At 68.0% G+C, this 461,373-nt stretch carries 358 protein-coding genes, 5 pseudogenes and 2 riboswitches (2 of these 365 running past the window's edge); of the genes and pseudogenes, 162 read left to right on the top strand and 201 right to left on the bottom strand.

Annotation, left to right across the window (positions count from 1 at the left end; genetic code table 11):
* On the top strand, positions 1–630 hold the 3' portion of the coding sequence (locus ACFYO1_RS15300; protein WP_387230925.1) for a TIGR03619 family F420-dependent LLM class oxidoreductase. It extends 246 nt beyond the left edge of the window; the window shows 630 of its 876 coding nt (coding positions 247–876); the start codon falls outside the window, past its left edge; its stop codon occupies positions 628–630.
* 721 nt (positions 631–1,351) lie between these two features.
* On the opposite strand, the gene ACFYO1_RS15295 is transcribed toward ACFYO1_RS15300, so the two are convergent.
* The 9 genes and pseudogenes from ACFYO1_RS15295 to ACFYO1_RS15255 all read right to left on the bottom strand — a co-directional run bounded on the left by ACFYO1_RS15295 (position 1,352) and on the right by ACFYO1_RS15255 (position 8,754).
* A complete protein-coding gene (locus ACFYO1_RS15295; RefSeq protein WP_387230923.1) occupies positions 1,352–2,002 on the bottom strand; it encodes a fructosamine kinase family protein in 651 nt (216 codons plus the stop codon).
* Positions 1,978–2,340 carry a hypothetical protein gene (locus ACFYO1_RS15290; protein ID WP_387230921.1) on the bottom strand — a complete coding sequence of 121 codons (363 nt, stop codon included), beginning with the start codon at positions 2,338–2,340 and terminating at the stop codon, positions 1,978–1,980. Before ACFYO1_RS15290 ends, ACFYO1_RS15295 begins: the two co-directional genes overlap by 25 nt.
* A gap of 189 nt (positions 2,341–2,529) precedes the next feature.
* A complete protein-coding gene (locus tag ACFYO1_RS15285) occupies positions 2,530–3,303 on the bottom strand; it encodes a helix-turn-helix domain-containing protein (protein WP_387230919.1) in 774 nt (257 codons plus the stop codon).
* 265 nt (positions 3,304–3,568) lie between these two features.
* Positions 3,569–4,639 (bottom strand): annotated as a pseudogene (locus ACFYO1_RS15280) (molybdopterin-dependent oxidoreductase); the annotation flags it as partial.
* 80 nt (positions 4,640–4,719) lie between these two features.
* Positions 4,720–4,911, bottom strand: a complete 192-nt coding sequence (locus tag ACFYO1_RS15275) for a hypothetical protein (RefSeq protein ID WP_387230917.1) — start codon at positions 4,909–4,911, stop codon at positions 4,720–4,722.
* A 1,381-nt stretch (positions 4,912–6,292) separates the two neighbouring features.
* Positions 6,293–7,018 carry an anti-sigma factor domain-containing protein gene (locus tag ACFYO1_RS15270; RefSeq protein WP_387230915.1) on the bottom strand — a complete coding sequence of 242 codons (726 nt, stop codon included), beginning with the start codon at positions 7,016–7,018 and terminating at the stop codon, positions 6,293–6,295.
* Positions 7,015–7,680 carry an ECF RNA polymerase sigma factor SigK gene (gene sigK / locus ACFYO1_RS15265; RefSeq protein ID WP_387230913.1) on the bottom strand — a complete coding sequence of 222 codons (666 nt, stop codon included), beginning with the start codon at positions 7,678–7,680 and terminating at the stop codon, positions 7,015–7,017. Before sigK ends, ACFYO1_RS15270 begins: the two co-directional genes overlap by 4 nt.
* A 115-nt stretch (positions 7,681–7,795) precedes the next feature.
* A complete protein-coding gene (locus ACFYO1_RS15260) occupies positions 7,796–8,437 on the bottom strand; it encodes a fasciclin domain-containing protein (protein ID WP_387230911.1) in 642 nt (213 codons plus the stop codon).
* Positions 8,438–8,559: 122 nt separating this feature from the next.
* On the bottom strand, positions 8,560–8,754 hold the full coding sequence (locus ACFYO1_RS15255) for a hypothetical protein (RefSeq protein ID WP_387230909.1): 195 nt from the start codon (positions 8,752–8,754) through the stop codon (positions 8,560–8,562).
* Positions 8,755–8,906: 152 nt separating this feature from the next.
* Here ACFYO1_RS15255 and ACFYO1_RS15250 point away from each other — a divergent pair, with 152 nt between their 5' ends.
* Positions 8,907–9,710, top strand: a complete 804-nt coding sequence (locus ACFYO1_RS15250; protein ID WP_387230907.1) for a thioesterase family protein — start codon at positions 8,907–8,909, stop codon at positions 9,708–9,710.
* Positions 9,711–9,836: 126 nt separating this feature from the next.
* On the opposite strand, the gene ACFYO1_RS15245 is transcribed toward ACFYO1_RS15250, so the two are convergent.
* Complete coding sequence (locus tag ACFYO1_RS15245) at positions 9,837–10,463, bottom strand: hypothetical protein (RefSeq protein WP_387230905.1); 627 nt, start codon at positions 10,461–10,463, stop codon at positions 9,837–9,839.
* Positions 10,464–10,811: 348 nt separating this feature from the next.
* Between ACFYO1_RS15245 and ACFYO1_RS15240 the strand changes: the two genes are divergently transcribed.
* Positions 10,812–11,276 (top strand): TIGR00725 family protein, encoded by a 465-nt coding sequence (locus ACFYO1_RS15240; RefSeq protein ID WP_387230903.1) that lies wholly within the window; start codon positions 10,812–10,814, stop codon positions 11,274–11,276.
* A gap of 444 nt (positions 11,277–11,720) precedes the next feature.
* Here the strand turns inward: ACFYO1_RS15240 and ACFYO1_RS15235 are convergent, their stop codons facing one another.
* The 5 genes from ACFYO1_RS15235 to ACFYO1_RS15215 all read right to left on the bottom strand — a co-directional run bounded on the left by ACFYO1_RS15235 (position 11,721) and on the right by ACFYO1_RS15215 (position 19,471).
* On the bottom strand, positions 11,721–13,007 hold the full coding sequence (locus tag ACFYO1_RS15235) for a DUF4153 domain-containing protein (protein WP_387230901.1): 1,287 nt from the start codon (positions 13,005–13,007) through the stop codon (positions 11,721–11,723).
* A 584-nt stretch (positions 13,008–13,591) separates the two neighbouring features.
* Complete coding sequence (locus ACFYO1_RS15230; protein WP_387230899.1) at positions 13,592–13,840, bottom strand: hypothetical protein; 249 nt, start codon at positions 13,838–13,840, stop codon at positions 13,592–13,594.
* Positions 13,841–14,601: 761 nt separating this feature from the next.
* Positions 14,602–15,639: an ATP-binding protein gene (locus ACFYO1_RS15225; RefSeq protein WP_387230897.1), complete on the bottom strand. Its 1,038-nt coding sequence runs from the start codon at positions 15,637–15,639 to the stop codon at positions 14,602–14,604.
* A gap of 83 nt (positions 15,640–15,722) precedes the next feature.
* On the bottom strand, positions 15,723–16,424 hold the full coding sequence (locus ACFYO1_RS15220; protein ID WP_387230895.1) for a response regulator: 702 nt from the start codon (positions 16,422–16,424) through the stop codon (positions 15,723–15,725).
* A 1,028-nt stretch (positions 16,425–17,452) separates the two neighbouring features.
* Positions 17,453–19,471 carry a heavy metal translocating P-type ATPase gene (locus ACFYO1_RS15215; protein ID WP_387230893.1) on the bottom strand — a complete coding sequence of 673 codons (2,019 nt, stop codon included), beginning with the start codon at positions 19,469–19,471 and terminating at the stop codon, positions 17,453–17,455.
* Between the two features lie 117 nt (positions 19,472–19,588).
* On the opposite strand from ACFYO1_RS15215, the gene ACFYO1_RS15210 reads away from it, so the two are divergent.
* From ACFYO1_RS15210 to ACFYO1_RS15185, 6 genes are all read left to right on the top strand, one after another.
* Positions 19,589–20,815 (top strand): AI-2E family transporter, encoded by a 1,227-nt coding sequence (locus ACFYO1_RS15210; RefSeq protein WP_387230891.1) that lies wholly within the window; start codon positions 19,589–19,591, stop codon positions 20,813–20,815.
* Between the two features lie 102 nt (positions 20,816–20,917).
* Positions 20,918–21,631, top strand: a complete 714-nt coding sequence (locus ACFYO1_RS15205) for an endonuclease/exonuclease/phosphatase family protein (protein WP_387230889.1) — start codon at positions 20,918–20,920, stop codon at positions 21,629–21,631.
* A 474-nt stretch (positions 21,632–22,105) separates the two neighbouring features.
* A complete protein-coding gene (locus ACFYO1_RS15200; protein ID WP_387230888.1) occupies positions 22,106–22,555 on the top strand; it encodes a hypothetical protein in 450 nt (149 codons plus the stop codon).
* A gap of 115 nt (positions 22,556–22,670) precedes the next feature.
* Positions 22,671–23,513, top strand: coding sequence for an alpha/beta fold hydrolase (locus tag ACFYO1_RS15195; protein ID WP_387230886.1), 843 nt, complete (start codon positions 22,671–22,673; stop codon positions 23,511–23,513).
* A 578-nt stretch (positions 23,514–24,091) separates the two neighbouring features.
* Positions 24,092–24,799, top strand: a complete 708-nt coding sequence (locus ACFYO1_RS15190) for a hypothetical protein (RefSeq protein WP_387230885.1) — start codon at positions 24,092–24,094, stop codon at positions 24,797–24,799.
* Between the two features lie 73 nt (positions 24,800–24,872).
* Positions 24,873–25,655, top strand: coding sequence for an SGNH/GDSL hydrolase family protein (locus tag ACFYO1_RS15185; RefSeq protein ID WP_387230883.1), 783 nt, complete (start codon positions 24,873–24,875; stop codon positions 25,653–25,655).
* Between the two features lie 396 nt (positions 25,656–26,051).
* Here the strand turns inward: ACFYO1_RS15185 and ACFYO1_RS15180 are convergent, their stop codons facing one another.
* Positions 26,052–26,702, bottom strand: a complete 651-nt coding sequence (locus ACFYO1_RS15180; protein WP_387230881.1) for a hypothetical protein — start codon at positions 26,700–26,702, stop codon at positions 26,052–26,054.
* Positions 26,703–26,810: 108 nt separating this feature from the next.
* Between ACFYO1_RS15180 and ACFYO1_RS15175 the strand changes: the two genes are divergently transcribed.
* Both ACFYO1_RS15175 and ACFYO1_RS15170 read left to right on the top strand, forming a co-directional pair.
* The gene (locus ACFYO1_RS15175; protein WP_387230880.1) at positions 26,811–27,431 is read left to right on the top strand and encodes a TetR/AcrR family transcriptional regulator; all 621 of its coding nucleotides are present in this window, start codon (positions 26,811–26,813) and stop codon (positions 27,429–27,431) included.
* 218 nt (positions 27,432–27,649) lie between these two features.
* Positions 27,650–28,177 carry a hypothetical protein gene (locus ACFYO1_RS15170; protein ID WP_387230878.1) on the top strand — a complete coding sequence of 176 codons (528 nt, stop codon included), beginning with the start codon at positions 27,650–27,652 and terminating at the stop codon, positions 28,175–28,177.
* A 7-nt stretch (positions 28,178–28,184) separates the two neighbouring features.
* Here the strand turns inward: ACFYO1_RS15170 and ACFYO1_RS15165 are convergent, their stop codons facing one another.
* Positions 28,185–28,772, bottom strand: a complete 588-nt coding sequence (locus tag ACFYO1_RS15165) for a hypothetical protein (RefSeq protein WP_387231934.1) — start codon at positions 28,770–28,772, stop codon at positions 28,185–28,187.
* On the opposite strand from ACFYO1_RS15165, the gene ACFYO1_RS15160 reads away from it, so the two are divergent.
* Together ACFYO1_RS15160 and ACFYO1_RS15155 are read left to right on the top strand one after the other, a co-directional pair.
* A complete protein-coding gene (locus ACFYO1_RS15160) occupies positions 28,693–29,184 on the top strand; it encodes a copper chaperone PCu(A)C (RefSeq protein ID WP_387231882.1) in 492 nt (163 codons plus the stop codon). The genes ACFYO1_RS15165 and ACFYO1_RS15160 overlap by 80 nt on opposite strands.
* Entirely contained in the window at positions 29,177–30,367 is a 1,191-nt protein-coding gene (locus ACFYO1_RS15155; protein ID WP_387230876.1) for a Dyp-type peroxidase, read from the top strand. The genes ACFYO1_RS15160 and ACFYO1_RS15155 overlap by 8 nt, the downstream gene beginning before the upstream one ends.
* 53 nt (positions 30,368–30,420) lie before the next feature.
* On the opposite strand, the gene ACFYO1_RS15150 is transcribed toward ACFYO1_RS15155, so the two are convergent.
* On the bottom strand, positions 30,421–31,008 hold the full coding sequence (locus tag ACFYO1_RS15150) for an HdeD family acid-resistance protein (RefSeq protein WP_387230874.1): 588 nt from the start codon (positions 31,006–31,008) through the stop codon (positions 30,421–30,423).
* Positions 31,009–31,119: 111 nt separating this feature from the next.
* Positions 31,120–31,572, bottom strand: a complete 453-nt coding sequence (locus ACFYO1_RS15145; RefSeq protein WP_387230873.1) for a VOC family protein — start codon at positions 31,570–31,572, stop codon at positions 31,120–31,122.
* A 159-nt stretch (positions 31,573–31,731) separates the two neighbouring features.
* Here ACFYO1_RS15145 and ACFYO1_RS15140 point away from each other — a divergent pair, with 159 nt between their 5' ends.
* A complete protein-coding gene (locus ACFYO1_RS15140; RefSeq protein WP_387230871.1) occupies positions 31,732–32,718 on the top strand; it encodes a glycosyltransferase family 9 protein in 987 nt (328 codons plus the stop codon).
* 465 nt (positions 32,719–33,183) lie between these two features.
* Here ACFYO1_RS15140 and ACFYO1_RS15135 read toward each other — a convergent pair whose 3' ends face one another.
* Positions 33,184–33,480: an ArsR/SmtB family transcription factor gene (locus tag ACFYO1_RS15135; RefSeq protein WP_387231880.1), complete on the bottom strand. Its 297-nt coding sequence runs from the start codon at positions 33,478–33,480 to the stop codon at positions 33,184–33,186.
* Between the two features lie 210 nt (positions 33,481–33,690).
* Here ACFYO1_RS15135 and ACFYO1_RS15130 point away from each other — a divergent pair, with 210 nt between their 5' ends.
* A complete protein-coding gene (locus ACFYO1_RS15130) occupies positions 33,691–34,392 on the top strand; it encodes a M23 family metallopeptidase (RefSeq protein WP_387230869.1) in 702 nt (233 codons plus the stop codon).
* Positions 34,393–34,507: 115 nt separating this feature from the next.
* Here the strand turns inward: ACFYO1_RS15130 and ACFYO1_RS15125 are convergent, their stop codons facing one another.
* From ACFYO1_RS15125 to ACFYO1_RS15110, 4 genes are all read right to left on the bottom strand, one after another.
* Positions 34,508–36,802, bottom strand: a complete 2,295-nt coding sequence (locus tag ACFYO1_RS15125; protein ID WP_387230867.1) for a molybdopterin-dependent oxidoreductase — start codon at positions 36,800–36,802, stop codon at positions 34,508–34,510.
* Positions 36,799–37,770 carry an enoyl-CoA hydratase/isomerase family protein gene (locus ACFYO1_RS15120; RefSeq protein WP_387230865.1) on the bottom strand — a complete coding sequence of 324 codons (972 nt, stop codon included), beginning with the start codon at positions 37,768–37,770 and terminating at the stop codon, positions 36,799–36,801. Before ACFYO1_RS15120 ends, ACFYO1_RS15125 begins: the two co-directional genes overlap by 4 nt.
* 333 nt (positions 37,771–38,103) lie before the next feature.
* Positions 38,104–38,484: a hypothetical protein gene (locus ACFYO1_RS15115; RefSeq protein ID WP_387230863.1), complete on the bottom strand. Its 381-nt coding sequence runs from the start codon at positions 38,482–38,484 to the stop codon at positions 38,104–38,106.
* A gap of 148 nt (positions 38,485–38,632) precedes the next feature.
* Complete coding sequence (locus tag ACFYO1_RS15110; protein ID WP_387230861.1) at positions 38,633–39,250, bottom strand: TetR/AcrR family transcriptional regulator; 618 nt, start codon at positions 39,248–39,250, stop codon at positions 38,633–38,635.
* 97 nt (positions 39,251–39,347) lie between these two features.
* Between ACFYO1_RS15110 and ACFYO1_RS15105 the strand changes: the two genes are divergently transcribed.
* The gene (locus tag ACFYO1_RS15105) at positions 39,348–39,746 is read left to right on the top strand and encodes a hypothetical protein (protein WP_387230859.1); all 399 of its coding nucleotides are present in this window, start codon (positions 39,348–39,350) and stop codon (positions 39,744–39,746) included.
* A 172-nt stretch (positions 39,747–39,918) separates the two neighbouring features.
* Here ACFYO1_RS15105 and ACFYO1_RS15100 read toward each other — a convergent pair whose 3' ends face one another.
* The gene (locus ACFYO1_RS15100) at positions 39,919–40,821 is read right to left on the bottom strand and encodes an alpha/beta fold hydrolase (protein WP_387230857.1); all 903 of its coding nucleotides are present in this window, start codon (positions 40,819–40,821) and stop codon (positions 39,919–39,921) included.
* 125 nt (positions 40,822–40,946) lie between these two features.
* On the opposite strand from ACFYO1_RS15100, the gene ACFYO1_RS15095 reads away from it, so the two are divergent.
* The gene (locus ACFYO1_RS15095) at positions 40,947–42,806 is read left to right on the top strand and encodes a Na+/H+ antiporter (RefSeq protein ID WP_387230855.1); all 1,860 of its coding nucleotides are present in this window, start codon (positions 40,947–40,949) and stop codon (positions 42,804–42,806) included.
* A 3-nt stretch (positions 42,807–42,809) separates the two neighbouring features.
* Here ACFYO1_RS15095 and ACFYO1_RS15090 read toward each other — a convergent pair whose 3' ends face one another.
* Positions 42,810–43,358 carry a TetR/AcrR family transcriptional regulator gene (locus ACFYO1_RS15090; RefSeq protein ID WP_387230853.1) on the bottom strand — a complete coding sequence of 183 codons (549 nt, stop codon included), beginning with the start codon at positions 43,356–43,358 and terminating at the stop codon, positions 42,810–42,812.
* 259 nt (positions 43,359–43,617) lie between these two features.
* Here ACFYO1_RS15090 and ACFYO1_RS15085 point away from each other — a divergent pair, with 259 nt between their 5' ends.
* Together ACFYO1_RS15085 and ACFYO1_RS15080 are read left to right on the top strand one after the other, a co-directional pair.
* The gene (locus ACFYO1_RS15085) at positions 43,618–44,226 is read left to right on the top strand and encodes a TetR/AcrR family transcriptional regulator (protein ID WP_387230851.1); all 609 of its coding nucleotides are present in this window, start codon (positions 43,618–43,620) and stop codon (positions 44,224–44,226) included.
* A gap of 46 nt (positions 44,227–44,272) precedes the next feature.
* Positions 44,273–44,938: an enoyl-CoA hydratase-related protein gene (locus tag ACFYO1_RS15080; protein WP_387230849.1), complete on the top strand. Its 666-nt coding sequence runs from the start codon at positions 44,273–44,275 to the stop codon at positions 44,936–44,938.
* A 1-nt stretch (position 44,939) separates the two neighbouring features.
* Here the strand turns inward: ACFYO1_RS15080 and ACFYO1_RS15075 are convergent, their stop codons facing one another.
* On the bottom strand, positions 44,940–46,100 hold the full coding sequence (locus ACFYO1_RS15075) for an AI-2E family transporter (RefSeq protein ID WP_387231878.1): 1,161 nt from the start codon (positions 46,098–46,100) through the stop codon (positions 44,940–44,942).
* 176 nt (positions 46,101–46,276) lie between these two features.
* Here ACFYO1_RS15075 and ACFYO1_RS15070 point away from each other — a divergent pair, with 176 nt between their 5' ends.
* Positions 46,277–47,059, top strand: coding sequence for a crotonase/enoyl-CoA hydratase family protein (locus ACFYO1_RS15070; protein WP_387230847.1), 783 nt, complete (start codon positions 46,277–46,279; stop codon positions 47,057–47,059).
* A gap of 159 nt (positions 47,060–47,218) precedes the next feature.
* On the opposite strand, the gene ACFYO1_RS15065 is transcribed toward ACFYO1_RS15070, so the two are convergent.
* The 3 genes from ACFYO1_RS15065 to ACFYO1_RS15055 all read right to left on the bottom strand — a co-directional run bounded on the left by ACFYO1_RS15065 (position 47,219) and on the right by ACFYO1_RS15055 (position 50,572).
* Positions 47,219–47,920, bottom strand: a complete 702-nt coding sequence (locus tag ACFYO1_RS15065) for a dienelactone hydrolase family protein (protein WP_387230845.1) — start codon at positions 47,918–47,920, stop codon at positions 47,219–47,221.
* A 308-nt stretch (positions 47,921–48,228) separates the two neighbouring features.
* Positions 48,229–48,522: a TetR/AcrR family transcriptional regulator gene (locus ACFYO1_RS15060; protein WP_387230843.1), complete on the bottom strand. Its 294-nt coding sequence runs from the start codon at positions 48,520–48,522 to the stop codon at positions 48,229–48,231.
* Between the two features lie 58 nt (positions 48,523–48,580).
* Positions 48,581–50,572, bottom strand: coding sequence for a heavy metal translocating P-type ATPase (locus ACFYO1_RS15055; RefSeq protein ID WP_387231876.1), 1,992 nt, complete (start codon positions 50,570–50,572; stop codon positions 48,581–48,583).
* A 6-nt stretch (positions 50,573–50,578) separates the two neighbouring features.
* Here ACFYO1_RS15055 and ACFYO1_RS15050 point away from each other — a divergent pair, with 6 nt between their 5' ends.
* The gene (locus ACFYO1_RS15050) at positions 50,579–50,728 is read left to right on the top strand and encodes a hypothetical protein (protein WP_387231932.1); all 150 of its coding nucleotides are present in this window, start codon (positions 50,579–50,581) and stop codon (positions 50,726–50,728) included.
* A gap of 39 nt (positions 50,729–50,767) precedes the next feature.
* Positions 50,768–51,238: a hypothetical protein gene (locus ACFYO1_RS15045; RefSeq protein ID WP_387231930.1), complete on the top strand. Its 471-nt coding sequence runs from the start codon at positions 50,768–50,770 to the stop codon at positions 51,236–51,238.
* A gap of 156 nt (positions 51,239–51,394) precedes the next feature.
* Here the strand turns inward: ACFYO1_RS15045 and ACFYO1_RS15040 are convergent.
* Both ACFYO1_RS15040 and ACFYO1_RS15035 read right to left on the bottom strand, forming a co-directional pair.
* Positions 51,395–51,682, bottom strand: a pseudogene (locus ACFYO1_RS15040) (cation transporter); the annotation flags it as partial.
* Between the two features lie 1,384 nt (positions 51,683–53,066).
* Positions 53,067–54,161 carry an MBL fold metallo-hydrolase gene (locus ACFYO1_RS15035; RefSeq protein WP_387230841.1) on the bottom strand — a complete coding sequence of 365 codons (1,095 nt, stop codon included), beginning with the start codon at positions 54,159–54,161 and terminating at the stop codon, positions 53,067–53,069.
* Positions 54,162–54,337: 176 nt separating this feature from the next.
* Here ACFYO1_RS15035 and ACFYO1_RS15030 point away from each other — a divergent pair.
* Positions 54,338–54,866: pseudogene (locus ACFYO1_RS15030) on the top strand (EAL domain-containing protein); the annotation flags it as partial.
* 50 nt (positions 54,867–54,916) lie between these two features.
* Here the strand turns inward: ACFYO1_RS15030 and mshC are convergent.
* Positions 54,917–56,155, bottom strand: coding sequence for a cysteine--1-D-myo-inosityl 2-amino-2-deoxy-alpha-D-glucopyranoside ligase (gene mshC, locus ACFYO1_RS15025; protein ID WP_387230840.1), 1,239 nt, complete (start codon positions 56,153–56,155; stop codon positions 54,917–54,919).
* Between the two features lie 1,352 nt (positions 56,156–57,507).
* On the opposite strand from mshC, the gene ACFYO1_RS15020 reads away from it, so the two are divergent.
* Positions 57,508–57,888, top strand: a complete 381-nt coding sequence (locus ACFYO1_RS15020) for a DoxX family protein (protein ID WP_387230838.1) — start codon at positions 57,508–57,510, stop codon at positions 57,886–57,888.
* Between the two features lie 182 nt (positions 57,889–58,070).
* Here ACFYO1_RS15020 and ACFYO1_RS15015 read toward each other — a convergent pair whose 3' ends face one another.
* The 4 genes from ACFYO1_RS15015 to ACFYO1_RS15000 all read right to left on the bottom strand — a co-directional run bounded on the left by ACFYO1_RS15015 (position 58,071) and on the right by ACFYO1_RS15000 (position 61,285).
* Entirely contained in the window at positions 58,071–58,874 is an 804-nt protein-coding gene (locus ACFYO1_RS15015; protein WP_387230836.1) for an SCO1664 family protein, read from the bottom strand.
* Between the two features lie 3 nt (positions 58,875–58,877).
* Positions 58,878–59,462: a DUF3090 domain-containing protein gene (locus ACFYO1_RS15010; protein ID WP_387230834.1), complete on the bottom strand. Its 585-nt coding sequence runs from the start codon at positions 59,460–59,462 to the stop codon at positions 58,878–58,880.
* 76 nt (positions 59,463–59,538) lie between these two features.
* Entirely contained in the window at positions 59,539–60,291 is a 753-nt protein-coding gene (locus tag ACFYO1_RS15005) for a histidine phosphatase family protein (protein ID WP_387230832.1), read from the bottom strand.
* A 67-nt stretch (positions 60,292–60,358) separates the two neighbouring features.
* Complete coding sequence (locus ACFYO1_RS15000) at positions 60,359–61,285, bottom strand: undecaprenyl-diphosphate phosphatase (protein ID WP_387231875.1); 927 nt, start codon at positions 61,283–61,285, stop codon at positions 60,359–60,361.
* Between the two features lie 269 nt (positions 61,286–61,554).
* Here ACFYO1_RS15000 and ACFYO1_RS14995 point away from each other — a divergent pair, with 269 nt between their 5' ends.
* From ACFYO1_RS14995 to ACFYO1_RS14980, 4 genes are all read left to right on the top strand, one after another.
* Positions 61,555–62,526 (top strand): aldo/keto reductase, encoded by a 972-nt coding sequence (locus tag ACFYO1_RS14995; protein WP_387230831.1) that lies wholly within the window; start codon positions 61,555–61,557, stop codon positions 62,524–62,526.
* A 69-nt stretch (positions 62,527–62,595) separates the two neighbouring features.
* The gene (locus tag ACFYO1_RS14990) at positions 62,596–63,660 is read left to right on the top strand and encodes a hemin ABC transporter substrate-binding protein (protein WP_387230829.1); all 1,065 of its coding nucleotides are present in this window, start codon (positions 62,596–62,598) and stop codon (positions 63,658–63,660) included.
* A gap of 13 nt (positions 63,661–63,673) precedes the next feature.
* A complete protein-coding gene (locus ACFYO1_RS14985; RefSeq protein WP_387230827.1) occupies positions 63,674–64,771 on the top strand; it encodes a FecCD family ABC transporter permease in 1,098 nt (365 codons plus the stop codon).
* A gap of 799 nt (positions 64,772–65,570) precedes the next feature.
* Positions 65,571–66,401, top strand: a complete 831-nt coding sequence (locus tag ACFYO1_RS14980; protein WP_387230825.1) for a heme ABC transporter ATP-binding protein — start codon at positions 65,571–65,573, stop codon at positions 66,399–66,401.
* A 384-nt stretch (positions 66,402–66,785) separates the two neighbouring features.
* Here ACFYO1_RS14980 and ACFYO1_RS14975 read toward each other — a convergent pair whose 3' ends face one another.
* From ACFYO1_RS14975 to ACFYO1_RS14965, 3 genes are read right to left on the bottom strand one after another with little or no spacing between them, the layout of a single operon-like run.
* Positions 66,786–68,879: an MMPL family transporter gene (locus ACFYO1_RS14975; RefSeq protein WP_387230823.1), complete on the bottom strand. Its 2,094-nt coding sequence runs from the start codon at positions 68,877–68,879 to the stop codon at positions 66,786–66,788.
* Between the two features lie 59 nt (positions 68,880–68,938).
* Positions 68,939–69,478, bottom strand: coding sequence for a hypothetical protein (locus tag ACFYO1_RS14970; protein WP_387230821.1), 540 nt, complete (start codon positions 69,476–69,478; stop codon positions 68,939–68,941).
* Complete coding sequence (locus ACFYO1_RS14965) at positions 69,479–69,715, bottom strand: hypothetical protein (RefSeq protein ID WP_387230819.1); 237 nt, start codon at positions 69,713–69,715, stop codon at positions 69,479–69,481. It lies immediately after the preceding gene.
* A 281-nt stretch (positions 69,716–69,996) separates the two neighbouring features.
* Between ACFYO1_RS14965 and ACFYO1_RS14960 the strand changes: the two genes are divergently transcribed.
* From ACFYO1_RS14960 to ACFYO1_RS14950, 3 genes are read left to right on the top strand one after another with little or no spacing between them, the layout of a single operon-like run.
* The gene (locus ACFYO1_RS14960) at positions 69,997–71,070 is read left to right on the top strand and encodes a YncE family protein (RefSeq protein ID WP_387230817.1); all 1,074 of its coding nucleotides are present in this window, start codon (positions 69,997–69,999) and stop codon (positions 71,068–71,070) included.
* Positions 71,070–71,357 carry a DUF5703 family protein gene (locus ACFYO1_RS14955; protein ID WP_387230815.1) on the top strand — a complete coding sequence of 96 codons (288 nt, stop codon included), beginning with the start codon at positions 71,070–71,072 and terminating at the stop codon, positions 71,355–71,357. Before ACFYO1_RS14960 ends, ACFYO1_RS14955 begins: the two co-directional genes overlap by 1 nt.
* A gap of 4 nt (positions 71,358–71,361) precedes the next feature.
* Positions 71,362–72,438: a quinone-dependent dihydroorotate dehydrogenase gene (locus ACFYO1_RS14950; RefSeq protein ID WP_387230813.1), complete on the top strand. Its 1,077-nt coding sequence runs from the start codon at positions 71,362–71,364 to the stop codon at positions 72,436–72,438.
* Positions 72,439–72,475: 37 nt separating this feature from the next.
* Here the strand turns inward: ACFYO1_RS14950 and ACFYO1_RS14945 are convergent, their stop codons facing one another.
* Both ACFYO1_RS14945 and ACFYO1_RS14940 read right to left on the bottom strand, forming a co-directional pair.
* A complete protein-coding gene (locus ACFYO1_RS14945) occupies positions 72,476–72,865 on the bottom strand; it encodes a hypothetical protein (RefSeq protein ID WP_387230811.1) in 390 nt (129 codons plus the stop codon).
* 43 nt (positions 72,866–72,908) lie between these two features.
* Positions 72,909–73,202 carry a hypothetical protein gene (locus tag ACFYO1_RS14940; protein ID WP_387230809.1) on the bottom strand — a complete coding sequence of 98 codons (294 nt, stop codon included), beginning with the start codon at positions 73,200–73,202 and terminating at the stop codon, positions 72,909–72,911.
* Positions 73,203–73,506: 304 nt separating this feature from the next.
* Here ACFYO1_RS14940 and ACFYO1_RS14935 point away from each other — a divergent pair, with 304 nt between their 5' ends.
* From ACFYO1_RS14935 to ACFYO1_RS14925, 3 genes are all read left to right on the top strand, one after another.
* A complete protein-coding gene (locus ACFYO1_RS14935; RefSeq protein WP_387230807.1) occupies positions 73,507–75,000 on the top strand; it encodes a PfkB family carbohydrate kinase in 1,494 nt (497 codons plus the stop codon).
* The gene (locus ACFYO1_RS14930; protein WP_387230805.1) at positions 74,997–75,806 is read left to right on the top strand and encodes a GTP cyclohydrolase II; all 810 of its coding nucleotides are present in this window, start codon (positions 74,997–74,999) and stop codon (positions 75,804–75,806) included. Before ACFYO1_RS14935 ends, ACFYO1_RS14930 begins: the two co-directional genes overlap by 4 nt.
* A gap of 181 nt (positions 75,807–75,987) precedes the next feature.
* Entirely contained in the window at positions 75,988–77,820 is a 1,833-nt protein-coding gene (locus tag ACFYO1_RS14925) for an AMP-dependent synthetase/ligase (RefSeq protein WP_387230803.1), read from the top strand.
* 51 nt (positions 77,821–77,871) lie between these two features.
* On the opposite strand, the gene ACFYO1_RS14920 is transcribed toward ACFYO1_RS14925, so the two are convergent.
* Positions 77,872–78,414 (bottom strand): YbhB/YbcL family Raf kinase inhibitor-like protein, encoded by a 543-nt coding sequence (locus ACFYO1_RS14920; RefSeq protein WP_387230801.1) that lies wholly within the window; start codon positions 78,412–78,414, stop codon positions 77,872–77,874.
* 14 nt (positions 78,415–78,428) lie between these two features.
* Positions 78,429–79,790: a M20/M25/M40 family metallo-hydrolase gene (locus ACFYO1_RS14915; RefSeq protein ID WP_387230799.1), complete on the bottom strand. Its 1,362-nt coding sequence runs from the start codon at positions 79,788–79,790 to the stop codon at positions 78,429–78,431.
* Positions 79,791–80,093: 303 nt separating this feature from the next.
* Here ACFYO1_RS14915 and ACFYO1_RS14910 point away from each other — a divergent pair, with 303 nt between their 5' ends.
* Positions 80,094–81,560: an FAD-dependent monooxygenase gene (locus ACFYO1_RS14910; protein ID WP_387230797.1), complete on the top strand. Its 1,467-nt coding sequence runs from the start codon at positions 80,094–80,096 to the stop codon at positions 81,558–81,560.
* A 9-nt stretch (positions 81,561–81,569) separates the two neighbouring features.
* On the opposite strand, the gene ACFYO1_RS14905 is transcribed toward ACFYO1_RS14910, so the two are convergent.
* Positions 81,570–82,733 (bottom strand): MalY/PatB family protein, encoded by a 1,164-nt coding sequence (locus ACFYO1_RS14905; RefSeq protein WP_387230795.1) that lies wholly within the window; start codon positions 82,731–82,733, stop codon positions 81,570–81,572.
* A 70-nt stretch (positions 82,734–82,803) separates the two neighbouring features.
* Between ACFYO1_RS14905 and ACFYO1_RS14900 the strand changes: the two genes are divergently transcribed.
* From ACFYO1_RS14900 to ACFYO1_RS14885, 4 genes are all read left to right on the top strand, one after another.
* Positions 82,804–83,298, top strand: coding sequence for an Lrp/AsnC family transcriptional regulator (locus ACFYO1_RS14900; protein WP_387230793.1), 495 nt, complete (start codon positions 82,804–82,806; stop codon positions 83,296–83,298).
* A 111-nt stretch (positions 83,299–83,409) separates the two neighbouring features.
* Complete coding sequence (locus ACFYO1_RS14895) at positions 83,410–84,159, top strand: PP2C family protein-serine/threonine phosphatase (RefSeq protein WP_387230791.1); 750 nt, start codon at positions 83,410–83,412, stop codon at positions 84,157–84,159.
* Between the two features lie 250 nt (positions 84,160–84,409).
* On the top strand, positions 84,410–85,195 hold the full coding sequence (locus ACFYO1_RS14890; RefSeq protein WP_387230789.1) for a hypothetical protein: 786 nt from the start codon (positions 84,410–84,412) through the stop codon (positions 85,193–85,195).
* Positions 85,192–86,418: a hypothetical protein gene (locus ACFYO1_RS14885; protein ID WP_387230787.1), complete on the top strand. Its 1,227-nt coding sequence runs from the start codon at positions 85,192–85,194 to the stop codon at positions 86,416–86,418. Before ACFYO1_RS14890 ends, ACFYO1_RS14885 begins: the two co-directional genes overlap by 4 nt.
* On the opposite strand, the gene ACFYO1_RS14880 is transcribed toward ACFYO1_RS14885, so the two are convergent.
* The 6 genes from ACFYO1_RS14880 to ACFYO1_RS14855 form a co-directional block, all read right to left on the bottom strand.
* Positions 86,415–87,428: an LLM class flavin-dependent oxidoreductase gene (locus tag ACFYO1_RS14880; RefSeq protein ID WP_387230785.1), complete on the bottom strand. Its 1,014-nt coding sequence runs from the start codon at positions 87,426–87,428 to the stop codon at positions 86,415–86,417. The two genes, ACFYO1_RS14885 and ACFYO1_RS14880, sit on opposite strands and share 4 nt — an antisense overlap.
* Before the next feature lie 20 nt (positions 87,429–87,448).
* Positions 87,449–87,745 (bottom strand): ArsR/SmtB family transcription factor, encoded by a 297-nt coding sequence (locus ACFYO1_RS14875; protein ID WP_387230783.1) that lies wholly within the window; start codon positions 87,743–87,745, stop codon positions 87,449–87,451.
* Between the two features lie 77 nt (positions 87,746–87,822).
* Positions 87,823–88,392 (bottom strand): DUF664 domain-containing protein, encoded by a 570-nt coding sequence (locus tag ACFYO1_RS14870; protein ID WP_387230781.1) that lies wholly within the window; start codon positions 88,390–88,392, stop codon positions 87,823–87,825.
* Positions 88,393–88,439: 47 nt separating this feature from the next.
* Positions 88,440–88,796, bottom strand: coding sequence for a S26 family signal peptidase (locus ACFYO1_RS14865; protein ID WP_387230779.1), 357 nt, complete (start codon positions 88,794–88,796; stop codon positions 88,440–88,442).
* 49 nt (positions 88,797–88,845) lie between these two features.
* A complete protein-coding gene (locus ACFYO1_RS14860) occupies positions 88,846–90,048 on the bottom strand; it encodes a diguanylate cyclase domain-containing protein (RefSeq protein WP_387230777.1) in 1,203 nt (400 codons plus the stop codon).
* Between the two features lie 194 nt (positions 90,049–90,242).
* Entirely contained in the window at positions 90,243–90,773 is a 531-nt protein-coding gene (locus ACFYO1_RS14855) for a CGNR zinc finger domain-containing protein (protein ID WP_387230775.1), read from the bottom strand.
* Between the two features lie 38 nt (positions 90,774–90,811).
* On the opposite strand from ACFYO1_RS14855, the gene ACFYO1_RS14850 reads away from it, so the two are divergent.
* Positions 90,812–91,804 (top strand): EamA family transporter, encoded by a 993-nt coding sequence (locus ACFYO1_RS14850; protein WP_387230773.1) that lies wholly within the window; start codon positions 90,812–90,814, stop codon positions 91,802–91,804.
* Positions 91,805–92,380: 576 nt separating this feature from the next.
* On the opposite strand, the gene ACFYO1_RS14845 is transcribed toward ACFYO1_RS14850, so the two are convergent.
* The 4 genes from ACFYO1_RS14845 to ACFYO1_RS14830 form a co-directional block, all read right to left on the bottom strand.
* Positions 92,381–92,935, bottom strand: a complete 555-nt coding sequence (locus ACFYO1_RS14845; RefSeq protein ID WP_387230771.1) for a hypothetical protein — start codon at positions 92,933–92,935, stop codon at positions 92,381–92,383.
* 467 nt (positions 92,936–93,402) lie between these two features.
* Positions 93,403–94,365 (bottom strand): endonuclease/exonuclease/phosphatase family protein, encoded by a 963-nt coding sequence (locus ACFYO1_RS14840; protein ID WP_387230769.1) that lies wholly within the window; start codon positions 94,363–94,365, stop codon positions 93,403–93,405.
* A 138-nt stretch (positions 94,366–94,503) separates the two neighbouring features.
* Entirely contained in the window at positions 94,504–94,908 is a 405-nt protein-coding gene (locus ACFYO1_RS14835) for an ArsR/SmtB family transcription factor (protein ID WP_387230767.1), read from the bottom strand.
* Positions 94,908–95,564 carry an SRPBCC family protein gene (locus ACFYO1_RS14830; RefSeq protein WP_387230765.1) on the bottom strand — a complete coding sequence of 219 codons (657 nt, stop codon included), beginning with the start codon at positions 95,562–95,564 and terminating at the stop codon, positions 94,908–94,910. Before ACFYO1_RS14830 ends, ACFYO1_RS14835 begins: the two co-directional genes overlap by 1 nt.
* Before the next feature lie 196 nt (positions 95,565–95,760).
* Here ACFYO1_RS14830 and ACFYO1_RS14825 point away from each other — a divergent pair.
* Positions 95,761–96,969: pseudogene (locus tag ACFYO1_RS14825) on the top strand (PucR family transcriptional regulator); the annotation flags it as partial.
* A gap of 326 nt (positions 96,970–97,295) precedes the next feature.
* Here ACFYO1_RS14825 and ACFYO1_RS14820 read toward each other — a convergent pair.
* Positions 97,296–98,633: a dicarboxylate/amino acid:cation symporter gene (locus tag ACFYO1_RS14820; protein WP_387230763.1), complete on the bottom strand. Its 1,338-nt coding sequence runs from the start codon at positions 98,631–98,633 to the stop codon at positions 97,296–97,298.
* A gap of 360 nt (positions 98,634–98,993) precedes the next feature.
* On the opposite strand from ACFYO1_RS14820, the gene ACFYO1_RS14815 reads away from it, so the two are divergent.
* A complete protein-coding gene (locus ACFYO1_RS14815) occupies positions 98,994–99,905 on the top strand; it encodes a DUF1206 domain-containing protein (RefSeq protein WP_387230762.1) in 912 nt (303 codons plus the stop codon).
* 73 nt (positions 99,906–99,978) lie between these two features.
* On the opposite strand, the gene ACFYO1_RS14810 is transcribed toward ACFYO1_RS14815, so the two are convergent.
* A complete protein-coding gene (locus ACFYO1_RS14810; protein WP_387230760.1) occupies positions 99,979–100,812 on the bottom strand; it encodes an NAD(P)H-binding protein in 834 nt (277 codons plus the stop codon).
* 346 nt (positions 100,813–101,158) lie between these two features.
* On the opposite strand from ACFYO1_RS14810, the gene ACFYO1_RS14805 reads away from it, so the two are divergent.
* From ACFYO1_RS14805 to ACFYO1_RS14795, 3 genes are all read left to right on the top strand, one after another.
* Positions 101,159–102,631: a M1 family metallopeptidase gene (locus ACFYO1_RS14805; RefSeq protein ID WP_387230758.1), complete on the top strand. Its 1,473-nt coding sequence runs from the start codon at positions 101,159–101,161 to the stop codon at positions 102,629–102,631.
* An 82-nt stretch (positions 102,632–102,713) separates the two neighbouring features.
* Positions 102,714–103,037: a hypothetical protein gene (locus tag ACFYO1_RS14800; RefSeq protein WP_387230756.1), complete on the top strand. Its 324-nt coding sequence runs from the start codon at positions 102,714–102,716 to the stop codon at positions 103,035–103,037.
* Between the two features lie 151 nt (positions 103,038–103,188).
* Positions 103,189–103,998 carry a hypothetical protein gene (locus tag ACFYO1_RS14795; protein WP_387230754.1) on the top strand — a complete coding sequence of 270 codons (810 nt, stop codon included), beginning with the start codon at positions 103,189–103,191 and terminating at the stop codon, positions 103,996–103,998.
* Here ACFYO1_RS14795 and ACFYO1_RS14790 read toward each other — a convergent pair.
* Entirely contained in the window at positions 103,989–104,810 is an 822-nt protein-coding gene (locus ACFYO1_RS14790; RefSeq protein ID WP_387230752.1) for a S1/P1 nuclease, read from the bottom strand. The genes ACFYO1_RS14795 and ACFYO1_RS14790 overlap by 10 nt on opposite strands.
* Positions 104,811–105,129: 319 nt before the next feature.
* Between ACFYO1_RS14790 and ACFYO1_RS14785 the strand changes: the two genes are divergently transcribed.
* Positions 105,130–106,668: an alpha/beta fold hydrolase gene (locus tag ACFYO1_RS14785; RefSeq protein ID WP_387230750.1), complete on the top strand. Its 1,539-nt coding sequence runs from the start codon at positions 105,130–105,132 to the stop codon at positions 106,666–106,668.
* A 1-nt stretch (position 106,669) separates the two neighbouring features.
* On the opposite strand, the gene ACFYO1_RS14780 is transcribed toward ACFYO1_RS14785, so the two are convergent.
* Both ACFYO1_RS14780 and ACFYO1_RS14775 read right to left on the bottom strand, forming a co-directional pair.
* Positions 106,670–107,323 (bottom strand): response regulator, encoded by a 654-nt coding sequence (locus ACFYO1_RS14780; RefSeq protein ID WP_387230748.1) that lies wholly within the window; start codon positions 107,321–107,323, stop codon positions 106,670–106,672.
* Between the two features lie 3 nt (positions 107,324–107,326).
* Positions 107,327–108,505, bottom strand: coding sequence for a sensor histidine kinase (locus tag ACFYO1_RS14775; protein WP_387230746.1), 1,179 nt, complete (start codon positions 108,503–108,505; stop codon positions 107,327–107,329).
* Between the two features lie 380 nt (positions 108,506–108,885).
* Here ACFYO1_RS14775 and ACFYO1_RS14770 point away from each other — a divergent pair, with 380 nt between their 5' ends.
* A complete protein-coding gene (locus ACFYO1_RS14770; RefSeq protein WP_387230744.1) occupies positions 108,886–109,773 on the top strand; it encodes a helix-turn-helix domain-containing protein in 888 nt (295 codons plus the stop codon).
* A gap of 13 nt (positions 109,774–109,786) precedes the next feature.
* Here the strand turns inward: ACFYO1_RS14770 and ACFYO1_RS14765 are convergent, their stop codons facing one another.
* Complete coding sequence (locus ACFYO1_RS14765) at positions 109,787–110,398, bottom strand: TetR/AcrR family transcriptional regulator (RefSeq protein WP_387230742.1); 612 nt, start codon at positions 110,396–110,398, stop codon at positions 109,787–109,789.
* A gap of 79 nt (positions 110,399–110,477) precedes the next feature.
* On the opposite strand from ACFYO1_RS14765, the gene ACFYO1_RS14760 reads away from it, so the two are divergent.
* From ACFYO1_RS14760 to ACFYO1_RS14745, 4 genes are all read left to right on the top strand, one after another.
* The gene (locus ACFYO1_RS14760; RefSeq protein ID WP_387230740.1) at positions 110,478–111,485 is read left to right on the top strand and encodes a GlxA family transcriptional regulator; all 1,008 of its coding nucleotides are present in this window, start codon (positions 110,478–110,480) and stop codon (positions 111,483–111,485) included.
* A 103-nt stretch (positions 111,486–111,588) separates the two neighbouring features.
* Positions 111,589–112,305, top strand: a complete 717-nt coding sequence (locus tag ACFYO1_RS14755) for an alpha/beta fold hydrolase (protein WP_387230738.1) — start codon at positions 111,589–111,591, stop codon at positions 112,303–112,305.
* 55 nt (positions 112,306–112,360) lie between these two features.
* On the top strand, positions 112,361–113,326 hold the full coding sequence (locus tag ACFYO1_RS14750; RefSeq protein ID WP_387230736.1) for an alpha/beta hydrolase: 966 nt from the start codon (positions 112,361–112,363) through the stop codon (positions 113,324–113,326).
* Positions 113,327–113,347: 21 nt separating this feature from the next.
* Positions 113,348–114,058, top strand: coding sequence for an alpha/beta fold hydrolase (locus ACFYO1_RS14745; protein ID WP_387230734.1), 711 nt, complete (start codon positions 113,348–113,350; stop codon positions 114,056–114,058).
* 54 nt (positions 114,059–114,112) lie between these two features.
* Here ACFYO1_RS14745 and ACFYO1_RS14740 read toward each other — a convergent pair whose 3' ends face one another.
* From ACFYO1_RS14740 to ACFYO1_RS14730, 3 genes are all read right to left on the bottom strand, one after another.
* Positions 114,113–116,017: a Xaa-Pro dipeptidyl-peptidase gene (locus tag ACFYO1_RS14740; RefSeq protein ID WP_387230732.1), complete on the bottom strand. Its 1,905-nt coding sequence runs from the start codon at positions 116,015–116,017 to the stop codon at positions 114,113–114,115.
* A gap of 87 nt (positions 116,018–116,104) precedes the next feature.
* Positions 116,105–117,064, bottom strand: a complete 960-nt coding sequence (locus ACFYO1_RS14735; protein ID WP_387230730.1) for a M64 family metallopeptidase — start codon at positions 117,062–117,064, stop codon at positions 116,105–116,107.
* A gap of 168 nt (positions 117,065–117,232) precedes the next feature.
* Entirely contained in the window at positions 117,233–117,928 is a 696-nt protein-coding gene (locus tag ACFYO1_RS14730; protein WP_387230728.1) for an SDR family NAD(P)-dependent oxidoreductase, read from the bottom strand.
* Between the two features lie 91 nt (positions 117,929–118,019).
* Between ACFYO1_RS14730 and ACFYO1_RS14725 the strand changes: the two genes are divergently transcribed.
* Together ACFYO1_RS14725 and mgrA are read left to right on the top strand one after the other, a co-directional pair.
* The gene (locus ACFYO1_RS14725; RefSeq protein WP_387230726.1) at positions 118,020–118,619 is read left to right on the top strand and encodes a TetR/AcrR family transcriptional regulator; all 600 of its coding nucleotides are present in this window, start codon (positions 118,020–118,022) and stop codon (positions 118,617–118,619) included.
* A 40-nt stretch (positions 118,620–118,659) separates the two neighbouring features.
* A complete protein-coding gene (mgrA, locus tag ACFYO1_RS14720; protein ID WP_387230724.1) occupies positions 118,660–119,703 on the top strand; it encodes an L-glyceraldehyde 3-phosphate reductase in 1,044 nt (347 codons plus the stop codon).
* 16 nt (positions 119,704–119,719) lie between these two features.
* On the opposite strand, the gene ACFYO1_RS14715 is transcribed toward mgrA, so the two are convergent.
* Complete coding sequence (locus ACFYO1_RS14715) at positions 119,720–120,901, bottom strand: acyl-CoA dehydrogenase family protein (RefSeq protein ID WP_387230722.1); 1,182 nt, start codon at positions 120,899–120,901, stop codon at positions 119,720–119,722.
* Positions 120,902–121,021: 120 nt separating this feature from the next.
* Here ACFYO1_RS14715 and ACFYO1_RS14710 point away from each other — a divergent pair, with 120 nt between their 5' ends.
* The 6 genes from ACFYO1_RS14710 (at position 121,022) to ACFYO1_RS14685 (ending at position 126,910) form a co-directional block, all read left to right on the top strand.
* Positions 121,022–121,624: a hypothetical protein gene (locus ACFYO1_RS14710; protein ID WP_387230720.1), complete on the top strand. Its 603-nt coding sequence runs from the start codon at positions 121,022–121,024 to the stop codon at positions 121,622–121,624.
* Positions 121,625–121,713: 89 nt separating this feature from the next.
* A riboswitch (SAM riboswitch) is annotated at positions 121,714–121,832 on the top strand.
* The gene (locus tag ACFYO1_RS14705) at positions 121,809–122,441 is read left to right on the top strand and encodes a tRNA-dependent cyclodipeptide synthase (RefSeq protein WP_387230718.1); all 633 of its coding nucleotides are present in this window, start codon (positions 121,809–121,811) and stop codon (positions 122,439–122,441) included. Its footprint overlaps the riboswitch before it by 24 nt.
* On the top strand, positions 122,438–123,874 hold the full coding sequence (locus ACFYO1_RS14700; RefSeq protein ID WP_387230716.1) for an MFS transporter: 1,437 nt from the start codon (positions 122,438–122,440) through the stop codon (positions 123,872–123,874). The genes ACFYO1_RS14705 and ACFYO1_RS14700 overlap by 4 nt, the downstream gene beginning before the upstream one ends.
* 185 nt (positions 123,875–124,059) lie before the next feature.
* The gene (locus ACFYO1_RS14695) at positions 124,060–125,601 is read left to right on the top strand and encodes a sugar porter family MFS transporter (RefSeq protein ID WP_387230714.1); all 1,542 of its coding nucleotides are present in this window, start codon (positions 124,060–124,062) and stop codon (positions 125,599–125,601) included.
* A gap of 28 nt (positions 125,602–125,629) precedes the next feature.
* Complete coding sequence (locus tag ACFYO1_RS14690; RefSeq protein ID WP_387230712.1) at positions 125,630–126,076, top strand: ASCH domain-containing protein; 447 nt, start codon at positions 125,630–125,632, stop codon at positions 126,074–126,076.
* Positions 126,077–126,598: 522 nt separating this feature from the next.
* Positions 126,599–126,910: a hypothetical protein gene (locus tag ACFYO1_RS14685; RefSeq protein ID WP_387230710.1), complete on the top strand. Its 312-nt coding sequence runs from the start codon at positions 126,599–126,601 to the stop codon at positions 126,908–126,910.
* Here the strand turns inward: ACFYO1_RS14685 and ACFYO1_RS14680 are convergent.
* Positions 126,897–128,066, bottom strand: a complete 1,170-nt coding sequence (locus ACFYO1_RS14680) for a CaiB/BaiF CoA transferase family protein (RefSeq protein ID WP_387230708.1) — start codon at positions 128,064–128,066, stop codon at positions 126,897–126,899. The two genes, ACFYO1_RS14685 and ACFYO1_RS14680, sit on opposite strands and share 14 nt — an antisense overlap.
* Before the next feature lie 86 nt (positions 128,067–128,152).
* Between ACFYO1_RS14680 and ACFYO1_RS14675 the strand changes: the two genes are divergently transcribed.
* Entirely contained in the window at positions 128,153–130,180 is a 2,028-nt protein-coding gene (locus ACFYO1_RS14675; RefSeq protein WP_387230706.1) for a hypothetical protein, read from the top strand.
* Here the strand turns inward: ACFYO1_RS14675 and ACFYO1_RS14670 are convergent.
* Complete coding sequence (locus ACFYO1_RS14670) at positions 130,164–131,414, bottom strand: cytochrome P450 (RefSeq protein ID WP_387230704.1); 1,251 nt, start codon at positions 131,412–131,414, stop codon at positions 130,164–130,166. The two genes, ACFYO1_RS14675 and ACFYO1_RS14670, sit on opposite strands and share 17 nt — an antisense overlap.
* A 493-nt stretch (positions 131,415–131,907) precedes the next feature.
* On the opposite strand from ACFYO1_RS14670, the gene ACFYO1_RS14665 reads away from it, so the two are divergent.
* The 3 genes from ACFYO1_RS14665 to ACFYO1_RS14655 are packed head-to-tail and all read left to right on the top strand — an operon-like array spanning position 131,908 to position 140,620.
* The gene (locus ACFYO1_RS14665) at positions 131,908–138,777 is read left to right on the top strand and encodes an amino acid adenylation domain-containing protein (protein WP_387230702.1); all 6,870 of its coding nucleotides are present in this window, start codon (positions 131,908–131,910) and stop codon (positions 138,775–138,777) included.
* 10 nt (positions 138,778–138,787) lie between these two features.
* Complete coding sequence (locus tag ACFYO1_RS14660) at positions 138,788–139,699, top strand: pyridoxal-phosphate dependent enzyme (protein ID WP_387230700.1); 912 nt, start codon at positions 138,788–138,790, stop codon at positions 139,697–139,699.
* A 21-nt stretch (positions 139,700–139,720) separates the two neighbouring features.
* Complete coding sequence (locus tag ACFYO1_RS14655) at positions 139,721–140,620, top strand: fatty acid desaturase family protein (protein WP_387230698.1); 900 nt, start codon at positions 139,721–139,723, stop codon at positions 140,618–140,620.
* 5 nt (positions 140,621–140,625) lie between these two features.
* Here ACFYO1_RS14655 and ACFYO1_RS14650 read toward each other — a convergent pair whose 3' ends face one another.
* Together ACFYO1_RS14650 and ACFYO1_RS14645 are read right to left on the bottom strand one after the other, a co-directional pair.
* Positions 140,626–142,050, bottom strand: coding sequence for a cellulase family glycosylhydrolase (locus ACFYO1_RS14650; protein WP_387230696.1), 1,425 nt, complete (start codon positions 142,048–142,050; stop codon positions 140,626–140,628).
* 123 nt (positions 142,051–142,173) lie between these two features.
* Positions 142,174–142,620 (bottom strand): hypothetical protein, encoded by a 447-nt coding sequence (locus ACFYO1_RS14645; protein ID WP_387230694.1) that lies wholly within the window; start codon positions 142,618–142,620, stop codon positions 142,174–142,176.
* Between the two features lie 399 nt (positions 142,621–143,019).
* On the opposite strand from ACFYO1_RS14645, the gene ACFYO1_RS14640 reads away from it, so the two are divergent.
* Positions 143,020–144,156: a monodechloroaminopyrrolnitrin synthase PrnB family protein gene (locus ACFYO1_RS14640; protein WP_387230692.1), complete on the top strand. Its 1,137-nt coding sequence runs from the start codon at positions 143,020–143,022 to the stop codon at positions 144,154–144,156.
* 1 nt (position 144,157) lies between these two features.
* Here the strand turns inward: ACFYO1_RS14640 and ACFYO1_RS14635 are convergent, their stop codons facing one another.
* Positions 144,158–144,769 (bottom strand): cytochrome b/b6 domain-containing protein, encoded by a 612-nt coding sequence (locus tag ACFYO1_RS14635; RefSeq protein WP_387230690.1) that lies wholly within the window; start codon positions 144,767–144,769, stop codon positions 144,158–144,160.
* Complete coding sequence (locus ACFYO1_RS14630) at positions 144,753–145,487, bottom strand: molybdopterin-dependent oxidoreductase (RefSeq protein ID WP_387230688.1); 735 nt, start codon at positions 145,485–145,487, stop codon at positions 144,753–144,755. The genes ACFYO1_RS14635 and ACFYO1_RS14630 overlap by 17 nt, the downstream gene beginning before the upstream one ends.
* A gap of 101 nt (positions 145,488–145,588) precedes the next feature.
* Here ACFYO1_RS14630 and ACFYO1_RS14625 point away from each other — a divergent pair, with 101 nt between their 5' ends.
* The 3 genes from ACFYO1_RS14625 to ACFYO1_RS14615 all read left to right on the top strand — a co-directional run bounded on the left by ACFYO1_RS14625 (position 145,589) and on the right by ACFYO1_RS14615 (position 148,469).
* Positions 145,589–146,158 (top strand): TetR/AcrR family transcriptional regulator, encoded by a 570-nt coding sequence (locus ACFYO1_RS14625; RefSeq protein ID WP_387230686.1) that lies wholly within the window; start codon positions 145,589–145,591, stop codon positions 146,156–146,158.
* 74 nt (positions 146,159–146,232) lie between these two features.
* The gene (locus tag ACFYO1_RS14620; RefSeq protein ID WP_387230684.1) at positions 146,233–147,273 is read left to right on the top strand and encodes a medium chain dehydrogenase/reductase family protein; all 1,041 of its coding nucleotides are present in this window, start codon (positions 146,233–146,235) and stop codon (positions 147,271–147,273) included.
* 119 nt (positions 147,274–147,392) lie between these two features.
* Positions 147,393–148,469, top strand: coding sequence for a PQQ-dependent sugar dehydrogenase (locus tag ACFYO1_RS14615; RefSeq protein ID WP_387230682.1), 1,077 nt, complete (start codon positions 147,393–147,395; stop codon positions 148,467–148,469).
* A 2-nt stretch (positions 148,470–148,471) separates the two neighbouring features.
* Here ACFYO1_RS14615 and ACFYO1_RS14610 read toward each other — a convergent pair whose 3' ends face one another.
* The 10 genes from ACFYO1_RS14610 to ACFYO1_RS14565 all read right to left on the bottom strand — a co-directional run bounded on the left by ACFYO1_RS14610 (position 148,472) and on the right by ACFYO1_RS14565 (position 163,561).
* Positions 148,472–149,842: an L-serine ammonia-lyase gene (locus ACFYO1_RS14610; RefSeq protein ID WP_387230680.1), complete on the bottom strand. Its 1,371-nt coding sequence runs from the start codon at positions 149,840–149,842 to the stop codon at positions 148,472–148,474.
* The gene (glyA, locus tag ACFYO1_RS14605; RefSeq protein ID WP_387230678.1) at positions 149,839–151,134 is read right to left on the bottom strand and encodes a serine hydroxymethyltransferase; all 1,296 of its coding nucleotides are present in this window, start codon (positions 151,132–151,134) and stop codon (positions 149,839–149,841) included. The genes ACFYO1_RS14610 and glyA overlap by 4 nt, the downstream gene beginning before the upstream one ends.
* A 31-nt stretch (positions 151,135–151,165) precedes the next feature.
* Positions 151,166–151,259, bottom strand: a riboswitch (glycine riboswitch).
* A gap of 209 nt (positions 151,260–151,468) precedes the next feature.
* Positions 151,469–152,254 (bottom strand): IclR family transcriptional regulator, encoded by a 786-nt coding sequence (locus ACFYO1_RS14600; RefSeq protein ID WP_387230676.1) that lies wholly within the window; start codon positions 152,252–152,254, stop codon positions 151,469–151,471.
* 12 nt (positions 152,255–152,266) lie between these two features.
* The gene (locus ACFYO1_RS14595) at positions 152,267–154,129 is read right to left on the bottom strand and encodes a putative nucleotidyltransferase substrate binding domain-containing protein (RefSeq protein WP_387230674.1); all 1,863 of its coding nucleotides are present in this window, start codon (positions 154,127–154,129) and stop codon (positions 152,267–152,269) included.
* A 7-nt stretch (positions 154,130–154,136) separates the two neighbouring features.
* On the bottom strand, positions 154,137–155,693 hold the full coding sequence (locus ACFYO1_RS14590) for a GMC family oxidoreductase (protein WP_387230672.1): 1,557 nt from the start codon (positions 155,691–155,693) through the stop codon (positions 154,137–154,139).
* Complete coding sequence (locus ACFYO1_RS14585) at positions 155,686–157,212, bottom strand: APC family permease (RefSeq protein WP_387230670.1); 1,527 nt, start codon at positions 157,210–157,212, stop codon at positions 155,686–155,688. The genes ACFYO1_RS14590 and ACFYO1_RS14585 overlap by 8 nt, the downstream gene beginning before the upstream one ends.
* A 62-nt stretch (positions 157,213–157,274) precedes the next feature.
* Positions 157,275–158,756, bottom strand: a complete 1,482-nt coding sequence (locus ACFYO1_RS14580; protein ID WP_387230668.1) for an aldehyde dehydrogenase family protein — start codon at positions 158,754–158,756, stop codon at positions 157,275–157,277.
* A 6-nt stretch (positions 158,757–158,762) separates the two neighbouring features.
* On the bottom strand, positions 158,763–159,902 hold the full coding sequence (locus ACFYO1_RS14575) for an aromatic ring-hydroxylating dioxygenase subunit alpha (RefSeq protein WP_387231873.1): 1,140 nt from the start codon (positions 159,900–159,902) through the stop codon (positions 158,763–158,765).
* Positions 159,903–159,945: 43 nt separating this feature from the next.
* Complete coding sequence (gene solA / locus ACFYO1_RS14570) at positions 159,946–161,109, bottom strand: N-methyl-L-tryptophan oxidase (protein ID WP_387230666.1); 1,164 nt, start codon at positions 161,107–161,109, stop codon at positions 159,946–159,948.
* 4 nt (positions 161,110–161,113) lie between these two features.
* Complete coding sequence (locus ACFYO1_RS14565) at positions 161,114–163,561, bottom strand: FAD-dependent oxidoreductase (protein ID WP_387230664.1); 2,448 nt, start codon at positions 163,559–163,561, stop codon at positions 161,114–161,116.
* A gap of 196 nt (positions 163,562–163,757) precedes the next feature.
* Here ACFYO1_RS14565 and ACFYO1_RS14560 point away from each other — a divergent pair, with 196 nt between their 5' ends.
* Genes ACFYO1_RS14560 through ACFYO1_RS14550 form a run of 3 tightly spaced genes read left to right on the top strand, consistent with a single transcriptional unit; the run spans position 163,758 to position 166,353 of the window.
* Positions 163,758–164,108, top strand: coding sequence for a bifunctional 3-phenylpropionate/cinnamic acid dioxygenase ferredoxin subunit (locus tag ACFYO1_RS14560; RefSeq protein ID WP_387230662.1), 351 nt, complete (start codon positions 163,758–163,760; stop codon positions 164,106–164,108).
* Positions 164,105–165,259: an NAD(P)/FAD-dependent oxidoreductase gene (locus tag ACFYO1_RS14555; RefSeq protein WP_387230660.1), complete on the top strand. Its 1,155-nt coding sequence runs from the start codon at positions 164,105–164,107 to the stop codon at positions 165,257–165,259. Before ACFYO1_RS14560 ends, ACFYO1_RS14555 begins: the two co-directional genes overlap by 4 nt.
* Positions 165,260–165,267: 8 nt before the next feature.
* The gene (locus tag ACFYO1_RS14550) at positions 165,268–166,353 is read left to right on the top strand and encodes an S-(hydroxymethyl)mycothiol dehydrogenase (protein WP_387230658.1); all 1,086 of its coding nucleotides are present in this window, start codon (positions 165,268–165,270) and stop codon (positions 166,351–166,353) included.
* 66 nt (positions 166,354–166,419) lie between these two features.
* Here ACFYO1_RS14550 and ACFYO1_RS14545 read toward each other — a convergent pair whose 3' ends face one another.
* Positions 166,420–167,934, bottom strand: coding sequence for an MFS transporter (locus tag ACFYO1_RS14545; RefSeq protein WP_387230656.1), 1,515 nt, complete (start codon positions 167,932–167,934; stop codon positions 166,420–166,422).
* Between the two features lie 75 nt (positions 167,935–168,009).
* On the opposite strand from ACFYO1_RS14545, the gene ACFYO1_RS14540 reads away from it, so the two are divergent.
* Positions 168,010–168,948 carry a LysR family transcriptional regulator gene (locus ACFYO1_RS14540; protein ID WP_387230654.1) on the top strand — a complete coding sequence of 313 codons (939 nt, stop codon included), beginning with the start codon at positions 168,010–168,012 and terminating at the stop codon, positions 168,946–168,948.
* A gap of 40 nt (positions 168,949–168,988) precedes the next feature.
* Here ACFYO1_RS14540 and ACFYO1_RS14535 read toward each other — a convergent pair whose 3' ends face one another.
* Positions 168,989–169,879 (bottom strand): hypothetical protein, encoded by an 891-nt coding sequence (locus tag ACFYO1_RS14535; protein WP_387230652.1) that lies wholly within the window; start codon positions 169,877–169,879, stop codon positions 168,989–168,991.
* A gap of 365 nt (positions 169,880–170,244) precedes the next feature.
* On the opposite strand from ACFYO1_RS14535, the gene ACFYO1_RS14530 reads away from it, so the two are divergent.
* The 5 genes from ACFYO1_RS14530 to ACFYO1_RS14510 all read left to right on the top strand — a co-directional run bounded on the left by ACFYO1_RS14530 (position 170,245) and on the right by ACFYO1_RS14510 (position 177,557).
* Positions 170,245–171,402 (top strand): aminotransferase class V-fold PLP-dependent enzyme, encoded by a 1,158-nt coding sequence (locus tag ACFYO1_RS14530; RefSeq protein ID WP_387230650.1) that lies wholly within the window; start codon positions 170,245–170,247, stop codon positions 171,400–171,402.
* Positions 171,403–171,464: 62 nt separating this feature from the next.
* Positions 171,465–172,931, top strand: a complete 1,467-nt coding sequence (locus ACFYO1_RS14525) for an FAD-dependent oxidoreductase (protein WP_387230648.1) — start codon at positions 171,465–171,467, stop codon at positions 172,929–172,931.
* 60 nt (positions 172,932–172,991) lie between these two features.
* On the top strand, positions 172,992–174,140 hold the full coding sequence (locus tag ACFYO1_RS14520; RefSeq protein WP_387230646.1) for a diguanylate cyclase domain-containing protein: 1,149 nt from the start codon (positions 172,992–172,994) through the stop codon (positions 174,138–174,140).
* Between the two features lie 4 nt (positions 174,141–174,144).
* Complete coding sequence (locus tag ACFYO1_RS14515) at positions 174,145–175,830, top strand: ABC transporter ATP-binding protein (protein WP_387230644.1); 1,686 nt, start codon at positions 174,145–174,147, stop codon at positions 175,828–175,830.
* Positions 175,827–177,557 carry an ABC transporter ATP-binding protein gene (locus ACFYO1_RS14510; RefSeq protein ID WP_387230642.1) on the top strand — a complete coding sequence of 577 codons (1,731 nt, stop codon included), beginning with the start codon at positions 175,827–175,829 and terminating at the stop codon, positions 177,555–177,557. The genes ACFYO1_RS14515 and ACFYO1_RS14510 overlap by 4 nt, the downstream gene beginning before the upstream one ends.
* Positions 177,558–177,576: 19 nt before the next feature.
* On the opposite strand, the gene ACFYO1_RS14505 is transcribed toward ACFYO1_RS14510, so the two are convergent.
* Positions 177,577–178,623 carry an alpha/beta hydrolase gene (locus ACFYO1_RS14505; protein WP_387230640.1) on the bottom strand — a complete coding sequence of 349 codons (1,047 nt, stop codon included), beginning with the start codon at positions 178,621–178,623 and terminating at the stop codon, positions 177,577–177,579.
* A gap of 67 nt (positions 178,624–178,690) precedes the next feature.
* Here ACFYO1_RS14505 and ACFYO1_RS14500 point away from each other — a divergent pair, with 67 nt between their 5' ends.
* A complete protein-coding gene (locus ACFYO1_RS14500) occupies positions 178,691–179,416 on the top strand; it encodes a copper homeostasis protein CutC (RefSeq protein WP_387230639.1) in 726 nt (241 codons plus the stop codon).
* A 43-nt stretch (positions 179,417–179,459) separates the two neighbouring features.
* Here the strand turns inward: ACFYO1_RS14500 and ACFYO1_RS14495 are convergent, their stop codons facing one another.
* The 3 genes from ACFYO1_RS14495 to ACFYO1_RS14485 form a co-directional block, all read right to left on the bottom strand.
* Positions 179,460–180,365, bottom strand: coding sequence for a cutinase family protein (locus tag ACFYO1_RS14495; RefSeq protein ID WP_387230637.1), 906 nt, complete (start codon positions 180,363–180,365; stop codon positions 179,460–179,462).
* Positions 180,366–180,605: 240 nt separating this feature from the next.
* Complete coding sequence (locus ACFYO1_RS14490; RefSeq protein ID WP_387230636.1) at positions 180,606–181,721, bottom strand: fatty acid desaturase family protein; 1,116 nt, start codon at positions 181,719–181,721, stop codon at positions 180,606–180,608.
* Between the two features lie 221 nt (positions 181,722–181,942).
* On the bottom strand, positions 181,943–182,746 hold the full coding sequence (locus ACFYO1_RS14485; protein ID WP_387230634.1) for an IclR family transcriptional regulator: 804 nt from the start codon (positions 182,744–182,746) through the stop codon (positions 181,943–181,945).
* Between the two features lie 453 nt (positions 182,747–183,199).
* Here ACFYO1_RS14485 and ACFYO1_RS14480 point away from each other — a divergent pair, with 453 nt between their 5' ends.
* Positions 183,200–183,400, top strand: a complete 201-nt coding sequence (locus ACFYO1_RS14480; protein WP_387230632.1) for a DUF5988 family protein — start codon at positions 183,200–183,202, stop codon at positions 183,398–183,400.
* 77 nt (positions 183,401–183,477) lie between these two features.
* Positions 183,478–184,071 carry a GNAT family N-acetyltransferase gene (locus ACFYO1_RS14475; protein WP_387230630.1) on the top strand — a complete coding sequence of 198 codons (594 nt, stop codon included), beginning with the start codon at positions 183,478–183,480 and terminating at the stop codon, positions 184,069–184,071.
* Positions 184,072–184,113: 42 nt separating this feature from the next.
* Here ACFYO1_RS14475 and ACFYO1_RS14470 read toward each other — a convergent pair whose 3' ends face one another.
* The 6 genes from ACFYO1_RS14470 to ACFYO1_RS14445 form a co-directional block, all read right to left on the bottom strand.
* Positions 184,114–184,440 carry a hypothetical protein gene (locus ACFYO1_RS14470; protein ID WP_150401296.1) on the bottom strand — a complete coding sequence of 109 codons (327 nt, stop codon included), beginning with the start codon at positions 184,438–184,440 and terminating at the stop codon, positions 184,114–184,116.
* A 78-nt stretch (positions 184,441–184,518) separates the two neighbouring features.
* Positions 184,519–185,343, bottom strand: coding sequence for an alpha/beta fold hydrolase (locus ACFYO1_RS14465; RefSeq protein WP_387230628.1), 825 nt, complete (start codon positions 185,341–185,343; stop codon positions 184,519–184,521).
* Positions 185,344–185,602: 259 nt separating this feature from the next.
* On the bottom strand, positions 185,603–186,748 hold the full coding sequence (locus tag ACFYO1_RS14460) for an alpha/beta hydrolase family protein (RefSeq protein WP_387230626.1): 1,146 nt from the start codon (positions 186,746–186,748) through the stop codon (positions 185,603–185,605).
* Between the two features lie 151 nt (positions 186,749–186,899).
* Entirely contained in the window at positions 186,900–187,286 is a 387-nt protein-coding gene (locus ACFYO1_RS14455; protein WP_387230624.1) for a hypothetical protein, read from the bottom strand.
* A 98-nt stretch (positions 187,287–187,384) separates the two neighbouring features.
* Positions 187,385–188,398 (bottom strand): NAD(P)-dependent alcohol dehydrogenase, encoded by a 1,014-nt coding sequence (locus ACFYO1_RS14450; RefSeq protein ID WP_387230622.1) that lies wholly within the window; start codon positions 188,396–188,398, stop codon positions 187,385–187,387.
* 88 nt (positions 188,399–188,486) lie between these two features.
* Positions 188,487–188,732 carry a hypothetical protein gene (locus ACFYO1_RS14445; protein ID WP_387230620.1) on the bottom strand — a complete coding sequence of 82 codons (246 nt, stop codon included), beginning with the start codon at positions 188,730–188,732 and terminating at the stop codon, positions 188,487–188,489.
* A gap of 18 nt (positions 188,733–188,750) precedes the next feature.
* On the opposite strand from ACFYO1_RS14445, the gene ACFYO1_RS14440 reads away from it, so the two are divergent.
* A complete protein-coding gene (locus ACFYO1_RS14440) occupies positions 188,751–189,401 on the top strand; it encodes a hypothetical protein (protein ID WP_387230618.1) in 651 nt (216 codons plus the stop codon).
* On the opposite strand, the gene ACFYO1_RS14435 is transcribed toward ACFYO1_RS14440, so the two are convergent.
* Together ACFYO1_RS14435 and ACFYO1_RS14430 are read right to left on the bottom strand one after the other, a co-directional pair.
* Entirely contained in the window at positions 189,402–190,103 is a 702-nt protein-coding gene (locus ACFYO1_RS14435; RefSeq protein ID WP_387230616.1) for a response regulator, read from the bottom strand.
* The gene (locus tag ACFYO1_RS14430) at positions 190,093–191,328 is read right to left on the bottom strand and encodes a sensor histidine kinase (protein WP_387230614.1); all 1,236 of its coding nucleotides are present in this window, start codon (positions 191,326–191,328) and stop codon (positions 190,093–190,095) included. Before ACFYO1_RS14430 ends, ACFYO1_RS14435 begins: the two co-directional genes overlap by 11 nt.
* 165 nt (positions 191,329–191,493) lie before the next feature.
* Here ACFYO1_RS14430 and ACFYO1_RS14425 point away from each other — a divergent pair, with 165 nt between their 5' ends.
* Complete coding sequence (locus tag ACFYO1_RS14425; protein ID WP_387230612.1) at positions 191,494–192,075, top strand: hypothetical protein; 582 nt, start codon at positions 191,494–191,496, stop codon at positions 192,073–192,075.
* Here the strand turns inward: ACFYO1_RS14425 and ACFYO1_RS14420 are convergent.
* Complete coding sequence (locus ACFYO1_RS14420) at positions 192,072–193,268, bottom strand: glycoside hydrolase family 76 protein (protein ID WP_387230610.1); 1,197 nt, start codon at positions 193,266–193,268, stop codon at positions 192,072–192,074. The two genes, ACFYO1_RS14425 and ACFYO1_RS14420, sit on opposite strands and share 4 nt — an antisense overlap.
* Before the next feature lie 321 nt (positions 193,269–193,589).
* Here ACFYO1_RS14420 and ACFYO1_RS14415 point away from each other — a divergent pair, with 321 nt between their 5' ends.
* Positions 193,590–195,029 (top strand): short-chain fatty acid transporter, encoded by a 1,440-nt coding sequence (locus ACFYO1_RS14415; RefSeq protein ID WP_387230608.1) that lies wholly within the window; start codon positions 193,590–193,592, stop codon positions 195,027–195,029.
* Here ACFYO1_RS14415 and ACFYO1_RS14410 read toward each other — a convergent pair.
* From ACFYO1_RS14410 to ACFYO1_RS14395, 4 genes are all read right to left on the bottom strand, one after another.
* The gene (locus ACFYO1_RS14410) at positions 194,996–195,913 is read right to left on the bottom strand and encodes a LuxR C-terminal-related transcriptional regulator (protein WP_387230606.1); all 918 of its coding nucleotides are present in this window, start codon (positions 195,911–195,913) and stop codon (positions 194,996–194,998) included. The genes ACFYO1_RS14415 and ACFYO1_RS14410 overlap by 34 nt on opposite strands.
* A 2-nt stretch (positions 195,914–195,915) precedes the next feature.
* Positions 195,916–197,235: a preprotein translocase subunit SecY gene (secY, locus tag ACFYO1_RS14405; RefSeq protein ID WP_387230604.1), complete on the bottom strand. Its 1,320-nt coding sequence runs from the start codon at positions 197,233–197,235 to the stop codon at positions 195,916–195,918.
* Positions 197,236–197,396: 161 nt separating this feature from the next.
* Entirely contained in the window at positions 197,397–197,957 is a 561-nt protein-coding gene (locus ACFYO1_RS14400; protein WP_387230602.1) for a DoxX family protein, read from the bottom strand.
* Positions 197,958–197,995: 38 nt separating this feature from the next.
* Positions 197,996–198,754 (bottom strand): dioxygenase, encoded by a 759-nt coding sequence (locus tag ACFYO1_RS14395; protein ID WP_387231871.1) that lies wholly within the window; start codon positions 198,752–198,754, stop codon positions 197,996–197,998.
* Positions 198,755–198,855: 101 nt separating this feature from the next.
* Here ACFYO1_RS14395 and ACFYO1_RS14390 point away from each other — a divergent pair, with 101 nt between their 5' ends.
* On the top strand, positions 198,856–199,314 hold the full coding sequence (locus tag ACFYO1_RS14390) for a MarR family winged helix-turn-helix transcriptional regulator (protein WP_387230600.1): 459 nt from the start codon (positions 198,856–198,858) through the stop codon (positions 199,312–199,314).
* A gap of 45 nt (positions 199,315–199,359) precedes the next feature.
* Here ACFYO1_RS14390 and ACFYO1_RS14385 read toward each other — a convergent pair whose 3' ends face one another.
* A complete protein-coding gene (locus tag ACFYO1_RS14385; RefSeq protein WP_387230598.1) occupies positions 199,360–200,973 on the bottom strand; it encodes a DUF6119 family protein in 1,614 nt (537 codons plus the stop codon).
* A 353-nt stretch (positions 200,974–201,326) separates the two neighbouring features.
* Here ACFYO1_RS14385 and ACFYO1_RS14380 point away from each other — a divergent pair, with 353 nt between their 5' ends.
* The gene (locus ACFYO1_RS14380) at positions 201,327–202,280 is read left to right on the top strand and encodes a helix-turn-helix domain-containing protein (protein ID WP_387230597.1); all 954 of its coding nucleotides are present in this window, start codon (positions 201,327–201,329) and stop codon (positions 202,278–202,280) included.
* Positions 202,281–202,323: 43 nt separating this feature from the next.
* Here ACFYO1_RS14380 and ACFYO1_RS14375 read toward each other — a convergent pair whose 3' ends face one another.
* Positions 202,324–204,252 (bottom strand): M3 family metallopeptidase, encoded by a 1,929-nt coding sequence (locus ACFYO1_RS14375; RefSeq protein ID WP_387230595.1) that lies wholly within the window; start codon positions 204,250–204,252, stop codon positions 202,324–202,326.
* Between the two features lie 223 nt (positions 204,253–204,475).
* Here ACFYO1_RS14375 and ACFYO1_RS14370 point away from each other — a divergent pair, with 223 nt between their 5' ends.
* The 4 genes from ACFYO1_RS14370 to ACFYO1_RS14355 are packed head-to-tail and all read left to right on the top strand — an operon-like array spanning position 204,476 to position 211,061.
* Positions 204,476–206,422: a hypothetical protein gene (locus tag ACFYO1_RS14370; protein WP_387230594.1), complete on the top strand. Its 1,947-nt coding sequence runs from the start codon at positions 204,476–204,478 to the stop codon at positions 206,420–206,422.
* A complete protein-coding gene (locus tag ACFYO1_RS14365) occupies positions 206,423–207,922 on the top strand; it encodes a hypothetical protein (protein ID WP_387230592.1) in 1,500 nt (499 codons plus the stop codon).
* Complete coding sequence (locus ACFYO1_RS14360) at positions 207,919–209,388, top strand: glycosyltransferase (protein ID WP_387230590.1); 1,470 nt, start codon at positions 207,919–207,921, stop codon at positions 209,386–209,388. Before ACFYO1_RS14365 ends, ACFYO1_RS14360 begins: the two co-directional genes overlap by 4 nt.
* The gene (locus ACFYO1_RS14355; RefSeq protein ID WP_387230588.1) at positions 209,385–211,061 is read left to right on the top strand and encodes an ArnT family glycosyltransferase; all 1,677 of its coding nucleotides are present in this window, start codon (positions 209,385–209,387) and stop codon (positions 211,059–211,061) included. Before ACFYO1_RS14360 ends, ACFYO1_RS14355 begins: the two co-directional genes overlap by 4 nt.
* Here the strand turns inward: ACFYO1_RS14355 and ACFYO1_RS14350 are convergent, their stop codons facing one another.
* Positions 211,062–212,201 carry a beta-mannosidase gene (locus ACFYO1_RS14350; protein ID WP_387230586.1) on the bottom strand — a complete coding sequence of 380 codons (1,140 nt, stop codon included), beginning with the start codon at positions 212,199–212,201 and terminating at the stop codon, positions 211,062–211,064. It abuts the gene before it with no gap.
* A 611-nt stretch (positions 212,202–212,812) separates the two neighbouring features.
* Between ACFYO1_RS14350 and ACFYO1_RS14345 the strand changes: the two genes are divergently transcribed.
* The 7 genes from ACFYO1_RS14345 to ACFYO1_RS14315 are packed head-to-tail and all read left to right on the top strand — an operon-like array spanning position 212,813 to position 220,065.
* On the top strand, positions 212,813–214,153 hold the full coding sequence (locus ACFYO1_RS14345; RefSeq protein WP_387230584.1) for a DegT/DnrJ/EryC1/StrS family aminotransferase: 1,341 nt from the start codon (positions 212,813–212,815) through the stop codon (positions 214,151–214,153).
* Complete coding sequence (locus tag ACFYO1_RS14340) at positions 214,150–215,319, top strand: MFS transporter (RefSeq protein WP_387230582.1); 1,170 nt, start codon at positions 214,150–214,152, stop codon at positions 215,317–215,319. Before ACFYO1_RS14345 ends, ACFYO1_RS14340 begins: the two co-directional genes overlap by 4 nt.
* The gene (locus ACFYO1_RS14335; protein ID WP_387230580.1) at positions 215,316–216,272 is read left to right on the top strand and encodes a sulfotransferase; all 957 of its coding nucleotides are present in this window, start codon (positions 215,316–215,318) and stop codon (positions 216,270–216,272) included. The genes ACFYO1_RS14340 and ACFYO1_RS14335 overlap by 4 nt, the downstream gene beginning before the upstream one ends.
* A gap of 4 nt (positions 216,273–216,276) precedes the next feature.
* The gene (locus tag ACFYO1_RS14330) at positions 216,277–217,116 is read left to right on the top strand and encodes an SDR family NAD(P)-dependent oxidoreductase (protein ID WP_387230578.1); all 840 of its coding nucleotides are present in this window, start codon (positions 216,277–216,279) and stop codon (positions 217,114–217,116) included.
* Between the two features lie 42 nt (positions 217,117–217,158).
* Entirely contained in the window at positions 217,159–218,034 is an 876-nt protein-coding gene (locus ACFYO1_RS14325) for a family 3 encapsulin nanocompartment shell protein (RefSeq protein WP_387230576.1), read from the top strand.
* Positions 218,035–218,041: 7 nt separating this feature from the next.
* Positions 218,042–219,340: an NAD(P)/FAD-dependent oxidoreductase gene (locus ACFYO1_RS14320; RefSeq protein WP_387230574.1), complete on the top strand. Its 1,299-nt coding sequence runs from the start codon at positions 218,042–218,044 to the stop codon at positions 219,338–219,340.
* Positions 219,341–219,342: 2 nt separating this feature from the next.
* Positions 219,343–220,065, top strand: coding sequence for an aspartate/glutamate racemase family protein (locus ACFYO1_RS14315; RefSeq protein WP_387230572.1), 723 nt, complete (start codon positions 219,343–219,345; stop codon positions 220,063–220,065).
* Positions 220,066–220,083: 18 nt separating this feature from the next.
* Here ACFYO1_RS14315 and ACFYO1_RS14310 read toward each other — a convergent pair whose 3' ends face one another.
* A complete protein-coding gene (locus tag ACFYO1_RS14310) occupies positions 220,084–240,786 on the bottom strand; it encodes a non-ribosomal peptide synthase/polyketide synthase (RefSeq protein ID WP_387231869.1) in 20,703 nt (6,900 codons plus the stop codon).
* Positions 240,786–255,992, bottom strand: a complete 15,207-nt coding sequence (locus ACFYO1_RS14305; RefSeq protein WP_387230571.1) for an amino acid adenylation domain-containing protein — start codon at positions 255,990–255,992, stop codon at positions 240,786–240,788. The genes ACFYO1_RS14310 and ACFYO1_RS14305 overlap by 1 nt, the downstream gene beginning before the upstream one ends.
* 431 nt (positions 255,993–256,423) lie before the next feature.
* On the opposite strand from ACFYO1_RS14305, the gene ACFYO1_RS14300 reads away from it, so the two are divergent.
* Positions 256,424–259,717, top strand: coding sequence for a BTAD domain-containing putative transcriptional regulator (locus ACFYO1_RS14300; RefSeq protein ID WP_387230570.1), 3,294 nt, complete (start codon positions 256,424–256,426; stop codon positions 259,715–259,717).
* On the opposite strand, the gene ACFYO1_RS14295 is transcribed toward ACFYO1_RS14300, so the two are convergent.
* From ACFYO1_RS14295 to ACFYO1_RS14275, 5 genes are all read right to left on the bottom strand, one after another.
* Positions 259,683–260,225, bottom strand: a complete 543-nt coding sequence (locus ACFYO1_RS14295; protein WP_387230568.1) for a VanZ family protein — start codon at positions 260,223–260,225, stop codon at positions 259,683–259,685. The two genes, ACFYO1_RS14300 and ACFYO1_RS14295, sit on opposite strands and share 35 nt — an antisense overlap.
* A gap of 78 nt (positions 260,226–260,303) precedes the next feature.
* Positions 260,304–261,674, bottom strand: coding sequence for a PQQ-binding-like beta-propeller repeat protein (locus ACFYO1_RS14290; protein WP_387230566.1), 1,371 nt, complete (start codon positions 261,672–261,674; stop codon positions 260,304–260,306).
* Positions 261,674–263,035 (bottom strand): hypothetical protein, encoded by a 1,362-nt coding sequence (locus ACFYO1_RS14285; protein WP_387230564.1) that lies wholly within the window; start codon positions 263,033–263,035, stop codon positions 261,674–261,676. The genes ACFYO1_RS14290 and ACFYO1_RS14285 overlap by 1 nt, the downstream gene beginning before the upstream one ends.
* Before the next feature lie 116 nt (positions 263,036–263,151).
* Entirely contained in the window at positions 263,152–263,964 is an 813-nt protein-coding gene (locus ACFYO1_RS14280) for an adenylate/guanylate cyclase domain-containing protein (RefSeq protein WP_387230562.1), read from the bottom strand.
* Between the two features lie 61 nt (positions 263,965–264,025).
* Positions 264,026–266,635, bottom strand: a complete 2,610-nt coding sequence (locus ACFYO1_RS14275; protein WP_387230560.1) for an AAA family ATPase — start codon at positions 266,633–266,635, stop codon at positions 264,026–264,028.
* A 324-nt stretch (positions 266,636–266,959) separates the two neighbouring features.
* On the opposite strand from ACFYO1_RS14275, the gene ACFYO1_RS14270 reads away from it, so the two are divergent.
* The 4 genes from ACFYO1_RS14270 (at position 266,960) to ACFYO1_RS14255 (ending at position 270,558) form a co-directional block, all read left to right on the top strand.
* Positions 266,960–267,406: an ester cyclase gene (locus ACFYO1_RS14270; protein WP_387230558.1), complete on the top strand. Its 447-nt coding sequence runs from the start codon at positions 266,960–266,962 to the stop codon at positions 267,404–267,406.
* Positions 267,407–267,431: 25 nt separating this feature from the next.
* Positions 267,432–267,863, top strand: coding sequence for a hypothetical protein (locus ACFYO1_RS14265; RefSeq protein WP_387230556.1), 432 nt, complete (start codon positions 267,432–267,434; stop codon positions 267,861–267,863).
* Between the two features lie 114 nt (positions 267,864–267,977).
* Entirely contained in the window at positions 267,978–268,991 is a 1,014-nt protein-coding gene (locus ACFYO1_RS14260) for a hypothetical protein (RefSeq protein WP_387230554.1), read from the top strand.
* A 145-nt stretch (positions 268,992–269,136) separates the two neighbouring features.
* Positions 269,137–270,558, top strand: coding sequence for an MFS transporter (locus tag ACFYO1_RS14255; protein WP_387230552.1), 1,422 nt, complete (start codon positions 269,137–269,139; stop codon positions 270,556–270,558).
* Here ACFYO1_RS14255 and ACFYO1_RS14250 read toward each other — a convergent pair.
* Positions 270,555–270,935: a PLD nuclease N-terminal domain-containing protein gene (locus tag ACFYO1_RS14250; protein ID WP_387230550.1), complete on the bottom strand. Its 381-nt coding sequence runs from the start codon at positions 270,933–270,935 to the stop codon at positions 270,555–270,557. The two genes, ACFYO1_RS14255 and ACFYO1_RS14250, sit on opposite strands and share 4 nt — an antisense overlap.
* Before the next feature lie 515 nt (positions 270,936–271,450).
* Here ACFYO1_RS14250 and ACFYO1_RS14245 point away from each other — a divergent pair.
* On the top strand, positions 271,451–271,915 hold the full coding sequence (locus ACFYO1_RS14245) for a hypothetical protein (protein ID WP_387230548.1): 465 nt from the start codon (positions 271,451–271,453) through the stop codon (positions 271,913–271,915).
* A gap of 138 nt (positions 271,916–272,053) precedes the next feature.
* Here the strand turns inward: ACFYO1_RS14245 and ACFYO1_RS14240 are convergent, their stop codons facing one another.
* Entirely contained in the window at positions 272,054–272,557 is a 504-nt protein-coding gene (locus ACFYO1_RS14240) for a hypothetical protein (protein WP_387230547.1), read from the bottom strand.
* 202 nt (positions 272,558–272,759) lie between these two features.
* Here ACFYO1_RS14240 and ACFYO1_RS14235 point away from each other — a divergent pair, with 202 nt between their 5' ends.
* Positions 272,760–273,494: a MerR family transcriptional regulator gene (locus ACFYO1_RS14235; protein ID WP_387230546.1), complete on the top strand. Its 735-nt coding sequence runs from the start codon at positions 272,760–272,762 to the stop codon at positions 273,492–273,494.
* Between the two features lie 3 nt (positions 273,495–273,497).
* Here ACFYO1_RS14235 and ACFYO1_RS14230 read toward each other — a convergent pair whose 3' ends face one another.
* From ACFYO1_RS14230 to ACFYO1_RS14185, 10 genes are all read right to left on the bottom strand, one after another.
* Positions 273,498–274,394 carry an aromatic prenyltransferase gene (locus ACFYO1_RS14230; protein ID WP_387230544.1) on the bottom strand — a complete coding sequence of 299 codons (897 nt, stop codon included), beginning with the start codon at positions 274,392–274,394 and terminating at the stop codon, positions 273,498–273,500.
* A gap of 92 nt (positions 274,395–274,486) precedes the next feature.
* On the bottom strand, positions 274,487–275,479 hold the full coding sequence (locus tag ACFYO1_RS14225) for an alpha/beta hydrolase (protein WP_387230542.1): 993 nt from the start codon (positions 275,477–275,479) through the stop codon (positions 274,487–274,489).
* Between the two features lie 168 nt (positions 275,480–275,647).
* Complete coding sequence (locus ACFYO1_RS14220) at positions 275,648–276,154, bottom strand: hypothetical protein (RefSeq protein WP_150401237.1); 507 nt, start codon at positions 276,152–276,154, stop codon at positions 275,648–275,650.
* 264 nt (positions 276,155–276,418) lie between these two features.
* On the bottom strand, positions 276,419–277,852 hold the full coding sequence (locus tag ACFYO1_RS14215; protein WP_387230540.1) for a CHAD domain-containing protein: 1,434 nt from the start codon (positions 277,850–277,852) through the stop codon (positions 276,419–276,421).
* A 46-nt stretch (positions 277,853–277,898) separates the two neighbouring features.
* Entirely contained in the window at positions 277,899–278,543 is a 645-nt protein-coding gene (locus ACFYO1_RS14210) for an endonuclease (RefSeq protein WP_387230539.1), read from the bottom strand.
* Between the two features lie 10 nt (positions 278,544–278,553).
* Positions 278,554–279,879 carry an NAD(P)/FAD-dependent oxidoreductase gene (locus tag ACFYO1_RS14205; RefSeq protein WP_387230537.1) on the bottom strand — a complete coding sequence of 442 codons (1,326 nt, stop codon included), beginning with the start codon at positions 279,877–279,879 and terminating at the stop codon, positions 278,554–278,556.
* Between the two features lie 37 nt (positions 279,880–279,916).
* Positions 279,917–280,381 carry an SRPBCC family protein gene (locus ACFYO1_RS14200; RefSeq protein ID WP_387230535.1) on the bottom strand — a complete coding sequence of 155 codons (465 nt, stop codon included), beginning with the start codon at positions 280,379–280,381 and terminating at the stop codon, positions 279,917–279,919.
* 85 nt (positions 280,382–280,466) lie between these two features.
* On the bottom strand, positions 280,467–280,808 hold the full coding sequence (locus ACFYO1_RS14195) for a plasmid stabilization protein (RefSeq protein ID WP_387230533.1): 342 nt from the start codon (positions 280,806–280,808) through the stop codon (positions 280,467–280,469).
* Between the two features lie 77 nt (positions 280,809–280,885).
* Positions 280,886–281,131, bottom strand: a complete 246-nt coding sequence (locus ACFYO1_RS14190) for a CsbD family protein (RefSeq protein ID WP_387230531.1) — start codon at positions 281,129–281,131, stop codon at positions 280,886–280,888.
* Positions 281,132–281,201: 70 nt separating this feature from the next.
* On the bottom strand, positions 281,202–281,945 hold the full coding sequence (locus ACFYO1_RS14185; protein WP_387230529.1) for a class I SAM-dependent methyltransferase: 744 nt from the start codon (positions 281,943–281,945) through the stop codon (positions 281,202–281,204).
* A 58-nt stretch (positions 281,946–282,003) separates the two neighbouring features.
* Between ACFYO1_RS14185 and ACFYO1_RS14180 the strand changes: the two genes are divergently transcribed.
* The 7 genes from ACFYO1_RS14180 (at position 282,004) to ACFYO1_RS14150 (ending at position 288,545) form a co-directional block, all read left to right on the top strand.
* On the top strand, positions 282,004–282,588 hold the full coding sequence (locus tag ACFYO1_RS14180; RefSeq protein WP_387230527.1) for a CGNR zinc finger domain-containing protein: 585 nt from the start codon (positions 282,004–282,006) through the stop codon (positions 282,586–282,588).
* A gap of 113 nt (positions 282,589–282,701) precedes the next feature.
* Positions 282,702–283,637 (top strand): TauD/TfdA dioxygenase family protein, encoded by a 936-nt coding sequence (locus tag ACFYO1_RS14175; protein WP_387230525.1) that lies wholly within the window; start codon positions 282,702–282,704, stop codon positions 283,635–283,637.
* Positions 283,638–283,899: 262 nt separating this feature from the next.
* A complete protein-coding gene (locus tag ACFYO1_RS14170; protein WP_387230523.1) occupies positions 283,900–284,544 on the top strand; it encodes an ABC transporter permease in 645 nt (214 codons plus the stop codon).
* Entirely contained in the window at positions 284,541–285,872 is a 1,332-nt protein-coding gene (locus ACFYO1_RS14165) for an ATP-binding cassette domain-containing protein (RefSeq protein ID WP_387230521.1), read from the top strand. Before ACFYO1_RS14170 ends, ACFYO1_RS14165 begins: the two co-directional genes overlap by 4 nt.
* Positions 285,869–286,600, top strand: coding sequence for an ABC transporter permease (locus ACFYO1_RS14160; RefSeq protein ID WP_387230519.1), 732 nt, complete (start codon positions 285,869–285,871; stop codon positions 286,598–286,600). The genes ACFYO1_RS14165 and ACFYO1_RS14160 overlap by 4 nt, the downstream gene beginning before the upstream one ends.
* On the top strand, positions 286,597–287,568 hold the full coding sequence (locus ACFYO1_RS14155) for a glycine betaine ABC transporter substrate-binding protein (protein ID WP_387230518.1): 972 nt from the start codon (positions 286,597–286,599) through the stop codon (positions 287,566–287,568). Before ACFYO1_RS14160 ends, ACFYO1_RS14155 begins: the two co-directional genes overlap by 4 nt.
* Positions 287,569–287,651: 83 nt before the next feature.
* Positions 287,652–288,545, top strand: a complete 894-nt coding sequence (locus ACFYO1_RS14150; RefSeq protein ID WP_387230516.1) for a CPBP family intramembrane glutamic endopeptidase — start codon at positions 287,652–287,654, stop codon at positions 288,543–288,545.
* Here ACFYO1_RS14150 and ACFYO1_RS14145 read toward each other — a convergent pair.
* From ACFYO1_RS14145 to ACFYO1_RS14130, 4 genes are all read right to left on the bottom strand, one after another.
* Positions 288,538–288,984 carry a nitroreductase/quinone reductase family protein gene (locus ACFYO1_RS14145; RefSeq protein WP_378715569.1) on the bottom strand — a complete coding sequence of 149 codons (447 nt, stop codon included), beginning with the start codon at positions 288,982–288,984 and terminating at the stop codon, positions 288,538–288,540. The genes ACFYO1_RS14150 and ACFYO1_RS14145 overlap by 8 nt on opposite strands.
* Positions 288,985–289,087: 103 nt before the next feature.
* A complete protein-coding gene (locus tag ACFYO1_RS14140; RefSeq protein ID WP_387230514.1) occupies positions 289,088–289,546 on the bottom strand; it encodes an SRPBCC family protein in 459 nt (152 codons plus the stop codon).
* Between the two features lie 117 nt (positions 289,547–289,663).
* A complete protein-coding gene (locus ACFYO1_RS14135) occupies positions 289,664–290,545 on the bottom strand; it encodes a helix-turn-helix domain-containing protein (RefSeq protein WP_387230513.1) in 882 nt (293 codons plus the stop codon).
* 29 nt (positions 290,546–290,574) lie between these two features.
* Positions 290,575–290,775, bottom strand: coding sequence for a hypothetical protein (locus ACFYO1_RS14130; protein WP_387230511.1), 201 nt, complete (start codon positions 290,773–290,775; stop codon positions 290,575–290,577).
* Between the two features lie 200 nt (positions 290,776–290,975).
* Between ACFYO1_RS14130 and ACFYO1_RS14125 the strand changes: the two genes are divergently transcribed.
* Entirely contained in the window at positions 290,976–291,773 is a 798-nt protein-coding gene (locus ACFYO1_RS14125) for a class I SAM-dependent methyltransferase (protein ID WP_387230509.1), read from the top strand.
* A gap of 7 nt (positions 291,774–291,780) precedes the next feature.
* Here ACFYO1_RS14125 and ACFYO1_RS14120 read toward each other — a convergent pair whose 3' ends face one another.
* The 9 genes from ACFYO1_RS14120 to ACFYO1_RS14080 form a co-directional block, all read right to left on the bottom strand.
* Complete coding sequence (locus tag ACFYO1_RS14120; protein WP_387230507.1) at positions 291,781–293,244, bottom strand: AMP-binding protein; 1,464 nt, start codon at positions 293,242–293,244, stop codon at positions 291,781–291,783.
* A gap of 94 nt (positions 293,245–293,338) precedes the next feature.
* Complete coding sequence (locus ACFYO1_RS14115; RefSeq protein ID WP_387230505.1) at positions 293,339–295,054, bottom strand: fatty acyl-AMP ligase; 1,716 nt, start codon at positions 295,052–295,054, stop codon at positions 293,339–293,341.
* A complete protein-coding gene (locus tag ACFYO1_RS14110; protein WP_387230503.1) occupies positions 295,051–295,791 on the bottom strand; it encodes a 4'-phosphopantetheinyl transferase family protein in 741 nt (246 codons plus the stop codon). Before ACFYO1_RS14110 ends, ACFYO1_RS14115 begins: the two co-directional genes overlap by 4 nt.
* Complete coding sequence (locus ACFYO1_RS14105) at positions 295,788–296,546, bottom strand: thioesterase II family protein (RefSeq protein ID WP_387230501.1); 759 nt, start codon at positions 296,544–296,546, stop codon at positions 295,788–295,790. Before ACFYO1_RS14105 ends, ACFYO1_RS14110 begins: the two co-directional genes overlap by 4 nt.
* Positions 296,543–297,610 (bottom strand): HAD-IIIC family phosphatase, encoded by a 1,068-nt coding sequence (locus tag ACFYO1_RS14100; protein WP_387230499.1) that lies wholly within the window; start codon positions 297,608–297,610, stop codon positions 296,543–296,545. The genes ACFYO1_RS14105 and ACFYO1_RS14100 overlap by 4 nt, the downstream gene beginning before the upstream one ends.
* A 21-nt stretch (positions 297,611–297,631) precedes the next feature.
* The gene (locus ACFYO1_RS14095; protein WP_387230497.1) at positions 297,632–298,783 is read right to left on the bottom strand and encodes an acyl-CoA dehydrogenase family protein; all 1,152 of its coding nucleotides are present in this window, start codon (positions 298,781–298,783) and stop codon (positions 297,632–297,634) included.
* Complete coding sequence (locus ACFYO1_RS14090; RefSeq protein WP_387230495.1) at positions 298,783–299,049, bottom strand: acyl carrier protein; 267 nt, start codon at positions 299,047–299,049, stop codon at positions 298,783–298,785. Before ACFYO1_RS14090 ends, ACFYO1_RS14095 begins: the two co-directional genes overlap by 1 nt.
* Before the next feature lie 52 nt (positions 299,050–299,101).
* Entirely contained in the window at positions 299,102–299,944 is an 843-nt protein-coding gene (locus tag ACFYO1_RS14085; RefSeq protein ID WP_387230493.1) for a 3-hydroxyacyl-CoA dehydrogenase family protein, read from the bottom strand.
* On the bottom strand, positions 299,941–304,767 hold the full coding sequence (locus ACFYO1_RS14080) for an SDR family NAD(P)-dependent oxidoreductase (RefSeq protein ID WP_387230491.1): 4,827 nt from the start codon (positions 304,765–304,767) through the stop codon (positions 299,941–299,943). Before ACFYO1_RS14080 ends, ACFYO1_RS14085 begins: the two co-directional genes overlap by 4 nt.
* A gap of 663 nt (positions 304,768–305,430) precedes the next feature.
* Here ACFYO1_RS14080 and ACFYO1_RS14075 point away from each other — a divergent pair.
* From ACFYO1_RS14075 to ACFYO1_RS14030, 10 genes are read left to right on the top strand one after another with little or no spacing between them, the layout of a single operon-like run.
* Positions 305,431–306,657, top strand: a complete 1,227-nt coding sequence (locus ACFYO1_RS14075) for a 4-hydroxyphenylacetate 3-hydroxylase N-terminal domain-containing protein (RefSeq protein WP_387230489.1) — start codon at positions 305,431–305,433, stop codon at positions 306,655–306,657.
* Positions 306,658–306,685: 28 nt separating this feature from the next.
* Complete coding sequence (locus tag ACFYO1_RS14070) at positions 306,686–307,708, top strand: methyltransferase domain-containing protein (protein ID WP_387230487.1); 1,023 nt, start codon at positions 306,686–306,688, stop codon at positions 307,706–307,708.
* Positions 307,701–308,681 carry an arginase family protein gene (locus ACFYO1_RS14065; protein ID WP_387230485.1) on the top strand — a complete coding sequence of 327 codons (981 nt, stop codon included), beginning with the start codon at positions 307,701–307,703 and terminating at the stop codon, positions 308,679–308,681. The genes ACFYO1_RS14070 and ACFYO1_RS14065 overlap by 8 nt, the downstream gene beginning before the upstream one ends.
* Positions 308,674–309,792, top strand: coding sequence for a pyridoxal phosphate-dependent aminotransferase (locus tag ACFYO1_RS14060; protein WP_387230483.1), 1,119 nt, complete (start codon positions 308,674–308,676; stop codon positions 309,790–309,792). Before ACFYO1_RS14065 ends, ACFYO1_RS14060 begins: the two co-directional genes overlap by 8 nt.
* The gene (locus ACFYO1_RS14055) at positions 309,779–310,921 is read left to right on the top strand and encodes an acetyl-CoA carboxylase biotin carboxylase subunit family protein (protein WP_387230481.1); all 1,143 of its coding nucleotides are present in this window, start codon (positions 309,779–309,781) and stop codon (positions 310,919–310,921) included. Before ACFYO1_RS14060 ends, ACFYO1_RS14055 begins: the two co-directional genes overlap by 14 nt.
* Positions 310,922–311,599, top strand: a complete 678-nt coding sequence (locus ACFYO1_RS14050; RefSeq protein ID WP_387230479.1) for a GNAT family N-acetyltransferase — start codon at positions 310,922–310,924, stop codon at positions 311,597–311,599.
* Positions 311,589–312,872, top strand: a complete 1,284-nt coding sequence (locus tag ACFYO1_RS14045; protein ID WP_387230478.1) for a cytochrome P450 — start codon at positions 311,589–311,591, stop codon at positions 312,870–312,872. Before ACFYO1_RS14050 ends, ACFYO1_RS14045 begins: the two co-directional genes overlap by 11 nt.
* A complete protein-coding gene (locus ACFYO1_RS14040) occupies positions 312,872–313,825 on the top strand; it encodes an NAD(P)-dependent oxidoreductase (RefSeq protein ID WP_387230476.1) in 954 nt (317 codons plus the stop codon). The genes ACFYO1_RS14045 and ACFYO1_RS14040 overlap by 1 nt, the downstream gene beginning before the upstream one ends.
* A gap of 23 nt (positions 313,826–313,848) precedes the next feature.
* On the top strand, positions 313,849–315,048 hold the full coding sequence (locus ACFYO1_RS14035) for an MFS transporter (protein WP_387230474.1): 1,200 nt from the start codon (positions 313,849–313,851) through the stop codon (positions 315,046–315,048).
* Positions 315,045–316,358 carry a cytochrome P450 gene (locus ACFYO1_RS14030; RefSeq protein ID WP_387230472.1) on the top strand — a complete coding sequence of 438 codons (1,314 nt, stop codon included), beginning with the start codon at positions 315,045–315,047 and terminating at the stop codon, positions 316,356–316,358. Before ACFYO1_RS14035 ends, ACFYO1_RS14030 begins: the two co-directional genes overlap by 4 nt.
* Positions 316,359–316,572: 214 nt before the next feature.
* Here ACFYO1_RS14030 and ACFYO1_RS14025 read toward each other — a convergent pair whose 3' ends face one another.
* The 9 genes from ACFYO1_RS14025 to ACFYO1_RS13985 all read right to left on the bottom strand — a co-directional run bounded on the left by ACFYO1_RS14025 (position 316,573) and on the right by ACFYO1_RS13985 (position 326,022).
* Positions 316,573–317,346, bottom strand: a complete 774-nt coding sequence (locus tag ACFYO1_RS14025; RefSeq protein ID WP_387230470.1) for an ATP-binding cassette domain-containing protein — start codon at positions 317,344–317,346, stop codon at positions 316,573–316,575.
* On the bottom strand, positions 317,343–318,167 hold the full coding sequence (locus ACFYO1_RS14020) for an ABC transporter ATP-binding protein (RefSeq protein ID WP_387230468.1): 825 nt from the start codon (positions 318,165–318,167) through the stop codon (positions 317,343–317,345). The genes ACFYO1_RS14025 and ACFYO1_RS14020 overlap by 4 nt, the downstream gene beginning before the upstream one ends.
* Complete coding sequence (locus ACFYO1_RS14015; protein WP_387230466.1) at positions 318,164–319,060, bottom strand: ABC transporter permease; 897 nt, start codon at positions 319,058–319,060, stop codon at positions 318,164–318,166. The genes ACFYO1_RS14020 and ACFYO1_RS14015 overlap by 4 nt, the downstream gene beginning before the upstream one ends.
* Complete coding sequence (locus ACFYO1_RS14010) at positions 319,057–320,007, bottom strand: ABC transporter permease (protein WP_387230464.1); 951 nt, start codon at positions 320,005–320,007, stop codon at positions 319,057–319,059. Before ACFYO1_RS14010 ends, ACFYO1_RS14015 begins: the two co-directional genes overlap by 4 nt.
* A gap of 10 nt (positions 320,008–320,017) precedes the next feature.
* The gene (locus tag ACFYO1_RS14005) at positions 320,018–321,571 is read right to left on the bottom strand and encodes an ABC transporter substrate-binding protein (RefSeq protein WP_387230462.1); all 1,554 of its coding nucleotides are present in this window, start codon (positions 321,569–321,571) and stop codon (positions 320,018–320,020) included.
* A gap of 111 nt (positions 321,572–321,682) precedes the next feature.
* On the bottom strand, positions 321,683–322,699 hold the full coding sequence (locus ACFYO1_RS14000) for a TauD/TfdA family dioxygenase (protein WP_387230461.1): 1,017 nt from the start codon (positions 322,697–322,699) through the stop codon (positions 321,683–321,685).
* 15 nt (positions 322,700–322,714) lie between these two features.
* On the bottom strand, positions 322,715–324,001 hold the full coding sequence (locus ACFYO1_RS13995) for a hypothetical protein (protein ID WP_387230459.1): 1,287 nt from the start codon (positions 323,999–324,001) through the stop codon (positions 322,715–322,717).
* Positions 324,002–325,594, bottom strand: coding sequence for an NAD(P)/FAD-dependent oxidoreductase (locus ACFYO1_RS13990; RefSeq protein WP_387230457.1), 1,593 nt, complete (start codon positions 325,592–325,594; stop codon positions 324,002–324,004).
* Positions 325,591–326,022 carry a DUF4440 domain-containing protein gene (locus ACFYO1_RS13985; RefSeq protein WP_387230455.1) on the bottom strand — a complete coding sequence of 144 codons (432 nt, stop codon included), beginning with the start codon at positions 326,020–326,022 and terminating at the stop codon, positions 325,591–325,593. The genes ACFYO1_RS13990 and ACFYO1_RS13985 overlap by 4 nt, the downstream gene beginning before the upstream one ends.
* A gap of 280 nt (positions 326,023–326,302) precedes the next feature.
* On the opposite strand from ACFYO1_RS13985, the gene panC reads away from it, so the two are divergent.
* Positions 326,303–327,190, top strand: coding sequence for a pantoate--beta-alanine ligase (gene panC / locus ACFYO1_RS13980; RefSeq protein ID WP_387230453.1), 888 nt, complete (start codon positions 326,303–326,305; stop codon positions 327,188–327,190).
* Between the two features lie 24 nt (positions 327,191–327,214).
* Positions 327,215–328,177: a hypothetical protein gene (locus tag ACFYO1_RS13975; RefSeq protein WP_387230452.1), complete on the top strand. Its 963-nt coding sequence runs from the start codon at positions 327,215–327,217 to the stop codon at positions 328,175–328,177.
* A 67-nt stretch (positions 328,178–328,244) separates the two neighbouring features.
* Here the strand turns inward: ACFYO1_RS13975 and ACFYO1_RS13970 are convergent, their stop codons facing one another.
* The 8 genes from ACFYO1_RS13970 to ACFYO1_RS13935 all read right to left on the bottom strand — a co-directional run bounded on the left by ACFYO1_RS13970 (position 328,245) and on the right by ACFYO1_RS13935 (position 344,519).
* Positions 328,245–329,021, bottom strand: a complete 777-nt coding sequence (locus tag ACFYO1_RS13970; protein ID WP_387230450.1) for a LuxR C-terminal-related transcriptional regulator — start codon at positions 329,019–329,021, stop codon at positions 328,245–328,247.
* Positions 329,018–330,433, bottom strand: a complete 1,416-nt coding sequence (locus tag ACFYO1_RS13965; RefSeq protein WP_387230448.1) for a cation:proton antiporter — start codon at positions 330,431–330,433, stop codon at positions 329,018–329,020. Before ACFYO1_RS13965 ends, ACFYO1_RS13970 begins: the two co-directional genes overlap by 4 nt.
* A 61-nt stretch (positions 330,434–330,494) precedes the next feature.
* Positions 330,495–330,971 carry a PaaI family thioesterase gene (locus ACFYO1_RS13960; RefSeq protein ID WP_378715654.1) on the bottom strand — a complete coding sequence of 159 codons (477 nt, stop codon included), beginning with the start codon at positions 330,969–330,971 and terminating at the stop codon, positions 330,495–330,497.
* On the bottom strand, positions 330,961–331,740 hold the full coding sequence (locus tag ACFYO1_RS13955) for an alpha/beta fold hydrolase (protein ID WP_387230445.1): 780 nt from the start codon (positions 331,738–331,740) through the stop codon (positions 330,961–330,963). Before ACFYO1_RS13955 ends, ACFYO1_RS13960 begins: the two co-directional genes overlap by 11 nt.
* Positions 331,737–333,524 carry a long-chain-acyl-CoA synthetase gene (locus ACFYO1_RS13950; RefSeq protein WP_387230443.1) on the bottom strand — a complete coding sequence of 596 codons (1,788 nt, stop codon included), beginning with the start codon at positions 333,522–333,524 and terminating at the stop codon, positions 331,737–331,739. The genes ACFYO1_RS13955 and ACFYO1_RS13950 overlap by 4 nt, the downstream gene beginning before the upstream one ends.
* Before the next feature lies 1 nt (position 333,525).
* On the bottom strand, positions 333,526–334,443 hold the full coding sequence (locus ACFYO1_RS13945; RefSeq protein WP_387230441.1) for an SDR family oxidoreductase: 918 nt from the start codon (positions 334,441–334,443) through the stop codon (positions 333,526–333,528).
* Positions 334,444–334,461: 18 nt separating this feature from the next.
* Positions 334,462–336,036: an NAD(P)/FAD-dependent oxidoreductase gene (locus ACFYO1_RS13940; RefSeq protein WP_387230439.1), complete on the bottom strand. Its 1,575-nt coding sequence runs from the start codon at positions 336,034–336,036 to the stop codon at positions 334,462–334,464.
* Between the two features lie 26 nt (positions 336,037–336,062).
* Complete coding sequence (locus ACFYO1_RS13935) at positions 336,063–344,519, bottom strand: SDR family NAD(P)-dependent oxidoreductase (protein ID WP_387230437.1); 8,457 nt, start codon at positions 344,517–344,519, stop codon at positions 336,063–336,065.
* A 664-nt stretch (positions 344,520–345,183) separates the two neighbouring features.
* Between ACFYO1_RS13935 and ACFYO1_RS13930 the strand changes: the two genes are divergently transcribed.
* From ACFYO1_RS13930 to ACFYO1_RS13915, 4 genes are all read left to right on the top strand, one after another.
* The gene (locus ACFYO1_RS13930; protein WP_387230435.1) at positions 345,184–345,768 is read left to right on the top strand and encodes a hypothetical protein; all 585 of its coding nucleotides are present in this window, start codon (positions 345,184–345,186) and stop codon (positions 345,766–345,768) included.
* A gap of 370 nt (positions 345,769–346,138) precedes the next feature.
* Entirely contained in the window at positions 346,139–346,924 is a 786-nt protein-coding gene (locus ACFYO1_RS13925; RefSeq protein ID WP_387230433.1) for a hypothetical protein, read from the top strand.
* A gap of 3 nt (positions 346,925–346,927) precedes the next feature.
* Positions 346,928–348,256 (top strand): DUF6545 domain-containing protein, encoded by a 1,329-nt coding sequence (locus tag ACFYO1_RS13920; RefSeq protein WP_387230431.1) that lies wholly within the window; start codon positions 346,928–346,930, stop codon positions 348,254–348,256.
* 196 nt (positions 348,257–348,452) lie between these two features.
* A complete protein-coding gene (locus ACFYO1_RS13915) occupies positions 348,453–349,928 on the top strand; it encodes a flavin-containing monooxygenase (protein ID WP_387230429.1) in 1,476 nt (491 codons plus the stop codon).
* A 19-nt stretch (positions 349,929–349,947) separates the two neighbouring features.
* Here ACFYO1_RS13915 and ACFYO1_RS13910 read toward each other — a convergent pair whose 3' ends face one another.
* The 3 genes from ACFYO1_RS13910 to ACFYO1_RS13900 form a co-directional block, all read right to left on the bottom strand.
* Entirely contained in the window at positions 349,948–352,869 is a 2,922-nt protein-coding gene (locus ACFYO1_RS13910) for a BTAD domain-containing putative transcriptional regulator (protein ID WP_387230427.1), read from the bottom strand.
* Between the two features lie 153 nt (positions 352,870–353,022).
* Entirely contained in the window at positions 353,023–354,021 is a 999-nt protein-coding gene (locus ACFYO1_RS13905; protein ID WP_387230426.1) for a bile acid:sodium symporter family protein, read from the bottom strand.
* Positions 354,022–354,180: 159 nt separating this feature from the next.
* The gene (locus ACFYO1_RS13900) at positions 354,181–354,534 is read right to left on the bottom strand and encodes an STAS domain-containing protein (RefSeq protein ID WP_387230424.1); all 354 of its coding nucleotides are present in this window, start codon (positions 354,532–354,534) and stop codon (positions 354,181–354,183) included.
* A gap of 347 nt (positions 354,535–354,881) precedes the next feature.
* Here ACFYO1_RS13900 and ACFYO1_RS13895 point away from each other — a divergent pair, with 347 nt between their 5' ends.
* Both ACFYO1_RS13895 and katG read left to right on the top strand, forming a co-directional pair.
* On the top strand, positions 354,882–355,295 hold the full coding sequence (locus ACFYO1_RS13895; protein ID WP_387231867.1) for a Fur family transcriptional regulator: 414 nt from the start codon (positions 354,882–354,884) through the stop codon (positions 355,293–355,295).
* 34 nt (positions 355,296–355,329) lie between these two features.
* Positions 355,330–357,558 carry a catalase/peroxidase HPI gene (gene katG, locus ACFYO1_RS13890; protein WP_387230422.1) on the top strand — a complete coding sequence of 743 codons (2,229 nt, stop codon included), beginning with the start codon at positions 355,330–355,332 and terminating at the stop codon, positions 357,556–357,558.
* A gap of 75 nt (positions 357,559–357,633) precedes the next feature.
* Here the strand turns inward: katG and ACFYO1_RS13885 are convergent, their stop codons facing one another.
* From ACFYO1_RS13885 to ACFYO1_RS13875, 3 genes are all read right to left on the bottom strand, one after another.
* Positions 357,634–359,013 (bottom strand): acyl-CoA dehydrogenase family protein, encoded by a 1,380-nt coding sequence (locus ACFYO1_RS13885; protein WP_387230420.1) that lies wholly within the window; start codon positions 359,011–359,013, stop codon positions 357,634–357,636.
* 109 nt (positions 359,014–359,122) lie between these two features.
* Positions 359,123–361,333: an MMPL family transporter gene (locus ACFYO1_RS13880; protein ID WP_387230419.1), complete on the bottom strand. Its 2,211-nt coding sequence runs from the start codon at positions 361,331–361,333 to the stop codon at positions 359,123–359,125.
* 11 nt (positions 361,334–361,344) lie between these two features.
* Positions 361,345–362,571 carry a hypothetical protein gene (locus tag ACFYO1_RS13875; protein ID WP_387230417.1) on the bottom strand — a complete coding sequence of 409 codons (1,227 nt, stop codon included), beginning with the start codon at positions 362,569–362,571 and terminating at the stop codon, positions 361,345–361,347.
* A gap of 91 nt (positions 362,572–362,662) precedes the next feature.
* On the opposite strand from ACFYO1_RS13875, the gene ACFYO1_RS13870 reads away from it, so the two are divergent.
* The gene (locus ACFYO1_RS13870) at positions 362,663–363,298 is read left to right on the top strand and encodes a TetR/AcrR family transcriptional regulator (RefSeq protein ID WP_387230415.1); all 636 of its coding nucleotides are present in this window, start codon (positions 362,663–362,665) and stop codon (positions 363,296–363,298) included.
* On the opposite strand, the gene ACFYO1_RS13865 is transcribed toward ACFYO1_RS13870, so the two are convergent.
* From ACFYO1_RS13865 to ACFYO1_RS13825, 9 genes are all read right to left on the bottom strand, one after another.
* On the bottom strand, positions 363,282–365,078 hold the full coding sequence (locus ACFYO1_RS13865; protein ID WP_387230413.1) for a fatty acyl-AMP ligase: 1,797 nt from the start codon (positions 365,076–365,078) through the stop codon (positions 363,282–363,284). The two genes, ACFYO1_RS13870 and ACFYO1_RS13865, sit on opposite strands and share 17 nt — an antisense overlap.
* A complete protein-coding gene (locus ACFYO1_RS13860; RefSeq protein WP_387230412.1) occupies positions 365,075–365,878 on the bottom strand; it encodes a thioesterase II family protein in 804 nt (267 codons plus the stop codon). The genes ACFYO1_RS13865 and ACFYO1_RS13860 overlap by 4 nt, the downstream gene beginning before the upstream one ends.
* Before the next feature lie 2 nt (positions 365,879–365,880).
* Positions 365,881–366,948 carry an HAD-IIIC family phosphatase gene (locus ACFYO1_RS13855; protein WP_387230410.1) on the bottom strand — a complete coding sequence of 356 codons (1,068 nt, stop codon included), beginning with the start codon at positions 366,946–366,948 and terminating at the stop codon, positions 365,881–365,883.
* 18 nt (positions 366,949–366,966) lie between these two features.
* Positions 366,967–368,136: an acyl-CoA dehydrogenase family protein gene (locus ACFYO1_RS13850; RefSeq protein ID WP_387230408.1), complete on the bottom strand. Its 1,170-nt coding sequence runs from the start codon at positions 368,134–368,136 to the stop codon at positions 366,967–366,969.
* Positions 368,133–368,402, bottom strand: a complete 270-nt coding sequence (locus ACFYO1_RS13845) for an acyl carrier protein (protein WP_364732305.1) — start codon at positions 368,400–368,402, stop codon at positions 368,133–368,135. Before ACFYO1_RS13845 ends, ACFYO1_RS13850 begins: the two co-directional genes overlap by 4 nt.
* A gap of 47 nt (positions 368,403–368,449) precedes the next feature.
* Entirely contained in the window at positions 368,450–369,292 is an 843-nt protein-coding gene (locus ACFYO1_RS13840; protein WP_387230406.1) for a 3-hydroxyacyl-CoA dehydrogenase family protein, read from the bottom strand.
* Positions 369,293–369,363: 71 nt separating this feature from the next.
* Entirely contained in the window at positions 369,364–371,037 is a 1,674-nt protein-coding gene (locus tag ACFYO1_RS13835; protein ID WP_387230404.1) for a beta-ketoacyl synthase N-terminal-like domain-containing protein, read from the bottom strand.
* Positions 371,030–380,356 (bottom strand): SDR family NAD(P)-dependent oxidoreductase, encoded by a 9,327-nt coding sequence (locus ACFYO1_RS13830; RefSeq protein WP_387230402.1) that lies wholly within the window; start codon positions 380,354–380,356, stop codon positions 371,030–371,032. The genes ACFYO1_RS13835 and ACFYO1_RS13830 overlap by 8 nt, the downstream gene beginning before the upstream one ends.
* 783 nt (positions 380,357–381,139) lie before the next feature.
* A complete protein-coding gene (locus ACFYO1_RS13825; RefSeq protein ID WP_387230401.1) occupies positions 381,140–383,323 on the bottom strand; it encodes an MMPL family transporter in 2,184 nt (727 codons plus the stop codon).
* 381 nt (positions 383,324–383,704) lie between these two features.
* Between ACFYO1_RS13825 and ACFYO1_RS13820 the strand changes: the two genes are divergently transcribed.
* Positions 383,705–390,052: an SDR family NAD(P)-dependent oxidoreductase gene (locus ACFYO1_RS13820; RefSeq protein WP_387230399.1), complete on the top strand. Its 6,348-nt coding sequence runs from the start codon at positions 383,705–383,707 to the stop codon at positions 390,050–390,052.
* The gene (locus tag ACFYO1_RS13815) at positions 390,049–391,455 is read left to right on the top strand and encodes a condensation domain-containing protein (protein ID WP_387230397.1); all 1,407 of its coding nucleotides are present in this window, start codon (positions 390,049–390,051) and stop codon (positions 391,453–391,455) included. The genes ACFYO1_RS13820 and ACFYO1_RS13815 overlap by 4 nt, the downstream gene beginning before the upstream one ends.
* Before the next feature lie 63 nt (positions 391,456–391,518).
* Here ACFYO1_RS13815 and ACFYO1_RS13810 read toward each other — a convergent pair whose 3' ends face one another.
* The 8 genes from ACFYO1_RS13810 to ACFYO1_RS13775 form a co-directional block, all read right to left on the bottom strand.
* A complete protein-coding gene (locus tag ACFYO1_RS13810; protein ID WP_387230395.1) occupies positions 391,519–392,013 on the bottom strand; it encodes a histidine kinase in 495 nt (164 codons plus the stop codon).
* A 185-nt stretch (positions 392,014–392,198) separates the two neighbouring features.
* On the bottom strand, positions 392,199–392,705 hold the full coding sequence (locus tag ACFYO1_RS13805) for an O-acetyl-ADP-ribose deacetylase (protein ID WP_387230393.1): 507 nt from the start codon (positions 392,703–392,705) through the stop codon (positions 392,199–392,201).
* A 36-nt stretch (positions 392,706–392,741) separates the two neighbouring features.
* Positions 392,742–393,215, bottom strand: coding sequence for a GNAT family N-acetyltransferase (locus ACFYO1_RS13800; protein WP_387230391.1), 474 nt, complete (start codon positions 393,213–393,215; stop codon positions 392,742–392,744).
* 35 nt (positions 393,216–393,250) lie between these two features.
* Positions 393,251–394,435, bottom strand: coding sequence for an alanine--tRNA ligase-related protein (locus ACFYO1_RS13795; RefSeq protein WP_387230389.1), 1,185 nt, complete (start codon positions 394,433–394,435; stop codon positions 393,251–393,253).
* Positions 394,436–394,684: 249 nt separating this feature from the next.
* Positions 394,685–395,338 (bottom strand): O-methyltransferase, encoded by a 654-nt coding sequence (locus ACFYO1_RS13790; protein WP_387230387.1) that lies wholly within the window; start codon positions 395,336–395,338, stop codon positions 394,685–394,687.
* A gap of 96 nt (positions 395,339–395,434) precedes the next feature.
* Entirely contained in the window at positions 395,435–396,115 is a 681-nt protein-coding gene (locus ACFYO1_RS13785; protein WP_387230386.1) for a hypothetical protein, read from the bottom strand.
* A gap of 150 nt (positions 396,116–396,265) precedes the next feature.
* Positions 396,266–397,450, bottom strand: coding sequence for a PucR family transcriptional regulator (locus ACFYO1_RS13780; RefSeq protein WP_387230384.1), 1,185 nt, complete (start codon positions 397,448–397,450; stop codon positions 396,266–396,268).
* 173 nt (positions 397,451–397,623) lie between these two features.
* Entirely contained in the window at positions 397,624–398,253 is a 630-nt protein-coding gene (locus ACFYO1_RS13775; protein ID WP_387230382.1) for a TetR/AcrR family transcriptional regulator, read from the bottom strand.
* Positions 398,254–398,366: 113 nt separating this feature from the next.
* Between ACFYO1_RS13775 and ACFYO1_RS13770 the strand changes: the two genes are divergently transcribed.
* Both ACFYO1_RS13770 and ACFYO1_RS13765 read left to right on the top strand, forming a co-directional pair.
* Positions 398,367–399,737: an ABC1 kinase family protein gene (locus ACFYO1_RS13770; RefSeq protein WP_387230380.1), complete on the top strand. Its 1,371-nt coding sequence runs from the start codon at positions 398,367–398,369 to the stop codon at positions 399,735–399,737.
* A gap of 223 nt (positions 399,738–399,960) precedes the next feature.
* Positions 399,961–402,066: an AMP-binding protein gene (locus tag ACFYO1_RS13765; protein ID WP_387230378.1), complete on the top strand. Its 2,106-nt coding sequence runs from the start codon at positions 399,961–399,963 to the stop codon at positions 402,064–402,066.
* Here ACFYO1_RS13765 and ACFYO1_RS13760 read toward each other — a convergent pair.
* The 4 genes from ACFYO1_RS13760 to ACFYO1_RS13745 form a co-directional block, all read right to left on the bottom strand.
* The gene (locus ACFYO1_RS13760; RefSeq protein ID WP_387230376.1) at positions 402,059–403,486 is read right to left on the bottom strand and encodes an MFS transporter; all 1,428 of its coding nucleotides are present in this window, start codon (positions 403,484–403,486) and stop codon (positions 402,059–402,061) included. The genes ACFYO1_RS13765 and ACFYO1_RS13760 overlap by 8 nt on opposite strands.
* A gap of 36 nt (positions 403,487–403,522) precedes the next feature.
* Entirely contained in the window at positions 403,523–404,545 is a 1,023-nt protein-coding gene (locus tag ACFYO1_RS13755; protein ID WP_387230374.1) for an alpha/beta hydrolase, read from the bottom strand.
* Between the two features lie 219 nt (positions 404,546–404,764).
* On the bottom strand, positions 404,765–404,959 hold the full coding sequence (locus tag ACFYO1_RS13750; protein WP_387230372.1) for a ferredoxin: 195 nt from the start codon (positions 404,957–404,959) through the stop codon (positions 404,765–404,767).
* A gap of 23 nt (positions 404,960–404,982) precedes the next feature.
* Positions 404,983–406,203 carry a cytochrome P450 gene (locus ACFYO1_RS13745; RefSeq protein ID WP_387230370.1) on the bottom strand — a complete coding sequence of 407 codons (1,221 nt, stop codon included), beginning with the start codon at positions 406,201–406,203 and terminating at the stop codon, positions 404,983–404,985.
* Positions 406,204–406,300: 97 nt separating this feature from the next.
* Here ACFYO1_RS13745 and ACFYO1_RS13740 point away from each other — a divergent pair, with 97 nt between their 5' ends.
* Together ACFYO1_RS13740 and ACFYO1_RS13735 are read left to right on the top strand one after the other, a co-directional pair.
* Complete coding sequence (locus tag ACFYO1_RS13740) at positions 406,301–406,930, top strand: TetR-like C-terminal domain-containing protein (protein WP_387230368.1); 630 nt, start codon at positions 406,301–406,303, stop codon at positions 406,928–406,930.
* Positions 406,931–407,014: 84 nt separating this feature from the next.
* Positions 407,015–408,424 carry a metallophosphoesterase gene (locus ACFYO1_RS13735; RefSeq protein ID WP_387230366.1) on the top strand — a complete coding sequence of 470 codons (1,410 nt, stop codon included), beginning with the start codon at positions 407,015–407,017 and terminating at the stop codon, positions 408,422–408,424.
* Here the strand turns inward: ACFYO1_RS13735 and ACFYO1_RS13730 are convergent.
* The 4 genes from ACFYO1_RS13730 to ACFYO1_RS13715 are packed head-to-tail and all read right to left on the bottom strand — an operon-like array spanning position 408,421 to position 411,975.
* A complete protein-coding gene (locus ACFYO1_RS13730; RefSeq protein WP_387230365.1) occupies positions 408,421–409,041 on the bottom strand; it encodes a DNA-binding response regulator in 621 nt (206 codons plus the stop codon). The genes ACFYO1_RS13735 and ACFYO1_RS13730 overlap by 4 nt on opposite strands.
* Positions 409,038–410,180 carry a sensor histidine kinase gene (locus ACFYO1_RS13725; protein WP_387230363.1) on the bottom strand — a complete coding sequence of 381 codons (1,143 nt, stop codon included), beginning with the start codon at positions 410,178–410,180 and terminating at the stop codon, positions 409,038–409,040. The genes ACFYO1_RS13730 and ACFYO1_RS13725 overlap by 4 nt, the downstream gene beginning before the upstream one ends.
* Complete coding sequence (locus ACFYO1_RS13720; protein ID WP_387230362.1) at positions 410,177–410,992, bottom strand: ABC transporter permease; 816 nt, start codon at positions 410,990–410,992, stop codon at positions 410,177–410,179. The genes ACFYO1_RS13725 and ACFYO1_RS13720 overlap by 4 nt, the downstream gene beginning before the upstream one ends.
* Complete coding sequence (locus tag ACFYO1_RS13715; RefSeq protein WP_387230359.1) at positions 410,989–411,975, bottom strand: ABC transporter ATP-binding protein; 987 nt, start codon at positions 411,973–411,975, stop codon at positions 410,989–410,991. Before ACFYO1_RS13715 ends, ACFYO1_RS13720 begins: the two co-directional genes overlap by 4 nt.
* A 149-nt stretch (positions 411,976–412,124) precedes the next feature.
* On the opposite strand from ACFYO1_RS13715, the gene ACFYO1_RS13710 reads away from it, so the two are divergent.
* The 3 genes from ACFYO1_RS13710 to ACFYO1_RS13700 all read left to right on the top strand — a co-directional run bounded on the left by ACFYO1_RS13710 (position 412,125) and on the right by ACFYO1_RS13700 (position 414,960).
* Positions 412,125–412,313, top strand: coding sequence for a hypothetical protein (locus ACFYO1_RS13710; RefSeq protein ID WP_387230357.1), 189 nt, complete (start codon positions 412,125–412,127; stop codon positions 412,311–412,313).
* Positions 412,314–412,558: 245 nt separating this feature from the next.
* Complete coding sequence (locus ACFYO1_RS13705; RefSeq protein ID WP_387230355.1) at positions 412,559–413,476, top strand: cyclase family protein; 918 nt, start codon at positions 412,559–412,561, stop codon at positions 413,474–413,476.
* A 32-nt stretch (positions 413,477–413,508) separates the two neighbouring features.
* Entirely contained in the window at positions 413,509–414,960 is a 1,452-nt protein-coding gene (locus ACFYO1_RS13700) for an alpha/beta hydrolase (RefSeq protein WP_387230353.1), read from the top strand.
* A gap of 58 nt (positions 414,961–415,018) precedes the next feature.
* Here the strand turns inward: ACFYO1_RS13700 and ACFYO1_RS13695 are convergent, their stop codons facing one another.
* The 8 genes from ACFYO1_RS13695 to ACFYO1_RS13660 are packed head-to-tail and all read right to left on the bottom strand — an operon-like array spanning position 415,019 to position 424,490.
* A complete protein-coding gene (locus ACFYO1_RS13695) occupies positions 415,019–416,359 on the bottom strand; it encodes a cation:proton antiporter (RefSeq protein WP_387230351.1) in 1,341 nt (446 codons plus the stop codon).
* A gap of 45 nt (positions 416,360–416,404) precedes the next feature.
* Positions 416,405–417,646: an ATP-grasp domain-containing protein gene (locus ACFYO1_RS13690; RefSeq protein WP_387230350.1), complete on the bottom strand. Its 1,242-nt coding sequence runs from the start codon at positions 417,644–417,646 to the stop codon at positions 416,405–416,407.
* Positions 417,633–418,898, bottom strand: coding sequence for a methylaspartate mutase (locus tag ACFYO1_RS13685; protein ID WP_387230348.1), 1,266 nt, complete (start codon positions 418,896–418,898; stop codon positions 417,633–417,635). The genes ACFYO1_RS13690 and ACFYO1_RS13685 overlap by 14 nt, the downstream gene beginning before the upstream one ends.
* A gap of 1 nt (position 418,899) precedes the next feature.
* Entirely contained in the window at positions 418,900–420,378 is a 1,479-nt protein-coding gene (locus tag ACFYO1_RS13680; protein WP_387230346.1) for a hypothetical protein, read from the bottom strand.
* Positions 420,375–421,613, bottom strand: coding sequence for an acetyl-CoA carboxylase biotin carboxylase subunit family protein (locus ACFYO1_RS13675; protein ID WP_387230344.1), 1,239 nt, complete (start codon positions 421,611–421,613; stop codon positions 420,375–420,377). The genes ACFYO1_RS13680 and ACFYO1_RS13675 overlap by 4 nt, the downstream gene beginning before the upstream one ends.
* The gene (locus ACFYO1_RS13670) at positions 421,613–422,098 is read right to left on the bottom strand and encodes a cobalamin B12-binding domain-containing protein (protein ID WP_387230342.1); all 486 of its coding nucleotides are present in this window, start codon (positions 422,096–422,098) and stop codon (positions 421,613–421,615) included. The genes ACFYO1_RS13675 and ACFYO1_RS13670 overlap by 1 nt, the downstream gene beginning before the upstream one ends.
* Positions 422,095–423,366, bottom strand: a complete 1,272-nt coding sequence (locus ACFYO1_RS13665; protein ID WP_387230340.1) for an MFS transporter — start codon at positions 423,364–423,366, stop codon at positions 422,095–422,097. Before ACFYO1_RS13665 ends, ACFYO1_RS13670 begins: the two co-directional genes overlap by 4 nt.
* An 11-nt stretch (positions 423,367–423,377) precedes the next feature.
* A complete protein-coding gene (locus tag ACFYO1_RS13660; protein ID WP_387230339.1) occupies positions 423,378–424,490 on the bottom strand; it encodes an LLM class flavin-dependent oxidoreductase in 1,113 nt (370 codons plus the stop codon).
* A 656-nt stretch (positions 424,491–425,146) separates the two neighbouring features.
* On the opposite strand from ACFYO1_RS13660, the gene ACFYO1_RS13655 reads away from it, so the two are divergent.
* The 7 genes from ACFYO1_RS13655 (at position 425,147) to ACFYO1_RS13625 (ending at position 431,581) form a co-directional block, all read left to right on the top strand.
* The gene (locus ACFYO1_RS13655) at positions 425,147–426,133 is read left to right on the top strand and encodes an asparagine synthetase A (protein ID WP_387230337.1); all 987 of its coding nucleotides are present in this window, start codon (positions 425,147–425,149) and stop codon (positions 426,131–426,133) included.
* Positions 426,130–427,380, top strand: a complete 1,251-nt coding sequence (locus tag ACFYO1_RS13650) for a glutamate synthase-related protein (protein ID WP_387230335.1) — start codon at positions 426,130–426,132, stop codon at positions 427,378–427,380. The genes ACFYO1_RS13655 and ACFYO1_RS13650 overlap by 4 nt, the downstream gene beginning before the upstream one ends.
* Before the next feature lie 36 nt (positions 427,381–427,416).
* Positions 427,417–428,325: a ketopantoate reductase family protein gene (locus ACFYO1_RS13645; protein WP_387230334.1), complete on the top strand. Its 909-nt coding sequence runs from the start codon at positions 427,417–427,419 to the stop codon at positions 428,323–428,325.
* 55 nt (positions 428,326–428,380) lie between these two features.
* A complete protein-coding gene (locus ACFYO1_RS13640; RefSeq protein ID WP_387230332.1) occupies positions 428,381–428,872 on the top strand; it encodes a cupin domain-containing protein in 492 nt (163 codons plus the stop codon).
* Positions 428,869–429,684 carry an SMP-30/gluconolactonase/LRE family protein gene (locus ACFYO1_RS13635; protein ID WP_387230330.1) on the top strand — a complete coding sequence of 272 codons (816 nt, stop codon included), beginning with the start codon at positions 428,869–428,871 and terminating at the stop codon, positions 429,682–429,684. Before ACFYO1_RS13640 ends, ACFYO1_RS13635 begins: the two co-directional genes overlap by 4 nt.
* 66 nt (positions 429,685–429,750) lie before the next feature.
* Positions 429,751–430,908: an alanine racemase gene (locus ACFYO1_RS13630; RefSeq protein ID WP_387230328.1), complete on the top strand. Its 1,158-nt coding sequence runs from the start codon at positions 429,751–429,753 to the stop codon at positions 430,906–430,908.
* Positions 430,909–430,984: 76 nt separating this feature from the next.
* Complete coding sequence (locus ACFYO1_RS13625) at positions 430,985–431,581, top strand: TetR/AcrR family transcriptional regulator (protein WP_387230327.1); 597 nt, start codon at positions 430,985–430,987, stop codon at positions 431,579–431,581.
* Between the two features lie 15 nt (positions 431,582–431,596).
* On the opposite strand, the gene ACFYO1_RS13620 is transcribed toward ACFYO1_RS13625, so the two are convergent.
* Entirely contained in the window at positions 431,597–432,478 is an 882-nt protein-coding gene (locus ACFYO1_RS13620) for an oxidoreductase (protein ID WP_387230325.1), read from the bottom strand.
* A 110-nt stretch (positions 432,479–432,588) separates the two neighbouring features.
* Between ACFYO1_RS13620 and ACFYO1_RS13615 the strand changes: the two genes are divergently transcribed.
* Positions 432,589–433,143, top strand: coding sequence for a TetR/AcrR family transcriptional regulator (locus ACFYO1_RS13615; protein WP_387230324.1), 555 nt, complete (start codon positions 432,589–432,591; stop codon positions 433,141–433,143).
* A gap of 3 nt (positions 433,144–433,146) precedes the next feature.
* Here the strand turns inward: ACFYO1_RS13615 and ACFYO1_RS13610 are convergent, their stop codons facing one another.
* The 4 genes and pseudogenes from ACFYO1_RS13610 to ACFYO1_RS13595 all read right to left on the bottom strand — a co-directional run bounded on the left by ACFYO1_RS13610 (position 433,147) and on the right by ACFYO1_RS13595 (position 437,378).
* Positions 433,147–433,482 (bottom strand): hypothetical protein, encoded by a 336-nt coding sequence (locus tag ACFYO1_RS13610; protein WP_387230322.1) that lies wholly within the window; start codon positions 433,480–433,482, stop codon positions 433,147–433,149.
* Positions 433,483–433,716: 234 nt separating this feature from the next.
* Positions 433,717–434,448: pseudogene (locus ACFYO1_RS13605) on the bottom strand (hypothetical protein); the annotation flags it as partial.
* A gap of 107 nt (positions 434,449–434,555) precedes the next feature.
* On the bottom strand, positions 434,556–435,800 hold the full coding sequence (locus tag ACFYO1_RS13600; RefSeq protein ID WP_387230320.1) for a family 1 glycosylhydrolase: 1,245 nt from the start codon (positions 435,798–435,800) through the stop codon (positions 434,556–434,558).
* 111 nt (positions 435,801–435,911) lie between these two features.
* Positions 435,912–437,378 carry a cytochrome P450 gene (locus ACFYO1_RS13595; RefSeq protein WP_387230318.1) on the bottom strand — a complete coding sequence of 489 codons (1,467 nt, stop codon included), beginning with the start codon at positions 437,376–437,378 and terminating at the stop codon, positions 435,912–435,914.
* A gap of 318 nt (positions 437,379–437,696) precedes the next feature.
* Between ACFYO1_RS13595 and ACFYO1_RS13590 the strand changes: the two genes are divergently transcribed.
* Genes ACFYO1_RS13590 through ACFYO1_RS13580 form a run of 3 tightly spaced genes read left to right on the top strand, consistent with a single transcriptional unit; the run spans position 437,697 to position 442,458 of the window.
* Positions 437,697–439,004 (top strand): glutamine synthetase family protein, encoded by a 1,308-nt coding sequence (locus tag ACFYO1_RS13590; RefSeq protein ID WP_387230316.1) that lies wholly within the window; start codon positions 437,697–437,699, stop codon positions 439,002–439,004.
* Positions 439,005–439,047: 43 nt separating this feature from the next.
* The gene (gene asnB / locus ACFYO1_RS13585; protein WP_387230314.1) at positions 439,048–441,033 is read left to right on the top strand and encodes an asparagine synthase (glutamine-hydrolyzing); all 1,986 of its coding nucleotides are present in this window, start codon (positions 439,048–439,050) and stop codon (positions 441,031–441,033) included.
* Between the two features lie 27 nt (positions 441,034–441,060).
* Positions 441,061–442,458 (top strand): pyridoxal phosphate-dependent decarboxylase family protein, encoded by a 1,398-nt coding sequence (locus ACFYO1_RS13580; protein ID WP_387230312.1) that lies wholly within the window; start codon positions 441,061–441,063, stop codon positions 442,456–442,458.
* 43 nt (positions 442,459–442,501) lie between these two features.
* Here the strand turns inward: ACFYO1_RS13580 and ACFYO1_RS13575 are convergent, their stop codons facing one another.
* Positions 442,502–443,449: a GNAT family N-acetyltransferase gene (locus ACFYO1_RS13575; protein WP_387230311.1), complete on the bottom strand. Its 948-nt coding sequence runs from the start codon at positions 443,447–443,449 to the stop codon at positions 442,502–442,504.
* A gap of 228 nt (positions 443,450–443,677) precedes the next feature.
* On the opposite strand from ACFYO1_RS13575, the gene ACFYO1_RS13570 reads away from it, so the two are divergent.
* The 7 genes from ACFYO1_RS13570 to ACFYO1_RS13540 all read left to right on the top strand — a co-directional run bounded on the left by ACFYO1_RS13570 (position 443,678) and on the right by ACFYO1_RS13540 (position 453,798).
* The gene (locus ACFYO1_RS13570; protein ID WP_387230309.1) at positions 443,678–443,926 is read left to right on the top strand and encodes a hypothetical protein; all 249 of its coding nucleotides are present in this window, start codon (positions 443,678–443,680) and stop codon (positions 443,924–443,926) included.
* Between the two features lie 751 nt (positions 443,927–444,677).
* The gene (locus ACFYO1_RS13565; RefSeq protein ID WP_387230308.1) at positions 444,678–446,486 is read left to right on the top strand and encodes a hypothetical protein; all 1,809 of its coding nucleotides are present in this window, start codon (positions 444,678–444,680) and stop codon (positions 446,484–446,486) included.
* Positions 446,487–446,539: 53 nt separating this feature from the next.
* Positions 446,540–449,305, top strand: coding sequence for an ATP-binding protein (locus tag ACFYO1_RS13560; protein WP_387230306.1), 2,766 nt, complete (start codon positions 446,540–446,542; stop codon positions 449,303–449,305).
* Positions 449,302–450,921, top strand: coding sequence for a hypothetical protein (locus ACFYO1_RS13555; RefSeq protein ID WP_387230304.1), 1,620 nt, complete (start codon positions 449,302–449,304; stop codon positions 450,919–450,921). The genes ACFYO1_RS13560 and ACFYO1_RS13555 overlap by 4 nt, the downstream gene beginning before the upstream one ends.
* The gene (locus ACFYO1_RS13550) at positions 450,914–451,912 is read left to right on the top strand and encodes a nucleoside hydrolase (protein ID WP_387230302.1); all 999 of its coding nucleotides are present in this window, start codon (positions 450,914–450,916) and stop codon (positions 451,910–451,912) included. The genes ACFYO1_RS13555 and ACFYO1_RS13550 overlap by 8 nt, the downstream gene beginning before the upstream one ends.
* Positions 451,913–452,204: 292 nt before the next feature.
* Complete coding sequence (locus tag ACFYO1_RS13545) at positions 452,205–453,197, top strand: hypothetical protein (protein ID WP_387230300.1); 993 nt, start codon at positions 452,205–452,207, stop codon at positions 453,195–453,197.
* 70 nt (positions 453,198–453,267) lie between these two features.
* Positions 453,268–453,798, top strand: coding sequence for a hypothetical protein (locus tag ACFYO1_RS13540; RefSeq protein WP_387230298.1), 531 nt, complete (start codon positions 453,268–453,270; stop codon positions 453,796–453,798).
* A gap of 129 nt (positions 453,799–453,927) precedes the next feature.
* Here the strand turns inward: ACFYO1_RS13540 and ACFYO1_RS13535 are convergent, their stop codons facing one another.
* Positions 453,928–454,398: a hypothetical protein gene (locus ACFYO1_RS13535; protein WP_387230296.1), complete on the bottom strand. Its 471-nt coding sequence runs from the start codon at positions 454,396–454,398 to the stop codon at positions 453,928–453,930.
* Positions 454,399–454,551: 153 nt separating this feature from the next.
* On the opposite strand from ACFYO1_RS13535, the gene ACFYO1_RS13530 reads away from it, so the two are divergent.
* Both ACFYO1_RS13530 and ACFYO1_RS13525 read left to right on the top strand, forming a co-directional pair.
* Positions 454,552–455,364, top strand: coding sequence for a DUF2690 domain-containing protein (locus ACFYO1_RS13530; protein ID WP_387230294.1), 813 nt, complete (start codon positions 454,552–454,554; stop codon positions 455,362–455,364).
* The gene (locus tag ACFYO1_RS13525) at positions 455,324–455,491 is read left to right on the top strand and encodes a hypothetical protein (RefSeq protein ID WP_387230292.1); all 168 of its coding nucleotides are present in this window, start codon (positions 455,324–455,326) and stop codon (positions 455,489–455,491) included. The genes ACFYO1_RS13530 and ACFYO1_RS13525 overlap by 41 nt, the downstream gene beginning before the upstream one ends.
* A 75-nt stretch (positions 455,492–455,566) precedes the next feature.
* On the opposite strand, the gene ACFYO1_RS13520 is transcribed toward ACFYO1_RS13525, so the two are convergent.
* The 3 genes from ACFYO1_RS13520 to ACFYO1_RS13510 form a co-directional block, all read right to left on the bottom strand.
* Positions 455,567–455,878, bottom strand: a complete 312-nt coding sequence (locus ACFYO1_RS13520; RefSeq protein ID WP_387230290.1) for an EthD family reductase — start codon at positions 455,876–455,878, stop codon at positions 455,567–455,569.
* A complete protein-coding gene (gene paaZ, locus ACFYO1_RS13515) occupies positions 455,875–457,914 on the bottom strand; it encodes a phenylacetic acid degradation bifunctional protein PaaZ (protein WP_387230288.1) in 2,040 nt (679 codons plus the stop codon). Before paaZ ends, ACFYO1_RS13520 begins: the two co-directional genes overlap by 4 nt.
* A gap of 104 nt (positions 457,915–458,018) precedes the next feature.
* Positions 458,019–458,630 carry a TetR/AcrR family transcriptional regulator gene (locus ACFYO1_RS13510; RefSeq protein ID WP_387230286.1) on the bottom strand — a complete coding sequence of 204 codons (612 nt, stop codon included), beginning with the start codon at positions 458,628–458,630 and terminating at the stop codon, positions 458,019–458,021.
* Positions 458,631–458,741: 111 nt separating this feature from the next.
* Here ACFYO1_RS13510 and ACFYO1_RS13505 point away from each other — a divergent pair, with 111 nt between their 5' ends.
* The 4 genes in view from ACFYO1_RS13505 to paaB are tightly spaced (at most 22 nt apart) and all read left to right on the top strand, a layout consistent with a single transcriptional unit that may run on beyond the window.
* Positions 458,742–459,461: an enoyl-CoA hydratase/isomerase family protein gene (locus ACFYO1_RS13505; RefSeq protein WP_387230285.1), complete on the top strand. Its 720-nt coding sequence runs from the start codon at positions 458,742–458,744 to the stop codon at positions 459,459–459,461.
* Positions 459,458–460,237 (top strand): enoyl-CoA hydratase/isomerase family protein, encoded by a 780-nt coding sequence (locus ACFYO1_RS13500; RefSeq protein WP_387230284.1) that lies wholly within the window; start codon positions 459,458–459,460, stop codon positions 460,235–460,237. Before ACFYO1_RS13505 ends, ACFYO1_RS13500 begins: the two co-directional genes overlap by 4 nt.
* 22 nt (positions 460,238–460,259) lie before the next feature.
* The gene (gene paaA, locus ACFYO1_RS13495; protein ID WP_387230282.1) at positions 460,260–461,210 is read left to right on the top strand and encodes a 1,2-phenylacetyl-CoA epoxidase subunit PaaA; all 951 of its coding nucleotides are present in this window, start codon (positions 460,260–460,262) and stop codon (positions 461,208–461,210) included.
* Positions 461,207–461,373 carry the 5' portion of a 1,2-phenylacetyl-CoA epoxidase subunit PaaB gene (paaB, locus tag ACFYO1_RS13490; RefSeq protein ID WP_387230281.1) on the top strand. 136 nt of this gene lie beyond the right edge of the window, so 167 of the gene's 303 nt are visible here — the first part of the coding sequence; it begins with the start codon at positions 461,207–461,209; the stop codon falls past the right edge of the window. The genes paaA and paaB overlap by 4 nt, the downstream gene beginning before the upstream one ends.

Below are 461,373 nucleotides of genomic sequence, written 5' to 3'. Positions count from 1 at the left end.
CCGTTCGTGCTGAAGTTGCCGATCCGCCCGCCGGTGCTGGTGGCCAAGCAGACCGCGTCGGTGGCGGCGTTGAGCGGCAATCGGTTCGGGCTCGGGGTGGGGATCAGTCCGTGGCCCGACGACTTCGAGATCATGGACGTGCCGTTCGAGAAGCGGGGCGCGCGGATGGACGAGTGCATCGATATCGTGCGCGGGCTGACGGCCGGTGGATACTTCGAATTCCACGGCGAGTTCTATGATTTTCCGCCGATCAAGATCAGTCCAGTGTCCACCGAGCCGGTGCCGATTCTCATCGGCGGGCACAGCAAGCCCGCGCTGCGGCGGGCCGCGCAGCGCGGTGACGGCTGGATGCACGCCGGCGGCGACGGGGCCGAACTCGACAGTCTACTGGTCGAATTGGACGCGCTGCGGGCCGAATACGGGACCAGGAAGGACTTCGAGGTCCACGTGATCTCCCTCGACGGCTTCACCGTCGACGGCATCAAACGGCTCGAGGACAAAGGCGTCACCGACGTCATAGTCGGCTTCCGCCTCCCCTACACCCTCGAACAAGACACCGAACCCCTCGACACCAAGATCGCCAACCTGTCTCGCTTCGCCGAGAAGGTGATGTCGCGCGTCGGAAGCTGAGCGTTCCCAGCGAACGCCGCCGGCACCACTCTCGAACGCTAAGGTTCCCGTCCATGCCTCGCCGAGCGGGACATGCCAGCGGAACAGCGCGAGTAAGCACGCAATCAAGTCCCGCTCGCCGACCGGGCTGCCGTCGAGCGGGGCAAGGCTGCGCCGACAGGCCAGCGACAACGCCACCATGTCCCACTCACCGGTCGGGGTGCCGCCGAACGGGACATGGTCGCGCTCGCATGCCCACGGCTGCACCATGTCCCGACCGATCGAGCTTCGGGCATTACTACGCTGACAGGCCAGCGACAGCATGTCCCGCTCAGCGAGCGGAGGTGCTATCGAACGGGACATGATGGGGACGACACGCCGACGGCTGCGCTGCCATGTCCCGTTCGGCGCATAGCGCCGGGCGATCCGGGATGGCCGGGTGGTGCTCGATGGGGGATGCGCTCGCTGGATGGCCTAGTGGGGGAACCTCGAGGCCCAGCGACTGGGACAGGACAGCGGAACTATAGGGATAGACCGGCTTACCGAGCCGAAACTCAATCGATCGGTGAGCCGCGGAATCGGTGAGCCCACCTCTGTCGACCTCGACCAGCGGGCTATCGAACAAGACGAGGTAGGGGGACACGCCGGTGGGCGCTCGATCGTGTCCCCCTCGACGACGTGGCTAGCTCGAGAGAGCGAACGAACGGGACATGCTGGTTGGGACGCGCCGGCGGGCGCTCGGTCATGTACCGCTCGACGGGTGGTCTGGCTCGAGGGCGGCGGTTGCGGCGGTGAGGATTTGGGAGCGGTAGCCGGAGCCGAAAAGGACCACGTGGATGAGTAGGTGGTGGAGTTGATGGAGGGGGATGCGAGTGGGCCAGCCGTCGGCCAGAGGGTGGGTTTCGTTGTAGGCGGCGCGGATTCGGTTCAGGTGGGGGGCGCCGAAGAGGGTGAGCATGGCCAGGTCGGTTTCGCGATGGCCGGCGTGGGCGGCGGGGTCGATGAGGGTGGCGCGTTCGGGGGTCCAGAGGATGTTGCCGGACCAGAGGTCGCCGTGGGTGCGGGCAGGTGGTTCCGGCGGGCCGGCGAGGGTGTCGATGCGGTCGATCACCTGTTCCAGCAAGCGGATTCCGTCGCGGCCGAGGTGGGGTGCGGCTTGCGGGAGGTACGGGGCGAGTCGGCGTTCGGCGTACCACTGCGACCACGGGCCCGGTGTCAGCGTGTTGTCCAAGGGCAGTTCCGCGATCCAGCCCGCCCACGGGGCACCGAACTCGTCCGCTGAATTCGCGTGCAGCGCTGCCAGTTCGCGGCCGAAGCGTTCCGCTGCGGCAGGCGTGGCGCCGACGTCGTCGAGCCAGGGCAGCACGATCATCCGGTCATCCGCGGCCAGCACTTCGGGCAGTAGGTCTGATGCTGGGCCGGATCGGTCCGTGGCGGCGTCTTCGTCAGTTCGGTCGCGATTATCGGAACTCGCAGACGACTGGGTTCGAGCCGACAAGTGCTGGGATGCTCGTGCATGCCACCCATGCGCTTCGGCAGTGCGGCGATCACGGTCACCGTCCGGAGCGGAGCAATCACGATCATTGTCCGGCTCGGGACGACCACGATCATCGTCCGGCTCGAGACCACCACGATCATCGTCCGGCTCGAGACCACCACGATCATCGTCCGGCTCGAGACCACCACGATCATTGCCCGGCTCGAGACGATCACCAGCAGCCGGGACCGCACCGGTGGCGAGCCAACGCAAACCCGCGGCCTCTGCGGCGAAGACCGTGCTCGGTTCAGCGGATGCCTTGACGAAGACCGTACGCCCGTCGATCAACTCGGCCCGGTGCAGCGTCCATGCGTGACTGGCCCCGAGGTCGGTGACCGCGTGGACACCGACACCGAGGAGTGCGCCGAGATGACCGGCGACGCTCATGGGGCGGTGAGGCGTTTCATGGTGTCTTCGTCTGCGGGGAAGAACGATTCGATGGCGAGTTCGGCGACGGTGACGTTCATCGGGGTGCCGAACACGGTGGTGACGCTGATGAACGACAATTCGTGCCCGTCCCGCAGCAGACGCAGCGGGACTACCGACTGATCGGGTTCCGGCAGCGCCGGGTCAATTTCGTCACCGGGATAGGCGAGCAGTTCGTCGCGTAGTTCGACCAGGTCCGGTGAGCCAGTGACCTCGATCTGCCGGGACAGACGAGCGAAGACGTGTCCACGCCATTGCGCGAGATTGACGATCCGGCCTGCCATGCCGTCGGGGTGCAGGCTCAGACGCAGAGCGTTCACCGGCGGGGTCAGCAGGGCCGGATCGATACCGGACAGCATCAGCGCGATACCGGTATTGGCGTCGATCATGGTCCAGCTCTGATCGATGGCCAGCGCGGGATACGGCTGGTGCCCGACCAGGATCTGCCGCATCGCCCGCCGGACCGCGTCCATTTCAGGGGTGTCGAGCGCAGGTTCGGCGTAGGCGGGCGCGTAGCCCGCGGCGAGCAGCAGCCGATTGCGTTCGCGCAGCGGGATCTCGAGGTGCTCGCTCAGGTGGAACAGCATGCTCCGGCTAGGCGTCGCGCGACCGGTCTCGATGAAACTCAGATGCCGCGCCGACGTCTCCGCCCGCCCCGCCAACTCCAACTGACTGAGCCTGCGCTCGAGCCGCCAATGCCGCAGCAGATCCCCGGCCGTTTGCGTTCCCACTCCCCGATCCTACGAACAACGCGGCGGCACGACGATTACCTCACAGGTAATGGTGGCCGCACCGTCATCGGCGACGCCCCCGCACGTCAGGAGCGGGGCGGCGCCGCCCGCACGATAGGTGGGTCGGCTCTGACTGGGCGATCAGCTCCGGCTGGCATTCCCCGGTCGGTCCACGAATTGCGCACAGACAGCGCGGACGTCGACTCAAGTACAGGCGTCGACTCGAGTACAGGAGAATTGAGCCGGAGGGAGAATCGAGGGACGGTCAGCTGACGGTGATTACGCGGCTGTGCCAGCCGGTCGAGCCGTCGGGGAAGGGTGGGGTGCGGGTGTCGGGTTGGGGGGTGCCGGTGCGGTCGGTGGCGCGGACGCGGAGGGTGTGGGGGCCGGGGGTGGCGGTCCAGCGCCAGGTCCATTGGCGCCAGGTGTCGGTGGAGTATTCGTCGGCGAGGGTGGCCGGTTGCCACGGTTGGTTGTCGACCTGGACTTCGACGGCGTCTATGCCGCGATGCTGGGCCCAGGCGACGCCGGCAACGGTGACCTCGCCCGCCGGGATGGTGGCGAAGGCCGCGGGGACATCGATGCGGGACGCGGTTTTGATGGGAGCCTGTGCGCCCCAACCACGTTCGGTCCAATAGGCCTTCGCGCGGTCGAAGCGGGTGAGTTCGAGGTCGACAACCCATTTGGTAGCGGATACGTAGCCGTAGAGACCGGGCACGATCAGCCGGGCTGGATAACCGTGGGCGATCGGCAGCGGTTCGCCGTTCATGCCGATCGCCAGCAGGGCGTCGCGGCCGTCGGTGACCGCGGAAACCGGTGTGCCCGCGGTGAATCCGTCGACACTGCGGGACAGGAGCATGTCGGCCTCCGGGCGCACCCCGGCCTCGGCGAGCAGATCTGCCAGGGGGTATCCCGTCCAGACCGCGGTGCCCGCCAAGTCGCCGCCGACCTCGTTGGACACGCAGGTCATGGTGATCATCCGCTCGACCGGCGTCCGGCGCCGCAGCTGGTCGAAGTCCAATTCGATGGGGCGGTCCACCATTCCGTGAATCCGTATCCGCCAGTCACCACTCGTCAGCGCCGGAAGTTGCAACGCGGTGTCGACGCGGTAGAAACGATCGTTCGGCGTGACGAACTCCGACAACCCCGGAACCGACTGCCGCACACCAGGTCCCGCTTCCCGCGCCGGTACCGCCGCCCGCGGCACAACGAACCCGGCCCGATCGGCCACCACATCATGCAACCGTGCCCCGATCCACTTCCCGGCAACCGCCGCCCCCGCCGCCAACGCACCAACCCCCGCAGCCATCGCCAGAAACCGCCGCCGCGAAGCACCAGCGCCAGACAAACGCTCACCGCCCGAATTCGGATTGCGGGAGTGGTCGACTCCGTCTGACCCTATCGCCGCGCCGGGGACTACACCAGGTCCACGACCCACTCCCGCGACACGACCCGCCCCACTTCCGGTATTACGTTCACCGCCGCCACTCCCTCCCGCACCACGCCCGTCACCGGCGCCGCCACCCTCATTCGCCACCGCAACGCACTCGTCATCGACTGCGCCACCACCATTCGCTTCCGCAGCACGCCCACTGTCGGCTGCGTCATCGTCACGGGCGTTCGCACCACTGCCACCGGCTTCCACATCGCCACTCATCCCCGCAACGCCGCCAGTCAAACGCCCGTCGCCGAATTCAGCACCACCTCTCACTCCCGCAGCAGTTTCGGCACCGCCACCCACTCCCGCCACACGCCCGTCGCCGGATTCAGCACCACCACTGACTCCCGCACCTCCAGCGCCAGCTTCCACATCCCCACTCACTGCGGCACCGCCAGCGCCCCCACTGCTCGCCGCCGCACCAGCGCCAGCGTCTGCGTAGCCACTTACTCCGGCACCACCGGCGCTAGTTTCTGTGTCGGCATTCGCTCCCACGACACCGCGCGCGAGGCGTCCGGTATCACCTTCCGTGCCGCCACCGCTTCCTCCCTCAGCGCCGGCCACTGAGCGTTCAGCCTCGGCACTCGCTGCCTGACCAGCACTGCCTGACGCAGCATCGGTGGCGGACTGCGGTTTTCCTTCTGGCTCGGGCCGGTGTTTCGGCTCCAGGGCGCGCATTTGCGGATCATTGGTCGCTGTGTTCGGGCGCAGCCGGGTGCGCCACCATCTCGTGCCGCCTGGGTCCGAGTTGCGCCGGACCGCATGATCAGCGCTGACCGGGGCGGAATGCTGTCCGGTACTCAACCGTCGGTCGTCGTCCGCCTCGGAGAGGTGCTCGGAACCCGCCGGCTGTGCTGTGTGGTGCCCGGCACCCGACCCTGCTGTGTGCCGGCCGGTATCCGGTTCGACTCCGCCGGCCCGTGGGTCATCTCGATCGTTCGTGTGCGGCACTGGCGATGCCCCGCCGACCTCTTGCCGAGGATCGTCCGAGGTCGATTCAACGATTGTCGCCGACTCGGCGCTGAGACGGTGATCATCGATCCCGATCTGCCGGATGAGAACCCGCATCACGACCACTCCGGCCACCACCCCGACGATCCCCGGCACCGCGAACCATGTTGTGGCCGTCGGCCGTTGCAACGCGGCCTCCACAACCACCCCGCCCAACAGGACCAGCAGCGCACTGCCCACCGGACGCCGGCGCTCCAAAATCCCCAGGATCGCGGCGAATACAACCATCACCGCGCCCATCGATACGAACAGCGCCAGCTTGTCGTTGCTGCCGAATCGGCGAATCGCCGCATCCTTCAACTCATGTGGCGTATGGTCGACTACCGCGGCACCCATCGCGTAGAACGGCGAGGCGGCCGGATCGATGAACGCCGCAATCAGATGACCGACGCCCAGCACCGTCAGCGCGGCCAATACTCCGGTCGACGCCGCAGCGGCCAGGTTGAATGCCCGTTTCGGGCGTGCTTGTGCCACAACGTGTTTCATCGCAGTTTCCCTGTCGTCGGGATGGAAGCTGCGACGCGTGCGAAGCAGCTGAGGTCAGGTGAGATTTACGCTGGCGATCACATCGCCCGTCGGGACCGGCGAACCGGCAACCGGTTCGACCGTGACAGCCAACGTGTCCACGGCATCGAAGCGGGTCACCATGGCCGGACCGCTGGCAGGCAACTCGGTCATCACCGCCGCCGAGTGCGCGGTCCCACCCAGCGGAATCAACCACACCTGGTACGAACGATTCGGCGGCGGAGCCGACACGGACTCGAAAGTCACGGTGGCGGCGGCGATTCGAGCCGAGGTACGGATGGTGAGCGTGCCACCGCCCGCGACCGGAACCGACTTCACCAGCACATCGGGCTGTTCGAGCACCATCTGCGCGGTGAGCCCGGCCGGCCCCGGATCCGCGGAGCGGTACACGGCCACCCCGACGCCGGCTCCGATCGCCACCACCACCGCGGCCGCGGCCGCCAACCACCGCACGCGCTCGAACCTGTTGCGGGACTTACCCGTCACCCGCGTCGCCTCGTCGAGCGCCCGCAACAGCGAGATCTCCAATTCGGCCGGCGGCGGGGTCGCGTCCAGCACGGCGAGCGCGGCCAACGTCTCCCGCACACCGGATACGATGGCGGCGAAGGCATCAGCGGTATCCTGATCGGCGTCGCGCAACCGATGTTCGATGGTGCGGCGCTCGAGCTCGGCGACCGCGTCCATCGCGTACGGGTAGGCTAGGTCGAGCAGGTCCGTGCCGGGCCGCTCGGGGTCGGTCATCGGGTATCACTTCCTGTCAGGCAGTTTTCGAGCCGCTTCAATCCGTCCCGGATCCGCGTCTTGATGGTGGGCAGCGGGACCTCGAGGTGGTCGGCGACCTCGCTGTAGGTGCGGCCGCTGTAATACGCCAGCGCGACCGCCTCCCGCTGGATCGCGGTCAACGTTTCCAGGCAGTCGAGCACCGACTGCTCGTCGAGCAGCTGCCCGACCTCCTCGGCCACGACATCGTGATCGCGGCCCAAATTGGCTTGGCCGTAAGCGATGTCGCGACTCGCGGCGGACTGCTCGCGGCGCACCCGGTCCACCGCCCGCCGGTGGGTCAGCATCATCAGCCAACCCATCGGACTGGACAGCTTGCGGTCATACCCCGACGCGAGCGACCACGCCTGTAGATACACCTCCTGGGTGATCTCCTCGGCCGCCGCGTGACCACGCAGAATACGCAACGCCAAACCGAAGACCCGGTGACTGGTCGCCCGATAGAACTCGGTGAAGGCATCCCGGTCGCCGCCCGCGATCGAGTCGAGCAGTTCGGCCAGCCGCCGCGACCGCTCGGCCTCCTCCGGATCCACGCCGGTCGAGCACGACGGCATCACCGGCGGTCCGCCCTCGCCGGTGTTGCGGCGCAGGCGGATCGCGGCGAGCTTCGGCTCATTCGGCATGCCCACCTCCGCATCGATCGCTGACAGGGACGGATCTGGAATGGATCTGCGGCAGCAACACGGCGAGCACGACTCCTGAGGGGGAAGGACCATTCCGAACTACGGTGTGGCGAGGTTACGCGGCCGGCGGCATGAGCACGGTATCGATCATGTATACCGTCGCATTTGCCGTCTTCACGCCGCCGCAGATCACCGAGGCATTACCCACTTTGATGTCGTCGCCGCTGCGGGTGACCGTCACGTCCGCGCCCTCGACGGTCTTGTGCGTGCCCGCGATCTTGTCCGGCGCGACCTGGCCCGGCACCACGTGATAGGTCAGGATCTTGGTGAGCGTGGCCGAGTCGGTCTTCAGCGAATCCACCGTGGCCGGGTCGATCTTCGCGAACGCCGCGTCGACCGGCGCGAACACGGTGAACTGGCCACCGTTGAGCGTGTCGACCAGATTCACCTGCGGATTGAGCTTGCCCGACACCGCGGCGACCAACGTGGTCAGCAGCGGATTGTTCGAGGCCGCCGTGGCGACCGGATCCTGCGCCATGCCACTGACCGACCCGGCGCCGGTCGGCACCTGCTGGGCGTAGGCCTTGCAGCCGGAGCCGACCAGGTCGCCCGACGCGGCGGCCGAGGTGGTCATCGCCGCCGACGCGGAGGGAGCCCCGGTCTTGTCGTCGGACTTGTTGTCACTCGAACAAGCCGAAACACCCACCAACGCGGTCAGCGCCATCGCCGCCACAACCGAACGTCGCAATACAGTCATCGTTGTCTTTCGCTTCCGTCGATACGGCTCGAGGCCGTGCTGGGGATTGGACGGAACGGAATTCGCCTGGATCGCCGAACCGGATGGGTCGAAATCGGGACGAATTTTTCGGCGGTCCGTAGCTACCGCACAGCGCGCGGATCGAGCACCATCGACCCGGACTGCACGAGCACGCTACGGGCACGCCGGCGAACCCGGCAGGTGTCCACCGAACAGTCCAGATGGATCTGCATCGCTCGATGCGCGCGGGCCGCGGACATCGGGCCGGGATCCACCCGGCAATCGGTGATATCGGTGTTCATCGCGAATGTCTGCATCTGTCTTCCTTTCGCCGGGGCGCTCATGAGCGCACTATGGGCCGTACCGGTAGTTCGCACTGCAACCAGCAACGGACTGGCTAGCTTTTGCGGAACGGGACACGGCCGGATGCGCGCTCGCTCATGTCCCGTTCGACAGGCAAGATCGTGGGATGACTACTACGGCGGGTTTCGTGTTCGACAGCGATACGGCCAGCGAACGGGTCGGGGAGCACGAGTTCGCGCTCACGCTGTCGGACCGGTGGACCACCTTCATCAGCACAACGAATGGAGGGTATCTGCTGGCTACCTGTTTACAGGCGCTGCGCCACGAGTTCCCGCACCCCGATTTGCTTTCCGCCTCCGCGCATTTCCTGCGACCGGGCAGTCCGGGGCCCGCGCGGATCACCACCGACGTGGTGCGGGTCGGGCGCCGCACCGCGACCGGGCAGGCGAGCATGCTGCGCGACGACAAGGAAATCCTGCGGGTGCTGGCCACCTTCACCGATCTGGGGGCAGCCGAGGGGCCGACACTGGTCAACGGCACACCGCCGGCGTTGCCCGCGCCGGAGGATTGTGTCGATCCGTTCGCGGACTATCCGCGGCAGCGGCCCACGATTTCCGAGCGGACCGAGACGCGGATGGCGGAGGTTCCGGGTTTCTGGCGTGGCAGTCCAGGGGGTTCGACGTGCGTCGAGTTCTGGATGCGGCTGGCGGATGGGCGGGAGGCCGATCCGATCGCGCTGGCGTTCCTGGTCGACGCGGTGGCGCCGGTGGTGTTCGATCTCGGGATTCCCGGATCGTCGACGATCGAGCTCACGGTGCACATTCGTAGCCGGCCGGCGCCGGGATGGCTGGCGTGCCGGGTCACCACCAACTACCTGATGGATGGGTTCCACGAGGAAGACTTCGAGATCTGGGACAGCACAGGAACTTTGGTTGCGCAGTCGCGGCAGTTGGCGATCGTTTCGACGTAGTCGCGATTGCGTTCGCTGGGCGACCGCGTTCCCGCTCGGGAGCGACACCTGCTTTTGTGCCCTATTCTCAGTGCGGATCAGAGGCGAGACCGATTGGTGGGCGCCGCGCACGCATGTTTCCGCGGGTCACGCAGGGGGTGTGATCTTCATGATCGAGACCACGCCCGGTGCGGCGGTGACCGTCACGAACTGGCGGTACGTGCGCACGGCGGCGTCGGGACGGACCTCGGTGATCACCACGTCGAAGCGGCCGTCGGCCATCGGGGTGATGATCACGCAGTGCTGGGTGCCTGCGGGGACGGACTTGATGCCCGCGTTGATCACCTCGACCGGTGGCACCAGGGCGTCGGTTGTGGTGACCGCGCGCGCGTCGGCGCCCGATCTCGCGACGTAGTAGGCATATTGGAAGGCCAGGATGACGTCCGGACCCGAGGCGGTCGAGCCGGTTCCGTTGCCGCGCACCAGCTGTTCGTTACGAGTCGGCTGACAGCCGGGGCCGCCGCCCAGGACCGGATCGGAGTAGGTCGCGGACTGCCGCGGTGTACTCGCCGACGCCGTGTACACCATGACCACCGCCACCGCGGCCATCGATCCGACCACCGCGGCCGACCCGACCAGCCACGGCCGATTCCGCCGCTGGGCATGCCAGCGTTGCGGGCGCGGCGGCGGAATCATCCCCGGCCACAACGGAACCGCCGTGTGCCGCCCGCGGTGCGCGGCGGAACTCCCCCCGGAAACGTTGGACGACGACATAATTCCGCCGCACCCCCTTACCCGGTGCCTACTCAGCGCTGCGAGACACCCCTCAATGCCGTTGCGCAGTAACAACATTGCACACATCGAGCAATCATGCTGGTCGAATGAGAGACAGACCGCGGCGCCGGTTTCGGTGAGACGCTTCGAATGTCGGCAGCAAAGGGGTGCCGATCGCCAGCGCCCCAACCGCAGCTATCGCACACCTCCCCGGCCCCCGCCGACCCGATGGCCTTCCCTACCCGCCCACACCCCACCGACATATCGATACGCTCCGAGTGGGACATGGTGGTGGCAACGGTCGAGTAACTGCTCGGTGGTGTCCCGCCCGGATTCGAGGAGGTCGCGGTGCAGGTGGCTGTGTGTGGGCCCGGGGAGTGCAGTGAGCGGGAGGACGGGCAGGCGCGACAGGTCGGGCGGCTGCTGGCGGAGGCCGGGGTGACCGTGTTGTGCGGCGGTGGCACCGGTGTGATGGCGGCGGTGGCCGAGGGAGCGTCCGGCGCGGGCGGGCTGGTGATCGGCGTGCGACCCGACAGCGACCGGGATGCGGTGTGCGCCGGGTTGTCCGCGGTGCTGTTCACCGACATGGGCGAAGCACGAAACGCGATCCTCATCGCCTCCGCCGACGCGGTGATCATCGTCGGCGGCTCCTGGGGCACACTCTCCGAACTCGCCCTCGCCCGCCGCCGCGGCATCCCGGTCATCTCCCTCGGCGGCTGGCAGCTCCTCGACGCCGACGGAACCCCGCTGGCAGCAACCATCCCCGCCACCGGCCCCGCCGACGCCGTCGCCCGCGCACTCGCGTCGAGCTGACCGGGGAACGTTTCGCTCCGTCAGTGAAAGACGACGTTCCCAGGCGTTGCCCGCACACGCATGCGCGCCCGCCTGACCGCAGGAACGTCTCGCGCCGTCACCGACGAAGGACGCGCCCAGGCGTTGCCGACGCTGCCGCCCATGCATTCGCGCCCACCTGACCTCGAAGTCTCGCCCCGATCAAAGGAGCACGCATCCAAGCGTTGCCGAGCAGCCGGATACCGGTACATGAGCAACTAGCCCGAGGAGGTACCGGTATCACGGAGCTGCTCCGGTCTGCACCGCGTCGAACCGGCCTGCATCGCGTCGAATTCGGACTGTGCGGGAAGTCGTCGCACCGCCGGGCATGAGCGATCGAGGCTGTCAGCCACGCGATCTCCCGTTCCTCGGACTGAGACCTGTTGCGCGGCGGGTCGATCCTGCCGACCAGCCGCGCCCGTTCTGTTACTTCGCGGCGTTCGCGCGAGACAGGTTCCAGGTGTGCCAGGTGTCCGGATCGAGGTGGTCGCGGACGCGGTTGCGGATTTCGGTGCGGGTGGGTTCGGGCAGGCGGTCGGTGGCGGGGAGGACGTCGGCGGAGAGTTGCTCGAGGTAGTCGGTGTCGAGAGACTTGCCGTGCTCCCAGCGGTTGATGTTCTGATCGGCGATGAGCCGCTCCGGGTTCAGGACGGCCAGGGCGAGCAGGGTGGCCATGGCAGTGCCGATTATCGCGCGCGGCAACCACATCCGGCGCAGGCTGACCAACGCGGCGAGGACCAGCAGATAGAGCAGACCGAACCAGAGTTCACAGACCTCGACCAGCAGCCGCAGCAGGGTGAAGCCGTAAGCCTGCTGGTAGGTCCACATGCGGGCGAGAGCCGAGGCGACGATGATCAGCGAAAGGATGCTCACCGCGCCGAGCAGCACACGCAACCACAGGCGGTCGGCCATCGAGTCTTTCGCCGCCCAGCGCAGGACCGTCAGGATCACCGCGAGGGTCAGGATGGTCACGGCCGCCAGCTGCCAGAAACCGCTGCGCGCGTACTCGGCGTAGGTGAGGCCCGCGGTGCGCTGCACATAGTCGTCGCCACCGAACAGGGCCACGAACTGGGCGCCGACGAACACGGTGAACAGGACGGTCAGCGCGCCGACCGGCAACGCCCACTCCACCCGCCGCAGCGACCGGCCCCGCTGCGCCGCCTCGGATCCCGTCGCGGGCGGCGGCGGACCGGCCAGCAGGTACATCGCACTGAGCGCCGCCAATCCGACCACGACGAACACCACGATCCACTGGAACGTCCGGGCCCCGTCGACCTGCGGTGTCACCGACTCCAGCAGTTTCGCGAAGGTGGCGTCGGCCCCGCCGAGCAGCGGCACGAACACCGCGAGCAGCACGAGGGTGACCACCACCGACACCGCGACGCCCCACTCCCGCTGCCGCGTACCGGTCCGCATCCGCTGGATCCCCGCCTGCGCCCACGGAACAGCCTCGAACACCGCGAACGGCCAGGCGGTCACGTCATAGAGCACGCCACGCGCCGAGCGCCGATCGATGATCGCCAGCGAGCCGGCGATACCCGCGACGAGCACGCACAGGGTGGACAGCCAGCCCGCCGCGCGGAACGTGCCGACAGCCAGCAGGGCCAGAAGCATTGTCGTCCACCAGATTCGGGCGTACTTCTCGCCGAGTCCGTGCGGGATCGTCGGTTGTTGCGGGATGTCGGAGGCGATGGGATCGGCCGGCCCATCCACCGGCGATGCAGTCGTGCCTACCGCACCCTCAGATGTCGACGCACCTACCACGCCCTCGGATGTCGCTGCACTCGCCGCACCATCGGATGTCGACGCATCTTTTGCACCCTCGGGAGTCACGGTGACGCCAGATCCCGCCTCTGGCAGGGCGACCCACTTGGCCTCTACTGAGGAGGCCGAGAGATCGCTCGGCGAAGCGCCCGATTTCAGGTCGGAAGTCGCTGCACACGCCGCACTCTCGGACGCCGCCGCGTCTTCCGCACCGACGGACGTCACCGTGACGCCAGACTCCGCATTCGGCAGAGCGACCCGCTGGATATCTATTGCGGAGGCGCCGCGATCATTCGGCGACTCGCCCGATTTCAGATCGGAAGTCGCTGCACACGCCGCACTCTCGGACGCCGCCGCGTCTTCCGCACTCATGGACGCCGACGCACCTACCGCACCCACGGGCGTCACCGTGACGCCAGACTCCCCCTTCGGCAGAGCGACCTTCTCGGTACCTAATGCGGAGGCGCCGTCATCACTCGGAGACTCGCCCGATTTGAGATCCGCCTTCGCGCCGACATCGTCAGCTTCGAATTTCACACGGGCCGTGCCTGTTTCACCGGTGGTCGAGGTGGCCTCTTCCTCGTCGGCTGCGGTTGTCTCAGCAGTCGCCGGGGCGGCAATCCCAGCAGCGCCAGCAGCGCCAGCAGCGCCAGCAGCGCCAGCAGCGCCAGCAGCGCCAGCAGCGCCAGCAGCGCCAGCAGCGCCAGCAGCGCCAGCAGCGACGGCATCGACGGCATCGACGGCATCGACGGCATCGACGGCATCGACGGCATCGACGGCATCGACCAGGGTCTTCTGCGGCGGGCCGGATTTCAACAGTGGGCCTGCGGGATTCGACTTGCCTGCTGTGCGCGCGCTCGATCCGATCGAATCCGAAGCCTGCGCGCGTTCAGTGGGTTGCGAATCCGTGATTGCCGTGCCGGATATTGTTGCCGTGCCGGATATTTCAGCGTCGGAGATCGCACTGGCCCCCGCAGCGGACGTCGAATCCTCCCCTCCGGGATTCGACGTCTTTGCATCCTCGGCAACCGCCTGCCCCGCAGACGAACCCGCTCCGGATTCGACCGTGCTCCCCACGGCGCCTACCACCGACCGACGCGCATTGCGGTCCACCAGATACACCGCGCCGACAGCAACCACACCGGCGAGCAGCCAGCCGATTCCCGGACGGTCCAACGGGATCAGTGCCGCGCCGGTGAATCCGGCCAGGCCCGCGGCGGGCAGGACACCGCGCGGGCTGGCGACCCGACGCCACCTCGGCGGCGGGCGCCGGTAGGTCGGCTGCGCGAGCATGTTCATCAGATCGAGCGAATCACCTTGCGACGTCGCGTTTTTCGACTGAGGACGAGGTTCGTCCACCAGTAACGTCGCTCCGGTACCGGGCGCCCGAGACCCCTCGGCGAGTTCGGCAGGCCACGCGGGTTCGGGCCCGTCAGGTCTCGACGGCGTTGGTGAACCGGGTGTTTCGGACATATTTTCCCCTCCTGAGGGTGTGCGGAATCGCCCCGGGACGTATCGCTCCGGGCCGGATGGACGTAACGGATCAGTGGCCGGGCAGGACCACGCGGATACGAGAGCCGGGGTCGGCGACGGCGATGGTGCCGCCGTGCAGGTCGACGATCCAGCGGGAGATGGCGAGGCCGAGACCTGTTCCGCCGCCCGCGGTTCGGCCGCCGCGGGTGAAACGGTCGAAGACGCGGGCGCGTTCGGCCGGCGGGATGCCGGGGCCGTCGTCGGACACCTCGATCACCAATTTGCCGGACTGCCGGCGGGCGGTCACGCGGACCTCACCGCCCGCCGGACCGTGGCGGGCGGCGTTGTCCAGCAGGTTGAGCAGCACTTGATGCAAACGTGCACGGTCTGCGAAAACCGTTACGGTACTGGGCTGCACGTCGGTCGTGAACCGAACACCGCGCCCGAGCGCCGCGGCGGCGACGTCTGCCTCCGCGACGACCTCGGCCAATAGCGGTGCGAGGTCTAGGCTTTCGCGGTCCAAGGGGAAAGCGCCCGCCTCGATGCTGGACAGATCGAGCAGTTCGGAGACCAGCAGGCTCAGCCGTTCGGTTTGAGCGAGCGCGGTGCGCAATGTCTTCGGGTCCGGTTCGGAGACACCGTCGACGAGGTTCTCCAGCACCGCGTTCAAGGCGGTGATCGGCGTGCGCAGTTCGTGCGAGACGTTCGCGATGAGGTCGCGGCGCTGCTGATCGGCGGCGGCCAGGTCCGCAGCCATCTGGTTGAACGCTTCGGCCAGCTGCCCGACCTCGTCGCGCGACGTCGCGCGCACGCGTCGGGTGTAGTCGCCGTGCGCCATTCGTTTGGCGGCCGCGGTCATCTCGCGCAGCGGTCTGGTGATGCCGTGCGCGAGAAACTGGGAGGTGACCAGTGCGATAGCGACGGCGGCCATGGTTGTCTTCGGCGGTAACCAGCCGATCTTGATTCGGAAGAACCCGAACGCGATCCCGCCTGCGCACAACATGAGGATCGCCAGTTTCACCTTGATCGATCGCACCGGATCCAGCGGGCGCGGCAGGATCTCGGCGATCCAGTCCGAGAGCGCGCGCAACCGTTCGATGAGCGTCAAGCGCCGGCGAGGCTGGTCGATTCCCTCGGCACTCGACCGCTGGTCCCGCCCAACATCCGCCGATCGCGATGCCGGGGAGCGCTTCATCGCGCCTCCAACGCGTAGCCGACGCCATGCACCGTGCGGATCAGGTCGGCGCCGAGTTTGCGGCGCAACGCCTTTACGTGACTGTCGACGGCTCGGGTGCCTGCCGCGTCGGCCCAGTCCCAGACCTCCTCGAGCAGGCGTTCGCGGGCCAGGACCACGCGCGGGCGGCGGGCGAGGCGGGCGAGCAGGTCGAATTCGAGTGGAGTGAGCTGGGCTTCGACCTCGGCGCGCCAGACCCGGCGTTGGTCGACATCGATGCGCAGATCGCCGACGACAATGGTGTCGCCGTCGCGGTCGGCGGCGCGGTCCATGCGACGAAGCAGTGCGTGCACGCGAGCGGTGAGGACGCGCAAGGAGAACGGCTTCGTCAGGTAGTCGTCGGCGCCGACGCCGAGTCCGACGAGCTGGTCGGTCTCGTCGGTGCGGGCGGTCAGCATCAGGACCGGCACCGAACGTTCGGCCTGGATCCGCCGGCACACCTCGAGTCCGTCGAAGCCGGGCAGCATCACATCGAGAACCACCAGGTCAGGTGCGAGCGCCGACGCTGCGGCCACCGCACCCGGGCCGTCATGAGCCAGGTCCACAGTGAACCCCTCGGCCCGCAGCCGCGCCGCCACCGACTCCGCGATCGTCACCTCGTCATCGACCACCAGAATCCGCCGCGCCAGCTGTCCCCCAGCCGCTCCGCTCTGTTCCATGCTCGGAACCCTAGCCATGCTCTGTGGAGAGGTACCGCACCAAATGTGGAGATTCCGTGTTGACGGGGCCGTGTTCCGCGGGTCGTCGGCCATGCGGGCGCTCATAACTCCATGCGGAGCTGCGGTCGACGAACCGGCCGGGGTGCTGCGCGCGCCGCGCGGGATGGACTCGCAGCCCAGCTCCGACAAACGCACACTCCTGATTTCCCGCACACGGAATCGCATGCAATTCGGTGTGCGGGACATCAGTTCGGTGTGCGGGAAATCAGGAGGTGTGCGGGAAATCAGGAGGTGTGCGGCTATGGCGTATGCCACGGGGCGGGGTGTTACGGGAGGGGTGGGCGTCTTATGGGCGCTTGGTGAGGCCTCGGGTGGTCGACACGGTAGGCGTTGAGACGTTGGCTGGTCGGCGAGTCGGTTCGGATAAAGCTGGGCGCCTCAGAGCTGCGCGGCTGTGCCGAATCGCGAGTAGCCGCTCTGCGGTGTCCCTGGTCAATGGACCGAAGTGGCGATAGGAACTGCAGGCTCCAGGCGGCGTATGGATCTTGGCGCGTGCAGTGGGGTTCGGGCCGTTCGGTCGCTCCTGGCCGGTCAGTTTTTGTTCACCTGACTGGTGCGCCACCATCCCTGGACCAGGTCGGCCACGGCGGCTGTTTGGCTCAGGTAGGGCGAGTGGCCGGTTTCCCAGGTCTCCGAGATCGAGCGGTGGGCGGCGAAGCGGCCGATGAGTGGGGCGGGGATGGTGTGGTGTGGTCGGCGAAGCAGTGGGGTCGGCTGGAGCCGACCCGACCATTGGTGAATGAAGTTGGGGCGGAATGGCGTCGGGTGCGTTGTTGCGTTGTGTGCCTGTTATTGCGGTCCGGAGTCGTGAGTCCCGCTCGGGGGCGGGTGGTCGCCGGTGGCCAGTGTGTTCGGTCTGTTGAGGGTGTTCGGATGTTCGCATCGAGTGCTTCGGTGCACTATGTGCCAGCCGATCTCGGTGATAGTGGGCGCATTGTGTGCTGGCCGGTCTCGGTGATCGGGGGCGGTCAGTGGGTGGGGCGGGGCTCGTGGTCGATTCCCTCGTGTTCGGCGCCGCGGCGGAACCGTAGTAGGCGCAAGGCGTTTGCGACTACCAGGAGGGTGGAGCCTTCGTGGATGAAGACCGCGGGGCCGATGGGGAGGCCGAGGAGGGTGGCGGGGACGAGGGCGGCGACTATCAGGAGGGAGAAGGTCAGGTTCTGGCGGATTATGCGGGCGGTGCGGCGGCTGAGTGCCACGGCGAACGGGAGGCGGCCGATGTCGTCGACCATCAGGGCGATGTCGGCGGTTTCCAAGGCGACGGCGGAACCGCCTGCGCCCATGGCGATGCCGACCGAAGCGTTGACCATGGCGGGGGCGTCGTTGACTCCGTCGCCGACCATGGCGGTGCCGTTGCGGCCACCGAGTTTGCCGATCATGGTGACCTTGTCCTCGGGCAGCAGGCCACCGTGCGCGGCGTCGAGGCCCATGTCGGCGGCGACGGCGTCGGCGACGCGCTGGTTGTCGCCGGAGATGAGGACGATGTCGTCGATGCCGAGTTCACGTAACCGGGCGACGACCGGTGCCGCTTCGGCGCGCGGAACATCCATCACGCCGACGACGCCGAGGTACACGCCGGCGTGGCGGACGATCATCGTGGTGCGGCCACGCTCGTGCAGTTCGTCGACGATCCGGATGATCTCGCTGGGCACGCCTTCTGGATCGAGTTCGTAGAACATGATGCGGTTGCCGACCTCGGTCGCGCGACCGTCGACCAGGGCGGTGATGCCGCGACCGGTCACCGAATTCACCGACGTCGCATTGCGTTCGGTGCCCGCGGGCACGAGCAGCGCGAGGTCGCGGGTGATCGCACCCGCGAGAGGATGGTCGCTATAGGACTCGACGGCGAACAGGGTGGCGATCAGTTCGTCGCGCAGTTCGGGACGGGTCTCGACGATGTCGGTGACCTTCGGCTGCCCCCAGGTCAGGGTGCCGGTCTTGTCGAATGCCATGGACCGCACGCGGCCGAGCGTTTCCAGGGGCCCGCCGCCCTTGGCGAGGACACCGGCCTGCGCGGCCCGGGCGATGCCGGCCAGCACCGCGCTCGGCGTCGCGATCGCCAGCGCACACGGACTGGCGGCGACGAGCACGACCATGGCCCGGTAGAAGCTGTCGGCGAAGGGCTCGGACGCGGCGAATACACCGAAGGCCAGCACGCCGAGCACACCGGCGAGTACGACCGGCACGTAGAACAGCTGGAAGCGGTCGATGAACCGCTGGGTGGGCGACTTCTGCGTGTCGGCCTCGCGGACCATCGTGATGACCCTGGCCAGCATGCTGTCGGCGGCCCGGCTGGTCACGAGCACGTCCATCGCGCCGGAGCCGTTCATCGTGCCCGCGAATACCCGATGCGATTCCGGTACGGGCGTACTACTCGCGAGTGCGGCGGCGGCATCGGCGATCGGCGCCTTCTCCACCGGAATGCTCTCACCGGTCACCGACGACTCGTCGACGCTGCTCACTCCGTCGACCACCACGCCGTCCGCGGCGAGCCGCGAATTCGGCAGCACGACAACCACATCTCCGATGGCGAGCGCATCCACCTCGACCTCACGCACCACCCCGTCCGCACCACGCACCAACGCGGTATCGGGGGCGAGTTCGGCGAGCGCCTCGATCGAGCGCTGCGCACGCCCCATCGCGTACTCCTCGAGCGCATGCCCGAGGCTGAACAGGAACAGCAGCACCGACCCCTCGGCCCACTTGCCGACCATGGCCGCGCCCACCGCGGCGACCAGCATCAGGAAGTCGACCTCGAAGCGGCCCCGGCGCACGGTGGCGATCGCGGTGCGGATGGTGAAGTAGCCGCCGAAGAAGTAGGTCGCCGCGAACAGCGCGATCGCCGCCCACTCCGGCGCGGAGACCAGGTACTTCGCCGTCATGCCGCCCGCATAGGTGACGCCGGACGCGATCGCGAAGATCAACTCCGACCGCTCCCCCAGCAGTGCGCCCCCGTGCGCGTGTTCGCCTCGTTCCTGTGTACTCATGCGACCATAATATGCATAGATCGCAATGTTTGCATAGATCTTGTTTCGACGATCTGGCACCGGGTAGGCAGCCACCACCCGCCGCCATGGCGTGGTGACACCAGAAGGACCCGCGCAGTGAACGATTCGACAGAGAACCCCGTGGACGACGGCACGGCCGATGCGGGCCACAGCCATTGGGTCGGCCAACCCCACGCCACCGACGAGCCCGCGGTCATCACCGCCGCCGAGGCCGACGCCGCCGCGATCAGCACCACCAAGCATCCACTCGGCACGCCGGGCAAACGATTCGATCGCTGGTCCCCGTTCATGATCGGTATGGCCGGCGCGGCGGGCGTCATCGTCACCGTCGGTTTCGCCCGCCTGCTCGTCGACGCGCGCGACGCACTGGTCCTCGTAGTCGCGGCGATGTTCCTGGCGATCGGCATCGAGCCGGTGGTCTCCTGGATGACCAGGCATCGCGTCCGCCGCGGCGTCGCCGTGACGATCGTCTTCGTCTGCGTGCTGGCCGGTCTCGCCGGATTTCTCGCCGCCGCGATCACCCCGCTGATCGATCAGGGCCGAGCGCTGATCGATCACGCACCCGATCAGTTGCGTCACCTCGAGCAGACCTATCCGATCGTGCGCAGCACTTCGGAACGCCTCCACCTGGACGAAAAGCTGCAACAGGGCATCACCACCGACACCTCCTGGACAGGCGGCCTGCTCGGCGCGGGCAAGGTGGTGTTCGGCGCGATCACCAGCGCGGTCATCCTCAGCGTGCTCACCGCCTACTTCTCCGCCAACTTCCCGGCCCTGCGCGCCAGCGTCTACCGCTTCTTCCCGCACGCGCGCCGGCCGCGCGCCATTCTGATCGGTGACGCCATCTTCGCCAAGGTCGGCGGTTACGTGCTCGGCAATCTGCTCATCTCACTGATCACCGCGGTGCTCACCTTCATCTGGCTGCTCACCTTCGATGTGCCGTTCGCGCTGGTGCTTTCGGTGCTCGTCGCGGTGCTGGACCTGATCCCGCTGATCGGTTCGACGCTGGCCGGGGTGATCATCGCGGTGGTCGCGCTGACGGTGTCGCTGCCGGTCAGTCTCGCCACCGTCGGCTTCTTCGTCTTCCTGCGACTGGTGGAGGACTATCTGCTGGCACCCAAGATCATGGGCCGCACGGTGCAGGTGCCGGCCGTGGTGACGGTGGTCGCGGTGTTGCTCGGCGGCGCGCTGCTCGGCATCGTCGGCGCCTTGCTCGCCATTCCGGTTGCCGCGGCGGCTCTGCTGCTGATCAAGGAGCTCCTGTTCCCGCGGCTCGACCGGATGACCGACGAAAGCGGCGATACCCCAATCGCTTCGACTTGACCGCCGGCGAACCGAGCAACGCTCCATACACCTCCGGCATCACTCGAGGGGATGCCGCTCCGCCGGACAGCGCCGATGAGCGGTCCCCTAGCATCGCGATCTGTGATCACCGTTGCCACGTGGAACGTTCTGCACCGCATCCACGCCGAGAATTGGTACGAGGACGTCTCCAGCCGGTGGCCGGACGAGGCGGCCCGCATCGACGCGGTGACCGAGCGGGTGGCGGCCAGAACCGAGCAGGTCGTGGCGCTGCAAGAGGTCAGCGGTGATCAACTGTTCAGCCTGCGGGCAGCGTTGCCGGGGCGGACCGTGCACTCGATGCAGTATGTGCGGGTGCCGACCGCGCGCAGGCACGCGAGCGCTTTGCGCGATCCGAGTGAGCATTTGGTGCTCATCGTGGAGGGGGCGAGCCGGGAGATCACCGCCGAGTCGTTCGCCGACGATCCCGGGAAGGGTGCGCTCGCGGTCAGTACCGGCGGGGTTGTCGTGATCGCCACGCACGTGACCGGTGACCGGCGGCGCGGGAAGCAGCTCGCCCGCCTGGCGGAATTGGCCTCCGCCGCACCGGAATACCCGGCGATTCTGCTGGGCGACTTCAATGTCGACGGCGAGACGGTCGCGTCGAGTCTCGGTGCCGGTTTCGCCGTTGCCGAGCCGGAGCCGGGCTCGCTGGCAACTCGTCCGCGTACATCGGGGGCGAAGTCGCAGTTCATAGATCATGTGGTCGTGCGCGGAGCGACGGTGCGTGAGGTGGCGGTCGAGGATTCGGACGGGCTGTCCGATCACAACCCGGTCTGCGCGACTATCGCGTTGTGAGGCCGCAGGATTCGTCGGTCGGCACGTCGCGAGCGGCGGGCCAACCCCGTGATTCTGGTGGCTGCTGGTGATCGACGGTGGAGATTAGGGTTCACCGGGGTACCGGATCGGCACGTGGAGGCCGCGGCACGGGGGGGTTCGGGAGAGGTAGCGCCGAACCACGACGGCGCCATCTGGCAGGACGCTCTCGCCGCTTCCCCCGATTTCTAGCGTCGTCGCGTCTGGTCGAGGACAGCTCGACGCGCGCAGAACTCGCACCGCCGCAAATTGGTTCGCGATCTACCCGGCCTTCGAGGCGACCACGCCGGAATACCAGGAGGAGACATGGCCCGCACGAGACTCGCGCACTTATCGACTCGAAGGAGCGTTGCGGCCGCTGTGCTCGCGCCGGCCGTGGCAATGCTCCTCACGGGATGCTCCTCCGTCAGCACCGACAAGCCCGCTGCCACAAGGACACCCATCGCGAGCTCGCCCTTGACGACCACGGCGGCCAGCGGCAAGCCCACCCAGCCCGCCGCGATACCCGGTCCACCGGCGCCTGCCACGATCCCCCGGACCGCGGCCGTCCAGCAACCGCCGTCCGACGGCTACCTCAAATGCACCGACCGCATCGACTACGCGGGCGACCCCCGCGCGAAGGCCGAAATCAACGCTCTCGGTGCGGAATCCGGCGTCTGCCCCGAACCGCAGCGGCCGCCCGCCGACGCCTACGTCAAATGCACCGACCGCATCGACTATGCGGGTGACCCGCGGGCCAATGCCGAGATCGACATCCTCGGCGAGCAGACCGGCGTCTGCCCGGAACCTCAGCTACCGACCACCGCGCCATCGCCGACGACTTCGATCGCCCCCACCTCGACCACCTCTGCGCCCACCACGACCGCAACCTCGACAACCTCGGCAACCGTGTCCCCCACCGCATGACCACTCGGCGGTGAACCAACCCGGAGTCGGTCCCCTGCCGCAACTTTCGCAGCTAGCCGAGGCAGTTGACCCGATTCCGCCGCCGTTGCCGCCCGACCGGACCGAGAATGCTCCTATGGTCGAGATCAGCCGCGGGGTCGCCACCGTGAACGGCATTCACATGCATTACCGCCGCGCCGGCGCAGGTCCGGCACTGGTGTTGCTGCACGGTTGGCCACAGACCGGTTACTGCTGGCGCAAAGTGCTGCCCGCGTTGGCCGAGCGGCACACCGTGATCGCCCCTGACCTGCGCGGTTACGGGTACACCGACAAGCCGACCACCGGCTACGACAAACGCAGCATGGCCGCCGACGTGGCCACGCTCATCGAATCGCTCGGTTTCGCTTCGGCGGCGGTCGTCGGGCACGACCGCGGCGCGCGGGTAGCGCATCGCTGGGCGCTGGATCGCCCCGATCAGGTCAGCAAACTCGCCGTGCTCGACATCATTCCGACCAGGGAGACCTGGCGGCGAATGGACGCCGCGCTCGGCCGCCGCTACTTCCACTGGCTGTTCCACCTGCAACCGGATCTGCCGGAACGTCTTGTCGGCCAGGATATTCCCGGCTATCTCCGGTACTTCTTCGAGACCTGGACGGTCAACCGGCACGGCCTGCCCGGCGAAGCCATCGACGAATACATCCGCGCCTTCAGCACTCCCGGCGCGTTGCGCGCAGGCTTCGACGACTACCGCGCCGCCGCCCTCGACGCCGAGCACGACCACACGAACGCCGGCCATCGGCTCACCATGCCGGTGCTCGCCCTGTGGGGCGCGGCCAGCTTCCTCGAAGATATTCCGGCACTAGAGATCTGGCGCGCCTACGCCGAAGATGTCCGGGGTGCCGCCATTCCCGACTGCGGGCATTTCATCGCCGAGGAGCGACCCGAGGCGTTGCTGGCACATCTCGACGAATTCCTGTGAGGTGCGGGATGATTCGGCGCATGGTGCGTGATCGACCAAGGCGGTGCCGAGCGCTATTGTTCGAATCTTTTGTGGGTGACGTCTTCATCCGCTTGCATGCCGTGGACATTGATACGTTGCTCTGCTCGGCCACGCCGGTTTCGGTGATCTAGCCGGCCGCCGCTGTGCGTCCTGGCGATGCCCCGCAGGACAGGCCGTGCCGTGAACAGTCCGAGCTCGTCGCGGACGCCCGGTCATCTGCCAGGTCATGCAGTCGACCGGGACGGGGGGTGCGCCGGATGCGGGACCGTAACCCGCCGATGCGACAACCAGCTCGAGGGCCGTGGCCACCACTACGCATCGCCCGATCTCTCCCTCAGCTCGAAGGAGAACAGCGACGATCAACGCTCCTCGGCATCCCATACGGCGCCAACCGATCTCTCTGCGGGAACAGCTGGTTGCGCTTCGCCCAAGATCTGATCACGGAGCGGTCACCCAGCCCTGTGGAAACCGATCGGTCTGAAAGAATCGGATCGGCTCCACCGCCGGCGTGCACAAATGATCGTGACCTGCAACATCCCCGGGATGAAGGGTGCGACGTGGCTGCTCTGAAACGGTTCGGGATTCGACTGGTCCTCGGTGTCGCGGTGTTGACGTTCGCCGCGGGCCTGCCCGGCGTCGCGAGCGCGACGCCGGGGGTGCCACTCGGCGGCGGTTCCGGGATCCTGCTCGGCCGCGGCGTGTGCACGCTCACCACCATCGGCTACGACCGCGCCGACCGGCTGGTGGGGCTCACCGCGGGACACTGCACGGAAATCGGCATGTCGGTGCGGTCCGAGCGGGTGCCGGACGCGGGCGTCCTCGGCACCGTGGCGGCCGTCGATCATCTCGACGACTACGCGGTGCTCGAATTCGATCGCGCCAAGGTCGCGCCGGTCCGTCAGGTCGCCGCGACGCTGATCGGCGGCATCGGCGCACCACCGCAGCAGGGTGACGTGGTGTGCAAGAACGGACGGACCTCCGGATACAACTGCGGCGTCGTGTGGGACACCCATCGATGGTGGTTCCAGAACCAATCCTGTTCCCAGCCGGGCGATTCCGGCGGGCCGGTGACCATCGGCGATCGGCTGGTCGGCATGAACGTAGGTCACATCGGGGTGAAGATGGTCGGCGTCACCGTGTTCGACATGGTCTGCCACCCGCCGGTGGCACCGTTGCACGACCCTGCCGTGGCTACCCAGATCGGCATGGTCCTGGAGGACATCGACCAGGGCGGCGGCATCGGGTCGGGATTCCGGCCGCTCTGAACGCGTGCGACGATGACTCGAAAATCGGAGCGCCAGTAGGGCATTCCATCGACGCACACCACAGGAGCTCGACGTGGAGCCGACCCGAGGACCCGCCTTCGCCCGTTTAGTCGCCCTCGGCGACAGCCAGACCGAAGGCATCGGCGACCCCGACGGCCACGGCGGATACCGCGGCTGGGCCGACCGCTTCGCCACCCTGCTCGCCACCGCGGACCCGGCCCTGCACTACGCCAACCTCGCCGTCCGCGGCCGCCGTGCCGCCGAAATCCGCGCCGAGCAGCTCGGCCCGGCCCTCGCGCTGAAACCGGACCTGGCCACCGTGGTGGCGGGCATGAACGACATCATCCGGCCCCGTTTCGACCGCGCCGGACTGCTCGCCGACATCGAGGCGATGTTCAGCGCGCTCACCGAGATCGGTGCCACGGTGGTGACGTTCACCTTTCCGGACATCGGCGCCATCGCTCCATTCGCCCGGCCGCTCTCCGGGCGCGTGCACACCCTCAACGCCGACCTGCGCGCACTGGCCGCCCGCACCGGAGTGACCCTCGTCGACTTCGAACCCGTCCTGGCCGCTACCCATCCCGCCGCCTGGGACGAAGATCGGCTGCACCTGAGCCCGGTCGGCCATGACATCGTCGCCCGTGCCCTCGCCTCCGCACTCGAGGTCCCCGGTGCCGACGAGTCCTGGCTCGAACCGCTGCCTTCGGTGAGCCGATCGCTCACCGACACGGTAACGACGGAGTTTCGCTGGGCCACTCGCTACCTCGCGCCGTGGATCGGTCGCCGGCTGCGCGGTGAGTCCTCCGGGACCGGCCAGGAACCCAAGCGCCCGGAATTGCTGCCCGTGCTCGTCTAGGTGGCGACGCCGGCGGCGGGCGATATCCGCCTCATGGCAGACGGTGACGACGTCATCGGGCTACCGGAAGCCAGTTCGGCCATGCCGGTCGGCGGTGGCGGCAGTCAACGCCTGGTCCGCGCAGTCGGCGCGTCGCGCTCTGCGCACATTGCTGCTCGAAAACGCGCGTCGTGATCGCTCGGTAGCGCCGATTCCGTTGCGGCACTGCGCGATCAGCTCAGCGCGGATTCCGCCGAGACCGGATCGCTGATCCGGCGGACCTGGGAACGCCTCGGCGAGCCGATCTGAGCCCCGTCACCGCCGAAGGCGGACGGACAAGCGATCCCGCCGCTTGCCGCACGAGGCCGACGGTCCGCCCGCGCAGTGCTCGAGACCTCAGCGCCGAGATCGTGTGTGTCACCGGTAGATCAGCGTGATGCTGTAGGCCACGATCCAGGTGGCCCAGCCGAGCCAGCCGATCAGCCCGATCGGAGCGAGGCGACTCGCGCCGTTCGCGTTGTAGGGACTCGCCATTGCCGAGACGAAAAGCAGTGCGGCGCTGACATATCCGAGCCAGGCATGCCATACGGGAATGAACTCGGCACCCACTCCGGCAAGAGTGAAACCGAGCACTGCCATCGCCAGGAAGGACTGGTTGAACCCGAACAGCACATTGCTCAATCCCCACAAGCCTGCCGTCGAGCCGCGATCGTGCGCGGCGGCGCTGGCCATACCGAAACGCAGCGCCTCCACACACACGAAAGCGACGTTCTGCATGAGCACACCGGCGAGGCCGACCAACGCCCACGCCGAGGAATCCGATCCGCGGTCCCACAACGCCGCGGTCAGGCCGGCGGCGAAGACGGTCAGACACAACCAGCCGACCGGCGCGAGCACCGACGGCCGTTTCAACGCCTCGCCGACGTTGGCGAAGGCATCGGTGACCTCCTCCAAACCCGCGGCCGAGACCGGGAACGGCAACCGTGCCCGGATATAGACGGCATTGACAAGGACCGCCGTCACCACGAACCCGAACCCGGCGAAACCCGCCGTCGTGATCAAACCCATCGAAAATCCCTCCCCGCAACCGAGACCGCCGTGCCGTGATCACCGACGATCAATATTCGTTTAATATGTCCTATATTCAATATAGGCGTAGGGAAGGCAGGGTGGCCAGTGGACGATCGTGAAGGTGTCCGTCGCTACGACTCACTACGGCGCCGAGCGCAGGCCCGCGAGACCCGCGCAGAGATCGCCGAGGCGGCCCGTCGGCTGTTCCTCGCCCGAGGCTGGGCCGCGACCACGGTCAGCGACGTCGCGCGCGAGGCGGGCGTCTCGACCCCGACCGTCTACTCCGCGTACGGGAACAAGACGGGACTGGCCTGGGCGCTGATCCACGCCGCGGACCTGTCCGCCGAGCCCTCGCGCATGCTGGCGGACCTGGAGTCCTCGCCGACGCCCGCCGGACAACTCGCCGCGATGGCCGGCTACGACCGGCGCCTGTTCGAACGAGCCGGTGATCTGATCACACTCATCCGCGACGCGGCCCGCACCGAACCCGACTTCGCCGACCTCTACCGTCACGCACGACATGCAGCCGACCAAACCCGCATCGACGTGTTCTCCTCATGGCCGCCCAGCACCCTGCGCCCGGACCTGACCACCGCCGTCGACATCTACGCCGCGCTGTGCAACATCGACGCCTACACCACCCTCACCCTCGAGCGATCCTGGCACCCCGACCGCGTCCAACAATGGTGGAGCGACACGCTCACCCGTGAACTACTCGACAGCTGACCCCAGCACCGCCGCCTCCACGCCCGGTCAGCGGAGTTCGACCGCCCCGGGCCGAGGACTCGGCCCGGCGAACCACCACCGCAAAGACGGCCAACACCCAGCACGTCGACAGCACCTCTCCCCGCACCGACCTGAACTGCCTCGCACCTCCTGGACAACCGAAGCTGTGCACTGCGACCGGTGAGATCCGGGTCTACGACCGGAAGTAGTATGGCTCGGTGCGGAGATCGGCGGAGGGTACGGCGCGGGTGCGTGGTGCGTTCGTCGGGTCCGTGTCCGGGGCGGTGAGTATCGCGGCGCATGCTGTCGGTGGGGGTGTGGTCTCGGCCGGTGAGTCTTCGATCGGGTTGCTGATTGCCGCGTGCATGGTTGTCGGCGCGGTGGTCGGCGCGCGGCGGCCTCGTTTCGGGGTGGCCGAGGTGATGGCGCTGCTGGCGATCGGGCAGGCGGCCGGTCATGTCGCGCTGACGATGTCGCCGGGTCATCATCACAGTGCGGGTATGACGTCGGTGATGCTCGCGGCACACCTGGGCGCTATCCCGGTCGGGGCGGTGCTCATCCGTGGCGCCGAAATCGGCTTCGGGAGAGCTGTTTCGGCCGCGGACCGCGCTGTGCGAGTGATCGGCACCCGTCCGGTAGCCCCCTTCGTCTTCCATTCCGCGGTCCCCGTGGGGCCGCTCACTGCGCCACGGCGATTGCTGTTCAGCTCCGGCGTCGGACTGCGCGGGCCACCACTGCACCGCTGAGCCGGGCTCACTGCCGGCTACGAGGTCGACGAGCTGTGTTGTTGCACAACCTATTCCGCGCGCTACCGGCGTCGAACGGCGCAGGGCGAATAGCCGATTGCTCGGTGTCCAATCCTTCACTGTGGTTCAGACAGCCGACCGGGTCCGCTGATAGTGCGAATAGGCCTGCCGCCATGCTGATTACGAGCGCCGCTGTTGATTCGAGTACCTGGCCATCACCGCCGACGGACTTGCCGACGACCACGACGCCGGCGAGGTAGAGGCTGTCCAGCAGCGCTGTGTAGAGGGCGGCGAGTTCACCGATTTCGGGCACAACCGACTCGGTGGTGCCGGCCGAGTCGCCGGGCGGTCCGCATCGCCAGCTCACGTCGACCGCACTCCCTGCTGACCGCGGTGCGGAAACTCGCACCGCGACAACACCTTCCCCACGATCGGAGATCTTCATGCTTACTCTCACCAGCAATTCGGCACGCGACCGCCGCTCTTCACGTGTACTGCGCGCCGCTGCCGCGGCTTTGGCATTTCCACTCCTCCTCGTCGCCTGTTCGTCGAACGACGAAGCCGAAACGCGTGCAGCCGATTCGGTGACGATCAAAGACCAGTGGGTCAAGGCGGCGGACCGTGACATGTCGGCAGCGTTCGGCGAGCTGAACAACTCGAGCGACAAGGCACACACGGTGGTGTCGGCCACGAGTCCCGCATCGAGTCGGGTCGAATTGCACGAGGTGGTCGCGGATGCCGGTGGCACCAAGACGATGCGGCCCAAGGCGGGCGGGTTCGTGATTCCGGCACATGGGAAGGCGGAGTTGCGGCCGGGCGGGGATCACATCATGTTCATGAGGCTCACCGGCCCGTTGCGTACGGGGACCGAAACGCCGGTCACGCTGACCTTCGACGACGGGTCGACGACCACGTTCACCGCTCAGGTACGCGATTTCTCGGGCAACCGGGAGAATTACGCGCCCGACCACGCGAACGGTGCGCAGGCGCCGGCGCACGGTGGCTGAGACCAGCCGGGGACGGCTCAACCGACGGCGCCTGCTCGGGGGCGGCGCCGTCGCGGCGGGCGCGGCCGGGATCGGTTGGGGCGCGGGCACACTCACGCACCGGGCGGACGACGCTCGGCCGGCCATCGAACCGTTCTACGGCCCACATCAATCCGGGATCGCCACGGACCCGCAGTCTCAGGCTGCCTTCGTCGCGGTCGACCTGAAACCGGGCGTCGCCAAGGACGATCTCATCGGCATCCTGAAGATCTGGACCGGCGACGCCGCCCGCCTGACCCAGGGCCGCCCGGCCTTGGCCGACACGGAACCCGAACTGGCGCAACGCCCGGCGCGGCTCACCGTCACGGTCGGCTTCGGCCCCAAGGTGTTCACCGTCTCGGGTCTCGAGCACCGCCGTCCGGCCTGGCTTAGACCGCTGCCGCCGTTCGCCATCGATCGGCTCGAATCCGGTTGGAGCGACGGGGATCTGCTGCTGCAGGTGTGTGCGGACGAGGCGACCACGGTGTCGCACGCGGTCCGCGTGCTGTGCCGGAGCGTGTCGTCGCTGGTCACCATCCGCTGGGTGCAACGCGGGTTCCGCAATGCCGAGCCCGGCCGGACCCCGCGCAACCTGATGGGCCAGGTCGACGGCACCGTGAACATCGCCCCCGGAACCGATTTCGATCGACTCGTCTGGGACGACGGCGCGGCCCAACCCTGGCTCGCGGGCGGCACCTCCTGTGTCCTGCGCCGAATCGCGATGACCCTCGACACCTGGGATGAAATCGACCAGGAGGGAAGGGAACTCACCGTCGGCCGCACCGTCGCCAACGGCGCCCCGCTGACCGGCGACAAGGAATTCGACGAACCGGACTTCGCGGCGGTCGACGAGAACGGCATCCCGGTCATCCCGCCGTCCGCGCACATTGCCCGCGCGCACCACACGCACGACGGCGAACGGTTCCTGCGCCGCGGCTACAACTACGACGACGCCCCCGCACCGGGCCGGATCTCGAATTCGGGCCTGCTCTTCGCCGCCTACCAACGCGACGTGGACGCCCAATTCCTGCCGGTTCAGCAGCGACTCGCAGAGTTCGACGCCCTGAACGTGTGGACCACCCCGGTGGGCTCGGCGGTGTTCGTCATCCCGCCGGGCGTGCCGTCGCCCGGTGGTTACCTCGGGCAATCGTTGTTCGACACATAACGCGGCGGCCGCCACGCCGGATCGACGTGGCGGCCGCGGGCCCGATGAATCGGTCAGATACCGCTTGCGCCGTGGATCGCCTTGGCGTCCTTGCGAATTCCGAACGCCATGATGACCTCCATGATGCCGAGCACGATCAACCAGACACCGACCACGATCGCCAGCGTGGCCACCGAGCTCAGCGGCCACGCGATCAACACGATGCCCGCGATCACGGTAATCACGCCGAAGAACACGGCCAGCCAACGTCCCGGCACGGCCGGCTCGGACAACGCGATCACCACCGCGGACACCCCGCGGAACAACCAGCCGATGCCGATCCAAATCGCCAGCAGCAGAATCGAAGTCAGCTCGTCACGGAAGCAGAACACGCCGATGGCGATGGACAGCACGCCGCTGATGAACGCCAGCACCCGAATCCCGGTGCTGGCCGGTGCGCCGAACGCGGCCATCAGTTGCAGAAAACCGCTGACCACCAGATAGATACCGAACAGGACGCCCGCCGCCAGCAGGGTGACGCCGGGCCAGGCGAGAATGATCACACCGAGGATCACCGAGAGTAAGCCGGTGACCAGAACGGATTGCCACGCACTGCGGGCAAGAGACTGCAAAGGACCCTCGAGCACGCTGTTTGTCGTCATAATTCGATGTTATGCCTTGCCAGTAGGGTTTCCTGGACATTTGCCCACGCAACTCGCAGATCCAGTGGGCTTACCCACCGAATTATCCGCCGATCCGGTGACGGTGTCCGGCTAAACCCCCGATCCGCCGGTCGCCGACCCGCCGGAATTCGCCGCGGCGGGCGCCGCGATGTTCACCATCCAGGCGATGCCGTACCGGTCCTGGCACAGGCCGAACTCGTCGCCCCACATCTGCCGTTCCAGCGGCACCGACACCGTGCCCGCCTCCGCCAACCGGTCCCAGTAACCGTGCAGCTCGGCGGCGTCCTCACCGCTGAGGCTGATCGAAATGCTGCTTCCCGGTTTGTATTCCATGCCGGGCGGGGTGTCCGCGGCCATCAGGGTGAAGCCGCTCGGCGTCTCCAGGACGCCGTGCATGACCAGGTCCGCGCCGGGGGCGTCCGCATCGCTGAATTCGCTGAACGTGCTGATGGTCAGGGTGCCGCCGAACACCTCGCGGTAGAACTCCAGAGCTGCGCGGGCCGTGTCGCCGAAACTGAGGTACGGGTTGAGCCGGGAGGTCATGTCACGAGGTTAGTGCGCCAACGCAGAGGAGGGGATCACTAGCGGGTTTATCGACGGTTCGGCTCGGGTAGTCATCCCTAAGTGACTCTCGTCGTGTACGCCCATGGGGTGAAACGGGTGGGTCGGAAATCGTGAGTCTCGGGTGGCTAGGAGAAGAGGGTGGCGGTTGTACTCGTGCTGCAGGCACGGGGCCTTGGTGATCTGCTGACCGGGGTCCCGGCGCTCCGTGCGCTGCGCCGTGCCAAGCCGCACGATCACATCGTGCTCGCCGCACCGCACCGGCTCAAGCCGATCGTAGACCTGATCGCGTCGGTGGACACGATGATTCCGACCGCCGAGATCGGCGGGCTCCGCTGGGACGCGCCGGGCCCGCAGCTTGCCGTCAATCTGCACGGGCCGAGCACCGAAAGCATTGTGCAACTGGAGAAGACGGATCCGGGCCGGATCCTCAGCTATCGCAATCCGGCGTTCCCCGAGCTGTCCGGGCCGGAGTGGCAGACGGACATGCACGATGTGGATCGCTGGTGTCACCTGCTCGAGTCCGACGGGATCGTGGCGGATCGGCGCAACCTCGGGCTGGTGCCGCCGGTGTCGACCACCAGCCATCGTGACTGCGTCGTTGTGCACGTCGGGGCCGGTGCGCCGGCTCGCCGCTGGCCGCCGGATCGATTCGCCGCGGTCGTCCGGCATCTGCTGGTGCTCGGCCGCGAGGTGGTGCTCACCGGTGACGAATACGAACGCGAGATCGCGCTGAACATCGCCGCCCGCGCGGGCCTGCCGATCGGCCGGGTCCTGGCCGGCGAACAGAACCTGATCGAACTGGCCGCCACCATCGCCGAGGCCGGGCTCGTGATCAGCGGTGACACCGGCGTCGCCCACCTCGCCACCGCGTTCGGCACCCGCACCGTCCTCATGTTCGGCCCGACGCCACCACGCTGGGGCGGACCACCCCCGCACCTGCTCAACCGGCACGCGGTCCTCTGGGCCGGGCAGCTCGGCGACCCCTATGCCGACACCCCCGATCCCGGCCTGCTGCGCATCGGCGTCACCGAGGTGATCAACGCCGTCGACAAACAACTCAACAAACGCAACTGGCCCGGCACCGGCACCCAACCCCGCCGCGCCCCCTACCGCCGCGTCGGCTGACCGACCCACCCGCTGTCAGTCGCGCAACGCCACAACTACATGACCGGCACTCCCGGTCGAGTTCTCCACCTGACCAACTGGACCGGCGCACGAAATTCGGCTGATCCGCGGCGCGCCCGTGGCAACCTACCTGCCCGCATCGCGACAACGCCCGCACGAGCGGCCCATTGACGACGCCGAACGCCTTGAGCGGTGTAACCAATGGGACGCCATCAAGTCGAACCGCGAGTGCCCACGCACTCATGTCCCATTCACCGCGCCGGACCACGTGAGCGGCACGATCAACGGGACACCACCGAGCCACACCGCGAGTGCACCCGCATTCATGTCCCGCTCACCGCGCCAGACCATGAGCGGCGCGATCAGCGGGACATTGCTGCGGCGGACCGCTGGTGCGCCCTCTCCTGTGTCGCGTTCGAGGACAGCCCGTCAACGCGGAATCAGTTCTGGGAGAGGCGGTTCGAGTCAGATGGCGGCGTCGGTGCGGGCGGTTTGGAGGGCGGCGGCGTAGGCGGCCAGGGCGCTGGGCCAGAACTGGTCGAGGTAGTCGCGGGCGTCGCCGAGGCCGCGGGGGTCCAGCGAGTAGAGGCGGCGGTTGCCTTCCGGTCGCATCATGACCAGGCGGGCCTCGCGCAGGACGCGCAGGTGCTGGGAGACGGCGGAGCTGGTCACGCCGGCGAGTTCGGCCAGTTCGCCGACCGAGCGCGGGGCCTGCGGGAGGGCCTCGAAGATGGCGCGGCGGGTCGGGTCGGACAGCGCCATCAGGGCTCGGACTCCGTTAGTAGCCACTGAAATAGTGTGATCAACGAGCGACCGTTTGGTCAACTCACCGCAATTCGGAATTTCCCCAGGTGAAAACGCAAAGCCTCCACGCGCGTTACACAGTTGTAATACTTGAACTGGGCTTTCGCACCACTGTGACGGTAACCACACGATTGCGGAACCCGCATGAGCCTCCCGTACGTTCGTTCCATGCCCGTGACCGTTCCGTTATCTTCTCGTCGGGGCGCGACCCGGACTCGACGCCACCGTGCCGCCACCCGCGCGGTGGCCGTGTCCGCGGTCGTCAGCGCCTCGCTCGGCGTCCTCGCCGCCGCCGATCAGCACTCGACCTCCGGCCACATGACCACCGGAAAGCTCGCCTCCGCCGAAGCCGACGTGGCGACGCAGGCGATGTTCACCGCCTTCACCCCGCGCGAAGCGCAGATGCCGCAGACCGTGCCGGACAACGTCGTGTGGGAGCAGCACCGCCTCGCCGTCGAAGCCGCCCGCCCGAAGACCGTTCGCCCCATCGCGGGCATCCTGACCTCCACCTTCGGCGTGCGCTGGGGTGCACTGCACGCGGGTCTGGACCTGGCCGACCCGATCGGCACCCCGATCGCCGCGGTCACCGACGGCGTCGTGATCGAGGCCGGACCCGCCAGCGGCTTCGGCATGTGGGTGCGGGTGCAGCAGGACGACGGCACCATCGGCATCTACGGTCACGTCAACGACATCCTCGCCACCGTCGGCCAGCAGGTCCGCGCGGGCGACATCATCGCCACCGTCGGCAACCGCGGCTTCTCCACCGGCCCGCATCTGCATTACGAAATCCACCTGCCCAGCGGCGAGCCGATCGACCCACTCCCCTGGCTCGCCACCCGCGGCATCGACGTCCAGGGCAACACGCCCTAGTCCGGTGTGCTTCGCGAGTCGATGAGGGGCTCGCGAACCACACCCTCATGAACGCCCCGGTCGCGACCGTGTCAATGGCGACACGGTCGCGGCCGGGGCGTTCACGTGTCGGATGCTACGACGATTGCTGGGCGGCAATATGAATCGCGGCCGCAGGCTCATCGTGCCGCTCGATGCGGGCTGGGACGTGTTTGTGCCAGGGGGTGCCCGCGATCGCGTCGCGCCACGTGAGATCGGTCAGTTCGTTGGCGGCTACGCCGACGCGCTGGGTGCCGTCCGGGAGGTCCAGGCCGAGGCCGTTGGGGAGGGACGCGTGGCCGGGTTGCATGCGGTCGTTGATTTCCACGGTCGAGACGGCGGTGCCGCGGCTGGTGGTGATGCGGGCGCGGTCGCCGGTGGCGAGGCCGAGATCGGCGGCGTCCTCGGGGTTGAGCCGCAACGATCCGCTCGGGTCGCGATGGCGCCAGGTGTTGTCGCGGAAGATCGTGTTGGCGGTGAACGCGCGACGCTCCCCCGCGGCCAGGATGAACGGGAATTCGGCACTGGTGTGCGTAACCGGCGTCGTGGCGAGGGCGCGCAGAGCGTCCAGTAACTCCGGTATTGCCAAGGGGATTCGTTTGTCGGGGTACGGCACGTAGTCCCATGCGTCGGCGTAGTCGTCGACGGTGAAGGTGACCCCGGAGCGGTCCGCGAGGATGGCGTCGAAGAGCGCGTCGGCGTCCCGGTGCCCGGCCCGGCGCATCGCCGCCGGGTAGACCTTGGCGACGCGTTGGGCGAGTCCCCACAGCACCGCGGCGGCGCGCGCGTTGTCCGGCAGGGTCGGCCCCAGCGTCTCGTAGAGCACGAACGGCGCGACGCCGGCGAGCGATTTGTCGGTCGCCAGCAGCGCGGCGAACGTCCACTTGTACGGCCTGCGTCCGAGTTTCGCGGCCGCCCGCAGCACGGCGAGCTTGCCACGGCCGACCGTGCCGAGCTCGCGCAGGAGCCTGGCGTAGATCTCCGGCTCGGCCAACGTGCCCGGCAGCGGGTCGAGGACGGGCGCACGCAGGTGAAAGGTGTTGTGCGGGAACTCGAGATTGAAGAAGGTGGCCTCCCACTTCTCGAACTGGCTCGCGGCGGGCAGCACATAATCGGCATGCCTGGCCGTCTCGGTGAACGCCACATCGAGCACGACGACCAGGTCGAGCGCATCCAGGGCCGCGCGGAAACTGGCCGAATCCGCAAGCGAGTGCGCGGGATTGGACGATTCGATGATCATCGCGCGGAACCGATCGGGATGATCGGTGAGGATCTCCTCCGCGATCGAGTTGCACGGCACCATCCCGCCCAGAATGGGCGCACCGGTCACCGGCGTGCGTTTGATGTCGCGGCTGTATCCGGCCAGCGGCGCCATCCACGAATGTGGATGCATGCCACCGGGTTTGGCGAAGTTGCCGGTGAGCAGCCAGAGCATCTTGTTCAGATACGAGATGAGGGTGCTGTTGGGGCTCTGCTGCACGCCGAGGTCTTCGTAGGTGGCGACGCTGGCCGCGGTACCGATGCGGTGCGCGGCGGCGCGCACGAGTTGTTCGGGTACGCCACAGATTTCGACGTAGGCGGCGATATCGATACCGGACAGTTCGCGCAGCACGGCGGCGGAGTCGGTGGTGTGCTCGGCGAGGAAGGCGTGGTCGATCAGGTCGTCCTGGACCAGGACGGCGAGCATCGCCGTCAGGCACCAAGCGTCGGTACCCGGGCGCAGTTGCAGATGGAAGTCAGCCAGGTCGGCGGTCTCGGTGCGCACCGGGTCGAGCACGATCATGCTGCGGGCGGGATCCTTGGCGATCTGCTGCAACACCGTGCGGGCCCGTGGGACACCGTGCGACTGCCAGGGGTTCTTCCCGAGAAACACCGACACCTCGGCGTGCTCGAAGTCGCCGGTGGTGTGGTCTCCGGTGAGATGACCGTCGACCCATCCTTCACCGGTCTTCTCCTGAGCCAGCGCGCTGGACCGGTATCGGGCGCCGAGGGCGCGACGGAGTGCGCCGCTGTACGCGCCGCCGAGATGATTGCCCTGTCCGCCGCCGCCGTAGTAGAAGATCTTGTCCCCGCCATACCGCTGCCGCACCTCGACCAGGCGCGCCGCCACCTCGGAAATAGCGGTATCCCAGTCGATTTCGGTGAAGCTGCCGTCGGGTTCGCGGCGCAGCGGTGTGGTCAGGCGGGCGCCGCCGTTCTGGTAGTGGTCCAGGCGCAGCGCCTTGTTGCAGGTGTACCCCGCGGAGGCGACGTGGTCCTTGTCGCCGCGGATCTTGGCGAAGCGCCGATCGTCGAGCTGAATCAGCAGACCGCAGTTGTTCTCGCAGAGGATGCAGGCGGTCTTGTGCCACTCCCCCTGCGCGGTTCCCGCGTCGCTCGCCGGGGCGTTCATTTGCTCACCTGATCGACGCGGGTGCCGTCGAGCCAGGGTTTCAGGTTCGCGAGGAATGGGGTGTCGGCGAAGCGCTCGAGGTCCTCGAAGAACGCTTTAGTGGTGCGGGTGGCCGCCGGGGTGGTGCCGGCGGAGATGAACCCGGCCTGTTCGCGGTCCAAGCCACGGGACAGCGACTTGTCGGTGCCGAAGTAGATGGCGCGCTTGGCTTCCTGGACGACTACCCGGTTGCGGGTGGCCAATCTGGCTGCGGTCGCCTGGGTTTCGGCCAGCAGCTGGTCTTCCGGGAGCAACCGGTGCACCAGACCCAACCGGTAACCTTCCTGTGCCGACAGCGGTGCGCCTTCGAGCGTCACCTCGATTGCCTTGGCAGCGCCCAGGAGCCGGGACAGACGCTGAGTTCCGCCGCCGCCGGGGATCAAGTTGGCCAGCGTCTCGATCTGACCGAGCTTGACGTGTTCGGCGTCGGCGGCGTAGCGCAGATCACAGGACAGCGCGATCTCGTGACCACCGCCGAGCGCCGGCCCGTTGATAGCGGCCAGGTACACGACCCCGGAGCGATTCATCCGCAACGTGGTCTTCTTCCACCGATGCCCCCACACCAGTCCCGCGCCGAGCCCACCGCCGAAACGCTGCGCGAGCCGGGTCGCTCCGGGCAACCGCATCGCGAGATCGCCGAACCGCAGGAACGGCGCCGCGACCCGGGCGGGGATGAACGGATGCGGCAATTCGATCATCCCGGTGAGCGCGCTCGGATCGGCGTGCGTGAGGAAGCGGCCGGGCAGTCCACCGGTCAGCACCACCGCGCCGACCGTGTCGTCGGCGTCGACCGTGGCCGTCAGCACATCCAGATCGCGGACGAACTCGGGCGTGGCGAAGTTCAGCGGCGGTGCGACGACCCGTGCCGTGAGCACCCGCCCGTCCTGGACCAGTTCGATCGTCTCCAAACCGAGATCGGCGACGGACATCAGCGGCTCCTTCGATGGGCGGCAACGGCCGGTCCACGAGAATGCTTCGGCGCAAACCCGATTCACCCGGACCCGATCCGGTTTCCCTATTATGGTGTACACCATAATAGGTGTGTCAAGGGGTACCAGCCATCGCATGCGGGGTGCCCGCACGGTTGGGCCGTCGAGCCGAGGCCGTCGGGTGCGAGCGGAGACCAGTCAGTCGCCAAACAAGGCATCCGGCCGCCAGATGTCCGGTCCAAGTTTTGATGGCGCGTTAAGGTGTTCCGACCCGCGGTTCGCCGTCTTGATCCGGACGGGGATCATCGGTGATGTCCGGCTTTGGTCGGCGGATCAATGGCGCTGTGCCAGCACGATGAAAGTCGCGGCTACGAGGTCGAAAGTTGCTGGACCGTCGGCGTGTAGCCATAACAGAGGCACAGCGTCGCTGCCGAGGATCTTGCCCGGCAGCTCGGGCGGCCAAGGCATCGGCGGAAGCAGAGTTTTCGCGGTGAAGTCGAGGAAGGGAATGTCCTCGCGTGGTGCGCGCTGGATGGCGAAGTAGTGGATGCCACGGACCGACAGGCTGATCGCGAGCTTGGGGCTCAGCGGTGACAAGCTGATCTCCAGTGCGTCCACCGAGCCGGTGACCGAGATGTGCAGATGCTCCAACCCGTAGCCCTGAAACGACGGCAGCGTTTCGTGTACGTGGCTGAATGGGTCCTGGTTGGTCACGTGACGAGTATGCGCTGTGTGCCGCATCCAGTGCCGCCAGGTCGACAGACCCGGCGGTGAAACATGGACTGCGCCAACTACATCTGGACACGACACCGAACAAGGCAGCCGGTCACCAACCGAGACCGCCAGTCGCCGACCGACGCGGTCAGTTGCGGGTGACGGCCGGGATCAGGTCGCGGAGTTCACCGACTACGTTGTCCAGCGGGGTGATATCGCGCTGGGCTCGACACAAGGCGATCGCGCCCTCGAACGCCGCGACCGTGAGCGTGGCGAGGCTGTGGGCGCGCGGCTCGGGAATGCCGTCGCGGACAAGCATATCGGCGAGGGAACGCTCCCAGCGGGCGAAGACGTCGGCGGCGGCACGCGCGAATTCCGGTGCGTCATCGTTGGTTTCGACCGCGACGGCGAATACCGGACAACCCGCGCGGAAGTCGCTGTCCACCAGTGTGTGTCGCCACATCGCGGCGAACTGGTCGAGCGCGGTCACGGGATCGCTGTCGCGCGCCAGTTTCTCGATGAGCTCGGACATGATGCCGCCGGCGGTAACGACCGCGTCATTGATGAGCTCCGTGCGCCCACCGGGAAAATGGTGGTACACCGACCCGCGCGGCGCGCCCGTGGTGCTCAGCACTCGATCGACACTCGTCGCGCTGGCCCCGTGCACCCGCAACGACTCGACCGCCCCCTCGATCATCCGCCGCCGCGCGTCCCCCGCGCGTGGCCGTACAGAACCTTCGCTACGCGCTCGGCGTGTCCCTGCCATAGCACCATGTTATGGCATATGCCATAAACGTGGTGTGACCGAGCCCTGAGCAGCCTCGGCGGGCACAAGCACGCAAGCGCGGTGGTTCAATCACCCGATGCATGGCGACGAGATCATCGGCCAGTGGAGCGTGGAGGCCGGGTATCACACCTCGATGGAGGACGAGCAGTTCGTCTTCTGGGGCGATGGCGTGGGGTTGGTGGAGTACGCGCGGCCGCACGCGACCGAGTGCGTGCTGTTCCGCTGGACGCGGACGGCGATTCGGACGGTACGGCTCGAACCGTATCGGCGCGACGGCAGTGCGGCCCCCGCCGCAGTGCCCGAGGCGGTCGAGGTCGGTTATCGGATCGCGCGGGAACAACGGCCCCTGATCGGCGAAACACTGCCGGTGCTGTACCTGCCCGCGCCGTTCGCGACGATTCCGGACAGCGGGTACGGGCTGATCACCCGGGAACCGGCGGTGTATTTCACCAACCGGCGGCGAGCGGATTCGTGAATCGCGGCGCCGCCGAACATCTCTGTGCGCCAACCTGATACACGCAGGTCTGAACGGCGAGCAACCGCTCGAGTATCTCCACCACGAACTCGGCTCACAGCCTGCGCGTCACCGGCGTGGACCGAGCGGCGTGATCAGTCCGCCCACAACCGGCGTGGACCGAGCGACGCGATCAGGTGGTCCGGCGGGCGACCCGGGTGGCGTGGAAGTCGAGGAAGGCCGACAGGGTCTCGTCGGCGGCCTCCACCTGCGGGTAGTGGCCGACCTTCGCCAGCTCCACCACATCGGGATCCGGGATCAGCTCGCGATAGCGACGGACCATGTGCACGCCGGAGACCGGATCGAGCAGGCCGTCGATCAGGCGCACCGGAACCTGCGCGTCCCGCAACGCCCCGACCCACCGTTCGCGATGCTTCCGCCGTTCGCTCATGTAGCGAATCAATTTGTGGCCGTTGCGTTTACCGTGTTTGCCGCACCATAGCGTCCAGAACTGATCCAATTCCTCCCTGCTCGGTTTGGTTTCGGGCCCGAAGACCCCGGACAGTCCCGCGTTGAACGCGCTCTCCGTCGCCAGCAGGCTGAACAACGGTCCGAGCGGGCTGGCCAGCAGCCGCTGCAACAGCCGAGGCCGATGCGTCTCCGGGAACAATCCCCCGTTGAGCAGGCACACCGATTCGATCACCAGCGACTCGTCACCGGCGGCCCGCCGTTCGGCATCGCGCGCCAGCAACTCCTGGGTGACGGTGTCGCCGTAGTCGTGCGCCAGGATGTGAACCCGGTCGATCCCCTGCTCGCGCAACAGATCCTCGTGAATATCCGCCTGATCCGCGATGGAGTACAGGTAATTGCGCGGCTTCGCCGACCAGCCGAAGCCGATCATGTCCGGCGCGAGCACCCGGGCGAACTGTCCGCACAGCCCGGGCCAGACCCGATGCCAGTCCCAGGACGCGGTCGGGAAGCCGTGGATGCAGACCAGTGTGCCGTCGGCGCCACCGCCGCCGTCGCGATAGAAGATCTGGTGGCCGCGGTGGGTGAACCGCCGGCCGTTCGCCCGCCAGGACGCAAACTCCTCCATGCCTACCTCCTTGTCGCCGACAAGCATGGACCCTGAACCCCGCTCACACAGGAAATCCGTCGACACCGGACGTGTCATCTACCGCGGGCGAAGTTGCCGTCGGTGCGCTCTGCGAGAATGCGACGGTGCATGTCGCGATCGGCCTTGTGGTTCTTGTTGCTTCGGCGGCGGCGCTGGCGGCGCTGGCCCGCCGTTTCGGAGTGTCCGAACCGCTCGTCCTGACCGTGGCCGGGGTCGCGGCGTCGTATCTGCCGTTCGTGCCGGAGATCCATCCCGATCCGGAGATCATCCTGCTCGGGTTGCTGCCGCCACTGTTGTACACGGCGGCGATCCGGACGTCGCTGGTGGACTTCCGGGCCAACCTCCGCACCATCGCGTCGCTGTCGGTGGGGCTGGTGCTGTTCAGCACGTTCGCCGTCGCGACGGTGGTGTGGTTGCTGCTGCCGGTGCCGTTCGCGGTCGCGGTGGCGCTGGGCGCGGTGGTGGCGCCGCCCGACGCGGTGGCCGCGACCGCGGTGGCCAGGCGGATCGGCATGCCGCGCCAGATCGTGACGATCCTCGAGGACGAGTCGCTGTTCAACGACGCGACCGCGCTGGTGGCGTTGCGCACCGCGATCGCCGCGTCGGCCGGGACCGTATCGGTGTGGCAGGCGGGCGGCGACTTCCTGCTCGCCGCGGGCGGCGGGGCCGCGGTCGGGGTGGTGGTCGCGTATCTGCTTGCGCTGCTTCGCCGCCGGATCACCGATCCGGTGCTGGACACGACGCTGTCGTTCCTCGCGCCGTTCGCGGCGTACCTGCCCGCCGAAGGCATTCACGCGTCCGGGGTGATCGCGGTGGTAACCTGCGGGATGATCCTCGGGCACGGTGCGCCGGTGTGGCAGAGCGCGGCCTCGCGGATCGCCGAGCGCACCAATTGGCGCACCATCCAGTTCATTCTGGAGAGTTCGGTGTTCGTGATCATCGGGTTGCAGGTGCGCGCGATTCTGGAGGGCGCGTGGAGCAGCGGGCTCGATCACGGCACCCTGGTGGTGGCCGCGATCGGGGTGCTGCTCGCGACGATGCTGGCGCGGCCGCTGTGGATCTTCCCGTGGTCGTTGCTGATTCGCCGGCTCGGGCGGCATACCGGAGGGGTGCCGGCCCGGCATTCGGTGGTGGTTTCGTGGGCGGGCATGCGCGGTGTGGTCACCTTGGCCGCGGTACTGCTGTTGCCGGAGGACACTCCGCAGCTGCCCGTGCTGAAGCTCCTCGCGCTGGTGGTGGTCGCGGGAACGCTTCTGCTGCAAGGCACTTCACTGCCCTGGCTGGTACGGCTGCTACGTCTGCGCGGGCCGAGTCGCGCGGAGAACGCCCTGCAGAAGGCGAACCTGCTCCAGCAGGCGACCACCGCGGGCCTGACCGAACTCGACAAGTGGATCACCCCGGAAACGCCTGCGTCGGTGGTCGATTCGCTGCGCGACCGAGTCACTTGGAAGACCAACGCCGCCTGGGAGCGGCTCGGCCGGTCCGAATCCGAACTCGCCACTCCGACTGCCGAATACCGGCGGCTACGGCTGGAGATGCTGCGCGCCGAGCGAGAAACGGTGCTGCGCGTCCGCGATTCAGGCGGCGCCGACTACGAGATCCTGCAATACGTGCTGTCCCGGCTGGATCTCGAGGAGTCGATGATCGATCGGTACGACGAGACCGAGGAAGAACCCCGGGAACCGCTTGCGGCTCCCCGAGCCGGCGACACCTGCGCCCACCTGGAGAGCGCTCCCCTGATCGTCGATCCAGCGGGCCCGGATGTGTGTGCCGAATGCCTGGACGAGGGGCTGAGCTGGGTGCATCTGCGAATGTGCCTGTCCTGCAAACACATCGCCTGCTGCGACTCCTCGATCGGCAATCACGCGACCAAGCATTACGGCAGCACCGGGCACCCGGTCATGCGCAGCGTCGAGCCGGGTGAGGCGTGGCGCTGGTGCTATGTGGACGAGTTGCTGGGCTGAACGTCAGCGACGGGCGTGCGAGTAGATCAGGCGCGCGTACTGGTTGAGCAGCTTGTCCAGCGAGAGATCCTCGCCGCCCGCGGCGATTTGCTGGTAGCCGATCAACATGGCCATACCGAGCGAGGTGACCACCGCGGCGGTTTCGTCCTCACCGACAACGCCCTTGATCGCCTTGTGCACTGTGCGCCTGCGGGATTCGTCGACCCGCTTGAGCGCCAGGTTCACCGATTCGTCGTTCGCCGCCCAGGCGCGGATCGCGGCTTCGGCGGCGTGGTGCAGGCCGGACGCGAGGTCGGACATGGCGCGGATGTCGTCGTCGGGGTTGCCCTGATTGAACTTCAGCGTGCGCAGGATGAGTACCTGCCGGTTCTCCCAATGCTCCAGTAACACGTCGACAAAGCCCTGCCAGCTGCCGAAATGGTGATAGAACGAGCCGCTGGTGACGCCGAGACGGCGGCACAGGACGCCGATGTTGAGCCCCTTGAAACCCAGTTCGGCGAGCACCTCCAGAGCCGTGTCGAAGTACTGCTCCTTGGTGACCACACGTGACATGCCGGGCGCCGTTCTGTTCGTTCGGGCAGGGGTGGGAGGACCGAACAGTACCCCATTGTCTCGTCGGCTCGTACGAGGATAGCCAAGCCGCCGCAGCCTTCTTTTCGAGGACCCCAAGTACCTGTTACTCAGCGAAATATGTAGTGCGCGTATGGAATCGACGAACGACAGAGTCCGAGGTCAACGCCCGGCGGGTTAGCCGTGAGTGCGCCGGGCGTCGATTACATAGTAGAGCAGATGCTCTGTTATCGTTTATCGCATGCCCCGCCCACGCACCCACGATCCCGACATCGTGCTCGATGCCGTCGAGTCGCTGGCCGTGGTCTCGGGTCCGGCCTCGGTCACGACCCGTGCCGTCGCGGCGGCGACCGGCGTGTCCAACGGGGCGATTTATCACACCTTCGGATCGCGGTCGGAGTTGCTCGGTCGCACCTGGTTGCGCGCCGCGCGCCGGTTTCTGGCATTGCAGACCGCGCTGGTCGACGACGCGCTGGATGGGCCAGGCAAGCGGGACGGGGTCGACGCGGTGGTTGCCGCGGCCGAAGCGCCCGTCGCGTTCGCCGAGAAGTTCCCGGCATCCGCACGGTTGTTACTCACCATCGAGCGCGACGAACTGCTCGGCGAGGCACCCGAGAGCATCGCGACCGAACTCGCGGATACCGATAAGGTGCTGGTGGACTTGATGATCCGGTTGTCGCGCAACATGTGGGGTCGCGCCGATCGCCGCGCGGTCGACGTCCTGAACCTGTGCCTGGTCGACTTGCCCACCGCGATCCTGTTGCGCCGCAACCGTTTCACCAATCCGCCGGCCCCCGAACAACTCCGCGCCGCCGTCCGGGCCGTGCTAGCGCTGGGGCCGCCGCCATGACCACTCACCCATACCCGAAATCCCAGCTCACGACCCGAGGAATCCCATGCCGAACCTGACCTACCACGACAAGATCGCCGTCCTCGACCTGGGCGACGACGAAAACCGGTTCTCCCCAACCTTTCTCGATGCGGTGAACGCCCACCTCGACACCGTCGTCGCCGACGGCGCACAGGGCCTCGTCACCACCGCGAGCGGGAAGTTCTTCTCCAACGGTCTCGACCTCGACTGGCTCGGCGCGCACAGCGACCGCGGCCCGTGGTACGTCGGCGAGGTGCAGCACATCTTCGCGCGCGTGCTCGCCCTGCCCGTCCCCACGGTCGCCGCGCTGCCCGGTCACGCCTTCGGCGCGGGCGCGATGCTGGCCATCGCGCACGACTACCGCGTGATGCGCGCCGATCGCGGCTACTTCTGCTTCCCCGAGGTCGACATTCGCATCCCGTTCACCGAGGGCATGGCCGCGCTGATCCAGGCCAAGCTGACCCCCAAGACCGCGATCGCCTCGATGACCACCGGCCGGCGCTTCGGCGGAACCGACGCGCTGGCCGTCGATATCGTCGACGCCACCGCCGCCGAGGGCGCGGTCACCGACGCCGCGCTCGCCTTGCTCGCCCCGCTCGGCGGCAAGGATCCCGGCACGCTCGGGGCCATCAAGAACACCATGTTCGCCGGCGCCCTCGCCGCGCTCACGGCGGCGCGGCAGACCGACTGACCTACTTCGGCGCGGGCTCGACCGCGTCGTCCGACTGCGGTGGCGCGGCGGTCACCACATCGATCTGCTCGCCGATGTAGCGGACCACCACCGCGACCACCGCCACCACCGGGACGGCGAGGAACGCGCCGACGATGCCGTACAGCGAGCCGCCCGCGGTGACCGCCAGCAGCACCAGCACCGCGTGCAGCTTCATGCTCCGGCTCTGCAGAACCGGTTGCAGCACATTGCCTTCCAGTTGCTGCACCGCGACGATGATGGCGAGCACGATCAACGCGGTGGTGAACCCGTTGCCGACCAGCGCGACCAGCACCGCCAGCGCGCCGGCCACGAACGCGCCGACCATCGGCACGAAACCGCCGATGAACGTGATCACCGCGAGCACCAGCGCCAGCGGAACCCCGAGGATCACCAGCCCGGCCCCGATGAACACCGCGTCGATCAGGCTGACCAGCGCCTGGGTCCGGATGAACCCGCCGAGGGTGCCCCAGATCCGGTTCAGCACCTCCTCGACGTGCCTGCCGCTGCGGCTGCCGAGCACGGCGTGCAGCCAGGGCAGCAGGCGCGGCCCGTCCTTGACGAAGAAGAAGCTCAGCACGAGCACCAGGAACAGGGTGATGAGCACCGATGTCGCCGTGGAGACGCCGCTGAACACGCCACCCGCGATCTGCGCGGCGCTCGATTGCAGCCGGGAGACGATCGCGTCGACCGCGGAATTGAGCTGCTCGTCGCGAATCCGCAACGGGGGACCCTGCATCCAGTCGCGCACCTGGTTCACGCCCGCGGTGGACTTGTCCGCGAGGTCCGGCGCCTGATCCACCACCGACGGCACGATCAGCGCGATCACGCCGGCCAGCGCGCCGATGAACGCGACCATCGTGATGCTCGCCGCCAGCGCCGGGCGCAGGCCGCGATTCGTGAGCCACCGGGTCGGCGGCCACAGCACGGTCGCCACCACGATCGCCAGCGCGACCGGCAGGATCACCACCCACAGCTTCGCGAGCAGATACATCAGCACCCACGAACCGGCCGCGATCGCGACGATGCACAGCGACCATTTCGCGAGCCAGATGATCCCGGAGCCGATCACGTCTCCGCGATCCGGCACCGCGTGACTACCGCCGCCCGTCTTCGCCGCGGACTCGCCGCTGTCCTGCTGAATGTCTTCGCTCGGCCCACTCACGCGCCAAGTCTTGCACGGGGTCGCCGTCGAAACCGGTCATTACGGGCCGCGCGGCGCGGTAGCTGTGGTCACATCCGCGCCCGCTGACCGGGATCTCGGCAACCGGCGCGGCGGCGTCCCGGTAGGTTCGGGAGAACTTCCGAAGGAGGGCCACAGTGACCGCCGCAGCCACGCTGGAACGCAAGGGGCACATCGCCGTCATCACCTTGAATCGCCCCGAGGCGATGAACGCGGTGAACGCCGCGTTGTCGAGCGCGGTGGGCGCCGCGCTGGCCGAACTGGCCGCCGATCCGCTGCTGCGGGTCGGGGTAATCACCGGGGCCGGGCGCGCGTTCTGCGCCGGAGCCGATCTCAAGGAACTGGCGCACGGCAACGTGATTCACGATCCGGAGCATCCGGAGTACGGATTCGCCGGGCTGGTACAGCATTTCGTCGACAAGCCGCTCATCGCGGCGGTGAACGGGTTCGCGCTCGGCGGCGGCACCGAGATCGTGCTGGCCAGCGATCTGGCGGTGATGAGCGAGGACGCGTCGCTCGGTCTGCCGGAGGTGACGCGCGGATTGGTCGCCGCGGCAGGCGGATTGCTGCGGCTGCCGCGCGCGGTCCCGCCGAAGATCGCGCTGGAGATGGCGTTGACCGGCAAGCCGATCGATGCCGCGAGTGCCGCGCACTGGGGGTTGGTCAACCGGGTGGTGCCTGCCGACCGAGTCCTCACGACCGCCCTCGAACTGGCCGAGACCATCGCCGCGAACGCCCCGCTGTCGGTGCGCGCGTCGAAGCGAATCATGCATCGCGTCAACGACTTCGGCTCGGACTGGGATACGCCCATCTGGCAGATGAGTCTCGAGGAGGCGGGCCCGGTGTTCATCAGCAAGGACGCGCTCGAAGGTCCGCGCGCGTTCGCCGAGAAGCGGGCTCCGCGGTGGCGCGGTGAGTAGGCGCTCTGCGACGCACCCCTGACGGTTCGCCAGTGCGGCCGAGCGCATTTCGAGGCGCTCGACGTTCGATCGCAGCGAGAGGTCCACGGCCCGCTGGCTCAGGAGTGGCGATCCTGACCCGAGTTCCACGGGCCGCCGGGCGAGCGACCGCGCTCGTCTCTACTTCTCGACTGCGGTCAGGTGTGTGTCGAAGAAGCTGAAGATGCGCTGCCACGCGTCGCGGGAGGCGTCCTCGTTGTAACCCAGGCCGGTGACGCGCAGCAGCGGGTCGACCGGGGTGACGTTGGCGAAGGCGTGGGTGACCTTCGGGTAGACCTTGATGTCGTGCTCGACGCCGAGCTCGGTCAGCGCCTCGTCGAGCTTGCGGGGCGCGCCGATCAGGATCGGGTCGCGCTGGGCGTAGCTGGCCACGACCGGGCAGGCGCCGTCGAGCATGGCGCGGTAGTCGCCGTAGAGCGACGGATAGAACGGCGCGGACGCGTCGAACCCCTTCGGCGCGACCAGCAGCGCGAACCCGCCGCCCATGCAGAAGCCGATCACGGCGGTGCGGCCGGTGCAGTCGGGTTCGGCGACGAGCCGGTCGCGCGCCGCCAGCACGTCGCGCACCGGCGGACCGTCGCCGGTGAAGGCCAGCGCCCGGAAGATCGACCGGATGCAGCGCACCCGTCCCCGCGAGAACAGGTTCGGCGCGATCGTCAGGTACCCGTAATCGGCCAGCATCCCGACGGTCCGCCGCAGATCGGCACTGAACCCCACCCCATCGTGGATCACCACGACCCCGGGCCACGGACCGTCCCCGGACGGCCGCGCCAGGACCGCCTCGAGCCGGCCATCGGGTGCGGTGAGCTCAATCGTCTTCATGCCCACCGAATCTAGGTCAGTGTCTCAGACATGTACAGCACGATCCGGTCAACGCGGGGCGAGCACGGCCGGCAGGTCCCGGGCGCACCGCTCGTAGCGGGCGATGTCGAACCGCTCGGGAGCGGGGAGCAGCTGGTGCCCGGCCCGCTCGCCCGCCGGGACATCGCCAGCAGTTCCAGATCCAGGCCGGCGCGGCGGTCGCGACCCCATTCGAGCAGGGCGCGCAGCTGATCGAGGGCGAACTGCCGCGCGGCCTCGGATCGTTCGCGGACCTGGCTCGGCGCGTCGACGGCGGGCAGGAGCAGCAGCTACGAGTCCGGGTTCGCGGTGACGGCGGTGAGCAGGTTCGTCATCGCCGCGACGAGGATGTCGTCGAAGTCGCCGTCCTCGGTGAAGGCCGGCATCGCCTCCGCGAGCGTGGCCAGCGCACGCTGCCCTTCGCGATCGAAGAGGGCGAGCAGCAACGGTTCCACGCCCGGATAGGCCGCGTAGACACGAGGTGTGGCCAGCTCGGCCTCGCGCGACACGGCCTCCATCGTGATCCCCGCATACCCGCCGCGGATGACCAGCAGCGCCGCGTCCCGCACCTGCTCGCGCCGCACCTCGAGCTGCGTCCGCGGCTGGCGGGGGCGTTTGACCGGCTGGCTCGCCGAACTCCCACTAGTCGCCGGTCGAAGTCCGGCCGGGCAGGCGGAGTCGTTTGAGCGACACCGCGTTCAGGGCGACGATGATGCTCGAACCCGACATCGACATCGCGGCGATCTCCGGGCGCAGGGTGAAGCCGAACGCCGGAACGAACACACCTGCGGCGATGGGCAGCGCGATGGTGTTGTAGCCGACGGCCCAGGCCAGGTTCTGATGCATTTTGCGCAGGGTGCCGCGGCCGATGCGCAGGGCGGTGGGGACGTCCAGCGGGTCCGAGCGCATCAGGACGAGGTCGGCGGTCTCGATGGCCACGTCGGTGCCCGCGCCGATCGCGATGCCGAGATCGGCGCCGGCCAGCGCGGGCGCGTCGTTGACGCCGTCGCCGACCATCGCCACCTTGCGGCCGTCGCGTTGCAGCTCAGCGACTTTCGCCGCCTTGTCGCCGGGCAGGACCTCCGCGATCACGGTGTCGATGCCGAGGTCGGCGGCGATGCGTTCGGCGGTGGCGCGGTTGTCGCCGGTCAGCATGACCACCTCGATGCCGAGGTCGTGCAACTCGGCGACCGCGGCGGCGGAGGTGTCGCGGGGTGCGTCGGCGAGGCCGATCGCGGCGGCGGCGGTGCCATCGATCGCGGCGAGGACCGCGGTGTGGCCGGAGTCGGCGAGCTGGTTTCGGTGTGCGGCAAGAGATCCGAGGTCGATGTGCTCGCGTTCGAACAGGCGGCGGTTGCCCACCACGACGCGACGTCCGTCGACCTCGGCAATAGCGCCGTGGCCGGGGATGTTCTCGAACTTGGCGGCGGACGGCGTTGCGCTGCCGTGGGTTTCGGCGTGGCGGACGATCGCGGCAGCCAAGGGATGTTCGGATTCCCGTTCGACCGCGGCGACCAGGCGCAAGACCTCGTCGGCCGAATATCCCTCGGCGGTAATCACATCGGTGACTTCCGGTTCGCCCTTGGTCAGGGTTCCGGTCTTGTCCATGACCACGGTGTGGATCCGGGCCGCGGCTTCCAGAGCGAGCGCGTTCTTGAACAGCACACCGCGTTTCGCGCCGAGACCGGTGCCGACCATGATCGCGGTCGGGGTGGCGAGACCGAGCGCGTCGGGGCAGGTGACCACCACGACGGTGATGGCGAACAGCATCGCCTTGGCGAACGAGGCGCCGGCCAGCAGCCACACCGCGAATGTCAGTGCGCCGCCGAACAATGCGACCAGCACCAGCCAGAATGCCGCGCGGTCGGCCAGCTTCTGGCCCGGCGCCTTCGAATTCTGGGCCTGCTGAACCAGTTCCACGATCTGCGCCAGCGCGGTGTCCGCGCCGACCTTCGTCGCGCGAATCCGCAAGGTGCCGTTGGTGTTCAGCGAGGCGCCGATGACCGTCGAGCCCGGCTCCTTGTGCACCGGCATGCTCTCGCCGGTCACCATCGACTCGTCGACCTCGCTGTCCCCCTCCGCCACGACACCGTCGACGGCGATCTTCGCGCCCGGCCGCACCAGCAGCAGGTCACCGACCACCACCTCCGCGGTGGGCACCTCGACCGGCGTACCGTCGCGGATCACCTCCGCCTTGGGCGGCGCCAGATCCAGCAGCGCGCGGATCGCGTCATTGGCACCGCCGCGGGCCCGCATCTCGAACCAATGACCGAGCAGCACAAAGGTCGCCAGCATCGTCGAGGCCTCGTAGAACACCTCGCCCCCGCCGGTCAGGGTGATCGCCAGCGAATACAACCACCCCGCCCCGATCCCTACCGCGACCAGCACCATCATGTCCAACGTGCGTGCCCGCAACGCCGCCACCGCACCGGTGAAGAAGATCGCCGACGAATAGAACACCACCGGCAAACTCAAGATCAACGCCCAAATGTCCTGCCGCATCCCGAACGGGACCGGCAGACGCAACCCGAACATGTCGGTGGCCATCGGCGACCACAACATCACCAGCACCGCGAAGACCGCGGCCACAAGGAAACGATTCCGCATGTCGGCGGCCATGTCCTCCATGGACATTCCGGCATGACCTGCGTGACCAGCGTGCGCGTCATGCCCGGCGTGCGCGTCATGCCCGGCGTGCGCGTCACGCCCGGCGTGCCCGGCGTGCCCGGCGAGCCCGGCGTGCGCGTCATGCCCGGCGTGCGCGTCACGCCCGGCGTGCCCAGCGCGTAGATCGCGACCCGCCTCTATGTCGCCTTCCGACTGCGCGCCATGATCGGAGTCACCGGCCCTGTTCTCGTTGTCGGCGTGCGGCGCAACACCTTCAGAGTGAGCGGTCGGCACTTGGTGCGCGACGCCGTGCGATGCCGGATCGCTGTCGGCTTTGTCTTGGGCGGTAGCCCTGTCGGCTTCGGGATACGCAGCGGGCGAATCGCGTATTCCGGCGACATCGCGACCGGCAGGTGCAGCTGCTGCGCCGTGGCCGGCGTGCGCGGACGGGCTGTCATGATCTGGGTGCGGCGCAACACGTTCAGTGTGGGCGGGCGACACATGGTCGTGGATGTCGTGCGAACTCGCCGCACCGTCGAGTTCGCCCGGGGTATCCGTCATTCCGCCCTCTGGATCGGCGGCTCGAGCATCCCGGCTTCCAGCGACAGTGCGACCGCGCGATGTGCCGCCCAGGCGAGGCTCGGTGTGATCGGTGACGTCGGTGTGCTCGGCCTGAATCACGGGAGAGTGTGAGTCATGCGCGGTGTGTCCCGAGGTGGCGGCAGGCGTGCTGTGGACGACGTCAGTCCTACCTGGGGTACCGGGGGTGGTCGGGTCGCCGGAGTGTGGCTCGACCAGCGGATCGCAGATGTGGCTCGGCACCGAGCGCCCCGCGCAGTGGTAGCCGCAGTCGCGGATCCAGCCGGCCAGTTCGGCGACCGAGGTGCGGGCCGGGTCGTACGCGATTGTCGCGGTTTGCGCGGTCGGGTTGGCGGCGACGTCGAGCACGCCCGGCCTGCGGCGAAGTACGGCGGTGACGACATTGGCTTGGCTGGCCCAGCGAACGCCGCGCACGTCGAGGACGACGGTGCGGCGAGTTGGGTTGCGGTGCTGCTGGTCGTGGTTCACGTACCTCACTCCTCGTTCGGAAACCTCGGCTCGATCGAATCGAAGCGCGCCATCGGCAAGATCGACCATATACCCCTACCGGGTAGGTGTCTAACCCGAATCGCCGACACTGAAGCACGAAACCGATCGGCACGGACGCACAAGTCGATCCCGCACACGCCGACCATCTCGCGCCCACGACGAGCAACCGGACCACGAGCCGCACCAAGCGGAACATCGCCAACGCGCGCCAACCTCGGCCACACCACCCAATCGAACGCATACCCGCACCGAACGGGGCATGACGGAGCTTTCACCCGCGATTCGACGCAACCATGTCCCGCTCGGCCTGCAACGAGAAGCGAACCTGTATCGGACGGGACAGGACGGAGAACTCGTCCTCGATTCGACGCGACCGTGCCCCACTCAACCTGCAACCAAGGCATAGCCGTCGAACGGGACATCACCCCGGCGCCCGAAAGTCGACGCAATCATGTCCCGCTCGACACCCAACCGAGGACACGACCTTGCCGAACAGGTACATGACGGCGGCGGAACCCTTCCGAAAGAGACCGCACTGCGAGCAACCTGAGTGCCGAACAACGATGTCTGCCACGGCCAGAAAGAATGGCCAGGACTCCTTGAGCGGGACACGACGGAGGAGCCACCAACAATTCGGCGCGGTCATGCCCCTCTCGACACTCATATGGGCAACCTCCCTCGCCGAGCGGGACACGACAGAGAGGTCACCAACGATTCAGCGCAGTCATGCCCCTCTCGACACTCATATGGGCAACCTCCCTCGCCGAGCGGGACATGACGGATCAGGACCCTTACCGAAACGGTCGCAGCACCTCGAGCGGGACGCGACGGAGGAGCTTCCACCGATTTGGCGCGGTAACGTCCCGCCCCGGCACGCAAATGGGGAGCCTCACTTGCCGAGCGGGACATAACCGATCGGGACCCTTGCCGAAAAGGATCTCAGCGCGAGCAACCTCAGCGGCAAGCGCAACGATTTTCCGCCCGGCGAGGACGCAACGATTTCTGCCCGGGACAGTTCCTTCGAGATCCGGAACTTTCGACGCGTAATCCTGACCCTCACTCCGGCGGACGTCGGCCCGCAGACTCCGGCCGAGATCGGCCGGTTCCTGCTGGGCGACGCTGCGGGAGAACGTCATTGAGCCGAGGCTCGGGTCTCAGTTGAGGGACTTCAGCACGCTGCGGTCGAAGGCGCGAGGAAACACCGGTCACAGCACCTCGAACGGGCACGGGAGCTGCCACTAACGATTTGGTGCGGTCGCGTCCTGCTCGACAGGTAAATGGGCGGCCTCGCTTGCCGGGCGGGACATGACGGACGGGAGTTACGTTGGGCGTGGGGCCTGGTCTCTACGCGACAGGCCGCTGCGGCGGGTTGTGCAGGTTTGCACTGGGCGCAACGGCGCGGGAGGGGTTGGGGGTGAGGCGAATTCGTTGGTCAGAGGGGGAAGGTCAGGCGGTCGGGGCGGATGTAGTCGGTGGGGTCGTGGAGGGAGCGGAGTTCGGGGCGGCGCGGGGTGGGGATGCGGGTCAGTTCGGTGTGGAGGGGTGGGTCGTAGGTGGCGGCACCTGCGGTTATGCCGGGGAGCCAGTTGTCGTGGTGCGCGGGGACGAAGAGGGTGGGGGCGATGGCTTCGATGTAGCGGCGGGGGTCGCGGAGGCCGTTGGTGATCTGGTTGAAGCCTTGGACGGCGCCGATCTGGAGATCGGTTTTCGGTAGGTCCGCGAAGACGTCGAAGACGTTGGGGGCCTTCTCGGTCAGGGGGCCGGTCGAGTCGTGCCAGACCAGGGAGAAGCCGGGGACGCGGAATTGGTAGAGGAGGGAGCCGCCCTCGGGATCGTTCAGGCGCGGGACGTTCTGCAGAACGCCGGCCAGGGTCGGCGGATGTTGAACGAGGGCGCAGAGTTCCGGCATCGGGAAGAACGGGGGCGAGCCGCCAGGGCGTTCGGGGGCGGTCGGTGCGGAGTGCACGTGGCGGATCGCGGTCACCTCGACGGGGCCGACGGTGAAGTCGTGCCGCTCCCCCGGTTGCGAATTGGCGTCGCCGAGGGCGACGGTCCGGAAGGCCGGATCGCTCACCTGCGCACGGATACTCACTCCATGGTCGGCGGTCCCGTAGACCACAGCTCCGGACGCCTGCGCGATCCGCCCGGCGTCACCCGCGTGATCGAAATGCCCGTGTCCGATGAAGATCGCCTCGGGCGCGAGGTCGGCGAGATCCTGTGGCGTGGCGGGCACATATCCGGTGCTGGTGAGCCGGGGCACCCAAGCGTCCAGCAGGAACACCGATCCACCCATCGCCAGCGCATACGTCGTGCACCCCACCCACGCCAGCACCACGCGATCCGCCCGAACCACACCGGTTTCCGCGTCGACGGTGTCCGCTCCGAAGAATCGCTGTCGAGCGGCGACGGTCTGCGGTGAACCAGGATCGGCCGACGCGGTCAATCGCCCCGCCGCCAGCAAAACCCCGGCACCGAGCGCTCCGCCCAGCATCGTCCGCCGCCCGATCAAACCCGGAATGTTGCACACCGCAGTACCACATCACGGAACGCGCTCCCCGGCAACCATTTCCGCCGACGAGGTGCAGCGCGGGCACGATGTTGCCGTCAAGGCGCGCCGATCCGGGGGCCGGTGGGGATCCACAGGTGCCCGCGTCCGGCCCACGCCCTTCCGGTTGTCGGTCTGTACCGGACCGACAACCGGACGAGTCCTCGCAGCAGCTGCCGATCGAGGTGGAACTGTGCGAGGCCGTCGACCGCGGCGCACTATCAGCCGATGGTCAGCCTCACCGAGGGCGGCGGCAAGGCGGTCGGGGTCGAGGCGCTGGCCGCGCTGGTCATCGAGCGCGCAGCCGACGTCACCACCGAGGGAATGATCCGGGTCGCCGAGGACTACGACCTCATCTCCGACTTGGACGAGCTGGTGTGGCGCCGGGCCGACGCGCCACAGCACCGGCGAGGACCTCGCCGGTCAGCCAAACGGTCGACCGAATCGAAGGTTCGGCGACGACAGGCGCCGCGTCTGCAAGACACCTTCGTCCAGCTCGATCTGCCCCTGAACGTGAACGTCAGCGGCCTGGAACTGGCCGAAGCGGGCTACGCTGACCGCGTCACGGGCATCCTCGCCAACACCGGCTCACCCGCCGAGCGGCTGCTGCTCGAGAACGAGCCGACGGCCGAATCCCACAGGACCATCGCGAATCTGTACACCCTGTTTGAGCGCGACGTGCGGGTCACTTCGACGTCAAAATTCCGCGGGATCGGCCAGCAGAGGTGCGAAGTGGCCTACAAGCTGACTCCGAGGAGCGCGTCGACCGCGGCGGCGACGGCCGCGGGGGCTTCGGCGTCCGAGCCGCCGTAGTCCAGGGCCTGGCGGGCCCAGTTGTCCACGGCGTCCAGCGCTTTCGGGGAGTCCAGGTCGTCGGACAGGTGCTGGCGGAGGCGGGCTACGGTGTCGGTGGCTGCGGGTCCGGAGGCGAGGGCGGCGGCGCGGCGCCACCGGTCGAGGCGGGCTTTGGCCTGCTCGAGGACCTCGTCGGTCCACATGCGGTCTTGGCGGTAGTGGCCGGCCAGCAGGCCGAGGCGGATGGCGGCGGGGTCGACGCCGCTGCGGCGCAACGTCGAGACCAGGACGAGATTGCCCTTGGACTTCGACATCTTCTCGCCGTCCAGACCGATCAGACCGGCGTGCACGTAGTGGCGGGCGAAGCGGCGACCGGCGATGAGCGACTCGGCGTGCGCGGCGGAGTACTCGTGATGCGGGTAGATGAGGTCGCTGCCGCCACCTTGGATGTCGAACTCGGGTCCGATTCGGTTGAGCGCGATCGCCGAACACTCGATGTGCCAGCCGGGCCGACCCGCGCCGAACGGCGACGGCCAGGACGGCTCGCCCGGGCGCTCCGCGCGCCACAGCAGCGCGTCGATGGTGTCGCGCTTGCCGGGACGGTCCGGGTCGCCGCCGCGTTCGGCGAACAGGCGCTCCATGGTGGCGCGGTCGTAGCCGGATTCGTAGCCGAACTGCTCGGTGGCGTCAGCGCGGAAGTACACGTCGGGGAACTCGGCGTCATCGACGACGTAGGCCGCGCCCGAAGCCAGCAGCTTCTGCACGAATTCGATGACCTCGTCGACGGATTCGATGGCGCCGACGTACTCGCGCGGCGGGACGACGCGCAGCGCGGTCATGTCCTCGCGGAACAGGTTGATCTCGCGGGTGCCCAGGTCGCGCCAGTCCACGCCGTCGCGCTCGGCCCGCTCGAACAGCGGGTCGTCGACATCGGTCACGTTTTGCACGTAGTGCACGTCGTGGCCGGCGTCGCGCAGGGCGCGGTTGACCAGATCGAAGGTCAGGTAGGTGGCGGCGTGACCGAGGTGGGTCGCGTCGTACGGGGTGATCCCGCAGACGTACATGGTGGCGGTGGCACCGGGTGTCACCGGCCGTACCTGACGGTCGGCGGTGTCGTACAACCGCAACGGCGGCCCTGCTCCGGGGATGGTGGGTAGGGCGGTATCGGACCAGGACTGCATGATTCGAGGGTAAAGGTGTGGTCGAGATCATCGACCCCCGCCCCGGCCCAGAGCCCGCCGTAAGTCCCTGACCTGCCACTCCCGACCTGCGTTTTTCAGCAAATCATGGGATGTCAAGATTTTCGCTCTCGCAGAATCGACTGTCGGGAGATCCACCGTCCGGCACCGAGCGCCATCGAATCAACCGCCGACGGTAGCGTCCCGGCAGCCCCAGGGCAATGAGAAATCCCGAGTTCATCGGCGGCGACCGGCACACGATGCATGCCTGCGCGCGCTGCCGAACATGCCTGCACGCGGTGCCGGACCGACTGCGATCGGGAACGCACCGCGCCCACTGAACCAGTGCCGCACCATCACTCAGCGCCCAGCAGGACTGGACTGAGCGAGCGCCGCGAGGGGCGGTACAGCACCGGAGATTTCGAACTCGACTACTCCGACGCGGCCACCGGTGCAACGGTTGACCTTCAGCACCGGGCCAGACGAGATCCGCCCGCACCCCGAGTAGTTCGTCCGGCCAGCTGCACCGCCACCCGTTTCATGTTCGCCATCAAAGCGCCCGCTGCCGCAGGTCCTCACCGACACACGATCGTTCGCTGCTTCGAAATCGGCAGAGCCTGACGTTCCCGCCCGCGGCATTCCTCGCCATCCCACGCACCGAGCACCCCGGGCGCCACGTGCGGGCCGATCGCAGCAGCCGCACGGCTTCTGATTTCCCGCACCAGGAATTGCATGCGAATCTCGGTGCGGGAAATCAGAAAGTGTGCGGCTGTGCCAGGCTCCCCGCGCGGCCATCCGGGCGTAGGCCGTGGAGACACCCGCCTGTGCACGCCCTCCCGTGCACCTGCCCCGGCGTACGCCGCTAAGGGCACCTGGCCCGGCGTACGCTTCCGGGCACTGGCCCCTGCGTACGCCGCTCAGGGCACCTGATCCGGCGTACACGCTTCCGGGCACTGGCCCCTGCGTACGCCGCTCAGGGCATTTGACCCGCGCACGCCGCTCGGGGGCGCCGTCCTGGCCGTTCAGGCTCGAGTGCACGCCCTGCGAACTCCTCGAGCGCTGGCGTCTGCGACAACGAAGCTCCCATGGCAGCCCATGCACTCCAGTTCAGACAAACGCACACCCCCTGCTTTCCCGCACACCGAATTGCATGCGATTCCGTGTGCGGGGAATCAGGGGGTGTGCGGCTATGGCGTATGTCACGTGGGTGGGGTGTTACGGGGAGAGGGGTGGGGGCGTCTTATGGGCGCCTGGTGAGGACATCGGGTAGTCGACATGGTTGGCGTTGGCGCGTCGGCTGGTCGGTTCGGATAAATCCGGGCGTGAGAGTTGCCTGTATTTCGAAGGAGATCATCATGAATGTCGCGCTGTGGGTTGCGGCCGGTCTGCTGGCGGCGATCGCGTTGGCCGGCGGGATCACGAAGACGGTTGTGCCCAAGGCGAAGCTGGCTGCGGCGGCCGGTGGAGAATGGACGGGTCGCGCCCCCGCCGGGTTCATCAAGGCCCTCGGCGTGCTCGAGATTCTGGCTGCGGCCGGCCTGATCCTGCCTGCCGTGCTCGATATCGCACCGGTCATGGTGCCAGTCACCGCCGCCTGCTGGATCGTTCTGATGATCGGCGCGATGCTGACACATCTGCGCGATGATGGTTGGAAGTTCGCGTTGGTGAACCTGGTCTACCTCGCCCTTGCCGTGTTCGTCGCCTGGGGTCGCTTCGGCCCGCACTCGTTCAGCTGAACCGGCACCAAGACGCTCACCTCACCGAGTCCCCCGGAGACGCACCACTTTTGATTTCCCGCACCGAAATTCGCATGCGATTTTCGGTGCGGGAAATCAAAAGGCGTGCGGCAACCCGGGGCCGGCAATCACCTAGAGTTCGGCACTCTGTGCAGGTTCGCATTCACTGCCGAGAACCGGATTCAGAAGGCAGGCCAGGGAATAGGGCGGGATGTACGCGGGGTCGGCATCACCGGATTGTCGAGCAATTCCTGGGTGCGGTCGGCCAGCGCTTCGATTTCGGCATCCGTGATGTGCTCGGCGAGCACGTCCGCCACTGTCCCCGGTAGTTCCTTCGCGAACGCGGTGATGTCGGCAATCAGCGCATCGCTCAGCGGCTGTCCGGCCCAACCCCACAGCACCGTGCGCAATTTGTGCTCGGTGTGCAAACAGATGCCGTGGTCGACCCCGTACACCTGCCCGTCCACGCCCTCCAACGCATGCCCGCCTTTGCGGTCGGCGTTGTTCAGCAACACATCCAGCACGGCCATCCGCTGCAACCGCGGATCATCGGCATGGATGAGCGAAACCTCGTTCCCCGCCGGATCCTGCGCCCGCAGCACCTCGCGAAAACCATCCGGCACCGATCCGGGTGAAACCAGATCGACCAGATCGAGCCGGTCCCGTTGCTCGGTGTGGTTGTCGACCCCGTCGATCCAACGCTGCACCATCCCGACCCCGTAGGGCCCGTCCCGCAGAATCGTCTCCGGAATCACTCCCCACCCGACGGCGGCGGAAACCGCATAGGACGCCACTTCACGCCCGGCCAACGTGCCGTCCGGGAAATCCCATAATGGCCGCTCCCCCCGCACCGGCTTGTAAACCACCCGCAACGGCGATTCACCCTCGTCGAGAATGTCGCAGACCAGGGTGACGTTACTGGCAGTGCTGATCCGCCCGATCACCGTCAGCTCGCCGCTGTGGAACCGGTCCCCGGCCCGCGTCACCGATCACTCCTCTAGTTCGGCCGCGCCGAAGATATCGCCGCGCTTGTACCCGTTGGTGCGCACGCACATGTGCCCCCGGGACGACAACGGCTCCCCGCACAGCGGGCACGGCGGCCGGCCCGCCGCGATCACCCTGGTCGAACGCAACGCGAACTCCCGCGCCTGGATCGGCGTGAGAAATACGCGAACCGCGTCCGGTCCCTCCTCGGTGTCGTCGAGCACGACCGACTCGTCGACCTCGGTCTCGGTGATCGCCAGCAACTCGACCACCACGGCATTCGCGTCGGCGTCCCAGCCGAGCCCCATGGTGCCGACCCGGAACTCCGCGTCCACCGGCGTCACCAGCGGCGCGGTGTCGCCGATGTCGTCGGCCTGCGGCGGCACCTCGGCACCGAACCGGCGAGCGACCTCGTCCAACAGCAGACCCATCCGGTCCGCGAGCACCTTTACCTGCTGCTTCTCCAGCAGCACACTGACCACCCGCGGTTCCTCTATGGCCTGCAGATAGAACGAACGATCGCCCGGCTCACCGACGGTCCCGGCGACGAAACGATCGGGGGTGCGAAATACATGGATTGCGCGTGACACATGCACCTCCTGATACGTGACCCTGATCGACTACCCACGGCGCTGTGATACAACGCCACTCCGTGTACAAGGAATCTCAGCGCTCCGCATTCCCATTATCCCCACTCCCCGAGCTACCCAGCTCGCCGCCGGGAACGGGCCCGGTGGTGTCGGCCGTAGCGTCAGGCTTGGCCGAGCCGGAATCGGAAACGGGCCGTGGCGGATTCGACAGCGCGGACAGGTCGGTGCCGGTGTCGTTGAGCCGCCACACGTAGGGCGCGGTCGGGGTGTAGCGGACGACGCTGATCGAGGCCGGCTCGACCACGATCCGCTGGAACCCGTCCAAGTGGATGCCCAGCGCGTCGGCCAGCACGGATTTGATCACGTCACCGTGGGTGCAGGCCACCCACAGCGTGTCCTGCCCGTGCTGCTCGGCGAGCGCCCGATCGTGCTCGCGCAGCGCCGCGACCGCCCGGGTCTGCACCTGCGCCAGCCCCTCACCGCCCGGGAAAACCGCGCCGGAGGCGTGCCGCTGCACCACTTTCCAGAGGGGTTCGTTGAGCAGTTCGGCGATCGGCCGCCCGGTCCATTCGCCGTAATCGACCTCGATCAGCCGGTCGTCGAAGACCGGTTCCAGCCCTAATTTCTCCGCTAGCGGCGCCACCGTTCGCTGACAGCGCAACAGCGGAGAGTGCACGATCCGTTCGATCGGCAGCCCGGCGAGCCGGTCGGCGACCGCCTCGGCCTGGGTGGTGCCGTGGTCGGTCAGCTCGACGCCGGTGCTGCGACCGGCCAACGTGCGGGCGGTGTTCGAGGTCGAGACTCCGTGCCGGAGCAGAATCACCGTCATGTAGTCAGCCTAAGCCCGCCTGCTGCCCGGCCGCCGCCCCCCATGGGGTCGCTACGCGATGCGGTACTCATGTGGCCGACACGACACCCGTCGCCAGGAGTCCCATCACGGTCAGTCCGAGGACGATGCGGTAACCGACGAACCAGTCGAGCGAATGCTTCGCGACGAACTTCAGCAGCCACGCCACCGACGCGTACCCGACCACGAACGCGAGCAGTGTCGCGACAATCAGCTGCGCCCCGCTGGCATTGAGTCCCTCACCAGCCGGTTTGAACGCATCCGGAATGCTGAACAACCCCGACGCGGTCACCGCGGGAATCGCCAGCAGGAACGAGAACCGCACGGACGCTTCACGAGTCAGCCCGAGGAACAGGCCCGCCGACGACGTGGCACCGGACCGCGAGACACCCGGAATCAACGCGAGACACTGCGCGAAACCCATCACCAGCCCGTCGCGCGTGGTCAGCTGCTCCAACGGCCGCAACTTGCGTCCGTAGTACTCGGCCGCCGCGATCACCAGCGCGAACGCGATGAGCATGAACGAGATCAGCCACAGGTTGCGCGCCGCCGTGCGGATGACGTCCTTGAGCAGGAACCCGAGCACGCCGATCGGGATGGTGGCGATGATCACATACCAGCCGATTCGGTAGTCCAGCTCGCGCTGCCGCTGTTCATCGAAGTAGCGATCGGCCTGGCCCATGGTGACCACGGGCAGCCGGGTCGTCACCTGCTCGGTGATCGGCACCCGGTTCCGGGACGACAGCTTGCTCAGCACGGTGCTGAACCACGCCTGCAGGATCCGCCAGATGTCCTTCGCGAAATACACCAGCACGGCGGCCTCGGTGCCTAGCTGCGTCACCGCGGTGAACGAAGCACCCGCGTCGTCGCCGAAGAACACTCCCGACACGATCCGCAAATGCGCCGACGACGAGATGGGCAGGAACTCCGTGAGCCCCTGCACCAGGCCGAGCACGAGCGCCTGGATCCAGGTCATCGATTCGCCCGTCACACGGTCTCCTGGTGTCTCATGCCGCCTCCACGTGTTCCTGCCCGAAATAACCGTTCCGACTGGGCAATTGGTCATCAACCGGGTTGCGCGTGAGTGAGCACCGGCGCAATCCCGCAGCGACAGTACAGTGTCGCGGCCGTACTGGCATGCTCGCACCGCTGCCGGGAACGACGCGCGAGCCACTGTGCGGGTAGACGTCCGGACGCCGGTGCACGCTCTAGGCTTGGCGCCGTGACGATTGCGCGGACACGGTGATGGAACAGCGGACGGTCGGCCACAGCGGCCTACGGGTGTCCCGGATAGGTCTTGCGACCCATACCTGGGGTTCGCATACGGACGCCGACGAGGCGGCCGGGCAGTTGGTGGCGTTCATCGAGGCGGGCGGCACGCTCGTCGACACCTCCCCCGCGTATGCCGGTGGCGGCGCGCAGCGGATCCTGGCCGAATTGCTCGGTGATCTCGTCTCGCGCGACGATCTGGTGCTCAGCGGTTGCGCCGGTCTCGCGCCGCGGGTGACGCCTGCCCCGGCCGGGCCCGCGGTGCCGGACGCGACGACGCGCACCGCGGTCGATACCTCGCGGCGCGCGCTGCTGCGTCAGCTCGATCGCACGTTGCTCGAATTCGGGACCGATCATCTGGATATCTGGAATGTCGCGGTGTGGGATCCGCGGACGCCGCTGGACGAGGTCGCGGCGACACTCGAGCAGGCGATCCGGGCCGGGAAGGTCCGGTATGCGGGCGTGCGCGGGTTCGGTGCGTGGCAGTTGGCCAGTCTTGCCGCGGTCGCGCCGATCAGTGCCGCGTACACGCAGTACTCGCTGCTGGCCCGGGACGCGGAGACCGATTTCGTGCCGGCCGCGCTGCATCACGGAGTCGGCGTGATCGCCTCGGCGCCGCTGGCCGGCGGCATTCTCACCGGCAAGTATCGCGATGGGGTGCCTGCGGATTCGCGGGGCGCGGATGAGGCGACGGCCGCGGATATCCGCGACAGCCTCGACGAACGCGCGACCCGGGTGGTCGACGCGCTGGTGACCGCCGCGGACGGACTCGGCACGTCGCCGCTGGCCGTCGCGCTGGCGTGGATTCGGGACCGTCCGGGCGTGGCGAGCATGATCGTCGGAGCTCGCGATATCGGGCAGCTCACCGGCGTACTCGCCGCCGAGGCGCTCGAAGTGCCACGCGCGATCGCCGCCGCATTGGACGATGTCAGTGCGCGCAACGACTGAGGTGCCCGGCCGATGTGCCCGCGCTGCCCCGCCGCTCGGCCGCGCACGGCACGTCTTAGGCTTGCCTACATGAGGCATGCGACGTCCGGCGACCCGTCCGTCCAGGCGCAGCGGATCGGCGGTGTTCGATCTACGGCGGCCCGGTGCGTCCTTGCCGTGCTGGCCCTGACCATGGTCATGGCCTCGGCCGCGTGCGGCCCCGACACCGCGACCGCGGCCGGACAGCGCGGACCGGCCACGGCGACGCTGACCGACCTCGATCCGGTGCCGATCGGGCCGGAACCGACGCCGGTCCTGCCGGTCACCGTGCGCTCGTTCGACGGCGCGGACGTCACCATCACCGATGCGAGCCGCATCATCGCGGTCGACCGCTATGGCACCCTGTCGCAGATCGTGTACGCGCTCGGCCTGGGCTCCAAGCTGATCGGCCGCAGCAGCGTCGCTATCCCGGCCATCCGCGATGTGCCGAACGTGGCGGGTGGCAACGGTGCGCTGAACCTGGAAGCCCTGCTGGCACTGCGTCCTTCGGTGTTCCTGACCGACGACGTGACGGTGACGCCGCAGCTGCGTGAGCAATTGCGCGCGGCCGGGGTGAACGTCGTCTTCGCCGACCCGAAGCGCACCATGGACGGTGTCGTCCCCCAAATCGAGGCTGTGGCAAACGCTTTGGGCGTACCGGAGCAGGGCAAGAAGCTGGGGCAGCGCACCCGCGGCGAGATCGACGCCGCCATCGCCGCTGTGCCCCAACAGGATCCGCGGTTGAAGATGGCGTTCCTGTATCTGCGCAGCACCGCCATCACCATGCTGGCCGGGCCGGGGTCCGGTGCGGATTCGCTGATCGCCGCGCTCGGCGGGCAGGACGCGGGCGCCGCGCTGGCCGAACCGTTCGTCACGATCACCAGCGAGGCCATGATCAGTGCCGCGCCCGATCTGCTGCTGGTGATGTCGGACGGGCTGAAATCCGTTGGTGGCGTTGACGGTTTGGCAAAGGTGCCGGGTATCGCACAGACGCCGGCCGGGCGGAACAAGCGGGTCGTCGACATGTCGGATCAGGTGATCCTGAGCTACGGGCCGAACACCGGCCGGGTGATCACCGCCTTGAGCGAGGCCGTGTACGGCGCCAAGCCCGCATGACCGGGCGGCTCGCATGACCGACGTGGCCAAAACCGAACCGGCCGTCGAACCTTCACCGCCCGCGCCGAAGTCGCGCGGACGATCCCGCACGACAGTCGTTTTCGCGATCGCGATCATCGGGTTGATCGCGCTCGCGCTGGCCTCCGCCGCGATCGGACAGGTGCCGACCACGCCCGCCGAGGTGGCCGGGAGTGTGCTGCACCGGATCGGGCTGGACTGGGGGCCGCTGCCCGCGCATCCGGCGGGTGAGGTGACGCTGTGGCAGGTGCGGTTCCCGCGGGTGCTGATGGCGATGCTGGTCGGGGCGGCGCTCGCGACGGCGGGCGGGTTGCTACAGGGGGTGTTCGCGAATCCGCTGGCCGAGCCAGGTGTGATCGGAGTTTCGGCTGGTGCGGCGGTCGGTGCGGGGATCGTCATCGTGGTCGGCGGGACGTTTGCCGCGGCTTGGTCGGTGGCCGCGGGCGCGTTCGTCGCGGGGCTGGCCACCACCCTGCTCGTGTATCTGCTCGCCCGGTCCGGCGGGCGCACCGAGGTGGTCACGCTGGTGCTCACCGGGGTCGCGATCAACGCGTTCGCGGGTGGGTTGCTCGCGTTCCTGCTGTTCGTCGCCAGCCCCGCCGCGCGCGACCAGATCGTGTTCTGGCAGCTGGGTTCGCTGAACGGCGCGACCTGGGACTCAGTCACCATCGTCGCGATCCTGACCGCCATCGGCGTCGCCGCCGCCATCCTCATCGCCCCGCGCCTGGACCTGCTCGCCCTCGGCGAGGCCGCCGCCCGCCACCTCGGCGTCGACGTGGAACGGTTGCGCCGCAACGTCATCCTGGTGGTCGCGGTCCTCGCGACCGCGGGCGTCGCCTTCACCGGCATCGTCCTGTTCGTCGGTCTCATCGTCCCGCACCTGGTCCGCATGCTCGTCGGCCCCGCCCACCGCATTCTCATCCCGCTCAGCGCCATCCTCGGCGCCGTCGTCCTCCTCGCCGCCGACGTAGCCGCCCGCTCCCTCGTGCACAACGCCGACCTTCCCCTCGGCATGCTCACCTCCCTCATCGGCGGCCCCTTCTTCTTCTGGCTGCTTCGCCGGACCCGTGCGCGAGCAGGAGGATGGGCATAATGCGATTCACCTGGGCTGCAACAGATCTCGCGCCTACTCATTGCAGTGCACCGCACTCGAGCTCCGCCCGGCGACACGATCAGCGCCGAAGCGCTCTCCGAAGGCGGCGCGCATCGGATCGTCGGGATCACGGCGCCCACGCGGCCCCCACGGCCTGCGAGTCGGTCCGGCGGGCAGCGAGCGAGATACGGCCCGTGTTCGCACGGACCCACACGTCCGACACGGAAGCCAAAACACCGCGCGCACAACGGGCGAACGCGACCCGACGACAGGCAAACATCGCCCGCGGGTCAGTCCGGGACGGGGTAAGCGGAGTTCGGCACTTGTTCACGCGGACACACGCCTCCCCACACACTGGCGACACGAAAGGCCAAAACACTGCGTGCACGCCGAGTGGACGCGAACCGACGACGGACAAACGTCGCATACAAGTCGGCCGTGGGTGGGGTGTGAGCCGAAGTCGGCAGGCGCCCGCACGGGCAACCCTCGCGGGTTTCCATGCCGGATACCCTGCAGCGGAAGACAGCTGGGCCCGCACCCCGCGTTCGACTTACCTGAAAGTTGCCCACGCCCCCGCGTTTTCAGCGCAGCTTGACGATGCATCCACTGGTTGCCGTGCGCAGGAGATACTCCCGCGCAAGCGCGTTGGCGGCTACGTACGGAATTTGCGTGCGCGGACACACGCGTCGCCTGACCAGTCCGAGCAGGAAGCCACGAGGCCGGGGGCGAACGTGAACCGGCCACCGGCAGACGGCGCGGGCGAGTTGGGTGGGGGTGGGGTGTGAGCGGGGTTCGGCAGGTGTTTGCGCGGACGCATGAGTTGCCGGAGGCGCCGGAGAAGGGGACGGTGACGTTGCGGGCGCGGGGGGTGAGTGTGGATCGGCGGGGGGCGCAGACCGCGCAGCGGCGGGTGCTCGACGGGGTGGACTTCGATGTTGTCGCGGGCGAAGTGGTTGCGCTGGTGGGGCCGAACGGGGCGGGTAAGTCGACGTTGCTTGCGGCGCTGGCCGGGGAGTTGACGCCGAGCGAGGGGTCGGTCGAGCTGGAGGGGCGGGCGCTGGCGCATTGGTCGCCGCTGGATATGGCGCGGCGGCGGGCCGTGCTGCCCCAAACCCATACCGTCGGTTTCCCATTCACGGCCCGGGAAGTGATCGCGATGGGCCGGGCGCCGTGGCTGCGCACCGAACGCCGCGAACTCGACGACGAACGCATTGCCGCCGCCATGCGCGCCGCCGACGTGGAACACCTTGCCGCCCGGTCGTTTCCGACTCTCTCCGGCGGCGAACGCGCCCGCGTCGCCCTCGCCCGCGTGCTCGCCCAGGACACCGGCACCCTGCTCCTGGACGAACCCACCGCCGCCCTCGACCTCGGCCACCAGGAAGCCGTCCTCCGCCTGGCCACCACCCGCGCCGAAGCGGGCGCCGCCGTCGTCGTGGTCCTGCACGACCTGGGCATCGCCGCCGCCTACGCCGACCGCGTCGCAGTCCTCGAGGGCGGCCGCATAGCCGCCGACGGCCCACCCCGCCAAGTCCTCACCACCGACCTCCTCACCCGCGTCTACCAACACCCCGTCGAGGTCCTCAACCACCCGGTAACGGGCGCCCAACTAGTCCTTCCCGTCCGCCGCTGATCCGACCGAGCAGCCGGAACGCCCGCGACTCCGTGCGCGACAAGCCACATCCGCAACCACCGCCCCAGCCAGGCCCCCTCGAGCGACCGCAAACCCACCGGCGCCGCCGACGGGACCGAACAGAGCGCTTACCCGGTCCGGAATCCGGGCAACCTCAACTAACGCCGCACCAAGGCCCGCTCAACGGTCGACAAGCCCCAACCCGCCGCCCAATGGCACACAGCGCAGCATCTACAGGCAGTCGCATGTTCGCGATCGCGAGTCCGGCTCCCCCGATGGCCGCATTCGAAGCGTGAGCCTGCTTCGACTCGCACACCTTCTCCTGTCCCGGCGCCACGTGCCAGGCGGTCCCCGCAGACGGCCACCCTCGCCAGAGCTGCCCCCTCAGCGCCAGATCAGCTTCAGCACCGCGGGGGTCAGCAGCATGCGGATGACCGTCGCATCCAGGATCAGCGCGGCGATCATCCCGTAGGCGATGTACTTCATCAGCACCAGATCGGAGAATCCGAACGCGCCGGTGACGACGATCAGAATCGCTGCGGCGGAGGTGATCACGCCGCCGGTATGGGCGATCCCATAGCGGATCGCCTCGCCCGGTTCGGCGCCGTTGGCCCGCGCCTCGGCCACCCGGGACAGCAGGAACACCTCGTAGTCGGTGGACAGCCCGAACACCACCGTCACGATCAGCGCGAGCACCGCGAACATCAATGGCCCCGGCGTGAAGTGGAAGAACCCCGCCCCGTGCCCCTCGACGAACACCCAGGTCAATACCCCCAAGGTCGACACCAGACTCAACGCGCTCATCGCAACGGCCTTGACCGCCAGCACAATCGACCGGAACGCCGCATACATCAACGTCAGTGCCGCCGCCGCGAGTATCGCTACCAGCAGCGGCAACCCGTGCAGCAGCCCGTTGATACTGTCCCGTTCCAGTGCGGGCACCCCCGCCACCATGACGTCCACCCCGGCCGGCTCCGGAATCGCCCGCAGCGCCTTGATTACCCGATCCGAGTCCTGTTTGTCCGTCAGCCCGGCCTGCAACACGTTGATGCCGCCCTTGGTCGGCACCGACGGCTCGAATCGCCCAGTCAGTCCGGGTATTTGACTGGCCTCGTAACGAATGTCGCTGAGCTGCTGCGGATTCGCGTTCCGCACGACCAGCTTCAACGGCTCGGTCCGAAAACTCGGGAACAACTCGTCGAACCGCTCCTGCGCCACCCGCGCCGGGTTCTCCGCACCGAGATATTTCTCACTGATGCCACCGAACTCGATGTGCCGGAACGGAATACTGAGCGCGAGCAGCGCAAGCACGATCGGCACCGCCACCGCCCACGGCCGCCGCATCGCCCATTGCGCCAGCCGGGAGAAGAACCCGGCATCGATCTGCGCCTCGGTCTTGCTGCGGGAGAACCGTTTCCAGCCCAGCAGATCGATCCGCCGCCCCGCGATACTCAACGCCGCGGGCAACGCGGTCACCGACAGCAACGCGGCGAGCAGCACCGAACTGATCCCGCCGTACGGCACCGAGCGCAGCACCCCGTTCGGAAAGATGAACAGCGCGGCGAGACTCACCGCGATGATGCCGGCCGAGAACAGCACGGTCCGTCCCGCGGTCGCCACCGTGCGCGCGGTCGCCTCCTCCACGCTACGGCCCGCGGCCAGTTCCTCCCGGAACCGCGTCACGGTGAACAATCCGTAGTCGATGGCCAGCCCGAGACTCACCAAAGTCATGACGGTACTGGCGAATACGTTCACATCGATCATCCCGGTGAGCACCCGCATGATCCCCGCGGTCCCCATGATCGTCATGCCGCCGATCACCACCGGCAGCAACGCGCCCACCACCCCGCCGAAGACGAAGTACAGCAGGATCGCCACCAACGGCAACGCGATGATCTCCGCACGGTGAATGTCGTTCTGCATACCGGTATTCAGGCCGGCCAGCACCGGCTGCAATCCGGCCAGTTGCACCGTGGTCCCGCCGGGCCCGCCGCCGGCACTCCCCGCGCCCAGATGGTCTTTGATGGCGGCGTAGTTCTCGACGGTCGCCGTGCCCTCGCCCCGCAACCCGACGCTGGCGAACGCGTGCGTGCGCGTGGCATCCGTGGCATTGGCCGCAAACGGGCTGTCCCAGTAGCTGTCGATCTTCAGAATGTGCTCCGGATACCGCGTGAGCAGCCCGTTCAACGCACCCGTCACCGCGGACCGCACCGCCGGATCATCGACCGTCGTCCCCGGCGGCGCGGTGTACAGCAGGATCAAATCGCTGTCGGTATCCCGCCCGAACGTCGCGTCCGCGATCTTCGACGCCGCCACCGACTCGCTGGACTCGTCGAACCATCCCTCCTGGGTCAGCCGGCCCGCCAGATCCCGTCCATACCAACCGGACGCCAGCACCGCCACCGCGAAGACCCCGAGCACCAGAAACCGATGCCGGTAGACGAACCGTCCCCACCGCAACAACCCGGAGTGCAGCATCGAATCACCTTGCGGTGCACGCGAACCCCGCACGCGCGATCCCCGCACCTCGGTCACGGTCAGCCGCAGGCGGGCGTGCGGTAGTCGGCGGAACGCAGAATCCCGCACAGATCGGTGCGCGAGATCTTCCACTTGCCGTCGAGCAGCACGAAGTGCACCACGGTCGTGCGCACCGCGGTCCCGCTGCCGTCCTTGTCCAGGCGCATCGTCGCGGTCAGCGTGCCGTCGTGGTTGTCGAACACCGGATCGGTGACCCCGTAGACCGCGCGCGGATTGTCCTGCAACGCCTTGTACATGTCGGGAATCGCCGTGCGGAACGCGTCGCCGTCCTCGATGAGGTCGGTCCGTTCGGTATCCGGCAGACCCGGATCCAGCGCCCGCTTGATCTGCGCGTCCAGCTGCGCGGCCGTCGGCAGCGGCGGATGCGCGGCGATGGAGGAGGTGGTGATCGACGCGGACAGCGACGCGTTGGCCGACGAACGAGCGGCGTCGACGGCCGCCTCGTCCGATCCGGTGCTGCATGCCGCGGCCGCGGCCACCAGAAGGAGGCCGGTCGCGGTCAGCGCGGTGCGGGCGAGAAATGTATATGGCATCACCATCTACATACCATCAATGACGGAGCTGATGCGTCCCAGCAGGGCCCGAACGGTCGTCACTTCTCGATCGGGCGCCGCCTCGACGGGCACGGCGTCCGGAATCATGTCCCGCACCAGCGCGACGACGCTGCGTTCGTCGTCGAGATCGATGTCGGTGACCCTGGCCTCGGCGACCGCGACGACATCCTCCGGACCCGGCACCTCGCTCGTCAGGTCGGCCCGGTAGATCTCCAGCGTCAAACTGGCCCGGACCGTGCGAAACGCGTACGGCCTGCCGTCGCCGGTGGTGCCGAACCCGTGAGCGAACGGACCAACGGTGATGTCATCGATGGTAAATCCCGACGTATGGTCGGCTATCAACCGGATCTCCCTGATTTGGACACTGATTCAGCTCAACCGTAACGCGCATCACCGACATTCTCCCCCCGCCACCACCCCGGTACGCCGTCGCGGTGCGCCATCATGGTCAGATGGTGGAGTTGTGGTTAATCGTCGGTAGAAGTCGGTAAGGAGTTCGGTGGATGCGCCCTCGCGGCTGGGTTCGATTCGCGGGTTCTGCCGTGGTTGCGCGGCGCAGCCACCTCGTCCGAGTTCCCACCGCGCTGCTCGGCGTTGCGGCGCTGACGGTGCTGGCCGGCTGTGGCAACAGCCCCGACAGTGACAACCTGCCCACCCGGGATCCGGCGACCGCGGCCGTCTCGCCCACCGGCACCGCGGCGCCCGCGGGCGATGTCAGCGGCCTCGCTCCGGTCCGCGCGATGCTCGCCGAGCAAGGCACCGGTCAGCTCGGCGCGCTCGACCTCGGCGAGGCGAACAGCGCCCTGTTCCTGATCGACCCCGCGACGCCCACCGGAATCCGCACCCTGCCACTGCCCGCGCACGGCGCGAGCCTTGCGCAGGGCAAACCCGGCGAACTCCTGATCCCCGCCCCCGACCGCATCCTGCGGGTCGACGTCGCCGCCGCCACCCTCAGCGAAGTCCCGTTCGACGGCGACGCCCGATCCGTCCAGCGCCGCGACGACGACACGCTGCTCGTCGGCACCGCGGACGGCAAGGTCCGCACCCTCACGCCCGAGGGCAAGGTGGTCCGCACCGTGACCGGCCTGGCCTCCGCCGACGCACTCGCCCTCACCCCCGGCCACGTGTCCGTCCTGGACCGCAGGCAGACCTCGGTGACCGAGATCGAGCTGGGCAAAGACGACCTCGGCCTGGCCCTGCGCGCGGGCGACGGCGCGACGAACATGATCGCCGACCACTTCGGCCGGATCATCGTCACCGACAGCACGGGCGACGAACTCTTGGTGTTCAGCGCCGGACCTCTCGTCCTGCGTCAGCGATTCCCGGTAAACTCTTCGCCTTACGCGCTCGCCTACGATCAGCGGTCCGACACCGTGTGGGTGACGTGCACGCAGAGTAACGAAGTCGTCGGATTCGATCTATCGACAGGTATACCGACGGAAGTGGGCCGCTACCCGACGGTGCGGCAGCCGAACTCGGTGACCATCGATCAGCGCACCGGTGACATGTTCGTGGGATCCGCGGCCGACGGCGGTCTGCAGCGGATCCGCGCGGACGATCGGAAGAGAGGCCACTGATGACTCCGGCAACGCGCGCAGACGACGACCCGCCTTCACCACGCGAGCAGCGTGCGCGCCGCAACGCGCTGCCCGTCGGCTGGGAAACCTCCAGCGAGGACTACGAATACGTGCCGCTGCGGCTGCCACCCGAGGTGACCAGGGTGACCGCGTCCATGCGGCTGGCCATCCAGGCCGAGTTCGGCGGCTGGGAACTGTCCCGCGTGCGGGCCTACACCGACGGTAGCCGCCGGGTGCTGCTGCGCCGCCGAAAAACCGCACTACCCCAGCCGGAACCGGGAATGTGAGCTGATGTACGCCCTGTTATTACGCCTGATGTTCCTGGTTCCCCCGGAACGCATCCATCACCTGGCCTTCGCCGCCATGCGCTTGGCCTCTCGTTTCGCGCCCACCCGCTGGGTCATGACCAAGGTGCTCGTCACCGACGATCCCGTCCTGCGCAACACCGCGTTCGGCGTCGACTTCCCGGCGCCGGTCGGCCTGGCCGCCGGGTTCGACAAGAACGCCGACGGCGTGGACGCCTGGGCGCCGCTCGGTTTCGGTTTCGCCGAGATCGGCACCGTCACCGCGCAGGCCCAGCCCGGCAATCCCGCACCGCGCCTGTTCCGGCTGCCCGCCGATCGCGCCCTGATCAACCGCATGGGCTTCAACAACTTCGGCGCCGCGGCCGCCGCGGAATACCTGCGCGGCCGCCGCGGCGACGTGCCGATCGGCGCCAACATCGGCAAGACCAAAATCGTCGAACCCGCTGACGCCGCAGGCGATTACGCGATCAGCGCGGCCCTGCTCGGCCCGCTCGCCGACTTCGTCGTAGTGAACGTCAGCTCGCCCAACACGCCCGGCCTGCGCGACCTGCAAGCCGTCGAATCGCTGCGCCCGCTGCTGCAGGCCGTGCTCGACAGCGTCCGGGTGCCCGTGCTGGTCAAGATCGCCCCCGACCTGTCCGACGAGGACATCGACGCCGTCGCCGACCTCGCCGTCGAACTCGGCCTGGCCGGCATCGTCGCCACCAACACCACCATCCGCCGCGACGGCCTGCGCACCCCCGCCGACGACGTCGCCGCCATGGGCGCCGGCGGCCTGTCCGGCGCCCCCGTCGCCGACCGTTCCCTCGACGTGCTGCGCCGCCTCTACCGCCGCGTCGGCGACCGCCTCGTGCTCATCTCCGTCGGCGGCATCGAAACCGCCGACCAGGCCTGGGAACGCATCCGCGCCGGCGCCACCCTGCTCCAGGGCTACACCGGCTTCATCTACGGCGGCCCCTTCTGGACCCGCAAGATCCACCGCGGTCTGGCCGAGCGCCTGCGCGCCGACGGGTATCAGAACATCGCCGACGCTATCGGCGCCGAGCACACCGCCAACGCCTGAGCATTCCAGTTACCTTGCGGCAGTACGGCTCTCGACGTTAACCGGGAACGTACGGCGGCGCGATCGCGTGCGGCCGCAACCGGTAGGAGTGCGAGTTGCGGCGCGTACACGCCGGATCGCCCTCGCGCCGCAACTCCTCGTGCAGTCGTTCCGCCATCCGCTTGGCCAGCAGGATGATCACGTGCTCACGCATCATGCCCAGCCGATCGGCGTAGCCGTCGACCCGGGCCTGGGCGATGCGGTCGTGCACGACATGCGGATCGCTCAGCAGCTCATCCAGTTCCATGCCCGCTCTGGCCTGGGCCTCGGTCAGCCTGCGGTCCGGCAGCCAGCTCAGCCGCCAGACCTGGGCGCCGTCGCCGTCGCGGTACGCCGACTCCGGGGTGATGTCACTGGTCATCGTCCATTCGGTGGTGTGAATGGTCATCGCTACCTCCGGTACAACGGATCGAGCATGTTCGGCTCGACGTCTAATCCCGCGGATGCCTGTCGTGCATCCGCTGATGCAGCACGGACAGTGCCGCCTGCACGGTGAGTCCGAGGGAGCCGGCCAGCGCGTCGGCGCGGGCCCGCTCCTGGTTGCCGGAAACCGAGTCCGGCCGGCCGAGCAGCTCGGCCAATTCCATTCCGGCCCTGGCCTGTTCGTGGGTGAGGCGATGCGGCAGCCAGCTCAGGCGCCAGGCCGGTTCGGCGCGGGCCGCCCGCCACGCCCACTCGACGGTGACACTGCTGGTCATCGACCGGCTGTTCGCGTAGATCGTCACGGCTGTCTCCACAGACGTGGAAGTCGTCGCCTAGGCCGCGTGCAGGATCGGCTCCAGTTCGGTGTCGGTGACTGCGCGGCGCTGCTTGCGCCGGCGGATCTGCCGGATCAGGAAAATCACCTTCATCACCAGGCCCTCCCGAGTCGTCTGGCGGTGACGATCGAATCGTCATCTCCAGTGTGGCATTTGCCGTTCTCAAAGGTCAATTGCCGTTGTAGTTTGGTAATTGCCAGTTCGCGCTTCGGATAAACCGCCTATCGTGAGCGCCGCATAACGATCAGCCACGACCACAGGGAGGATGGCGATGCAGCCGCAGGACCCGGGCACGGTGGCCGCCCGCAACATCCTCACCAGGCTGGGCAAACGCTCCGGACTGAGCTCGGATCGCCTGCGCACCACCGAGATCGACGTCGCGCCGCTGCTGGATCTGCCCGCCGTGCGCAGGCACGCGCAGCGGACCGGGATGGAGCGCGAGGAAGCGGTGCTGCCGATGGTGCGCGATCTGGCTCGCCAGCTGAACCCCTCCTCGCTGCTGATCGTGGACGCGGCACTCGCGCTCGGCCTGTTGCGCGACATTCCGGACACCGGAATCGATCTCGATCGCCTCTACGCTCCCGACCTGGGCGAGCGCAGGCAGTATCTGGCCGATCGATGGCAACTGCTGCACGCAGCGCTGCACGCCGACCACGTGCCGCCCGCGCCGTCGGTGCGCTCGTTGCGCGGCAACCAGGAATGGCGCGCGTTCACCGAACTCGCCGCCCTGGTCGCCAACGAATCGATCTACGAGGCGGGGCCGACCCATCCTGGCCACTCCCTGCCTGCTCCGGAAGTGGTTGCGCCGCCGCCGGTTCCGGGAGTCGTGACGGTGTTCGGCGACGCGGTGATCGATCACATCTACCGGGTCGGCCACATCCCGGAGGTCGGCACCTCGACACCGGGCAACTTCGCCGAACATCCGGGTGGCAAGGGGCTCAACCGGGCCGTGGCCGCCGCCCGGCTCGGGCTGCGCGTCCAACTGATCACGGCGATCGGCGACGACGACGCGGGCCGGCGGATCCTGGACTACCTGCGCAGCGAGAACGTCGACACCGACCTGGTGAAGGTGGTCCCCGACGCGCCCACTCCGGTGACCGCGGTGTTGATCACCAGCACCGGCGCGGCGAGCAATATCGGCTGCCGCGACTACCGAATCCGGTTGAGTGCTCAAGATTTGCGCAGTCCGGTCATCCACGCCGCGATCGAGCAGTCCGACGCGGTGCTGCTGACCTTCGAGCAGCCCCGTCCGGTGATCGAACAGGTGCTCGCCACGGTGCGGCGAACCGCGGGGCGGCCACTGCTCGTCGTGCATCCCTCTCCCTCGGTGGATCTGCCGCAGTATCTGTACCAATACCTCGACGTGGTCGACTATCTCGCGGGCACCAGCGCCGACCTCACCGCGATGGTGCCGGAGGCGAACTCCAAGTCCGTCGCCGACACCGCGCGGCGGCTGCGCACCCTCGGCGTCCGTTCCGTATGCGCGGTCGAGGACTTCCGGTGCACGGTGTGGTCCGATAGGGTCAACGCCGAGATCCCGCCGTTCCCAGCGGCTCTCGAAGACTCCCCCGGCGCTCAGGCGGCCTTCGCCGCGGCGCTGGTATATCGTCTCGTCTCGACGCGCCGACCGGCCGAGAGCCAGGACTATGTCTGGGCGACGGCCGCGACGGCCGCGACGCAATCGTTCGGAGATGTCCCAGACGCAATGCCGCTCGTCAGTGAGATCGACCGGATCTTCCACCTTGCTTCGAAGGAGAAGCGTTGACCACAGCTGGGTCCGACCTTGCCGAAACCGATCACCGGTTCACCCGCAAGGAGCATGATCTGCGACTGCGCGTGCTGGAACTCGGCGACGAGGGCGAGCAGGGGCATCTGCTGGTTTTCGGCGAGGTTGCCGACGGTTGTCTGGTACGCCTGCACTCGCGCTGCCTCTACGGTGACGCGCTGCGCTCCGACGACTGCGACTGCGGGCCGGAACTCGACGCCACCCTGGATATGATCCAGGCCGAGGGCGCGGGCGTGCTGGTGTACCTGGAGCAGGAGGGCCGCGGCGCCGGGCTGGTTGCGAAAGCGCGCGGCTACCGGTACAGCGAGCAGCACGCGACCGACACGTTCACCAGTTACGAGGCGCTCGGCTACCCCGCCGACAACCGCACCTACGATCTGGCCGCCGAGCGCCTGGCCGCGCTCGGCCTGCGCTCGGTGCGGCTGCTCACCAACAACCCGGCCAAAATCGACGCCCTGCACGCCGCGGGCATCGAGGTCACCTCCGTACCGCTGCTCACGCCGGTGCACGGCCTGCGGGCCCGCCGCTACCTGGAAGCCAAACGCGCACACCGAGGCCATCGCATCCCGATCGTCTACATCCCGTTCGTCGCGTTCTCGGCGCGGTCGATGCGCCCGCGCTGGTCACCGCACCTCGGCGTCGAACTGTTCGTCCCGATCGCGATCCTGTGCGCGCTCATGGTCCATTTCGATCAGCTCGGCAGTGCGGCGGGCACCGCGCTCGGCGCACTGGTCGCGTTCGTGGTCGCGGCCCGGCAGCGCGGCCGCTTCGCCCGGCCGAAGTAGCGCCGGGCGGCAAATGTCGCGTGCGTGTTACTTCCCGGGTAAGCACCACCACTACCCCGGCCCCCTGGCTACCATAAGTGAGCCGCGCCACTCCTGGCGCACTGAGACTCTCGGGTCTCGAACCGCCCGCGTGCGGATGCCGTGAGGCGCGGTTCATGGCATGGAAATCAGGAACAGGGATATGACGACAGCAGACATCGGCTATGCGCACGAATCGGACAAAACGGTCTACACGGTTCCGGAGGCGTTCCAGGAGACCCTGAGGTTGCGGCCCGATCAGGTGGCATTGCGGACGGTCGGCGGGACCCAGCAGATCACCTGGCGGCAGTTCGGTGAGCGGGTGCGCGCGATCGCGTCGGGTCTGTCCGCGTTGGGCGTCGGGCCCGGCGACACCGTGGGCATCATGCTGACCAACCGGCCGGAGTTCAATCTGGTCGACACCGCGGCGCTGCACCTGGGCGCCACCCCGTTCTCGATCTACAACACCAGCTCGTCCGAGCAGATCACCCACCTGTTCACCAACGCGGCGAACAAAGTCGTTGTGACAGAACAGGTTTTCCTGGACAAAGTGACCGGCGCGGGCGTAGAACTCGCACACATCGTTCTGGTCGACGGACCGGCCACCGGCGCGATCACCCTCGCCGACGTCGAGGCGAACCCGGCCCCGCACTTCGATTTCGAGGCGGCCTGGCGCGCGGTCAAGCCGGACGACCTGGCCACGCTGATCTACACCTCCGGCACCACCGGCCCGTCCAAGGGCGTCGAGGTCACCCATCGCAACGTGCTGGCCCAGGTGATCGCGCTGGTCAACGGCCCGCTGCCGGTCGGCCTGGACGACCGCGCCGTGTCGTATCTACCCGCCGCGCACGTCGCCGACCGCATCTCCTGCCATGCCATGAACCTGGTCACCGGCGTCCAGGTGACCACGGTGCCGGACCCGCGCGAGGTCGCCGCCGCGCTGCCCGACGCCCGTCCGACCACCTTCTTCGGCGTGCCGCGGGTGTGGCAGAAGATCAAGGTGGGCATCGAGGGCAAGCTGGCCGCCGAGCCGAGCGGGGTGAAGAAGTCCCTCGCCAACTGGGCCATCGAGACCGGAATGGCCGCGGCCAGGGCCGATCTCGCGGGCAAGGGCCGCGGCCCGATCCTGTCGGTGCAGCACAAACTGGCCGATGCGCTGGTGCTGTCGAAGCTGCGGCACGCGATGGGCCTGGACGAGCTGTCCGTGCCGGCCTCCGGCGCCGCGCCGATCCCGGCGGAGACCCTCGAATACTTCCTCGGGCTCGGCTTCCCGATGAGCGAGGTGTGGGGCATGTCGGAGACCACCGGCGTCGGCACCTTCACCGAGAAGGCCAAGCCGCGCCCCGGCTCGGTCGGCCGCCCGGTCGACGGCATGGAGCTGCGGCTCGACACCGACGGCGAGGTCTTGGTGCGCGGGGCGATCGTCACCCGCGGCTACCGCAACATGCCGGAGCAGACGGCGGCGGCGATCGACGCCGACGGCTGGCTGCACACCGGTGACATCGGCACCCTGGACGCCGATGGCTACCTGCGCATCGTCGATCGCAAGAAGGAACTGATCATCAACGAGGCCGGCAAGAACATCGCGCCGAGCAACGTGGAGAACGCGGTGAAGGCGGTGTCCTCCCTGGTCGGTCAGGTGGTCGCGTTCGGCGACGCGAAACCCTACATCGCGGCGCTCATCGTGCTCGATCCCGATGTCGCGGCGTTGCGCGCCAAGGAGTTCGACGCGACCGACGCCGACGTGGCGACGCTGGCCACCAGGCCGGAGATCGTCGACGAGGTGCTCGCCGCGGTGCAGGCGGGCAACGTCAAGCTGTCGCGGGTGGAGCAGATCAAACGCTTCACCATCATCGGCGCGGTGTGGGAGCCGGGCGGCGACGAGCTGACCCCGAAGATGTCGCTCAAGCGCGCCCCGATCGCGCGGAAGTACGCGGCCGAGGTCGAGGCGCTCTACGCGAAGGATGCCCCGGAGCAGGTCATCAACGTGAAGTGACAATGACGGTGGCCCTGAGCAATTCGCTCAGGGCCACCGTCGTGTCCGAGGCTACTTCTGCTCGTAAGTGCCCACGATGGTCGCACGCGCGATGGCGTGCGAGAACAGGTTGAAGCCGAGGTAGGCGGGCGTGGCCGAGGCATCGATGCCGAGGCTCTCCACGTCCACGGCATGCACCACGATGAAGTAGCGGTGGTAGCCGTGTCCGGGCGGCGGTCCGGCGCCGACGAATCCGGCGAACCCGCCGTCGTTGCGCAGGCTGATCGCGCCGGTCGGCAACGCACCGCCCTCTTCGCCGCTCCCCGCCCCGCTGGGCAGCGAGGTGACGCCGACCGGAATGTCGGCCACCGCCCAGTGCCAGAATCCGGCTGCGGTCGGCGCGTCCGGGTCGTACACGGTCACGGCGAAACTCTTTGTCTCCGCGGGGAATCCGGACCAGGACAGCTGCGGCGAGATGTCCTTGCCGCCGGCCCCGAAGATGCCGCTGACCTGATCGTTGCCCAGCGGCTGACCGTCGCTGACGTCGTCGGAGGTCAGCGTGAACGACGGCAACTGCGGCAGCGCGTCGTACGGGTTATAGGAGTAGTCGGGCACTGATTGTCCTTTCGTCAGCTGTTCAGCAGGAAGTGTTCCAGCACCCGGGTGCCGAATTCGAGCGCTTCCACCGGAACGCGTTCGTCCACACCGTGAAACAGCGCGGTGAAGTCGAGATCCGGTGGCAGTTGCAGCGGTGCGAAGCCGAAGCAGCGAATACCCAAGCGAGCGAACGCCTTCGCGTCGGTGCCGCCGGAGAGCATGTAGGGCACGGTGCGCCCCCGCGGGTCGTGGGCGAGGATGGCGTCGTTCATCGCGTCCACCAGGTGACCGTCGAAAGTCGTTTCGTACGAATCGAGTTTGGTGATCCACTCGCGCTCGACGTCCGGGCCGATCAGCTCGTCCACCTCACGCTCGAACGCCGCCTGCCGGCCCGGTACCACGCGGCAGTCGACCACGGCCTCCGCGGTCTGCGGGATCACGTTCGCCTTGTACCCGGCCTGCAACATGGTCGGGTTCGCCGTATCCCGCAGTGTGGCACCGATAATCCGCGAGATGGTGCCCAGTTTGGCCAGCTGTCCCTCGATGTCCGGGCTGGACGGGTCGAACTCCAGCCCGGTCTCCTCGGCGACGGCGGCCAGGAACGCGCTCACCGACTCCGACATCACCACGGGGAAGGTGTGTTTGCCGAGCCGCGCGACCGCGTCGGCCAGAATGGTGACCGCGTTGTCCTCGTGCAGGAACGAGCCGTGACCGGCACGGGCCTTGGCGCGCAACCGCATCCAGCCGAGCCCCTTCTCGGCCGTCTCCACCAGATACAGCCGGCGTTCGGTGCCGTCGGGCCGCGGCACGGTCAGCGAGAAGCCGCCCACCTCGCCCACCGCCTCGGTGATCCCCTCGAACAGATCCGGCCGGTTGTCCACCAGCCACTGCGACCCCCACTTGCCGCCGTTCTCCTCGTCCGCCAGGAACGCGAACACGATGTCGCGCGGCGGCACGGTCCCCTCGAGCTTGAACTGCCGGGCGATGGCCAGCATCATCCCGACCATGTCCTTCATGTCGATCGCGCCGCGCCCCCACACGTAACCGTCCTGCACCGCGCCCGAAAACGGATGCACGCTCCAGTCCGCCGCCTCCGCGGGCACCACGTCCAGGTGCCCGTGCATCATCAGCGCGCCCTTGCTCGAATCCGCGCCCTTCAGCCGCGCGAACACATTCCCCCGCCCCGGCGCCCCCGACTCGACGTACTCGGTCGTATACCCGGCCTGTTGCAGTTGCTCAGCCACCCATTCCGCACACTCGCGCTCCCCCTTGGTGGTTGCCAGCTCTCCGGTGTTCGAGGTATCGAACCGGATCAGCGCGCTGACCAGGTCCACCACCTCGTCGACCGCGCGAGAGCTGCTGTTGGGGACTGATCCTTCGACAGTTGTGGACACGTACCCTTTCCTACCACCTGCCCGGACTCCCGCCGCTCAGTCCCTCCTGCCGAGGTCGCCTGGCACCACCGGGCGGCACAGCGTACGGTGCCGATCCCCCGGCTCGCAGGGGTCTGCATCACGCTGATCGCAACGCCGCGCCGAGCCGTTCACCGAGCCGAGGCATAGGGCCGCTAGTTGATCTTCAACGGCGACCCTATGACTCGACTCGGTGAGCGGGAACCACCTTCGGCGGGATGTGCGGCTGCGCACGTGCGGTGAAAACCGGTGGCGCGGCGGGCATGTGGTTGGCAGGGTTGAAGGGTGCCTGATACCGATGTGGTGATTGTTGGCGGTGGACCAACTGGTCTGTTATTGGCGAACGAACTCGGGCTGGCGGGGGTGCGGGCCGTTGTGCTGGAGCGCGACCCGACCCGCAGCCGGCAGTCCAAGGCCTTGAACTTGCAGCCGCGCTCGGCGGAGATCCTGGACTGGCGCGGGTGGCTGAGCCGGATGGACGAGTTCGCCTTCGCCAACGTGGAATGGGGGCATTTCTCCGGTATTCCGTTGAACTACGGGGCGCTGGACAGCCGATTCGCCCACCAGGTCGGCATCGTGCAGGCCGATGTGGAGCAGGCGCTGGAGGCCAATCTGGCAGGTTTCGGCATCAAGCCGCGGCGCGGGCACGAACTGGTTCGTATCGACTCCGGACTCGCACCCGGCGACGACCAGGTCATCGCCACGGTGGCCACAGCCGACGGCGAGCACCGGCTCACGGCGCACTACCTGGTCGGCGCGGACGGCGGACGCAGCACCGTGCGCAAACTGAGCGGTGTCGCGTTCCCCGGACGGGACGGAAACGCACCCGCGGCAGTGTGCGACATCACGCTCCGCCGCAAACCGGCCGGGGTCGGCGAGTCCTGGGCCATGCCCGAATTCGACACCGAGCGTACCGATTTCGCCTTCTTGCTGCCGTTGCGCGATGGGGTGTACCGGTTCACATTCAGCGCTCTCGGCCAAACCGGAATCAGCAAGGATACGGCGGTTTCGGCCGAGGAGATCCAGGGCGTGCTGACCCGTACCTACGGACCGGACATAGAACTCGACGAGCTGCTGATTGCCTCCCGATTCACCGACGCCTCCCGGCAGGTGAGCGAATACCGCACGGGCCGAGTGTTTCTCGCCGGCGACGCCGCGCACATCCACGCGCCGCTCGGCGGTCAGGGCATGAGCCTCGGCCTGCAGGACGCGTTCAATCTCGGCTGGAAGCTCGCCGCCGATGTGCACGGCTGGGCGCCGCAGCACCTGCTCGACAGCTACCACACCGAACGGCACCCGGTGGCGGCCGCCGTGCTGGCGAACACCCAGGCGCAGAGCGTCCTGACCGCGCCGCATCCCGACGCCAGGGTAGTGCGTGCGATGATCAGCCGGCTCCTGGAATTACCTGAGGCGAACCTTCAAGTGGCCCAGGATGTTTCCGGTCTGGCCATTCGATACGACCTCGGACCGGGACTCGGCCACCGAATGCCGGATCTCGACCTCGGCGACGGCACCCGCCTCGCCGAACACGCGTGCGGCGGGCACGGGCTGCTGCTGGACAGCAGCCGGGACCATCGGTTCGCCCCGCTGGCCGACGGCTGGAAGACGCGGATTCGGTGCGTCACGGTGGATTCCGGCGCGCTGGCCGCCGCGGCGGTGCTGGTCCGGCCGGACGGTTACGTCTGCGCGTCGAGTGACGACCCCTCGGCGATCTCGACGGCACTGACGCACTGGTTCGGCGCGCCCGACTGACCCGCACCCTCACCGATCGTCGCGCTTCTCCACCGCCGTGTGCAGCCGCCCGAGCATGTCCTCGAGCACCGGCCGGAAGGTCGCGAAGTTCAGCCGCGCGAAACCCGCACCGCCGGGCCCGAAGTCCGGGCCCGGCAGCAGGCGGACCTTGGCCTGCTCGAGGAAGAACCCCGCCGGATCCTGACCGAGTTCGAGTGCACGGCAATCGAGCCAGGCCAGATAGCTCGCGTCGGGCCGGTGGAAGCGGATCCCCGGCGGCAGCGACTCGGCCACCAGGTCCCGATTCTCGGTCAGCACCCGCCGCGTATGGGCCAGCCACTCGGCGCCCTCCCGCCAGGCGGTACAGGTCGCGAGCACGCTCAGCGCGCTCACCTGCCCGTACACCAACGGCGGCTGCGCGTCCAGCGCCGCCCGCACCCGGCGGTCCCCGACATGTGCGACACAGCACCGCAGCCCCGCCAGATTGAACGCCTTGCTCGCGGAGTTCAAAGTGACGGTCCGCCCGGCGATTTCCGCCCCGAGCGAGGCGATCGGAATATGCCGGCGTCGATCGTGCGTCAGCTCGGAATGGATCTCGTCGGAGATCACGAAAAGGTCATGCCGGCAGGCGATCTCCGCGATCACCGACAGCTCGTCGCGATCGAACATATGCCCCGTCGGATTGTTCGGGTTCACCAGAATCAAGGCGCGGCAATCATTCTCGGCGACGTCCCGCGCCATCCGGTCGGCGTCGAACGTCCACCCGTCCGCACCCGCGATCATCGGAATAGGTACCAGCCGCCGCCCCATCACCTCCAGCGTCTGCAGGAACGGCGGATACGCGGGCGTGTGCACGGCGACCGCGTCGCCCGGCCGGGTCATCAGCTGCAACACGATCTGCAAGACCTGGATCAGCTCGGTGAAGACGTACACGTCATCCGGATCGAGAGCCAGGTCGCATCGGTCACGCATGCGGTCGGCGAACGCCTCCTGCAACGGATTGCGATCGGGCCGGTCCTCCCACGCCGGATATCCCAGATCCCCCTCGACCGCCCGCCGCAACACCGCGCGCACCGGCTCCGGCACCGGAAAATCCATGTCCGCGATCCAGCCCGGCAGCACGTCCGCCCCCGCCCGTGCCCACTTGATCCCTACTCGCCGCCGCAGTGCCTCGATGTCGACCAGATCACTCATGAGCTGAACCCTAGAAGTAACGGCACCGGACACGATTGACAATTTTCCCGATCACACGCAAAGATCTTGCGTGACCGTTCTACCGTTAGACGACATCGACCACCGGCTCTTGGAGCTCGTCCAGGTCGACGCGACCCGGCCCCTGCACGAGCTCGGCGATCGAGTCGGCCTCTCCCCCAGTGCCGTTCAGCGCCGGCTCACCCGCCTGCGCGCCGGCGGCGTGATCACCGCGGAGGTCGCCGTGATCGACCCGCGCGCGGTGGGCATGGGGTTGACCACCGTGGTGCTCGTCGAGCTGGCCGAGGACGACAACGACCACTACGTCGCGTTCTGCGACCGCATGCTCGCCGAGCCCGCCGTGCAGCAGTGCTATTCCGTTGTCGGACAATGGGATTACCTGGTGGTGCTGATCACCGAGGACCTCGCCGCCTACCGTCACCTGTCGAACGATCTCTTCGTCCGGGACAAGTCCGTGCACCGCTACGAGACGTTGCCGACCTACGAACGAATCAAAGTCCAACTCGCCGTACCCTTGTCGGGATCACGCCAAGAGACCAAAACGTAATGGGCTTCACAGGAACTGCACGGCAAACTGTTGCCGACGCCACGGGTTTCAGCGGTTTACTGGAGTAGTGCCGATCGGCACCAGCAAGGACCCGCCCAAGGAGGTCAGGCCATGTGCTCGGCACCTGTCACCGATGGCCCTGACCCCGGAGCAGTGCGGCTGACCGGCACCACCTGGGAATCGTTGAGCAGACGCGGTTCTCGCTCGCTCAATGCCGATGCCGCGGCCGCGGTGAGCGATCCGGAGACCGGACGGACCGCGTTCGTCGTCGCCGACGGTATCGGCGATCACCTGGCCGCCGCCCGGGCGGCACGCACCGCGGCCGAGTTCGCCGCCCGCATCGGCGCCCGCGCCGGAGCGCACGCGGGAATCCTTGGCGCGCAGGCGGAATTGCTCCGCCAGTTCCCGCAGAGCGAGGCCGACAGCGTCCTCGTCGTCGCCGTCCTACCCTCCCCGGGACAGCCCGACGGACCGGGCGATATCGCCTGGGTCGGCGACTGCCGCGCCTACCGCTGGAACGGCCGGGTGCTGCACCAGATCACCACCGACCACACCGTCGGCGAATTCTGGCGCACCCGGGGCTACGGCGCCGCGCCCCGCCTCGACCATGTCGTCATCACCTCCGCGCGCACGGTACGGGCCGCCGACATCGGCACCGCCACCACCGGCTCCAGCACCGGCAGGCTGCTGCTGAGCACCGACGGCGTGCACAAACGCCTCGACATCGCGACGATCAAGGCGGTGCTCGCCGGCCAGGAGTCGCCCGCGAACGCCGCCGACACGCTGGTGGACAGCGCCCTGCGAACCGGCGGAACCGACAATACGACCGCCCTCGTCGCGGACTGCCGCCCTTTACCCTGAATACCGGCGCACGCCCCGATCGCGCGCCGCCTCCTCGAAATAGGCCGACGACCAACTGTCATTTGCTGTAAATTCACTCAACCGATTCAGCGTGGATCACATTTCGGTAACGTCACCAACTGACCGCGCCTCACCAGGGCTAATCTTCGATCGGTGCTGTTCTAATATGCCCATGCCGGGGTTGCCTCGGCCGCTCTAACCTGCACTCGGAATTCATTTGTACCGACTTTGCCCGGGAGAGTGGAGCGAGATGGCTCAGGAATTGCTGGTCGCGATCTGCGCCGCGGCGATCGCGGTGGGAGTTTTGGTTGTCGGGGACCGGGTTCGCCCGAAATCATGGCGGCAGAACAGTGACGAGTCGTCCAGCCACCTCGCGCTCGACCTGGCCAAGACCATCTTCACCGCGGTCCTCGCGTTCGTCTTCGTGGCCTGCTGGAATCAGAACCAGAACGCGTACAACCACACGATCACCGAGTCCAAGGGCCTGGTCGACACCCACCTCGCCATCCACGCGATGCCGGGACCGGACCAGCAGCGGATCCACGACAAGGTGCTCGCCTACACCGACGAGGTGCTCACCACCGAGTGGCCGGTGATGGAACGGGAGAGCCGGCTCAGCGAGTCCACCGGCGCAACGCTCGACTCCCTGCGCGACGCCGTGGTGTCGGTGCGGTCGACGGATCCGATCGTGATCGAGGCCCGCTCGCGCGCGCTGGCCGGTATCGACCGGGTGACCCAGGCCCGTCACGACCGGGCCATCGACGCGTCCCGCACCATCCCCCAATTCCTCTACATCGCCTTGTGTTTCGGTGCCGCACTGGTGTTGCTCAACCCCGTGCTGACCGGAATGCAGGTGACCCGGCGCAGCCTTGCGATGACCGCGCTGCTCGGCATCGTGATCGGCTCGTCCCTGCTGGCCATCCACGACCTGGAGCGACCGTTCTCCGGAGTGCTCGGCATTCCGAAAAATGCCTTCACCTATGCCCAGTCGCAGTACGAGCAGGGTCCCATCGGACCGGTCACCCACAACGAATGAAGCGCACCCGGAAGAGGTTCGGTGGTGTCGCGCCGCGAATCACCAGGGGCGCACGCGGATTGGTGGTCGCGAGCGCGTTCGTTCCGGCGGCCGTGCTGTTCGCCGGTCCGTGCACCGCCGACGACGTGCTACCGAGTCCGCCGCCCACCGCTGATGTCACGACGGAAAACATGGCGCCGCAGGAGAACTCGCCAGCCGACGCGGCGGTGATTCCGTTCGGGCCGCCGCTCCCACCGGCCATCACGTACGGAACCGACCCCGCACCCGGCACCCCGCCGGCCGGGGGCGCTGTGCCACCCGACGTAATCAGCACGACACCGACCGATCCGGCCGAACCTGACGGACCGCCCACACCTGACGCTCCCTCCGGGAACAGAGCCACAGAGGACGCCCCCGCCGCGTCGGGAAGCCGTGCGGCGCAGGATGTTCCCACTGGCAGCGCAGGCCACGAAGACATCGCGTCCGGCAGCGCCGTCATCCCCGACGCCACGACCGGCAGCGCCGCCGACGGCGGTCACCTATCGCTGGAGCCGTCGTCGCTCCCCGCCACGAACGCGATTCTCGATCTCGGCCCCGCCGCCGACGCGGACGCCGACACCACCGGAAGCGCAACGCCCGCAACCGGAGCCACCGCCAACCCCGCCGTCCTCGGCCTCGACAGCGGCAGCGTCGTCACCGCCTGCGCGGGCAGCGCGGTGACCGCGGGCGCCCTGCTGTTCCTCGGCTCGGCCGCCGGCTCCGGCCTGATCGGACCGGGAATGCTCGCCCCGCCCTGGTGGGCCTTCGTCGGCTCGGCCGGATCCGTGGTCATCCCACCGGGTTTCGGCTCCAGCGGCTCGGCCCTGGGCAGCGCCGCGGTCGGCAGCGCGGTCACCGGCAGCGCCGTGCTGACCTGCCTGCTCGCCCTCTCGACCGCACCGACCCCGCCCACGCCGTCGTTTCCGCTCTTGATCCCGTCCCCGATCCTGAGCCCGCCGCTTTCCTTCTTCCAGCCGGCGACCGCCCCCGTCGCCGCGCCCGCGGGATCCGAAACAGCCATCGCACCAGAACGATTCGCCGTCGCGGCAACGCCGCCCGTGGTGGACGACGCGGCCGCCGCGACCGCCGACCAGTTCGCCTTCAATACCCTCGAGATCATCACCCTGCTCGTGGTGCTGACCATCCTCGCCTACCAGAGCTCGACGGAAGTCACCAAGCGGCGCCCGCCGCGCCCGCTGGGCTAGCCGACGGCAGGTTCGCGGTCGGCCGCGGCCATGGCGGCGCCGGTGAGCTCGACGGAGCGCACTCGATCGTCGATCTGCAGCGCGGAATGCGCGAGGATGAGCTCGTCGGCAGCGAGGTCGGCGGCGAAATCGTCAAGGTAGGCAACGACTTCGGCGGGCGTGCCCGCAGCGGTGTACTGCGTCATCGAGGCGAGCTGGCGGCCGTTCGGCGAGCCGAGGAACGCGTCGATCTCCGCGTCGCTGTAGTCGACGTCGGCGGCGCCGCGCTTGATGAACATCCGGGCCCGGTTGCGCCAGGCGATCTTCTTCTGTTCCAGCGCGTCCGCACGATCCTCCGCGGCGAACACGTTGAGCGCGGCCATCACGTACGGCTCGGCCAACTGCTCCGACGGCCGGAAGGTGTCGCGATAGACGGCAACCGCCTGGTGCAGCGCGTCCGGCGCGAAGTGCGACGCGAACGCGTACGGCAAGCCGAGCTGCGCGGCCAACTGCGCACCGAACAGCGAGGAACCCAGGATGTACAGCGGCACAATGCCTTCCGCGCGCGGCACCGCCTGCACGCCGGAGATCCGCGAATGCCCGCTCAGATACCCCTGCAGCTCGAGCACGTCCTGCGGGAACGAGTCCGCCGACGACGCGTTGCGGCGTAAGGCGAGCATCGTCTTCTGGTCGCTACCCGGCGCCCGGCCCAGGCCGAGATCGATCCGGCCGGGGAACAGCGTCTCCAGCGTGCCGAACTGTTCGGCGATCACCAGTGGCGAGTGGTTGGGCAGCATGATGCCGCCGGAGCCCAGACGGATGGTGTCGGTGTGCGCCGCGACATGCCCGATGAGCACGCTGGTGGCGCTGGACGCGATCGAGGCCATGTTGTGGTGCTCCGCATACCAAACACGTTGGTAGCCACTACGTTCGGCGGCTCGCGCCAGGGCGACGCTGTTGTCGAAGCTGTCGCGCGCGGACTGACCGGGCGCGATCTGCGCCAGGTCGAGGAGGGACAGTGCGGTCGACATAGGACGGTGCCTTTCGTAGGTCAGAGAACGCGGTGCAGTTGTTCGGTGAAGGCTCGGATGCGGGCGTCGTCGCGGCGGTAGTAGATCCACTGGCCGCGCCGGGTAGCGCAGAGGAATCCGGCGCGTTGCAGGATCGCCAGGTGCGCCGAGATGGTCGAGGCCGACGTTCCGGCCTTCTGCTGGATGAGTCCGACGCACACGCCGAGCTCGGCCGTGTCGCCGCGTCCGGGGAAGTGCACGTCCGGTTCCTTGAGCCACTCCAGAACGCGCAGGCGGGTCTCGTTCGCCAACGCCTTGCACTCGTCGAGCACGCTCACCACCCTTCGGTATTTCGCTAATTAACGAATTTACGCCGCATCCGGGTGAGCGGCCACATGACCCTGCTCACGTGCGGCTAACCGGTGCTGCGCGGACGCCAGCCGGCCGGCGGGTCCTCGCCGACGCGCCCGTCCACGGCCTCCCGGAGCAGGTCGGCGTGGCCGGTGTGGCGGCCGTACTCTTCGATCAGGTCACAGACCAGCCGGCGCACACTGAGCCGGCGGCCATCAGGCCAGGCGAGGTGGGCGAGCCGGTCGAGACCACCGTCGGCGAGCACGGCGTCGAGCTTCGCGCGCGAGCGGGCCACGGTGCCGTCCCACATCGCGTAGAGCGCTTCGGGAGCGTCGTCGACGGCCGATTCGAAATCCCAATCGGGGTGCGCACGCCAGTCGACGGCGTCCCAGGGTGGGCTGACCGGCGCACCGCTGAGCTTGCGGCTGAACATCTCGTCCTCGGCCCGCGCGAGGTGCTTGAGCAGTCCGCCGAGCGTCAGCGCGGAAGCCCCGATCCGGGCCTGCAAACCGGCCGAGTCGAGGTCGTCGGCCTTCCATCGAAAGGTCGCCCGCAATCGCTCCAGCGCACCGATCAGCTGCTCGGCCTCGGTCCCGGCGACGGGCGGTTCCCACGGGGTATCGCTGACGGTCATGCAGCCACCGTAGATCGCGTCACCGGCCACCGGAAGGGACGCGAAACTCACCCGGCCGGCGGGGAGGGGCCTAGGACCTTGCCGTCGATATTCTTGCCCGGCACCCCTTCGATCTCGGTACAGAGACCGAAAACCCTTGCCCGGCTGGTCCATCCGTTGATCCGGCCGCGATTGTTGCCGATCTGAACCCGCTCACCGGCGATCGCGGTCACCAGATGCAGATAGGTGGTTCCCGAAACCCGGACCAGCACGATGTCGCCGATTTCGACCTTCTCCGGATCGACCGGCGCGATGGTCACCAGCTCACGGCTGCGGATCAACGGCACCATCGACGAACCGACGGGCCGGATCCGCACCGTCGCCCCGCCTGCCACCCGCGCGGCAGCCGCGTCCAATGCGCCCATTCAGGCAGTGTCGCGTCGAATACTCTGCGCCGCAACCTATTTTGACCGATCAGACCGGCGGCCGGACCGTGCGGGTGGGTAGTCCGAGCTCCTCGGCAGCCGGCACAGGATGGATCTCGGGGACGCCGGAGGGTTTGCGGCGCGGATGGGACAGCGGTTCGTCCTGCCCCGCGATGGCAACGGCGTTGCCGCCGCGACGTTTTGCGCGATACATCGCCGAATCGGACCCGCGCAGCAACCGGCGGTAGGTGGCCACGTTGTACGGGCCGCCGGCCCGCGAGTCGTCGAGGACCGCGATGCCGACGCTCGCCGTGATGGCCAGCGGCAGATCGGGCATGGACTCGATCGCGCGGCGCAAGCGTTCACCGACGGCGGCGGCGTCCTCGCGCAGGCAGCCGACGATGACGAACTCCTCGCCTCCGGTGCGGGCGATGAGCGCGTCGGAGTCGACCGCCTCCCGGATGCGTCGCGCCGTGCGGATCAGCACCTCGTCGCCGAACGGATGACCGAACGTGTCGTTGACCGCCTTGAATCGGTCCATGTCCACCGTCGCCACGAACGCCGAGGCGTGCCGGCAGTGCACGATGTGCGCGGACAGCCTGGCGTCGAGGCCGCGGCGGTTCAGCAGCCCGGTCAGCGGGTCGGACAGCGCGTCCGCGCGCAGCAACCAGTGGCAGAACTGCACGAACGGGAGCATCACGCCGACCACGACCAGCATGACGAGGACGACCGCCAACCCGAGCGCCAGATCTTCCCACCGATGGTCCGGCGCGCCGCCCGCCAATTCGCCGCGGAACATCAGGAAGGCCAGCACCACACTCGTGAGCAAGGTCCACCCGACATGCGCGGCGAGAATGCGCGGACCGTGGAATACCGTGACGTACGCACCCATTGCCGTCAGCAGCACCACGCCCAGAACTCCGACGACGCGATCGTGCACCAGCAAATCGTTGGCGGTGGTGTCGATATCGAAGAGCACAATCCAGACGAGCGACTCGGTTTCGCGCGGCCACGGTAAAAACCACCAGCGCACCGTCCACAGTCCGGCGACCGTCGCCTCGACCGCGCCCTGCACCTCACCGACCCAACCGGCGACGTCCCCCTGCGCGATCGAGGCGAGCACCGCGATCAGCAGCATGACCAGCCCACCGGCGCCGAGCATGAACTTGAACCGACCGAGCGCGCCGTGCGATTCGAACGTCTCGACCAGGGCACGGTAATCGACCGGATCCCGCCACCAGGTTCGAAACATCGATCGGTCGTCGGTCAATGAATTTCCGCCTTCGGTCGACTACGGACCGGGCAATCGCCCGGGGTCCCCCTGGTCATCCAGCATGGCGTGCAAATCGACAGTAAAACTCGGGTGTGGATCGCGCAATGTGAGATCGGCGCTATCCATTTCGCGGAGAAGAGCCTATCCTGACCGGCAGTTCACCCGATCGTCGATTATTTCCTCCGCGCGCGGTAGGCCGCGACCGCATTGCGGTTTCCGCACGCGGTGCTGCAATAGCGGCGAGACCGGTTGCGGGACAGGTCGAGGACGATTCCCTCGCAGGTGTCGTCCGCGCAGATCGATAGCCGGCTCAGCTCGTCGGTGCGGATCAGATCGATCAGCGCCATCGCCGTCTCGACGGCGATCCGGACCGGGAACGGCGCTTCGGCAGGCACCGCGTGGATGTGGTAGTCGACGTTCCCGTGCCGGACCAGTTGGGGCACCGCGCGATGCTTCGCCAGGGTCTCGTTCACCAGCCGGGCCGTCGTGTCTCGATCGCTGGTCAGCATCCGGCGCAGCGGCGCCCGCAAAGCGCGGACCGCTGCCAGCTCGGCGGCGTCGCCGGTATGCACGCCGGTGTAGACGTGTTCGGCGAAAAACGCGTCCAGCTGGTCGATTTCGGTCAGCGTATCCGGCTCCTCGGCCGAATTCACCAGCTCCACCGCAGCCAGCAGCGACTCCTCGGTGTCATGAGCAAAAATCATGTTGACATATTACATGCCCGCCCATAGCGTCATTACCCATGGCTACGATGACTCATGACACCGCCGTTCAACGGCTCCGGTCCGGACTGATTCTGGCGGTGCTGTCGGCGTCGTCGTTCGGCCTCTCCGGCTCGCTGGCCCGCGGCCTGATGAACGGCGGCTGGAGTGCGGCCTCGGTCGTCGCGGTCCGGGTGCTGGTGGCCGCCGTCGTGCTCATGCCCATCGCGCTGCGACAGCTACACGGCGACTGGCAGTTGTTGCGCCGCAACGCCTCTCTGATCACCGCGTACGGGCTCGTCGCCGTCGCCGGTACTCAGCTCGCCTATTTCAACGCGGTCGCGCACATGGCCGTCGGCGCGGCGCTGCTCATCGAGTACACCGCGCCGATCGCAGTCGTCACCTGGCTCTGGTTGCGGCACCGCCAACGCCCCGGCACCGCGACGGTCGCCGGCGCGGCGCTCGGGATCACCGGCTTGTTCCTGGTCATCGACCTGCGCTCCGGTATGAGCACCAGCTGGATCGGGCTCGCCTGGGCCCTCGCCGCCATGCTCGGCGCGGCCGGCTACTTCGTGCTCTCCGCGCAGGGCGACGGCACACTGCCGGGCACCGTCCTGGCCGCGGGCGGGCTTCTCCTCGGCGGGCTCGGCCTGCTCGCCGCGGGTGCGGTCGGCATCGTCCCCTTGCATGCCACCACGAACCCGGTCGTCTTCGAGCACTTCACCATGTCCTGGTGGCCACCGGTCCTCGTGCTCGGCGTGGTGACCGCGGCCCTCGCCTACGTCTCCGGCATCGCCGCCACCCGCCTGCTCGGCTCCCGCCTCGCGTCCTTCGTCGCGCTCTTCGAAGTCCTGGCCGCACTGCTGTTCGCCTGGGCTTTGCTCGGTGAAGCGCCACGCGCCATCCAATTGCTCGGCGGCACAATGATTCTCGTCGGCGTGATCGTCGTCCGGCGCGGCGAGACCGACACCACCGCTCCAGCCGAGTCCGGCCCGAGCGAAACGCCACTACCCGAATTCGGTGCTGAGCGTTGAAAGTTCGAGCGCAGTGCGGAGCGCAGAACCGCCCACGCTCCCGAGCTGCCGAGCTGCCGAGCTGCCGAGCTGCCGAGCTGCCGAGCTGCCGAACGATAAACCCACGGCCGCGAGCAAGACGCAGCCTGCCGCGTTCCCTCCGCCTCAACCGATTCCGCCGCCATCTGCCGCAGTCGACGCCACGCCCACTGCCGGCACAGTCGTTGGATTGCCCCACCGTGCAGCCCACTCTGACAGTGAGGTTCAGTCGCAGCCGCAGTCGTGTCGCAGCCGCCTCGCGTCACGTCACGTCGATTACGGGTACGCGTTCGTCGGCCGGAGGTACCACCGCCCTGCTGAGGGCGGTGTGCACCTCGGCAGCAACGGCTCGACCAGAGCCCACAGCGCACCGGAGGCAAGCCGTTTCGACAACTCGTCGGCCACGATCCAAACCTTCTGCGGCACAGCCCGTTCTGACACATCGCAGGTAGACAGCACCAAGGTCGGCACTGGAGGCATCGTCGATGACAACGCTTGCCCATCGGGCGTACCAAAGGCTTCGAGGGCGGGCCGCTTATTTCCGGAAATCTCTGACGATCACCCGGTCGTCCCGTGCGTCCAGAAGATCCTCAGCGGCGGGCAGTACTGCCGTAGCGGGAAAGTAGTCGCGATCGAGTTCGCACGTGATTCGAGTGCCTGGGCTGCCCGTCGAGTCCTGTTCGCGAGGCGACTCGATGGGCGTGGTCCCGCAAACTCCCGCGACCACTGTCGATCCGCGGTTCGGATCTCGATCCAGGTTCGTGCGCTGACCGCGAGCAGCGCGCCGAGTGCCCATCGGCTCAGTGGCAAGCCGTTCGCGTCGAGCTTGCCCATCTCGTTGACAATGTTGTCCGTAATGGTGAACCGGTGGTCCGACTCGGTGACCACCTCAGCCGTCGCGGGATGTCGATCCGGTTCCCCCAACGTATCCCGCACCACCGCATTGACAACGGCACCGGCCAGCCTGGGGTTCTCCCGGTGGCAACCGAAGAACATATGCGGCCGGGCTCGAACAGCCTCCTCGAACGGACGCACAACAATTTCCGCCGTCGAGTAGTCCTCCGCCTGCGATCCCACGGAGACCATTCTTCCAGCTCGAATCAGCTTGTCCAACGCGATTTCTCCCAGCCGGACGGCGACCAAGGTCGATCGCCTCGAGCATGCGTCGGCCACGTCGACACCATGCAGAGGTAGGCCGGGCCCTGTGGCGACGGGCTGGTGCGGGAACGGCACTTCTGGCCCGCCGGGTGGCGCGCTGACCCACGAGGCCTGCGGGGCCTTCGGTCCGCTGCCAGCCGTGCAGGTGGCAGGTGGCAGGCCTCAGAACGCGACGGTAGTCTGCGCCGGGGATGGGTACTGTCTCGACCTTGACCGCGCGGCTGCGGGCGATGCCTCCGAGTGCGACGTTCCCGCGCACCTTCTGATCTCCCGCACACGTGATCGCATGCGAATCGCTGTGCGGAAGATCAGGAAGTGTGCGGGAACGCCGATTTGTGCAGGGCTGGGGTGGTACGTGGCTGCGGGGCCAGTCGAGCTGCCGGGGTTCACGTCACGGGCGGGGGTGAGGTCGGGGGTGGGGTTTATGGATTCGGCGGGTTCAGGAGGATGCGGGCGAACAGGGCGCGATGGTCTGCGCCGGGGATGGGGACTGTCTCGACTTCGGTCGCATGGCCGCGGGCGATGAGGAAATGGTCGATACCGACTATGGGGGGCCAGGTTTTGTCGGTCGGGTAGGTGACCAGGTGGCCGGCGCCTGCTTGCTCGGCGGCGTCGTCGAAGCGTGCGGAGAGCATCGCGCGGAACTGCGCGTGGTCGTAGGTCGCGTTGAAGTCGCCGCCGACGAGCACCGGTCGATCCGTTGGCGAGCGGTCGAGAATTCCACGCAGACGGGACAATTCGTCGGCCCAGACGGTTGTGCCGTATATCGGTGGCACCGGGTGGAAGGCGTAGATCGCGACCGGGCCGATGCCTGGGACCGTTGCTGTCGCGGAGAGCTGGTTCAGCACAAACCCGTCGTATTCAACGGTTTCCGACAACGGATAGCTGCTCCAGATACCGGTTCCGGTCGCGGTTCGGCCAGGCGACAGATACCGATGCGGCAGTAGCTGATCGAGGCCCGCCTTGCCGAGGCCCTCGACCGCCGCGGGGGTCAGCTCGTTGACCGTGAGCACCGCGATGTTCCGCGCCCGCACCTCATCGACCAATGCCCGCGGATCAGCACCGTCGAACAACAAATTGGCCTGCATCGCATTCACCGAAGGCCCGCCGTCATCGCCGGAGTTACGGAAGTACAGCGGAGCCTGCGTCCACACCGCGGCAGCGACAACAACGGTCGCCACCACGGCACCGACCCACCGCCGCATCACGAGAAACGCCACGGCCCCGACCAACCCGCAGGCCATCAGATACGGCGCCCCCGAAGCGGCCAGCACCAAAATCCGGAACTCCGACCGACTGAAATGCAACCCGACCCCGACGCCCCCTACCAGCACCGCCAACCAAGCCAGCAGACCGACCCCATCCCGAACCACCTTCGATCGCACACCCACCACCCAACACGACCACCACGAACGACCCCACACGAGGGCCGTCCACGCAGCACGCCCCACCACGTCGAGGCGCCTTCCGGGCGTCACGCAACCTTTCTTCACAACTGAATTCGACGCCCACACCCCACTCACTCACGCATGCCGAACATCCGGCTCGGACGACTCCCCCGCACTCCGACCCGGCTCCGCCTTCCGCGCCCGTCGGCCACGCGCCACTTCGGTGGCCAGCGCGTCCAGCGGCTGAGCGAATTGCGTCACCGGATCGACGAGATGAGCCAGCCACGACTGCGCCGCCTCCACTCCCTCGACGTCCAGCAGGTAGAACCGCCGCGTCCCCTCCGCCCGGACTCGCACCAGCCCGGCCTCTCGAAGCACCTTGAGATGCTGCGAGACGCCGGGTTGCGAGATCCGCGTATACCGTTGCACCGCAGCGACAACCGTGCCTGCGGCCTGCTCGCCGTCCGCCACCAGTTCGAGGATGTACCGGCGCACCGGATCGCCGAGCGCCTCGAAAATCTTCTCCGCAGAACCGGTCATCAGGACTCTGGATCGGCCTCGGGCTCGACCGTGTAGAACGTGATCGTGCGCTGCGCGGACTCGTGTGCCGCGGCCGGGTCATCGCTGTCGGCGATCGCCGCGTCCGCCCAACCTCGGGCCGCCGCCTCGACGAACACCAACCCCTCGGGCGTCGTCGGAAAGGTCATTCCCTCGGCCGGGTCCACCGCGGCACCGGTCGCGACATGCAGGCCGAGCGCCATCAGCGCGAGATCCCAGCCGACACCGACCGCGCCGGGACCGTACTGATCCCAGAACTCCGGCACGATGGGCGCCTCGTGGGCCAGCTCCAGCACGGTGTTGTCCGCGTCGACGGTCAGCGTGACCGTCACCCACGACACCTGCGGACCCATCTCCCAGGTGATGGCGAACCGCCGCGGCTCGTCGCACTCCTGCACGACGCCGCCCGCGTTGCCCTCGGTCTGGAACCGCCCGCCGACCTTCAATTCTCCGCTGACCGGCAGGAACCAGCGCGGTATCCGCTCGGGATCGGTCAGCGCGTCCCACAGATCGGCCTGATCGGTGGCGTAGGTGCGGCGCGCGATCACGATCCGGGTCGGCGCGCCGTCGCGCGAGCCGGTACGGACCTCGCGAACGACAAGCCCGGCGATAGCCGCAGGGTCAGTGAGCAGGGGCATAGCGACCTCCTTTTATAAGTTTTCACTTATGTTAACCGACGCGTACCGCCCGCGCACCTTTCGCAGCTGTGATCAATCACAGCTACCGGCGCGCCGCACCCTCCTGTTCTCACAACTTGGCTGGTAAACGCCGCAGAAGGCAACACCGCGATTAGTGTGAACCTGCTACATAGCTAATGCTGACAAAGGAGTTGTCATGGCTGTCGACAGTCCGATCCGGCCGAATCTGACGATCTCCGGGAAACCGATGTCCACTCCGTTGCGTGACGTCCGAGCCCTGTCCCGGCAAATGGTCGGCCACTTCGTCGAGAACGTGGTGCCGTGCGCGACGCTGCCCGGCGAGGCGATCTACGGCGACGTCACCACGATCACCCGGGTCTGCCTCGAATTGGCCGCCAGCATGCTGGACGGGCAGAACATTCCGGCGAAGGTCGAACAGCTCGAGGAGGCCGCGGCCGGTTGGGCGCGCGAGGGTGTGCCGATCGACGCGATCCACAACGCCATTCACGCCGGCTTCCAGATGGGCATGGACCTCGTCGTGTCGAATCTGACGGTCAAGGATCTCGACAACTTCGTCGACGGCTCCAAGCTGAACATCGAGATCCTGCACACGCTGACCTCGGCCATCTCCCGCGCCTACTTCCGCGAACTGCGCGCCGCGGTCAGCGAGCACCACACGGCGGTCCACACGCTCACCTCCGCCCTGCTCGGCGGGCGGCCGACCTCGACCATGGCCCGCGAGTGCGGAATCGCCATCGCCGAGTCGTATGCCGTTCTGGCCGTGTCGATTCCACGCCACCGCGACGAACGCAATCCCGCGCTCAACACGCAGGTCGTGGCGCGACGCAAGCTGCGCCGCACCCAGGCCGAACTGGCCACGCGCTGCGGCGGCAACGCCCTGTCCCTGCTCAGCATCGACGGCGGCACCATCCTCCTGCCCGCCGACCAGCACCCCGATGAGCAACTCGACGCGCTCATCGAGGGCCTGTCCCAGGCCGCGCAGGTCGGCATCACCGCCACCCTGGTGGAGGCCACCCCCGAACAGATCCCCGGGGCCGTGGATCAGGCCCACGAACTCCTCGACATGGTGCACCGCCTGCATTGCGTCACCGGCCTCTACCGATTCGACGAACTCGCCCTGGAATACCAGCTCACCCGCCCCGGACCCGGCCGCGAATACCTCGGCGCCGTCCTCACTCCGCTGGACGAGCACACCGAACTACTCGAGACCCTGCAAATGCACATCAGCAACAACCTCAACCGCCAGCGCACCGCCCGCGCCCTGCACGTGCACACCAACACCGTCGACTACCGGCTCAAGCGCATCGGCCAGCTGACCGGTTTCGACCCGTCGCAGCCCTCCGGCCTCTGGTACTTGCGTTCGGCCCTGATCGCCCGCTCGTACCACCCCAACGACCGCCAACCGGGCCGATCGGCTCAGTCCGACGGCTCCCGATCGTCGTCGGAACCCAGCTCCGCCTCCACCTCGCGGGTCGCCATCCCGCCCTCATGCCCCTGATCGGTCGGTCCGGGCCGGCCGCCCTTCGGCTCCTCGTCGTCTTTCGCACCTGACATGGCAGATTCCTTCCGTCGCCGCGTCGCAATACCCGTCGCCAACTCGGTCAACCAGAAGAAGACTGCCGGCTCGCGAGGTCGGCACACCGGTGGTGGTCACCCCGCAACCTGAGCGCGCCCGCGGTGCGGCGACTGTTCACCGCACCGCCGGCTGCGTCAAGCCGCCGCGGGCACCTCTTCCTCGTCCCGTTCCGGCTCCGATTCGGGTGCGGTCAACGGCGCGGAGGGCCCGTCGAAGATCTCCTGATCGAGGATCCCTTCGCGCTTGGCGACCAGCACCGGAACCACCATCTGCCCGGCCACATTCGTCGCGGTGCGGATCATGTCGAGGATCGGGTCGATGGCCAGCAACAGGCCCGCGCCGGCCAGTGGGAGGCCGAGGGTGGACAGGGTCAGGGTGAGCATGACGATCGCGCCGGTGAGCCCCGCCGTCGCCGCGGAACCGACCACCGAGACGAACGCGATCAGCAGGTAGTCGCGCAGATCGAGCTGGGTCCCGGTGATCTGGGCGACGAAGATGGCGGCCAGCGCCGGGTAGACGGCGGCGCAGCCGTCCATCTTGGTGGTCGCGCCGAACGGGACCGCGAACGACGCGTATTCGCGTGAGACACCGAGCCTTTCGGTGACCATCCGCTGGGTCAGTGGCATCGTGCCGATCGACGAACGGGACACGAAGGCCAATTCGACCGCGGGCCAGGCCTTTGCGTAGAACCGGAGCGGGTTCACACCGCCGACCACGCGCAGCAGGATCGGGTACACCACGACCAGCACGATGAGGCAGCACGCATAGACCGCAATGGTGAAGGTGGCCAACGGGCGCAGCAGACCCCAGCCGTAGCTGGCGATCGCCTTACCGATGAGACCCGCGGTGCCGATGGGCGCGAGCCGGATCACCCACCACAGCGCCTTCTGCACCAGCTCCAGCACCGATTCGGCCAGTGTCAGAAAGGGTTTCGCCCGCTCGCCGAGTTTGAGCGCGGCGACGCCGAGCACCGCGCCGAGGAACACCAGCTGCAGCACATTGTTACCGGTGAACGCGCCGACGACATTCGTCGGGATGATGCCGGTGAGGAAGTCGGTCCAGCCGCCCTTCGAGTCCGGCGTCTTCGCGCCGACCAGGGTCAGTTCGACGCCGCGGCCCGGATTGGTGATCAGACCGAGCACGATGCCGACCGCGACCGCGATCACCGCGGTCCCCAGGAACCACAGCAGAGTGCGCCCGGCCAGCCGGGCGGCATTGGTGACGTGCCGCAGTCCGGCGACGCTGACCAGCACGGCGGTGAACACCAATGGCGGCACCGCGAGCTTCAGCAGCTGCACGAAGATGCCGCCGACCTGCGTCAATGTGCTGGTGAGCCAGGCGGAATCGGTGGCGCGGGCGAGGAAGCCCGCCGCGATACCGACAACCAAACCGAGCAGGATCTGGACGCCGAACGACCAGCGCGCCGGGTTCAGGGCACGGCTGCGCGAACTAGGTGAAGACAAGAGAACCATCCAAGACAATCAGGGGATCCGGTGAGCTGAGCGCGCGTCAGCGACACAGCTGTGCGGCCAGTCGGCCGAGATCCACATGCAACCTGGCGACCAGGTGCACGACTGTCATAGCGAGATTCATAACGCGCTCAACCGTAGGCGATTCGTCCGATCAATTTCCCCTCGGGGTCGATCGATCGCGGTATGACCTGCGTCACAACCCTTTCCGATCAGCGCTATTCGAGCACAGATCGGGTTCCCCAGTCGAATTCGGTTCGCCAGTGGCGACTCCGCCCGCCGCACACCGGATCTCGGCTCGAAACGCGTGGTGTCAATCGACGGGAAGTGGGCATTACCGCCGTCGAGAGATGAGGAACAACCATGAGTATCTTCCGCAATACGAACAGATATCGACGACGCGATCGAGTCGGCACCGTGCGCAGTGGCTGGCGGCGGTCCGGCTGGGGCCGCCGAGCAGGCGACTATCGCCGGCGTAGGTCCAGCACCTCGGGCGGAGTGGAAACCGCCGCACGATTCGGCTTCGTCGCCCGCGGCATCGCCTACATCACCATCGGCATCATCGGTTTCATGCTGGCCATCGGCACCGCCGAGCACGAACCGGACGGCGGCGGCGCGCTGGCGGCCATCGCCACCAAACCCCTTGGCTACCTACTGCTCTGGATCCTGTTGTTCGGCTTCGCCGCCCTCGTGGTCTGGCGCGTCACCCAGATCGCCAGTGCGCGAAGGACTTACTCGGGCGGACACCGCTTCTACGCGATAGTCTCCGGAATCGTCTATGCCCTGGCCTTTTTGGGCACCTTCCGGTACGTGGTGCACGGCCGAACCCCCAAGCCGAGCGATGCCATCGCCCGCGATCTGACCGGCCGCATCCTGAGCTGGGACGGCGGCCAAGTGGTCGTGTTGCTGATCGGTCTCGCCATCATCGCCTTCGGGATCTGGCAGACCATCCTCGGCCTGAGCCTCCAGTTCGTCGACGACCTGCGCATGGGCTGGATGACCCACGGCTCGCGCGAGGCGGTGATCTGGCTCGGCCGCATCGGCTACCTCGCCCGCGGCGCGATCGTCATCGCCATCGGCATCGCCGCGGTGGTCGCGGGCCTGAACTACGATCCCGCGGAAGCGAAGGGCATCGATGCGGTGCTGCGCGACTTCGTCGGAAAGCCGTTCGGCCCATGGCTGCTCATGCTGATCTCCCTCGGCCTCATGGCCTTCGGCGTCCTGTCCTTCCTCGAAGCCAAGCACCGCAGAACCTACGGCGGCGTCCCGGTCTGATGCCGCCCGCCAGGAACCACACGACGACCTCGGCCTCGGCGCCGGGGTCGTCGTCGGTATCCGAGCTTCCCGGCTACTTCCAAGCGCCTGCCGCCACCGCGTCGCGCACGTAGTCGGCGAAGTCGATCGGCTCGCGCCCCAGCAGCCGGCGAACGGTGTCGGTCACATGGGCGTTGCGCCCGTCCAGCAGCGTCGCGAAGATCTCGAGCATCCCCGCCACCTCTTCGTCCGGCATCCCGAATTCCGCGGTCAGCACCGCGCCGAATTCCGCACCGGTGACCGGGATGTACTGCACCTCGCGCCCGCCCTCCGCCGCGATCGCCGACACCGCGTCGCCGAAGGTCAGCAGGCGGGGGCCGGTCAGTTCGTAGTTCTGTCCCGCGTGCCCGTCCTCGGTGAGCGCGAGCGCCGCGACGTCCGCGAGGTCGGCGGAGTCGACGAACGGCTCCAGAACCTGGCCCGCGGGAAAGGCCACCCCACCGGCCAGCACCATATCCGTGAACACGCCCTCGTCGAAGTTCTGGTTGAACCAAGCCGCTTGCAGCACAGTCCATTCGGCGCCACTGTCCCGCACCGCCGTCTCGGCTGCGCCGGCCTGATCCTCACCGCGCGCGGACAGCAGCACCAGCCGCCGCACACCCTTGGTCACGGCCAGCTCGCTGAACGCCCGAATGGTCTCTCCCGCAGCGGGATCCCCGATGTCCGGGGTGTACATCACGAACGCCGCCCGTACGCCGTCGAGCACCGGTGCCCACGTGCTGCGGTCCGTCCAGTCGAATGGGGGCTCCGCCGAGCGCGAGCCGATCCGGACGGGGAATCCCCTGGCGGCCAGGCGGTCTGCGACTCGGCGGCCCACCTTTCCGGTGCCCGCGGTGACGAGGATGGTGTCGTTCTTCGTTGTTGTCATGCTCCCAGTCAAGCCGCCGGCGCGTCGACGAACCATCGACGAAAAGCTCAGTTCCATACGTCAGCGTCTCGAGCTACCGCACCCGGGGTGAACAGCCGAAAGCCGCGCCGACCCGGCCCAGCTAGACATTCTGCACAGAATTTCCGAGGGCACCCGGAATGGCCTATCCCATGATCGAAATCCCCAGTTGATCACCACTGGAGAACGGGTACTCCATTGTGATTCTCTGGGTATCTGCTCGAAATGACCCCTGTGTCTGACACATTGGAGTTCGTATACCATGAGACGTTTTCACTTGTTGCGCACGACCTCGGCACGAGCTGTTCCACTACTGGTGGTCGCAGCATTGGCTTCGAATGCAGGCACGGCCTCTGCGGCGACTCTGACCGGAATAGGTGACCCCAATTTCCCGAATATCGGCAGCGCCGCATACGATGTCTCCAATTACAGCATAGACCTGAAATTCGATCCGTCCTCCGGAAGGCTTTCCGGCACAACGACGATCACCGCGAAGGCGAAGCAGGATTTGAAGGCGGGCACCGCGATCGGTTTCGACTTCCTGCTCCAGACCCAGTCGGTGCTGATCCAGAACAAGCCCGCCAAATACACCCTCGGAAAAGACAAACTGGCCGTGACGGTGCCGGTGAACCTGGCGCCCGGCGCCGAATTCACCACCGTGGTCGCCTACAACGACATCCCGTCCCGGGTGCAGAATGCGGCCGGCGCCCGTAACTGGATCGAAAACGCGGGCGGCGCACTGATTTCCAACGAGCCGTTCTCCGCCGAATGGTGGTACCCGAGCAACGACCACCCGACCGACAAGGCGACCTACGCGGTGTCGGTGCTCGCGCCGGAGGATCGCGACGTCCTGTCCAACGGCGTCGAAACCAGTGTCACCCAGAACATTCCGGGCTGGAAGCGGCACAACTGGCTGAGCAAGACGCCGCAGATGACCTACGCCACCTTCCTCGCCATCGGCAAATACGAGCGCAGCGGCCAGGACGCGGGCACCCCGGCGCGGCCGAACCTGAACGCCTACGCGACCGACCTGGACCCGACCATCCGGGCCAACGCCAAGGCCAGCATCGAGCGGACCCCGGAGATCGTGGACTGGCTCTCCAGCACGCTCATCCCGTACCCGTACGAGGCGACCGGCGGTGTCGTGGACGCGCGCATGGGCGGCTTCGCCCTGGAGACCCAGACCAGGCCGACCTACACCGACGGCTTCTTCCGCCGCGGCAAGAACGATTCGGTGGTGGTGCACGAGAACGCGCACCAGTGGTTCGGCGACTCGACCTCCGTCGCCACCTGGAAGGACGGCTGGCTGAACGAGGGCTTCGCCAGCTATATGGAATACCTCTGGTCGGAGAAGAACGACACCGGCACCGCGGCGGAAATCGCCGACTACGCCTACGCCACCTCGACCCGGATCAATTGGAATGTCGTGCTGACCGATCCGGGGCCGGCCGACGTACTGCCCGCCGAGCTGTACACCCGTGGCGCATTGGCCATCCAGGCACTGCGCAGCGCGATCAACAATGACGATGTCTTCTTCCGGTTGATCCGGGAGTGGCTGACCAAGTACCAGTACGGCAACGCCAAGATCACGGATTTCATCGATATGGCCAACGCCGTGACCGGCCGTAGCACGAACGCGTTGTTCAAGACCTGGCTCACCGATAAGGGCAAGCCGGCCTACAAGCCGACCGACGCCACTTTCGATGCCAACGCAAAACGCGCACCGAGGTCGGCAACCCCGACACCGGCCAAGCCGAAGGTATGGGACGACCTCTACGCGGTGGCGACCCAGAAGCAGTAATTGTGGAATCGACGCCGGGCCCGTGGCAACACGGGCCCGGCGTTGCCGATCTATCCACCTTCGATCGACAAGAATGAACCGCATGAGTAAAACCAGTGAGCGCGCGGCCGTCATCGACCGGCTGTGGGAGGAACACCTGCGCGCGAATTTCCCCGACCGACTACGCGGCGCGGAGCCGGCGGGTATCGAAATGGTGTTACTCGACGCGGCCATCGCGGGTTGCGTATCCACCTGGCAGGACAACGGCGGCTACCTCGACGACGAACTGCTCCGCATTCTGCGCAAGCGCATCGCGGACCTCGATCAGGTCCTGCCGCTGCTCACCGACACCGAGGAGTTGCGCTACTGCTGGCGCCTGCACCGGCTCGCCGTGCACGCCGCGGACTCGGGCGCGCGGCTGTACTGACCATCGCCCCGCCACGGCGCGATCAACTGCACCCGGGACAGCGCTTACGATTCGTTTATCGACCGATGATGCCGCCGCAGTAGGGTTCGGCGGTCGGCGTGCCAGGCTGGCGAGGTCGGTTGTCGAGTGCGCGAAGGGAAGCCGAAGCGTTGTGACCACAGCAGAACAATTCCGGGAGATCATGGCGCGGTTGCATACCGTGGCCGACGAATACCTCGCCGCGGAAGCGGAATTGGCGCAGGTGACGAAGGAGCTCGAGGCCGGCCTGGACGAGGCGGATCTGGTCGCGGAGGCCAGCCACGACCCGCAGCTGATGGCCGAGCTGCAGACCTTCACCAGGGCCTTCCGCGCCGCGCGCGACGGGCAGGCGGACGAGGTGGACACCGACTGGACCGTGGAGATCCGCGCCTTCGCCGAGGCGTATCAGGCCGCGGAGGTCAACGGCGTACCGGTGCAGTCGATTTCCCACGCCGGCTGGCGGCCCGGCGCGCGCATCGGGGCGCATACCGCCGTCGCGCAGTCCATCCTGCTGGCCCGCCACGACACCGGCGGCGAGGCGATGCTGATCTTCGAGGAGGGGCACCTCGACTCGTTCGCCAGCGGCGGCCTCGGCGGCGACTTCACCGCGCGGCCGTTCGCGATCAGGACGGTGATCGACTCGGGGCTGTGCGGCGTGCTCGCGCCCGGCGCGGCGAAACTCGAATTGATCAGCGAGAACGGCACGGTCTTCCCGGCCGATGTCGTGGCGCACACGTTCGCGGTGACCGTCGATCTGCCGAGCGAACGCAGGCTGAACCAGCTGCGCCGCGCCTACGCGACCCCCGACGACCAGGTGCCGCTGATCTTCGACAGCGATGGCCGCGGGGAGAACGAGGAGACCCTCGACCACTTCACCGTCCGCGTGTACAGCAGCAGCGACGCGCTGATGTACACGGGACCGGTTCTCGCTGATCAATTCTGAGCGGTGGCCGACCCGGTGGATCCGGTCGGTGTGCCGAGCACCGCGTTGAGCAGCTGGCCGAGCGACTCCCCCGCGAGGCGGAGCTGGGCTTCGGCGACCGGGAGGAACTGGCTGGTGTATTCGTCACCGATGGTGTTCGAGGCCGGGTAGACGCCGGGCTCCAGGGCGATCCGGCAGCTGGCCTCGGCCCACCGGACCGGATCGGTATCCGGTTGGGCCGGCGGCAGATCGGGCGCCGGAAGGGCCAGCAGCCGTCGCACCTCGTCGGCGTCGCTCGCGTGCCGGGTGTTGAGCAGACCGCTGTCCCACACCGCGTGCAGGTTGGTGTTGTGGCCCAGGTACTGGAGCTTGATCTCGTTTCCGCCGCGATCGCGCGCGTACCCGGCGTGCATCGGCTGGTTGATGTCACCGACGAAATGCACGATGAACTTCAGCGCCTGGCGACGATCGGCCGGCGGGCGGGCTCGGTCGGCGAGTATCGCGGTCTGCCGCCGCAGCGCCTCGATGACGTTCTGGCCGTCGTTGCCGTTCACCGCCGGGTCGTACACGCAGCCGTTCTCGGCGATGTTGACGTAGTGCCATGGGGCGGAGATCTTTCCGAGCTCTGGATCGTTGTTGCGCACCTGGTCGGCCCAGTTCGACACCCCGGCGAGCGTCGGGTCGGGCTCGCCCGCCAGCAGCCGGTCGACCTCGGCCCTGGCCGGCGGGCTCAACCGCAGATCCGCGATGGCGCCGGTGGTGTTGTGGCCCTGCGGCCCCCAGGCATTGGCGGCGGGTGGCACCGACAGCAGAATCGCGGCGGCTGCGCACATGCTGACTACGGCTGCTCTACCTAGCATCAAGAACAAATCCCTTCCGAGCGCACCCGCGGCCGCGGGGCATGGATTGAGTTATGTTTCGCCTCTTGCTGATTCAAGTATCGGCGACCGGTGGCATATGCCGAACAAACTTCGGGATAAATCTTCGTGCGGCAGGTATTCCTTCCGGCCGAACCCGATGGCGCGAAAGTCGGTCGCCAGGTAGATGCCGGCCGGCGGTTCCGATCCGTACCGTCCAGGGACGCACCCGCTGCCCGCGGGCTTCGCGATCAACCGGCGGTGTACTGAACACCGCACTGTCTGTGAGGGTTTCATGCGAAAATTCCGATCCGGCCATTGCGCGGCCGCCGCCGCGCTGACATTGTCGCTGGCCGGTTGCACATCGGCGCCGGATGAACCGGCAGCGGCACTGCCCAGCCGGCTCCAGGACCAATCGATCATCTGGCACGATTGCCGGACCGGCGCGGCAGACGAGGTCGGCGACCGGCTGGCCGCGGCAGGCGCGCAGTGTGGCGAGTTCCGAGCGCCGTTGAACTACGCCGACCCCGCCGGACAGACCATCACGATCGCCGTCGCGCGCCGGGCCGCGACCGACAGCGCGCACCGGCTGGGGACACTGCTGGTGCAGACCGGCGGGCCGGGACCGTCCCGCGACGGCGTGACGATGATCCTCGACGGCCCCGACGGCGGCCATCCGGCACCGGCCCTGGCGCAACGCTATGACCTGGTCGGCATGGATCCACGGTTCTTCGGCGCCAGCTCGCCGCTCGAATGCGGCTGGCCCACGGGCACCTACCTCGGACTCGCCCAGTCCGCGCCGACGAGTCGCGCGGACTTCGACCGCGGCGTCGGCACCGCGCGCGAGTTGGCCGGCCGCTGCGCGCCGAACCGGGCGTTGCTGCCGCACGCCTCGACGCGCAACGTCGCGCGGGATACCGACCTGCTGCGCATACTCCTCGGGGAGCAGAAGATGTCGTATCTCGGCTGGTCCTGGAGCACCTACCTGGGCGCGGTATACATGCAGATGTTCGGCGATCACGTCGATCGGGTCGTGCTCGACAGCGCGCTCGATCCGCGCGCCCCCGGCCCGGACCTGACCCGCGACACGGCTCCCGCCGATGCGGCGGCGCTGGCGGATTGGGCGCGCTGGGCCGCCGATCGTGACGCGGAATTCGGCTTGGGCACAACGGAAGACGCCGTCCTGAGTACCGTCGACGACATCGTCCGGATGGCCGCCACCGACCCGATAACGCTCGGCGCCCACACGATCACCGCCGACCTGATCCCCGGCCTGCTGCTGACCGTGGACGATTCCGCGGCGTCCTATGCCGAACTCAGCCGGCAGGTGCGCGCACTGCGCGACGGGACCGAACCGACCCCGGCCATGGCGGACAAGCTGGCGCTCTACACCGACACCTCCACCGTTCCCGAATTCGGTTTCAGCGCAACAGTTGCCAATCAGTGCGCCGATCGCCCCGCGCGTCCGATCGAGGCCTACTTCACCGATATCCAGAACCACCGGGACACCGAACCGCTGTTCGGCCCGCTGGCCCGGCACCTCACCCCGTGCGCGGTGTGGCCGGCCACCCCGGCCGAGCCCGCCACCGAGATCGGCAACCGAATCCCCGCCCTGCTCGTCGGCGCCACCGGTGATCCGGTCGCCCCCGTCGCAGGCCAGCGAGCCATGCGCCAGGCACTGTCCGGTTCCCGATCGATCGCCCTGGCGGGCGCGTTCCGCCACGGCGTCTATCTCTTCGATGCCGCCGGCTGCGTCGACGTCGCGGTCGAGCAGTACCTGTTGAACGGAGCCTTGCCCGCCGAAGACGCGACCTGCCAACGAGATCCGAGCTGACCTACCGAGCGCCGGGCCGGCGCAGCCCGGCCTCGTGCGCCAAGATCACCGCCTGCACCCGGTCCCGCACCCCGAGTTTCGTCAGGATATGCCGCACATGGGTTTTCACGGTTCCCTCGCCCACCGACAACGCGGCCGCGATCTCCGCGTTGGACGACCCGCGCGCCATCTCGTGCAGCACAGCGGTTTCCCGCTCGGTCAGGCCCGCGACCAGCTGTCGCGCGGCCTGGTCGAACGGCGGTGCGAGCCGATCGATCAACCGCCGCGTGGTCGATGCCGCCAGTACCGCGTCGCCCGCGTGCACATGCCGCACCGCGGACAAGAAGTCTTCCGCCGGTGCGTCTTTGAGCAAAAACCCGCTGGCGCCGGCACGCACCGCCGCCAGCGCGTAGTCGTCCAGGTCATAGGTGGTCAGCACCAGCACTTTCGGCGGTCGATCGAGCGACAGTATCCGCCGCGTGGCCTCGAGCCCATCCAGTCCCGGCATCCGCACATCCATCACGACCACCTCCGGCGCGACCCGCAGCACCTCGGCGACGCCGCTCAGCCCGTCCCCCGCCTCGCCGACCACGCGCATATCCGGCTGCGAGTCCACGACCATCCGGAACCCGGCCCGCACCAACGCCTGATCCTCGACCAGCACCACCGTGATCACCGGCTACACCTCGGCCGGCAGCGGAATCCGCGCCGCCAGAATATGCCCGGGTCCGTCCGGCCGCGGCCGCAGTTCGAGCTCGCCGCCGTAGGCGCCGACCCGCTCGCGCATGCCGATCACCCCGAATCCGCCATGGCCCGTAGCCCGTTCGGCCCGGCCGTCGTCGCCGACACTGACCAGCAACCATTCGTCCCGGTGCCGCACCGAAACCTCCGCGCGGACACCGGGTCCGGCGTGTTTCACGACATTCGTCAACCCCTCCTGCACGATTCGATAGACCACCAGACCCACCCCCGAATCGAGCAGCCCGGACGGCAGGTCGACGGCCAGGTCCACCGGCAGCCCCGCGTCCCGCACCTCGTCGACGAGCCGCGTCAGATCAGCGATGCCCACCCGGGGCACCGGCTGCGCGTCACCCTCGGACTCTTCCCGCAGCACCCCGATCGCCCGCCGCGTCTCGTCGAGCGCCCGCCTGCCGTGTTCGCCGATCGCCGCCAAGGCCCCGACCGCCGCCTGCGGTTCGGTCCGCGCCGCGTAACGCCCGCCGTCGGCCTGCGCGACGATCACCGCCAGCGAGTGGGCGAGAATATCGTGGATGTCCCGCGCGATCCGGGTCCGCTCGGACAGCACCGCGAACCGGGTCCGCTCATCCCGCGTCCGTTCCACCAGCGCCGCATGCTCGGCCATGGCCAGGAACTCCCCGCGCCGGGCCCGCTGCCAGGCACCACCCAGCCACGCGGCCACCACCGTGCTGGCCAGAAACCCACCCACCAGCACGTGCGCCAGGGCCGGCATGGACAGTTGCGGCCAGCTCCACCCGCCGAGCACCGCACCGCACAGTCCCGCGATCAGCCCGCCTCGGCTCCAGGACCGGCCGCTGTGCGCGGCCAGCGTGTACACCACGATCGGCACCGCGATATCGGCAAGCAGCGCACCTGTCGTGTTCCGCACGGTCGCCCACTGCACCAGCGCCGCGCACGCCACCAGCACCGCCATCGCCTCCGGCCATCGCCGCCGGAATGCCAAGGGCGCAAGCACCGCCACCGACAGCCCGTAGTACACCGCGCCGGCTCCCACCAGCACGCCGAAGAGCACACACGCCAGGAGCAGCAGCCCCGTCGTCGCCGCATCCACCACCGACGTTCGCCGACGTAACCAGAACACCACCCGCTCGTCGACCACTCGCTCACCTTAGGGCTCGCCGAACACCGCCGCGTCTGCCGCAGGAATGACACACGGACCTCGACACGTGCGACTTGCGGCATAGCGGGGGACAAAGCGTTCGTCCAGTCGGATTCGGCGCGGCACGGTCGGGCGCTCGTTCGCGCGACCGAATCCTGTTCGTGCTCTAGACGTTTCATTTTCGCAGGACAATCGGGGGCGAAGGCCATCGAGCCGCGGCGCGACCGGCGCGCCGGTTGGGCGGTGGTACATCTGCACGTTCAAGTGCAAGTGCGGTTGAATTGGACCGTTCCAGCGATACCATCAGGGTAGGCATGGTGTGGTTCGTCACAGCGACGGGCGCGACACCGGCGAGGTCTTCGAGAAGCGGAGTAGCAGGCATGGTCACGGAACCGGTCCGGATCACCGGGATCGACGCGCGGGTCGCGGATCGCGGCCCGACCGCTCTGCGCATCGCTGTCGGTGGTCAACTGCGCAAGCTCCGCGAAGAAAAGCGCATCACCCCGGTCGAGGCCGGCGAGCACATCCGCGGCTCGCACGCCAAGATCAGCCGCCTCGAACTCGGCCGGACCGGCTACAAGGATCGCGACATCCTCGACCTGCTGACCCTCTACGGCGTCACCGAGCCGGATCAGCGCGAGATGTTCCTGGACCTGGCGCGCAAGGCCAATCAGCCCGGCTGGTGGCACCGCTACAACGACCTGCTCCCACCCTGGTTCGAAACCTATCTCGGGCTCGAGGGCGCCGCGCAGACCATCCGGACGTTCGAGGGGCAATTGATCCCCGGCCTGCTGCAAACCGAGGACTACACCCACGCGGTCATCGAGGTCAGCCACCAGAACGCCGAGGCGACGCGGCGGGTGGAGCTGCGCACGAAACGCCAGGAGATCCTCGATCTACCGGACGGACCCAGGCTGTGGGCGGTGCTGGACGAGGCCGTGCTGCACCGGCCGATCGGCGGCCGAAAGGTGCTGCGCGAGCAGATCGAACACCTGGTCCAGATCTCGCACAAGCCCGGCGTGACCATCCAGGTGCTGCCGTACGACGCCGGCGGTCACGCGGCGGCGGGCAGCTCGTTCACCATGCTCCGCTTCGCCGAGCGGGAACTGCCCGACATCGTCTACCTGGAGCAGCTGACCAGCGCGCTGTATCTGGATCGCAAGGAGGATCTGCAGCTCTACCGCGAGGTGATGGACAAGGTCGCGGTGCAGGCCGAGACGCCGGAGCGCACCCGCACCCTGCTGGCCGCGACCGCCGCGGAGCTGTGATCGAGTAGGGCGCTCAGCCGGCGACCTTGTCGGCCCACGCCGGCGGCAGCGCCTCGCTCGAGATATCGGCGATCTCGCACAGCCGCGCCCGGTCGACGCCCAAGCGGCTCAACTGGATCAGCCCCTGCGCCACCACCACGATGTTCGCGCTGTGCGCCGACAGCGCGGCCGCGTCGATCTCGCCGCCGAGACGCGCTGCGGGATACAGCCGTTCGGCGACGCCCTGCTCCATGGCGACGGTGGTCCGGTTGCTGATGTCGACCACCTCGGGGATGCGCGAGCCGAGTTGCGCGATGCTGTTGATCATCAGGCATCCACGCCGATTCGGTTGTGCCGCACAGTCATCGATGACCGCCCGGAACAGCGCGCGCACCGCGGCCCTGGCCGAGCCCGGGGCGCTCGTGACCACGTCGCGCACGAACCGCGCGCGACGCTCGCAGTAGCGCTCGAACACCGCCAGGAACAAGCCCTGCTTGCTGCCGTACGCGGCGTACACGCTGCCGTTGCCGACCCCGGTCGCGCGCGAGATGTCCTCGACGGAGGTGTCGTCGAAACCGTGCGACCAGAACAGCTCGGTGGCGGTGTCGAGCAGCCCCGATTCGTCGAACTGTCGTGGCCGTCCCATGCGCTCACCGTACCAACCGAAGTGCGAGATAACCCACACCACTTGTTTCTGGAGGCGTCACTCCACAACAATGGTTGACATGGCCCCTAACTCCACCGAGCCGCCCCGCCGCCGGGTGGGCATCCTGGTCTTCGACGGCGTGAAGATGCTCGACTTCGTCGGCCCGGCCGAAGTTTTCGTGGAGGCGAACCAGACCGTGCCCGGCTACGAGGTGGTCCTGGTCTCGGCCGACGGCAACCACGTGCAGACCTCGATCGGCGCGCGGATCGAGGTCGGCGCCGCGGCGGCCGACGCGGGCCGCTTCGACACGGTCGTCATCCCGGGCAGCGAACTGCCGCCCGCGAAGTTCGTCACGCCCGAGCTGATCGCCGCGGCCCGGCACCTGTCCTGGCACACCCGCAGGCTGGCCTCGATTTGCAGCGGCGCGTTCGTCCTGGCCGAGCTCGGACTCTTCGACGGCCGCCGCGCGACCACGCACTGGAAGTTCACCGCGGACCTCGCCCGGCGCTACCCGGCGATCCTGGTCGACGCCGACGCGATCTTCGTGCGCGACGGAAACCTGTACAGCTCAGCGGGCGTCGCGGCCGGCGTCGACCTGGCGCTGGCCCTGGTGGAGGAGGATCACGGCGCCGACGCCGCCCGCCGGGTCGCCCAGCTGCTCGTGGTCTACATGCAGCGCGCAGGCGGCCAATCGCAGTTCTCGGCGTCGCTGAGCGGACCGGTGCCGCGCAGCCCGCTGGTGCGCAAGGTGGTCGACCTGATCTGTGCGGACCCGGCGTTCCCGCACACCGTCCAGACGCTGGCCGCGCACGCCATGGTCAGCGTCCGGCACCTGACCAGACTGTTCCGCGCCGAACTGGAACGCTCCCCCGCCGAGTACGTCGCGTTCATCCGCTTCGGCGTCGCCCGCGATCTGCTGCACGCGGGACACAGCGTCACCGAGGCCGCGATGAGCGCCGGATACGGCAGCAGCGAGGCGCTGCGGCGGGCCTTCGTGGCCCGGCTCGGCATTTCGCCGCGCAAGTATCAGCAGCGCTTCCGCTCGACCGGCGTCGCGTTCGAACCGATGGCGGCCGCCGTGTCCTGATCGGGGGCTTTTGCGGCCCGTCCGGAGGGGCGCCGCAGGGGTCGCGCGCCGCAAACTGAGTGCGGCACAACGCCATCGATCCTCGTGATCGAGAAAGGAACCCATGTCTTCCGCGATCACCACTGTTCTCGTGCACGGCGCGTTCGCCGATGCGTCCAGCTGGGGCCCGGTCACCGAACGGCTGCTCGCCGGCGGGCACCGCGTCGTGGTACCCCCGGTGTTCAACCGCAGCCTGTCGGCGGACGCCGCGTACATCAAGTCGTTCGTCGAGCAGATCGACGGACCGGTGCTGCTGTGCGGCCACTCCTACGGCGGCGCGGTGATCACCGTTGCCGGGGTCGCCGACAATGTCGTCGGACTGGTCTTCGTCTCGGGTTATGTCCTGGAAAACGGCGAGAGCCTCGGGCAGCTGCAGGGCGGATTCCCGGACTCCGACCTGGCCGCCAGCCTCGTCTACGCGCCGTACCCGGTCGACGGCGGCGAGCCGGGCACCGACGTCTCGGTCGAGGTCGCCGCCTTCCCCGAGGTGTTCGCGGCGGGCCTGGACAAGACGCGGGCGCAGGTACTCGCGGTGTCCCAGCGGCCGCTGTCCGCGGCCGCGTTCGGCGAGCCGGCGACCGCGACGGCCTGGCGGACCAAGCCGGGCTGGGGGATCGTTTCCAGTGCGGACCGCACCATCAATCCCGACGTCGAACGCTTCGGCTACCAGCGTGCCGCCCTGCGGTCGGTCGTCGAGCTCGACGCGCCGCACCTCGTGATGCAGACCCACCCCGATGAGGTCGCCGCGGTGATCACCGAAGCCCTTGCCGCGTTGGCCTGAGACCCCGAAACCGCTGTACCACACTGTTTCTCCGCCACTATCGAAAGGATCGACCATGACCGGAAACCCGCACGGCGTCGCATTGGAGCCGGCCGCACAGGAGTTCGTCGACGCGACCTCGACGCCCCCGTTCCTCTACCAGCTGGCGCCGGAGGAGGGCCGCAAGGCGGTCGATTCGGTGCAGGACTCCCCCATCTTCAAGCCCGAGATCGACGAGGAGTGGATCACCGTCGAGGGCGGGCCGACCGGTTCGGTGCGCGCGCGGATCGTCAAGCCGAAGGGCGCCACCGAGACGCTGCCCGTCATCGTCTACACCCACGGCGCCGGTTGGGTTTTCGGCGATGCGCACACCCACGACCGGCTGGTGCGTGACCTCGCCGTCGGCGCGCACGCGGCGGTCGTCTTTCCCGAGTACGACCGCTCGCCCGACGTGCGTTACCCGGTGGCCAACGAGCAGTCCTACCGCGTCGCCCAGTGGGTGAGCACGCAGGGCGCCGAGAAGAACCTCGACCCGTCGCGCATCGCGGTGGCCGGCGACTCGGTCGGCGGCAACATGGCCATCGCGCTCACCCTGATGGCCAAGGAGCGCGGCGACGTCTCGTTCGTGCAGCAGGTGCTGTTCTATCCGGTGACCGACGCCAACTTCGACACCGGCTCCTACGAGCGCTTCGCCGAGGGCTACTTCCTGGCCCGCGACGGCATGAAATGGTTCTGGGACCAGTACACCACCAGCGCGGAGGATCGCGCGCAGATCACCGCGTCGCCGCTGCGGGCCACCACCGAGCAGCTGTCCGGCCTGCCGCCCGCGCTGGTCATCACGGCCGAGAACGACGTGTTGCGGGACGAGGGCGAGGCGTTCGCGGCGAAGCTGCGCACCGCGGGCGTGCCGGTGATCGCGGCGCGCTACGGCGGCATCATCCACGACTTCGTCATGGTCAACTCGATGCACGACACCAACGCCGCCAAAGCCGCTGTCGCCCAAGCGGTTGCGGTTCTGCACAGCGCCCTGTACCCCGCCTAGCCCAGAAGGGACCATTCATTCATGAGTACCACCCCCACCATCGTGCTGGTGCACGGCGCGTTCGCCGACTCGTCCAGCTGGAACGGCGTCGTCGAAGTGCTACGCGCCCAGGGTTATTCGGTCGTCGCCGCGGCCAACCCGCTGCGCGGCCTGAACAGCGACGCCGCCTACATCGGCTCGGTGCTCGATGACGTCGACGGCCCGGTTGTCCTGGCCGGCCACTCCTACGGCGGCAGCGTCATCACCGTCGCCGCGGCGGGCAGGACGAACGTGCGGGCACTGGTCTACATCGCCGCCTTCATCCCGGCCGAGGGCGAGAGCGCGCTGGAACTGACCGATAAGTTCCCCGGATCCACTCTCGGGCCGACCACCCGGCCGGCGAACTACCCGCTCGCGGACGGCAATACGGGCACCGAGCTCTACATCCGCCAGGACGAGTTCCCCGCCCAGTTCGCCGCGGACGTCCCCGCCACCGCCGCCGAACTGATGGCCGCGACGCAGCGGCCCGTCGCCCTGGACGCTTTGCAGCAGCCCGCAGAAGCGGCTGCGTGGCAGACGATTCCGGCCTTCGCGTTGGTCACCACCGAGGACAAGAACATTCCGGTCGAGGCTCAGCGGTTCATGGCCGAGCGCGCGTCCGCGCACACCGTCGAGGTCCCCGCCTCGCACGCGGTGAGCGTCTCCATGCCCGGCGTGGTCGCCGATCTGATCACCCTGGCGGCCGCGAAGTAGACACGAAAACCCGGTCCCGCCCGAGGGTTTCGGGCGGGACCGGGTTCTCCTGCGTCAGCCGATCGCGGCGGTGAGCGCCGCCTGGCCACCGACCACCGGGAACGTCACCTTCGTCTCGGCGAGGTTCACGCCGAAACCGGGACCCGGCTTGGGCCGCAGGGTGAACTCGTTGTCGCTGGACAACACCACCACGCCCAGCTTGTGCCCGCGCGCCAGCAGGTAGTCGTGCGGTTGCATGGACAGGTTCACCGCGTACTCCTTACCCGGCGTGATCGGGCTCGTCTTGCTCAGCGACTCCCGGTTCTGCGGGTCCACCCAGCCGCGGGTGACGATCCTGGAGCTGCCGTCGGGCGAGCGATCCACCAGCAGCGCGGTCACATTCGCCGCCGGCCGCTTGAACGCCATGGTGAACGCGACGTCCACCGCACCGCTGATCCGCAACGGGGTCGCGGTCGCCTTGGAGAAGTACGCCAGCCGGTTCGGTGAGCTCGGCGCGGCGACGAGGTCGGCGGCCAATTTGGTCGCGTCGTCGTCGAGGGATTCGGTGACCCGCCCGGCGCCGGTCGAGGCCAGCCCGCCGATAGCGCGGCCGCCGGGCTGGAAGACCGCCGTCGCGGCGGCCGTGGCCGGGGCGGGCCACTCCGCCTCGTTCACCCAGGACTTGTCCTCGCGCTGGATGGTGGCCTTGGGCTCGCGGTCGATCCCGTTGTCCTGGCCGAGCAGGTACTTGCTGAACCAGCGATTCACCGTGCGCAGCCACTCGTCCCTGCGCAGGCCGATCGGATCGGTGTGGCCGGACTGGTGCAGCCAGATCTTGTGCGGCACACCGGCTTTCTTCAGGGCGTCATACCACTGGGCGACGTTCTTGGTCTTGACGTTGAAGTCGTTGAGCCCGTGCACGGCCAGCACCGCGGCATGCACCTTGCCGACGTCGTTGAGGTAGTTGCGCTCGTTCCAGAACGCGGTGTAATTGCCGTCGACCCGGTTCTGGTCCTGCTCGATCTTGTCGATGATCGGGGCGCAGATATTGCGGTCGGCCCTGGTGTAGACGTACTTGGCCAGCACGTCGGTGTCCTCGCCCTGGTAGGTGCCCGGCGCGACCACCGCGCCGCCCGCCCGGTAGTAGTCGTACCAGTTGCTGATCGCGGCGATCGGCACAATGGCCTCCAGGCCGGGCACGCCGGTGGACGCGACCGCGTTGGGCAGGGTGCCGTTGTAGGACACGCCCATCATGCCGACCTTGCCGCTGGCCCAGCCGGCGGTGACCGCTTTGCCCTGCGCGTCACGGGCTTTCGCCCGGCCGTTGAGCCAGTCGATCGGGGCCCGCGCGCCGATGGTCTCGTTGCGGGCGCCGGAAGTCGGGCAGCCGGTGGAGGTTCCGGTGCCGAGCGACTCGCCGTACATCACGGCGAAACCGCGAGCCAGGAAGTAATCCTCGTACTGCCAGGTGATCTGGCCTTTGTCGAGGGTGATGCCCGCGGCCCGGAGATCCTCGGCCACCCGCGCGCGCTGCTCGCCGGGCGCGGGCGCCATCCGCGCCTGGGCGCCGTCCGGCACGTAAAGCTCAACGTCCACACCGTGATTGGTGACGTCGTTACCGCCGGAGAAGTACGGGCTCGCCTGGTAGACGACCGGGAGTTTACCGGTGGCATTGGCCGGGCGGACCACCTGGACGTGCACCTCGTCGTCCTTGCCGTCGGCATCGCTGTCGATCGGCGCGCGCACCCAAAGGTCTTGGCGGACCGGCGCGGCCGGGTTGAATACCGGCTGCGCCTCGCCGCCGGAGAAGCTGGGTCCGGTCAGCGGTTCGGCCATCGCGGGTGCGCCGGAGAGCAGGAGCGCGGCGGCCACGACCGGCAGCGCTAGTCGAGGTAGCCGCCGCAGGGCCGACACGGTCCGGACCGCGCGGGTGCGTGGTCCTCGCCGTTCGGGTCTGTGTTGGTGCTGTCTGGATGCCATTGCCTTCTCCTTGTCACCGCTCAGCACGAGGCACTCCCGTGTGAGACTCGAAATAACGTCTGGCTCAGGGGAATTGCCGGTGCGGGATCAGGGTCGGCTCGGCGGGGCCTTGCGCTCGATCGCGGTCTTCATCGCGTCCAGCCCGATCAGGTTGAACTCGCGGCCGAGCGAACGCATCAACGAGTTGTCGGTGGGCCGGTATACGCCGCGCTTGTAATAGACCGCGCCCTCGTAGGTGCCGACGACACCACCGTCCGGGGACTGTTTGCCCAGGTACTGGTACCACTTGGTGCGGTTCTGCTGCATCTGCGCGCTGGTGTAGACCGAGGCGTTGGCCTCACGCGGCTCCCGACCGGTATAGCGGTCGTTGGGGTAGTCGTACTCGTCGGCCAGGCCGCCCACCGAATGCCCGAGCTCGTGCAGCACGATCTGTCCCGCCTGGGCGTTCCCGCCGGACGAGGTCGCCACGCCGCCGCCCGCGCCGCCGTACTTCGTGGTGTTGGCCAGCGCGATCACCTGATCGACCTCGGGCGCCAGCCGGGCGTACTGCAACGCCTTGGTCTCGTTGACGCACAGCAGGCGTTCGGTGCCGCCACACCAGAAAGTCATGTCCAGCGCGGTATTTCGCATGGTGCCGCGCGGATCGTTGTCCACCCCGGACTCCTGGGACACCACGTTGACCGCCCAGACGTTGAACGAGTTCTTGTACGTCTTGAACGGCTCGACCTGGGTGATCTCGTTCCACCGGTTGACCGCGTGCTGCTTGTAGGTGCCCAGCTGGCTCGACGTGTACCCGTCACCGACGAACACCAGATCGAAGCGCTGATTCGACGGCCCGGTCTGCTGGATCGCGATCACGTCCGCCTGCACCGCGGACCGCGGTGCAGGCGACCGGTCGGGTGCCGGCGTGATTACCCGGCTGATCGTGCCGTCCGGCGCGAACACTTCCCGTTCCTCGGTCGGCTGGGCCGAACCGACCGCGACCGACATCGCGGCAATGACGAACGCGCCGAGCATGATTGCGAACATGCGTCGTAACAAGGGCATGACGGAGCTCCTCGAGTGGTTCGCGAATTCGAACCGGACGGCGCGTGCCGATCTTCGGTCTGTCGAATTCCTAACCAAGGAACCACATTCGAGCAGCCATCTCGACTGAGGAATAACTGGGGAGGAAGAACTACGTGAAAGCCATTCGGGCCCAGCTCAATACTGCCGCTACCACGGGACGGTCTCGCCGTGCTGATCCAGGAATTGCAGGCCGGGCGCACCCGCCTGTGCCACCAAAACGTCGACGACGGCGGGGATGCTCTCCTTCGGATCGAGCGGGGCGCCGGGTCCACCGAGCCGAGTCCGGTTGTGGCCGGGGTCGATGAGCAGCTTGGTGTGCCCGTCGCCGGCATTGCGCGTGGCGTAACTGCGCATCAGCTGGTTGAGTGCGGCCTTGCTGGCTTTGTAGAGCTCGTAACCGTCCTCGGTGTTCCGCGAAATGCTGCCCTGCTCGGAGGACATGACCGCGACGGTACCGCCGGGCGCGACGAGATCGCGCAGCGCCTCGACGGTGCGCAGCGGGCTCAGCGCGTTGGTGATCATCACCTCGGTGAACATCTCGGTCGGCACCTCGCCGATCGGCAGGTCACCGCGATCGATGGCGGCGTTGACGAAGAGCAGGTCGAGTCGCGTACCGGTCAGACGGGTACGCAGCGCGGCCAGCTCCTCCTCGCTGGTCATCTCCAGCGATTCCACCCGCAACCGCCCGTTCGAGGCCTGCGCGGTCGCCTGCAGCTCGCCGCCGCCCTGGCGCGTGGTGGCGATGACCTGCCAACCGCGTCCGGCGAGCTCGGTGGCGAGAACGAGCCCGAGCCCACGGGAGGCCCCGATCACGAGGGCTTGGCGATTCGACGTATCGGACACGAAAACTCCTTCTAACTGCGGATACAAAATCTAGACTAGACGTTGCGTCTAGACTAACTCACAACGGTCGCCGGTGGGTATTGTGTTTCGCATGCCAGCCACGAGCACCCCGGCACCGCGACCGCGCTCCGGCCCTCGACGCGACGAGGCCGCCCGCCTTGCGGTCCTGCACGCCGCGGACGACCTGCTCGCAGAGCAAGGCTTCAGCGCGCTGACCATCGAGGCCATCGCACGCCGGGCCGGCGTCGCCAAGCAGACCATCTACCGCTGGTGGCCGTCGAAGGTCGACATCCTGCTGGACACGATCATCGAGGACACCGGCAAGCACCTGCCCGTTCCGACGGAAACGCCGACGGCGGACAGCATCCGGGACTATCTGCGTGCCTTCGCGCGATTCCTCACCCGCGACCCCGCGGGCAAGGTCCTGCTCGCGCTCATCGCCCAGGCCCAGCATGATCCCGGTACCGCCAAGAGTTTTCACGAGCGCTACCTAGCGCCGCGCCGCGCCGCGGAACGCGAGCTGCTCGTGCGCGGTATCGACGCCGGTGCGATAGCACCCCGATTGAGCCCCGACGCCGCGCTCGACGCGCTCGTCGGACCGATCGTCTATCGCGCCCTGACCGGCGAACCCATCCCCCGCGCCCTGGTGGACACCCTCGTCGAGGACCTGCTCGCACCCCGCCCGAACTGACTGTCCGTACAACCGATTTCGCGAGGACGAGGAGGTCCGCATGACATACGTTCCGGAACCGACCAGGTATGACGGCGCCATGAGTTACCGCCGATCGGGCCGATCCGGTCTCGACCTGCCGCTGCTCTCGCTCGGCTTCTGGCACAACTTCGGCGACGATCGCCCCTACCTCGTGCAGCGCGATATCGCTTTGCGCGCTTTCGATCTCGGCATCACGCACTTCGACCTGGCGAACAACTACGGCCCGCCCTACGGTTCGGCGGAGATCAACGCCGGGCGCATCCTGCGCGAGGATCTCGCCGCGTATCGCGACGAACTCGTCATCTCCACCAAGGCCGGATGGGACATGTGGCCCGGTCCGTATGGACAGGGCGGCGGGTCCCGCAAGTATGTGCTCGCCTCCCTCGATCAGTCCCTCGGCCGGCTCGGACTCGACCACGTCGACATCTTCTACTCGCACCGGTTCGATCCGACGACTCCGCTGGAGGAAACCGCCGTCGCGTTGAATACCGCTGTCCGCCAAGGGAAAGCGCTATACGTCGGTATTTCGTCCTACACCGCGCAGGATTCGCTCACGATGGCGAAGCTGCTGCGCGAACTCGGTACGCCGCTGCTCATCCACCAGCCGTCCTATTCGATGCTCAACCGCTGGATCGAGACCGAGGGCCTGCTCGACGCCGCCGCCGAGGAAGGCTTCGGTGTCATCGGGTTCACCGCGCTCGCGCAGGGCCTGCTCACAGCCAAGTACCTCGACGGCATTCCGCCGGAATCGCGTGCCGCCCAAGACAAATCGTTCCAGAACGAGCTGCTCACCCCCGAGATGATCGATCGCCTGCGCAAGCTGAACGCACTGGCGGACAAGCGCGGACAGACACTGGCGCAACTGGCCCTGGCCTGGGCGCTGCGCGACGACCGGGTGACCTCGCTGGTCATCGGCGCGTCCACCACCGACCAGCTCGAGCAGAACGTCGCGGCGCTGGAAACCCGCGACTTCAGCGCCGATGAGCTGGCCGAGATCGACGCGCTGCTCGACGACGACGGCGAGGTCGATCTGTGGCGGGCGGCGCGGCAGGGCACGCTCTGAAAGGTGCTGCCCCGGCTCAGATCGTCGGGTTCACCACGTCCAGGCCGAGCGCGAGCCTGCCCGCGTGCTCGTGTTGGGTGTCGCGCAGATACAGATGCTGGGTGAGCACGGTGAGATCGCGCCAGAGCCGCTGGATCGGGCTCGATTCGTAGATCGAGCTCGCACCGGCGATGCGGAACAGGTCGTCGACGGCGGCGCGGCAGGTATCGGCGGCCCATACCGCTTGCTGGTGCAGCTCGCAACGGTCGGCCACCGCGAGCCGGCTCAGGTCCTCGCCGCGCAGCCGCCGGTCGACATAGGTATCGAACACCGCTCGCGTCGACTCGCGCGCGGCCCGGATAGCGGCCTGTGCCCGGCCGACCGTCCGCTGGATCACCGGATCCTCGGACGCGGGCTGGAATTTCGGCGGCCCGACCCGCGTCGGCAGCACGGCGAGCACCTCGTCGAGCGCGTGTTCGGCGGTGCCGATCGCGACCCCGGCGAACCCGGGCGCGAGCAGACTGAACAACGGGAGCCGATACTTCGCGTCCGCGAGCGAGCCGGGCGCGTAGAACGGAAAGGTCCGGCGCGCAGGCACATACACGTCGTCGAGCGCGAAACTCATCGAGCCCGTGCCGCGTAAGCCGGCCACGTGCCAGTCGTCGATGATGCTCACCTCCTCGGTGGGCACGACGACCGAGACGAGTTCGGGTGACCCATCGGCGCCCGCCTTCGGCGCGCCGTCCGCGTCGAGCACGACGGTGTTCGCCATAACCCAACCGGCATAACCGATTCCGCTGGCGAACGGCCACCGCCCGGTGACCCGGAACCCGCCATCGGTGGGCGTGCTCCGGCCATTCGGGCCGAAGACGAGCGACATCGGCCCGACCCCCTCGGCCAAGACCGCTTCGACACCGGCGGCAGGCAGTTTCGACGCCACGATGGCCGGCGCCGTCGCACAGATGAACAGACTCCATGCCGTGCTCGTGTCCGCGTAGGCGATCGCCCGCACGATCTCGAAGGCCTCGTCGAGCCCGATCAGACCGCTGCCACCGACGCCGGTCGGGGCGAACACGCCCCACAGACCCGTGGCCGCGATGGCATCGACCACGTCGGCCGGAAGATCACGGTCGTCCTCGGCCTTCTGGCTGTACTGCCGCGCGATGGGCGCGAGTTCGGTCACCGCACCGAGCGCGTCGTCCAGCGAACGGATGGCCATCGGCGAGCTCCTTCGTCGTCGGGCGCGGGCCGCGCCGGGCAGATGCTGGTCCAGCTTCGCCCCCGCTCGATCGAACGCGAAAGCCCTGTTTTCACTGAGCGGACCGAGGATTCTGGATCCGTGAAGATTTACGCCGATCGGGCTCCCGTCGCCGCCCGGCAAATGGTGACGGACCTCCTGGTGACGGCGTGGGTGTACGGCTCGATCAGGGCCGCGCTCTGGCTGCACGACCTGGTGCGGAAGCTCGCGGTTCCCGGGCAGAAGCTGGAGGGCGCGGGTGGCGGCCTCGCCGACAGCCTCGGTGACGTCGGCCGCAAGGTGGGCCGGGTTCCGGTGGTCGGCGACGACCTGACCTCACCGTTCGAGCGGGCCGCGGGCGCCGCCCGCTCGATGGCCGAGGCCGGACACGATCAGCAGGCGCTCACCAACGATCTGGCCATGGCCCTCGCGATCGGCCTGCTGATCGTCCCACTCGGGCTCGTCCTGTTCGTCTGGCTACCCCTGCGGCTGCGCTGGATCCGAAGAGCCGCCGCGGCGGTATCGCTGCGCACCGTGCGGGGCGGACAAGACCTGCTCGCCTTGCGCGCGCTCACCAATCAACCACTGCGCACACTCAATCGGATCGACACGGATGTGGTGGCCGCGTGGCGGCGCGGCGACGACGACACGGTCCGTGCACTGGCGGCGCTGGAACTGCGCGGACTGGGCTTGCGTGGCAGCTGAATTCACCCGCCACGCGGACGGACCGGGTACATAACTCAGCACGATTCAAAAGCGTGACAACGCTTCTGGCGTGCGGCACGCTCGAGTCAGGTCAAGAGTGCCAGCGTCAAGTCCCCGGCTAGCTGGCCGGCAACCCTCCAACCGCGGCGGGGTGCCCCGGGTCAAGACCAGGCCGAGCCGCGTGATGCGGCCCGGGCAAGCGCGGGCTCCACCGACACCTGGAGCCCGCTCGAGAGACGGGGGTGATCTGATCAACCGGTCGAACTTCGGCCGCTGCGCCATCGCGGTCGCGGACACCCTGCAACGCCACAACCTCAGCGGCGGAACCGATATCGATCGGCATGCGCGGGCGCGCATCGCCGGCGACCAGTGGATCGCCCGCAATATCGGTTACATTGACCAGATCAATTGCCCGACAAACATATTGCGCTGGGACTTCGCACTTTCCCATCCGCGCTACGGCGATCTGTACGACGCGATCGAGCAGGCCTACGAGACCGACGAACCGTATCGGCACGCCATCGACAGCACCATCGACCGGTTCATCGAGCGGCGGCTCTCGCGCGAACCGGAAGTCAATCAGGATCAGGTCAGGAAGTCTTGCCGCGCATATCTTTTGGAGGAATGCCCGATCATCATACCGCTGTGGGCGCACGAGGGTTTCGACTATGTGATCTACCCGCAGAAGATCTCCGCCGCGATGGGACGCACGCGGGAGCTGTTCGTCGAGCCGGAGCATCCGGACCGGGTCGCCTGGCTGCCGCTGCGGTTCAAGAAGCGCAAGTCGGCGCTGACTGCCGCGGAGGGCGGCCAGTGACCGCCGAGCTGCCCGCGCGGCGGCGGGCCATCGGGTTCACCGGACTGGCGGTGGCGTCGTTTCTCGGGTGCGTCGACCTGACCATCGTCACCACCGCGTTGCCCGCCATCGGCGCGGATCTGCGTGCGGGAGCGTCGAATACGGAGCTGACGCTCGGCGTCTTCCTGATGGCGTTGTCGATGTTCATGGTGACGGCCGGCCGGGTGGCCGATCGGCTCGGCCGGCGAAAGGTGTTGCTGTTCGGGCTCGGGCTGTTCGTGGTCGCGTCCGCGGGTGCGGCGGTGTCGTGGTCGATCGGGGTGCTGCTCGTCGCGCGGTTCGTCCAGGGCGCGGCCTGTGCCGTGCTGTACACGAGCACCTCGACCTTGGTGGAATCGCTTTTCCCACCGGGTGATCGAGGGAAGGCGATCGGCTGGTTGTATTCGGTGAACGGGCTCGGGCTGGCCATCGGTCCGGTGCTCGGCGGCCTGCTGGTGCCGAGCCTCGGCTGGCAGTCGATCTTCTGGATCAATATTCCACTCGGTGTCGCCGCCTTGATCGCGATCGCGGTCGCGGTCCCGCGGGTGGCGCCTGACCCCGGCGGCGGGACCGATTGGGCCGGGCAGGTCGTGGTCGCGTTCGCCGTGGTATCGGCGGTCGGCATCTTCGTGCTGGGCGACCTGCGTGGCTGGTTGTCGCCGTGGGTGCTGATCGCCGCGATCGTGCTGGTCACGGCCGTGGCGGCCGGAATTGCCGCCGAGCGGCGGGCGGCGAATCCGTTGATCGACCCCGCGCTGTTCGGCAATCGCCGGTTCGTCGCGGCGATCGTGTCGGATTTCTCGCTCGGTTTGTTCTATGCCGCTGCGCTGCTGGCGATTCCGACGTATCTGACGCAGGGCCGGGCCTTCGACGTGCGGCAGGCCGGATTCGTGCTGCTGCTCGTCAGCGGGACGCTCGCGCTCTCGTCGCCGGTCGCGGGCCGGTTCGTGGATCGGCTCGGCGCACAGTCGTTGCTGCCGTGGGGATTCGGGTTACTGGCCTTGGCGGGCGCCGGCCTGGCCTGGTCGACGTTCGGTGACCTGCCGGCGGTGCTCTTCGTCGCGCTGGTCCTGTTCGGTGGCGGCTGGGCCCTGGTACTCGGTCCCGCGACCGTGCTGGCGATCTCGACCGTGTCGCCGTCGCGGTCCGGCTTCGCGGTCGGCGCCTCGTGGACGTTCCACAATCTGGGCGGCGCGATCGGGGCGGCCGTGGCGACCGTCGTATTCGGGCATATCGACCTCGAGCGCGCGCAGGACGTCGGCGACGCGACCGGCCGGGTGGCCTCGATCATCGCGATCACCAGTCTGGTGGCCGCGATCGTCGTGGTCGTTTTGACCGGCGGACGCGGCGAAAAAGCGTCCGGCGGCCGGTCAGTGGCCGATCCGCCGGTCCCCGTCGAGGCGGGGACAACGTAGCTCACCGGAGTGCGGCGGTTCTCGTTTGCCGCGAGAACCGCCGCACCGCAATGGCTTCCCCACCACATCAGATAAAGCTCATAAATCCGATAAATTACGCATCCGGTCAAACGTGAAAGTAATTCTGTTCACAAACGAGACCGTTAAGTTTGCGCAGCGCGTTCCGGCACTATCCACTGGAGCGCATGCCCACCGAGAATACGACGATCACCAGGCGCCGGAGTTTCATTCCGCGGCTGCGCCGTCGCAACCTCGATGGGTACGAGCTGGTCGTCTCGGCCCCGGAAAAACCGACGGCCGACGAAAACCAGAGCGCCGACCGCAATGTCGTCATCGTGGCGCTGTTCGCGGCGCTCGGCGGCATGCTCTACGGCTACGACACCGGCATCATCTCCGGCGCACTGCCCAAGATGTCCGCGCAGTGGGGCATCGACCACACCCGCCAGGAGATCCTCACCGCCGCGATCCTGGCCGGCGCGGTGATCGGCGCGCTGGTCGGCGGTTCGCTGTCGAAGGCGCTTGGCCGCCGCAAGACCATCTTCATCATCGCCTGCGTCTTCGCCGTGGGCGTGCTGGCCTGCGCGCTCGCCGTCGACGCCTGGATGATGACCGGCTGCCGCTTCTTCCTCGGCCTCGCCGTCGGTGCCTGCTCGCAGATCGTGCCGACCTATATCGCCGAACTCGCGCCACCGCACCGCCGCGGCGCGATGGTCACCTTCTTCAACATCGCCATCGGCCTCGGCATCTTCCTGGCCAACCTGGTCAGCGTCGTCGCGGCCGGCGACGGCACCTTCGAGCCGAGCAACGACTGGCGCTGGATGATCGGCATCGCCGTCCTCCCCGCGCTCGTGCTCGCCGCCGCCATGCTGCAACTGCCGGAGACGCCGCGCTGGCTCATCGACAACGGCACGATCGGCAAGGCCAGGGTGGTGCTGCGCTGGATGCGCCCCAACCGTTCCGCCGCCGTCGACGAAACCCTGAAGATCTGGGCGATCTCGCAGCAGGAGCACAAGGATTCCCGCGGCGGCTGGGCCAACCTGACCCAGCGCTGGGCTCGGCCCGCGCTGGTCGCCGGCCTCGGCATCGCCGCCTTCACCCAGCTCTCCGGGCTGGAGATGATGATCTACTACTCACACACGATCCTCGGCAGCGCAGCCGGTTTCAGTACCGGACTGGTCGTCTGGTCCGGGCTCGGCATCGCCGCTGTCTACCTCGTCTTCACCGCGGTCGGCGAGCGCCTCGTCGACAAGGTCGGCCGCCGGCGCCTGATGCTGCTGCTGATCCCCGGCGCCACCACCTTCCTGTTCGGCTTCGGCCTGCTATTCGTCCTCACCGAACACCCCAACCGCTACCTCACCCTCGCCCTCATGCTCGCCTACATGGCCTGCAACGCCGCCGGCCTGCAAGCCGTCGGCTGGCTGCTCGGCTCCGAGCTCTACCCGCTCAGCATCCGCGACCGCGCCACCAGCCTGCACGCCGTCGCCCTCTGGGGCTCCAACCTCGTCCTCACCCTCACCGCCCTCAGCACCATCGACGCCCTCGGCCTGGGCTTCGCCTTCCTCCTCTACGCCCTCTTCAACCTCCTCTCCCTGATCTTCGTCTACTTCTTCGTCCCCGAAACAAAAGGCCACTCCCTCGAAGACATCGAACAATCCCTCCGCAACGGAACCTTCCTCCCCCTCCGCGGCAACATCAGCAGCACCGTAAACGCCTCCTCGTCGCAGTAACACACGCGCCCGGCCGTAAAGTTGCCGCGTGACAACAGACCCCGCCGCGTCCATCGACCCCGACGCACTGCCGAAAGCGGAGTTCGCGTTCCCCGGCGCGCTGCGGGATCAGCTCGTCGCCGCCATCCTCGACGGTTCGAAGACCGCCACGACTGGTGTGCTGGCCGACTACGAGCACTGCGGCGACGACCTACCGGAGGCCGGTTCATTTGCGGCAGTGGTCGATTCGGACGAACACCGAGTCGCGGTGATCGAGGTGACCGACGTGCGCCTCGCTCGGCTCGCGGAAGTCGACCTCGCCCACGCCATGGACGAGGGAGAGGGGTTCACCACCCTCGCCGAGTGGCGATCGGCCCACGAGAAGTACTGGCACAGCCCCGAAATGCGGCAAGCGATGGACGACGACACCTTCACCGTGGATGACACGACCGTCGTTGTGCTCCAACGCTTCCGCTTGGTCGCCGATCTGCGCTAGCGGTACGAGAATCGCGCCGTCAGTTCGGCTCTCCGGTCGACGAACCAGGTCGTGCCCGCGTCGCTGTTGCGGGGTGATCACGCCCGGAATATCGAGGGATCGAGCCAGGATAGTTTTGCCGGATGCCTCTTCGGCCATGGCATTTGGAGTTGACGGTAACTTGCTACGGGGCGCCGGTGTCTGGGCCGATCCTGCGGCGGGCGGTTGCCCGGCTGATCGCACCGGGCCGGCGTGGGTCGCGGCGACGGGCCGGCTCGTGGGTGAGCGGCCACGATGGCCACAAGGTTCAGGCGGCCCGGTGCTCCGCAGGCACCTGACATGTGTCACCATGATTCGCACGTGATCAGGTCGTGATCGACCGTGATATGCCAGTTAACGCCATCTGAACTCGATTTTGGAATTCGCCCTGTGGCTCGTGGAATGTCACCATGAGTTCTATGTTGGACGTGGGATCACCGGAGGTCTATCCGCCTCGGATTTTCCCTTCTGTCGAATTAGACGATGCTGCCCGGAGGAATTCGCATGGCGCTCTTTGTCACCGAATGGTCGATCACCAGTGATGCCAGTCCGGAATGCGCGTCGCGCATGAGTCATCGAGGGCGGCCGGCGTGGCGGTTGAGCTGGCTGCCGGACCGGGCCCTGACCCTCGAACAGGCCAGGGCCGGAATGGAACTCGACGAGCTGCTGAGCGATCCGGAGAACGTGAACGACTACGCCGCCATGGCGCGGGCGGACGCCTGCGCGGCCACGCTCGGGATGCTGCGCGCGCACGTGGTGATCCTGCTGGCCCGGCGCATGGCGGCGCGGCTGCCGGTCGCGCTCAAAGCGAGCTGACTCCGCCGGGATCGGTGTCCAGCCAGGCGCGGATGCGATCGGTTCCCGAGCCCAGCTCGGGTGGCGCTTCGGTGTAACGAACCGGGTTGCGGGACAACGTGATCGGGTTGGCGACCAGCGGCGGCAACCCGGTGTCCGCCGGGATCCGCGGTTGCAGTCCGAGCCGGTCGGCCAGCGCGAACGCACCCGCCATGTCGTTCACCGGCCCGCAGGGCACGCCCAGCGGGGTGAGCAGCGCTTCCCACTCCGCGGCGGACCTGGTGACCAGGATGTCGCCGAGCTCGGCCGCCAGCACCTCGGCGTGCGCGACCCGCGTGGTGTTGTCGGCGAACCGCGGATCGCCGACCAGCCGCTCGGCCCCGATCGCCCGGCACAGCGTCCCGAACTGACCGTCGCTGCCGACCGCCAGCGCCAACGGCCGATCCGCGGCCGGGAACACCTCGTACGGGGCGATGGACGGATGCCGGTTGGCGAGCCTCGCCGGCACCACGCCGGCCAGCGCGTACGCCGCGCTCTGGTTCACCATTCCGGCCAGCAGGCTCGACAGCAGGTTCACCTCGACCAACTGCCCTTCCCCGGTCGCGTCCCGATGCCGAAGCGCCGCAAGCACTCCCACCGTCGCGTGCAGACCGGCGAGCACGTCGACCACCGCGACCCCGGTCTTCATCGGCTGGTCCTCCCCCGTGATGCTCATCAACCCGCCCGCCGCCTGAATGAGCAGATCGTAGCCGGGCAATTCGGCGCCCTTCCCCGCACCGAACGCCGACAACGAGCAATAGACGACGCGCGGATTCAGCTCGTGCGCTTCGGCATACGACAACCCGAACTTCGCCATCGTTCCCGGACGAAAGTTCTCCACCACAATGTCGGCCCGCCGCACCAACTCCCGCGCGTACCGCTGCCCTTCCGCGCTCCGCAGATCGAGAGAAACCGACGTCTTGTTCCGATTCACCGACTGAAAATAGGTCGCCTGCCCGCCCGCGAACGGCGGCCCCCACCCTCGCGTGTCGTCCCCCGCTCCCGGCCGCTCCACCTTGATGACCTCGGCACCCAGATCCGCCAGCATCATCGTCAGGTAGGGCGCGGCCAGAATCCGCCCGAAGTCCGCGACCACGATCCCGGCCAGCGCGCCCACCGCTCGTTTCTCCTCCGTCATACCGGACACTCCATCACGTGCCGGGTCGATCAGCGATAATTCGAGGTGGTCCCTGCTGAGTGCCGTGCGGTCGGAAGGGCTTGCCGATGTCGGTCCGCAAACGTCTCGTCCTGTGCGTCGTGCTGACGCTGGCCCTTGCCACCGGTTGCGCGGACCATCCGGGCGATACGACCTTTCGCTTCGACGTGACCGAAGGCTTGAATCAGAACCACCTCATCCGGGCCGACCGGACCGCCGCGCACCTGCTGCTGCGCTCCGGGCGCGATCCACGCCTCCTGGTGGCGTTCCCGGCCGGCAACAGCGGCACCGGGGTGTGGTTCGGGCGACTCCCGGAACCTGCGGAATGGTGGCTGGAGTCGGCACCGAAGGCTAAGGGCATCAAGGATTCTCGTGGACGGGCACTGGCCGGGATCGAGTTCGAGGCGTCGATCGCCGCACCCGGCCTTACGCCGAAGCAAGCCGTGCTGTCCAACGTCCGCGTCCTGCGCGACTACGACCAGTACGGCATCGTGCCCGCGGAGCTCGTCGCCGGCCCGGCCGCCACCGGAGGCGCGGTGACGTGGGCCAGGGACCGTCTGGACGGGGCGCCCGGGTACCAGCTGCGCCTGGACGTCCTCGACGGTGCGGTGACCTCGGCGGGCGCGATCACCGCGGGTCCCACCGGCCGGATCAAACTCCGGGTCACCGCCGCGACCGGCGACACCGCGCTGACACCGTTGTCCGGCGCCGCCCTGTTCAACGGCCGCGAGCGAAACCTGGTCAGCGCGAAGAACACCCTCACCTTCCTCAGCTACCGGGAGAAGTTCCTCGCCGGCTCCTGGCGGTTCGACACCTATTTCGGCCGGGACACCCTGATTTCGATGATGCTGCTGAAGCCGGTGCTCGCCCCCGCGGCGATCAAGGCGGGCATCCGTTCCGTGCTGACCCGCCTCGGGCCCCAGGGGCAGGTCGCCCACGAGGAGACCCTGTCGGAGTACGCGATCCTCACCCACCGGCGCGCGAACGGCACGGTGAGCGACGCGCCGATCTACGACTACAGCATGGTCGACGAAAACTATGTGCTGGCACCGGTTGTCGCCGCCCACCTGCTCGACGATCCGGCCGGGACCGAACGGGCTGCCGCGTATCTGCATGAGCCGCTGGCCAATTCCGCAACCGTGGGTCAAGCGCTGGTCCGCAACCTGAGGCTGGTCGTCTCGACGACAACGGCTTTCGCGCACGACCCGCGCTATCCGAACCTGATCGCCTTGCAGCCGGGGCATGACGCAGGGCAATGGCGCGACAGCGGCATAGGACTGGGCGGCGGACGTTATCCGTATGACGTCAACGCCATTCTGGCGCCGTCCGCACTGGAGGCGACGGCCCGGCTGCTCGATCACGGGGTCCTCGATCCGTTCCTCGAATCCGCGGACCGGACGGCGCTGTCCGAGGCGGCCGCGGCGGCGAAGACCTGGCGGGCCGAAGCCGGCCCATTGTTCGCGGTGACCCGCGATGTCGAACAGGCCAGGGCCGCAATCGATTCCTACGCTGCGAAGATCGGCGTGCCGGCGCAGGCGGCGCTGGCGGCACTCGGCCGGGATCCCGTCGTTTTCTCGGCGGTGGCGCTGGACGCCGACGGAATACCGATACCGATCGTGCACTCCGACGACGCGTTCGACCTGCTGTTCGGTTCTCCCCCACCGGAAATCCTGGACCAGCGGGTCGGCACACTGTTCCGCCCGTTCCCGCTCGGTCTGCTGACCGGTGCCGGACTGGTCGTCGCGAATCCGGTCTTCGCCGAGCCCGGCATGCAGGACCGGTTCACCACTCGCGACTATCACGGCACCGTCGTCTGGTCCTGGGTACAGGCCGCGCTGGCCAGCGGTCTCGAACGCCAACTCGGGCGCACCGATCTACCCCGGCCGGTGCGCGATCACCTGCTGACCGCGCAGCGCACCCTCTGGCAGGCGATCGACGCCGCTGCGCCCGTGGCGAACTCCGAGCTGTGGAGCTGGCGGTTCGAGGACGGCGACTATCGGATCGTGCCCTTCGGCGCCAGCGAAGGGGACGTGACCGAATCCAATGCGGCGCAACTGTGGAGCAGCGTGTACCTGGCAATCACGCCCCCGCGCTGACCGGCGCCTCCCCGTGCAACCGCACCGGCAGCGTGACCAGGCCGCGGATCAGCAGGCTGGGCTGCCAGGGCAACGGGTCGGTCTGCGCTGCCAGGGTGAGCTTCGGGAAGCGTTGCAGCAGCGCGGAAAACGCGATCTCCGCCTCCAGTCGCGCCAGTGGAGCGCCGACGCAGAAGTGGATGCCGTGCCCGAAGGCGAGGTGTCCGGCGGGGTCACCGGTCAAATCGAGCTGGTCGGGGTCGTGGAAGCGGGCGGGGTCGCGGTTCGCGGCGGCCAGCGAGACGTAGACGAACTCGCCCTCCGGAATTTCGACGTCGCCGACCTGCACGGGCGCCGAGGTGTAGCGCACGGTGGCCCAGTCGACCGGGCTGCCGTAGCGGAGGAACTCCTCCACCGCGGCGGGGATCCCGGCCGGATCCGCACGCAGCTCCTCGAACTGGGATTCGTTGTGCAGCAACGCATATGTGCCGTTGGCGATGAGGTTCACCGTGGTCTCGTGCCCCGCGATCAGCAGCAGGAACGCCATGGCGATTAGTTCGTCCTCGGTGAGCTCGTCACCGTCCTCGCGCGTCTGCGCCAGACCGGAGAGCAGATCCTCGCCGGGGTCGGTTCGCTTCGTCCGCACCAGCGCGGCCAGGTACTGCGCCATCTCGTCCGCGCAGAGCTGGCGGTCGGCAGGGTCGCCACCCACGCCGACCATCACCTTCGTCCACCGCTGGAAATCCTCGCGATCGCTGAACGGCACGCCGAGCAGCTCGCAGATCACGGTGACCGGCAGGGGCACCGCGAAGGCCTCCAGCAGGTCGACCTCGTCGTGCCCGGCCATCGCATCGAGCAATCCCGCGGTGATTTCCTCCAGGCGCGACCGCAGGGCCGCCACCCGGCGGGTGGTGAAGGCCTTGTTGATCATCTTGCGTAGTCGCGTGTGGTCGGGCGGATCGGTGTTGAGCATGTGACCGCTCACCGCGCTGATGGCCAGCCCATCCTGGTCTGCCGCCGGCATTTTCTTGCGGAACAGCTCGACGATGCCCGCCAGGCTCTTGTGCATGCGCGGGTCGGCGAGCACCGCCCGCGCCTCCGGGTAACCGATGACCACCCATTGCGGGATGCCACGCGCGAACTGAACCCGCAGCACCGGGCCGCGCTCGCGCCACCGCCGGTAGTACACCTGCGGATCGTCGAAGAAGTCCGCGCCCACCTGCTCGATCTGATCTTGTGCCTCGGTATCGGCCATGCCGCCCTCCCTGCATTTCGCGACCGGGACCGGTCGCGCCCACCCGTGAACCACCGGCGAGCGGCCCACGTCAACCACCGTACCGAACCGACCGCCCGAACTTCCTGCGTGACTGACGGATTGACCTCGATGCACGAGCAGTAGAACGCCGCCAATTGCAGGCCTGATGCACCCCAAACCCGCGGGCCGAGTTTCCGACAACACCAGTCCGCCAACCACCTTGCGGTTACACCTGACCGACGCAAGCGAGTACGTGGAGTGAACACGGTAGGACCATCGCATTCTGTTGCACTGCTTCGTTTTTCATCGGCGTCGGCTCGCGCGACCGAGCCCATAATCCCTGGATAATCGACATTGATCCCACCCCGCCCGCACTCTGGCCTTTCCGGAAACAGCCGTCATAAAATCATCATCAGGCGTTTCCGACCTCCCATTCACCGACGGTCAGCGCCATAACATTCGCCCCGGAGTTCGACCGAGGCGAGGAGATCCGGTGAGTGCTGCCGGTGAGGCATTCCGATCCGATGTGAATGACGGGATGTGGGAGTCCTTTGTCGATCAGGTGAGCAGGCAGCCGGGAGCGGCGGCACTCATCGATGGCGACGGCACGCTGACCTATGCCGAACTGGCCGATCTGGTCATCGATTTTGCGGAGTGCTTGCGCTGCAACGGTGTTCGGGCCGGCGACGTGGTGGGCATTCAGCTGCCGCGCGGTCGTGCGGCAGTGGTCGCCATCCTGGGCACGCTGTGGGCGAGGGCGGCATATGTGCCGCTCGATCCGGCGTATCCGGCGGCGCGGCTGGCGGCGATGATCGAGGATGCCCGGCCGGCCGCGCTGGTCACCGCGGACGGAGTCGTCGCCATGGCGGGTGGCGTGCCACGGGCGGGCGCGGCCTACGTGATCTTCACGTCGGGGACGACCGGGCGGCCGAAGGGGGTACTGGTTTCGCGGCGGGCGCTCGCGGGGTTCTGTGCGGCCGCGGTCGATCGGTATGGGCTCGACGCCGACGATCGGGTGTTGCAGTTCGCGTCGCTGAGTTTCGACGCGAGTGTCGAGGAGCTGTTCCCGGCGCTGAGTTGTGGTGCGGCGGTAACGCTTCGGGACGAGGACATGATCAGTCGTCCCGATCTGTTTCTCGACCGGTGCGCGGCGCTCGGGGTGACCGTGCTCGACCTGCCGACGGCGTACTGGCACGAGCTGGTCGCCGCGCTCGATCGCGGCGAGGCCACGATGCCCGCGACGGTTCGGCTGACCATCATCGGTGGTGAGGCGGCGCGCCCCCATGCGGTGCGCCGGTGGCAGGCGGTAGTCGGGGGCGGGACGCGGCTGCTCAACACCTACGGCCCGACGGAAACCACAGTCGTCGCGACCGTCGCGGACCTCACCTACTGGGCCGGCGACGCGGTGCCGATCGGGACGCCGCTGGCCGGGGTGACCTGCCGGGTGGTCGACGCCGAAGGCGACCCGGCATCGATCGGTGAACTGCTGATCGGCGGACGCATGGTCGCCGACGGGTATCTGAATCGGCCCGAGCTGACCGCCGCACGGTTCCAGCCGGGACCCGACGGCACGGAGTACCGGACCGGCGATCGGGTTCGCTGGCACGACGGGCAGCTGGAATACCTCGGCCGGCTCGATGATCAGGTGAAGATTCGCGGGTTCCGGGTCGAGCCGGGCGATATCGAGGTGGCGCTGCGGGCGGTCCCAGGCATCTCCGATGCCGTCGTGGCGGTCACCGAACGGGCCGGGTCGCCCGTGCTGATCGGCCATGTCGTGACCGACGCCGGTACCGATCTCGAAGCCGTGCGAGTGGCACTGCGCGCGACTTTGCCCGGCTATCTTGTGCCCGCCGAACTCGTTGCGCACGTTCGGTTTCCGCTCACTGCGCAGGGCAAGATCGACCGCGCCGCACTGGTGTCGGCGGCGAAGCGCAGCAATGCGCCGTGGACGGGAACAACCGACGAGGCGAAGATCGCCGCGCTGTGGGAGTCGCTGCTCGGAGTTCCGATCGGCGGTCCGGACGACGACTTCCTCCTCCTCGGCGGTGATTCGCTCAGCGCGGTGCGCCTGTGCTCGGCGCTTCGTCACGAGTACGGCGTCGAACTCACGCTGCGTGAGTTGTACGCGGACCCAACGGTTGCGGCGATCGCGGACCGGCTGGCTCAGCGCGTCACCGTGGACGCAGGCCAGACAACCGGATTGCCGGAGAACGTGCCGTTGCCGCTGAACCCCCTGCAACGCGACTTCTGGGTCGCCGAGCAGGTGTGCGCCGAGCTGCCCGCGCACACCCTCGGCATCCGGTATCGATGGAACGAGCCCGTCGACGCGACGGCCCTCGCCCGCGCGCTGGCCCAACTCGCCCGCCGACATCCGATGCTCAGATCCCGCTTCCCCGATGATGGTGCGGAACCGAGCATGGTGATCGATCCGGACGGGACCATCCCGCTGATCGAATCCGCCCCGGGCCCCATCGATCTGCGGCACGGGCCGATCGCACGCGCGTTCCTGGTCTGCGCGGACGAGCTGGTGCTCGTCGTGCACCATCTCGCGTTCGATGGCTGGTCGGCGGGCATCGTCGGCGACGAGCTCGCACAGCTGTATCGAACCGCCGCAGCCGGCGACTCACCGCCTGCGCCGGCACCTGTGCCGGACCTGGCCGCCCGAGCCGCCGCCGCGAAGTCCGATCCGTCGCTGACCGCCTACTGGCAAGCACGTTTCGACGAGGCGGACCTCGAGATGGAACTGCCCGCCGACCGTCCACGCCCGACGGCTCGAACTTTCGCTGCGGCACGGGTTTCCACCCGCGTCGACCCGGAGTTGCTCGACCGACTGCGAACCTACGCGCAGAGCCGGCGCGCAACCCTGTTCATGGCGCTGCTGGCAAGTTTGCAGACAGTGCTGTCCCGCTACACGCGCCGAACCGACCTCACCATCCTGGCTCCCGTCGCCTGCCGCACCGGGAGCGGTTCGGAGTCCCTGGTCGGTCCGCTGCTGAACATCGTGCCGATTCGCGGCAACGTCGCCGGCGATCCGTCGTTCGCCGAACTGCTCGACCGCGTCCGGGACGCGGTGCTGCTCGATCTGGAGCATCAAGACCTCGCCTTGCCGGATCTGGTCGACGCCCTTGCCCGTCCGGGCAGCGGGAACCGGAATCGGCTCAGCCCGGTCATGCTGACCGTGCACAACACCCCGGAGCCCGGCGATCACACCGTGCGATACGCGGGCGAACTGGCACCCGCCGCGACCATGGTGGATCTCGCTGTCGGACTGGATTTCCCGGCCGACGGGGCGGTGCTGAGCATCGATTACGCGACCGAACTCTTCGACGCCGCACGGATCGAGGCCCTGCTCGGCCACCTGCTGACCGTGCTGAGCGCCGCCGTCACCGAGCCGCTCACCCCGGTCACCCGGCTGCCCTTGCTCACCGCGGCCGAGCGGCAGCGGATCGTGCACGAATGGAACGACAGCGCCCGCCCCCAGATCGAGGCGACGACCATTCACCAGCTGTTCGAGCGTTGCGCCGCAACGACTCCGGACGCGCCGGCACTCACCTTCCGTGGCAGCACGATCAGCTACGGCGAGCTGAACCAGCGGGCCAACCGGCTCGCCCGGCGCCTGTGCGCCGAGGGTGTCGCGCCGCGCGAGCGGGTGGCGATCTGTCTCGATCGTGGCGTCGATCTGTTCACGGCGATGTGGGCGGTGCTCAAAGCCGGTGCGGCGTATGTTCCGCTCGATCCGGCGTATCCGCGCGACCGGCTCGACTACATGCTCGCCGACTGCGGCGCGCGGCTGGTCATCGATGCCGAATACCTGGCCGGCGAAACACCCTTGGACGGCACCGATCTCCCACCGCGCAACACTGCGAACGACCCGGCCTACCTGATCTACACCTCCGGCTCGACCGGCAAACCGAAAGGTGTCGTGGTGAACCACGGCAACCTGGTGCACGCGGTCGGGATGTGGCGGCACGCCTACGAGCTGCGTCCGGAGTGGACCTATCAGCAGGCGGCGAGCTTCTCGTTCGACATGTTCGTCGGGGAGACGCTGCGCGCGTTGACCACCGGCGGGCGACTGGTGATCGTGCCGCGGGAGACGCTGCTCGATCCGGCCGAGCTGTACGAGCTGATGCGATCCGAGAGGGTGCAGTGCACCGAGCTGGTCCCCGCGGTGCTGCGCGCGCTGCTCACCCACGTCGAGCAGACCGGGCAGCGGCTGGATTTCGTGCGCGTGCTGATCGGCGGCGGGGACGAGTGGCGGGTTCGGGAGTACGAACTGGCCCGCCGGTTGGTCGGGCCGGGGAACTCGGTGGTGAACGCGTACGGCGTCACCGAGGTCAGCGTCGACAACGTGTGGTTCGACGGGTCCGTCGAGCACCTGCCCGGCAACGCGCCGCTGCCGATCGGAATACCGTTCGCGAACAACCGGGTCTACGTTCTCGACGAGCTCCGCCAACCGGTGCCGGCGGGAATCGTAGGCGAGCTGTATCTCGGTGGCGCCGGCGTGGCGCCCGGGTATCACGAGCGACCCGAGTTGACCGCCGAGCGGTTCGTCCCCGATCCGTTCGTGCCGGGGGCGCGGATGTATCGCACCGGCGACGCCGCGCGCTGGCGGCACGACGGGCTGGTCGATTTCCTCGGCCGGCTCGACGGGCAGGTGAAGGTCAACGGTTACCGGGTCGAAATCGGTGAGATCGAAGCGGTGCTCGGTGCCTTGCCCGAGGTGGTGGCATGCGCGGTGAGCCTGAACGCGCCGCCGTCCGGACTGGCCCGGTTGATCGGTTACGTCGTCACCCGGGACGGCGCGGACGCCGACGAGGCCGCGATTCGCGAGGCCCTCGCCGCCGAGCTGCCCGCGCACATGGTGCCCGCCCGGGTGCTCGTGCTCGAGGCGCTACCGCTGACGCCGAACGCGAAACTCGATCGCCCCCGGCTGCCCGCGCCGCCCGACGACCTCGGGTCGAATACCGGTCCGACGCCGCGCACCCCGTCCGAGAAGCACATCGCGGCAGTGTGGAGCGAGGTGCTCGGTGTCGGCGAATTCGGCATCGACGACACGTTTTTCGCGCTCGGCGGTGATTCGTTCGCGGCGCTGAAGGTGATCCGGCGGATCGAGCCGGCGCCGGCGCTGGTCGAGCTGTATCAATATCCGACGGTCCGGCGGCTGGCCGCGTTGCTCGATGAGCGCTCCCCCGGCGTGGCCGTCGAGCGTCGCATGTTGCACCGGCTCAGCGACTCCGACGCCGCGGTCGACGGCGTGACCGTGGTCGCGGTGCCGTACTCCGGCGGCAGTGCCGTCGCCTATCAGCCGCTGGCAGAGGCGCTTCCGGCGCACTGGGCGTTGTACGCGGTGGAACTGCCCGGTCACGATCGCGCCCGGCCGGATGAGCAGTTGCTGCCCGCCGCGGTTGTCGCCGAGCTGATCTCGGCCGAGTTGCCGGCGATCGCCGGGCCGATCCTGTTGTACGGGCACTGTCTCGGCGTCGCGGCCACGGTAGAGCTGGCCCGGCAAGCGGAGGCCGCGGGGATCGATCTGGTCGGCGTGGCGCTCGGCGCGGGCTTCCCGACCGCGCGCTTGCCCGGCCGGTTCTTCGACTGGTTCTACCGGCTGGTGCCGACCGACCGCTTCACCTCCGACCGCGAATACCTGACGTATCTGCGTGGTCGCGGCGGCTTCACCGATATCGATGACGCGCAGCAGCAGGCGTTCGTGCTGCGCAACGTCCGTCATGACGCCCGGGACGCCGAGGAGTACTTCACCGCCGCCTACACCGATCCGCAGCCCCCGCTGCGCACACCGGTGCTCGCCGTCGTCGGCGCGAAAGACCGGGTCACCGAGCATTATGTGGAGCGCCATCACGAGTGGCGGCATTTCAGCGACGGCCCGCTCGGGCTGGCCGTGCTGCCACGAGCCGGGCACTTCTTCGTGAAGAGTCACGCCGAGCCGCTCGCCGAGGCGCTGGTCGATTTCGCCGAGCGCGACGCTGAACCCGTTGCGCCGGTGTCAGTTCCAGAGGCCGGTCCCCCACCGAGCCTGTCCCGCTTCGCGCTCGTCGCGCTCGGTCAGTTCATCTCCATGGTCGGTAGCGGACTCAGCGCGCTGGTGCTCAGCATCTGGGTCTTCCAGCAGACCGGATCGATCACCGACTTCGCGGTCGTCAATGCGATCGGGCTCTTGCCGGGCATTCTCGCGAGTCCGGTCGCGGGCGCGGCCGCGGACCGCTGGGATCGTCGCCGGGTGATGTTGATCAGCGACGGCGCGGCCGCGCTGGCGATGGGTGTCCTTGCGGCCCTTGTGTTTACCGGCGGACTCCAGCTGTGGCAGATCTATCTGGCGGTCACGGTGACCTCGATCGCCGGGGCGTTCCAGCGGCCTGCCTATCTCGCCGCCGTCGCGCAGCTCGTGCCCAAACGCTATCTCGGGCACGCGAACGGCATCAGCCAGCTCGGCGTCGGCGTGGGCCTGGTGTTCGCGCCGATGCTGGGGGCCGGGCTGATCGGGTTGATCGGCATCGCGGGCGTGATCCTGCTCGACATGCTGACTTTCACCGCCGGCGTGGTCACGCTGCTGCTGGTCCGGTTCCCGAACCTGATGTTCCACCGCCGGGAGGAGACCTTCCGCAGCGAGATCGTCAACGGCTGGCGCTACATCACCCGGCGCCCCGGAATGCGGGCCGCACTGCGCTTTTTCGTCATCGACCACGCGTTCTACACGCTCGGCTTCGCCGTCATCACCCCGATGCTGCTGATCGAACAGTCACCGGCCGTGCTCGGAATCGCCCTGGGCGCCGGTGGATTCGGCGGCTTGGCCGGCAGCCTCGTGATGGGCCTGTGGGGCGGCACGGTCCGGCGCACCAACGGGTTGATCATTTTCATGGGCATCGGCAGCCTCGGCATGACCGTGGTCGGGCTGGGCAGCTCCCCGGCCTTCGTCATCGCGGGCATGTTCCTGCTGACCTTCGGCGAATCGCTGGCCGAAGGGCACTGGATCGCCGTGGTGCAGACCAAGGTCGGGTTCGAACTCCAGGGCCGGGTGCTGTCCATCTTCATCACCGTGATGATGCTGACCATGCCGTTGGGCTACTTGCTGGTCGGTCCGCTCGCCGAACGACACGTGCGACCGCTGCTGGAACCCGGTGGGCCGCTCGCCTCGACCGTCGGGCACCTCATCGGGGTCGGCCCGGGCCGCGGGCTCGCGCTGCTCGTCGTCGCCAGCGGCCTACTGCAACTCGCCTGGGCCGCGCGCGGCTGGCTCGACACCCGCCTGCGCCTGCTCGAAGACCACCTCCCCGACGCCCTCCCGCCCGCCGAGATCGACTCGCGCGACGACCTGCAACGCCTTGCCGACGCTCAACTTCTCCGCTGAAAGGCCGCCCGTGCCCGCCTCACCCCTGACCACCGCGCCGACCGACGCGTATGCCACGCCGCTCATCGATGCCGGTCCGCTCGTGCCCGGCACTCGGATCTTGATCAAAGACGAAACCCGTTACGCCTCCGGCAGTCACAAGGAGCCGGCCGCCCGCGCGGTCGTCGCCCGGGCGATCGCCGAGGGATATCAGCGGGTCGTCATCGCGACGTGCGGCAACTACGGCCGCGCGATGGCGATGGCGTGTGCCGCGGCCGAAATCGCCTGCACCGTAGTGCTGCCCACCGGGTGGAGCGACGGCGGCGCGTTCATGCGCGAGGCGGGTGCGAACGTGCACCTCGTTCCCGGCACCTACGAGGACGCCGTCGACGAATCGCGGGTGCTCGCCCGGACCGCGGGCTCGATCGACGGAAACGTCGACGGCCCGTTCGTGGACGCGGTGTTCGAGGGACACGGTGTCGTCGTGCACGCGTTGCACGCCGCGCTGGCGGAACCGCCTGCCGCGCTGTGGATTCCGGTCGGCAACGGCACGACGATCATCGCGGTGCACCGGCAGTTGCGGGCCATCGGCTGGTCGGTACCGATCAACGGCGTCGGTTCCGCCGCCAACAATCCCGTCGTCACCAGCTGGCCCGGCGAGTATCGGATGCTGCCGGCCGATGGTGTCGTGACCACCGATCACAATCAGCCCCTGGTGAATTGGCACGCACTGCAGGGACCGGAGGCGATGGCCGCGGTGGCCGAGACCGGCGGCGCGGTGTTCGGCGCCGACGACACCGAGTTGCTGGCCGCTCGCGATCTGCTGGCCGAGCACGGTGCCGAGCCCACGCCTTCCGGCGCGGTCGCCCTCGCCGGACTGCTCGGTCATGCCCGAAATACCACCCTCACCGGAACCCACGTAGTCCTGCTCAGCGGCCGCTGACCCGAAGCCGAGAAGATCCAGATGGACCACCCCGCTCCAGGGCTGCTGTTCGCCCGTGCCCGGACCACCCGCGCCGACGAGCGCGTCTTCCTCGCCAAACTCGTGCTGCTCGCCGTTCTCACCACGCTCGGCGTCGTCCTCGCCCTGAGACCGGAACCGCTCGCACTGGTCATGGGCGTGCTGCTGCTGGCGGCCATGTATACCCATGCCGTCGAGTTGCAGCATCAAGCGTTGCACCACTCCGCTTTTCGAACCGCGTGGCCGCACCGACTGGTCGGCGTACCGCTCGGCGTGCCGCTGCTCGTCGTCTACACCAGCTACCGCGTACGCCACCTGCAGCACCACCGCTACCTCGGCACACCGAGCGACACCGAGTTCTTCGGCTTCGACACCCGCAGACCACTGACCGTCGGCCTGCTCTTGCGCGGCATGTTCGACTACGCGCGGCTCGCCGTCGTCGTCCGCGACGTGCTGCGCGCGGCAACCGGCCGCTGGCAGTACGAACACGGCGACATCAGCGCCACCATGCGCCGCCGAACCATCACCGAACACCTGATCCTCGGCGCACTACTACTGGCCGCTCTGATCCTCGCCGCGACCGGTCACCACGACCTCGTCCTCCGACTCTGGTTGCTGCCCTTGCTCTTCGCCGTCCCGATGCACTTCCTCGTCGAACTCCCCGAACACATTCTCTGCGACTCCGACACCACCGACGTCCTGCGCAACACCCGCTCCATCCGCGGCAGCCGGCTGTCCACCTGGTTCACCAACGGCAACAACCTGCATATCGAACATCACGCCGCAATGTCGGTGCCGCTCAATCAATTATCCGCCCGCCACGAAGAAGTCCGCGAGCGCGCCGTCCACGTCGAACGCACCTACCCGGACTTCTATCGCACCCTCTGGCGGGCCATCCGCTGACCCGCCTACGTCCGGTTGATCCGCACCGTGACCGATGCGGCGCCATTGCCTTCCACCGTGACGATCCGAGCTCCGGGTGCCGAGGTGACGGTGCCGCCTTCGACGCTGACCTGGTAGCCGTTGGGGTAGTGCAGGTCGGAGACGTAGATTTCGGTCGGAGCGGCAACGGGGCGTGGGGTGTAGGTGTAGGTGAAATCGCCGGTGGTGGGGTCGAAGGCGAGGCGGCCGGGGGTGCCCGCGGTGGCGCGGGGGTAGGTGCGGACCAGGTCGCGGCCGATGTCACCGAGGAACGGGTCGGGCTTGGGGCCGTTGGGGCCGAAGCCGGACGCGTAGTGCCAGTATTGCCAGCCGATGAAGCGTTCGTCGGCCCGGATCAGGGTGTTGCGCAGCACAGTGGCATCACCGTCGCCGAATTCTGTTACCAGCGTGGGGATTCCGGTTCGACGGACGAAGGCGTCGATATTGCCCCAGGTCTTGTCCTGCTGCACGGGGCACACGCCGCGCAGCTGTTCGGGCAGGCCGAGGTAGATGGCCAATTGGCTGGGGATGCAGTAGTCGTGCGGGGCGAACACGATGTCGGGTGAGGTGATCGGCGGGTTCTTGCCGAGATTGGTCGGCATGGTCTCGTTCCAGGTGACGTTCGGCTCCCAGAACACCGGCAGGGTGGTGTTGCGCGCCCGCACCGCGTCGGTCAGCTTCTGCATGGCCGCTTGATATTTGGCGTCGAAACCGGGACAGCCGTTCGGGAAGCAGGTATGGAAGGCGGAGCCGGGCCACGGTTCGTTCATCAGCTCGATGCCGAGCACGCCCGGCCGTCCGTTCACCTTGGCGGCCAGCGCGCCCAAGGCCTGACCCAGATGGTCGAGCACCCCATTGCTGTTGTCCCACACTTCGTCCCAGCCGCGGTTCATGCTCGGCATCAAGTAGTACAGCGGGAAGCCGGGATTCGGTTCCCACGCCGCCGGACGAGAACGCAACGACCACTCCGGAAAACCGTTGCCGCCCCAGATCTTCGACAGGCCATCCTGATGATTGTCGAGCAGGGTGTAGATGCCCTGCGCCGCAAGCGTATCGATGACCCTGCCGATCCGGTCGAGATAGGCGGTGTCGAGCACGCCGCGCGTGGGCATCAGCCCGTCGAAACTCACGCCGAGCCGCACGGTGTTGAACCCGTGCCGCGCGAGCAGCGCCGCGTCCGCGTCGGTCAGCGTGAACCCGTCACCGGGCTCCACATACGGCGCCTGCTTGTCGACGTTGTTCACCCCGTGCAGCAGCACCTTGCGGCCGGCCGCGTCGACGAGATAGCTCCCCTCGGCCCGCACCTGGCTGAGCGACGCCGCCGGAGCGGATTGCGCGGGCGCCGGGAGGGACACCAACCCGGAACATGCGATCGCGAGCACGGCCACGCCGACCACCCCGCGCGTCCGCATCGCGGCCATTGTTCTCGCTATGACTGTGCGCATCGGCAGCTCCGCTCGTGTGACCAACGAGCTTAATGGTCACACGTCCAGTTCAACCGATCACGGCCGCGCCCGTCCGGGGATCCCCAGTTGTCAGACCGACGATTGCAGGAAAAATGCTGTGCGCGCGTCTGATTCGTATAGCAAACGAAGGACCGATTCACGCAGTCCGTCGATGTCATCCTGAAAGATATCGAGATAACCGGCAGGCCACTCGACGAATCTGAATGTGCCGCGGGTTGCCCGATCGTCGGCTTTGAAGAACATCTCGGCGGCGAGCAGTTGCGGCACCATCTCGTTTCCGATGCTGAACGCAATGTAACCGGGCCGCATCCTGGCGATGTACGCGTGCGCGCGGCCCGCATGCGGCGCGGCCGGAAAATGATTCTGGACGGCCTGATTCAGCTCGTCCGGTTCGGTCGCCGTCCGAAACACGACCGACGCCGCCACGCCCGATCGAGTCGCCGATTTGCCGAACCAGTCCGACAGGACTGCACTGAGCTTCAGGGAGAAGGTGCGCACCCGGCGCGTTCCGATCAAGTGTTTCAACCTTTTGACTGAAGAGCCTTGCTGAAAGCAGCGTTTCACGGGCGATGGATCTACGGATATCGGTCGAACAACGGACATGTGACCTGGCCTTCGGCTCCGAGGCAGCGCCCCCCGCCACGTGGGCGTGCTGCCGATTCGGTCCTGCGCGTCGAAACCCGCGCGGTCGGCGAACCGAAATCACGACGAACATACCGTGAATAACGACGGGACACGCCGGATCGCACGATTTGCCGACCTGATTTACCAGACGTTTGCCCTTGTGCTTATTGACAAACTCATGGGATGTTTGTTTGCCTTGCTGCACAATCGCTTCGGACCGCACTCGGGTGACGGCATACATGCGCGACCACCTGCGGGTCAGAACGACTCGCGGAACAAAGATAGGACCTGATGCCAGCCCTGAGAAAGCGGTCCCGGCCGTCGGCACACGCCGATTCGGGCAGTAGCGGAGCAGGCTTGATCAGCCTGGACGAATCGGCGTGCCACGAGGTTGCGCGCCGCGATCCGTTGACCGCCGACGCATTGTTGGCGAACCTGCCCGCGATGAACGCGGCGGCCGAGGTAACGGAACTCGCCAAGGGGTTGCGCCAATTGGTCTGGCAGGCCCGCGAGGTAGAACTGCGGCACGTCGCCGACCGGCTGGCGGCCATGCGGGATGTCGGGATGTTCCTCTCCTCGTTGCAGCGCCACGGCGTGGAACCGCTCGACGCCGTGCCCGAGGCCACCGACACGCTGCTGGCGTGGGGACTCTCGGTGGACATGGTCCCGCGCGATACCGCGCTGCACTACGGCGTCTGGAATCCGCACGACAAGCGCCAGCGGATGTTTCTCGGCGATCATCAGGAGAACGTGCTGATCGATGCCGTCCGGGTCGGCACCGTGCTGATCGACGAAATGGCGCCGACGCTCGCCGGATTGGCCGAACTGCCACCGGGCGACATTTCGTTCGGCGAGATCTGCCATAAGGCTGCCGACCAGCTGGAAACCCTGCCGGAGGTGATGGACGCCGTCTATCGCAATGTCGATCCGGTCGAGTTCTATGCCGCCCGGCTGCGTCCGTTCATGGCGGACGTGACCGTGGCCGACCGTCAGTACTACGGTCCCGCGCCGGTGCACGTGCCGCTCTACCTGATCGATCGCCTCGTCTGGTCCGCCGATCACCCCGACGCCGACCTGCGGTACTTTCACCACGATCTGGTGCGCTACGGACTTCCCCAGTGGCGCAAGCTGTTCGACCGCACCGAGGGCACGGCCTCGCTGGCCACTCGCCTCATCCAGGAATTCGACCGTCCCGCCCCGCCCGCGACCAGAGTCGCCTACGCCATGGACGGCGTGATCCGAATCATGAACGCGCTGGTCACCTTCCGCGGCATGCACAACCTCATGGCCGGCGGCGCGTACAGCGACGCCTCCCGGTTTCCCACGGGTACGGCGGGGGTCAGCCCCGGCCTACTGGATCACGTGCACACCCTGACCCGCGACTGCGCCCGGCGCACTCGTTCCCGGCGCACCGGCACCAGGAGTTGAGTTACCGGTCGTGCTCCGCGGCCCACCGCTCGTGCTCCTGCTCGGCCCAGGTCTTGGTGACCTTTCCACTGAGCATGCCGCGCATAGCTTCCGCGTCCCGCAGCGCGTAGCCGATGTGGCCGGCGACGAGCAGGCCGAAGGCCAGCGCGAACCAGTCGTGCATCAGGGTCGCGCCGGTGCGCCAGGCGAGGCGGGTCCAGTCCGGGAAGTACATGAGCACGCCGGTGCCGAGCAGGACGAGGATCGATCCGGCGCTCAGTGCCGCGTTGAGTTTCTGTCCGGCGTTGAACTTTCCGACGCCGTCGCCGGACAGACGGCGTCCCTTCTCGCGCAGCCACCGCCAGTCGGATCGGGTGAAGCGGTTCAGCCGGGACAGATCGGCGCGGTAGGCGCGCGAGAGCAGGCCGGCGACGATGGGCACCGGCAACGCGAATCCGCAGTAGACGTGGACGGTTTCGACGATCTGGCGGTTGCCGACGAGCACGGCGAGCGGGCCGAGGTAGAGGATCGCGGCGGTGAGCACGCAGATCAGCACGAGCACACCGGCCAGCCAATGCACCCAGCGTTCGGCCAGGGTGAACCGGTGCAGGTCGCGGTCAGCCGGTCGGGTCATCGTCACGTCCGTTCGATCGGCCGACCCACCCGTCGATCGAGTAGCCCCGGCGCTCCCAGTAGCCGGGCACGACGTCCTTGGTCAACTCGATGCCGGCGAGCCACTTGATGCTTTTGTATCCGTACATCGGCGCGACATAGAGCCGGACCGGACCCCCGTGATCGTGGGTTACCGGGCCGTCGAGCATCTCCAGCGCGACGAGCACGTCGGAGCGCCTGGCCTGCTCGAGCGTGAGGCTCTCGGAATACGTGCCGTCGAACGAGGTGAACCGCACAGCGCGCGCCTTCTGGTGCACGCCGGCGTCGTCGAGCAGATCGGCGAGACGCACACCGCGCCAGCGCACCTCGGGTACCCGCCAACCGGTGACGCACTGGAAGTCGCGCACCAGCTCCTGCTGTGGCATCGCCTGCAGGTCACCGAGGGTGTGACTGCGGGGCGCGTCGACCAGTCCGGTGATGTCCAGCCGATAGTCGCTCGCGTCGCGCCGCGGCACGCTGCTGGTGACGGAGTAGAAGCGAAAGGTGTTGCCCACCGGCAGAAGTCCGACCAATCCGGTCGGATCGCGGTTGCCGATCGGACCGAGCACTGCCGACAACCCCCGCTGAATCGATGCGCCGCCGAGCACACCCGCGGCCCCCGCGGCGAGCAATCCCAGCACCACACGCCGCCCGACCGGTGCGCCCAGGCACTCCGGCTCGGCGCTCTCGTCAACGGACACCTCTCCACTATCCCCCGAATTCGCTGGTAGGGCGTTATCGAATCGGGCGTTTGACGGCCTTCGGTTGACGTTCAGCGAAGAGTGAGTGTACAGTCACTCACATGGCAAAGCGCGGCGCGACACTCTCCACGTCGGAGGTTCGGCGGGACGCGGTTGTCGATGCGGCGATCATCGAGTTCGCCCGCACCGGCTACCACGGCACGCCGATCAACAACGTGGCGGCGAAGGCGGAGATCTCCCCGGCCTACGTCTTCAAGCTGTTCCCCGGCAAGATCGCCCTCTTCGTGGCGGCGATCGACCGTTGCTTCGAGCTTGTCGTGCAAGCACTTTCGGCGGGCGCGGCGCGGGCCGACGGCGAGAGCCCGGACGAGATTCTGTACGCCATGGGCGGCGCGTACGCCGACCTCATCGCGGACCGGAGCCTGCTCATGCTGCAGGTCCACGCGCAGTCGGCGGCGGATATCCCGGAGATCGCGGACGCCATGCGCCGAGGACTCGCCAAGGTGACCACCTTCGCGAAGACCAGGTCCGGCGCCGCGAACAGCGCGGTGCAACGGTTCATGGCCTACGGCCAGCTCTGCCACCTCATCGTCACCCTCGAACTCGACCACCAGGACGGCGACTGGGCCGCGATGCTCACCGAAGGCATGCGCCACCCCGACACCCACTAGACAGACCGAGCCCCGCTCGCGGGGCCCTTTTCCGGCACATCGAGTGACTGACCAGTCACACACTAGGAGTCATCATGATCAGCACCAAGCCCGTCACCGCCGTCGAGATCGTCCTGCCCGGCCTGGTCGAGCCGAGCGGCCTGCAGGTCACCGAGCGGCAGCTGCCGCCGCTGGGCGCCGACCAGGTCGTGGTCCGGGTGGACGCGTCCGGCGTCTCGTTCGCCGAGCAGCAGATGCGCCGCGGCAAGTACTACGACCAGCCGCCGTTCCCCTTCGTGCCGGGCTACGACCTGGTCGGCACGGTCATCACGACCGGATCGTCGGTCGACGAGGCACTCGTCGGTCGCCGGGTGGCCGCGCTGACCAAGACCGGCGGCTGGGCCAGCCACGTCGTGCTCGACGCCGCCGACCTCGTCCCGGTGCCGGCGTCGCTCGACGCGGCCGAGGCGGAAACCTTTGTGGTGAACGGCATTACGGCCTGGCAGATGCTGTACCGGACGGCGAAGGTGAAGCGCGGCGAGACCATCCTGGTGCACGGCGCCAACGGCGGCGTCGGCTCGACCCTGGTCCAGCTGGCCCGCGCCGCGGGCATCCGGGTGATCGGCACCGCGTCGGCCCGGCACGCGGCGGCCGTCGAGGCGCTCGGCGCCACCCCGGTCGACTACCGCGGCGACGTGGTGGCTCAGGTCCGGGCGCTCGCGCCGCAGGGCGTGGACGCGGTGTTCGATCACGTCGGCGGTCCCGGCATCGTCGATTCGTTCGGGCTGCTCGCCCCGCACGGCACGCTGGTCGCCTACGGGACCGCCTCGACCAAGGACGAGGAGGGCAACTCGCGGCTGCCGGTGCTGAAGCTGTTCGCTCAGCTGATGGCATGGAACGCGCTGCCCAACAAGCGCAATGCGCACTTCTACAACCTGTGGGCGGGCAAGCGCAACCTGACCAAGTTCCGCAACCGCGTCCACGAGGACCTCGGCGCGGTCTTCGACCTGGCCGCCGAGGGGACATTGCGCGCGCAGGTGGCGGCGCGAATTCCGTTGAGCCAGGCGGCGAAGGCGCTCGAGCTGGCCGAATCCCGCACGGTCACCGGCAAAGTCGTGATCGTGCCGGACGCCTGATTCGGGCACATCGAATTACGGGTCATGCGACCGGGCGAGTTTCCCGCTCGTCCGGTCGCACTCACATCCCCAGTCGCTCGCCAGTCGAGTTGATCAGTCGGATGGGGTTCTACTTAGGCATGACTTCGACACTTCGAAGTGCGGCACAATTCGCCGGCACCGCTGTGATCGCGGTGGCGACAGCGCTTTTCGTCGCAGTGCCCGGTTCCGTCGCGCAGCCGGTCGGCGTCCCGGACCTCAACGCACCGGAAGAACTCGCCCGCGACATCTCCGTGCCATGGGGCCTGAGCTTCCTGCCGGGCGGTTCCGCGCTGGTCGCGCAGCGCAACACCGGGGTGATCACGCGGATCACGCCGGGCTCGGCGCCCACCCAGGCGTATCGAGTGCCCGGCGTGGTGGCGCGCGGCGAGGGCGGCTTGCTCGGCCTCGCGGTCTCGCCGAAGTATGCCGAAAACGGTTACGTCTACGCCTATTTCACCAGCAGTAGCGATAATCGGATCGTGCGTTTCCGGCTGGACGGCCAGCCGGAGGTGATCTTCAAAGGCATCGCGAAGAACACCATTCACAATGGCGGCCGAATCGCCTTCGGCCCGGACGGCATGCTGTATGTCGGCACCGGCGACGCCGGGCAGTCGAGCCGGGCCCAGGACGCGGCGAGTCCGAACGGCAAGATTCTCCGGCTGGACCCGGACGGCAAACCGGCGCCCGGCAATCCCACGCCGAATTCACCGGTCTACAGCCTCGGCCACCGCAACGTCCAGGGCTTGGCCTGGGACTCGGCCGGCAGGCTCTACGCGACCGAGTTCGGCCAGGACACCTACGACGAGATCAACCTGATCCAGCCGAAACGCAACTACGGCTGGCCGGTCGTCGAGGGCAAGGGCGACACCCAGGGCGGCCGCTACACGAACCCGCTGATCACCTGGGCGACCAGCGAAGCCTCGCCGTCCGGACTGGCGATCACCGCGAACACGTTGTACGTCGCGGCGTTACGCGGCGAGCGGCTCTGGACGATTCCGCAGGTGGCCGACGGCACGCTCGGCAAGCCGGTGGCACAGCTGCGCGACCGATACGGCCGGCTGCGCACCCCGCAGGTCGCGCCGGACGGCTCGCTGTGGCTCACCACCTCCAACACCGACGGCCGCGGCGATGTCCGCACCGGCGACGACCGGATCATCCGCTTCCCCGCCCGCTGAACTCAGCACTCGACGACGGCCACCGCCAGCCCGCCGCGCGAGGTCTCCTTGTACTTGTCGAGCATGTCGGCTCCCGTCGCGCGCATGGTCTGGATGACCTGATCCAGCGACACGTGGTGCATGCCGTCACCGCGAATGGCCATGCGGGCGGCGGTGATCGCCTTCACCGCGGCGATGCCGTTGCGTTCGATGCACGGGATCTGCACGAGTCCGCCGATCGGGTCGCAGGTGAGGCCGAGGTTGTGTTCCATGCCGATCTCGGCGGCGTTCTCGATCTGCGCGGGCGTGCCGCCGAGCACGGCGGCCAGACCTGCCGCGGCCATGGCGCAGGCCGAACCGACCTCGCCCTGGCAGCCGACCTCGGCGCCGGAGATCGACGCGTTCTCCTTCATGAGCTGGCCGATCGCGCCCGCGGTGAGCAGGAATTCGACCACGCTGTCCTCGTCGGCGCCGCCGACGAATCGCTGAATGTAGTGCAGCACAGCGGGAATGATGCCCGCCGCGCCGTTGGTCGGCGCGGTGACGACCCGGCCGCCCGCGGCGTTCTCCTCGTTGACCGCCATCGCGTACAGGGTGACCCACTCCATCGCGCGCAGCGGATCGTTGTCCTCGGCCTCGGCGCCGAGCCGCTCGAACAGGGTCGCCGCGCGCCGCCGCACCCGAAGCGAACCCGGCAGCACTCCCCTGGCCGACATCCCGCGGTCGACGCAGCCGCGCATCACCTGCCAGATGCCGAGCAGGTCCGCCCGCACCTGATCCGCACTGCGCCAGGACATTTCGTTGGCCAGCACGATATCGCTGATCGACTTGCCGGTGGCCGCGGTGATCGAGAGCAGTTCGTCCGCCGAGCGGAACGGATGCGTCACGGAGACCGGGGCTTCGACGGTCCGGCCCTCGATCTCGTCCTCATCGAGCACGAAACCGCCGCCCACCGAGAAGTACTGGCGTTCGCGCAGCACCTGACCCGCGTCGTCGTACGCGGCGAACCGCATCCCGTTGGTGTGAAAGTCCAAGCGGGTCAACCCGAGCAGTTCCACATCGCGGTCGACGGCGAACGCGATCGGCTGCACGCCACCGAGATACAACCGGCCGTCGGCGCGCGCCGTGGCGACGGTGGCGGCCATCGTGTCCGGGTCGATGGTCTCCGGCTGCGCGCCGGCCAGCCCGGCCACGATCGCCTCGACACTCCCGTGCCCGCGGCCCGTCGCGCCGAGCGAGCCGTAGAGCTGCACCCGCAGCGCGGCGGTCCGGTGCAGCACGTCGGCGTCCTTCAGCCGCTCGACGAACGCCGCCGCGGCGCGCATCGGCCCCACGGTATGCGAACTCGACGGCCCGATACCGACCCGGAACAGGTCGAATACGCTGATCGTCACGCCGGGTTCCGCACGCCGAGGTACAGCGGGAACCGCTGCGCGAGCGCGTCCACCCGCGCGGTCAGCGCCTGCGTGGGCGCGCCGCCGCTCAGCGCGGTCGCGATGATATCGGCGACCTCGGTGAACGCCGCGGCATCGAAGCCGCGGGCGGCCAGCGCCGGTGTGCCGATCCGCAGCCCGGAGCTGATCATCGGCGGACGCGGATCGAACGGAATCGCATTGCGGTTCACCGTGATTCCGAGGGTGTGCAGGAGATCCTCGGCCTGCTTGCCGTCCAGCCGCGCCGCGCGCAGGTCGACCAGCACCAGGTGCACGTCGGTGCCGCCACTGACCACGCCGATGCCCGCTGCCCGGCAGTCCTCGGCCAGCAGCCGGTCGGCGAGGATCCGGGCACCCGCGAGGGTTCGCTCCTGCCGGTCGCGGAAGGCCGGCTCGGCCGCCATCTTGAACGCGACCGCCTTCGCGGCGATCACGTGCTCGAGCGGGCCGCCCTGCTGGCCGGGGAACACCGCCGAATCCAGTTTCTTGCCCAAATCCGCGGTGGCGAGGATGAATCCGCCGCGCGGCCCGCCCAGCGTCTTGTGCGTGGTCGAGGTGACGACGTGCGCGTGCGGCACCGGCGACGGATGCAGCCCGGCCGCCACCAGGCCGGCGAAGTGCGCCATGTCGACCATCAGGTACGCGCCGACCTCGTCGGCGATGCGCCGGAATTCGGCGAAGTCGAGCTGCCGCGGGTAGGCCGACCAGCCGGCCACGATCAGCTTCGGCTGATGGTCGTGCGCGAGCCGCGCTACCTCGGCCATATCGATGAGCTGGTCCTCGGCCCGAACATGGTATGCCGCAACGTTGTACAGCCGGCCGGAGAAGTTGATCTTCATGCCGTGGGTGAGGTGGCCACCGTGGTCGAGCGCCAGGCCGAGAATGCCGTCGCCGGGCCGCAGCAGCGCGTGCATGACCGCCGCGTTCGCCTGCGCCCCCGAATGCGGTTGCACGTTCACGTATTCGGCGCCGAACAGCGAACGCAGCCGCTCGATGGCCAGGGTTTCGATCTCGTCGACGTATTCGCAACCGCCGTAGTAGCGGCGCCCCGGATAGCCTTCGGCGTATTTGTTGGTGAGCACCGTGCCCTGGGCATGCATCACCGCGAGCGGCGCGTAGTTCTCCGAGGCGATCATTTCCAGTCCGCGTTGCTGGCGGCTGGTCTCCTGGTCGACCAGAGCGGCGACGACCGGGTCGAACTCGCGCAGCGAGACATCGAGTTCGGTGCGCAGGGCAGAGGCAGGATCAGCCATGGGGAGCCTTTCGCGGATGCGTGGGGGTGGCTCCTCCCGCTCTGTCCTATGGCCTGAGAGATTCACGCGTCGCGCGTTTGCCCCGTCGGCGAGTGCGTGGTGCACTACTTTTCAGAGTTGCCTTGTGCGTAGCGGTACTGGGCCTGAGAGATTCCCGGGAGGTGTTGCTCCTTCGGCTCTCCATCGAACGGATGGAGATCTCCCGCTGCGTGTGCGGCGATATTCAGTTGATGGATACCGATATTTGTTGCATATAGCGCAACAGGCGCGCGATATGCAACATAGTATTATCGTCGGCCGCGCGGGTTGTCAATGGCGAACCGCACCGGCCCGCTCAGCCGAAGTAGCCGAGCCGGTGACTGATGTCCGCGGCGCTCGCGATGGCCAGCGCGGCCGTGGGCGCGAACAGATCCGGACCGAGCCGATAGGCCGGACCCGAAACGCTCAGCGCGGCAACGATAACCCCGTTGCTGTCGAACACCGGAGCGGCGACCGCGTTCAGGCCGACCTCCAGTTCCTCACGCACACTTGCCCATCCGTTCTCCCGCACCTCCACCAGCTGCGCGGCGAGGTCGGCGACCTTGGTCAGCGTGTTCGCGGTGAAGGACTCCAGCTTCGGGCCGACCTGCTTGCGCAGCGCCGCCGGTTCGAGACCGGACAGCAGCACCTTCCCGCTCGACGTGGCGTGCGCCGGGCAGCTCTGCCCGACCCAGGAGCGCAGCGCGATCGACCCGGTGCCGGCCGCCTCCACGATGTTGATGATCCGATTACCGTCCAGCACAGCGATATTCGTGGTCTCGCCGGTCCGGGCGGCCAGTTCGTTGCAGGCGCCTTGACTCTGACCGACCAAATCGACCTGCGCACTGGTGGATCCGGCCAGCCGGACGATGGAGAAGCCGAGCCGGTACTTGCCGCGGTCGGAGAGCTGCTCGACGTAACCGCGCGATTCCAGCACGGCGATCAGCCGGGAAACGGTAGATTTGTGCACACCGAGTTCGGCGGCAATCTCCGTGACACCCGCCTGGCCGAGCTTGGCGATGATCTCCAGCACGAGCAGTGCGCGGTCGACCGACTGCACCGCAGCGGCCCGGCCCGGGTCCTCACCATCCTGTTTTGCCATGACGCCGTCATTCTAGGCCGAGGGCATCGCGATCCCGCGGACGCGTCGCTGGACGGCCGCGATCTCGCGCAGCGCGTCGTTCAGCAAACTCCGGTTCAGGGGCGACAGCTCCGCCATCACCACCACATCGCCGGGCCGGTGGCCCGCGGACAGTTGCTCGACCTGATGCACCATCCGCATGCGCTGCAACATGACGAACACCTCGGTGAGCACCGCCGCGTCGCGATCGGCGATCACCCCGGCCGTCGCCGCCGCGGCCAGCCGCACCGGCGTCGCCGCGGCCGTCACGCCGGCCGCCAGCCCGCCCCAGCGGGCCAGGTTAACGATCGGGACCAGCGCGTGCGTCTTCAGGTCGAAGGTGCCGCCACGCCGGGACAGGACGTCGCGCAGCGAGCGCGCCCGGACCCGTCCGGACAGCGCGTCGAGCAGTTGCAGGCGCAACGCGTTCGGATAGTCGGCGCGCATCCGGGCGAAGGCCGCGGGCACCGCGTGCAGGCCCGGATCGCCCCAGACCACGCGCCCGTCGATCAGCAACGACGACATGACCAACCCGCGATCGACGAGCGGATCGTCCAACCAGCGCGTCGCCGCCCTCGTCCACTCCGACCGGGAGCGCGCGAATTTCGGCTTCGCGGCGATCGCTCCATTGCTGTCCGCGGGCAGTCCGCAGGCGTCGAGGATGGCGTGCGTGCGTTCGGCGATGGCGCGCAGTTGCCCACTGGCCGTGGACAATTCATCGTCCCAGGACAGCGCGCTGTCCACATCCGAGGACGGCATCGCCTCGCGCCGGGCGATGCTGCCGAGGGTGAGCCAGGCGAAGCCACCCTGCGGCGCGTCGCCGGACTCGGCGATCGCGAGCTCGAGCGCCTTGCGCACCACCGAGTCGATGACCACGGAGAGGATGCCGCTCGTCGCGGACGCTTTGGTGCCGTTGCGGAACAGATCGACCGTGGTGCCGGGGATTTCGCGGGCCGCCACTTGCAGTCGCGCCGCGTCGGCGGCCGCGCCGATCGCCCGGCGCAGGGCGAAGCTCTGCCGCGCGGAGGCCGCGAGCAGGTCCGAGTCCTCGAGGACGCCGAGCACCTCACCCCGCCGGGTGACCACCGGCAGGTGCCGCAACCCGCTCTCCAGCATCTCCATCAGCACGGTCTCGGCGGACAGATCGGCGCTCACCCGCCGGGCCGGCGCGCTCATCACCCGCGCGATCGGCAGGTCGACCGGCAGCCCCGCCGCCACCACCTCGGCCCGCAGATCCTGATCGGTGAAGATGCCGAAATCCCCGTCCGGCAACCGGATCAGCACCGCCGTGACCCGCTGCTCGGTCATCCGGATCACCGCCTCCCGGACGCTGGTCTCCGGTGTCACGAAAATCGGCTGCGCCGAGACGAGTTCGCTCGCCGGGCGGGTGCCGAGCACCTGCGCCATCGGGGTTCGGTTGCCGGACACCGTCTTCCACGCCGACGACGCCAGAAAGGCCAGCCCGTCCGGCTGCGCGAACTGCGCGCGGACGTGCTCGCCGGGCAACCGGATCAACAGGCTGGTCTCGGTGGCCAGCGCGACGAATTCGGCGCTGCCGCCGGTGAGCAGCGGCACGTAGCCGAAGATCCCGCCTGCCTCGACGGTGTCGATCGTGCGGCTGTCGTCCGACAGCGACGAGGCGGCGGCGTCGGGACCGTTGCGCCGCAGGATGACCCGGCCGGTCCACACCATCCAGATGTCGTCGGGCACCTGCGCCGAGTAGTCGCTGATCACCGCGCCCGCCGCGAACTCGTGCAAAGACGAGGCCGCGGCGAGCCGGTCGAGATCGGCGGCGGTCATCGACTGGAACGGCGCGTGCCCGCCGAGGAACGCGGCTAGTTCGCCCTCCGCAGACATGTCCGGCTCACGTGGTCCGGACGAGATCCGCGCACTTCTCCGCCATGGCCATGACAGTAATGTTCGGGTTCACCGCGGGCAATTTCGGCATCGCGGACGCGTCGACCACCCGCAGCCGCGACACCCCCTTGACCCGCAGCTCCGGATCGAGCACCGCCAGCGGATCGTCCACCGCGCCCATCCTGGCCGTGGCGGCCGGGTGGTACACCGTGTTGTGGGTGGCGCGGATGTAGCTCAGCAGTTCGTCGTCGGAGGTCGCGTCCGGGCCGGGCGCGAGCTCGGCGGCGATCCACTCGCGCAGCGGGGACTGCTCGGCGATCTTGCGGGCCAGCCGGACCCCGGCCAGCATCACCCGTTCGTCGTGGCCGTCCGGATCGGTGAAGTAGCGGGGGTCGACCTTCGGCCGGTCGCGGAAGTCGCGGCTGCGCAACCGGATCGTGCCGCGCGAACGGCCCTGCGTGACGTTGGGGGTCAGGCAGAAGCCGTTGTCGGTGGTCGGGTAGCCGCGGCGCAGCGTGTTCATGTCGAACGGCACGCTGCCGTAGTGCATCATCACGTCCGGCACCCGCAGCGACTCGTCGAGCGTGGCGAAGATGCCGATCTCCCACCACTGCGTCGAGGTCGTGACCATCGGCCGGGCGGCGTCCCAGAACACCAGGCCTTCGACGTGGTCGTCCAGGTTCGCGCCCACGCCGGGCAAGTCGGCCAGCACCGGGATGCCGATCTCGCGCAGGTGCTCGGCGGGCCCGATCCCGGACAGCATCAACAGCTTCGGCGTATCGATGGCGCCGGCCGTGACGATCACCTCGCGGCGCGCGGAGACGGTGTCGTAGCCGATGCCGTCGGGGCGCAGATATCGCACGCCGGTCGCGGCGCGCGCGTCGTCGAACAGGATCTCGCTGACCCAGCAGTCGGTGCGCACCTCCAGATTCGGGCGCGAATCCAGCACCGGGTGCAGGTACGCGTGCGATGTCGACATGCGCGTGCCGTCTTCGGCGGCGTTGATCTGGAACCAGCCCGCCCCGTTGCGCACGGTCGCGCCCCGGTTGAACCGCACCGTCGGCAGCCCGACCGCCGCGGCCGCCGCGAGCACCGCGACGCCGCACGGGTCGTCGGGCGGCACGTCGCGCAATCGGACCGGGCCGCTGCGACTGTGCTGGTCGCCGGGCGCGTCGTTGTTCTCCAGCCGGGTCACGTAGGGCAGCACGTCCGCCGCGCCCCAGCCCTTCGCGCCCAATGCCGCCCACTCGTCGAGATTCTCGGCGGGCGGCCAGAACGCGATACACGAGTTGTGCGAGGAACATCCGCCGAGGACCTTCGCGCGGGCGTGGCGCAGAAAGCTGTTCCCGCGCTCCTGCGGCTCGACCGGATAGTCCCAGTCGTAGCCGGAATCGAGCAGATGCATCCACTGCGCGAGTTCGAGGATGGCCCGATCGCCGACGTCGGACGGGCCCGCCTCCAGCAGGCACACCGTTACCCGCGGGTCCTCGCTGAGCCGGGCGGCGAGCACGCACCCGGCGGTCCCGCCACCCGCGATCACGTAGTCGAACACGGCGTCAGACATTGCGTACCTCCGCTGCGTGGGAAGCCAGAGTGCCGATTCGCTTGCGGCCCTTCAGGATGTACCAGAGCAGACCGGCGCCGAGGATCGCGCCGATGTAGACGAACGCACCCCAGGTGTTGTACCAGGGCGTGCCATAGACGGATGCGCGCGGCCAGGCCAGGTTCAGCGCCATCCCGATGCCCCACACCACGGCGACGATATTGACGATCATTCCCCAGCGCCCCATGGTGAAATATCCGCCCGCCGCAAGCTCTTTCGGCGGCCACTGCCCGCGCAGCCGCTGCTTGAGCATCGGCCCGGTCACCATCAGGTACGCCAGGTAGATCATGATGATCGCGATCGAGGTGAGCACCGTGAAGATCTTCGGCTGGCCGATATTGATCACCAGGATGAGCGCGGCGAGCACGCCGATCAGCACGGCCGGGATGACCGGCGTCTGGGTCTTCGGATGCACCCGGGCGAGCTTCTCGCCGAACGGCAGTGCGTTGTCCCTGGCCATGGCGAAGGTGAGCCGGATGGCGGCGGTGTGCACGGCGAGCGAGCACACGGTCACCGCGACCACGATGCAGCACAGAAAGATCGTGCCGAGCGGGCCCCACATCACCTGCTCGACAATGTATTGCAGGCCGCCGCTGGAGCTGCCGATCTGCGGGTCGTCGAGATCTGGCGCCGCCATCACCGCGAAGGCGAGGATCGCGCCGCCGATCACGAAGGACGCGAGCACGGCGCGCAAGATGGCCTTGGGCGCGGTCCGCCGCGGTTCCACCGTCTCCTCGCCGAGCGAACTCGCGGTATCGAAGCCGTACATGACATAGCCGGAGGCCAGCGAGGCGACCAGGAACGCGCCGAGGTAACCGCCGGACTCCCCCGCGCCGTAGCCGTGCGTGGAGAAGAACACCTGCGGGCCGCGCGTCGCGTTGGCCGCCAGGATGATCGCGATCAGCACCGCCGCGATGAGCTCGATGAACACGCCGGCGCTGTTGATCATCGCCATCAGCCGGACGCCGAGCGCGTTGATCGTGGTGGTGAAGATGATCATGATCGTGCCGAGCACCACCGCGTTGGTGGCGTAGTCGTGCTCGCCGCTGCCGTCCCCGATGAGCTGGAAGCCGCTCCACAGCCGGGGCAGGTTCAGCTGGAGCGCGAGCACCACCGCGGACAGCGTCACGATCGACGCGGTCAGCATCAACCAGCCCGACGACCAGCCGACGATTCTGCTGCCGAGCTGTTTGGACCAGTTGTAGACCGAGCCGGCCACCGGATAGCGCGCGGCGAGCTCCATGAAGCACAGTGCGACAGCCAGCTGCCCGACGAAAACGATCGGCCACGACCACAGATACGCGGGACCCGCGCTGCCGAAACCGAAATAGAACAGCTGAAACGTGCCGGTGAGGATCGATATATAGCTGACCCCCGCCGCGAAACTGGCGAACTTCCCGATACTTCGGTCGAGGGATTCCTTGTAGCCGAAATCCTCCATTCCGCTGTCATCGGACACACCGTGTTCCTGAACCACCATTGCTTACCGTGCCTTTCGCGGGCGGCCGTACGGGCTGTCCGGCCGAGATTTGCTGCTTACGATCAGACGCCCTTGAACCACTCCGCCGGCTTCGGTGCCGTGTTGTGCCAAATGTGTTTGATTTCCTGATATTCGGCCAGGCCGGTCGGGCCGAGTTCGCGTCCGTTGCCGGACTGCTTGAACCCGCCCCATTCCGCACCGGCGGTGTAATAGCCGAAGTCGTTGAGCCACACCGTGCCGTGGCGCAGCGCGCGCACCACCCGCTCGCCGCGCGCCGGATCCGCGGTGCGCACGCCCGCGGCGAGGCCGTATTCGGTGTCGTTGCCGAGCCGGATCGCCTCGGCCTCGGTGCTGAATCGCTCGACCGTGAGGATCGGGCCGAAGGTCTCCTCCCGCACGATGCGCATCGAGCGATCGCACCGGTCGAAGATCGTCGGCAGGTAGTAGCTGCCGTCCTGCAAGGCGGGGTCGGTCGGCCGCGCACCGCCGGTCACCAGCTTCGCACCCTCCGAGATGCCCAGCGCGACATAGGCTTCCACCTTGGCGCGGTGTTCGACGGAGACCAGCGGACCGGTTTCGCTGGCCGGGTCGAGGCCAGGGCCGACCCGGATCCGCTCGGCCCGGCTCGCCAGTTCCGCGACGAAGTCCTCGGCGATGGACTCCTCGACGATCAACCGGGTGCCCGCCGAACAGACCTGCCCGGAGTGCAGGAACACGCCGGTCAGGACGTGGTCGACGGCGCTTTCCCAGTCGGCGTCGGCGAACACGATGTGCGGGTTCTTGCCGCCGAGTTCCACCGCCACCTTGGTGACGTGTTCGGCGGCCACGTTGCTGATCGTCCGGCCGGTCGCCAGGCCGCCGGTGAACGAGATGAAGTCGACGTCGGGGTTGTCGGTCAGCGCCGCGCCGAGCACCGCGCCGCTGCCCTGGACCAGGTTCAGTGCACCGGCGGGTACCCCCGCCTCCTCGGCGAGCCGCGCGAATTCGATGGTGGTGAGCGGGGTGACCTCGCTCGGCTTGAGCACCATCGTGCAGCCCGCGGCCAGCGCGGGCGCGACCTTCCACGACATCTGGAGCAGCGGATAGTTCCACGGCGCGATGAGCACGCAGACACCGATCGGCTCGCGGATCACCCGGCTGATCACCGCCGGGTCGCCCACATCGATCAGCCGGTCGGCCTGCACGGCGACGGCGTTCGCGTAGTAGCGGAACACAGAGATGACGTCATCGATGTCGATCTCGCTCTCCACCAACGTCTTTCCGGTGTCCGCCGTCTCCAACCGGGCCAGCCGGTCCTTGTCGCGGGACAGCAGGTCGGCGATCCGCAGCAGCAGCGCGGACCGCTCGGCGACCGGGGTCGCGGCCCACCCTCCCTCGTCGAAGGTGGTGCGGGCGACCGCCACGGCGTCACGCGCGTCGGCCGGGGTCGCCTCGTCCACGGTCGCCACCACGGTGCCGGTCGCCGGGTCGATGATCTGCCGCACGCCGCCGTCCGACGCGTGCGTCCATCGACCGCCGATGAGTAGATCCGGATCACCATTCATCACACGTCACCTCACGTCACCGATCCGACAGGACAACCACTCGTGGAACTCCGCGATGTGATGCTCGGCGGGCACCAGCACCCCGCCCTTACGGTAGGCGCGCGACGACATTGCGGGTTGCGTTCGCTCACATGCCGCGAAATCCTGTTCGTTCACCCGATGGAACAATTCGACGGAGCGGGACACATCGCGTCCCGCGGCAACCACATCCTTGGTATACAACCAATCACACTCGACGATAGTTCGGTCCGCCGACATGGGGAACATTCGGTGGAAAATGATGTGATCCGGGACCAGATTGACGAAAACGGTCGGCCGGACGGTGATCGCGAAGTAGCGGCGGTCCTGTTCCGGGGTAACTCCGGGCAACCGGTCGAAACCCGGCGAGCCGTCGACGGTGAATCCGGCGATATCGGCGCCGAATTCCGCGCCGTGGCCGACGAACACCTGGGCGGCGAGTCCCTCCGCGAATTCGGGCAGCACCTCGGTGAGTTCGGGGTGGATGGTCGCGCAGTGGTAGCACTCCATGAAGTTCTCCACGATGAGCTTCCAGTTGGCCGCGACGTCGTAGACCACCCGGCGGCCCACCGCCAGGGTGTCGATCTCGTAGGCGTCGATGGCGGCCGGGTCGCCGAGGCGCTCGGTGACCGCGCCCATCACGTCGTGCTCGAACGAGGGCGGCTCGTCGGCCAGGCAGACCCAGGCGTAGCCGAGCCACTCACGGAGAGCGACCGGAATCAGGCCGTAGGCGACGCGGTCGATGTCGGCGCCGGTGGCATCCCTCAGTGCGGCCATGTTCGGCGCGGCGACCAGCTTGCCATCCAGGCCGTAGGTCCAGGCGTGGTACGGACATTGCAGATTGCGGCGAACCTGGCCCTGGTCCTCGGTGCACAGCATCGCGCCGCGGTGGCGGCAGATGTTCAGGAACGCGCGCAGCGCGCCGTCGCGGCCGCGCACGATCAGCACGCTTTCGCGCCCTACCTGGACTCGCCTGAACTGGCCGGGGTCGGCGAGGTCGCCGGTTCGGATGGCGCAGAACCACATTCGTTCGAAGAGCTGTTCCTGCTCGGCCGCGAAGATGGCGTCATCGACGTACCACTTGCCGCCGAGCGTGGGAATCAGGGCCGGTGTGGTCACCGGCGACAGGTCGGCCGGCCCGCCCGCGCGGTCGCCGCCCTGCGTCGGATCGCTATGCGATGCTGTTTTCACTGGTCACCAGCCTCTGCGGGTCGAATAGGGCGATCGGGTGCCTGGTGGTCGCGTCGATGACGAGATCGGCCAGGATCTCGCCCACCACCGGGACGAATTTGAAGCCGTGGCCGGAGAAGCCGCAGGCGATGGTGATCCGGTCGCCGCCGGGGTGGCGGGCGATGACGAAGTGCTCGTCGGGGGTGGTGGAGTACATGCAGGTGGCGGTGTGGACACACGGACCGGCCACGGCGGGGATCAGGGCGGCGGCCCGGTCGCGCATCGTGTCGATCTCGTCCGGGTGGACCACGCGGTCGATGGTTTCCGGAGTGCAGACGGTCCCTTTGCGGAAGAACGCGGTCTTCACCCCGCCCGCCGGTCCGTCGATGGCGGGGAAGCCGTAGATCTGCATGCCGGAGTCGTCCTCCGCGATGTAGATCGGCTGGTCCGCGAAGGCCGCGGCACCGCCGATCGGATCGAACCAGTAGAGGACGTGGCGTTCGATGGTGATCGGAATGCCGAACTCGGCCAGCAGCTTCGGCGCCCAGGCGCCGGGGCAGATCAGGAGCTGGTCCGCGTGATAGGTGGCCCTGGCCGTGGTCACCGTGACGCCGGAATCGGTTTCGGCCCAGCTGATCACCTCTTCGCCGAACGACAGCGTGGCGCCGGCGCGCAGGGCCAGATCGATGTGGGCCTGCACCGTCAGTTCGGGGCGGGCGAATCCGCCGTTGGACTCATAGATCCCGATGTCGTCCGGCGCGGGAGTGAAGTTCGGGAAGCGCCGCTTGATCTGCGCGGCGTCGAGCAGTTCGTGCGGCAGTGACCATTCGCGGCTCGCCCGCAGGCTGCCCGCGACCGTCAGGCTGTCCGGCGGGCCGAGGTAGAGGCCGCCGGTGAGCCGGATGACCTCGCGGTCGGAGTCCGCCGCCAGCTTCGCCCAGAGTTCGTACGCACGCAGCAGCAGCGGAACGTAGGCCGGGTCTTCGAAATAGGACTGCCGGACGATGCGCGAACCACCGTGGCTCGAACCCCGATTGTGTGCGGGCGTAAATTTTTCCAGCCCGAGCACCCGCTGCCCGCGCGCCGCGAGGTGATAGGCGGCGGCGCTGCCCATGCCGCCGACGCCGATCACGATGACGTCGTAGCCCGTTGTCGCCGTAGCCATCTCGCTACCTCCTGATCCTGGACATCTCGGGATCGACCACCGGCTCCGCGTGCACCCTCGCGCGGTGGCGCGTGCCGAGGTATTCGACCTCGACCACGTCGCCGACGACGACCGAGGCGGGCAGCCACGCGTAGGCGATGCTGCGACCGATGGTGGCCGAATAGCCCGCGCTGGTCACGTATCCGCCCAGCAGGCCGTCGACGTAGACCGGTTCCTTGCCGAGGACTACCGCCGCCGGACTCTCGAAGACGATGCTGCGCAGCAGCTTCGCCGGTGGGCCGGCCTGCTCCAGCGCGCGCTTGCCGATGAAGTCGGGCTTGGTCATCCGGACCGCGAAGTCGAGTCCGGCCGCGGCGGGCCGGTGTTCGGCGGTCATATCGGTTCCCCAACTGCGGTAGCCCTTTTCGATGCGCAGGCTGTTGAACGCGATCCGGCCGGCCGCGATGACCTCGTGCGCCCGACCCGCCTCCCACAGCAGATCCCATAGCGCGTTGCCGTATTCGGCGGTCGCGTAGATCTCCCAGCCGAGCTCGCCGACGTAGGAGACGCGCATCAGGGTGACCGGAATAGCACCGAGATAGGTCTGCAGTGCGCGGAAGTACTTGAACGACTGGTGCGACAGGTCGCCGGAACACAACGGCTGCACCAGATCCCGCGCGTTGGGCCCCCAGACGCCGATACAGCAGGTGCCCCCGGTGATGTCGCGCAGCGTCACCGAGCCGTCGGCCGGCAGGTGCCGGGTGAACCAGTCGAAATCCATCGGGCCGTTCACGCCGACCTGGAAGCGTTGCGGTTCGAGCCGGGCGACGGTGACATCGCTGCGGATACCGCCGGTTTCGTCGAGCACCAGCGCGTAGGTGACCGAGCCGACGGACTTGTCCAGATTGTTCGTGGTGAGTCGTTGCAGGAGTTCGAGTGCACCGGGTCCGGCGACCTCGTAGCGGGTCAACGGGGTCATGTCGTACATCGCGACCCGTTCGCGGGTCCAGCGCGCCTCGGCGATGGAGATGGGCGACCAGAAGTTGCCCGACCATTCGTCGCGCTCCGGGAACGGAACTCCGTCGTCGCGAAGTCGTTGTGCCAGTTCCGCGTTGGCTTCATACCACGCGGGTCGCTCCCAGCCGCCACCCTCGAAGAAGAACGCGCCCATTTCCTGCTGCCGGGCATAGAAGGGACTGGTACGCAGACCGCGCAAGGCCGTTCGGTACTGGTGCGGATGGATGATGTCGTAGACCTCGACAAAGGCCTGCGAACTCGTCTGCATGATGAATTCCCCGCTGCGCGCGACGTCTTCGAATCGATACAGATCGCACTCGTGCACGTCGGTGCCCGGCGCGCCATCGATGATCCATTCGGCGGTCGCTTTGGCCACACCGGCCGAATGGGTGACCCACACGGCCTCCGCGACCCAGAATCCGGCGAGGTCGCGATGCTCCCCGATGATCGAGAAACCGTCGGGGGTGAACGAGAAGATCCCGTTGAACCCCTCCTCCGGCTTCGAATCCCCTAGCGCCGGGAGCAGTTCCATGGATTCGCGCCAGGCGGGAACGAAGTCGGCCTCGGTGAACGGCAGCATCGAGGGCATCGCTTCGCCGGCGGTGGCCGCGGACAGGGTGGACATGTCCACCGGCATCGGCTGGTGGCCGTAGTAGCCGATGCCGAGGCGGTCACCGTGTACCCGGTAGTAAAGGTCCTGATCCTGGTGTCGCAGGATCGGCAGGCGGGCGGTATCGCGGGGACTGGCGGTTAGCGGGGCCAGCGACCCCGACTTGGCGTACTGGTGTGCCATCGGGACCAGCGGCAGGACCAGACCGGTCCGCTTCGCCAGTTCCGCGCCCCAGAAACCGGCCGCGCAGACGACGATGTCCGCTGCGATGGCGCCGTCCGCCGTCTGCACACCGGTCACCCGGCCGCCGCTTTCGGTGATCGCGAGGACTTCCTGGTGGGGCAGGAAGCGTGCGCCGCGACCGGCGGCGGCCTGCGCCTGCGCCTGCACCGCCCGCACCGCATTCGCCAAACCGTCTGCCGGAGTGTGGAATCCGCCGATAAAATGGTCGGCATCGAGCAGCGGGTACAGGGCCGCACATTCGGACGCATCCAGCAGGCGCCCCTCGATTCCCCACGACTGTGCCCAGCCGAACTTGCGGTGCAGATCCCGCCAGCGCTGCGGCGTGGTCGCCACCTCGAGCCCGCCGACCGCGTCGAACGCGGGGCCGTCGGGGTGGCTCAGCGCGCCGAACTTCTCGGTGGTGTAGCGCGCGAATTCGGTCATGGTCTTGGACGGGTTCGTCTGGAACACCAAACCTGGTGCGTGCGAAGTGGATCCGCCGGTGGTGAACAGCGGCCCGCGATCGAGCACGGTGATGTCGGCCCAGCCCCGTGCGGTCATTTCGTCGGCCAGCGATGCCCCGACGATCCCGGCTCCGATGATAACGACTTTCGGGTGAGCCAAAGGGTGCCTCCGTTGTTGCTAGTAGCGCAACGAATTCGTATTACGCAACAAATAGTCCGCCTGTCGTGGCACGCTGTCAACCGTTGGAAACCCAGTGTTTACCGGGGAATTCAGGGGGTTGACGGCAACCTCGCGCTACCGCACACTGTTGCGTATCGCGATATATGTTGCGCTCTAAGCAACTCATGGAGGGTCTATGGAATCCCTTGCGAAGCACACGGCGAGCCCCGGCACGGAATTGTTCGTCGCCCGCCTCGCGGACCTGCCGGTCGGCGAGGTCGCCACCGCGCGCACCGAGGGCGGGACGCCGATCTCGGTGTTCCACACCGACGAGGGCCTGTTCGCGATCGACGACACGTGCACCCACCAGGATGCGTCACTGGCCGACGGCTGGGTGGAGAACTGCACGGTCGAATGTCCGTTGCACGAGTCATGTTTCGACCTGCGCACCGGCCGGGTCTCCGGGCCGCCGGCCAAGGTCGCGGTGCGCACATACCCGGTGCGGGTGCTCGACGGCGACATCGTGGTTACGGCGGAACCGTCATGAGTGTGGTCGTCGCCGGCGCGTCGCTCGCCGGATTCTCGCTGGTGCGTGACCTCCGCGAACGCGGCTACGGCGGCGAGATCACGGTGGTCGGCGATGAGATTCACCCGCCGTACGACCGGCCGCCGCTGTCGAAGGAATTCCTGCACGGCGAGGTCGATCTCGCCCTGGGCGACGACCTCGGCGCGCACTGGATGCTCGGGCGGCGCGCTGTCGGAATCTCCTCTACCGCAATAGGTCCCGGCGTTACGCTGGACGACGGCACGGTGGTCGCTGGGCGGTCGCTGGTGCTGGCCACCGGCGCGCGGGCCCGCACGCTGCCCGGCGCTCGCGGGCTCGGCGGCGTTCATACTTTGCGCACGATCGACGATGCGCGGGCAATCCGGACCGCGTTGCGTACCGCACGCAGAATGGTCATTATCGGCGCCGGTCTCATCGGCGCCGAAATAGCTTCGACCGCAGCCACTCTCGGCGTGCAAGTCACCATCGTCGAACTGGCAGCCGATCCCCTGTCCGGGGTTTTCGGCCCGCGGCTCGGGGCGCTGTGCGCGGATCTGCACGCGGCCAACGGCGTTCAGCTACGCACCGGCGTCGCAGTGACCGAATTCCTCGGCGGCGAACGCGTCAGCGCGGTCCGCCTCACCGACGGCGGCCTGCTCCCCGCCGACGCCGTGGTCATCGGCATCGGCGCGACCCCCAACACCGAGTGGGCTCAGGACTCCGGCCTGCGCATCGACAACGGGTTCGTCACCGATTCCCGCTGCCGCACAGCGATTCCCGGCATCTACGCGATCGGCGACTGCGCCCGCGCCTTTCAGGACGCCTTGGGCACGCACCACCGCAGTGAGCACTGGTCGAACGCCACCGCTCAAGCGCGCGTCGCCGCGGCGGCCATTGTCGGCGAACCAGCCGCGAACGTCCCGAACACCTACTTCTGGTCCCGCCAGTACGGCCGCATGATCCAGTTCGCCGGCCACCGCCTGCCCGGCGACGCGGTGCGCTTCGTCGACGGGGACCCGACCACCCCGTCGTGCACCGCACTCTACGAACGCGCCGGCGAGCCGGTCGCCGTGTTCGCCATCGACAACGCCCGCCTGTTCACCCGCTACCGCAAGCAGATCGAGCGGCGGCCGGCGGCCATCGCAACCCTGTAGGAGGATTCGTGTCCGAAACCGTGCGCGGAGTCATCGCCCGTCGCCAAGGAACGCCGGTCGAGATCGTCGACGTGGTCATCCCCGACCCCGGACCACACGACGTCGTCGTGCGCGTGCAGGCGTGCGGGGTGTGCCACACCGACCTGCACTACCGCGAGGGCGGCATCAACGACGAGTTCCCGTTCCTGCTCGGCCACGAGGCGGCCGGAGTCGTGGAGACCGTCGGACCGGCCGTAACCCACGTGACCGTGGGCGATTTCGTCGTGCTGAACTGGCGCGCGGTGTGCGGAGAATGCCGGGCCTGCCGACGCGGCCGTCCCTGGTACTGCTTCGACACCAGCAACGCCAGCCGGAAGATGACCCTCACCGACGGCACCGAGCTGACCCCCGCCCTGGGCATCGGCGCCTTCGCGGACAAGACCCTGGTCCACGAAAGGCAGTGCACGAACGTCGATCCCGAGGCCGACCCCGCCATCGCCGGTCTGCTCGGCTGCGGCGTCATGGCGGGCATCGGGGCGGCGATGAACACCGGTAACGTGTCGCGCGGCGACAGCGTCGCCGTCATCGGCTGCGGCGGGGTCGGCGACGCCGCGATCGCCGGAGCGCTCCTGGCCGGCGCCAAGACGATCATCGCCATCGACCGTGACGCGCGAAAGCTGGCCTGGGCCAGTGAATTCGGCGCTACCCATGTGATCGACGCGCGCACCGCGGACGTGGTCGAGCGGATCCAGGAACTCACCGACGGCTTCGGCGCCGATGTCGTCATCGATGCTGTCGGCCGCCCTGAGACCTGGAAGCAAGCCTTCTACGGCCGCGATCTGGCCGGCACCGTCGTGCTGGTCGGCGTACCCACGCCGGAGATGACCCTGGACCTGCCGCTGATCGACCTGTTCTCCCGCGGCGGCGCACTCAAATCGTCCTGGTACGGCGATTGCCTCCCCGAGCGCGACTTCCCGATGCTGATCGACCTCTACCGGCAGGGCCGCCTCCCGTTGGACCGCTTTGTCACCGAACGGATCTCACTCGACGAGGTCGAGAAGGCGTTCACCGCCATGCATCACGGCGACGTACTGCGCTCGGTCGTGGTCTGGTAACCGACGGGCTCGTCGGCCGCGTCCTTCGACGCGGCCTTCGGCACCGATCGGCGAGTCGAGGCCGGGTCATCGAGCCTGTCCACGGCGGGACAGCAGTGACTGACCCACGACGAGCACGCCGAGGATGAGCACGGTGATGCCGACCATGCGCAGGGCGAGGTCCGCGCCCGAGACGAACGCCGCGACAACGTCGTTGGCGCGATCGGGTGCGGCGGCGACGGCTTGGGCGACGGTGTGCGGGTCGTGCGCGGTGCCGATGTCCCCGGGCAGGGCGGTGATGAACCGGGCGGTGAGGATCGTGCTGATGACGGCGACCCCCAGGGCACTGCCGAATTCGCGGGTGGTGGCTTGCAGCCCGGCGCCGACCCCGGCCTGCGCGTGCGGCAGCGAGCCGGAAATCGCGGCGGAGAGCGTCGGGAGGGCCAGGGTCACACCGATTCCGGTGACGATGAGCCAGGCGGCGTACTCGACATAGGGTGTCTGCGCGTCGCCGGTGGACAGGCCGAGCAGGCCGCCGCCGACGAACGCGAAGGCCAGGGCGACGGTGGCGTCGATCCCCACGCGCTGGGACAGGCGGCCGACGTGGCGGGCGCCGAGGATGATCGGGATGGTCAGCGGGATGATGCCGAGGCCGGTGCGCAGGACGCCGAATCCCTTGCCGTACTGGAGGAACGACGCGTTGACATAGAACAGCGCGAACATGCCGAAGAAGATCGCCGTCATGCCGAGGCAGGCGCTGCGCAGGCCGGAGACCTTGAACAGGCGCGGATCGAGCAGCGGATGTTCGACTTTCAGCTCGACCACCGTCCAGACCGCGAACAACACCGCGGCACAGACGAACCCGCCGACGACGACCGGACTCCCCCACCCCGACTCCGGCCCCTGGACGATGCCGAGCAGCAACGCCACCGACGCCGCGACGAACAACACCGCGCCGGGCAGGTCGAGGGCACGATCATGCCGCGGCGACACCGGCGCGATCCGCCCGGCCAGCACCGCGAGCACCAGGGAAATCGGCACGGCGGCGATGAACAACCATCGCCACGACCCGCCCGAAAGAATCGCCCCGCCACCGACATTGCCGACGACTCCGCCGATGCCCGTCATCGAGGCCCAGGTCGCGATCGTCGCGCCCTTGCGTTCGGCCGGCACCGCGTGCAGCAGCACCGCCAGTGTATTCGGTAGCACGGCGGCCGCGCCGACCCCGGTGATCGCGCGACCGACCAGCAGCACGGCGACATTCGGCGCGACCGCCGACAGCAGCGCGCCGGCCGCGAACAACCCGAGACCGGCCAGCAGAACGCCTTTGCGCCCGAAGCGATCTCCCGCTGCGCCGCCGGGAATCACCAGGCAGGCGAAGAAGATGACATAGGTGTCGACGATCCACACGAGCGTCGAGGCGGACGGGTGCAGTGCACTCGCGGCGAGCATCGGGACGGCCAGGTTGATCGCGGCGACCATCCCGACGACGACCACGACACAGGCACACATGACGGCGAGCAGGCCGCGTTGACCGACCGGTCGGGGAGGGCGCTGCGGCGAGGTCAGCGGGCGATCACGAGTAGAGACATTGAATGGCATGGTGGCGACGTTATGAAATCCAGTGGATTCCACGCCACGCAACTTTGGCAACACTGATTTGCGTACGATGCAATAGTGCCCGAACAGCTCGACCTGAACCTGCTGCGCGTGTTCGACGCGCTACTCCACGACGGCAGCGTCACCGCCGCAGCCGAACGCCTGCACCTGTCCATCCCCGCGACCAGCCGGGCGCTGGGCCGATTGCGGCGCGCGATGCACGATCCGATCCTGGTGCGAGCCGGCCGCGGCATGGCGCCGACCCCCTTCGCGCTGCGCACCGCCCCGCGCGTGCGCTCGCTGCTCGACGAAGCCTCGGCCCTGATCAGCGCCGACCGCGAGGTCAGCGCCGCCGAACTGAAGCGCACCTTCACGATTCGGATCAACGACGGTGTGGCCGTGACGCTGGCCTCGGCGGCCGCCGAGGCCACGGCCGCGATCGCGCCCGGCGTGACGCTGCGGTTCGTCGCGGAGGGCAGCGAGAGCGTCGAGGCCCTGCGCGACGGTTCGGTCGATCTCGATATCGGCGCCACCGACGTCACCGCGCCCGACATCCGCGACGCACTGCTCTACCGCGAACACATCGTCGGCATCGTCCGCGCCGACAGCCCGCTGGGCAGACATCGCCGTCCGACGTTGTCCCAGTTGTGCGAGTACCCCCACGTCTCGGCCTCCCGCCGCGGCCGCGCGCGTGGCCCCCTCGACGACGTGCTCGACGCCGCGGGCCTGCAACGCCGGGTCGCCGCGGTGGTGCCCACCGCCGCCGTCGCGGCGCTGCTCGTCTCGACCAGCCACTACGTGGGACTGGCCCCGCGGCGCCTGGCCGAGCAGCACGGAGCGGCGCTCGGCCTCCGCTGGTTTCCCATCGCCGGCCTGCCCGACATCGAGGTCCGGCTGCTCTGGCACGCCCGGCTCGACGCCGACCCGGCCCAGCGCTGGCTACGCGAGACGATCCGCGACGCACTCGGCCCCACCCGCACCAGTCCTGACCTCCCGCACCCGGACTCGCCGCGCTGACACGCGTGCGTGTGTCACAAGTGGTGCGGCTGCGGACCTGCTACGCGTCGGCGTGCTCGAGTTGCGACAGGTTGCCGAATACCGCCACCGCGACCGCGCCACCGATGGCCAGCACGAAGCCCAATCCGGCCAGCCACGCGAGGCCGGGCCGCGAGGTGTCGCCGAGCACCAGCACGCCGACGATTCCCGGAATGACCGTCTCGCCGACCACCAAGGCCGCGGTGGCCCCGTTCACCGAACCCAGTTGCAGCGCAACGGTATGCAGGTAGAACCCGCCGATCCCGGCGATCGCGATCGTCCACGCGGCCGGATCGGCGAGCAGGGTGGCCACGTTCAGCGGAGCGATCCCCTGCACGATCCGCACCGCGATCGCCAGCACCCCGAACAGGATTCCCGCGGCCAGTCCCGCGGCCACCGCACCCCGCGAACCCAGCCGGCGCACGACCAGCTGGCTGCCGCCGAACAACACCACCGACGCGATCAGCACGCCCCAGTGCATCACCGGATTGTCGCTACCGCCGCCCTCGTGCCCCGCGGCGGCGCCGAGCGCGGCCAGCGCGAGAATCACCGTGCAGATCGCCACCCAGTCGCGTGCGTGCAAGCGAATGCCCAGCACGAAGATCCCCAGCACCGCGGTGATGATCAGATTCGCGCTCATGATCGTCTGGGAGAGAAACAGCGGAATCAACCGCGCCGACACCGCGTTCCCGGCGAACCCCACCACGTCGAGCACGCTGCCGACGATGAACCACACGGTCAGCACCGCCGCCACCGTGGACGCGACGGTAGGCGCCCCGGTCTCGGTCAGCTGCCCCTCGGCACCCCGCGCCTGCGCCGCCGCGGCCGACCGGCGCGCCGCGTACGCCTGCAGAACCGATGCCACCCCGTACCCGGCACACGCGAGAAACGCGGCGACCAGACCGATCAGCACGCGACTTCCCCCATCGACACCCGGCTCACCATTTTAGTCACGACCGAAGATAACGCCCGCCGCCTCTAGAACCTTCGACCGGCATCGGTCCGAAGTTACGCAGATCACCCGGTCTGTCCATCCCGATCACAAGCCGCCGACCTCCGACCCGGCGTCACGCTCCGAGCTGCCGCGCGAAATCCCACCGAGCCCCGCGCCTTTCGACTTCCCACGGGCCCGTCGACTTCCCCCACGATGCTTCGCCGCGCGCGTAGGCCGAAGAAGCCGCGACCAGACAATAAGTGGACACATTGCCCGGTTAGCCGTAATCTCCTACGGAAACAAGTGGACATCATGTCCGCTTGATCCCGGATCGCGAGATGCCCATGACTGCTGATACCACTCCCCTTGCCCGCGAACACTTTCCGGCCGCCCGCCGATGGGCGTATCTCAATCACGCCGGGATCTGCCCGATGCCGCAGCCGTCGGTGGACGCGATGCACCGGCGCGCGACCGAGGTTTCGCTGGACGGCGAGTTCACCTACGCGGCGCACAGCGCCGAAATCGAGCGGGTGCGAGCGTCGGCTGCCCGGCTGATGGGCGTGCCCGCGCGCGACGTGGCGTTCGTCAAGAACACCACGACCGGCCTCGGCATGATCGCCAACGGCCTGGACTGGTCCTCCGGCGACCGGGTGGTCGTGCCGGATCTGGAATTCCCGTCGACCCTCTACCCGTGGCTGGCGCTGGCCGATCGAGGCGTCATCGTCGACCGCGTGCCACCCGAGGCCCCGAGCGGAAGACTCACCACCGAGGCGTTCATCGATCGAATCCAGGCCGGACCGCCGCCGAAGCTGGTCGTCACCAGCTGGGTGCAGTTCGGCCGCGGCTGGCGCGTCGACCTGGCGGCGCTGAGCCGCGCGTGCCGCGCGGCCGGAACCCTGTTGTGCGCGGACGTGATTCAAGGACTCGGCGCGATTCCGGCCGAATTGGCCGACTGGGGCGTCGATTTCGCCATGGCCGACGGCCACAAGTGGCTGCTCGGCCCGGAGGGCAGCGGCATCCTGTACGTGCGCGGCTCCCGGCTGGAGTTGTTGCGCCCGCTGGAGCCCGGCTGGAACTCGGTCGCGCATCGCGAGGAATGGGACAACCTCGACCTGGTATTCGACGACACCGCACGGCGTTTGGAGGGCGGGATGCCGAACGTCACCGGCATCGCCGCGCTCGGCGCGTCCCTCGATCTGCTACTCGACGCAGGGGTGCCGGCGATCTGGTCGCACGTCGATCGGCTCTGCGATCAAATCTGTTCGGGCCTCGCATCCATCGGCGCGACCGTGCTGTCGGACCGTTCCGCCGAGGGCCGTTCCGGGATCGTCGCGGTACACCTTGACGGCCCACCGATCCCGTTGCTCGCCAGGCAGTTACAGGCCGAGGGCATCGCGGTGTCCGCCCGCGCCGGTGGGTTACGCATCTCGCCGCACGGCTACAACAACGATGCGGACATCGATCGGCTGGTTGCCGCGACGGCCAGGCTGATCCGCGGCTGAAACCGCCGAGCCGGTGGCGCCGGGTGCCGCATACTCATGACTATCACCCCGTAGGAGCCCCCATGGATCTCGCGGCACCCCTCTGCGTCGTCGGCGCGGGCCAGAGCGGCATCCTGACCGCTGCGAAACTGCGCGATCTGGGATTCGAGAACATCGACGTGCTCGAGGCAGGCCCGCGACTCGGCGGTTACTGCCAGACCGTCGAGGTCGACGGTGACGTCTTCGATTTCCAGTCACACCTGGTCATTCAGCAGTCCTTCGGCGCGGATACGGCGGGCACCGCGATCGGCGAACTGCTGCGCGACCATTCGGTACCGACGAAGACCGAGACGCTCTACTTCGTCGGCCGGTCCGAATCCGGCACCCCGCAGCCGGCAGTGCCGCCGCATTTCCTGCCGCTGTTCCAGAGCTTGACCCCGGAGCAGGCGATCGATCAGCTGGTCGAGGCCTGGAACATCATCGAACAAGCGGTCCGGGACCGGCACGCGCCCGGACCGAGCGGATTGGCGTTCGATCGGATCCCCGGCGAGACCTGGGAGACCTACCGGGCCCGGCACGCACCGCTGGTCGGCGAGGTGCTGCAAGGGCTGGCGATCTACGCCAATATGCGCAGGCCACGGCAGCCCGCGGAGACCATCGTCAATATCAACGCGCATATCTGCGGGCACGTCTCGCAGCTGGCCAAGCTCGTACTCTCGCTCTATTCGCCCCACAAGCAGGCGCTGCTCGCCCGGATGCCGCAGTCGCTGGTCGCGCAGCTGAGTTCGCGCCGACCGGTCAGCGTGAGCTTCGACGGGGGTTTCGTCAGCTTTCTGCGCCGAATCGCCGAAGACCACCGGCTGACCGTCCAGGTGGACAGCCGGGTGACCCGCATCGAACCCGTTCCGCGGCAAGGGGTTCGGGTCACCTACTCGGTACACGGCGAGCAGCGCAGCGCGCTGTATTCGCGGGTGGTGGTGACCGCACGCCCCGCGCAGGTTCGAGAGATGTTCCCCGCGGGCGACATTCACGATGTGTTCGCCGAACGAAACTGCCCGCGCGCCTGGACGCGCAGCTACCTCATCCGAGTCCGCGAGGAGCGCGTCGCCTTCCCTCGCCGCACCGATTCCGCTGAGCCGCTCGGCTTCTGGGTGATCGACCCGTACGGCAGCTATACCGACACCGATCCCGAGCAGGCCATGCACCGCATCACCGCCGCCAACAAACAGAACCCCGGACCGTACTGGGTCTGCTTCAGCAACTCCGACACCTCCATCTCCGACGCGCAGGCCTGGTCGCTCGCCAAGGAAAGCCTGTTCCTCTTCGACGACCCCGAACTGGTCGCCGAGACCATCGCCGAATGGCCCGCCTACCCGAGCGCGGCCGCGGTCCGCGAGGGCTGGTACGAGCGGGTGGCCGATATACAGGGACACAACGGCATCTACTTCGTCGGCGAGATTCTGTCCGGACCGACCGCCGAGTGCATCAGCTCGTTCGTCCACGACATGATCCCGCAGTGGTTCGAGGCCGGGCCACAGCCTAAGAGCTAACTTTCAGTTACTGTTGGTTACAGTTAGGTATCCGGATGGCCGGCCTGAGGCGGTGGATCGGTGACCAGCAGTCGAGCGATGGTGCGTGCCTGGTGGCGATACCGGGTCGACTATCGCTGGCTGATCGAGACGCTCGAATCCCGCTCCGCGCTCGGCGCGTTGAAGTTCATGGTCGGCGCGGGCGGCATCGTCCTCGGATTCATCACGATGATGGCCTTGATCTCGCAGGCCGGGCAGCCCGGACCGGCCGGGCACGCGCAGGCGGTGATCGTAATGGCGATGGCCGGGGTGTGGACCGTGCGCTGGTGGGCGTTGCCGTGGCCGAGCGAGCGCGAATCGCTGCTGTGGGTGGCCGCCGTCGACCTCGCCATCACCGCCAACAACGTGATGATCCAGGACCGGCTGCTGGGCGCGATGGGCTGCGTGCTGCTGGTGACGACCGGCGGCTACATCACGATCTTCCACGGGCCGCCGGTGCTGGCGCTGCACGTCGGCTGGTCCGTGCTGTCGATCTTCGGATTGTCGGCGATGATGGTGCTCGGCGTGCCGGCCGGCACCGGGCACGGCAAGGGTGACCTCGCGCTCGGCATCGTGGTCGTGCTGGTGGTGATCGCGGTGACCGGCGTGGTGCTGCCCGTCGTGCAGTTCTGCAGCTGGCTGCTCCGGGTGGACGCGCTCTCGGATCCGCTGACCAAGCTGCTCAACCGGCGTGGCCTCGACTCGCACCTGCCGCGGTACTTCGGTCCGCGCTGCCGCGATCGCGTCTACGTCGTCACCCTGGACCTGGACCGGTTCAAATCCGTCAACGACACCTTCGGCCACTCGTTCGGCGACCAGGTGCTGATCCAGACCGCCGACCGATTGCGGGCGGCGGCGCCACCCGATGCCATCGTCGTGCGCACCGGCGGCGAGGAGTTCATGGTCATCGGCCGGCTGCACGAGGCGGATATCGCCGCCGTCGCCGAACGACTGCGGCACGCGATCGAAACGATGCCCGGCCTGCCGAGCACTATCACCGCCAGCGTCGGGGCGGCGGAATTCGCACCCGGCCCGCAGTGCGACTCGCACCCGGCGAGCACGCCGCGCCTGTTGTTCCGCAGCTCGGATTCGGCCATGTACCGCGCAAAGCAATTGGGCGGCAACAACGTTGTGATCGCCGACCCCGAGGACGCGATCCCGCCGGTGCGCGATCTTCGCCACCTATCGTGAAGGTGTGCCCCCGCTCGGTCCCAACCGGTTTCTGCTCTGGCTGGTAATCAGCCAGCCCCGGCGGGTCCTGCTCGGGGCGACCCTGGGCAGCCTGTGGATGGTGGCGCTCACCGTGCCGCCCTATCTGCTGTCGCGCGCCATCGACGACGGTCTGGCGGACAACGACCCGGCCACGTTATCCGTGTGGGTCGCAGCGTTATTCGGCAGTGCGGTGGTGAACGCGGCGCTGAGCATCGCCCGGCACCGGACCATGTCGAAGATCCGGATGGAGGCGTCGTTCCAGACCGTGTCGGCCACGGTCGAGCATTGCGTCCGGCTCGGAGCCGGCCTTTCGCGCCGGATCGACGCGGGTGAGATCGTGGCGATCGGCAGCGGTGACGTGCAGGTGATCGCGCAGTCGCTGACGGTCACGGGGCCCGGCATCGGTGCCGCGATCGGATACGTCGTCGTCGCGGTCGTCATGTTCGCCATCTCGCCGCTGCTCGCGGTGGTGGTGCTGGCGGGCGTGCCAGTCCTGGCGCTGGTCGTGGGCCCGCTGCTGCGTCGCATCGAGCGGGCCGGGGCCGGGCACCGCGAGCAGCAGGGCACACTGACCACCCGGCTCGTCGATGTGTTCAACGGTCTCCAGGTGCTGAACGGCCTCGGCGGCAAATCCGTGTATGCCGCTCGCTACCAGCATGATTCGCAGGCCCTCGTCGCGCAGGGATACCGGGTCGGCGTCGCCACGAGCTGGGTGGACGCGCTCGCGACCGGGTTGCCCGCGGCCTTTCTCGCGGTCGTCATCTGGTTGAGCGCGCGGATGGCGGCCGAGGGTTCGATCACTGTCGGCGATCTGGTCGCCGTGTACGGGTACACCGCGATGCTGGTCATTCCGGTGTCGATATTCATCGAGTTCGCGGGAGATATCGCCCGCGCCAGGGTTGCCGCCCGGCGAGTCACGCGGTTGCTGTCGATCCCGCCGGCGAAGTCCGTCGGCTCCGGCCTGGCCGATGCGCCGCCTACGGCGTCGATGCTGCGCGATCCGGCCTCCGGCGTCGAGGTGCGGCCCGGGGTGTCGACCGCGCTGGCCGGCGATCGTCCGGCCGAGAGCGCGGCGATCATCGATCGGCTCGGCGGGTTCACCGCGTCGGACGTCACGTGGGGTGATGTTCGCCTCGACGTCGTCGCCCGCGATCAGCTCAGACGTCGAATCCTGGTCGCGGACAACGACGCCTATCTGTTCACCGGCAGCGTCCGGGACGTCATCGCCGGGCGGCACGAGCCCGACGATCCTCGGATACGTGACGCCTTGCACGTCGCGGTCGCGACGGACGTGGTCGACGCGCTGCCCGATGGGCTCGCCTCGACGATCGATCCGCGCGGCCAGAACCTGTCCGGCGGGCAACGCCAACGGCTCCGGCTGGCCCGGGCCGTCTACGCGGATCCCGAGGTACTGCTGGCGGTGGAACCGACGTCGGCCGTGGACGCGCACACCGAGGCGGCGATCGCGACCCGGCTGTGTGCGGCACGCCGCGGCCGGACAACGGTGGTCACCACTACGTCCCCGCTCGTCCTCGACCACGTGGACACCGTGATCTACCTGGTCGACGGCGTTGTCGCGGCGACCGGCACCCACCACGAGCTGCTGCGGAGCCGGCCCGGCTATCGCGCGCTCGTCTCGCGCGGCACCGACGAGGGAGCACGCCGATGACCACCCCGCTGCCGGTGGCCGGCGCCGCGCAGATCCGCCGTGCCGCGGCGAACGAGATCCGCATGGACCCAACGGCATTCACCGCGATCCTGGTGCTCAACGCGCTCGCGGTGGCCGCCGGTCTGGCCGGCCCGTGGTTGCTCGGCAAGATCGTGGATGCCGTCGGCAAGTCGCCGGGGCACCCGGTGGCCGGCACCGTGGACCGCTTGGCGCTGGCCATCCTCGCCTGCACGATCGCGCAGATCGTGCTCACCCGGTACGCGCGATACGTCGGTTACCGATTCGGTGCGCGGGCCGCGGCGCGCATTCGCGAACGTTTCCTCGGTCGCGTACTCGCGTTGCCCGCCGCGGTCGTGGAGCGGGTCTCCGGCGGTGACCTGATCGCGCGGGGCACCACCGACGCGCCGACCATCGCGGCGATACTCCGGACCGCCGCGCCGGACGTCTTCGCCGCCGCCATCCAGGGCGCGTTCATCATCGGCGCGGTGCTGATTCTGCATCCGGTTCTCGGTGTGTCGAGCCTCAGCTGTCTGCTCGTCAGCACCGTCATCCTGCGGTGGTATCTGCGCAGATCCCGGGCCGCCTACCTCGGAGAAGCGGCCGCCGGTTCGCAGCTCGCCGAACTCATCGCGACCAGCGCCGCCGGAGCACGGACGATCGAGGCGCTCGGCCTGGCCGAACGGCACCGTGCGGCAACCACTTCCGCGATCGCCACGGCGCGCGGTGCGCGATTGGCGACCCTGCGGCTGCGCACGGTGCTGTTTCCGGCCCTGGATGTCTCCGCTGTGCTTCCGCTCGTCGCGGTGCTGCTGATCGGCGGGGTACTGCACAGTCGAGGGGCGGTCAGCCTCGGCACCGTCGTCGCGGCCGCGCTGTATCTGCGGCAGCTGGTCGATCCGCTGGACACGGTCATGCGATGGGTGGACGGCGTGCAGACGGCCGTAGCGTCCTACGCGCGAGTGGAAGGCCTGGCCGCCGCGCCGACAGCCCCGCCGGCGGCCTCGGCGGAACCCGCGGACAACCGGATCCACCTGTCCGACGTGCGGTACGCGTACGACCGCGGCGATGTGCTGCACGGCGTCGATCTCGATATCCGGCCGGGCGAACGGCTCGCTGTCGTCGGCACCTCCGGCGCGGGCAAGTCCACGCTCGCCAGGCTGCTGGCCGGCATCGATGGGCCGCGGACCGGGTCGGTACACCTTGGTGGCGTGCCGATTTCGGAGCTGGACGCGGACCGCCTGCGCCACCACGTTGTCCTGGTCACGCAGGAACAGCACGTATTCGACGACACCGTCCGCGGAAACCTGCTCATCGCCAGGCCCGGCGCGACCGACGCTCAGTTGCGCGCCGCGCTCGCCGCGGTGGGTGCCGGCTGGATCGAGGAGCTGCCGAACGGTCTCGACCACGTACTGGACCACCACCTCGACGGCGCACAGGCCCAACAGCTTTCACTGGCGCGCGTGGTCCTCGCCGACCCGCACACGGTCGTGCTCGACGAGGCCACCGCGCGGATGGACCCGACGGCGGCGCGCGATACCGAGCGAGCGCTGGGCGTCGTCCTCGACGGACGCACGGTGATCGCGATCGCGCACCGGCTCCAGACGGCACACGACGCGGATCGGGTCGCGGTGCTGGACGCGGGCCGGATCATCGAACTCGGCACCCATGACGACCTGGTCGCGCGCGACGGCGCCTATGCGGCGCTCTGGCGTTCGTGGCACGGATAGATTCGAAACGTGCTGCCGCTCAGCGGTTTCCTTCCACCGGCGCATCGAGGTGCTTGGCCAGCCAGGCCAGCGACATCGGGTAGCGGTAGTCGATTCCGCCGTGTCCGTCGTCGAACAGTTCGAAGTTGATGACCCCCGCGGCGACGCCGACGTCGAGCAGCGCCTGCTGGAACGCCTCGCCGCCGATGTCCAGGTACCACTCGTCCCTGGTGCCGCCGTCGATCCAGATCGCTCGCATCGAGCGCATCGCCTCGGCGTGCACGGACACCATGCGGACCGGGTCCCAGTCCAGCCAGCGTTGCCACACCTCGGGTTTCAGCACTCCGGTGCGGGTGTCGAAGGGCAGTTCGGGGCGGCCGTCCGCGGCCGGGGAGAAGCAGGCCGCGACCGCGTAGAGCGAGATGAGGTCCATGTCTTCGGGTTTGGTGAACGCCACCCGGTTCCGGAACTCGGTCCACCAGCGTTCGATATCGCCGTCGTAGGCGCGCAGGTGCCGCACGGCGACCGGGAATTCGGGCAGGTAGCTGTACTCGTAGAGGGCATCTCCCGCGTGGGTTGCCAAGGCGCCGAACAGGTCTGGACGCAGCATCGGCGTGATCATGGCGCCGAACCCACCACTGCTCTTGCCCATGACGGCGCGGTGGTCGCGGTCGGCGACCGTGCGGTAGTGCGCGTCCACCCAGGGGATGATCTCGTTGCAGAGGTAGGAATGGTAGGGACCGGTGCCGCGCGAGTCGACGAATTGGCTACCGCCGTAGGCGGTCCAGGCATCGACGTAGACGACGATCGCCGGTGGCGCCTCGCCCGCCGCGAACACCGCGTCGGCGGCCTCCGGGAACGGAACCCGGAACGCCGACCGGTTTCGCCACATCGTGACATGCCCGGTGTAGCCCTGGATCACGTAGATCGAGGGATACCGCCGGTCGCCGTCGTCGTCGTAACCCGGTGGCACGTATACCCATAGCGGGCGTTCGTGCGGGTCGTGCAACGGATTGCCGCGAAGCAGCGTGCTGTCGAAGACGTGTTCGTCGAGCCGTCCGGCAAGCTCGGCAGACCAGGGCAACATTCGTCCTACGTTAGTCGCGAGCGGCGCCGGGCAACGGCATTCCGCGGCAACGTGGATACTCGCTCATGTGCGCGTAGAGATCTGTGTCGAGTCGGTCGGTGGGGTTCGGGTCGCGGAGGAGGCAGGGGCGGATCGGATCGAGTTGTGCGGCGGCCTGTCCGACGGAGGGCTGACGCCGAGTGTCGCACTGATCGAGCGGGCGGTGGCGTTGACTGCGAAAACCCAAGTGCACGTGCTGATCCGGCCGCGCGCCGGGGACTTTCGGTACTCGGCCGATGAGGTTTCGGTCATGGTTCGCGATATCGAGGCGGCGCGTGCGGCGGGTGCGGATGGGGTCGTGGTCGGCGCGCTCGATGCCGCGGGGGCGCTCGATCCGGTCAATGCGGCGTTCCTGGAAGCGGCGCAGGGCCTGGCGGTCACGCTGCATCGGGCGATAGATGTCAGTGCGTCCGCGCAACGGACGCTGGATCGAGCGATCGCGTTCGGGTTCGCGCGCGTGCTGACCTCGGGTCGGCAGCGCTCGGCGTTGGAAGGCGCGACGGTGATCAGGGACCTGGTGCGGCAGGCGGCCGGGTCGATCGAGGTGATGGCGGGCGGGGGCATCTGGCCGTCGAACGTCGGCGAGGTGATCGACGCGACCGGAGTTTCCGCGGTGCACGCCGCGGTCCGCACGCCGGTGTCCGGAGCCGCGGATCTGTTCGCGGGAATCGGTGTCCCGCAGGGCTTCGACCGTTTCGACACCGATCCCGAAGCGGCCGTCGCGCTGTGCGAACTGGTCCGCGGCCGGAGCTGATCGGTACGGGTCCGGCGGCCGGGGTGACCGCCGGACCGCTGACTCAGCGGGACGCTTCGATCAGACGCTGCCGCAGCCAGGTCAGCGGGGTGGCCCCGCCGCCGACCGGGTAACCGGGGTAGCTCTGGTGAATGCCGGACTTCAGGAAATCGTCGACCTGACGCTTGCGCTCCTCGTAGGCCGAGTTGTTGAGCTGGTCGGCGAGCAGGCCGAGCCCGCCGGCGGCCAGCGCGTCGGCGATGAGCGAATTGGCCTGCTGCTGGTAGCTGCCGAACAGCGCCGGGTTCGGGTTCGACATCTGGGCGAACAGGCCGGCGAACCGCGCGGCGAAGTCGCCGTCCGGGGTCGCGCAGTACAGATCGCCCGCGGCGCAGAACGTGTAGGTCTGCGGGCTGAGCCAGCCGAAGCCGCCGATGCGCGGGCCACCCGCGCCCGCCCCCGCGACCGGCGGGCCGATCAGGGTGTCGGTCGGCGAGCGGCGCGGATCGGAGATGAGCCCGACCAGGGCGACCCGGTTCGGCGACACCACGCCGAGCCCGGTGCCGATCTCGGCGGCGAGGTCACCGGCGGCGTCGGCGCCCTGGCTGTAACCCAGCAGCGCGAATCGGGTGGTGTCGCAGCGCTGCGCCATGGTGGAGATCAAGCCGCGCGCATGGTCGATGGCCTCGCCCTTGGACCGGCCGTAGACGTCGCCCTCCCAGGGGAACGCCGTCGCCGGGTAGACGACGTAGTCGGTCCGGACATTGCCCGGCAAGTTGTCGGCGACCCCGGCGAGCATCCCCTTGCCCGGATCGGAGTTGGAGGTCTCCCAGGTGCCGGGCACCGCGACCACATACATTTCGGGGCAGTCCTGCGGGGCGGCCTGCGCGGTCGACGCGACCCCGACCGGTAGGGCGGCCGTGACCATCGCTGCCGCGCATGCGGCGGTGTTCTTCCATCGCGATAACATCGTGTACTCCGTGTTCACTGCCGGGCCTGGGCCCGGTCGGCGATGGCGCTCGGTGTCCGTTTGAGCGCCGATGACTGTCTTTTCTTCAGGTGGATATTTTCGTGGTGCCGTCGGGAACGTCCCCGCAGATGGGAACAGTGTCCCCAGAAAGTCCGCCCAGCGCCAGCGGTTCCGACAGTACGCGAGGTGTATTCGTGCCAACGACCAGATTTCGGCGCCGCCGCGCAGCATAGGCACGACCTAGCGGAGCGATGTGCCGACGCTGTGCAGATGTTGCACCGCTTGGGAATACGACTCGAACAACCCGGTCTGGCGATACGGCACGCCGATCTCGGCGCAGAACTCCCGCACGATCGGTTGCGCCCGGCGCAGATTGGACCGCGGCATCGACGGGAACAGATGATGCTCGATCTGATAGTTCAGACCACCGAGCGCGGTATCGACCAGCAGACTGCCGCGCACGTTGCGCGAGGTGAGCACCTGCCTGCGCAGGAAGTCGGTGGCGTCGTCCTCGGCCAGCACCGCCATCCCCTTGTGGTTCGGCGCGAACGTGCACCCCATGTAGAACCCGAACAGCCCCTGCTGAACCAGGATGAACACCACCGCTTTACCCGGCGAGAGCACCAGGAACACCGCGGCGAGGTATCCGGCGAAGTGCGCGCCGAGCAGCACACCCTCCCAGAACCGGTTGGGGATCGGCCATTTGAACACCGCCCGCACACTGGCGAAATGCAAACTGCCCGCCTCCAGCAGCAGCATCGGGAAGAACAGCCAGCCCTGGTGCCGGAAGATGAAGCGCCGGAACCCCTTACCGGTCCGGGCCCGGTCGTCGGAGTGGGCCAGAATGCCCATGATGTCGGGATCGGCGCCCTCGGTGTTCGGATGCGCGTGATGCCGATTGTGATTGCTGGTCCACCATCCGATGCTCAGCCCGATCGCGAGATTGCCCGCGAGCACCCCGTACAGGTAGTCGGCCCGCCGGGTGCCGAAGATCTGCCGATGCCCCGCGTCGTGCCCGAGGAAGGCGAACTGGGCGAACACCGCGGCCAGGAACGCCGCGACGAGCAACTGCCACCACGAGTCGCCGAGCAGGAAGAACGCCGCCCAACCCGCGACGAACGCGCCGAGCACGATCGCCGTCTTCCCGACGTAGTACCGCCATTGCCGGTCCAGCAGTCCCGCGGCCCGCACCCGGCGCAACAGCACCGCGTACTCACTGCCTCGTTTCAGCGGCCGGGTCGTCGCCGATCGCGCGACGCTCTGTTCGGCCGGAACCACGTCCAGCACGTCCGCGACCGGGCTCGCCGTCGCGGTGCGGCCCGGCGCCGCCGAGCCGGTGGATCTTCCTGTTGCCACGGGCGCCTACGCATCCTGCTAGCAGTGGTGTTCTGACGGCTCCAACTGTCGCCTGCCGTGCCGCGGCCGATGACGGCGGGTAGCGGAATAGCGGAAGTCGGCGCCGGGCGGCGTGCCCGCCGCACTCCAGCATCGTGCGGCAAGGCCACGATCAGGTGAACACGTGTCCGGATCGGCGACACATCTGTATGACAATTCCGCCCGGGGGTGGCGAAGCCGCGTCAGCAACTCCGGCTCATGACGTCCTGCCTGCCGTGCCCGCGCCTGCTGTTCGCCGCCGCGCGGACCGCGACCGACACCGCGAACGCGGTCTGCCGGATCTGCTTGCCGGCCCGGTCCACATCCAGGCTCGACGCCGCGTCGCCGATGGCCACCGCCGCGATCGGCCTGCGCCGGTGCCCGTCCAGCACCGGGCAGGCGACGCAGCGCACGCCGCGCACGAATTCCCCGTCGTTGACCGCGATTCCGAGGTCGCGCGCCGCCTGTAGTTGCGCGCTCAGTTCGTCGATATCGGTGATCGACCGCGGCGTGACCGGATTCAGCGCACCGGGGCGGGTCAGCTCCAACGGACGGTCCGGCGCGTAGGCCAGCAGGACCTTGCCGATCGCCGTGCAGTGCGCGGGCGCGAAGGAGCGCCCGTAGGACGGCGTCCGCGCCGCCAGATGCCCGTAGATCCGTTCGAGGTAGCGCACCTCCGAGCCGGCCAGCACGCCGAGGGAAACCATCGCCCCGGTCCGCACGTGCAGATCGACCAGGAACGGCACGGCCGAGGCGCGCAGCAGCTCGTGGTCCTCCGGCAGCGCCGCGATGTGCACCAGCCGAGGTCCGACGACGTACCCGTCGTCCTGCCGCTCGACCAGGCCGCTCGCGCTCAGAATCCGAAGCATCCGCCACACCGTGGTCTTCGGTATTCCGGCCCATCGAGCGATATTCGACAGCGCTACCGGGGTGGCCTGATCCCCCAGCAGATCCAGCACCCGCGCCGCCCGGCTCACCAGATTGTCGGCCTCCGGCGAGTCAGACATCGAACCGGATCTCGGCTCGGCGAACTGCCGTGCCCGGCGGCCGCGCACGATAATTGCGCATACCGCCGAGCAGGATTTGTGACCGCGATGGAATCAACATCCGCAACTCCCCTGATGAAAGGCCTGTTCCCGAGCCCGCAAATCCGGACTTTACGTGACGGACCACACAAAACGGCACTTCCGAAGGGGTTTGCACGTACACCGTGCAAAGCGCTGAACCGCAGCTACACAACCGATGTCGTACCTCGATTTTAGTGCGACAGCGTTAATTCGGCCGCATCGCCGATTTCCCGGCAATTCACGAACAGCGAGCCGAATTCCGTTCGCCCGGCCGATGTTCCATGGTTCGGAACGGCCGCTTCGATGCTTCCGGCGACCTCCCTAAGGTCGCGGAGTAGTCGGTTCTTCCCGACCTTCTCGACCAATGCAAGTCAGGTGATAACGGTGTCACAGATGATCGAAATCGTCCTGGTCGGTGGACCTTCCGGCGAGCCGGAACTCTGGCAGATCGACGAAACCCAGGTATCCGCACCGGTCAAGGTACCCCGCCTCAGTGGCTACGAACACTTCGATCCGACCGGCTACAACGTCGAACTCGGCGGCAATTACTTCCCGGTCTTCCTCTGGTCGTTCCGCACCAGGGCGGCCGAGTGAGCGGCCGCCCGCACCGGTCCGACGTCTGCACCTGGGGCCGGTGGGCGCGCAGCTCGATGGCGGCTACCGTTCGAATCATGCCGGATCTACCGATTCCTGACCCACCGCTCAGCGATAACGTTGTCGCGCTGCGCCTTTGGCGCACGACCGACCTGCATCAACGACTGGCCGGATACGCCGATCCGGAGTTCCGCCGATTCTCGCTGCTGTCCGCCGCACCGGTCACCGAGGCGCGCGTGCGTGAGCACTTCGAGCAGGAGACGCGCGACCGGGAGCACGGCCGCAAGCTCAGCCTCGCCATCGTCGACGCCGCCGATCCGCGGCACGTCTGGGGCGGCTGCTCGGTCTACGACATCGACCTCGACCAGCAACGCGCGGGCGTCGGCTATTGGCTCGCGCCGCCGGCCCGCGGCCGCGGCGCGGCCACCAGAACCGTTCGCCTGCTGGCGAACTGGGCCTTCGAGGCGCTCGGCATCGCCCGCCTGGAGCTGACCTGCTCGCCGGACAACCTCGCCTCCCAGCGCGTCGCCGAGCGGGCCGGGTTCGTCCGCGAGGGCGTCCTGCGCTCCCATATGCGGGCACAGGACGAGCGCCGCGACTCCGTGCTGTTCAGTCTGCTACCCGGCGACCTCCGTGAACCGGATCAGCGCGGCCGCCCCCGGACAGAATGAAGGTTCCGCCTGCGGACAGGCGGAACCTTCGGTTCGATCGGGTCAGCGATACAGCCAGACGCCGCCACCGCCGAGGGCGATGACGCGATCGAGCTGGTGCGGAACACCGTTGTCGTCATTCTGCGTGCAGTCGTACGGGAACAGCGAATAGTGCCCGTCCCCGCCGCTGCACATGATCGGGCGGCTGGTGCCGTACGGACTGATCACGATCCGCGACGACAGGCGCAGGTTGTTCTGCGACATGAATTCACCGGACCAGTCGTGCCGGTTGGCAAGCGTGGCGTCGGCGTCGGGGTCAGCGGAGGCGATCGGAGCAGCGAACAGCAGAGCAGCGGCACCGATACCTACGCACGCGAGTACTCGTTTCATGCCCTGACTATCGGTGATACCGGCGGACTATTACAACCGGCCGGTATCACCCGCCCACATCGGCGTGCCGGGCGCCGATCAGGCGGTCTTCGCCGCCGCGGTTTCGATGAGGTCGGCCACCGCCTGCGGCTGCGACAGCGCGATGGCATGGCTGCCCGTGTGCTCGACGACCGTGGCCTTGGCCCGGGCGGCCATCTCGCGCTGTCCGGCGGGCGGGATCATCTTGTCGTCGGTGGCCACCAGCGTCCAGCTCGGCAGGGTCTGCCAGGCCGGTTCGGCGGACGGTTCGGTGAACGAGGCCACCGCGATGGGCCGCTGCCCGGCCGCCAGGACCGCCGAGTCGGTGGCGGGCAGATCCTGGGCGAAGAACTCGCCGAACTTGTCCTGCGCGATGACCAGTTCGGGCGCGCTGCCCTTGCCGTCGGGCAGCGGGTACTCGCGCGGCGCCGCGATCTTGCCGGCCGGTCCGCCGAACCGCCCGTCCAGTTCGCCGAGGCTTTCGCCCTTGGCCGGGGCGAACGCGGCGATATACACCAGTCCGGCGGCCTTGGGCGAGCCGGTCGCGGCATTGGTGATGACCGCGCCGCCGTAGGAGTGGCCGACCACGATGGTCTTGCCCGGCATGCCGTCCAGCACGCCGCGGACGTAAGCGGCGTCGTAGGTCAGGCCGCGCAGCGGAACCGCGGCGGTGGTCACGCGGTAGCCGTCACGCTGAAGCTTCTCGGCCACCTTGCTCCAGCTCGAGCCGTCGGCGAACGCGCCGTGCACGAGCAGCACCGACGGCTTCTCGAACGACTGGTCGGCAACCGGGCTGTGCTCGGCCGCGGCCGAGCACGCGGTCCCGGCCATGCTCAGGGCAACCGCCACGCCGATCAGCATGGTGCGAGCGCGCTTGGTCCTCATTGTCGATGTGCCTCTCGTGGTGCATCCGGTAGTCAGGCCGCGCGTGCCGGTCATGTTCGATTCCGTTGGCGCGACCTGGAATTCGTCGAAACTCGCGAGTGCCGCGCAGGTGCCCGGCTCTCGGCACAGAGGATGCGGGCGGTGCCTCGAGGTCCGCTGAACGATTTCCGAACGCGCAGCTCAACGGCGATCCCGGTGGCGGCGTACGTTCCGTAAGGCACACAGCACCCCTCTTCGCCGATGCCGAGCCGTGCGGGACCTACGGATTGTGGAATCGGATCTCCGGGAAGGCGGGTACCGGGTTGTCCAGCAACGGTTCATCGATGCCCCGCAGGTGCCGGTCGAAGAACGCGGCCACCACGGCACGCGTGAGTTCGACTGCACGGCCACCGGCCAGGGCGGTTTGGCCAGGCAAGCCGGTCTGCTCGACCAGCGCGCCGGTATCGATAAACGAATCATGGTCCGCGCCGGCGATGGTCAGCCACCGCTTCCAGCCGTGCAGCCGGGGCCAGGCCTCGTCCCACGACGGATCGCCGCCGGGACTGGTCTCGCCGTCGGCGCCCAGCATCAGGAAGGGACGTTCGCCCAGGCCCGCTGCCGGCACGACGCCGGGGAAGGACCCGTCCATGTCCACGCCGGCACGCACCCGCGCGTCGACCGCCATGGTGGCGGCGGCACTGGCACCGCCGATCGAGTGACCCGCCATGCCGATTCGTTGCGTATCGATGAGCCCTGCGTGCGGCCAGACCGGCGTCGGTCCGGTGAGGCGGTCGAGCAGGAAGGCGACGTCGCGCGCTCTGGTGTCGGCCACGAGCTTCAGCGAAATGGCATCGGTCACCTGCGCACACGCCACGCACGGGGATATCCGGCCGCCGGGAAACTCGGTCCCGAACGTCTCACCGGCGTGGTCGACGGAGGCGACCACATATCCGCGGCTCGCGAGCTCCTCACTCAGCGCGGTGAGCGTGAACCGCGGCGCGGTGAACCCGGGCGACAACACCACCATCGGGTAGGAGCCCGCGACCGGCGCGGCATCCACTACGGCGTTGGTCCCCGCCTGGCTCAGCAATTCCGCGGGCACACCCGCCATCCCACCGCCGTCGAGCAGGAGCCGGCTTTCCTGAGCTGTCGCGTACGGCGCGGGGGAACCGCCGGGCTGCGCCGGGTAGTACATGCTGACCATCAGTTCGCGGGACGGTGCGGACGTCCACGGGTCCTGCCGCGCCGGGTCGACGAGGTGCAGCACATTCCGTCCGACCGCGAAAGACCCGGTGGGCGTGGGCACATGGACGACCGCGGCCACGGCCGAGCCGGACGACGCCTGCGGCGCCTCGGTCTCGGCCGCGGCGGCGACGCCGGCCACGGGCAGTACCAGCGCGAGCATGATCGCGGCGAAGATGCGCACCTTCCGAACTCCTCTTCCGTCGACGCACCCGCCGACGTCCGCCGCGGGTGTTCATCGCCCATGCTGCGTGGCCATCGACAAAGCGAGCCCAGGCCGATGACAAAGGCACGTAAGAACCGGTAGGCGGAGGTGACACCGTCCCCGCGGGAACTCAGCTCGGGTACACGTAGTGGATCGGCCCGTAACGTCCGGTCTGGGCCGAACCGGCCCACGGCACGTCGAGCGGAGCGCGGTTCAGCTTGTGCGGATTGCCGTCGAGGTCGGCTTGCCAGCAATCCTGCTGGACGCCATGGAAGCTGGTGCACACGATGCGGGTGCTGGTGCCGAACGGGGAGCTCAATCGATGACGCTCGGAGAACGGATTCCAGTAGTCGGGATCGCTCGGGACGGCGAAGTCCTTTGTCTCGTATACCGAGAGCCCGCCATTGTTCGACGGCCATTCGTCCGCTGCGGCGGTGCCGGTCCCCAGCATCAGTGCGGCGCCGGTCACCGCGAGCAAGGCGGCGCCGTGGGCGAGGCGTTCGGAGTTGGTGGTCATCCCTTGTGCTCCTTCCGATTCGACGTGCGTATCTAGCGTGCTGTGCAATGTTACGCGTCGTGAAAGGTTGCAGCTCAAGCCATTCGGAGGCGCCGCGATCACCGGCCGGGCAGCACGATCGGCTTGATCGAACCGGGGTCGGCGCGTCCGCTGGTCAGCGCGTCCGCCACCTGCTCGAGGCCGAACCGGCCGGTCACCAGTCTATCGAGATCGACGTGTCCGCCGGCCGCCAGCGCGATCGCAGCCGGCCAGGTGCCGGCGTAACGGAAGGTCCCGGTCAGCTCCAGCTCGTGTTCTTGCAGGTAGGGCAAGGGCAGCGGCACGTCGTCGCCGCCCATGCCGATGAGCACGACCCGTCCGGCCCTGGCCACGGTCCGCACCGCGGCCCCGATCGCCGCCGGATGGCCGGAGCACTCCAGCAGGACATTCGGTTCGAACCCGGTGTCGCCGAGTTCGGTGACGCCGACGTCCACGGCGCGTGTGCAACCCAGTTCGGTGGCGAGCGTCAGCCGGCGCGGATTCACGTCGGTGATCACCACTTCGGCCGCCCCGAACGCCGATGCCGTTTGCGCGCAGACGAGTCCGATCGGTCCGGCGCCGTTCACCAGCACGCGATCGCCCGCGCTCACCCGCGCCTTCCGGCACGCCCACACCCCGACCGAGAGCGGCTCGAGCAGCGCGGCCGCCTCGTCGGACAGCGAATCCGGCACCGGGTGCGCGAATTCCTCGTGCAGCACCACGTATTCGCAGAACGCGCCGTCGATCGGCGGGGTGCCGAAGAACCGTATGCCCGGGCACAGGTTGTAGCGCCCGGCCCGGCACTGCGCGCAGGTGAAGTCCGGCACGCCCGGCTCGAGCGAAACCCGTTGCCCGACAGCATGCCGTCGTGCGTTCGCACCGAGCCCGGCCACCACGCCGGAGGCTTCGTGACCGAGCACCAACGGCTGCTCGACCACGTGCCCGCCGATCCGGCCGTGCTCGTAGTAGTGCACGTCCGACCCGCACACACCGACCGCGGTGACCTCGATCAGCACCTCGGCCGGGCCCGGTTCGGGGACCAGGCGTTCCACGATCGCGATCTTCCCGATCGTCTCCAAGACCGCTGCGCGCATGTCACTGCCTTTCGGAGCCGGGCTCGGCGGCGCCGGGTATATCGATCAGATCACCGGATACCGCTCGCGCGCAGCCGAACGCGCCGGTTCAGCGTCGTGGCCGGCGCACCAGCCGCCGCAGCAGGGCACGGAGCCCGCGCGTCTCCGGTGCTGCCGGAGCAGTGGTTTCGACGGCCTGCTCCGCCGCCGTGGCCTGGGCGAAGCGCACGTGTAGTTGTTCGCGAACCTGATCCGGGGTGTATGCGCGACGACGACGCTCGGCCCGCACGACCACCACGCCGGTGGCGACCACACCGGCCGCACCCGCCAATCCCACTGCCTTCCACCACCTCATACCGCATAGGCTACGGCCATGACGGGGACGAGCATCAATCTCGACCGAGCGCTCGAGCTCACGAGAACCGGTGACATCTGGCTGTTCCGCGGCCATTCGGCGGCCGACCGGGCGATTCGGATGACCACGAACAGTCCGGTGAATCATGTCGGCATGTCGGTGGTGATCGACGATATGCCCGCGCTGATCTGGCACGCCGAGCTCGGCCACTCACTGACCGACATGTGGTCGGGCACCACGCACCGCGGCGTCCAGCTGCACAACCTGCGCGACGCCGTGCTCGTGTGGGCCCACCGCTACGGTCAGCGGGCCTGGTTACGGCAGTTGAACCGGCCGGCCACCCGGGAGATGGAGGACAACCTGCTGCGCACGATCGCCCGGCTCGACGGAACCCCGTTCCCGTCCACCGCCGGTCTGGCCGGACGCTGGCTGCGCGGACGGGTGAGCCTGCCGCGCAAGTCCCGCCAGCCCTCCGCCCGGGAGCTGGAGAAGGCGTACTGTGCCGAAATCGTGGCCGCGACCTACCAGTCGATGGGCCTGCTGCCGAAAGACCGCAGCCCCAATTGGTATGACCCGGGCCGATTTTGGAGTGGCGACCGACTGCGGCTGTCCAACGGTTTCGAACTCGGTGACGAAATCGCCGTCGAGACACCGCCGAAGCCGAACTGATCAGTTGCCGCCCGGCACCACGATGCCGGTTTCATAAGCGAGCACGACCAATTGGGCGCGGTCTCGGACCTCGAGTTTGGTGAGCAGCCGCCCGACGTGGGTCTTGACCGTCGCGACACTCACGAACAGCGTCTCGGCGATCTCGGCGTTGGATCGCCCGGAGGCGATGTGCTCGAAGACTTCTCGTTCGCGATCGGTCAGCGCGGCCAGCGCGCCCGGCGGCGAGGCCGGCGCCGCCGGTTGGCGGGCGAACGCGCTGATCATCCGGCGGGTGATGCTCGGCGTCAGGAGTGCGTCCCCGTTGGCGACGACGCGGATCGCGTGCAGCAGTTGCTCGGGCGGCGAGTCCTTGAGGATGAAGCCGCTCGCCCCGCTGCGCAGCGCCTGGAAGACGTGCTCGTCCTGGTCGAAGGTGGTCACTATCAACACATGTGGGCCGTCCGCGCCCCCGGCCGCGATGTGCCGCATCGCCTCGAGGCCGTCCATGATCGGCATCCGGATGTCCATCAGCACCACGTCGGGTCGCAGTTGACGGGTGAGTCGCACCGCTTCGCCGCCGTTGCCCGCCTCGCCGAGGACGGTGAGATCCGGTGCGGAGTCGACGAGTACGCGGAACCCGGCCCGGACGAGCGCTTCGTCGTCGGCGATGAGTACCCGGATCGGACCCGGATCGCCTGTGGTGGCGGCACTTTCAGTGGACATCGGCATCCTTGTCGATCGGGAAGTACGCGGTGACCGCGAAGCCACCGGCGGCGCGCGGGCCGGCTTCGAAACGCCCGCCGAACAACGACACTCGCTCCCGCATCCCGACCAGGCCGAGGCCGGAACCGCTGCTGTCCGGCTCCACCGTGTCGGCCACCGGGCCATCGTCCTCGACGAACACCGTCAGTTCGTGCGGCGCGTACCGGATCTCGACCCGCGCGCGGTCGGTATGCGCGTGCTTGACCACGTTGGTGAGCGCCTCCTGCACGATGCGATAGACCGTGGTCTGCAACAGCGCGGGATGGTCGACCGGTTCGCCGGTGACCTGATACTCCACCACCAGCCCGTCGTGCCGCAGCCCGTCGACCAGGGTGGCGATCTCGGCGAGCCCGGGGTCGCCCGGTTCGAGTTCCGGCCCGGGTTCGCGGGTCTGCGCCAGCACGCGCCGCAGTTCGTTCAGCGCCGACCTGCTCGCCGTCTCGATCGCGCCCAGCGCCTGACGGGCCTCCCCCGGCTGCTCGTCGAGCAGCATCCGGGCCACTCCGGAACGGACCGCGACCATGCTCAACGTGTGCGAGATCAAGTCGTGCACGTCGCGCGACACCCGCAAGCGTTCCTCGGCGCGGATCCGGCGCTCCTCCGCGGCGGCCCAATGCCGTTGCTGCGCGGCGAGACTGTTCCGATAGTCGCGCCGGGTCCGCAGCATGTCGCCGATCAGCCAGGCCGGGACCGCGATCAGCAGCTGCACGAAGTCCTGTTCCTGATCCGGATGCAGGTCCGTGGCGACCCACCCGGTGATGTACAGCGCGAGCAGCGCCACGCCGGCGGCGAGTAGCGACTCGCGTCGCGTTCGCCGATCCGCCAGCGTGAGGACGGCGACGCCGAACTCCGGCCCGGTGTTGCTCACCCACGGGGTGAATCGAACGCCCAGCACCGCGGCCAGGCACAGCACCGCCGCCACCGCGACGAGCGCCGCGAGCGGCCACCGCCGGCGGAAGATCAGCGGAAGCACCGCTGCCGCACCGAATAGCGCGATGGCCGGCGACGAGCCGATCCCGCTGACCGTTCCCACCAGCAGCGGCAGGGTGAACACCGCGAAGCAGGCGACCGCGATCCCGACATCGATCGCGTCCGGCCCGGCATCGCCCGGCCGGTGCCGGAAGACCGGGAGTCGCTGGTGCCACGGTCGCGCGGTGTGCTCCGGCGGCAAGGTAGTAATCGCCATAACGCAGACGGTAATCGGCGTCATAGCGCTGACGCATCGCCCCGAGGTCGAGCTCGAGAATCATCCGCAGGTCGGACCGGGAGCACGGCGTCCACCCGGAGCGGGCGTCCGGCTCGCGGCCGGAGGATGACGACAATGCCCAGGTCAGCGGGCAAGAGTTGAGTCATGAACGCCTATGACACCGGATCTCCCGCACGCAGCCTTACCGTCGGCCACCCCCGGTTATCGCGTCCGCTGCTCGGCATCGCCGCTATCTCCCTGACGGCAGGCATCGTGACCGGTGGATTGAGCTTTCTCGATCGCTCTCCGGAGCACGAGAATCACGTCGACGGCACTGCGGCGTGGGGAATACATGTCTTGCTGCTGGCAGCGACCATCGTCCTCGCGCTCGTCGTGCTACGCCGGCGCGGTGCCGCCGCGTTCCTCGCCATGCTGCTGTCACCGCTGAGCACCACCGCGGCCCGACGCCTCGCCCGCACGTTCCGATCGATCCTGAACCACCCGACCGCACTGCTCCGCCTGATCTTCGGGTTCGTACCGATCGTCCTGCTGGTCTACAGCCCATTTCGCGTCGGCCTGCAAATCCTCGGCGGCCTCGATCCGAATTTCACCGCCAACGCTTGGGGTGGTCCCACCTATCTCGGCGCCATGGCCTGCCACTACCTCGACGCGGTCCTGCTCATGGCCGCGGCCGTGTTCCTGCTGGACCGGCTGCTGCTGCCTGCCGGTACGCCCGAACGCCGCTAGAGGCCGGCCGCGGTGAGTTGATGGTCGGCTTCCAGGAGCATCCAGCCGCTGAGTTGGACGGAGAGGTCTCGGTTCGGGGTCGCGGAGGCGGCAATTCGCCCGTTCGACAGTCTCGTCCGGTCTTCGGGTTGTTCGGGGACGGTGGCCGGGGTCGACCAGTCGGTGCCGAACAGAGGTAAGCCGTCGACCTCGGCGCGGTTTGCCCAGGCGGCTTGGGCGGAGGCGTGGACAATGTGCGCGGCGGTGGTGTCGCGCAAGGTGATTGCGGCGAGGGCGAGGTAGCGGGCGAGGATGCCCATGAACAAGCCGCCGTCGCCGCCACCCGCGCCCCTGATGACACCGTTGTCCGTCATCTGCTCGCCGGTCGCCGCGATCAGCGCGGTCGCTCGGCGGCGATACTCGGGAGTGTCTGTGCGCGAGTACAATTCGGCTTCCAGACCGATCGCTGTCCCCTGGTTGTAGCTGTACACCGCGGGTTCGAGTCGAGCACCGGGTTCGTGTACGCCATCGACGATCAATCCGGAGTTGTTGTCCCGCAACCGGGTATCGAGGAAATCGGCCAGCCGACCGGCACGGGAGAGGTCGCCGAACCGCGCCGATGCGATGCCGGTCGGAGCGTTCGTGCAGGCGTTGTAATAGTCCGAGCCGACGCGCCAGCGCACCGCACCCACGTCCGGGTTCCAGCTCTCCGCCGACGCCGCCCGCAAGTCGCCGATGCCGTCGGGAAACCCGACTCCCAGTGTGCGATCGGCTCTTTCGAGTGCCAGCAGGAGCCAGGTCATATCGTCGTAGTACTGGTTCGTCCAGCCGGTGAGGTTGCGGGTGCGGATCCCGCGAACGAGCGCCGCGACTCGATCACGCCGTTCCGGTGCCGGCGCGCGCAGAGCCGCATCGGTCGCACAGTCCACGAGGTGCGCCTGGAACCAGTAGTCCCACTCCTCGAACACCTCTTCCAGCGGCGACGGCGGCCAAGCGGTCACCCCGAGCAACGTCCCCGGCAACCCCCACACCGGCCGCACATGCCGAGCCATAATCGCCTGCTCCGCAAGCCCGGCCCGCCGCGCGGACTCCACGACGGTCGTCGAGGTCTGCGGCGCGGCAGCCACCGGCACCGGCGACGCGGCCACCGCGGCGCCCACCCCCGCCGCCCAGAGCACCGTCCGCCTGCTGACGCCAGTTCGATCGCGAGACATCACCCCGACCTCCTTCGCCCGGCGACTCTATCCGCTATCCCCACCCGAATCCGGAACGCGCCCGGCGAATCCTCGGCGGTTCTCGGTGCGCCCGCACCGCCTGCCGATTCCGGGCTCCGATGTTCGGGCATGCCAGACATTTTGGGCATCGATGGACCCTCGTGTGCCCAGACCATGGGCGGTTTCTGCACTTTCGCAGATGGCACCTGCGCATTTCCCCCTTGTCTGCGCACAGGTGGGCACCAATACTGACCAACCGAACCCGTGTGCGGTGGGTCACACGCGCGCGGGCAGCGTTTGGAAGGTAGAGGAACAACTCCGATGACGTCCACGATTGAAGAAGCAAGCTCCGAAACGGGATTGGCGCGGATCGCGCAGTCGCTCGCACGGTGGACGGAGAAGTGGTTCCCGGACGCTTATGTTTTCGCCTTAGCGGGTGTTTTCATCGTAGCGCTCGCCGCGTTCGCCAACGGGTCGTCACCGAAAACGGTCGCTACCGCCTTCGGTGACGGTTTCTGGGACCTGACGGCGTTCACCTTGCAGATGACCATGGTGGTGCTCACCGGCTATGTCGTCGCGACGTCCCCGCCGGTCGCCCGGCTGATCGACCGGCTCGCGGTGCTGCCGCAGTCCGCGGCCGGCGCGGTGAGTTTCGTTGCGCTGCTTTCCATGTCGATCTCGTTCCTGAACTGGGGCCTGAGCCTGGTGTTCGGCGGGCTGCTCTGCCGGGCGATCGCGCGGCGAACCGACCTGCGCGTGGACTATCGCGCACTGGGCGCGGCGGCTTTCATGGGGTTGGGCGGCGTGTGGGCGCTCGGCCTTTCGTCCTCGGCCGCGCAACTACAGGCCACCGCCGGCTCGCTGCCGCCGGCCCTGCTGAAGATCACCGGCGTGCTCGACTTCGGGCGCACTATCTTCACCTGGCAGTCCCTGCTCATGTGCGTCATCCTGATGGTGCTGACCGCCGTGATCGCGCATCTGTCGGCGCCGAAGGGCGAGGCGATCAAGACCGCCGAGCTCCTCGAGGTCGACCTCGACGACCAGCCCGAGGAGGTGACGCCGCGCTCCCGCCCGGGTGAATGGCTCGAATACAGCCACATCCTGCCGGTCCTGGCCGGCCTGCTCACGGTGGCCTGGTTGATCTTTCAGCTGCTCGACAAGCCCGTGCTCACCGTGGTCAGCAGCCTGAACAACTACCTGCTCGTCTTCCTGATCCTCGGCCTGGTGCTGCAGGGAACGCCGCGCAAGTTCCTCCAGGCGGTCACCCTCGCGGTGCCGGCCACGGCGGGTATTCTGGTCCAGTTCCCGCTGTACGCCGCCATGGCCGCGATCCTCACCAAGGCGAAAGGCCGTGGCGGATTCACCGTTTCGCATCATCTCGCGGAGTTCTTCACCAGCATCGGTGGCGGCGGCAGCTTCGCCGTCGTGATCGCCATCTACACCGTGGTGCTCGGCATCTTCGTCCCGTCCGGCGGCGGAAAGTGGCTGGTCGAAGCGCCGTACGTGATGCAATCGGCCAACGAGGTGCACATGAACCTCGGCTGGACGGTGCAGATCTACAACGTGGCCGAGGCGCTGCCCACGCTCATCAATCCGTTCTTCATGCTGCCGCTGCTCGCGGTGCTCAAGCTACGGGCGCGCGATCTGGTCGGATTCACGTTCTTGCAGTTCATTTTTCACCTTCCGGTGATTCTGCTGCTCGTGTGGTTGCTCGGATTGACCTTCGACTACGTCCCGCCGATCATGCCGGCCGCACCGTGAGCTGACGCGCCGCGAAGGTCGTAGCGCGGGAACGTATCCGGCGCTCCTTGCGGGACGATGCGACGGGTGTGCGCGTAGACCGCCGCGTGCACCCGATCGCGAACCCCCAACTTGGCCAGCACATTCGAGACATGCGTCTTCACGGTCTGCTCGCCGACGCCGAGCGCCTCGGCGATCTCCGGGTTGGTGTACGCCTTCGCGATGAGCATCAGCACCTGATGCTCACGGGCGGTGAGGTTCTCGACCTCCGGCGCGGCGGGGAACGGCTCGATACCGGCGGCCAGGCGGGTGACGAGGCGGCGGGTCAGGCTCGGATCGATCAGCGCGTCGCCGCGCGCCGCCATCCGGACGGCGGAGATCAGACCCGTCGACGGCAGTGTCTTCACCAGGAAGCCGGATGCGCCGAGACACAGTGCGCGGTAGAGGTTTTCGTCGGTGTCCGAGCTGGTGAGCGTCAGGATCCGGGTAGCGTCCCCGAGCGCCGCGAACGCATCGACAGTGCCGTCGATACCGGGCAGGTCGAGGTCGAGCAGCGCGACATCCGGTCGGAGCCGCTCGATCTCCCGGATCGCGGCGACCCCGTGATCGACCTCCGCGACGCATTCGATATCCGGCTGCGTGCCGATCGCCGCCCGCAGACCGGAACGGAACACCACCTGATTGTCGGCCAGCAGTACCGAAATCGCCGACGTGGCATCGGTCCGCGCCCGATCGACATGCCGGCCGCCGTCGATCGGCTGCTGCGTTTCGACCGTACCGCTCGTCGCGGCGGTGGCGCTGGGCACGCCGGTCACCGACAGCGTCGCCGCGGTGATCGCCAGGACGAATGACGAAGCTACCTTGAGCAACGGGTGATTCGACGCCGAGTCCGACCGTGAGTTCATCGTCAGCGCAGGAACCCTTCGTAGTTCTTGTTCATCACTTGGCTCTCGAGCTGTTTGATCGTATCCAGTCCAACGCTCACCACGATAAGCGCGGAGGTACCGCCGAACGCAAGACCCGCCGTCGGCCCGGCGGAACCCGCGCCGAGCAGCAGGTTCGGCAGTACCGCCACGGCACCGAGGTAGACGGCGCCCGGCAGGGTGATCCGGCTCAGCAGGTGGCTCAGGTAATCCGCCGTCGGCTTTCCCGGTCGGTAGCCGGGCAGGAAACCGCCGAACTTCCGCATCTCGTCCGCGCGTTCCCGCGGGTCGAACGTGACCGCGACGTAGAAGTAGGTGAAGAACACGATCATCGCGAAATAGATCGCGACGTACACTGGGCTGCCCGGGTTCACCAGGTACTGCTGGATCAACTCCTGCCACTTCGCCTGCGGCCCCGAGCTGTGTTGCGTGAGCTGCACAAGCAATTGCGGAAGATACAGCAGCGAGGACGCGAAGATCACCGGAATCACGCCCGCCTGATTGACCTTCAGCGGCAGATACGTCGACGAACTCCCGTACATCTTCCGTCCGACCACCCGCTTGGCATACTGCACCGGAATCCGCCGCTGCCCCTGCTCGACGAAGATCACCCCGGCGATCACCAGGAACACCGTCACGCACACGCCGGCGAAGATCAGCGCGCCCCGGCTGTCCAGAATCGACTTCCCCTGGCTCGGGAGCTGCGCCGCGATGCCGGTGAAGATCAGCAGCGACATGCCGTTGCCGATGCCGCGCTCGGTGATCAACTCGCCGAACCACATGACCAGCGCCGCGCCCGCGGTCAGCACCAGCACGATGATGATCATCCCGAACAGCGAGGTGTCGGACAGAATCTCCTCGGGACACCCGCGCAGCAGCTGACCCCGTGCGGCCAGCGCGACCAGTGTCGAGGCCTGCAAGACCGCGAGGGCCATGGACAGGTACCGGGTGTACTGCGTGATCTTTGCCTGGCCGGTCTGCCCCTCCTTGCGCAGCTCCTCGAACCGCGGGATCACGACGGTCAGCAGCTGGATGATGATGCCCGCGGTGATGTAGGGCGTGATGCCGATCGCGAACACCGAGAGGTGCAGCATCGCGCCGCCGGAGAACAGGTTGATCAGCTGGTAGATACCGGCCGATTCACCACCGGAGACGATCGCGATGCACGCGCGCACCGACCGATAGTCGACACCCGGCGACGGCAGCGCCGCGCCGAGCCGGTACAGCCCGAGTAAACCCAAGGCGCAGAGGATCTTCCGCCGCAGATCCGGGGCCCGAACAGCCGACAGCACGGCGGAAAACACACAATCCTCCAGACGAACGACGCGGTCGAACCGGGCGAATCCCGTGGCAAGCCAAGGGAAATGCGCCGGTCAAGGGCCTTTGACGGTACGGATCATCGGTACGCGTCCACGTCGCCCGTGAGTCGGATTTCGCGTTCCCCCGATCGGGGGAACGCCGCGGTCTAGGTGCGGACCAGCAGCACCGCGCCGGCGGTGAGCAGCGCGAGCACGATCGCCGCGAGGCCGTAGATCAGCCGGTGCGAGCGCAACACCGGCACGAAGCGGTCGACGGCGTAGCGACCGGGACCGGTCAGCGCGATCGACGCGGCGGCCGCGGTGAGGATCAGCTCGTATTCGATCCCCTTCGGCGCGAAGAACGCACCGGTTCCTTTGACCACGATCGCGTTCAGCAGCGTACCGACCACGGCCGCGGCCGCCAGCGGGGTGAGCAAGCCGATCGCGAGTGCGAGCCCGCCGAACGTCTCGGTCACACCGGCCACCAGCGCCATCGTCTCACCGGCCGGATATCCCTTGCTGGTGAAGAACTTTCCGGTCCCCTCCAGTCCCCCGCCACCGAACGAACCGAACAGCTTCTGCGCACCGTGCGCGGCCATGGTGAGCCCGACCGCGATGCGCAGCAGGAGCAGTCCCACGTCGTAGGCGTGCGGGGTGGCGGCATGGCCCGTGGCCGCGACCGGTGCCGGAGCGGCCTCGGTCTGCGAAGTCGTTGCGGTGTAACTCATCTCAGGTGTTCCTTTCGGTGGGGTGAGCTCGACCGGGTTCAGCCGAATTGCAGGGAGCGTTTGGCCAGTCCGAGCCAGAAGCCGTCGATCACGCTGCGCTGGGTGGCCAGATCCGCGTCGGCCGCGCCGAGCGAGACGAACAGCGGGGCGAAGTGTTCGGTGCGCGGGTGCGCCAATTGCGCTGCGGGAGCTTTGCGTTCGAAGTCGAGCAGGGCGTCGACGTCGGCGGCGTCGAGCGCGCGCTGCCCCCATTCGTCGAACTCGGCCATCACCGGATGCACCGATCCGTCGTCGTTCAGCGCGCGCAGGTTGTGCGTGAAGAAGCCGCTGCCGACGATCAGCACGTTCTGGTCGCGCAGCGGCGCCAGCTTGCGGCCGATCTCCAGCAGGCTCGCCGGGTCCAGGGTCGGCATCGACATCTGCAGGACGGGCACGTCGGCCTCCGGATACATCTCCACCATCGGCACGTACGCACCGTGGTCGAGGCCGCGGTCCGGCACGTCGTGCACCGGCATGCCGGGTCCGCGCAGCAGTTTGCGCACGTCCTCGGCCAGGTCCGGCGCGCCGGGCGCGGGGTAGGTCACGTCGTAGTAGTGCTGCGGGAAGCCCCAGAAGTCGTAGACCAGCGGGATGGTGGACGTCGCGCCGAGCGCCAACGGCGCGTCCTCCCAGTGCGCCGAAATCATCAGCACCGCTTCGGGTTTCGGCAACTCCGCCGACCATGCGGCGAGCTGGCCCGGCCAGATCGGATCATCGGCCAGCGGCGGAGCGCCGTGCGACAGGTAGACCACCGGCATGCGCATCGGTCTCACCACTCCCTTCCAGTAGTTCAAATTTGAACTTCCATGCCAAGCGTAGATTATTGTTCGAATTTGAACAACCCCGGTAAGGTGGTCCGATGACCGAACCGCGCTGGCTGGACGACGAGGAGATGCGCGCTTGGCACGCGTTCCTCGCCGCGACGGCCCTGCTGAATCGACGTATCGAGCAGCAGCTCAAGGACGACGCCCACCTGTCCCACGCCCAGTACGAGGTGCTCGTCCGCCTGGAACGAGCACCCGGCCGCAAGCTGCGGATGACCGAACTCTCCGACGCCCTGATCACCTCGAAGAGCGGCCTGACCTACCAGATCGATCAGCTGACCAAGGCCGGCTTCGTCCGCCGCAGCCCCGCCCCCGACGACCCCCGCGGCATCATCGCCACCCTCACCCCCGCCGGCCTCCGCAAACTCGAATCCGCCGCCCCCGGCCACGTAACCCTGGTCCGCAACCTCCTCATCGACGTCCTCACCCCCGCCCAGATAACCGCCATCGCCGACGGCCTCGGCGAAGTCGCCAGCAGACTCCGTGCGACGTAACCTCGGCGCTACCGACCGACCCTTCGACGAGCCCTCGAAGTCGAATTACTTCACGAGCGCCGTGTGCCTGACCTTTGCGATGGCAACCTTGAATCCCCTGCCCCCAACCGCTTCGCCGTGCATCTTCAGCGCGGCCCGAGAGAAGAAGTACATGATGTCGCCGAGATCGCCCTCCTTGCTGGTCGCGATCGCGTACACCACTGTCCATTCGCTGGCCGAACCGAATTCGGCAGAAGGGTCCAAACGACGAAGATCATTCATCACCCGTTCTCGATAATCATTGTCGTCCAACAACATCCGTGCTGACAACGAGCCTTGCTGGAACAGATGACTCATCTTGTCGGAACCATCCATGCGTTTGACGCATAGCAACTTCTTATCCCGTGTCAGTACGTCACAGACCTCGATCTTCACGCCCGGCCGGTCACGGTAGAGCTGGCGATCCAGGACGATAGCGTCAGGAAGTTCTTGCCCCAGCCAGTTGTTGTACCGCTCCTCCCCGTAGTTTCCTGGAATATTTTCCTCCAACAGCAACTGGTCGTCCCATGTCGGCAGATCCAGATCCCTCGTCATATCCACGATACTGTCGCGCATGTATCGATTCACCAGCTCGACATAATCATTATTGATCCGAATCCACGTCCCCGCAGTCAGTGCGTAGTCCTGCGGACGGCCATTCAGGTTGCTCCTGACGGAACCGACGACGTAGTTTCGGAGCGGCTCCCTCTCATTGATCGGCTCGCCTCCTGAGTCGAATGCCTGAACCTTGACCGCATTAAGCGGGTCCGCCCAACCATCGACGTCATCGATCGCGGAGTAGACATCCTCCGCCAGCAGTTCCGTCACTATTTCGCCTGCACGACGGCGCGAGACCCGGAACAGGTCCGCAGCGACATCCGCGTCGTCAGGGAGCGCGAACCCTACCTCGCAGTCTCGGTCTCGGATCGCCTCACCAATTAGTGTATCCAGTTCGGCGATCTTCTCTTTGTCGGTTTCACGACGGAAGTAATCAAGGAACGGAAAGATTGAGGTGTAGTCGTCGGACCTGTAGAGCTCCAAGACTCTTCCAAGCTTGTCCGACAGGGCGGTGAAATCGAAGCTGTCCACGTTCAGCTGCAGGGCGTCAGAACCACTCACCGTTTTGGCGAAACCGGGGATCTTGACCTCACCACCGAACCTGCGGATCCATTCCTCGTCGGTCAGCAGACCTAGCGCGAATACCTCATTGGGAGTTGGCAACCGACTGGTTGCGTTGCGCCGGCCTCTGCCGAGTCCTCGGGTGTCAGCCAGGTTGACCCGGTCCGGGTCTATCGAATTTGCGGCAACCTTCAACCCGAAGTCGTGCTCTATCAAGGACTTATCGATCGCTTGGAAGCCGTATCCAAAAGTAATCGCGAAGAGTCGAGCGTGCGCCTCTACGAGCAGTACCGCTCCGGCCGACCGTCCCGTAATCGGCTCATCGTCATCCGCCGGGTCGAGCAGCGGGACGAGATAGTCGTGCCAACAGACCGGCTTATCGCACCCTTGGTAAACGAACAATCGCCACCGAACCCCATCTTCGGCAGGAATCAGTGGTCGTTCTTTATAACCGCTGGGTCGCCGCAGACTCTCTCCAGACAGGTCTGCGCTTTCTCGCAGCAGATATACGGTTACTCGCATGAGAGCTCCACCCCCGCACCACAGAGGAACAACCTGAATGATCGCGTTTTCGGATGGCAAAGGCCCATCGTCGATCCCGATGCGCCGCTGACGCCCGACGGCCCTACTAGTCGCTTGTCCATTTCAATAGAACTAACGCTAGATTCATGGCACACTCTCGGCGATCTCCTGTCAAGAGGCAGCGCGGACGGCATAGGCAAGAACTCTCCCCTTCTATCGACGCACATCTACTTGCGACCCGTTGAGCCGATGTGCTACTGGTACTTTCACGCAAAGGCTAGGGGGAGAACCAGATTCGGCGCGACCGGATCTGCGTACACTTCGCTCCGGATTTACGCACGAGAGGGAGTTGCGTGGCCGACCGGGAGTATCAGAGACAAACCTTCTCAACGCTTCATGTCTCCGACATGGACCGACCAGATTATTGGATACGTCATGTTCGTATGAATCACGGCGAATTGAGGTTCGATTTCGGCGAACATCGTGATTTCGTCGGCCAGACCGAGGTCCAGCGGTGCGGGCCGTACCAACTGGTCGAGTTCGAATCGAGGCGCATCCGCTATGTACGGACCGCGGCCCACGTCCGCGAAGACGATGATCGGAGTGCGCGACTGGTGGTTCCCCTGAAAGGGCGGATCGCACTCGCGCAAGGCGAAGAGGCCGCATTGCTGACACCCGGGCAGATGGGCATGGTCTCCTTGGATCGCCCGCTGAGCCTGGCGCATGACGACAACGCCCACGCGTGGATTCTCACTGTTCCTGCGGAGGATATTCCTTCCGAGCTCGACAACTGCGGCGTACCGCTGACACTCGATCCGCAGCGCGCAATCCTCGGTACCGTGCGCGCGATGACGAGGGAACTCGCCACTCATCGGGAGACAATGTCCGGATGGGAGTTCGTGGAGATCGCTGGACGACTCGTCGACCTACTGGGTAAATCCCTCCACGAACGACAAGCGCCGCATCAGGATCGTCTCGCATCAATGGCAAAAGACGCCGAAACCTACGTCCGGAAGAACTCCGATGACCCCACCATTACCCCTCTGTCGGTGGCTGATCATCTCGGCTGCTCGCGACGCCAGCTCGAACTCGCACTACAAACGACCAACACTCCACCGGCACGGCTGATCCGCGAGGCCAGACTCCAGCAAGCACGGCGACGACTCCAAGATCCGCTCAACGTCGGCTCCGTTGATTCCATCGCTTTCGAGTCCGGTTTCAGGTCACTCAGCGCCTTCAGGGAAGCGTTCGTAAAACGGTATGGCATCCAACCGAGCCAGGTACGCAACGCTTACCGCCGCACGTAGTAAGAGCGGCCCAACCTGGTGCCCGCCATGGCGACGGCCGGTCTTATCGAGCCGGCTGTGGGATCGGGGCGCGGTTGAGCCAGGTGGCGAAGGCGTCGAAGGTGGTGGGGCGGCCGAGGAAGGTGGTGATCAGGTCGGCGGCGTTGCGGGAACCGCCGGGGGCGAGGATCAGGTCGCGGTAGCGTTGGGCCACTGCGGGATCGAGTAGGTCGGCGGGATCGAAGGCGGAGAACAGGTCCTTGGCGATGACCAGGCTCCAGAGATAGGTGTAGTACGCGGAGGTGTAGCCCGCGAGGTGGCCGAACGACGTCTGGAAGTGGGTGCCGGGCAGCGCGGGGAGCACGCCGTAACGTGCCATCGCGTCCGAGACAGCTCCGGTGTGGTCGGCGGGGCGGTCGCGGTGCAGCAGGTACGACACCGCGGTGTAGCCGACCTGGGTCTGGATCGCGATCCCCTTGCCGAAGTCCTTCGCCGCCCGCATCCGGGCCACCAGATCGGCCGGGATGGCCGCGCCGGTCTCGTCGACCGCGAACATGCCGAGAATCGCAGCGTCCCATGCCCATTCCTCGAGCATCTGCGACGGCGCCTCGACAAAGTCCCACTCGGTCGCCACGCCGGAGAACCGCACCCATTCCTGCCGCCCGCCGAGCACGTGATGGATCAGGTGCCCGAATTCGTGGAACAGGGTGACCACGTCCTGGTGTTCCATCAGCCCGCGGGAGAAGTTGCACACCAGCACGCCCTCGGGCAGCAGCCGGTCGGTGACCCCGCTGACGAGATCGAACTGCGCGGCGTGCTTGTATTTGCCGTCACGCGGATGCAGGTCGAGATAGATCCGGCCGCGCCGTTCACCTGCGGCGTACACGTCGTAGACGGTCACCTCCGGATGCCAGCGCGGGACATCGACCGGTCGATACTCCAGGCCGAACAGCCGCCCGGTGACCTCGAGCAGACCGGCCCGCACCCGGGTGAAATCGAAGTACCGGCGCACCTGCCTGGCGTCGACATCGAATTGTTCCCGCCGGATCAGCTCGGTGTAATAGCCGATGTCGGAACGGTCGACCGTGCCCGCGGGATCGTCCGCGCGCCGACGCGCGAGCACCGCGTCCAGGTCGCGCCGGCCGGCGGCGGCCGCGGCGGCCGAGATCCGCTCGATGAATTCGGTGATCGCCTCGCCGGTGCCGACCATCTTGACCGCCGCGTCGTAATCGGGCCAGCTGTCGTACCCGACGAGCCGGGCCTTCTCGTGCCGAAGGTCGAACATCTCGTGCAGGACAGCGTCATTCACCGGCCAACCGCGGCTCTCGAACTCGATGGTGAGGCTGCGCCGGGCTTCGGCGTCGCGCGCGTAGGCGCGGAATGGGCGATAGTCCGGGTAGTCCGTGGTGACCGCGACCAATCCGTCCTCGGCGGGCGGATGGGCCGCGACGAAGTCGTCGGGCAGCCCCGCCAGCCGGTCCGGGGCGAGCCGAATCGCGCGGACGTCGTCCCGGATCGCCCGGCCGAAATCCTGCTCGAGCACGGTGAGCCGCTCGGCGATGACCCGCAGCCGAGCCCGCGTCTGCTCGTCCCGGTCCACACCTCCGCGCCGGAAATCGCGCAGCACGTGCTCACGCATGCGCGCCGCCTGCTCATCCAGACCCGCCGGGTCGGTAGCCGCGACCACGTCATAGAGCGCGCGATCGAGGTCGCGCTCGGTCCGCACCCGATCCACCTGCTGGACCAGCTCCTCACCGCGCCGGCGCACCGCCGCATCGGGGTGTACCTCGACGAACAACCCGGCGGCCGAGTCCGCGCCGCGCAGCGCGATGTCCGCGTCGTTCCACAGGCCGAGCACGTCGGCGGTGTCGCGGGCGTTGCCGTCCGCGAGCAGTGCCAACGTCTCCGCGACGGTCTCCAGCCTGTCCGTCACATAACCGGCGAGCCAGTCGGACCAGTCGTCGGCGGGCAGGGCAAGCGGCTGCGGACTCATTCCCCGACAGTAACCCGGGACCGGATTTCGACCGCACGGTCGGCGCGACAGGAATCAGCCACATAGTTGCTGGATGTCGAATAGGTAACTCATCTTGGCATGTCTTCAACCCGTCTGAGCAGGTCCACCCTAGAATTCCAGCGGTAGGTCCAGGATTCGCTCGTGCGGTGCTGGCCGATCCGGGCCAGGTCTGTCGCCGCGGTTGACACCAGGGAGACGGCTGATGACCTTGCGTGCAGATTCCGGCGACACCCGTCGACTACCGCTGTGGCGGCGGTCGGTGGCGTTGATGGCCGCGGTATTGGCGTTGTCCGTGGCGCCGATCGCACGGGCCGAGCCGCGTGACGTGCCGCTCGGGCTGCCATCGCTCGGGCTCGGGACCTCGCTGACCTTCCCCGGCGCCGAGCATCAGGTCTCGGTGAATATTCCGGTGCTGCCCGGTCTGGCGCCGACCGCCCTGATCGGCACGATTCAACTACCGCCGCACGTGGCGCGGGGGTCGCTGGAGGTGCATTCGGGTGAGCGGCTGATCGACCGGATCGAGCTGCCGCTGGTGCCGCGCGGTCCGATCCGGTTGTCGCTGGCCGGCGCCGAGATCGTCGGCAACGCGATCGCGGTGACGGTCACGTCGTCGCTGATCTCCGAGGCCGGCGCGTGCGTCGTCGACTGGCTGGGGCGGCCGTTGACGCTGACCGAGGCCGCGGTCGTCTACAACGGCGAGGAGCAGCAGCCGGCGACCGTCGCGGACTTCCTGCCGCCGGTGCTGCAAAAGCTGACCGTCTACCTGCCCGCCGGTCCGAGCAAGGTCGAGAGTGCCGCGGCGATGTCGCTGACCACCGCGGTGATCGCCCGCTACGGCAATCAGCCGGTGGCGGTCGAGGTTCGGGCGGTGCAGCCGGGCGCGACGGTCCCGGATCATCCGCCGGGGTTCCTCGAGCGCCAGGTGGTGATCGGCGAATCGGCCGATGCGGCACTGCGTTTGGCGACCGGGTCGGCGCCGGTGCTCACGATCAACGGAACCGATAAGACCCTGCCGGACCAGATGCGTTTGCTGGTCAGCGATTTGGCCAAGGTGGCGATCTCCTCGGCCGCGACGGCGGTGGCGCTGCCGCCCGCGCCCCAGATCGCCCCGGACAGCACGACACTCGGCGCGCTCGGCCAAACTCAGCTCACCGCGACCTCGATCGGCCCGGTCCGCGTCGAGGTCGGCATCGATCAGTCGCGACTCGGCCGCCCGTCCAAGGACGTGCGAGTTCGGTTGCGCGGCAGCTATACCCCGCTGCCGGACACCCTCAACGGTCAGCTCACCGTCAGCGCGGGCACCACCTATATCGACAGCTGGCCGGTAGACGGGTCGGGTCGGTTCGAGCGGTGGATCTCCATCCCGAACTCGGTCCTCGGCCGATTCACCACGCTCGCGGTGACGCTCCAGCAGGCCGGGCTCACCCACGGCTGCGGACTGGAGGCACCGCAGACGCTGACCATCGAGCCGAGCAGCGAGGTGACGAGCGCGGTCGCGGTACCGCCGATCCCCGGCGGCTTCGGCGCGTTGCCGCAGGCGTTGCTCCCCGAGGTGCAGATCGGTTTGCGCACACCAGGTTTCGCGGACACCGTGCGCGCGGTGCGGGTGCTGACCGGACTGCAGCGGTTGACCAGCATTCCGCTGCGACCCGAACTGGTCACCTTCGACCAGGCCGTCGCGAGCACGTCGCCCGCGGTGCTGATCGCGGCGAACGGTGATGTGCCGGAATCGATCCGGCTGCCGCTGCGCCAGACCGACGCCGGGCTGGCGTTGACCGGCGACGACGGCAAGACGATCAGCCGGATCACCACCGATCCGGCGACTCCGTTCGCGTCGTTGCAGAGCACCTGGTCCGGTGGCCGGACGGTCGTCGTCGGTTCCTCCAGCGACACACCGGAACACCTGGACCGAGTGCTCGGCTGGCTCGATGCCGACCTGAATCGGTGGTCGCGGCTGCACGGCGCCGTGCTGTTCCAGGCCGGTGATCGGACGCCGGAGTTCCTCGACCCGGCGACCGCCGCCCCGGCGGCCCCGGACAGCTCCGAAATGACCTCGCTGGCCAAGATTCTCACCGCGGTCGGCGCGGCGGTGGTCCTGCTCGGCGTGCTGATCGGCCTGATCCTGCTGCTGCGGCGCGGCAGGCGGTAGATGTCCACCGGCCCGGCGGCGCGCGGACACGTCCGCGCGACCGTCACCAGAATCACGGCACGGATCGTGCTGATCCTGCTGGCCACCGCCGCCGCGTTCTGGACCACCTGGGTGCGGCTGGTGCACGACACCTGGACCGGTTCGAGCATCGGATTCGTGTTCGTCCTCCCGGTATTGGCGATCTTCTCCGCGATCGGCATCACCCTGCGCCGCGGGGCGGAACTACCCATCCACGACCGGCAGACCGACCTGATCGTCGGCCTGATCGGACTCGGATTGTCCGCTTGCACACTGGGTTTGCTCACCCCGCGCTATCGCTACCTGTACGAGATGCTGCACCTGGACCTGCTGGCGGCCTGGCTGTTCGTCCTCTCCGCGTGCGTGCTGCTGTTCGGTCTGCGCCCGGTCACCCGGTACTGGCCGTGCTGGCTGTTGCTGCTCGCCGCGTTCCCGCCGCCGTATCGAGCGATGCGCGTCATCATCGGCGGCGGCAGCGTCGCGGCGGGCGCGACGATGCTGCTGTTCGCCGCGTTCGCCGCCGCCATCGCGGTGGGCCGCACCCGAACCCGCGCCTGGGTCGGCGCCGGTCTGGCGTTCGCCGTCGGCTGTGTGGTCCTCGTGGCGCTGCGCGTCTGGTGGCCGTCCGCGCGCGTGCTCGCCTATCAGGTGATTCCGTCGGTGGTCGCGGTGCTGATCGTCGCCGCGGTGATGTACGTGGACTGGCGGCGCCGGCGCGGAACCTCGCTCAAACCGCTGGACCGCGAACTCGATCCGCTCACCGCCCCGCAGGCATGGGCGGCGGCGGCCACCGTGACCGTGGCCGCGCTGTTGATCATGGTCATTCCGATTCCCCCGGACTACGACCGCAACTTCCCGGTCATGCCCGGACTCGTGGTCGCCCAGCCCCACACCGTGCCGCCCGGCTGGGGCCAGCTCAGCGAGCGGCGATATCCGTGGGCGCAGAAGTACTTCGGGCAGGGCACCTCGATGACCCGCCAGCTGATCCGCGCCGACCAGCACAACCCGCTGTGGGACAACGAATCCCGGCGTCGCCGCATCGTCGTCGACACCGTCCGCGCCGAGGATCGATACGCGATCGACCGATACCCGGAGTTCGTCCTCTACGACATGCCGCAACCGCGGATCAGCCCGCCGACCCGGATCGATCTCGGCCACGGCATCACCGCCCGGCTCAATACCGTCCTCGACGATCGCCGCCTGCTCAGCTGGACCTGGCTGACCTGGAATTGGAGCGGCGAAGGCGGTTCCGAGCGAATCAGCCTGATCGCGGCGGACAATCACGAGCCCGACGCCGCGTTCCCGCCGCCGCAACCATCGATGCTCGGCATCTTCGAGAACTTCCTGCATCAGTTCCTGCGCGGCAAAGCCGTTGTCCTGGACTCCGAATCCGAGGACGTCGACTCCGACACCGAGCACAAGGACCAGGACATGCTGCTCTCGGTCGCGCGGTCGATCGTGGCCGGAACGGGGAAGCAATGACGACCGGGCAAGCGCCGCAGCCGGGTTCGGACAGTGCGCGTGCACTGCATTCCGCGGTGCACGGGCTGCGTGAGTCCGATCCGCTCGCCTCGGCGTCGGTGGCTTTCCTACCGTGGCAACGCAATACCGCGCTGGCACTGGTCCTGGTGGTCGTGGTGTGTGCCGTGTTCTTCCCGATGGGCACCTGCGTCGTGCTCGTCGCCCTCTGCACCCTCGGCTATCTCGCCGCCATGGGCGATCGGGTACTGATCTTCCAGCGGGGCATGGCCAGGGACGCGATCATGACCGTCAGCGACGCCCGTGCGCTCGCGCTCACCGACGCGGAACTGCCGCCCTACACGATTCTCGTTCCCGCCTACGGCGAACCCGAGGTGGTCGGCGACCTGATCGGCGCGATGACCGCGCTCGACTATCCGAAGGACCGGTTGCAGGTGCTGCTGTTGCTGGAGGAGGACGACTCCCCCACCATCGAGGCGGCCCGGCGGGCCGGCATCGGCACCCTGGCCAGCGTCGACCACGTCACCATCGTCCTCGTGCCGGAGGCACAGCCGCGCACCAAACCCAAGGCCTGCAACTACGGCCTGCACCAGGCGACCGGCGACATCGTCACCATCTACGACGCCGAGGACATCCCCGACCCGCTCCAATTGCGGCGCGTGGTAGCGGCTTTCGCCGAACTACCGCCGGAGGTCGTGTGCATCCAGGCCAAACTGGCCTTCCACAACGGCCGCCAGAACCTGCTCACCGCCTGGTTCACCGCGGACTACGGCCTGTGGTTCGGCTTCCTCCTACCGGGTCTCATGCGCAGCAAAGCGCCGATTCCGCTGGGCGGCACGTCGAATCACTTCAAACGCGACGTGGTGACCGATATCGGCGCCTGGGATCCCTACAACGTCACCGAGGATGCCGATCTGGGCGTGCGCATCGCGGCGTCCGGCTATCGGACGGCGGTGATCGACTCGACCACCCTGGAAGAGGCCAACCCGGACCCGATCAACTGGGTTCGTCAGCGATCGCGCTGGTACAAGGGCTACCTGCAGACCTGGCTGGTGCACACCCGGCGCCCGATCCGGTTGTGGCGCAGCATCGGAACGGTCAGCTTCATCCGGTTCACCCTGATCCTCGCGGGCACGCCGATCATCGCCTGCCTGAACCTGGTGTTCTGGTTCATCACCCTGTCCTGGATCCTCGGTCAGCCCGCGGTGATCGGTCAGCTCTTCCCCGCCGCCGTGTACTTTCCCTCGCTGATCGCGATGATTCTCGGCAACGGGGCGACCATCTACATGAACCTGCTCGCGTGCCGGGAGAACAACCGGTCCGATCTCCTGGTGGCGTGCCTGACCGTGCCGCTCTACTGGCTGCTGATGAGCATCGCCGCCGCCAAGGGCTGCTATCAGCTGGTCCGCAATCCCTCTTACTGGGAGAAGACCTTTCACGGGCTCGGAACCAAGGAGGCCGCCGAGTGAGAGCGCGCTGGATCTTCGCCGCGTCGACGCTGCTGTACCTCGCCGCGGGCACCTGGTTGAGCGCGGGCAACGGGTTCCTGATGGGCGACGCGCTCAGCCGGGTATCCGCCACGCAGGCAACGCTGTTCAGCCGCGATCCGCATCTCTCGGCGATCGGCTTCGTCTTCACGCCGTTGACCTCGCTGGCCCAGTTGCCGATGGTGGTGCTCGCGCAATGGTTTCCGGGCATCACCACCTGGGGCCTGTCGGGTGTGCTGATGTCGGCGCTGTTCATGGCCGGGGCCGTGGTGATGGTGTTCGGCATCGGCACCGATCGTGGTGCGCCGCTGTGGCTCAGCGGAGGTGTCGCCGTACTGTTCGCGCTCAACCCGATGGTGGTGTTCTACGGCGCCAACGGGATGAGCGAGGCGCCGTTCCTGTTCTGCCTGTGCTGGGCACTGCGGCGGCTCATCCGGTGGATGCGCACCGATGACGCGAATGATCTGACCGCGTGTGGCATTGCGCTCGGGCTCGCGTACCTGACGCGATATGACGCGCTGGCGCCCGCCGCCGCCGCGGGCGTGCTCGTCTTCGTGGTCACCTACCGGCGCTGTCGCGGCGAGGACCACCGGCGGCACAGCGCCGTCATGGATTTCATCCTCGTGGTGCTGCCCGTGGCGGCGGCGTTCGTGGTGTGGGCGGCGACCAGCTGGTTGATCACCGGGCTGGCGTTCCATCAGTTCAGTTCGCAGTACGGGAACTCGTCGATCTTGCAGCAGTCCAGTTCGTCGGCGACCGAAACCACTGCGGCGCTGGAGTATTCGGCTGCCGCCACGCTCATTCTCGGGCCGGCGCTGCCGTTGCTCGTGCCGATCGCCGCCGCACTCGCGGTACGCAGGCGCGATGTACAGGTGGTGGTGCCGATCCTGCTGTGCGGTTCGGTGCTCGCCTTCCAAGCCTTCAGCTATGCGAGCGGGTCGACGTTCGCCTTCCTGCGGTTCTATGTGGCGGCGATTCCGTTGGCCGCCGTTCTGGCGCTACAGGTTTCGCCCGTGCGCGGGTTTCCGCCGAGCCGCCGGCCAGGCCGGCACGCTCGGATGGCGGCCACGGAACCGGCACCGGCCACCGGCCGGCATCGGGCTCGAACCGGTTGGCGCGCACCGGCAGTCGGGATGACGCTGGCCCTCGTACTACTGGCCGGCGCCGTTCCGCTGACCGCGTGGGGAATGTCGAGTCACGCCATCTCCGTGCAGGAGTACTCCCTCGGGGCGGTCTTGTTCCCCGATCCGGACAATGCCTCCGAACGCCAGGCGGACGAGCGCCGCATCGCCGCGACGTTCGGCACCGAACGGCGACTGGCGAACTACCTCGATGCCATGGACCTGCCGCGCGGCGCGGTGCTGATGGATACCGTGTACGGCTTCGCCGTCGTCGTCGCCTCGCATCGGCCGGATCAGTTCGTCGTCCCGTCGGATCGCGATTTCGTCCGGGTGCTCAACCGGCCCGCCGAGCACGGCGTGAAATACATTCTCGCGGTGCCCAATACGGGACGAGGCACCTCCGACGCGGTCAACCGGCGCTACCCGACCATGTACGAGAACGGCAGCGGCATCGCGACATTGGCGCTGGAGGCACCCAACGACGGTGCAGGCCAACCGGAATGGCGGATATATCGAGTCCTCGGCGCGGACTGATCAACCCACGGTCGTCCGCTCGGCCGCCAGCGGCCAGAGCGGATCATCCGTGCCCACGTCGAAGGTGCACTGATCGAGCCGCGGATCCGGCACGAACGCCCAGATCAGCGCGCCGGCCGAACCCGCGGCCCGCTGCGCGACGAACTTCGCGTCCAGGTGCGCTCGACGATCCTCGAGACTGCCGCAGGACCCGGCCTCTTCGCCGATCTCGGCCACCAGCAACGGTTTTCCCAATTCGGCGGCCTGGCGCAACCGAACTCCCAAGCCGTTGAAGCGATCTCCCGGCAGCGAGTCGCGAATATAGTCGTGATACTCGACCACATCGACCCCCGGTGACGCGCCGACCGCACGGAACTCATCGCCCTGCGTGCCACATTGTCCCCCGCCCGCGAATCCGGCGTAGATCAACCGCTGCGGATCCAGTTCCCGCACAATGGCTCCGGCGTCATCCATGAACTTGCGCAATACCACCGCGGCATCCGGCGGGCAGGTGCGAGCCGGTAGGTCACAGTGATCGCCGGTGCAATTGCTCGGCTCCGGTTCCCCGACCAGTTCCCACCCGGCGAGGACCGGAATGCTTTTCCACCGGTCCACGGCGGTCTTGATCCAGTCCTGGAAACTCAGCACGGACCTGCCGTGCACGGGATTGCGGGTGCGCCAGCCCTTGACGTACCACTGCCGCTGTTTGAACTGCTCGTCCGCGCAGCCGCCGTCCTGCGGCGAAAGCACCGGAAGCACGATCTGCCCGTACTTTTCGGCGGCCGTGAATACCGCGTCCGCGGCGCTGAAATCCAGGTCGCCGGTGCGCTTATTGATCGATAAGGCCTGGAAAAGATTGAATCGGGTCAGCGCGTTGGCGGGCAGCGCGCCGAAATAGCTGTCCAGATCCGTCTGCGCGCCGCAGCCGAAGTTCACCGACCAGTTCGTCGCCAGCTGCGGTGCGTTGAATCCGGCGGGCCACCAGGGCGCGCCCCGCAGTCGCAACCCCTGCGGCGTGGCGGTGACCACTGCCTCGGCCGCCGGCCGCGACTCCCTCGGCGGGCGCTCGTCGGGACGCGGATAGGGCCCGTCCGCACAACCACCCGCGACCAGACCGGCGATCGCCAGCAGGGCGGCGAGACGAACCCGCTCGGCGGCCATCAGCCGCCTACTGCCCGCACTCGACTGTGAAACCCGGGCAATCTTGCGCATTACACGTGGTCACGGGGGTTACGTTACGCGCGATGCCCGCGCTTACCCCGGCACCACGCCACAGTCACCCTCGATGTGATCCGGTTCGTCCCGCCACCGAGGCAGGGCGCGAATGGGCCACCGGCCCGGCGACCGGTTCACCGGCCGACCGCGCGTACAGGCGGTCGATACCTCTCGGTGCCTGGCCATCGGCAACGTCATCGGAAGGGCGATCTCTCCGGCACAACGCGCAGTCCGCACGTCGGCAGTCCGGACAGCCGGAACACTCCGGCAAACTTTGTCGCAGACAATGCATCAAACCTGTTTGCCCGCGACCGTTTTCGTGCTCTGACACTTCGGCGACACCCCCCACCCGGGGGGTATTCGTCCAACTGGACAAGGTGATCTCAGGCAAGCCCCAACTTCCGATGTCATTGGCGAGCAATCGATTTCGGGTATCCGCAATGAAAGTTCGGTGTAGCGTTGCGCAAACGTCCTGCCGGGGGGTTACCGCAAAACTCGGTGGGCGTTACGGTGGCGGCTCGCCGATGTTTTGAGTTTTCAGTTGGGTAGGAATTGCGATGGCGGACAATGAGATCGACGATTCGGCATCGGCCCGGAAATTGCCGGGCGCGGCAATTGCCGCCGATTCGAGACTGGCCCTGAATGGCGGCGACCCGATTCGGCGCACACCGTGGCCGACGTACGACCGCGGCGCGGTATGCGTACATCCGGAAGACGAGGACGCGGCGATGCGGGCGATCCGCAGCCACCTCTACTTCAGATACGACTATCGCCAGGCGCACGAGACCGAGTGCAGCCAGTTCGAGGCAGAGCTCTGTCGCTACTTCCGATGTAAGCACGCGCTGGCGACGTCGAGCGGCACCACCGCGCTGGCGCTGGCCATCATGGCCGCCGGAATCGAGCCGGGCAGCCTGATCGCCTGCCCCGGTTTCACTTTCGCCGCGACGCCGAGCGCGATCCTGCTCGCCGGCTGCACCCCCTTCCTCGTCGATGTCGACGAAAACCTCCACCTGGACGTGGCCGACCTGCGCAGTCGATGGACCCCGCAGGTCAAGGCGATCATGGTGGTGCACATGCGCGGCTTCGCCGGTGACATGACCGCACTGCTGCGCTTCGCCGACGAAATGGGCGTCCCGGTCTTCGAAGACGCGGTCCCCGCGCTCGGCGCGGAACTGGACGGCCGCAAGCTCGGCACCTTCGGCCTGGCCGGCGGCTTCAGCACCCAATCGGACAAGTCCCTCAACAGCGGCGAGGGCGGCTTCCTGCTCACCGACGACAGCACGCTGTTCGCCCGCGCCACCGTACTTTCCGGCGCCTACGAGGGCCGGCTGCGCCGCCACTTCCCCAACGGCGAGCCGCCGATCGCCACCGATCTGGACCTGCCGCTGCTCAGCTTCCGGATGGACGAGATCCGCGCCGCGCTACTGCGCGCCGAGCTCGAACGACTGCCCGTCCGGCTGGCCGCCTTCCGGCGCAACTACGACTACGTCGCCGCGGCCCTGGCCGACGTCGACGGGATCCACATCCGCCGTCCGGTCGCCGCCGGCGCCTACCTCGGCGAGGCCTTCATCTTCCTGGTCCCGGCCGGCCGTGCCCAGTGGTTCGCCCGAGCGCTGTGCCACGAGGGCATCGAGGCGCGCAATCTGGGCTCGGACGACGACCACAATATCCGCGCCTTCTGGAACTGGCGGTTCATGTTCCGCGGCATGGAGACCCCGGCGATCAAGGAACTCCTGCCCAACGCGACGCGCTATCTGCAACGCGCGGTGGACATTCCGCTCTCCTCGACGCTGTCCGCGACGGACTGCGACGAGCTCGTCGCGGCCGTGCGCAAGGTGGCCGCGAGCGATGTGCCGATCGCCACCGGCGACGGCTCCGCGTGGGCCGGACAGCGATGACCGCACCCTCGGACGCGGCAGCGATGCCGCGCCTCGCGCTCGCCGGGGTGTTCGGCGGACTGTTCTGCGGATACCTCGGCCTGTCCGCGGCGATCCCGGTCATTCCCGCCCACGTCCGGGAGCAATTCGGCGCCAGCGACCTCGCGGTCGGCATCGCGGTCACGGCCACCGCCCTGACCGCGCTGCTCACCCGCCCGATCTTCGGCGGACTGGCCGATCGCCACGGACACCGCGCCGTCATGCGACTCGGCGCGCTCGCCATCGCGGTGGGCGGGTTGCTCTATTTCCTGCCGATCGGCCTGGCCGGCCTGCTGGCGGTGCGCCTGCTGGTCGGCGTCGGCGAGGCGGCGCTGTTCGTCGCGGGCGCGGTCTGGACCGTCACCCTGGCCCCGCACAACCGCCGCGGCCAGGTGATCGGCCTCTACGGGGTGGCGATGTGGGGCGGCATCTCGCTGGGCACCGCGCTCGGTGCGGTGTTGCGCCACTTCGGGATCGAGGCGGTGTGGGCCTTCTGCGCCGCCGCCCCGCTGGCCGGGCTCGTGCTGATCAGCATCGTCGCGCCGCAGCCGCACACCGAACCATCCGGCGGCGGGCGCGGACTCCTCCTGCGCCCCGCCGTGCTGCCCGGTCTGGGCCTCGCGCTCGGTGCCGCGGGCTACGTCGGCCTGGCGGCGTTCGTCATCACCGGACTGCAAGCACGCGGAATCGACTCGGGCGTCATCGTTTTGAGCACCTTCAGCGCGGTCTACGCGGGCACCCGGCTGGTCATCGGGCACCTGCCGGACAAACTCGGGCCGCGCCGGGTCGCCACCTGGTGTGGCGCGGGCGAAGCCGCCGGACTGCTGATCATCGCCTGGGCGCCGAACCTGCCGGTAGCGGTGCTCGGCGCCCTCGTCATGGGCGTCGGATTCTCCCTGCTGCACCCCTCTTTGGCCCTGATGGTCATGAACAACACCGAAAGCTCGAAGCAAGGAGCCGCGCTCGGCGCCTACACCTCGTTCTGGGATCTGGGCCTGTTCGTCTGGGGACCGGCGACCGGCGCGATCGCGGCCGGCTTCGGCTACCCGGCCGTCTTCGTGGTCGGCGCGGCCTGTGCGCTCGCCGCCTCGGTGCTGGCCATGACGCTGCGGCAATCGGTGTCCCTCGAGAAGGCAGTCGACAGATGACCAACCCACCATCGGACAGCGGCGAACCGCTGAAGGTCCTGTGCATCACCGGCTGGTGCCGCAACGGCAGCACCATCATCGGCAACATCCTCAACGAGATCCCCGGCTTCTTCCACGTCGGCGAGCTGCATTTCCTGTGGAAGAACGCGGCGGGTCGCGGCGTCAACGAGGACTGCGGCTGCGGTAGGAAACTGGTCGACTGCCCCGTCTGGTCGACCGTCCTGCCGATCGGGCAGCCCCCCGGGACCACCCTCGTGCAGCACGCCGACGAGGTGATCCGGCGGCAACTCGGCAACGTCCGGACCCGGCACACCTGGCGGGTGCTCCGGCGCGGACTGCACAACGAGCAGATCCGGGCCCACGCCGATCTGATGACCCAGGTCTACCAGGCCGTGGCGAAGCGCACCGAGTCCCGCGTGATCGTCGACACCACCAAGATCCCGGGTGAATCGGCACTGCTCGAGCATCTCGACGGCGTCACGCCGTACTACGTCCATCTGGTCCGTGATCCGCGCGCGGTGGCCCAATCCTGGAGCAAGCCGAAGGAATACGTGTACGCCATGGGACCGGCCAAGAGCACCGGCTACTGGACCGGCTTCAATCTCGCCGCGCACGCGCTCACCCGGCGCTATCCGGAGCGGTCGATGTTCCTGCGGTACGAGGACTTCATCGCCGATCCGGCGGGCACGGTCGATCAGCTGCTGCGTCTGTGCGCGAGCGATCCCGCGGACAACCCGCTCGACGATCGAACCGTCGAGCTGCACACCAACCACACGGTCACCGGGAACCCGGACCGGTTCAACATCGGCGCCACCGTCATCCGCCCGACCGACGATTCCTGGCGGACCGGTCTGTCGCGGTCGGCCCGGCGAACCGTCGCGGCGCTGTCGTGGCCGCTCGCGCGCCGGTACGGATACCGCTTCGGCGCAACGGATTCCAACGAAAGGGGCTGACCGGGTGGACCTGGGTCTGGACAACAAAGTCGCGCTGATAGCGGGCGGATCGAGCGGTATCGGCCTGGCGATCGCCAAGGAACTCGCCGCGGAGGGCGCGCACGTCGCCATCGGCGCGCGCGACCCCGAACGGCTCGCCGCGGCCGAAACCGCCGTCAAAGAGGTCGGCCGCGGCCGCGTGCACGCCACGAGCGTGGACATCACCGACGGCGCGGCCACCCGCCGCTGGATCGATGACGTCGCCGCGGAATTCGGCGCACTGCACGTCGTCGTGATCAGCGGTGGCACTCCGCCGACCGGCAATGCGGCGAGCTTCGCGATATCGGACTATCGAACGGCGGTCGACGCCATCCTGCTGCCGGCCATCGACCTGGCCCTCACCGCATTGCCCCACCTCAGGTCCGCGCGCTGGGGCCGGGTGCTGTTCGTCGCGTCCGAGACCGCCAGCGTGCCGATCAGCGGCCTGGCCATATCCGGCGTGACCCGCGCCGCCATCGTGCGCTTCGCCCAGTCCCTCGCCGCCGAGGCCGGCCGCGACGGTGTCACCGTCAACGTGCTCGCACCGAGCGCGACCCGCACTCCCCTGCTGGAACGCGTTGCGGCACAACAATCCCCCGCCGGATCGCTCGATGAGCGGTTCGACGCCATGGGCACGCATACGGCGGTCGGCCGGATCGCCCGCCCGGAGGAGATGGCCGCCGTGGCCGCCTTCCTGGTGAGCGAGCGGGCCTCCTATCTCACCGGCACGGTACAGCTCGTCGACGGCGGCGCGAGCGTGCTCGGACCGACCTCGGCGCACCTGCCCTGGGAAGCCGACGTGCACGGACCCGCAGACCCGCAGTGAACAGTCGCGGCGCGTTGCCGATGACAGGGAAGGAATTGCTACATGCTGAAGACAGAGGGCATCAAAGAGACGCTGGCGCAGGTCGTCTCGGATCGCAAGCAGGAGCTCTCGCCGGGGCGGATGTTCGTCGAGGCCTGCGCGGAGAACGGGCTCGACGCGGCCGTCGAGTACGACGTGACCATCACCGACACCCTGACCAGCTCGCGGCGCAAACCGCGCTACCCCGCGCGCAATGTGCTCAAAGCCATTGACCTGTCCCGTGATCCGCGCAAGTTCTACTGGCACGAGAGCGCGCCCGGCGCGGACGACGCGCCGATCGAGGGCGCCGAGGTGCGCCGCGAGCTGGCCAGCCGTTTCCACAAGTCGCCGATTCCAGAGCTGCTCACCACCACCGCATGGGTGCAGGTGCCGCCCCAGATGTGGGAGGACCCGGAGACGTTCGAGTCGTTCATCAACTACCGGTTGATCGTGCGGCTGTGCACCGCTGAAAACTACACGATCATCAGCGGCGAGGGTGGCCTGCTGAACATTCCCGGCATCGCCCGGATCACCGATCCCGGGCCGTTCGCCTCGACGATCCTGTGGGCCTGCAACGAGGTCGAGCAGATGGGCGGCACCGCGGACGGCCTGATCATCAATCCGGTCGACTACTACCGCGCCCTGGGCACCAGCAGGCTGATGGCCGACCTGGAGGAGAACGGCGTGTTCATCTGCCGCACCCGCCTGGTCGAGCCGGGCAGCGCGATCGTCGGCGACTTCGGCCACGGCGCACAGCTTTTCGACGCGGGACGGTCGGTGATCCGCTTCGCCGAGCCGCCGCCGGGAACCTTCGCCGAGCCGGGTCCTGCGGTGATGGCGGAGATCTACGAGCGGGTCGTGGTCAATCTACCGACCAACTTCTTCGTCGTGACCGTGTAGGTGGATCGTGACCAGTGACGAGGCGGCTCCCGTGCGCGACGACCCCGATGTGGTGGTGGTCGGCGGCGGGGTCGCCGGGCTGTTCTGTGCGTATCACCTGCGGCGCGGCGGGGCGTCGGTGACCGTGCTCGAGCGCGGTGCGCTCGGCGGGCCGCAGTCGTGTTCCTACGGGAACACCGGTTTCATCGGCACCCACGGCGCCGCGCCACTGGCCGAGCCGGGGCTGCGATCGCCGCGCACCCTCGGCATGCTGAGCGCGGACGCGCCGTTCTACGTCCAGCCGCGGGCAGACCGCGAATTGCTGCGCTGGCTATGGCATTTCGGGCGTGCGTGCACTCCGCTCGCCGCCGCGGCCGGCTTCCGCACGTTGATCGCGATGAAGCGGCGCAGTCTCGACATACTCCTCGAACTGTGCGAATCACCGAGCATCGCCGGCACTTTCGCGTCGCCGGGCATCGTGCTGGCGTACAAGACCGCGCGAGGTTTCGCGGAGGCGAGCCGTTCGGTCTCGCGCACCGTCGCGAACGGTGTGCCGCTGCGCGTCCTCGGCCCGGGCGAACTCGAGGAACTCGAGCCGAAGACGCGCTTCGATATTCAAGGCGCGCTGTACAACCCGGAGGGCGCGTACCTGCACGTGCCGGAGTTCGTTCTCGAATTCGGCAAGCTGCTGCGCGCCATGGGCGTCGAGATCTGCGCACACAGCGAGGTGACGAGTTTCGAGGTCTCCGCGAGCAGGGTCGAACGGCTGCATACCGATCGCGGCGACTTCCGGCCCCGTGACGTGGTGATCGCGGCGGGCGCGTGGTCGACCGAATGCGCACGCCTGGCGGGCGTCGGCCTGACGCTGCAACCGATCAAGGGCTACAGCGTCACCATGGACATGCCGCCCGGCGGGCCGAGCCGGCCGGTACTGCTCAGCGAGGGCCGGATGGCGATGGTCCCGCTCGGCGACCGCCTGCGCATCGGCGGCCGCCTCGAACTGACCGGGATGAGCACCGTCATTTCCGAACGCCGCGTGCGCGGCATGCTGCGCACGGTCACCGAATACCTCCCCGATTTGGAAGAAACGCAAACCCGGGAGACCTGGAGCGGTTTGCGCCCCTGCGCGCCCGACGGCCTGCCGGTGATCGGCCGCACCGGCCTGCGCAATCTCGTGGTCGCGGCCGGCTACGGGCATATCGGCATGGGCCTGGCCCCCGCCGGCGGCGAACTCGTCAGCCAACTCCTGGCCGGCGAGGCCCCGACCACCGACCCCGTCCCGCTGCGGCCGGAACGATTCCGCAGAACCCGCTCGATAAGGCTCTAGAAGTGAACGAACACCCAGGTGTCAAGGGCGACACCACAATCGGCGTACTCTGCCTGGACACCGCCTTCACCAAAATCCCCGGCCACATCCGTAATCCAGCGACCTTCGATTTTCCGGTCGACTACCAGGTCGTACACGGCGCGACCCCGCAACGAATGGTCACCGAGGCGGACCCGACCCTGCTCGACCCGTTCATCATCGCCGCCAAGGAACTCGAGGCGCGCGGCGTCGCGGCGATCACCAGCGGTTGCGGCTTCCTCGTCATCTTCCAGCAGCAACTGGCCGACGCCGTCCAGATCCCGCTCTACAGTTCGAGCCTCATTCAGGTACCGATGGTCCACCGAATGCTCGGCGCGGACCGGAAAGTGGGTCTGCTCGTGGCCAAGAAGTCGGCCCTGACACCACGGCATCTGAACGCGATCGGCGGCGAGGCCGTACCGATCTGCGTAGCCGGAATGGACGACCACCCCGAATTCCGCGAAGTCATCCTCGAAGGCCGCCGCGACGAGCTGGACGCCGACCGTCTCGGCGCGGAAGTCCTGGACGAAATAGACCAACTCGCCGCCGCCAATCCCGACATGGGCGCATTGGTCATCGAATGCACCGACCTGGTTCCCTACGGCCATGCCATTCAAGACCGCCTCGGCCTCCCGGTCTTCGACATAGTCACCCTCACCGAAATGGTCCACCGCACCCTGAGCCACCGCCCGTTTCCCGGGCGGTAGCCGAGGCGAATCCGCGGATCAGAGCAGGTCGTTCAGTATCCGGCCGACCAGGCTCATCATTTCGGGCCGATCGAAGTCACCGTGCGCGCAGTCCACCTCGATGACGTCGATCCGGCCACCGATATAAGCGCGCCATGCCTGTTCGAGCTCGGTCTTGACGTCGATCGTCCGGTTCCCGTCCTGGTCCAGGGTTGCGCCGAAAACAGTCAGATCGCCGGCGTAGAACGGCGAGGTGTAGCCGTCCCACAGCTTGCAGTTGTTGATCAGCACCGTGGTCAGCCGCTCCACCAACTCCTGGATCACCGGCGCGTCGAGCTGTCCGTCGAATCGCTCGACCGCCCAGGCCCGCACGCCGGCCATCGCCTCCTCGTCGGTGACGTCGAAATCGGCCGCAGAGCCGCGCGGCGGCTGACTGTCCAGCACGCCGACGAAGCCCACTTCCATTCCCCGCCGGGACAATTCGGCCGCCATGGCCTGGGCCACGACCCCGCCGTACGACCAGCCGAGCAGGTGATAGGGACCTTCGCTCTGCAAGGTCTGCATCCGGTCGATGTAGTCCGCCACCATCTCCGCCATCGACCCGGCCGTCGGCCCGCCGTCCAGTCCACGGGATTGGATGGCATAGACCGCCCGATCAGGCAGGTGCTGGCCCAGTTGCTGGTAGAACCAGCCGAGGCCGCCGCCCGGATGCAGACACCACAGCGGCTTCTGGGTGCCCGAACCCTTCAGGATCAGCACCGGATCGAAATCCGTTCCGCCGGCGGCGCCTTCGTCGAGCCGCGGCGCCAGCAGAGCCACTGTCGGGGCGTCGAAGATCAGCCGGACCGGGACGTCGACGCCGATGACCGCCCGGATCCGGCTGGTGAGCCGGGTCGCCAGCAGGGAGTGTCCGCCCAGCTCGAAGAAGTCGTCGTCGATACCCACCCGCGGGAGGCCGAGGATCTCGGCGAACAACTCCGCCAGGGTCCGCTCCCTGTCGGCCCGCGGCTCGCGATAGTCGTTGGCGGACAACATCTCCGGGTCGGGCAACGCGGTGCGATCGAGCTTTCCGTTGGGGGTCAGCGGAACGCTGTCGAGCACCAGCACGGTCGCGGGCACCATGAATTCCGGCAGCCGTTCGCTCGCCCAGCGCCGGACCTCGGCGGCGAGCAGGCCGGCCTGGGGATGGTTGGCGTAGACGCTCGGATCCGCCAGCGGACCGGGCGCGACGTACGCGCCGACCAGGGCCCGGCCCTGAGCCGTCCCGGCGTCGACGAAGACCGCGTCCATGTGCCCCCGCTGTGCGGACCAGGTGACCGCGGTCGCGTAGCCGAGTTGCCGGCCGAGCCGGTGCAGATCTTCGGGCACCACGCCCACATCGATCCGCGCGGCGCTGTCGGCCACTATTCCCTCGAAACCCACGGCGAGCGGGACGAGGTGGCCGGTGACCGGGACCGGGTCGCCGGACCGGATCCGGTTCGCGGCTTCGAGCTGGCCGGTCAGCCCGGCGTGCGGGATGCCGGTCACCCGGATGCCGCTGGGACGGCTGGTGCGCAACAGCGCGCGCAACCACACATGATCGCGGAACTCGACGCTCGCCGCGTCGGCCACCGAGACGGCCGGCACCGGGGCGGTGTGCAGGACGACGTCGTATCGGTACCGGGTCAGCTCATTCACCGAGAATCCGCGTTTGAGCCCGATGTCCACGGCACCGAAGCCGATCCGCTGATTCAGCGACAGGAAGTACTCGGGCGACAACAGCAATTCCTGTTCGGCGGCGATGTCGCGGCGCACCCGATCGGCGACGACCGCGGCGTCGTCACCGCCGTTGCGACTGATCTGGACCGCCGTGGTGAACTCCTCCAGCAGCGTCAGATTGCGGATATCGCCGACGAATACGGCACCACCGGGCGCCAGCAGCGACAGGACCTGTTCGAGGACTCGGCGCAGATACTGCTCGCTCGGGAAGTACTGGATCACCGAGTTGAGTACGACGGTGTCGAAATGGTTCTCCGGCAACCCGGCGGTGTCGTCGGCGCCGCGGACGCTCAGCACGACCCGATCGACCCAGTCCTCGTTCAGCTCGCCCAGCCGTTGCCGCAGCGTGCTGATCGTCGCCGCGGAAAAGTCTGTGGCCCAGTACTCCTCGCAGTCGGGCGCCAGCTGCGACAGCAGCAGGCCCGAACCGACGCCGATCTCCAGCACCCGCCGCGGCGCCAGTCCGCGAATCCGCTCGACCGTGGCCGCCCGCCATTCCCGCATCTGGTCCAGCGGGATCGCGGCACCCGTGTAGCTGCTGTTCCAGCCGCCGAAGTCGGCGCCGAACCCGGCGTTGCCGATCGCCTCGCCATCGGCCGGGCGGTCGGCGGAGTACAGGTCGTCGTATACCCGGCGCCACTGCCCGACCAGCTCGTCTTCGCCGACCGCGGGCCCGGACCGGTCGGGCACCACATATCCGACCAGCTGCTTGCCACCGACGTCGCTGTCGCGCACGACGACCACCGCGCGCGACACCGAGGGATGTTGCGCCAGAATCGATTCGACCTCACCCGGCTCGACCCGGAAACCGCGGATCTTCACCTGATCGTCGACCCGGCCGACGAACTCCAGCGCTCCCGCCGAGTTCCAGCGCACCACGTCGCCTGTGCGATACAGGCGGCCACCGGCCGGGTCGAACGGGTCCGCGACGAAGCGGGTGGACGTCAGCCCGGCCCGCCCTTGATATCCGCGCGCCACCTGTTCGCCGGCGACGTACAGCTCGCCGGCGACCCCGGCCGGCACCGGCTTCAGCCACGAATCGAGCACGTAGGTCTGCATATTCATCAGCGGTCGCCCGATCGGCACCGATCCCTCGGCCGCCGGATCGGCAACGAAGGTCGTCGCGAACACGGTGGTCTCCGTCGGTCCGTAACCGTTGACCACCTGCACATCGGCGACCGCGTGTACGCGGCGAACCAGCGTCGAGGAGAGTTCGGCGCCACCCGCGATCACCTGCGTCAGGCCGCGGAAAGCATTGCCCGGCAGCGTTTCCGCGTGATCGAGCAGCACCGACAGCAACGCGGGCGTCGCGAACAGCCGCGTCACCGCGTGCGCCGCCACCAGCTCCAGCATTTCGGTGGGGTCCGAACGCAACTCACTCGCCAGCACCAACCCGCCACCGGAGCTCAACGCCGCCCACATCTCGTAGGTCGAGGCATCGAACGCCATCGACGAATGCACCAGCACCCGCTCGGCCGAGCCCGGCAACCACCCCTGAGACACGTGATTCACCACGTTCCGGTGCGTTATCCCAACACCTTTCGGGACACCGGTCGAGCCGGACGTGTAGATCACATACGCCAGATTCTGCGCCCTGGCTGCCACCCGGTCCGCTGCACTCAGCGCATCAGGGCCGACCGCGTCCAGCGCCAGACGCGGCGCGGACGTTTCCGGCACCGCCTCGGCGATGGCCGGATCGACCACGACCACGACCGGTGCCGCGTCGGCGAGAACGAACGCCAGCCGATCCGACGGATACGCCGGGTCGATCGGCAGATACGCACCGCCGGCCTTCAGCACCGCCAGCAACGTCACGATCAATTCCACCGACCGGGGCACCGCCACCGCCACAATGCTGTCCGGCCGCACGCCCCGCGAAACCAGCACTCGCGCAAGCCGATCCGCGCGAGCGTCGAGTTCCCGATACGACACCTCGGTGTTCGCGTGGATCACGGCCACCGCGTCGGGTGTCCGCGCGACCTGCGCCTCGAACAGCCCGGCCAGGGTGAGATCCGGTTCGATCGCGACGGTGGTCTCGTTCCACCGGTGCAGCACCAACTCGCGCTCGGCCGGGTCGAGTACCTCGACTGCCCCTACGGGCGCACCCGGATTCGCCACGATCGCGGCCAGCATCCGGACGAAGCGCTCGGCCAGGGTCTCGACCGTGCCGCGATCGAACAGCTCGGTCGCGTACTCGATCAGCCCACTCCACGGATAGCCCGCGGGCGCGTCCCCGATATTGAAGAACAGGTCGAATCGGGAGGCGCCGATGGCGGCCGGGTAGGGCTCGAACCGAACGCCCGGGAGATCGAGACTGGCCAGGTTGTTGTTCTGGAAGGCCAACGTCACCTGGAACAGCGCGTGCCGGGCCGCCGAGCGGACCGGGTTGAGCAGCTCGACGAGCAGTTCGAACGGCGCGTCCTGATTCTCGTAGGCGGCCAGCGCCTTGGTCCGCACCTGTCCGAGCACCTCGGCGCACGAGTCCGACGGCGCGATCCGCGTCCGCAACACCCAGGTGTTGACGAAGAACCCGACCAGATCCGACAGCGCCTCGTCGGTGCGGCCCGCGATCGGCGAGCCGAGCGGAATGTCTTCTCCGGCAACGAGTTTGAACAGCAGCATGGCCAGCGCCGATTGCAGCACCATGGACACGGTCGCGCCCTCGCGCGCGGCCAGCCGCTCCACTCCGGCGCGCAGCCCGGGATCGATGTCGAACATCACCATGTCGCCGCGATAACTGGCCACCCGCGGCCGCGGCCGGTCGGTCGGCAACCGCAATTGCTCGGGCAGGTCGTCGAGTTCGGCGCGCCAGTACTCGAACTGCTGCGCCAGCAAGCTGTCCGGGTCCTCGGCCGCACCGAGCAGTTCCTGCTGCCACAGCGTGTAGTCCGCGTACTGCACCGGCAGCGCCGCCCATTCCGGCGCCCGGCCCTGGCCGCGAGCCGCGTACGCCACCGACAGGTCCCGCAGCAGCGGCGCCATCGACCAGCCGTCGCCGGCGATGTGGTGGATCACCAGCACCACCACGCAGTCCTCGCTGCCCGGACGCACCACCGTGACCCGGATCGGTATCTGGCCGGCCAGGTCGAACCCGAACCGGACGGCCTCGGTCACCGCGGCGTCCAGCTCGGCCGGATCCGCGTCGGCGACGACCACCGGCACCTCGATCGAGTCCACGTCCAGCACCTGCTGCGCGGGCGTGCCGTCCACCTCGACGAAGATCGTGCGCAGGCTCTCGTGCCTGGCGATCACGTCGCGGATCGCGGCGCGCAGCACCGGTACGTCCAGGCCGCGCATCCGCACCGCCAGCGGAATGTTGTAGGTCGCCGACGGTCCCTCCAGCCGGTGGATGAACCACAACCGCCGCTGTGCGTACGAGGCGGGTACCACGTCCGGGCGTGGCTGGGCCACGAGCGTGGGACGTATCCGCACGCCGGCATCGAGCCGGGTCGCCAACCGCGCCACCGTCGGCGCGTCGAAGACGGTCCGGATCGGCACCTCGATCCCGAGCTCCGCGCGAATCCGGCCGGCCAGCCGGGTGGCGGACAGCGAATGGCCGCCCAGCTCGAAGAAGTTGTCGTCGATCCCCACCCGGTCGCGGCCGAGGACCTCACCGAACAGTGCGGCCAGTACCCGCTCGTCGTCGCCGCGCGGCGCGCGATATGCCGCGGACGAGGCGAACTCCGGCTTCGGCAGCGCCTGCCGATCCACCTTGCCCGCGACGGTCAACGGCACCGAGTCGAGCACCAGCACCGCCGACGGCACCATGTAGTCGGGCAACCGCTCGGCCACGAACCCGCGCACCTGTCCGGCGTCGAGCGCCGTCGACCCGGTGCGATCGGCGACCACATAGCCGACCAATTGCTTGCCGGCGCCCTCGGCGTCGTGCGCCACCACGAGGGCTTGCGATACCGAAGGATGCTGCGCCAATACGCTTTCGACCTCGCCGGGTTCGATCCGGAAGCCGCGGATCTTCACCTGATCGTCGACCCGGCCCAGGAACTCCAGCTGCCCCAGAGTGTTCCAGCGCACCACGTCGCCGGTGCGGTACAGCCGCCCGCCGCCCGCCGGATCGAACGGATCGGCCACGAAGCGGGCCGCTGTGAGCCCTGGCTTGCCGAAATACCCGCGCGCCGTTTGGGTTCCGGCCAGGTACAGCTCACCGGCGGTCCCGATCGGCACCGGCGTCAGCCAGGCATCCAGGACGAACGCCCGGACCCCGGCCAACGGCCGCCCGATCGGCACGGCCGCGCTCCGCACGGTCGCGGCGTCGGCCGCGCACACGGTGGCGAACACCGTCTCCTCGGTCGGGCCGTACCCGTTGACGACCTCGATGCCGGGCCCGATCGCCCACACCCGCTGGGCGAGCGCCGCGGAGACCTCGGCCCCGCCGGAAACCACCTGCGCCACGGTCCGGAAGGGGTTGCCCGGCGTCGCCTCGACTCGATCGAGCAGTACCGACAGCAGGGCCGGCGTCGCGAACACCCGGGTCACCGCCGCGGTCTCGATCAACTCGACCATTTCGGCGGGATCCGACCGCGGTGCGTCGGTCAGCACGAGCGCGTGACCGTCGCACAGGGTCGGCCAGATCTCGTAGGTCGAGACATCGAACGACACCGAGGTATGCATCAGGACGCGCTCGTCCGGGCCGGTCGACCATTGCTGCGCGACCAGGTTGGCGACGTTGTGGTGAGTGATGGCAACACCTTTGGGCACACCGGTGGAGCCCGATGTGTAGATCAGGTACGCCAGATTCTGCGGCCCGGCCGCGACGCGACCGGTTCGCTCACCGGTGTCGAGGTGTTCGACGGTGTCGAGATGCAGCACCGGCGTGTCCGTGCCGGGCAGAATGCTCGCGGTGGCACGGTCGGTCAGCACGACGACCGGCGCGGCGTCGGCGAGGATGAACGCCAGCCGATCCGACGGATACGCCGGGTCGATCGGCAGATACGCACCACCTGCCTTCAGCACCGCCGAGAAGGCCACGATCAATTCGACCGACCGGGGCAGCGCAACGGCCACGATGCGGTCCGGCCCGACGCCACGCGAAATCAGCACCCGCGCAAGCCGTTCGGCGCGGGCATCGAGTTCTCCGTACGACACCTCGGTGCCCGCACCGATCAGGGCGACCGCGTCCGGCGTCCGGGCGACCTGAGTTTCGAACAGCCCCACCAGGGTTCGACCCGGCTCGATCGAAGCGGCTCCGCTGTTCCATCGACGCAACACCACTTCGCGTTCGCCGGCGCCGAGCAGGTCGATCGACCGCACCGGCACGTCTGGATCCGCGACCACCTGCCGCAGGATCCGCACCAGACGGCCTGTCATGGCCTCGACCGTGGACCGGTCAAATGCGGCAGGGTGATATTCGAGCTGGAGGGTCAGGGTCGGCGCGGTATTCGCGATGACCGTCAGCGGATAGTGCGTAGGCGCGTTCGGGCGGGCGGCGCTGATCGCAAGGCCGCCGGTGCCGGTGGCTTCACCGATTCCGGTGTGGTCGATGGGATAGGACTCGAACGCGATCAGCGTGTCGAAGAGGACATTCACTCCAACGGCCTGATGGATGTCGCTCAAACCGACATGGTGATGGTCCAGCAACGCGGTTTGCCGCGCCTGCAAATCCGTCAGCAATTCGGCGAGACCGCGGCGAGGGTCGAATCGCACTCGCACCGGCACGGTATTGATGAACAATCCGACCATCGAGTTCACCCCGGCGATCGCCGGGGGCCGGCCGGACACCGTGGCGCCCGCGATCACATCGTGGCTGCCCGTCGCCGCGGCCAGGAGGACTCCCCACGCGCCTTGCACGACGGTGCTCAGGGTCGTCCCGAGTTCTGTGGCCCGCCTGGTCAATTCCAGTGCTGTCGCCGAGGACAGGGGGACGTCGACCCGGTCCACCTCCGGCAGCTCGGAATTCTCGGTCACGCCGGGCACGCTGTCGGCGAGCAGCGTGGGCTCGCGGACACCGTCGAGTTCCTGTTGCCATGCCCGCACGCCCGCTTCGGCGTCCTGCTCCCCCAGCCACTTCAAGAACTCTTTGTATTCGGCGACCGGCGGCAGCGCACCGGACCCGCCGTACAGCCGGAACAGATCCACGACCAGCAGCGGCAGCGACCACCCGTCCAGCAGCACGTGATGCGCGGTCAACACCAGCTCCGACCGATCCGCGCTCAGTCGCACCACCATCAACCGCAACAGCGGCGGAACCGTCACATCGAAGTGCGCGGCCCGGTCCCCGGTCAGCAGCTGCTGCAAAGCGGCATCCCGCGCACTTTCGGCCACCCCGGTCAAATCCACCACCCGCCAGGGCAATTCCACCCGGTCCAGTACGACCTGTACCGCGTCGCCCCGCCGATCGGTCACGAACGCCACCCGCAGATTCGCGTACCGATCCACTATCGCCTGACCGGCCGCCCGCATCCGCTCCGCATCGACCCGGCCGTCCAGGCCGAACACGATCTGCATGTGATACGCGTCGAAACCGGACCCGGCCATGACCTGGTGGAACAACAGCCCGGACTGCATCGAGGTGAGCGGCCAGACATCCACCAACCCCGGATACCGGTCCTCCAACGCCTCGATCTCGGTCTGCCGCATCCCCTTCGCCAGCACATCCGAGGGAGACAGACCACCCCCGCCGGCCGACACATGCCCCGCCAATCCGGCGACCGCGTCCTGCCACAGGCCGGCGAGCTCCTGTATCTCGTTCTCGGACAGCACTTGCGCGGGTGCGGCGAACACCGCCTGCAACACCGGGCCCGCGTCGGTGTCGAGCACGATCGTGTTGACGTCCAGCACCGCCATCGCCGGCATCGCCGCCAATGCCGGATCGACCGGGCTGATCAACTGCCCGGCATCGACCGACGGCGTCCAGCCCGCGCCGCGCAGCCGTTGCGGCAGCAGATCCGTCGAGGTGAACCGGCCGAGGTAGTTGAAGCCGATCTGCCCGGCCGAATACTGTTGCAGCACCTGCTCGGTCGCGGGATTCAGGTACCGGAGCAACCCGTATCCCATCCCCTTGTCCGGCACCGCGCGCAACTGTTCCTTCACCGACTTGACCAGCGCGCCCGCGGCCGGGCCGCCCGCGCACAGGTCGTCCCAGGCGGCCGGGGGCGCGGTCAACCGCACCGGGAACATGCTGGTGAACCAGCCGACCGTGGTCGACAGGTCCGCACCGGGCACGACGTCTTCCGCGCGCCCGTGCCCCTCCAACCGGATCAGCACCGACGCCGCACGCACGCCCCTGCGCGCACGCCAGCGGTGCACGGCTACCGTCAGAGCCGCCAGCAGGCCGTCCTCGACGCCGCCGTGGAAGGCCGCGGGCAACGCGGTCAGCAGAATCTCGGCGGCCGCCACCGGAATCCGCACCAGCGCGTGAGCGGCCTCGGCCATCACATCGACGGCCGGATCGAGGGGCCTACGACCGAGCATCGGATCGGGCCCGTCGAGAACCGCACGCCACCAAGCCAACTCGGCCACCCGCTCCGGCCGGGCCGCCTGTTCGACCAATCCGTGCGCCCACCGCCGCATCGAGTTGCCCGACCGCGCCAACACCGGCGTCAGCCCGGTGGACACGTCCTGCCAGGCGTTCGCCAAGTCCGGCAACAGGATTCGCCACGACACGCCGTCGACCACCAGGTGATGCGCCACGATCGACAGCCACCCCGCCCGATCGGGGCCCGCGTCGAACCACACGAACTGAACCATGACGCCCGCCGCCGGAGCCAAACGGCCCGCGGCAGTGCCCATCTCCGACACCACGAAGGCCGAGATGTCGTCGGCTCCGGCCACCGATACGCGGGACACCAGCGCGTCCACGTCGACCGAACCGGCCGGTGGCACGTCGAGCCCGGCCCCGCGCTCGTCCTCGACCAGCCGCGCGCGCAACATGTCATGGCGATCGATCACCGCCGACAGCGTCGCGACCAACCCGGCCCGATCGATGCCTACCGGCAGATCCAGCACCATCGACTGGGTGAAGCTGTCGAACCCCGCGCCGCCCAGGTCCCGGACGAACCGAGCGACCGGCAGCAACGGCATCCAGCCCACCGCGCCGGTGGGCAATTCGGCCAGTACCGGGCCGGTTGCCTCGCGCCCCGTCGCGATCGCGGCCAATGCCCCGGCGGTCTGATGTTCGAACACCTCGCGCGGGGTGACCTCCACGCCCAGCTCGCGCGCCCGGGACACCACCTGAATCGACCGGATGCTGTCGCCGCCCAGTTCGAAGAAGCTGTCGTCCACCCCTACTCGGTCGAGGCCGAGCACCTCGGCGAATACCGATACCAGGACGCCCTCCGCCGCCGATACCGGCGCCCGGTACGGCCGCGACGACGTCAGCTCGGGATCGGGCAGGGCCTTGCGGTCCACCTTGCCGTTCGCGGTCAGCGGCACCGCGTCGATCGCCAGCACCGCCGTCGGCACCATGAAGTCGGGCAGCCGCTCGGCGACGAAGCCGCGCACCTGCGCACCGTCGACCGAATCGGCCCGATCGGAGACCACGTACCCGATCAGCTGCTTGCCCCCGGTGCCCGTGTCGCGTACGACCACCACGGCACGCGACACCGACGGATGCTGCGCCAGCACGGATTCCACTTCGCCGGGCTCGACCCGGAAGCCGCGGATCTTGACCTGGTCATCGACGCGGCCGACGAATTCCAGCGCCCCGGCCGGGTTCCAGCGCACCACGTCGCCCGTGCGATACAGGCGGCCACCGGCCGGGTCGAACGGATCGGCCACGAACCGCGACGCCGTCAGCCCGGCCCGGGCTCGATACCCTCGCGCCAATTGCGTACCGGCGATGTACAACTCACCAGCGACGCCCACCGGCACCGGCTTCAACCACGAATCCAGCACATAGGTCCGCATGCCGGCCAGCGGTCGCCCGATCGGCACCGATCCCTCGACCGCCGGATCGGCACCGAAGGTCGTGGCGAACACCGTGGTCTCTGTCGGACCGTAACCATTGACGACCTGAACCCCGTCGGCGAGTCCCCGGACTCGGCGGACCAGCGTCGAGGAGAGTTCGGCGCCGCCGGCGATCACCTGGGTCAGTCGCGCGAAAGGATTGCCGGGCAGCGTTTCCGCGTGATCCAGCAGCACCGACAGCAGCGCCGGCGTCGCGAACAGCCGCGTCACCGCGTGATTCGCGACGAGGTCCATCATTTCCGCTGGGTCCGAACGCAACTCACCCGCCAGCACCAACCCGCCCCCGGCACACAACGCCGCCCACATCTCGTAGGTCGAGGCATCGAACGCCATCGACGAGTGCACCAGGACCCGCTCGGCGGTGCTCGACAGCCACCCCTGCGACACGTGGTTCACGACGTTGCGGTGCGTGACGCCGACACCCTTGGGCGTTCCGGTCGAACCGGACGTGTAGATCACGTAGGCTAGATTCTGCGGCCTCGGCGGACGACCGATCCGGGCCTTCCCCTCCGGGACGTCGAGCGCGTCGACACAGACCTGCGGCGTCGTCGGGCCGGGCAGCGTGCCCGCGGTCGCACGATCGGTCACCACGACCACCGGCGCGGCGTCGGCGAGGATGAACGCCAGCCGATCCGACGGATACGCCGGGTCGATCGGCAGATACGCGCCACCGGCTTTCAGTACCGCCAGCAACGCCACGATCAGCTCCGCCGACCGGGGAACCGCCACCGCGACGATGCTGTCCGGTCCGACCTCGCGCGAAATCAGCACTCGCGCAAGCCTGTCGGCGCGGCGGTCGAGCTCGCGATAGGACACGTCGACGTTCGCGAAGGTGAGCGCGACCGCGTCCGGTGTCCGGGCGACCTGCGCCTCGAACAGTCCGGCGACGGTGGTGTCCGGGATTTCGGCGGTGGTGTCGTTCCACCGGCGCAGCACGAGTTCACGTTCGTCGGCACCGAGAATATCGAGCGACGCCACCCGGGCATCCGGATCCGCGACCAGCTGCCGCAGAATCCGTACCAGGCGCTCGGCCATCGATTCGACTGCGGCCCGGTCGAATTCGTCGGTGCGATAGTCGAGATACAGCGTCAAGGCCGGCGCGGCGCCGGCGATGACCGTCAGCGGGTAGTGCGTCGACGAGGTCGGGCGCAGGCCGGTGATGGCGATGCCGCTGCTGTCGACCGCCGCCGCGATGCCGCTCCGGTCGACCGGGTAGGACTCGAACGCGATCAGGGTGTCGAACAGGACGCTCACCCCGGCCGCCTGGTGGATATCGCTCAGCCCGACATGGTGGTGGTCCAGCAGCGCGGATTGGCGGGCCTGCAAGCCGGTCAGCAGATCGGCGAGCGAGTCCTGCGCGCCGAATCGCACCCGGACCGGCACGGTATTGATGAACAGGCCCACCATCGAGTCCACGCCGTCGATGGCCGGTGGACGACCCGACACGGTGGCACCGACGACGACGTCATGGCGTCCGGTCAGCGCCGCGAGCAGAATCCCACAGGCGGCCTGCACGACCGTGTTCACCGTGATGCCGAGTTCGCCTGCGCGCCTGCCCAGCCCCGCAGCGGTCTCGGCGGTGAGCGGCACCTCCACTCGTTCGACGCCCGCGGCGCTGCCCGCGCTCCGCACGCTGTCCGCGAGCAGGGTCGGCTCGTGCACGCCGTCGAGTTCCTGACGCCAGGCTCGCACGCCCGCTTCGGCGTCCTGCTCCCCCAGCCAGGTCAGGAATTGCCGGTAGGCGGGCGCCGCCGGCAGTTCCCGCGCCGAACCGGCAGAACTGTAGAGCCGCAACAGCTCTCGGATCAGCAGCGGCAGCGACCAGCCATCCAGCAGCACGTGATGGGCGGTCAGCACCAACTCCGCCTGCTGTTCGCCCAGCACCACCAGCGTCAACCGCAGCAGCGGCGGGACCGTCATATCGAAGTGCGCACGCTGATCCTCGGCGAACAGCCTGGCCGCTTCGGCATCCCGCGCGGCCTGGTCAAGGTGGCGCAAATCCGCTACCCGCCATGGCAATTCGACGTCGTCCAGGACGACCTGAACCGTCTTTCCGTGCGCCGCGGCGACGAAGCCCGCCCGCAGATTCGGATACCGGTCCAGCAGCCCCTGGCCTGCCGCCCGCATCCGCTCCGGATCCACCCGGCCGGCCAAACCGAAGACGACCTGCATGTGATACGCGTCGAAGCCCGGCTCGGCCAGCGCCTGGTGAAACAGCAGCCCCGACTGCATCGGGGTCAGCGGCCACACATCCGCCAGGCCGGGATACCGGGTCTCCAGCGCGTCGACCGCGGCCTGGTCGACGCCGTCGTACAGCACGTCGGATGGCGTCAGGCCCCCTGCGCCCGGCGTCTCGACGTGCCGCACGAATCCCGTCAGCGCCGTGCGCCACAGGTCGGCGAGGTCCTCGGTCTCCGCCTTCGCCAGCGCTCCGGCCGGCGTCGCGAACACCGCTCGCAGCACCGGCCCTTGCTCGGCGTCGACCACCATCGCGGTGACATCCAGCACCGCCATCGCCGGCATGGCCGGGTCCGGGGCGGCTTCGGCACCCCCGGTGTCCGCGGCCGGGGCCCACGCCGTGCTCGGCGAGCGGTGCGGCAGCAGATCCGCGGAGGTGAGCCGGCCGAGGTAGTTGAACCCGATCTGCCCGGCCGAATGCTGCTGCAGCGCAGCGGCGGTGCCGGGGTTGAGGTAGCGCAGCAACCCGTATCCCATGCCCTTGTCCGGCACGGCACGCAACTGTTCTTTGATCGATTTCAGCACGGCACCGGCCGCAGGCCCACCGGCGCACAGCTGTTCCCATTCCGTCGCGGACGCCGCCAGGCGCACCGGGAACATGCTGGTGAACCAGCCAACCGTGCTGCTCAGGTCGGCCCCGGGAACGGTGTCCTCTTCGCGCCCATGGCCTTCCAACCGGACCAACACCGATTCCTGGCCCATGCCGTGCGTGTGCCGCCAGCGAATGACCGCGACCGCCAGGGCCGCGAGCAACCCGTCCTCGACCCCGCCGTGGAACAGCGCGGGCAAGGTGGTCAGCAGCGCCTGGGTGTCGGCGGCGGGAAGCTCGACGCTCACGTGGTCCACGGTCGCCATCACGTCGACGCGCGGGTCCAGCGGCCGGGTGCCCAGTGTCGGGTCGGGGCCGTCGAGAACCGAACGCCACCAGGCCAATTGCTCCACCAGGCGCGGGGCCTGCGCTTGCTCGACGAGCCCGTGCGCCCACCGCCGCACGGAGGTGCCGGTCCCCGCCAGCACCGGCGGCAAACCGGCCGACACGTCCTGCCACGCGGACGCCAAGTCCGGCAGCAGAATTCGCCAGGACACGCCGTCGACCACCAGATGATGGGCGACGACTGCCAGCGCTCCCGCCTGCGTGCGCCCGGCGTCGAACCACACGAATTGCAGCATCACCCCGCCCGCCGGAGCCAGCCGATTCACCGCCGCGCGCACCTGCGCGGACCTCGCCTCTGCCGAATGCGGCTCGGCGACCGGCATTTCGACACGGTGCAGCAGGCCGTCCACATCGATCGAACCGGCCGGTGCCACCTCGAGCCCCGGACCACGCTCGTCGTCGACCAACCGCGAGCGCAGCACATCGTGCCGATCGATCACCGCGGCCAGCGTCGCGACCAGGTCCGCCCGATCGATCCCGACCGGCAGCTCGAGCACCAGCGATTGATTGAAACTGTCGAACCCCGCGCCCGATTCCCGCACGAACCGGGCTACCGGCAGCAACGGCAGCCAGCCCACGCCGCCGCCGGTCAACTCGGCCAGGACCGGGGCGGACGTGTCTCGCCCGGCCGCGACGGCGGCCAATGCCGCGGCGGTCTTGTGCTCGAACACCTCCCGCGGACTGATGTCGACCCCGAGCGCCCGGGCCCGCGACACCGCCTGGATCGAGCGGATGCTGTCGCCGCCCAGCTCGAAGAAGCTGTCGTCCACGCCGACCTGTTCCCGGCCGAGCAGCTCGGCGAACACCGTGGTCAGGATCTGTTCTTCGGTGGTGCGCGGCGCCCGGTACCGCGCCGAGGAGGTGAGCTCCGGGGCCGGCAGCGCGGCGTGATCGAGTTTGCCGTTCGCGGTCAGCGGCACCGCGTCGATGACCATCACCGCGGCCGGAACCATGAAGTCCGGCAGCCGTTCGGACACGAACCCGCGCACGTCCGCACCGTCGAGCGCGGACCCGTCGGCCACGACATAGCCGATCAGCTGTTTGCCGCCGCCGGTCTCACGGGCGACCACCACCGCCTGCGACACCGAAGGGTGCTGTGCCAGCGCGGTTTCGATCTCGGCGGGCTCGACCCGGAAGCCGCGGATCTTGACCTGATCGTCGATGCGGCCGACGAACTCCAACTCGCCCTGGCCGTTCCAGCGCACCACGTCGCCGGTGCGGTACAACCGCCCGCCCGCGGCGTCGAACGGATCGGCCACGAAGCGCGAAGCGGTCAGGCCCGCCCGGCCGAGGTAGCCACGCCCCAATTGCACACCGGCCACATACAACTCACCGGCGACGCCGGCCGGGACCGGCATCAACCAGGAGTCCAGCACGAAGACCCGCACGTTCCCCATCGGTCGGCCGATCGGCACGGCGCCGCCGATCGCCGCCTCGGCGTCGTAAGCGGTGACGCACGCGGTGGTTTCGGTCGGTCCGTACCCGTTCATCACCTGGGCACCGGGGTATCGAGCGTTCCATCGATGGACGACCGCCGCGGTCAGCTCCGCGCCGCCGGCGATGATCCGCCGCAACGTCCGCAATGGGTTGCCGGGCAACGACTCCACGTGATCGGCCAGCGCCGACAGCAACGGTGGGGTCGCGAACATCTTCGTCACCGATCGACCGGCGATCAGTTCCGTGACCTCGTCCAGGTCCGATCGCGGTGCGTCGGCCAGCACCAATGTCGCGCCACCGCACAGGGTGGGCCAGATCTCATAGGTGGACGCGTCGAACGCGATGGACGAGTGCACCAGCACCCGGTCCCCGGGGTCGACGGACCAGGCCTGAGCGACCAGGTTCGCCACGTTACGGTGCGTGATACCAACGCCTTTGGGGACGCCGGTGGAACCGGAGGTGTAGATCACGTACGCCAAGTTCTGCGGAGCCACCGTGACGACTGGAGCCGGATCGGTCCCGCCGGTATCGAGCGCGTCGAGGTAGAGGTGCGCGGTTTCGTTGTCCGGCAACGTCTTCGCCGTCACCGAATCGGTCACGAGAACGGTCGGGGCGGCGTCGGTGAGGATGAACGCGAGCCGATCCGACGGATATCCCGGATCGATCGGCAGATACCCACCGCCCGCCTTCAAGACGGCCAGCAGTGCCGCGATCTGGTCCACCGATCGTGGCAGGGCGACCGCGACGACACCATCCGGCCGCACCCCGCGCGAGATCATGCTCTGGGCGAGCCGGTCGGCACGAGCATCCAGTTCCCGATAGGTCACCTCGTCCGAACCGTGCACCACCGCAACCGCGTTCGGCGTCGCGGCCACCTGCGCCTCGAACAACCCGATCAGGGTGGCTTCCCCGACCTCGGCCGTGGTGTCGTTCCACCGGCGCAGCACCGTCGCACGCTCGTCGGCGTCGAGCACGTCGATCGAACCCACGGCCGCGCCGGGATCCGATACCACCGATTCCAGCGTCCGCACCAACCGCGCGGCCATCGTCTCCACCGTGGATCGATCGAACAGCTCGGTGGCGTACTCCACCAACCCGTTCCAGGGCTGACCGGCGGCGGAGTCGGCGATATTGAAGAAGAGGTCGAAGCGCGCGGTGGTGACGGACGCGTCGTAGGGCTCGAACCGGACCCCGGGCAGTTCCAAGGTGGGCGCGGTGTTGTTCTGGAACGCGAGCGACACCTGGAACAGCGGGTGATGCGCCGCCGAGCGCGCCGGGTTGAGCAACTCCACCAGCAACTCGAACGGGACGTCCTGATTCTCGTACCCGGCCAGGGCCTTCGCCCTGACCTGGCGCACGATCTCGGCGAACGACGTCGCGGGCGATACCTTCGTCCGCAGCACCCAGGTGTTGACGAAGAAGCCCACCAGATCGGTCAGCGCGTCATCGGTGCGCCCGGCGATCGGCGATCCGAGCGGAATATCTTCCCCCGCACCGAGTTTGAACAGCAGCACGGACAACGCCGACTGCAACACCATCGACACTGTCGCACCTTCGCGACCGGCCAATCGTTCCACGCCTGCGCGCAGCGCGGGATCGATGTCGAAGGCCACCATGTCACCGCGATAACTGGCGACCCGCGGCCGCGGCCGATCGGTCGGCAACCGCAACTGTTCGGGCAGGTCGTCGAGTTCGGCACGCCAGTAGGCGAATTGGCGCGACAGCAGGCTGTCCGGATCCGCCGACGACCCGAGCACCTCCTGCTGCCACAGCGTGTAATCCACGTACTGCACCGGCAGCGGGCTCCACCCGGGCGCCCGATCCTCGATGCGCGCCGCGTACGCCACCGACAGGTCGCGCAGCAAAGGCCCGGCGGACCATCCGTCGCCGGCGATGTGGTGGATCAGCAGAACCAGCACACACTCCTCGGGTCCGCCGCGAAACACGTTGGCGCGGACCGGAATCTCCGTCGACAGATCGAATGCGTAACGCATCGCCGCGGCGACGGCGGCGGCCAGCTCGGCCGGGTCCACGTCGGTGACCGCGATCGGCACCTCGACCCCGTCCGCGTCGAGCACCCGCTGGGCGGGCACCCCGTCGGCCTCGGCGAAGACGGTGCGCAAACTCTCGTGCCGCGCGACCACATCCCCGATCGCGGCGCACAGCGCCGGCTCGTCGACCCCGTGCAACCGCACCACCAGCGGCATGTTGTAGGTCGCCGAAGGACCTTCCAGCCGGTGAATGAACCACAGCCGCCGCTGCGCGAACGACAACGGAACCGGCTCGGGACGCGGCCGGGCCAGCAACGCCGGACGCCGCCGCGCGCCGTCCTCGAGCCGGGTCGCCAACTGCGCCACCGTCGGCGCGTCGAAGACCGTCCGGATCGGCACCTCGACGCCGAGCACGACGCGAATCCGGCTGACCAAGCGGGTCGCCAGCAGCGAATGGCCGCCCAGCGCGAAGAAACTGTCGTCGATGCCGACCCGGTCGAGTCCGAGGATCTCGGCGAACAACGCGGCCAGCATCTGCTCCTGGATGGTCGTCGGCGGCCGATAGGCCACCGCCGACCGCAGATCCGGGACCGGCAACGCCGCGCGATCCAGTTTCCCGTTCGCGGTCAGCGGCACCGCGTCGATCACCAGCACCGCCGCGGGCACCATGAAGTCCGGCAGCCGCTCGGCCACGAACCGGCGCACCTGCGCACCCGCGAGCCCGTTGCCCTCGACGGAGCCGGCTCGGTCGGCGACCACGTAGCCGACCAACTGTTTGCCGCCCTCGGTGTCCCGCGCGAGCACGACCGCCTGGGAGACCGAAGGATGTTGGGCCAGTGCGGTTTCCACCTCGCCGGGTTCGACCCGGAAGCCGCGGATCTTGACCTGGTCGTCGACCCGGCCGGCGAACTCCAGCACCCCGGCCGAGGTCCAGCGCACCACGTCACCGGTGCGATACAACCGGCCACCGCCGGACGGATCGAACGGATCGGCCACGAACCGGCCCGCGGTCAGCCCCGGCCGCCCGTGATAGCCCCGCGCCAGCTGGGCACTGGACACGTACAACTCACCGGGCACCCCCACCGGAACCGGCGCCAGCCACGAATCCAGCACGAACACTCGCGTATTGGCCACCGGCCCGCCGATCGGCACCAGCGCGTCCCCCACGTCGTCGGGCACGACGAACGCCGTCACATCGACCGTGGCCTCGGTCGGGCCGTACAGGTTGTCCACCCGGCCAACCCCGCACTTGGTCTTGAGCGCGTCCACCAGCCCGGCGGCGAGTGTGTCCGCGCCGGTATTCACCTGCGTCACGCTCTGGAATGGATTGCCCGGCAACGACTCCACGTGCTCGATCAGGGCCGACAGCAGCGGCGGCGTCGCGAACATCTTGGTCACCGACCGCGACTCCACCAGCCGGGTGATCTCGACCAGATCCGACCGCGGCTCGCGTGCCACCACCAGCGCCGCACCGCCGGCCAGCGCGGGCCAGATCTCATAGGTGGAAGCGTCGAACGCGATCGAGGAATGCACGAGCACCCGGTCCCCGGGTCCGGCCGACCACGCCTGAGCGATCAGGCTCACCACGTTACGGTGCGTGATACCAACACCTTTGGGAACGCCGGTGGACCCGGACGTGTAGATCACATACGCCAGATTCTGCGGCCGGACGCCGACGACCAGATCGTCGCCGGCGCGTTCGCCGACCTCGGTCGCGTCGAGACAGAGGTGTGGTATCGCGGTGTCCGGCAACGTTTTCGCGGTGGCGGAATCGGTCACGACGACGACCGGCGCGGCGTCGGCGAGGACGAAGGCCAGTCGCTCGGCGGGATAGCCCGGATCGATCGGCAGATATGCGCCACCGGCTTTCACCACCGCCAGCATCGTCACGATCAGTTCGGCGCACCGCGGCAAGGCAACGGCGACCACGCCGTCCGGCCCGACACCCCGCGCGCACAGCACCCGCGCCAATTCGCTGGACCGGACATCGAGATCCCGATAGCTCATCTCGGCGTCCGCGCAGACGACTGCCACCGCATCCGGCGCGCTCGCGACCTGCTCCGCGAACAAATCAACCAGGGTGCCGTCCGCCCCCGCAACAGCGGTGTCGTTCCATCGATGCAACACCAGTTCCCGCTCATCGGCGTCGAGCGCATCGATCGCTCCCACGGGGACAGCCGGATCCGCCACCACCAGTCGCAGCACCCGCACCAACCGGGCGACCATCGCCTCGATCGTGGACCGGTCGAACAGATCGGTGGCGTACTCGGCATGCACATCCCACGCGGCCGCGGGGGCATCGCTGATGGTGAAGGTCAGATCGAACTGCGAGGTCTTCGCCGCGAGGGCATACGGCTCGAACTCGACCCCCGCCAGCTCCAAGCTCGGCGCGGCATTGTTCTGCACGCTCAACAGCACCTGGAACAGCGGATGATGCGCCGCCGACCGGGCCGGATTGAGCAACTCGACCAGCAACTCGAACGGGACGTCCTGATTCTCGTAGGCGGCCAGCGCCTTCGCCCGGACCTGCGCCACGATCTCGGCGAACGACTGCCCCGGCGCGACCGCGGCGCGCAGCACCCAGGTGTTCACGAAGAACCCGACCAGATCGGTCAGCGCGTCATCGGTCCGTCCGGCGATCGGGGCGCCGAGCGGAATGTCTTCCCCCGCACCGAGTTTGAACAACAGCACGGCCAACGCCGATTGCCACACCATCGAGGCGGTCGCACCCTCGCGGGCCGCGAATGTTTCTACGGCGGTGCGGATCTCCGGATCGACCCGGACCACGACCAGGTCGCCGCGATAGGTGGCAGCCCGCGGCCGCGGCCGATCGGTCGGCAGCCGCAACTGCTCAGGCAGCCCGGCCAGCTCCGCTCGCCAATAGTCGAACTGCTGCGACAGCACACTGTCCGGATCCGCCTGCGAGCCGAGCAATTCCTGTTGCCACAGCGTGTAATCCACGTACTGCACCGGCAACGGCTCCCAGGCCGGCGCCTGTCCCTGCCTGCGGGCCGCGTACGCCACCGACAGATCCCGCAGTAGCGGCCCCATCGACCACCCGTCCCCGGCGATGTGGTGGATCAACAGCATCACCACGCAGTCGTCGGCACCGACCCGGAACACACCGGCGCGGATCGGGATTTCCGCCGACAGGTCGAAGGCGTACCGCGACGCCGCGATCACCGCCGCGTCCAGCTCGGTGGCGGCCACGTCGGTGATCGTCACCGGTACCTCGGCCGCGCCGACATCCAGCACCTGCTGACCGGGCACACCATCGGCCTCGACGAAGATCGTCCGCAGGCTCTCGTGCCTGGCGACCACGTCGCCGACCGCGGCCGCGAAGGCAGGCGCGTCGAAAACACCGCTCAGCCGCACGGTGAGCGGCATGTTGTAGGTGGCGGAGGGCCCTTCCAGCCGGTGGATGAACCACAACCGCCGCTGGGCGAACGACAATGGAATCATCACAGACCCACCTCTCGATTCATTCTGCGCAGGGCTGGTCGGCGCGAGGGTGCCAGCTGCGGCCATTTAGCGGCGAGTTCGGCGACCGTGGCGGCCTCGAACATCACCCGGATAGGGACCTCGACCCCGAGCACCGCGCGAATCCGGCTGGCGAGGCGGGTCGCCAGCAGGGAATGCCCACCCAGCGCGAAGAAACTGTCGTCCACCCCGACCCGGCCGACGCCGAGGATTTCGGCGAACAACTCGGTCAGGATCTTTTCCCGCTCGGTGCGCGGCGCGCGATAAGCCCGCGCGGACACCAGCTCCGGATCCGGCAAGGCGGCGCGATCGAGTTTGCCGTTGGCGGTCAACGGCACCGAGTCGATCACCATCACCGCGGTCGGCACCATGAAGTCGGGCAATCGTTCGGCCGCGAATCCGCGCACCGCGGCAGGCAGGAGCGAATCGTGCGGGTTGTTGGCGTAGTCGGCGGGATCGCCCACTACTTCGGCCGGCAGATATACATCGGTGAGTGGCTGCCCCTCCGCGGTCGCGGCGTCGAGGAATATCGCGTCCATCTGACCCGGTTTCGTGGACCAGGTGACCGCGGTGAGGTATCCGAGTTGCCGTCCGAGTTCGTACAGATCCTCCGGCAGCATGCCCGCGTCGACCCGGGGGGCGCGGTGGGCGAGGATTCCTTCGAAATTCACTGCGCGCGGATCGGTTCGGCTGCCGGCCGACACCGGCTGACCGGTCCGGATACGGTGTGCCGCGTCGATCTGCCCGGTCAGCCCGGCGTGCGGAATTCCGGTGATGCGAATGCCGTCGGGGTCCCCGGCGTGCAACAGCGTGCGCAGCCAGGCGAGGCCGTAGAAATCGACCGTCGGAAGACCGGCCACCGAGCGCGATTTCGCCGGCGCCTTGCGCAGGACTACGTCGTATCGATAGCGAGACAACTCGTTGACCGAGAAGCCGCGTTTGAGCTGGATATCGACGGCGTCGAAGCCGGTGTCGCCGTGGCAGATCGCCAGGAAGTATTCCGGCGCCAGGAGCATCTCTTTCTCCGCGGCGATTTCCCGGCGCACGCGATCGGCGACGACCGCGGGGTCCTCGTCGCCGTTGCGGCTGATCTGCACCGCGGTGGTGAACTGCTCCAGCAGAGCCAGATTGCGGACGTCGCCGATGAACACCGCACCGCCCGGCGCGAGCAAGCCCTGTATCTGCTCGAGTACTCGACGCATATACCGCTCGCCGGGGAAGTACTGCGCCACCGAGTTCAGCACGACCGTGTCGAAGTAGCCGTCCGGCAATCCGGAGACATCGTCGGCGCCTTGGACACTCAACGCGACTCGATCGACCCAGCCCGCTTTCAGCTCGGCCAATCGCCGACGCAAGGTGGAGATGGTCGCGGCGGAGAAGTCCGTCGCCCAGTACTCATCACAGTCAGGGGCCAACTGCGACAACAGCAATCCCGAGCCGACGCCGATCTCGAGGACGCGGCGCGGTCGCAGATCCCGGATCCGGTCCACCGTGGCGGAGCGCCACTCGCGCATCTGTTCTTCCGGAATCGCCGCGCCGGTGTAGCTGCTGTTCCAGCCGCCGAAGTCCGCGCCGAACCCGGCGCCGGTGACCCGGCGGGCGCCATTTCCATTGCCGTTTCCATTGCCATTGCCATTGCTCGCTCCGGCGTATACGTCGTCATACATCCGGCGCCACTGACCGACCAGTTCCTCCTCGGCCGCCACCGGACCTGATCGGTCGGCGACGACGTAGCCGATCAGCTGCTTGCCACCGGCCTCGGCCTCGCGCGCGACGACCACCGCCCGAGCAACCGAAGGATGCTGTGCCAGAACCGTTTCGACCTCGCCCGGCTCCACCCGGAAGCCGCGGATCTTGACCTGGTCGTCGACCCGGCCGGCGAACTCCAATACCCCGGCCGAGGTCCACCGCACCACGTCACCGGTGCGATACAACCGGCCACCGCCGGCCGGATCGAACGGATCGGCCACGAACCGGGCCGCGGTCAACCCCGCCCGGCCGCGATAGCCCCGGCCCACTTGGGCACCGGCCACATACAATTCGCCGGCGACGCCGACCGGAACCGGGACCAACCACGAATCCAGCACGAACACCCGGGTATTCGCCACCGGCAGGCCGATCGGCACCGCACCGTCGACCTCGTCCCCGGCGTCGTGATCGGTGACGCACGCGGTGGTCTCGGTCGGCCCGTACCCGTTCATGACTTGGGCGCCGGGATATTTCGCGTTCAGCTTGTGCACGACCGACGCGGTCAGCTCCGCACCACCGACGATCACCCGGCGCATGGACTGCAACGGGTTGCCGGGCAACGACTCGACGTGGTCGACCAGCGCCGACAGGAACGGCGGCGTGGTGAACATCTTTGTCACCGACCGGGCCTGGATCAGCCGGGTGATCTCCGGCAGATCGGAACGCTGCTCGCCGGTCACCACCAGCGTCGCGCCACCACACAGCGCGGGCCAGATCTCGTAGGTCGAGGCGTCGAAGGCGATCGAGGAGTGGGCAAGCACGCGATCCTCGGCCGAGGTCGTCCAGGCCGAGGCGACCAGGTTGACCACGTTGCGATGCGTGATACCAACGCCTTTGGGGACGCCGGTGGAACCGGAGGTGTAGATCACGTACGCCAGATTCTGCGGCGCGACCATCGTTTCGACCCTCGACCGATCGTTCAGCTCAGTGGTGTCGAGGAGCAGCCGCGGGGCGTCCGTGTGCGGCAGCAGCGATGCGGTCACCGAATCGGTCACCACCACTACCGGAGCCGCGTCGGTGAGGATGAATTCCAGCCGGTCCGCGGGATAGCCCGGATCGATCGGCAGATACCCGCCACCGGCCTTCAGCACGCCCAGCAACGCCACGATCAGCTCCACCGATCGGGGCAGCGCGACCGCCACGACGGCGTCGGGCCCGACCCCGCGGCCGATCAGCCCGTGCGCCAGCCGATCTGCCCGGGTTTCGAGTTCCCGATAGGTGAGCTCGGTGTCCGCGCACACCACCGCGACCGCGTCCGGCGTCGCGATGACCTGTTTGCGGAACAACCCGGCCACGGTGTCGTCGGCGACCTCGGCACCGGTGTCGTTCCACCAGCGCAACACCCGGTCGCGCTCGTCGGTGTCGAGTACATCGATCGACCCGACCGGTGCGCTCGGATCCGCGGTGATCTGCCGCAGGATCCGCTTGTACCTGGCCACCATCGCCTCGACCGTGGGCCGGTCGAACAGCTCGGTCGCGTACTCGACCAGGCAATTCCACTGCTGACCGGCAGGCGCGTCGGCGATGTTGAAGAACAGGTCGAACCGTGCGGTCGCGGTGGTCGCGATATACGGCTGGATGCGCACACCCGACAGCTCGAGGTCCGGCAGGGTGTTGTTCTGGAAGGCGAGCGACACCTGGAACAGCGGGTGATGCGCCGCCGAGCGGGTCGGATTGAGCAGCTCGACCAGCAGTTCGAACGGAACGTCCTGATTCTCGTAGGCGGCCAGCGCTTTCGACCGGACCCGGGCCAGCAACTCGGTGAACGCCACGGCCGGCGCCACCCTCGCCCGCAGCACCCAGCTGTTGACGAAGAAGCCGACCAGATCCGCCAACGCCTCGTCGGTACGGCCGGCGATCGGTGAGCCGATCGGAATATCCTCTCCGGCACCGAGTTTGAACAACATCACGGCCAGCGCCGAGTGCAGCACCATCGACACCGTGGCACCCTCGCGGGCGGCCAATCGCTCTACCGCGGTGCGGATCTCGGGATCGATGCCGAACAGCACCATGTCGCCGCGATAGCTGGCCACCAGCGGACGCGGCCGGTCCGTCGGCAGGCTCAACTGCTCGGGCAGGTCGTCGAGTTCGGCGCGCCAGTAGTCGAACTGCTTGGACAGCAGGCTGTCCGGATCCGTGTGCGAGCCGAGGATTTCGTGCTGCCACAGCGTGTAGTCCACGTATTGCACCGGCAACGGCTGCCAGCCCGGTGCCCGATGGTCGAGCCGGGCCGCGTACGCCTCCGAGAGGTCACGCAGCAGCGGCGTCATCGACCAGCCGTCGCCGGCGATGTGGTGGATCAGTATGGCGGCAACGCATTCGTCCGTTCCGCACCGGAAGACCTCGGCGCGGATCGGAATTTCGGTGGACAGATCGAATCCGTAACGCACTGCGGCGGTGACGGCCGCGTCCACCTCGGCGGGGTCCACATCGGACACGTGCACCGGCACCTCGACCGTGTCGAGGACTCGCTGCGACGGCACGCCGTCGGCATCCACGAAGACGGTGCGCAGACTCTCGTGCCGCGCGACGACATCACCGATCGCCGCGCGCAGGACCGAGACGTCCACCCCGCGCAGCCGCACCGCCAACGCCATGTTGTATGTCGCAGAAGGCCCTTCGAGGCGATGGATGAACCACAACCGCCGCTGCGCGAACGACAACGGGACCACATCCGGCCGCGGCCGGGCCGACAGGGGCCGGCGCACTCGTACCTCCGCGTCGAGCCGGGTCACCAGCTCCGCGACCGTCGGCGCGTCGAAGACCGTCCGGATCGGCACCTCGACCCCGAGCACCGCCCGGATCCGGCTGGCCAGGCGGGTGGCCAGCAACGAGTGGCCGCCGAGCACGAAGAAGCTGTCGTCGATTCCCACCCGGTCGAGCCCGAGGATCTCGGCGAACAGTTCGGCGAGTATCCGCTCGCGCTCGCTGGTCGGCGGCCGGTACTCCAGCGAGGAGGCGAACTCCGGGTCCGGCAGGGCCGCGCGATCGAGTTTGCCGCTCGCGGTCAGCGGCACCGCGTCGATCACCATGACCGTCGCGGGGACCATGAACTCGGGCAGCCGATCGGTCGCCCAGCGCCGGACGTCGGCGGCCAGCAGGCCGGATTGCGGGTTGTTGGCGTACGCGCCGGGATCGTCCACCGGTGCCGATACCGCGTAGATGTCGGTCAGGGGTTGCCCCTGTGCCGCGCCGGCATCGAGGAAGATCGCGTCCATCCGGCCCGGCTCCGCCGACCAGGTGACCGCCGTCGTGTATCCGAGTCGCTCGCCCAGCAGGTAGAGGTCTTCCGGCAACAGTCCGCGCCGATCCGTCGCGGGGTCGAGCATCCCTTCGAAATCGACGCCGAGGGCGTCGGTGGTGGTGCCGGACCGTCCGGCCCGGATCCGGTCGGCCGCCGCCACCTGGCCGACCAGTCCGGCATGCGGGATCGCGGTCACGCGAACGCCGTCCGGATGCTGCGAGCGCAGCAGGGTGCGCAGCCAATCCTGGCCGCGGTAACCGGTTTTCGGCGTATCGGCGACCGATCGTGGCTTCGCCGGAGCCTTGTGCAGGACGACGTCGTAGCGGTATCTGGTCAGCTCGTTGACCGAGAACCCGCGCTTGAGCTGAATGTCGACGGCGTCGAATCCGGTGGCGTCGCTGCACATTCCGACGAAGTACTCCGGGGCGAGCAGCAGCTCCTGCTCGGCCGCGATGTCGCGGCGGACCCGGTCCGCGACCGCGACCGGATCGTCGTCGCCGTTGCGGCTGATCTGCACCGCGGTGGTGAATTCCGCGAGCAACGCCAGATTGCGCACATCGCCGACGAATACCGCGCCGCCGGGGGCCAGCAGGCCCTGGATCTGTTCGAGGACGGTGTGCAGGTAGTTCTGGCTCGGGAAGTACTGGATAACGGAGTTGAGTATCACGGTGTCGAAATGACTTTCGGGCAATCCGGAGACGTCGTCGGCGGCCTGGGCGCTCAGCACGACCCGATCCGCCCAGCGCTCATCGAGGTCCGCCAACTGCTGGCGCAGGACAGCGATGGTCGCGGCGGACAGGTCCGTCGCCCGGTACTCCTCGCAGTCGGGGGCCAACTGCGACAACAACAATCCCGAGCCGACACCGATCTCCAGCACCCGCTTGGGTTTCAGCGCCCGGATGCGGTCGACGGTGGCCGCCCGCCATTCACGCATCTGCTCGACCGGAATCCGGGATCCGGTGTAGCTGCTGTCCCAGCCGTCGAAGCCGGCGCCGAACTCGGCGCCGTCACCGGAGATGGGCTGGACGCCGGCCACTTCGGCCGCGGCGTACAGGTCGTCGTAGACCCGGCGCCACTGCCCCACCAGCTCGCCCTCGCCGACGATCGGCCCCGATCGGTCGGCGACCACGTAACCGATTAGTTGCTTGCCGCCGGTATCGCTGTCGCGGGCGACGACCACGGCTTGCCCGACCGAAGGATGTTGCGCCAGCACCGTTTCGACCTCGGCGGGCTCGACCCGGAAGCCGCGGATCTTGACCTGATCGTCGGCGCGGCCGGCGAACTCCAACTGCCCGTTGCCGTTCCAGCGCACCACATCACCGGTCCGGTACAACCGGCCACCGGCCGGGTCGAACGGATCGGCGACGAACCGCGCCGCGGTCAAGGCCGGTCGCCCGTGGTAACCCCGCGCCAGTTGTGCGCCGGCGACGTAGAGCTCGCCGGGGACACCGACCGGCACCGGCACCAACCACGGATCCAGCACGAACACCCGGGTATTGGCCACCGGGGCACCGATCGGCACCACCGCGCCCGCCGTCGCCGCGTCCTCTGGAACGGTGTGGGAGGTGACGTCGACCGTCGCCTCGGTCGGGCCGTACAGGTTGTCGATCCGGGCGATTCCGCACGTGCGCTTCAGCGCGTCCGCCAGGCCGGCGGTCAGGGTGTCGGCCCCGGTGTTCACCTGGGTCAGGCTCTGGAAAGACTTGTCGGGCAACGACTCGGCGTGCTCGACCAGTGCGGACAGCAGCGGTGGCGTCGCGAACATCTTCGTCACCGAGCGGGCCGCGATCAACTGCGTGATCTCCACCGGATCCGATCGCTGTTCACCGGCGACGACCAGGGTGGCGCCGCCACACAGGGCAGGCCAGATCTCATAGGTCGAGGCGTCGAACGCGACCGAGGAGTGCACCAGCACCCGATCCTCGGTGGATGCCGACCAGGCCTGAGCGACCAGGTTGACGACGTTACGATGGGTGATACCAACGCCTTTGGGCACGCCCGTCGAACCGGACGTGTAGATGACGTAGGCCAGGTTCTGCGGCATCGGCGCAACCGGCCGAACCGAACCGGCCGGGTCCGCGGCCTCGATCGTGTCGAGGTACAGCCGGGGAGTCGTCTCCTGCGGCAGCAAGGGCGCGGTAACAGAATCGGTCACCACGACCACCGGCTCGGCGTCGGCGAGGATGAAGCCGAGGCGATCCGAGGGATAGGCCGGATCGATCGGCAGATACCCGCCCCCGGCCTTCAGCACCGCCACCAGCGCGACGATCAGCTGCGCGGATCGCGGCACGGCAACGGCGACAACACCATCCGGGCCCACCCCGCGCGCGACCAGCACCCGCGCCAGCCGGTCGGCCTGCTCATGGAGTTGCCGGTAGGTCAGTTCGGTATCCGCGCAGACGACGGCGACCGCGTCCGGTGTCCGAGCGACCTGCGTCTCGAACAGCCCGACCACCGTGCCGTCCGGAATCGCCACGCTGGTGTCGTTCCAGCGCTCCAGCACGCGCTGGCGTTCCGCCGTGCCGAGGACATCGATCGACCCCACGGCGATCTCCGGCTTCCGCACCAGCAGACGCAGGATCCGCACCAGCCGCTGCGCCATCGTCTCGACGGTGGCCCGATCGAACAGCTCGGTCGCGTACTCGACGAACCCGTCCCATCCAGCGCCGGCCGGCGCGTCGGCGATATTGAAGAACAGGTCGAATCGCGCGGTCGCGGTATCCGCCGGGTACGGCTCGATCCGCACCCCGGACAGCTCGAGCGCGGGCAGGGTGTTGTTCTGGAATGCCATCGTCACCTGGAACAGCGGGTGATGGGCCGCCGAGCGGACCGGGTTGAGCAACTCGACCAGCAGCTCGAACGGGACGTCCTGATTCTCGTACCCGGCCAACGCCTTCGCGCGCACCTGGCTCAGCAGCTCGGTGAACGGGACCGACGGGGACACCCCGACGCGCAGCACCCAGGTGTTGACGAAGAATCCGACCAGGTCGGTCAACGCCTCGTCGGTGCGGCCGGCGATCGGCGCGCCGATCGGAATGTCCTCGCCGGCACCGAGTTTGAACAGCAGTACGGCCAACGCCGATTGCAGCACCATCGACACCGTCGCACCCTCGCGGGAAGCCAACCGCTCCACCGCGATACGGGTCTCCGGATCGATATCGAAGTGCACCATGTCCCCGCGATAGGAGGCTACCCGCGGCCGTGGCCGATCCATCGGCAACCGCAGTTGCTCGGGCAGGCCGTCGAGTTCATCGCGCCAATAGCTGAATTGCCGCGACAGCACGCTGTCCGGATCGGTAGCGGAGCCGAGCAATTCGCGTTGCCACAGCGTGTAGTCCACGTACTGCACCGGCAGGGCGCGCCACCCCGGGGCGCGGTCGTCGAGTCGCGCCGCGTACGCCACCGACAGATCTCGCAGCAACGGCGTCAGCGACCAGCCGTCACCGGCGATGTGATGAATAAGCAGCACCAGCACGCACTCCCCGGCATCGGTGCGGAACACCTCGGCGCGGATCGGGATTTCGGTGGACAGATCGAATCCGTACCGCACCGCCGCGGTCACCGACGCCTCGAGCCCCTCGGCATCCACCTCGGCGATCGCGAACGGCACCTCGACGCGTTCGGCCGCGAGTACCCGCTGCGACGGCACGCCCTCGGCGTCGACGAAGACCGTGCGCAGACTTTCGTGCCGCGCGACGACATCGGTGATCGCCGCCCGCAGCGCGGATACGTCTATCCCGTGCAACCGCACCGCCAGCGCCATGTTGTAAGTGGCGGAAGGCCCTTCGAGCCGATGGATGAACCACAGACGCCGCTGCGCGAACGACACCGGAACCACGTCCGGGCGCTGCCGTTCCAGGAGTGCGGGACGGACCCGCACGCCGGCATCGAGCCGGGTGACCAGCTGCGCCACGGTCGGCGCGTCGAAGATGGTCCGAATCGGCACCTCGACGCCGAGCGCCACTCGAATCCGGCTGGCCAGGCGGGTGGCCAGCAGCGAATGCCCGCCCAGCTCGAAGAAGCTGTCGTCCACGCCGATCCGGTCGCGGCCGAGCACCTCGCCGAACAGGCGGACCAGGACCCGCTCACGCTCGCTGCCCGGCGCCCGATAGCGCACCGAGGACACCAGCTCCGGATCGGGCAGCGCCGCGCGATCCAGTTTTCCGTTGGCGGTCAACGGCACCGCGTCGATCACCAGCACCGCGGCCGGCACCATGTATTCGGGCAGCCGGTCCGCGACGAAGGCGCGCACCTGCGCGCCGTCGGCCGAATCGCCGCGGGCGGCAACCACATAGGCGATCAGCTGTTTCCCACCGTCGGCGTCGCGCACGACGGCTACCGCGCGGGATACCGACGGGTGTTGCGCCAGTGCGGTTTCCACCTCGCCGGGTTCGACCCGGAAGCCGCGGATCTTGACCTGATCGTCGACCCGGCCCACGAACTCCAGCTGCCCCGCCGAATTCCACCGCACCACGTCACCGGTGCGGTACAACCGGCCGCCGGACGGATCGAACGGATCGGCCACGAACCGGGCGGCGGTCAACGCCGCCCGCCCGTGATAGCCCCGCGCCAGTTGCGCTCCGGCCACATACAGCTCCCCCGCGACCCCGACCGGAACCGGCAGCAACGACGAATCCAGCACGTACACCCGCACATTCGCCAGCGCGGACCCGATCGGCACCGACGCGCCCTCGAACTGCTCGGCCGCTCCGAACGCCCGGCGGACCGCGAATGTCGTTGCCTCGGTCGGCCCGTACACGTGCACGACGCGCGTGTCCGGGAGCATCCGCAAGGCGCGCCCGAAGACCTCCGGCGGCATCTCCTCGCCGCCGGTCCAGACCTGGCGAAGCCCGGCGAGCGCGTCGGGGCAGTCATCGATGAACAGCTCGAACAGCCGCGTGGTCAGGAACGCCGCGGTGACCCCGTTGACCACCATCAGCCGGCGCAGCGCCGCTATGCCGGTGCGCTCCGGGGGCGCGACCACCACCCGCCCGCCCGCCAGCAGCGGCACCCATATCTCGTAGGTCGAGGCATCGAACGCGACGGAGGAGTGCACCAGGACCCGGTCGTGCGCGCCGCCCCGCCACTCCGGCTTGCGGGTGAAGGTCACCACGTTACGGTGCGTGACGGCAACGCCTTTCGGCACACCCGTCGAACCGGACGTGTAGATCAGATAGGCGAGATTGCCGGGCCGCACCCGGATGGGCCGAGCGCGGACGCCCGTCTCGGCGATCTCGGTATCGAGGTAGAGGTGCGGTACAGTGCTGGGCGGCAAGGCGTTCGCGGTGGCCCGGTCGGTGAGCACGACCACCGGAGCCGCGTCGGCGAGGATGTGAGCCAACCGATCCGACGGGTAGGCGGGATCGATCGGCAGGTATCCGCCACCGGCCTTCAGCACCGCGAGCAGTGCCGTGATCAACTCCGCCGACCGCGGCAGTGCCACCGCGACAACACAATCCGGCCCGACCCCGCGCGCGGTCAACAGCCGCGCCAGCCGATCGGCGCGGGCGTCGAGGTCCCGGTACGACAACTCGGCATCCGCGCAGACGACGGCCACCGCATCCGGCGTCTCGGTGGCCCGCGCCTCGAACAGCTCGGCAATCGTGGCGTCCTGCTCGACCGGAACAGCGGTGTCGTTCCACCGCCGCAGCACCAGGTCGCGCTCGTCCCGGTCGAGGACGTCGATCGACCCCACCGGGATGCCCGGGTCCTGCACCAGCCGCCGCAGGATCCGCACCAGCCGGCCCGCCATGGCCTCGACCGTGGACCGGTCGAACAGGTCGGTGGCGTATTCGATGTAGCCGTCCCAGCCGAGCGGTGCCGCAGCGTCCCCGTTGTTCCGCCGCACGGCCACGGCGTCACCGATATTGAAGGTCAGATCGAATCGCGAGGTGGTGGTCGGCGGCGTGTAGGGCTCGACCGCGACCCCCGGCAGTGCCAACGTGGGCACGGCCTTGTTCTGCAAGGTCAGCAGCACCTGGAACAACGGATGATGCGCCGCCGAGCGGGCCGGGTTGAGCAACTCCACCAACAGTTCGAACGGTGCGTCCTGATTCTCGTACGCGGCCAGCGCTTTCGCCCGGACCTGACTCAGGATTTCCGTGCCGGAGGCCGCCGGTGTGACGGCGGCGCGCAGCACCCAGGTGTTGACGAAGAATCCGACCAGCTCGGACAGGGCGTCGTCGGTGCGGCCGGCGATCGGCGCGCCGATCGGAATGTCTTCTCCCGCACCAAGTTTGAACAGCAGGATGGCCAGGGCCGACTGGAGCACCATGGATACCGTCGCGCCCTCGCGGGCGGCCAGCCGCTCCACCTCGGCACGCAAGGAGGCATCGATACCGAACCGCACCGCGTCCCCGCGATAGCTGGCAACCCGGGGCCGCGGGCGATCCATCGGCAGCCGCAACTGCTCCGGCAAACCGTCGAGTTCGCCTCGCCAGTACTCGAATTGCCGCGACAGCAGACTGTCCGGATCGGCCGGCGAACCCAGCAGCTCCTGTTGCCACAGCGCGTAATCCACGTACTGCACCGGCATCGGCGACCACTTCGGTGCCTGCCCCTGTCTGCGCGCCGCGTACGCCGCCGACAGATCCGCCAGCGTCACCGTCGCCGACCATCCGTCGCCGGCGATGTGGTGGATCAGCAATACCAGTACCCACTCCTCCGGTCCGCAGCGAAATACGCCGGCCCGCACCGGAAGTTGGGTCGAAAGGTCGAATCGATGCTGCGCCGCCCCGGCGACCGCCGCCGCGAGGCCGGCCGGGTCGACGTCGGTCACCGTGATCGGGACCTCGACGCTGCCCGCCGCGAGCACCCGCTGGGTCGGGACGCCGTCGGCCTCGCTGAAGATCGTGCGCAGACTCTCGTGCCGGGCAACGACATCGGCGACCGCGGCCGCGAAGGCACCTGGATCGAACGCGCCGGTCAAGCGGGCGGCCAACGGCATGTTGTAGGTGGCCGAGGGTCCTTCCAGCCGGTGGATGAACCACAGCCGCCGCTGCGCGAACGACAACGGAACGATCTCCGGACGCGGCCGGACCCGCAACGTCGGACGCATCCGCACACCGGTATCGAGCCGCGGCGCCAGCTGCGCCACCGTCGGCGCGTCGAAGACCGTCCGAATCGGCACCTCGACGCCGAGCTCCGCCCGGATCCGGCTGATCAACCGGGTCGCGGACAGCGAATGGCCGCCCAGCTCGAAGAAGCTGTCGTCCACACCCACCCGGTCGAGCCCGAGCACCTCGGCGAACAACCCGGCCAGCACCCGCTCCCGCTCGCTGCCCGGCGCCCGATACGCCACCGAGGAGGCGAACTCCGGAATCGGCAGCGCGGCCCGGTCGAGCTTCCCGTTCGCGGTCAACGGCACCGCGTCGATCACCATCACCACGGACGGCACCTGGAACTCCGGCAGCCGCGCGGCGGCGAATCGGCGCACCTCCGCCCCGTCGAGCACCTGCCCGTCGCCATTGCCCGTGACCGAGCGAACGCGGTCGGCTACCACGTACCCGACCAGCTGCTCGCCGGCGTCGGTGTCGCGGGCCACCACCACCGCCTGCGTCACCGAAGGATGTTGCGCCAGTACCGCTTCGACCTCACCGGGTTCGATCCGGAACCCGCGGATCTTCACCTGGTCGTCGGCCCGGCCGAGGAACTCCAGCACCCCGTCCGCGGTCCAGCGCACCACGTCCCCGGTGCGGTACAGCCGGCCACCCGACCGATCGAACGGATCGGCCACGAACCGGGTCGCGGTCAGATCCGCCCGGCCGTGATACCCGCGCGCCAACTGCGCGCCGGCCACGTACAACTCCCCCGCCACCCCGACCGGGACCGGCATCAACCAGGGGTCGAGCACGAACACCCGCATATTTCCCAGCGGAGACCCGATCGGGCTGCCGCCGTAGGTGGCATCGGCCGACAGTTCGAGCCTGGTGACGTGCACCGTGGTCTCGGTGATCCCGTACATGTTCACCAGCGCCGGACCGGCACCGCGACCGGACGAATGCCACGGCCGCAGGTTCGCCGGATTCAACGCCTCGCCACCGAAGATCACCATCCGCAGCGCGGAATCGGTGTTGCCGCACGCCGATCGGGCCTCCGCCAGCGCATAGAAGGCCGACGGGGTCTGATTGAGCACGGTCACCCGCTCAGCGACCACCAGATGCCACAGCTGCGCCGGTGTGCGCACCACGTCCCACGGCACGACCACGACCCGGCCGCCGTGCAGCAGCGCGCCCCAGATCTCCCAGACCGAGAAGTCGAAGGCCTGCGAATGGCACCACGCCCAGACATCATCCGCGCCGAAGCCACACCAGGCAGCTGTGCTCAGGAACAACGAGGTCACGTTGCGGTGGGTGACGGCGACGCCCTTCGGCGTACCGGTGGAACCGGAGGTGTAGATCAGATAGGCGAGGTTGCCGGGCAGCGGCGCGACCGGCCGCGCCTCGTCCGGCTCGATCTCTTCGAGCAGCAACTGTGGAACATCGTTGTGCGGCAGCATCTTCGACGTGGCACGGTCGGTGAGCACCGCGATCGGCCGCGCGTCACCGAGCACGAACGCCAGCCGGTGCGCCGGATAGGCCGGATCGATCGGCAGGTACGCGCCACCGGCCTTCGATACCGCCAGGATCGCGACGATCAGCTCCACCGAGCGCGGCAGCGCCACCGCGACCACGCTGTCCGGGCGCACCCCGCGCGAAATCAGGCTGCCCGCAACACGGTTCGACCACGCGTCGAGCTCTCGGTACGACAGCCGCACGTCGCCGGACACCACCGCCGTCGCGTCCGGCCCGCGCCGCACCTGCGCTTGGAACAGGCTCACCAGGGTCGCCTCCGGATCGACCGGCACCGCCGTGTCGTTCCACTGCTCGACCACCAGCGCACGATCCGCACCGAGCAGGTCGAGCGCCCCGATCGGCGCCCGCGGATCGGAGATCGCCTGCCGCAGATACCGAGCGATCGAGGCGAGGTAGCCCTCCAGGTCCGCGTCGGTGTAGAGCTGCGCGTCGCCCTCGATGCGCAGGTAACCGCCGCGCGCGGACTCTCGCTCGTAGTAGAAGACGATCGACAGGTCACCGCTGTTGCCCGCGGAGAACAGTTGCAGGTCCGCCTCGCCGTCGGTCATCTTCAACGCGCCGAAGAACGACATGACGTTGATCACCGGGCCGAACGGATTGCCCGGGGAGTTGGGCATTTTCAGGTCACGGCGGATCTCCGACATGCCGTACCGCAGGTGATCCCTGGCGCTGGAGATGGTGCCGTGGATCCGCTCGGCCAGCTCACCGAGCGACAGCTCCCGGCTCGAGTCGACCAGCATCGGCACGGTGTCGGAGAGCTGGCACGGCGTCCGACCGGAGACCTCGTCCCGATTGGAAACCGGTATCTGCACACAGAATTCGTCCCGCGACGCGTAGCGCTGGATGGCCGCCGCCGCGACGGACATCAGCAGGTAGGGCAGCTTGACGCCGAACGCCTGCGCGGTGCTCATCAGCTCGCCCAGCTCCGCGCCGGAAAAGCCGTGGGTGCAACCGATTCGCCCCGGCTCGGTGCCGGGCTCGGCGCTGCCGGGCAGGCGCAGCGGCTCGATCCCGGCGGGGATCCGGCTGCGCCAGTAGGCGCGGTCGGCCGCCTCCCGGCTGCGCCGGTACGCGTGGTCGCTGTCGACGATGTCGTCGATGTGCGCGAATCCGGTTGGCGCGATCGGTGTTCCGGCGTTCATCGCGCAGTACACGTCGAGCACCCGCTGCGCCCAGGAGGCGACGCCGACGCCGTCCATGATGATGTGGGCGAAGCACATCGACAGGATGTAGTGCTCCGCGCCGACCTCGAGCAACGCGACGCTCAGCAGCGCGTCGTGTTCCAGGTCGAAACCGACCTCGCGCTCCCTGGCCATATAGTCCAGCGCGGCCTGGACCGGATCCGGCTTTTCCGTGAGGTCCACATAGGACGGCGCCCAGTCGGTGATATCCCGTTCGACCTGCATCGGGCCGTCGGCGCCGCGAACGAAATTCACGGTCAGCGACTCGGATTCACCGAATACCTGCCGGGCCGCGGCGAGAAACCGACCCGGATCCAGGTCGGCGCGAATGTCGATGTAGACGATACAATTATTGGGAATATCCGCCAGCTCGTGCGCTATCCACAATTCCTTTTGAATAGAAGTCAGACTGCGCAGCAGTGATTTATTACCGGATTGCATGGCAAACTCCCTCGCTTCTCACCTGTGCCGGGCGGTACCGATCTGGTTACCGAGGGACATAGCTCCCGGCGAAACCGACCACCCGCACACCCATCGCCCGACGACACCGCACACCCCGAATCCCCGTGAGCGCCAACCCCGTCCGCGAACCGCGGCAGCGCGACACAACAGCGGCCCAGTTGGTGCACCGTTTGCTCGATACACCAACTGGACGCTTGCCCATGATCGGGCACACGGAAACACACCGGACGGCCGGTCGACCGCCGATGAACTCGTGCCCCCCGAATCATGCTGTCGCACACTCGATCAGGATGTCGCAGTCTGCATAACTGACGCTGTACTAGTGCGTAAATGACTGGTCAAAATGGTAACTATCGCCCGATCCGGCATGTGACACGTCCTGCGCCACCTATGCTCAGCGCTGGCAGCACATGGTTCAGGAGGGCTTGTCCATGGCGCAAACACAGATCAGATACGGTGTGCTCGGCTCGTTCACGGCATGGTGTGATGACCGTGAAATCGAGTTGGGTCCAGCGAAACAACAGGCGGTCCTTGCGGCCCTCCTGCTGGAAATGAACCGTCCAGTTTCGGTGAATGCCATTATCGACGGGGTGTGGGGCGAACACCCGCCGAGCGACGCGCGCAACGGTGTACAGACCTACGTCAGCCGCCTGCGCCGGGTCCTGGCGCCGCGCCGCCGGGTCGCCGAACCCGCGCTGGTCCGGGCGGACACGGGCTACGTGCTGCACGGCGACCCGTCGCTGTCGGACCACGTCGCGTTCGACCGGCTGATCGCGACGGCCGAACGGTGCCGGCGCAACCGTGACCTGGCCGCGGCGGCCTCGCATACCGATGCCGCCCTGGCGTTGTGGCGGGGCGAGCCATTCAGCGGCCTGGCCGGCCCGACCGTCGAGGCCGAACGCCGCAGGTTGCAGGAGCGGTACCTGGCCGCGCTCGAGCACCGCGCGCGGATCAAGCTCGCGCGCGGGCAGCACGCCGAGGCGGTGGCCGAACTCGCGCCGCTGGTCAGCTCGTATCCGCTGCAAGAGCGGTTTCGCACGCTGCTCATGCTCGGCCTCTACCACTGCGGCAGGCAGGCCGAGGCGCTGATGGTCTTCCAGGACGCGCAGCGCAGGCTCGCCGACGAGATCGGGATCGAGCCGGGGCGCGAGCTTCGCGAGCTGCATCAACGGATCCTGCGCGACGAGATCGAGCCGCCGCCGGAGGCCACCGGGACGCCGGCACCGGACCGGCTGCTGCCGCCCGCGGAGGCGTCCGCGGACGGTAATCCGGCTACCGACTCGACGGTCCGTAGCAGCAATACAGCGTCTCGCCCCGACGTCATGCCCAGCCGGAACCAGTTGCCCGGCGACATCGCCGACTTCACCGGTCGCGACGGCGAGATGACCCGGCTGCTGACCGACATACCGCCGGCGGCGGTCCGCCCGACCGTGCTGATCCGGGTCATCGACGGGATGGCGGGCGTGGGTAAGACGACGCTGGCCATCCACGCGGCACACCAGCTCAGCGGCCGTTTTCCGGACGCCCAGCTGTATCTGGACCTGCACGGGCACGCCGCGGACAGCACTCCCCTCGATCCGATGGTGGCGCTGGAGCGGCTGCTGCGCGCGCTGGGCGTGCCCAGCGAGTCGATACCGCCCGATCTGGACGCGCGAGCGGCGTTGTGGCGCACCGAAATCGCGACCAGGGCGGCATTGCTGGTATTGGACAATGTCGCCGATGCCGACCAGATCCGGCCGCTACTGCCCGGTACGCCCAGTTGCCTGGTGCTGATCACCAGCCGGCGCCGGCTGGTGGATTTGGAGGTTTCCAAAACCCTGTCGCTGGATGTGCTTTCCCGCGCCGACGCGACCGCGTTGTTCACCACGATCGTCAATGACGATCGAATAGTGGCCGAGCCCGACGCGGTGGCGGAAACGGTTCGGCTGTGCGGATATCTGCCGCTGGCAATCCGGATCGCGGCCGGCCGGCTACGAGCGCGGCCGGTCTGGCCGATCGATCGGCTGGCCGAGCGGCTCCGGCATCCCGCCAATCGGCTCGAGCACCTGTCCGCGGGTTCGCGCAGTGTGGCGGCCGCGCTTTCCGCGAGTTTTCACGATTTGCCGGTCGATCAGCAGAACGCCTTCCGGCTGCTCGGATTGCACCCCGGTCGCGATTTCGATACCTATGCGACTGCCGCCCTTGCCGACATCGGGATAGCTGCCGCCGAGCAGTTGCTCGAAGCGCTCGTCGATGTTCATCTGCTGGAACAGGTTGTGCCCGAACGCTACCGGTTCCACAACCTGGTGCGCGATTATGCCGCGACCCTGGCGCAAACATCGGACCTCGACGACGGCGCCGCGTTGACCCGGCTGTTCGACTACTACCGGTATTGCGCCTGGGCGGTGGGCAGCAAGATTCTGCCCGATCGAACCAGCCGGATCATCGACCTGCCCGCGCCGGTAACACCGACACCCGCACTCGCCAGTCACCAGGAATGCGTGGCCTGGTTGCACAGCGAACGCCTCAATCTGCTGGCCATTGCGCGCGAGGCGACCAGGGGACGATGGTCCGATTACACGCGGCTGTTCTCCGAAATCCTCTGGTGGCCTTATGTGACCGGACTCCGGTGCTCCGACGACGCCATCACGTTGCACTTCGACGCGGTCGAGGTCGCGCACAACAGCGGCGAGCAGGCCGAGGAGTGCCGCCTGCTGGTCAATCTCGGCTACACGCTCTGGCGGATGCGGCACTGCCGGCAAGCCCTCGTGGTGCTCGACGACGCGGTGCGGCTGGCGCACGGAATGAACGACTATGCCAGTGCCGCAAAGGCTATGCACCACAGCGGGCTGGTCTACTTCCGGCAGGGCCGGTATCGCGACGCGCTGATGGGGTATCACCAGGCGCTGTCTTTGTCGCGGTGGAGCGGCGACAAGTTCATGGAGGGCTACGCGCTACAGGGCTTGGGGCAGGTGCATGAGCGGATGGGTTATTACGACGACGCGTTCGACTACCTGCGCCAGGCGGTAGGCGTCGCCGACGAGACCGGCGATCCGTATCTGCGCGCCTGCGCGCTGATGCGGCTGAGCGACACCGACATGCGGATCAGCCGCTACGACGACGCGCTCGCGCACCTGGAGGACGCGCGGAAGGCGTTGTCGCCGATGCCGTCGAATACGTTGTTCCACAACTACTTTTCGATCCGCGTCGGCAATGTGTACTGCGCGCTGAAGCAGTTCGATCTGGCGCTGGACGGGTTCCGCACCGCGTCGGCGCGGGCCGACCGCAACAATGATCTGATCCTCAAGTGCTGCACCCATCTCGGGATCGGCGATGTGCATCGCCGAAAGGGGCAGTACCGGGAAGCGCTGGCACAGTACGAGCGGGCGCTGCACATCGCCTACGCGTCCGGTTCGCCGTATGAGGAGATGCTGGCCAACGACGCGATCGCCACGGTGCACTACTGCTCGGCGCACTTCTCCGTGGCCCGGCAGCGCTGGAAGGCGGCGTTGACGATCGCGTCCGGGTTGGGCATCCCCGAGACCCAGCGGATCGCCAATCACGTGGCCAGCATCGACTCGACGTTCCTCGCCAGCACGGCGACCAGGACGGCGGAGACGCAATCGGCGGAGTTCCGCCGGGCGGCGGAGCTGATCCGGAGCAATATGACGCCGGCGCTGCGCGCGTCGGCTATGGCCGCGATGGTCGATCAGGAAATGTCGTGAGGTAGGCGGGCATTTCGCTGGAACGTGCCCACCACGGGCGCGAGAGAATGCCCGCGAGCAAGGCGCCGACGGCGTTCAGCAGGACGTCGTCCACGGACGAGTGGCGGCCGATCGCGAGGCAGTATTGGAGGGTCTCGACCACGATCGAGGCCACCGCACCGGCCAGCAGGATCCGCGCCGGATGAGCGAACCAGGGCAGACGGATCGGCAAGAAGAAGCCGAGGGCGGCGAACACCAGAAGGTTTCCGCCGAACTGCTCGACGACTCGGTGGCCGGACAGCTGCTCGGCGAGGTCGCGTAGCGGGACAAGGTTCAGCGAACGACCGGTTCCCTTGGGCGTGAGGATCATCCACAGCCATGGCACGGTACCCGCCACGATGCCGACCTCACTCCAGGCCGCTCGCCTGCCGCGACGCCGAGCGAGCCACCATGCCGCGATGCCGGCGATCGGCAGCGCGGCGATCGCGGCGAGCACCACGCCGCCCCAAGCCTCCCAGGTCTCGTTCACGCCGCCAGTCTCACTCGAATACCCTGTGCCACAGTTCTGCTCCACGAACCATCTACATGATCCACACCGCATCCACACCTATCGATGGTCGAGGGGGCGCAGGCCGATCATCGTGTGGATGGAGGCGTAGACATAGCGGCCGTTCGTGCGGGCAGCCAATTGCCCACCGCCGGTAATCGCTTCGGGCTTGTCGTGCACGGCGAGGAATGGGATGTCCCAGATCGTCGCGCCGGTTCTCGGGTCGATCGCCCAGAGACCGGTGGCGTCGGAGAGGACGACGACGTGTCCGTCCCAGGCGTCCGCCGTGCCGGAACGCTGGGTATCGATCCGCCACAAACGGCGTCCGGTACGCATGTCGAGCCCGGTCATGTTGTGCGCGAAGTCATCTCGGAGCAGTGCGACGTCGCCGAGGACGGCGATCGCGGTGCCGTTCGTGGCGACGAGATCGGGGTTGGTCCACACCACCGTCCCGGTGTGGCGATCGCGAGCGCCGTCGCCGAGCAGGACGGGGATGGTGTCGTCGGCGGGTTGGTCGAGCGAAAGCGAGTGGGTCGCGGTGGCATCGCTCGCGGCGAGTACGCGTCCGGTGCGGTCGAGGATGTCGGTGCCGGTGATCCCGTTGCCGGAGCAGTCGGCGGCGGTCCGGATGACCAGGGCGGCGCTCGTCGCTTCGGTACTCGCGCATCCGGCGAGGTCCGTGGTCCAGGTGGACGTGCCGGTGCCGAGGTCGAATCCGGCGGCGTGCGCGCCGAGGGTGAGCAGGCCCTGTCCGTGGGCGACATCCAGCGTGTCGGCCGAGACGTCTTCCCAGGAGGTGCCCATGGGGAACGCCTGGGACCAATTCGCCTCCGGACGGTCGAGGGTTCCGGCATGTACTCGGACGTCGTCGGACTCGACATCGCCCTCGGCGACGTACACCCGATCGGCGGTGGTCGCGAGCGCGAAAACCAGCCAGTCCGTGGGTGTCCGGGTGACTTCGCCGCTGTCGACGTCGTACCCGACCAGGGCGCCTTTCCCGGTGGCCGGGGCCGCGAAACACACGAGGCGGCCGCCGACGGGGACGCGACCGCAACCCCCCAGGTCCGCCGCGGGCGTTCGCCAGCGCACCGCGCCGGTCGTCGCATCGATTCCGACCATCGTCGGATCCTGTAGCGCCATACCGCCGTTCGAGGTGCCGGTCACGGTGACCAGGGTGTCACCGGCATCGACGAATCCCGCCCCGCCGACGTCGAATTCGGTCCCGCCGACCGGATTACGGAACTCCGCCTGCGGGTGCCCGTCGGTGGCGGCGGTGACCGACCAGGCCAGTCCGGGCGCCGCGTCGACGGTGCCGGTGATCTTGCGGGTCTCGTCTGCCGGCTGGATGAGGACGAAAACCGCTCCGGCACTGGTTATCACCGCTGCGGTGGCCGCCAGAATCAGGCCGCGCAGGCCCGGGATCGAAGCCATCACCGGACCTCGAGGCCCGGGGTTGTACCGATTGCCTCCAGCTGTGCCAGCGGCAACGCGTCGGCGGCACCCTCAGCGTCGGAACGCACTGTGACCTGAGTGCCCGACCCGCGGGTGACCGTCACGATGCGGCTGGTCTCCGGAACGGGTTGTGCGCCTGTTTCGTTCGCGTACTTCGTGGTCCGATACTCCCGGCTCTCGACGACCGTCCCGTCCGGCAGTTGCCGGGACTGGACGCGCTCACCGCTGAAACCGGGCGCCGTGGTCTCCGAGACCCGCTGTCCCGCCGCGATTGTCACGCTCAGCACCGATTCGCGTCCCGGAGTCGTGACTCGCACGGCCTGACACACCCCATGCCCGGCGAAGTCTCCGGGCCGCAGTCGACCGAGCGGCCGATCGAAGGTGAGACCGTCGAACGGGATGCGCGCCAGCACCGCATCCAGCTGCCGGGCGGCCGCCGCATCGATCGTGCGGCCGGCCTCCGGCCCGCCGTGGCAGGACACCGGCACGTCCGGTGTGCCCGGCGGGACCGGTGTGGTGACGCGGAGTCCGGCGGCGGTGGCGACCGCGGCGAGATCGTCGATGGACAGCGGCACCGTGCCGGAACGGCTACTGCCGTCGGTGCCGTCATCGGTCGCCGAAGCGGTGACGACCGTGCCGTCGGGCAGGTACGCGTGCGCGGAACGAGACAGCGTGCGAATCCCGCGACTCTCGCTCCAGGTGTCGTGCACATCGACGGTCGTGCCGTCCGCAAGGTGACGGCGTTCATCGAGATCGCCCGCGACGCAGGGCGGAACCGGAGCCGTGGACTGTTTCACCGAGACCATCAACTGGCCCGGCTTGCCGCCGCGCAGCAGCGGCCCGTGCGCCGTGGTCCAGCCCGCGGCACCCGGCCGCTCACCGGAATCGGTGGCCGGATCGAAGATCGGCTCGAAGAGCAGCTGCTGGTCGACGGGCGCGAACCCGACCTCGACCGCATCCGGCAGTGCGTCCTGTAGCGCTTGCGACATCGCCATCGCTTTGCGGCCGGAAAACCACGGATAGGCCGGATTGTCGTAACTTTGCGGATCCGCCGTGGCGAACTGCATCCACGGACCCGACGTGGGCGGCTCGACGACCGCGCACCCCGGGATGTCCACGGGGTATACGACCGGCGGAGTGACATAGGAACTGTCGATCTCCGGCGCGGCCGTGGTTGTCGACGGAACCACCGGCGCGGTGGTCAGTTCCGGTTCCCGGCGATGCAGCAACCCGCCGACGAGCACGCCGCCGGCCACGATCGCCACACAGATCAGCGCCACCGTCCAGCCGGTCATCCGCGGTGACGGCTCCCGCTCGTCCCGCTCCTCGCCACTGTCCATCTGCTGTCTCGCCCCTGTCCGTCGAGTCCGGATGCGGTCGGTCACACGCGGAACCCGTCCATGATTCGGCATGCGCGAACCGGGCAGGCATCGAGGTCGCCCTTTCGCGGCGCCGGTTACCGGGGCCGCTGCTCCGACCGCACGCGGTCGACGGTATAGAGGTGGTGGGTGCCGTGCAGGCCCTTCAGTTCGACGTCGCGGCGGTCGGTCACCGCGATGTCCGGTTCGTCGGCGATGGCGTCGCGCACCGTCTCGCTGATCAGGATCTCGCCGCCGTTCGCCTGCCCGGCCACCCGGGCCGCCATGGCCACGTTGCGGCCGAACAGGTCGTCGCCACGACGGACCGACTTGCCCATGTGGACGCCGATGCGCACCCGGACACGTTCGCGCCCAATGGGTTTGGATCCGTTGCCGAGTGCGCCCTGAATACCGAGGGCGCAGCGGACCGCCTGCTCGGGTTCGGCGAACGCGATCATGAAGCCGTCGCCCTGGCTTTTCACGATGTGCCCGTCGTGCTTGGTCACGCAGCTGCGGATCAGCCGGTCGTGCCGGTCGAGCAGCTTGACCCAGGCCTGGTCGCCGAGCCGTTCGTTGAGCGCGGTGGAGCCCTCGATGTCGGAGAACATGATCACCACGTGCCCGTCCGGGGTCAGGCCGGCCAGGTCCGGTCGTTCGACCTGCGCCCAGCCCGCCAGGTTCTCGATCGAGGTGAGTACCGCGCCCCGGAAGCCCTTCTTGCGCAACAGGTTCGCGGTATCCCAGACGGTCTTCACCGCCTCCTTGCCGCTGATCATCAGCAGTTGCCTGCTGTCGATCTTGCGTTGCAGTTCGTCCAGCTCGCGGCGGCTGCGGGTGAGCAGCACGGACAACACCGCCAGACCGGCGGCCTCCACCGCGGCAATCGCGGCGAGTACGAGCTCGATCATCATGGGATCCGTCGCAGGTAGTGGTCGGTCGGAGCGCATCCGACCCTAGCCGACCGGAGCGGATTCAGCGCAGTCCGGAGTCGCGGAGTTGCCTGCGAGAGTTGATGCCCAATTTGCGGAAGATGTTGCGTAGGTGGGCGTCTACGGTGCGCGGGCTCAGGAAGAGTTTGGCCGCTACCTCCTTGGACGTGGCGCCGTCGGCCACCAGGCGGGCGATGTGGATCTCCTGCACGGTGAGGGTCTCGGCGGTGGCGGTGGATCGGCTGCGGGTTTGCTCGCCGGTGGCGCGGAGTTCGGCGGCGGCCCGGCCGGCGAAGGCCTCGGCGCCGAAGTCCGAGAACGCCTCGTGGGCGAGGCGGAGTTCGGTTCTGGCGTCGCGGCGGCGGCCTTGGCGGCGCAGCCATTCGCCGTAGACCAGGTGGGCGCGAGCGGCCCAGACGGGGTTGCCGGAGGCCAACAGCGACACGGCTTTCCGGTAGGTGTCCTCGTCGTCGTCAACCAAAGCCTGTGCGTAGGTTTCGACTCCGTGACCCCACGGTCGACCACCTGCGCAGGCCCGATCGGTCAGCGCCGCGAGAGCGGCACGCGCGGTGGGCAATTCGCGGCAGCGCACCGCGGCCTCGACGAGTTCCGGTAGCGCTTGACCGGCCGTCCCGAGGCTGCCGGCGGCGACGGCTCGTTCGGCGGCCCGCATGGCGGCCGGGTAGTCGGCGAGGCCGTTGTTGAGGATCGCGGTGGCGTATTGCACGCTCAACGACATGTGCGGCCCGACTCCGGCGAACAACTCCTCGGCCTCGGCTCGCCTGCCGCGCAACGCCGCCAGGTGAATTCGCGGGTAGACGAGCGGGGCGGCGCCGGTGGCCTCCGCGATCGCCTCCTCCTCGGAGATCATCGCGGTGGCGGCGCCGAGGTCCCCGGCGTGCGTGGTGACGGTGGCGAGCATGGCCAGACCGATGGGCAGCATGTGGAACGAGCCGAGCTCACGACCGGACTCGGTGACCCGGGCGGCGATGTCGCGCATGGCCTCGCCGTCCCAGAATTCCAGGGCCAGGAGATATCCGAGGGTGGGCCACCTGGACCAGGCGGGGTCGCAGCCGTCGCTGACGACGGCGCGCAGCAGCTTCGCGGCGGCCTGATGTCCCTCGCCGATCAGCGCGACCATGCCGTCCAGGATGACGTCCGCGCTCGTCCGCGGTTCCGGACCGGGCGGCGCGGTGCGGGCGGCGGCGACCACCGTGGCGAGACCGCCGGTGAGCGTGGCCATTTCGATCGCGTCCACATAACACTCACGCGAGCGGACCGGATCCTGGCCGGCCAGCGTGGCAGCGGCCCGGAGCAGGTGATCGGTCGGCTGGTCCTCGCCGCGGAAGCGGGCGAACGAGATGCGGCCGCGCAGCAGGTCGACCCGCGGATCCTCGGAGTCCAGGGTCGAAAGCAGTTCTGCCGCAACGCCGAAGTCGCCGACCGACAGTTTCGCCTCGACCGCGGCGAGCACCCGCTCGGTTCGCCTGCCGGGTTCGAGGGTCAGCGCGGCCGCGCGTTCCAGGAACGCCGCGGCGGCGGCCTGCCCGCCGCGGGCCCGGGCGCGGTCCGCCGAGTGCGTCAACGCGGCGGCCACCTCCTCGTCGGGGCCCGCGCTGGCCAGCCCGCGATGCCAGGCGACCCGGTCCGGGTCGGCGACCGGGTCGCTCACCTCGGCCAGCGCGCCGTGCGCGCGCCGCCGTTCGGCGGCGGTGGCCGCGTGGTAGACCGCCGAGCGGGCCAGCGGATGGATGAACCGGATCCGGGTGCCGAATTCGACCAGCGGCACCTCGCCGGCGGCCGCGTCCTCGATGCCCAGGAGCGCGGCCGCTGCCCAGAGCAGGCCGGGATCGCCGACCGGCTCGGCGGCGGCCACGGTCAGCAACAGCCGGACCTCGGGCGGCAACTGCTCGAGGCGGGCCCGGAAACTCCGTTCGGCGACGCGCGGCGCGGGCAGGTCGAAACCGCCCGCCAAGCCGGCCAGGCCCGCGGTCCGCGGCAGCTCCACCAAGGCCAGCGGGTTGCCGCGGGCCTCGGCCAGGATGCGGTCGCGCACCCGCACGTCCAGCGAAGGCGGGACCTCGCGAACCAGCACCGAACGCGCCTCGGATTCGCTCAGCCGCTCGACGTTCAGCTGTGGCAGTTGCTCCAGCGCGGCGAGCGCTTCGCGCGCGGCGAAGACCAGCGCGACTCGTTCGGCGCCGATCCGGCGGGCCACGAACGCCAACGCGCGCGCCGACGCGTGGTCGAGCCATTGCGCGTCGTCGATCAGGCACAGCAGCGGTCGATCGGTTTCGACCAGCAGGCCGAGTGCCGCCGCGCCGGCCAGGAACGGGTCGGGCGTGCCGGTCTCCAGCCCGAAGGCGATCCGCAGCGCGGTGCGATGCGGGGCGGGCAGCGCGTCGAGGTGTTCGAGCACCGGGGCGCACAGCTGATGCAGGCCCGAATACGGCAGTTCGGTTTCGAACTCGGCGCCGGAGGCGCGCATGACCATGAAACCCGAGGAAGCCTTGGCCAGATGTTCCAGCAGAGAGCTCTTGCCGATCCCCGCCTCCCCCAGCACGACCACCGCGCCACCACGAGATTCGCGGGCCTCCTGCAGCAGCGCGAACAGCCGCGCCGTCTCCACCGACCGCCCGACCAGATAGCTCACGATCGTCCCTCGTCAACCCTCGACGCGGTCCGCCGCAGCGCACAGCACCTCTGCATCACCCGACGATCTTGGCGTGCCCGCCGCTCCCGTGCCACCCCGCCCCGGTCACCACGCGTGCAGCCGCTATTCGGCACGTTCGTCACCGGGTGCCGCCGACGGGACCACGTCCTGGGCAATAGGTAGGAATTACCGACGCGAGCACCTCGCCGCCGCCACGAAACTGACTGGCATGGGAACGCGGTCCGGCTTATCTCCGCCGGCCGGACCGCCGCTCTCCGCCTACTCGAAACCGCAACTCCGCCAACGTGATCTGAAGGGTTCGTCATGGAGCAGAACAGCACCACCCAGGCCGTCGACTATCAGCAATTGGTAGCGGGCTGGCTGGCTCTCTGGAACGGCGACTATGCGGCCGTCGGCGACATTGTCGCGCCGGAGTTCGCGGTGCACGCCTCGATGCTGGACGGCGGCGACGGGAGCGCGGTGCCCGGGCCGGGCGGTCTGGTCGAGTGGATCGCGCAGATTCGTGCCGCGTTCACCGAGCTGGTGTTCACCGTGCAGGTCGGCCCCGTCATCGACCGCGATCAGCTGGCGCTCCGCTGGATTGCCGTGGGCACCTACGGCGGCGGGTTTCCCGGTGCGACCGCCCCGGTCGGCACCGCCATCCGCTTCACCGGAATCGACATTCTGCGCATCGAGCGGAACCTGATTGTCGAGTACTGGGTCAATTCGGACACCCATGTGCTGCTCGGATCGCTCGGCGTCCAGCTGTAGGCAGCTCGAGTCGGAGGAGAAGCACATGTTCACCAGAACACCGCGGCACGACCGCGCCGATGGGTATCCCGCCGCTCGATCCGTCCTCATCTCGGCGTGGGCGGTGCCGGTGCTGATCATCGGCCAGTTCGCGATGGTGGCCGTGATCCCGGTGGTCATCGCGCTGATCGGCACGCTGCGGGACGCGCGGTTGCGCCCACTGCGCTGGTTAGCCGCCGCGCTGGCCGTGGCTTACGCTGTCCCCCTTGCCATCTGGCGACTTCGGTCCGAACCCGCACAGAGTCTGTCGAAGGACATCAGCCCCTTCCTCGCCGCACTCGTCGTAGTGGCAGCCGTCGTCCTCGCGGTCGCGCACCACCTGCTGCGCAGGCGCTACGGGACGGGCAGCAATGACGATGCCGCCGCGGTCCAGAGTGAGACGAACACCTCCGATGCCAGGGCCGGCGAATTAGGGTAGCCGCTCGACCGCCCTGGTCACGGGGCGATTCCCGGCCACTGATGGCCAGCCGCCGGCCACCGGGTGCACACCGGTGGTTTAACGGTGTGGCCGGAATCCGCTGTACGGTCGGGCATGACCTCCGAAGTGATCGCCAAGGCGAATTACCCAGGCGGAACTGCAGTTGCCCGGCGGTCGAACGCGGACCGCGTGCGGGCATCGATCGTGCTGCTGTTGTCTGCGATACCGTCCGCGGCGTCGATGACGGTATTGCTCTACGGGCTCGGCCGCGCGCTCGGCGTCGGCGTACCCGGCGCGTTGCCCGCGGCGTGGTTTGTGGTGTGTTTCGTCTGGAGCGTGGTGTGCTTCCGGACGCCGCCGCGTCGCTGGCTGCCGCGGATATTCCGGGTGCGGCAGCCGACGGATGAGGAACAAGGCAAGATGAGTGCCGCGTGGGCGCGGGTCGCGCACAAGGGCGGGGTCTCCGCGGCGTCGTACACGCTGTGGATTCAGGAGGCCGACCGGCAGTTCGTGGTGCCGAGCCGGATGATCACCACATCGCCCGAATCGCTGCGACGGCTGAGCCCGCGCGAACTGGAGGCGGCGCTCGCGCATCAACTCGCGCAACGCGTTCAGGGTCGAGCGGCGTTCTGGCAGTTGACTTTCCGGCACTACAACCTGCCGGTGGTGTGGATCGAGCGCGCCTTGCTGTCAGGTTTGGGCCTCGTCGCGATCGGCGATGCGATCGCGCGGCGGATGTCCGGGCGGAGTTCTCGGATCTTCCGAGCCGGATGGACCGTGTTCAGCCGGGTGCTCGTCGCCTGCCCGACACTCGCGGCGGCCACGGTGATCGTCGGCCTCGCGCCGGCCTTGCTGTTGCGCCTGCTACCCGAGATCGCCGCGTTGGCGGTGCGGCCGATCGTCGCCCGCAGTGAATACCGCGCCGACCAGATCGTGGTCGATCTCGGCTACGGCCCCGAACTCGGCGGCATTCTCCAACGCCCGGACGTGCCACATCCAGCGCGAACCCGATTGAATCCCCTGACGGTCTCGCTGTTCTCCTGGAAAACGCCACCGGACAAACGAATCCGGCGAATCCGCGATCGGCTCGACGAACTGGCACGGCGCTGGAATCGGCCTTCGGCCTAGCCACCCCGACGCCGAGTCCCGCACCAGATCACCGAAATGGCGAATGGTCAGCAAATACCGCATAGCATGGGTGCTGCGATTCCGTGAGACCAGCCGGTCGAGGTGACCGGGGACCGATCCGTACCGGACGATCAGGTGGTCGCAGATGATGGGACTGGAACGGTCGTCGCGCTGGTTGATCCTGGTCACGGTATGCCTGGCGGTGCTGGTGATCGGGATCGACAACACCATCGTCAATATCGCGTTGCCGGAGCTCGGCATTCAACTCGGCGCTACGACGACGGCATTGCAATGGGTGGTCGACGCGTATGTGCTCGCGTTCGCGGGCCTGCTTTTGGTCGGTGGCTACCTCGCGGACCGGTACGGTCATCGGCGGGTGATGGTGATCGGACTGGCCGGCTTCGCCGTGTCGTCGGCGGCGGCGTCGACCTGCACCGGTATCGGGCCGTTGATCGGCTGGCAGGCGGCCATGGGCGTCGCGGCGGCCCTGATCTATCCGACCACCTTGGCAGTGATCGCGGCGGTGTTCACCGACCGCGGCGAAAAGGCATTGGCTATCGGAATCTGGTCCGGGGTTTCCGGGGTCTCGATCGCGCTCGGCCCGCTGACCGGTGGATTGTTGCTCGCGCACTTCTGGTGGGGCTCGGTATTCCTGGTCACGGTGCCGGTCGCGGCCGTCGCGATCGTCGCTGCACTGATCGTCGTGCCGGTATGGCGGACGCCGCGACCCGGCCGCTTCGACGTGCTCGGCGCGCTGACGGCCGCGGGAGGGTTGACCGTGTTCGTCTGGGCCATTATCGAGGCGCCGGAACACGGGTGGACCAGCCGGACGACGGTCGGCGCATTCCTGGCCGCGACCGTGCTGCTATCGGTGTTCTACGGCTGGGAACGGCGCAATCCCGCACCGCTGCTGGATGTTTCGCTCTTCGGCAATCCGCGCTTCGCCGTGGCGTGCGGTGCCATCGCCACCGCGTTCTTCGGGCTGGTCGGGCTGGTCTTCATGATCATGTTCTTCTTCCAGATCGTGCGCGGCTACGGCACCTTACGCACCGGGGTGGCGACGTTGCCGTTCGCTCTCTGCGTCGCGGCCGTCTCGCCGGTCGCGCTCGTGCTCACCCGGCGGATCGGGAACAAGATCGTGGTGGCCTCGGGGTTGGCCTGCATGTGCGCCGGTTTCCTCATCACCACCGTGATCGCGGTCGACGCGCCGTATTTCGGGCCGATCGTGCTGGCGATGTCGATCGTCGCGGTCGGTCTGGCGCTGACCACCGGGCCGGCGACGGACGCGTTGATCAGCACGGTGCCGCCGGACAAGGCGGGGGTCGGTTCGGCGGTCAACGACACCACGCGTGAGGTCGGTGTGGCGCTGGGTGTCGCGGTGATGGGGTCGGTGCTGAGCTCGATGTTTCGCCGTCGCGTCGCGGAGCAGTGGCACGATCTCGGCATTTCGCCGCAGCTCGCCGAGCACGGCAAGGGCTCGGTGATCACCGCACTGGAGATCGCGACGCGGTTGCCCGATCTGCGCGTCGGCGGAGCGCGCGACCGGCTCGAGGAGAAACCCGGCTAGAGCTGTTCGCCCTGTTCGCGCCGGCGGTCCAGATCGCTCTGCCGGGCCGCTTCCTGGCGGCGGGCTTCGGCGCGCTGTTGTTCGGCCCGCTCGCGGAGGCCGCGGAGGAATTCCGCGTCGGCCTCGGGGTCCTGGGCGACGTACCGGCCGGGCCGGTCGTACTCGGAATAGCTGGTGGTCGAGCGCGGTCCAGTCTCGTTGAGCGGGCGACCCGCGATCAACCAGAGCAGCGCGCCGATGGTCGGCAGCAGGATGACGATGATCAGCCACCCCATCTTCGGCAGATGCCGAATCCCCACGTCAGGACAGGTGATGATGTCGATCAAACAGTAGATCCACAACGCAAGCGTCAACAGACCCACAACCGCGTATGGCACGAAAACCTCCTCGTACGCCAGCCAACGACCTGTCCGTGTGGCGATTCGCGGCGAATCTCCCCCAACCGGCCCGGGCATGCCTGCCCGAAACTGGCAACAATGACTATTCGGCGACCCCGATCAACCCCCGCGGCCGCCCCTCGCGCCACACACTATCCGACCGCCGAATCTCGCGCGACGGGTGCGACGCGCGTCACCTTCATCCCCGCGTGGCCGGCTACCTCCTCCGCGGCCGCCACCCGGTTGGCCGGCAGCACGGCCCGCAAATCGAGTGAACCGTAGCCGTTTTGCAATATGCCGGACGGTAGCTAAAACGATTGGTTGCGAGTAGCGTCATTTGTCCGGATTTCGATACGTCAGCACGTGACAACCACTCCAGAAAGACGAATCTAGACATTGACGCACTCGATCCGCCTTGCCTCACGATTCATATGAAATGGATCATGCCGAGTCGGGGCAGCAATTGCGAGGACATCCGGTAAGAAACAACGAACTCGCAAAGAAAGATCTGAGACATGTCTCTCCTCAAATCCAGGTCCGCAGCTTCGGCTGCTGCACTATTCCTGGCTGTAGCACTGTCGGCGATTTTCGCATCCCCAGCGAATGCCGGCTCCGTGAACTTCACCGACTGCGGCAGTGCCGGAACGGTCAACGATGTCCGCGTCTCCGACAGTTCCGGTGCCGTAGTGAGCATGAACCCTGGTGCGCGTTACGATTTCGAGATCGATTTGACGCCTTCTGTCAGCGCACTGGCGGCGACCTTGCTGGTCACGTCGACATATCTCGGCTACACCACCGAGAACATCAATCAGGTTCTTCCGGCCTCGATGATTGCCCAAGGACAGCAGGTTACTGTCCGTTTCACCATCACTCCGAATGATATTTTGTCCGGAAACGACGTTCCGGTCACTGCGCGTGTGACAGTCGTCGGGCTCGCGCCGCTCCAGGCCTGCGTCACCGTGCAGACTCACGTCAATTGACACGAAGGGATCTCAACTCGAATTGGGAGAGCCCGGAGTTAATTGAGCAATCCCCGGTCATACTTCGCCCCGCTACCGGTATCCAGATGGTAGCGGGGTGATAGGCGGCGCCCGGTGTCGGAGTTCGAAAACACCTTCTCAGTGCTGAGCTCGGCGGCGCGCTTGGCCCCAGGTGGTGCGGGTTATGGCGAAGGCCGCCAAGAGGGTCAGGGCGAGGAGGGCGCCGCCGGCGTCGGTGACCAGCGAGGGGAGCAGGCCGGGCCAGCCGAATTCGGCGCGGGCGGCGGTGAACATTTCCGGGGGGACGGCTTTCAGGCCGGCCGCCTGGGTGGCGTTCACGGCGAGTACGAGCCAGAAGAGCCAGGGTACGGGGCGGCGGCGGAGGGCCAGGATGCCCACGGCGTTTCCGATGAGGTAGACGCATCCGACCAGACGGAAGGCGGTCAGGAATCCGTCCGCGCCGCCGGGATCGGCGTGGGCCAGGATCATCATGTGGGTCAGGGTGTCGTGATTGACGATCACGAACGCTTGCAGTGCGGTGCCGATGGTGAAGATGATCGAGGCCGAACCGGCCACCAGCAGTAGCGCATTCGTCCTTCCGCCCGGCACGGTCCGTGCCCGTTCATCCGTGGTCGACGACATCGGATCCCTCCCGAATCAGCTGATCCATCGATCCTCATCCGGTCGGGCCGGAACGGGTATCGGGATGATCCCCCAACTCTTCCCTGAATTCCGCCGGGTCGAGCCGGGTGACCACGGGGTTTGACCGTGACGCGGGGGCATGGTTTTGACTGGTGGCGCGTCGGCATGACCGTGCCGGCGGATCCGAGCCAGGGAGGTTGTCGTGGCGTGGAGTACTCGTCAGGTCGCCGAGCTCGCGGGGACGAGCCTGCGGGCGGTGCGGCACTATCACGATGTGGGCCTGCTGGCCGAGCCGGAGCGAAAGTCCAACGGCTACAAGAGCTATGGGGTAGCCCACCTGGTGCGGTTGTTGCGCATCAAACGGTTGCGAGATCTCGGGTTCTCCCTGACGCGGATCGCGGAGCTGGGTGACGCGGACGCGCATCCGGAACCCGAGTTGCGCGCGCTGGACAGCGAGATGGCCGCGAACATCGAACGGCTGCAACGAATTCGGACCGAACTCGCGCTGACCATGCGCGAGACCACCCCGACCGATCTGCCGCGCGTACTGGCCGCGGCCGGCACGGCGGCGGATATCCCGGACGCCGACCGGGCGCTGCTCGTCGTGCTCGCCCGGGTGCTCGGTCCCTCGACGCTGCGGCTGTACGCCGAGACCCTGGAGGCCTACTACGCCGACCCCGGCGTGCTCGAGCTGGATCGGCTGCCGCCCGACGCCGATCAGCAGACCCGCACCGAGCTGGCCGAACGTCTGGCCCCCGCCTTTCAGACGCTGCTCGACGGCCACCCGCGGCTTCGAGCGCCGATCACCGACGCCCCGCACGGCAGGCCCTTCGCCGGCCGGACGATCAGCGCCGCCGTCGAGGACCTGTACAACCCCGCGCAGATCGACGTCATCCGCCGGATGGAGAAACTCGTGGACGTGCCGTCCAGCGCCTGACCGCTACCGCGACTGCGGCACACCGACCCCACCCGGCAGCGTCTGCCGCGCCGCCGAGGTGTAGTCGGCCTGGACCTTGTAGTACCGCCCGGTCGGACCATAGGCGGCATAGAACGCGAATCCGCGCGGCCCCGGCCCGGCGAACGGCGCGCCTTCGACGAAGCGACTCAACACCGGATCGATCGGCGGAAAGCTCTCCGCGGTGTAGCGGGCGGGGAAGCAGATCCGCTGAATACTCGGTGCGGTCCAATCGAAGGTCGCGTACACCGTGAAGGGCCACCCCACGGCGGCCAGCTCGCCCTCATCGGCGGCGACGAAATCGAGTTCGCGCAGGATCGTCGCGATGCCGGCGGCGGTGAGCTGCCCCGGCGCCAGGATCTGGGTGTACAGATTCAGCGTCCGGTTGACGAAATCGACTGCCATCAAAGCAATTCCGCCACCACCCCAGCGCTTCAACAACTCGGCGTGCGCACGCGCCGAGTTCGGCATGCCCGCAAAACTCACGATGCGGTCGACGCTGATCAGATCCGGAAAGGCGGTCCAGATCTTCTGCACGCCACGATCGACGGCGAGGTCGACGCCCCAGTCCACCGGCACCGCGGCCGAGACCCGCGCCAGCAGCTCCTCCATCGGGTGCCCGACGAACTCGAGCAACCCGGCGGCACGCAACCTGCCGACCGGATCGGCCGCCGCCGGTAGATTCATGAACCGCGCACTGACCTGCCGAACCGGCGCCGGATGCGTCGTGGTGCGCACCGCCAGCCAGGCGTCCGCCCACATGTCACCCAGCGCGTCCAGCACCCTGTCGACGACCGCAGGGTCGTAACGGGTTTCGGCCAAGCGCGCGAACTCGCGCATGTCTCGCCGGAAGATCTCTGCGGTGACACCGGATGCGCGCATGGAAACCATCACCTCGAATTGCAATGGGCAGGACAGGTGTGGGGCGCATTCACGATAGCGCTCGCGCCGCCCGAAGGGAGCCGGACCGGCAATCAGCCGAGCGAACGCAGCCAGTCCACGACCGCCGCCTGGTGCGCGCCCGTGTTCCGGGCGATGACCAGCGCGTGCCCGGCATCGGGCAGCACGAAGGTGCGCAATCGCGCGGCGGGCCCGAAGTACGGCGCCTCGGCCGCGTACAGGCTTTCGCTGGTCGCGCACACCGAACAGAGTTTGTCCTGCGCGCCGTTGACGATCAGCACCGGCGCGGCGATCTGCCGGGTCGACGGCCCGGTCGTCGCGGCCAGGCCGGTGATCATTTCGGTGAGCGAGAACGTGTCTTTCACCTGGCTCTCATCGACGGCGAGCAGCGCGGTATCGGTGCCGGGAACGGCGAAACTGCCCGCGCGCGTACCGGGCTCGGTGGTCAGGTATCCCGGGTCGTGGCCGGCGAAACGCCGGTCCGGATCGGTGACCGCCGGACGGAACGTCTCCGCGACGGCCATGGTGTTCGACGGGGTCACCGAATGGGAGTAGGCGGTCAGCAGCAGACCGTCGAGCCGGGCGCCGCCGATCGCGGCGAGCACCCCGATGCCCGCGCCCAGCGACACCCCGCCGAGCACGATCTTCGCAAACGGCGCATGTCCGGCGATGCCGTCGCGTCGAAGTCCGGCAATGATTCCGGTGACCGCGTCGGCCTCGCGCGCGGAGGTGACGGTGCCGCTCGGCGGCCGGGAGCTGTTACCGGCGCCGAATCGGTCGATCGAGAGCACGGCGAAACCGGCGGCATTGACCGCGCGCCGGAAACTGTAGGTCTCCGGTTCGTAGGGCCAATCCCAGTACCGCGCATTGATCGCCGCGCCCGGGATCAGCACCAGCAGCGTGTCGGTCGCCTGTTCCGGCAGACACAGCCGGGCACCCAGCTCTCCGCCGCTCACCCCGATGCGCAGATCGCGGCAGCTGCCCGGATCTTCCGCCGCGTGCGCGACACCCGTCGGCGCGAGCAATATCGCAGCGACGATCGCAGCCGCAGTGCGCGCGAAACCCATAGTCCCGCACGCTATCCCACTGACGTCATGCGTGCCGTGCGACAAAACACGAACAGTGTGGCCGCAGTCGACGAGCAAATCGCGATAACGAACGCGGCCCTGCCCCAGGCGAACCCGACAAGCGAGCCGATTACCCGTTGCGCCACAGAGCCTTTCGCCGCCGAACGATTACGGGAACTGCGAGGTCGAGATCACGCCTTCGACGCCGACCGGCTCCGGCGAGCGAGTGGGCAGCACCGGTCGCGCGTTGTCGCTGTAGCGCCGCTTGACCATCGCCGCGGCCTGCTCCGGGGTTTCCGGGCGCCACGGCCGGGTCGACAGCTTTTCCAGCACGCAGATCAACAGCATCTGCCGGGTGCGGGTGACCGGATGGCAGTTCATACCCGCCTGGCCGAAGCCCTCGCCGGCGGCGACCTGTTCCTCGACCGGAACCGTCTCGGTGAGCACCCAGTACAACTCGGGCCCGAGCAGAACAGACTCGCCGTTGCTGTCGTTGAACCAGCGGACCGAGTATTCGATCAGCAGTTCCGCGATCGGCCCGCTCTGGCGCAGGGCGTCGACGAAACGCGGCAGTCCCCCGCTACCTTCGGTGTTGCGCTGGATGAGCGTCGCGATTCGATCCGCGACCTCACGTAGCTGTGTGATGTCCTGGTCCGGCCACTGCGGCAAAGTCATCAATTCTCCTAACACGTGCGATGGCGGTTTTCGCCGGCTCGGCCCATTCCCCGTCACCCGGAAAGAATTCAGCATCCATGCGGCAGTTGTCAATGCCGCATCAATAGCAGACGGGTATAACAAAATCGAGGATCTGCCGTCGTGCCGGATCACAGCGAAATAACGCCGATACCAGTGCTTTTCCCAGTATTTCGCCCGCGAATCACCGCGCGAGTGCAATCCGTGCTTTATTGCTACGTCACATTCCTGCCATGCGGTTTGCCCCTATCGGCGTCGGGCGACCGCCGCGACGGCCGTTCGGGCGCGCTCGGCCGCGTGCTTTTCGTTGGCATAGAGCAGGCCGTAGGTGAAGCCGTTCTCCCCTTGCGCAGTGCCCGCCGCGGTCGCGGTCCGCCACAGGAATTCGGCCGAGACCACACCGTCGTTGTGGTCGCCGAGCACGCGCTGAAGCCGCTTGTAGTACTTGATGTTCGACTTCGCTTCCGCCCGCTTGCGCACCGGCCTGTGCAGTTCGGCGGCGTAGCGGGCGCGCTTGGCCGCCTTGCGCGCACGGTGCAGGGAATCGTCGCGCCCAGTGCGCATCGCCTCGGCGAGCCGCTTGTCGGCCTTGCGCGCGGCGCGCCGGGCGCGCCGCACGAGTTCGCGCTTGCGCGACCGAATCGCGAACGGCGGCTCCGGCTTCCAGGATTGCAGCGCGGCGAGCAGGGCCAGGTAGCGCGGCGAATCCATGGCCTCGGCGAGCACGGCGCGGGCAGCCAGCTGCCGCTCGAGCAGCGTCGTCTCGATGCGCGCGGCCACCGGGCCGAGCACCAGTTCCGGCGGCAGGGCACCGACCTGCGCGGCGAGCCGGCTGCGCTGCACCTGGCAGTCGCGGACCGCACCGAGCAGGCCCGCGTACCACTTCAGCTCGTCCGCGATGCCGTCGACAGCGGAGCGGTCCAGCACCGTGCCGAACACCCGGAGCGTGCTGCGTAGTCGCCGGGTCGCGACGCGGGTGTCGTGGATCGGATCCTCGCCGCGGCGCAGGGCGACGTCACCAGCGAAGATCGTGTCGATCTGCGCGGTCAGGTAGTCGCGGATCGCGCGCTCGGCTTTCGAGGCCGGGACGGGCGCGCCCGGCTTCGGCACTGCGCGCGCGAGTTTGGAAGGGTACTGCGCCCTGGACGCGCCCGCCTCGGCGAGCCGGTCCACCAGCAGGGCGGGGACGGCGTCGGTGTGCGGGCCCAGTTCGACCTCGATCTCGCGCCAGGCGAGGGCGTCCGCGTCGGCATCGACGGGAGTCGTGCGCACGACGTCGTCGTCGAGCTCGAGCACCAGGTCACCGTCCGGACCGAGCAGCCGGTGTCGATTGCGCAGCGTGTGAATTGTCGTGATCGCGCGCAGCTGCTGCCCGAGCGCGGCGCCGGTGACGACGTCGGCCAGCTCGCTCGGCATGTCGTCGGACCAATCGGCGACCAGCTCGACACGCCCGTCGGCCTGCGGAACCTTCAGCTGCCACCCCGATTCGTCGTCCCCGGCCCGGCGGCGCAACGTCAGATCATGCGTGAGCAGGTCATGCGCGGTGGTGTCGAAATAGGTGCTGGTGAGTTCGACCGACGTTTCCTCGACACGCCCGCCCGGCACGATGTCGTCGATCGGCGGCAGCGTGAATTCCCGGTCGACCTCCCATTTCGTTTCGCGTTCTACTACATCCTTCATCCATATAGCCTTCCCGGCCGACCGCACCCGAAACAGCGCTGCCGGGTCATCCGGCGTCGGCGAGGACCTGTTCGGCGATCTTGTCGTCCCCCGCGACGCGGACCAAGGCGGCGGCCAGTTCGGCGGCGCGCTGGTCCGGCACCAATCCGAGCAGGCGGTGCGCATCGGTCGGCAGGTGAATCCGTTCGGCGCCCCGGCAGGCGCGTTCGTCGAAATACGGTCGCGCCCAGGTCCATACGCTCTGCACCTCGCGCAGGAATATGTCGCTGCCGGTGGGGCCGATCCCCTGGAATTCGCGCAGCAGCGACGCCGCGCGCCGGCGATCCTTTTCCGCCGCCGCGGCGAGGTTGCGCAGGTCGCCGTCGTATTTCTCGAGCACGAGGCAGGCATTCGCGCCGAGCCTGGTCGCGGCGCTTTCGTCGTAGCGTTTGTAGTGCGCCCGGCCGAGCGCGTCGACGAGTTCCTGCCATTCCGCGTCGGCAACGCGCTGCGGAGTGCGATACCCGCTGTCGATCAGCTCTCTGGCCGCGGCGATGGCCAGATCCGAGGTGATGCGGGCACTCAGCAATTCGGTGAGCATGAGCAATTGGAACAGCGGTGCGGGCTTGTCGTCGAGGGTGATGCCCGCCTCGGCCGCGTAGCTGGTGCCTGCCCGTTCGAGCAGTGCGTGCACGATATCGCGCTGGCTCATCGCGTTCTCCTTACTTGCTCGGAATCCCCTCGCTGCCAACGAAACTGGCTTCCTCCGGGCTGACCAGGCCGAGGAGGGAGAGGGGGCGCGGCGTTACCGCGTTGGTAGCGTAGGTCAGTGAGATCGCCCAGCGGTTGACTCCGCGCGGCACCGCGTAGGTGTGGTAGGCGCGAGTCACCAGCTTGGCCAACCGACCGGATAGGTGCACGCCCAAGGGGTTCGCGACCGCGAAGCCAGGACCGAGGTCTACCACGAGGCCCATGTCCCGATGCTTGTACGGGGCGGCGCGGCCGATCCCCAAGCCGGCGGCCACATTTCGCGCCAGCGCCTTACCTTGGCGGGTCGCGTGCTGGGCGGTCGGCGGGGTGATTTTGCCCGGCGCCGCGAGATCCGGCACGGCCGCCGCGTCGCCGCCCGCGAAGACGCCGGGGTGGCCGGGCACGCCGAGACTCGAGTCGACCACCAAACGCCCGCGTTCCAGCGGCAGGCCGAGCGTCTCCAGCAGCGGCGCGCCGGTCACGCCGGTCACCCAGGCGACGGTGTAGGCCGAGACGACGGTGTCGTCGGTGAGCACGACCTGACGGTCGGTCATCTCTTTCAGTGAGGTCTTCAGCCGGATGTCGATTCCGCGCCCGCGCAACACATTCAACGCCTTGTCGCCGAGTTTCTCCCCGACCTCGGGCATCACCCGATCGGCCATATCCAGGAGGAGGAAACGGATCTCGCCCGGATCGAAGCCGCGGCGGTGCGCGTAGGCGTCGGCCAAGGCGCGCAGCTGTGCGATCAATTCGGTTCCGGCATAGGACGCGCCGACGACAACGACGGTGCGGCGTGCGTCGCGCACCTCCGGATCGTCCTCGTGGTCGGCCAATTCGAGCTGGCGCAGCAACTGCTCGCGCAGGTACAGCGCCTCGGCAACCGTCTTCAACCCGCGCCCGTGCTCGGCCAGGCCCGGCACATCGAACAGTCTGGTCACCGAGCCGGGGGTGAGCACGAGCCGATCCCACGATAGTTCTTGCGGCGGGTGATACTCGCTGACCACGGTGAGCGTCTTCTGTTGCAGGTCAACAGATTCCGCCTTCGCGACGACCAAGCGCACCCGGGGCAGCGCGTCGGCCAGCGAGATGACGACGAACCGCGGGTCGATCAAACCGCCTGCCACATCCGGCAGCAACGGCGTGTAGAGCATGTAGTCGGTGGGCGTTACGAGGACGACCTCGACGTCGCGATCGGCCTTGGCCAGGATGCGGCACAGTTTCCTGGCGCAGGTGAAGCCGGCGAATCCGCTGCCGACGATCACGACCCGTTCGGGGCCCGGGTGGTTGTCTGCCGGCACGCCGGCACCTCCTTGCGTCGGTCCGGTGGAGCTACGGTCAGGCGTCGGGACGCGCGATATCGCCGCGCCACGCGCCGGTTTCGTGGTGCCTGCTCTCGATGAACTGCTTGAAGCGCTGCATATCCCCATTCACCCGGTGCTTCAGCACGCCGAGGACATCGGCGGCGGTTTCCACGAAACCCTCGGGGTCGACCTCCATTTGGGCGGTGATCCGGGTGTGCGTGTCATCGAGCCGATGGAAGGTGATCACACCCGCGTGCTGCGGGCCGTTGTCGGATTTCCAGGCGACGCGCTCGTCGGGGTGCTGCTCGGTAATGGTCGCGTCGAATTCGCGGGTCGAGGGACCGACATGGATCTTCCAGTGCGTGTGCCGGTCGTCGAGTTGCTGCACCGCCTCGACGCCCTCCATGAATTCGGGGAACGACTCGAATTGCGTCCACTGGTTGTACGCGGTGCGGACCGGTACCTCGACGTCCACGGTGGCGGCCAACGTGCTGCTCATGCGATAACCCCTTTTCATCGCTCGGCCCTGCGGTCGGCCGGGGTCGAGCCCTGCGACGGTCACTCGCGGCGACTCGGTCAGTGGTCTACTTCTTTTTCTTGGCGTCCAGCGCCTTGGCCAGCTGACTCTTGTTCATTTTGGAACGGCCCTCGATGCCGCGCTGGCGGGCCTCGTTGTAGAGCTGGTCGCGGGTCGGGCCGGTGGGGGCGTTGCGCTGATGGGCGCGCAGGGCGGCGCGTTGCTGCGGTTTCATGTCTTCCACCGACGTCCGGCTGGCCGTCTTGGTCTGACCCGCCTGCGCGCGAATCTTGTTGACCGTGCGCGCCGCGATCTCCTCGGCTTCCCGGGTGCTGTTGCCCTGCGACTTCTCCGAATCGCGGATGTGTTCGTACTGACGTTCCTGCTTGGCGGTCCATTCCTTCGGCATGATCACACCTCCTGCCCGCCGGATAACCCGCGAACCCGGCGTCAAACCGACGCGGGTCCGGCGGGTGTCCTCGGCGGCTATTGGTCGTGCTGGTAGCCGGCCTGTTTCGCCTCGTCGACCTTGGCCTCGGCGCGGGCCTTCTCCGCCGCGGCTTCTTTCTGCGCGGCTTCGCGTTCGGATTCGGCCTTGTCCTGCTGTGCTTGTCCCTCGCCTTTGAGGTTCTCGTCTCCAGTGACGACGCCAGCAGCTTCCTTGGCCTTACCCTTCACGTCCTCGACCACACCTTCGATCCCTTCGCGGGGTCCGCTTTCATGCTCCGACACCAAAACCTCCGACACAATCCGATAAATGGTTGACACGAGGCGCTTACCCGAAGCCGAAGGAACTAACCCGCTAGTTGACGGCGGCGACGATCCGCCGGCGGCCGTATTGCCAGATCGTTTCCACGGTCCGGAATCCGGCCGCGCGCAAGAGGTTCACGTGCTGATCGAAGGTGACGCCGTTGTCGGCCGGGTGCTCCCAGCGGCGGTGGTCACGCTCGATGACGGCGGCGGACAGCTCCGGTTCGGCGGTGATCGCCGTCCACCATTCGGCCCAGCCCTCGCGATCGCCGACGCCTTCGCGTTCGACCTGGCGGTTCCCGATCACCTCGTGCAGCCGCTCGATATCCGGTGCCTGGGTAACCATGTCGTCGCCGTTGAGCAGAATGCCGCCGGGGCGCAACAGCTTTGCGGACTCGGCGTAGAGCGCGGCGAGCTGGTCTCGGTCGAGCCAGTGCAGTGCGGTGGTGCTGACGATCGCGTCGACCGGCTCGGCGGGTAGCTCGGCGGTCCAGGCCGGGTCGGCGAGGTTGCGGTCGACAAGCTCGAATCCGTATGCGGTGCGGGCTAATTCGAGGAGCGCCGGGTCGGCGTCGACGCCGATCACCCGGGCATGCGGCAGCCGTTCGCGAATGCGAGCGCCGAGTGAGCCGGGGCCGCAGGCGATATCGAGCACGAGCGGATCGGGCCGATCGGTGTTGGCGGCGACCGCGTCGGCGATGACCGCGAACATGGTCTCGCGATCGGGCAGGTAACCCTCCTGCTGACGATCCCAGCGATCGATCCAGGCTTTGGCGAGGGTGGGTGTGAGCGACATGGCAACTCCCGTTACTGTCATAATCTTCAACGACAGTAACGACTATAACGAGAGTGAGGTGACTGATCAAGTGCATTTAGACAGTCACACGTTGGCCGTGGTCCGAGACGGAGTCGAACTGGTGAACGTCACCGTGCCCGGCGAACGCCGTGGCAGGCCCTATCCCCCGGCGGCCGACGACGCCGAGCTGCTCGAACGGTTGAACAGCGTGGTCGCGGCCTACGGTTATCTCGTCCGGCCCGGCGACACCGACGGCATGGCCCGCGCCGCCGGACAACTGCGCGAGGTGTTCGACGCGGTCGCCGACGACGACATGGACCGCGCCGCGGCGCAGGTCAACGCGATGATCACCGAATACGGCGCCAGGCCCACGCTTATCCGGCACGGCACGCGCCCCTGGCACCTGCACTTCCACGCACCCGACGCCGCGCTCGTCGACGGCATCGCCGCCGCGTCCGCGGTCGGCCTCGCCTTCGTGCTCGGCAGCGAACACGCCGACCGGATCGGCGTCTGCTCGGCCGGCAACTGCGACCGCGTCTACCTGGACACCTCGCGCAACGGCACCAAGCGTTTTTGCAGCACCGCGTGCCAAAACCGGTCGAAGACAGCGGCTTTCCGCGCCCGCCGCGCCACGGGCGGCTGAGTCGTCCGCGGCGCGGGCGCCCGTTTCGATCTGGGTGACCGTAATACTGGCCAGGCCCGATCCGGGATGGTTTCGTCGGACGAGACCATCAGGCTGGAACGAAAGGCCCTCGTATGTCCGTCGATCACCTGCCGGAGACCGATACCGCCGTGCGGGTGGTCAAGCTCGGCGCGCACATCGGCGCACGGATCGAGGGAGTCCGGCTGGGCGCCGACCTGGAAGCGGCGACCGTCGCGACCATTCGCGCGGCGCTGCACGAGCACAAGGTGATCTTCTTCCGCGGCCAGCAGCATCTGACCGAGGACGGGCAGTACGAGTTCGCGGAGCTGCTCGGCAACCCGACCAGCCCGCATCCGACGCTCACCTCGGCGGGCGTGAAGAGCCTGGCCATCGATTCGAAGCACGGTCGTTCCAACGTGTGGCATACCGATGTCACGTTCGTCGACCGGGTGCCGAAGGCGTCGATCCTGCGCGCGGTCGCACTGCCCAGCTACGGCGGCTCGACCACCTGGGCCTCGACCGTCGCCGCGTACAACGCGCTGCCGGCGCCGCTCAAGGCGCTGGCCGAGAGCCTGCGCGCGCGGCACACCAATCAGTACGACTACGCCGCGGAGACCGAGGCGGGCCTGGACGAGAACGGCAAGGCCTACCGGCGCGAGTTCGAGTCCACCTACTTCGAGACCGAGCACCCCGTGGTGCACGTGCACCCGGAGACCGGCGAACGCGCCCTGCTGCTGGGCTGCTTCGTGAAGCAGATCGTCGGCCTGTCCAGCAGCGAATCACACGCGCTGTTCCGGCTGTTCCAGGACCGGGTGACCCGCCTGGAGAACACCACCCGCTGGGACTGGTCGCTGGGTGACGTCGCGATCTGGGACAACCACGCCACCCAGCATTACGCCATCGACGACTACGACGGCGGTGAACACCGCAGGCTGACCCGAATCACCCTGGCCGGGAACATTCCGGTCGGCGTCGACGGCTCGCCGAGCACGGTGATCGCGGGCAATGCCGAGTACTACTCGGCCGTCGACCTGAAAGGGGCAGCGTAGCTTCCGTCGTCGGAGGGACCGACGTCGCGAAACCGTTTGCCGCTACCCAGATTCGATGTATCGAACCCATTGTGAGTTGCTACGCACCATTTTGTTTGACGGCCGGTGGCCGGGGAACGCAAGCGCGGGATCGGCAATCCGCCGATTCGAACGCCGCGCGTCATCCAGAGCCGAACGCGCGATGTCGATTACTCTTTGACGGCTCACGCCCGGTGACTAGGCACAAAACAGGTAAACGACTTCGCCTGACGATGGGAATCGCGTGAATCTATGGAATTACGTCCGGGGACGGGGTGAATTCCTGACGTTCCTCACGTATCAGCATGCCTCCCTGGCTTTTCAAACGGTGCTGGTCGGGACGGTGGTCGCGGTAATCGTCGCGGTAGCGGTCTATCGGCTCCCGCTGTTGTCCTCGCTCACCCTGACCTCCAGCCGGGTCGCGCTGACCATTCCCTCGCTCGCCCTGCTCGCGCTGCTGCTGGTGCCGTTCGGGCTCGGCGTCGTGCCGTCGTTCATCATGCTGGCGTTCTTCGCCGCGTTGCCGGTTATCGGCAATGCCATCGTCGGCCTGCGGTCGGTGCCGGCCTCGGTGATCGAATCCGCGCGCGGCATCGGGTTTTCCCGCTGGCGCATTCTGCTGACCGTCGAATTGCCCATCGCCTGGCCGGTAATTCTCACCGGTATCCGGGTGTCCACCCAGATGATCGTCGGCGTCGCCGCGATCGTCGCCTACGTCCTCGGCCCCGGCCTCGGTTCGCTGATCTTCAACGGACTCTCCCGCCTGGGCGGCGCGAACGCCATCGAAATGGCCCTCACCGGCACCATTCTCATCGTCCTCATCGCGTTGGTGTTCGACGCGCTCCTCGTCCTGCTCGGACGCCTCACGATCGCAAAGGGACTCATATGATTGAAGCATCGCGTAGCGATTCCGTGAGGGGTGGCGGCCGGGCGGCGGGTGGGCCTGAAGTGACCAACCCGCCCGCTCCGGCGGCGGAGCGCAATGTGACCGGCGCGGCGATCAAGCTCGACGGGGTGGTCAAGCGATACAAGGGGCAGGACACTCCGGCGGTCGAGCGCTTGGACCTGGAGATCGACGCGGGCGAGATCGTCGCGTTCGTCGGGCCGTCCGGCTGCGGCAAGACGACCACGCTCAAGATGATCAATCGGCTGATCGAGCCCTCCGAGGGACGGATCTTCATCGGTGGCCGTGACGTCACCCGCGAGGACCCGGACAAGCTGCGGCAGTCGATCGGGTACGTCATCCAGTCCGGTGGCCTGTTCCCGCACTGGACGGTGGCCAAGAATGTCGGTGCCATCCCCAGAGTGCTCGGATGGGACAGGAAGCGGATCGCCGAGCGCACCGAGTATCTGCTCGATCTGGTCGGGCTCGATCCGGGCACGTTCGCCGATCGGCTGCCCAAGGACATGTCCGGCGGCCAGCAGCAGCGGGTCGGCGTCGCGCGCGCACTGGCCGCGGATCCGCCGGTGCTGCTGATGGACGAACCGTTCGGCGCGGTCGACCCGATCACCCGGGTTCGCCTGCAGGACAGCCTGATCGCGATCCAGCACGAGCTCGGCAAGACCATCGTGGTGGTCACCCACGACTTCGAGGAGGCCACCAAGCTCGGCGACAAGGTGCTCATCCTGTCCGAGGGCGGGCACATCGAGCAGTACGCCCGGCCGGAGGAGATTCTCACCGATCCGGCCACGCCGTTCGTGGAGGAGTTCGTCGGATCCGGCGCGAAGCTGGCCTACCTGACCGTGCAGCGGGTGCGAGACGTCGACTACGACAAGGTGATCACCGCGCGGGTCGGCGAATCCGCACAGGCGGTGATCGCCCGCGCCAAGGCGGCCGGGCACACCTGGGTTGTCGTGGTGGACGACGCGGGACGGCCGCGATCGTGGCCGTCACTGACGGAAGTGGCGACCAAGCCGGAGGTTTCGGACTTCCTCGATCGCCGGTTGCCCGTGGTCGCCCGGTCCTCCACACTCAACGACGCGCTCGACGCGATGCTCGCCGCGAGCCAGGGCGCGGCCCTGGTCACCGACGGCCGCGGCGCGGTGGTCGGCTCGCTCAGCATCGGGTCGGTGACCGAGACGATCCAGGCCAAGCTCGCCGAGGTGCGCTCGGCGGAGGCGGACCTGTCCTACGAAACCTACGTCGACGGCACGGATCCGGCGCCGACCCCGGTGGTGGCCGCCGACGAGGAGCCCGGATCGGCCGAGCCGTCATGAGCCGCCGCGTTCCGATCGACGTGTGGTTCGAGCCCATCATCATCGCGGTCATCGGCATCGGATATCTGCTCTGGTATCGGTCGACGACGTTCACGCCGACCGAGCGCGCGTCGCTGGGCTGGGACAACTTGCAGACCACGATCCTCGCGCACATCAAGCTGACCGTGGTGGCCACGCTGATCGTGGTCGTCGTCGCGATCCCGCTGGGCATCGCGCTCACCCGCCCCGCGTTGAAGCGGCTCGAACCGATCGCGGTGAATGTCGCCAATGTCGGTCAGGCCGCACCCGCGGTCGGCCTGCTCGTGCTGTTCACCTTCTGGCTGGGCACCGGATTCCGCACGGCGATCGTGGGTCTGGTGGTGTACGCGATCCTGCCGATCTTGCAGAACACGATCGTCGGGCTGCGGCAGGTGGATCACCGCACCATCGAGGCGTCGCGCGGGATCGGATATTCGGGCAGCCGCACGCTGTTTCAGGTGGAGTTGCCGCTCGCGGTTCCGGTGATCCTGAACGGCGTGCGGACGGCGCTGGTGATCCTGGTCGGGACGGCGACCTTGAGCACATTCATCGGCGCGACCAGCCTCGGCACGCTGATCACCACCGGGGTCACGCTGTTCCTGCCGAAACTACTCATCTCCGGGGCGATTCTGGTCGGGTTGCTCGCGTTGACCATCGATTGGCTCGGCCGGCTGGTGGAACTCGCCGCGACCCCGCGGGGGATCTCATGACATCGACACGCGCCGTACTGCTTTCCACTCTGCTCGTCACGCTGCTAACCGGGTGCGGGCTGGTCAGCTCGTCCGGGACGTTCCACGAGGCGCACCTGCCCGGCGGTGATCAGCCGCTCGACGGGGCGAAACTGGTGGTGACCTCGAAGAGCTTCACCGAGGGTGTGCTACTGGGCAAGATCACCGCGACCTATCTCGCGGCGGCCGGCGCGGAGGTCAAAGACCTCACGGGCGCACCGGGTTCCGCGTCCTCGCGCCAAGCCCAGCTCAACGGTGACGCCGATATCCTGTGGGAATACACCGGCACCGGGTGGGTCAATTACCACAACGAGACCGAGACGATCGTGGACCCGAAGGAACTCTGGCAGCGGGTCAACGCGGTCGAGAAACGCGACCACGATCTCGAATGGCTGCCGCCGGCGAACTTCAACGATACCTACGCGTTCGCCGCCTCGACGCCGAATGCCGAACGGTTGCAAGTGAAATCGCTCTCGGATGTGGCGAAGCTACCGGTGCCCGACCGGACGTTCTGCGTGGACGACGAATTCTTCAGCCGCTCCGACGGTTTCATTCCGATGCTACAGAAATACGGTGTCCCCTATAACGATCCGAACGGCGTTCCCTCCGGAAACGTCACCCGGATGGATGCCGGTGTCGTCTACACCGCGACGTCTAAAGGCGCGCCGTGCAATTTCGGCATGGTGTACACCACCGACGGGCGGGTCAAGAACCTGAATCTCGTTGTCCTCGAAGACGACAAGAAATTCTTCCTGCCCTACAGCGGCACCGCCGTGGTGCGCGGCGCCATCATCGACCGCTACCCGCAGTTACGCGCCCTGATCGGGACGATCTCCGAACATCTGACCGATCAGCTGATGCAGGAACTCAACGGGCGCGTCGATATCGACGGTGAGGATCCCGCCGACGTGGCGTATGACTGGTTGAAGAAGGAGAAGCTGATCGCCTAGGGGCCGGGTCAGGGTTGTCCCGGAGGCGAATACCGCCCTCCGGGCTGACGACCGGGTCGGCCGGTGCTGCCTACTGTGCATCCATGACACTTGGGCGGCACGCGGATCTGTCGACGTCGGATCGGCGTCGAACGGCGCAGCGGGGGGTGGGCGTCTTCCTGGTCGGATTGGTCGTATTGTCCGCGCCCGCCATGATTTACGCGGTGATCGCGCGGAACGAGATCGCGGTCCTGTTCCTGATGTGGGCGCCCGGCATGGCCGGATTGATCAGCCGGCTGGTCTTGCGGGAAGGTTTCGGCGACATCTCGCTGCGCCTCGGCGGCCGGCGCACCTGGTGGGCGTTGCTGATCGGGCTCGGCTATCCGGTGGCCGTCGCGGCGGCCGCCTACGGTGTGGGCTGGGCGAGCGGGCTGGCCCAGTACACCTCCCCCGAAGGCGCCGCCACCGGATGGATCGCCTTCGGCGGCGAACTCCTCGTCGGCCTCGGGCTGGGCACGGCGATCGGGCTGGTGTTCGCGCTGGGCGAGGAACTCGGGTGGCGCGGGTATCTGCTCACCCGGCTCATCGACGCGGGCGTGCCGCGGCCGATCATGGTCAGCGGATTGATCTGGGCCGCTTGGCATCTGCCGTTGATCCTGGGCGGCAGCTACCTGACCGGCAACGGTGGGTCGGTGCCGGTGATCGCCGCGCTCTTCGTGGTTCAGGTAACGGTGGTGTCGTACGTGTTCGCCCGGCTCCGGCTCGACACCGGCAGCATCTGGCCCGCCGTCGTGCTGCACGCATCCTGGAACAGCGTGATCCAGAGCGTGTTCGACCCGCACACGACGGGCTCGCAGGCCTGGCTGTGGCTCGGCGAGCAAGGCGTGCTGACCCTCGCCGCCAATGCGATCGGCGTCCTGCTCGTCTACCGGCTCTCGGGCAGCTCACTGAGCCGTCGCCGACGTGAAACCGCCCGGCCGGCAACGACTCTCAGTTAGACGCGGGATCCGCGGCCGGACTCAGCAGCACCAGCGGGATTTCGCGCGTGGTCTTCTCCTGGTAACCGGCATACACCTTCTGTGCGGCGGTTACCCGCGGCCACAGGGCGGCCCGCTCGGCGGCGTCGGCGACCTTGGCGATCATCGGCACGCGCGGTCCGCTGCGCACCGAGACCAGGACGTTCGGGTTGTCCCGCAGGTTCAGGAACCAGGCCGGATGGGTCGGGTCCCCGCCGCGGGAGGCGACCACGACGTAGGTGTCGCCGTCGACGATCGGCGCGGTCAGCATCACCGCGTGCTGACGTCCCGACTTGCGGCCGGTGGTCACGAGCTCGACCGACGGCATCCCGCCGAAGTCGTTGCCCAACTTCCCGCAACTGACCTTCAACAGCACCCGATGCGCCGTATTCATCGTCTTGAGAGCGAAATTCGATGGCATGAGGTTCCTCACCACGCTGAACGCGACCGAGCTCTGACATTGCCCAGACTACCGGTACCGGATACCTGCGCAATAGCCCGGATCGAACGCTTTCCGCCGCGGACTACGGGGTCTTGCTGCCGGAGGACTGCACGGTGGCGTGCGCGGCGAGTCCGTCGGCCATCCGCTGCATGGTGCGGCGCATGACGGTGCGCATCAGCCAGCCCAATCCCCAACGGGCGGTGTAGGTTCCGTACCAGTGAATGGTGGTGCCACCGTTCGCCGCCGGCAACAGATCGACAACGGCCTGGTAGTCCCGGATGGCCCAGTTGAACTCGTCCTCGTAGGTGAGGCGTTTCTCCTCGTCGAGGCCGATCAGCCGCTCGGCGGTCACGATTCGCCCGGTGCGGAACGCGCGGACCGTGCCGACCCGGTCCCGGCCGTCGGGATCGAGGCCGCTGGAGCGTTCGGTGTCGAGTGCGTCGACGGTCGACCAGTCGGGCCAGGTGCGTGCGTCGATGAGCAAGCGCCAGATGTCGGCGGGCGAGGCACTCGAGGTCGCGGTCGCGTCATAGCTCTGCATGGCGGGAGATCCTTTCGTTCACCGGCGGCACCGGCCCGAGACGCGAGAGTTGCCGCGCCGCTTCGAAATTAAGCGGGCGGTGGGCCGGGGACCAGTCGCGAGATTGCCGGACATCGATCAGTTCCTGCTGCGATAGACCGACGGCCGGACACCGACGTGCCGCAGAAACGTCGTGGACAGCGCGCCGGGACTGGCGAATCCGCACCGGCCGGCGATCTGCTCGACGGTGAGCGTGGTGCCGGACAGCAACCGCCGCGCGTGCTCGATGCGCAGCCGGGTGAGGTACCGGTGCGGCGTCTCGCCGGTCGCGGCCCGGAAGACCCGGATGAAGTGGAACACGCTCAGGTGCAGTTCGGCGGCGATGTCGGACAGCGTCAGCGATTCCGCCAGCCGGTCGCGCATGATGGCGGTGGCGGCCCGGACCGCGGCGTGCTCGGGACCGGCCAGGCGGTCCCGCTTACCCTCGGTGAGCAGGTGCGTGACCAGGAAGGCCGCGGCGCTTTCGGCGTAGAGATCGTGCTCCGGTTCGACGCCGGGCAGGGCGCGAACCAGCTGTTCGACGAGTGCGTCACCGGTGCGCAACCTCGCCGCCAGCGCCTCGAAGTCCGGCCGCGATCGGCCCGCCTGCGCCGCGGCCCGATCGATGGCCGCGGCCGGAATATGCACCTGGACCGTGCGCAGCGCGGATGCTCCGCGATAACCGACCACGCTCGCCCGGCCGGGCACCATGAGTTCCAGCGTGCCCGGAACCCAGCGGCGCACCGAGTCCTCGTCCGCGCGGGTCCGCATGACCGCGTCGCCCGCGACGCACAGCACGAGGTGCAGGTCGGCCACTCCGGGCAGCGCGACGTCTTCGGCCTCGGCGGCGTGGTCGAACGTCTGCACGAGCAACGACCGCCAGCTGGCGTCGTGCCAGCTGCAATACGTGCGCCGCACATGCGCGGGCAGGTCGGCGAAGTCCGCGTACGGCGCCAGATCGAAGGTTTGCGAGTCGAACACCACACCAGGGTAGGACGATGGGATGACTCCTACTGGACCTTGACCAGCTTGATCGTGCCCGCGCCGTCCGCGCAGGAAAGGTAGTCGATCAGCACGCGATCGCCCGCTTTCAACGGAATATCGCTGTCCACCACCGGATCTCGCGCGATGACTTCCTCGCAGTCCTCGGTGATCAGGACCCCGAAGCCCTCGTACCTACCGGCGTACCACCTGTCGACGACCGCCCACATCCGTCAGCTCCCGCCTGTTGTTTGTGCCGTAGGCCCGACTGTAGCCGCAGGTCAAGCCAATTCCAGTGGGTTTGCCGGCGCGTGTCGGACGGCGCAATCAGGTCGTTGTCTCCGCCGCACCGCCCTCCCGGATGAGCGCGCGGCATGCGGCGGCGGTTATTCCGGCTGCGCGTGCCCGGCACTACTGCCAGGATTGGGCCATGGTCGATAGCGCGAATCCCGACGTACCGGTCTCGAGCAACGCCTTCGATTACGACGCGGAACTGCGTCTGTACCATCGGCGGTTGCGCGCGGCGATCGAGGTGGAACCCGGGGACCAGGTGCTCGACATCGGTTGCGGCACCGGGCAGATCACCCGGGACGCCGCCCGGCTCGCGCATCGGGGCGGCGCGCTGGGCGTGGACATCTCGACGACGATGCTGGCGACGGCGGTCCAGCTCAGCGCCGCCGAGGAGGTCGACAACGTGCGTTTCGAACAGGCGGACGCGCAGACCCATCCGTTCCCGCCGGACCAGTTCGACCTCGCCGTCAGCCGATTCGGCACCATGTTCTTCGCCGATCCGGTCGCGGCGTTCAGCAATATCGGCCGCGCGTTGCGCCCCGGTGCGCGTCTGGTGCAACTGGTCTGGCAGGACGGTGGTCAGCAGGAGTGGGCCGTCGCGATCCGGACGGCGCTCGCGGGCGCACCGATCGCCGCACCCGAGGGTGGCGCGTTCTCCCTCGCCGATCCGCAGGCGGCACGGCGCATGCTCACCGCGGCCGGATTCACCGACATCGACATCGCCGATGCTTCCGAGGCGGTCTATTACGGCAAGGATCCCGAAGCCGGCGTCGATTCCGTGCTCGCCTTGCGCATGGCGGGCGAATTGCTCAGCGAGTTCGACGCCGCCGAAACCGAGCGAGCACTCGACCGCCTTCGCGCGATCATGACCGCCCACCACACCGCCGACGGCGTGTGGTTCGGCTCGCGCGCCTGGATCATCACGGCCGGGATCTGAGCGCCGGTCAGGGCCAGTACTGTGCGCGGATCTTGCGTTTGAACAGCTTTCCGGTGTCCTCGCGGGGCAGATTGTCGTCGAAGACAACGACTTTGGGCACCTTGTAGCCCGCCAGGTTGGCCCGGATGTGCTCGCGCACCGCATCGGCGGTGATGCCGTCCGCCTCGACGTGAGCGGCCACCGATTCGCCGAGATCGCTGTCGGGAACGCCGAATACCGCCGCGTCCCGGACGCCGGGGAGTTCGAGCAGGCAGGCCTCGATCTCGGCGGGATAGATGTTCACGCCGCCGGAGATGATCATGTCGGTGCTGCGGTCGTTGAGGTAGAGGAAGCCGTCGTGATCCAGGTAGCCGATGTCGCCGATGTCCAGGAAGCCGTCCCGTTCCATGTCGGCCCGCTTGCCCGGATTCTGGTGATAGGTAAAGTTCGGCCAGCTCGACGGTGGTCGCATGTAGATCCGGCCGGACTCGCCGGCGGGCAGCAGATCGCCGGCTTCGGAGTAGATGCGGATCGCCGCGTCCGCGATCGGCGCGCCGACCGTGCCGGGGTGGTCGAGCCACTGTTTGCTGTCACAGGCGACGCAGCCGCCGGTTTCGGAGCCGCCGTAGTATTCGCGCACGATCGGGCCGAACCAGTCGATGATGCGGCGCTTGATTTCCGGTGGGCACGGGGCGGCGGCGTGCACGATCACCTTCAGTGACGACAGATCGTAGCGGTTGCGCACCTCCTCGGGCAGGCGCAGCAGGCGCACGAACATCGTCGGGACGGCCTGGAAGTGGTCGATCCGGTGGGCTTCGATCAGCCGGAGCAGTTCCTCGGGGTCGAACTTCGGCATGATCGTCAGGTCGATGCCGGCCGCGGCACTGACCAGGCACTGCACGTTGGGCGCGGTGTGGTAGATCGGCGCGGGGGCCAGGGTGCGCATCCCGGGCTCCAGGCCGAACGTGCCGAACACCAGTCGCGCGAGGGCCTGGCTCTGTTCGGGCGTGGTCGAATTCCGGATGATGCCCTTGGGCCGGCCGGTGGTGCCCGAGGTGTAGATCATCGATTGCGGTGCCTGCGTGGGCGGTTGGGACCACGGCTGCTGACCGGTGAGCCAGTCCTCGTAGTCGAGGTGTCGGCCGGTCGGGGGCGCGGATTCGCGGCGCACCTCGATCACGGCCCGATCGCCGGCGACGGCCTCGACGGTCGGGACCAGATCGGTATGCGCGAAAATGACCCGGCTGCCGCTGTCGTCGAGCAGGAAAGCGAGTTCGGCGTCCTTCCAATGCCAGTTCACCGGAACCGGTATCGCGCCGAGCAACCCCGCCCCGAGGCTGGCCTCGACGAACGCGACGTCGTTGTGCAGGTAGATCGCCACCCGATCACCGGCGACAATGCCCTGTCCGGCAAGCCCACTGGCCACCCGCGCCACGCGCGCCCGCAGTTCGTCGTAGTCACGGACGGTCTGCCCACATCGGATCTCGGCCATTATCCCTCAATCATCGTTGATCGAAACACGTGACCCACCAGCATAATTCGATTCAGTCGACGATTATCGAGGTACAGCAGATGTCGAAGGCGACTCAGGTCAGTTCGGTCAGGGCGCCGTCTCGATACAGTTCGCGAACGCGGTATCTGCGGACCTTTCCGCTGGAGGTCAGCGGAATTGAGCCCGAGGTCACCAGCACGACGTCGTCGAGCCGTAATCCGTTGTGCTCGCCTACCGCCCGGCGCACGGCGGCGCCGATCTCGGCCTTGTCGACCGCTTCGGCATCTCGGTCTCGGGTCAGCTCGGCGACGAGGACCAGGGCCGGTTCATCCTGGTCGAGAACCTGGAATGCCACGCAGCGGTCGGGGCGCAGCGCGGGATGGGAATCCATCGCGGCGGCTTCGATGTCGGAGGGGTAGTGGTTGTAGCCGTCGACGATGATGAGGTCTTTGCGGCGGCCGGTGACGTACAGCTGTCCCTCGTGCACGAATCCGAGGTCGCCGGTGCGCAGGAAATGACCGTCGCGGCCGGTGACGGTGGCGGCGAAGGTCTCCTCCGTCGCCTCGGGGGCGTCCCAGTAGCCGAGGCCGATGCTGTTGCCGCGCAAGCAGATCTCGCCGACCTGCCCGTCCGGCAGCGGGGTGTTCGTGTCGGGGTCGGTGAGGAGGAATTCGTAGGCGTCGTTGAGTTCGCCGCTGGCGACCAGGCGGCGGCCGCCGCTCGAGACCGGTTCCACCCGGCCCTTGGCCAGTGCGGTCGGATCCACCTCGACGGTGGTGAGCCCACTGCCGCGGGGACCGCCGGTCACCAGCAGCGTCGCCTCGGCGAGGCCGTAGCACGGGAACAGGCTGTGCGCGTCGAAGCCGGACGGGCGGAAGTGCTCGGCGAAGGATGCCATGGTGTCCGCGCGAACGGGTTCCGCGCCACACAGGGCCACCCGCAGCGGCGACAGGTCGTAGCTCGCGACCTGGTCGGCGGGCACCCGCCGCACACAGAGCGCGAAGGAGAAGTTCGGCGCGACGGTATGGGTCGCGCCGAACTCGGACATCGCCGCTATCCAGCGCGCCGGTCGCTGCACAAACGCCAAGGGGGACATACTGATAACGGTCGAGTCGCTGTACACCGGATAGGTGACCATGCTCAGCAGGCCCATATCGTGGAACGTCGGCAACCAGGCCACGCCGACGCCCGCGCCGATCTGCCCGGTGACCAGCCGCAGGTTGGCGAGCACATTCCCGTGCGTGAGCGCGACACCCTTCGGTTCCCCGGTCGAGCCGGACGAGTACTGCAGGTGGGCGATGGTGTCACCGGTGATCCCCGGATCTCGGTAGTCCTCGGCCGCCGACAGCTCGACGCGGTCGGTCACCACCGTGCGCAGCCCCGCGAAACCCTCGGCCGCCGAAAGCACGGGCGTCAGCAGCGGCTCGATATCGGCACTGGTGAGCAGCAGGCGCGCACCGGAGTTGCCGGTGATGGACGCCAGCCGGGCGAGACTGTCGGCCAGCTTGTTCGGCTGCGGCGGCGCGACCGGCACCGCGATCACCCCGGCGTAGAGACATCCGTAGAAGCCGGCCACGAATTCCAGACCGGGCGCGTAGAGCAGCAACGCCCGATCCCCCGGCCTGGCCACCGACGCCAGATGCGCGGCCACCGCGCGGGCGGCGCGATCCAGCTGCGGGAACGTCATGGTCGCCGTGACCTGGTCGCCGTCACCGAGGTGATGGAACCGCACCGCGTCCGGCGTGGCGGCGGCGCGGGCGGTGAGCATTTCCGCGAGAGTGGCCGGTTCGGCCGCGAAATAGGTTGTCATGTTTGCACTCCTGACGTCCGGTGCCGGACAGGCGCTGCGGCACTGGCTGATTCGGCCGGGCGCAGCGGGTAGCGACGTGGCACCCGGTCGCCGACGACGGCCCCGACGTACCGGGTGCCGAGGCCGAAATGATGGACGTATCGCGCGGGCAGATCGACGCCGTCGACACCCGAAACCACCGCGCGCCCGGCCGGATCGGCGCGCAGCTCGATCGTGTCGGGCGAGACCGTCAGTCCGCTGCCCAGCCATTTCAGGTAGCTCTCCTTGGCCACCCAGTGGTGCAGAAACCGTCCGGTGTCCGCGCCTACCCGTTCCACCTCGCGCGGCGTGAGCACCCGCGCCGACAATCCGGCCAGATCGAAATAGGCGTCGAGCGTTTCGGCATCGACCCCGACCGAGCCGGACCCCGCGATCGCGATGACGGCCAGCCCACCGGTGTGCGTGAGATTGAACGCCGGTGCCGCGCAAGCCAATCCCGGCTTGCCGTGCTCCCCCACCGTGAACACCAAGTCCTCGGGCGGAGTTCCGGCGTAGGCGGCGAGCACGCGCCGCATCGTCGCCCGGATGCGAATGTAGTCGGCGGCGAACGCGGCCTTGTCGAATCGTTCGCTGCGCGCGAGTTCTTCGGCCGACAACACCAGACGGTCACCGGCGCAACACTTCCCGCTCAGCCCGAACCACCACAGCGCGACACCGTCGGGCGCGATCGTCCGGCGCGGGGCGGTGTCGCCGCTCATAACGAGCCGAGCACGCAGTGCCGTACGCGTCGAAGCACGGTGTCGCGGTGGGTGATCGGGAAGAAGTGCCCGCCCGGCACCAGCCGGATGTCGACCCCGGCCGAACCGCACTCGTTCCACGGCTCGAGCTCGGCCATCGACACGTGAGTGTCGGAACTGCCGCTGAGCACGGTGATCGGCACGTCCAGGCGCGGCTCCGGCTCGTATCGATAGGTCTGGTCGACGCCGAGGTCCGCCCGCATCAGATTCAGCACCTGCGCACGCATCTGCGCGTCGTCGAGCACCTCCTCCGGCGTGCCGCCGAGGCGGTACACGATCTCCAGCAGCGTCGAATCCGACGCCATGCGCACCCACGGCAGCCGCGACGGCTTGTCCGGCGCCCGCCGTCCCGACACGATCAGGTGTGCGGGCCGGGGTCCCGCGCCCGCGCTGAGCCTGCGGGCCAGCTCGTACGCGACGAGGGCGCCCAGGCTGTGCCCGAACAGCACGAACGGCTCGCGCCACTCGCCGTCCATCACGGCCAGCAGGTCGTCGAGCAGCGGTCCGAGCTTCTCGAACGGCTCGTCGCGCATCCGCAATTCGCGCCCGGGCGGTTGCAGCGGCACCACGTCCACCTCGGGCTGCAGCTGCTTACGCCACGGCAGATACGTCGACGCACCGGCCCCGGCATGCGGCAGGCAATACAGCGTCGTGGCCGCGCCGCCGGGCGGCGGGTACGGCATCCATCTGCGCGCGTCGATCGCGGGCGCGTTCATCGCCGGTGCTCCGCGGCGAGCGCCTGCACAGTGAGGTAGGCGGGTGGCGGCGGTGGCGGTGCCGGCGACGCGGCCAGCAACGTGACGCCGTCCTGCTCACCGATTTCGGTGAACCCGGCGAATCGATAGGTGATGTACATGATCCGATTCCGTTCGGTAGGCACATATTCCGCGACCAGCCGGGCACCGTCGGCCTGCGCCAGCCGGACCACATGATTCAGCAATACCGTCCCCACTCCGCGCGAGATCACCCGGCACGACATCAGCAGCAGCTTGAGCCGCCACTGCTCGGCGCCGCGTTGCGCCAGCGCCAGACCGACCTGCCCGTAGGTCCCGTACTTGTCTTCCAGCTCGGCCATCAACAGCACATGATCATCGGAATCCGCGTGCGCGGCAAGCTCTTCCGCCGAGTACATCACCCCGGTCGAGTTCAGCTGATTGGTCCGCACGACCAGCTCCTCGGCCCGGCCGATATCCGCCGGGCCGGCCGGACTGATGGTGAACCGCATATCCAAGGTGGCCAGGAACTCGTCGTTCGTTCCGGAGAACTGATCCTCGGCCGTCGAGCGTTCGATACTCGCCTGGTACATGTGCCGTCGCACCCGCGAATCCGCCGTCACGTGCTTCGGCTGGAACTCCGGCCGGTCCGGCAGCCCCGCCGCCTCCTCGGCATCGATGCAGAGCACCTCGGGATGCGCGAACCCGACCTCGTCGCGCTCCAGCGCCTGATCATCGACGAACGCGAGGGTGTCGATCCCGATATTCAGCCGCTCGGCGATGGTCGCGACCGAGGCGGATTTGTTGTCCCAGCTGATCTGCGGATGCAGGAAGTACTCGGCGATCCCCAGCTCGGTGAGCTTGGCGACGGCGATGTCCGGATCGTTGCGGCTGGCGATGGAATGCAGAATGCCGCGCTCGTCCAGCGCGACGATGGTTTCCCGGATGCCCGGCTTGAGCTCGGTGACCGCGGCGTTCTCCAGCAGGATCCCGTCCCACAGGGTGTGGTCCAGATCCCAGACCACGCACTTGATGTAGCGGGGACGCTTACGCACGTCTGTTGTCATCGGATTCCCTGGCCTCCCTGATCAATCGACCTCGACGACCCGAGCCTGATTGCGGCAGGCGTCGGTGGCGATGAGCACGTGTTGCATCTGGGTGCTGCCCTCGATGATCTCCATCACCTTCGCGTCGCGCAGATACCGGCCGACCGGATACTCGTCGCTGCATCCGCGCGCGCCGTGCAGCTGCACGGCGTCGTTGGCGGCGGCGACCGCGGAGGTGGCGGCGAATTGTTTGGCGATACAGGTCGACATGATGGTGTCGGGACTACCGGCATCCTTCAGCTGCGCCGCCTCGCGAACCAGCAGCCGGGCCGCCCGCGTATTCGTCGCCATGGTGGAGATCATCTGTTGCACGAGTTGGTGGTCGCGCAGCAGCGCTCCGCCCTGGTGTCGTGCGTTGGCGTAACTCACGCAAGCCTGCAAGCACGCCTGCAGGATGCCGACACACCCGGCGGCGACGCTGAACCGGCCGATATCGAGCACCCCCGTCGCGATGGCCAGCCCCATGCCCTCGGGCCCGATGATCGCGTCGGCCCCGACCCGGCAGCGCTCGAAAACGATCTCCGCGACCTGACTACCGCGCGTTCCGGTGATGTGCGACACCGGGATTCGGCGAATCCCCGGGCTCGCCGCGTCGACCAGGAACGCGGCCGGCCCGCGCTCTGTGCGGGCGAACACGAGCAGCACGTCGGCCAGCTGGCCACCGGTGACCCACAGCTTGTGCCCGTCGATGACCCACTCGTCGCCGTCCCGCTCGGCCGTGGCCCGCAACGCGGCGAAATCGCTGCCCGCCTCGGGCTCGGTGAGGCAGAACGCGCCGAGCACGGCGCCGGTGACCATATCGGCCTTCCACCGCCGCTTCGCCGTCTCGGTGCCCCACCGATCCAGCGCGTACAACGCCATCGAGTGCACGGTCAGCAGGCTGCGCAGGGACGAGCAGCCGCGACCCACCTCCTCGTGCGCCCGCGCGAGCGCGATCATGCCCGCACCGGTACCGCCGTCGGCCGCCGAGAGCACCGCACCCCACAGCCCGCGCTCGGCGAACTCGGTGACCATGATCGGGTCGATTCGCGCCGCGCGATCGAATTCGGCCGCCCGCGGCGCGACCACCTCGTCGACGAAGGCGGCGATCGCCGCCCGCGACCAGTCGTGGCGCACCTCGGTCCGCACGGCCATCAGGCCACCTCGGTGACCGTGCCACGACCATCGCCGAGCCGGCCGACCAGCTCGGTCATCACGTCCACGGTGCGGAAGTTGTCCAGCGTCAGTTCGTCATTGGGAATCCGGGCATCGAGGTTCTGTTCGATGAACATGACCAGCTCCATCGCGAACAGCGAGTTGACGAAGCCGCTTTCGAAGATGTCGTGGTCGTCTCGCAGCTTCCCCTCGGGGAACCGCTTGGCGACGAAGGCACGGAGTTCGGCACGGGCATCGGAGAACATAACTGCGATCCTGTCGGTTAGGGGGCATGGTTCGGTGGTGCGAGCCCTCTCCCTATGTGTACGAGAAGAAGCCCTGGCCGGTTTTCCGGCCGTGTAGTCCGGCGTCCACCATCTTTTTCAGCAACGGGCACGGGCGATATTTGCTGTCTCCGTAGAACTCCTGGAGACCCTCGATGCTGTACAGGATGGTGTCGAGCCCGATGAGGTCCGCCGTCTCCAGCGGTCCCGACGCGTGCCCGAAGCAGGACCGGAAGATCTCGTCGACCTCCGCCGCCGCGGCGACGCCGTCCTGCAACAGGAATATCGCCTCGTTGACCATCAGCATCAACACGCGATTGGACACGAAGCCGGGCATGTCGTTGACCAGGATGCCGCGCTTGCCGAGGTCGGCGAGCAGCTGCATCGCGGTGGCGATGGTGGTTTCGGAGGTGTGCCAGCCGCGGATCACCTCGACGGTGGATTTCATCGGCACCGGGTTCATGAAGTGCATGCCGATCACCCGGTCCGGGCGGCCGGTCACGCCGCCGATCTTGGTGATCGGGATGCACGAGGTGTTGGCCGCGAAAACCGTTTCGGGCGAACAGATCCGGTCCAGCTCCGGATAGACCTCGGCCTTGAGCGCCCAGTTCTCGGTGATGTTCTCGATGACGAACTCCGCCGGGCCCGCCTCGCCGATATCGGTGGTGTAGGTGACCCGCTGGGTCAGGTCGCCGTACTTCTCCGTGTCGTGACCGAACAGCCGCCCGGTGCGGGAGTACCGGACCACCTCGCTCTCGGCCCGGTCGAGCTGTTCGCGCGAACGGTCCACGAGTACGACCGAGATGCCGTGCGCCGCAAGGGCTTGGGCGAGGCCGGTGCCCATGACGCCGGCCCCGATCACTCCGACGAGTTTCATGTCCGTGCCTTCCTTTCGTCTGTGGCCGCCGTGAGCAGATAGTCGGCCATGTCGGCGATCGTCGGCGCCTCGAACAGCGCCACCGTCGGGATGACGGCGCGGAACTGCTGTTTGATCGAATTGATCAGTTGCAGGCCGACCAGCGAATTGCCGCCGGACTCGAAGAAGTTGTCGTGCGGGCCGACCTGATCGACGCCGAGGGCCTGCTGCCAGAGTTCGGCCAGGCGGCGCCGGTAGTCCTCGACCGTCCGCTCGGGCGGCGCGGCGGTGACCTCCGGCGCCGTGGAGGCGCGCTCGCGCAACGGATCTCCGCCGCCGGTCCAGGCCTCGATGCGTTGCGGCAACTGCCCCGCCGAGACCACCGCGCGGCGTGGACCGCTCGCGATGAGCCGGTCGAGCACGGCGAGCGCGTCCGCGGCGGCGAACGAGTACATGTCCAGAGACGCTGCGACGCCGGGGTTTTCGCCGTGCCGGACGGTCGCCTGCCAGGTATCCCAGCACGCGGAGCGCCAGGCGGACCCGCCGGGCAGGCCGCGGGTAGCGGCGAATTGGTCCTGGAACGCGTTGGCGGCGGCGTAGGCCGCGAAGCCGATGCCGCCGAGCACCGCCGACATCGAGGACAGCAGGACGACGAAGTCGGGACGCTCGCCACGGAGTGCGTCGGCGAGCGCGATCGTGCCGTCGACCTTGGCGCGGAAGTGGGCCGCGCTGATCTCCGGGGTGGTCTCGGCGATCGTGGTGAACGCGTCCGGCGACAGCACGCCGGCGGCGTGGATCACGCCGTCGATCGGGCCGAATCGTTTGCGGGCGTGTGCGATCGCTTCGATCGTCGCCGCCCGGTCACCAATATCGCAGGACTGCACCAGCACCTCGGCACCGGCCGCGGTCAGCTCACGCACGGCGGCCGCCTTCGCCAGGGACGCCTCGTCTGCCCCGGCGACGGATTCCGCGTCGCCGAGATCCGGCAGCGGCGTCCTGGCGAGCAGGACCAGCTTCACCTCGGACGCCGCGGCGGCCAGGTGGGCCGCGGCCCGGAGGCCGATGCCGCCCGTCCCGCCGGTGATCACGTAGACGCCGCGGTCACGCACGTACGGCGTGGGTGCGTCGAGGGTGAGCGACCTGAAGCGTTTCACCAGTCTGCGCCGGCCGCGGCGCGCGATCGCGGTGTCGTTGCCCGGCCAATCCAGCTCGGCGACAACGGCTTCGGTCAGCTCATCCCACGAGCCGTCCTCGTCGTCGGCTGGAGTGACGACGTCGAGGGTACGCACGGCCAGGCCCGGGTACTCCTGTCCCGTGGTCAGCGCGGGCCCGGTCACGGTGGTCTTGCCCGGATGCAGGTCGTCCTCGGCGTCGATGAGCTGTGCGTGGTCGGTGACGACCAATATCCGGCATCCGTCGATGGCGTGGCGGCCCAGCTGTCCGGCCAGTGCCATCAGGCTGTCGAACCCGAGCCGCCGATGCGTGGCCACGCTGTCGCGCGGATCCGCGTTCGGACCGCTCACCGACCACAGGTGAACAACGGTGCGCGGCAACAGGTCCCGCTCCGCCAGCGCGGCGAACAGTTCCGCATAGTCGGCCGGCTGGTCAGGCCGGATGCGGTAGCCGTCCGCGCCCGAGATGCCGAATTCGGTTCCCGGAGCGACGGATACCCAGTCGACGCCGTCCAGGATCTTGGCCAAGTGCCGGGCCAGTTCGGCACTGCACGTGTCGGGGTCGGTGAAGACGAGGTAGGGGCCCTGCCGGTCCGGCGAAGCCGCAGGGGCCGCAACAGTGACCCACTGCGGCTCGAGGACTTCCGTCGTCGCGAGAGTCGCCGCGCCGAGTGCCCTGGCCGGTTCGGCCCGGTCATTCCTCGGCTCCGGCCAGAACTGCTGGTGCTTGAACGAATACGTGGGCAGCGACAGCGACCTGCCCGGCGATCCGGCGCGCGACCAGTCCACGTCCACTCCCCCGGCCCACAGGCGGCCGAGTGTGCGCGCGACGATCATCTCGTCCGGCTCACGCGTCGCGGAGCCCCGCAAAGTCGGCTGTGCCGGGGCGCCGCCGGAGCGGACCCGCGCCTGACTGACCAGGCTGGCCAGCTGACCGGCGCCCAAATCGATCACCACGCACGGATCCGATTCGGCGAGGGTGTACACCCCCTCGGCGAACTCGACCGTCGAACACATCTGGTCCGCCCAGTAATGCGGGTCCCGCGCTTGCGCATCGGTGATCCAGGCCCCGGTCAGGTTGGACACGAACGGAATTCGCGGGGCGCGCAGCTCGATGCCCTCGAACAGCTCGATCAACCGCTCTCGCAACGGATTCAGCAGCGGCGAATGCATGGCGCGGGTGGTCGGCACCCGCCGCGCGGCGATCTCGTCCGCGGCGAGGCGCTGCTCGAGCCCGGCGATCGCCCCCTCGGTGCCGGCCACCACGACCGTGCCGGGACCGTTTATCGCGGCGCAGGACAGGTCCGGGCCGAGGTACTCGGCGACGCGGTCCACGGCGGTCGCGACCGTGAGCATCGCGCCGGGCCGGGCATCGGCGACGAGTTGCGCGCGCCGCACCACGAGCGGCAGCGCCACCTCGACCTCGAACACTCCGGCCACGCAGGCGGCGGAGTATTCGCCCAGGCTGTAGCCGAGCAGGCCGCTCGGTTCGACGCCGTAGCTCTGCCACATCCGGGCCGCGGCGTAGCTCAGCGAGAAAACCACCGCATGGGCCAGGTCGATTCGGGTGACCAGTTCGCCGGCGGCGGCCGCACCGCCACGCAATGCGGCGAACGGGTCCGACGCCGCCGGCGCCGAAGCCGGATACAGGGCCGTGCGCAAGTCCATACCCAGCGATTCGGCCGCGATCTCGGCACAGTGATCTATCGCGTCGCGGAACACCCGATGCGATCGATACAGATCGCGTCCCATCCCGGCGAACTGATCGCCGGTGCCCGGCACCACGAATCGCACGGTCGGCCGCGCCCCGCGCGGCACGGTCGCGACCGGAACCCGGCGGCCGACCTCGTCGAGCGCGTCGGCGGCGTCCAGGAATGTCCGGAACGGGATCGCTGTGCGGCAGGGCATGGCCTCGCGCCCGGTCTGCCCGGTGGTGGCCACGTCGGCAGGGGCAAGACGCGGATGGCTGCGCAAATACTCCGACATCGCGTGCGCGGTGTCGGTCAGCGCCTCCGGCGAGCGCGCCGACAGCGGCAGAATGTGCCAGCGTTCCTCGGGATTCGGCTCAGGCAGGTCGAGCGCCGGCGCGGACACGATGACATGCGCGTTGGTCCCGGACCAGCCGAACGAACTGACGCCGGCGGTGGCGCTGCGCTGGTCCGCGCGTGGCCACGGAATGTTCTCGTGCGGCAACCGAACCGGACTCGCGGACCAGTCGATGGCCGGATTTGGTTCTCGCAGATGCAGATTCCGCGGAATGGTGCCCCGGTTCAGTGCGAGCACGGTTTTGATCAGCCCGGCCATCCCGGCGGCCCCGGTCAGGTGACCGACGTTCGTCTTCACGGCACCGACGTACAGCGGCCGGGTTTCCGTCCGCGCGGCGCCGAAAACCTCGGTCAGCGCGCCGATTTCGATCGCGTCACCGAGTTGGGTGCCCGAGCCGTGCGCCTCGACGAAATCGATGCTGCCGGCGCTGATTCCGGCGTTCTGCTGGGCCGCGCGCAGCACGGCGACCTGCGCCGCGCGGTTCGGCGCGGTGAGACCGTTGCTCATGCCGTCCTGGTTCACCGCCGACCCGCGCACCACCGCGAGCATCCGATGCCGGCGGGCGTGCGCGTCGGCGAGCCGTTCGACGACGACCGCGCCGCACCCCTCACCGAGCAGAAACCCGTCCGCGGCCGCGTCGAACGTCTTGCACTTGCCGTCGGCGGCGAGCATGCGCATCTTGCAGGCCTGCTGATAGGTGTCGGGATGCACGATCGCGCTGACCCCCGCGACCACGGCCCGATCGCACTCGCCGTTGCGAATGCTGTTGATCGCCAGGTGCAATGCCACCAGTGACGACGAGCAGGCCGTGTCGACCACCAGGCTCGGCCCGCGCAGGTCGAGCAGGTAGGACAGCCGCCCGGCCGCGACACTGGACGCGCTCCCGAGACCCAGGTACGGGTCGTCCAGTTCGCCGTGGCCACCGTGGTCGACCAGCACGTTCGCATACCGGCCGTCGGCCATCATGCCGACGAACACCCCGGTGCGGCTCCCCCGGATCTGGTCCGCGGGAATGGCGGCATCCTCGAGCGCCGCCCACACCGTCTCGAGCAGCATCCGTTGCTGCGGGTCCATCCGGATCGCCTCGCGCGGCGAGATGCCGAAGAACTGGGCGTCGAAGCCGGCTATGTCGTCTACGAACGCGCCCTTGGTCGTGTAGGTCGTCTCCGGGGAATAGGGATCGGGGTCGAAGAATTGCTGTGCGTCCCAGCGTTGCTGGGGCACGTCCGCCGCCGCGTCGATGCCGTCGACCAGGTTGCGCCAGAACAATTGCGGCGTGTTCGCCCCGCCGGGAAACCGGCATGCCATGCCCGCGATACCCACCGCGTGATCGTCGGAATCCGGTTCGCGCGCGTCGGTTTTCGATCCGGCCGCCTGATCGAACTCACCGAATTCCGTTGCGGCAGTATCTATTCGCGTAGCGGCGCCGACGAGCACGGCACTCAGCTGCTCGACCGTCGGATGTTCGTAGAGCAGCGTTTCCGGCAGGCTCCGACCCAGCCATTCCTCCAGCTCACCCGAGAGCCCGACGGCGTCCGCCGAGGTCAGACCGTACGCGGCGAAGGTGGTGGTGCGATCGATAGCCGCCGGATTCATTCCGATGATCTGGCTTATCTTTTCTGCCACCCATTCCTCGATCGCCTGCCGATCGAAGCCACCGGACCCCACCCGATTCGTCTCCACCAATACCGCCCTTCAGACATCGGGGTCACGGCCTGAATGCGATCAGGGAGAGCTCAGCCCCTGGTGGCCCCGAATCTAGCACCGACACACCCACCTCGCAACGCCGCTTATCGCATACTCCCGACCAGCGCAAAACTGACTGAGAGTCGTTTGCGAAAGGGTATGCTGCAAGCTCACTTCAGGTCACATTCTCTCGTCATGGATGAGATCTGCAACCCCCCAATAAGGGGGCTACTCATCCAATTCGATCCCCCCGATCGGGGGGTTTACAAACTGCCCGCCTACTGCCATTAAGATAAAGCGGAACGACCGCTCGGCGGAAAATCGTGAAATGCTACGATGTGAGCAGCGTCACAGGTACTTCAATGGTTACACACCGGTAGGTCGGCTACCTTGAAGGCGGGGTGGGCTACAGGTTTGCCCACCCTGAAGCCGAGGTGTTATGAATTCGAATTAATTGATCAGAGGTCTACATTGCCTGAACTTTACCCGGGGGTAGTCGGCCGATTACTCGGACGCCCGAATGCCTACGCCACCAGCAGTTTCCGACCGAAGTCGTGCTCAGCTACATTTCCGGCCGCCAGGTCGCAGCACTAAGGATATCCCGTGGAAACTCAGCAGATCAGCTGCCCGACCGAAAACATTTCGGCCACTTTTGCGGAGCGTACCGATACCCCGTTCGCGAAAACGCTGGACGGTCTGCGCACCAATCCGGATATGAAGTTGTTCTGGGACTGCATCTGGACCCCACCGGAAACACGAGAGCAATTCTTCGAATACGCCGGACAGTTACGCCGATTCGCGACCTTCAGCGGCGGATTACTCGGGCGCAGCCCGGACTTCCTGGCCGGCATCGTCTCCGCCTGGGCCGCCAACGCCGGCCATTTCGGCGACGGCGCGGACGCGATCCGGGAGTTCCACCGCGAATGCCGGGCCAGCAATTGGATTCTCACCCACGCGATCTCCGATATTTCCGAACGCGGGCGCATTTCCGAAGACCACTTGCTGAAAGTCGTGGCACGTGACGCCGACGGTATCTACCTGAGCGGTTTCAAACAGCTGGCGACGCTCGCGCTCTATTCCGACGTGCTGTTGATCTACCCCTATCGCCAGCTGACCCCGGCCGAGGATTACACCGCATTGTGCGTCGCCATCGAACCCGACAGCAGCGGCGTCACCGTGCACTCCCGGGCCGGCTTCCGCGGCGCGCACGAGCTGCCGGACCAGTCCATAGATGCGCTCGACGAACAGGACGCGATCATCGAGCTGGACCACGCCTTCGTGCCGAACTCGCGCGTCTTCATCGACGGATCCATCGACCGCTGCAACAACCTGCGCGCGGGCACCGGCATGACCCATCCCGCCTGGATCCAGGCACTCGCCCGGATGGCCGCCAAGGCCGAGATGTATTACACGCTCGCGCAACGCGTGCTCGACGGCGGCCGGACCTCGGTCAAAGAGCCGGCGGTAGTGCTGGCGAAACTGCGCCGGTTCGCCGCGAGCACCGAGCGCGATTTCCGCGCCGCCCTCGACTCGGCCGGCTTCGACGAACGCTACGGCTTCTGGGCCGCCGAGCGCGGCATGCTGCTGCAAGGCATCGGCAACTTCACCGAGCGCATCGAGGGCGCCTCGACGTTGCTCGCGCAGATCGCCGGACTGGACCTGATCTGCCCGAAACCCGGCCGCACGACGCAGCACGGCCTCATTCCCGCGGCACCGCAGCTCTCCGATTGGACGTTGTTCACCAACCTTTCCTCGGGCGCCTACGGATATCGACAGAACAAATACGAGCTGGCCTTCGTCGGTGATCCCGATCGGCTCGCCGCTGGCTGACCGGCGGAGCACCGACCGAAAGAGAGGTATGAACGACATGCTTAACCGGAATCGCCTGATCGAAGCGCTGGAGCCGTTCAGCGGATACGTGCAGTCGGCAGTGCTGTACAACCTGATCGAACACGGTGTGCTGGAACAGATCGTGGTCAACGAGGTCTCGGCGCGCAAAGCGCTGGAGTCGGTGGTCACGACGCCCGAGCGGGTCGAAGCGCTGCAACTGTTCCTGCGCACCGCGGGATACATCGACAACGATCGGGCCACCGACAAGCTCGTGCGGATCTGGGAGGCACGCGGCTGGTACCAGATGATGATCGGCGGCTACGGCCGGACCTTCCTGGATATCGGCCGCGGCTTCGCCGATCCCGCCGCGGTGCCGCGCGACGGCCGCATGGTCGGCGTCGGCAGCTGCGAAATCAGTGTGCACGACGCGATTCCGCTGATGTACCGAGTACTCGACAAGCGGGGCAAGAGCTACCGCAGCGGCATCGATCTCGGCTGCGGCAGCGGCATCTTCCTGACCACGCTGGCCGAGAAATACGCGGACATGCGGCTCACCGGCATCGAGCCGAGCCCCGAGGGCGCCGCGGCCGCAGTGGAATTCGTCGCCGGATCGGTGCACGCCGACCGGATCGAGATCGTCAACGCGGACGCGATCGGCCATCTCGAACAGACCGACGCGCGTTACGACTTCGGCATCATCAGTTTCGTCATCCACGAAATCCTCGGCCAGGAGGGCGAGAACGGCGTCCGGAAGTTCCTCCGGACGCTCTTCGACAACAACCCCGGCCTCGAACTGCTGGTCATCGATATCGACTACTGCTGGGACGACGCGGAGAAGATGCGCGACCCGCACCGCACGAACTACTACAACCACTATTTCCTGCTGCACCCGTTCACCGACCAGCGCCTGGCGCCCAAGCAGTACTGGGCGGACCTCTACGACAGCGCGGGACTCGAGGTGGTGGTGGACGACGTCGACACCCCCGGCCTGGACGAAACCGGGATCGTGACCGCAATGCTGTTGCGGGCCAAGGAAAACGGCGATGACTGACTATACCGACAGCCAGGCGGTCTCCCGGCTGAGCTCGGGGCCGCGGACGTTCTTCCGCCTGCCCTACCGGCCGATCCGGGAGCTGACCGCCGAGGACGGGGTGCACGCCGTCATCCTCGGCGTGCCGACCGACGGTGCGACGGGCTATCGCAGCGGTGCCCGTTTCGGGCCGGAGGCGGTGCGCTCGGCGAGCACGCTGGGCCGGCTGGGCAGCCGGGAACGCGACCTGGTCATCACCGACCTGCTCACCGTCGTCGACGGCGGCGACGTGCACATCGTCCCCGGCTACCACCTGCAAACCCTCGAGCTGATCGAGAGCAGCGTCAGCGCGGTGCACGAGGTCGGCGCACTGCCGATCCTGGTGGGCGGCGACCACAGTCTGGCGATCGCCGAATTACGCGCGGCCGCACGCAAACACGGACCGCTGTCGCTGGTGCAGCTGGACGCGCACCGGGACGTGCTGGACAACTACTTCGGCATGAAGCACTTTCACGGCACGGTGTACCGCCGCGCCGCCGAAGAGGGCCTGATCGATCCCACGACCAGTATCCAGATCGGCATGCGCGGCAGCGTGCCCCGCGAAGACCTGGCCGACGACGGCCTCGGCTTCACCGTGATCCACTGCGAGGACGCGCTGGACATCGGCCCGCGCGAACTCGGCCGGATCGTGCGGGACCGGGTCGGGTCGAATCCGGTCGCGCTGACCTTCGACATCGATTTCGTGGATCCGTCGTGTGCCCCCGGCACCGGCACCCCCGAGGTCGGCGGGCCCTCCTCGGCGTTCGCGTTGCGACTGCTGCGCGAACTCGACCTGCCGGATATCCGCACGGTATCGCTGGTCGAGATCTCGCCACCGTACGACTCCGCCGACATCACCGCGCATCTCGGTGTCGCGGTGATCTTCGAAATCATGACCATGGCCGCTGCCGCCCGGCGGACCAAGACGCAACAGGATGGTCGTTTGCATGCCTGATAACATCACCGACCTGGAGGTCAAGGCGCTGGTCGACGGTGTCAACCTGTCCGACGGTCATCCGCGAATGTCGTTGTCCGCCAGTCAGTCCGAGATCGTCGCGGGCTTCCCGGAGGTCTTCGCGCAGACGCGCAAGCTCCCGGTCGACGTGGTCGAGCGCAGTGCGCGCAACGCGTTCCTGTCTTCGATCGGGCAGCACACCGCGCTGTCCGACGACGTCGTCTTCCGCAGCTGCTACTCCTCCTCCACCGCGATCGACATGATCGGCAAGGCGATTCGCCTGGCCGACCGTCAGGTGGCCATGGTCGAGCCGACCTTCGACAATCTGCACGACCTGCTGGCCGGTCACGGGCTGTCCATTCACTCGGTCGCCGAGTCCGAATTGGCCGGCGGCACACTCGAAGACGTGATCCCCGCGCACGGTGTGCTGTTCACCGTCTCGCCGAACAACCCGACGGGCGCGGTGATCGACGCCGATCGCCTGCACCAGATCGCCGCCGCGTGCGCCGATCGCGACACCGTGCTGGTCATCGATTCCTGCTTCCGCGCACAGGATCTGCGCGCCCAGTACGACATGTACGCCGTGCTCGGTCAGTACGATCTCGACTGGGCGACCATCGAGGACACCGGAAAGCTCTGGCCGCTACAGGAATTGAAGGCCGGTTTCCTGAATTGGAATGCCGGCAACCCGCTCCCGCTGGCCCGGATGTACTCCGATCACATGCTCTCGGCGTCGCCGTTCATCCTGCGGATCGTCGAATTGTTCGCCGAGGACGGCCGCCACGGCGGCTACGACCGGCTGCGCGGCGGCCTCCAGAGCAACCGCACCCTGGCCCGCGACCACATCAACCTGGCACCGGCCTATCCTGAATCCAGGATCTCCGTCGATACATTCCGGCTGCCGGAAGGCGTCGAGGCCAGCGCGCTCTACACCGAACTCGGTGAGATCGGGGTGCACGTGCTGCCCGGCGAACTGTTCTACTGGGCCCAGCCGAAGCTCGGCACCGATCTGATCCGCATCTCGCTGGCGCGCGATCCGGAAGCCATCGTCACCGGCTGCCAGCGCGTCGACCAGCACCTAGAGGCATGGAGGCGTGTTGTCATCAGGTGATCGCGCAACGGTGGTCCTGTTACAGGCGAAGCAGTCGCTCGGCACGGTCGGGCTGGCCGAGTTCGGCTCAGCCGTCACCGCGGCGGGCGCCGAACTACGGATTCTGCGGACCGGCGAGGTGCCGCTGATCCGCGAAGGCGATGTGGCACTGCACGATATCGGCGACGAACGGATCGCCGGCATCGACGAGTGGGCGTCGCTGATCCCGGCCGGAGCCACCGCGATCGTCACCAATGACGAGTATCTACTCGGCGTCGCCGCGCGGCTGTGCGGCGATCTGGGCCTGCCGACACCCATCCCAGCGGGCTCGCTGGAGAACTACCGGCACAAGGGCGTCATGCGCCGGACGCTCGAGGCGGCGGGCATTCCGGTGCCGGAGACCCTGATCGTCGCCGCCGGCAGCGTCGAAAAGGCGGGCGGCTGCACCGGATTCGCCGACGACGAGCTGGTCATCGTCAAACCCGCCGCCGAGGCGAACCTGCGCGGGATCCGGACCGAGAAGTTCGGCGCCGTCGATCTCACCGCACTGAGCGACGATCTGGTCGAACGGTTGCTCGACGGCCCGCAATACCATTCCGAAGTGCTGGTGGTGAACGGCACTGCGACACATCTGTTCTCGGGTCTCTACATCCGCTCGCTGCTCGACCTCACCCGCGGCGGCGGCTCCGGCTCGGCCAGGACCGACCCGGCGACCGAGGCGAAGCTGGCCGACCTCGCGATCCGGACGTGCACCGCGCTCGGTCTGGACGGGACGTTCACCGCGCACGTCGAATACCTTTCCAGCGGTGCCGCTTTCGAGGATGTCGTGGTCAGCGAGGTATGCGCTCGCGCGTCCGGCGGCGAGGTGCCGTTCCAGTCCAGGATCATCACCGGCATCGATCTGGAACTGCTCAATCTCCGGGTGCAGGCCGGGCTCGGCTGGGACGAACCGAAGGCCGACGCCGACGCCTCGGGCGGCTGGATGTGGCGCGTCGGTCAGCCGATCGCCGGTGCCGGCCTCATCGAAACGCATTCCGTAGAAGCAACATTCGACCGGATCCGGCTCGGCGGACGCGCGCGGCTCACCGGCCGCACCGACGCCGTATTGGCCGCGCTCGAGCTGCTGGCCACCGCGAACGAGGTGCCGTGAGTGGCGACTGAGCGCAGGCCCATAGATCGATCCCGGCGGCGCGGGAAACCGTTGACCGACTTCGCCTTCCAGGAATGGAAGGTGCCGACGCTGCCGCCACCCTGGCAGCTCACCCCGGTCACGCCGAACACCGCAGCCGAGATCGACCAGGTGGTCGAGTGGATGGCGCAACCGCACGTGCAGTTCGCGATGCACAAGGACTGGGACCGGGCGGGCTGGCAGGACGAGATCGAATTCCAGTTCTCCGACAACAAGACCCGGCCCTTCCTCGTCGGGCAGGACGGGCAGCACGGCGGATACGCCGAACTGTACTTCGCCGCGCTCGACGTGGTCGCCGACTACTACGACACGCCCGAACACGACATGGGCATGCACGGCTGCATCGGCGAACCCGACTACTTCGGCTACGCCCTGCCGTTCTGGGTCGCGCTCATCGCCGGCCTGTTCGAGACCTATCCGGAGTGCACCGGCGTGATCTCGGACCCGTCCGCCGCGAATCAGCTGGTGCGCACGCTGAACCGGAGCGTGTGCAAGGTGGTGGACGGCCACGAGCTCGGCGAGATCGATCTGCCACACAAGCAGGCCGCGCTGTTCCGGTTCGAGCGCGAGAACTTCTATGCCGCAATGCAACGCCAAGGGGGTGTCGACGTTGTCCTCCGTGAACTCGGTGGTCACTGATCCTGTTCGCTGGTTCCTGCTACACGGCCCGCTCCGCTTGCTGCCCGACTCGATGCTCGGTGACGCGGACGATGTCGGACGGCTCTTCCTCCGGCCACCGGCCAAGGGCGACCCGTACCGGGCGACCCTGACGAAGATCGGGGCGTCGGCCGGCGTGCACGACAGTGCGGCCGGTCTGGTCATCACCGGATACGAAGAGAGCGAGGAGATCCTGCGCAGCAACGACTGGTCAGCCGACCAGCCCGTGGCGATTCCGCCGACCGCCGGGTTCTACCGCTGGCTGACCAAGCGTTCGGTACCCATCGCCCTCGACGCCCCCGCCCTGGTCTTCATGGACCCGCCCGAGCACACCCGGCTGCGCAAACTCGTCTTCCCGATGTTCACCCACCGCGCGGTGACCAGCTCGGTCGACATCATCACCAAGCACACCGATGCGGTGCTCGCCGAGCTCGACGGCCGCGAAAACATCGATCTGGTCGCGGATTTCGCGCGCAAGATCCCGATCCGGGTCATCTCGGACTTCCTCGGCATCCCCGACCTGGGCGACGACATGCTCGACTCGCTCGGCGGGCACGGCGCCAAGCTGCTCGACGTCGGCATCACCTTCCCGGAATACCGGCGAGGGATGACCGAGGCGCGCAAGTTCACCAAGTTCGTGGTGGACTGCACCGAAGACCCGGAAATGCTCCAGGAGGGCTTCCTCAAGGACTGTGTCCGGATGCACGCGGGCGGCGAACTCAGCTTCGCCGAACTGCTGACCCTGGTCGGGTTCGTCTTCGCCGCCGGATTCGAGACCACGGTCAGCTTCATCGCGAATTCCATTGTCACCGTGCTGGAACACGGCCTCGGCACCGAGGTGCTCGCCGACGGGCGCCTGACCGACCCCTGGTTCGAGGAGCTGCTCCGCTACGACTCCCCCATCCAGCTGACCCATCGCACCGCACGGGTGGAGACCAAGATCGGCGATCGGGTCGTCGCGCCCGGCACCGGGGCCTTGATCTGGGTCGGCGCGGTCAATCACGACGCGCGCGCCTATCCGAATCCGGGCCGGCTCGACGTCGAGAATGTTTCGGCGCGAACGAGTATGAGCTTCTCCACCGGCGTGCACCGCTGTCTCGGCGCGTCCCTGGCCAAGGTCCAGGGGCAGGTCGCGGTCGGCAGCTTCCTCTCCGCGTATCCGGACGCCCGGCTGCTGCCGGGCCGGCAATGGCGGGATTCGATTGTCCTGCACGGACATATCCGAGTTCCCTTGGCGTTGACCAGCGGACGCTGATGGGCGCCGTCACGGTCGACCCGGCGACGCTCTACTGCCTGGGCGCCTCCACGGACGCGGCCACCGTCGCCGACGAGCTGGGCGTGCTCGGGGTGCGCGTCGAACCGGTGGCGGCGGGCACGGTGCTCGCGCACAAGATGGTCGCGCTCGCCGCACACGACCTCACCGACGCCGAGCTGGCCGAAACCGCGGCCGCGACCACGGATTCCTGGGTACACCTGGTCTCGTCCGGACCCAACTATCCGCACATTCCCGCGCTTGCGCGGAACAACCTGGTGACCAGAAGCGCGCGGGCCTACGCGCCGTCGCTGTCGGAGTATGTGATCACCCAGCACGTACTGCACTGCGCCAGAGACACGTTCGAGGATGTGCCGAAGCCCTTCCATCGTCGCGCGGCCCTCGTGGTCGGGTACGGCGCGTTCGGCCAGACCGTCGCGGCGACGCTCGCCGGACTGGGTGCCACCGTGACCGTGGTTCGTCCGCGTTCCCGCACCGCGCATCCCTTCGGCAGCACCGACGCGACAGCGCTGGAGCGGCTGCCGAACCGATTCGCGCACCTCATGGTGGTCGCGCTGCCCGGGCTGCCCGAGGTCACCGGCTTCATCGGTGACGCGCTGCTGCGCTGCCTGCGCCTGGACGGTCACCTGATCAATCCGGCGCGATCGTCCCCCGTCGACGTCGACGCGCTGCTGCACTGGCTGGCCGCGGGCACCGGCAGGCTCACCACCGACGTCGAGAGCGAGGACCGCGCGGAGTTGTTGCGCCCCTGGGCCGACAAGGGGCGGGTCACGCTGACCCCGCACATCGCCTGGCGGCCGTGGGACGGCGATCCGCTGTATCACCGGGATTGGGCGGCGATCTTCACCGCGGGCACCCACGTTCCGGCGACAATGCGGGAGCGGTCTCTGTGCCTCGACCCGCGGACGATCGCCATGGACTACCTGATTCCCTGACCACCCGTCCCACTGGAGGCCCGATGCCGTTCTGGTTGATAGCGATCACCTTCGCCGTATTCGTCTTCTACACCGACGATTACATGATCGCGGGCGTGCTCCCCGAACTCGCCGCCGACCTGGGCATCTCCGAATCCACGGCGGGACAGCTGGTTTCGGCCTACTCGCTGGTGCTGGTGCTCGGCGCGCCGCTGATCGCGTTCGCCTCGGCCCGGCGCAGCCGGCTCGGCGTCTTCGTCGGCGCCTCGGTCGTCTTCACCGTCGCCAATCTGCTCGCCGCCGTGGTCGATTCGTTCTGGCAGCTGATGATCCTGCGGGTGATCGCCGCCGGGGCGGCCGCCGCGTGCCTGCCCGCGATGTTCGCCCTGGCGCCCACGCTGGCTCCGCCGGAGAAGCGCAGCGCCTACATCGGGATCGTGTCCACCGGCATCGTCGGCGCGCTCGCGGTCGGCGTCCCGTTCGGCACGCTCTGCGCCAGCATCTTCAGCTGGCGCGGCAACTTCGTCGCCTTCGCCGGATTGAGCGTGCTGTCCATGGCGCTGTTGTTCTGCGTACGTGGGCAGCTGCGGGTGCCTGGCGAGTTGGTCTCGGCCCGAACGCATCTCACGGCGTTGTCCAGCAGGCCGGTGCTGACGGTGCTGCTGGGCAACACGATCCTGCTCGGCGGCGCGCTGATGATGTTCACCTACTTCGGCCCGTTCGCCGCCGACTTCTCGAATTCGTCACTGCGCCAACGCGGTCTGCTGTTCGCGGTGGCGGGTATCGCCGGCCTGATCGGTTCGGTGGCGGGCGGCATCTACGTGGACAAGAAGGGCGCGTCGACCGCACTGCGCATCGGCTTCGGCCTGTTCCTCAGCACCATGATCGTCTTCGCCGTCCTGACCACCTTCGCCCCCATCCCGATGCTGGTGCTGGTGGCGCTGACGCTGGTGTGGTCGTTCTCGCTCTACTGGAACACCCCCGCCATGCAGACGATGCTGCTCGATGCCGCACCGGATTCGGCGACCCAGGTGCTCGCGCTCAACTCGTCCTCCACCTATCTGGGCGTCACCCTCGGCAGCATCGCCGGCGGCATCACCCTGGCGTTGTTCAGTCCCTTCGCCCTTCCGATCGCCGCCGCGGCACTCAGTGCGGTCGCCCTCCTCGTCATCGAGGTCCTCGGGCGGCGCGGGCCGGCGACGGAACGGCTCCAGCACGACTCGGCGGAAAGGACCACCCCATGACCGGCGCATTCCCACCGGCCCCTCGGCTACCGCGACTGCTGCAGACCGTTTTGCACACCAAGCGGCATGCCCAGTTCCTCGGCGCGCAGGCGCGGCGCTTCGGGGATGTGTTCACCGTGCGGCTGTTGCCGCCGTATCCGGCCCGGATCGTGGTGTTCTCCCGGCCCGAGCACATCAAGGAGATCTTCGCCTCCGACCCGGCGGATCTGCACGCGGGCGAGGCGTACCGGGAACTCGCGATGATCATGGGCGAGCATTCGGTGCTGCTCACCGACGGCGGCGAACACGCCCGCGCGCGCAGGCTGCTGATGCCCGCGTTCAACAACGCGGCGCTCAACGGGTATCGCGCCCTGGTCGAGGACATCGCCAAGACGCAGGTGGAGCGGTGGCACGCCGGGACGACCGAGCACATCCTCGGCCGCATGGAGGACCTCACGCTCGACGTGATCACCCAGGTGGTCTTCGGCGTCGCCGACGAGCAGCGCCGGGACGCGCTGACCCCGCAGCTGCGCCGGGTCACGAATATCAGCCCGGTGGTGCTGCTCGGCTGGAAATGGCCGTGGCTGCAACGTTTCGGGCCGTGGCAGCGGTTCAGCGCCACCCTGGCCGGCATCGATGAGCTGCTCTACGCCGAAATCGCCGGCCGCCGGGCCCATCCGGAGGTCGATCAGCGCGCCGACGTGCTGTCCCGGCTGCTCGCGGTCGGCTCCGGCAACGACCCCGCCACCGAACCGCTCAGCGACGCGGAGCTGCGCGACCAGCTGGTCACGCTGCTGCTCGCCGGGCACGAGACCACGGCGTCGGCGCTGTCCTGGGCGCTGCACGAGCTGGCCGCCGCGCCGCAGGTGCAGGATCGGGCCAGGCAGGCGGCCAGGGACGGGGACGACAAGTATTTGGAGGCGGTGGTGAAAGAGGCCCTGCGCCACCGCATGGTGATCGGCCGGGTGCAGCGCCAGCTGACCAGGGACATGACGATCGGCGGTGTACCGCTGCCCCGCGACACCAGAGTGTCGACCTCGATCGTGCTCGCGCACCAGAATCCGGCGAATCACCCTGCGCCGGAACGCTTTCAACCGGACCGCTTCCTCGACGGCTCGGTCGCGCCGAACACCTGGCTGCCGTTCGGCGGCGGCGTTCGCCGCTGCATCGGAGCCGGGTTCTCGCTGATGGAGGGCGCCGTGGTGCTGCGCGAGGTGCTGACCCGCTACCAGCTCACACTGCCCGGCGCCCCCGAACGCGGCCGAGTCCGCAACATCACCAACGTCCCCGCCCGCGGCGCCCGCATCGTGATCACCGCATTGAGCAACTAACCCTTCAACGCCGCGCACCAATTCTCCCCCGCGCTCAAACCAGCGGACAACTCGATGCGCAGCAGGCAAACCCACACGCGCCCAGCGATTCCCCGCGTAGCAGGCCAACTCGTGCGCGGGAAAGCGTAATGTGGCCCCGCGCATCTCATTACCCCCCACGCATATTTCGGCGGGCCAAGTCGTGCGCGACTGGCGAACGTGCGCGTGGCTGCCGTCAGAACGGTAGGACAGGGACCGCGTTAAGTAGGGCCTGGGTGTATGGGTGGCCCGGATGGTCTAGCACCGTTTCGGTGGCGCCGCGCTCGACGATCTCCCCGTCCTTCATCACCAGCAGTTGATCACAGAGCTGCTGGACGACGCCGACATCGTGGGAGACCAGGATCAACGACAGGCCGAACTGTTTCACCAGATCGCGCAGCAGTTCGATGATCTGGGCGCGGGTGGAGGCGTCGAGGGCGGAGAACGGTTCGTCACCGACGAGGACCTTCGGATTCGGCGCCAGCGCGCGGGCGATCGCGATGCGCTGCCGCTGGCCTCCGGAGAACTCGTGCGGATAGCGCAGGGCCGCATCGGGTTCCAGTCCGACCGCGACCAGCAGCTCGGCCACCCGATAGTCGTGACTGCCCGGAATCCGCAGGCACTCCAGGGGTTCGGCGATCGAATCACCGACGATCATCCGCGGATCCAGCGAACTCAGCGGATCTTGCAGCACCACCTGCACTTCCCGGCGGAACCAGGCCAGATCGCGACCGGCCACCGGCCTGCCCTGATATCGGACCTGCCCCGCATCGGGCCGATCGAGGGCGAGCAGCAACCGCAGCAACGTCGACTTCCCGGAACCGGATTCGCCGACGATGCCCAGGTGGCTGCCCTCGGCGAGCGACAGGCTGACCTCGCGCACGGCATGCCGGATCGGCGGAGAATGCCGCAGGCTGGTCCTGGGCAGCCGGAACGATCGGCTCAAACCCGTTGCCTCGAGCAGGATCACGACACCACCTCCGGTGAACCGCTGTCCACGCCGAGCGTGCTCGTCCGCCGAAACGACGTGGCCCGCGCCAACTCCAGCAGGGTGCGCAGATACGGATCGTCCGACCCGTGCAGGATCTCGGTCAGGTCGCCGTCCTCGAGCACCCGCCCCTTCCCCAGCACCAGCACGCGCCGCGTCACCTGCGCCAGCACCGCGAGATCGTGCGTGACGAACAGCAGCGCCGATCCTTCCTCGTCCACCAAATCCTCGAGCAGCGCGAGGATTTCGGCCTGCACCGTGACATCCAGGGCGGTCGTCGGCTCGTCGGCGATCAGCAGCGCGGGCTTCGCGGCCAGGGCCATCGCGATGCCGACCCGCTGACGCTGCCCGCCCGAGAGCTGATGCGGAAAGGCGCGCACGATGTTCGCCGGATCCGGCAGCCCGACCCGGGCAGCCAGCTCGGTCGCCGCTGTGAGCGCCTGCCGCCGGCCCATACCCTGGTGCAGCCGAAGCGGTTCCGCGATCTGCCTGCCCACCCGCATCAGCGGATTCAACGCCGACAGCGGTTCCTGGAACACCATGGCCATCCGGCTGCCGCGGATCTTCGACAGCGCGCGATCGCTGCGCCCGATCAGCTCGACGCCGTCGAGCAGGATGCTGCCGCGCACCCGAGCCTCCTCCGGCAGCAGGCCCATGATCGCCAGGGCGAGCAGCGATTTCCCGGATCCGGAAACGCCGATCAGCCCGAGCCGGGCGCCGGCCTCGACGCCGAATTCGACCTTGTCCAGCAGGACCCGGCCGTCGATCTCGACCGTCAGGTCGGTCACGCGCAGCAGCGTCATCGCGTCGGCACCCCCTTGCGCAGCCGCGGATCGGTGACGCTGCGCAGTGCGTCACCCAGCAGATTGAAGCCGAGCACGGTGAGCGCCACCGCCAGGCCGGGCCACACCACGAGCAGCGGGCGCACCTTGATGTAGTCCTGTTGCGCGCGCAGGATGCCGCCCCAGGACGGCGCGGACGGCGAACTACCGTAGCCGAGGTAGGTCAGCGCCGCCTCGGCGAGCACGGCCAGGGCCATCACCCAGGACAGCTGCACGATCAGCGTCGGCGCGATCGCGGGCAGCAGGTGTTTGCGCACGATCCGCGCGGTGGACGCGCCCGCGGCCCGCGCGGCGAGGACGAAATCGCTGGTCAGTACCCGTGCTACCTCACCGCGCGCGACGCGCGCCACGGCGACGCCGGAGCTGATGCCGATGGCGACCGCCACGGTCAGCATCGATCCGCCGTAGACCGCCGCGAGCACCATCGCCAACAGCAGCGCCGGAAACGCGATCATGATGTCGATCAGCTGCACCACCACCGAGCCGACCGCGTGCGGCGTCAGCTGCGCGCTCAGCGCCAGGATCAGACCGAGCGTGCCCGCGATCGCCGCGACCACCAACGCCACCGCGAGGGTCTGCCAGGCGCCGGCCAGCAACTGGCTGAACACGTCGTGCCCGACCCGGTCGGTGCCGAGCAGGTGCCCGTCGCTGAACGGCAGCAACCACGCCTTACCGGGATTGGTGGCCTGCGGGTCGTACGGCGTCCAGCACAGCGCGATCAGGCTGGCGACCACCAGCGTGCCGACCACGGCGAGGCCGAAGATCCCGCTCGGCCGCCGGATCAACGCGCCGAGCGCGACCTGCACCGCGCGCCGCCTGCGCAGCCATTTGGGTCGGTTGACGGCGTGAATCACAGCGTGGCCTCCAGCCGCGGGTCGATGAGCCGGTGCACGATGTCGACGGCGAAGCCGATGGCCAGCACCGCGCTGACGATCAGCAGCACCTCACCCTGGACCTTCACCAGGTCCCGGTTCGCCACATCGGACAGCAGCATGCTGCCGACGCCCGGCAGGGTGAACACCCGCTCGATCACCACCGCCCCGACGATCAGCACCGCGAATTGCAGTCCGAGGATCGACACCACCGAGGGCGCGGCATTGCGAAAACCGTGCCGCACCAACGCCTGTGTCCGGGTCAGTCCTTTGGCGCGCGCGGTGCGCAGATACTCCGAATACAGCACGCCGAGGATCGCCGAGCGCACGAAACGGAACAGCACCGCGCCCTCGGAGATGCCCAGCGTCACGCACGGCAGGATCAGGCTGCGGATCGCGTCGCCCGGGTCCGCCCAGCGATCAGCCGGAAAGCCCTGCGCCGGGAGGAATTTCAGCTCCACCGCGAACACCAGGATCAGCAGCATGGCCAGCCACAGACCCGGCACCGCGATGCCGAGCTGAGACAGCGCGTTGGCCGCTTCGCCGGTCCGGCTGCGATGCCGCACGGCGGCCCAGGTGCCGAGCGGGATCGCCAGACCCAGGGCGATCAGCAGTGATCCGAGGATCAGCGGACCGGTGACGGCCAGCTTCTGCTCCAGCTCGGCGCCGACCGAGGTCCCGTTCAGCTGCGAATGGCCGAAGTCACCGTTGAACACCCCGCCGATCCAGGACAGGTATTGCGCCGGCAGCGACCGATCCAGGCCGAGGTCGGCCCGGATGGCCGCGATCTGCTCCGGTGTCGCCTGCAAGCCGGCCACCGTGGCCGCGACATCGCCGGGCAGCAAGCGCAGCATCCCGAAGATGAGCACGCTCGCCACCGCAAGCGACACCAGGAACAGCCCGGCTCGCTGGATCACATACCAGAGCAAAACACCTCCGTCACTTGGCCACCGCAAGCTTGGTCGCCGGGAACCGGTTGTTGGTCTCGTGCTGCGGGACTCCGTAGATACCCTTGCGCACCACCGTATTCAGTTCGACCAGGAACAACCAATCGCAGGGCGCGTCCTGAGAGATCTGCCGGGTCATCTTCTTCAGCAGCGCGTTGCGGGCGTCCTCGGTCTCCGCGGTCAGCGCCTCCTTGTACCACTGCTGTACCTGCGGGTTGTTGTAACCGAAGTAGTAGTCGGCGCGGGCGTAGTTGTTCACGTCGTGCGCTTCGGCGTGATTGACCACACTGAGTTCGTAATCGTGATTCTTGTACACCTTCGACAGCCAGGTCTGGAATTCCACCGAGCGGACGTTGAGCGTGATGCCGACGTCCTTCAGGTTGGAGACCAGGACGTCGCTGAGCGCGGTGACGTAATGGTTCGGGAACTCCAGCGTCAGGGTCAGGCCGTTGCCGTAGCCGGCCGCCGCGAGCAGCTTCTTCGCGTTGTCCGGGTTGTACTGGTCGATCGAGGTGAGGTCCTCGTACCAGGGGTCCTGCGGCGGCACCGGGCCACCGATCTGGATGCCCGCGCCGACCGCCTTGATGATCGCCTTCTTGTCCAGCGCCTGCCGGATGGCATGGCGCACATCGGGATTCGCGAAGATCGGATTGGCCTCGTTGAACGCGAGGGTGTATTCGTCAGTGCTGTTACCGCGCAGGATGCCGAATTTATCGTTGCCGGTGAACGCCGACAGCAGCGTCGGATCGGTCGCGGTCTGGATGTCGGTCTGCCCGGTCAGCTCCGCGTTGTTCGCGGTGTTGCCGTCGATGATGTAGTGGAACACCACCTTCGCCACCTTCGGCGCGGGCCCCCAGTAGCCGTCCACCCGGGACAGGGTGAGGGTGGAGCCGCGGTTCCACTGGGTGACCCGGAACGGCCCGGACCCGTTGTCCGCGCCGTCCAGGGCGGCGAAGTCGGTGCCGGTCTTGTAGACGATGCCGCCGCGCTGGGTCAGATTCCACAGCAGGTTGGTGTCGCGCTGCTTCAACCGGATCGTCACGGTCGCCGGGTCTGACGCCGAGACCTCGGCCACCGACGTGAAGTCCTGCGCGCGCAACGACTTCGAGCCCGGCGCGGTCACCTGCTGCAACGACCACACGACGTCCGCCGAGGTCAGCGGCGCGCCGTCGTGGAACTTCGCGTTCTGCACCAGGTGGAAGGTGTAGGTCAGGCCGTCCGGCGACTGGTCCCAGGAGGTGGCCAGCGCGGGCACGATCTTGTCCTTGGCGTTGCCGTCGACCGTGACCATGCCCTGGTAGACGTTGTCCAGCAAGGCCTGATCGAGCGCGACGCCCGCCGTGGTGAAGGTGTTCAGGCTGACCGGCTCCAGCGCGAAGCGGACGTTCGCCGTGCCGTTCAGGTTCAGCTGGTCGTCCGGCGGCGTCGCCGACTGGGTGGTATTGCTCGCCTCCGTCCCGACCTCACCGCCGGTCCCGCACGCGACGCTCCATAGGCCGACCGTAAGGGTCAGCGCGACAACAGCAATCGAACGACCGCGCCTCACATCGCACCCCGCTGGGCGCGACGAGACATATGACGAGACTGCAATTCGGTACTCCTGATCTCGGGGCGAGGATGAACAAGCGAGCGGGCGCCGCCGTCCGGTGCTTTCGGTTCAGCGAATCTGCTTCTGCGGCATACCTTCCCGGAATGTCGCGTGTCCGGGCGGCGCGGCGGGCGCACCGAAGGGGTTGAGCCAGACCCGCAACAACTCCCGGGCGACCTGATCGGTGTCGACAAAGGCGGTGCGGGCGTGCACGACGACATTATTGTTGAGGAATTGTATATCACCGGGCCGAATCTGCATGGTGACCTTGTGCTCCGGCCGGTCGGCGATCGACTCGAAGGTTTTGAGCGCCAGCCGTTCCACCGTGGACAGGTCCAGATCGAAACGCTCGGCGGCCGATTCGATGAAATGGCGGACGTAATACCGGCAGGTGAGCCTGCCCTCGTGCCAGGCATACACGGAATTGCGGTAGTACGGCCGCTCGCCGTCGGCCTGCTCGTCCCGCCGGTCGTAATAGAAGCCGGCGTAGTACAGGCCGAGCAGTTCCCGGTGGTGGCGGAGCAATTCGTTGTGGATGGTCACCGAACTGGTGATGCTGCTGTCGCCGCCCTTCCCCGAGGAACGCAGGCACAGCAGTCCGACGATGTCGGAACTGTCGGTGTGGAACGGCAGCGCCTCGCTGGTCTGGTAACCGCGGGTGGAGGCGTTCAGCAGTCCGCCGTTGCCATAGTTCTTGACCGGCACCATGATTTCGCCGAGACCGTTCTGGGTCACCGCGGGCCCGAGGTGGGCGCACAGTCCCCAGTACATGAGTTCGATATCGGAGCGCGCGAGTTCGGACGCGATCGGAAATCCGCGCAGCACCACGAATCCGCGACCATCGACGAGTTCGCGGGACACGGCCGCCAGTTTGGTGGCGAGGCGATCGAGCGGAAAGTCCTCGCGGGTGATGGTGCCGAGTTCCTTGCCGGTCTGCCTGCTGTGCCGTAACGCCGCGAACAACTCGCTCACATCGTTCGGGGTCAGCGGCGTCGTCCACTGGTCCTGGTCGGTGTAGTCGCTGCTCCGCCAGGCGGCCGGACCGGTGAGGATTTCGGTGCAGATGGGAGACGATGCGTTAACCATGTCGTTCGATCATTCCTATCGCGAGCGTAGATACGTCACCAGTGGACGTCTGTCGAGACCGACCTCGGCGGGGATCAGCAGCTCCGATCCGCGGCCGTGATCGCAGGTGATCAGCAGTTCCAGCGCGAGATCGCGCTGAACCATGCTGCCGCCGACGCCGACCACGGCGGGCAGGACCGAGATCAGTTGCCGCGTCGCCGCTTCCGGGTTCGATCGGCAGTAGTACGAGAAACTTTCGGCCACGCCGACGGCCGTGCGCCGGGTGCCGATCAGATGCTCCGCGGTATCGGTCGCGTCCGCGCCGATCTCCTGCGCCAGCCGGGTGGCCAGATCGTGCAGATCGGCGCCGATCACGGCCAGCAGGACATGCAGATCGACGAACGCCGAGTTCGAGGCGCTACGGATTTCCAGGGCCTTGTCGGCGACGGCGGCGAAGTCGTCCGGACCCGCGATGCCGGCCAGCCGCAGGCGCCACAGCAGCGAGACGGCGTCACAGAATTGCATGGCCGAGCACTCGGTGTCGAGCACGCGGGTGACCTCGGCGGTGAGCCCGGCCAGCGCGTCGTGATCGGATTCGGCCATCGAGTTCAGCGCGTGGTGCCAGCTGAGATGGGTTCGCAGCAGGCAACTCTCGGAGTTCCACCGGCTGCGGGTCGAGGACAGCAGCTCGGCGACGGCGTGGTTGTCCCGCGACTCGAACAGTGCGTGCGCACACGCGTGCACCGCCCACGGGTTGTCGTCCGGGGCGAGCGCCAGCGCTCGGCTACCGGCGGTGTACGCCTCGGCGAATTCGTGGTTTTCGCCGTAGGCGAAGGCGAGCATCGCCAGCAGGTACGGGAAGTTCTCGGTGGCGCCCTCGGTCAGCAGCGGGCTGCCGACCAGGCGGGACAGCAGCGTCTCGGTCGCGCCGGTGAAGAAATCGACCTGGTGCCCGGCGGCCAGGGCGAGTTCGTCGGCCGGGAATTGCCGGGAGATCTCCAGCAGGGTGTCGCCCGCCTGGCCGTAGGCGCCGTGCAGCAGGTGCCGGATCGCGTCGAGGTGTGCGGATTCCAGCACGGACACCCGGGCCGAATCGATACCGCGCAGCGCCTCGATCACGTCGGCCGGCGGCCGGACGCCACCGAGTAGATACATATAGGCACGCAGGATGACCACGATGGGCTGCTCGGATTCGTCGCGTTCCAGGCCGTCCAGTGCGGTCACCATGGTGCGGTCGAATCGGAGCAGGCCGTTCAGCGATCCCGCGACGGCCGTCGCCACCCGGTCGCTGTACGACGACACCGCTACACCGTTCATCTCCACCTAACTCTCCGCGGCCGGAAGTCCGCCGAGGTAGAGCTCGCGGATGCCCGGCCGAGCCGTGCGCGCCCAGGCGATCGCGCTGGCCACTTTGTCCATATCGATGTCGAAGTAGGGCTGCGACATATCCGTCAGGCCGAACGACGGCGGCAGGAAATCGACGTCGGCGAACAGCTTCTCGAATTCCGAGACGGCGGTCTCCAGGCTGGTTTCCTTGTTCCAGTAGGACTCCATGATGCGATCGGACTTCAGGTAGAACGCGTCGATGAACCCGTCCAGTCCCGCGCCCGGCGCCACGTCGGCCTTCGGCAGCGGATCGGTTCCGGCGCCGCGCGCCGCCGCCAGTTCGGTGACCTGGCGCAGCCGGCTCTCGGTGCGCATGGTGCCGGTCACCTGGTTGACCTGCCACACCCGGAACCACGCGTTCCAGAGCCGATAGTCGGTGAACGAGCGGAAGGCGTTGCCGACGATGAAGTCGTTCTCCTCGATCAGGCTGGACTGCATGTGTTCGATGTCGTCGAAGGTCTCGGGCGTGAACCCGCCCTCGAACTGCTCGATCAGCCGCTCGGCCAGGCGATCCACGACGACGGCCGTGTTCTGCATGCCGCGGGAGAACAGCGGATCGATGAAACCGGCCGCGTTCGAGGTGAGGCACCAGCGATCGCCGACGGTCTGCGTGGAGGAGTATTGCAACCTGCCCGCGCTGATCCAATCGCGTTCGTTCTCGGCTCGTTCGAACTGTTTGCCGATCTCCGGGTAGGTCGCCAGGAAATCGTCGAAGGCCTGCTGCGGGTTCGCGATCGGCCGCTCGTCACCGTCGTCGATGCGCCACGTGATGCCGACGCTGCACAGCGGATTGGTCGATTTCGCGTTGTTGTCGAACGGGATCACCCACATCCAGCCGCCGTCGAAGACGTGATGCAGGGTGCCCGTGTGCCATTCGCGCGGCCCGTGCACGGCGGTGATCTCGTCGAACGGGATGACGCCGGTCATGTGGGTGAAGATCGACTTCGATTGCGTCCGAAGACCTTCCGTCGTGCGCAGGCCGAGGGCGGTGGCGAGCGGTGAATTGCGCCCGCCCGCGTCGACGACGTATTCGGCCGAGATCTCGGTTCCCTCATCGCCTTCGAAGCGCACGCCCTGCTCGGTGATGTCGAGGTTGCGGGTGCCGATGCCCTCCAGCAGGACGGCGCCGTAGTCGACGGCCCGCAGCGCCAGCCAGTGGTCGACGTCGGCCCGGTAGAGGTGCGACTCGGTCTCCACGATCTCCGAGAGCGGGAACTGATGTACGCGGTCGGCGATGCCGCCGGGCTCGTGATAGACGAAGCCGAAGTTGTTCTTCATGCCACAGGTGCCGACCGACCCGATGAGGTTGTCGAACGAGGACAGCACGGCCAGTTCCGGCACCCGGTATTTGATGCTCATCAGTTTGTAGAGCTTCGAGGTGTTCGGAATGGTCGATTCACCGATGGCGAAGCGCGGATGCGGTTTCGGATCGACCAGGCAGGTGCGCAGACCGGCCGCTTGCAGACACAGCGACAACGAGCTGCCGGACAGGCCGGAGCCCAGGATCAGGACGTCGAATTTCCGACTCATCGCTGCTCCCCCGATCCTCGATTTATCGGAGTCTGCTGATGATATTGCATCTGCCAGCGATTATCCCGGCGAATATACACCGTAGAAATGGCGGCATATATTCCGTCCAGACCTACGCGCTTCTGGTACATCTCGTAGAAGACGATATAACCGTCCGGCCCCAAGGGGCGTTCGTGGAATTCGAGTATCTGATAGGTCTCGATCGGCGGCGCCCCCGCGACCGCGTTCAATGCGATCTGCCGCGAGAGCGAGGAGTGCGGGGACGGCACGGCCAGCACCGCGTCATCGGCTAGCACACCATCATAGAATTCCGCACCCGTGCCAGCGCTCAACGCGCGCCACTGCTCGAATTCGATTTCGGTCGGACTCGGGTCGGCCGTATTATCGCCGACCGGTTTCCCGGCGTTTGTTTCCGCTTGTGTAACCATGAGCACCCGTCTAATTCCCGCGAGGAGACTGCCGGGCCGCCAGGGCCCTCCTCTGGGCCGCCGATAGTGTTTCTTCCGTTAGGAACGATATCACGGCCAGCGCACATCAGGCAACAGTCCCGAGTTTGTCTGAAAGGCCAAATGATGATTCATCAACAAACTATTCATGATGTTCCGAACCGATGCGCCGACGGCCTTGTTCGGGTACGGTCGAAGTGGTTCATCCATACCCCCGTTTCAAGTGCCTGAGCACGTTTCGAACAATCGGAAGGGAGAATCGTTGGAGCGACTCAGCGACCGCGATTATGTGGACGACGCATTAGCCGTTCATCATGAACCCGCGGCAATGTCCAGTGTATCGCTCGCACTGCGGAACAGTGGTCGAGACGTTGCCCTCGTGCCCACCATGGGCGCCTTGCACGACGGTCATCTCGCACTGGTCGAGCAGGCCCGGGAAAGCAAATCCGAGGTCATTGTCTCGATATTTGTCAACCCATTACAATTCGGGGCAGACGAGGATTTGGACAAATATCCGCGGACACTAGAAGCCGACCTCGCCCTACTCCGCGAGGCCGGCGTACGTTCGGTGTTCGCACCATCGCCCGCGGGCATGTATCCGGAGGGCCCGCGCACGACCGTGGTGCCCGGCCCGCTCGGCGCCGAACTCTGCGGCGCGACCCGGCCGGTGCTGTTCGGCGGGATGCTGACCGTGGTGGCCAAGCTGTTGCAGATCGTCCGGCCGACCGTCGCCTACTTCGGCGAAAAGGACTATCAGCAACTGATTTTGATCCAGCAGATGGTGCGGGACCTGAACTTCGGCATCCGCGTCGCCGGCGTCCCGACCGTGCGCGAGCCGGACGGCCTGGCCCTGTCCTCGCGCAACCGGTATCTCGCCCCGGCGGAGCGGGAAACGGCGGTCGCCCTGCCGACGGCGCTGCGCGCGGGTGCGCGGTCGGGTCCGGCCGGCGGCGCCGCGGTGCTCGACGCCGCCCGCGCGGTCCTCGATGCCACCAGCGGGATCGACGTCGAATATCTCGAATTGCGCGACCCCGAACTCGGGCCGGCGCCGGATTCCGGTCCGGCCCGGCTCCTCGTCGCGGCGCACATCGGCCACACCAGGCTCATCGACAACATATCCTTGACCCTGAACGACACTCAGGGAACGTGAAACGGAAATACAATGTGCACTTGTATGTTTCTTCTCGACCGACAGAATGAGCGATTCGTTGCCGTCGAAGCCAGGGACCAATCGATCTATCGACCGCACGGTTTCGAGGCGGCCCGGAAACTCGGACTGGAACACCGTTTTTCCTACGGCCCGCACTGGCGGGTGAACCCGTATCTGCGCGAACGCGTATTCACGATCCAAGCCGCGCACAACCCCGCACTGGCCGACGTCGAGGGCGGACTCGACATCGACGGCGGAACCTGGCTCGCATTCAATCGCCGCACCGGCGTCTATTGCCGCCTCTTCTCGGCCGGTTGGGACGACAACAAGGTCGCCGACAGCGAATATCTTTCGCCGAGCGGGTTGCCGATAGACGGTGCGACCGCCGATTCCGCCCAGCATGCCGTCGAACTGCTCGAAAAGGGCCTGCTGCCGGCACTGGACGGCGCGCGACAGCTGCCCGAGTTCCAGCTCGTGATCGCCGATGCGCACGACGCGTTCGTGGTCGCATTCGACGGCAAAGATTCCGTCACCGCGACTCCCCTGCCCGCCGGCCGCCCGCACGTGCGCACGACGAACGAAGAATTCGGCAAGCAATTGCAGACCCGAGCGGAAAGCAGCCCGGCACCGAACGAGATACTGACCTCGTGGGGCCCGTGGCTGTCGGTTTTCACCGCCGCCGCGGCCGGCTACGGTGACGAGAACTGGACCGCCGACACCAATTCGGCCATCCGGCCGCCTTACCGCAACACCGACGACGCGGACCGGTACAAGAATGTCGCGCATTTTCCGGTAACCGATCCGAGCGAGGCGGCCTGGACGAAGAGCGTCACGATATACTCCGCCGGACGAACGGGCACGGAGTTGTTCGCCTACAACGAGCGGCAACTGTTCGACTACCAGCCACTGCCGACCGACGTGCGCCGAATGGGCTTCCCGACCACCACGGACGACTTCTTCGTCGGAATCGCGAACGAGAATTCCTGAGCCGCGGTGGGTATGACGATCCCCGACGTGCGGATCGGCCATCGGACCGATCCGCACGGGGAAGCGCCTACCACTCGCCATTGTCGAACTCCGCGCGGACCGCGGCCACGGCCGCCTCGATCCGGCTGGTCACCTTCAGCTTCGCCAGAATGCGACTGACGTATTCCTTCACCGTCTCCGGGCTGATGTAGAGCCGGGAACCGACCTCGCGATTGGACAGCCCGTCGACCACCAGTCGCAGGATCTCCCGCTCCCGCTTGGTCAGCGTCGAAAGCCGCTGCCGCACTTCGTGATCCTTGGCCACGCGTGGCCGCACACGTGGCGAAAGGCACTGCCGCACTTCATAATCCACGCTGACGTCGGCGTGCACCCGATCCGGTTGCGGCGCCATCGCCAGCACCGCGCCCGAGATCAGCACCTCCAGCACCTCCAGCACCGCGAACACCCCGCGGTCGAGCGCCACCACCGCGTCGACCTGATCGATATCCGCCTTGGCCGCATCGTGATCCACCAGCAGCGTGATCATCGGCGCCTGCGCCAATTCGCGCAGCCGGGCCACCGTCTCGGCCAACCCGTCCAGGCGCGCCGCCGAGGCGTCGAGCACCACCACATCCGGTCGCCAGCGCACGGCCCGGTCCACCACATCGGGCCACGCGCAGGTACCGGCCAGCGCGAAACTCTCGCTGACCGCCACCGCATCCTCGAAATCCGTTCTGGCGAACGGTAGATCGGAGGCGACCAACAGCGTCCGGGGCTGGACCACACCGGGACCGCGCAGCTCGATCCGGCGGCCACGGCCGTTGCGGAGCTGCTCTTCCTGCATCGATCCCAACCCGAGCGTCATGGCGGACCGTCGGCCGCATCGACGCCAGAGACTTCCAGCACCTTCCCAGGAGTTCGACGCTCTTCCGGAGTCCGATCGTCCCCGGGAGTCCGGTGCTCCTCACCGGACGGTCCGAAGACCAGCCCCTCCTTCCAGCCGCTGCGCTCGAACAGCCGCATGACCGGGGTGGCGACGAAGGTGGTGACGATCGCCATCAGCGCGAGGATCGTGTAGAGCTGGCCGGTGATCAAGCCCGCGGTCAGGCCGATGTTGAGCAGGATGAGTTCCATCAGGCCGCGCGCGTTCGCGAGCGATCCCATCGCGCCTGCCTCGCGCCAGCTCATTCCCTGCCACCGGGCCGCGAGTCCGATCGCGCCGAACTTGCCCGCGAACGACACCACCATCACGATCGCCGCGACCGCGAGCACCTTCGGCTCGAAGATCAGGCTGAGCTTGGTGTTGAGCCCGGAGTAGATGAAGAATCCGGGCAGCAGCAGGTAGGCGACCAGCGGTTCGAAACGATCGCGGATGGTGTCGAGGAACTCGCCCCGCGGCATCACGGCGCCGGCCACGAAGGCGCCGAACACCGAGTAGATGCCCACGTAATCGGTGAACCAACTGCCGACCAGGACCACCATCAGCACGATGATCAATGGCGTGACGGCCATTCCTCCGGTGCGTTCGGTATCGCCGCCGCGTGGTTTCCAGGTGTTCAACCTGGCCAGGAAGCGCCGCGCGACGAAGGTCATGAAGAGCAGGTAGCCGAGCCCGCCGAAGATGGCGAGGAACGCACCGGACATGCTGTCCTTGGTCGTGGCGACCACGGTGGCCAGCAGCACCCAGGCGCAGGCGTCGTCGAACGCCGCACACGACAGCGACATGGTGCCGAGCCGGGTGTTCAACAGACCCGAGGCGTGAATGATCCAGGCCAGCATCGGGAATGCTGTGATGGCGACCGCCGACGCGACGAACAACGCGCCTTGGACACTGCCGACCTTGTCGGTGAAGTAGTCGCCCTGGGTGATCATCCACCAGCCGACCAGTCCGCCGAGCAACAGCGGAACACCGATTCCGGCGAACGAGGTAGCGCCCGCCTTCCCCAGATGCGACCGGAGAATATCCAGCTTGAACGAGGCGCCGACCAGGAACATGTAGAGCACCAGACCGAGCTGGCCGACGACATAGATGGCGGTCAGGTTCGGGTGGATGATCGACGTGGTGCCGACCTTCAGGGTGGTGGGGAACAGCCACTCCTGCGCGGCCGGCCAGATCGCCCCCAATACCGATGGCCCCAAGACGAACCCGGCGGCCATGATCGCCACCACCTGGACCTGTCCGAGGCGGCGGAACACCGGCCAGAGCAGGCGACAGGTCACGAGGATGAACGCGACCTGCAAGAAGAAATGTGCAGTGATTTCGAGCAAAGAGGGCATCGGCAAAACCTCGCTGAGGTCGAAGCCGTCCACCTTCGCCGGAGCGAAGGTGGACCGTCGGCTACTGGGCGGGAATCGGTAGTACCTGCACGGTGGACCGTGCGATCGCCACCAGCTTGTTGTCCTCGGTGTGTGCTTCGGCGTCGATGTAGATGGCTGTGCGACCCGGCTTGCGCACGGTCGCGGTCAGCCGCAGCCGTTGCCCGGGGAAGATCGCCCGCATGAAGTGCGTGGTCAGTTCCAGCGTCGTCGTCGGGCCGCGCGCGGTCAGGTAGCTCAGCGGGCCGATCAGGTTGTCGAACATCGCGGAGATGAAGCCGCCCTGCACAATTCCGACCGCGTTCGCGTAACTCGGCGGCGCCGCGGCCGTCGCGGTCAGCGACTTGTTCGGCACATACTCCTCGAACTGCATGTCCATGTCCTTCGCCGAGGGCGGCGGCAGCTGGAGGGTCACGCCGGGCGGGGTAAAGCTGCGAAAGAGCTCGATCGTGTAGTCCAGGACCTCGTCGTTCCCGGTGATCGTTGCCTCATCGCTCATCTGTGCCTCCTCCGTTGCCGCGGCTCTGTTCCGCGGCGCTCAGAAATGATTCCCACATCGTGTTGAAACCAGGCGCGTGCTGGACGGCATGTCCGGCACCCGGCAAATGCACGCGCTCCGCGTCGAGCAGCGTGGCGAGACCATCGCACACTTGCTCGAGCGCGGGGTTGTGATCGCCGGAAAAAATCAGCGTCGGCACGCCGGCCTCGGTGATCGTCTCGAACCGCGGCGTGGCCTCCCGCGGGGAACGCAGCTTGCGGCCGAATTCCAGTGCGTGCCTTACGTCGTCGCCGACATTGGCGAGCATGCTCGGATCCACCCCGGACACCGCGAAGAACTCCGCCTCGGCCTCTTTGTCCTCCGGGTGTTCGGCGAACCGGTCGGACAGCGTCGCCAGCGCGCGCACCGATTCGTCGTCGGACGCGGCGACCCAGAACGGGGCCTCGATCACGGTCAGCGACCGGACCAGGTGGGGCAGCCGCTCGGCCGCGAGGACCGCGCTGAGCCCGCCGTAGGAGAACCCGATGAGATGCGCGCCGCCAGGGATTTCCTTGATCAGCTCCGCTACGTCGTCCGCGTCGGCGAGGAAGTCCTGCCAGGGCGCGGCCGGGCTCGGCGGGAAGCCGCGGCGATTCGGCACGATCAGCGTCCAGTTCTCCGCGAGCTGCTGCTGCGCGGCCCAGGTCATCGCCGCGGGCATGCCGCCGTGCACCAGCACGATCGGCGGGCCGGTGCCGGACCGGTGAATGACCAGTGGTTCCAATGTCATAACCGCTTAGTTCCTTCTGACGTCATGGCCGCCTCCTTGTCCCGGGCTATAGCCTCGTAGCGCTCCGGTGTGAGCTCCTGATAGACCTGCTCGCCCGCGTCCCGCACATAGACCGGCTCCCCGTCGCGCGGCGCGAAACCGTCGCGCTGCAACGCCAGCTTGGCCAGTTTGAGCGTCGCCGTCGTTTCCAGCGTGGGCCGGATCCGGATGAAGACCGGCCGTGCGTAGGGCGGCAGCGCCGCGTCCAGGTGCGCGGCCAGCGCCTCGCCGTCGAATCGAGCACCGTCGGCGAGCACGATGGCCGCCATCCCCGCGCGGCCTTCACGGCCGGGTATCTCGACGCCGTACACGCTGGCGGCCGCGATGCCCGGCCACCGGACCAGCTGTTCCTGCACCTCGGTGGTGGACACATTCTCGCCCTTGTACCGGAACGTGTCACCCAGGCGATCCACGAAGAACAGATTCTTCTTGGCGTCGATGCGGAACACGTCGCCGGTGTTGAACAGCGCGTCGCCCTCGCGGAACGCGTCGGTGACAACCTTGGCGCGCGTGGCCTTTTCGTCGCGATAACCGCCGAACGGCGTCCGCTTCCGGATCGGGCCGAGCAGCACCCCGGTTTCCCCGGGCCCGCACGGAACCAGCCGTCCGGCCTCGCGCACGAAGTCGTCGCGCTCGAAGTCCCACTTCGCCAGCTTGCCGCCGAGGCGCAGCTTGCCGACCGACCCGACTTCCCCGGCCAGGTTGATCGTGGCGATATTGCCCTCGGTGGACGCGTACATCTCGACGATGCGCGGTATCTCGAACCGGCTCTGCATCGCGGTCCAGATGTCGGCCTGCAACCCCTGCCCGACCATCACCCGCACCCGGTGTCCGCGCTCGCGATCGTCGGCCGGCGTATTGACCAGGTACCGGCACATCTCGCCGATGTAGTTGAAGCCGGTCGCCTCGAACCGGTGGATGTCGTGCCAGAACGTCCCCGCGGAGAACCGGCGCCCGAGGGCCAGCGCGGCGCCGTGCGCGAGCACGCTGGACAACGCGATCACCAAGGCGTTGGTGTGGAACAGCGGCAGGCAGTTGTACACGACATCGCCCGGTTCGAGCCGCCAGGCCAGCGCGCCGGTGACCCGGCCGACGGTGGTCAGCCGCTGGTAGCTCATGACCGCGGCCTTGGGCAGTCCGGTCGTGCCGCTGGTGAAGATGTAGGCGCCGGTATCGCTGAGCGCGTGCGTACCGGTCTCGACCGGGTCGGTGGACGTCGCGCTCTGCACGAAACGCAGCAGACCGGCCGCGTCCCCGGCCGGTACCTTCCGGTCCTCGTCCACCAGGCAGCGCTCGATCAGCCCGGGCGCCAGCCGATTCCGGACCGCGAGGAAGGCGGGCAGGCACTCCGACCCGATGATCATGTGGTTGGCGCCGCACACCGAGATGGCATGCGCGAGCCCGTCGCCTCTGGCCCGCGTATTGACCAGCGCCGCAACGACTCCGAGCTTGCCCGCGGCCAGGTAGTGCCAGACGAACTCGGGCCGGTTCTCCATCAGCAGGGCGAGGGTGTCACCCTTGCGGATGCCCGCGGCCCGGTAGGCGTGGGCGATCCGATTGACTATGCGATTGGCCTGCGCGTAGTCGAATTGCTGGTCCTCATAGAGCAGGAACGGGCGCGCCGCGTGAGCGGCCTGCCTGCTTCTGCGCTCGAGCTCGACGGCCAGCGTGCGGTGGGACCCGGAGCCTTCGAGCAGGCCCCGGGCGAGGGTTCCGTACGACTGGATTCGATGAGTCAGCGACACGCTACGCGCCCTCCGGAAGGTTCGCCGGCCCCGACGGTTTCGCGGCCGTCATTGCGGCGAAGTACTTTTCCCGCGCTTGGTCGGCGAGACGGTCCCAGCGCTCCCAGGTCATCGGAGTCGGCTCCCGATCGGGGACGACCCGGTACCGCGACAGATCCTCGACGCCCTTGTAGTGCGCGAGGATCTCGTCATCGACCAGGGCATTGCCGGTGAACTTGGCCGGATCCTGTTCCAGCACAGCGAGAATGGCGTCGACTACGATGTCCTCGGTGCGCCAGTCCTGCGGGCTGCCGATGCCGAGGTTCTGCGTCGCCAGCGTGCCGATGAGCGTGCGCGTCCAGATGGCGTTGCACGCGATGCCCGACCCGGCCAGCTCCTGGGCCAGGCCGAGCGCGAGCATGGTGGCGTTCAGCTTGGACGCCATGTAGGCGACCTTGCCGCCGACGTGCTCGGTCACGGCCGGGTCCAGCGGCGGGCTCAGGTTGACGATGTGGCCCCACTCCCGTTGCCGCATATGCGGCAGGCAGTAGTGCGCGAGCAGGAACGGCGCGCGCGAGTTGATGTCCATCACCAGGTCGTACCGCTTCTGCGGGGTAGCTTCGACGGCCTGGATCCACATCGCGCCGGCATTGTTGACCAGGAAATCGACCCGGCCGAACGTCTCGATCGTTCGATCGACGACGTTCTTCAGGTCCGGGTCGGACCGGACGTCACACCGCAGCCCCAGTGCCCGTCCGCCGAGCGCCTCGATCTCCCGGACCGTGTCCGGCACACTGCCCGGCAGGCGGCCGCCGCTTTCCATCGTCTTCGCCGCGACGACCACCGCCGTGCCCCTGCTCGCCAACGCAAGGGACAGCGCCTTACCGATACCGCGGCTACCGCCGGTAACGATCGCTACTCTGTCCTCGAACTGCGTCACATTCCTTCTCCTGGTCGGTTATTGCGCGGATGCCTGCAAGGCCGGCTCGGCCGGCGCCCGCACCGGCAGCTCGATCCGGGCGGCGATCTCCCGTTCGAACGAGTCCGCCCAGGACTCCAGCCGATCGACGTTGCGCCGCATGTCCCGGAAGGTCTGCTCGGCGGTCTTGTCGGTCAGCAGGTCCAGGTGCAGCTGCGCGCAGATCGGCACCTTGCTGTACTCGACGAACAGGTACTTGTCCGGCTGCGGGGCCTGTGCCGCGAAGGCGCGCAGGTTCGACTGCATCCGGGTCTGGATGCCGAGGAACCGGGACGCGATCGGATGGAACTCCGCCGCCGCGTCCGGGCTCTTGAGCAAGCCGCGGAACAGCATCTGCGACGGCAGCGCCCAGTAGAACGAGGTGTCCCACATGACCTTGGTGAACATGGCCGGCGCGTGCCCGAAGATCGGGTAGTTGCCGTTGTACATGGCCAGATAGTTCGGCCAGAGGTCGTCGAGCAGCAGCTTGTTGTAGGTCTGCGCGACGTCCTCGGTCAGCTGACCCTTGCGGTCCAGCTCGATCATCCGGGTGGTGATCGTGTTGGTGTAGGCGATGTAGTCCGAACCCGGGCTGTAGAACGCGTCCAGGAAGACCGCCGCCTCACCGACACAGGCCCACCGGTTGTGCGAGAACACCTGGGTCGACGCGTAACTCGCGTTGCGCAGCACCAGGAAGTCGAGCAGCTCGGCGTTCTCGGTGAACTTGGCCAGCGTCGGCTCGTGCTCGGCGATCCATTGCTTCGCTTTGGTTTCCGTCGAGTAGGTCCGGAACGGATGGATCGATTCGTCGGTGACAATGCCGATGCTCGTGTTGCCCGAGGACAGCGGGATCATCCACACCCAGTAGCCGGTGCCCATCAGGTGGTTGGTGGAAAACCACCGGCGCTCTTGAGTTTTCGGCTGCCAGGTGGGGCTCTTCGCCTGGGCCATCACCTCGACGTCGTACTCGCCCTTGAGCCGCCACCAGGCCGCGTTGATCTTGTGCGGACTCGGGGCGCCGAGGCCGAGCTTGCGCTGGATCAGCTTGTGCCGCCCCGACGCGTCGGCGACGAACCGCGCCCGGACCGTGTGCTCGACCCCGCCGGCCTCGTAGTGCACCACATGATCGTCGTCGCCGTCGGCGAGTTCGACATCGGTGACCTTGGCCTGCTCGACCAGGTCGATGCCCAGATCCTTGGCGCCGTGGCGCAGGTCGCGCTCGAAGATGCCGCGGTCCACCTGGTAGGACGGCACCCGGGGGAACCGTCGCGCACCGATCTCGGGCCGCGCCTCGAACGGGCCGTGCTGGTCGCCGAAGAACAGGCGGAGCCCGAGCTTGTGCAGGTGCTGCTTGTTGAAATACCCGGTGAGGCCGAGCTGTTCGGTGAAGTAGTGCGCGCCGCCCTCGACGGTCGCCTCCCCCACCTTGTAGGCGCCGTCGGGGATGTCACCCGCGGTCCGCTCCAACACCAGCACCGTGAGGTCGGGCATGGTCCGCTTCAGCTGCCGGGACAGGGTCAACCCCGCCAGGCCGCCGCCGCATACCACTACGTCATAACGTTCGACCGGTTTCATCATTTTTCTCCGTTCGAGCTACTTGCTCAGTCCTCGATCACGAGGCTGGTGAAGGTCGGGAAGCTGTCCTCGGCGGACAGTTCGTCGGCGATCGTTCGCATCACCTGTGCGCTGGGGTTCTGGATGAACAGGTGGCCACCCGGCACGGTGGTGAGCTCGAACCTGCCGCTGGTCAGCTTCTCCCAGCCTTGGAGCTGATCAACCTCGAACAGATGATCGTCGGCCCCGCGCAGGACCGTGATCGGCGCCCGCAGCGCGACACCGTGTTCGAAGCGGTAGTCGCCGAGCATCTTCAGGTCCGCCCGGACCGCGGGCATCATCGGCTTGACCGATGCCTCGTCCTCCACCGGTATCGCGAGCAGGTCGTTGTCCCGTAACACCTCCAGCACCCGGCTGTCCGATTCGCGATCCATGTCGAAGCCGTCGCGAATGTGCTTGAGGTTGCGCACATAGCTTTCCACCAGCGCCGGCGACGGCCAGCCGCCGATGATCAGCTTCAGCGGGACTTCGGCGTAGTTCTGCTCGAGGTACTTGGTGAGCTCGTAGGCGAGCAGGCTGCCCATGCTGTGCCCGTAGATCGCGAAGGTGCGGTCCAGGTGCGGCAGCATGGCATCGGCCAGCTCCTCGATGAACGCGGGCATCGAGTCGATCGGCACCTCGTTCACCCGGTCCTCGCGGCCCGGATACTGGATGCCCACCACCTCGACGGTGTCGGGCAGGAAGTTCGGCCACGGGGTGAACACCGAGGCGCCACCACCGACGAACGGGAGCGCGAACACCCGCAGCGAGGCCGTGCTGGAACGTCCCTTCACGGTGTGGATCCAGCGTTGCGTGCCCGCCGCTTCCGTCGCCGCCGCGATCATCGCCGACCCGTCACCGAACACCTGGGCCAGCACCTCCCCGGCGAGCTCGACGAGCGTCGGTCCGCGCATCAGGCCCATGGTCGGGAAGTCGATGTCCAGATGCTTGGCCAGCGCGTTGCGGATCTGACCCGCCATCAGCGAGTCCATGCCGAGGTCGGTCAGCGCGACATCGTGGGCCAGCCGGTCGATCGGCATGTCGAAGATCCGCGAGATCTGCTGCGAGAGCGCCTCCACCAGCCGTGGCTGCCGCGCTGCCTCGTCCAGCTCGAGCAGTTCGGCGCGCAATCCCTCGGTGCCGCCCGTGCTGGCGGCGCCGACGCTGTCGGCCAGGGCCAGGTGGGCCAGCCGCGGCGAGCTGCGGATGATCGGCATGACCTGATTCATCTTCGCCCAGTTGACGCCGAACACGCTGGTGCTGGTGACCCCCTGGGCCAGGCAGCGTCCGATGAAGTCGAGCGCGTGGTCCGGCGAGATCGGTGTCCACCCGAGCCGGGCCAGCGTGTCGAGCTTGTTCCGCGCGACGAACCCGACCTCGGCCATCGCACCCCAGTTGATCGTCAGCGCCGGCAGTCCGAGCTCGCGGCGATGCGTCGCCAGGGCCTCCAGGAAGCCGTTGGCCGCCGCGTAATTCGCCTGGCCGGGGGTGCCGACGTTCCAGCTCATCGAGGAGAACAGGACGAACGCGTCGAGCTCGAGGTCCAGCGTGTGGTTGTGCAGGTGCCAGGCGCCGTCCACCTTGGGCCGCACGGTGCGCAAGAAGTCCGCCTCGGTCATGCCTGCCAGCGGGCCGTCGGTCAAAACCATTGCGGCGTGGTAGATCCCACGCAGCGGCGGCAGTTCCGCGATCCGCTCGAGCAGCCCGACCACCTCGGTCTCGATCGAGACGTCGGCGCGTTCGAGCACCACGTTGACCCCGAGGGTCCGCATCGCCTCGATCGGCTCCTCGTTCTCCTCGTCGATCTGCGCGCGCCGCCCGACCAGCACGACCGTGCGAGCGCCCTTCTCCACCAGCCACTCCGCGGTCCGCAGGCCGAAACCGGTGTAACCACCCGTGATCAGGTAGGTGCCCTCGGCGTCGACCACGTCCTCGCCGCTGGAGGTCGGGTGGATCAGCAGCTCGGTGTCGGGCTGGTACTCGACGACGATCTTGCCGATCTGCTTGGCCGTCACCATGTACCGGAACGCGGCGGCCACCTCGGTGGCGTCGAAATCGGTGTGCGGCAGGGCAGGCAGCGTCCCTGCGGAAACGGCCTCGAGCACCTTGGTCATCGCCTCGCGGCACAGCGCCGGGTCTTCCTCCAGCAGTCGATCGATGTCGATCGCGGAGTAGCTCAGGTTGTTGCCGAACGGCTTCAGGCCCAGCTTGTAGTTGTCGTAGATGTCCTTCTTGCCGATCTCGAGGAAACGCCCGCGTGGGCGCAGCAGCTCGAGGCTCTTCGGAATCGTCTCGCCCTGAAGCGAATTCAGCACCAGGTCGACGCCGTCGTAGCGCTGCTTGATCTCCTGGGCGAAGTCGAGCGAACGCGAGTCGAAGACATCCGCGACGCCGAGCGAACGCAGGTAGTCCCGCTTCTCCTCGCTACCCGCGGTGGCGACGACGGTCGCTCCGAGGGACTGGGCGATGTGCACCGCCGCCAGACCGACACCGCCGGCGGCCGCGTGCACCAGCACCCGGTCGCTCGCGCGCAGCCTGCCCACCTCGACCAGCGCGTACCACGCGGTCAGGTAGGCCATCGGCAGCGTCGCCGCCTCGACGTCCGACAGTTTCTCCGGCGCGGTGTAGACCCGCCGGGCATCGGCCACCACCAGGTTGCCGAAGCAGCCGCGGGCGAAGGCGACCACCCGGTCACCGGGCGCCAGTCCGTCCACGTCCGGTCCGACCTGGGTGACGATGCCCGCGCATTCCACGCCGAGGTTGTTCTCGTAGAAACCGCCGAATGTCGCACCGGCCGAGAGCATTCCGAGGGTCAACATGATGTCGCGGAAGTTCAGGCCGGTGGCCAGCGGCCGGATGGCCACCTCGCCGCGATCCAGGAACGGCAGTTCCTGCCGCTCGTAGCGCAGCTGCTCGACCCCGGGCTCGGTGGGCACCGCCAGCGCGAACGGGGTGTCGTCGGAGACCCGGGCCGGGATCGCGACCGAGGCCTCGAACTCGGCCAGCGAGACGTGCTCGAGGCGGTCGATGAACCGGGTGTCGCCACGGAACGCGACCTCTTCGTCGGCCGTGTCCACGTGCAGCAGCTCGTCGAACAGCTGCGTGGCCCGCTTGGCGGCGGGGGCGGCCGGATCGAAGTCGAAGATCTTCGCCCGCAGGCTGCTGTGCTCGCTCAACAGCACACGCAGGATGCCCCAGCTCGGAACCTGGCTCAGCGCAACGTGTTCCGCTCGATCCAGGACGTGGGCGCCCGACGTCGCGATCCACAGCCGCGGCGCCTGGGTCCACTCCAGCTCCTCGACCGCCTGGGCCAGCGCGATCACGCTGTAGGCCCCGTCGGACTCGATCGCGGGCAGCGCCGCGGTGGTGAGCTCGGCCTCGGCGAAATCGAGATTCCACAGGTGCAGGACGCCGGCCACGTCACCATCGGCGGTGCGTACCTGCTCGAGCACCCGTTGCAGATCCGCGCTGCTGTTGGCGCGCACCCGGAAGTTGGTGGCATCGACCTGCTCGAATTCGTCACCGCGAGTAACGATCACACCCGACGCACCGGCCTCGGCGAGCAGCGCGGCATAGCCGTCACCGACACCGTCGGCATCCGCGAGCACCACCCAGGGCGCCTGCGCGATGCGCGGCTGATGCGGCTCCAGCTCGACGGCCTCGGCGCGGGCCAGGATCACCGAGTTACCGGTTTCCTCCGGCGTGGCCATGTCCGAGAAGATCTGCACGTCGTGGAAACCGACGGTCGGCAGGAACTCGCGCCAGGTCGCCTCCCGCATCAGCGGGTAGTCCGGGCGCAGGTCGTGGTCGGCGAACGCCCACCAGCCCTCGGTCATGCCGAAGGTCAGGTCGACCCAGTGCGGCGGCACCGTCGCCTCGACGACCAGCAGCAGACCGTTCGAGGTCAGCAGGCGCTGGGCGTTCGCCAGGGTGGCGGACAGGCTCGGGGTGGCGTGCACGACGTTCGAGGCCACGACGATGTCGTAGTAGTGCAGGCCGAAGCCCTGCTCCTCGATGTCCTTCTCGATGTCGAGCACCCGGTAGTCGATGAAGTCGTAGTCGCTGAACCGGTGCCGCGCCTTACCGAGGAACAGGTGCGTGATGTCGGAGTACACGTATTCCGCACGGTCGGCGGGCAATTCGGACAGCACGTACGGCGTGGTGCCGCCGGTGCCCGCACCGATCTCCAGCACCCGGATGGGCCGGTCGCCCGGCAGATCGCGCACGCACTCCGAGACCACCTTGCTGACGATCCGGTTGGCCTTGCCGAAGGAGAACGACGGGCCGTAAAGGTCGGCGACCGACTGGAATTCGTCCTCCGGGAAAATCAGCTCGATCGGGTTGACGTCGTCGCGCAGCACCGCGTCCTGCTCGGTGCCGCAGCGGCGCAGGACCGCGAGTTCGGGCTCGTACTTGTCCGGGTACTTCGTGCGCAGCTCGGCCAGCATCGCCGCGGTATCGACCCGGGCCGGCACCACCAGCGACCGCCATGCGTCGCCGGACTTCTCCACAACCCCGTGCAGCGCGAGCAGTTCCAGCAGCCGGGCCAGGTAGCGGCGGTGCTTGTCGGCCACGCCCATCTCGGCCGCGATCTCGTCCAGGCTGAACGTGCGGCCCACCGCGAACTGCATGCCGAGCTTGTAGAACGCCTCGGTCACGTAACCGATGCACAGCTCGTTCATCTCCGCTTCGGCGACCGCGTGGTAGTCGCGGTTGACCTGCCAGTCCCGCAGCTCGTCCACCAGCGGGGCGACCGCGGCATCGAGATCCGCAGGGGCGGGCAGGAACTCGGCGGGCGTGCGGGTCTTGGTCCGCACCCGCTCCGGGTGCCAGCGGAATTCGTAGAGCCACTGCAGCAGGGCGTCGCCGTCGTCGGCGGTCGTGGTGATCGACTTGCCCCGGAACCCTTCGAGTTCTGCTACGAGCGTCCCGTCCTCGTTGACGATCCACAGATCACCGTGGCAGTACGCAATGTCGTCGCTGACTTGCGCGCGCCCGTAGCAGTACACGCGGCCCTTGGCCTTGGCGTAGAAGCTGAGCCGCTTGACCTCGACCGGCAGGTAGAGCGTCTTGTCCTCGCTGTTCGGGTCGTTGCCCATGGAGATGGACAGCGACTGGAAGCAGGAGTCCAGGACCGCCGGGTGGATCGCGTGCCGGGGCGCCTCGTCCGCGAGGGCGGCCGGGGTGTCGATCCGCCCGAGCGACTTGAGTTCGGCGTACCCGAGCTTGGTGATCGCCTTGAAGGTCGGGCCGAGCATCAGGCCGTTGTTGCGCAGCTTGGCGAAGACCTTCGCGGGCTCGATCTCGAACGGGCACTCCGCCTCGAGCTCATCGAAGGGCACCGGCAGTTCGGTGTCGGGCGCGCCGCGGCGCAGGGTGCCGACCGAGTGCAGCGTCCAGTCCTTGTCGCCGTCCTGGCGGCTGAACACCGAGTAGTGCATCGACGGGGTCAGCACGACCTGTACGACGGGCGCCGGACGGTCGTCGAAGACGAACAGCGCGCGCCGGAACTCGACCTCCTCGAGGGTGTACAGGCCGGCGCCGAACGCGTCCTGCGCGCAGCCGAGCACCATGTCCAGGTAGGCCGCGCCCGGGAAGACGATCGGGCCCTGCACGCGGTGATCGTCGAGCCAGGGGAAGTGATCCGGATCGAGCACGATCTCCCAGACGTGCTTGTCCGGCTCGTCCGCGACCCGGCCCTGCTCACCGACGAGCGGGTGGCTCAGCGGCGGGAAGCGCCGCTCCCTGGCCGTCGCCGATTCCAGCCAATAGGTTTCGCGCTGCCACGGGTAGAACGGCAGTTGCGCGCGGTCGTCGATCCCGGCGAACAGGCCGGCCCACGCGGGCTCGAAGCCGGCCACGTACAGCGCGGCCAGCGAGGACAGCAGGGTGGCACGGTCGCTCTGCTTGCGGTGCAGCGACGGGACGGCCAGGCCCTCGGCGTGACGCTGCTCGAGCAGCTCGCCGATGGCGGTGGCGTGGATCGGGTGCGGGCCCAGTTCGATGAACGCCAGGTGCTGGTCCTCGATCAGGCGATCGATGGTCGGCGCGAACTTCACCGGCTCGCGCACGTTGTGCCACCAGTATTCGGCGTCGAGGCCGCCGGTCGGCACGATGTCGGCGGAGACCGTGGAGTACATCGGGACGGTGGCCGGGCCGGAGGTGAGGCCGTCCAGCGAGGAGATCAGCTCGTCCTTCAGCGGATCCATGTGGTGGCTGTGGAAGGCCACGCTGACCTGAAGCATGCGGGCGAAGATCTTCTCCGCGCTCAGCTCCCGCTCGATTTCCTCGAGGGCGTCCGGATCACCGGCCAGGGCAACCGATTCCGGGCCGTTGAGCGCCGCGATGGCGACTCGTCCGGTGTACCCGGCGACCCGCTGCTCGACCTCGGCGAGCGGCAGGCCGACGGCGAGCATCTTGCCCTTGCCCGACGCCTTTTGCTGCACCCGGCTGCGATGGAAGATGACCCGCACCGCGTCCTCGAACGACAGCGCGCCCGAGACATACGCGGCCGCGACCTCGCCGATGCTGTGACCGACCACGGCGGCCGGGACGATGCCCCAGCTCTGCCACACGGCGGCCAGACCGACCTGCACCGCGAAGACGGCGGGCTGGGCGATGAAGGTTTCGCCGATGCGGCTGTCGGCCTCGTCGCGACCGAGTTCCTCGGACACGGTCCAATCGGCATACTTGCCCAGTTCGGCGTCGATGCGCTGAACCGTCTGCCGGAACACCTCGTTGGTCGCGAGCAGTTCGCGCGCCATGCCCCACCACTGCGGGCCCTGGCCGGAGAAGACGAACGCGATGTCTTGCGCGGCAGGCGCTTTCACGCCGGTGCGCACGGTCTCCGGAGCCGAACCGCGGGCCACCTCACGCAGTGTGTCGCGCAGTTCGCCGGTGGACGCGGCGGCCACGGCGAGGCGATGGTCGTAGTGTGCCCGCGACGTGGCCTGGGCGGCCGCGATGGTGGGCAGTGCGAGGGTCGACTCCTCCAGGAAGTCGGCGTAGTCGTCGGCGTAGGCCCGCAGGGCGTCCTTGGTCTTGGCGCTCAGCGTGAACAGCACCGGCAGTTGCTCGGTGCCGTTGTCCCGCTCCGCTTTCGCGGTGTCGGCCTGCGGCTGCGCGATCGCTTCCGGCGCGCCCTCCAGGATCACGTGCGCGTTGGAACCGCCGAAGCCGAAGGAGTTCACTCCGGCCAGACGCGGGCGGCCATCCGGCCACTGCCGCCGGGACTGCGCGAGCTCCAGACCCAGTTCCTCGAACGGGATTTCGTGGTTCGGCACCGCCCCGTGCAGGTTCGCCGGGATCACGCCGTTCTGCAGCACGAGGCACGCCTTGATCACGCCGGCGATGCCCGCCGCCGACTCGAGGTGGCCGAGGTTAGACTTCACCGCGCCGACGATGCAGGGCCCGTTGCCATTTCGGCCGATGCCGAGCGCCTTGCCGAGTGCGCGGGCCTCGATCGGGTCACCGACCGCGGTGCCCGTGCCGTGCGCCTCGACGAAGCCGATATCGGACGGCACCACGCCGGCGTCGCGGCAGGCGTCGGCGATCATCTGCGCCTGCGCGTCCTCGCTCGGCACGGTCATGCCGTTGGTGCGGCCGTCCTGGTTGGTCGCGCTGCCCCGGATCACCGCGTAGATGCGGTCCCCGTCGGCGACGGCCGCGGACAGCTTCTTGAGCACGATGGTGCCCGAGCCCTCGCTGCGGATGTAGCCATCACCGGTGTCGCTGAACGACTTCGAGCGACCGTTCGGCGACAGGAAGGTCCCCTGACTGAAGCCGATGGTCGCCTCGGGAATGAGCAGCGTGCTGACGCCGCCGACCAGCGCCATCGATGCCTCGCCGGAGCGGATGCTGCGACAGGCGAGGTGGATCGCGATCAGCGAGGACGAGCACGCGGTGTCCACCGTCATGCTGGGGCCGCGCAGATCGAGCAGGTACGAGACACGGTTGGCCACAATGCAATTGGTGACGCCGGTCATCGTGTGGCCGCCGATGAGGTACCGGTTCTCCGGGTTCAGCTGGATGATGCCGTAGTCGTGACCCGAAACACCGGCGTAGACAGCGGTTTTCGTACCCGCGAGGTCTTCGGGCACGATGCCCGCGTCCTGCAGCGCCTCCCAGGTGGTCTCCAGGAAGAGGCGCTGCTGCGGGTCGATCCGCGCGGCCTCGTGCGGGGTGATGCCGAAGAACTGGGCATCGAAGGAGGAGACGTCGTCGAGATAGCCGCCGTCGCGGGTGCGCAGGTGGCCGGGGCGCGCCGCGTCGCGATCGTAGAAGGCGGCGCCTGTCCACCGATCCTCCGGGACCTCCCGAACGGCATCCCGTTCGTCCAGCAAGAGTTGCCAGAAATCGCCTACATCGGAAACTTGCCCGGGGAATCGGCAACCGATTCCCACGATGGCAATGCCCTCGTGAGCGGTCGATTCGGCCTCATTCGAGGAGCTGTGCACAGAATCCATCGCATTACCTTCGTTTGTGAACACACATCTATCGACACCGCGGGCAACGTCGAAGTTGTTGCCCGCGAGTCGATCAGGATCCGTATCGACCAGTCCCGCTCAGCGTGGCGATGCGCGCAACCGCGGCATCGAGCGCAAAAGCGAGGCGATATCGAGCAGGCTGATTTGATTGTCGAGTTTCCGACCGGTTGCCGATATTGTGCGGACGGTCATGTTCCCCCCTCGAGGAACATGACACTCCCCTTATTGCCGACTGCGATGTCGGCCCCCTTCGAACGAGCCCTCGGCGGTCGGGCCGAGCTGTTCGAGCCCCGAGCAAGCGGCGAGTCATCGGCAATGAGCCGGCTGGACCGATGAGCGCGGGCAGGCATCATGGCACTGGAAGTCGTGCTAATCGCGCTGAACTTCCACATGATCGGTGCCCACCTCACGCCTAGTGCCCAGATCCGCACTCATGTACCGAATTTAACGACCACAAGCACTCATGTCAACACATTCGTGTGCATCGGTGTGCGTTCACACGCCGCAGATGCGCATCGTCGTGGACGATACTGCGACCCCAAGCGTGCCGTAAGGGCATGATCTTGCTATTGCGACCATGCATGAGTGGTGATGCGTGGGCACGATGACCATCTCTGCGCAAACAAGTGGTACGATCCTTCCCATGGGCGACGAATTGGGCGCCAGCGAGACCGTGAAGCGTAATAAAGTCGAGTCGGCTGGACAGCGGTTCGGACGGCAGCTGAAGGCGTTCCGGCAGCGAAATCTTCCCGATGATCTGGTAACCCACCAGCACATCCACGACCTGGGCGGTCCGACGCGTAATGTCCAGTCCCGCATCGAAAGCGGGCAGGTGGACACGATCAGCGCGACCACCGAGGCGAAGTACAACCGTGCGCTCGAGGCGCTCGGCCTGCCGGCCGGGAGCGCGACCTCGGCCCTCTACCACGGCGGCGTGCTCATGCCGCCCGCCGCCGAGCCGTCCGCGCCCGCGGCCCCGCTGGACGACGACGATGTGGAGAGCGGCGTCAGCGCGTTGCAGAACCTGACCCGCAAGCACCGCTCGGTCGTGGATCTGGTCACCGAACTCGATCGCCTCGGCATCGAATTGAAGCGGGCGCGCAGCCACACCGAGGGCTATCAGCTGATCTTCCCCAAGACGGCGATCGACCGGCTGCTGCAGGCCTTGCAGAACACCGCCGAGCCCGGACCGTCCGGCCACGACGCCGACGGAGACGACATTCTCTGACGCGGTGTTTCCGTCGTGTCTCCGGCAGTATTTGAGACACAACATAATTCGAGCACGTGTCACATACCGGTCGGTGTCTCCCGAACCCCTGCTCAGCTAGGTCGGCGACCACCCCCGAGCACCCCCGTTCATCGCCGGACGCGGCCTGAAATTCGCTCGGGGACTTGCCCTTTCAACATTCGACTTGAAGTCATTCCAGACTTGCCAATCCCGCACATAAGAGCAGGTCAAGGGCGTAATCTAGGGGCCATGACGGGAAAACTACGGCTACGTGAAGTCCGGGTGACAGGTAGGGTATAAGCCAGCCCGGCAAGTCGACTATCACGAGGCGACGTATGTCGACATGCGGGTCACCGAGGTTATCCGGACAATGGAGAATGTCGCGCTCCCCGTTGAGCGGATGACTTCGACGAACAACATTGCGCCGGCGGCAACGATGCCGCTGTTGCGCGCGATAACAAGGTGTGATCTCCAGGTGCTCGGGGGAGGAAATCGTGAACACAGACGATCCGCATTCCACCGGCCTTGTCGCAGCAGCTCGGACCAGCGTTCATGCCGACGAGCCGGACCACACCGGCGCGGATCGCCTCGTTCGGACGAGGGGGCTGGTGAAATGTTGAAACTGTTCCGCCGCAAGGTCTCTGGCCTCGGATGGAAGCCCACCCGAGGCAAGATCTCCACGCGCGCCCGGCTGCAGGCGGTGGTCGACAGCCTCGAACTGCCCGCCGACTGGACCATCGAGGAATTCATCGCCTCGGTCGAGCGCACCCGGGGGCGGCGGATCGTTCGCTTACTGCTGCCGCCGACCGCGCCGGTCGGCCTGTGTGGCCTGTGGCTGGCCTGCAAAGGCTACGACGTGATCTTTCTTCGGCAATCCTCCGATCCCGCGGTCGAACTGCACGTAGCTTTGCACGAGGTCAGCCATATGTTGCTCGACCACGGACAGGACACGTCGCTCTCCGCGGTGGAGTGGTCGACGCTGACGAGCGGAGTCGCGCTGAATCACGAAATCGACCTCTCCACAGTGCGGGCCGCGCGCGGCGCGTCCAGCTACGCCTCCATCGAAGAGTACGAGGCCGAGCTGCTGGCGACCCTCATCGGCTTCCGCGCCCGGACCGTCGGCCCGCGGCGCGACCCGATGTTGAAAGAGCTGTAACGCATGTGGCCACATGATCATCTGCCTGCCGGGATCACCATCTCCGCGACGGTGTTCATCGTTGTCATCACGCTGATTCGGCTCGCCCTGACCCTGCACACCTCGGTCTTCGGGCGAATGATCAACACCCTGCTCGGCTTCGACTCGGCGGCGGCCCTGCTACGCGAACCGGTCTTCGCCCGCCAGGTGGCGAAATTCGTGCCCGGCGGCCTGCCCACGGTGTTCGACACCTGGCACTGGCTGACCGTGACGGCCTGGGCCTGCGGGCTCGGGATGGCGCTGCTGCACGAGAACGGACCGGTGCGCTACCGCTCCCAGTTCAAGATCGTCATCGGGATCTCGGCGGTGATCGGCCTGGCCTTCGTGTTCCTCAGCGCGCCCGCCCGCAGCCAGGGCATGACCTCGGTCGCCGAGTACGGCGGCTGGCGATACGGCATCTATATCGGGCTGTATTCCGCTCTGCCCGTTATTGTTTCGGGTTACTACTACATCCTGAAGGTCCGCGGCACGGTGTGGCGGACGACCTCGCTGTGGGAGCGGATCACCGTCGCCGCCCTGGTCTGCTTCGGGGTGGCCAGCTCGCTGCCCGTGTGCATGATGGCGGTCTCGGTCGTGCTGGACGCGGTGGGCGCGGGCAACGCGTTCACGCGCAACACCTATGCGCTCGTCGCCGACGGATTCGCCTCCGGCGAGCCCGGCCTGTTCGTCTTCGCCGCACTGGTCACGGTGTACGTGCCGTCCGCGGTCCAGGCCGTCGTGCAGCAGCTGCGACTGGATCGCGAATCGCGCGCCGCGCGCCGGATGTATCCGCTCTGGCGGGATCTGACCTCAGCCGCGCCGCAGGTCGTCTTCCAGCTGAAACGGGCGGACAACTGGAATGTCTCGCCGCAGGAGCGGCTGCACCGGCGGCGGATGGAGATCCACGACGCGGCCGAGATCGTAGCCAGATATGTACTGCCGCTGCCGAATACGATCGACGACCTGATCGAGAACACGGTCGAGGAGGACGACCAGGAAGACCTCAGGATGGTCGCCGAGCTGTTCCTGGCGGCCAAGCGGCTCACCGACGCCGGCGGCGAGCCGGCGGGCGAACCGGCCGCTCGCGGGGCCGATGTACCGGACGAGCAGACGCTGCTGCGGCTGTGGCAGCCGACGAAATCGCTCATTCACACGGCCGGGCTCGGCACCGATCGCCGAACCCCCATCAGCGCACGACGATTCGTCCCCGGCATGGTCAAGTCGGGCGCCATCACCGTGCCCGCGCCCAAGCCGGCCCGCAAAGCCGGCGACCCGGCCGGGCTCGCCGAGCCGGGCAACCGCCTGGCGGTGTGAACCTCGGTCCCTCGCATGCACGCGCATGAACATTTTTCTGTACGTCGTGCGTTCCACTGTGGTGTAATCGTGTCGGTGCTCGTTGCCGAATCATTCGCTGGCAATTTGCTTTTATCGAGGGTCGAGGGCGACCCGTCTGGGCATCGGCAGCACAGCGCACCGGCTGCCTGGATGCGTCGAGCAGTGAGAGGGAATCATGGCATCGAGCGACAACGTGAGCCCGGAGCAGCCGAACGTCCTCATCGTCGGCACCGGATTGGCCGGGGTCGGGATGGCGATCAAACTGCTGGAATCCGGCGAACGTAATTTCGTCGTGCTGGAGAAGGCCGACGGTGTCGGCGGTGTGTGGCGGGACAACACCTATCCGGGCTGCGCCTGCGACATCATGTCGATGATGTATTCGTATTCGTTCGCCCCCAATACCGACTGGACCCGGATGTATGCCGAACAGCCGGAGATCCTCGATTACATCCGGCGCGTGGTCAAGGACCACGAACTCGAACCGTATATCCGCTTCCAGTCCGAAGTGGTGTCGTATGAATTCGACGACGACAACGACCGGTGGGTGGTCCGCACCGCGGACGGCGACGAGTACCGTCCGCGCGCGGTGATCGCCGCGCACGGCGCGCTGCACAAGCCGCACATCCCGGAGTTCGAGGGGCGGGAGAAGTTCACCGGTCCGGTGTTCCATTCCGCGCGCTGGGATCACTCGGTGGACCTGACCGGCAAACGCGTCGCGGTGATCGGCACCGGGGCCAGCGGAATCCAGCTGGTGCCCCAAATCGCCGATGCCGCAGCGCATGTCGAGGTGTACCAGCGCAACCCGCACTGGGTGCTGCCGAAGCTGGATCGCCCGGTCAGCGGGGTCGAGCAACGCCTGTTCAGGCTCTTTCCCGGGGCGATGAAGATCTATCGCAATGCCGCGTTCTGGCTGCACGAGGCGCCGGTCTACGGGTACTTCCATCCTCGCTGGAACTTCCTGCTGAAACGAATGGCGCTGCACCATCTGAAGAAGCAGGTTCCCGACCCGGAGCTGCGCGCCAAGCTCACCCCCACCTACACCTTCGGCTGTAAGCGCATCCTGTTCTCCGGCGACTTCTTTCCGGCGCTGGCCAGGCCCGACGTAGACCTGGTAACCGTAGGCATAGAGGAGTTCACCGAGACCGGGATCCGCACCGTCGACGGCGAACTGCACGAGGCGGACGTGGTCGTGCTCGGCACCGGCTTCTCCACCGACAACCGTTGCGCCACCGAACATATCGTCGGCCGCGACGGGCTCACCATCCAGGACGCCTGGCGCGACGGCATGGAGGCCTACCTGGGCATGACCGTGGCCGGCTTCCCGAACTTCTTCATGATCATGGGCCCGAACTCCGGCGGCGGCGCGCAATCGATCCTGTTCCTGATCGAGTCCCAGGTGCGCTATATCGTGCAATGCCTTCGGCTGATGGACGATCGGGGCTCGACGCGACTCGAGGTGCACGACACCGTGCAGCGCGACTTCAACGACTGGCTGCACAGCAAGCTCGACCGATCCGTGTGGGTCTCCGGCGGCTGCCACAGCTGGTTCCTCGACCACACCGGCCGCAACCGCCAGTCCTGGCCCGGCACCGGCACCAGCTACTGGCGCGCCACCCGCCGGCCCAAAGCCGAGGCCTTCCAACTCTCTTGACTCCGTACGGAATCCGATTTCACTGCCCGGCGAGCTGACGGTCGGCCAGGCGGCGACGGACAGTGTCCAGTCGGTCGACGTATCGCGGCCAGCCGAATCCGGAGGCGGCGTGTGCGGCCGTCGTCTCGTCGACCAGGGTTGCCGCCGCCGCGAAATCGCCCTCCGCCCAGGCCAGCGCGGCCGACACCGGGAGGGCGGCGAGCCAGGTGGTCTGTCCGGGGGCGGAGTCGTCGAGGACGCGATCCAGCAGCTCGCGCGCCTCCGCCAGCGCGCCGCGCTCGATCAGCACATCCGCGAGATCTATGTCGGCCGTGCCGATCTCCTCCCCCATCCGGCTGAGCGCGGTCCGGCAGTGCACCTCGGCGGCGTCGAGATCGCCTGCGGCCGCGGCGATCCCGGCCCGCACCTGCTCGGTCAGGGCGAGGATGTGGCTGTCGTCGAAACGCTTGGCGTAGCCGTCGGATTCGGCGGCACACGCCAGCGCCTCGTCCATCCGTCCCACGCCGAGCAACGCCTTGGCCAGATTGCTGAGCCCCCGGGCCAGGCCGTGCTCGTCGCCCTCGGCGCGATCGATGTCCGCGGCCCGTCGATAGTTCTCCACCGCCGATCGCGCGTCACCCGCGAACAATTGGGCCGAGGCGCAGGCATCGATGCACGCGGACTCGCGCTGGAGGTTCCCGGCCCGGCGCGCGTACTCGGCCGCGGTGAGCAAGGTGCGGATCGCCTGCCGGTAGCGCGCGCGTTCGACGTCGATGCAGCCACGGCAGTAGTACACCGATATGGCCACGAGTCCGCTGTCGGAAGGGTCGATCAGGGTCGCCGCCTCGTCGAGCAGATCGGCGGCCTCGTCCAGTCTTCCGATCATCATCCAGTGAAAGGCCCAGCGGCTCAATGCCTCCGCGCGGTCTGTCGCCGGGATGTCGGCGCCGGTCAACAGCGGACCGTAGTAGCGGCCGGCCTGCGCGTACCAGGAACGCATCAGCCACGGCCGGTGCATGGCGATCGCCAGCCGCACGGCGGTGCCCGCGGCGGGCGTACCGGGCGCCCGATCCAGTGCCTCGGCGATGTTGGGCCACTCGGCGAAGACGGCCGCCGCCCCCTCCGCGCTGCCGTCGCCGTGCGTCTCGGCGGCGGTACGCACGTGATCGAGGCACCATTGCGCGTGTCGCGCACGTGCGGCGGCGATTTCGCCTTCGGCCGCCAGCTGACTCTGCGCGTAGCCGCGGACGGTCTCGAGCAGCAGGCACCGCCGATACGTGCCGTCGGTCAGCACCGCGATCAGGTTGCGGTGTTCCAGCTCGGCCAGCGCCGCCGCGATCCGGTCCTGGCCGAGGTCGGCGGGCAGCACCGCGGCGACCGCGGCCGGCGGGAAGCCGCCCGCGAAGACCCCGATCCCGCGCAGCACGGATTGCGTTGTGGGGTCCAGGATCTGGTAACTGCAATCCAAGGCCATCCGCAGCGACGTGTGCCGATCGCTGCTACCGTCCCTGGCCCCGCCGACCAGCAGGCGCAGGGTGTCCACGATGCGTTTCGCGAGTTGGCTCAGCGACAGCGTGCGGGTGAGGCCGGCGGCCAGCTCGATGCCGAGCGGCAGCCAATCGACCGCCGCGCAGATCGCGACCACGTCGGCTTGGACGGACTCGTCCAGGGCGATCTCGGCCCGATCGACGAACAGCGTGAGACTCGCGCGGCGATCCAGGGCGCTGACCAGCTGGACGACCTCCCCGGGACACCCGATCGGTCGCTGCGAGGTGATCAGCGGCGTGAGGGCGGGCGCGGCCTCGGACAGCGCGGTGACCAGAACCGCCACCTCGTCGGCCAGATGCTCCGCGTTGTCGATCAGCAGCAGCGCGCCGTCCAATTCGGCGGCCAGCAAGGGTATTTCGTCACCCGGCGCGGCCTCGACGCCGGTCGCCTCGGCGATCGCCTGCCCCACCAGATCGCCCTGCCGCACCGCGGCCAGCTGGACGGTGACGACCCGGCGACCGCCACGAGCCAGGACGCGGGCGGCCTCCAGCGCCAACCGTGACTTGCCGCATCCGGGTCCGCCGGTGAGCGTGACCGGCGCAGGCCCGGTCAGCTGACGGAGCAGCTCGGGCATTTCCCGTTCCCGCCCGAGGAAGGAGGTGAGCGGCCCGGGAACGTCGACGGCAGTGGATGTTTCGGCCTCGGTCAGACGCGCCGCGCAGCGCGTGGGCGACGGACGCAGCAGCGGGTCGTGCCGGAGCATCCGCTGCTCCAGCGTGGCGGTCTCCGGGGTCACCGCGACGCCGAGCCGGTCGGTCACCGCCCGGCGCAACCGGTCGAGGCTGCTCAACGCGTCGGCTTGGCGGCCGGACCGATACAGGGCGAGGGCATAGAGCCGGGCCAGCGGCTCGTGCACCGGGTGCGCGGCGACCAGCCGGGACAACTCGGTCACCACCTCGTCGGCATCGCCGGACTCGACGGCGGCCGCGAAACCGGCGCAGGCGAGTTCCAGACGCCAGGCGTCCAGCCGGTGCGCCTCGGCGATCACCAGCGGCGCGGACCGCACGTCCGCCAGCGTCTGTCCGCGCCAGTAGCCCAGCGCCGCAGCGGCTTCCGCCCGCACCGCCGCATGATCGCCGGTCAGTTCAGCGGCGCGCACGCGGGCCGACGCCGACTCGGCGGCGAGCAGGTCCGGCATGGTCGCCGTGCACCGATAGCCCGCGGCGGTCCGTTCGACGACGTCGGCGTGCGCCCCCAGTGTCGCGCGCAACCGCGATACGACACTCCAGAGCCGGTCCACCGGCCGGCCCCGGACCTCATCGCCCCACAAACCGGCCGCCAGCCTGCCGTCCGAGACCGGCAGCCCCCGCCCGAGCGCGAGGCAGACCAACGCCGCCCGCTCCAACGGTCGATCCACTGCGAGCACCGAGCCGCCGGCGCGCACCACGACCGGACCCAAGATGAGTATTTCCATTGCGGCGCAGCCGGTCCCGCGGAAGCGGACTCGGCCGACCCCCTGTCCACTGTCCGGCGGACCCGACGCAGCCGCGGGGCCCGCTTGCCACCCTGACGAAATCGAATCGATCATAACAACGTTCGTCGCGGAGAAGACCGCGCAACGACGCCGTCAGCTCGATGACTTCGAGTCGTCCTCGGCGCTCGGAAACGGCTGGTACGACGCGGCTTCGCCGAGCATCGCCTCGGGACTTCCGGCCACCGGGCCGAATCCGGTCGCGGCGGAGACCTCGGGAACATCATGGGGATCGGGCCGCGGGTTGCGGCGGGTGACCAGCCAGCCGAAGCCGGCCGCGAGCGGAAAGATCGCGACGCCGTAAACCGCTGCGGGAATGGCCATTTCGGTGCTGTCCAGGACGCTGATGGCGATGGTGATGGCGATGACGCCGTTGTGGATGCCGACCTCCATCGAGCAGGCGATCGCCTGGCGGCCCTCGACGCCGAGCACGCGCGGGACGAGATAGCCGACGGTCAGGCTGATCACGCAGAACAGAATCATCGCCACGCCGATCGCCCGGACGTACGGGACGATGTCGGCGCGCTGGTCGACGATCGTGGCACCGATCACCAGCGTCAGGGTGAGCGCGGAGCCGATGCGCACCGGCTTGTCCATCCGGTCCGCGAAGTCCGGCGCCCAGCGCCGGACCAGCATGCCGAGCACGACCGGTATCAGCACGATCGAGAACACCTGAACGACCTTGCCGAACTGCAACCCCACCGTGGCCGCGCCGTCGGGGTCGAAGTAGTCGATGGCGGCGTTGGTGATCAGCGGCACGGTGCCCACCGCGATCACCGAATTGACCGCCGTGAGCGACACATTCAGCGCGACGTCGCCGTGGAACAGGTGGCTGAACAGGTTCGCCGCCGTCCCGCCCGGCGACGCCGCGAGCAGCAGGACTCCGATCGCGAGCACCGGCGACGGATCGAACAGCAGCACCAACCCGAAGGCCATCGACGGCAACACCACCAGCTGGCAGCTCAGCGCGATGGCAACGGCCTTGGGGTTCTTGGCGATTCGAGTGAAGTCCGCGACGGTGAGCGAGAGCCCCAGCCCGAACATGATCACGATCAGTACCAGCGGCAAACCCACCGAAATCAGCGCAGAGTCCATGGCGTCCTCACCATTCGTCGGATCCGCCGGCAGACCGAAGACGCTGCCACCGGCCGGTCCCGGCGCCACCGATTGCCGACCTCGCGGCGCGACGCGCGGTGACCACCTCCGAACCTGCCAGAAGTGTTGGGGCGGCGCAAGATAGCGCCTGGCCGCAGGCTAGTCGGCGACCGCGCGCAACGCCAGATCCAATCGGGGATGACACCCCATCCGCGCGTAGGCACCGGCCAGGTCGAGCGCTCGTTGCGTGGGCCGCGTCGACACCACCACCGCGAACCGGCGCCAGCCGTCGTCGGCCCGTTCGGCGGCGCGCACCAGCACATCGACCCCGGCGAAGCCCAGGAAGGTCACCCCGCTCATGTCCACCACCATCGCCGCAACGCCTTCACTGTCGCGCACGACGCGATCCAGTATCGGCGCGGTGGCCAGGTCGAGTTCACCGACGACCGACAGCAGGCGCAGGCCCGGCCGGGGCGTCTCGCCCCTGATACGAAGCTGCCCGTGCGAGAACACGCTGGACTTTGCTGGTGGATGGTTATGCGAGAGCAGCCGTCGGGACATTCGCGGCCGTCGCGGACTCACCTGATTCGCCATGCACAACGCTCCGGTTCAGCGCGAACGGACCTGCCGCCCAGCGTGATCGGGTGTAGCCCGGCTCGGGCTCCGCCGAGGCGGGCATGCGCGAGACAGCGGCTACCGTTGGCTCGTGTCTGAACCTGTCCGCAAAAGTACCCGCGTCCACGTTCGCACACAACAACGACTGGTCACCATGGGTGTCCCGGCCGCCGATGTCAATGCTTGACTCATTCCAGAAGACCGGCAAGACTTCAGGCGTGCCCACGGCCACCGAATTCCAGCAGATGCTGCGCGGAGTTTCGTTGCGCGTGACCGCGCCGCGGGTCGCGGTGCTGACCGCGGTGCACGAACATCCGCACGCCGACACGGATTCGATCATCCGCGCCGTGCGCGCGCGCCTGTCCGCGGTCTCGCACCAGGCGGTCTACGACTCGCTGCACACCCTCACCGCGGTCGGCCTGATCCGGTGCATCCAGCCGTCCGGCCTGGTGGCCCGCTATGAGACGCGGATCGGCGACAACCACCATCACGTCGTCTGCCGCACGTGCGGCGCCATCGCCGACGTCGACTGCGCGATCGGCGAGGCCCCCTGCTTGACCGCGTCCGATGACAGCGGCTTCGTGATCGACGAGGCCGAGGTCATCTACTGGGGCTTATGCCCCGATTGTGCGGCCGCACCGGCCGCCGTCCGTCCCTGATCGCAGCCCGCATAACCATCCAGGAAGGAATGTCGTGACCTCCGACAGCCGCCCACCCACCCCCGACTCCGAGACTCGCAGCGAAAGCGAGAGCGAGAACCCGGCGATCCCGTCCCCCACGGTCAAGACCGATCAGCGCCCGCACACCAACAGCGACTGGTGGCCGGAGCAGATCGATGTGTCGGTGCTGCACGCCCATTCGCCGAAGGGCAACCCGCTCGGCGCGGACTTCGACTACGCCGCGGAGTTCGCCAAGCTCGATGTCGACGCGCTCAAGGCCGATGTCGCGGCGGTGCTGACCGATTCGCAGGACTGGTGGCCGGCCGACTACGGCAACTACGGCGGCCTGTTCATCCGGATGAGCTGGCACGCGGCCGGCACCTACCGGATCGCCGACGGCCGCGGCGGCGGCGGTCAGGGCGCGCAGCGGTTCGCGCCGCTCAACAGCTGGCCGGACAACGCGAACCTGGACAAGGCGCGCCGGCTGCTGTGGCCGGTCAAGCAGAAGTACGGCAACAAGATCTCCTGGGCCGACCTGCTGGTGTTCGCCGGCAACGTCGCGCTCGACTCGATGGGCTTCCAGACCTTCGGCTTCGGCTTCGGCCGCCCCGACATCTGGGAGCCGGAGGAGATCTTCTGGGGTCCGGAGGACACCTGGCTCGGCGACGAGCGCTACAGCGGCGACCGGGAACTGTCCGGCCCCCTCGGCGCGGTGCAGATGGGCCTGATCTACGTGAACCCGGAGGGCCCGAACGGTCAGCCGGACCCGGTGGCCTCCGCGCGCGACATCCGGGAAACGTTCGGTCGCATGGCGATGAACGACGAGGAGACCGCCGCCCTGATCGTCGGCGGGCACAGCTTCGGCAAGACGCACGGCGCGGGCAACCCCGACCTGGTCGGCGCCGAACCCGAGGGCGCGCCGATCGAACAGCAGGGCCTGGGCTGGAAGAGCGCCTACGGCACCGGCAAGGGCAAGGACGCCATCACCAGCGGTCTCGAGGTCGTGTGGACGTCGACGCCGACCCAGTGGGGCAACGGCTTCCTGCAGAACCTGTACGGCTACGAGTGGGAGCTGACCAAGAGCCCCGCGGGCGCGTGGCAGTGGAAGCCGAAGGACGACGCGGGCGCGGGCACCATCCCCGATCCGTTCGGCGGCCCCGGCCGGACCCCGACCATGCTCACCTCGGACCTGGCCCTGCGCGAGGATCCGATCTACCGGGAGATCACCCAGCGCTGGCTGGAGCACCCGGAGGAGCTGTCCGTGGCCTTCGCCAAGGCCTGGTACAAGCTGCTGCACCGCGACATGGGCCCGGTCAGCCGCTACCTCGGGCCGTGGGTGCCGGAACCGCAGCTGTGGCAGGACCCGGTGCCGGACGTCGACCACGCGCTGATCGACGAGCAGGACATCGCGGCGCTGAAGAGCAAGGTGCTCGAGTCCGGCCTGTCGGTTCCGCAGCTGGTCAAGACCGCGTGGTCGTCCGCGGCGAGCTTCCGCAGCACCGACAAGCGCGGCGGCGCCAACGGCGCCCGCATCCGGCTCGAACCGCAGAAGAGCTGGGAGGTCAACGAACCCGCCGAGCTGGCCAAGGTGCTGCCCGTGCTGGAGCAGATCCAGCAGGACTTCAACGGTTCCGCCTCCGACGGCAAGAAGGTCTCGCTGGCCGACCTGATCATCCTCGCGGGATCCGCGGCGGTGGAGAAGGCGGCCAAGGACGCGGGGCACGAGGTCACGGTGCCGTTCGCGCCGGGTCGCACCGATGCCTCGCAGGAGAGCACCGACGTGGAGTCGTTCGCGGTGCTCGAACCGCGGGCCGACGGTTTCCGCAACTACGTGCGGGCCGGCGAGAAGGCTCCGCTGGAGCGGCTGCTGCTCGAGCGGGCATACATGCTCGACGTGACCGCGCCGGAGCTGACCGTGCTGATCGGCGGCCTGCGCGCGCTCGGCGCCAACTACGGCGGCACCGAGCACGGGGTGTTCACCGATCGTCCGGGTACGTTGACGAACGACTTCTTCGTCAACCTGCTCGACCAGAACACCGAGTGGAAGGCCGCGGAGTCGGCGGAGAACGTGTACCAGGGCTACGACCGCACCGGTAAGGCCATCTGGACCGCGACCGCCAACGACCTCGTCTTCGGCTCGCACTCGGTACTGCGCGCGATCGCCGAGGTCTACGCCCAGCAGGACTCCGGGGCGAAGTTCGTCGACGACTTCGTCGCCGCGTGGGTGAAGGTCGTCAACAACGACCGCTTCGACCTGCGCTGATCGAGTTCCACCGAACCAGGCCGATCGTTCGCGATCGGCCTGGTTTTGTTTTCCCGCGTTTCGGCGGGTCGGGTTTCAGCGAGGCGGGCGGAGAAATCTCAACGCGGCCTTCATGACCGGGCTCGGGACGCGGTCGCGCATGTTCAAAGCCGCTGCGGCGGCCTTGCTTCTGGCTTCGGTGCCGCGCCCGAACACCTTGTTCAGCGGGCCACCCGAGGGTTCCAGGTCGACGTGCAGTGGCGGCCTGCCGTCGGCCGCGCCGAGTGCGTGCGAGATGACGATGCGCTGGATCTCGCTGGTGCCCTCGAAGATGGTGTACAGCTTGACATCCCGATACCACTTCTCCACCGGATGGTCGCTGATGTAACCCCAGCCGCCCAGGGTTTGGATCGCGCGTTCGGTGGTCTTCACCGCCACCTCGCTGGCGGCCAGCTTCGACATGGATCCTTCGCCGCGTTCGAACGGCACGCCGTTGGCGGCCATCCAGGACGCGCGCCAGGTCAGCAGCCGCGCGGCGTCGATCTGCGTGGCCAGGTCCGCGATCGGGAACGCGATTCCCTGGTTGTCGAGGATCGGCGCGCCGAAGGCTTCCCGCTGCTTCGCGTAGCCGGTCATGTATTCCAATGCGGCCCTAGCGATTCCGAGTGCCTGCGCGGCGACCATCGGGCGGGTCTGTTCGAAGGTACCGAGGGTGACCGAACCGGACCGGCCGCCGCTGCGGACGGCGTCTCGTCGTTCGGCCAGCGTGCGTTCGAGCTTGTCCACGCCGCCCAGCAGGTTCTCCTTCGGCACCCGGACGCCGTCGAACTTCAACTCCGCGGTGTGCGATGCCCGGCAGCCCAGCTTGTCGAGCTTGCGCACCAGCTCCAATCCCGGTGTGCCGCCGGGTACTACGAACAGCGCCTGCCCGCGATGCCCCAGTTCCTCGTCCACGACCGCGTTCACCACGTGCACCGTGGCGATGCCGCCGTTGCCGATCCACATCTTGTGGCCGTCGATGATCCAGTCGTCCCCGTCGCGCACCGCCCGGGTGCGCAGATTTCGCACATCGCTGCCACCCTCCGGTTCCGAGATCGCCAGCGCGGCCAGCTTCAGATCACCGGGCGTGCCGAAACATTCTGGCGCCCATTGCAGCATCTGCTCCGGCGTGGCCGCCTGCCCGATCGCCGACAAGGCCAGCGCGGGCATCACGATCGCCAATCCGATGCCCGCGCAACCCCAGAACAACTCCTCCATGAACATAGGCAGCGACAACCCCGTCGGATCCCCGATCAGATCCCGATAGAACAGCGGACTATAAAACCCCCGCTCCGCCGCCTCCTCCAGCACCGGCCACGGAAACTCCTGCGCCCGGTCATACTCGGCCGCCACCGGCCGAACACACTCCCGCGCGAACTCATGCGCCCGCTTCGCCAAATCATGCTGCGCCGCCGTCGGTGTCAAGTCGAAGCTCACCCTCCCGCCATACCCACCCCCACCCGAACTATTCGGGCCTTGGGTTTCGGACCGACGGCGACCTCGCGACCACAGAGCGCCGCGATTGGGCGAGCGGAGCAGAGCGATCTCAGGAATCCGGGGTGCCCGGACTTCTCGATGCCTTCTGCTCGGTTTCGGTGACGTGGGCGGGGGTTGCTTTGCGGTGGTCGAAATGCGCGCCTTCTAGATCGAGTTCGGGTAGTAGTCGGGTCAGGGGGGTCGGTAGCCACCAGGCCAGGCGGCCGAGTACCAAGATCGCCGCGGGTACGAGGGTCAGGCGGACCACGAACGCGTCGATCAGGACACCGACGGCGAGCGTGAATCCGAGGGCCTGGACGATCTGGTCCTGCGACCACGCGAATCCGCCGAACACGGCGACCATGATGGCGGCGGCGGCCACGATGACCCGCGCACTGCGGGAGTAGCCGGTGGTCACCGCCGTGGAAGGGGTTGCGCCACCGCGTCTTTGCTCGCTGATCCGGGTGGTCAGGAACACCTGATAGTCCATGGCCAGCCCGTAGAGGACACCGGTGACCAGGATCGGCAGCACGCAGATCAGCGGCCCCGGCTGGTCGACGCTGAATACCGCGGCCAGCCAACCCCATTGGATCACCGCCGTCGCACAGCCCAGCGCCGCACCCACGGTCAGCAGGAAGCCGGCCGCCGCGATCAGCGGCACGAAGATCGAGCGGAAGAACAGGGTCAGCAGCACAAGGGTCAACGCGACGACGATGAACAGATAGACCGGCAGCGAGTCCCCGAGTTTCCTCGACGTATCGATCGCCAGGGCCACATCCCCGGTGACCGAGACCCGGGCACCGCTGTCGGCCAGCGCATCCGGCGCGGTGTCCCGGATCCGGTCGACCAGATCCCTGGTGGCCTTGCTGGACGGCCCGGTCGCCGGGATCACGGTGATGATCGACAGGTCGTTTCCCGCGTCGAACTGCGGCGGCAACACCGCGACCACGCCCGGCAGCGCCTGAAGCCGTTGCGCGATCCGCGAACTCGCGTTCGCGGGATCGGAAACTTTGCCGAGATCGGCACAGACGATCAGCGGGCCGTTGACCCCGGCGACGAAACCGGAGGTGAGAATGTCGGCGGCTTTGTGCCGTCCGAAACTCGGCGGCGTCGTCTCATCGTTGGGCAGCCCGGTGGCCATGCTGCCGATCGGCACCGCGAGCACCCCGAGCAGCCCCACACAGACCACGATGACCGCGACCGGGAAGCGCGTGACGAACCGGATCCACCGCCCGTCCCGCCCGCGAGATGTCGCATCGGACACCACATTCGGGGAGATCCGCGCGTCCGCGATACCGAGCAGTGCGGGTACCAGGGTCAGCGCGACGAGCACCGCGACCGCGACCGCGATCGACGCCGCCAACCCCATCCCGCTGAGGAACGGAATCCCGACCACGGCCAGGCCGGCCAGCGCGATCAACACCGTGACCCCGGCGACCACGACGGCACTGCCCGCGGTCGCCACACTGCGCCCCGCCGCCTCCGCGCGAGTGGGGCTACCGGCGATCTCCGCCCGGTACCGGGACAGGATCAGCAGGGCGTAGTCGATGCCGACCGCCAGGCCGATCATCGTCGCGAGAACCGGTGCGGTCAGGTGCAATTCGACGAACGAGCTGGTCACCATGATGACGAAGGTGACGACGCCGACGCCGGCGATCGCGGTCAGCATGTTCACCCCCGCCACCAGCACCGCGCGGAAGGTCGCGGTGAGGATCACCAGCGCGATGACCAGCCCGACCAGTTCGAGCGGGGACGTCGGTATCGGCTCTTCCCGTGCGGTGCCGCCGATCTCGACGACCAGACCGGCATCCCGCAGCGGCGCCACGGCGTGGTCCAGCCCGGTCCGATCCGCGGCGGTCAGCTCACCGGAGGTGATGTCGTAGGTCACCACCATCATGGCGACCCGTCCGTCGAGCGAGATCCCCCGATTCTGCGGATCGAGCGGACTGCGCACGGACGCAACGTGATCGAGCGCGCCGATCGCGCCGACCGCCTGACCGACAGCGGCCGCGTTCGCGGGGCCGGTCACCCGCTCCCCCTTCGGCGCCTGGATCGCCACCCGCGCGGTCGCTCCCCCGGCATTCGCCTGCGGCATCCGGGTTTTGATCAACTCGATGCTCGACTGCGCCTCCGTGCCGGGGACGACGAAGGTGTTGGTCGGCGTGCCACCGTGCACCAGCGCGAGCACACCCGTCGCGATCAGCAGGACCAGCCACCCCGACACGACGACCCACCGATGCCGGAAACACGATGCGCCGAGGGTGTACAGCAGGCGGGCCATAAGCGGTGCTCCTAGGAGTGAGTCGGATCGGCGTCGCGGCGGGCGGGTAGCACGGCGTAGTTGCGCACCGCGCGGGCGGCGAACGTGTCGGCGAGGCGGGGACGCAGCAGCACGCCGGAAACGATCACGGCCAGCGACAACAGGCTCAGCGGATCGGCAGGCGGGGTCAGCGCTTCGGTGCTGTCCCGGTACGTTCCGCGCTTGGCCAGCGCCGCCCTGAGCTCGCCGAGCACCGCGCGCCGCCGGCCCGTCGCGGCGGCGACGCCGAGACTGATCGCGGCCAGGCTGTGCGTGCGGACGCCGGGCCTGCCGACCTGCACTCCGGCGGGCAGGCTGTCCCCGCGGGCCAGCCGTACGCCCAGCACCGGCAGGTCGACGCCGCTGGCGACCGCGTTGAACGGCTCCACCGTGCGCGGATTGCATTCGATGTATTGCGGCACGCCGTCCTCGTGGAAGTAGTCCATGGTCAGCCCGCCGTGCCAGGCCAGCGCGTCGCCGAGCAACGCGATGTGCTTGCGCGGCAACGCGTGATCGACGCTGACCCGCGCCGCCGCACTGCCGCCGATCCCGATCGCCCGCTGCTCGGAGGTGTGCACGGCGGCCAGCCGCCCGTGCTCGAACATGCCCTGCACCTGCGCGTACTCCCCGCGGGCGAGCCGCTGCGCGAGCAGCGGGCCGCGCTGCGCGAGATCACGGGGCGCACGCACCCGGCTGCGCTCGTCGGTCACCAAACGCACGCCGTTGCCCGCCGTACCGAACGCGGCCTTGACGTAGTAGGGGTATTCGAACGACTGCCGGTCTTCGGTCAATCGCACCCAGTCGGGTTGCGGCAGGCCGAGATCATCGGCGAGCCGGGCGAATTCGAGCTTGCTCGCCACGCGGGCCACGCTCGCGGCGGGCGCGATCGCCAACGGCAGGTCGGCCGGGAACAGCGAACGCCGGTCGGCGAACAGCACCACATCCTCGTGCGTCGCGAGCACGGCGTCGAACGCGCGGGCCCGGGTCACCGAGGTGAGCGCCCTGGCGAATCCCTCGGGATCGGCGCCCGCGGCCGGGCCGCGGTGCACCCGGTCGAGCCACACGCTCCAGCGGCCGAGGGCAAAGGCATTGGCGGACAACGCTTCCAGGTGATACCCCGCCGGGCCGAGCACGGACAGGAACTCGCGGGCGGTCAGACTGGAAACTTCGGTGAGTAGCACCCGCGCCGGTGCTGCATGGCCCCGGACTGGTGTCGGCATATGATCCCCATCTGACGTTTCGTGCGCCGGTGGTACGATTCTCGCCAGTATTCGATACCAATGAGTATCGACCGGCAGGAGGGTGGTGTCAATGCCACGACCGGAAATTCGGCGTCGGCTGAGTTCCGAGGAGATGCGCAGCCGGATCCTGGCCGCCGCGGCGGCCGAGTTCGCCCGCAACGGCTTCGACCGGACCAGCCTCGACGAGGTCGCCGCGGCCGCCGGCTTCACCAAAGGCGCGGTATATTCCCGGTTTTCGAGCAAGGACGAGCTGTTCTTCGCGTTGCTCGAGGAGCAGGTGATCGGCCGGATCGCCGCGGCGAAGACCGCGCTGGAGCGGTCGATGGACGATGCCGGCGGCCCGCATCCGGCCGCGGCGATCGGCCGGCAGATCAACGACGCGCTGGTTTCCGAGCAGGACTGGCAGATCCTGTTCGTCGAATTCTGGTTGCGGGTGGTCCGCGATCCGCGGATCGCCGAGCAGTTCCGCGTGCTGCGCCGCCAGCTGCGCCAGACCATCGCCGACTTCGTCGAGGCAGAAGCGTTGCGGCGCAACCTGACCCTGCGGATCAGCCCCTATGAGATGGGCATCGTCGCGCTCGCGCTGTCCAACGGGTTGTCCATCGAGGAGATCCCCGACCAGGGCACAGTGCAGAGCGATCTGTTCGGCCGAATCCTGCAGCTGGCCTGTGCCCCGGACGAGGAAGACGTCAACCCAGCTTCGTGAAGCCGCCACCGGCGTAGGTGGCCTTCGCCGCGTAGCGCTGCAACTTTCCGCTGGAGGTCAGCGGGAGGGTGCTCGCCGCGACGAGCACGACGTCGCTGGGGCGCAGCCCGTGCTTCTCCCCGACCGCGGCCCGGACGGCCCGGTCGACCTCGCTCGCCCGGACCTGCTTGACCTCCGCCGCGTTGTCGTCGACATCGTCCACCACCTGCCAGCCTCGATCGATCTCGGCTACCACCACGATGCCCGCGTTCGCCGCGCCGTCGACCTGGAAGGCGACGCACCGGTCGAGCCGGAGCGCGTCGTGACTGGCCATCACCGTCGCCTCGATATCCGTCGGATAGTGGTTGTGCCCGTCGACGATGATCAGATCCTTCAGCCGGCCGGTCACGTACAGCTCGTCGTCGAGCAGGAAACCCAGGTCGCCGGTCCGCAGGAAGTTGCCGTCGCGGTCAGGGAGCTGGATACCGAACGACTCGGCCGACAGCTCGGGCGACTCCCAATAGCCTTGGCCGACACTGTCTCCGGCGATGCAGATCTCGCCGATCTGCCCGTCTGGCAGGGTGCGCAGCGTCTCCAGATCGACGATCGCCATGGTGAACCCGTGGTTGGTCCGGCCGCTCGACACGATCTCGCGCCCGTCGGCCTCGTCCGGCACGAAGCGGTGCGCGGCCAGCTGTTCCGGATCCGCTTTGCGCGTGCGCACGCCGCTGCCGAGCGGACCGCCGGTGACGAACAGGGTCGCCTCGGCGAGGCCGTAGCAGGGGAACAACGACCGCGCGTCCAGCCCGGCGGGAGCGAAGTGCGCGGCGAACTTGGCCATGGCGGCGGGCCGGATGGGCTCCGCGCCGCACAGCGCGATCTTCAGGTGCGAGAGATCGAACGTGGCCACCCGTTCGGCCGAAACCCGCTGCACCGCAAGCGCGTAGGCGAAGTTCGGCGCGGCGGTGATCACCGCTCGATACTTGGCCAAGGCGGCGATCCAGCGGACCGGTTGCTGGACGAACGACAGCGGCGACATCTTGACGATGGTGGAGTCGCTGAAGACCGGTTGCGTGACCGCCGACAGCAGCCCCATGTCGTGGTAGGTCGGCAACCAGGACACACCCCAGCTCTGCCTGCCGAGTTCGGCGTTGTCCCGCACGAGCGCGTTGTTGCTCAGCACATTGCGGTGGGTGAGCACGACGCCCTTCGGCTGGCCGGTGGAGCCCGAGGAGTATTGCAGGTAGGCCACCGAATCGGCGGCCACCACCGGCAACTCGGCATCGGTTGCCGCGCCGCGGTCGATGGTGTCGGTGGCGAGCGTCTCCAGTCCGGCGAATCCGTCGAATCCGGCTGGGATCGCGGCCAATTGGCCAGCGATGTCCGATGTGGTGAGCATCAGCTGCGCGCCGGCGCTGGCCCGGATGGCGGCCAGCCGGGCCAGCGAGCTCTCCAGCTTGCTGATCTGCGGTGGCGCGACCGGCACCGCGATGATGCCGGCGTACAGGCACCCGTAGAACGCTTCGACGAAGTCCAGGCCGGGCGCGTACAGCAGCAGCGCCCGATCGCCTTGGCGCGCAACGGTACCGAGCCGGGCCGCGATGGCGCGCGCGGCGGTGTCGACCGCGGCGTAGGTCAGCGTCGACGTCTCGTTCTCGCCGTCGCCGAGGAAGATGAACCTGGTGTCGTCGGGTTGCCGCAGCGCCCTGGCGGTCAGCAGCTCGACCAGGGTGGTGGCGGCGGCGCAATCCGGATCGTCGACTTGGCTTGCGCGGCCGGTGTTTTGCAGTTCGATGGTCATTGCGTGGCACTCCTGGAGCAGTCGAGAGGTTCGGCGCGGGTGGCTTCGGTCCGAATCAGTTTGCGCGCGATATGGTCGAGCACACTTGCTCTTTGCGAGACAACGAAGAAATGATCGCCGGCGACCAGCCGCACGCCCACCGGCCCGGCCGCGCAATCGCGCCAGCCCGCCAGCTCACCCGGCGATACCTTCGGATCCGCGGTGCCGCCGAACACCGTGACCGGCAGGTCGAGCGGCGGCCCCGGCCGATGACGGTAGGTCTCGTTCACCGCGAAATCCGCGCGCAGCAGCGTGAACAGATTCCTCCGCAGCGTTTCGTCCGCCAGCACCTGATCGGGGGTTCCGCCGAGACTCCTTACGACGTCGGCGAATTCGGCCTCGTCGGCCTCGTGGATGAGCGGCACCCGCGCGGGGACCTGCGGCGCCCGCCGGCCCGAGACGAACAGATGCGCCGGTTTCGGGTGCCCCTCGGCGCACAGCCTGCGGGCCAGTTCGTAGGCGATGAGCGCGCCCATGCTGTGCCCGAACAGCGCGAACGGCGTGCGCCACCGGCCCGCCATCGCCTCGAGCAGGTCGTCGACCAGCGGATGCACATCCTCGAACGGCCGGTCCCGGAACCGCATTTCCCGTCCGGGCGGTTGCAGCGGCACCACCGAGATCTGCGGCGGCAGCACGCGGCGCCACTCCAGAAATCCGGAGGCGCCCGCCCCCGCGTGCGGCAGGCAGTACAGCGTCACCTGCTCCGCGGGCGCCGCCGGCGCGGGATAGGGCAGCCACGGCGACGTCACGGCGATCGGCATCCTCACACCCCCGGACCGGTGATGAGCTTCAGGTACTCCGGCGGCTCGGGCGGCGCCGACACCGGAGCGCCCAGCAGCTGCACGCCGTCGCGCTCGCCGAGCTCCTCGAAGCCCGCGAAACGGTAAGTGACGTACATGATCCGGTTGCGTCCGGTCGGCACGAACTCGGCGATCAGGCGGGCGCCGTTCCGTTGCGCCAGTCGTACGGTGTGGTTGAGCAACACCGTGCCCACCCCGCGCGACATCACCCGGCACGACATCAGCAGCAACTCGAGCTTCCACTCGCGCTCGCCCAATTCGACCGAGGCGAGGCCGATTTGGCCGTACGTGCCGTAAACGTCGGTCAGTTCGGCCATCAGCAACAGGTGCCGATCCGAATCACATCGCTCGGCCAGCTCCTCCGCCGAATACATGATGCCGGTGGAATTCAGCTGATTCGTCCGGACCACCAGCTCCTCGGCGCGGCCGAGGTCCTTGCGCTGCGCACGACTGATGGTGAACTCCATGCCGAGGGTGGCCAGGAACCCCTCGCTGTTCCCGGTGAACTCCTCCTCGGCCTTCGTCCGGTCGATGCTCGCGAGATACATGGCCCGGCGGGCGGCGGAGTCCTCGGTGATGTACTTCGGCGTGAACTCCGGCCGCGACGCGAGCTCGCCCGCGTGCACCGCGTCGATGCACAGCACGCCGGGATGCGCGAACGCGACCTCCTCGCGCTCGAACGGCTGGTCGTCGATGAAGGCCAGCGCGTCGATGCCGATGTTCAGCGACGTCGCGATCTTGGCCACCGACTCGGACTTGGCGTCCCAGCCGATCTGTGGATACAGGAAGTATTGTGCGACACCGAGTTCGGTGAGCTTGGCCATGGTGGTCTCGTGGTCGTTGCGGCTGGCGACCGAATGCAGGATCCCCCGCTGGTCCAGGGTGACGATCGTGTCGACCACCTCCGGCCGCAGCCGCACCTGGTCGCCGTCCTCGAGCAGGATGCCCTCCCACAGGGTGTGGTCCAGGTCCCACACCACGCATTTGATGGTCGACGTGCGCGTCGATTCCGGTGCGCTCTGTGCACTCATCCGGGTGTCCTTTGCGAGTTAATGTTCATCGATCGAAACGATGCGCGCCCGGTTCTGGCACGCGTCGGCGGAAATGAGCACGTGCTGCATCTGTGTGCTGCCCTCGATGATTTCCATGACCTTCGCGTCGCGCAGGTAGCGTGCGACGGGGTAGGCGTCGCTGCACCCGAGCGCGCCATGCAGTTGCACCGCGTCGTTCGCGGCGGCCACCGCGCCGGTCGCGGCGAACTGCTTGGCGATGCAGGTGGCCATGATGGTGTCGGGATCGCCCTGGTCCTTCAGCAGCCCCGCCTGCCAGACCAGCAGCCTGGCCGCCCTGGTGTTGGTCGCCATGGTCGAGATCATCTGCTGGATCAGCTGATGCTCACGCAGCAGCGACCCGCCCTGCGTGCGCGAATTCGCATAGCTCACACAGGCTTCCAGACACGCCTGCAGGATGCCGACCGAGCCGGCGGCGACGCTGAACCGGCCGATGTCGAGCACATTCGTCGCGAGTGCGAGTCCCATCCCCTCGGCGCCGAGCAGCGCGTCGGGGCCGACGTGGCAATCCTCGAAGGTGATCTCCGCCAGCTGGCTGCCGCGGGTGCCCATGATCTCGGGCACGGCGATCTGGTGCACGCCGGGCTGATCCGCCGACACGAAGAACGCGGACGGCCCCTTGTCGGTGCGGGCGAAGACCAGGAACACATCGGCCAGTTGGCCGCCGGTGACCCACAGCTTGTGGCCGTTGAGCAGGTACCCGTCGCCGTCGCGGGCGGCGAAGGTGCGCAGGGCGGTGAAATCGCTGCCCGCGTGCGGTTCGGTCAGGCAGAACGCACCCAGGCGCTTGCCGGAAACCATTGCCGCCGACCATTGTTCGCGCAGCGCCGGGCTGCCCCAGCGGTCCAGGGCGTACAGCGCCATGCTGTGCACGGTGAGCAGACTGCGCATGGACGAGCAGCCGCGCCCGACCTCCTCGTGCAGCTCGCCGAACATCCGCATGCCCCGGCCGGTGCCCCCGGCCCGCTCGGGCAGCACCGCACCCCAGAACCCGTGTGCGCCGAACTCGTTCAGCACGTCGGCCCGGACCCGGCTGGCCCGGTCGAACTCGGCGGCGTGCGGCACCACGACGCGATCGACCACGGCGCGGAAGCTCGCCCTGGTGGGCCGGTCGGCCAGGTCCGGCTCGAGGCCGGCGACCAGGGTCATGCCGACCTCTCCGCCGGCTTCGCGGTCCGGGCCAGCAGCCGGGAGACCAGCGCGGTCATCGAGTCGATCGTGCGGAAGTTGTCCAGCCGGACCTCGTCGTTCGGGATGCGGTCGCCGATGTTCTTCTCGATGAACATGACCAGTTCCATCGCGAACAGCGAATTGACGAAACCGCTTTCGAAGATGTCCCGGTCGTCGGCGATCATCCCGTCGGGAAAGCGGCGGGCGGTGAAGTTACGGATTTCCGTGCGTGCGTCGGTGAACATGATGTGCGATCTCCCAGTTGTTTCGTTCGGTAGTGGCGTCCAATAGCTCAGGAGTAGGTGTAGAAACCCTGACCGGTCTTCCGTCCGTGCAACCCCGCGTAAACCATCTTTCTCAGGAGCGGGCATGGCCGGTATTTGCTGTCGGCATAGAACTCGTACAACCCTTCGATGCTCAGAAGTATTGTGTCCAGCCCGATCAGGTCGGCGGTCTCCAACGGGCCGGAGGCATGGCCGAAGCAGGACCGGAATATCTCGTCGACGTCCGCGGCCGAGGCGACGTCGTCCTGCAGCAGGAAGATGGCCTCGTTGACGGTGAGCATGAGCACCCGGTTGGACACGAAGCCGGGCATGTCCTTCACCACGATGCCGTGTTTTTCCATGCTGCTCAACAGGTTCCCGGCGACCTCGATGGTCGCCTCGGACGTGTGGAAACCCCGGATGACCTCGACCGTCGGCTTCATCGGCACCGGGTTCATGAAGTGCATGCCGACCACCCGATCCGGGCGGCCGGTGAGCGAGGCGATCTTGGTGATCGGGATGCACGAGGTGTTCGCGGCGAACACCGTTTCCGGCGCGCAGATCCGGTCCAGTTCCGGATACACCCGCGCCTTCAGATCCCAGTTCTCGGTGATGTTCTCGATGACGAATTCGGCGGAGCCGAGCAGCTCCACATCCGTGGTGTAGGTGACCTTTTCGGTCATGTCGCCGAATCGGTCGGTCTCCTTGCCGAAGAGTCGCCCGGTGCGGTAGAACCGCGCCACCTCCTCTTCGGCCTTCGCCAGCTGGTCCGGCGAATTGTCGACCAGCACGACTTCGAGACCGTGGGCCGCGAGATCCTGGGCGAGCCCGGTGCCCATGATGCCGGCCCCGACAACTCCTATTTGTTTCATACCTGCTGCTTTCGATCGAGTAGGCGCCATTGCCGAAATGGATTGGTGGTCAACCAGCGCGCAGCGGAGGGTTACAGTGCGAAACTGGTGCGTTCGAACGGATATGTGGGTAGCGGGATTCGGCGCGCTGCGGCGTTCCCGGTCAGGTCGTCCAGGGCGTCGCCGCCGACCCAGCGGGCCCCCATGGCGGCCAATCGCGAGCGGGTGCCATCGTCGGTGGTGACGGGCGCCGAATCATCGAGGGCGGACAGCAACTCGCGATGGTTCGCCGCGACCACGGCCCGCCGGTAGCGGAACTCCGGCCGACCGGCCCGCAGCGTATGGGCGAGGTCGGGGATCGACGTCGTCGGCCGCCGCTCCACCCAGTTACGCAGTCGCTCGGTCATTTTCGTCAGCGCCGCGGGCGTGCGGGCGGACAGAACAATCAACTCAGGTTCGCCGGCCGGCAACCCGGCCGGTGCCGCGGGCGGCTCTTGGAGCACGACGTGCGCGTTCACCCCGCCGAGACCGAACGAGCTCACCCCGGCCCGGCGCGGCCCGTCGCCCTTCCACTCCCCGCCCTGCGCGGAGACCGCGAGCTTCGCGCACGCCCGCAGCGCCGCGTTGGGCGCGCGGAAGTTCGGCTGCGGAACCAGGCGACCGTGCTCGAGCACCAGCGCGGCCTTGATCAGGCCGACGATGCCGGAGGCCGCGTCCAGATGACCGACGTTCGCCGCGACCGAGCCGACGACGCACGGCTGCGCCGCCTTGGCCGAGCCGAATATCTTTGCCAGTGAGGCGATCTCGACCTCGTCGCCCAGCTTGGTCCCCATCGCGTGCGCTTCGAGGTAGCCAAGGCTCCCGGCCGGCACGTCGGCGTTGGCCAGCGCCTCGGCGACGACCGCCGTCTTGCCCGCGACGCCTGGCGCGGTGTAGGAGGCCCGGCGCGATCCGTCGGTATTGGTGGCCGAGCCGAGAATCAGCGCGTGGATGTGGTCGCCGTCGCGGATCGCGTCCGCGGCGCGCTTGAGCACCACGGCGGCCACCGCGTTGCCGACGATCGAGCCGTCCGCGCCGGCGTCCAGGGCACGGCACACCCCGCTGGGCGAACTCACGCCGGGATAGGTGATCGCCTGCGGGAACTTCACCGCCGCCGCGCCCGCGACGGCGAGATCACACTCGCCGGACAGCAGGCTCTGGGCGGCCTGATGCACCGCGACCAGTGAACTCGACGAGAAGGTCCGCACCGTCATCGTCGGGCCGCGCAGGTTCAGCTTGTAGGCCACCCACGAGGTCAGCGAATCGCAGTCGTTCGCCACGGTGATCGGCATCAACCCGTGCTCGGCGACCAGGTCCGGTCGCTGCGCCAGCAGGCCGAGCAGATAGGTGGGAAAGCACGAGCCGCCGAACAGCCCGGTCGTGACGCCGGAGTTGCCCGGGTCGTAGCCCGCGGATTCCAGTGCGGTCCAGACACATTCGAGGAACAGTCGATGCTGCGGATCGGTGATCAGCGCCTCCGCCGGATCGACCCCGAAGAACGCGGCGTCGAAGCACTCCGCGTCCCCGAGGACGCCGGCGGTGACCGGTCCGGCCCCGTCCGCCCCGGCCGCGCGCAGCACGGCTTCCGACGGACTGTGCTGCCGGATCGCCGTCCGACCGTGTTGCAGGTTGTGCCAGAACGCGTCGACATCCTCCGCGCCCGGGAACCGGCCCGCCATGCCGACGATCGCGACGGCGAACGGCGGCGGCTCCTGGCGGCTATCCATTGCGCCGCCGGTTCATCAGTGCTTCCCGGCGCAGCGCGCCCCGATCATTGCCCGCGCCGACCTCTTCGGCGGGACTGTCCCCCGCGTCATCGATGAACTCGGCGAGATCGGCGATGGTCGGGGCCTCGTACAGCACGTGTGGCGGCAGCGCGGGCAGCTTCAGCCGGTTGCGCATGGTCGTCACCAGGTCGACGCCGAGCAGCGAGTTGCCGCCCAGTTCGAAGAAGTTGTCGTGCACGCCGACCTCCAGCAGCCCGAGCGCGTCCTGCCAGATCTCCGCGATGGCGCGGGTCAGGTCGGTGTCCGGAGCCACCAGCGGCATGCCCAGATCCGGTCGCGGATGCTTCTCCCCGCGCGGCCGGCCGCTGGCGCCGGCCAGGGTGGCCACGCTCAGCGCCGCGGTGACCGCGACCAGGGTGTTCATCTCCTGGGTGGACACCGAGACCTGCGGCTCGTCCAGTGCGAGGACGCGCAGGATCGACTCCCACCCGTCGTCGAAGTCGATGCCGATCCTGGCCCGGTTCGCGCGCAGGAATTCGATTGCGCCCGAGTCGAGTCCGGCCAGGGCGTCGTCCCAGCCGTTCCACTGCCAGTCGCCCCAGTTGATCGAGATCACCCGGTAGGCGTCGCTGCTCGCGTGGGCGACCGCGTCGAGATAGGCGTTGGCCGCGCAGTAGTCGATCTGTCCGGGGCCGCCGCCGGTGAGCGCGGCGATCGAGGAGAACAGCAGCAGGAAGTCCAGGTCGACGCCGGTGAGCACGTCACGCAGCACGTCCGTGCCCGCGACCTTGGCCGCGAACACCTCGGCGATCTGCTCGTCGGTCTTGAACTGCATCAGCCCCTGACCGGGCCGCCCCGCGGCGTGCAGGACGCCGTCGATGTGACCGAACCTGGCCAGCGTCTCGTCGACGACCTTGCGCATGTCCGCCCGGCTCGACACGTCGGCGGCCAGCACCAGCACCTCCGCGCCCGCCCCGGCCAGCGCACGCACCTCGAGGATGCGCCGGGCGAGTTCGGCCGGCGTGGCCTCGTCGGCCAGCAGATCGTCCCAGGTGGACTCGTCCGGCAGGCCGGTGCGGCCGACCAGCACGAGCCGCGCCCGGACATGTTCGGCGAGCCGGTGCGCCATGGCGAGCCCGACGCCGCCGAGGCCGCCGGTGATCAGGTACACCCCGCGCTCGCTCAGGACCTGTTCGGGCGCGGGGACGGTGGGCGCGACGAGCTGTTCGAAGTGCGGGATCAGCCGGCGGCGTCCGCGCAGCGCGACCTGCGAATCGGCGGTGGCGGTGCACAATTCGCGCAGCACCAGGTCGGCGTTCAGATCGCCGGCGCCGATGTCGATGTGCCGCACGTGCACTGCCGGATACTCCAGCGGAATCACCTTGAGCGGACCGGTGACCATGGCCTGATAGGGGTCCACCCGGTCGGCTGCCGTGGCATCGAACGCGCCCGTGGTGATGATGTCCAGGCCGACGTCGCCGAGGCCGGTCTCGGCGACGGCCTTCGCCAAGGCCAGCAGGCTGTGGAAGGACGAGTTCACGTCGGCGGCCGTGCCGTCCTCGGTGCCCGACCACAGGTGCACGATCCGTTGCGGGACCGAACCTTCCGCGACCAGTTCGGATAGCAGCGCGAGGTAGTCCGGGGTCGAACCCGGCTCGACGGTGAACGAACCGTCCCCGCACCGGGCGAACTCCGCGCCCGCCGTCACCGACACCACGGATCCGCCTGCGGCCGTGATCGACTCGGCCAGTTCCATGGCGCGCACGGAGACATCGGTGAGCAGCAGCCAGGTGCCGTCCACCCGGGCCGGATCCGCGGCGGTCGGCGCGGACTGGCGCCAGGCCGGGATGGCGAACCACTCGCCGGCCGGTCGGCGGGCCAGGGTGGCGAGGGCGCGAGCCGGATCGCGGGCGACGTCGGCGGTGCTGATGCCGTCGTCCCGCGCCGCGCCGGCGGGGCGTTCCTCGATCCAGTAGCGCTGCCGCTGAAACGCGTAGGTAGGCAGCGCGATTCGCCGACGCGGCGCGTCGTGGACCGACTTCCAGTCGATCGCGACGCCGGTGACCCACAGCGCCGCCAGCGTTTCGGCCAGCCGCGCCGTTCCGGTTGTGGGATCGGACTCGGCCGGTGCGGTGGCGACGATCATCCGGCGGCGTTCCGCGGGGCACCGCTCGGCGATCGGATCGCCGACCGAGCCGGCCGGTCCGAGCTCGAGCAGGATTCGCTCCGGCTCGGCCAGGATCTCGTCGGCGGCCGCGGCGAAGGCGACCGGTCCGCGGACATGTCCGGCCCAGTACTCCGGGTCGATGAGGTCCCGCGCGGCGAGTCCGGTGCCGGTGACGGTCGAGACGCAGCGAACGGTCGGCTCGGCCGGATTCAACTGCCGGGCAGCCCAATCGGCGAGGCCCCGGGCGACTCCGTCGAGTGCCGTCGGCTCAGGGCCGGCTTCGTCGAGCAGGCGGGCGCGTTCGACAACCAGCGCCAGCGCTTCCGGAAGGCCGATCATGCCGGCCAGGCAGACCGCCACCAGCTCGCCGATCTCACGGCCGAGCATGACTTGGGGACGCAGTCCCCACGCCGAAAGCTGTTGAGCAAGAGCGAATTCCACGGCGAACGCGCAGGCGTGCGGCAGCCCGCTGGGCGATCCGCCCGCGGCGAGTGATTGGTCGACGTCTAGCAGCGCGTCGCGAATGTCGCGGCCGGTCAACGGCTTCACCAGCTCCGCGCAGGCATCCACCGTCGTCGCGAAGACTCCGCCACCGGCGTAGAGATCGGCGGTGACATCCGGCCGGATGCCTTCCGTACCCGCGAACAGGAAGCCGATCGGCCGGTTGCCGGAGCGATCGCGGTTGTCCACCAACCGATCCGGCCGCGCCCCGTCGAGCACATCGAGCGCGTCCAGCCGATCGGCGACCACCACCGCCCGGCGGTGCTCGAAACGTTCCCGGCCGACCTGCAAGGTGTAGGCGATATCGGCGATGGACTGCTCCGGATGCTCGTCCATATGCGCGCGCAGATTCTTCGTCGCGGCGTCGAGCGCCAGTTTGGTGCGGGCCGAGAGCACGAGCACATTCGGCCGGCCGCCGTCGGTCGAATGCTGTTGCACCGGCGGCTGTTCCACCACGACGTGGGCGTTGGTGCCGCCCATGCCGAGCGAGTTCACCCCGGCCCGGCGGGGCAACCCGGCGGGCTGCCACGGCGTCGACGCGGTGCTCACATAGAACGGGCTGCGCTCGAAATCGATCTCCGGGTTCGGCGATTCGTAGTGCAGCGACGCCGGGATGACGCCGTCGCGCACCGCCAGCGCGGCCTTGATCAGCCCGGTCGAGCCGGCCGCCCGGTCCAGGTGACCGATATTGGTCTTCACCGAGCCGATCGCGCAGTACTGCTTGCGTTCGGTGTCGCCGAACGCCCGGGTGAGCGCGGCCACCTCGATCGGATCGCCCAATTCCGTTGCGGTGCCGTGCGCCTCGATGAGACCGACGGTGTTCGCGTCGACGCCCGCGATGCTCAGCGCCTTGGCCACCACCTCGGCCTGTCCCTTGATGCTGGGCGCGGTGAAGCCGACCTTCTGCGAACCGTCGTTGTTGATCGCCGAGCCCTTGATCACCGCGGTGATCGAATCGCCGTCCGCCAGTGCGTCGGAGAGCCGCTTGAGCACCAGCACCGAGGCGCCGTCGCCGAACAGCGCACCCTTGGCCTTCGCGTCGAAGGTGCGGATGTGCCCGTCGGGGCTCTCCATGCCGCCCTCCTGGAACAGATGACCCACCTTGTCCGGCACCCGGACCGAGACACCGCCCGCGACCGCCATGTCGCACTCGCCACCGATCAGGCTGCGGCAGGCCAGGTGGACCGCGACCAGACCGGTGGAGCAGAACGTCTGCACCGAAACGGCGGGCCCGCGCAGGTTGAGCTTGTACGACGCCGCCGTGGTGAGCGAGTCCTTGTCGTTGCTGATCACCAGCTGGTAGTCGTTGATCATGTCGATGATGTCGGGATCCTGCGAGATCCGGCGCAGCAGATAGGTGCTGATGTTCGCGCCGCCGAAGACACCGACCGGCTTACCGATCGACCGCGGCGCGTACCCGGCGTTCTCCAGCGACTCCCAGACGACCTCGAGGAACAGCCGCTGCTGCGGATCGGTCAGCCGGGCGTCGAACGGCGTGAACCCGAAGAACTCGGCGTCGAAATCCTCGATGTTGTCCAGCACCGGGCGGGCGCGGACATAGCCGGGCTGGTTCACCACCTCGGCCGGCACGCCGGCCTCGATCAGCTCCTCCGGGCTGAAGAAGCTGATCGACTCGACACCGGCGCGCACGTTCTGCCAGAACTGGTCGACCGAGTTCGCACCGGGGAAGCGGCCCGCCATGCCGATGATGGCGATGTCCTCGATCAGCATGCCGTCGCGACGAACGAGACCGTCGGACAACGGAACCGGCGCGCTCGCGACGATGTCCTCCGGCAGCGGCTGCGCCGGGACGTCCGGCAGCAGATAGGCGGCCATGTCGGCCACGGTCGGCGCCTCGAACAGGGCCAGCGTTGGCACCGTGACGCCGAACTCCTTCTGGATGGAGTTGACCAATTGCAGGCCGACCAGCGAATTGCCGCCGAGTTCGAAGAAGTTGTCGTACAGGTCGACCTGTTCGACACCGAGCGCGGTCCGCCACAGCGCGGCCAGCCTGCGCTGGTACTCCTGCAGGCCGACGGCTTCGCCGGCGAAAGCGTGTGGGCGATCGGCCGATTCGGCGGCGCCGGGACGCTGCTCCCCCGTTTCCGGCACACCGTGGAACGGATCGCGGCCGGGCACCCAGGCGGCGATCCGGCTGGTCAGCTCGCCCGCCGAGACGATGACCCGGCTCGGCGCACCGGCCAGCAGCCGGTCGAGCGTCGCCAGGCCCTGCTCGGTGGTCATCGAGTAGCGGTTGAGCGAATCACCAACGCCGGCAACGGCTTCGCCCGCCGTGGTGGCCTGCCAGGTGTCCCAGCACGCCGACCGCCACGCGGCCGGGACCGGCAGATCCGCGGACTCGACGAACCGGTCCTGGAACGCGTTGGCGGCCGAGTAGGCGGTGAAGCCGAGCCCGCCGAGGATCGCCGACATCGACGACATCAGCAGCACGAACTCGAGGTCCGCCTGGCCCTCCAGGGCCTCGGCGAGGGCGACGGTGCCGTGCACCTTCGGGGCGAAGTGCGGTGCGATCAGTTCGGGGGTCAGCTTGTTCGCGGTCGCGAAGGTTTCCGCGGCGGTGAGCCCGGCCGCGTGCACGACACCGTTGATCGGACCGTACTGTTCGCCGACCAGCTCGAACGCGGCGCGCAGGGCGTCGGGATCGCCCAGATCCGCGGCGAGCACGAGGATTCGGGCGCCGGCCGCGGCCAGTTCGGCGACGGCCCGCTTGCGCTGCGCGTCCTGCGACGCCGGGGCCGGATCGGCCGGGAGCCCGGTGCGGCCGAGCAGCACCACGTTCACGTCCGGCTGGGCGCCGACGATGTGCCGCGCCAGCCGCAGACCGATCTTGCCGAGTCCGCCGGTGATCACATAGGTGCCGCCGGCGCGGAATCCGAAGGGGCGGGCCGGCAGGGCCGCGGGCCGGAACCGTTTGACACAGCGCTTCGCGGCGCGATAGGCGATCGAGGTAGCCGTGCCCGGCCAGCGCAACTCGCTCAGCAGGTGCATGGCGAGCATGTCCCATTCGGCGCCGTCGTCGGCGGACGGCTCGAGGTCGACCGTGCGCACGGCCAGGCTCGGATACTCCTGCGGCAGCGTCAGCGCGGGGCCCTGGATGGTCGCCTTGCCGGGGTGCAATTGATCGTCGCCGTCGACGATCTCGGCGTAATCGGTCACCACGATCAGCCGGACTCCGTGCACCACCTTGGCGCCCAGTGCGTTTCCGAGCGCCAGGACGCTGTCGAAACCGATCCGCTGATGCTCGGCCACGCGCTCCGGTGAGCGCGGGTCCGGGCATGGCCCGGTGACCGACCACAGGTGGGTGACGACCCGCGGCAGCGCACCGTCGTCGGCCAGCGCGTCCAGCAGTCGCCCATAGTCGCCGGGTTCGTCACGCCGGATCTCGTAGGTCGATTCGTTGAGCTTGGTGAAGGCGGTGCCGGGCACGACGGTGACGACCCGGGTGGACGGAGCCAGCACGCGGCGCATCCGATCGGCCAGCCGGATCCCCGGGCCCTGCTGATCGGCGAAGATCAGGTGCGGCCCGGCCACGCTGCCGCCGGTCGGCAGCTCCGGTTCCCAATACGGTTGCAGGACGGCGAATCCGGTGTCCGAGCTCGGTTGTTTCGGGGCTGCCGCGCGCTCGACCTCGCGCCCGGCCGCCGCGTCCGGCCAGTACTCCACGTGTTCGAACGGGTAGGTCGGCAGGTGCGCGATGCCGCCCTCGGCGCGCCAGTCGACCGGCACGCCCCGGGTCCACATCCTTCCGGTGGTGCGGGCAACCAGCGCGGGCTCGGGCTCGCGCATCGCCGACGCGCGCAGTGTCGGCAGCACCATGGTGCTGTCCGCGTGGCCGGTCAGCGACTGCCGGACGAGACTGCCGGTCTGACCCGCGCCGAGGTCCAGAACGACGCCGGGGTGGCCGCCCGCGAGGGTGCGGATACCGTCGGTGAACCGGACCGTGGAGCACATGTGGTCCACCCAGTACCCCGGGTCCTGGGCCTGCTCGGCGGTCATCCAGGTGCCGGTGACATTCGAGATCAGCGGCAGCGCAGGTGCTTTCAGCTCGACCTCGGCGAGCATCGCGGTGAACCGGTCACGCAGTGGCCGCAGCAGATGCGAATGCATGGCCCGGCTCGTCGGTACCCGGCGGCAGACGATCTCCTCGGCGGCGAGCACCGCCTCGAACCTGGCGATCGCCGCCTCGCGTCCGGCGACCACGAAGGCCGACGGACTGTTCACCGCGGCCAGCGACAACTCGGCGTTCAGATAGCCGGACAGGCGCTCCACGCTGTCGCCGACGGTGAGCATCACGCCCGGCTCCGACTCGGCGACCAGCTGTGCGCGCCGAATAACTAGGGGCACAGCGGCTTCCAGCGCGAAGATGCCGGCAACGCAGGCGGCCGCGTATTCGCCGAGGCTGTACCCGATCAACGCCGCCGGCTCGATGCCGCGACTGCGCCACATCTGCGCCGCGGCGTAGTCCAGCCCGAACACCGCGGCGTGTGCGAGCTCCGTCCGGCTGGTCAACGGCGAATCGGCGCCCGAGCCGCCGCGCCCGAATGCGGACAGCAGATCCGCCTGCTCCGCGTCTGCCTGCGCGAACAGCACCGTGCGGAAGTCGGTGCCGAGCAACGGGATCGCCAGCTCCGCGCAGGCGTCGAGGGCGGCCCGGAAACTGGCGTCGGTGTCGTAGAGCCCGCGGCCCATGCCGACGAACTGGTCCCCGGTTCCGGGGAACACGAAGCTCACCTCGGCGGTCTCGCCACGCTGCACCAGCGCGGTCGGCACCTTGGTGCCGACACTGTCGAGCTGGTCCGCGGCCTCCGCGATCGATCGGAACGCGACGGCGGTGCGATATTCCAGCGCGCTGCGCCCGAACTGCGTGGTGTAGGCGAGCGCGGCCGGTGCGATATCGCCGTGCGTCCGAAGGTGATGCGCCAGCGCCTTGGCGCTCGCGGCCAGCGCGGTCGGGGTGCGCGCCGAGAGCGGCGCGACATGCCAACGGTCCGGAGCCGAATCATCCGGTGCCGGTGGCGCTTCGGGCGGCGCTTCGAGGACGATGTGCGCATTCGTCCCGGACCAGCCGAACGAGCTGACGCCCGCGATCGGGGCGGTGTCCCGGGCCGGCCAGGCCGTCGGCGCGTCCGGCAGCCGGACCGGCGCGGCGGCCCAGTCGATCGACGGATTCCGTTCGCGCAGATGCAGATTCGGCGGAATCATCCGGTGGCCCAGGGCCAGGATGGTCTTGATCAGCCCGGCCATTCCGGCGGCGCCGGTGAGGTGACCGACGTTGGTCTTGACCGCACCCACCGCCAACGGACCCGACGCCCGCTCCGTGCCGCCGAAAACCTCGGTGAGACCGCCGATTTCGATGGCGTCGCCCAGGGGTGTGCCCGAGCCGTGCGCTTCGACGAAGTCCACCTCGTCCGGCCGGACGCCCGCGCGGCGCTGGGCCGCGCGGATGACGTCGACCTGCGCCGCACCGTTGGGCGCGGTGAGCCCGTTGCTCATGCCGTCCTGGTTCACCGCCGACCCGCGCAGGATCGCGTGCACCCGATGATTGTGCAGCCGTGCGGTGCTCAGCCGTTCGACCACGACCGAGCCGCAGCCCTCGCCGATCAGGAATCCGTCGGCGGCGGCGTCGAAGGTCTTGCAGCGCCCGTCGACCGCGAGCATGCGCATCTTGCACGCCTGCCGGAACATGTCCGGATGCACGATGGCGCTGACGCCGGCCACGATCGCGCGGTCGCACTCCCCGTTGCGCACGCTGGCCATCGCGAGATGCAGCGCGACCAGCGACGACGAGCAGGCGGTGTCGAGCACCAGGCTCGGGCCACGCAGGTCGAGCAGGTAGGAGACCCGCCCGGCCAGCACGCTGGGCGAGGTGCCGAGCCCGACGTAGGGGTCGTCCAGCATCGCCGGCCCGCCCCGGTCGGTCAGCAGGTTCGCGTACTGGCTGGTGGCCATCATGCCGACGAACACGCCGGTGCGGCTGCCCCGGATCCGGTCCGCCGGGATGCCCGCGTCCTCGAGTGCCGACCACGCCACCTCGAGCAGCATGCGCTGCTGCGGATCCAGCCGAAGCGCCTCACGCGGCGAGATGCCGAAGAACTTGGCGTCGAAGCCCGCGATGTCGTCGACGAACGCGCCGCGGGTGGTGTACGCGGTGCCCGGCGCGTACGGATCGGGGTCGTAGAACGAGTGCGCGTCCCAGCGCTGCGCGGGCACCTCGGCGCTGGCGTCGACACCGTCGATCAGGTTCTGCCAGAACTGTGCCGGAGTGTTCGCGCCGCCGGGAAAGCGGCAGGCCAGGCCGGCGACGCAGAGCGGATCGTCGCTGCTGTCCGGCGTTTCGTCGACCACCCCGGGCGGCGCCGCGGGCGCCGCGTGCGGATCGGCCAGCGCGCGGGCGAGCCGGCTGATCGACGGATGCTCGTACAGCAACGTCTCGGGGAGCTTGCGGCCCAGCATCTCCTCCAGCTCGCCGGACAGGCCGACGACGTCGGCGGAGGTGAGACCGTATGTGGCAAAGCTGGTTTCGGTGTCGACCGCGGCCGCGTCGACGACCATGATCTCCGCGATCCGGCCGGTCAGCCAGATCCGGATTCGCTGCTCTACCGATGACCCGTTTTCCTGAATTTGGCGCACGCTTCAGCCCTTGCTCAGACGGAGGGAAGTCCCGGGATTCGAGCTTCTTCGACCGACTTACCCCTGGATGAGTGGAAAGCTAGCACCGGTCCTGACACCCCGCAATACCGGCAAGTATTGAATACTCACAAGTATGACCCTGCGTCAGGGTGGCGATTTCAGCATGCGGAATCCGTTGGCGCTCAGGGGGCGCGAGCACAAACACGAGCGCGGCATCGGTCACGAACGACAGCGTCAGCAAGCGCGGCCCGCAAGCCCCGTCGAAGCTGTCGCCGAGCCGCCCTCGACGCCCGCGGCAGCCCTCGAATCGCGGCCAGGCGCTGCTGATTCTCCTGCTACCAACCGCCGGGTAGCTTTCGGTGGCACCGGCCCGCGCGCCGAGTCGCACCTGGCTTCCAGAATCGATCCGGCAAAGTCATCGCGTCGTCGCGACGACTCCCCCCGAGCCTGCCCGATATCGCCGCGACTTATGGTTCCGGCCCTCGCCGGAAAAGCGTTCTGAACGTTCAATTTTGTTCAGACGTTTACCAGAATATTACGACCTCGGCCGGGCCGTTATGCCGCCATTACGCTCGCCTGCCACCGGGCCGTGGCCCGGATCGACTTGTGCCGGGCCGATAGCCGGCACAACAGGTCGGCGGCGGTCCGTGTGCCCGGCACGCAGAAGCGGATGAATTCTTCCGGCTCAGGCGGAGGGTCGGTGCGGATGCCCTCGATGATACGCGCGCTCACCGTGCGGATGTATCGATATGCGTTTGGACACAACCCATTTCGTCGTCCGGTTCATCCATCAGCCGGCCCGGCACGGACCAGCGACGGCTCCCGGACCATAACGTTCCGGTGCAGGCGGCGCATCCAGTTCGGCGCCCACCAGCATGCCTCCCCGAGCAGTTTCATGGTCGCGGGAACGAGCAGCAGGCGCAGCACTGTCGCGTCGATGCATAAGGCGGTCACCATGCCGAGGGCTATGTATTGCATCATCAACAGATCAGAGAGGGCGAAAACACCGGTAACCACGATGAGAATCGCTGCGGCGGCGGTGATTATCCGCCCGGTGCGGGCGACGCCGGTACGGATCGCCGCGGCGGTGGATTCCCCGGCCCGGTGCGCCTCGACGATGCGGGCGAGCAGGAACACCTCGTAGTCGGTGGACAGGCCGTAGATCACCGAGACGATCAGCATGAGGATCAGCGGCATGATCGGCTGTGGCGTGTAGCCCAGCACGTCCGCGCCGTGCCCTTCGACGAAGATCCAGGTCAGCACGCCGATGGTGGCGCCGAGCCCGAGCAGGTTCAGCACCGCGGCCTTCAGCGGCAGCACCAGCGAGCCGAAGGTCAGCGACAGCAGGACGGTCGTCGCGAGAAAGACCAGCGTGAGCATCAGGGGCAGCCGGTCGAGCAGCGCGTCGATGCTGTCGCGCTTCGCCGCGGGATCGCCGCCGACCAACAGCGTTGTCCCCTTGGGCAATTCCATCGATCGCAGGTAGTCGATGGTTGCGTCCGCCGCGTCCGAGCCGGTCAGCACGGTGTCGGTGGCATAGACGAAAGGCGCCGCGCCCTGCATCGGAGCGGGGAACGGCGCGGCCAGTCCGGGCGCGTGATTCGCCTGCGCCACAACGGCGGCTATGTCCGCGCTGCGGTAGGTGACCATGACCAGCTGAACCGGATCGATCCGGCGCAGCGGGAAGATCTCGTCGAAGTGCTGCTGCGCCGATCTCGTCGGGTCGTCCGGCGGCAGGAAACGCTCGGTGATGCCGCCGAAGCCGATGTGCTGTATCGGCGCGATGAGCAGCAGCAGGCCGGCGCACACCGTGATCACTACGGCCAGTGGCCTTTTCATCGCCGCGCCCGCGATCTGTCCCCAGACGTTGTCCCGTATGTCGTCGGCGGATCGGGTCCTGCGGAACCAGTCGAAACCGAACGCGTCCACCCGGCGCCCGAGCACCGCGAGCAGCGCGGGCAGCACCGTGATCGAGGTGAGCGCGGCCACTGCGACGGTGACCATCGCGCCGTAGGCGAACGACTTCAGGAAGCCCTGCGGGAACAGCAGAACGCCCGCCGCCGCGACGACCACGATGGTCGCCGAGAACACGACCGTCCGGCCCGCGGTCGTCACCGCCCGGCGCACCGCCTCCGCAACCTCGTGACCATCGGCGAGCTCGTCGCGGAATCGACTCACCAGGAACAGCCCGTAATCGATGGCCAAACCGAGGCCGATCATCGAAACGACGGGCGAGACAAACGAATTGACCTCCGTCACGGTGGTGATGGCGCGAATGACACCCCACGCGGCAACCACGGTCAGCCCGCCGACGACGAGCGGGAGGGCCGCCGCGACGACACCGCCGAAGAGGAAGAACAGCAGCACCGCGACCACCGGGACGGCGATCAGCTCCATCCGCCGTTGATCGCGGACCATGGTGTCGTTGAGCGCGCCCGCGACCGCCTGCCCGCCCGCGACCTCCATGTCGACACCCGGAATCGTCAGTCGGTCAGCGACTTTGCCATAGTTGCGCAGCAACGCCGTGTCGTCGCCGCCGCGCACCGCGATGGAGGCGAACGCGTGCCGGCGATCCTTGGAACCGAAGAGATCCGGCAGCGTCAGGCCGGTCGCGGTCGGCCAGTAGGTGCCGTTGATCTTCGCGATCTCGTCCGGGAAGCGCTGCGGCAGGTCGTTCAGATAGCCGACTATCCGCGCGCCGAAGCCGGGGTCATCGATCGTCGTGCCGGGTGGCGCGTGGAACAGCAGTATCACGTCACCGCTGACGTCACGACCGAAGGCCTCGTCCCGCAATCGGGTCGCCCGCGCGGATTCCGATCCGGGATCATCCCAGCCGCGCGAACTCAATTCGGCGCCGAGTCCGAGTCCGTACACACCGACCGCGGACAGGACGAAGACAACAATTCCGATGACCGCGAATCGCCGCCGGACGACCACCTCCGCCCACTGCGAGAAATCCGCGAACAACGGCCGCTCCTAATCCGTGCGTTGAATTGCTCGACGCGCGGTGGCGTCCGGCGAACAGCCTGGAACGTACCAAGGGTTACCAGGGTCCGAACAAACGTCATCGGAGATTCCGACAGCGCACAACTGAGGCATCAGCCGGGCTGTGAACTGTACCTATGGCCCTCCTACATACACCCGCTCAGCGCCCGGCATCGCCGTAAAGGGCACTGAATCAGGACATTTCACAGACGACCGCCCATCACTGTACGGCGATCTCCAGGATTTCCGGACGCCGGTTATCGCGTCGATACGATCGAGTCCGGTGTGCCTATTGTGTTGAACTCTGTTTTACGCATCGCCGATTCGTGCGGCGGCGCAGAACGACCGTATTGGAGGACCTACGTGTCGGATATCGCTATTGTCGGTATCGGGTGTCGATATGCGGGCGGCATCGACTCGCCGGACGCGTTCTGGGATTTCGTCCTCGACAAACGGGACGGCGTCGTCGAGATTCCGCCGGACCGCTGGGATTACCGCCGGTACTACGATCCGGAACCGCGCACGCCCGGCCGCAGCTACACCAAGCACGGCGCGTTCATGACAACCGATCCGTGGGAGTTCGACCCGGACTTCTTCGGCATCTCGGCGCGCGAGGCGACCGTGCTCGACCCGCAGCAGCGCCTGTTGCTCGAGGTGACCTGGGAGGCGCTCGACGACGCGGGAGTCGCCGGACAGGCCGCGGGCGCGCCGGTCGGTGTGTACGTCGGCGGATTCGTGGTGGATCAGTCGGTGATCGGGGTGGTCGGACCGGCGTTGTTCCACACCGACATGCACACCCCGGCGAGTGCGTCCTACACCATGCTGTCCAACCGAATCGCCTACGCGCTCAATCTGACCGGGCCCGCGCTCACCGTCGACACGGCATGCTCGTCCTCGCTCGTCGCCTTCCATCTGGCCTGCCAAGCGCTGGAAAACGAGGACTGCCACATCGCGCTGGCCGGCGGCGTGAACGTCATGCTGCAACCGGAAACCTTCGTGCTGATGTGCAAGGGCAGCTTCCTCGCCGCCGACGGCCGGTGCAAGTCCTTCGATGCCGCCGCCGACGGTTACGGCCGCGGCGAGGGCGCGGGCATGGTGGTGCTGAAACGGCTCGACGACGCGGTGCGCGACGGTGATCGGATCTACGCCGTGGTCAAGGCGACCGGGGCCAATCAGGACGGGCGCACGACGGCGATCACCGTGCCGAACGCCGAGTCGCAGGAGTCGCTGGCCCGCACGGTATGCGCCCGCGCTGGCCTGACTCCGGACGCGATCACCTACGTGGAGGCGCACGGCACCGGCACCCTGGTCGGCGATCCGGTCGAATTGCGAGCACTCGGACGGGCTTTCGGCGCCCCGGCCGGACGGCGGAGTTCGCTCGGCGTCGGTTCGGTCAAGGCGACCCTCGGTCATACCGAGGCCGCGGCCGGGATCGCGAGCGTGATCAAGGCGGCGTTGGCGATTCAGCACCGGGTGATTCCGCCGCAGGGGTGGCTCGACAAGCCGAATCCGGACATCCCGTTCGGCGAACTCGGGCTGCACATCCAGGTGGACGCCGAACCGCTGCCGCCGGATGCCGGGCCGATGACCATCGCGGTCAACGGTTTCGGTTACGGGGGCACCAACGGCCACGCGATCCTCCAGGAGTATTCCGGGCCGCAGGCGTCGGCCACCGGCCCCGCGCGCCACCTCGGAATCCTGCCCCTGTCCGCACGCAGCACCGGCGCCACCCGTGCCATCGCCGGCCGCTTCGCCGAGCTGATCGGGGCGGGCGCCGATCCGGAACGGCTGGCCGAGGCCGCGTGGACCCGGCTGGCGCACCACCCGTTCCGCACCGGCGTGCTGGTCGGCGCGACCGACGACACACTGCACGAACTGCGGCAGTTCGCGGCGGGCGAGGGCCGGGACGCGGTACGCACCGTCGCGTCGCGCGTCGCGGAGCCGGTCTTCGTGTTCTCCGGCATGGGGCCTCAGTGGTGGGGCATGGCCCGGGAATTGCTCTGTGCCGGTGGTGCATTCGCCGAGACCGCGGCACAGGTCGATGCCGAGTTCGGCAAGCTCGCGCGGTGGTCGATCATCGACGCGCTGCGCCAACCCGAGGCCGAGTCCCGGGTGTCGAGTACCGAGGTGGCCCAGCCGGCCAACTTCCTCGTCCAGGTGGCGCTGGTGAGTGAGCTTGCCCGGTACGGGATTTCGCCCGCCGCGATCGTCGGCCACAGCGTGGGCGAGGTGTCGGCGGCGTATGTCAGTGGGATGCTGACATTGCCCGAGGCGGTCCGGGTCGCTTACCACCGGGCCAGGTTGCAGGCGACGACCGCCGGATCGGGCGGCATGCTGGCCATCGGGCTGCCGCTCGATCGAGCCCGCGAGCTCATCGCGGACGACCCGCGCGTGGATATCGCGGCGATCAACAGCGCTACCTCGCTCACCCTCTCGGGCGATCCGGAACGACTGGACGAGATCGCCGAAAAGCTCACCGAGGAGGCGGCTTTCGCGCGCAGGCTGCGGGTCGAGGTGCCGTATCACAGCCGGTTGATGGATCCGATCCTGGACGCACTGCGCACCGAACTTGCCGACCTCTCGCCGCGGTCGCCGAGCGTGCCGCTGTATTCGACCGTCACCGGGGAGCTCGTCACCACGGACGGGTGGGATGCCGAGTACTGGTGCGCGAACGTCCGGCAGCCGGTGCGGTTCCATGACGCGGTGACGAAGGCTATCGGCGCGGGCAGCCGGGTGTTCCTCGAGGTCGGCCCGCATCCGGTGCTGTCCGGGAACATTCGCGAGACCCTGGTGGACGCGGACGTGCACGGCACGACGGTGCCGACCCTGGATCGCAAGCAACCCGATTCCGTGAGCGTCCGGCGCACGCTCGTCGGTCTCTACGGTGCCGGGGTGCTCGAGCCGGATCAGTTGTTCCCGGACGACGGTCCCGTCACCGCGCACGTACCGCTGCCCCGCTACCCGTGGCAGCGGACGCGACTGCATTCGACGCTGCCGCTGTTCGAGCAGGCCCGGCTCGGCACCCCGGACAGCTACGCCATGCTCGGCGATCCCGATGTCGAGGGACGCCCGGACTGGCTGCTGCAGGTCGGTTCCGAATTGCTGCCCTGGCTGGCCGACCACGTGGTGAACGGGGTGCGGATCATGCCGGGGGCCGCGTACCTGGACGCCGCGCTCAGCGCGACCGCGACCCGGCTCGGGGTCAAACGTGTTGCGCTGGAGCAGGTTCGCTTCGTCGCACCGTTGATCATGGCCGCGCCGGACGTGCCGCTCATGGCGTTGAGCATCGAGGAGTCCAGCGGCCGCTTCCTGATCCGCTCACGCAACGCGACCGGCACCGCGTGGACCGTGCACGCCCACGGCCGCACCCTGACCGGCAGCCACTCGCCCACGAAGGCCACGGTTCCCCCGATCGACGTCGGCGTCGATATCGATCCGGAGATGTTCTACGCGGGGCTGACCGCGGCGGGCCTGCAGTACGGCCCGGCGTTCCGCCGGGTGACCTCGGTGCGGGTCGGCCGGGACGTCGCGGTGGCGACGGTCGACGGCACGATCGCCGCGGACTCGGGACATCTCGCGCATCCGGCGGTGGTGGACGCGGCAATGCAGACCGCGGCAATGCTTTTCGCCGACGAGCGGATCAACGAAGGCGTCCTGGTGCCGGTCGGGCTGGCCGCGGTGCGGTTGCTCGCGCCGATTCCGGAGCAGGCGACCGTGGTCGCCCGGCGCGACCCGAAGGCGCGGTTGCGGGCCGATGTCGACGTTCTGGACGCCGACCACAACCTCGTCCTGCGGTTGACCGGGTTGCAGATCGGCGCGCTGAAGCCCGGCGATGATCCGCTGCACCGGATGGCCGAGTTCTACTATCGCGAGACCATCCAGCGGTGCGACCCCATCGATCCGTCCGCCCTGCCCGACGCGGGCTCGGCGACCTTGGTCGTAGTCGCGCTCGGGAAGAGCGGCCGGGCCGGGCAATTGGCCGCCGCCGTCCCGGATGCCCGGCTGTTCCGCGTCGATCCGGACGCGGCGGAGTTCGAGGCCGACCTGGTCGACGTGCTGCGGCAGGCCAGAACGGCGGAGACCGCACGACTGCACGTCTGCGTGGTCGCCGGTGCGGGTGGCGACGATCTGGCGGACCTGTGGACCTTGAAGCGGATCGCGGTCGCGATCCACGCATTCGCGAACCCGCAGACGGACGAGCAGACGCCGCAGACGGTCTTCGGCGACGGTTCGGTGCATGCCACCCTGGTCACCGAGCGGGCATTCGCGTTGCCGGACAGCACGATTCCACCGGACTCCCGTCAGTCCGCGCTGGCCGGAGCGCGACGAGTCCTGCTGAACGAGCAGACGCCCTTGCGCTGGCGTCTGATCGACGTGGACCCCGACACCACCATCGCCGAGCTGCTCACGGAACTGGCTGTGCCCGGGGCGTTCTCCTACGACAACGCCGACGAGGTCCTGTTGCGCGACGGTCAGCGCTGGGCGCCCCTGGTGACCAAGCCGCTCCCCGAGCGCTTGGCCGCGCACGACACCGCGGCGCCGCTCACCGACCCGGAGGCCAACTTCGAGCTCGAACTCCCCCGCACTCGCCTGCTGTCGGCGCTGGCTTGGCGCGCCTGCCCGCGCCGGCAGCCGGGCCCCGGTCAGGTAGAGGTGCGCATGCAGGTGATCGGGCTCAACTACAAGGACCCGCTCAAGGTCATCGGCCTGCTCGGCGAGCGAGAGCTGGCACCGACCTATTTCGGCACCGTGCCCGGCATGGAGGGCGTCGGCACCGTGGTCCGGGTCGGCGACGGCATCGAGGACATCGCCGTCGGCGACCTGGTGGCGGTCGCGGCCAAGGGCATGATGCGGCGCTACGCCCTCATCGATCGGCAGCTGGTGATCCCGCTGCCCGCCGACACCGATCCCGGATACTGCACCAGCGCCATCGCTTTCGCCACCGCCGAGTACGGACTGCTGGAGCTGGCGCGGCTGGAGCCCGGCGAGACGGTGCTGATCCACGGCGCGGCGGGCGGTGTCGGCACCGCCGCCATCCAGGTGGCCAAGGCGCGTGGCGCGCGGATCATCGGCACGGCGAGCACCGACGAGCGGCGGCGGCACATCCTGGAACTGGGCGCGGACCATGCGATCAATTCGCGGTCGCTCGACTTCGTCGACGACGTGCTCGCGCTGACCGGCGGGGTCGGCGTCGAGGTCGTGCTCAGCAGCGCGCCGGGTGAGATCCTGCGCCAAAACTTCACTGCCGTCGCCGAATTCGGTCGCATCGTGGAGGTCGGCAAGGCCGACATCTACACCGGCGGGCTGCTCGAGCTGGCCAACTTCGACAAGAACGTGGCCTACTACTCGATGGATCTCGATCGCCTGGTCGCGATCCGGCCGGAGCGGCTGGCCGGTCTGCTGCAACGGGTGTACGAGAACGTGCTGGCCGGTGTGTACCGGCCGCTGCCGTACCGGATGTTCGGCACCGAGGACGTGGGAGCCGCCTTCGAGGAGGTCATCCGCTCCGCCGGGCTCACCAGGATCGCGCTGCGCGTCGACGCACCGGAGCCCCCGGTTCGGCCCTACCTGCCGGACATCGAGATCCACGGCGACGCAACCTATCTCGTCACCGGCGGCTTCGGCGGCTTCGGCATGGCCACCGGGCGCTGGCTGGTGCTGCGTGGGGCGCGCAGGCTGGTGCTGCTCGGTCGCGGCGGTGCGCGCACCGAGACGGCCCGGCGGCAGCTCGAGGCGTGGCGCACCGTCGGGGTCGAGGTGATCGAGGAGCTGGCCGACGTGACCGACGCCGACGCCGTGGCCGCGGTGATTGCCCGGGCGCACACCGCAGAGCACCCGCTGCGCGGGGTGTTCCATGCGGCGGGCTCGGTGTCGGACAACCGGATCGACCTCATGGCGCACGACCAGCTGGCGCAGGTGTACCGGCCGAAGGTGCACGGTGCGCGCGCACTGCATCGCGCGGTCGGCGACGCGGGCATCCGGCTGGACATGTTCGTGCTGTACTCCTCCGGCGGCTCGATGTACGGCATCTACGGCCAATACAACTACTGCGCGGCCAATGTCGCGGTCGAGGCGCTGGCCGAGGAATGGACCAGGGCCGGCGAGCGGGCGCTGTGCGTCGGGTGGGGTCACCTCTCCGGGGCGACGGGCGGGATGGCCGCCGACGCGACGGCCACCAAATATCTCGACCTGGTCGGTTTCGGGCCGATCGACATGTCCGACGCCACCGCGTATCTGGAGCAGACCCTGCGCTTGACGGACACCAGGGCGGCGATCATCCCGACCGACTGGGCCAAGCTCACCGGCACCTTCCCGCAGCTGGCGCGCACCGGGCGGACGATCGAGCTGGCCAAGGCGTCGGCGAAGGACACCTCCGAATTGGCCCGGCTGCGAGCCGAACTGGTCGCACTGGACGACAGCAAGCGGGGACCGTTCATCGCCCGCAAGATGGCCGCGGAACTGGCCGTGGTGATGGGGGTGGCGGTCGACTCGATCGATATGACGGTGCCGGTGCCGGAACTCGGCCTGGATTCGCTCATGGCGGTGGAACTCGGGGCGCGGGTCACCAAGACCCTCGGCATCGACCTGATGTCGATGCAGATGGGTCGCTCGTTCAGCCTGGAACAGGCCGGGCCGAAGGTGGCCGAACTCGTGCTCGCCGCCGAACCCGGCAGGCCGCAACCGATTTCCGAGCCGGTGGGCGCGCTGTGATCGACCTGGGACTGATCGACGAATGGAACCCGGCGCCGGGGCGGCTGGTGACCTGGACCGCCACCCCGGAATCGGTGGCGCGCGCCGCCGCCGCGCCGGTGCATCCCGCGCCGCCGTCGCACCAGCAGGAGGAGTATCTGAGGTTGGCGGATCGGCACGCGGCGGCCGACTTTCGTTATTCGGGTCTGTGCCTGGTGACCGTCGAGATCCCCATGGGCGACCTCGACCAGGCCGCCATGACCAGCGCCATCAACGCCTTTCTGTTGCGCCACGACACCTTTCGGACCTGGTTCGGCATCGATTCCGCCGGCGCGATCCGGCGGCACCTGATCGAGGCGGAGGTGGTGGACTTCGCACCGGTCGACTGCGGGGAATTCGACGATGCGGAGGCGATCCGGGAGCACGTGCAGAAGACGACTCCCGGTCCGTTCCAATGGGATTGCTTCTCCTTCGGCGCGATCGCGCACGGCGAGTCGACCACCGTCTACCTCGCGGTCGACCACCTGCACACCGACGGGCTCGGGCAATATCTGTCCTGCTCGGACCTGGCTTACCTGTACGCGCGGGAGGCGTGGAATGCCGGTGAGATCCTCGAGCCCGCCGCCAGCTATCTCGAATACTGCACGGCGGAGCGCGAACACACCGCCCAGCTGACTCTCACCTCGGCCGGTGTTCGGAAATGGCTGGAACTCATCCGCGGCAACGACGGCGAATTGCCTTCTTTTCCTTTGGATCTCGGCAAGCGTTCGGCGGGTTACACCCGTAGCGCGCATCGCACCATCACCCTGCTCACCGAGGCCGACGCTCGCCGATTCGAACAGGTCTGCCGCGCGCACGGCGCGGAATTCGTCGGCGGCATCTTCGCCGCCGCGGCGCTGGCCGAGGCCGAACTGACCGGCAGCGACTACTACTTCGGCATGACCCCGATCAGCACCCGGACGTCGGCCGCCGAACGGGCCTCGGTGGGTTGGTATGTCACCCTCGTGCCGGTCGCCCTGCCGATCGCGACGACCTCCTTCGACCGCGTGGCACCGGTCGCACAACGTGCCTACGAGAACGGAATCCGGCTGGCGCCCACGTCATTTCACCGGGTTCTGGAACTGCTGCCCGCCGACACCGACCTGAACGTGCGTCAGGGCTGGGCGGCCCCGATGATCTCCTACGTGGACGCCCGCGACTTCGCCGGACACGAATTCTTCGACCTGGTGAACGGCGGGATCTACGCCAACCGCGCCGCCTCCGAGGAGGTTCTCCTCTGGATCAACCGGATGCCCTCGGAAACCTCACTGAGCGTCATCTTTCCGGACACCCCGGTGGCGCACGATTCCGTAGAGCGCTACCTCCAGACCTTGCGGGCGGTATTCACCTCGGTAGCCGGCGACCGCACCCTTCGTTCCCCCTGAACACGAACCAGCGCCTCTCTCTGCCAGAGATGCTCACAGGGAGAGGCGCTGGGTGAACGGTGCTCAGCTGGCGCCGGCGGACTCCAGCAGACCGGGCACGGTTTTGGTGGTGTTGTGGCGGAAGATGTTCACCGCGCCGACCACCTCGTCGGACTCGTCGCGAATGGGAAAGACGTTGACCAGCGCGAGCAACCGGAAACCGTCGGGCTGTTCGCAGATGACATCCGCGTTGCGGACAGTGCCGCCGTTGTTGATGACCACCGACGGCGGGGCCGCCTCGTGCGGCATGACCTCACCGGAGGGGTAACGCAGACGGTATGCGCCGCAGTACTTCTCGCTCGCGCCGAGTTCCGGAGTGCGGCCCCAGGCGCCGATCGCGGTCTTGTTGCAGGCGATCAGCGTGCCGTCCTTCTCCAGCACGTAGATGCCGACCTCGATGTCGTCGATCGCGGCTTGGTCGCCGAGCAGGCCGCCCGGCACCAGGTGCCCGTCCTCGAGCTTGCCGTGAAACGTGAGATTGTCCAGTTCGCCGGCGCTGATCTGTTCGCTGATGCTCATATCGTTCCCCTGCACTCGGAATAAGGGTGTCTAAGCTGCGGTCGATGAAGGAATCCTGGTGCGTCCCCCGGCCGAACAGAGGTGACTTCCGCACCCCTTTCACCGCATGCGAGTGTACCGAATTTGCTTGGCCGGACGGCCTGTTCGAGCAGATAGGTGCGCTCGGTGTGGATGCCGCGCAGAATTCACATCGCTGCCGCGAAGGCGGCGTAGGCCTCCGGGCCGAACAGGACGAAACGCACCTCTCGTACCGTTGTGTCGACAGACCGCACAGTTTCGATCGCGATCCGGGCGCCGTCATCGATCGGCCAGCCGAAGATGCCGGTGGAAATGGCCGGGAACGCCACCGTCTGCGCACCCAATTCATCTGCCAACCGCAATGATTCGCGGTAGCAGGAGGCCAGCGAATCCGACCGATCCTCCTGCGCCGACCATACCGGCCCCACCGTATGAATCACCCAGCGCGCGGGCAGATTCCCAGCCGTCGTCGCGACCGCCTTCCCGGTGGGCAGGCCCTTCCCATAGTGCGATGCGCGCAGATCGCGGCAGGCATCGAGGATCGCCGGACCACCCTTGCGGTGAATCGCCCCGTCCACACCTCCACCACCGAGCAATGAGGAATTCGCGGCATTCACCACCGCGTCCACCGCTTGCTCGGTGATATCTCCCTGGACCAGCACAATGTCGACCATGAAATCATTCTCGCCGCCTCTGGCGACGCAGCGAAATCAGGATGACGTCGCGCCGTCGGTGAGCGTCAGTTTGAAACCGACGTGACTGGGTTCGAATCCGAGTTTGCCGTAGAAGCGGTGGGCGTCGGTCCGGCTGCCGTGTGAGGTCAATTGAACCAGGGCGCAACCGTATTCGCGGGCGCGTCGGATGCATTCCTCGATCAGTTGCGCGCCGAGACCGTTGCCGCGCAGCGGCCGGTCGACCCGCACCGCCTCGATCTGGGCCCGGACCGACCCGCGGCGAGCCAGTCCGGGCAGGATGCTCAGTTGCGCGGTGCCCACCACGGCGCCATGGCGTTCGGCGACCACCAGCTCCTGGCGCGGATCGTTGTCGATCTCGGCAAAGGCCGCGCGGTACGGGCTCAGGTCGTCGGTGGACTCGCGAACGCTGCCGAGGGCGTCGTCGGCGAGCATCGCCACCAGCGCGGGAAGGTCGTCGATCGTCGCGGACCGGAAGATGATCTCGTCCATTCGCCCATTCCATCACGGGCTATCGCGCCGACCGGTCAGCCGATACCGGCTTCGGTGTTCAGGTACACCACGAGGTCGCGGGGCAGGCCGTGGGTGTCGTGCAGGTAGTGGTAGTCGGCGTCGGTCAGCGGTCCGGTGAACCGGCTGCGGGACAGGACTTTTCGTCCTCGCTGGAGCAGCTGGCCGAATTTGCGTTCCTCATCGAGCAGGAGGGTGCGCATCTGATGCGGGTCAGTGGATTGCCGGAAGTGATCGAGGGTGTGTCGCACCAGCTCGATCGGCAGGTCGGACAGGGTTCGGGTCGGATCGTCGCGCCACAGCGTGGTCAGTGTGCGGCGAATCAGACGGCGCAGGACGTAACCGCGCCCGGACGGAGACGGCGTGACTCCGTCCCCGAGGATGACGATGCCGGAGCGCAGATGATCCGACAGCAGACGCAGCGACCGCTCGTCCAGTGGATTCCAGATTCGAGGCAGGGTGGTCAGCCAGGGCCGGAAGACGTCGATCTCGAAGACCGACCGCGCATTTCGCAGAATTCCCACCAGCCGTTCCAGACCCAAGCCGGTGTCGACGCAAGGCCTGCGCATCGGTTCGAGGCTGCCGTCCGAATGGCGGAGGTAGCCCATCATGACGTGGTTCCACACCTCCACCCATCGATCGTCGGATGTCGGTGTGCCGTGCGGTATTTCGTCTCCGGTCCAGACGAAGATCTCGGAGTCGGGTCCGCACAGCCCGGTCGGGCCGTTGGACCACCAGTTCTCGTCCGTCGTCGGTTCGACCGGAAGGCCCAGCTCGCTCCACGTCCGCCAGGACTCGTGGTCCGGTCCGGCCTGTTCGTCGCCGCCGAAGACTGTGACGTGCATCCGCCCGGGATCGATGCCGAAGCCGTCGCGCAGCAGTTCGAATCCCCAGCGCAGGCTCTGCGCGCCGTCGTAGTCGCCGAGTGACCAGGACCCGAGCATTTCGAACACGGTGAGATGGGTGTCGTCGCCGACCTCGTCGAGATCGGTGGTGCGCAGGCAGCGCTGCCGACCGGTGAGCCGCGACCCCAGCGGGTGCGGCCGGCCCATCAGATACGGGGTCAACGGGTGCATTCCGGAGGTGGTGAACAGCACCGGGTCCCCCGCCGAAGGAATCAGCGACCCGCCTGGCGTGAGTTCGTGCCCGCGTTCGCGGAAGAAGTCGAGGAAGAGCTGAACGGTCTGGTCTGTCGTGATCATGGTGGTTGCTCCATCGATAGGAAATCGACCGGAAGCGACCGCACATGGCAAGTCCGGCAACGAGACCGACGCACACCAGCGGACCGTTTCCGGTCGCCGGCATGGGGAGAAAGGTCAAGCGGCAGCGACCGGCGAGCTGAGAGCTCGCGCGGCAGCGGCGGTACGTGAATTGACCTGCATAGCGGCACGGTAGCAACCAGGCCGTGCCGAGCGCGACCGATTATCGGAGCGACCGGGCGCCGCGGGTGGTCAGGCGGTGCGGCAGCTGATCTCCATGCCGTCCTCCACCGGGTAGTCGACCGAGGCGTAGCCGTTGGCCGGATCGCGGACGTAGTCCAGGTACTCGCCCATGGAGGCGAGGGTCGTGTCGTCGGCGACCACGAGCGCGCCGGGTGCCAGCCGGTCCTCCAGGAGGCGTAATACCGGCAGGCACAGGTCTTTCCAGCCATCGAGCAGCACGAAGCCGATCGGCCCCGGCACCTCGGCCAGGGTGGACAGCGCGTCGCCGGGCATAATCGTCACCACGTCTGCCACCCCCGACTCCGCCAGATTCGCCTGCGCGGCAGCGATTTTCGCCGCACTGAGCTCGGTGCTCAGCACGCGGCCGACGCCGTTGTCGGTAACCGCGGCAGCCAGGTGGATGGTCGAAATCCCGAACGAAGTACCGAACTCGACCACGGTCTCCGGCCGGGCCGCCCGAACCAGCGCGTAAAGCAGCGTGCCGCCGCGCGCAGAAATCGGCATGAGGACGCCTTCCAGCACATCCGCACGTTCCTGCGCGGAGGCCTCGGCATACGAACGGCCCGCGGGCCAAGGGAAGGGATTCTCGTCCTCGACGGTGGCCGCGGCGAACAACCGCTCGAGCACACTCCGCACCGCTCCACTCTGCAAGGTGTTGGTCATCCCGCTAGAGTAGACGCAACGTTGCGTTTAATCTAGACCCGAACGCACGATCGATCTGCGCAATTTCTCGCATCACTCCGAAGGCGGGAGGCGATGTCAGGCAACCAGTTCCATCAGGCCGCGGGGGGTGGCGGTCGGTTCGGTCGGGAAGGTGAACTGGACCAGGCGATGTGGGGGTTCGGTGTCGAAGTAGGCGATGGCGGAGGGGATGAAACCGCCGATCATTTTGTCCAGCAGGCTGTTCACGTGGGCGAAGCCGGGGCGTAGGTGCACCGGCCAGCTGGGTAGTCGGCCGGCGGGGACGTCTACGGTGGTCTGCTTCAGCACGCGGGCCGTGACCGGCCAGTGCACGGAGAAGGCCAGCCACAGGTCCAGGGAGGTCTCGGCTCCCTCGGCGAAATCGAGACCCCGCAGCAGCGTCAGTCCCCCGACGAACGGCACGACGTCGGGCGGAAAAGGGCCTACGCCACTGCCGAATCGGAGGTGCGTGGTGTCGAGGAAATGCGCCTCCTCGCGGGACACCACGGTGTTCTGCGAACGCGTCTCGGCCCGGTAGTCCGCGGCCCGCAGCCAACCGCCGGCCCGGCTGAACCGCTGTTCGACGGTGATCGTCGGATTCCCGTCGCGCGCACGGAGTTCGACGGTCGAGCGATAGTCGTGCGCCGCCCGCGCCATCACGCTCGTCAGCTCGAACGAGCCCGCCTGATCGGGACCGCCGATGGCGTACACCGACTTCTCACCATCGGGAATCACGGGGTCGCGGAACGCAGTACGCACATGTCCTCCTGCCGGCCGGTGACCGAATTCCAGTTCGGCTTCGACGCTAACGATCACCAGGCCGGAGAAGCCCGCGCACGGCACGGAACTGGATAGCTCACAGCTATCGGGCCGGTCGCTTTGGCACAGTTGCCTACGGCCCCCGCGGTATCAGGCGAGCCGTCGCGCGATCAATGCCGAACGCAGATACCACAATCCGCTCGCCCTGGCGGGATCGAACCCGGTGAGCTCGCCGATGCGCCGCAGCCGGTAGTCGACCGTGTTCGGATGCACGCCAAGACGTTCGGCCGCGCGCAACCGGCTCAGATCGGCGTCGATGTAGATCTGCAGGGTGTCCCGCAGTTCCGGATGTTCGTCCAGCGGCGTGAGATGGTTGCCGAGCACCTCACGAGCGATCCCGGGACGGCTGAGCTGGTGTTGCAACGCCAATTCGGCGAATCGGTGCAGGCCGGGGTCCAGGCCCATCCGTTGCGCGGTATCGAGCAGTTCGTGCGCCTGCCGAGCCGCGGTCGGCACCTCGTCCGGGCGCGCGTTCACCACGGTGGCGGTGATGGGCACCCGCGCCGCCTCGGCCAAATCCCGCACCAGTGCGTCGAGTTCGGCGTCGGTGCTCGCGGTACACGGCACGAGCACGGTGCCACCGTCGACCGAAAGCAACGACAGCGCCTCCCCGTCGAGCAGCGCCGCGAGCGCCGATTGCAGCCTGCGCAGCTTTCGCCGGGCGACGACCTGCCGATCGAGTCCGGGACGGTCTTCGTCGGGATGCGCGGGCAGTGCCAGGGCGAGCACGAAATACTCTGCGGCAACCAGCAAATCGTGGGCCGGCGGGTGACCGCCGAGCAACGCGGAGGTCAGGTTGTGCGTGGCGGTCTGCTGCTCGGCCGCGTCGGCCTTGTACTCCCGGACGTACGCTTTGCTCACCGCACCGGTGACCAACTTGGACAGCTCGACCACGCGCCCGATCCCGGTGACCACACCGACCGTGTCCGCGGGTTCCGGCCGGGCGATCAGGTCGAGTCCGGCCTTGAACGCCTCGTTGACCGCCCGCAGCACGGTGTCGATCGGAATTCCGGCATGCGCGCAGGTCGCCGCCGCGGCCTCCAGGCCGTCGGCGCCCGCGGGCCCCGGATTTCCGTTCAACCGCTGGATCAGCCAGTCGAGGCAGATCCGCACGACAACCTTGACTTCGCCGTGCGACGCGGCGCCGGAGAACGGCCCCGCCGCCGCGACATGGTCGATCACGGTTCGGGTCAGCGCGTCGATATCCCGCGCCGACAAAGAAATCTGTCGCCCGAGCGCACCGAGCTCGGGTCGGTCGAGACTTTCGATCGTCACCGGTGGCCTCCTTGCCTTTGCACTTGGAAGCAACGGTAAACCGAGCCAGCGCTCACCTTCTACTCCTCTTTGCCCGCCGGGTTACGGCCGCATCAATAGCCCCTTACCAGGGGAATCATCGAATCTGCGCCTGGTTCGGGTCAGGCAAAGCGAACGGGTACCTAGCGGGGTGCTCACTTTTTGACGGCGCGAATTTCGGTGTCCACCCAGGCCGCCATCATCCGGGCGGTCATGTGCAGCGACTCCGCGCGCGACCGGGCGTCCACCTCCAGCGCGCTGGCCCGCAGCACCGCCGCGAAACCGGTGTTGATCAGCACGAACGTCATCACGTCGTACTCGTGGTCGTCGCCGGGACCGAGGATCTGGATCACCAGCACCTTCACCAGCAGCCGCAGCCGGGGTTCGAACTCGGGGATGCCGCTGTTGTAGAACTGCACGCCGGCCACCAGCGCCCGCACCAGCAGGGCGTTCTCCACCAGCTCGTCGGCGATGACCTCCAGGATCCCGTAGATCACCTCATCGCTCGGCTTTTCTCCGAGACCGAACACGCGCTGGGAGAAGCGGCGTTCGATGTTCTCCAGCAGGCGCCGCAGCAGCTCTTCGACCATGACCGAGCGATCGGTGAAGTACCGGTAGACGGTGCCGATGCTCACCCCGGCCGCGGTCGCGATCCGGTTCGTCGAGGTGTTGGCGATGCCGCGTTCGCCGAACAGCTGCGCGGCGGTGTCCAGGATGTGTTCGCGGGTGGCTTTGGCCCGTTCCTGGGTCGGACGACGGCGCTCCCCCGCGGCTTTCGGCGGCATCGGGTACTCCTTGCCTGCTCGTGCTCGAAAATGAGCTTTGCTCAGTTTAGTCCGGCTCGAGTATGCAAGAGTGGGTGCCATCACGCGGCAGGTTCGCCAATGGAGGTGCGACAGTGGGCGATCGAGTACCGAAGGGTCGCCTCGCGCGCGGCGGCAAGCTCGGCCGGCTGGCCGCGGGACAGGCGGTGCGCGGGGTCGGCACCCGGTTGTCCATGATCGGGCGCACCGAGCAGGCCCGCCAGCGACTGTCCGAACGATCGACTCTGCAAGCGGCACAACAACTCGTCACCGTGCTCGGCGGGCTCAAGGGCGCGGCGATGAAGCTGGGCCAGATGCTCTCGGTGCTCGACGTCGACCTGCTGCCGGAGGCCCATCGGGAGATGTTCCGGGTCAAGCTGGCCGAGCTGCGCGATCAGGCGCCGACCGTGGCGTTCCCGGCCATGCGGAAGGTGCTCGAGGGCGATCTCGGGCCGATGGCGCGCGTGTTCGCCGAGTTCGACGAGACCGCGATCGCCGCGGCGTCCATCGGTCAGGTGTACCGGGCCAGGTTGCACGATGGGCGAGCGGTCGCGGTGAAGGTCAAGTATCCCGGTGTGGACGACGCCGTCGAGGCGGACATGCGGAATCTGGCGCTGTTCAGCAAGCTCTGGAAGTCCATGCTGCCCAGCGCGGCCGACGCCGAGGTGCTCGACGAGATCGCGCGCAATATCGGCAGCGAACTCGACTATGTCCGCGAGGGGCAGACCCAGCACCGGGTGGCCGCGCGCTACCGCGATCATCCGTTCGTCACGGTGCCGGACAGCATCGAAGCACATTGCGGCCCACACGTTCTCGTCACCGAGTTCCTCGAAGGCAAGCCGTATCAACAGATCCGGGAGCTGCCGGGCGCGGACCGCGACCACATCGGCGAGCTGATCTACCGCTTCTACATCAGCTCCCTGTTCACCGACTTCGAATTCTGCGGTGACCCGCATCCGGGCAACATCATGCTGGCCGGCGACGGGCGGCTCGGTTTCGTCGATTTCGGCCTGTACCACAGCATGAACCCGGTGCACGTGGAGCTCGAGCGGGCGTGCCTGCAAGCCGCGAGCGAGAACCGCGCCGACGATCTGTACGACCTATGGGTCAGTCACGACATCATGGATCCGGAGTCCGGCGTCGACGCGGCCGAGGTCCTGGAGTACGTCTGGGCGGCCGCGGGCTGGCACCTGGGCGACGAGGAAATCACCATCACGCCCGAATTGGCCACCGGCGCATTGATTCTCGCCATCGATCCGCGCGCCGCCGAGTTCCGCGGCATGCGCCAGCAGCGACTGCCCGCCGAGCATGTGTTCTCCCGCCGCGCCGACCTGTTCACCTTCGCCGCGCTGGGCCAGATCGAGACCACCAACAACTGGCACCGAATCGCCCGCGAATGGCTCTACCGGGAACCGCCGGTCACCGAGATCGGGCAGCGACTCGCCGGTTGGCAGGCCGGCCGGTAGCGCCGCAATCCCGTTGCACTTTGGGCGAATTCACATCCGAGTGCCCGCCGGCTTGGGCAGCGCACAATGTAGGAGTAAATGGTGAGCAACTGCGCCGTCGCGCCGCATACTGAGATCGATTGCAGGTCGCCGGCGCTGGTGCTGCCAGCCGGGTGACCCGTGGTCGAGGGGGGCACCCGCCGGCCCCCGAGCTGTTCGAACCGGCCGACGAGAAGTGCATGAGTTGGTTACCGACATCATCGATGTGGGGGCGGACTTCGCGGTCGCCCGTAAAGCGCTGTGGGATCTGCTCCTCGAGCCGCAGACCTACCCGCGGCTGTTCGCCGGAATCGGCGCCTGTGAACTGGTGGAGGCCCGCCCGGACAGCCGGATCGCGCAGGTGCGCATCGGCACCGCCGGCTCCGGTGTCCGCACGCATCAGCTGCTGCTGACGGTGTGGCGCTGGTACGAGAGCTTCGAATTGCAGTGCCCAGGCACCGGCAGCTTCGTGTCGGTCCGGCTGCGCGGCGACGAGGAGCGCACCAAGGTCACCGTCACCGTGTTCGCGCCGGGCCGGTTGCATCCGTCCATCGACGGCGGATCGAACGCCGCCGTGGTGGCGTGGGTCAACGCCGGACTGAAGCGCGCGGTCGACGTCATCCGCGGCGCGCGGACCTCGACCGTGATCAACGCGGAGAATTCCCCGGTGCGGCGGCAGGTCAGCGTGGCCAAGCAGATGGTCACCGCCGGCGTCGGCCGGACCGCGAACCTCGCGACCGGCGTCAAACAGGCACGGTCCCTGGCGAAATGGGGCTTCAACCTGGCCGGCGGTTACGCGACCGCGGCCGCGCACACCCCGGACCAGATCGCGGTCATCGACGACTACGGCACCCGCACCTTCGCCGAGATGCACACGCGCACCAGCGCGCTGGCCGGTGCGCTGGCCGGGCTCGACCTCGGCTTCGGCGACACGATCGGACTGCTCGCGCGCAATCACGCCGGGATGGTCGAATGCATGGTCGCCGCAGGGAAACTCGGCGTCGATGTGGCGCTGCTGAACGTGGGGCTGTCCGGGCGGCAGATCGAGGACATCGTGCAACGACACCGGCTCGCCGCGCTGTTCGTCGACGGCGACCTCGAGCGGCTGGTGCACTATCTGCACGCGGATCTGCCGCGCTTCAATACCGACGGACGCAACGTGGCGCCGGGCCGGATCACCATCGACGACCTGATCGCGAAGGGCGAGCAGCGATTTCGGCTGCCGACCCGCGCGGGCAGGCTGATCGTGCTGACCTCGGGCACCAGCGGCACGCCGAAGGGCGCGCGCCGCCCGCAGCCCAAGGGTTTCGGCACCATCGCGGCGCTGCTGTCGCGGATTCCGTTGCCGGTCGCGGAACCCATGCTCATCCCCGCCCCGCTGTTCCACACCTGGGGTCTGGCCGGATTGCAGATCAGCACACCGTTGCGCGCGACGGTGGTGCTGCCCGAACGGTTCGACGCCGAGGAGTGTCTGCGGCTGGTGGCCGAACACCGGGTCGCCAGCATGATCGTCGTGCCGACCATGGTGAACCGCATCCTCGACCTGTCCGCGGCGGTACGCGCCCGCTACGACACCTCGAGCCTGCGTGCCGTGGTCAGCTGCGGTGCGCCGCTGGCCGGGGCGACGGTGCTGGACTTCATGGACGCCTACGGTGACATCCTCTACAACGTCTACGGTTCCACCGAGGTCTCCTGGGCCACCATCGCCACCCCGGACGACCTGCGGACCGCGCCGACCACCGCGGGAAGGCCGCCGCTGGGTACCAGGATCGCGGTGCTCGGCCCGGATCAGCGCCCGGTTCCGGTGGGCGTCACCGGGCACATCTTCGTCGGCAACCACATGCTGTTCGACGGATACGTCAACTCGGCTCCGCCGGCCGAGGCCGACGGCATGCTCGACACCGGCGACCTCGGCTATCTCGATGTCGCGGGGCGGTTGTTCGTCGCGGGCCGGGACGACGAGATGATCATTTCCGGCGGCGAGAATGTCTTCCCCCGCCCGGTCGAGGAGGCGCTCGCGCACCTGCCGCAGGTCAGCGAGGTGGCGGTGGTCGGCGTACCGGATCAGGAATTCGGTCAGCGGCTCGCCGCGTTCGTGGTGAAACGCGAAGGGTCCGGGCTGGATTCGGACATGATCCGGTCCTATATCCGGCATCGGCTGAGCCGTTTCTCGGTGCCGCGCGACGTCACCTTCCTCGCGACGCTTCCGCGCGGCGAGACCGGAAAGATCCTCAAGCAGTTGCTCGTCGGGGCACCGGCCGGTGAAGCGCCGTTGTCGTCCGCGCTGGGCGGTCCGCACTTGATCACGTGAGCCGCTCGGCGGGGTCCGGCAGGGCGAGGGTCGGCAGGGCCACGGCCAGCGCGCCGACGGCGATGGCGGACAACATGATCACGCTGCCGGTCAGGGTGTGGGCGCGGAAGAACACCACGCTCAACAGCGCGAGGCCGACCGCGTTGCCGATCTGTTCGATGGTGGGCAGCTGGCCGGATGCCTCGGCCATCTGCCGTTCGCGCAGGCCGGCGAGCATCAGCGGCTGGAGTTGAACGCCGAACAGGCCGACGCCCAGCCCCGCGATGAAGACCGGGCCGAGGGCAAGGGCAAGGTTCACGTTCCCGTTCGTCAGATACAGATAGCCCGCACCGATCGCGACGCAGCCGCCGTATACGGCGATACCGGCCGCGAGTACCTTTACCCCCCAATGCTTTACCAGGAACGGCGAGGCGAGCGCGCCCGCACCCGCGCCCAGGGCGAACGGCGTCATCGCGATGCCGGTGCGCAGCGGGGAGAAGTGCAGTTCGTCCTGCAGGGTGATCGACACGGTGAAGACGAATGCGGTGAACAGGCCGAAGAAGCTCGCCACCAGACCGGAGCCGAGGGCGAAACCGCGGTCGGCGAACAGATCCAGGCGTACCAGTGGGCTGCCGCGGCGCCGAGTCAGTCTGCGCTCGTAGCCGATGAATATCGCACCCACGGCCAGCGACGCGGCAATCACTCCGGAAGGCCCTGGCCGCCAGCCGTTCTGCTGGATGTCCGCGAGCGCGGCGAGCAGCGCGAACAGGCTCACGGTGGACAGCGCGACGCCGCCGAGGTCGAGCCGGTCTCGGTTCTCCGGGCGGCCCAGGCGCAGGTAGCGGAACCCGAGCACGAAGGCGAGCAGGCCGATCGGGAGGTTCATCAGGAACACCGAATGCCAGCCGAGCCCGGCGATATCGGCCGTGACGAGCGCCCCGCCGACGATCGGGCCGAGCATGCCCGCGAAGCCGGCGGTCGCGCCGTACAGGGCGAAGACCTGCTGGTGGCGATTCGGCGGGAAGCTGGCGATGAGGATCGCGATGGTCTGCGCGGCCATCCCGGCGCCCGCGGCGCCCTGGAAGATCCGCGCGATCACCAATTCCATTGCGCTGGTAGATATGCCACACCACACCGAGATGGCGGTGAAGGCCACCACGGAGACCAGGAATACGATGCGGCGGCCGAACATGGCGCCGATACGGGCGGCGGTGAGCAGCGTGCACGCGAAGGCGAGCGAGTATCCGGATACCACGAGCAGCTGTTGCGACGGCGAGGCGGCCAGATCGGCGGTGAGGTTCGGCAGCGCGGTGTTCACGATGGTCACGTCGATCATCTGCATGAATACCGCGATGAGACAGCCGGTGAACGCGAGCCAGGCGTCGATTCCGCCGTCCGCGGGCGCACCGGGCAGGTGGGTGCCGAGAACCCTATCCGACATCCGAGTTCTCCCAACAGTCTTGTTTTGCGGGCACATTCACCGATTCAGTGCCGCGCTGAAGATCGGCCACGAGTTGTGCAGGTCCTGCTGCCAGTACCCCCAGGAATGCGTGCCGGTCGATCGGAGGTCGACCGTCGCGGGAATATCGAGCTCTCGCAATCGATCCCGGAGTTGCTGTGTGCACACGTTCGCGATCGCCTCCAGCGGGGCGCCGAACATGTACTGATAGGCCAGCTGCACCAGATCGCCGCGGACGCCGTCGACGGTATCGAGAGGTCCCGGTCTGCCATTGCCGCTGGCCACGTATATCGCTGTGCCGCGCAACTTCTCGGCATGCAGGTACGGATCGTTGGCGGCCCACGCCGGATCCCCCGGCGGACCCCACATATTGACCGTATTGCCTTGCTGGCTGGTGACAACGGCGTTGACCACGGCCTGACCGCGCGGATCACTGGTTCGCACACAGCCGCTGTACGAACCGATCGCGCGGTACACACCGGGCGCGGTCAAGGCCAGCTGGAAGACCGCGGTCCCCGACATCGAAATTCCCGCGATGGCATTGGCGCCCGTGGTTTTCAACGTGGCGTCGATGATGGGTGGCAGCTCGCGGGTGAGGAAGGTGGCCCACCGCTGAGTGCCGAGCGCCGGGTCGTCGGCGCGCCAATCGGCGAAGTAACTGCCCCCGCCCCCGAACGGAATAACGACGTTGACCTGCTTGTCCGCGAAGAACTCCGCGACATCGGTAGCATCGGCCCAATTCTTGTCCGCGCCACCATCCGACCCGTTGAGCAGATACAGGGTCGGCGCAGGCATCGAATCATCCGGCGCCCGAAGCACTTTCAGAACAACCGACCGCCCCATCAACGCCGAGTAGACAGTCAGATCGATCCCCGCCCGCCCTTCGGCGAAACGCACCACATGTGAGCCGTCCGGAGCCGAAATAGGCTCCGGTGTCACCGGTTCCGCCCGCGCGACCCCGGTCGACAAGATGCCGACCAGCACCGCGACCGAACACCGCACAACCGTCACTGCCGCGCCACGCACCATGCGATCGTCCACGCGGCACCTCCGCCACTCCGTGCAGTCCCTGATGTGCGCAGACGCTAACCCTCCCCCACCAGCCCGAACCAGATTTCCCCAATACCTTGGGACACCTGACCGCTCGAACCGCAAAACGGATGGAGCCCGTCACAACTACCGGCAGCAGCGGGCGGAGATAGCCGGGCCGCGCCGTCATCGGCTGCGCGCCTTGGTCTGACCGGGCGGCCCGGCAGGTCGCTATTCGGTGAAGGTGACGGCGCCGGAGGGGCAGATGTCGGCGGCTTCGCGGACTTCGGGGGCGGTGGTGGGGTCGGGGGTGGGGGTGAGGATTTTGACGAGGCCGTCGTTGTCGTCTTGGTCGAAGACGGTGGGGGCGGTGAGGGCGCAGAGGCCGGCGCCTATGCAGACGGTGCGGTCGGCGGATACTCGCATCAGCGGGCTTCTTTCGTGGTCGATTACCAGGTGACCGGGAGTTCGTTCACGCCTTGGATCGTGGAGCCGGGACGCAAGGTGAGCCGGTCGGAGGGGACGGCCAGGCGCAGGGTCGGAATGCGCTCGAAGAGCGCGCTGAGGATGATCTCCAGTTCCAGGCGGGCCAGGTTCTGGCCCAGACATTGGTGCACGCCGTAGCCGAAGGCGATGTGGTGGCGCGCGGAGCGGTGCACGTCGAAGGTGTCGGGCTCGGCGAAGACCGAACCGTCGCGGTTGGCAATGGAATTGGAGACGAGCACGCCCTCGCCCGCCTTGATCACCTGACCGTCGATCTCGATGTCGGCCTTGGCGAAACGGCCGCCCGCGATGTCGGCGATGGCGAGGTAGCGCAGAAGTTCTTCCACCGCACTCGAGATGAGGGCCGGATCGGCGCGCAGGGCGGCATGCTGGTCCGGATGTTCGAGCAGGGTTATCACCGACAGCGAGGTCATCGACGCGGTGGTCTCGTGGCCCGCCACGAGCAGCAGGATCGAGGAGGCCACGAGGTCCTCGCGGTCGATCTCGCCGTGCGCCAACTGATCCGCGACCAAATGGGACAGCAGGCCGGGACCCGGCTCGGCTTGCGACCGGGTGATCAGCCCGTCCAGGTACACGGCGAGATCGTTACGCGCGGCGATCGCGGCTTCGCCGCTGGTCGACTGCACCAGGCGGCGGCTGGCGTCCTGGAATTGCTCGTGGTCTTCGTACGGCACGCCGAGCAGCCGGCAGATCACCATGGACGGCACGGGCAGCGCGAACTGGCTCACCAGGTCGGCGGGTGGGCCCGCGGCGAGCATGTCGTCGATGAAGCCGTGCACGATCTGCTCGATGTCGGCGCGCATGGCCTTGACCCGTTTCAGGGTGAACTCGCTGATCAGCATGCGCCGTTGCGTACTGTGCTCCGGCGGATCGAGGCTGATGAACGCGGGTTTGGTTTCCTTGAAAACGCGGAAGCGCGGCGAAAGAGCGGGAAAATTCGCGTGCGCGCGATCCGACGACAAGCGCGGATCGGCGAGCAGGGCGCGGGCGGTCTCGTGTTTGGTGACCACCCAGGCCTGGGTTCCGTCGAAGAGCGTCACCTTTCGCAGCGAGGCCGCTTCGTCGCGCAGCTGCGTGTACTGCTCGGGCAGTCGGTAAGGGCAGGTGCGGTCGCTCGGAAAGGCTGGAGCGTTGTCGGTTCGGGGTGTCACAACTGTGTCGGTCATCGGTCCCCTCGAGATCGTAAGATACTCTTAGTACTCTATTTTTAGATTAGAGTGTCTTCCCAAGCAACGCAACGTTTTTCAGGAGCCAGGCCCGCCAGTGAAACTCCAGCAATCCGTCGACGAGGCGGCCGGCTACCGCAAGGGCACGCGCAGGCGCGGTGAGGAATTGGAGCACGCCATCCTCACCGCGACACTAGACGAGCTCGCCGAGGTGGGTTATCCCGCGCTCACCATGGACGGGGTTGCGGCCCGGGCGCGCACCAGCAAAACCGTGCTGTATCGCCGCTGGGCCGGCCGCGCCGAATTGGTCGTGGACGCATGCAAATTGGGCGGCATCACCGATGTCGAACTCCCCGACACCGGCGAACTCCGCACCGACGTCATCGCCCTGCTGCGCCAGATGGCCACGAAGATGGCCACGCCGTTCGGCGGCATCATGCGCGGCCTGCTCGCCGAGCTCACCCGCGATCCCGAACTCGGCCGTCTCATCCGCGAACACGTGCACAAGGCCGGTCCCGCGACGATCCACACGATCCTGGAGCGGGCCGTCGAACGCGGCGAGGTGGATCGCGCCATCCTCGGCTCCCGCCGGGCCACCGTCGCACCGGACCTGTTGCGCAACCACTTCCTGCTGTTCGGCGATCCGGTCGAGGAGGAGGTGATCCTCGGCATCGTGGACGAGGTCTACCTGCCGCTGGTCCTGCGTCACCCGCCTTCGTCGCACTAAGGCCATTTCGGCGACGGTGCCGGCACACGACCCGTTCAACTGCCGACCGTAACGTTCGACGGGTAGCGGCGGACGGAGATCCCCATGCTCGATCCACGACTCAGAACGGCCTGGCTGGCCAACATCGCGGTGGGCGCGGCCGCAGTGACGGTGCGGACACCGCTCTACCCGCAGCCGGGTATCACCCTGATCCGTGCCGATTCGGCTCGGACCCAACGCGATTCGATGGATGCATCCGACCTCGAACTGGTCACCGTGACCGACCGGTCCGCGATCCTGACCTGGACGACCCGGGTCCGCGATCGCTCGGGACGCCGGCGCCCGGCCCCCGCCGACACCGAAGTTCGCCTCGCACCGGCCGACAGCCTGGCGCCCGCCCGGACCTACCACCTCGATTCCCGGTGCACCGCATATCATTACGCGGAAATCACCGGACTGGAGCCGGGCCGCGCCTACCGGTTCGAGGCGTACTCGAACGGCCGCCGCGCCGTTCCCGCCCGCACCCTGGTGACCCGTCGATCCGGAACACCGGAATCCACCGGCACGTTCACCACCGCGACACCCCCGCCGGGCCGGCTGCTGCGCACCATCGCACTTGCCAACGACGTGCATTACGGCGAGCACACCAGCGGACTCGTGGTCAGCGGTCTGCCGACGGGGGTCCGCCACGACACCGCGCAGTACCCGGAATTCATGCTGGACGCCCTGCTCGACGATGTGCGCAGTCCGGACCGCGCCGCCGATCATCTCATCATCGCCGGCGACCTCACCGACAGCGGCACGCGCGACCAATCACTGGCCGTACGTGCACGATTGGACCGCTGGGGTGTGCTGGGCCGGGACTACTTCGTCTGCCGCGGCAATCACGACAAACCCGAACAGGTGCATGGCGAAACCCGCGACCACTGGGGCGCGGTGTTCCACAGCCGTCAGCGACTGGTCGAAAACCACCTCGGCGGCCTGCGCCTGATCGGACTCGACACCACCCGGCTGACCGGCTCCGGCGGCACTATCGTTGCCCCGCAACGGGATCGGCTACGCGAAATCCTGTCCGCCGACCCGCACCGGCCGACGTTGATATTCGGCCACCACCCGGCGACATCGTATGCCGCAGTGAGCAATCCGGGCGGACCCGGCTTCGTCCTCGACCCGTCGAACACCGCCGCGCTGCACGCCCTCTACCGCACCGCACCCGGCGTCTTTCTCCATCACAGCGGCCACACGCACCGAAATCGCCGCAGCCGCCCCAACATCGGCATCGAGGTGGAGTTCCTCGAGGTCGCGGCGGTCAAGGAATATCCGGGCGGATACCTGCTGCTGCGCATCTACGAGGGCGGGTACACGGCGAACTTCTACAAGACCCGTTCCGACGCCGCCCGCAGCTGGAGCACCCGCACCCGCCGCCAATACCTCGGCCTGCACCCCGATCACTCCCTCGGCAGCTGCACCGACCGCAACCACGTCACCCTGCGCGACTTCTCCGGCTTGACCTAGATCCAGCCCTTCTCCCGCGCCTTGAGGGCGGCCTCGTAGCGGTTGGCGACGCCGAGTTTGGCCATGGCGGAGGAAAGATAGTTGCGGGTGGTGCCGGCGGAGAGGTGGGCGCGGCGGGCGATGTCTTCCACGGACGCGCCGTCGATGGCGTACTCGAGCACGTCGGCCTCGCGGGCGGTGAGCACAGTGTCGCCGGCGCTGATGGCTTCCGCGGCCAGTTCCGGGTCGACGTATCGGCCGCCGCGGTGCACGGTGCGGATCACCTCGGCCAGGGTCGCCGCGGAGGTCGTCTTCGGCAGGAAGCCGCGCACGCCGGCGGCGAGAGCGCGTTTGAGGTAGCCGGGACGGCCGTGACTGGTAACGATCAGGGTGCCCGCACCGGGGGTGAGCCGCTGTAGTTCGATGGCCGTCTCGATGCCGTCGATGCCGGGCATCTGCAAGTCGATGACCGCCACCGCTACCGGCGCACCGCTTTCGGCGCGCCGCCGCCAGGCGGCCAGCAGTTCCTCGCCGGAGCCGACGTGCTCGATCACCTCGAGGTCGGCCTCCAGATCGAGCATGGTCGCCAGGGCAACCCGGACGAGCGTCTCATCGTCGGCGAGAAACACCGGAATCATTTGTTCTCCCAATGGATTTCGAGGATGAACCGCTCGGGTGACGCGGTCACGTCGAGGGTCGCGCCGATCGCCGCGAGCCGCTCGCCGAGGCCGCGCAGGCCGGATCGCTCCCCCGGCGTGCCGTCCGGCCGGTCATTGCGCAGCGACATGCCCGCGTCGCCGAGGGTGAGCACCGCCGAGGTGGCCGAGGAGTGTTCGACGATGTTCGTGGTGCCCTCGCGCACGACCCACGCGGCGACCTCGTGGAACCGCGCCGGCACCTTGGCGGCATCGCCTTCGACGTCGAGCCGGCAGCCCACCGCCGACAGCAGCGAGCGCGCGCCGCCCACCTCCCCCATCAGATCGATGCCCCGGTAGCCGCGCACCAGTTTTCGCATCTGCCCCATCGACTCGACCGCGAGCGTCTTGACCTCGTCCATCTCCACGGCCGCCCGATCGTCCTGGCCGGATCGCGAAAGCACCGCCGCGAGTTCGCTTTTCACCGCGATCGCGGAGAAGCCGCGGCCGACGATGTCGTGCAGATCCCGGGCGAAGCGCAAACGCTCTTCGGCCACTTGCAATTCGGCCTCGACCCCCTTCGCCCGGTCCAGCTCGTCGACCACCCGCACACCCCACGCGGTCAGCAATGTCGTTGCGACGACGAAACATCCGGCGACGTAGGTCACGGCGGCCAAGACCAGCACCATCAGCGGCACCGAACCGATGAGCAACCCGGTGGCCACGCTGACGCCGAGCACGATCCACCATTTGTGCCGCAGGAACGAGACGACGGCGAGCATGCCGAGCACCGCCGCGAACAGACTCCCGACCCGCGCTTGCTCCACCACCGAATCACTGCCGGCCAACCTGGCGACCAGAGCGAAGACCAGCCAGACCCCCACCAGCGCCAGGCTCGAGGCCGGCAACGCCCACCGCCGCCACCGCGCGTCCGACGGCCCGGCGAAGTCCGGTTGCACCTCCAGCGCGACCACCGACGCGACGCCGGCGACCACGGTCCCGATAGTCAGCCACGGTCCGCGCGCACTGAGCGACATCCCCGCGATCGCGGACAGCACCGCGATCTGGATGGTGACGCGCGTGTAGAGCCGGAACTTGTCCGGCCCTGACAACGCGTCCCACCAGGAGGTCAAGCGGCTCAACCGCGATCGTCCCAGCGGAAGCTCTTGCGGGTCAGCGCGAGCGCCAGGACGGTCCATATCGCCAGTGTGGCAAACGGCCGGCCGAGTTCGGCGAAAGTGCCCGCGAAATCGAGGGCCACGTCGGTTGCGGCGGCGGTGGACGGCTTGCCGGACGCGCCGAGGGAAACCAGGTCGGAGATGGCCGCGAACGGCGTCCAGTCGGCCAGCGTGGCCAGCCGGTCGGGCAGGATCGTGCGGATGGATCCGAGGCCGACCATCGCGACCACCATGATGGGCAGCGAGGTCATCTGGGCGGCCTCGGCGTTCTTCGTCACCGCACTGGTCGCGAGCGCGAGCAGGGAGAACAGGACGAGCCCGAACAGTAGCGCGAGCGCGATGGCCGGCGGGTTGACCGGCGCCGGCGCGCCCGCGCCGTAGATGACCGCGGCGACGACGACCGTGCTGAAGGCCGTCATCACCACGCCGGGGACCGCCGGGGCGGTGAGAATCTGCCAGTCGGCGGCCTCACCCGTGCGCAGCCGCTTCAGCACGCCTTCGCTGCGGCGTGTGGTGACCATCGACAGCACCGAGTAGTACTGCACGAAAAGCAAAGCGAGCAAGGTGAACAGCTCGAACGCGATCGCCGCCGTGGTCGTCGTCGGCGCGTCGTCCTTGATCGCGATGAAATACGTGGCGAGCGGAATGCCGATCGGGAACAGGGTCGCCATCCAGACCAGCGTCTTGTTCCGCCGGAACTGCAAGTACTCGGCCCTCGCCAGCGCGGCGAGCGGGCGGCGGCGGAACGCGGGAACGGGTGCGGCAAGGGTGGTCATCGGGCTGCTCCGATCAGTTCGGGAGTGGCCGCGGACGGCGCGACCGGTTCGTTGGCGATGTCGAGGAAGACGGCCTCCAGCGAGACGGCGTGCGCCGCGAGCCCGCCGAGGCGCAGTCCGTGCTCGCGGGCCCAGCCGAGCAGTTCGAACAGGTGACCCTGCAGGTCGTAGGTGCTGACCGTGACCCGCGCCCGCGCGTCCACCTGTGCGTCCCGTAGCCGCGGCAACGGCAGTCCCGGATGATCGAAGACGATCCGCGCCGGATGACCGTCGACGATTTCGCGCAGCGTGCCCGCCCGGGCGACCGCGCCCTTGTGCATGATCGCGATCCGGTCGGCCAGCGCCTCGGCCTCGTCCAGGTAGTGCGTGGTGAGCACCATGGTCACGCCGGAGTCCTTGAGGCCGGCCAGCAACTGCCAGGTCGCCCGGCGGCTCTCCGGATCCAGCCCGGTGGTCGGCTCGTCCAGGAACAGCAGGCGGGGTCGGCCGAGCAGGGCGCAGGCCAGGTCGACGCGCCGTTGCTCACCACCCGAGAGCGATCCGACGCGGACGTCGGCGCGATCGACCAGGTCGACCTGAGCGAGCACGGTGTCGGCGGTGGCCGGATCGCTGCACGTCCCGCGCCACATCTCCAGGGTCTCGCGGACGGTCAGCTCGGCGGGCAGGCCACCGGCCTGCAACATGATCCCGACCTGCGCGCGCACCTGCGCACGGTCCCGGCGCGGGTCGAGGCCGAACACCTCGACCACACCGGATGACGGCGCGGCGAGCCCCTCCAGCAGGTCCAGGGTCGAGGTCTTGCCCGCCCCGTTGGTGCCGAGCAGCGCGAAGACCTCACCCTCGAAGACTTGGAGGTCAACGCCTTTCACCGCCTCGAACGCGGTCTTGCCGGCACCGTAGGTGCGGCGGAGGCCGCGGGCGGTGATGACATCGTCGGCCGGTCGCGAATGCTGTGCGCGGTCCGGCGAATGAGTGCTGTTCATGGCTTCAACGATCGCGGACCGCGACCGGCGGCAGTAGTAAGCGCAGTCACCGAAACCCGATGGGTTGTGCATGGATCGCCGATGACAAAAGTCATACGGTTGCGGCCGGAACAGCGGGGTACAACCTGGTCACTATCAGGAGGTTCTACATGTTGGCCATTGCCGCCGCCGTAGCGTTCGCACTCGCGTTGCTGCTCGATCTGACCACGACCACCCTCGGTGACTCCATTACCGCGGGCACCCTCACCACCATCGGACTGCTACTCGTGGCCCTGCATCTGGCCGGCGTCGGCACCGGGGCGCGCTCGTTCAACTTCCGTCGCCGCGGCAGGCGGTAATCTGGTAAGCCGCACCGGTACAACGCAATGCGCGCATAAGCGGTGCGGTCGAACACACGGAGGCCGGTACGGGCTGTGAACGCCCGTGCCGGCCAGCGCGTCTCCCACTCTCCGTCGTACGACGGCCTTGACTGTGCCGCCACGGCATGGTCTTGACTGATCTGCGTTCTGGCGCCTGCCTTCGTCCGCTTCGAGGAAAGCAACCGCCGGAACTCGCCGATCAATCGCTATCGAGGGAGACCGCTGTGTCAGCCGACACCACCACATTCCCGGACGCAGCCCCGGAACAGGCCGGAAGCGTTGCGCCGCTGAGCAATTGGGGGCGCTGGGGCGATGACGACGAACGGGGTACGTTGAATCTGATCACGGACGAGGCGCGGGAACGAGGCGCGCGCGAGGCACGCACCGGACGCTCGGTGCCGCTGGCCGTACCGATCCACCCCGCGCCGGTGATCAGCGGCCCCCTGGGGCCGCACTCGGCCGAGACGTCTCCGGTTCAGCTGGTCATGCAGTACACGGGGACCCCCGTGTTCGCGAACGCGGACATCATGACCGTCACCAATCACCACATCGGGTCGACGCATCTGGATGCGCTGGCGCACATCGTCGTCGACGATCAGGTCTATCCCGGGCGGCCGCTCAGCGAGAGCGTCACCATGAGCGGCGTCCAGCACGGGTCGACCGCGGCGTTCGCCGCCGGGATCGTGACCCGCGGCGTCCTGCTCGATCTGGCGATCGACGGTCCGGTGCCCGCCGACCGCGCGATCACCGCCGCGGATCTCGACGCCGCGGAGCGGCGCCAGGGCGTGCGGCTCGAATCCGGTGACGCGCTGGTCGCCCGATTCGATTGGGTGGCAACGCGGTATCGCGGCAACCCGATGCCCGGGATGACCATCGACGCACTGCGCTGGATGCACGAGCGCGGCGTCGCGCTGTACGCCGGGGACCTCTCGGATACCTACCCGCCGCAGCCGGGCGGCCCCCCGGCCATGCACGGCGTGGCACTGCCGAGACTCGGCATGCCGCTGATCGACGGCGTGGACGCCGACGAACTCGCTGCGGTCTGCGCGGAACTCGGTCGCTATAGTTTCCTGTTCGTTGCCGCACCACCACGCATCCACGGCATGACGGGAGTTCCGGTCAACCCGGTCGCGATCTTCTGATCGGGCCTCGATTTCTGTTGGGAGACAACGGCATGCGCCGAACTGTGTTATCCGCGATCGTCGCGATCGTCGCGGCGTCGATGGTTCCAGGTGTGGCGGCGGCGACGGACCCGCTGCACTGGGGTGCGTGCCCCGCGGACGTGACCGGACCCGGTCTGCAATGTACGACTCTCGATGTGCCGCTGGACTATCGGAACCCGGACGGTCCGCAGATCCAAATCGTCGTCTCGCGTTTGCCCAGCGGCAACCCCGCGCAACGCCGGGGCGTGCTGCTCACCAACACGGGCGGTCCGGGCGGGGCGGGGCTGAGCTTTCCGGCCGATCTCGCCACGCTCGGCCTGCCGCGGAACGTGCTCGACAGCTACGACGTGATCGGCTTCGACCCGCGCGGCGTCGGCCACAGCGCGCCGGTCACCTGCGCGCTGACCCCGGCGCAGCAGACGAGCAACATCCCGCCCTACGCCCGCGACCCGATCGATGTGGCACAGCGCACGGCGGTGGTGAAAAACATTGCCCACCAGTGCGCTACGTCCGCGACGGCAGCGACGCTGCCGTTCATCAACACGGCGAATACCGCGCGCGACATGGACCGGATCCGGGCGGCGCTCGGCGAGGAGAAGCTGTCCTATCACGGCATCTCCTACGGGACGTACCTCGGCGCGGTGTACGCGTCGCTGTTCCCCGACCGCACCGACCGCGTGGTGCTGGACAGCGCGGCCGGACCCGGCGGTTTCGACAGCACCCACTCGCGCAGGCTGGCCGAGGGCTTCCAGGAGCGATTCCCCGATTTCGCGGCGTTCCTCGCCGGCCACCCCGAATACGGCCTCGGCGGCACGCTCGAGCAGGTCACCGCGAAGTACCACGAGCTCACGGCCAAGCTCGACGCGATACCGAACCCGGCCGGCGGCGGCTATGGTGCGCTGTTCCGGCAGGCCAATTTCGGCATGCTCTACTACGACAAGACGCTGCCGCAACTGGCCGAGGTCTGGCGCGCGGCCGACACCGGTCAGGCCGGTGACCCCCCGCCCGCGCAGCCGGACCAGGACAACTACCTGTCCAGCCAGCTGCATGTGATCTGCAACGACTCCGCGTGGCCGAAATCGGAACTGACCTACCAGGCCAACGTCGCGGCCGACCGGGTCCGCTACCCCATGTTCGGTGCGGCGGCGGCCAATATCTGGCCGTGCGCCGACTGGCCGGACCCGGTGGAACCCGCGGTGCGGATCGACGACCACGGCCCGTCGAACATCCTCATCGTGCAGAACCTGCGCGACCCGGCGACACCGCTGTCCGGAGCACGCGAACTGCAACGAGCATTCGGTGACCGCGCTCGACTGGTGACCGCCGATCAGGGCGGGCATCTCGCCTATCTGTTCAAACACAACACCTGCTTGAACGACTCGGTGACGACCTTCCTCGCCACCGGACAGCGTCCGCGGCAAGACGTGGCCTGCGCGGCCGAACCCGCACCCGCCGGTGGGTGACGCGACGCTACGGCGAACTGACCGAATTCGAACTCACCTGAGCAGCGCCGTGTCGCAATCACGCTGTGCGCGCGGGAGTTTCCTCGGGGGCCGGGTCGAGGCCGCGGCGGCGGAGGTCGGCGCCGGAAAGAAGGGGCCAGTTCTTGCGCAGGACGTAGTCGAGCCAGAAGCCGCAGGCCTGGGAGGTGAGGACGGCGGTGAGGACGAGGGTGGTGTAGAAGGTGGCGTTGATGATGCCGGCGTCGAAGGCGACGGAAGCCATGACGATGCCGGGGCCGCCGCGGGCGTTCTGGGTGACGGCGAGGTTGATGATGTCGAGGCGGTTCATGCCGGCGAGCTTCGCGCCGAGGCCGACGGACAGGAAGACGACCAGGGAGGTGCCGAGTAGGAAGCCGGCCAGCATGAGCGGGTCGAAGGTCTTCGAAAGGTCGAGGCGGTAGCCGACTATCGCGAAATAGAGGGGCACGAAGAAGTGGCCGGAGATGTCGCTGAGCGATTGCATCGGGTCGCGGAAACGTTCCTGCTCGGTGCCGCGCATGCCACCCATGACGCCGAAGCCGGCCAGCAGGGCGGCGAAGGCGAGGGTCACGTCGAGCGCGGCGGCCAGGGACACGTAGCCCAGGAACACCGTGAGCATCCAGGCGATGGGCGAGTTGCGCGCCACCACATTCCAGCTCGCCCGCGACAGCGTGCGCAGCACAGCGGGCATGACGGTGAGGGCGAGCAGCACGTAGGCCGCGTTGACCGCCATGTGACCGCCGATGGCGGCGGTCAGGGTGCCGCCGTCGCTGTTCAGGGTGGCGGCCGCGATCGCGGTCGCCACGGACAGCACACCCCACAGGGCGATGTCTTCCAGTACGGCCGAACCCAATTGGAGGCTGGCGAAGCGGGTGTGCAGGATGCCGAGGTCGTAGAAGATCTTGGTGATGACCGGGATCGAGGTGACCGCGGTCGCGGCGGCGAAGACGAGCACGACGGCCTGCTCGCTGCCCGCGGAACCAGTGAACAGCTCGAGCGGCAGCAAGGGCGCGGCGAACAGCGCGATGAAGAACGGCAGCGGCGTGCCGATGCCGAGAATCCACGCGGTCGCCTTGCGATTGTCCTTGCCCAGCAGGTGCTTTGCCGCACATCCGGAGACGAACATCAGCATGAGCAGGCCGAGGTTGTAGAGAAATCCGAACACCACCGCCTTGGATTCCGGGTTGCCGGTGCCGAACAGGCCGGCGGCGAAGCCGGGCGCCAGCTTCCCGAGAACGGTCGGTCCGAGCAGAATTCCGGCGAGAATCTCGCCGACCACCTTGGGCTGGCGCAGTTTCCGGAACAGCTGGCCGAGCAGGTTCGCCCCGAGCAGCAGCACCAGGATGGCGAGCAGGATCTGTCCCAGTTGCGGATTCGTCATCGAAGCTCTCTGCCTTTCTGGCGGCACCTGCCCCCGGGGCGGTGGCTACAGCAACTCGTGCTCGATCCGGCGCAGGCTCCGATACGACCGTTCGATCTCGGCGGGATCCCGATGCACCAGGAACACCACACCGGGCGAGGAGTTGAGATCGACTGTCGGCCTGGTCATCATCTGATCGGCGATGCGGAAACGCACGCTCTCGATGGCGGGTAGCCGTTCGAGCTGCTCGCGCAACGCCTGCGCGGGCAGCGGAACCTGCCGGTGCGCAATGAGATTCACACAGCGCGCGTGTTCCCGGCGCGCGTACACCAGCGGCTGCGCCGCCAGCGCACGCCCTGCCCCGGCGTAACAATCCATGGTCAGGTCGACCTGGTTCACCCCCGTGCCGCGATCGAGCGCGGCGGGATTCGCCAGCCCGGACAGCCGCGCACCGGTCTCCAGCAGCACCGGACCCGTTGCGGTATAGATCAATTCGGTGTGCGCGGGGCCGTTCGCGATGCCGAGCGCGTCGAGCACACCCGACACGTAGTCGAGAATCTCACCGAATCGCGGGTCCGCCTCGGACAGCAGGTCCTCACAGTCGTAGATGCGGCGGTTGTCCCGCACGGTCACCTTGTGACTGATCCACGCATCGGTGAACCAGTGCACACCGTCGCGGCTCACCGAATTGACGATGTATTCGTCGCCGGCCAGATACTCCTGCGCCAGCACGTCCGCGTTGGTCCGCAGCATCAGATTCGTCTTGCCGAGGATCGCTCCCACCGCCGCGCGGATCTCCGCGTCGGAGTCGCTGATGAACACGTCCTCGGATCCCGCGCTGTCCAGCGGCTTGATCACCGTCCGCCCGAGACCGGCGGCGCGGCGCCACTCCAGCAGTCCCGCGACATCATGGCCGCGCCGCTGCCGCGCGGTGCGCAATCCCGCGGCGGCCACCGCCTCCAACATGTAGAACTTGTCCCGCCGCACGTACGACAGCGCCGGATCATTGCCGCGCAACCCCAGTTTCGCGGCGATCTCGTCGGCCACCTCGACGCCGAACTCGCTCGCCGCGATCACCGCGACCGGTGACAGTTCGGCGAGCCGATGCAGCACATCGTCCGCCTGATCGGCGTAGGACAGATCCTCGTCGAACAACTCGGCGGGCAGGCTCGCCGCGAAGGTCGCGGGCAGGTGCGCCCTGGACCGGACGTGGATCAACCGGTGCGCGCGCCGCGCGTGCCGGGCCAGCAGCGCGCCGGTGGAGAACGCGTCCACCAGGACGACAACGGACGGATTACCTTCGGACATCGAGCATCCCATCGGGGTGGCTGTCATAACTGTTGGCCACGTGGTCGAGCATCCCGTAGAGGGCTGCGGAGCCGAGTCGGGCGAGATCGTCGCGACCGGCGCTGGCGGGCAGGGGAAGTCGGCCCAGCTTCCCCCAGCGCAGCGCACCCTGCTCGTCGATGACCGAGGTGGTCGCACCGAGGTTGTCGGCGTGCAGGCAGAAGGGCACGTCGAGCAGCCCGGCGGAGAACGCGGCCAGCAGCGCCTTCCCTACGTCCGGGTCCAGATTCAGCACCGTGTCGATGAGGGTCCGCGCTTCGCCGAGCACCTCGGCGAAGTACTGCCCCTCGCTCGGCGACGCCGGGTCGAGCGGCCCGGCCGCCTCCTCCGACGCCATTCGCAGCGCCGCGATATTTTCCGCGATGGACGGTATCTGCCAGGCCTCCGACACCGTCTTGACGATCATCCGTTCGCACCCGGTCGCCGCGGCCAGCCGGGCGCTGTCCCGGATCAGCCGAGTCGCGCCGTCGGGTGTGCGCGGGAACAGGCCCATGTACGTGTAGAGCACCACATGCCAGGTCACATCGCCCAGGTATTCGGCGGCGAGGGTGCGCAGCGCGCGCAGCGCACCGCGATCCTGTTCGGCCAGGGTGCCCTGCGCGTAACTGAACGACATGTACCGCAGGCCGTGCTGCCGGAAGAACAACCCCTCCAGCACCCCCATCGCCACCAGCAGCGACGGGGGGCACAGCTGGCCGAGCATACAGCCGCCGAAACTCTCGATGTGCCCGAATTCGGCGGCATCCGCCAGATACCGGGTGCTTTCGGCCCACGCCGCGACCGCGTCGCGCAGCGGCAGCCTGCTGTAGGGCAGGCAGTACGACACCGGGCCGCCCTCGGTCGCGTCCAGCCCGACCTCGACCGACCGCTGGAAGACCCGCAACGGCAGCGCGGTGCCGTGCCGGACCTGCACCGGAAACGTGGGTTTGTACAAGCCGGACAACAACTTCCGGGTTTCTTCGACCGGGTGGGAGACGATCGGATACCCGTTCAGCTCCTCTCCCGCGGCGAGCCGTTCCAGCGGCGTCCGGTAGTCGCCGACGCGGGTGTAGCTGTCCAGCGTAAGCGTGCCGATCACCGGGAAATCCAGCTGCGCGACCCGGGCGAGCCCGTCCCGCATGCCTTTCAGGCTGCCGAAGCCCATGCGCGGCTGGACGACCAGCTGTCCCGCGGCGGCGCGGTCCGCCACGAAACTGTCGAAGAACCCGGCCACGTCACCTACCCGAAATCAACTCGAGGGCAGGCAGTCCCGAACGCGCGTCGACCGTGTGCACCTCGGACTTGTGCGGGTCACCCGCGCGCACCCTGGCCATCACGGTGTCACCGGACGCGAAGTCCACCAGCGAACTGCCGTAGAGCGTGCGCAGGTGCGAGATGGACAGCCCGGACACCTCGGCCAGCCACCCGGCGCTGTCGTTGCCCGGCTCACCGCGCAACGCGGCGTGCAATGCCGGAAGCTCGGCGACCCGCTCGGGGTGGCGTCGTTCGACGAAGTCCGCCAGCCGCGCACCCTGATCGGTGAACGGCGAGAACACCATCGCGACGAGCGCGTCCTCTTCCAGCCCGAACGCACTCTCGGCATAGGCGGCCGCCACCGCGCGCCGTTCGGCGATCTTGTCCGGTGAGGCATACCGCGCGAGGGCGAGATCGATGAGCCGATCCGGCATTTCCTTGCGCCGCATCATCGTCTCGGCGAACTCCAGATACTCGGTGATGCCCGCCGCGTAGGTCCGGCCCTCCACGTACTCGACCCGCAGTCCGCGCAGATGCGCCATGAGAGTCGGGTTGGCGCAGTCGGATTCGGTGAAGCTGAACGCCAGGTCGTCGAAGCGGAAGCCGAGGAAATCGACGATCAGGTCCCAGTGGTCGTGCACGCGGTAGCTGACCAGGTCGTAGATGGAGACGAAGGTGGGCTGCACCGACCGGTCCCCCACCGCGACCTCGCGTTCGGCGGGCTCGTGCTGATCGTCGCCGAACAACTCACGGAAGTACGCGTCGCCGACCCCGCGCAAGGCCGCCAGAAGATCTTGGAAGGTCATGCCCTTGCGCTGCACGTCGATGCCGATTCCCTTGGCCAGCCGCAGGATCCACGCGGCATAGAGCGCCTGTTCGCGGCGGGAGTCGCCGGTCATGATGGCGTCGACTCCGCCGCGCCACCACGCGGCCCGGCCGTAGAAATCAGCGACCGCAAGATTGCAGCTGTTGCAGAAAGTGGGGCGTCCGTCACCGGCCGAGCGGTGTCCGTTCATCAGGACGTCGAGCCGGTTGATCGCCACCAGCTTGTCCGGCAGCGGCAGATCCACCCGGAACGGGCGAATCTCGGTGTGGTCGATGGTGAGCAGTTCGGCCCGGTCGTCGTCGAGCAGGCCGAGCGCCGAGTACACCCGATCGATGTTCTCCATCACCGCGCCGACCACGCCGGCGTGCCGCATGTTCGCCACCCGCATCAGGAAGGTCCGGTCGTGGGTGAGTTGCAGGTGCAGCTGCACGGCCCGCACGAACGCGACCACATACGTGCTGTCCTTGCCGCCGCCGTAGGCCACCATGACCTTGTAGTCGGCGAGGTCGTCGAGACCGCCGGCGTCCTCGATCAACTTGTCGCCGACGGCCGCGACGCCTAGTCGCTCCTCCTCGGTGAGGAAGCCGATCAGCTGGTCGTAGCGTTTCTGGTCGTCCTTGGCATCGTGGTTCACAGCGGTTCCGCCTCGAAGTCGAAGTTCTCGATGATCTTTCGGATGCCGGCCTCGACGACGTGCTCATCCTCGTGCAGCAAGATGAAGCGCCCGCGGTGCAGCGCGTCGTACGCGCCGCCGGGCGCGAGCACCTGGCCCGGCGCGGGCAGCAGTTCCCGCCAGACGATCGGCACCTGGTCGCGCATGGACGCGACCCGCAGCACCCGCTCGGACCGCTCGGCGGACTTGGGCATGATCAGCCATCCGCCGGAGGAGTCGGCCGACTCGGGGATCGGCGGGACCGGGCCGCCCGAAAGGACCCGCAGGAACATCTCGTACAGGTTCACGCCGAACACCCGGTAGAGCAGGTGCGGCACCTCGGCGCCGCCCACCCGGCCGCCGATCTCCAGGAACACCGGATCGCCGGCCGGGGTGATGAACACCTCGAGGTGAAAAGGTAAGCGGCGCAAGCCGAGTGCGGTGGCGATCTGCTGGGAGAAGTCCTCGATCTGCGTTCGCCGCGGCGACGGACTCATCAGGACCGACCCGAGCGGAGCCCCGTGGGTGAAGGACAGGCAATCGTTGATGTAGCGCGAGACCGCCTGGAACGCGACGTGGGAATCGTCGTCGACGAAGCCGTCGACGTGGTAGATCTCCCCCGCGATGAACTCCTCGACCTCGTAGCCGTCCAGTTCGAGTTCGCTGAGCGCGCCGGTCAATTCCGCGTCGTTGCCCACTCGGCGCACGCCGATGCTGGCGGCCGCGGCGACCGGCTTGAGGATCAGCGGGTAACCGCTGGCCGCCGCGAAGGCCCGAACCTGTTCCGCGCTCGTACAACTCGCGAAGCGCGGCACCCGGATGCCCGCCTTGTCCAGCACCTCTTTCATCCGGACCTTGTCCCGGTAGACGGCGACCTCGTCGCGGTCGGGTCCGGGAATCCCCAGATCCTCGCGGACCTTGGCCGCGATCTCCAGGGTGAACTCCGACAGCGCGAGCAGCTCGTCGATCGGTCCGACCCGGTCGAGGATCACCTCGACGGCCGCGCGCAGGGCGTCCACGTCGTTGACGTCGCCGACCTGGACCTGGCAGGCGATCTTCGCCGGATCCGCCAGCACCCCCTGGGCGCCCGGCCCGTCGACGACGTAGCTCACCTGGTTGGCGTCGTGATCGATGAATTCCTCGTAGCGGGTGAGTTCGTTGTCCCAGCGGATCCCGTCGTCGAAGCGTGGCCATCGATTGACGATGACGATGTGCATCAGTACACCTCTCGGGTCGCGGCGTCCTGATCCCACGGGGTGATCAGCGCCGGGTCCGCGCGCCAGGCGGAAAAGCCGTGCGCCAGGCCGAATTTCAGGAAGTCCTGGAAACGATCGATGGCGTCGTCGCCGAGGAACACGTCGGTGAAGCCGAGCTCGAGCAGCTCGCTGCGCACCCGGTCGTCGTCGGAGACCGCGGTGGTCAGCTTGCCGCCGATGGCGCAGGCCACCTCCAGCCCGCTGTCCTTCAGGTGGGTCAGCAGGACTTGCGCGCCGTGGAAACCGTGGCCGTTGACGCTCGACACCACCAGCAGGTCGGGCCGGTCCGCGCGAATGGCGGTGGCCACGTTCTCCACCGGCGTACAGGTGCCGAGGTTGTTGACCGACGCGCCGTGCTCTTCGAGCAGTTTTTGCAGGTAGACCAGGTTCCAGAGATGGGAATCGGACTCCACGGTGCACAGCACGCACCGGAAGGGAACGTTCATGTCACGACCTCAACGTTAGCGATCTCGCGGGCCTGCAACGCTTTACGGAAGCTGGCCATGGTCAACGGCAGGAATACCGCGCCGAACAGGCAGAGCAGGATGCCCAGCCCCAGCGCGAGTCGTTGGGGGCCGATGGTGGCGCCGAGGCCACCGATCAGCAGGCCCGCGATCGGATAGGACAACAGGTTGAGCAGATAGAACGGCCCCATGACCTTGCCGAGGTGCTCGCCGGGAATCACCTTCACCCGCTGGGTGCGGTTGTAGATGTTGTAGAGCGCGTCGCCGACGAGCATCAGGACAAAGGCAGGGGCATAGACCCAGTAGGACGGTGCGAGGGCCGCGATCAGGAGTGCGGCACTCATCAGCCAGAAGCCGGTTACACCGATGGGTCCGACGCCGACGCGGCGGAGCAGCGCGGGCATCAGCAAGAGGTTCAGCAGCCCGGTGACCCCGACGGCCGCGTTGAGCGCGCCGTAAGCCGAGTCGGGTGCCTGAAAAACGTCGGTGACCAGGGCTGCGTTCGAGACGATCAGCACGCCGACCACCAGGTTGATGGTGAAGTTGAGGATGCCGAGCAGCAGCACCGGGCGGATGCGCACCATGAGCTGCCAGCCGATCGCCAACTCCGGCAACACCTGCCGGGCCGCCCAGCCCACGGCGGCGCGCACCTTCGGCCTGGGCAGCGGCAGCCAGGTCAGCGCGCTGATGGCGAAAGCGCCCGCGGCGACCAGCAAGAGCCACAGCTTGCCGAGGAACGCCGCGGCCAGGATCGCGAGGGCGGGTCCGAGTGCCATGGCGAGCAATTCCATGTTCTGCACCAGGGACTGCACGGTGGCGATCTGCGAGTCGCGGGCGATCTGCGGGACCATCCGCTCGATCGACATGCGGATGGGCGCCACGCAGAGCGACAGGCACGCCCCGCCGGTCATCAGCGCGGGCACCATCCAGCCCGGCCGGGTCAGGCAGATCAGCACGACGACCACCAGGATGACCGCGCGCATCACCGCGACCCGGGTGAAAAGCCGTGCGCCCCCGTCCCGGTCGGCCAGCAGGCCGGCGAACGGGTAGGCGATCAGGGACGGCAGCCACTCCAGCGCGAACGCGAAGCCGAGCGTGGAGACCTGCTTGGTGTCGTGAAAGATCAACAGCGGCACCGCGAACAGCACTACCTGTTCGGCGATCAGTCCGAGCAGAACCCCGGTGGCGAAGAGCGCGCTGACCTTACCGATCCCGTCGGCTCCGCCCCCCGGCCCCCGGTGTTCAGGCACCGCCCGTGCCTTCATCCCAGCTGTCTCTCGTGTGCGCGAATGAGCGGCAGCACGTGGGTGTAGAAGATGCGCATCTCGTCGCGGGTCGGCCAGCCGGAGAAGATGAATTCGCTGATCCCGGCGGCCTTGTACTGGTAGAGGTAGTCGGCGACTTCCTGGTAGCTGCCGACCACACACAGCGCGGGGCCGCCGCGGTAGGGCACGAAGCCGGAGTAGATCATCGGCGAGAGCCAGTCGCCGTCGGCGCCTTCGGCGAGGCGGAAGGAGGTCTTCACCGCCACCGAATCCGACGCGGCGACGACCTGCGCGACCCACGCGCGGTGCGCTTCGTCGGGGTCTTCCTGCATGGCGGCGAGATCGGTGAGCGCCTGCTCGCGGGTCTCCCTGGCCAGCACGTGCATGCGGGTTCCGACCCGAATGCCCTTGTCCAGCACCGGTTGTGCCGCGGCGCCCATGCCCTCGGGGGTATCGCCGTAGCGCAGCCAGCAGTCGCCGTACATGGCGGCAGTCTCCTGCGCGATGTCCGAGGCGCCGCTCAGGTAGATCTCCGGGCGGCCGCCGCCCTTGTAGCCGAGGCCGAGCGCGGCCTCCTTGATGACGTAGTGGTCGCCCTCGTAGGTCAGCGGTTTCTCGCCGCGCCAGAAGCGATGACAGATCTCCAGGAACTCCTGGGTGCGCGCGTAGCGGCCGTCGTGCGCGACGAAATCGCCGTAGCCGGCCTGTTCCGCGGGCGAGATGCCGGCCACCAGGTTCAGCGAGATCCGGCCGTCGGACATCCACGAGATCGTGTTCACCACCTGGGTGAACAGCGTCGGCGAGAGCAGGCCGGGGCGGTAGGCGAGGATGAACGTGACGTTCTGGGTCTCTCGGACCAGCGCGCCGATCATCGGCAGCGGGTCGGGCATGTAGTCGGCGATGCCCATCAGCAGGGAGTCGACGCCGAGCGCGTCCGCCTCCTGGACGAAGTCCACCATCCCGTCGAAGTCGAGTTCGCCGACTCGGTACTTCTCGGTCGCTTTTTGCTGTCCGCTGTCCAGCGGCGCACACCAATGGAACCTCAACTGTCCCTCGTCGATGTTTCGTGCGGCAGACAGCGGGGCGAAGTTCGTGCGGTCGTAGTTCATTGTTATCGGGATTCACTTCCGGTATCGCAACGGAGGCATAAGCAGGTGATCGGTATCAATTCAGACAACAGCTGACTCCAAGACCACCCTCTCAGAATTACCACACCCGAAGCTGTACCCCCCAGATGCTTCCAACGGAAGTCGCACCCCGTACAACTCCCGGCCCTGTTAAAGCAAAGTTACATGGACTTCCGGTCGCTGTCAAAGGAGTATAAGCTGCCCCAGCGGCATGGTTTCAGCAATTGTTCGGCCACCCGCCCCCAACGGCCTCCGCGACACGTCCTAAATGATCTTCAACGCAGCAACCCCCCATTCGGGGGGATAGACGCGACCCCCTATCCGGGGGGTGGACAGCATCTTTAGCGACAGGGAGAATTGGCCCGCAACCAGTGCGTATGCCGCAGAGTGGAACGGGATCGGGGGGTTCGACGAAAACCGTCACATAATGGTTTCCCGCCAGTTACCGATTATTCAAGTCGACGACTCGCAGGATAGGGAACTTGGATATATACGGTAGCCGATATTGGACCAATTGCATACGAGGGATCGTCGGATATCAGGTGATTTAATTCGCCTGTCACATACGGACGGCGGATGCCGGATACGGACCGCCGAAACCCTCGCACGACTATTGAACGGATCGGACTTTGCCTGAATTGACTGAACCGACCGCGCCGCCACTACCGCGCGAGCACCTCACGTCGAAGCGAACCGTCGCGGCGTTGACCGTGCAGGCACGATTCCTGGCCGCGGCGCGCGAATTCCTGACCGCGGAGGGATTCACCGAACTGCTGCCGCCCATCATCGGTCCGGTGACCGATCCCGGCGCGCGCGGCGCGAAACAGGTGGATATCGATTACTACGGTCACCGCTACAAATTGATGACGAGCGGCATTCTCTACAAGCAGGCGTCGCTGCTCGCCTTCGACAAGATCTTCCACGTGGCCCCGAACGTGCGCCTCGAACCGCTGGAGACCGCGGTGACCCATCGGCACCTCGCGGAGTTCCATCAGCTCGACGTGGAGATCGCGAACGGCTCCCGCGAAGACGCCATGGACATCGCCGAGCGGCTGACCAAGTACGCGGTGGAGTACGTCCTGAGCAGCGCCCAGCGCGAACTGGAGGTGCTCGGCCGGGATCTCGAACAGCTGAAGCAGGTGCTCGCCGGCCCCTACGACCGCAAGCGGCACACCACCGCGGTGACCGAGCTGCGCGGCCTCGGCTTCGACCAGCGCGAGCACACCGAGATCGAATGGCAGGGCGAGGAAATCATCTCCGCGGCCGCCACCCGCCCGTTCTTCGTCACCGACTACCCCAAGGGTTCGCGCGGCTTCTACGACAGCGAGAACCCGGACGAGCCGGGCATGCTGCGCAACTTCGACCTCATCTTCCCCGGCGGGTTCGGCGAAATGATGAGCGGCAGTGAGCGCGAGTCGGATTACCGCACGTTGCTGACCCGCATGCGGGAAACCGGGGAGAACCCGGCCAAATACGAGTGGTACCTGACCCTGGCCCGCGACGGACTCTCGCCCAGTGCGGGATTCGGCCTCGGCGTCGAGCGGTTCACCCGGTTCCTCGGCGGCCTGGCCGCGGTCTGGCAGGCCACCGCGTATCCGAAGATTCCCGGGGAGCCGCGTCCATGAGCGTGCTGTCGGCGCCCGGCTTTCCCGAGCGGGAGGTGCGGGCGCGGGCGCGCACCGCGGCGGGTTCGGTTTTCCCGGACAACGCACAGTACGGTTCGACGTTGTTCGGCCAGGAACCGCCCGCGGCGGGGCCGGAATTCGATGCGATCGACCGGGCGCGGCTGGTGCCGCCGGTGTTCGTGCCGTTGCGTGCGGAGAAGATGTTCGATCTCGGGCGCGAACCGCTGGCCGGTGACGTCGATCTGACCACGACCATCGGCGGTCTGCGCTCGACGCTGCCGGTGTACGTGTCGGCGTTCGGCTCCACCGCGGTGGCCGACGGCGATCTCGGCGTCGCGGTGGCCGGGCAGGCGGGCGCCGCCGGGGTGCCGATGGTGATCGGCGAGAACATCGTTCCGGTGTCCGGGTACGGCCGGATGGCCGACGAGCAGCAGAGTTCGCTGCTGCGCCGGCTCACCGAATACACCAAGCGGGCGGCCGAGAACACCGGCGGCGTGATCGTCCAGCAGAGCACCGAGGACGCCGACGCCGAGGTCTGGAACCTGGTGTACAGCGACCCGGCGAGCGAGGCGCTGCTGACCTCGGGCCGCCTGGCCTTCGAGTTGAAGGTGGGTCAGGGCGCGAAACCGGGCGTCGGCGGCATGACCCTGATTCCCCGCGAACGGGGCGCGGATCTGTCGGCGCAGTACGACATTCTGGATATCTACGATCCCGCCCAGGCCCAGGTGTTGCGCTGCGCCACGCCCGGCACGTTCACCGAGGAGATTCTGCGCCAGCAGATTCGGTTGATGCGCAACAACTATCCGCGCTGCCGCATCTGGGTGAAACTGCCGCCGGCGCGGGACGTCGGCGACGCGGCGGCGGTCGCCTGGGCGGCCGGCGCCGACGCGGTGACCATCGACGGCGCCGAGGCCGGCACCGGCTGGGCGCCGCACGGTTTCCTCGGTCACGTCGGGCTGCCGCTGGCCGAGTGCCTGCGCCGGGCGGCCGGCCGAGAACGGGACGGCCACAGCCTGCTGGTCTCCGGAAGGTGCTGGGAGGGAACACGAGTCGTCAAATGCCTGGCGCTCGGGGCGTCCGCGGTGGGACTCGGTCGAGCGGCGCTGGTGGCCGCGGACGAGAATACTGATGATGGACTGACGAACCTGCTGTCGGCGTTCGAACTCGAGCTGCGGCTCCTGATCAGCGCGCTCGGCAAATATCGGATCGCGGATCTGGCTGCCGAGGACATCTGGTTTCCCTGCTGACGAAAGGACGCGATGAACTCGGAGCGACCGTGGCGTGTGGCAGTACTCGGACCCGGAGGTGTCGGCGGACTGGTGGGTGCGCTGCTGGCTCGGGCGGGACATGAGGTGATCTTTCTCGGTGGACCGGACTCGGTGCGTGCCGTGCGGGAGCGCGGCATGCGGGTGCGCAGCGGGATGTTCGGCGATTTCACGGTGCCCGCCGGGGCGCAGAGCGAGCTACACGCGCCCGTCGATGTGTGTTTTGTAGCGGTGAAGCAGAACATGCTCGGCCCGGCCGTCGAGCGGGTGTCCCCCGCCGCGCTGGGTGACGGGCTGGTGGTGCCGCTGCTCAACGGGATCGAGCATCCGGCGGCATTGCGCGCGCGGTATCGGCCGGAACTGGTTGCGCCGGGCGTGATCCGGGTGGCGTCGTCGCGGGTCGCGCCGGGGACCGTCATGCACGGGAGTCCGTTCATCGAGATCGATCTGGCGAGTGCCAGTGCCTCGCCCGACCGGCTCGACGACCTGGTCACGCTGCTCGACGGTGCGGGCGTGCAGGCCAGGACGCGCGCGAACGAGGCAGCCATGCTGTGGGGCAAGCTGTTCTACCTCGCTCCGTTCGCCCTGCTGACCACGGCCCATCGGTGTGCGATCGGCGACATGCGCAGCGTGCATCGCGAGCAGCTGATCGACCTCGTCGCGGAGATCGCCGCACTGAGCGACGCGGACGGCGTACCCGCGGATGTCGAAGCGGCACTGCGGTTCTACGACGACTTTCCGCCGGAGGCCCAGTCGTCGATGCGACGCGACGCCGAGGCCGGTCTGCCGTTGGAACTGGACGCGATCGGCGGTGCGTTGCTGCGCATCGGTCAGCGGCATGCCGTGCCGATGCCGCTGACCGAGCGTCTGGTCGCCGAGCTGACTCCGCTGAGCAAGGGATCGGCGCCGGCCGGATCGCGCGGCTGACCGCTCGCCCGCACCGCCGCCGATAGACTTCGAGCTCGAATCAGGAGGTCGACTCGTGACAGCGGAGCAAGCACAGCCGAGTTCGTCGGCGGCCGGTGCGTGGCGGGACAACGGCGTACGCGTCATCAAGGCGGACCAGCTCGACTCGAACACCGCTCAGACGCCCGGGATGGACCGCGCGGCCGCGATCGACGCCGCGCGCGTGGGCGCCCAGCAGATCTGGGCGGGCACCGTCACGATCCACCCGAACGCCAAAACCGGCGCGCACCATCACGGCGCGCTGGAAAGCGTCATCTACGTCCTGCGCGGACGTGCGCGCATGCGCTGGGGCGAGCGACTCGAGTTCGTCGCCGAGGCCGGCCCCGGTGATTTCATCTTCGTCCCGCCCTACGTCCCCCACCAGGAGATCAACGCGAGCACCGACGAACCCCTCGAATGCGTGCTGGTCCGCAGCGACAGCGAGGCCGTCGTCGTCAACCTCGACATCGACGCGGTCGAGCAGCCCGACACCGTCCACTGGATCGACCCGATTCACCGGCAGCCATGACCACGCCGCCGGAAGGTCATCGCGAAACCACCGCACCGACCGAACTGCATTCCGCGCCGGGACTTCTCGAAGCTCCGGTGGTGGAACCGGAAGGCAGCGTGCTGTTCTCGAACGTCACCGGCGGCGGGGTGTACCGATACGGCGGCGGGCGGACCGCCACCGTGGTCGAGTCACGTCGAGGCATCGGCGGGCTGGCCCTGCACGCGGCCGGCGGTCTGCTCCTGACCGGACGCGATGTGTCCTACGCCGACGGTGACGGACTTCGGCCGATCCTGACCGTCGACGGCGCGACCGGATTCAACGATGTCACCGTCGGCGCGGACGGTTCACTGTATGTCGGTGTGCTGCGGCACAATCCGCAGCGCGGTGAGCCCGCCGGGCCCAGTGAGGTGCTGCGGATCGATCCGGATGGCGCGGTCAGCACCGCCGCGGCGGATATCCGGTGGCCCAACGGCTTAGGGTTCGCGCCCGACGGGCAGACGCTCTACGTCTGCGAATTCGCCGAGAGCAGGGTGCTCGCGGTGCGCGACGGCGAGACCCGGGTATTCGCCACCGCGCCGCGCGGTGACTGCGACGGATTGGCGGTCGACGCGGACGGCGGCGTGTGGGTCGCGCTCGGCAGCGCGAGCGCCATCGCACGGTTCGACCCCGACGGCACCCTCGGCACCGTCATCGACCTTCCCGACGGTTTCGTCTCCTCGCTGGCCTTCGACCAGAACACGCTCTACATCACCACGGCGGGCCGCCTGCTCCGCCATACCGTCGAGCACGCAGGGCTGCCGATACCGGCCGCCCGCATACCTACACCATGAAATACGCAGCAGCCGAGGCTATTACAACTCGGCGTTCCCCTCACGACCTTCGGGTAACGTAGCGCCATGAGCACCGTCGCTGATCCACGAGCCCGGCTCGGCGCCCTCGCCGATCGCCCGGTCATCCGTCAGGCGCTCGAGCTGCTCGGCAGTCCTGGTTCGCGCCAGGCGATTCCGACGCCTGCGGCGGTGATCGACCGGGCGGCTATGCACCGCAACCTGGTTCGCGCCGCGACGGTCTGCCGCGAGGCCGGGGTCGCGCTGCGACCGCACGCGAAAACGCACAAGTCCGCGGATGTCGCCCGTCAGCAACTCGCGGCCGGCGCCGTCGGCATCTGCGTGGCCAAAGTCGGTGAGGCCGAAGCGCTTTACGCCGCCGGAATCCAGGATCTGCTGATCACCTCGCCCATCGTCGGCGCGCGGGTGGCGGCTCGGGTGGCCGATCTGGCCGCGGCGGGCGCCTCGGTCACCGTCACCCTCGATCATCCCGACAACGCCGCCGCGCTCGCCGCCACCGCCCGCACCGACATCGATGTCCTCATCGATGTCGACGTCGGCATGCACCGCACCGGAGTACCCAACCCGGCCGCCGCACTGGAGCTGGCCGCGGCGATCGAAGCGTCGCCGCGGCTCGGATTGCGTGGCGTCCAGGGCTACGGCGGCCTCTGGCAGCACCTCCCGGACGCGACCGAACGGCGTGCGGCGGTGGCCGCGGGCATGGCGCGGCTCGGCGCCGCGATCGAGCTCCTCGACCGGCACGGCCACGACACCACCATTCGAACCGGCGGTGGCACCGGCACCCTCGACGCCGATCTCGCCATCGGCGTTTTGAACGAGCTACAACCCGGCTCCTACGCCGTGCTGGATGTGCAGTACCGCGTCGTGCGCGGCGGTTGGCTCGACAGCCTCGAACACGCCCTGTTCGTGAGCGCCACCGTGATCAACGCCGCGCAACCGGCGTCCCTGACCATCGACGCGGGGCTGAAGGCGTTCGCCACCGACGCCGATCGTCCGGGCACCGACCTCGGCGAATACCTCTGGTACGGGGACGAGCAGGGTCTCATCCTGACCGGCGCGCCCGACCGTCCGCGGCTCGGCGCGCATATCGAACTGCTGCCCCCGCACTGCGACCCGACCGTCGACCGCTACGACGTCATCCACGTCGTCGAGGACGACGTACTCGTAGACCTGTGGCCCGTGCACGCCCGCGGCCGATCGCAATAGACCCGGGTTCGCGGGCGCCGGCGACAAAGTAGCCACCGACTACACTGTGTCGTATGCCGAGTACTCCGTGTGCGCTGTGAGCTTCCGTAAACGCTCGTACCACCACGGCGATCTGCGCGCGGAACTGCTGCAGCGGGCCGAGGAAACCCTGCGCGAATCCGGCGTCGACGGCCTCTCCCTGCGCCAGCTCGCGCGTGACGCGGGGGTGAGCCATGCCGCGCCCAGCCGCCATTTCCGGGACAAGCAAGCCCTGCTGGACGCGCTCGCCCTGAGCGGCTTCGAGCGCCTCGCCGAGCTGAACCAGGAAGCCGGCGCCGAGGGCACCTTCCCGGAACGCATGCTCGCGTTCGCGCGGATCTACCTGAAGTTCGCCATCGAGAACTCGGAGCTGCTCGCGGTCATGTTCACCCGCAAGCACAGCCCCGATTCCGGCCCGGACCTGGCCGCCGCCGCCGAGCGCGCGTTCGCGGTACCGATGGCCACCATCGCCGAGGGCCAGGCGCGCGGAGAGGTCGCGGCCGGGGATCCGATCCGGATCGGACTGCCTGCCATCGCCGCGCTGCAGGGTCTGGCCACGTTCGTCGGCACCGGATTCGTCACCGCGGAGAACCTCGACGAACTGCTCGCCGACACGGTCGCACAACTCATGCAGGGGCTGCGCCCACGCGACTGACGCGACCCGTCGACCTCACACCGAAGAGGGCACGCCGGTCAGCCGCTCGGACAATTCCCATAGCCGCCTTGCCTTTTCGGCATCACCGGCCGCCGCGGAACGTCCGACGACGACCGGATTGCCACGAAGTTCGAACGGCCCGCCGGGGCCGATGTAGCTGGCCGGCGGCAGGTCCTGGCTGGCCGCGTACAGGGTGGGCAGCGCGCCGGCGGCGGCATCCTGCGCGAACAGCTTGTTGCCGATCTGCATCACGCCGTCGAACAGCCGGCTACCCGAGTGGCTCTGCAAGTTCGTCGCGGCCCAGCCGGGGTGGGCGCTGTGCGCCCGCAACGACCCGGCCGCCGTCAATCGGCGCTGCAACTCGAGGGTGAACAGGAGGTTCGCCAGCTTGGATTGGGCGTAAGCGCCTGCCGCACTGTACTTCCGGGTTTCCCAGTTCAGGTCGTCGAGGTCGACGGTGCCGCGGCGGTGCGCGTGCGAGGACACGGTGACCACGCGGTCGGTGAGGTGCGGCAGCAGCAGGTTGGTCAGCGCGAAGTGGCCCAGATGATTTGTGCCGATTTGGCTTTCGAACCCGTCCTTGGTCTTGCCCGCGGGGACCAGCATGATGCCCGCGTTGTTCACCAGGACGTCGAGCTCGCCGGTCCATTCGTCGGCGAAGCGCCGGATCGAGGCCAGGTCGGCCAGGTCGAGGGCGCGCACCTCGGTGCTGCCGTCGATCTGCCCGGCCACCGCGCGCCCGCGCGCGACATCGCGCACCGCGAGCACGACGTGCGCGCCGACGCGGGCGAGTTCCCGGGTAACCACCAGGCCGAGCCCGCTGTTGGCACCGGTGACGACGACTCGACGTCCCGCGAAGGAGGGTAGATCGCTAGAGGTCCATCTGTTATCGGTCATGTCGCCAATGTAGGCGTCGACTACATAGTAGTCAACGTCTACATTGCCGTCGCGTCAGGCGATGAGCTGGAGTTCCTGCGGTGACGTAGGGCAGCGGGTTCAATGAGGTTATGACCGATCTGCGCCGAGACGCGCTGCGCAATCAGCAGGAACTGCTCCGCGCCGCGACCGCCGCGTTCTATCGCGACGGATTGCGGGTTCCGATGGCGACCATCGCCGCCGAGGCCGGCGTCGGAATCGGCACGCTGTACCGGCATTTCGCCACGCGCGAGGAGCTACTCAGCCATCTGACCCACCGCTCGTTCGAGCAGGTGCTCGCCAATGCGCGAGCGGCCGACCGGGAGAGCGCGAACGCGGTCGATTGCCTCCAGCTCTTCATCGAGGCCGCCATCAGCCAGCGCAACGAGCTGGTCCTGCCGCTACACGGCGGACCACCGGTCACCGCGCCCGAGACCGCGGCCCTGCGCCAGGAGATCCACGACTTCGTGCAACAGGTCATCGACCGCGGCATCGCCGACGGGACGCTGCGCCCGGACACCACCCATCAGGACATCGTCGCCTTCGGCGCGCTGCTCACCCAGCCGCGTCCCACCGACCCGGACTGGGACGCGACCTGCCGCAGGCTGCTCGCCACCTTCTTGCGCGGCATCCGCCGGCACAGCTGATGCTCAACGAGATTCGGCAAGCACGAATCCGGTCCAGGCCGCCGCCCGATGGGCGGCGACGTTCATGACCTGCCCGGTGTCCAGGACGATGACATAGACGGTCCCCTCCGGGACGCCGCCGTCGAAGGTGTCGAACCAGGCGATGAGCCCGGATCGCGGTGCGTCACAGGGTTTCAGGTCCGCGAACGCGCCCTCGGCAAAGCTGAGCTCGGCGAGGCTGTCGGTGGTGAGGTCGGCCAGCTCGCCGCCGGACGCGTCGGCGACGGCGGCTGCCTCGCCCCGGGACACACAGTCGGTGACCACGAAGAAGTGACCGTTCGTGCAAGAGATGGTTGCCATGTCGCTCCGATCGAACTATCGGGAGGGCCGTTCGAAACCGGGGATATCGAGTTTCTCGCCGATCGCCGCGAGCGCGTCCACCAGCGACAGTCCGCCGCATTGCGGCCAGCCCTCGCCCCGCGGACCGCGCAGCTGGATCCACTCGGCCCGGATGCGCGCCTCGGTGTCGCGCGGCAGCGGCACCTGGGTCGGTCCCGGCGGGACGGCGAATCCCTGGATACCGAGCGTCTCACCGATCAGGGCGACACCGTCCACGAGCGTGTGCCCGGCCAGCTGCGGCCAGCCGTTACCGCCGAGGCCCATGAAGTCGATCCACATGTCGCCGACCGGGTCCGGTGCGACCGATCCGACCCCGCAGGCATCGGCGAACGCCTCCGGTGAGTATCCGTTCGCGGCGTTCATGTCGCAGTTACCGAAAGGCGGTGCGCCCTCGGGCAATCCGCCGCCGTAGCCGCGCCCGTCGGTGTACTGGTGGGCGATCTGGCCGGGCAGGTTGGGGTTGCTGCCGTAGCCCGCGCCGATCACCCGGAGGCCGTCCGGGCGGACCCGCCACATGGTGTTGAAGTCGGACCGGTTGGCGTACCCGATCACCCGCTGGGTCGCGCCGAGCCAGTCGACCAGCCGCCAATAGGCGCGGTTGATGCCGTCGGACTGGTCCCCGCCGGGATTTCCGCCGGATTCCACATCGACCATCGCGATCATTTTCGGATGCGGGCCACCGGCCTGACCGACCATCGACCGATGGGTGTCGACGGTCTCGAGCCAATTCGGCCGCCAGTACATGTAGACGATGAAGCACGAGATCCGGCCGGAGTCCGCGGCATCGGCCGCCCACGCGTAGTTCTGCGCGAAATTGTGGTCCCGGTAGGTGCCGTCGTTGGAACGTAACGAGAAGATCTGATACGGATACGAGTCGTCTACCGGTATCTGATATTCGGACACGTCCGCGAAAAGTGAATCGACCATTATTGCCTCCACTGAAGCGTTGTCGGTGACCAATTTTCCGCTTCCCCGACACCTTCGGACAAGGCCGTGGTCCGTGGCACGGTACAGCTGCCGGAAATAGGTTCAGGTTATGATCGTGCGCCCGGTTCGGGGAGGGTGACCGGGTCCGTGCAGCTGCTCGGCGGGTCGACGTAGGAGCAGGCCAGCGGCGGGCGAGTCGGGCGATAGGTGGCCGGTACCCCACCGGCCCGGACGATGTCGCGGTAGGCCTCGACCGCGTCGGTCGGCCGGCGCTCGAGGCCGGGATCGGTGCGGACGTCGACCGTGTAGAGGCCGAAACGCGGTGTGTAGAAACCCCATTCGTAGTTGTCGGTGAGACTCCAGTAGCAGTAACCGATCACGTTCATGCCGTCCATCCGGGCGCGTTGCAACCAGTAGACGAGATCACGCAGATAGTCGGCCCGGTCGTAGCCGTCGGGACGGGGTTGCCCGTTCTCCGTTGGCATTCCGTTCTCGACGACGTAGAGCGGTTTGTCCGGGTACCGGCGCGCGTAGTGCCGCAGGGCGTAGTAGACACCCTCGGCCTGCAACGGAAGTTCCCAGATCTGGCGATCCTCGGGAGCGGGCTCGCCGGGATCGTCCGCGCCGAAGTAGTAGTCGACGCCGAAGTAGTCGAGCTTGCCCGAGATGCGGTCCACCATAGGCTGATTCACCTCGGTCTCGCGCCCGGACACGTAGCCGACGTTGCAGGTGACCATCGCTCCGGGCTGCACCTGATGGATGTAGTCGTAGCTCGCGTTGTGCACGGCCGCGATCCGCTCCTCGATGGTCTGCGCGTCGACCCCGGTATAGCGCATCTCGTAGACGATGTAGGCGACCGGCTCGTTGACGGTGACCCACAGCGGATTTCGCGGCGCGAACCGGTCGACCACCACCCGCATATTGGCCAGCCAGTCCTCGACCATGCCCGGATTGTTCCAGCCGCCGCGGTCGGATTCCCAGCCCGGATACACCCAGTGGTCCAGGGTGATCATCGGTCGCATGCCCGCGGCGACGATGGTGTCGAGCACCGCGTCGTAGAAGCGGAGGGCCTCCTCGTCCCACTCCCCCGGACTCGGCTGCACCCGCGCCCATTCCACGCTGATCCGGAAGACCTGCACCCCCAACGCACCGGCGAGGGGAATATCGGAGGTGTAGCGGGAGTAGAAATCGATCGAATTGCCCAACGGCTCGAAGTTCGACCGTTCGATGTAGCGCAACCAATTACTGTCCGGCGCGTGGCCCTCGGACTGGAATCCGGAGGTGGCCACGCCCCAGAGGAAATCGGGGCCCAGCGGAGTCACCGTCTGGGGTGAAACATCGTCCCGCGCCACTTCTTCTGTGTACCACGAGGGCGGGATTCGAAACGCGTGGCAGTGGGCGCGGCCTCGCCCCCCGACCAGGTGAACGGCGCGCCACCCGCACCGGTGGAGCGGGCCGAACGTTCACTCACCCTGCGGTGGAACCGCTCTGCGGCGCAGGATCATCGGCAGTCCGTCGCGCGGCCGCAGCGTCAGGGTCGGCTCGGGCACGATCCGGGCGCCGGGCGCGAGATCGAAGGTGTAGCGCTGGGTGAGCATGGCGAGAATCAGCTTGGCTTGCACGCGCGCGAAGCCCAGTCCGATGCACTGGCGTTGGCCGGCGCCGAACGGCAGGTACGCGAACCGTGGGCGGCTCGTCTCGGCGCCGTCGGCCGGGTAGATGAACGGCCGGTGTTCGGGCAGGAACCGGCGCGGATCGAAGCCCTCCGGGTTGGGCCAGGACTTCGGATCGTGGTGCAGCAGATAGGGCGCGACGGACACGGTCGCGCCGGCCGGGATGGCGTAGCCGCCGAGCACGTCGTCGGCCGCGGCCTGCCGTTCGATCAGCCAGGACGGCGGATACAGCCGCATCGACTCCTCGATGACGGCCGAGGTCCAGGTCAGGTCGTCGAGGTCGGCCGGGGTGGGGCGGCGGCCACCGAGAACGGTGTCGACCTCGGCGACGAGACGCTCGCGAACCTCGGGGTGGTTGGACAACAGCAGCAGCGTCCACGCCAGGGAGTAGGCCGTGGTGTCGTGACCGACGAGCAGGAAGGTCACCAGCTCGTCGCGGACCTGACGCGGGCTCATTGCCGACGCCCCGGCCTCGTCGCGCGCGGCGAGCAACAGGCCGAGCAGATCGTGCCGGTCGTCCTGCGGGGAATCCTGTCGTTCCCGGATGAGCCGGGCGACCACATCATCGAGCACACCGACCGCCGCATCCAGCTTGCGCCAGCGCGGCGCTTGCAGCCGCAGCGCCAGATCCGGGGAGACGCCGGGGAGCCGGGCGGGTAACCAGGTGAGCGGCGAGGTCATGGCTTTGCCTACGCAGCGCAGGATTTCGACCAGGGCCTCGTGCACGTGCGCGGCGTCGTCCGACAGATCGGTGCCGAACAGCGCGGGACCGGTCACGTCCAGCGTCAGCGCGTTCATCGCGACCGATACGTCGAGTTGGTCTCCGTCGGAACGGGTTTCCCAGCGCAGCAGGGTGCGGTCGGCCGCGGTGATCATGTATTCGACGAAGCGGTCCAGCTGCCGTCGCGCGAACAGCGGCTGCATGATCCGGCGTTGCCGCGCCCAGGATTCGCCGCCGTTGGTCAGCAGCCCGTTGCCCAGCGCCATGGCCGCGACCTTGGCGTTCAGGGTCTTGACGTAGTTACCCTGTCGCCCGACGAAGACGGCCTCGACGAGTTCGGGGTCGTTGACGAGGAACAGCTTCTGTCCCGCGACATCCAGACGAACGACATTGCCATAACGCGCGATGAGATTCTGGAATGCGACACAGGGGTCCCGGCGCATTTCGGCCATCACCCGGAAGGCATCCCTGCCCGTCGGACCGGGGGCTTGCCGCGGCTCGGCCACGGCATCGACAATGGTTGAGGTGTCAGTCACGGTCTTCGCTTCCCATATGTCTAGCACGAAATGGGTTACTGGTGAGGAGCTTTGGATGCTACGTCGTTTTCACCAAGATCACCGCTGGATATCCGATTTGCAACCCCCCATCCGGGGCATGCCGGATCGCCGGGCGGGCTGCCAGACTGAACCCATGTGCGACGATGCCGGTAGGGACCTGCCACGCGGGTGGGATGCGTTGCACGCCAAGCCGGTTGCGCATCGTCCGCCGCGCCGGCCGGACCGAGTCGCCAAGTCACCGCCCACCCGAACAAGTCGCGGAAACTAGTCGTACCGCCGGGGGGTGAGAGGATTCAGATGGACGCGGTTGAGCAATTCCTGACCGAGCATTCGATCACCATGGTCGAGCTCGCCACCCCGGATATGACCGGCGCGATCCGCGGGAAGCGAATTCCGGTCGAATCGTTCTCGGCCAACGGGATGTCGAACGCGGTTGGCCTGTCCTCGGCGGTATTGGCCTGGGATTACCAGATGGACGTGATCGAGACCCCCGAGTACAGCTGGGCCAACGGATATCCCGATATCTTCCTGCGCCCCGATGTGTCGACGCTGCGGCTCGTACCGTGGAAACCGAAGACGGCGCTGGTCTTCTGTGACGTCATCGACGCGGCCGGAAACCTCGCCGCGATCTCGCCGCGGAATGTGTTGCGCCGGACGGTAACCGAACTCGAGCAGGCGGGCCTGTCCCCCTACATCGCCATGGAGACCGAGTTCTACGCCCTCGACGGGCAGGCCCTGCGCCCGCATGGCGAGCGCAACCCGGTGTACAGCCTGCACGACAACTACTACCTCGAGCCGTTTCTCGACGAGGTCTGCGCCATGCTGCTCAGCGCGGGCGTCGAGGTCGAGGCGTGCGGCGCCGAATACGCACCGGGCCAGGTGGAAATCAACCTCACGCCGTCGGATCCGCTCACCGCGGCGGACAGCCTGCTGTTCTTCCGGTATGCGGTCAAGCAGCTGGCGCCGCGGCACGGATATCGCGCGACCTTCATGGCGAAGCCGTTCGGCGACCTGTCCGGCAGCGGCCTGCACATCCATCAGAGCATGTGGCGGGAACAGGAGAATGCGTTCTGGGACAGGGACACCGGATCGCTGAGCAGCATCGGCGAGAACTACGTCGCGGGTCTGCTGAAGTATGCGGCCGAGCTGCAACTGGTGGCCGTTCCCACCCCGAACGGCTACAAGCGCGTCGCGGACCATTCGTTCGCGCCGACGAATCTCTCCTGGGGACTCGACAACCGTTGCGCCGCAGTGCGTGTCCTCGTCCGCGACGCCAACGGCACCCGGGTGGAGACGCGCATCGCGGCCGCCGACGCCAATCCGTACCTGCTTGCCGCGGGTCAGCTGACGGCGGGCCTGGCGGGCGTCACCGAGGAGCTGAAGCCGCCCCCGCCCGCGGCGAATTCCTATATCTCGGCGGAGTATTCGCCGCTGCCCACGAACATCTGGGAGGCGGCGACCCGCTTCGGCGAGAGCGAATTCGCCAGGCGCGCCCTCGGCGCGGCGACCGTGCAGAACCTGTGCCAGGTGGCGGCGAACGAGGCCGCGGCAGGCCAGCGAGAAGTGACCGAATGGGAGCGCAACCGGTATCTGGATTCGGTGTAGTTGATCTGTAGTCGGCAGGGATTAGGAGACATTCGTGTGTGGCGTGGTCGGATTCATTGACAGCGGATTACGGAAAGATCAGCGGCTGGATCTGGTGCGGCGGGGAATCCGGGCGATCGCCCACCGCGGCCCCGACGAGGTAGGCCTCTACGACAGCGCGGCGTTCACCCTCGGCACGGTCCGGCTCTCGGTCATCGACCCGAGGCTCGGCCAGCAGCCCATGGTGACGCCGGACCATCGATACATCGCCGGCTTCAACGGCGAGATCTTCAACTACCTCGAACTGCGCGACGAGCTGGAAACCTACGGGATCCGCTTCACGACGAACTCCGACACCGAGGTGCTGCTGCATTCCCTCGCGTATTGGGGACACGACGCCCTGCTGCGCCTGAACGGCCAGTTCGGCTTCGTCTTCTACGACAAGTGGGAAGGGCAGCTGATCCTCGGCCGCGACCGTTTCGGCGAACGCCCGCTCTTCTACACCGAGCAGGACGGCACACTGTACTTCGCGTCCGAGATCAAAGGCCTGTTCGCCTTCCCCCGCGTGCCGCGCGAGCTCGCCGCGGACAAGGTGCGGCGCGCGATGCGGTACTGGAGCCCGGTCCCCGGCGAGACCTGCTTCACCGGCATCGACGCCATCCCGCCCGGCCACGTCCTGACCGTTCGCGACGGCAAAGCCGAGCTGTCGAAGTACTACCACGGCATTGCCCGGCAGCCCGCAGGCCCGCCACCGAAGTCGTTCGAGGAGGCGAAAAGCGGTCTGCGGGAAGTCATCCGGGAATCGATCCGGCTGCGCCTGCGCACGGACTACGAGCTCGGCACCTACATCAGCGGCGGCATCGACTCGGCGGTCGTCTCCTCGGTGATGAACGAGCTGATCGACGAGCCGCTCACCACGTTCTCCATCGACGCGGCGGACAGTCCGGTGGACGAGTGGCCGTATCAGAAGGCGATGGTGGACCAACTGGGCAGCCGGCACACCCGGATCCCGGTCACCCGCGCGCAGGTTCGCGAGCGGTTTCCGCATGTCGTACGGCAGTGCGAACAACCGCTGCACTTCACCGCGCCGGTCGCCTACGGCGTGCTGGCCGAGCAGGTGGGGCTGGCGGGCGTGCGCGTCATCCTCGGCGGCGAAGGAGCCGACGAGCTGCTGGCCGGCTACGACATCGCCAAAGAGGCGACGATTCTCGAACGCTGTTTGCGGCAGGGATCTTTCGCGGGCGCGGCCGAGGAACTGGCGCCCACGCTCAACGACATGCGCTACAGCGACGCCACCAAGACCACCGCGATCTTCCAGTTCTACGCCGATCGCGCCGATCGCGATTTCACCCTCGGGGCGCATCTGCGGCGGTTCGAGACCGAACCCGTCGACCAGCTCATCGACGCGCCCGGCGACGTGTTCGACGATCACGCCGTGCTGCTGCGCCGGTTGCGTGCCGACTTCCCCGACTTCGATCAGCGAGCGGCCGTCGATCGCTCGATGCTGCTCGACATGCACACCTTCCTGATCGGCTACGGAATGACCTGTCTCGGCGACCGCGCCGGAACGGGCTTCGGCGTCGAAGGCCGGTACCCCTTCATGGATTTCAACGTCGTCGAGTACGCGGCCTCGCTGCCGATCGAATGGAAGCTGAACGGGGCGCGCGAAAAGCACATCCTGCGGGAGGCTTACGCCGATCGGCTGCCGCGTGAGATCGTCGACCGGCCCAAGTTCGGCATGCGGGTGCCCGGCTCCGGCGCCTTGCTGCCCGATGGCGACGACTGGGTATCGGCCGTGCTTGCTCCGTCCACCATTCGCCGGGTCGGCTTCCTGGTGCCCGACGCGGTGAATCAGCTGGTGGACAAGGCGAAATCGGCGACCTCGCGGATCCTGTACCCGTACGGCGACGCGTACGTGCACCTGCTCAGCGTGCTGCTGATGGAGGAGTTCCTGATCCACGACTTCCAGATACCCGAGGTCGACATCGACCGAATCATGATGCGCAACATCGACGGTGATCTCGACCCCGTCGGCACGGCCGCGCGCTGATCGACTGCTAGCCACGAGAGGATCATCATGCTCCCTGTCGATTTGGTCGACGATGTGCGAGAGGTCGGGACGGCGGTCCTCGAAACCCTTACCGCCCATGTCGAATCCGTGCGGACCGGCGCGGGCGAGGTGGTCTCCTCCGCCGACATCGATACCGTGGCGAAGCGGCTCGAGCTGAGCCGGTGGGTCGAGGAGGGCGGGATGACGCTGCCCGAATTGCTCTCCTTCGTCACCACGTACAGCGATATCTCGGCCAGCCATCATCATCCCGGGTATATGGCGCATCAGATCGCGCCGTCGGATACGCCCGGCGTGGTCGCCGATATCTTGCAGGCGGTCACCAACAACATCCCGCTGGTCTACGAGCTCGCTCCGGCGGCCGCGGCCGTGGACCGGGCGGTGTGCCGGTGGATGCTGGACAATGTCGGCTGGGCCGGAACCGGTATCGGCGCAATGACAAACGGCGGATCGCTCGGGAATCTGACCGCGCTGCTCGCCGCCCGTTCGCACGCCGATGCCACCGCGTGGCGGGAGGGGAATTCCGGCGACCTCGTCGTGTTCGCGCCGGCGACCAGTCACTATTCCGTGCGGAAGGCCGCGGCGGTGATGGGGTTGGGTGAACGCGGGGTCTATACGCTTCCTACCGATGAACTGGGCCGGATCGATCCGGCCGGGCTCGCACCGGCGCTTGCCGAGGTGCGCGCTCAGGGACGGCGTCCGGTTGCCGTCGTGGCCAACGGATGTGCCACTGGGACAGGCTTATACGATCCGGTGGCCGACGTGGCGGAGTTCTGCGAGGCCAACGATCTGTGGTTCCACCTCGACGGTGCGCACGGCGCCTCCGCACTGCTCTCGCCGCGCCTGCGGGACCTGCTCGCGGGCATCGAACGGGCGGACTCCACGGTGTGGGACGGGCACAAGATGCTGCGGACCTCGGCGCTGTGCACGGGCGTGTTGTTTCGCGAAAAGCACTATCTCAACACCATGTTCAAGCAGGATGCGAGTTACCTCTACCGGCCGGAGGCCGAAGAGGTGGATCCCGGGCAGTTCACCTTCGAAACCTCCAAATCGCCGCTCGGACTGAAGATCCTGCTCACCCTCGCCTACCGCGGCGAGGCCTCCCTGCGCGCGTACGTGGAGCGGCAGTACGACCTCGCCGAGGAGCTGTGGGGCCTCATCCAGGAGCGGCCCGACTTCACCACGCCCTACCAGCCGCACAGCAACATCCTCTGTTTCCGCTACGAACCGTGGGGTGACCGGCAGCTCGAATTGCGCGCCCGGCTCATCCAGGACGGGCGGTTCTATCTGTCGTCCTTCCAGCTGGGCGGGCGTCCGTATTTGCGCGCATCCCTCATGTCACCGAACACCGACCGGGCGACCCTGACGGAGATGCTGGAGGTGATCGCGGAGGTTGCCGAGGCGTGACGGTCAGCCGAAACCGTTGGGCCGGAGACAGTCCAGCGAATCGTCAGCCCGCGGTCTTGATGAGCGGCGCGTCCCGCACGAGCATTCGGAATCCGACGCCGTAGTACAGCGCACGCGCCGCCGGATGCCCCGGCGCGCCCAAGCAGGCGACTGTCGCGTGCGCCGCCCCGGCCGCCCGCGCAAGCCACATGCCGTGCAGCAGCATCGCTCTCGCCAGACCCAGTCGCCGGTAGCCCGGATGCGTTCCGACCGGCTCGAACTCGACTGTCTTGTTCACTTCGTCGAGCCACATGATCGTCGAGGACGCCATCGTCGAATCCGGCGCTTCGACCAACAGGTGCAGATCGCCCCGATACCCCGCCGTCTGCCGCACACCCTGATAGCTCGCCGCCGTGTAAGTCGAAGGGGCCCAAGCGTCTACATGTGCCCGGACCGCCGCCGCCGGCCCGGCCTGCTCCGCCGTGCGAAAACGAAATCCCGCCGGCAGCACCGGCTCTGCCACGTCCACGAGGTCCCGCTCGTTGAGTTGAGTCCAGGACCCTCCGTCGCCCAGCGAAGCCGGATCGGTCACATACCCGTGCGCTACCCACCGCTTGACGCCGAACTCGTCTGCGGCACTTGGTATCACCGCGCGCTCGATGCCCACGGCCACCCCTTCGTACCAGCCGATCACCTCGTCGACCAGCTCGGCGTAGTCCGGATCAACCTGATACACCAGATAGGCCCCGTTGACGTCCTTCACCGACCCGTCACTGCGCCGCACCCGACGCGGAAGCTGAGCCCACCCCCACGCCACCAGATCCCCACCCGAAAACCACAACCGACGCCGCCAACTCGCCCCCTCGTCGGCCAGCCCCTTCCCCCAGTTCCAAGCGAGCTCCCCGAACGTAGCGTCATCATTCACCAACTCCGGACGACCGGCCGTGATCCGCTGCGCCAAACCCTGCATCAACCGCAGGTCCGCCGCACTGACCCCTTCATCGTTCGTCACAGTCCCCCACTGTGTCACGCACCCGCACACCCGTCGAACCATTTCCGACCATTGCCGGCGATCGGGGTGGCCGGGCGGGCGCATACGCTGCTGCAGTGATCGGAGGCGCCATGGCGGGCCGGTTGGCGCGCTCATCTGTGGTGGAATCGGCTCTTTCGCAGGGTCTACGTACGGCGCCAAGGCCAACGGTTCGGAAACCTCTTCGACTCGAAAGGTGAGTGATCGATCATGGAAATCCTCGCGGCCCTCACCGCGGTGATTGCGCTCGGGATCGCGGTGTTCTCCGCCGTCGACGCCGAGCGAGGTCACCCCCGCCGAGCCACAATCACGTTGATCAGCGGGCTGATGATCGGCGCGACCGCGCTGTACGTCCTGGCTCCGGCCGGCATTCGAGTAGGCATCGTGGCAGGCACCCTGGTCATGCTGGCGTTCCAACTCGCGCCCGCGGCATCTCCTTACCGTGTCGAGCGTGGCTAGTGCCATGCAGGCAATCCTGGTCGAGGGGCGGTCTTGATGGCTCTCATCGTCCTGTTCGCGGTCAACGGCGGCGACGAACGCCCCTACAACGCCCGTCTGTACTGGACCTCGGCAAAATGCGCGGCACTGCACCCATGATGGGAACCTTGCCCAGGGTCCTGGCCGCTACCTTCGGCATCGCCTTCGCCACCGTCATACTCGCCCTCCGCTCCACGCCCTTCCTCTCTCGACGCCGCCCAGACGGCACCCGCAAAGTCGGCCACAACGACCTCAACTGGCCACCCAGACTCCCCGGCCGGCCGATACCCCGCGTGAACCGGTACGACAAACGCGCACGGACAGCGCGCAAGCAGAGAACCGAGCCGCCAACGGCCCGCTGACGATCACCGTTGAGTTCTCCGCGCCGACCGGCTACGCGGCGCAGCGGAATTTTGTGATGTAAGCACATCTGCGCGTGCACTGTTTCCTGCAATGAATTCTGCTGCGTTCGGCGCTCATTCACTTACCTGTTCTGGCACACAACTCCCCGGTCCCCACTGCACTCGCTGCGCAATCCAAATATTTTCACGATCAACGAAGTAGACGGCCGCGACCGTTCCGTGATCTGAAGTACCGCCTATCACACTGCCCTTGCATGTGAAAACGACCCTGCCACAGAACATTTCAACCCAGTAGGTGCGCATACCCGAGTTTCTGGAGGTATTCTGTAGCGACGATTCGGTTTACGCCACGCCTTAGGTTGGGGGTTGTCGTGGATCGGTTACCGGTAATCGACAATCGTGAACTTGCCCTGCGCCTTTCAGTTCCGCGCGAACGGTGGGGGTGGGAATTCACCGCACCGGCTCCGCCGAAACCGAGCCCGGTCCGCGCGCATGCGCCGCAGTGGGCGGAGCAGCCGCCTCCCCCGCAGTTGGCGCGATTGCGCGAGCGGTCCCGGCGGGCACCGGTGCTCCTGGGGGTCGGCTCGGCGGCAGCGGTGTGGGCGACCGGGATGGCGGCGGCATTCGGCTTCGCGCTGTGGCCGGCGGTATTGCCCGCCGGCGTACTCGCATCGGCGGGGTGGTGTGCGCAGACGATGCGGCGGTATTCGGTAGCGCGCCGTGAGTATCAGTCGTGGCGCGCGACGGAGGTCGCCAGATATGAAGCAGCGCAAGCGGAATGGATCGCACGGGTCACCGAGCACGATCGTCGTGAACAGCTACGGGTGTCATCGGCCGCGTTGTGGCATCCACTGCGACCGGCTCGAAACTCTGCGCGGGTAGACGTCTTCGGCGGCACCGCCGACGGTTGGGCGAGCCTGCTCGGCACAATGGGCGCATCACTGCTGGCCAGCGGCGCACGAATGCTGGTGCTCGACTTCACCGAGCAGCGCGTCGCGGTCGATCTAGCCACGTTGGGACACGCGTGCGGTCACCCCTGCTCGGTCACGATCCTGCCGAACAACCTCGGCCTGCTCGATGGGCTGTCCCCGGCGGAGATCGGCGAGCTCGTCGCCGAGGCGGTCGCGACGCTGCGGACTGCCGACGCACGTTCAGCCCAAACCCGCGGACTGGACGCGGAATTGGTCGAGCTGGTGGCCGCGAACCTGATCGGCCCAGTGACATTCGGTCGCATCGCCGCCGGAATTCGGTTGCTACGCAGCATCTCTGAGGCCGAACATGAGACTGCGCTATCGAGCGAGGAGATTCGCCGCGTCAATCGACTACTCGATGCCGTCGGCTCCTCGGAGTCGGCGCGCGAAGAATTGCGGTTTCTGGGCGGGCTGTTGAGCTTGCTGGACGAAGGCGATACTCGGCCCACTAAACACTCGGCGGTGTGGCCATCGGCGGGGCTGCGAGTTATCGCAACCGAGGACACCAACGCCCGGCGCAAAGATGTGCTGGACCGGATGGTGGTTCATCGAGTTCTGCACGGACTGCGGTGCGGTATGCACTCCGGCCCCGGAAGCGTCCTGGTGGTCGCCGGCGCAGATCACGTGGGCCTGGCCGCAGTGGAGGCGCTTGCCCGGCACGCTCGGCGGGCGGGCGTGCGGTTGGTGTTGCTGATCGAGCATCTGCGCGGTGACCTCACGCAGTTGCTCGGCGGTTCGGACAGCGCCTCGATCCTGATGCGGATGGGCAACGCGGCGCAGGCCTGCGCGGCCGCGGATTTCGTCGGACGGGGACATCGATTCGTCCTCTCTCAGCTCTCCGATCAGATCGGGCGCAGCTTCACCGAGGGGACTTCCGACACCAGCGGTGACTCGCTGACCTCGACCACAACCGAGGGCTACTCCGGTGTGTCGGTGAACGTCTCGGATTCGGTATCGCGCGCCGCGACCTGGTCGAGCACGACGAGTTGGTCCGGCTCGGATTCCACCTCGACCGGGCGCACCTACGCCCGCGCGTACGAGTACACGATCGAACCGACCACCTTCCAGTCCTTACCGGTGACCGCGTTCATCCTGGTGGAATCCGGGTCCGGCGTTCGACGGGTGGTCGCCGGAGATTGTAATCCGGGTATCGCGTTACTGGACCGAGTGGCCGCCGAGCAGGTCCTGAGCAACGGCAAACCAGCATGATGGCGCTGTCCGAATTCGGTTTCCACCGACTACTGACGACACCGATTCCATCGATGGCCGATAACGAGGCACCCGTCACGTCGGGCGCCGATGTTGCGCTGTTCGCGGCACTCACCGCCGCACACGCCGAACTTCTCGCCGCGCCAACCGATGCCGGGCTCGCGGTCGCGTGGGACCGCACGGCCGGCGAGCACCGCTTGCGTTTCCTCGTCGGTGGAAGTCCCGGATTCCCGCCGATACTGGCCGGGGCCGGAGACGTGGCGGTCATGTACCCGCCGGGAAGCACCGCCCGCGCGGCGCCCTCGGTGCCACAGCAGTGGGCACGAATTCCGACCTGGCTGCGATGCGGCGGACGTCCGGATTCGCTGTCGATGCGCGAGCCTGGCGTACAAGCCGAGAATGCCGGAGGGCGTGGCTGTTTCGAGGACTACATCGCACACCTGCCGGGCGAGTTCGTGTGGCTCATCGTCGCTGAGCCACTCGCTCCCGACTCCGTCGACGCCGAGTTGGCCGACCTGGAAGTGCGGCTGCCCAGGCTGCGCGCCCGAGCCAACTCCGAACCTGACCGAATCTCCCTGCAGCGGGGGGAATTCCGCTATCGCGAGCTGGCCCGCGCACGCGCTGCGGGCATGTGGTCGGTGCACGTCCTGGTCGGCGGACCCGACGAACTCAGCACTCGTCGTGCGGCCGGATTACTATGCAGCTCAGCAGATCTCGATGCGCTACCGTATGTGCTCCAGCCGCACTCGCCGACAGCGGACTTGACCCGCACCTGGGCGGCCTCGGGCAACCGCCGGACTGCCGGGTTCGAGTCCCCGTTCGTCGCCGGCAGCGAACTTCTGGCCGCCCTCGCCCGCCCACCACGCCGAGAACTACCCGGCATCAGAGCCGTGGAACGCGTCCATTTCGACCTGACTCCTGAACACGACGGCCAAGTCGACCTCGGCGCCATCCTCGACGACGCCGACCAGCCCGTCGACCGATTCCGGGTGCGCCTGGACACCTTGAACCGGCACAGCTTCGTCGCCGGCGCCACCGGCTCGGGCAAATCGCAGACCGTGCGACACCTTTTGGAGGGTCTGCACACGTCTGGTGTGCCGTGGCTGGTGATCGAACCGGTGAAGGCCGAATACGCGGGCATGGCCGGCCGGATCAGCGCGCCGGTCATCGTCATCCGCCCGGGTGACCCCCACGCCGTCCCGGTCGGGATCAACCCCCTCGAACCGGAGCACGGCTTCCCTCTGCAAACACACATCGACCTCGTACGCGCACTGTTCCTGGCGTCCTTCGACGCCGTCGAACCCTTCCCGCAGGTGCTCTCCCACGCACTGTCCCGCTGCTATACCGACCTAGGCTGGGACACCGTCATCAGCTCTTCCCGCAGACCCGGATTCACCCCGAAATACCCGACCCTCACCGATCTGCAGACCACCGCGTCGTCGGTCGTGGACGGCATCGGCTACGGCCGCGAAATCACCGACAATGTCCGCGGATTCATCGATGTCCGGCTCAGCGCGCTGCGATTGGGCACCCCCGGCCGGTTCTTCGAAGGCGACTATCACATCGACCTGGCGGACCTGTTGCGCCACAACGTCGTCCTGGAGATCGAGGACATCGGCAGCGATTCGGACAAGGCGTTCTTCATCGGTGCGGTGTTGATCCGGATCTTCGAGCATCTGCGCATTCACCGCAGCGACAACACCACCGGACTCCGGCATGTCACCGTCGTCGAGGAGGCGCATCGGCTGCTGCGCCGTGCGGAACCCGGCACGCCCGCCGCGCACGCGGTCGAATTGTTCGCCGCCCTGCTCGCCGAGATCCGCGCCTACGGCGAAGGCCTCATCGTGGCCGAGCAGATCCCCACGAAGATCACCCCCGACGTCGTAAAAAACACCGCTCTCAAGATCCTGCACCGCCTACCGGCCGCCGAGGACCGCGACCTCGTCGGCGCGACCATGAATCTCGCCGCCGCCCAATCGCGCCACGTAGTCGCCCTTCCCACTGGTCACGGGGTCGTCTTCGGTGACGGCATGGATCGTCCAATGCGCATTGCCGTGCCGCTGGGCCAGTCCAGAGAGGCCCGTTGCCCGGCACCAACAATCGCCCTAGCACCCGCCCTGGTCGAGCAACCACTGTTACTGCGGGACCTGAATCGCGCCCACCGCATCGCCGATGATCCGCTCCTGACCCTATGGATAGAACTCATGCTGCTCGCGCACCTTGTCGGCCGGCCGCCGCCGACTCCCGAATCCACCTGGCTGGACCGCCTCAGCCACGCCCACGCACGCCCGATCCTGCTAGCGGCCATCAGATTTCGCATCCGCACCGGCATCGACTCGCGATACATCGGGCTGAGTGACTACTTCCAGCCCGAACTCCTCGCCCGGCACCTCGCCACGCATGCCGTCGCCATCCTCGATCACACCGACCAGTCCTGCGGTCGAGACGAAACCTGCTGGCAGGCAGGCCCCTATCGATGGGCCGATGTGGAACGAGCGTTGCGGGACCAGACGCTGCCACCGGACCGTCCGCACCCGGCCACCGACGACTGGGCAGCGCGCGGGCTGGTGCTGTCCGGCACGACCCTGTGCGAACAACTCGACTCACTGCACGCCCACCCCGACACCTGGGCCGACCGGACCATCGTCACCGGACCCACGAACCCCACCTTGCTGGCGAGCAGCATTGCGCGCAGCAGTCGCGCCGCCACTGCCGCACAGCAACTGCGCGATGCGACCGCCCATCTGCGGCTGCTCACCAATTGGCCGCTCGCGTTGTTGGACGAACCCAACAGCGCTGCAACCCAGGACATCTCATGAGCATCGACGCGCGCGACCACCCCGCCGACGACCTCGAAACCATGCCCGAGCACGGCACCGCGAACGCCACCGAGCACAGCGGGCCGGGCCATCCCGACGCAGCGCACATGCTGGACATCGAATCGACCTCGGCCGCAACCGGACCCGAGACGCCACCCGAGCGACACAGGATCGAGGGCGTACCTGCTAATCGCCGCATGGAGCTCGTCGAGGAGCCGGAAACGGCTGATCCGACCGCCGAAGCCAGCGCGTACCCCGAACCGGATCCGTCCGACCGGGTGCTGACCAATCAACCCCGTGGCCCCGACACCGCCATCGAGAGCAACGCCGACCCGCCTGAAATCGTCACTGCCACAGTCCCACCCGAGAACTCGATGTCATCGGACCGTGATGAGACCGAGCTGCGCCGTACCGCGGCCATCGACCGGGTATGCACCCGCTACCAGGTCGACAGCGCCGAGGCGCGCGCCGCCGTCGAGAAGGCCTACGAAGTGGTCTACGAGTACCAAGCGCCGTTCATCGTCCGCCACACCATCGACATGCTCGAAGATTTCAAAGCCGACGTAGCCGCACAACCGGACACCGTCGGGAGTTTCCTCGGTCGTGACGGCCACCCGATCGCCCTGGCTGCGTACGCCCTCGAACCCGAGCTGTTCGAAAGCAATTGCACCGAAGTGACGGTGTCACGGTGCCTCGCCGACTCGGTCGTGCAGGACCTTGAGCGCAACGGCGGCAAGAACTTCGAGGCCATCGAGGGATTCAGGAGCGCCCGAGCCGATGTCGATCCGGACGACGTCCCTGGCGCCAAGGCTCAAATGACCCGCTATCTCGAATCTAGAGGGATGTCCGTGGGCGTCCCCGGCACGACCATCGTCCTGTTCGACAGCAGTTTCAAAGGCACCGTTCAAGAGCTGTTCTCCGCAAGCTTCCCCGACGTCGACTTCCGCGGTCGCTACCTGATTTTCGGCGAATCCCCCGATGATCCACACCCGGGCAGCAAGACCGGCTACGCGCTGCACCAATCCGTCGACCGAGCCGACACCGATCAGGACAGCGCGGACCTCGCCACGATCTTCACCGAGAAGGACGCGGTACTGGCGATCGAACACGTCCTGCGTGGGCCGCTCTCCAAAGCGGTCCGGTTCGATCGCGATGACATTCCAGTCCAGGAACTCGAATCACCACCGCTGGACCAGATCAACCCCCTGGACGTGGCCCCGGACTATCTCGACGCGAACGTGCGGTTGGCAGTGATGGAAGCCAATCAACTCGCCGTCGGTCACTATGCCGAGTCCATCGCCGCACAGCGTCGCACCGGTGGCGACTGGCACAACGAACTGACAACTAAATCGGAGACATTCATGCGCCAAGTGCGATCATGGGTAACACGTAACAGCGAGACCGATCCGGCGTTCGCGGAGCTGTGCGATTCCTTCGTCCGCCGGACCGACAAGAACCTCGTCGGGAACCTGCGCACCGCCATCGAACACCGTGGCCTCGACGAAACCGACGCAACCCAGGTTTGGCGCGACTATCAGCAGCTCGGCTCGCTCGAAGACAAAGAAGCCTTCGTTGTGCGCCACACCTACCCGTCGACAGGAGCCAGCCATGGGTGACACGGACGCCGACGAACCGAACGAATCGCTCGAGTCGATGTGGTCGTCGCTGCTCGGTTTCGCCGACCGGTACGCCGATCTCGGCTATGGCCCGCTGGCCGCGAAGCTGCGAGCCGGTGGCCCGCCGCCGCCGCGGGTTCAGCACACGCCGATCATCATCGACACCGACATCGGCGGCGACCCGGACGACGCCGTCGCACTCACCTGCGCCGCGCGCACTCTGCCGGAGCTGGCCCTGGTCATCACCACCGACGAAAACAACGGTGGCCGCGCGCGATTCGCTCGCTACCTGCTGGACCTGCACGGCCGGCAGGACGTTCCGGTGATCTCCGGCGCCGACCTGGGCAACACGCTCTACTACGTTGTCGACGGTCTGACCCCCGATGATGTCCCAGCTCAGCCGACCGACGTACTCGACGCGGTCCGCAAGGTGTGTGCGAGCACCGACCGGCACGTGCGCTGGGTCGGGATGGGTCCGCTCACCAACCTCAGCGGTGTCTTGAGCGCCGCGCCCGAGCTCATCAATCGACTGGTCGTCACGCAGATGGGCGGCGCGATAAACTACCGCGACCCCGCCAGAGCCGAGCACAACTTCCGGCTCGACCCGGCGGCCGCGCGCACGGTCGTCGCCACCGCCGCCGACCTGCTGCTGGTGCTCTCCGACATCACATTCACCGAACAGATCGCCGTCACGGCGGACACGGACACCTATCGGCTGCTCGCGGCCGCACAGGCCCCCGCATGGGCTCGCCTGCTACGCGCACATCTCGATCGCTGGTTTGCCGCGTTCTATCCCAGCAGCATGCAGCACGACCCACTCGCGTTGGCCACCGCGCTACAGCTACCGTTCGTCGACTTCACCCGCCGACGGATCTCACTGGCTACCGACGCCCGCATGAGCCTCGACCCCGCGGGGCATTTCACCTGGGTCACCACCAAGGCCGACTACCCCGCGTTCCGCAGCTGGCTCAACACGCAGCTCACCTACTGACCACCGCACGCCTATCGCCGAATTCGCTTCGACCGCAACACCAGATACATCGATACACCGACGATCACGGCCGACACCGCGGCGGCCTTTCGGCTGTACGGTTCGATGTCCTTGCGGTGGCTGCTCATGCCCACCACTCCTTCCGAGATGTGTACTCGGCGGTCCTGTTTGGAGCAGCTCACTTTGGAACTTTCCGCCAGGGACGACAATACGAACCGAGCCGCGAAAAAGATGGTGCCGAAGTTGGGGGAACCATTCACCCTGGCCCCCACGCACGCCATCATTGGCCACCATGACCACGACGGACTCGCCACTGCACCTCGCTCTGCAAAGCTACGGACGCACCGCGCGATGCCTATCGGTGGAAGCCATGCAGAACTGGCCGCAAGTCCTGATCGCATTAGCCGGCCCAGAGATCGTCGCCGACTCCGCCGCGCGCGCCGGACTCGCCGAATGGGTTGTTCGGCAGCTGTATACCGAGATCTCGGCCATCTCGGATCCGATCAACCGGCGCATCGCCGAGGCGATCATGGCTTCGGCGAAGGAGTTCAACGGTCTGTACGTGACCGAGCGCGCCAAGTACGTTCGAGACAACGACCAGGGGTTCTCCGACGAACTCTTCAAACGCCGTCGCCGCCGCATCTTAGCCGAGCTGGCTTCGCGGCTGGCGAAGGCCTACTGGATCAAGGACGCGCCGCCGATCTTCCTTGCCGGGCGGTACACCGACAGCGCTGGCGAGGCCGTCGCCGCCGAGCTCGGGAAGGCCTTGGCCACACTGCCGATCACTCTCCTGGCCGGCGGTTCCTACGTCGGCGTCGCTACCTGCTACGCGATGTCGAAGTCGTTGCAAGACAGCCGAACCTATGCCTCCGAGCGAACCAAACTCTTCGTTCGCACCACCTCCACCCGACTGGGCCCGGTCTACGAACCGTTCGGCGATATCAGGCACCTCGACAGCACTCCCACCCACGCGCGCTACACAATGCTGCGCGATGCCCGGCTCGCCCTCCTCTTCGGCGGCGGCAACGGCACCGCCGAAGAGGCGGCAATCGCCGCCGAGCTCGACATTCCGGTCATAGCGCTGGCCACCACCGGCGGCACCGCCCGCGAATACTGGTTTCGTAACGCGGCCGGCGCTCAGGCCACCCTGCCCCCAGCGCAGTTCAACAACTACCGTGACCTCAACCACCCGGACCACACCATCGCCATCCAGTCCTCGATCCGCCTCATCGCCTACCATCTGAACATTCGGGCAGACGTTGTGGAGCCCACACTGCGCCCATAGTCGACCCGCGTGCCCGTGCCCGCATCATCATCGTCTCGGCAAAACCGTCTTCAGTCGATACGCTGCGCCGGTGGCTTCACCGGAAGACGAATTCGCGACCGCCTTGGCTCGAGCGATCGCCGAGGACTTACGAGCGCATCCGCCCGCGGGGGCGCTCGTTCGTGTCGTGGTGCGCTGGTTCGAAGAAGCCAGGCCGCTGTACTTCACGGTCCATGCGCTCGGCGCGGACGAGCGGGCGGAGGTCCCGCCGGAAGATGCCTGGTATCCGCTGGAGTGGGAGAACCTCGATGAAGAACTCGATCGAGGTGAGCGGGTGGAAGACGATCCCGGGGTGCGGCGGACGGGCGAAGCCCTCGAGGCCGTCTACCGAGCCAATTCCCCCGGACGCGATTACGACGACTTCCGCCCCTCCCCCGCCATCACCGAAGTGATCCGCCGCCTCCCCGACGAACTGCGCGCTGCCGGAGTGCGACTCGACGCCGAATTCACCACATCAGCAGCCCATTTCGAAGGCATGGGCGCCCTGGCCCTCCTCCAAGACCTCACACCCCCACACCTCATCGCCGCGCTGAAAGCCCGGGGAGAAATGCCGATCGAGTAGCCGCCCCCACACCTTTCGTTGTGCGGCAACGCATTCGCTGCGCGAAAGTCCATGCCGTCCAACATGTCACGAGCGCGGTTCGCGACATCCCGAACGGCCCGCGCAGCGCGCGGGCCGTGAGTTGGCGGACTATACGGAGTATCCACCGTGGCTGGCGTAGTCCCAGGCACCGCCGTCACAGGTGCCGCCGCCGTATGAGGCGCTGGCGATGGCGTACTCGACGTCCACCGTTGTCGTGCCGGGGGCGTAGATCTGCATCGAGTACGACCAGGTGGCCTTGTCCTTTTCCCATCGAGTCCAGCTGCCGTAGGCGGACTGTACCCGCTTCCACGTGCACACATTCGGTCCAGTCCACTGGACCCAGTTGGTGCCGCAGGAGCCGGAATAGAACATGTCGAAGCGACCACCGCCGGTGTAGTAGGTATGGATAAGGCTCGCGCCCGTATTGCAGTGGGTGGCGTAGGGGTCGGTGTTGTTGTAGCTCGTCCCCGTCGCGCCGGCCGTCGGCGCCAAGCCGACCAGCCCGATGGCCACCGCCGCGGCGGCTGTCGCCAGTCCCGTCAGGCGTCGCCGCTGCCTCTTGGTGGGATGAATTGTCATGTCAGATACCTACTTACGTGGTCGGCCGATGTTGGCCAGATCAGTGCAGCGGACCTGTTATCCATCCAAAATGGTGGTTGGACAGGTTGGATGAACGCCTGTCCATGCCGAGCGTGCCGTAGGTGAGTGCGGCGCGGGGGCAGGGAGGGCAGTATGAGCCAGCCAACCGATCCCGGAGCCGAATCCGAGCCCCGCGATACCGTCGCCGCGTTCGCGGCCGACCTGAAGGCCCTGAAACAGCTGTATCCAAGGCTCTCTTACGAGGGGATGGAGCGGTTGCTGCGAAGGCGTGGAATCGATGTCGGCCGAAGCACCCTGAACAATGCGATCAAACCGGAATCGCTGGCGACCGAACGAACGGTGCGGGCATTCGTGCTGGCGCTGACCAACGACGAGCGTCAGGCCGCCCAATGGGTGGCCCGGCGTAAGTCGCTGATACCAAAGCGCGACGAAACGAACGAACCCGTCCAGCCCGCCTTCGAGATCGGTTCGGTGCCACGCAGGTGGTGGCTTGCGGCGGCAGCGGCGGTGCTGGTACTGACCGCCAGTAACGTCGCCACCGGCGTTCTCGTCTCGTCCTGCGATACGCCGAATAGGCCAGATGTCCCCGCCGCGCACACGGGCGATGATGCCGGTAAGACGCCGTGCCGCAATGACGCGAAAGTGGCCGCCAGCTTCAACCGACCGCAGATGCTGCTGGAAATCTTGTTCTCGCACACCTGCGACTCCGCTTGGGGCCGGATCACACGTTTCGACAACGCCGGACGCGGCAACCGGCTCGAGGTCTCGATCTACCGTCGCTCCGATCCACACGGCCCTACCCGCCAGGATGCGGTGGAGCCTGATGTCGACTCCGCGTACACATTCATGATCGTCCGTGCCGACCCGACCGACCGGCTCTGTGCGACCGGCGCGATCACTGTGGGTGACCACACTGAACCTGCCGGACAAGAGATCTGCACTTGATGTGCCGACCGAGCTGCTGTGGGCGGGTGGTTTTGCTGCGGGGGCGGAATTCGGCGGTTACCTGGTTGCCGATGAGTGTTATGTCATGGATTTCGTTGCGGCTGTGGTGGGCTCGTTCGACACGTGACGTTGCTGTCGCCGGGCTCGGTGGGGCGGCTCGGTGGCCTCGGTTGTGTCGTGTTACAGGCGGCGCAGGGCGCGCTTACCTGACGGATTGTTCCTCCTGGGTGAACATCGTGACTCCGCCGGTGGCGAAGTTGCGCAGGTCCCTTGCCGTGGCGACCATTTCGGGTGATGACATGCCCGTTCGCAGCGCCTGTTCGTCGGCGAAGTAGAGGCTGGCTACGGCGTAGCAGGGCGGCTCGCCATTATCCACCGAAGCTACTTTGCCCCAGGTGAATTCCGTCAATCCGGGGACCGCGCGGGCGAGCGGGATGTGGACGGCGGTGTAGTGCTTGTCGAATTCCGCCGGGTTCTCGGGCTTGCCGTAGCAGACGGCAATACGATAGGTCATGATTCCTCCGGTTTCGCCACTAGTGTCAGCACGTCGTAGGTCGCGACGGCTTCGTCTTTCTGATTGACAACCACTGCGTCCCAGCGGACTTCGCCGTATGACGCGCTCTGGCGCGGGGTGATCTGCTTCGCGGTCAGGGTCACGGTGAGCGAATCGTCGACCTGCACCGGAGTCAGGAACCGCAGATTATCGACCCCGAAATTCGCCAGCACCGGTCCGGGCGCCGGATCGACGAACAGCCCGGCGGCAAGCGAGACGACGAGATAGCCGTGCGCCACGATCCCGCCGAACAACGGATTCGCCGCTGCCGCTTCAGGATCGGTGTGGGCGTAGAACGTGTCGCCGGTGAACTCGGCGAAGTGCTGGATATCGGCGCGACTGACCGGACGTGGACCGCCGACGATGGTATCGCCGAGCCGCAACTCGCCGAGATCCTTCCGGAACGGATGCACGCCACCGGCAACCCGGTCCGCACCCTTTACCCACTTGTTCCCCACTGCGGTCAGCACATTCGGCGTCCCCTGTACCGCGGTGCGCTGCATGTGGTGCAGCACCCCGCGGATGCCGCCCAGCTCTTCACCACCACCCGCCCGACCGGGACCACCGTGCACCAGAACGGCGAGCGGCGACCCGTGCCCCGTCGATTCCCGCGCATCCTCGCTGTTGAGCACCAGAACTCGCCCATGGTACGGAGCGAGCCCGAGCACGATCTCCCTGGCGAGGGCGGCATCCTTGGTCACCACCGAGGCGACGAGACTCCCCTTCCCCCTGGCGACGAGCTCGATCAAATCCTCGGTGTCGTCGTACCCGAGCACCGTCGACACCGGCCCGAACGCCTCGATCTCGTGCGGCTCGGTGGCCGCTTTGTCCCCGCCGCGCAACAGGATCGGCGACATGAACGCCCCCGCCGCCGCCGAAGCCCCGACCACCTCCACCAATTCGGGATCGCCGAACACGATGGTCGCCGATTTGGTCAGTCCCCGAATGGATTTCACGACCTCATCGCGCTGGTCGACGCTGGCCAGCGCCCCCATGGTGACCCCGTCGGCATCCGGATCGCCGACGACGACCTTCGCCAGCCGCGCCTTCGTCGCCTCGAGCACGTCGTCGACCATCGCCGCGGGCACGAAGGCGCGCCGAATCGCGGTGCACTTCTGCCCCGCCTTGGCGGTCATCTCACTGACGAGTTGCTTGACGTAGAGCTCGAATTCGGGATCACCCGGCACCACATCGGACCCCAGCACCGAGGCGTTGAGCGAATCCGCCTCGGCGGTGAATCGCACGCCCTCCCCGACGACAGCGGGATGCGCGCGCAGGATCGCGGCGGTATCCGCGGATCCGGTGAAGGCGACCGAGTCCTGCCCACCGAGATGGTCGAGCAACCCGCGGGAACCCCCGCACAGCAACTGCACCGAACCCTCAGGGAGAACGCCGGATTCGATGATCCGCCGGAACACCAGCTCGGTCAGGTACGCGGTTTGACTGGCGGGCTTCACGATCGAGGGCACCCCGGCGATGAACGCGGGCGCGAGCTTCTCCAGGAATCCCCACACCGGAAAGTTGAACGCGTTGATCTGCACCGCGACCCCGCGCCGCGAGGTGTAGATGTGCTGACCGAAGAAGGTTCCGTGCTTACCGAGCGGCTCGATCGCACCGTCGAGATACACGGTGTCGTTGGGCAATTCGCGCCGCGCCTTGCTCGCGTAACTGAGCACGGTGCCGATACCGCCGTCGATGTCGATCGCGGAGTCGCGCTTGGTCGCACCGGTCAGGCGGGAGGTCGCGTAGAACTCGTCCTTGCCCGTCAGCAGCGTTTGACCGAGCTGCTTCAGCTTCGCTGCCCGCTCATGAAACGTCAACCGCGCCAGCGCGGGACCGCCTACCGCGCGCGCGTAATCGACCGCGCCGGCGAGATCCGTTCCGGCCGAGGAGATTCGGGCCACCTCGGCACTGTCGATCGCGCTGAGCAGCGGCGTGCCCTCGTCTGCCGCGGCCACCCAGCGCCCATGGACATAGCTCTCCAGCAGTCGACTCACGAGGTCTCCGTCCCACCGTACGTTCGGTCGGTAATTACGATCCCCTCGGACGCCGAGCGTTGTCAAGCACAACGATCCCCTGGGGACGGGCCGCCGAGTGTCGCTCAGGTGCGGCGCAGACCGTCGAACACGTGCGCCACGACGGCATCGGCCAGATCCGTCGCGGACCCGCCCGCCCGCGGCCGGTACCACTCGACGAGCGAGTTGACCGTGCCGAAGATCAGCCGGGCGGTGAGCGCCGGATCGATCCCCGGCCGCAGATCCCCTTCGGCCGCGGCCTCGACCACGAGCCCGCTGACGAAATCGTCGAACTCCCGCCGCCTGGCCAGCGCGCGCCGCTCCACCGGGGTGTTCCCGCGCACGCGCAGCAACAGCGTGACGTACGGCAATTCCGCACACAGGATCTCGACACTGCGCCGGACCAGGTACTCGAGTCGATCGAGGTAGGGCCCGGTGACCGCCCGCTCCTCGGTGATAACCGCGAACAGCGCGTTGAGCGCCCGGTTCAGCGCGAGTTCGAGCAGCTCGGACTTGCCGGAAACATGGTGATAGATAGACGACTTGGTGATGCCGAGCCCGCGCGCCAGCGCGTCCATGCTGGTGCCGTCGTAACCCTTGTCGTTGAACACCTTCACCGCGACAGCCAGGAGCGAGTCCAGGTCATATCCCGGACGCCCGGGCAGTCCGGTCCGGCGCGTCACGCGTGCGTTCGTCATGCCCCACATCCTCCCAGTTTCTGGAATCGGCCAGCGCAATGCACCGATCAACCCTTGCCAACCTACCGAATGTTCGGTTATTAATGAAGAACACAACGGTGGAGGAGCAGTGTGCGTAGCGTCGCCGTCACAGAACTGCCGGACCGGTTCGTCGTCACGCTCGACCGGCCCGCCCAGCGAAATGCCATCAACGCGCAGATGATCGGCGCGTTGCACGACGTCTGCGCCACCATCGAGCGAAACCCCAAGCCGCTGTTGCTCACCGGTCGCGGCGACGACTTCGCCGCCGGCGCCGACATCGACGAGCTGCGCATGCGCACCCGCGACGACGCGCTCACCGGCATCAACCGGAATCTGTTCGACCGGGTCGCTCGGCTGCCGCTGCCCACGGTGGCGGCGGTCAACGGATACGCACTCGGCGGCGGCGCCGAACTCGCCTACGCGTGCGACCTCCGAATCGCCACTCCGACAGCGGTATTCGGCAATCCGGAACCGGGACTCGGCATCATGGCCGCGGCTGGCGCCAGCTACCGCTTACCGTCGCTGGTCGGCATGTCGATCGCCAAGCAGATCCTGCTGGGCGGACGCACCATCGACGCCGAGACCGCGCTGCGCACCGGTTTGGTCCTGGACATCGCCGAGGACCACGTCGCGGCGGCGCATCGGCTCCTCGATCGCATCGCCCGCCAGTCCCGGCTCGCGTTGCGGCTGACCAAGACCGTCGTCGACGCCCCCGGCGCGCACCCATGGGCCGACGACCTCGCACAGGCCGTCCTGTTCGACACCGAGGACAAACACCAACGGATGACCGCCTTTCTGGAGAAACGATGACAGTTCGCCTGGAGACCGCGCACGGACTCGCCACGATCACCCTGGCCCGGCCGTCGGCGCACAACGCCCTCGATATCCCGACGAAACTGGCGTTCTTCGAGGCGGTGACCGCGACCGCCGAGAATCCGGACGTGCGCGCGGTCCTGCTCACCGCCGAGGGCCGGAACTTCTGCGTCGGTCAGGATCTGAGCGAGCACGCCATCGCGCTGGAGACCGATCCGACGACCGCCATGGACACCGTCGGCGCGCACTACAATCCGCTCATCCGCGCGTTGAAGTCACTGGAAGTACCGATCGTCGCCGCGATTCCCGGCGCCTGCGTCGGCGCCGGATTCGGCATCGCGTTGGCGGCCGACATCCGGATCGCGGGCACCCGGACGACGTTCGCGACCGCGTTCACCGGCATCGCCCTGGCCAGCGACTCCGGCTTGAGCTACGCGCTCGTCGAGGCGCTCGGCAGCAGCCGAGCCACCGGACTGCTGCTGCTGGGCGACCGGGTGACCGCCGAGCAGGCGCTCGACTGGGGATTGATTCATCGCGTGGTGCCGGATGATGAATTGCACACGACAGCAGCGGATCTCGCTCAGCAACTCGCCTCAGGCCCGACGGCGGCCTACCGCCGGGTGAAGGCGCTCGTCGGCGCGTCGGCGTCCGGTCTGTCCGCCGCCTTGGACCGCGAACTCGCCGCACAGCAGCACCTGGGCCGCACCGACGACCACCAGGCCGCGGTAAAAGCCTTCCTGGCGAAGGAGAAACCGGCCTTCACCGGCGCTTAGGCAGATTCGGCAAGGAGAGCAGATGTCCACCGCACACGCGCCCGAAACAGGCCCGCTACAGACCCTTTTCGACGAGACGATCGCCGCCGAGCAGCGCATCGAACCCCGGGACTGGATGCCCGACGGCTACCGCCGCTCGCTGATCCGCCAGATCGCCCAGCACGCGCACTCCGAGATCATCGGCATGCAGCCCGAGGGGAATTGGCTCACTCGCGCACCGTCGTTGCGGCGCAAAGCGATCCTCATGGCCAAAGTTCAGGACGAGGCAGGCCACGGCCTCTATCTGTACTCCGCCGCCGAAACCCTCGGCGCCGACCGCGGCGAGCTGACCGCCCAGCTCATCGAGGGCAAACAGAAGTACTCCTCGATCTTCAACTATCCGACGCTCACCTACGCCGACGTCGGCACCATCGGCTGGCTGGTCGACGGCGCCGCGATCTGTAACCAGGTTCCATTGTGCCGCAGCTCTTTCGGACCGTATGCCCGCGCGATGATCCGCGTGTGCAAAGAGGAGTCGTTCCATCAGCGCCAGGGTTACGAACTGCTGATGACGATGATGCGCGGCACCGACGAGCAGCGCGCGCTGGTGCAGGAGTCGGTCGACCGGTGGTGGTGGCCCGCGCTGATGATGTTCGGACCGCCCGATGACGAGTCGCCCAATACCGCGCAGTCGATGAAGTGGGGCATCAAGCGGCACACGAACGACGAACTGCGCCAACGGTTTGTCGACATGTCCGTGCCGCAGGCCGAGGCACTGGGTGTGACCTTCCCGGATCCGGAACTGAAGTGGTGCCCCCGGCGCGAGGCGTACGACTTCGGCGAGCCGGACTGGGCCGAGTTCGCGGCCGTGCTCAGAGGCAACGGCGCGTGCAATGTCGAGCGGATCGCCAACCGTCGCGCCGCGCACGAGGACGGCGCATGGGTGCGCGAGGCCGCGACCGCGTTCGCGGCCCGCGAGCAGGCGGCGTCGTGACCGAAACCTCCGCGGTGCAGGCGGATTGGCCGCTGTACGAGGTCTTTCTGCGCGGCAAGCGCGGCCTCAACCACGTGCACGTCGGATCGCTGCACGCCGCCGATGACCAGATGGCCTTGCGCCACGCGCGCGACGTCTACACCCGCCGCAACGAAGGGGTGAG

This window comes from Nocardia sp. NPDC006044 (assembly GCF_042871115.1).
Classification (GTDB): domain Bacteria; phylum Actinomycetota; class Actinomycetes; order Mycobacteriales; family Mycobacteriaceae; genus Nocardia.
Note: the sequence above shows the minus strand (reverse complement) of the source record. Positions and strands in the feature narration are given on the sequence as shown.

Bases quoted from the DNA above. Each gene is read 5' to 3' on its own strand.
- ACFYO1_RS14495 (WP_387230637.1), bottom strand. From the start codon at position 180,365: ATGTTATCGCGATGGAAGAACACCGCCGCATGCGCGGCAGCGATGGTC.
- ACFYO1_RS14245 (WP_387230548.1), top strand. From the start codon at position 271,451: ATGTCTCTCCTCAAATCCAGGTCCGCAGCTTCGGCTGCTGCACTATTC.
- ACFYO1_RS13965 (WP_387230448.1), bottom strand. From the start codon at position 330,433: ATGCCCTCTTTGCTCGAAATCACTGCACATTTCTTCTTGCAGGTCGCG.
- ACFYO1_RS15180 (WP_387230881.1), bottom strand. From the start codon at position 26,702: ATGGGTTTGATCACGACGGCGGGTTTCGCCGGGTTCGGGTTCGTGGTG.
- ACFYO1_RS13810 (WP_387230395.1), bottom strand. From the start codon at position 392,013: ATGAGCATCAGCGAACAGATCAGCGCCGGCGAACTGGACAATCTCACG.
- ACFYO1_RS15220 (WP_387230895.1), bottom strand. From the start codon at position 16,424: ATGGAACAGAGCGGAGCGGCTGGGGGACAGCTGGCGCGGCGGATTCTG.
- ACFYO1_RS15215 (WP_387230893.1), bottom strand. From the start codon at position 19,471: ATGAGTACACAGGAACGAGGCGAACACGCGCACGGGGGCGCACTGCTG.
- ACFYO1_RS14555 (WP_387230660.1), top strand. From the start codon at position 164,105: ATGAGTGTGGTCGTCGCCGGCGCGTCGCTCGCCGGATTCTCGCTGGTG.
- ACFYO1_RS14465 (WP_387230628.1), bottom strand. From the start codon at position 185,343: ATGAGGACCAAGCGCGCTCGCACCATGCTGATCGGCGTGGCGGTTGCC.
- ACFYO1_RS15080 (WP_387230849.1), top strand. From the start codon at position 44,273: ATGCCGAACCTGACCTACCACGACAAGATCGCCGTCCTCGACCTGGGC.
- ACFYO1_RS13550 (WP_387230302.1), top strand. From the start codon at position 450,914: ATGGGTGACACGGACGCCGACGAACCGAACGAATCGCTCGAGTCGATG.
- ACFYO1_RS13880 (WP_387230419.1), bottom strand. From the start codon at position 361,333: ATGGCCCGCCTGCTGTACACCCTCGGCGCATCGTGTTTCCGGCATCGG.
- ACFYO1_RS15195 (WP_387230886.1), top strand. From the start codon at position 22,671: ATGGTCGAGATCAGCCGCGGGGTCGCCACCGTGAACGGCATTCACATG.
- ACFYO1_RS14760 (WP_387230740.1), top strand. From the start codon at position 110,478: ATGGCCCCTAACTCCACCGAGCCGCCCCGCCGCCGGGTGGGCATCCTG.
- ACFYO1_RS14440 (WP_387230618.1), top strand. From the start codon at position 188,751: ATGACGGGGACGAGCATCAATCTCGACCGAGCGCTCGAGCTCACGAGA.
- ACFYO1_RS14580 (WP_387230668.1), bottom strand. From the start codon at position 158,756: ATGAATGGTGATCCGGATCTACTCATCGGCGGTCGATGGACGCACGCG.
- ACFYO1_RS14635 (WP_387230690.1), bottom strand. From the start codon at position 144,769: ATGACCCGACCGGCTGACCGCGACCTGCACCGGTTCACCCTGGCCGAA.
- ACFYO1_RS14090 (WP_387230495.1), bottom strand. From the start codon at position 299,049: ATGTTCTCCGATGCCCGTGCCGAACTCCGTGCCTTCGTCGCCAAGCGG.
- solA (WP_387230666.1), bottom strand. From the start codon at position 161,109: ATGGCTACGGCGACAACGGGCTACGACGTCATCGTGATCGGCGTCGGC.
- ACFYO1_RS14420 (WP_387230610.1), bottom strand. From the start codon at position 193,268: ATGTCTCGCGATCGAACTGGCGTCAGCAGGCGGACGGTGCTCTGGGCG.
- ACFYO1_RS15105 (WP_387230859.1), top strand. From the start codon at position 39,348: ATGCATGGCGACGAGATCATCGGCCAGTGGAGCGTGGAGGCCGGGTAT.
- ACFYO1_RS15275 (WP_387230917.1), bottom strand. From the start codon at position 4,911: ATGACGCAGCCGACAGTGGGCGTGCTGCGGAAGCGAATGGTGGTGGCG.
- ACFYO1_RS14395 (WP_387231871.1), bottom strand. From the start codon at position 198,754: ATGCCGGTGGTCTACCTGTCGCACGGCGCTCCGCCGCTGGCCGATGAT.
- ACFYO1_RS14020 (WP_387230468.1), bottom strand. From the start codon at position 318,167: ATGACGCTGCTGCGCGTGACCGACCTGACGGTCGAGATCGACGGCCGG.
- ACFYO1_RS13620 (WP_387230325.1), bottom strand. From the start codon at position 432,478: ATGACCGATAACAGATGGACCTCTAGCGATCTACCCTCCTTCGCGGGA.
- ACFYO1_RS13800 (WP_387230391.1), bottom strand. From the start codon at position 393,215: ATGGACGAGATCATCTTCCGGTCCGCGACGATCGACGACCTTCCCGCG.
- ACFYO1_RS14240 (WP_387230547.1), bottom strand. From the start codon at position 272,557: ATGTCGTCGACCACGGATGAACGGGCACGGACCGTGCCGGGCGGAAGG.
- ACFYO1_RS14390 (WP_387230600.1), top strand. From the start codon at position 198,856: ATGACCGAACCGCGCTGGCTGGACGACGAGGAGATGCGCGCTTGGCAC.
- ACFYO1_RS14255 (WP_387230552.1), top strand. From the start codon at position 269,137: ATGATGGGACTGGAACGGTCGTCGCGCTGGTTGATCCTGGTCACGGTA.
- ACFYO1_RS14310 (WP_387231869.1), bottom strand. From the start codon at position 240,786: ATGATTCCATTGTCGTTCGCCCAGCGGCGGTTGTGGTTCATCCACCGG.
- ACFYO1_RS13635 (WP_387230330.1), top strand. From the start codon at position 428,869: ATGACCACGCCGCCGGAAGGTCATCGCGAAACCACCGCACCGACCGAA.
- ACFYO1_RS14110 (WP_387230503.1), bottom strand. From the start codon at position 295,791: ATGAGCGGCGACACCGCCCCGCGCCGGACGATCGCGCCCGACGGTGTC.
- ACFYO1_RS14855 (WP_387230775.1), bottom strand. From the start codon at position 90,773: ATGATTTTTGCTCATGACACCGAGGAGTCGCTGCTGGCTGCGGTGGAG.
- ACFYO1_RS14400 (WP_387230602.1), bottom strand. From the start codon at position 197,957: ATGAGTTACACCGCAACGACTTCGCAGACCGAGGCCGCTCCGGCACCG.
- mshC (WP_387230840.1), bottom strand. From the start codon at position 56,155: ATGCAGTCCTGGTCCGATACCGCCCTACCCACCATCCCCGGAGCAGGG.
- ACFYO1_RS14435 (WP_387230616.1), bottom strand. From the start codon at position 190,103: ATGTCCACTGAAAGTGCCGCCACCACAGGCGATCCGGGTCCGATCCGG.
- ACFYO1_RS14890 (WP_387230789.1), top strand. From the start codon at position 84,410: ATGGCTCAGGAATTGCTGGTCGCGATCTGCGCCGCGGCGATCGCGGTG.
- ACFYO1_RS14835 (WP_387230767.1), bottom strand. From the start codon at position 94,908: ATGACCGGTTCTGCGGAGAAGATTTTCGAGGCGCTCGGCGATCCGGTG.
- ACFYO1_RS13750 (WP_387230372.1), bottom strand. From the start codon at position 404,959: ATGCGAGTATCCGCCGACCGCACCGTCTGCATAGGCGCCGGCCTCTGC.
- ACFYO1_RS13960 (WP_378715654.1), bottom strand. From the start codon at position 330,971: ATGAGCGATGAGGCAACGATCACCGGGAACGACGAGGTCCTGGACTAC.
- ACFYO1_RS14725 (WP_387230726.1), top strand. From the start codon at position 118,020: ATGCCAGCCACGAGCACCCCGGCACCGCGACCGCGCTCCGGCCCTCGA.
- ACFYO1_RS15135 (WP_387231880.1), bottom strand. From the start codon at position 33,480: ATGGCGCTGTCCGACCCGACCCGCCGCGCCATCTTCGAGGCCCTCCCG.
- ACFYO1_RS14340 (WP_387230582.1), top strand. From the start codon at position 214,150: ATGACCGCACCCTCGGACGCGGCAGCGATGCCGCGCCTCGCGCTCGCC.
- ACFYO1_RS14410 (WP_387230606.1), bottom strand. From the start codon at position 195,913: ATGAACTCACGGTCGGACTCGGCGTCGAATCACCCGTTGCTCAAGGTA.
- ACFYO1_RS14790 (WP_387230752.1), bottom strand. From the start codon at position 104,810: ATGTGCGCAGCCGCCGCGATTCTGCTGTCGGTGCCACCCGCCGCCAAT.
- ACFYO1_RS14470 (WP_150401296.1), bottom strand. From the start codon at position 184,440: ATGAAACGAGTACTCGCGTGCGTAGGTATCGGTGCCGCTGCTCTGCTG.
- ACFYO1_RS13735 (WP_387230366.1), top strand. From the start codon at position 407,015: ATGCTCGATCCACGACTCAGAACGGCCTGGCTGGCCAACATCGCGGTG.
- ACFYO1_RS14350 (WP_387230586.1), bottom strand. From the start codon at position 212,201: ATGGCCGCCGAGCGGGTTCGTCTCGCCGCCCTGCTGGCGATCGCCGGT.
- ACFYO1_RS13835 (WP_387230404.1), bottom strand. From the start codon at position 371,037: ATGGATAGCCGCCAGGAGCCGCCGCCGTTCGCCGTCGCGATCGTCGGC.
- ACFYO1_RS14130 (WP_387230511.1), bottom strand. From the start codon at position 290,775: ATGTGGGCGGTCGTCGACAGGTGGTACGCCGGTAGGTACGAGGGCTTC.
- ACFYO1_RS14115 (WP_387230505.1), bottom strand. From the start codon at position 295,054: ATGACAACCTATTTCGCGGCCGAACCGGCCACTCTCGCGGAAATGCTC.
- ACFYO1_RS13580 (WP_387230312.1), top strand. From the start codon at position 441,061: ATGCTCCCTGTCGATTTGGTCGACGATGTGCGAGAGGTCGGGACGGCG.
- ACFYO1_RS13895 (WP_387231867.1), top strand. From the start codon at position 354,882: ATGCTGCGCGGAGTTTCGTTGCGCGTGACCGCGCCGCGGGTCGCGGTG.
- ACFYO1_RS14195 (WP_387230533.1), bottom strand. From the start codon at position 280,808: ATGCCGAAGGAATGGACCGCCAAGCAGGAACGTCAGTACGAACACATC.
- ACFYO1_RS15110 (WP_387230861.1), bottom strand. From the start codon at position 39,250: ATGGCAGGGACACGCCGAGCGCGTAGCGAAGGTTCTGTACGGCCACGC.
- ACFYO1_RS14125 (WP_387230509.1), top strand. From the start codon at position 290,976: ATGGTCGATAGCGCGAATCCCGACGTACCGGTCTCGAGCAACGCCTTC.
- ACFYO1_RS13695 (WP_387230351.1), bottom strand. From the start codon at position 416,359: ATGACGAATCCGCAACTGGGACAGATCCTGCTCGCCATCCTGGTGCTG.
- ACFYO1_RS13670 (WP_387230342.1), bottom strand. From the start codon at position 422,098: ATGAACGTTCCCTTCCGGTGCGTGCTGTGCACCGTGGAGTCCGATTCC.
- ACFYO1_RS13985 (WP_387230455.1), bottom strand. From the start codon at position 326,022: ATGGTTACACAAGCGGAAACAAACGCCGGGAAACCGGTCGGCGATAAT.
- ACFYO1_RS13570 (WP_387230309.1), top strand. From the start codon at position 443,678: ATGGAAATCCTCGCGGCCCTCACCGCGGTGATTGCGCTCGGGATCGCG.
- ACFYO1_RS14475 (WP_387230630.1), top strand. From the start codon at position 183,478: ATGCCGGATCTACCGATTCCTGACCCACCGCTCAGCGATAACGTTGTC.
- ACFYO1_RS14065 (WP_387230485.1), top strand. From the start codon at position 307,701: ATGACTGACTATACCGACAGCCAGGCGGTCTCCCGGCTGAGCTCGGGG.
- ACFYO1_RS13775 (WP_387230382.1), bottom strand. From the start codon at position 398,253: ATGCCGCCGAAAGCCGCGGGGGAGCGCCGTCGTCCGACCCAGGAACGG.
- ACFYO1_RS14715 (WP_387230722.1), bottom strand. From the start codon at position 120,901: ATGGCCATCCGTTCGCTGGACGACGCGCTCGGTGCGGTGACCGAACTC.
- ACFYO1_RS15045 (WP_387231930.1), top strand. From the start codon at position 50,768: ATGATCGGAGTCACCGGCCCTGTTCTCGTTGTCGGCGTGCGGCGCAAC.
- ACFYO1_RS14880 (WP_387230785.1), bottom strand. From the start codon at position 87,428: ATGTCGACCGCACTGTCCCTCCTCGACCTGGCGCAGATCGCGCCCGGT.
- ACFYO1_RS15090 (WP_387230853.1), bottom strand. From the start codon at position 43,358: ATGTCACGTGTGGTCACCAAGGAGCAGTACTTCGACACGGCTCTGGAG.
- ACFYO1_RS14040 (WP_387230476.1), top strand. From the start codon at position 312,872: ATGGGCGCCGTCACGGTCGACCCGGCGACGCTCTACTGCCTGGGCGCC.
- glyA (WP_387230678.1), bottom strand. From the start codon at position 151,134: ATGGCTGATCCTGCCTCTGCCCTGCGCACCGAACTCGATGTCTCGCTG.
- ACFYO1_RS15000 (WP_387231875.1), bottom strand. From the start codon at position 61,285: ATGACCTGGATCCAGGCGCTCGTGCTCGGCCTGGTGCAGGGGCTCACG.
- ACFYO1_RS14370 (WP_387230594.1), top strand. From the start codon at position 204,476: ATGACCTTGCGTGCAGATTCCGGCGACACCCGTCGACTACCGCTGTGG.
- ACFYO1_RS13975 (WP_387230452.1), top strand. From the start codon at position 327,215: ATGTTTCTTCTCGACCGACAGAATGAGCGATTCGTTGCCGTCGAAGCC.
- ACFYO1_RS14750 (WP_387230736.1), top strand. From the start codon at position 112,361: ATGACCGGAAACCCGCACGGCGTCGCATTGGAGCCGGCCGCACAGGAG.
- ACFYO1_RS14925 (WP_387230803.1), top strand. From the start codon at position 75,988: ATGACGACAGCAGACATCGGCTATGCGCACGAATCGGACAAAACGGTC.
- ACFYO1_RS13760 (WP_387230376.1), bottom strand. From the start codon at position 403,486: ATGTCGGATAGGGTTCTCGGCACCCACCTGCCCGGTGCGCCCGCGGAC.
- ACFYO1_RS14270 (WP_387230558.1), top strand. From the start codon at position 266,960: ATGGAGCAGAACAGCACCACCCAGGCCGTCGACTATCAGCAATTGGTA.
- ACFYO1_RS13840 (WP_387230406.1), bottom strand. From the start codon at position 369,292: ATGAAACAAATAGGAGTTGTCGGGGCCGGCATCATGGGCACCGGGCTC.
- ACFYO1_RS14100 (WP_387230499.1), bottom strand. From the start codon at position 297,610: ATGACAACAGACGTGCGTAAGCGTCCCCGCTACATCAAGTGCGTGGTC.
- ACFYO1_RS14895 (WP_387230791.1), top strand. From the start codon at position 83,410: ATGTGCTCGGCACCTGTCACCGATGGCCCTGACCCCGGAGCAGTGCGG.
- ACFYO1_RS14095 (WP_387230497.1), bottom strand. From the start codon at position 298,783: ATGGCCGTGCGGACCGAGGTGCGCCACGACTGGTCGCGGGCGGCGATC.
- ACFYO1_RS14770 (WP_387230744.1), top strand. From the start codon at position 108,886: ATGGTCACGGAACCGGTCCGGATCACCGGGATCGACGCGCGGGTCGCG.
- ACFYO1_RS15270 (WP_387230915.1), bottom strand. From the start codon at position 7,018: ATGACCGACCCCGAGCGGCCCGGCACGGACCTGCTCGACCTAGCCTAC.
- ACFYO1_RS14425 (WP_387230612.1), top strand. From the start codon at position 191,494: ATGAACGCCTATGACACCGGATCTCCCGCACGCAGCCTTACCGTCGGC.
- ACFYO1_RS14230 (WP_387230544.1), bottom strand. From the start codon at position 274,394: ATGCGCGCATCCGGTGTCACCGCAGAGATCTTCCGGCGAGACATGCGC.
- ACFYO1_RS14060 (WP_387230483.1), top strand. From the start codon at position 308,674: ATGCCTGATAACATCACCGACCTGGAGGTCAAGGCGCTGGTCGACGGT.
- ACFYO1_RS14585 (WP_387230670.1), bottom strand. From the start codon at position 157,212: ATGGTGGTTCAGGAACACGGTGTGTCCGATGACAGCGGAATGGAGGAT.
- ACFYO1_RS13855 (WP_387230410.1), bottom strand. From the start codon at position 366,948: ATGAGTGCACAGAGCGCACCGGAATCGACGCGCACGTCGACCATCAAA.
- sigK (WP_387230913.1), bottom strand. From the start codon at position 7,680: ATGCCGAATGAGCCGAAGCTCGCCGCGATCCGCCTGCGCCGCAACACC.
- ACFYO1_RS13545 (WP_387230300.1), top strand. From the start codon at position 452,205: ATGACCACGACGGACTCGCCACTGCACCTCGCTCTGCAAAGCTACGGA.
- ACFYO1_RS13940 (WP_387230439.1), bottom strand. From the start codon at position 336,036: ATGAAACCGGTCGAACGTTATGACGTAGTGGTATGCGGCGGCGGCCTG.
- ACFYO1_RS15230 (WP_387230899.1), bottom strand. From the start codon at position 13,840: ATGCCGTCGATGCCGTCGATGCCGTCGATGCCGTCGATGCCGTCGATG.
- ACFYO1_RS13720 (WP_387230362.1), bottom strand. From the start codon at position 410,992: ATGACCACCCTTGCCGCACCCGTTCCCGCGTTCCGCCGCCGCCCGCTC.
- ACFYO1_RS13970 (WP_387230450.1), bottom strand. From the start codon at position 329,021: ATGACGCTCGGGTTGGGATCGATGCAGGAAGAGCAGCTCCGCAACGGC.
- ACFYO1_RS14820 (WP_387230763.1), bottom strand. From the start codon at position 98,633: ATGGTTCTCTTGTCTTCACCTAGTTCGCGCAGCCGTGCCCTGAACCCG.
- ACFYO1_RS15005 (WP_387230832.1), bottom strand. From the start codon at position 60,291: ATGACGGTGATTCTGCTCCGGCACGGAGTCTCGACCTCGAACACCGCC.
- ACFYO1_RS14560 (WP_387230662.1), top strand. From the start codon at position 163,758: ATGGAATCCCTTGCGAAGCACACGGCGAGCCCCGGCACGGAATTGTTC.
- ACFYO1_RS14510 (WP_387230642.1), top strand. From the start codon at position 175,827: ATGACCACCCCGCTGCCGGTGGCCGGCGCCGCGCAGATCCGCCGTGCC.
- ACFYO1_RS14305 (WP_387230571.1), bottom strand. From the start codon at position 255,992: ATGCAATCCGGTAATAAATCACTGCTGCGCAGTCTGACTTCTATTCAA.
- ACFYO1_RS14105 (WP_387230501.1), bottom strand. From the start codon at position 296,546: ATGAACGCGCCCGCGATCGACGCGCGCAGATGGATGCCGTACCCGCCG.
- ACFYO1_RS13865 (WP_387230413.1), bottom strand. From the start codon at position 365,078: ATGACCATCGAACTGCAAAACACCGGCCGCGCAAGCCAAGTCGACGAT.
- ACFYO1_RS13660 (WP_387230339.1), bottom strand. From the start codon at position 424,490: ATGAACTACGACCGCACGAACTTCGCCCCGCTGTCTGCCGCACGAAAC.
- ACFYO1_RS14945 (WP_387230811.1), bottom strand. From the start codon at position 72,865: ATGACCATTCACACCACCGAATGGACGATGACCAGTGACATCACCCCG.
- ACFYO1_RS14600 (WP_387230676.1), bottom strand. From the start codon at position 152,254: ATGGCAAAACAGGATGGTGAGGACCCGGGCCGGGCCGCTGCGGTGCAG.
- ACFYO1_RS13560 (WP_387230306.1), top strand. From the start codon at position 446,540: ATGGCCGATAACGAGGCACCCGTCACGTCGGGCGCCGATGTTGCGCTG.
- ACFYO1_RS15130 (WP_387230869.1), top strand. From the start codon at position 33,691: ATGCCCGTGACCGTTCCGTTATCTTCTCGTCGGGGCGCGACCCGGACT.
- ACFYO1_RS13520 (WP_387230290.1), bottom strand. From the start codon at position 455,878: ATGACCTATCGTATTGCCGTCTGCTACGGCAAGCCCGAGAACCCGGCG.
- ACFYO1_RS14985 (WP_387230827.1), top strand. From the start codon at position 63,674: ATGACCGACGTGGCCAAAACCGAACCGGCCGTCGAACCTTCACCGCCC.
- ACFYO1_RS14975 (WP_387230823.1), bottom strand. From the start codon at position 68,879: ATGCTGCACTCCGGGTTGTTGCGGTGGGGACGGTTCGTCTACCGGCAT.
- ACFYO1_RS13870 (WP_387230415.1), top strand. From the start codon at position 362,663: ATGCCACGACCGGAAATTCGGCGTCGGCTGAGTTCCGAGGAGATGCGC.
- ACFYO1_RS14325 (WP_387230576.1), top strand. From the start codon at position 217,159: ATGCTGAAGACAGAGGGCATCAAAGAGACGCTGGCGCAGGTCGTCTCG.
- ACFYO1_RS14765 (WP_387230742.1), bottom strand. From the start codon at position 110,398: ATGGGACGGCCACGACAGTTCGACGAATCGGGGCTGCTCGACACCGCC.
- ACFYO1_RS13535 (WP_387230296.1), bottom strand. From the start codon at position 454,398: ATGACAATTCATCCCACCAAGAGGCAGCGGCGACGCCTGACGGGACTG.
- ACFYO1_RS14150 (WP_387230516.1), top strand. From the start codon at position 287,652: ATGACACTTGGGCGGCACGCGGATCTGTCGACGTCGGATCGGCGTCGA.
- ACFYO1_RS14200 (WP_387230535.1), bottom strand. From the start codon at position 280,381: ATGAGCAGCACGTTGGCCGCCACCGTGGACGTCGAGGTACCGGTCCGC.
- ACFYO1_RS14705 (WP_387230718.1), top strand. From the start codon at position 121,809: ATGCGGCCCGGGCAAGCGCGGGCTCCACCGACACCTGGAGCCCGCTCG.
- ACFYO1_RS13795 (WP_387230389.1), bottom strand. From the start codon at position 394,435: ATGATCACGACAGACCAGACCGTTCAGCTCTTCCTCGACTTCTTCCGC.
- ACFYO1_RS15250 (WP_387230907.1), top strand. From the start codon at position 8,907: ATGACTACTACGGCGGGTTTCGTGTTCGACAGCGATACGGCCAGCGAA.
- ACFYO1_RS14530 (WP_387230650.1), top strand. From the start codon at position 170,245: ATGACTGCTGATACCACTCCCCTTGCCCGCGAACACTTTCCGGCCGCC.
- ACFYO1_RS13690 (WP_387230350.1), bottom strand. From the start codon at position 417,646: ATGTCCGAAGGTAATCCGTCCGTTGTCGTCCTGGTGGACGCGTTCTCC.
- ACFYO1_RS14415 (WP_387230608.1), top strand. From the start codon at position 193,590: ATGACGTCCACGATTGAAGAAGCAAGCTCCGAAACGGGATTGGCGCGG.
- ACFYO1_RS14990 (WP_387230829.1), top strand. From the start codon at position 62,596: ATGAGGCATGCGACGTCCGGCGACCCGTCCGTCCAGGCGCAGCGGATC.
- ACFYO1_RS14960 (WP_387230817.1), top strand. From the start codon at position 69,997: ATGCGCCCTCGCGGCTGGGTTCGATTCGCGGGTTCTGCCGTGGTTGCG.
- ACFYO1_RS14905 (WP_387230795.1), bottom strand. From the start codon at position 82,733: ATGAGTGATCTGGTCGACATCGAGGCACTGCGGCGGCGAGTAGGGATC.
- ACFYO1_RS14360 (WP_387230590.1), top strand. From the start codon at position 207,919: ATGACGACCGGGCAAGCGCCGCAGCCGGGTTCGGACAGTGCGCGTGCA.
- ACFYO1_RS14755 (WP_387230738.1), top strand. From the start codon at position 111,589: ATGTCTTCCGCGATCACCACTGTTCTCGTGCACGGCGCGTTCGCCGAT.
- ACFYO1_RS15120 (WP_387230865.1), bottom strand. From the start codon at position 37,770: ATGTCCGTCGCCGATCTCGGTTTGGAGACGATCGAACTGGTCCAGGAC.
- ACFYO1_RS14365 (WP_387230592.1), top strand. From the start codon at position 206,423: ATGTCCACCGGCCCGGCGGCGCGCGGACACGTCCGCGCGACCGTCACC.
- ACFYO1_RS14745 (WP_387230734.1), top strand. From the start codon at position 113,348: ATGAGTACCACCCCCACCATCGTGCTGGTGCACGGCGCGTTCGCCGAC.
- ACFYO1_RS13905 (WP_387230426.1), bottom strand. From the start codon at position 354,021: ATGGACTCTGCGCTGATTTCGGTGGGTTTGCCGCTGGTACTGATCGTG.
- ACFYO1_RS14950 (WP_387230813.1), top strand. From the start codon at position 71,362: ATGTACGCCCTGTTATTACGCCTGATGTTCCTGGTTCCCCCGGAACGC.
- ACFYO1_RS15245 (WP_387230905.1), bottom strand. From the start codon at position 10,463: ATGTCGTCGTCCAACGTTTCCGGGGGGAGTTCCGCCGCGCACCGCGGG.
- ACFYO1_RS14785 (WP_387230750.1), top strand. From the start codon at position 105,130: ATGCGAAAATTCCGATCCGGCCATTGCGCGGCCGCCGCCGCGCTGACA.
- ACFYO1_RS14385 (WP_387230598.1), bottom strand. From the start codon at position 200,973: ATGCGAGTAACCGTATATCTGCTGCGAGAAAGCGCAGACCTGTCTGGA.
- ACFYO1_RS14505 (WP_387230640.1), bottom strand. From the start codon at position 178,623: ATGTTGCCCTGGTCTGCCGAGCTTGCCGGACGGCTCGACGAACACGTC.
- ACFYO1_RS14615 (WP_387230682.1), top strand. From the start codon at position 147,393: ATGACTTCGACACTTCGAAGTGCGGCACAATTCGCCGGCACCGCTGTG.
- ACFYO1_RS15085 (WP_387230851.1), top strand. From the start codon at position 43,618: ATGCCCCGCCCACGCACCCACGATCCCGACATCGTGCTCGATGCCGTC.
- ACFYO1_RS15125 (WP_387230867.1), bottom strand. From the start codon at position 36,802: ATGAACGCCCCGGCGAGCGACGCGGGAACCGCGCAGGGGGAGTGGCAC.
- ACFYO1_RS13925 (WP_387230433.1), top strand. From the start codon at position 346,139: ATGGAGAATGTCGCGCTCCCCGTTGAGCGGATGACTTCGACGAACAAC.
- ACFYO1_RS15260 (WP_387230911.1), bottom strand. From the start codon at position 8,437: ATGACTGTATTGCGACGTTCGGTTGTGGCGGCGATGGCGCTGACCGCG.
- ACFYO1_RS14445 (WP_387230620.1), bottom strand. From the start codon at position 188,732: ATGAGGTGGTGGAAGGCAGTGGGATTGGCGGGTGCGGCCGGTGTGGTC.
- ACFYO1_RS14165 (WP_387230521.1), top strand. From the start codon at position 284,541: ATGATTGAAGCATCGCGTAGCGATTCCGTGAGGGGTGGCGGCCGGGCG.
- ACFYO1_RS14220 (WP_150401237.1), bottom strand. From the start codon at position 276,154: ATGACTTTGCCGCAGTGGCCGGACCAGGACATCACACAGCTACGTGAG.
- ACFYO1_RS13845 (WP_364732305.1), bottom strand. From the start codon at position 368,402: ATGTTCACCGACGCACGCACGGAAATCCGTAACTTCACCGCCCGCCGC.
- ACFYO1_RS14655 (WP_387230698.1), top strand. From the start codon at position 139,721: ATGGACCACCCCGCTCCAGGGCTGCTGTTCGCCCGTGCCCGGACCACC.
- ACFYO1_RS13920 (WP_387230431.1), top strand. From the start codon at position 346,928: ATGTGGCCACATGATCATCTGCCTGCCGGGATCACCATCTCCGCGACG.
- ACFYO1_RS14375 (WP_387230595.1), bottom strand. From the start codon at position 204,252: ATGAGTCCGCAGCCGCTTGCCCTGCCCGCCGACGACTGGTCCGACTGG.
- ACFYO1_RS13715 (WP_387230359.1), bottom strand. From the start codon at position 411,975: ATGAACAGCACTCATTCGCCGGACCGCGCACAGCATTCGCGACCGGCC.
- ACFYO1_RS14865 (WP_387230779.1), bottom strand. From the start codon at position 88,796: ATGGGCGCATTGGACGCGGCTGCCGCGCGGGTGGCAGGCGGGGCGACG.
- ACFYO1_RS15150 (WP_387230874.1), bottom strand. From the start codon at position 31,008: ATGACGACAAACAGCGTGCTCGAGGGTCCTTTGCAGTCTCTTGCCCGC.
- mgrA (WP_387230724.1), top strand. From the start codon at position 118,660: ATGACATACGTTCCGGAACCGACCAGGTATGACGGCGCCATGAGTTAC.
- ACFYO1_RS14265 (WP_387230556.1), top strand. From the start codon at position 267,432: ATGTTCACCAGAACACCGCGGCACGACCGCGCCGATGGGTATCCCGCC.
- ACFYO1_RS13650 (WP_387230335.1), top strand. From the start codon at position 426,130: ATGAGCGTGCTGTCGGCGCCCGGCTTTCCCGAGCGGGAGGTGCGGGCG.
- ACFYO1_RS14335 (WP_387230580.1), top strand. From the start codon at position 215,316: ATGACCAACCCACCATCGGACAGCGGCGAACCGCTGAAGGTCCTGTGC.
- ACFYO1_RS14225 (WP_387230542.1), bottom strand. From the start codon at position 275,479: ATGGGTTTCGCGCGCACTGCGGCTGCGATCGTCGCTGCGATATTGCTC.
- ACFYO1_RS15255 (WP_387230909.1), bottom strand. From the start codon at position 8,754: ATGCAGACATTCGCGATGAACACCGATATCACCGATTGCCGGGTGGAT.
- ACFYO1_RS14455 (WP_387230624.1), bottom strand. From the start codon at position 187,286: ATGACCACCAACTCCGAACGCCTCGCCCACGGCGCCGCCTTGCTCGCG.
- ACFYO1_RS14955 (WP_387230815.1), top strand. From the start codon at position 71,070: ATGACTCCGGCAACGCGCGCAGACGACGACCCGCCTTCACCACGCGAG.
- ACFYO1_RS14670 (WP_387230704.1), bottom strand. From the start codon at position 131,414: ATGGCCGATACCGAGGCACAAGATCAGATCGAGCAGGTGGGCGCGGAC.
- ACFYO1_RS14260 (WP_387230554.1), top strand. From the start codon at position 267,978: ATGACCTCCGAAGTGATCGCCAAGGCGAATTACCCAGGCGGAACTGCA.
- ACFYO1_RS14850 (WP_387230773.1), top strand. From the start codon at position 90,812: ATGGCTACGATGACTCATGACACCGCCGTTCAACGGCTCCGGTCCGGA.
- ACFYO1_RS13850 (WP_387230408.1), bottom strand. From the start codon at position 368,136: ATGACCCTGGTCGCCGGCCTCGAGCCGGACCTGGCCGACCGGCCCACC.
- ACFYO1_RS14145 (WP_378715569.1), bottom strand. From the start codon at position 288,984: ATGCCATCGAATTTCGCTCTCAAGACGATGAATACGGCGCATCGGGTG.
- ACFYO1_RS13675 (WP_387230344.1), bottom strand. From the start codon at position 421,613: ATGCACATCGTCATCGTCAATCGATGGCCACGCTTCGACGACGGGATC.
- ACFYO1_RS14035 (WP_387230474.1), top strand. From the start codon at position 313,849: ATGCCGTTCTGGTTGATAGCGATCACCTTCGCCGTATTCGTCTTCTAC.
- ACFYO1_RS14140 (WP_387230514.1), bottom strand. From the start codon at position 289,546: ATGCAGAGCTATGACGCGACCGCGACCTCGAGTGCCTCGCCCGCCGAC.
- ACFYO1_RS15055 (WP_387231876.1), bottom strand. From the start codon at position 50,572: ATGTCCATGGAGGACATGGCCGCCGACATGCGGAATCGTTTCCTTGTG.
- ACFYO1_RS14885 (WP_387230787.1), top strand. From the start codon at position 85,192: ATGAAGCGCACCCGGAAGAGGTTCGGTGGTGTCGCGCCGCGAATCACC.
- ACFYO1_RS14590 (WP_387230672.1), bottom strand. From the start codon at position 155,693: ATGTCTGACGCCGTGTTCGACTACGTGATCGCGGGTGGCGGGACCGCC.
- ACFYO1_RS14430 (WP_387230614.1), bottom strand. From the start codon at position 191,328: ATGGCGATTACTACCTTGCCGCCGGAGCACACCGCGCGACCGTGGCAC.
- ACFYO1_RS14935 (WP_387230807.1), top strand. From the start codon at position 73,507: ATGCAGCCGCAGGACCCGGGCACGGTGGCCGCCCGCAACATCCTCACC.
- ACFYO1_RS13615 (WP_387230324.1), top strand. From the start codon at position 432,589: ATGACCGATCTGCGCCGAGACGCGCTGCGCAATCAGCAGGAACTGCTC.
- ACFYO1_RS13590 (WP_387230316.1), top strand. From the start codon at position 437,697: ATGGACGCGGTTGAGCAATTCCTGACCGAGCATTCGATCACCATGGTC.
- ACFYO1_RS13875 (WP_387230417.1), bottom strand. From the start codon at position 362,571: ATGCCGACACCAGTCCGGGGCCATGCAGCACCGGCGCGGGTGCTACTC.
- ACFYO1_RS14120 (WP_387230507.1), bottom strand. From the start codon at position 293,244: ATGGCCGAGATCCGATGTGGGCAGACCGTCCGTGACTACGACGAACTG.
- ACFYO1_RS14070 (WP_387230487.1), top strand. From the start codon at position 306,686: ATGAACGACATGCTTAACCGGAATCGCCTGATCGAAGCGCTGGAGCCG.
- ACFYO1_RS14740 (WP_387230732.1), bottom strand. From the start codon at position 116,017: ATGGCATCCAGACAGCACCAACACAGACCCGAACGGCGAGGACCACGC.
- ACFYO1_RS13610 (WP_387230322.1), bottom strand. From the start codon at position 433,482: ATGGCAACCATCTCTTGCACGAACGGTCACTTCTTCGTGGTCACCGAC.
- ACFYO1_RS14995 (WP_387230831.1), top strand. From the start codon at position 61,555: ATGGAACAGCGGACGGTCGGCCACAGCGGCCTACGGGTGTCCCGGATA.
- ACFYO1_RS14735 (WP_387230730.1), bottom strand. From the start codon at position 117,064: ATGCCCTTGTTACGACGCATGTTCGCAATCATGCTCGGCGCGTTCGTC.
- ACFYO1_RS14640 (WP_387230692.1), top strand. From the start codon at position 143,020: ATGCCAGCCCTGAGAAAGCGGTCCCGGCCGTCGGCACACGCCGATTCG.
- ACFYO1_RS14650 (WP_387230696.1), bottom strand. From the start codon at position 142,050: ATGCGGACGCGCGGGGTGGTCGGCGTGGCCGTGCTCGCGATCGCATGT.
- ACFYO1_RS13710 (WP_387230357.1), top strand. From the start codon at position 412,125: ATGTTGGCCATTGCCGCCGCCGTAGCGTTCGCACTCGCGTTGCTGCTC.
- ACFYO1_RS14450 (WP_387230622.1), bottom strand. From the start codon at position 188,398: ATGCGCGCAGCGGTCTTGGAGACGATCGGGAAGATCGCGATCGTGGAA.
- ACFYO1_RS14800 (WP_387230756.1), top strand. From the start codon at position 102,714: ATGAGTAAAACCAGTGAGCGCGCGGCCGTCATCGACCGGCTGTGGGAG.
- ACFYO1_RS13910 (WP_387230427.1), bottom strand. From the start codon at position 352,869: ATGGAAATACTCATCTTGGGTCCGGTCGTGGTGCGCGCCGGCGGCTCG.
- ACFYO1_RS13915 (WP_387230429.1), top strand. From the start codon at position 348,453: ATGGCATCGAGCGACAACGTGAGCCCGGAGCAGCCGAACGTCCTCATC.
- ACFYO1_RS14830 (WP_387230765.1), bottom strand. From the start codon at position 95,564: ATGCCCCTGCTCACTGACCCTGCGGCTATCGCCGGGCTTGTCGTTCGC.
- ACFYO1_RS14680 (WP_387230708.1), bottom strand. From the start codon at position 128,066: ATGACGGAGGAGAAACGAGCGGTGGGCGCGCTGGCCGGGATCGTGGTC.
- ACFYO1_RS14695 (WP_387230714.1), top strand. From the start codon at position 124,060: ATGCCCACCGAGAATACGACGATCACCAGGCGCCGGAGTTTCATTCCG.
- ACFYO1_RS14525 (WP_387230648.1), top strand. From the start codon at position 171,465: ATGGATCTCGCGGCACCCCTCTGCGTCGTCGGCGCGGGCCAGAGCGGC.
- ACFYO1_RS13700 (WP_387230353.1), top strand. From the start codon at position 413,509: ATGCGCCGAACTGTGTTATCCGCGATCGTCGCGATCGTCGCGGCGTCG.
- ACFYO1_RS14970 (WP_387230821.1), bottom strand. From the start codon at position 69,478: ATGGTGATGCCATATACATTTCTCGCCCGCACCGCGCTGACCGCGACC.
- ACFYO1_RS15050 (WP_387231932.1), top strand. From the start codon at position 50,579: ATGACCTGCGTGACCAGCGTGCGCGTCATGCCCGGCGTGCGCGTCATG.
- ACFYO1_RS15145 (WP_387230873.1), bottom strand. From the start codon at position 31,572: ATGACCTCCCGGCTCAACCCGTACCTCAGTTTCGGCGACACGGCCCGC.
- ACFYO1_RS15065 (WP_387230845.1), bottom strand. From the start codon at position 47,920: ATGAAGACGATTGAGCTCACCGCACCCGATGGCCGGCTCGAGGCGGTC.
- ACFYO1_RS14545 (WP_387230656.1), bottom strand. From the start codon at position 167,934: ATGCCATTCAATGTCTCTACTCGTGATCGCCCGCTGACCTCGCCGCAG.
- ACFYO1_RS13930 (WP_387230435.1), top strand. From the start codon at position 345,184: ATGGGCGACGAATTGGGCGCCAGCGAGACCGTGAAGCGTAATAAAGTC.
- ACFYO1_RS13990 (WP_387230457.1), bottom strand. From the start codon at position 325,594: ATGAGTCGGAAATTCGACGTCCTGATCCTGGGCTCCGGCCTGTCCGGC.
- ACFYO1_RS14000 (WP_387230461.1), bottom strand. From the start codon at position 322,699: ATGGTTAACGCATCGTCTCCCATCTGCACCGAAATCCTCACCGGTCCG.
- ACFYO1_RS14620 (WP_387230684.1), top strand. From the start codon at position 146,233: ATGATCAGCACCAAGCCCGTCACCGCCGTCGAGATCGTCCTGCCCGGC.
- ACFYO1_RS13745 (WP_387230370.1), bottom strand. From the start codon at position 406,203: ATGACCGACACAGTTGTGACACCCCGAACCGACAACGCTCCAGCCTTT.
- ACFYO1_RS14870 (WP_387230781.1), bottom strand. From the start codon at position 88,392: ATGACCGTCAGCGATACCCCGTGGGAACCGCCCGTCGCCGGGACCGAG.
- ACFYO1_RS14480 (WP_387230632.1), top strand. From the start codon at position 183,200: ATGATCGAAATCGTCCTGGTCGGTGGACCTTCCGGCGAGCCGGAACTC.
- ACFYO1_RS14860 (WP_387230777.1), bottom strand. From the start codon at position 90,048: ATGTTTCGAACCTGGTGGCGGGATCCGGTCGATTACCGTGCCCTGGTC.
- ACFYO1_RS14185 (WP_387230529.1), bottom strand. From the start codon at position 281,945: ATGTCGCTCACACCCACCCTCGCCAAAGCCTGGATCGATCGCTGGGAT.
- ACFYO1_RS14085 (WP_387230493.1), bottom strand. From the start codon at position 299,944: ATGAAACTCGTCGGAGTGATCGGGGCCGGCGTCATGGGCACCGGCCTC.
- ACFYO1_RS14285 (WP_387230564.1), bottom strand. From the start codon at position 263,035: ATGGACAGTGGCGAGGAGCGGGACGAGCGGGAGCCGTCACCGCGGATG.
- ACFYO1_RS14675 (WP_387230706.1), top strand. From the start codon at position 128,153: ATGTCGGTCCGCAAACGTCTCGTCCTGTGCGTCGTGCTGACGCTGGCC.
- ACFYO1_RS15100 (WP_387230857.1), bottom strand. From the start codon at position 40,821: ATGGAGGAGTTTGCGTCCTGGCGGGCGAACGGCCGGCGGTTCACCCAC.
- ACFYO1_RS14155 (WP_387230518.1), top strand. From the start codon at position 286,597: ATGACATCGACACGCGCCGTACTGCTTTCCACTCTGCTCGTCACGCTG.
- ACFYO1_RS14175 (WP_387230525.1), top strand. From the start codon at position 282,702: ATGTCCGTCGATCACCTGCCGGAGACCGATACCGCCGTGCGGGTGGTC.
- ACFYO1_RS13955 (WP_387230445.1), bottom strand. From the start codon at position 331,740: ATGACATTGGAACCACTGGTCATTCACCGGTCCGGCACCGGCCCGCCG.
- ACFYO1_RS14815 (WP_387230762.1), top strand. From the start codon at position 98,994: ATGAGTATCTTCCGCAATACGAACAGATATCGACGACGCGATCGAGTC.
- ACFYO1_RS15020 (WP_387230838.1), top strand. From the start codon at position 57,508: ATGAATGTCGCGCTGTGGGTTGCGGCCGGTCTGCTGGCGGCGATCGCG.
- ACFYO1_RS14685 (WP_387230710.1), top strand. From the start codon at position 126,599: ATGGCGCTCTTTGTCACCGAATGGTCGATCACCAGTGATGCCAGTCCG.
- ACFYO1_RS14345 (WP_387230584.1), top strand. From the start codon at position 212,813: ATGGCGGACAATGAGATCGACGATTCGGCATCGGCCCGGAAATTGCCG.
- paaA (WP_387230282.1), top strand. From the start codon at position 460,260: ATGTCCACCGCACACGCGCCCGAAACAGGCCCGCTACAGACCCTTTTC.
- ACFYO1_RS14280 (WP_387230562.1), bottom strand. From the start codon at position 263,964: ATGATGATCGAGCTCGTACTCGCCGCGATTGCCGCGGTGGAGGCCGCC.
- ACFYO1_RS13790 (WP_387230387.1), bottom strand. From the start codon at position 395,338: ATGACCAACACCTTGCAGAGTGGAGCGGTGCGGAGTGTGCTCGAGCGG.
- ACFYO1_RS14210 (WP_387230539.1), bottom strand. From the start codon at position 278,543: ATGAGCCAGCGCGATATCGTGCACGCACTGCTCGAACGGGCAGGCACC.
- ACFYO1_RS14290 (WP_387230566.1), bottom strand. From the start codon at position 261,674: ATGGCTTCGATCCCGGGCCTGCGCGGCCTGATTCTGGCGGCCACCGCA.
- ACFYO1_RS13510 (WP_387230286.1), bottom strand. From the start codon at position 458,630: ATGACGAACGCACGCGTGACGCGCCGGACCGGACTGCCCGGGCGTCCG.
- ACFYO1_RS14030 (WP_387230472.1), top strand. From the start codon at position 315,045: ATGACCGGCGCATTCCCACCGGCCCCTCGGCTACCGCGACTGCTGCAG.
- ACFYO1_RS14215 (WP_387230540.1), bottom strand. From the start codon at position 277,852: ATGAAGGATGTAGTAGAACGCGAAACGAAATGGGAGGTCGACCGGGAA.
- ACFYO1_RS14810 (WP_387230760.1), bottom strand. From the start codon at position 100,812: ATGACAACAACGAAGAACGACACCATCCTCGTCACCGCGGGCACCGGA.
- ACFYO1_RS13935 (WP_387230437.1), bottom strand. From the start codon at position 344,519: ATGGATTCTGTGCACAGCTCCTCGAATGAGGCCGAATCGACCGCTCAC.
- ACFYO1_RS13805 (WP_387230393.1), bottom strand. From the start codon at position 392,705: ATGGTCGACATTGTGCTGGTCCAGGGAGATATCACCGAGCAAGCGGTG.
- ACFYO1_RS13860 (WP_387230412.1), bottom strand. From the start codon at position 365,878: ATGCCGATCGCCGTGACGTCGCCGTGGCTGCCCTATCCCGCGCCGGCG.
- ACFYO1_RS13555 (WP_387230304.1), top strand. From the start codon at position 449,302: ATGAGCATCGACGCGCGCGACCACCCCGCCGACGACCTCGAAACCATG.
- ACFYO1_RS14160 (WP_387230519.1), top strand. From the start codon at position 285,869: ATGAGCCGCCGCGTTCCGATCGACGTGTGGTTCGAGCCCATCATCATC.
- ACFYO1_RS14595 (WP_387230674.1), bottom strand. From the start codon at position 154,129: ATGTCTGCGGAGGGCGAACTAGCCGCGTTCCTCGGCGGGCACGCGCCG.
- ACFYO1_RS14625 (WP_387230686.1), top strand. From the start codon at position 145,589: ATGGCAAAGCGCGGCGCGACACTCTCCACGTCGGAGGTTCGGCGGGAC.
- ACFYO1_RS14485 (WP_387230634.1), bottom strand. From the start codon at position 182,746: ATGTCTGACTCGCCGGAGGCCGACAATCTGGTGAGCCGGGCGGCGCGG.
- ACFYO1_RS14300 (WP_387230570.1), top strand. From the start codon at position 256,424: ATGGTTCAGGAGGGCTTGTCCATGGCGCAAACACAGATCAGATACGGT.
- ACFYO1_RS13530 (WP_387230294.1), top strand. From the start codon at position 454,552: ATGAGCCAGCCAACCGATCCCGGAGCCGAATCCGAGCCCCGCGATACC.
- ACFYO1_RS13500 (WP_387230284.1), top strand. From the start codon at position 459,458: ATGACAGTTCGCCTGGAGACCGCGCACGGACTCGCCACGATCACCCTG.
- ACFYO1_RS13630 (WP_387230328.1), top strand. From the start codon at position 429,751: ATGAGCACCGTCGCTGATCCACGAGCCCGGCTCGGCGCCCTCGCCGAT.
- ACFYO1_RS13730 (WP_387230365.1), bottom strand. From the start codon at position 409,041: ATGATTCCGGTGTTTCTCGCCGACGATGAGACGCTCGTCCGGGTTGCC.